Source organism: Paenibacillus sp. NMA1017 (genome assembly GCF_058895805.1).
On record NZ_JBZXYR010000003.1, the window covers coordinates 230,687 to 692,059 of the forward strand.

Genomic DNA, 461,373 nt, shown 5'->3' on the forward strand with positions numbered 1-461,373 from the left:
CAGTTATTGGTTTATGCTTTGGTGCACTGATGGGGGTATTTCCTGGATTTACTGCCGATCAGTTTGGTGTGAGAAATAATAGTGTGAATTATGGAATTATGTTTATTGGATTTGCAACAGCAGGCTACTTTGGCCCATCCATTATGAGTCATGTTTACAGCACAGACAGTAGCTATCAGAGAGCTTTTGTTATTGCGGCCGTACTTGGCATAACAGGACTTGTTCTAACATTTGTATATAAGTTCACTACCCGGAAAAATCAGAAGATGGCTGTGGATATGAATCAGAAAGCTATCAATTAACCCATAGCAATAAATACAGATAAGGAGCATGAGATCATGCAAAGAAAATATCCCAATCTATGTAAACCAATCACAATTGGAAATGTGACTTTCAGAAATAGAATGTTTGGCTCTCCTATGGGAGGCACGGATATTACAGCAGACTGCACTATTGGACCCAAATCTACAGCTTTTTATGAATTAAGAGCAAAAGGCGGTGCTGCGTCAGTTACGGTCAGTGAAGTCGTGGTTCATCCCGAGACAGAAGCTTCCCATATGTACCATCTGGATCTGGGGACAGTAGATTCTCTTGCTAGTTTTACCTATACTGCAGACGCTATTCGCCGTCACGGGGCAATTGCCAGTGTGGAATTGTCTCATTCTGGACAGTATGCAGGAACTTATCTGACTGACAAAAATAAGAAACAAGGACTTGCTCAGTGGGGCCCCAGCCCCGGAGTACGTCCAGACGGCAGAGAAGTAAAGGAACTTACGCAAGAATTAATTGATGATATCGTAGCAGCTTATGGTAGATGTGCTGGACTGGCTAAAAGAGCAGGTTATGAAATGATTATGGTTCATGGCGGACATGGATGGTTGATTAATCAGTTTTTTTCTCCTTATTTCAACCGCAGAACAGACAAGTATGGCGGATCTTTGGAAAACAGGGTGCGTTTTGCACAGGAGGTTCTGGACAGTGTTCGTAAAGCGGTGGGCTCTGGCTTCCCAATCGAGTTTAGAATGAGTGGTTCGGAGTTATTTGAAGGCGGCTATGACCTGACAGAAGGTATAGAAATTGCTAAATTAATCGAATCAAGAGTCGATCTGCTCCATGTATCTGCTGGAACTTATCAGACAGGCTTTGGTATCACACATCCTTCGATGTTCTTGCCTCATGGAAGTAACGTTTATCTTGCAGCAGAGATCAAGAAGCATGTAGGTATTCCAGTTGCAACGGTTGGCGGATTAAATGACCCGGCTCAAATGGAAGAAATCATTGCCAGCGGTCAGGCGGATGTTGTTGAAATGGCTCGCGCACTGCTGGCTGATCCAGAGCTTCCAAAAAAGGTGATGAGTAACCGCGACGAGGACATTATTAAATGTCTGAGATGCTTCACCTGTATGGCAGAACGTGCAGAAACATCCACAAGACGCTGTACGGTTAACCCATTAATTGGTCGTGAGATGGATGGAACAGAAATATACCCTTCCCCTAATCCACGCAAGGTTTTAGTAGCCGGTGGAGGCCCAGGCGGACTTTATGCAGCTCTTACTGCAGCTAAACGCGGACATAAAGTTATTTTATGTGAGAAGTCTGGCGAGGTAGGCGGTATTTTGAGGGGAGAACAGGCGATTCCTTTTAAATATGAGATGTATGAGTTAGGTGTTACTCTCAGGAAGCTGGCCAAAGACGCCGGCGTTGAGATTCGTTTGAATACACCTGTTACTAAAGAGTACGCAGAGAAAGAAAATGTTGATGCGTTAATTATAGCAGCTGGTTCCGCAGCCATTGTTCCTCCAATTCCTGGATTGAATGGTGATAACGTAGTCATTGTTAATAACTACTATCTGGAGAAGGATAGGGTCAGCGATAGCGTAGTCGTATTGGGAGGCGGTCTGGCAGGCTGCGAAGCAGCAATTCACCTTGCCCAGGAAGGTAAGACTGTTCATCTGGTAGAGATGAGAACGGACCTGGCTCCGGATGCTAATATTAGACATCGTCCGATTATGTTAAAAGAAATCGAAAAGAATAACATTCATGTTCATTTAGGATTTAAAGGGCTATGTGTTACACAAGAAGGTGTTGTTTGCGCTGATCAAAAAGGTGAAGAACATCTTGTTCCAGGTACTTCAGTCATTTGTGCGCTTGGACAACGGCCAAGAAGAAACGTAGTAGATGAGTTAATTGATTGTGCACCTTATGTTGCACAAATCGGAGATTGTGTTAAGGCATCTACGATCACGACTGCAATATATCAAGGATATCATGCAGCGCTTGATATCTGATTATCTGTGACTTACTATCACTGCCCGGCCTGTGACACTTCAGGAGTCTAAGAGAGGCACTCGAACATAGCGGTTCAACACAAATCGCACAGCTCCTGCAAATGGGTACAACATTGCGCAAGAGCTGTGCGATATTTTTTTAGGATTAAGGCAATATTCCAAGTGTGAAAGTTAATTGCCAAGCAATCTTACTTCATGCACCGTCGGGGTATACCAGTTGTTCGGATTATTGAATAGCACTGCATTTACAAGGTTGATTCGCACGTAGCGAGCTTGAAAATTGACTTTGTCACTGGTAAAGCCATACGTGGTATTACCTGTGCGATCAATCGTGGAGTAGTTAACTCCATCCGTGCTGTATTCAATTTTATATTTGTAATACGCTTCAGATCCTTTGTACATAAACCATGAAATATCCACTTCGCTGATGGCCTTGGTACTGCCCAAATCGACCTGCCACCAAGCGGGCCAGGATGCAGAAGCAGCCTTCCACGAGGTTTGGGCGTTGCCGTCGTTCGCTAGTGAAGCTGGAGAACCGGATGCGGCTGAGCTAGCAGTCGCTGTTTTGCCCTGTGCGTGATTCACAAGGGACGGTAGGATTACTGTGCCTGTCGCAGCATCCATATCCCAGCTACTGTACCAGTTCAGGGTTGCTGTTTTGTTGGAGTCATTCAGAGTTAGTGGTAACCAGATGAATTTGTGGTCGCTCAGATTGAGCGGATTCCAGCGGTCGCCCATATAGATGTAGCTGGTTCCTGCGCTGCCCGTAATCGTGGCGATGGAATGGATTTGCGAGCCGTAAGCCGCCGGATCACCGAAGGGCGACAGAGCAGACCAGCTTCCAGTCATGGAACTGGCGGTTGCGTAAGCACCCTGATTCGGATACCAGCCGGATGCCTGCGAGGTGAACAGATAGTAGGTATTGTTCTTTTTCACAACAGCAGGAGCTTCGCGATAGCCATTTTCAAAAATCCAGCCAACGAACGACTGCACGCCTGTATAATCGGCTGTCAGCTTGAAGATCGCCATCGTATCGTTGGCGCCGCCATTTTTACGGGAGGCTGTAATAAGGTAGCCGCTACCGTCAGTATCCGTGAACACCGTCATATCCCGAGACTCGTAATTCAGCGGGCGGAAGCTGCCTTGGTATGCAAAGTTTCCGTCGGGTGTATCGCTGGTAGCGACGGCTACACGACCTAGTGAGTAGTCCGTGCCATTTTCATAGTGCGCCCATAGTACATATTTTCCGGTGGTTTTGTTGTAGATGACTTTGGGACGTTCAATTTTGCTCGAATTCAGCTCAGGGGCGGAATCTTTGGTGAGAATAGTGCTGCGGAAGGACCAATTTTTCAAATCGGTTGAGGTATATACGTTCACTTTTTCAAATTTCCAATTTTCGGCGTGCTCGCCGTACCAATAATAAGTGGAACCTACTTTTAGGATATTACCGCTGTTCGCTTGAATGGGGTTACCTGCGGTATCTTTCCAATCCGTTCCGTTCGTAATGGCCGTGCTTGCTGTTGCGCTCAGGGATAGTTCAGCATGGGCGACGTCCAAACCATTCAGCGCTTGGTTCACCTCGTTCCCGTAGGTTGCTTGCGTAACGCCTGTTGTATTGGCGTGTGCTGCATCGGGTTGAAGACCCGCACTGGCCACTGCGAATAGGATACAAATCCATGCGGCTAACCATTTGCTACTGTTGATCCACTTCACGATATCATCTGCCTCCTTTAACACGGATAGGATGGGCGGAACGGCTTGTCCGGCACCTCATCTTCGATTTTATCCTAATTGGAAGCGTTTACAAGTGGAATAAATTGAAGTCTTTAGAATGGAGCGGTTCGTTTAATTATATGGACACCGTCCGCCGGCTCAGCATGAAAGACGTTCCCTTTTTGCCTACTTTGGAAAAGCTCGTCAGTTAAGTGTAAAATGTTTGTGATTGTGCGTTTTGTCATTGACACGTTCATGCAATATTTCAAATTTAAAGTGACTAGAATCACATAATCGGTTACTTTATGTGGGTATACTGGGTTTTAAATTGAGGATTAACAAATGGGACATATGTTGAAATACCCTTTGTTATCTTATTTTGGAGAGAAGAGGGATACAAAGATGCTAAGTGAGCAAACCATTGCAACGATCAAATCGACTGTACCTGTTTTGGAGGTACACGGAACTACAATCACCAAGCGTTTTTACCAGATGATGTTTGAGGCCCATCCCGAGCTTCTCAATATATTCAATCACGCGAATCAGAAGCAAGGACGTCAACAGGGGGCGCTGGCCAATGCGGTATACGCAGCTGCACAGCACATTGATCGTCTGGAGGAAATTCTTCCGGTGGTCCGCCAGATTGCACATAAGCATCGCAGTTTGGGAATTAAGCCTGAGCATTATCCTATCGTCGGAAAATATCTGCTCGCTGCGATCAAGGACGTACTGGGAGATGCAGCTACAGACGAGATCATTGCCGCATGGGCCGAAGCCTACGGTGTGATCGCTAACGTATTTATAGACATGGAAGCTGAAATGTACAAGGAGGCTGGACAGCAGCAGGGAGGCTGGTCAGACTTTAAGAGCTTTGTTGTACAGAAAAAGATTAAGGAAAGCAACCAAATTACGTCCTTTTATTTAGTGCCGCAGGATGGGCAGGTGCTGCCTGAATTCGAGCCTGGGCAATATATCAGCTTAAAGATGGAAATTCCGGGCGAACATAATACCCACATACGTCAATACAGTCTTTCAGATGCACCAGGCCAATCTCACTACCGGATATCTGTAAAGCGCGAGGATGCCGAAGAGTCCCGCCCGGCAGGTAAAGTATCCGTGTATCTGCATGAGCAGGTGCAAGAGGGCGATGTGCTTCAAGTATCTGCACCGGCGGGTGATTTTACGCTGGATCGGGCAGATCGCAGACCTGTCGTGCTGATCAGCGGTGGGGTCGGGCTAACCCCAATGGTTAGTATGCTGGCTTCCTTGGTGAAATCTGCTCCGCATCGGCCTATCACCTTTGTCCACGCAGCAGTCAACGGAGATAACCATGCTCTGCGTAATGAGGTGGAAAAGCTGGTCGCCACACATGCACAAGCTGCAGTTCGTTGGTGTTACAGCAGACCAACGGAGCAGGATCGGCTGGCACAGGCTTTTCACAAGGAAGGCCGCTTGGATCTGGCCTGGTTGCAATCCGTGATACCGGAACGTAACGCACAATATTACTTTTGCGGCCCTGAGGGATTCATGCAATCGGTATACGGCCTGTTGAAGGAGTGGAATATCCCTGCTTCGGATATTCACTATGAATTCTTTGGCCCTGCCAGCGCATGGGAAGCAGAAGCACAATGACACAATGAGACATCAAAAAAGACGAAGGATATATGTCCTTCGTCTTTTTTGCGATGATTACAATGGGAAATCCTGCTCATTGGGTACTACTTTCCAAAGTGCGCTCCTGTTTTCATAACAAGGGAGTACGCAAAAATTCCATACCTTGCGGCATATATGGGCGTAAAGCCTCTGGAATACGGATCGAACCGTCCTCTTGCTGGTGATGCTCCAGCAACGGAATCAGAATCCGGGGCGAAGCGACCGCTGTGTTGTTGAGCGTGTAACAATATTTCAGCTTGCCATCCGCATTCCGGTACCGGATGTTGGAACGGCGCGCCTGGAAATCAAGCAGCTGGGACGACGAATGTGTCTCGCCGTAAGCCTGGCGGCTGGGCATCCATGTCTCAATGTCCACCTGCTTGTAGGTTTTTTGTGCCATGTCGCCTGTACACACAGCCATCTTGCGGTAGGGCAGCTCCAGCAGTTGAAGCAGGTCTTCCGCATTGCGCGTAATCTCCTGAAACATCTGCTCTGAAGCGTCCAGGCTGGCTTCGCAGATGATGACCTGCTCGACCTTGGCAAACTGGTGCACACGATACAATCCGTGCACATCCCTTCCGGCCGAGCCGACCTCATTGCGGAAGCATACGGACACGGCTGCCAACCGGATCGGGTCGGTAACATCCACGATCTCACCGCTGTAATACGAGACCAGCGGCACTTCCGAAGTGCCTACAAGCCACTGATCCTCTCCTGTGATGCGGTACGTCTGGTCCAGCCCGAGCGGGAAAAAGCCAGTGCTGCGCATTGCCTCCGAGCGTACCATTAATGGAACATCTAACAGCTGAAATCCTCGTTCGCTTAGCAGATCAACAGCAAGCTGCTGCACAGCCCGATGCAATGCAACCCCTGCTCCCGTCAGATAGTAGTTACGGGTACCGGCTGTTTTGACACCCCGAGGGACGTCGATAAGCTTGTGAAGCTCACCGAGCGCCATATGATCCTTGGGTTCAAATCCGAAGTCGGGTATCGTTCCGACTCGATCCAGTTCTACATTATCTTGATCCGATTGACCTCGCGGCGTATCTGGGGATACGATATTGGGCATTAGAAGCAAGAGCTGTTGAAACTGCTCCTCTATTTCCTGTTGCGGGGCTTCCAGAAGATCTAGCCGTCGGTTAATTTCTTTGACCTGCCGCTTTGCCCCTTCTGCCTGTTCACTCTGGCCGGCATGGATTAGCGCACCAATATCCTGACTGCACTGATTACGCTTCTGCCGAAGCTGTTCCACTTCCTGAAGTAGCTGTTTTCTCCGATCATCCAGGGTCAGCAGCTCCGCGACGGATACCTGTATTCCTTTGCCGTCTGCTGCCGTCTGAACCTGTTCTTGATGCTCTCTGATCCATTTGATATCCAACATGACACCGCACTCCTTTTCGGATAAAAATACAAAAAGCGCCCTCATCCACATGGGACGAGGAGCGCTTTGATCTCGCGGTGCCACCCAAATTGACCGGACAGCATGACAGATGTCATGACTCTCCAATCCACTTTGCTCCGCTGTAACGGGCGGGTCCGGTTTACTTAGTTACATATCGCCATATCCTACGCTAACGTATGGTCCTTGGCGTAAACGCCTCCGAGTTGGATGCTCTTCACAGGCATATTATCGTTTGCTTTTTTGTTAGTATACGGATTTTCGGCAGGGTAATCAAGGGCATACTCTGCAACACATTCAAGCGGGTTTCATGTTTGCGAAGGGGAGAGATAGGCTTTATTTCATATGTATATCCATTCTACTTCATCTGCGATGATGAAACTGGAAGAATATTTAAGGAATGGCCTCAATTTCACGTTCAAAATGGGCTATAGTCTCTATAATGCCTTTTTAATTTCATGTAAAATGTAATGATTACCAAAATGGACAGCGATGGAGGAGAACATGGAGGATTTTAAAGATCGTTTACATACGATCCGCCAAGAACAGAACAAGCTGCTCAAGGAGTATCAAACATTAATCGCGGACTATGAGGCCTCAGATATCATTTTGGAGAATGAGGTTCTGCGAAAAAAGTTCGAGGATTATCAGGCTCGCTGCATTCACTTGGAAGAGCGCGTACGACATATTGAGCAGGAAAATGGAAAGCTGCGCACTGCGCTGACGGAGCAAATGCTGAGTGAAAAGGCGAATATGATTCGCATTTCGCGTGAAAAGCTGGAGACCTATTTTGCTTCCAGAACCACAGAAGGGGAAAATCGGCTGACATCCTTTGAATATGGGGCTAAAAACCGGGTGGACCAGCTTATTCAGCAGACTACGCATGAGCTTAAAGAAGATCAGGACGAGATCGTCGCCAGATTACGACTGTTCTCAGAGGAGATTCGAGACCGAATTATGGAGCAACGCAGGCGGTTTCAGGAGGCCGAGCGTAAATTGCTTCATCAGACGGTAAGCGAGTTCCAGCAGTTCGGAGAAGAAGAGATCAGCGAAGAAACGATGCAGAAGCGCATGAAACAAAATCAGTTTGAAATGAAACTAGGCTTGAACTGGATCAACAAGCTGGGGATTTTGCTCATTATATTGGGTGTGGGAGCCGCTTTTAAATACTCATACTCGAACTGGTTTACAGGAAATATGAAGGGTGTGGCCTTCTTTCTGCTAGGAGCGCTGATGCTGGGCGGCGGCGAATGGCTGTATCGCAAGCAGAAGCAGACCTTTGCGCTCGGTATTTTGGGCGGTGGTATTTCTGTACTGTACGGATCGATTTTTTACAGCTACTTTTTGTTAGAAATCATAGGAATGTATACAGGCATAGGCTTGTCCGTATTCGTTACGGTGACCGCTGTGCTACTGTCATTAAGGTATGAATCTCGAACAATATGCTCTTTCGGTTTAGTAGGGGGATATCTCCCGCTGTTTTCCTATATGGCAGCGAACGGGCTGGAAGGGAACGCCGTGTATATCGCCATGGGATATTTGTTCCTGTTAAATCTGCTGATTCTGCTTGTATCCTTCCGCAAACGGTGGGTCGTCGTGCAATATATCAGCTTTTTGCTTAATACGCCCTTGATGATTGTGCTGGCGTGGTTGTCGGAAAGCGCCGTAGCGAGCATGCTGTATGCAGTCATTACATTTGCGATGTACCTCGGGATGACGCTGTGGGTGCCGTTCCGTTTAAAAACAAAACTGTCATGGCTGGATTTTTCTCTATTGGCTCTGAATACAGTCGTGAGCTGTTCCGTTCTGTATTCTCTGTTCAGCGATGCAGGCCTGGATGATTACAAAGGTTTGCTGGCTCTCGTCTTTTGCGTGGTGTACGGGGGCCTGGGACAATGGGTCCGGCGATATATTCCAGAGGAAAAACAAACCAAAATATTATTTTATGCGACTTCGTTGACCTTTGCCATCCTTATGATTCCGTTCCAGTTTGGAGTTAGATGGTTATCCATGGGCTGGTTGATCGAAGCGGTTCTTCTTACATTATATGGGCACCGTTACCGGTTGAAGGAATTGGAACGAGCTGGCTGGGGCATTTTATTACTGTGTCTGGGCGCATTCTTTTTCGTCGATTTTCCTATATACCTGTTGTCAGGATTTGAGACGGATTATTTTGGACTCAAATATACGCTCATTACACTGGGAATGTTGATCGTTACCGTCTTCTATGCGATTGAATTTAGCCGTCCGAATGCTTTCAAAAACAATCGTTTGTACGAAATGCATATCATGCAAGGGTTTAAATATGTAGCTTTGGTGAACGTGTATTTCTACCTTTTGTATGAAGCCGGGCATTGGTATAACATCGTTGTATCCGACGAGTTTGCTCATTACACCTTGTACAAAGTATTGTTGTATACCTGCGTATCGCTGGTATTGGCTTATTTCCTGCCTAAGGTGAGGTTGCTGTATGATCGGGTGATTAAATACTACAGCTTGGCGTTGTACGTCATAGGCTATGCGCTGGCACTGGTGGCCACCGTAGCGATTCCAACTTTGCATGAAAATTATGCGCTAAATACGGCTGCTGATTATGTGGCGCTGGTGGTGCTCGCAGCCTTTAATGTGCTGGTATTCTTTAGTAGCAGGGATTTCCTGAACGCACTGATGACCCGACATTATAGAAGTAATGAGTTGTATCCGGTCATTATGGGTGTATATTTGCTGGGCATCATAACCGCCTTTCTCGGAGTTCAGTTCCGCCTGGGGGATGCTGGTCTTGTGTTCAGTTTGGTGTATTTGCTGCTGGCCATTTTGTATATTGTATACGGCTTCCTCAAGCGAGTGGTCTACATTCGCAGATTTGGATTGGGCTTGACCTTGCTGTCGACAGGCAAGCTGCTGTTGTATGATCTGCACCTGTTAACGACAGGAAGCACGATTGTAGCCTACTTCTCTTTTGGTGTTGTACTGTTGGCGATTTCGTATATTTATCAAAAAGTATCTAATCGCATGGGAGAGACCATAATAAAGAAGGATGTTGAAGAAAATATGTAGTTTTCTGTTGTATTGTGTAGATACCGAACATTATGAAAATAAATCCGGTAATAGTGAAAAAATATGCATGACCTTACATCCTACTTACGCTATAATGAGTAAAAATTATTTATGTACGCATGCTCATGTTTATGCGTAAGTAGAGAGAATGAGGGGGATATAATGAATTTGAGCAAGGGGCAGAATAGCCTGTCTGATAAAAATGAACGCTTCTCGTCTGCTGGATTTATATTGGCGGCGATCGGCAGTGCGGCAGGACTAGGCAACATCTGGAAATTTCCGTATATTACAGGACAATATGGCGGAGCTGCATTTTTCTTATTGTTTATTGTCTGCCTGTTGCTTGTTGGTTTGCCTGTACTTTTAGCAGAGCTTGCGCTTGGTCGTGCAGGTCGAGGAAGTGCTGCTTCTGCAATGGTAAAAGTAGGCGGTCATCCGATTTGGGGCAAGATGAGCATCATGTTTGTTATCGTGCCGTTTGTTATCTTATCGTTTTATGCCATTGTAGGAGGCTGGACACTGCATTATGCCGTAGAGGCATTCAGCGGAAATCTGTTTTCAAATAATGATTTTGCTGGACAGTTCGCTTCTTTTTCCTCCGGGTATGCGCCATTGGTTTGGCTGTTAGTTGTTTTTGCATTTACAGCAGTCGTGGTTACTCTTGGGGTATCAAACGGGATTGAAAAGTTCAATAAAATTTTGATTCCTGCCAAGGTCATCCTGTTGCTCGTGTTGATGATTAACGCTCTTATGCTGCCAGGCTCTGGTGCGGGCGTATCCTTCTTTCTGAATCCCGACTTCTCTAAGCTAAGTATAGAGTCTGCATTGGTTGCTTTGGGACATGCCTTCTTCTCACTTTCACTGGGGATGGGAATTATGATCACGTACGGTGCGTACGTAGATCGCCGTCAATCGCTGGGTGGAGCCATGCTGGCAGTTGGTGGCGGAGATTTAATCTATGCGTTTATCGCAGGTATGATTATTTTCCCTACAACCTTCTCCTTCGGAATTAACCCAGCTCAAGGACCATCGCTGGTTTTCATTGCTTTACCGGCTGCTTTCTCGGCAATGCCTTTTGGTGCATTCTTCGGCGGTTTGTTCTTCGTATTGCTGGCAGTTGCTGCGTTAGGTTCTATGGTATCCTTGCTGGAAGTTCCAGTAGCCTATGTCATGGAGCGTATGCGTTGGAGCCGGGTTCGCTCCGTTATCGTCGTATCGGTTCTGTGCTTGATGCTGGGCGTCCCTTCTGCATTGTCCATGGGGCTGGTGCCTGAACTAAAAGTAGGGGATAAATCATTCTTTGATTTCGTAGACTTTACCGCATCCAACATCTTCTTACCGTTAGGCGGTTTGTTGATTGTTATATTCACAGGTTATTACTGGAAGACTGCGGCTGAGCATGCGAACATCAAACCCTTCTGGTTCAACGTGTGGTTGTTCGGTCTTCGGTATGTTGCACCGATCCTGATGTTGTTGGTCTTCCTTCATACCTCAGGTATCATCAAATTTTAAGAGAATAGAATACGAATAAAAAGGCATTTTCTTCCTAAGGGAAGAGATGCCTTTTTTTGTATATCTATCAGTGGTTACCTAACTGTGGAAAGGAATGATATAATAAAAACATTGTCATTAATTTTAACTTCATTGAAATCATTACGATTATGAAGTTTTATATAATGAATGAAAAGGCTACAGGGCATCGCAGACGATGTGCAGGAGAGGGAAAGGGCAGAAGAGCATTGAAACAGACAGGGAGCTTGAATTTGCAAGAAGGACGGCGGCTGAAATGAAGTCTAATCGGTTGTCGTCACAACGTCGTTATATGCCAGGTTTGGATGGTTTAAGAGCGCTGGCGGTCATCGCAGTCATTGTGTATCATCTGAATCCGGATTGGTTGCCGGGTGGTTTGTTGGGTGTAGGCGTGTTTTTTACTTTGTCGGGGTATCTGATTACAGATATTTTGGTTAGTCAGTGGGATACATATCATAGTTTTAAAATGAAAGATTTCTGGCTGCGGCGTGCCAGAAGGTTGCTGCCTGCCATGTTGACGGTTGTGGCTGTCATTGTCCTGTGCTCGTTGCTTTTCGATCCGTCACGGCTCACGGCCTTGCGCGGAGATGTACCTGCCGCATTGGTGTATATGAGCAATTGGTGGTTTATTTTCCATCAGGTTTCGTATTTTGAAAGTTTTGGTCCACCTTCTCCGCTTGGGCATCTGTGGTCACTGGCGGTGGAGGAGCAGTTCTATATTCTGTGGCCTTTACTGCTGGCGCTCGGGCTAAAATACATGCCCAAGCGTATTGTGCTCGCAGGCTGGGTAACTTGTCTGGCGTTAATATCTGCGCTCCTGATGGCTGTGATTTACGTACCGGGAAGCGATCCGAGCCGGGTGTATTATGGCACGGATACGCGTGGATTTGCTTTACTGATTGGTGCGGCGCTGGCCTTGGTGTGGCCAAGCGGCAAGCTGAAAGAGCAAGCCTCTCCTAAAGCGCGTATGCTTCTGGATAGCATCGGTGCGATAAGCTTGCTGTTGCTTTGTCACTGGGCGTGGGCCTCGAATGAATACGACCCATCTCTATACCGGGGCGGCCTGCTGGGCATTGCTTTGGTCAGTGCTATTGTGGTCGCAGCGTTGGCACATCCGGTAAGCCACCTTGGTCGTCTCCTTGGAATCAAGCCGCTGCGCTGGATTGGAGCCCGTTCCTATGGACTGTATCTGTGGCATGTTCCGGTTATTACGCTAACGACGCCTCAAGTAGATACCGATGGCGTGCATGTGATGCGCATCATTTTACAATTGCTAGCTACCGTATTGCTGGCGTCTCTCTCGTTTAAATATATTGAGGAGCCGATCCGCCATGGAGGATTCCGCCACTGGATCACAGAAATTCGTTCAGCGGTTCGTAGACAGGCGCGGTGGAGATGGATGCCTACAACTACAGCGGCTGTGCTTTTTGCAGGTATTCTCGTGGGTACCGTCCACCTGTACGTGACATCTTCTGATGCAACTATTCAGGCGGCATCAAGTGATGAGAAGCCAGTCGCAAAGGCAAAGGCGATGCCGCCGCTTCACGGAACGGTATCCGTGGCTTCCAAGGGGACCCAAGGCACCAAGCTGCAAGGGTCCGAGGGCAGCAAGGCGCAGACCCCAGTCCCGTCTCAAGCTCAGACGCCTAAGAGTACAGCGGTCCAGCCTGGTACTACGGATGATGTTCCGAAACCGTCGCAACCTTCGGACAAACCCCAAGAAGCTACGCCTATGACAGGTGATGGTTCGAGTGTGACCGCCATCGGAGACTCTGTCATGTTGGATGTACAGTCGTACATTCAGGAATCCTTCCCGGGAGCTGTTGTAGATGGGCGGATCGGTCGTCAGATGGCCGAGGCACCTGCCGTACTGGAGCAGCTAAGACAGAACGGACAGCTGGGGAAGACAGTTATCATTGAGCTGGGCACGAACGGCGCTTTCACCAAGGATCAGTTGGCGAATTTGCTCGCCAGTCTGAAGGATACGAAACGTATTATACTCGTGAATACCCGTGTGCCTCGGCCATGGGAGAGCATTGTGAACAAGCATCTTGCCGAAGCAGCGTCTCAGGACCCGCGAATTACAATGATTGACTGGTATGCAGCCAGTTCTGGTAAAAATTCATATTTCGAGCATGACGGAGTACATTTAAAACCTAAAGGTGCTAAAGCTTATGCGTCCTTGTTGGCTCAGGTCCTAACGAAACAATCGTAATAAACTGCAATGATACTCATAAATTATGCAAATGCAAGACAAGAAAGCCACCGGGAGTAGGTTGTCCTCTGGTTGAAGTGCATCCCTAAATTTTCATCGGCTAAACCTAAGGGTTTTTCCAATGTCCATTCTAAGGTGTGTACATCAGCCCTGATCCGGTGGTTTTTCTTATTTTAGTGTGGAGGTACATAAGCTCATGGAAAAGGGTTATTCACATAGTAGGACAAGAGAGCACCGCTTGAAGAGGAACAGAAAAAGACTGATTTTGATTGCTATTATATTATTTGTGGCAGGCTGTATTACTTTCATTGCAATAAAGGTCTCAGATAACAAATCGCATGCGCCAACACAGGAGCTTGCTAAAAAAACAGATTCCGTATCCAAAGACTCATCCAAAGGTAAAGTAAATGCGGGGGCAAATGGTAAAGCAGTCTCTCCAAAAAGCGACCCCGAAGTAGAAGATGGTGCCTTTGTCGAAAAATATTTAAAACAGCAAATGCTAGGGCAGATGCCCGATGGAGCCGATGGTAAAAAAGTGGCCTACTTATCCTTTGATGATGGTCCATCCGTGACGGTAACACCTAAAATATTAGACATTCTGAAAAAACAGAAGGTCAAGGCAACCTTTTTTATCGTAGGAAAAGAAGCCGATGAAAATGAACATACCAGAAACATTATCAAAAGAATTGTTAAAGAAGGTCATGCGATAGGAAACCACACGTACTCTCATAATTATAAGTATTTATATCCTAACAGGCGGGTAAGCACGGACCATGTTATGCAGGATATTGAGAGAAACAATAAGGTGCTAAAAAGTATTCTGGGGCCAGAATTCAGCACAAGAATGATCCGGTTTCCGGGGGGCCACATGACATGGAATAGCAGAGATCCACAGGGGATGGCTGCTTTGGATAAAGTCTTACTTCAAAAGGACTATCATCAGGTAGATTGGAATGTATTAACGAAGGATGCAGAGGGAAAATCCAAGAAAGCACCCGCACTAATCAACCAATTTATGAGATCAGCCAAAGGTCGAGAAAAAGCTATCATACTAATGCATGACACCTATGGTAAAGAAGAAACAGCCAAAGCATTGCCGCAAATTATAGAATATCTAAAGAAACAGGGATATGAGTTTAAGGTTATGAAGTAAGATATGTTTATATATTGGAAAAGGACGGGGCTGATGGCCACCGTCCTTTTTGTAATTAAGGATATCGTTTGCGTGTTTTAGATGCGCTCTGCTTCACCCATCGCCTGAATGAAAGCTCCGATACCTTTGGGATCGTTGGTTATAATCGGCTCACTGATATAGTAAGCGAAGGTACCGTCCCGACGATCTTTACCACCCAAACCGCTTACTTGCACCGTTTTGTTCAGATTCACGAGTCCTTCTTCAGTGATCGTGATAAATTCATCGATAATTCCCTTGCGGATGATTTCTGCCTCTTGACGATATTGCTCCGGCAGATAGCCTTTGCGAACGCCCTTGGCAATAGCATAGAGAATCATGCAGGAAGCAGAGGCTTCCAGATAGTTGCCTTTCACATGGCCCAGGTTGAGCACCTGATAAAAGACTCCACTTTCTTTATCACGCACTTTTAGCAGGGCTTCCAGTGTTTCCGTCAGCATATCGATCAGGACGGGACGGTCTGCATGATCCTCTGGAATATAGTCCAACACGTCAACGAGTGCCATAACGAACCAACCCATCGAGCGTCCCCAGAAATTTTTGGAACAGCCTGTTTCCGGGTTGCACCAATGCTGCTCACCCTTCTCATCCCAAGCATGGTAGAGCAGGCCTGTTTCAGGATCACGTGTATGTTCGTAGCAGAGCTTGAATTGCAGGGTCACATCGTCAAACTCTGACGGATCTCCGAATTCGCGGATAAATTCAGCGTAAAACGGGGCACCCATGTACAAGCCGTCGAGCCAAATTTGATATGGATAAATTTGTTTATGCCAGAATGCGCCCTCACTTGTGCGCGGGTGTTTTTCCAACTGACTGCGTAATTGATAGGCTGCCTTTTTGTATCGTTCATCTCCTGTGGCACGATACAGCGAGAAGAGCAGCTTACCGTTATTCACATGGTCAATATTGTACTCATCTACTTTATAACGCTGAATTACGCCATTCTCGTCAACAAAATGGTCCATATGTTTTTTTATATATTCCATGTACTTGGGGTCGCCTGTCAGTTCGCCAACCCATTCCAGACCTCTGTAAATGACGCCATGGTCATATTCCCATTTTTCGTAAAATTCTGGACTCCGTTGCAGAACGGAATCGCTCATACGTACAGCCCAAGAATCTGTTTTTGTAGGACTGGTGGTTGGTTGTGATGTTGGATTTGCCATGATACAGTCACCTCTTTAGTAAATGTTTAATCTGTAATTGTTATTGTTGTTACATAGACGGAGTATGTGTCTTAGGGTCAACGGGTTTGTTCTTGAAGCCCACGTTATTGTTGCCCCAGCACCGATCGTAATGGAAACCTGTCAGTTCCTCGAATACCTTCCGGGCTTCCGGTTTGGCTGATTTCATGGAGCCACCGTTTTTGAGGCGGTCAATTTCGGCGATTAGCTTCTTGTGGCTGTCAATATCCAGCTTCATCACGACAGAAGCAATCATACCGATGATCGCGAGAACGATAGTACCAACCACGAGTACATAAAAGATGGCGTGCTGAGCAGCGACTGGCTGACTATCAGCCCCGGATACAAAGCCAAAATGCTGTAACACCCAGCCGAGAATGAAGACGACAACGGCCCGCACCATTTTTCCAGCAAAAGTCATCATACCTGCATAAATACCTTCCCGGCGACGGCCGGTCAACGCTTCATCCACATCGGCAAGGAACGTATACTGATTCCAAGGGATGTAGTAGACGCCACCAGTACCAAGCCCCATGAACAGGGTGATGACATATAGCCATACCATCGTATTAGAGGCTCCCGTCATATAGAGCAAGCCATAACCTGCTACGCTAAAGCAAACGACAACGAGGGCGGCAATGAAAGGCATACGAAACCCTTTTCGCACACAGAATTGGATGAAGAAATAGGTAGAAATCAATTGAATGACAGAGTTAAAGCTGTTCAAATTGGATACCATCTCCGAGCTTTGAAACAAGGAGAAGACAATAAAGTACGTAAAAGCAGAAGTAAACAGCCACTCAGCTGAAAAGCCGCCCAGGTACATCCCGAGATGATGTCGGAACGTCTTGACTCGGAAGGTAGAGGAAATATCGACAAACAACTTTTTCATCGAATCGATAAAGGAAAGCGGAGCTTCACCTTCCAGTTCCTTTTGCAGTTCCTCACTTGGACGTTCCCAGGAGTTTTTGTACAAGAATGCCATCGCAATCAGCAGAATTGCTGCAAAAACGAGACCGGTATAAAAGAAAGGCAATGGAGAGTCTTTGCCATACTCAGCAATAAAGCGACCAGGGATAAAAGCGGCGGCAAAATTGGCAATTTTGCCAAACATGGCCTTCCATCCAGTTAATCTGGAGCGTGCGCCGAAGTCGCGGGTCATCTCTGACGCTAGTGCTTCATACGGCACCATGACAGAGGTATATACCAGTTCAAACAGCACGTACGTACTCAGGTAATACCAGAAGCCCAACCCATCTACCCAAAGCATCGGATACACGAGCATCAGCGGGATACCCATCATGATGAAAAAGCGTCGTCTGCCGAATTTACGGCCCAAGCGGGTCCGGTGAAAGTTATCGCTGATAAAGCCCATGACCGGATTGCTGACTGCATCTATGATGCTAGCAACAGAGAAAATGGCCGCGGCCTGAACGGGAGACAGTCCGCAAAAGGTTGTATAAAAGTACATTAACCATGCACCGCTAATCGCAAGTGCGCCACTTCCCAGCATGTTACCGCTTCCATAGGCGAGTGTATGTTTCAATGTGATTCTTCGTTCCATGATCTGTTCACCTCATATTTTGTCTGGTTATGAGGACAATCACCGGTCGCTATATTATGCAAAATTGTCTGAGTTGGTAGATGGGCCAGGGCGTCCTGATTAGGCGGGGCTCTTAACGTGCCCCTATATTTTTTCCGCTCGGAGTACCCGAGCCGATCAGATCGCTTCCTTTGGCCAGCTTAAGAAAGTCACCTAGCTGGATGGAACCGTCTGCACTTCGAGTGATAGAAGGCGTGAGACTAACAAAGTCGTCTGCACTGACTACCAGACCTTTGGCATTCGTCGATTTTTTGTTTTTCCACCAAACGCTAGAGTTGTCTTGATCTGTACCGCTTGTTTTGTCACTAGCGCTTCCCTCAAAGGAAAGATTGTTAATGAACACGTGATCACCTTTGTCAAAGGCAAAATTACTTTGTCCATTGTCCCACGAGGTATTATTGGTCAACGTAATGCTGCCGGGGTTGCTATTGTAAGTGAAGCCGTGTTTTTTGTTCTGGAAAGCAATACTGTTTTTCACGATATGGTTGACTTTGATTTTGTCTCCACCCAGCTTAAATCCGTTGCCGTCGCTGTTCGCGGTAGACGTTCCATCTGCGGTCTGCCCGTTGTGGTGGGCCACACTGTTCAAAATGGTTACTTCGCCGATGGGACCCGTTTCGGTTTTGCTATACAAATCCCAGCCATCGTCTACGTTGTACGCGGCCAAGCAGTTATCAAACACATTGCCTGGTCCCACAGTCAATTTGGCAGCGAAGCCATCGGCATCCTCACCATTATCGGGATCAGCGTTATCGTGAGAGTAAGAATTCAAAATCAAATTGTTCGAAGGCCACTCACTAGTGGAAGCGTTAGGGGAGTAACGTCCAAGCTGAAGTCCAGTATCCCGGTTGTGGTGAGTTTCCACGTTTTCGATTCGGTTATTGCTGCCGCCGATATAGATACCATTATCTCCAGCACCCTTGACTTCAAGGCCCTTTACCAGCCAGAAGTCTCCGTTAAGCTGAAGTCCACGATTGGCTGAACCAAAGGCTTGAGCAGAGAAATCAAGTACCGGCTTTTCACTACCGTAAGCGACCAACCCTTTGAGTGAGCCATTATTGCCGCTATTTTCACGCTGAATTGTAATCGTTGAGGAGTAAGTGTAGTTACCACCGCGCAGGTAAATGGTTTTACCAGGAGCAATTTGTGTAAGTGCTGCTTCGAGCGTAGTAGGACTGGATTTTGTACCCGGATTGGACACGTTACCATTTGGCGCCACATACAAATCTCCTGCCGCTAAAGTTGTGGAGGCAGTGGTTGCGTCGGTTGTACTGACTGCCTCTTCTGTGAGTGCGGAAGAAGGGATGTCGTTGGATAACGTATCTGCGTAAGCGGTTCCAATAAGGCAAGAAGAAGCAAAAACAAAAGAAACACCGAGTCTTAGAGCGTTAAATCCGGTTTTTGGACGATCATTTCGTTTAAACATGTAATTTCCTCCTTATTTGAGCTCATATTTTAAAAGAAGATAGCATCTATAAAAGTGACTCATGCTGTCTTTCCACTAAAAACAGGACACCTCCTGGGGGGACAGATTGATCTACCATTAGTCCAAAACGCTCTAAGAAGTATATGCACAGTGTAATATATGTTAACGTTTGCATCAACAGTTTTTTACTGTTTTTTTGATATTGTGAAAAAAAGTTCACACTTTTGTTTCAACTAAAAATGCAATTTTGCCAGACTGGGAAAATTTGATTATACTTAAACATTATACATATAATAGGAATGAAAACTGTGAGAAAGGGTGGATTTAGTGCATGGGGAGTGGAAATCATTTGACGGATTCAACTGTCGAACAATTGCAGGAAAAGCAGCCACGAGTGAAAAATGAGATGATCGATTGGCTTAAGGCCATTATTGTAGCCATTGTGCTCGTGTTCATTATACGTTGGCTATTATTTGCGCCATTTATTGTTGAGGGAGCGTCCATGGAACCGAATTTCAAGACAGATGAACGAGTGGTCGTGAACAAGGTGATTTACGATTTTCGTGATCCCAAGCCGAGTGAGGTTGTTGTATTCCATGTGAGAAAGGAACAAAAAGACTTTATTAAGCGTGTTATTGGAGTGGCTGGAGATACGATTCAGTATCAAGGAGATCATCTTTATGTGAACGGTAAGAAAGTAGAGGAGTCATACATTCAGGGAGCTATTCAGGATGCGCACGCCAAGGGAGAACTATATAACAATGTTGATTTTCCAAATGGGACCATAACCGATTCCAAGGTACCTGAGGGTTATATTTTTGTGATGGGCGACCACCGCAATAATAGTAGGGATAGTCGTGCTATTGGCTTTGTCTCTATTAAAGATATTGTTGGCCGTGCGGATGTGATTTTTTGGCCGGTGGATAGCGCGCAATGGGTTAAGCAGAAATAATATAAGAGCGCCTAAGAAGAGGGGGATTCCTCACTTAAGGCGCTTTTTAGTTTATAATCTCATTATATTTTTTTCGTAAACGGGTCCGGCAGCTTGCGCCAATCCTGCTCCATTTCTTCAGGGGTCAGCAGTGTCTCATCCAGGGTGCGCTCGATTTCTTCCCGGTTCATATCGATACCAATAAATACGAGTTTGGTAACTCGGTCACCATACTTTTCGTCCCAGTCAGGTGTTTTTTCGAAATCTTCACCGAGATAGTATTGGCGTTCTTCCTCAGTCAAAGCAGATACCCACAGTCCTGCGCGTGCGAATTGTTTGGAGCTACCCGCCTGACTGAATGTAAAAGCAGTGCGGTTCTGCGTGGCGAGCCACACCAATCCCTTGGAACGTACAACCTCAGCAGGCCATTGAGCCAGCCATTTCAACAAACGTTCGGGATGAAATGGGATTTTGCGCTTGTACACAAACGAAGCAATGCCATATTCTTCTGTCTCCGGTACGTGCTCTTCTTTGTTCATTTCCTGTATCCAGCCTGCCGCCTGACTAGCTGTTTCAAAATCGAAGCGATGCGTGTTCAAAATCTCTTTTGGGTCCACTTTACCGTACTCGGAACGGATGATTTTGGCGTTTGGTTGAATGCCTCGTAACGCTTTTTCCAGTCGTTCCAGTTCCTCTTGTGGTACCAGATCGCATTTGTTAATGATCAGCACATCACAAAATTCCACCTGCTCTATGAGCAGATCAACGATGCCGCGTGCATCCTCCTCTGCCACTTCCTGTCCGCGATCCTTGAGGGAGTCCCTGGAGTAGAAGTCCTTCCAAAATTCCGGTGCATTCACGACGGTAACCATAGTATCCAGTCGGGTCAGCTTGGTCAAATCAATTCCATTTTCCTCATCTACATAACTGAAGGTCTGGGCTACCGGAATAGGCTCACCTATACCCGTGGACTCGATCAGAATATAGTCAAACCTTTTGTCGAGTGCCAGTCGTTCTACCTCTTTCAATAAATCTTCCCGCAAGGTGCAGCAGATGCACCCGTTGGACATTTCCACCAGCTTCTCATCTACACGAGATAATCCTCCACCGTCACGAACGAGATCAGCATCAATGTTTACTTCACTCATATCATTGACAATGACAGCTACCCGCAAGCCTTCCCGGTTGTTCAGTACATGGTTCAGCAGGGTGGTTTTGCCAGAGCCGAGGTACCCGCTTAGTACCGTGACCGGTATTTTCTTTTCCAATTCCATAGCGTTTGCCAACGTAATCACTCTTCCCTTCAAAAGTATCATGAAATGTCGAATGTGCTGTAGTGGTTATCATGCGAGATAGGAAAGCAGAGGTGCTTTCTTTTTTTTATTAATCGTAATAATTACGAATAGTAAAATTAGTAAATCATTATTAAGAGGAATTGTCAAGGAAGGTAAGATCACCTGATAAGAACTGTATTAATTTTCAAATCGATAAATAATTAAAATTTTAGGTAATTTGTACGATAAAATAAGTATCCATGATGGAACAGATTCAGCTTAGATTGTATAGAGTTGTGGCGGCATGGCGTCAGATTAGAGAGGACGTATCCAATACATGCGGACAATAGGGATAGGCACTAAAATTAGTGGTATGGTGATCGGCATTTTGGTTGTGTTGTCTGTCGTAATTGCTTATGTGGTTACTAGCCGAATGCAGGAGGGTGTTGAGGCTTTTGCTACCGAAAAGGCTAAAAATGACTTGAATATGGCAACCCGCCTACTGGACTACAAATATAGCGGGGCATGGCAGATCAAGGACGGGCAATTATATAAGGGGAGCCAACGGATTAACAATAATGAGGAAATCGTCGATGAAATTGGTGGGGCAACAGGCGATACGGTGACTTTCTTTCAAGGGGAGCAACGGGTAGCGACGAATGTCATGCTGGAGGGCAAACGCGCTGTAGGCACGAAAGTATCGGAGAAGGTGGCTACCGTTGTCTTAAAGCAGGGTCAGCCCTATTATGGTCAAGCGGTGGTAGTTGGTAAAACGTATCAAGCTGCGTACACACCCATTCGCAGTGCGGACAGTGCTGTGATTGGCATTCTGTATGTAGGTGCATCGCAATCGATCATTGACGGGATCATTAGCGGGTTTATCCGCCAGTTTATGATTGTGATCGCCATTGCCATTGCGATATCGCTTACCGTGATTCTCTGGTACATGAGCAGGGTAAACCGCAGGCTGGGCCGTGTAGGCCAAGCGCTCGCCAAGGCAGGTCAGGGGGATTTCACTTCTGTCCTGTATGATCGAAGCAAAGATGAGCTCGGACGGCTGAGTACCCACTATAATGAAATGCGAGCAAATTTGAGCATTTTGATTTCCGAGGGCATGCATGCTTGTGGAGCGGTATCCGATTCAACGGGGCGGCTTGCCGTCATTGCTGAAGCATCGACCAGGCAGGCCAATAGCATTGCAGACACCATACGGCAGGTTGCAGATGGAGCCGAAGCGCAGACCCGAAGCGTGTTGGAAAATCAGACGGCGATGGAAGAGATGGCTCAGGGCATCCAGAATGTCGCGGAAAATGCCTCTGAGATTGCGGAAGCTGCTATCTACTCCAAGCAGCAGGCGGAGGCAGGAGCGGAAACCGCGCGCCTCACGGTGGAACAGATGGGGGAGCTGCATTCGTCCATCCAGCATACGGATGCTCTGATTCAAGCGCTGCACCGTCAATCGGGTGAAATTACCGGAATCATGCAGGTTATTCAGGGAATATCTGAACAGACGGGACTGCTGGCACTGAATGCTTCTATTGAAGCTGCTCGCGCAGGTGAGCAGGGACGAGGATTCGAAGTTGTAGCATCCGAGGTACGGAAGCTAGCAGATCAATCGGGAATAGCCTCCCGTCAAGTGGCGCAGCTCATCCAAAACATTGATGGAGATGTACAGCGCTCGGCGGAAGCGATTGGACATGTGGTAGCGCATGTGGACAGCGGGCTGCGGATGATGAACGAGACACATGACAGCTTCGAACATATCGTCGAAAGAAGCACTCATATTGCAGAACGGATCGAAAGCATGGCAGCGACTGCAGAACAAATGTCTGCAGGTGTGCAGGAAGTTACCGCTTCCGCTACTGAAATTATTGTCATCGCCCGCAGGACGAGTGTCGGATCACAGGAAGTGTCGGTGGCAGCTTCCGACCAGATGGAGGAAATTAACCGTCTGAATACCTGCTCTGCTGATCTACAGCTTGCTATGGATCAGATGCAGAAAGCGCTAGGCCAGTTTAAGGCTTAATGAATACTGTACAGAAGCCCATGATGGATATCACGAAGAAAGAGGACTTGCGCGAACAACACGCAAGTCCTCTTTTTTGCATCTGGCCTCGAATCCTTGTCTTAGCCTTTGACAGCTCCAGCGACGACGCCTTTGACAATGTATTTTTGCAGAAAAATAAATACGATAATCGAAGGCAGCACAGCCATTACCATCGCGGTCATAGCATATTGCCAGTCTGACGTATACTGTCCGACGAAGGTGTAGGCGGCCAGCGTCAGCGTCTTGGTGCTGGGTGAGCCATTAACCATGAGAAGCGGAAGCAGAAAATCGTTCCAAATCCACATCACGTCGATAATGACAATGGTGGCGGTGACTGATTTCAGCAAGGGAAAAATTACGGAAAAGAAAAGCCGGAAGCCCGAGGCCCCATCGATCTTGGCGCTTTCGTCGATCTCAGCCGGAATACCTTTCACGAAGCCGTGATAGATAAACACTGCCAGTGGTGCGCCGAAGCCCCAATACAGCAAGCCAAGTCCCCAAGTGCTGTCTGCCAGATTTAAGTCTTTCGCCAGTCGCAAGACCGTGAGCATGATGGACTGAAATGGGATCAGCATCGGCATAATGCACAGCATGTAAATCACGGAGCTCCATTTGCTTTTGGTTCTTGCCAGCTTGTAGGCCGCGATGGAGGATATCAGCACGATACCTGCCAGGCCGACGACGGTAATAATGGTGTTATTCAGAAATAGGCGTGGATAGTCAATGAATTTCCATACATATACGTAGTTATCCAGCGAAAGCTGCTTGGGCAGTGCAATGACGTCGGTCATGACCTCAGCGAAGCTTTTGAACGAATTGTTAATGGCGAGAAACAGCGGGTACAAAAATAACAGTGATAATACAATCATGCCCGCTTCTAGCAAAATACGTCCCGTACGGCTGCGTTGCATCAGGCTTCAACCTCCCTGCGTTTGAAAATAGACAATTGAATAATCGTAATGATCAGGACTGCAACGAATAAAATCAATGCTTTGGCTGTTCCGTAGCCATACAGATTGTTCTGGAACGTGTCCCGGTAGATATCATACGCAATGCTGTATGTTGTACCTCCCGGCCCACCGCCGGTCAGAGATAAAATGACGTCAAACACTTTGATTGAGTTGGTCAGTGCCATGAAGACTGAGATCGTAATGGAAGGTGCGAGCATCGGTAGAATAATACTGAAAAATCTCCGAATCGGCCCCGCGCCATCGACAATGGCAGCTTCTTTTAGATCCTCTGGCACAGATTGCAAACCTGCAATATAAATGACCATGTAAAAGCCAATGGATTGCCAGATGGATACTGCCAAAATGGAAATAAACGCGAGCCCTTCCTCACCCAGCCAACTGAGCTGGAAGATGCCCCAGCCTGTACTGTGTCCCAATGACTCAAAGCCTTGCATGAAGATGAATTTCCATATAAAGCCAACAATCACGAGACTGAGGATATAAGGGATAAAGAAAGCCGCCCGCAGCCAAGCCGAGCTTTTCAGCTTCATGTCGAGAACGAGCGCCAGCAAAATGGCCAGCACATTCACCAATACAATGTACAGAATGGCATACTTGACGGTAAACCAGGCTGCATGTGCAAAATTGGCGTCCCCAAGCAGGATTTGCTTGAAGTTATCCAGACCTACAAATTTCGGATGTTTGGATATGCCGTTCCACTTGGTCAGGGAATAGCGTATCGTCATCAAAAACGGAATATAAAATGCAATCGTAATGCACAAGATTACGGGCAGTGTGAATAAACCGAATTCCAGTTTACTGCCCTTGTCGCCCCAGGTTCCCCTTTTTTTCAGCATAACGCACCTCTTTTTCTCAGCATTTTCCGGTCTTTCGCTCCAAGCTGTTTAAGATATAATGAAAGTATAGGATAGCCCCTAGGGCCGGACCAATGGATTTAAGAAAACAGTTGAGGGTAAAAATGTGTACGCTTTCAAAAGGGGCGGTTATCATGATGTCAGAGCGTGTAGGAACGATTCTTTGCTCCATGTGGAGGAGGATCACGCAAAAATTAGTGAACAAGCTCATTCTTCTTTTTACCTCGGTAATTATTCTGGTGGTGGGCTCACTCACGATTATTTCCTATCAGATGATTGAAAAGGAGTCTGTTAACCATAGCATCGCCAGCACGACCAATAATCTGCTGCTGGTCAATCAGAATTTGGAGGATTACTTGGAGGGAATGCAGCAGTTGGCTCTTCCGCAGCTTCGTTATAACGATATCATGAACGCCATTGCCAATGAGAACCGGGACTATGCTTCGAGAATGGTCATTGAGAATTACTTGCGCAGCATGTTTTATTCGCGTAATGATCTGGAAGCGATCTATCTGTACGTGGCGGACCGACATCAATACTATGTGGTTACCAGGGAGACGTACAACATTACAGTGCGCAAAGGAATAAACACGGATATTCCCAAGCTTCCTTGGTATAAAGAGGCGATGGCTAGTACCACGAACGAATCATTTCAATCCTTTGTAGGGTCCCGCTCTGATATGGGGTATGTGGCGCCACAAGCCAGCTTTATGGCATACCATCGAGTGCTGAGGTCGATTGCATCCCGTCACCCACAGGCGGTGCTGTCCTTTTATTACAACACGAGCGCCGTGGATGAAATCATGCAGAACATTCCACTGGGCAAAGGGGATCAATTGATGCTCATGAGCCCTGAAGGGGTCCCCTTTTATGTGAACAGCTTTCCGCTATATGAGCGGATGCGTGATTCCGGAGTGTTGACACAGATCGGCAAGGGAGGAAGCGGGCGAGTAACGTGGTCTGATAGCAGTGGCAATCAGGAGTATTTGGTCGTCTATGATACTGGCGAAAAGGATGGGTGGCAGCTCATTAAGCCCATCCCATACCGCCAGATTTATGAAGCAGCTACGACAACACGGAATTGGAGCTATGCCATCGGAGCTTTATTTTTAGGTGTGTCTATTATATTAGTGACACTGACCTCGAACGCCATTACCCGACCTTTACATAAGCTGTCCACCCAGATGAAGCGGTTTAGCACCGGGGATTTTGGAGCAACAGCTCCTGTGAAGGGACATGACGAGATTGCGTATTTGTCGCTGCATTTTAACGAAATGGTCCAAAGAACCGAAGAACTTATTAATGAGCGCTATCGCATGAAGCTGGTCGAAAAGAACGCCATACTCAAGGCGTTGGAGGCTGAAATTAATCCTCATTTTCTGTACAATGCCCTGCAAGCCATATCCACACAGGCATTAAAGCGGGAGATGTTCGACATGGCGGATATGGTGGATGCGTTGGCCCAAACGTTGCGGTATTCCATCAACGGCAAGGATATCGTAGTTGCCCGCGAAGAGCTCAAGCACATTGAACGGTATATAGGTCTGCAAAAAGCAAGGTTCGGAGCGAGACTGCGGGTCGAAGTGGTATGGGAAGAAACGCTGATGGAGCTGCCGATTCCGAGATTATCTGTGCAGACGTTGGTGGAAAACGCTATCAAGCATGCGTTGGAAAAAGTATCAAGCGATATTCTGATCGTCATTTCAGCCGAATCGAGTTCTACAAATGCCACAATTGCAGTCAGGGACAACGGACCTGGGATTTCAGAGGACAAGCTGAAAATGGTGCTGGATTCATTCCATGAAAAATGGGAAGAACGGGAGAGCGAGCATATTGGTTTGAAAAATCTCAACACACGGTTGAAGCTTTTGTATGGAGATCAGGCAGGATTATTCATACTTACGGATGAAACGGGAACGGAAATGAGAATGCAAATTCCCCGGGGAGGAAGTAGTCATGTATAACGTATTGATTATTGACGATGAAGAACCGTTACGAGAAGCCATTCGTATTGTTGGAGACTGGGATCGTCTGGGCATCGAACATATTTATGAGGCGACGAATGGAAGGTTGGGGATGGAACTGCTCGGTCAGCACCATATCGATGTGGTGATGGTGGATATGAAAATGCCGGAGATGAACGGCATTGAATTTCTTCGTGTTATCGAAAAGGCATATCCCCATCTGCTGACCATTGTCATTAGTGGCTACAACGACTTTGAATTTACGCGACAAGCGATTCAATCACGGGTAGTAGATTATTTGCTCAAGCCTATCAACCGCCAGGATCTGAATCAGGCACTGCGCAAGGCGGTGGACATTCTGGAAAGCCGAAAGCAGAGCAAAGACGAGTTCATAAATCGGAGCATTACGCTGAATATGTCACTGCCGAAGCTGAAAGAGAAGCTATATTTGTCCATTTTGGACGGTAGCTTTAAAAGGCAGGCCGATACGGCGTTGCTCCCATTGATCGGAGCGGATCAGCCGGGGAATCGCTTTGGTGTGATCGTGCTGCGGCTGCTGAACAGGGATGAAATTCGCAGGTCACGTTTCCATGGCGATGCCGATCTGATGGATTTTGCCGTAACCAATGTGTTAGCTCAGACCTCAGATGAACGGTTGAGTTGTTTTAGCTTCTCCCATCCGCGACGGGAGCGTGAGGTCGTTTCGATCTGTACCCTGGCCTCAGGACAAGAAGAACATATGGCCTTACTATTGGCACAAGTGACACAGAAGGCGGTGGCGAACCTGCATGGGCTGTTCAGCATAGTGGTAGCTGCCGGATTGGGTAGGCTCTGTACAGATGTATTGGAGCTGGCGTCTGCTTATATGGATGCCAAGACGCTCATTCACAGCACGGATGTGTTGAGGCTGGAAGGGAAATCCATTCTTCATACAGTGCCCCGGCAAATAGGTACGTCAGAGGAAATACCATGGACGGAGCGGCTGTTGTCGATCCAAAAGGATGCTCAGACAGGTCAGGCGAACCGGGCAAAGGTACTGCTGGGCGATCTGCTGAAACAATTGGCATCAGGCCCTATTTTCCGTTTGCAGGATGCGGATCGAATGATGAAGGAGTTCCATTTTTTACTGAGAGAAGCTGCGATTGAGTTGGGTGCGTCTACGTCAGCGTTGAATCAAGATGAAGCTTTGGAAGAACCGGAGCACGTGGGGGAAAGCGACTTGTCTGCTGATTTTACGAGTTTTGCCCACTATGGTCGGAGATTGAATCGAATGCTGGAGCTTTACATTGCTGGGGTCCAACATGCTCAAGCGGGAAACCAGCCCTTTGACATAACGGACATCAAAAGGCACATCGACCGTTATTATTTTGAGGATATCAAAATTTCGTTTTTTGCCGAAACCTATTTTTTGAGTCGGGAATACTTGATGAAGCTCTTCAAGCAGCAGTTTGGATACGGTATTCACGAATATGTACAGAAGGTTAGAATGGACAAGGCGAAGGAGCTGCTGGGCGATTCTAGCCTGAAAATTCAGGAAATCTCGGATATGCTCGGCTACAAAGATAAAAATTATTTCAGTAAGGCTTTCCGTAATTATTATCAGGTGTCACCGTCTGAATATCGCGTGAGCCTGCAATAAACCACTTTTTTACCCTTAACGCTTCACTAATCTGCCTTTTTAAATTGGAGTATATTTTTTAGAATGAGCGCATGGACGTTGATCACAAACAAATGGGGGAGTATCCATGTTAAAGAAGATGATGGCGTTATCCGGCAGTTTGCTTTTGACGGTCGGTTTGTTGAGCGGATGTGGAAGCAGCGGCGGCACAGATGCATCGAAAGAAAATGCTGGCGGCAAAGAAGATTTGAAAACGGTTACAATTAATATGTTCACAGCCTCACCAGAGTATACTGATGCTTTTAACGCGTATATCGAGGAGTATAAGAAGGTCAAACCTAACGTGAAGATCAATCTGGAGATCATGCAGGCAGACTACAACACGATTCTGAAATCGAAAATAGCCTCAGGCAGTACACCGGATGTATTCCAGACGACGGCAGGAGGCGACATCGACACGTATGCGGATTATAGCGCCGATCTGACCAATGAGCCGCTGGCAGCAGCCATGACGGATGCCGTTCGAGCGAATATGAGTTCCAGTGACGGCAAAGTGCTGGGATTACCGGTGAAGGGGAACCTGTTTACGCTGATTTACAATAAGGATTTGCTTACCAAGGCTGGGGTAACCTCCCCGCCGAAGACGATTGCAGAAATGCAGGATGCGGTCACCAAGCTAGAGGCGAAGGGCATTACTCCATTTGCCAACGCATATAAAGAGTGGTGGGTATGGAAACATATCTTCCAACACTATGTAGATGCTGCCGCGCAGGATGCAGGCGTGGAACCGAAGCAGCTCGTTAGTGATTTTATCGCAGGCAAAGCAAAAATCAAGGACTACCCAGTGCTGTACAACAACTTCTTTAGCTTCATTGATTTGACGGTGAAACATGGCACAGATAAGCCGCTGGAACGGGACAGCAATGCGGAAGTAAGTGATTTTGCATCCGGAAAAGCTGCATTTATGACGGGTAAAGGTGCGTGGGATGAGGAAGCAATCAAGAAAATTAATCCTGATCTCAAGATTGGCATTATGGGGTATCCGGTGAGTGACAAAGCTGATCAATCGGTCATCATTACCGGTGCAGATCAGGCGCTGCGTATCAACAAGGATTCCGAAGTATCCAAGGAAACAATTGAATTTTTCAACTGGCTGTACACTTCGGAATACGGTAAGAACTGGTTCTCCCAGGTAGCGAAGGTGATTCCTCCAATTAAGGATGCACCGCTTCCTGATCTGGAAATGCCTAAGGAAATGGAAAGCATTTTGAAAACGTCGAAGTCCGGCGATCTGTCTGTTAACTACTCCTTGGATACATTCCATCAAAAATTTGGCGAGCTGATGCAGGCTTATATCAGCGGTAACATGAATAAGGATCAGGCGGTTGCAGAGATTGAGAAGGCATGGGTGCAATTAGGTTCAGCACAATAAAATTAGGTTCCGCAGAGGCGTCCGTAAGGGCGTCTTTTTGTGTTATAGCTAGGGGCGAGAGGGGATGGACAAAAAAATATTTAATAATATTTAAATATTTACTTGCAAAAAGTTATTGAGTTGTGGATAATAGGTTGTGTGCAATATATCTACACCATACGACATACATAATGACTGCAAGTTGCAAATGTGAGAGATCCCCCGTTTGAGGGAATCTCTTTATTCCGTTTGGACTATGCCGATTATGTTTTTAATAGACCGTGTAATTTGGAGCGTATTTTCGTTTATGTGACGAAGATGAAAAGGAGATGAACGTTTTGACGAATTCGTTGTTTACACCGTATACACTGAAAGAGTTGGAATTAAAGAATCGTGTGGTGATGCCCCCGATGTGTCAATACTCGGTGACAGCCAAGGACGGGATTCCGAATGATTGGCATCATGTTCATTACCTGAGTCGGGCTATTGGAGGTACGGGCCTGATTATTATAGAAATGACGGACGTGGAACCGGATGGACGGATTACAGATTATGATCTGGGTCTTTGGTCAGACGAGCATGTCCCAGCTTATAAGAAGCTGGTTGACGGCATTCATGCGCACGGGTCCAAGGTAGGCATCCAGATTGCTCACGCGGGCCGTAAAGCTGAGGATGCAGCTGAGCCAGTGGCTCCTTCGGCCATTGCATACCCGGATGCGAATTATAAACAGCCACGCGCGCTTACCACGGAGGAAGTCCGTGGCATGGTGCAAAAATTCGCAGACGCTGCCCGTCGGGTGGTTCAAGCGGGCGTGGATACGATTGAGCTTCACGGGGCACATGGTTACTTGATTCACCAATTCCATTCGCCAGTTACGAACAAGCGAGACGACGTGTATGGTCAGGAGCTATCCCTTTTCGGCGTTGAAGTCATTCAGGCTGTACGCAAGGAAATGCCTGCGGGTATGCCGTTAATCTTACGCATCAGCGCGGTGGAATACGTAGATGGTGGGTACGATGTGGATCATGCCATTGAGCTGAGCCGTGCATATCAGGCTGCAGGCGTAGATGTGATCCATGTTAGCTCGGGCGGAGAAGGCCCTGCTGGTGCCAGAAAACCAGGCAACTATCCGGGCTATCAAGTGCCGTTCGCACGCCAAATTCGCGAGGCACTGAACATCCCGGTGATTGCTGTCGGCTCGTTGGATGACGCAGCCTTGGCGCAGTCTGTTATCGGCAACGAGGATGCCGATCTGGTCGCTGTGGGACGCGGATTGCTGCGCGATCCATATTGGGCGATTCATGCAGCAGTGACGCTGCGCGGCGAGAAGCCTTCCATACCTGAACAATATCAACGTGGCTACTGAGGCCTAAGTAATCCCACGTTGTTTATATATAAACAAGGCACCTGCAACGAAGTGTATGCTTCGTCAGGTGCCTGTTTTGTTTTATGGACAGATGGTACAGTGTAAGCAACCTTACACGTAGTAGTGGTTATATTTTGTATACTTGTATTATTTAGTGATTAGGAGGTTTGAAAGTGGAATATATTATTGAAACGAATAAGCTCCGCAAACAGTTTGGGGGGGCTGTAGCCGTAGACGACATATCCTTACATGTGGAGCGTGGCAGTATCTACGGTTTCCTCGGTGAAAATGGAGCTGGTAAGACAACCACTATCCGCATGCTAATGAGGCTAATTGAGCCTACAAGTGGGGAGGTTTTTTTATTTGGCGAGCGGCTGGAGAAAAACTATCCTTCTATTTTCTCGAAAATAGGTACAATTATCGAAACGCCTGGTTTATACGAAAATTTGAGTGCACGCGATAATCTAAGAATTTGCTGTATGTACATGGGGGTACAGGACAATGGAAGAATTGAACGAACCCTAGCTACGGTAGGATTAGAGCATACCGGTAAAAAAAAGTTTAAGGATTTTTCCCTAGGAATGAAGCAAAGATTAGGGATTGCAAGGGCGCTTGTTCATGACCCTGAGTTGCTTATATTAGATGAGCCGACGAACGGACTGGACCCATCTGGAATTAAGGAAATTCGTCAGCTATTGAAGCGGTTGTGTGAGGAGAATGGGAAAACCATTCTTATTTCCAGTCATATCTTGAGCGAAATTCAGCAGTTAGCTACACACATCGGGATTATACATAATGGAAAGCTGTTAACAGAAGATCGTTTGAGTCAGTTGGAGGAAGAATTTGAACAATACACAGACATAAAAGTACACGATGCAAAAGCAGTACAAACGTTTCTGCAAGAGCACATGGGACAGCAGCTTCAATCTAATGTGATATCCCCACAACAACTAAGAATTCATAGTCCGATTGAAAATACAGCCACGTTAAATAAACAGTTAATAGAACATCATTTTCCAGTCTATGAGATACACACCTCCAAGCAGACGCTAGAGGAGTACTTTTTGTCTCTCATTTCAGGAGAGGGTGGGCGACGTGATTAGAGCAGAGCTCATTAAGCTTAAAGGTTCTAAAGCCTTCTTGTTGAGCTATATTATATTGCTGGCTGTTGTGCTGTTGGAATTTGCGACGAGCGCTATTTTTTATAGATATTCAATTGATAAACGGGGTTGGACCTACTACTTCGAGGGCATAGTTCTCTTCGTCAATGTTGCAGCCGGATTTATCAGTTACTACATATTAACCGGTCATATTTTTGCAAGAGAGTATCAGGAAAACACGCATCTATTTATGTTTACCACGCCTGTCACCAGGGTTAAATTTTATTTTAGTAAATTGATCATTATTTATGGATTTATTATTGTATCCTTATTTTTTGTTCTGTTTTTGTCTGCCTTATTAGGTATGTCCATTACAGATCGACCTTTAACGATGGCTATCTGGGTATATCAGATCCAAGTGTTTGCTAAAATGTGTGTGATGCATGCGATGTTGATCCCAATCGCCTCTTTTTTTGCTATACGCTGGAAGAGCATCATGGTGGTTGTACTCGTAGTTTGTACTGCAATATTTTTGAATTTTATATACAAAAGTGAATGGTACCCTTGGATTGTGCCCTATCTCTTATCTCCTAATGAAAGAAATGCGACTATACCTACCAATGTTTCAATAGCATGGTTCAGCTTATCCGTGACCTTTCTTCTTGGATTGTTTTTATCCATATGGACATATCAAAGAAAAGACTAAATGGAGAGTTTTTGAGAGGAGGGTTACTATGCTTGACCTGTTTAAAGCAGAGTGCTTGAAGCTGAAAGGAACTAAAATTCTTTGGTTGAGTGTAATGATTTTAGTATTAACCATTGTTTTAGAATTTTATAGTTACGCGGATAGTCCCAAGTATTCCATAGATCGTGATGGTTGGAATGACTACTTTATGAGTGTTGTTATTCTTATGAATTTTCTGACCGGGTATATGAGCTACTATATTTTGACCTGCTATATCTATGCGAGAGAGTATCAGGAGAAGACTCATATTGCACTGTTTACAAACCCGATTCGCCGGACTCGTATTTACTTCAGCAAACTACTCGTTATTTATATGTACATCGCTGTTAGCCTACTGATGGCATTTGTGCTATCTACAGTCTTGGGTACGTTTATTACGACCAGACCGCTAACTTTTGAAATCGTTATGTATCAGCTTGGGGTATTTGCTAAGATGATTCTTATGCATGCAATGCTTATCCCGATCATTACGTTCTTCGCCATTCGTTGGAAAAAATTTGTACCCGCCATTATGGGAATGTGTACGGTTATGTGTTTAAATTTTGTTTTGGTTAATACACCGGGGAATACCTTTTATCCATGGACAGTGCCGTTATTATTTTCTCCCCATGGACAGATGGGCAGAACATTCACGTATGTTCCTGGAGGGATCATCAGTATATGTTTCATTTTTGTGCTGGGACTTTTTTTGGCGTTGAGAAGCTATACCCGTATAGAGACAAAGTAGAGTGTGTAATCAGCAAAAGACGATGAGTGTTTGCATAAGATTGGATGGATGAAGCTGTAAAATGTTGTCGCTAAAGGACGGATTTACGTGCTATAATTCCAGTAACAACAGAATGGCTTAGGTGGGCGGTCGGCTAAGTCTCCCGGAAGGGAGGTGATGCCTGTGGAGGTTAAGGATGCTCTGACATTAATGATGATGTTCGGCACGCTATTAATAGCGTTGATCGGATTAATCGTTACGATTGTTATTGCGTTGAACCAAAACAAAAAGAAATAGACCGCCCTGGTGAGGGGAATACGGCCTATTTCTAATAGCTAGCCCTTATCAGCCGACCGCTCTTCAAAGCGGCTGTTGCCAAGAGTAGGGATGTTACCAGCATCCTTGCTCTTTTTTAGTATATCCTTCTATCATTTATTTTAGCACATCTGAATAACCAATGTAACTGAATGCCGCTGTTTACTTGGTGAAAATTTTAACTTCCTTTGGAGCAAGAGTCACGGTGATTGAACCGTTGTTAACCTGAACGGAGTCGTTGCTTAGCTGGTTGGTCAGGCGGGTTCCGTTGGACAGATTATCGAAGTTGCCAATCGTGCGGGTTTGAGTGCTCCAGGAGTTGTTGATAAGTACGATGGCCTCGTCGCCATTTTTTGAGCGCTGAAAGCTGTAAAAGGAGTCGTCCACCCATTTTTCCTTTTGGCTGCCGTTTTGCAGAGCAGGGTGGTTGTTGCGCACATAGTTCAGCTTAGCGATGTACTGATACAGGTCATGGTTGGAGTTGAAAACCATATTCTCCCGATTGCCGGGATCATCTCCGCCATTAAAGCCTTGCTCAGTGCCTTGGTAGATGATTGGAATCCCGCGTGACGTCAGAGTAAAGCCCAAGGCGGCCTTGAGCTGAGGCCATTTGTCATAGTTAGCACCCGGCTTGCCAGAGGCATCATTAAGGAAACGTTTTACATCATGATTGTCGATAAATACACCGTTGGTCTGGGCATCGCGATAGTGACGATCATCTGAGTAGCGTTCCTTGATTTTCCTCATGGATTGATCGTGTCCGAACACGTCCTTAATTGTATAATACATCGGAAAATCTATTGCAGCATCGAGATACCGGGTGTAATCGCCCACATAAGCAGGATCGCCACTGTAAATTTCACCAAGGGTGAAGGTATTGGCGGCCTGGTCGAAATCCTTCAAAAAGCCTTTCGGTACATGCTTGGCGGTGTCCACTCGTAGTCCGTCGATGCCAGACTCGTTCAGCAGCCATTTGATCCAGTTTTTGAGTTCATTCGTTGTATCTGGGTTGTCCTGATTCAGGTCATCCAATCCGGCAACGTCACCATTTTCGATCTTCCACTGATTGTTTGAGTTGTAATCCGCACCTGTGATGTCGCCATTGTGATGATACCAATCTGTTTTATCAAAAGGAGCCTTGGCGATGCCGTTCCCCGGTTGGAAATCACCTGTGTGATTCACGACGACGTCCAGCATCACAGCGATATTTTTGTCGTGTGCCTTACCGACCAGCTCTTTGAACTTGTCCATTGTACCGAGATGCCCGTCTACCGCATAAAAATCATACGTATGATAGCCGTGATAAGCGAATTCGCTCTTTTGCATCGTTACCGGAGTAATCCAGATGGCGGTAAATCCCATATTTTTAATGTAGTCGAGTTGGTTGATAATACCTTGAAAATCGCCACCATGCCACTTGCGCTGATCGCTGTTGTTGGAATTGAAGCCACCGTAATTATCGTTGGACGGATCTCCGTTGCTAAATCGGTCTGTCATGATAAAATAAATGCTCTGTTTGCTCCAGTCTGTGTTGAGGGGAGTGGGCTTGGAGACGGTACCCAGATCTATAGGAGTGAAGGCGCCCGAAGGCGCCTCCGTTTGAATAGCTACTTCAACTCCACTAGAGTTGGGTACGTACGTAGAAGTGCCTACGTTTAAGGATGCACCCGAAAGTTCCACTGTTTGGATAGGTCCTGCAACTTCGTTGAGGTTGGTTGTGTAGGTGGAAGTCCCTACGCTGAGGATGCCCCCGGAAGGTGCCCCCGTTCGGATAGTTCCTGCGGCTCCGTTAGAGCCGGGCGTGTAGGTAGAAGTTCCCGCGCTGAAAAGGTAGTTCTTCGTGTTATTGCTGTCCCAGCTGTTATTACCGTCATTAAAAGCGGCTTCCAGTTGGGAGGCAGACCCGATATCGACGGTAATTTTGGCATAGCCGCTAATCTCGGCATCCTGCATTTTCACACCGGGTACAGCAGTCCAGTTTCCGCCAGCCGGGCGGTAGTGAATGTAAGGCGAGTTAAAGCCTTTTTTGTAGTATACCGTTACCTTGTTAGTTGTACCGCCGCCATCCCCGGGATTCGTGCCCGATGGAGCGCCTGATGTGATCGTTCCCGCATTGCCGCTGTTACCAGGCGTGTAAGTAGAAGTGCCCGTGCTGAAGGAGTAGTTTTTGGTGTTGTTGCTGTCCCAGCTGTTATTGCCGTCATTAAAGGCAGCTTCCAATTGGAAGGCAGACCCGATATCAACGGTAATTTTGGCATAGCCGCTAATTTCGGCATCCTGCATTTTCACACCAGGCGCAGCAGTCCAGTTTCCACCAGCCGGGCGGTAGTGAATGTAAGGTGAGTTGAAGCCTTTTTTGTAGTATACCGTTACTTTATTGCCTGTACCGCCACCGTTATCGCCGGGTTTGGCCTTGTTTACGATATACTGTTTGAATCCGCTCATCTCACCGGTTGGTGAGCCGTCGTTGTTGACGAGATTGTTGAGGCGTAAAAGTGTAAAGCCGTGATAACCGAACTTCGTGATTTTTTCTTCGATTTTTTGGAATCCGCTGCCGCCAGTCGGGAGTGCATTCTCACCATTCAGGCGAACGCCCTTGGCATTAGCGATCGAGGAGACGGTATCTACTAATGTGGACGGCAAGGAATAATTCGGTGCTGAGCCACTGTCGTTCATCTCCAGTGCAGTAAAGGTCAAATCCAGATCCGCATCCTTGAACTTCTCGATGAGACGGTTGTAATCATAATATCCACCTGCTTGCTCTGTGCTGTGAGGCATGGCAGGATTGTTCATCTGCCAGTGCAGACCGGAAATCTTGGCTCCGATACGGACACCGAACACGGAATCGAAGTTTTTGTGTGCAACAGCTCCGATGACGCCCAGATGCTTCTCAAGCACGCTTTGGTACCACGACAGAAAATCCTTCCCATACGTGGAATTATACCCGCCGTTCGTGTAAAATCCGTCCCCGTCGGTCGGTGGATTGATTTGGCTAAGGCTGCTCAGCTTGGTCCCCCAGGCTGCATTAATTTTGTCCAATGATCCGTACTTGTCATTCATAGCTGTGCGGAATGCATTTTTGGCTGTTTCAGTGTAGGCTTGGAATTTGCCCCGTGCAGGATAACTCCATCCCGCTGCCGGATAGTATGAAGGATATCGCAATTCTCCAGAGGGCCCACCGCTTAAATAAATTTTGGGAATGATGCTTTTGTAGCTAGCAAAGGTTTGAGCAAATGAGGCATACAGCTCGTCATATTGTTTACCAGTCCCGCTCCATAATGGAGAGAGGGCTTCGTTATTGGCATAGCCGCTTTCGTCCTTGAACTGCATTTCATCTGCACTGCCCTTGCTAGACAGCCAGCTTGGCAGCGGGATGTTGCAATCATCCCCCACATTTCCCCCACACTTATGCGTAGAGATAATAGGAACCCACTTCAGTCCCACTTCTTTCACGGCATCTGCATAGGTCTTGTAGTAGCTCCAATCGAACTGGTTATCTCCTGCGCTCTCCACATAGCCCCACCAGACGTCGGTGGTAATGGCATATACACCGTTACTTTTCAGCGTTTGCAGTTGCTTTTTGAAGGCACCCCAGTCATTAATTTTCGCCAACGGTCCCATGACAGAAGCTTGAAAATCATCAGCAACCGCGGCGCTCGCCGTATTGGAGGGTGAGCCAATGAAGGCGGTCAGAGATAGTACAAGACTTAGCAGAATCAGGCACCCTTTGTTCCATAGACTTCGATACAAGGTCAAACCGATCATCCTCCCCAAAGCATAGTCTAATTCGACAACATTTTGTAAACGTCTACAAAAACAGTATAAAGCAAGCGGTTGCACAATAAGAAGAATTTATTGCACACTCAAGGTGGAGAAATATGACATTTTGCGTAAGCAACCGTGTGCGTAAAAGTTTCCAGACAAAAAAATAAGGCATAGGTCTGAGTAAGACGCATGCCTTTTAATGATGTACGGATAGCCAAGACTAGCATTGGAGAAAGCGACCTAGGCGTATAGCCAGCTTTGTGCCAGCCTATAGGAAAGTATTGCCGAGACAGCTTGCTTAATAGTTGCTTGCTTAATAAATAGGGCGATCCTTCTGATCGGTAATGCCGCTTTTACGGTAGAAATACGTATTGATCCGATCCCGCCATTCTTTGGCATGCTCTGCCTGATGCTCCAGCCGCTCCAGCACCTGTTCATACATGGCATCATTCATTTGCCCTCGTAGACTAACCCATGTGTCTCGGAGATGGGCTGCACGTTCTGCACCTTCAAAATGGGTATCATAAATGTGCTGTATGACGGTTTGGCCGGACTGGAGCAAGTGTGTATAAGGAACATGGTGAAAGAATAAGAGCAGCTCATCCGGGCAGGTGTCCGTGGATTCGTAGATATCGGCAGGGGGAGAAAAATATTGTCCTGCATAGCCGGTTCCGGTTGCGGTCGTGCGATCTACTCCAATCCCTCGGCAATCAGCAAAATGGTAGGTGCCCCACATGGAATATTCGTACCCGTCTACATCCGGCCCATAGTGGTGATCGGGACTGACCATCCATCCGACCCCGAGAGGGGCAGTGTAGGATTCGTAGATATTCCATGAATCGAGCAGCATCTGCTTAATGGTAGAAATTAAATCTGTGCCGCCGTCGCTATTCCCTTGTCTGCCAAACGTCAGCCGAACCCACTCATCAGCGATTTCGTCTGCGGACAGCTCCGGGTCCCATGCCAACCGACCATAGCCATAAAGATTGGACTGGGCGAGCAAATGTCCGGTCCAATTGGTGTCTGCACCAATATTGGATACAGCGGCTATTCCATAGTTGGTATGCTTGGGAGAACGCAGAGCGCCACTCACGATACGCTTGATGGTGGAGTCTTTTCCTTGAGCATAGGTATCAAAATCCAATATCTCCTTCCATTGGGGAACAAGGTAACATAGATGCTTCTGTTGGCCGGTGTACTCTTGCGCAATTTGAAATTCCAGCAGTACCTGAGTGGATTCCAGCGCACCGAACAGAGGGGAGACAGGCTCCCGCACCTGAAAATCCATAGGACCATTTTTGATCTGTAAAATGACATTTTCCCGAAACAGCCCATCCAGCGGTTTAAAATGGTCAAAGGCTGCGCGGGCCCGATCCGTCTTGCGATCGCGCCAGTCCTGCTTGCAGTTGTAGACAAAGCAACGCCAAATCACACGTCCGCCATAGGGCTGCAACGCATCTGCCAGCATATTAGCTCCATCGGCGTGATTGCGCCCGTAGCTGAACGGTCCAGGCCGATTTTCGGAATCGGCTTTGACCACAAAACCACCCAGATCAGGAACGGCGGCGTAAACTTCCTGGGCTTTGGTCTGCCACCATTCAGCTACAGCTGGTTCTAAGGGATCGGCGGTAGTTAACCCGCCGAGCTGAATAGGACCGGCATAGTTAATGCTCAAGTAGATCTGTATGCCATAGGCGCGAAACACCGCAGCTACTTTAGCTACATCCGGTAGGAATTTATCTGTAATCAGCGCGGTTTCTACCTGATGGACATTCACATTGTTAATGGATAGCGCTTGAATGCCTACAGAAGCGAGTAGACGGGCATAGTCTCGCAGGCGCTCCATATTTGTAGTAAAGGCATTATTGTCGTAGAAAATGGACCCACCCGCATACCCGCGTTCAATACTACCATCCATGTTATCCCAGTGATTAATCATGCGGATGGGATTAGCAGGGTTGGATAATTGGTCTAGAATGGGGGCGTGCAATAATTCGGTGGTGGGCTTCAACTTCCCATCTAGTCCTCCCTGCAGGTAGCGCAGCAGATGAAAGACTCCGTACAATACGCCTTTGGAGGTCTGCCCTGCGACTGTAACGTATTGTCGTTTAAACTCATCGTTACCATGCGAAGCTGAATATGCCGGATCTGGCATCTCTATCCCGCGAATTCGGTAGCCTTCTGCACCCACTTCAGCCTGTTCCTCTGCGCTGAATCGTTCTGCGACCAAAGGATGCGCTGGGAACGTACCCAGCGCAATGAATGGCTCATTCACAGGAACGGCGCTGATCTTCGGCTGCTGTCCAAACATGGAGGTCAATCCGTGCTGAAGCTCACTCGCAGCCGATTGAAGCACTTCATCTGTCTCATGGACGACGATAAGCCTGCACCAAGCGGGCAGCTTTTCTACCTTACTATTGCGGCGGTAATGCAGCCAAGCCGCATAGCCGCTCTCTTTTGGCATATCCATAAGCTTGCTCATATTGGAGCCTCCTTTTGGGCAGGTGAAGATGATCCTCAGACATGCTGTTCCTGATCCTGACTCATATGCTCAGGGAGAGTCAGACGGTTGCCGTTGCCTTCATACAGCCACAAAATAGCGGTAACTCCGCGTGGATAGTATTTGCTGCCGTGAGCAATACCGGAGAGTATCTGATCGCTCCAGCACCAATAGGATTCTTCAGGGTGAAGGAGCCATGAGACGTGGGCAGCGTCTGCGGCCTGCCCAGCTTCTTCCCAAGGCAGCTCCAGCAGCTCGCGGGCAATAAACTGTGACAGATAGATTTTGCTTAGCCAGGAGTTGTTACTGGTCGAGGACAGCTTCCAGCCTCCGTCTTCAAACAGACAAACTCCCGGTACCAGTACAGTTTCCAAATGACGCCGCAGTGCTTGGATATATCCACCGAACCGTCCATCAGGCTTAAGCGCAGCCTCACATCCTGTGAAGTAAGGGAAGATCAGCCCCTCAATGGCAGGAATAATCTGCGAGTCATTGCCCTCCTTAATAACTGCAGGAATATAGCCCTTGTCTGTCATATGTGCTGTGATCGCTGCTGCGCATTTATCCGCTTGTAAGCCAGCCTCCTGTGAAAGGGAGTTAAGCCCTTTTGAGGCAAATATCTTTTCCAGAGCAACATATACCGCCCAGCATTTGCTGCCCAGATAAATGTTGTTGCGGGACTGACCCAGAGATACGTCCAGACTGTCGTAGGTCGTAATTTCCGCGCCTCCCCGGGTTCTAGAGCTGTCCAAGCCCATCAAGCCGTTTCGTTGTGCCGGGTCGGGGTGATCCCGCCGCAGCATGCTTTCGAAGCAGTCACACAAGACAGGCAGCATACGTGTCGTAAATGACTGATCCTGTGTCTGCTCGATATATACCGTGGCGCAGCAAAGCCAGTTGACCAGTTCCTCGTGGCTCATGTAAGAGAAGCAGTCGTCAATCCCTGCTAGCTCATAACAGGAGTACCCCTGCCGGGAGAACACGTTTGCCACGCCCATATCATGCGTAAACGTGATACCACCGGGATAGGTCTGTTCCTCTCCAGGAAAGCGTACCTCATCCCGATAGCTGTACCTTTGGACAAACCACTCCAGCTCGTTGCGCACCGTCCATGGATTTAAAATCAATTCATAGTAGAGCTGATCTGCCGTCAAATCGAGTGTATTCATCATCCGATACTCGCCTTCGTTCACAACCCAGATCGGTTCTCCGTCCGCTTGGTGACTAAGCAGTTGGGTGCTGCCGTAGTAGCTGTGGATCGCCTGAGCGAGCATGAATTCCTGATCCGGGCTCAGGTTGGCCGACTCCATCCAGCGATTAGCCTGAACACAGGCTGCGGTCAGATCTGTAAAATGCTTCAAAGCATAGCTTCCCACGTCTTCAATATCCTTGAACAGCTGGGTATAGTAATACGACGCTTCGATGCCTGTTGTCACAATGCCGCCGCGATAGAAGCATATGGCGAAGGCATATGTACGCTTCTCACCTGCGGGAACGTCCATCAGGAGCGCACCCGTCGCGCCCAGGCCAAAGGATAAATTCTCGGCCATGGTCTCCCCAAGCAGCTTCTCCATTGCAAATCCGCTGGCAGGTACTGCTTCGCTGCTGTTGGTCACAATGGCTGTGCTGCGTCCTTGGCCGATGCCTGTGAGTCTTCCCTCCAATGGGGTAGAATCCGTAGCGTCCCTGCGCGGATCTTCTCCTATAATGCGTATGCCGCTATACGGATCACTGCCCTGATAGCCGAAAAAAGCTTTTCGTGCTGCAGTTCCCTGCGTGTTATCGACGGTTAGCTCAGCGAATACCGCCGGGACCAACGCTGCCCGCAATTCATCCATACCTGCGGCTCCCGGCTCGGGTACCGGGCGAACAGGAGAGTACAGCCGGAACGTCAAATCTCCAGCCTGCCATGTATCCGTTCCTGCTTTTAGCTCACGGGTAATGTCTGAATCGGCAAAGGCCATAAGCTGCGGTTCCGTTCGTTTACCCTTTTTCTCCACGTCGTAGCGGGCACTTTCATCCTGTGTGGATGTAAAAAAGGGAAGCGCCTCGTATGATCCGCCATCTCTGGATTGCAGCCCGATATATACATTTTCGTCGGCAGGCTTACCCAGCTCCAAACCAAGTCCGCCGCGATTGCCCTTAAACCCAAGCGTAAAGCTGGAAAAAGAACCGATAGGTGCATGCTGTGTGTTATAAAATATATTTTTCGACATATAATGAAACCCCTTTCATAATAAAGTTTGGCTTTGACTAACTTCACTTAGAGCCTAGCATGTCGTGTGGCGGGGAACCATTGTCAAATCGCTCAACTATTTATCCAAATCGCGCTGAAAGCGATATACTGGAGTATATCCATGTAGGTAAGCCAGGAGGGAAAACATGTCGTCACCACGTTTACCGAAGCATCCTCATCATTCAGACCTTACAGCTGCCGGAGAGGAATTCTTTTTTCCTGATGTGCGAACCACGGTCAATTTGTTTGCCATTCATACACGAAGTGTAGGAAGAGACTGGAGCTATCCGCCACACGAGCATCCTCAATATGAAATTAACATCGTGCTTGCGGGAGAACAGATCATGGTTGTGGATGGTCGCAGCTATACCCAGCGACAGGGTGATCTGGTGCTGCTGCGCCCGGGGATTGTCCACTCCAGCCATAGTAACGGAGAGGGATTTACGTATTTTTGCATGCATTTCGACATTGATGATAAGCTGTTTCTCTCGCTGCTGAGTCGTCTGGAGCAGGTGCTGTTTCCAGCCGAAGGCACAGTGGCAGGACAGATGGGACCAGCGCTGGGCAAGTTGCTCGATCTTTCAACGCCGGAAGACATAGGAATAGGTAGTGATTCGGTGGCAAAGCGAATGCGGATTCAATCTGCTGTGTTTGAACTATTCGCAACGTTGTGGGAGGCCGTATCCAGTGAAGCCGCTCATCTGCCGGGGCGTGGATATGTGCAGGCAGAGCTTGCCCATCAGATTGCCAGTCGTCTTCAGGGCAGAGTGAATCAGCCTTATGGACAGGCTGGCTCGGTGGAAAAACAGGATGGGATCGAGGGGATCTCATCCGAGTTGGGTATTAGCGTGTCCCATTGTAATCGTGTATTCCGTAGCGTTTTCGGCGTATCTCCCCGTGTATATCTATCCGGGCTTGTGTTGCATGAGGCCAAGTTGCTGTTAGCTGATCCGCAATGGTCGGTGCAACAAATTGCCGATATGCTTGGCTATGGGGATATTGCGCATTTTAGCAGACAGTTCAAGCGCTGGTCGGGCCAATCGCCGACATCCTATCGCAAAAACACGGTGCAGGAAAGCCCATCCGAATAAAAAGTAAGTATGACTTTAAAATAGTTATGATATAATACTTATAAAGTAGCTGAAAATAATATGAATTCACATAATCAACGTGCTTAATAATCAAATAGAGGAAGAGGTTTAGGCGTTTTTTGAAAAAGTCGGAGCATTCGACCATCTGTTTACACCGGGGTGGGGTATAATGAGGAAATCGCACATACGGTGTTGTATCTGATGACGAACAAGTTTACCACCGGAAGCGTGCTGTTCCCGGATGGTGGTTATACGTTGATCTAAAACGCAACGAAGTGCATGTTTCATTCTGATCCAATCCGACAGGTAGAAATCAATCTTTAAACAAAAACCGGTTCAACACCATACAAAGTGTTGAACCGGTTTTTTTATGATAACAGGCTTGGCCCTCTTGCAACTTTTTAGTTTTGCACATCTAACCCTTTATATTTTCGTAAAATACGTGGATAAATTAACTTAGACCCGATGCATACCATCGCCAGCATGGCGAACAGCAAACCGCTCCACAGCGTCCCATGGATGCCCGCTCTGGCAATAAACCAGCCCCCTGCCAGCGAGCCCAGTGAGACCCCTAGGTTAATAAACGAGATATAAAGACTGTTGGCAAACGCAGGAGCTTCTTTGGCCTCATCAATCACCCAAATCTGGGCGACAATCAGTCCGCTGGTATGAACGGCACCCCACACGATAATGATGAAGAGCGTAGGGATGAATGAAGAGCTGATCCCGTACAACAGCAAATAGGTGCCCCCCAAGACTACTGGATGAAAAAGTGCGGTGCGTACCTTATGCAAGCCCATGAGCTTACCAGCCAACAGATTGCCGATCATTCCGCCGATGCCGAAAATAATAAGCAGAAAACTGATAACCTTGCTGCTCATCCCTGTATTTTGCCCCAAATATTCGGCAGAATAGCTATACACCGAGAACATGGCTGCAAAAATAAAAGTAGCCGCCCCGATATTGAGCCACAGCGATACTTTACGCAAAATGCCAAGCTGCTTTCGATAGGAGAACATTTCGGCTTGTGGTGTATCCGGCAGCATAAATAAAATACCGATCCCTGCAATCCCATTCGCTACCGCAGTAAACCAGAAGGAAGCCTCGTATGAAAATTGATTGGCGATATAGGCCGTAATTGGAATACCGAGTACCATTCCCATGCTCGTGCCGAGAAAAGCTTTGGCGGAAGCTTGCGTTGCTTTTTCCGGGGGATACAACGCAGTGGCGGCGACAAAGGCAAGCGAGAAATACACCGGGTGAAACAGAGCCGGAATGATACGTAAAATCACTAGTAGATAAAAGTTGGATGTATAGGCTGACAGCAAGCTTGTTACGGCAAAAACAAACAACGACATTGTCATGATTCGCTTGCGGTTAAACCTGGACATCAATAGCACCATGAAGGGACCGAACAGCGCGATGATCAATGCAAATGAACTGACAAGAAACCCGGCCTGAGCTGTCGTAATATGAAAACGTTCAATGATGACCGGCAAAATGCCAACCACACCGAACTCAATCGTGTATACACCAAATAGGCCAAGCGCAATGAAAAGCAGCGGCTTACTATATTTCATTAGTTTCATTCCTTCTCCACTTCTTCCTGCTTTACGTCCCTGATATTGCATGCTAATATTTCATTAAATCATAAAATAATAAGGCAATATTCGAAATAATACATAATAATAATTGTATTTATGCAATATTACCTTGGACTTAAGGAGGTGGATTTGATGGATCAAGTGGATCATAAAATTTTGTTGTGTCTACAAAACCAGGCGCGTATCTCCATGACCGAGCTGGGTAAGGAGGTTGGACTTTCCCAGCCTGCCGTAACGGAAAGAGTACGGCGCATGGAGGATAAAGGTATTATCACCGGGTATCGTGCCACAGTTTCACATGAGAAAGTTGGAAAACCGATCATGGCTCACGTGCTCGTGCACACGAACCAATGCAATTCATTTGTTGAGTTTTGCCAATCTGCACCTGAAGTCATTGAGTGCCATAGAATCAGCGGCGAGCAAAATTACTTACTGAAAGTCATGGTTGAGTCTATGCTCAAGCTGGAGCAGTTCGGGGATGAGTGTGGAAAGCACGGGCACTCTACCACGTTAATTGTCCTGTCTTCGCCTGTAGACCATAAACATGTAACCCCTACTTTATTAGACCCTATTTGAGCTACCGTAAATGGCTTGGCAAAGCTCGGTTGTAAACGGACCTGACATCCCTTCAAATGCTGTATTGGTAAAGGCGACCACACTGAGTCTTAGTGCGGGATCAACGAACCACGAATGGCCATAAGCTCCTCCGAGACGCCACGTTCCGGGTGATTCTGCTGTTTCGCTTTCATCGGGATTTTGGAGTACGGTGAATCCTAATCCAAACCCCCGCCCCGGCCAGCCTGCCAAGGGAAGGTTCCCGGTCTGGATGGTGCCCATTTCGCGGACCCATTCCTCTGAAAGTAACGGATTGCCGCCGTTTCGCAGTGTTTCCAGCAGCCGCATGAAATCTTTTGCGCTGCCAATCATACCAGAACCACCAGAGTGGAAAGCCGTGGGATCAAAGGCTCGTGCAGGCTGAAAGCGAAGTCCTGCGGTGCCTTCAAAAACCTGCGCAACCTCAAGCTCACGCATCCGCCGGGGTTCTGATATATCGTTGACATAAGGAGCTGCGAGCCGTCCGGCATCCGCGACCGCGAAACTGGTGTCGTGCATACCGAGAGGTTCGGTAACGAGCTTTTTAACAGCTGCATCAAGGGTTGTGCCACATACACGGCTAATGATAGCGCCGAGCACATCAGTAGCAATCGAATATCCCCATGCTTTACCCGGTGTATATAACAGAGGCACAGAAGCCAAACGTTGCAAGTTCTCTTCCAGCGTAAGATTTGAAAAATCCATGCCATCTGATACGCCTGCACGATGATAGGGACCGCCGCCTTCTTCCTCTAAAAACCCATAGGTCAACCCGGCAGTATGTGTCAGCAATTGGCGTACTGTAATAGAGGGCTGCTCACCACTGATTAATCGGGGGCGAAATTCGGGCAACCAGCGTTCAATAGATTCATCGAGCTTAATCAATCCTTGGGCTGCCAAAACCAAAGCCGCGGTAGATACAATCGGTTTGGATACAGAAGAAAGCCGAAATAAAGCCTCCTCATGCATAGGACGTTGTTCTTCTCGATCAGCCAGCCCCGCCGCTCGGACATACAAGGGTGAACCATCCATATATATCATGACGACTGCGCCGATCAGACGCTTTTCGGCAAGGGTTTGATCTATAACTGCATTTACACGTCCGTCCAGACCAGCTTGTATCGCGAAAACTCTATTATCCAAACTCATAAATATCTCATCCTCTCTATGATCCAGCGGTTATCGCTTGATGGAACTTAGTTTACAGGATGGGAAGACGACATTACATAAGGTAACAAAGGTATTCAGTGAGTATTTACGTTAAAATAAAATTATATTAAAGGGATGGCCTTGGATTTAAATGAATAGGATTTTACAGGAAGTGATGCTGCGTTTTACAGCATCTTTTTAAGTTGAGATACACGCTCTTGTGATACGCTGAAAATAGATGGTAAAATTTACAACAGAGGGGGTTTTGACCGTAATTGCTACGGGTTTTGGAGGGGATAAGGAATCTTATAAACTTCCCGATAAGCCCAAAGAGGCTGCTGTCTCGACATTTTCAGAATATATGAACGCTTCTATGAGTCGCGATTACGATAAGATGCTTTCACTGTCTGATGATTATCGCTTTAAAACAGAATGGTTGAGTACGAGTCTGACAAAGTAGACGACAATTTAGAAGGTAATTTCAAGTGATTTTAATTTTTTGATTTTCTAATCAAATGGTCCAAAGCGTATCCAATGAGATACCAGAAAATTAGTGTAGTGAAGTAAACAATAGTTATGGGGATGTCTGCCTCTCGCACAAATCGAAATGATTCATACATCCAAACCAACGGGCTAATGATAGCCAAGAGTATATTATAGTCGTCGTACCCCGTAATATTTACAGTAATAACTAGACATGAGATTAGGACTAGCCAAAAACGAAAAGATTTCATTGCCTATACCTCCGCAATTGTATTTGTTGTTATAGACGAATAAAAAAAGCTGAAGGTAGCATTTATTCCAAACTTATTTATTAAAATGTATTTAAAAGAACGTTATTTCGATCCTATTTACTTGTCGCGATTTTTAGCCGTGCGGTATTCGTGTGAATTTGAGTGACGCTGGATTCTTTCAGACTTAGATTTATGATATACTCTCGATAAATGATTTGGATGGGATGGTGATGGCTGAATGAATCGTACACACGACCTAGGCAAGTTAATCAAACTAACTGGAGATAGAGCCAAACTGGACGCTAAAGCAAATGGCACATATATCGTCTACAAAACGCCGGATGGTCAATTTGTTAAAGAGTACAGTAATGGTCAAGTCGAACGAATTAAAGAACAGGATATTTTATCATGAGTGAGCCGTTTGCTACTATGTTTGTATTCGAAAGGAAACAACGGAAGTGGTAAGAGTACAATTCGTAATTTAATCGTTGATAAACTTGGTGTAAGTGTTAATATCGATCCAGATGCGTTAGCACGAGGGATTGATCGTGAAAACCCTGATCGACACAAAGTATCGGCAGGGAAGGAAGCGATTAAGCTAGCGCGGGATTGTATAAGAAATAAACGGGATTTTACTGTAGAGACGACACTTGCTGGTGGCAATGTGATTCGACAAATGCGAGTGGAAAAAGAAAATGGCTTTGAAGTTATCATGTTTTATGTGGGCCTAGGTGATTATCGTCTTAATATCGAGCGAGTTGCAGCACGAGTTCGAAATGGGGGTCACCATATTGATACCGCTGATATTATAAGACGGCATCAGACCTCACTGGAAAATCTGCTCTTACATCTTAAACTTATCGATCATTTAATTGTCATTGACAACAGCAGCTCAGATAGCGTGATTGTATTGGAATCAGATAGTGAAACGATAAAACATCATGTGGCGTTGTTACCGGATTGGGTTAAAATCATTGATAGTTACTTGCAAAATAAAAATGCTGGTCAAGAATAAACCGATAACTGTATGATTCAGTGATCGGTTTATTCTATATTTGCATCGCATTGTGTCCACAATGTCAATTCGATGTGTATTGCACCTCAAGATGGAACCCGTTAGTAATAAACTGTTATTATTTTTCAACAGACTTTAGCAAGACGATGAACAGCATCCTGATCGTAGCGGCTTCTTCGGATTCTTTTTCTCTACACTTTTTCCACTGGACGTAACACTGCGTAGCCGTATCCTTCTGGGAAATGCCGCTGATAATCTTGCTTCGTTTCCTCATCCCATTCATACCCCAAGCTGCTAGGGTCAAAGTTCCAAGCCTTCTCCTCCACCATTCTCATAACGTCTCCATTGTTTTTTAAATAATTGAAGGATGGGTGGAAAAACACCAGGTAATCTGATTCGGGGATGTCCCGGCACTTCATTCCTGCTGGAATCTCTCCGGCGTAGTCAGCAGCGACCGGTATTCCATAGAGATAACCCTTCTGACCATCTTGATAGAACCAGCCCGCAGTTTGGCCCAATTGTTCGGGAAGCTTGAGATGAGACATGCTTTCCAATGTCCCGCAAATTTCATCACAATTATGACCGTTTCTCCAGAAATCACCGTAGTTTCGTGAAGATGTATCCCAGATTCCAATAAATTTGTGTGCTGGTATATGCTCGATTTTGACTTCAGCTTCTTGCAAATGATCCTTAACCATCTTATCCCGCTCCCTCAAATGGTAATGATAAGGAGAGAACACCTCAACGCGAATGGCTAACGGAATAGGTCGGGGCTCCTTCTGGTATACAGCCGGAGTTACCTCGAACGCTTTTACAAATGCCCGTGTAAAAGCCTCCTGTGAAGAAAACCCATACTTTATTGCAACATCGAGGATACGGACATTGCTATCTCGGAGTTCCAGTGCAGCACGGCTAATCCGGCGCATCCACACATAATCCCTTAACGTCATTCCTGTAAGAGAATGAAACTGCTTTGTACAGTAGTAAGGGGAGTAGCCTAACTGATTGGACATTCTCAACAATGAAGGTGCTGAAGTAAGATTATTATCAATCCAATCGATCATAAGTTGAACCATTTCGTTCCATTTATACACGAGCGTTCCCTCCTTTCGACTCCATCTTAACAGCCGGAATGCAGGAATATTTGACTTGAGTTGCATGCACTCTTTTGTATCCATGAAGCTTTAATCAAGGGCTATATTAGTCCTTGTTGTCTTATTCTATTTCACTCCTCTATATAATAGTTGCAGCCGTTTTATTCTTTGTAATCAACATTCGCGCAACCTCCCATAATCTATTCTTTGATTTGTAATAAAATATGTATGATTGGTTATTTAGCCTGTTTATGTATATTGTAAGGTGTATGATCGGATGATGAAAGTAACTTTCACACAAAAAGCCTATCTGCCGGAATAACGGCAGATAGGCTTTTATAACATAAACGTCCACTATACTTCTTCGTGTTTATATGCAGTCTGTGTCTTTACATCGCAACTGCACCGACCACATACTCCCTATTGTCAGTTATCTCTACGCTGACGTGCGCGGGCTTCGCCGCCTTTGCGGCCAGCTTCTTCCCTACTCATTTTCCCGTCGCTATCACTTTGGTCTGAATTGCCACGGGCTTCACCGCCCTTGCGTCCGATTTCCTGATAGAAGTCCTTGTCATGGTTTTTGGAAGTGGCTTCGCCGCCTTTTTCACCGATTTCCTGGTAGAAGTCCTTGCCATGACTTTTGGAAGTGGCTTCGCCACCTTTTTCGCCAATCTCCTGATAAAATTCTTTGTCGTGATTTTTAGCAGTAGCTTCTCCACCCAGACGTCCTGCCTCTTCGCGACTCATTTTGCCATTTTGGTTGTTGTTAGCCATGTTCAATCACTCCTCATCGAATTTTAGTAAAGCGTGTTCGTGTATCTATTAACCTTCGTGTCAGGAATTAAACATGTCTATTTTATTTTGAGAACTGATGATTAACTGGATATATTCGTTTCGATCAGCGTTCCCATGCTTCTGTGTGCAGTTGTTGCTGGTGGTTAAACAATGCCGGATAAATGAACAGGCTGAGCAGCACGCTGGTCAAAATAGCAGAGGTCATGGTAGTAAATACGATTAGCAATTGCAAACGCACGGCGGCAATCGGATTGGCACCTGCGATGATTTGTCCGGTCATCATGCCGGGAAGCTGGACAAGCCCTAACGTTTTTTGCCCTTCAATGGTTGGAATCATACTGGAACGTATGCAATCCTTGAGTATAGGGAAGATGGCTTGTCTAGGCGTGCCGCCTAACGCCAGAATGAGCATGATTTCAGGCTTGCGCAGCAGGACTTCCGACTTGAGTCGGGACACTAGCAGGCTGGACAAAATCATGGAACTGCCAATGATCATGCCGCTAATCGGAATCATATATCGGGCTGTCGCAGGAATGATATGCAGGCCAATGAGGAATGTCTGTGTAACGATTTCCACACACAGCAGCGTCAGGAATGACTTCCACATGAGACCGGGGATAAATCGTCCTTTGCGCGCAACATTTTGTGAGGCTACGGTAATCATGAGCAGAATGAATAATACGATAAATCCGTAGCTTTGCATCCCAAAAATCAAATGCAATACATATCCAATCGCCAGCAGTTGAACCGACGCTCTGATCGTAGCGATAATAATGTCTCGGTCCAGACCGAGCTTGAAGGATTTGGACATGACGATGGCGATAAATACAAAACCGAGAGAGAGAATCAAGGCAACAATCGTCATACCCATTCTCCTGCTACAAACTTGCGGGTCTCACTATGCTGCGGAGCATTAAAAAACGTCTCCGTATCCGCTTGTTCTATCAGTCTTCCGTCGATCATCAGCCATGTTTCGTGGGCTACCCTGCGGGCTTGTTCCATATGATGCGTAATCCAGATCATCGTTGTTCCCTCTTCTTTGTTCATTTGCAGCAGCAGTTCCTCAACCTCTTTGACCGAGGCAGGGTCCAGTGCAGAAGTAATCTCATCCAATAGTAAAATATCCGGGCGGTTCGCGAGCGTCCGCGCCAAGGCCAAGCGCTGTCTTTGTCCGCCGGACAGTTCCTGCGCCTTCTGTTCCAACAGGTCGCGGGTGAGTCCTACGCGTTCCAACAGCCCGGCCGGATCATCCAGTACCGTACCGTGCAGCCGTTCTACGGTTTGGAGATTGTACAGGACAGTTCCTTGAAGCATGGGGGCATCCTGAAAAACCAATGCTACTTTCCGTCTCAGTTCAGGAATCTCCCACTCTAATATAGGTTTCCCGAGGACACGGATGTCCCCTTCATCCGGTGTCATTAGGAGGTTACACAGTGAAAGCAACGTGCTTTTACCAGACCCCGATGGACCGACCAACGTGGTGATTTTGCCGGAAGAAACTTTTGCCGTAATCCCGTTCAGAACCGCACGTTGCTGTCCAGACCCGGTGAAATATTTGATAATGTGATTGAATTCAATAGCTGGAAGTGGCTTGGGTTCCATAGATATAGCTAGCTCCTTTGTAAGGGATCGAGAAAGGGCTCAGATCCGTTCCGTTTATGATCTTATTTTTTTATTATATCAGTAATGCCCGCTATGCTCTTCTATAAAGGTTCGATGCAGGTCGGCTGTTGTAAACAGCATTTTCTTTGTATAAACTAACAGGATTAGTTAAAATAGAATCTGGATCGACTCAGTATATGCATAAGGAACCGGATTACATAGAAATTCGATGGAAGGAGACAGGATGATGTCGCCTAGAAACGGAGTAAAACTGCAAGATATCCTGCGGGCTGCTGAGGACATTGCCAATGAACAAGGGATGGGGGATGTCACGCTCACCACGCTGGCGCAAAAGCTGCACATTCGCCCTCCGTCCTTGTATAACCACGTGAACGGATTGAACGGACTGCGCCAAGTACTGGCATTGCACAGCCTCGAACAGTTGGAGGAAGCTTTGATGAGCGCAGCGGTTGGTAGAGCGGGCGAAGATGCGCTGACCGCTATGGGGAAGGCGTATATGCGGTATGCTCGGGAGCGACCGGGTTTGTATGAAGCGATGCTGTATGCAACTGATCGAAATGATACCGAAATGAGGCAGGCTGCGGATCGCGTGGCCGAGCTGGTCATTACCGTCCTGTCCAGTGGTTACGGCTTCAAGGAAGAAGATTGCATTCATGCAGCGAGGGGATTCCGTAGTCTGCTTCATGGATTTGCCTCGCTTGAACAAAAGGGTGGGTTTGGTTTGCCTGTGGAGGTGGACCGGAGCATTGAGGTGATGATGGCTACCTTTTTGGCAGGTCTGCGTGTGCAGCAAAAGCGAGATGCCGAGCTGACCAAAGAAGTCTGATTTCAACCTGATGCAGCTAACATGATTGCGTCGCAGACCCGAAGGGTAAAATACATCTGTATAATGTAGATGAGAGACTCTGAATACAGGAGGGATATGAGTGAACGTACTGGTGATTGGCGCAAATGGAAAAGTAGGCAGACATCTTGTTCGTCTACTGGGGCAAAATAAATCGCATCGTGTAAAGGCGTTGATCCGCAATTCAGATCAGGCCGAAGCGCTTGAACGTTTGGGAGCAGAAACAGTGGTAGCTGACCTCGAAGGGACGGTTGGTGAAATTGCCGCAGCTATAAAAGGCAGCGATGCTATCGTATTCACAGCAGGCTCCGGCGGAAAAACAGGAGCGGATAAAACGCTGCTTATCGACCTGGATGGAGCGGTCAAGGCGATGGAAGCCGCTGAACAAGCAGGTATCCAACGCTTCGTAATGGTCAGCGCCCTACATGCGGAGAATCGGGAGCAGTGGCCCGAATCCATTAAACCGTATTATGTGGCGAAGCATTACGCTGACCGCCTGTTGGAAGCGAGCAGCTTGGACTACACGATTCTTCGTCCGGGTGGCCTGACGGATGATGTGGGCACCGGCAAAGTTGCTACCGGTGAGGAACTCACGAGCCACACCATTTCCCGTGAAGATGTGGCGGCAGCGGTGGTAGCAGCGCTGGAGGAACAGCAGACGTATCATCGTGCAATTAATTTGGTGTCTGGCAGTACGCCTATTGCTGAGGCAATCCGGCTGTAATTACGGATGAAGTTGTTGCCCAGAGGACGCTTATAAATGACAAAAAAACGAGAAGACGGCCATTTAATGGTCATCTTCTCGTTTTAAATATTTTACAGCTTGGTTGGATCAAATTCTTTTGGGAAGGTTTCTTCAAAGCTATGCTTTTTCTCGTATAAGTTGTACCAAGCTCCTGCAATGATATCTGGATCTCCTGCCGTACCCGCTTGTATGAAAGTGCCAATTGAAAGGTGCCCTACCTATTTATGCCAACATTATACATGAAGCTGGTTATTTATGGGCATCTGGAAATACTCCGTTTGATCAAGAGGAAATAGCCAAGAAGGCTTCGTTATTAATAACAGGAGGAAAAGATTAATTCTTGTTTTGAGAGGCATCCCCTGAGGCAGAGTTCCGAGGATGCTTTTTTGCTGTTTTTCTCAGTATGATCGTCCCCGTAGCAGTTCCAAGTTCCAACTCCAGCTGAATAGCAGCAAAAATATTTGCTTATAACTAATTATATTATTTATAATACTAATATAATTAGTTTATAATGAAGACAAGGAGATGAGCTAAAATGCGTATTGTTCAGGTGCAGCATGTGTATCAATTGACGTTTATGCCCCGGCTGTTCCCGGTGAACTGTTATTTGGTGGAGGAGAAAGAGGGGCTCACCTTGGTAGATGCCGGATTGCCATACAGTACCCGTGGTATAGCGCAGGCTGCGGCGCGGATCGGGCAGCCGATCATTCGAATTGTACTTACCCATGCCCATGGGGATCATGTGGGTGCGTTGGATAAGCTCAAGACAAGGTATCCTGACGCGCAAGTATTCATTTCAAGACGGGATGCACCGCTGCTACAGGGCGATGTATCGTTGGAGGCAGGAGAACCGGATACTCCAATTCGGGGCGATGTGCCGAAGCATATCCTTACCCAGCCTGACGTTTTGCTGGAGGACGGGGATCATGTGGGTTCGCTGTTGGCGATCAGCGCACCGGGACATACGCCGGGCTCGATGGCATTTTTGGATACTCGTACCCGAGCGTTGATTGCAGGCGACGCCTTCCAGACCCGAGGTGGTATAGCGGTATCGGGAAGGGTTAAGCCGCTGTTTCCTTTTCCGGCACTGGCTACCTGGAACAAGGAAATTTCACTGAAAAGCGCCAAAAAGCTGGCGAGTTTCGATCCATCTTTATTAGCTGTTGGTCACGGCAACATGCTGAAGCATCCACAATCTCAGCTGGAAAGAGCGATTATGGAGATGGAGCGACAATCTTCAGTGTGATGATTCGGTATTCAGCCAACATTCAGCCAGAACTCACAAAGTCCTAAGCTAAGGCAGATACAATATGGGGAAAATAGAAACAGAGAGAGGTGCATCGGATTTGAACGTTTGGAAAGCGAACGGTCTGAAATATATACTTCTATTTAGTCTCATATTGTGTGCTGTCGTTAGTGTCGTTTCGTTATGGAGTTATTCAGGTAGCTCCGCGTCCCAGTCTGCGGCCGTTAGGCAGGGCCCATCCGGCGGGTTCGGGGGAGGAGGCGGACCTGGTGGAGGTATGGGGGGATCGAGGCAACCTACCAACTCCTCCACTGAGGGGACATCGACATCGGGCGACCAAGGTACAACGACCGGGAATGATACGTCTGTATCGGGCGGCAGTGGTGTTGCCAGAGACGGACAGCATAGAGGCCCCGGTGGCATGTCTGGTAACGGATCTGGCATGGGCGGTCCTGGCGGTGGTATGGGTGGTGGAAGAAGTGGGAATTCTTCATCTGCTTATGCGACTCCGCTGGCGATTTTCGCCACTTTGTTCTTCGGTGCATTCGTGTTTATTGCGTACCGTTTTCGGGCTCGTGAATGGAAGCTCGGTGAACGTAATCGAGGACTCATGCTGTGGACTGTGCTGGGGGTGGGTTTTTTTTTAAGAATGGCGATCGCTCCATGGATTTCGGGTCACATGGATTTAATGCTATTCCGGAACTGGGCTACGACAGCAGCGGATAGCTTATCGGGCTTTTACACGAACGGATCAAGTGATTATCCGCCGTTCTATATTTATATTTTATATGTGATCGGTCAAATCGGCTCTACGGATGCTTTCAGTCCCTATATGTCCGTGCTGCTGCGGCTTCCCAATATATTAGCCGATATCGTGACAGCGTACATGCTGTACCGGTTGGCAAGCAAACGGGTCGGCTATGGAATAAGTCTTGGATTGGCTATATTCTACGTGTTTAACCCAGCTGTATTTATCAATTCGACCTTCTGGGGTCAGGTAGATTCTTTCTTTACTATGCTGATTGTGGGCATGATTGTGCTGCTTGTGGAAAACCGGGTCGGCTGGTCCGCCGTATTGTTTACGGTAGCCGTATTAATGAAGCCACAGGGAATTATTTATGGGCCAGTTTTATTTTTCGAGCTGCTGAGACAACGCAAAATACAACCTTGGCTAATGGCTATTGGCGGTGCTGTTGTGACAACCATTCTGGTCATATTGCCATTTTCGTGGGGACAAGAGCCGTTATGGCTGCTTGATCTATACAAGGGAACGGTTGGCGAGTATCCATATGCTTCGGTGAACGCGTATAATTTCTTTGCACTGATTGGTGGCAATTATACGCAGGACACTACAACGTTGTTCCTGTTCAGTTACCATACGTGGGGTATGATCTGCATTGTGTTGGTGACTCTATTTACATGGTGGATGTATATCCGCAGTCGCAAACCACAATTTGCAGCAGCAGCTGCACTGGTACTCATTGCAGGTGTATTTACCTTCGCTTCCAGCATGCATGAACGGTACTTGTTCCCTGCGGCGGCGTTAGCTGTACTGGCGTACCTATATTTGCGAGACCGCAGATTTTTGTGGCTTGCGGGTGGATTCAGTCTTACGATTTTCCTGAACACCTTTGATATCTTCTATAGCTCCAATTCTCGGGATCAATACGGTATTATTTTGTGTGTGACATCATTGTTGAATGTGTTGTTGTTTGGGTATTTGGTCAAAGTAGTGTGGGATTGCTCCAAATCGACCACGATTGAGACTGTTCCTTCCACAGACAGAGTTTCGCCAGAACTTCCTTCAGCGCGGCCTGCATGGGGAGCGTCTTCCCAAGGTGTGAACACGACAATTGATCGTTAGTGGAGTATAAAATACGGTAAAAACCGCCCGTTAACGAAATGGAAGTGGTTGATAGATCAACTGCAATCCATAAGTTAAAGAAGCGGTTTTTTTTGTTGTCCTCATGTTAGAGTAACATTGTATCTATGTGCCTCAATCCATATATTCGTTCAGTTTTTGTACATCGCAGATGGTAATCTCTCGTGTACCCTTAGTATGAATAATCCCCAGCTGTTCAAATTTTCCGAATTTACGGCTGATGGTTTCGCGTGTGACACCCACATAATTAGCCATTTCTTCGCGTGAAAGGGGGAGATTTATTTTAATGTAAGAGCCGTCCGGTTTGCCGTATTTATGCCCAAGCTCAAGAATCATATAGGCGATACGGATTTCCGGGTCTTTGGTAGCCAGGCTTTGAGCCAGCTTTTCGGTATGGGCCAAGCGTTTGGTTATGGTTTTGAGCAGCTTCAAAGAGATATCGGGATTGTTGTGAATCAACTGCTCCATATCATCCTTGGTGAGCATACAAATATCAGTATCTTTTAAGGCATACGCACTAAAGTTACTCAGCTCATCGCTGTTAAATATGTTCAACTCGCCAAAAAAATCGCCAGTTGTCAGAATGTGCAGAATTTGCTCCTTGCCCTGAGGCGTCATCTTCAGCAGCTTGACATGCCCGCTTTTAATAATGTACAGCGTATCGGATGCTTGTTCCTCGATAATCAAAGCCTCGCCTTTCTGATATTTCCGGTGTCGGATCATAGAGCTGACCTTACACAAATCTTCGCAGGACAAAGAGGAAAAGATAGGCACTTTGCGGGCACAGGGCTCCTTTTCGCACTGGCAGGGGCAGGACATCTCATTCACATTCATTCACTCCATTCATAAACCGGAAACTAAAAAGTATAGCGTATACTTGTTATTCTGTATCATCTATTGGGGCAAAATGGCTTTGATCCTCACCGCAGACTGGACAAACCCAGTCCTCCGGGAGATCCTCAAATGCTGTACCGGGCATCACGTCTTCATCGGGGTCGCCGATAGCAGGATCATAAATGTATCCACAGGGTTGACATACATATTTTTTCATCTTTAGTTCTCCTTGTCATTCAAAATTTTTGTAAGCTCTGGTGCGTCCGGTTTGAGTCCCTGCATGATAGCTGTTTTGTAGGGTAGTGAAGCAAGGGCATCCCCAAAGCCAATCACGCCGCAGATAGAGTCGTTTTGTATGAACATACGTGTATAAGAAGCTTGATCTTTAGTAATCAGGCTGGTGTCGCAGACTTGTTCATCTACTAGACCGATGGAAAAGAGAGGGGATTCGTAGCAGTTCGAAAGGGTTACAGGGATGGGACGCTGATAGTTGACGGATGCACCCGCCATATTAGCACCTGCTATTTTTCCCTGCTCCATTGCGCTTTCCCATAATCCATCTACCTTACTCTGAAACTCGGCTACATCACCTGCCGCATAGATATTGGCGGAGCTGGTTTCCATCTGTGCATTCACCAGAATGCCGTGTCCAATATCAAGGCCGATTGGGCGGGCGAGTTCTGTATTGGGTACAATTCCGATAGAGTAGACAACATGCTCGCAGGGGATAACAGAGCCGTCCTGTAGTTCCACACCTTCTACATGATCTGTGCCTTTAATACGCTTTACGCCTTGCCCAAGGCATACCTGAGTACCCCGTTCGGTCATTCGATCGGTCAAAATAGTGGAGGCCTTTTCATCTAGCTGGCGGGGCATAAGCCGATGCGCAGCTTCCAGTATGGTTACAGAATACCCTGCTTGCTGGAAGGACCAGGCGGTTTCCACGCCTTGAATACCGCCGCCGATGATACATATCCGGTCTCCCTGTCGCAATTCCGCTTTAAGGCTATCCGCATCTTGTCGAAAACGGATATTGTGAACGTTCCTTAGAGAAGCTCCATCTAGCGCAAGCTTACGGTTGTGAGCTCCTGTACACAGCAGCAACTTGTCATAAGCAACGGTTTGTCCATCTATTGTTTGGATAGTACAGTCCTCAGGATGTATCTCGGTTATCTTGATGCCGGAATACACATGAATTCGTTGATTGGCAAACCATTTTTCCTTTTTGATCAGGATTTTGTCACTGTGCAAATCAGTGAATAGTCCCTTGGAAAGTTTGACTCTGTTGTACGGAAAGGATGCTTCCTCTCCGTAAATAGAAATTTCGGCCAGCTCATCATGATCTCTAATCGCTTTTGCCGCGTTGACGGCGGCGACACTGCCTCCGATAATAACGTAATGTTGGTTACCCATTCAGTATCTCTCCTATTCGCTATATGCTACTGTGTTTTAAATAACACTAAGCAGTAGATCTGAGACAAATTCAGCGGCATTTTTAATTTTTTTCACTTTTTCAACTTCTGTAGGAGAGAAACGAATACGTACCGGGAACTCCACATGGGTCATACCCGTTGATTTGATTACCTCTGAAGTACTTTGGACCTTCATATTGGTACCGTTCAAGTAATCCTGTACAACTTCAATGGCTTCCCCGCTCCAGCCGTAGGAACCAAAGGCAGCAGCCAACTTGCCTTCCAGATTCATCTTTTGCATTTGTTGCAATAGGTCTTCCAATTTGCCTGTCATATCAGCATATTTGGTAGAGCTACCGACGAAAACAGCATCAGCCGAGGCAATACTATTCAATATTTCCGTTTCATCGGCTTTATCCACGTCCCATAGCTCCACCTTGATTTGGTTCTCCAAAAAGCAGTCCTTCAGGATGTTTGCCATTTTTTTAGTATTATTTTTCAGGGTGGCATAGACAATCGCTACTTTTTTATCCTCCTTGGTTTCGGTACTCATAGAGGCGTACAAATCAATAAACTTGGCAATATCATGCCGGATCGCGAAGCCGTGGGAAGGTGCAATCATCTCAATATCCAGATCGGCAACAGCTTCGATTAATGTGCGCACATATCTGCGATGTGGATGAATAATAGCCTGATAGTATCCGATAAAGTCCTCGGTGATATCAAAACCAGCCTCATCGGCAAATAGATGCTCTACAGCCACGTGTGTACTGAAAATATCGCAAGGGAACAAGATTTTATCTTCTATGCAATACGTAATCATGGTTTCTTCCGTATGCAGGTAAGGTGTTTCTTTGAACAGCAGCGTTTTGCCTCCAATGTCCAGTTGATCCCCATCCTTGATTACGAGGAAGTTGCGATGCTGAAGCTTGTACATTTGTTGAATTTCCGGAACGGCAATCTCAGTGCAGACGATCGTAGCGTTTGTTGCCTTGGAAGCAAGTGCCGCCAGTCCGCCCGAGTGATCTGGTTCCGTGTGATTGACGATGATATATTGAATATCCAATGGATCGATTAATTCAGTTACAGCTTCGGCAAATTCCCTACCGAACGCCATATCTACAGTATCTACAATGGTTGGTTTTCCAGTTTTCAGTAGATATGCATTATAGGTTGTACCCTTTGATAGTAGAAGACGATGAAAGGGAACCTCACGATTATCAATTTTTCCTACCCAATAAATATCCTTTGCCAGTTGGAATCCTGGTTTCATAGGAACAACCTCCTGCTTGTTTTTGTTTGTCTAACACAATTCGATTCTAGTTGGATGTGTCGATGAAAAAGATGATTGAAATCAAATTTTTAAATATTACAAAAGTATTTTTGACTTTAGGATTTTGCAAAATTCGATTCCAGTCGCTCCAAAGTGCAATATATAGACGAACTAGACCATTTCGATCTATATATTGTTCATTGAAAGTCGCTTATTGGATTTTTGCAAAATCCTCACTTAAATTTAGTTTTGTGATTGCAATCACAAGGCGAGCGAAATAATCCAATACAATAAAGGTATAAATCCATCTTAAGCAATTTAATTCCAAACAGGAGCGTGAACCAATATGAAAAAATCAAACCTCATTCAATTTCAGGAATATAAAGAAGCTGCGTTTACAAAACGAATAGTGCATAAGGAAGCCGACAATGTAATTTTTATTCTCAACTTTACTCCTAATGCCGAGCTGCCAACACATAATCACCCAGGAGCGAATGTATATTTGCTTGTTCTTGAAGGCAGCGGCACTGTAACTGTGAACGGCGAAGCAACGGAAGTTGTCCAAGGGGATATCATCCATGTTACGGGCGATGAGCACTTTTCCTATCGTGGCGGTGCAGAGGCGAATTCCAGTCTGCATGTAGTGTTGACCCAAACGCCAAGTGAAAGCTATGCGCAGAACATATAAAAGAGGACATAGCAGCAACATGCTCATATAAAAAAAAGAAAATGGTTATTTTTTTTACACTCATATTGATAATGAATATCATTATCAAATTTTAAAAAGAGGTGTTAATGGCCAATGCAGACAGTAGATTACAAACAGGTGCCAGGGCACTGGATATTAGCAAGTCTCGGTAAGCGCGTGCTTAGGCCCGGAGGGTTAAAAACGACACGTTGGATGATAGAGGGACTTGATGTAACCGGGCAGGATGAGGTTATTGAATTTGCCCCTGGATTGGGTATAACTGCCCAAATCACACTGCGGCTTAATCCCCGTCGTTATATTGCGATTGAACAGAATGAGAAGGCGGCTTCTATTGTAAAAACGTATGCAAGCGGAGCAAACCGGGAAGTCATTATTGCCGATGCTGAACAGGTTCCGTTGCCGGATGCCTCTGCGACGGTGGTATATGGGGAAGCCATGCTGACGATGCACACAAGAGCCAAGAAAGCGCAGATTATTTCGGAAGCCAGGCGGCTTTTGAAAGTAGGCGGGAAGTATGCTATTCATGAGATGTGCCTTGCTTCTAACCATATTGAGCCTGCGCTCAGAAAACAAATTTACAAGGATTTGGCTGTAGCCATGCGAGTTAATGCGACACCGTTGACGGTGTCAGAGTGGGAACAGCTGCTGAAGGAGGAAGGCTTTAAGGTCGTTAAAATCTATACGGTTCCCATGCACTTATTGCATCTGCCACGTATCATTCAGGACGAGGGCTGGTTGAGATTTGGAAAAATTGCCTTTAACCTTATGCGTAACCATGCTGCCCGGACAAGGGTTATGGGTATGCGAAAGCAGTTTGTAAAGTACGCCGACCATCTGCAAGCGGTCAGTATCATCGCTGAGCGATAGCCTGAATTCACGAATAAGAGAATAATAAAGTTTTTACACAATAGCAATAAAGGAGACGAACCCCCATTCAGGGATTCGTCTCCTTTTTGTATATTTGCTGCTTGTCAGACTAAATTTATTCTTGAGGATTTAGCTTTGGATATGGATTATGCACAGGAATACAGTAGCCTCGGCACGAACGGTTGGTGCTTTAGGGGCTACTTTGCCGTCTGTGGAGGTCTGGGATAGGTGCTTCTCAAGGGGGGATTGGAGTCTAATAAGTGTAAATAAAATTTCCAATTCCTGATGTTTTTAGATTACCATAGTGACTGAGATCATTGGAATAGTTAACTAAAATAATAAAACAGCATACATCAAAAGGAGGAAGCGTGTTATGAAGCTGCATCGAGCCATTGTGGTGGATGATGAAACCTTTACTCGTAAAGGGTTGCTTCAACTCATGGATTGGCAAGCCTGTGGTTTTGAAATCGTGGGAGAAGCTGATAACGGTGAGGATGCGCTGGAGCTAATCAGCCGTATTCACCCGGACCTGGTCATTACCGATATTCGTATGCCTGTGCTGGACGGATTAGAGCTGATTCGGTCTGTGCTCGAACAGACTACAGGACATCCCGCGTTTATTATCTTAAGCGGCTATAGTGATTTCGCTTATGCGCAGCAGGCAATCCGCTATGGGGTTCATGATTTTATGCTTAAGCCGATTGATGAGGGTGACTTTTCGGCTACACTGCGCAAGCTGAGTGAGAGACTGCATCGTGAACAACAGAATGCGCAACGATATCAGAATCATCATACAGGTGGGTTGTTAGAGACTGTGATGATGAATCCAGTGGATGATGTAGTGGTGACACGGTGGGAGCAGCAGCTACGGCTTGGGGAAGCCACTTCTATGTACTATGTACTCGTCGAGCTGAATGATCAACATCCCTGGCGCTCTGGTGACAATAATATCATGCTATCGCTTTTCCAATTCAGGGAGCTTATAGAGCAAGCGCTTCATCGTTTAATGGATGGCAAGTACCCTCTCTATGTTCATGAGCATCGTAACCGGATTGGTCTTATCGTACCGGACTTCTTTTTGGGGTGTTTTGAAGACAAGGTCAAAGTTTTTATGAAAGCGCTACAACAGGAGATAGAGGGGATGAAGTCACTAAAAGATCAGCTGGGAAGTCGGGTTTTCGTTTATGCGGGAAAGCCTGTGAATCGGTTGCAAGATATCCAGCAGTCCTATGCCTGTGCGAAGGAAGCGGTGCTCCATAAATACATTCATGACCATAGCGGTATTGTTGTATATCTACAGGAGGGAATGCCACCACTCCACTATAAGACCATCCATCAGGACGTATTGGATCGCTTGACGGAACAAGTTGAGGAACTGCGGTTGGATGAGCTGCGTATGACCGTGGATTATTTATTTAGCAGCTTTCGGGAGGAATGTTATGCTCCTGAGGCTATGAAAATGAGCCTGCATCAGTGCGTACTTAGTATCGTTCGGGTCATTAAAAACATGCAGGGAGATGAGCGTTCACTTCAGTCACTAGAACCGATGATGAACTGGCAGGACATGAACCTTTCTCTGGGTGAACTACAGCGATTGTTTACAGCTTTTGCAGAGGAAAGTGGAAGGTATATTGGGGTTCTGCGCAAGGATTGTCAGCAAGGAGGCATTCAGCACATCCGTGCTTACATTGAGCAGCATGCTGCCGAGAATATAAGCCTGAAAAGTATTGCGGCTCGCTTTTACATGAACCCGGTATACCTCGGTCAATTGTTCAGAAAAACGTATGGTGTGTACTTTAACGAATTTCTGCTGAAATTGCGCGTTCAGGAGGCGAAACGCTTGTTGCGGCAGACGGATTTGCGGATTTATGAAATTGCTGAGCGCGTGGGCTTCGGCAGTTCAGACTATTTTGTTACCCAGTTTGAAAAGATGGCGCACGCCACGCCTAGTGAATACCGCAACAGCCTGAGTATTGGCGACGACCTGGAGAGGACCGGCGAATGAAGAGGCTGAGAACGACTCTTGATCATGTGCGATTGCGGGATAAAATGCTGCTGCTTTATTTTCTCTGTGTTTTCACGCCTGTAGTGCTGACCAATCTGATTTTTTACCATGTTACCTCACAAAATGTGAAAGAACAGCGTATCCAGGATATTTCGCGCGCACTGGAACAGATTAAAATTGAATTTTACCGTGAATTTGAAGATGCGATGGAAATCTCGTCTAACTTTTATACCGATCATCAGCTCAATAGGGTGTTGGAACAAACTTATCCCCACCCCGCTGACTATATTGCCGCCTATGACTCTTATTTACGTCGTATCTTGAACAGTACTTATAGCCCTGTATACCACTCCGTAGGTGGAATTACGATCTACACCGATAATTCAACGCTGCTGAATTCCGGGGGAGTCAGCTTTATAGATGAGAGGGTCAGAAGCTTGCCCTGGTATACCAAAATCCCGCCTGGACGCCAGTCCAAGCCTATATTTGTACGTACCGATGACAGTACAGGCGAACAGCAGTACCCTTTCAGCCTGATTCGGCGAATGAACTATTTTTATTCCGAAAATGGTCGTGAAAAAATACTGAAAATAGAACTGCGAATGTCGTCCATTCGTGAGATTTTCAATAACCTGAATTTGCAGGGAAGTCTCTTTCTGCTGAACGAACGGGGGGAAATCGAATATACAACGGATCCCAAAGTGGATATAAACCATAAAAGTGTGGCCTATAACACCCTTAAGCTGCCCGAGGACACCATGGAGTTCAGGACGGATTATGTGCTTACGAGCAATCTGAACGACTGGAGCATTGTGGCAGCGGTATCCAGAGATGAAATGCTGTATGAAATGCAGGAATCCCGCAATTTTGTGCTCTTGTTAACCTGTGTAAATATGTTGCTGCCTACATTAATTATTATCTGGATTACACGTTCGCTGAACGTGAGAATTCATCGTATTTTAAAGCACATGAAAAAGGTGAAAAATCAGCATTTTGAGCTGATTCGCGGCACAGAGTCGCGAGATGAAATCGGGCAATTAACAGGTGAGTTTAACCGGATGACGCTGAAAATAAAGCGACTGATTAACGATGTTTATATGGCAGATATTCAGCGAAAAAATCTGGAAATTCAGCGCAGACATGCCCAGTTGAATGCACTTCACAGCCAGATCAACCCACATTTCCTGTTCAATGCGCTGGAGACAATTCGCATGCGGAGCTTGATGAAGCATGAGGATGAGACAGCGCGCATTATTCATAACATGGCACGGATTTTCCGCAATTCGCTGGTGTGGAACAAGGATCGGGTTACTTTGCGGGAGGAGCTGGAGCTGATCCGTTGTTTTCTGGAAATCCAGCAATATCGCTTTGGTGAGCGAATACAGTACGAAGTGCAGGCGCGCTCTGAAGACTTGGATAATCTGCTTCCCAAAATGGTCGCGCTGACACTGGTTGAAAATGCAAGTATCCACGGCATTGAGCCACTAAAGCATGGGGGGCGCATTGAGATCCATTTTGAGCAGGAGGAAGGACAACTGATTCTAACGGTTCGGGATGATGGGGTTGGCATGTCTACGGAGCAGGTACAACGCTTATATGGCTACATGCACAGGCAGGAAGAAATGGGTGAGCGTATAGGTCTACAAAATGTCATATATCGTCTTAAGCTTTACTATGGGAGCCGTTTTGAGCTTGCCATTCGCAGTGCACCCGGCGAGGGTACGGAGATTCGAATTAGGATTCCTGCGGATCGGGAGTAAGGGTAGACAGCAGTGCCTATTTTGCTTTGAAGGACCTTTACCTATAGTTTTCTAAGTAACACCTTTAGATTGACAGGTGAACGAAATGAACAGCATTTTATAAAATGAAAGTGCTTACAATTTAGGGTGTGCGGGATTCTCAGTGCTTGAGGTACGTGCACACGATATTCACACACAATCGACAAAAGAGGACGAAAGGGGAGGGTCTGGCATGACAAGCAAAAGGTTCGGAATCATCAGTCTGGTAATGGTTATGATGGCGTCTATGATTGCTGCTTGCTCAGGGAGCTCGGGCAAGGAGCCGGCGTCAGGAGATAGCAAGGAGAAGGTCACATTCACGTATTTTAATGCCACTGCGGGGAGGGACATTAATACCAATGAAACGCGGATCGGCAAAATCCTGGAGGATCAGACGGGGGTAAACTGGAAGCTGGAGCATTTGGTGGGGGATTCCAATACGAAGATCGGTACATTTATTGCCAGTAACGATTACCCGGATGTGATAGTACCCGATGGCACGATCGATAAGCTACTGGATGCCGGGGCTTTTATTCCCCTGAATGATTTGATCGACAAATATGGACCGAATATTAAGCGTGTATATGGACCGTACTACAACTTGATGAAGGCGGAGGATGGGAATATTTACTTTCTGCCGCTCAGTGCGGTGGTAGGCGATTATTTACCTGCGCCTAACTTAGAGCAAGGAGCCTTTTGGGTGCAACGCAGGGTATTAAAAGAAGCGGGATATCCAAAAATCAAAACACTTGATGAGTATTTAGCCCTGATTCGTAACTATGCGAAAAAGCATGCAGATGAGGGCTTGACTGGGTACCTGGCGTTAACCACGCAGGATAGGTTTTATGCTCTGACGAACGCGCCGATGCATCTGGCAGGCTATCCGAATGATGGCGGCACGATTATTGATATGAAAACACACCGGGCCACGGATTATGGAGATATGGAAATCACAAAGCGGTATCTCAAAGAGCTAAATCAGCTCAATGTAGAGGGCCTATTTGATAAATCGTCCTTTGTGGACAATTACGATCAATATTTAGCGAAGCTGACCTCGGGTAAGGTGCTGGGCTTTTTCGACTACCGCTGGCAGGCGGGGCAGGCCCTAAATAACCTGCAGGAGGCTTCCAAGCAATCGGGCAATGATGATATGGAGTATATAGGGCTGCCTGTTGTATATGACCAGAATATAAAGGATCAGTACATTGATCCGTCGTCATTCGTTAATAACCGAGGCATAGGAATTACGGTCAGTGCCAAGGACCCGGTACGTATCATCAAATTTTTTGACAACCTGCTGACTGACGAAAACCAGGTGTTATCCAACTGGGGAATCAAGGGAGAAACCTATGATGTAGATAAAAAAGGGCGCTTTTACCGGACTGAGGAGCAAATTAAGCAGACTGGTCAGGACGCGTTCCGCGAATCATTCGGGTTCAAATATTTTGAATACAGTTGGCCGCGATACGGTAGCGGTTCTACCCTGCCTGACGGCAACTCCGTTGGTGCCGGACGGCAGCCAGAGGTTGCGCGTATGTCCTACACCGAGGGAGATAAAAAGCTACTAAAAGTCTATGGTGTAGAGTCTTTCTCGCAAATGTTTTCCGCACCTGATGAGCGCCCATGGTATCCGGCCTGGAGTATCCCGATTGCTCAAGGCTCAACTGCGCAGCTCTTCCAGCAAAAGAAGGGGGACCTGCAGCGCAAATATTTCCCGCGTTTGGTGCTGTCTGCACCGGAGCAGTTTGATGCGATTTGGAGTGAATACACTACTGAATTCAACAAGCTGGATGTAAAGGCGTATGAGGAGCTGATCACGAAGGAGGTTGCCAAAAAAATCGAAAATCCCGGTAAAAAATAAAGGAGGAAGCAGCTATGGGCCACTCGTCACCACCAGCTGTCACGATCTCCTCGGATCATTTGCCGCCCTCGCGGCGAACCGGCTTTAGGGGATTTATGCACAAGCTGAATCAGCAACGGGCACTGGTATGGATGTCCGTCCCTTTTTTAATCTGGCTGTTCATCTTCAAGTATTTGCCCATCTGGGGCTGGACGATTGCCTTTCAGGATTTTAAGCCTGCCCGCAAGTTGCTCGATCAGCAATGGGTCGGATTAAAACATTTCCATTTTCTATTTCAGGATGAACACTTTCTCCGGGTCATGCGCAATACGCTGGCGATGAGCTTTATTAATCTGGTGCTGGGCTTTGTCACCGCTATAACATTAGCGATTTTGCTGAATGAGCTTCGCCAGCTCGTATTTAAGCGGGTGGTACAGACGATCAGCTATCTGCCGCATTTTATTTCGTGGGTGGTCGCGGCCAGCATCATTAGTACGGCGCTGTCTGCAGATGGCGGCATCATCAATGAGGTGCTGATGTGGCTGGGGTTGATTAAGGAGCCTATTCTGTGGCTGGGCGAGGGAAGCTATTTTTGGGGCATTCTTGGTGCATCGGAGGTATGGAAAAATGTCGGCTGGAACACCATCATTTATTTGGCCGCAATGACAATGATTGATCCCTCGCAGTATGAAGCGGCCGAGATGGATGGAGCAGGGCGTTTTCAGCGGATTTGGCATGTGACATTGCCCGGATTGAAGCCTGTATTTATCATCCTGCTCATTATGAACATTGGCAATTTGCTGGAATCCGGCTTTGAGCCGCAATACTTACTGGGCAACGGTATGAACGTGGATTACTCGGAGAATCTGGATATTTTCGTGCTGAAATATGGTATCCAGATGGGTAATTTCTCGCTTTCCATTGCTGCTGGGATGTTCAAAACGGTGGTCAGCTTCATCTTACTGTTTACCGCCAATCATATTGCGAAGCGGTTAGGGGAGGAGAGATTGTTCTGAAAAGGGAGTGGGTTATGGTGGGGGACGGCCGCTTCGCGTGCGGATTGTTCTTCCGATCGCTGTTATCCCCGTATTTTCTTATTGGAATAAAGATTATAGGTTAAAATCCGGGGATAAAGGCGAACGCTCCGCTTCTTCAGAACAATTCCGCCCGCTCCGCTGCTACCCGCCGTAAAGTCACTTTTTTAAGAACTGAGGGTAGTGGCAGAGGAGAGCTTAAGGAAGGCGCATGACTCGCGCTTCCTAGGGGGAATGCGTCAATGATGGCTGGCTCAGCTTCGCTATCGCCATTGAATTTGGGATAGTGCTATTCGAGGCGATAACAGAAGGTGCGTGCTCATGCATACTACAGGTGCAAGTCAGTGGATTTTTAGCAGGCCGCTTCGCTGACCTTACAACTTCTAATTGCCACTAATAATTAATAAGAGCCTGCACAAATAGCTACTTAGATTTTCACTCGAATTCCCACCCTTGTAGTCACTCATATAACCGTTTCAATTAATAGCACCAGCAGCTTCAACAATATTAATCAAATTTAAGTGCGGGTCAGGCTATTTTTTTAGAAAGGAGAGGAAGTTATGGGCAAAGGGAAGGCCGTACACGGGCGATTTCGGGCGCCCTCGGATCGGATTTTTGATGCGTGCAATATTCTGTTTATGCTCTGCCTGATGGTGTTCACGCTGTATCCGTTTTTGAATACGTTGGCGGTTTCGTTAAATGAAGCGAATGATTCGATTCGGGGCGGGATTTATTTGTGGCCACGTGAATTCACGTGGAGTAATTATGAATTTGTGTTCAAGGAAGCGACGATTTTCCATGCTACGCTGATTTCTGTATTACGTACGGTTGTGGGTACAGTGACTTCGGTATTTTGCTGCGCGATGGTGGCGTATACGATCAGCCGGCCGGAATATGTGCTGCGCAAATTTGTTTCAATTGCTTTTATTTTAACGATGTATTTTAGCGGTGGATTAATTCCGAACTTTCTCCTGATTCGTGAGCTTGGGATGCTGGGGACTTTCTGGGTGTATGTCGTGCCGGGATTGATCGGGGTGTTTAATGTGATTGTCATTCGCTCCTTTATTGAGGGATTGCCGGAAGGGATTTTGGAGTCGGCGCGTATTGACGGGGCTGGGGAGTTTGCCACTTTTATGCGCATCGTTTTGCCGCTGTGTGTTCCCGTACTGGCGACGGTGTCGCTGTTTACAGCGGTTGCGCAATGGAATTCCTGGTTCGATGTGTTTTTGTACAATTCGTCATATGAGCAATGGAGCACTCTTCAATATGAGCTGATGAAAATACTGCAAAATTCCAATACGTCTGTTAACGCTCAGGACTATGCGAGCCAATTCGCTGGTTCGGAAAATCTAGCGAAGTCGGTCACGCCTACCTCAATTCGGGCCACGATGACGATTGTCGCTTCAGTGCCTATTATTTTAGTTTATCCCTTTTTGCAAAAATACTTTGTGAAGGGTATGACCTTGGGCGGTGTCAAAGGATAGTAAATGAAAACTAATGGTGCCAAATACCAATTACAAAAAATTGGAGTACGGGAGGGATTGCTTTGCGGTCATGTTGGGTTAAGCCTTTTTATCTGGTGCTGGCTGGAGCGCTGTTGTTATCGCCTTTGGGTTGGTGGGGAGCGTCTGTAGCGAAGGCAGCTCCGTCTATAGAACATTCCCCGCCCGGTTCGGATACGGCGCTGTCGGCGGGTAGTGTCCATAAGACCATTGGAACGTATGGATTTGAGCAAGGAAACAGCGATGGCTGGAAGCCCCGGGGAACTTATACCCAAATTGCATCCGTCACGGAAGCAGCATATGGCGGCACGCACAGTCTGAAGGCAACCGCTCGCACAGCGGCTTGGAACGGGGCGGAGCTGGATGTGAAGTCGCTGTTGCAGCCGGATGTGGAGTATGAAATTAGTGGCTATGTGAAGCTAGATGGTAATTCTGCGGTTCCGAGCATGGTTAAACTTACAGTGGAGCAGCAGCCGACAGGCGGGACTACGACATGGAAGACGGTAGCGCAGACGGAGACGGCGGATACATCGTGGATCAAACTTCAGGGGAAATATACTTTTACCGGGGGGATGGATGCATTGAAGCTGTATGTGGAGAGCTCGAATCCCGCGCAGGCCTACTATGTGGATGAGGTAGAAATAACACAGGTATCGAAGACGCCAACGGAGCCGACCCATGGTATCGTATCCGGGTTTGAAGATGGTACGGCCCAAGGATGGGTGTCCCGTATGGGAGCCGAGACCGTGCAGGTTTCGGATGCCGATGCACGAAGCGGCTCATACAGTCTGCTGACAACAGGCAGACAAAAGACATATGCCGGACCCAAGCTGGATGTGACTGCTACGATGCAAAAGGGCAGCCGATATACGGTTAGTGCCTGGGTGAAGCTGGCGCCGGGTGAGCAGCCTGCCAAGGTGAGGCTCAGCGTACAGCGTGATCACCAGGGTCAAAGTGCGTATGAAACTGTTGTAGGCGACACGGCTACTACGACAGGGGGATGGATGCATTTGTCTGGTACGTATACGCTCGCGCATGATGCAGACACCGTTTCCATGTATTTGGAAACGGCAGAAGGAACGTCTTCCTTTTATATGGATGATTTCGAGCTGTCCCTTGTACCGCCGCTGGCTATTGAAAAGGACATTCCTTCTTTGCATGGATTATATGGGGGACAGTTCAGCATGGGCACGGCGATTGAAGCTTTCCAGACCGAAGGGGCTTACAGAGAACTGGTACAGAAGCATTTTAACAGCGTCGTTGCAGGGAATGCGATGAAGCCGATCTCCTTACAACCGTCCGAGGGACAGTTCCATTGGGAGGAAGCAGATCAAATTGTGCAGTTTGCTAGACAACATGGACTGGAAATTCGCTTCCATACCTTGGTGTGGCATAACCAAACTGGGGATTGGATGTTCAAGGATAAGAATGGACAGCCGATGACGCCGACTGCTGAGAATAAAAAGCTTTTGCTGGATCGGCTGGAGACGCATATTCGCGCTGTTGCAGCCCGGTATAAAAATGTCATCACCGATTGGGATGTCGTGAATGAGGTCATTGATCCTGATCAGCCCGATGGCATGCGCCGCAGCAAGTGGTATCAGATTACCGGCACGGATTATATTGAAAAAGCATTCCGTGTCACGAGGGAAGCGGTGGGCCCGAACGCACGACTATTCATTAACGATTACAACACACATGAGCCGAAGAAACGGGATTTTCTGTACAATTTGGTACGTGATCTGCTCGCTAAAGGTGTACCGATTGACGGAGTAGGCCACCAATCGCATATCCGCCTGGAGTTTCCCGCTATTAGCGAGATTGAGCAGTCTATAGAAAAGTTTGCTTCGCTTGGTCTGGATAATCAGATTACCGAGCTGGATATGGGTCTTTATTCCAATGACACAGATCGCTATGAAACGATTCCAGAATCTATGCTGATCCGGCAGGCTCACCGCTATCGGGCGCTGTTCGATATGTTTTCAAGGCAGCAGGATCATATCAGCAATGTGACGATTTGGGGTACAGATGATGGAAATACGTGGCTCAGCACGTTTCCGATAGCCCGGCTGGATAAGCCGCTACTATTCGACGAACGGTTAAAGGCCAAATATGCCTATTGGGCACTTGCTGATCCGTCCAAAGTTCCGCCGTTGCCAGCAGGGAATAACGAATAAATGGTTTGATTTGAATACATGCCGGGCTTGTTTTGTCTTATTCTATGCTGTATCGAACGTCGCCTTATACAAGCATAAAAGCAGGCTGTCCTTCACATGTGACATGTAAAGGACAGCCTGCTTTGTTATCGTAGAGGACTTGCAGTTTTATTCCAAGTTAGCGTGTTGGCCAAACATAGATTTGGAGGTCAACTTGCGCAGCTCCATCGTTCTGAGTACCAGTGCATCACCGTACAACAGCAGGGTTTGCTCAAACAATGAGCCCATAGGCTGAATCGTCTGGTAATCCTTGTTGGAAGGGTCCTTCGGTGCACCGGGCAGCTTGACGATGATATTGGCCAGTTTGCCGATGGTAGACTCGGGGGACGTGGTTAGAAGCGCCAGAGAGGCCCCGAGTTTCTTTGCTTTTTCTGCCATCGAGGTCAGGCTTTTGGTTTCGCCAGAGCCTGAACCAATAATGAGCAGGTCGCCCTCGCCCAAACTGGGAGTTACGGTTTCCCCGACCACGTAAGCTTGAACCCCCATGTGCATCAGCCGCATCGCCAGCGAGCGAATCATGAACCCTGAGCGGCCCGCACCTGCGACGAATACCTTATTGGCAGCGGCGATGGAGTGGATCAGTTGTTCCGATTCCGTATCACTGATCAATTGTGGAACCCGTTGTAGCTCCTTGAGTACCTCAGATAAATATTGAGAGGTTTCCATTGGGGTTAACCTTGTTTGATGAGCTGTTGCATTTGGGAAGCTACAGCCTTTTTGTCGTCCTCGCCAGTGATACCACCGCCGACGATAACCAGATCCGGTTGAGCCTTCACCACCTCAGCCAGTGTGCTCAGCTTAATGCCGCCAGCCACGGCAGTTTTAGAGTTTTTCACGACTTTTTTGACGGTTTGCAGTGCTTCGAACGGGCTTTGTCCTTCAGCTTGCAGATCGTAGCCTGTATGCACACAGATGTAGTCAACGCCAAGAGCGTCGATTTCTTTCGCACGTTGCTCCAGGTTTTTAACACCGATCATGTCTACCAGGATTTTTTTGCCGCCTTGTTTTTTCGCTTCTTCTACTGCGCCTTTGATTGTTGCATCTTCAGCTACAGCCAAAATCGTAACAATATCTGCACCAGCCTCGGAAGCTTTTAGCACTTCATAGCCCCCTGCATCCATAACCTTCAGGTCAGCCAGCACTTTCAGATTCGGGAATGCTTCTTTCATTGCTTTTACTGCATGAAGTCCTTCATTGATGACAATCGGCGTACCGATTTCTACGATATCAATATACGACTCTACTTCTTTTACCAATGCAATACCCTGCGGGATATCTACTAAGTCTAAAGCCAATTGAAGTTCCATGTTATTAACTTCACTCCTTAAGTGAATTTGTATTTTGATGAACAGGTACATACTCTGTTGAGTATCAATCTATACTTTAGTTTCATGCACAGGTTTGATTGTAAGGCCCCGGTATCCGGTTGAAAAGTACGCACTAATTCGTAACGTAGTTACCCCCACGATACTATAGCATCATAAAAACCATTCATGAGAGAGCCTGCATTTTGTCTTCTTTAGCATTATTTCTATAAGGGGAGTCGACTATTCGTAACCAAGGATTTTGTAAAAATCCCATAAGCGACTTCCAATGAACAAGATATAGATCGAAATGGTTTAGTTCGTCTATATCTTGCACTTCGGAGCGACTGGAATCGAATTTTGCAAAATCCATAACCATACACAGCAATGTAAGGTTGCAAAAGAATGAATGTAGCAATGATTGAATTGACTTCAAGTTAAGTTTTGACTATATTTGTAATATACTGGTATGCAAAAAAAGTGGAGGCTAGCAGCATAACTGCCCTGAAGAGTAGCCGCTGTGCTAAGGGGTAATCGCAATTTACAAGGGAGGCGGGTTTAGTGGAAGAGGTCCTGAACCAAAGGGAAGCCATTTATTTGTTGTCGGACAGCCACGAACTCGATAAAGCTTGTGAGTTGTTTAGAATCAGCTACACACATAATGATTGGGATGAAGCGAACAAAGTAGCAGACTATCTGCATACGTTGGCTGAAAACCTGTATCACACCCAACTGAGAAATGCTGCAGACGGCAAGTATGAGACATTGGACACCAAACACCCGCTAGTGTTTTATTATGCTTACAGTTATCTGGCGAAGTCTATTTACTATCAGAATATGGGTAAGTATGAGGAAGCCAGAAACTATATTATGAAGTATAGCGAAATGGGTTGGTTTATGGGGCTGGATCAGAGCGGTCACGAAGAAGTAGAGAGATTCCGTTTCCTCGCCAAGGCCAATTTATTTACGATTGAATTACTTTCGGGGAGAAGGGAACTTTTGCCTGAGTACGTTCAATTTCTTCACGACAATGAAGAGGAGCTGCTTCCAGGATTGGTTGGTATTGCCGAAGCGGCTAACTTGAATAATTGGAATATAGACGACCTGTTGAACGATTTTGCTGATGATATTAAGATATTTGAAGGTTATGAAGATAGAGCAAACCGCGTATATTATTTAAAACTGGTCAACCAATTGGCCATTTACCATTTCAAGAAGAAGCAATACACTGTTGCCTTAAATTATGTCCTTGATTCTCTGCAATTCTCTGCCAGTGTAGAAGCGGATGCCGATTTCAGGACATTGGTTGCTCTGTTTGAGACTTATCGAGATTTGGCAACACCATCACAGCAAGAGCAATACCAAACCATTTTATTAAGGGGGCTTCATAATGAAAAAGGCATTAATCTCGGTAACTATGGTCTTGGCGTTTCTTAGTATTGCTCTTCCGGTGGGAAATATTTTGGGAGGGTTAGACCCCGTGATTCCTTCAAATCATGGTGTTTTTTCTTATACTGCTTGAGTTTCAGATTTAGACCCTCAAGCCTGATAGGGCTTTTGAAAATAAAGGGAGCACACTTTTACGCATCTTGCGATCAGTGTGCCCCCTTTTTTATGCCAAGATTTATTTTACGACATAGGAAGTCAGGTCATTGGCCAGATGTTGCATCGTTTCGCTCGCCTTTTGCATACGCTCCATCACTTCAGTGAAAGAGCCTACCAGAGTTGCCTGCTCCTGAGAAGAAGAAACAATTTGCTCAATTTCCTGCTCCATTTGACGAATGGAGTTCTGTACATCCTTAAGGGCTCCTTCAATATCGACCGTTGCCTTTTTGGATTCTACGGATAGCTTGCGCACCTCTTGAGCGACGATGCCAAAGCCTGCTCCTGCTTCTCCGACACGTGCGGCTTCGATCGCTGCATTCAATCCAAGCAGGTTGGTTTGATCGGAAATTTCCTTGATGAACACAGCTACCTGATTGATTTTACCTGAGTTTTGTACGGCGATTTGGGTGTTTTTCAAAATCTGTTCACTGGTTGCCTGAAGCTCCTCGGAATGAGCCGCCACATGCTGTACCATATCAATGAGCTGCTCGGTGATGGAGCGGTTCTCGGATACGATTTGATCCAGTTGATTTTTGTTAGTCAAATTATAAGAGGCCGCAAATGCTGCGATGACTTCACCTTTCTCGTCAAATACAGGAATACTGATCATATCAAGAGGAAACCCTAGAATTTCAGCAGGAATGTGGGTCAGGCTGGCCTCACGTCCATTTTTAAGCATGGCAAAATCTTTATAGTCCTCGAGCAGCTCCGAGCCCGTTTCAAAGCCGAGATCCATACCCTCCGATTGGGTATACATAAGGACATGAGTGCGGTCGAAGAGAGCAAGGGTCACTTTCTCACGCATAATCTGTTGTATGTAGGGAATGGCTGCAATTAATGCATCTATTGTATTCAAATAGATAACCTACCTTTCTTTACTAGATATATTTTTTATAGTCTCGTATATAGTTGTCGGTCTAAAGACGGATAAAAGTTATAAAGATATTGAAAATTTAAAGGGAAATGAAAGCTTCAGAAAAAAGGCATACCGTTTCCATTACGGAACGATATGCCTTTTATTTAATCTTAACGTGTCAGTGCTGTGTATAGGTAGTTCACTTGCCGCGTTGCTCGAACAGTTGTGCAATTTCCACAATAACTTTAGTAGCAAGTACCATGTTGTCCACCGACACATATTCAAACTTACCGTGGTAGTTCTCTCCACCTGTAAAAATATTTGGTGTAGGCAGTCCCATATAGGATAGCTGTGAACCGTCTGTACCGCCACGAATCGGCTTAATAATGGGTTCGATATTCAGCTTTGTCATTGCTTCATAGGCGACATCGACGATATGCTTGACAGGCTCGATTTTCTCTTTCATGTTGTAGTACTGATCTCTCAGCTCCAGCGCAATACGGTTTTCTCCATATGCGGCCTGCAGCTCTTTGACTACATTCGTCAAGTAAGCCTTCCGGCTTTCAAAGCTTTCGCGGTCAAAATCACGGATAATATAGTACAGTTTAGCTTGTTCTGCTGTGCCTGTAGACTCCAAGAGATGATAGAAGCCATCATACCCGTCTGTATATTCCGGGGCTTCGTTTGCAGGTAACCGACTGTGCAGCTCCATAGCGATTTTGGCAGCGTGGATCATTTTGTTTTTAGCCGTACCGGGATGCACGTTCACACCGTGAATGGTAATATGGGCGGCTGCGGCGTTAAAACTCTCATACTCCAGTTCCCCGAGCGGTCCGCCGTCTACCGTATAGGCGTATTCAGCGCCAAAAGCGGCTACATCAAAGCGTTCCGGTCCTCTTCCAATCTCTTCGTCCGGTGTAAAAGCAACGCGAATTTTGCCATGTTGAATTTCTGGATGGTCAATCAGATAGTGGATAGCTGTCATGATTTCTGCGATCCCGGCTTTGTTGTCTGCACCGAGCAGGGTGGTACCATCTGTTGTGATCAGGGTGTGGCCTTTATATTGAGTCAGTTCGGGAAACTCACGTGGAGAAAGAACCACACCAAGCGAAGCATTCAGCGTGATATCGCCCCCATCATAGTTTTCCGTCAATTGCGGCTTTACCCCTGCGCCAGTCAGTTCGGTAGCCGTATCGAGGTGAGCTAGAAAACCGATGACGGGAACCTCTTTATCCGTATTGGAAGGAAGGGTCGCCATCACATAACCATGATCATCAATGGTTACGTCTGTCATACCAATGGCTTTCAATTCGCCCACCAAGAGGTTGCCCAATGTGAGCTGTCCGGGTGTAGTAGGGCAAGTGTGGCTGCTTTCATCAGATTGGGTATCTACCTGAACATATGTAGTCAGGCGGTCAATCAGTTCCTGTTTCATGTGGATATCCTCCTTGGCGTCATTTCTATTATGGTACGTATTTTATCATGATTAGCTTATAATATGAAAAAAATGGTTGAACCTTTAGGAACGACGGGTTGTGTTGCACAGGGGAGACGAGTAAGATAGTAGTAAAATAAAAGTAAAAATAGAGTAAAACCATTAAAGGAGTCTGCAATGCCTACGTTAAAAGATATCGCCCAGGAGGCAGAGGTTTCGATATCCACGGTCTCCCGAGTGCTGAATTATGATGAAACACTGTCTGTATCAGAGGAAACGCGCCGTAAAATTTTTGAGGTTGCCGAGCGTATGAAATATACGACTGTTAAACGTAAAAATGGCGGTATTGGTCGTCAGTCCCGCAAGAAGACGGAGGGACCCATTCGGTTGGGCATGGTGCACTGGTTTAGTGCGTACGAGGAACTGGAAGACCCTTATTATCTGTCTATTCGGTTTGGCGTGGAAAAAGAGTGCCGCCTAAGCGGGGCGCAGCTGGAGCGTATTTTCAGAAGAGAGGACCTGACTGCGCTGAAGACGTCATCCGAAGGGCTACATGGACTGATCGTTCTGGGGCATTTTAGCAGCGAAGAGGTAGAATATATGCTGGAACTACCCATTCCTTGCGTCTTTCTGGATCATCCGGTAGAGCGTACAGGGGCAGACTATGTGGTCATTGACCTTGCTCACGCTGCGGCTGATGCCCTGGATTATTTGATGGGCGAAGGCCATCGTCACATCGGTTATGTAGGTATGGGCAAGGATGAGCAGTCCCATGATTCCGAACGAGCGGATCTAGATGCCCGCTATGAGACGTTTTTGCGGTATCAGGAACAGCACAGCCTGTGCACGTCGGATGATATTCATGTGTGCGGCGGAACGGCGGCAGACGGCTTCCGTGCGATGGAAGCGGCTATTTTGGCAGGACCAGAAAACCTGCCTACAGCCTTCTTTGTCGCGAGCGATTCGGTGGCTATTGGGGTATTGAAGGCACTGGAGCAGCATCACCTTGCGGTGCCGGAACGGATCTCAATTGTTGGCTTCAATGATATTCCGACAGCGGAATATTTGACTCCATCTCTGTCAACGGTCAAAACGCATACCGAACTGATGGGAGAAACAGGCGTTCAGCTCTTGCTGCATACGGTACGCAACGGTGCGAATGAGGTGGGGCGCAAGGTCATCATTCCGACCGAGCTAATGATTCGCAACAGCAGTGCGCCGATACATACCGATAGCAAATAAAATCGACGTTATGGATTTGGACAGCCCTGCCTTCTGGGGCTGTTTTTTTGATTATAAAAAGATACAAAAATGGATTGACAATTGTCTTGTAAATGCTTACATTGAACATATACTTATTTTACTAAGTTTTACTCGTTATTTTTACTTAAATATTTTACTATGGTATAAGAGTGAAAAATAAAAGGTTGAGGTGACTGCCCATGCGTACCATTTTGTCGTTGAATGACCAATGGTTTTACCTTCCTGAATATGTCGAGAGCGAAGTAAGCGCAGGCATTGATGCAGGTCGGTATGAGCCAATTCAGCTGCCGCACACCAATGTAGAGCTTCCGTATAATTATTTTGACGACAAGGCATTTCAGTTTATTTCTACGTATAAAAGAGAGCTGAACATTCCGGCAGATGCCAAAGGTAAGCGAGTGTATGTTGATTTTGAAGGAGTCATGACCTATGCCCAGGTATATCTAAACGGGGCAAAGGCGGGGGAGCATAAAGGTGGATATACACCGTTCAGCGTTGAATTGACCGAACTTGCCGAGTATGGCGGCTCCAATGTGCTCACAGTCATTGTCGATTCCACGGAACGGGACGACATCCCTCCCTTTGGGGCAGTCATCGACTATCTGACCTACGGCGGTATTTACCGCGAAGTGCAGCTGCGAATAGTGGAGCCTGTACACCTCGGAACGGTATTCATTCAGACACCGGAGCCGCTTGCTGTAAGTAAGGCGATGCGCGTGGTCGTGGAGCTGGAGGGCATCGGCGATCAGCAGGACGACTTGACGGTCGCGCTGCAATTGCTGGACGGAGCGAGCATGAAGGCGGAGACCAAGCTGACAGCGGTGACGGCGGCGGAAGTAACGCTGGAGCTGAAAGAGCTGGGCGGCCTGCAGCTTTGGGATATAGATGATCCCAAGCTGTATGAAGCGAGGCTGACGCTGCTACGAGGCGGAGAAGAGTTGGATCAGGTGACCGTGCGCTTTGGCTTCCGCGAGGCCGAATTTCAGCCGGACGGTTTTTACTTGAATGGGCGGAAGATCAAGCTGCTTGGCTTGAACCGTCACCAGTCCTATCCGTACGTTGGCTACGCTATGCCCAAAAGAGCGCAGCGTCGTGATGCAGATGTGCTCAAGGAGGAGCTGGGGCTGAATATGGTACGGACATCCCACTACCCTCAGTCCCGTCATTTTCTAGACCGCTGTGATGAGATCGGATTGCTCGTTTTCGAAGAGATTCCGGGTTGGCAGCATATTGGCGGTGAAGCGTGGAAGGAGCAGGCGGTGAGGGACGTAGAGGACATGATTATCCGTGATCGTAATCATCCCTCTATTGTAATCTGGGGCGTACGAATTAATGAGTCGCAGGATGACCATGATCTGTACACGCGTACCAATGAGCGGGCACGAAAGCTAGATCCGACCCGTGCTACGGGTGGTGTGCGTTATATTGTAGGCAGTGAGCTGCTGGAAGACGTATATACGATAAATGATTTTGTTCATGATGGTGGGCACAAAAAATATTTGGCGAAGGAAATCCGCAATTTTGATACGTATGACGATACAGAAGGCGTAGATGGCGAAACGACAGGCTTGCGGCAGCCGTCTCTCGTTACAAAGCTGGATCATCCGGTCCCTTATCTGGTAACGGAATATAACGGGCATATGTACCCGACCAAGCGCTTTGACCAGGAGGAACGGGTGATGGAGCATGCGCTGCGCCATACGCGGGTCCAAAATGCTTCCTATGCCGATGAGGGCATTGCTGGAGCGATTGGTTGGTGTGCTTTTGACTATAACACGCATGCTGATTTTGGTTCCGGCGATAAAATCTGCTACCACGGTGTCATGGATATGTTCCGCCTGCCTAAATTTGCAGCGAGCGTGTACCGGAGCCAGAAGAACGTCGAACAGGAAGTCGTTATGGAGCCGGTCACTTACTGGTCGCGTGGCGAGCGGAATATCGGAGGCATCGTGCCGCTGGTCGTGTTCACCAATTGCGATGAGGTGGAGTTCATCTACGGTCATGAGCGCAAGGGGGTTTATCGTCCGAACCGAGAGAAGTACCCGGCGCTTCCTCATCCCCCTGTCGTGATCGACGAGCTGACAGGCCACTGGGGCATGAAGTGGGAAGACGCTGTATTCATTGGGTACGTAGATGGGCAAGAAGTGATCCGCAAATACTATTCACGTAATCCGGTGCCTACAGAGCTACGGATAGCTGCAGATGATATGGTGCTGGAAGCTGGCGATTGGGATGTAACTCGACTGGTAGTCGATGCTCTGGACGAATACGGCAACGTCTTGCCGTTCTATGCAGATCCAGTTTCGGTGGAGGTCGAGGGAGTGGGTGAATTGATCGGTCCTTCAAGCTTATCCCTAATTGGTGGACGCATAGCGTTCTGGATTCGGTCGAAGGGGGAGGCTGGACAAATTCGTGTGAAGGTTTCTGCGCCTTCCCGTTTCGGTCCGCAGGAATTGAGCATTCACGTGCAATAAGGAAGCAAAGGCAACATACAATCCTACTAGCCGCTTTTATAACGTTTGAGCCTTCCATTATTTAAAAAAAGGAGTTGTCCGCAGATTCTGTAAAGGATCTGAGAGGGCAACTCCTTTTTACATATATAGGGTACGTTAATCTATGATTCTTTTAAATTGTGTCTTATTACTGAGTCACTTAACGTTACGTTCATAGATTGGAAGCATAGAATACACTATCAAACGCAAGGGAGGTGAAAACTATGGCGATTCTTTTACCTTCGCAATTCTACAATCTTGCTGCTGGTGTGGGTAAGTCCTTTTTTGAAAACCTGAGAGGCGGTAATAATGCTACAATTACCGTGAATAATACGGGTGCCAATCCGGTTGATCTTGTGGTTACCCGTGTCAATGCTCCTGTGATCACTTATGTTATCCCGGCGGGCAACAGCCTTACGTTAGAAGTTGCTTTGCTGCTGGTAGCTGCTCTTCAGGCGACTCCAGTTGGAGCAGTAACAGGTACAATCCAAATTGCTACAGCTGATTTTTAACTTGTAACGACCTGACTCTCTAACTCTAGCTTTGCCGAAAGGCAAGGTTAGAGCTTTTTTTGTTTGAAATTTTCTGAAACTTTTTTCATATTGTGCCGATATATACATATAGCATAGCAAATAACAACATCGAAAAGGAGTACCCTGTATGAGCTTTAGCAATCCGGTTTTACGTGATGACATCTTTTTGCGCGAGGATGAAAGAGAAGTTAGCGAACAACGCATGACCATCGGAGGAACGGTGAACAAAACGTTGCTTCTGTTGGTCCTACTCATCGTCTCTGGCAGTATTACGTGGTACATGACCTATGAAGGAACCGTAGAGGTGCTATCCTTGCTGACGGCAGGCTTTATTGGCATGGCAGGTGTAGCACTTGCGATATCCTTTTTTCCCAAAACAGCTCCTTTACTCTCTCCTGTATATGCGATTCTGAGTGGTTTTGCTTTGGGTGGCGTTTCAGCCTTTATGGAGTATGAGTACCCGGGAATTGTGGCTAATGCCATTTTGCTGACCGTGGGTATTTTGTTCTTGATGCTCTTTATGTACACACAGCGAATCATCAAGGTGACACGCGGCTTTATCTCATTCGTGGTCCTGTGTACGATGGCGATTTTCCTGGTGACACTGGTTGATTTTATTTTGAATTTCTTCGGTATGAATGTTCCGTATATCCATGAAACGGGTTGGCTGGGCATCGGCATCAGTTTATTTATCGTGATTATTGCGGCATTGAATCTGCTGGTTGATTTTAATTTTATTGAGGAGCAAGCAGATCAAGGCGCACCCAAATATATGGAATGGTATGGTGCTTTTGCATTGCTAGTGACTCTGGTATGGCTGTATGTACGGATTTTGGATCTGTTAGCCAAGTTCAGTAAGAGGGACTAAGTGCAGGGTGAGAAGAAAAGGATGGCTGACTGCCGTCCTTTTTTGTATTTTAAATAGACGGTTTAAAAATTGTATTTTACGTTAAATACATAGAAGTTGGGTAAAACATAAAGACAGACAGGAGAGGAGTGAGTGTATGTATCAAGTGGTGCTGGTTAGGCATGGAGAAAGCGTGTATAACCGACAAAACCTGTTTACGGGCTGGACGGACGTGGACCTGACTGAACAAGGGACTCATGAGGCCATTGAGGCGGGACGTATTCTCAAGGAGGCTGGATATACGTTTGATTTGGCATTTGCCTCTGTGCTAAAACGATCTATCCGCACACTGTATCACATCTTGGATGAGCTGGATCATCTATGGATACCCGTGCAGAAGTCATGGAAGCTGAATGAACGCCATTACGGTGCCCTTCAGGGGCTTAGTAAGCTGGATTCCGCCGTGCAATACGGCGAGGAGCAGGTTCATATCTGGCGGCGTAGTCTGTCAGTGCGGCCCCCCATGCTGGATGAGAAGGACGAGCGGAGTCCGCATTGGGAAGAGCGTTATCGCAATATTAATCCAGAAGAGTTGCCGCTTGGGGAAAGTCTAGAGGACACAGTGCACCGGGTCGGTGAGTTTTGGAAGCAGCGGATTGTACCTTTGATTCTCAAAAAGGATCGAGTTATCATTTCTGCACATGGTAACACTTTGCGGGCCTTAATTAAGTATATGGAGAATCTGGACGAAACCGCATTGCTGGATTTGAATATTCCGACAGGCATTCCCCTGGTGTACGAGCTGGATGAGCATATAGATCCCATCCGGCGTTTTTATCTCGGTGATCCGAGTCATGTAGAGGCTAAGAAGCAGGCTGTGGCCAACCAAAGCAAGGTAACGGAGTGATTTTCCATACACAAAGAGGACAGGGCGCTTCCTCGCATCCTGTCCTCTTTGTGTAGGGTATAAGATTAAGCGTTCGCTTCTTCTTCTGTTTCCTGGCTGTCTTCCTCTGCGGGAAGTGCCCACACCGATACACTGCCGGCACGAACGGGAAATATGCCGTAGCCATCCTGCTCAATTTTTACGGTATGATCGTGATGTCCGGTCAAATCTATCCATTCTTCCCCTGCACGTTGTTTGCCTACGAACATGCGCTTTTCTCCGTCATTTGCGTTGGTGACCACCACAGCACATCCAGAGCCTTCTAGCTCAGGCACGCCTTGACGAACCCATCCAATCGTATGGGGATCATCGAAATAATCTTTTTGCTCACCATAAGCTTTATGATACCGGGCATATAGAAGCGGGTCTAGCTCAGCCTGCTTGCCTTTGACAGGCGTTTGCCCCTGGATACCGTAGTAATCGCCGTAGAACACGCAGGGATAACCGTCCTTGCGCAGCAAGATAAGTGCATAGGCGCTGGGCTTAAACCAGTCCTCGACCCAGGATTCGAGCGCTTCATGCGGCTGGGAATCATGATTATCGACAAAAGTAACCGAGTTCAGGGGATGGGTATGAACAAGCGTATCCTCGAAAATGGTGCTTAGATCGAAATCCTTGCCACCCAAGGAAGCGCTATGTAGTTTGTAGTGGAGGGATACGTCAAACAGGTCGATCTTATAATCAATGGTATCCAAGAACTTTTGACACGATTCCAGATCCGGTTTCCAAAACTCACCTACCATATAAAAATCCTGCCCGCGTTTTTTAATCATTTCTGTAGCAAACTCTCGTACAAATTCATGATTAATATGCTTGATCGCATCCAGACGGAATCCGTTGCATTGCAGAGTATCTACCAGCCATTTGCCCCAGCGGATCATCTCTTTGCGCACATCCTGATGATTATAGTCAATATTGGCGAACATTAAATAATCATAATTGCCGAATTCATCATCTACATTTTCGCTCCAGCTTTTATTTTTACCTAAAATACGATAGATTCCTGTCCGGTCCTGGCTTGCATCGTAATCGGTTCCGTTAAAATGTTCAAAGTTCCATTGAAATGTGGAATACTTCCCTTGTCGGCCGGGGAATGTAAATTTAGTCCAGCCTTCGATATCAAAGGGCTCGGAAATGACCTCATTGCGGTTATCTGGGTTGACCTCGACGACCTTGAATACTTCAGTTTCATCCGCTCCAGCTTTATGGTTCATGACCAGATCGACATAGACGGCCACACCGTGACGAACGCAGGCGGCAACAGCTTCCAGCAGGTCTTCCCTGGTTCCGTATTTGGTGCGCACCGCGCCTTTTTGGTCAAATTCGCCCAGATCGTAAAGGTCATAGACGCCGTATCCCGTATCCTCGGGCGACTGGCCTTTGGTGACAGGTGGAATCCATATCGCGTCAATTCCTTTGGCCTTCAGTTCCGGTGCCAGGCGGGCAAGCTTCTTCCAGTGAGAACCGTCAGCTTCGACATTCCACTCGAAAAATTGCATCATCGTATGGTTCCTTTTCATGTGCGTCCCTCCTTCATATATAACAAGTTACCCACCAAGTGAGGGGGGCTAAACGTCAGACGGCCAATATGATGCTGAATGAAGAACAAGGATCGCTGTATAACGTATGCTAAATCATTAAAATTTGTTATACCTGAGTGTTCATAATGGCTCAATAGCTAGAAAAGGGAACGTGAAAACGGTAAAATGAATCTAACTTAACAATAGTTCGGGTTTTGGGCAAACCGTGGAGCGCGAGCAATAGAGGAAAGGAGGGGTGGACGTGACAGAACCGCAGCAGAGCAAGGATGAAGCGAGCAAACCGCTGATAAAAAAATGTACGTATTGTCAGGAGATAAAACCTTTAACGGACTTTCAGCGCAGAACGGGTCGCCGGGCGGGTCCTTATTCCCGGCGTGGCCCTTGCCGTTCCTGCCGGGGGTTGGCCCCGCAAGAACGTGCGGCTACGTCCGCTCCTTCCAGCCAGGAAGCGAACCCTTCGGCTGCTCCCGTGACGCAGCATAGCCTTGAAGCAAATACGGCTGCGCACAGCCTGGAGGCGTCACTACCTATGGAGGCACAACGTCCTCGCAGGAAGCCGGTCACGGATAAAGCGCGTGAGCGCCATCGGCAACGGGTTCGGCATCTGCTTAGCAGGCTGAAGCCTGCGGATACTCGGGCGTTGCGGCTCAATCGCAATGGCATGATTCGGCTAAGAGGTAAAACCGATCAGGGGAGACGCTGGCATCAAGAGATTGAGCTTGATCTGGCCATGACCCTGGTCAGAGAGCGTATGGCGGTGATTGTTAATCCATATACCGTGCGTAGACTGTATAGCAACAAGGAATTTCGTCAATATGTGCTTAAGCGTGACCGCTATACTTGCTTTTTTTGCGGGGGCTACGGTGACACGATTGATCATTTACTGCCTCGGGCAAAAGGGGGTCACACGACGCCCGTCAATTGTGTATGTGCTTGCAATGAATGCAATCAAGTTAAGGCTGCCCGCGATGTAGATGAGTTCATTGAGTCTGGTGTGCCGCAGCCGTCTCCTGATGATTTCGAAGCACCTGATATTCCTGATGCTTCTGAAGACACCCTACGTAGGTAGGGCGATTCTGCCAATGCAGCTTGTCTGCCCGCCCCACAAGTGGTGATGATCGGGCCTTCGTATGAATATATTTTGGGTTATTTTCATATTATCGAACTGAAACGTACGCTCTCTATTACCCTCCTCTAGCCTAAAATGACCCTTTTTCAAGGGAAACTTGGACAAAAATCGAGCTTATTCTAATTTTTATCTAAAATAACAATAAAAAATTTGCAGAAATTTGTGCAAATTTAAAATTTCTTCGACGATTGTGTTGTAAACAGTGTAATATAGAGGTATAGGGTTCCGTTTCGGCCTGTTGTAGTCACGAAGGAACGCTTCGTGGGATATTCCGCAGCAGTAACAACAGAATAACGTCTGAGCAATATACAATTGGCATCTGCGATAAATCAGTCTTGCCCTTTAGGGTATAGGCCGGTTTAAGCTGTGCTTCTTGCATGTTTAAGGGCGTGAATTCAATGAACGTTTTATTGCTAGAGTTTATGGATACAGGTTACGAGAGAGGATGGACTTCTATTTTCACAGTAAAGGAGGACGTTCACGCATGTCTGAAAACCAACAAGAGGTGGCAGTAACACAAGAAGCTACCAAAGAGTCTCGGGATGTACTGGACCAATTGATGAAACCGGAGGTTCAGCAATCGCTGACCGTACTGGTAGAGAATCTGCCAAAGTTGACTGAGATGGTTACTTTGATGACCGATGCTTATGATGTAGCTCGCAGTCTGGCAACTGACCCTGTCTTTATCGGAGATATGAAAAACTCCATGGGAGAGTTTGTGAAGCCTGTAACAGAATCGGCTAAAGGATTGGCTTCTGCTGCGATTGAAGCAAATGACCGCGTACAAACTACGGACGGCAGTGTAGGTCTGTTCGGCCTGCTTAAAATGCTTAAAGATCCGAATGTACAAAAAACGCTGCGTTTCAGCCAGGCTTTCCTGGATATTCTGAATGAGCGCCAACGCGAAAGCAAATAATTACCTGATCGAGAACGGAGGATGGACATGTCGAAGCAAATTTTGATCTTGGGCGGCGGATACGGCGGATTGCTGGCCGCTCTTACAGCACGCCAGCATATGGACGCTAGTCAAGCAACCATTACAGTGGTTAACCGCTTTGCGTCGCACCAAATTATTACGGAACTGCACCGTTTGGCGGCAGGTACAATTGCCGAAAAAGCTGTTGCGCTTCCTTTAGAAAAACTGCTGCGTAACAAAGATATTATCCTGAAAGTCGATACGGTTTCCGAAATCAAACCGGACGATAAAAAAGTAACCCTGGCCAGTGGTGCTACGTTGAGTTATGACGCTCTCGTTATTTCCCTGGGCAGCGAAACGGCATACTTCGGTATTCCGGGACTGCAAGAGCATAGCTTCACGCTGAAATCCGTGGCAGAAGCCAATCGCATTCGCGCACATGTGGAAGCTCGTCTGGATGCTTACAAGCAATCCGGTAACCAAGCGGACGCTACAATCGTTATCGGTGGTGGCGGTCTGACAGGCGTTGAGCTGGTGGGCGAATATGCTGACAAATTGCCTGCAATTTGTCGCGAAAAAGGTATTAACTACGAAGATATCAACTTGTATTGTGTAGAAGCTGGACCATCTATTTTGGCAGGCTTCCCTCAACCACTGGTTGATCGTGCCGTAACAAGCCTTGAAAAACGTGGCGTTCAAATCGTAGCGGGTGTTCCGATTACAGAAATGAAAGCTGACGAAGTTCTCTTGAAAGACGGACGTTCGATCAAAACGAACACACTGATCTGGACAGGCGGCGTACAAGGTAATGCACTGGTTGGCGCATCTGGTATCGAAGTAAATCGTGGTCGCGCAACTGTGAATGGCGCACTGCAATCGACTTCTCACGAAGACATCTTCCTCGCTGGCGACAGCGCAGTGGTGTTCCCGGCTGAAGGCGAGCGTCCATACCCTCCAACGGCACAGTTGGCTTGGCAAATGGGCGAATTAGTTGGTTACAACATCTTCGCTTATTTCAACGGAGCGAAAATGGAAAGCTTTACACCAGTCTTCTCCGGTACACTGGGCAGCTTGGGCAGAACAGACGCGATCGGTACTGTAGGCGCGAATGGCACCCAACTGAAAGGCGCTGTAGCCACTTTGATGAAGGAAGGCAGTAACATCCGTTACTTGTCCCACATCAAAGGACTTTTTGCATTGGCTTATTAATATTTCTTACTTTTATATGCTTTATTCAAAGAGAGTGCAATTCTGTACTCTCTTTTTGTTTTGCAGTTTAATTCATTATAAACCAGTATATGTAAAATGTCATGTGTGTTTTTGGATATATGTTGAAAATTATGGTTGATGTGATATTTCTGTGGCAGTACACTAGTAACGAACAATACGAGGAGGGCATTATGAATGAAAATCAGGTTATTAATCTGCCTTATGATTGTACTAAGTTTTGCTACTACATACTCGAATTTAGCATCGGCTCAAGACTACACTCCCATACACCTGAAGGTCAATGATCATTACGTTTTATACACCTACCCTGCATCACCATTTGTGGATAAGAAGGGGAGACTGCTTATACCGCTGCAAGCGGCTGAGGATATACTGGGCGGCAAAGTAAATTATAATGCAGCGAACAAAACCGCTTCTGTTGATCTGCTGGGCCGTAATGTAACGGCTACGATCGGATCAACCGAAATATCGGTTAATGGTGAGCCTGTGAAAATGGACACAGTCCCTATCATGCTAAGTAATACAATGTTTTTACCGGTATCCATTTTGTTGAAAGATACAGATGCGAAGATGGAGTGGGATCCCCAACGTGGCTTATTGAAGCTAAGGCATGACAGCTTTACGGAAAGTCCAGTTCTTCTGAAATTTAAGGGACAAGATTTGGCCCAAGTCATTGACGCGAATACATTTGATCTTATTTCCTTTGACTGGGATAAAAAGAAGGATGTATTAAATATTCATGCCACGTATAAGAGTGGAATATCGCCCGACTTCAAGCAAATTGATTTTAATCCTATGATTGTGTATAGCAAAGGGACCTATACTGTAGACCCTTATTCTAAATCCGGTTCATTTCACAAAGTGAAAATAACCAACCACGGTCATTTGGTTTATACAATGAATATCGATACAATCGATGCGGATAAAGATTATATAAAATATATTACTTCTGTTGGCAGGTTGATTAAGTAAATCAATAACAAAAAGCGACAAGAGCCATAAGCCCTTGTCGCTTATTTTTTTTAATTTAGCCTTAGAAGTTAGTAATTAGGTTGCGGTTGTCCTCGTTGCGTATAGTACCATTGACTCTATCAATGGACTCTTCGTCTTTAAGGAAATCAATAATGCCATCTGTCAGGTTGGTTTTTTGCGAATTTGACATTTTGTTCCAATCATCTGGATCCACAAACACATCCACGTTGGCGCTACTGCTGTCGCCTCTTACGCTGAAATCAAAGCCGACTCCGGCGTAGCTGCTGTATCTGTTGAATAAATCACGTTGGATACTGTTTGCATCGAAGGATGAAGCAATTTTTTTAATCGTGACATCGCCTCTACTGTTAGTTGTAAAGCTCGCTAATTTATCGTTATTGCTGGAGTTCTTCACTGTGCCTTCAATTTCGGCATCCTTGTACTCTTCCAAAATATCTTCAACGATATCTTCCAGATAGGTTCTTTGTTTGCTGCTGGATAGGCCTTCCCATCTGGATTTTGTCATTTCGATGGTCACCGTAATATCGTTTTTGTTGCCACTGAGCTCAATATCCGAATTAGTATCGTAGTCATCGCTGTGATCATCGTTCAAATCACGCTCGAGATCTTTCATGGGGCTAGAGCTGTTTTTGCTTGCGTCATCTTTTAGCGTCTGGTTGTCTTTTTGCAATTGAGCAATGGTGGCGTCTTTCGTCGTGTTTGCTGCTTTCGCTGTGTTGAGCTCTTGAGTCAGCGTCGTAATCTGGTTGTTCAGCGCCGTAACTGTAGATTGATCAATCGGAACGCCGTTGTCGGCAATGACTACGCGTTTGTTTGTTCCATCCCATGTTACTTTTTTATCCAAAGCTGTACCTGCCAGTTTCAGCGGGATATACGTCACGCCATCCAGCAGAAATGGTTCTGTTTTAGCATCAGCAGGAACCTCGGTTCCGTTGTAGATGATTTTGATATTGTTATATACTGCTTGGATCGGCTTAGTCACTTGTGCGGCATATGTGGATTGGCTGAAAAGAGCCCCGGATATGGCCAAGGCGGATACGGCAGTGATGATGACAGGTTTTTTGATAGATTTCAGTGATTTCATTCGTTGGTCTACCCCTTTATTTAAGAATTATAGCCTGGTTCATAGACTAGAGTAACATTAATGCCTACAAAATCCAACAGCTTGGAGAGTCATTATGGGTTGTGCTTATATTGGTTAGACGCAACAGCAACCATAAAAGTTGCCCTGTTTGCGCAAAAGTTTTTCCAAAACTATCCGAACAACACAAAACAAGCCCACTGCACAAGACAGCGAGACTTGTTGGTAAAACAGTGCGTCGAGGTTATCCATTCAGGATTATTTGCCGTCTTTCAGCTTGCCTGCTGTTTCCTGAAGGTGGCCTTTGGCCTTATCCAGTTTTCCTTCGGCTTGAAGGGACTTATTATCGGTAGCGTTCCCGATTTGGTCCTTGATTTCACCTTTGGCTTTGTTCACATTACCTTTGATTTTATCGCTAATTCCGTTATCCTTCATGTTGTAGCCCTCCTTATGTGATTGAACTTTCATTTAGCATGCTGTAGTTAGTCATTACCCGAGCAAGGGTAATACGAAACCAGAGGCTGTATATCACAGACGGGGGTATAATGTGGGATACGGGTTAAATCAGAACGTGAAGTGGGGAGTGAGCGCATGCTCAAAATTTTATTGTTTATTCTCGTTATTCAAATTATTTACGTATCGGCGTATACACTGCGCATGATTCTGACGTTGAAAGGACAGAAGTACATTGCTGCGCTCATTAGCACCGTGGAAGTTACGGTCTATGTGTTGGGCTTGAATGTTGTGCTTAAGTACCTGGATCAAGTGGCAAGTCTTGCAGTATACGCCATTGGCTATGCATTGGGCATTCTTATTGGAGCATGGATTGAGGAAAAAATAGCGCTCGGTTATGTCACCGTTAAGGTGATCAGCAATGAGATCAATGGAGGAATTGCCAATGCGCTGCGGGACAAAGGATACGGCGTTACAGCCTGGCTGGGCAGTGGACGTGATGGAGAGCGCCTGGTGATGGAAATTTTGGCTAAACGAAAAAACCAGAATAAGCTGTATCAGTCCATTCTGGAGCTGGATCCTAAGGCTTTTGTCATTACGGTAGAGCCGAAGCAATTTCATGGCGGTTTCTGGACCAAGGCTATCCGTAAATAAACATTTTGGTAAATGCGCATATTTTTCGGAGCTTGGAGCATATTAATACCCGCACAGGTGAATTTTTCAAAATTCCAATAAGCGACTTCCATTGAACAAGATATAGATCGAAATGGTTTAGTTCGTCTATATCTTGCACTTCGGAGCGACTAAAATCGAATTTTGAAAAAATAATGGCACAGGTGGAAATTAACAGTAAGACGACAGGGGATATTACCCTATAAAAACCGAGGGGGGATATAGATGTACAGACGCCAGGCCCCGGAAATCATTCCAGAGGAAAATACGGCTATTTGGTCGTGTACAAACGAGGGTTGCAACGGTTGGATGCGAACGGATTTCACCTTTTTGAACGAGCCGGCTTGTCCATTTTGCCAAGCCTCGATGGGGCAAGAAATGCGGATGCTGCCGATTCTCAATCGGGCGGGCAATTCCTTTGTCGCTCAGCGCTCCTAATCCAGGATTGTGCAAAATCCACAATTGAAAGTGAGTATGATGATCACACTGCAGAATTTATGAACGTCAAAAGCCGCTCCAGCGACATGCTGAGCGGCTTTTGGTTGTGGAACATTAGAATAGGGGTGACCTGTCCCCAAGTAAGGTATGCGTTGATCATGGTCTCTCGATAGGCTGCACGGAATCGCGATATACAATATGTCCCTGCACCAGGACTCGACCAAAGCGGCTGCCGGGATGGCTTATTTTTTTCATCATCGAATCAATCGCGGTACGTGCCATCTGCTCGATGTCTACTCCGACTGTGGTCAGTTGCGGAACAATAAGAGTGGCGTATACATCGTTGTCAAATCCGACCACAGAGCAGTCCTCAGGCACACGGTATCCCAGACCAATGAGCTTGTGTACCAGATTGTGAGCAACCTGATCGCAGTTACATACAAAGGCAGTCGGTAGCGGCTGAGGAAGCTCCATTTCAACAAAAGCACCTTCGTCGTCCCGGTCACTGAGCACCCACTCATTACGGAGGGGCAGTCTGTGCTCCAGCAAGGATTTATAGTAGCCGAGGAAACGGTCCTGAATACTACTGGTGGAATAGAGATTGCCCACATATGCAATATCCCGATGCCCCTGGGCGATCAAATAGTTGGTCAGCTCATAGGCTCCGTAAAAATTATCCGTCACCACGGAGTCGATATCGGCATGCTCATCATAAAAATCGAGAAACATTTTGGGTAGATCCATGGATTGTACCAGCTCGATATATGGCTTGCTCACTTGGCCCAGAAGAATGAAGCCGTCTACCTTGCGGTCGTAATAGATACGTGGTAGATTAAGCTGTTCTTCGTCTTCGCGATGAAGGATGTGAAGGATGCCATAGTAGCCGTATGGCTCCAGCGCCCGTGAAATTTGCTGGTAGATGTGCAGATAAAACGATTGGCCGGGGCCAGTAAAACGTTCAGGGATGACAACACCTATGTTATAGGTGAGGCCCTCCTTCATGGACTTGGCAACGGTATTGAAACGATAACCCATTTCGCCCGCGAGCATCTTAATACGCTCTTTTAGCTCCTCGCTAACCCCATCCTTGTCATTGAGCGCCTTCGACACGGTCACGCTGCTTACTCCCAGCTTATCTGCAATATCCCGCATCGTAACGTTGCTCTTCATTCCTGTTCCGCCTTCCAATTTTAAAAAGATAAGCATTTTGCCTAATCCAGAGAATGGATGCAAAATGCTGGGGGAATATATTATTAACTTAGCCGCCTGTACAGATACAAAGACTTAGCAGCAAAGTTGTCTTGTAAAGATACAAAGACTGGCAGCATGGCTGCCCATAGAACAACTATTAGCCTGCGGGTAACAGTTGTTCTATGGATAGTATACATGGTTCCGCAAGCAGGATAAAGCCTGCGGCTTATGTCCGCTGGGAAGGACGGGAGTGTGCTTGCAATAGCGCTTCATTGTGATGGATCAGTTCACGGCGGACAGCGGCGCTGCCGAGAGAGCGCAACGGATCGGATGGTGTATTGAAGGTGTAGTCCTCCAGTCGAGCGATGGTGGTCGTCGCTACGTGGATACGGGTATCACTGGATGCGTAGTAAATAAAGACTTCATCTTGTTCGTTAACGACTGCCCCGTTGCAAAAAATAACATTCGAAACGTCGCCCACGCGTTCCTCATCATAAGGAGCCAGAAAGTGCCCGCCGGGCTTGGCAATGACGCGCGTAGGGTCTTCCAAACTGGTGGCAAAGGTATATAGTACATACCGCAGCCCAGCGGCCGTATTGCGTACCCCGTGAGCGATATGAATCCAGCCGCGACTGGTTTTGATCGGGGCAGGCCCCTGCCCGTTCTTGGCTTCGCACACCGTATGATAGCAGCGCTCATCAATGACGGTTTCGTGTTCAATTACGGGCTGTGTAATATCTTTGCACAGGCCGAAGGCGATGCCACCGCCCGAGCCGGTGGAAATAAACCCGTCCTGAGGACGAGTATAGAAGGCGTATTGACCGTCCACAAATTCAGGGTGCAGGACAACGTTGCGCTGCTGTGGGGACTGGGTAGTGATGTTGGGAAGCCGGGTCCATGTACGCAGATCACGAGTACGGACCAATCCGGCCTGAGCGACAGCACTGGAGGTATCGTGAGGTGGCGCGTCAGGGTCTTTTTTCTCTGAGCAATAAATACCGTAAATCCAGCCGTCCTCATGTTTCACCAGCCGCATATCGTACATATTTGTTTCTTCTGGGTCGATATCCTCCCATACGAGGGGGGCGTCAATGAATCGAAATTGATCAATGCCGTTATCGCTCTCTGCCAAAGCGAAAAATGATTTTCGATCCAGTCCCTCGGTACGCGAAACAAGAATGTATTTTCCTTCATGATAGATTGCCCCTGGATTCAATGCCGCATTTACACCCAGCCGCTCCATGAAAAAGGGATTAGTTTGCGCATCCAGATCAAACCGCCAGTGAAGTGGAACATGATGGCGTGTGAGCACTGGATAGAGATAGCGTTCGTAGATACCATTATAAAAGGTAGTTTTAACCTCATTGGGGCGTGTAATCAGTTCCTCTTGCTGCAATAGCAGCTCATTGTATTTGTTATGGATCATTGGTTTTCCATCCTTTCTAGCATTTCTATGCAAAATCGGCTGTTGTGATAAGGGCACTTCCAAGGGCCTGCAATTTCTCTCGCATCAGGCTTACCATCCGCTTGAACTGACCAGAACCATTCGCCTCCGGGGCGCGGATCTATGATATATTGCCGAGTATAGGCCCACAGATTACGGACAATTTGCAAAAATCGTTCGTCTTTTGTACGTTGAAATGCATTGTAAAAACCAACCATCCCCTCGGCCTGTACCCACCAGATACGCGAGGTGTCTACCCGCTCTCCCTCCCGTTCGTTGATGAGCGATCCGTCCGGCTGAACAGCGCGCTCTGCTACCGCATTGGCAATATCCATCACCATATCCACGTATTCTGACGGGTAATAACCCAGCACATTCATAGCGTCCTCAATCAACCAGCTAGCTTCGATGTCGTGACCATATGAGGTCAGGTCAAGCAGAGAGCGCCATTCACGATCGAAGAATACCCCCAATCGTCGGGCGGAAGCATCGTAAACACGATGATATAAAATGTCCAATACGTTCGTCAGTGCATTCCGGACCTCTTCATTTGGCCAGACGCGCAGCAATTGGGTATACGCCTCCAAAATATGAATATGCGTATTCATAGTGATATGCGCGGTGACTCCATTTTCGCTGAGTAGCTCATTAGGCTGCGTGTTCCACAAGCGGTCATATTGTTCGCCGTATGCCTGCCGGGTGGGATCATATCCTTTTTGCTCCAGCAGGTGGAACAGCTTCATAGCTAGTGGTAATGCATTCGGGTCGTTCGTGGCTCGCGCATACTCTGCCAACGCATAGATCGCGAATGCCTGCGCGTATACATGTTTGCACGTGTCTACGGGTTGCCCGGTGTAGTCCACCATCCAGTACATTCCTCCATGTAATGGATCGAGCAGGTGATCTCGCAGAAATGTGAATGCATGTCGAGCGGCTTCTGCATAGGTATCTTCCCCTGTTACACGGGCAGCCGCCGAGAATGACCAGAGTAGTCGTGCAGTGGCAATCCCGCCTTTGTCGGCTTGGTTATGAGTGTGCAGATCCACATCCACCTCGCCGTAAAACCCACCGTGTGTCTCATCCTTCAGTCCAAGCCAGAATGGGAGTATGTGTTCCTTCCATTCCTGTCTAATTTCGTCCAGTAGTGTTTCCAAGAGACAAAGCCTCCTTCGGAAAATGAATTATTAGGTTATCGTTAACTTTACAGAATTATCATATCTAGCTATTTGTAAACTGTCAACTATTCTTGAACTGTGTTTTCCCACAAGGTTAAAGCCTACTATACTGTACAAAAAAATAATGTAATTGACATAGTAAGCGTTATCATAATAAAATAACTTTTGTTAGCTTAACGATAACCTTATTCAAAAAAACAGGAGGGGTCGTCTTATGAAGTTGTCTAAAGTTTTGGTGCCATTGTTGTCAGTGCTATTAGTAGCGGGTTTGTTAGCGGGCTGTGCTCCAAAAGCATCGGATACACCAGCAGCCAGCTCTGATCCAAAGGGTGTGGAGGGTGAAATTACGGTTATCACACAGCGGACGGATATTGTGGATACCGTGTTTCAAGACTACGCCAAGGAATTCAACAAGCTTTATCCGAACGTAAAAGTTAATTTCCAAGCGTTAGCTGATTATGAGAGCCAAATCAAAATTCGGATGGGGACCAGGGATTATGGAGATGTTTTGCTGATTCCTACCAGTATCCCAATTGCGGAACTACCCGAATTTTTCGAACCACTGGGCACTTATACGGAGATGAAAAGCAAGTATACCGGCATTGAGGAGCGTATGGTGGACAACAACGTCTACGGTATTCCGGTAGCGATGACGTACTCCGGTGTGATTTATAACAAAAAAGTGTTCAAGGACGCGGGAATCACACAACTTCCCAAAACCACGGATCAATTCCTGAAAGCGTTACAGCAGATTAAGGACAAAACCAAGGCAATTCCTCTGTTTACGAACTATGCTTCTGGGTGGGCACTAACCCAGTGGGAAGCTGATTTGGCAACAGTGGCGGGTACGAAGGAATATGTGAATGTCACACAGCCGAATACAGACGACAATTTTACGAAGGGTCAGCCTCACTACGAGCTGTATAAGGTCCTGTACGATGCGGCTAAAAATGGTCTGATTGAAAAAGATCCAACGACTACGGATTGGGAGACCTCCAAGGCGGATCTTGCTCAAGGCAAAATCGGTACGATGGTGCTTGGCTCTTGGGCGATTGACCAGATTAAAAGTACTGCTACCAACAAGGATGATATCGGCTTTATGCCTTTTCCAACCAACGCCTCCAAGGTACTTGTTCCGCTGGCAGGTGATTACAACCTTGGTATTAACGTAAACAGTGAAAATAAAGCAGCAGCTCGTGCCTGGGTGGACTGGTTTACTGACAAGTCCAACTATGCGGTAGAACAGGCAGGTAGCGTTAGTCCACTACAGGGGGCGAAATTACCTGACATTTTGAAGCAGTACGGAGATCAGGGAGTTGTCTTTGAAACGCTCACTCCGTCTCCAAAAGGACAGGAAGGGATTGTCGATAAAATCGACAAAAAGGGAGAAATCGGCTTGTGGCAGCCTGACTTCAAGAAACGCATTATTGAGGCAGCGGTCGGTAACCGCCCGGAATCCTATGACACTATTATGAAGGATCTGAACGACGCATGGGTGAAGGCACGTGCTGAAGTGGCTGCAAAGGAAGCAAAATAGCCATCTGAACTGACGAAAAGAAAGGATCGACGTAATAGTCGATGGACGGATAGCCAGGAGGTGCAGCATGTTAAAATTTTCGAATCTCAGCTACTCCAAACAAAGATTGGCGATTATTGTTGCCTTTTCATTTATTCCGCTAGCATTGCTGATTACTTTTGCGTACTTGCCGGTGATCAATATGTTTAAGTACAGCTTTTCGGACTGGAATGGCTATAGTAAGCGTCTGGAATATGTGGGCTTTGAAAACTATATCAAAATCTTTACCGACCCCGAGTATTTCTCGGTGTTTAAAGTCAGTCTGTATTACTTTGTAGCCACGTTTGTACAGATGGGGCTGGCCCTTTATTTTGCAACCATTCTCAGCTTTCAAACCTGGTTTAAAAATTTCTTTAAAGGTGTTTTGTTTTTTCCTTCCCTGATGAACGGGGTAGCCATTGGTTTTATTTTTCTATTCTTTTTTAAGCCAGACGGTACCCTTGATACACTGCTTCAGGCAGTGGGGCTGGGTTCGTATATCAAGCTGTGGCTGGGTAATCCGGAGATTATCAATATTTCGCTGGCTGGCACGTCAATCTGGAGATACATGGGCTTTAACTTTATTGTGTTTCTGGGTGCGATTTCCTCCATATCCAGTGATTTGTATGAAGCGTCTGATATGGACGGGGCTAACCGCTGGCATCAGTTCCGCTCTATTATTTTGCCGAGTATCAAGCGGATTTTGCAGTTGAATCTCATCTTGGCGATTAGCGGGGCGATCAGTGCGTTCGACATCCCGTATATTATGACCGGTGGCTCCAACGGCAGTGAAACATTCGTCATTCAGACGCTTGATGTGGCATTCAAATACAGCAAGGTCGGTTTGGCCTCAGCGATGGCAGTCGTTCTGCTGCTGATCGTGATTGCTGTCACACTACTTCAACGGTTGCTAATTCGGGGAGAGGAGGACTAATCATGTATAAGCTGAAAAGAATACTGGGTAGCAGCATCAAGTATGTCGTGCTACTGCTAGGTGCGTTCATTGCTCTACTTCCGATTGTTGTAATTTTGTTTACATCTTTGAAGACGAAGGCTGAATATGCGGCAACCAGTCCTCTGACTCCCCCCGTGAACTGGCTGAATTGGGCTAACTATACCAAAGCCTTTATCAACGGAAATATGTTAACCGGATTTGTGAATACAGCTTTTATTTTGCTGATTTCAATCATCGGGGCCACGTTGACCGGTTCCATGATTGCGTATATTTTGAACCGTTTTAAATTTAAGGGCAAAAGTCTCATGTTGGGTGCGTTCTTGCTCGCCACGCTCATTCCGGGGGTGACGACACAGGTGTCGACATTCCAGATCATTAACAAGTTGGAACTGTTTAACACGCCTTGGGCTGCCATTTTACTGTATTTGGGGACTGATATTATTGCGGTGTATATTTTCCTGCAATTTTTGGATTCCATCGCGGTGGCACTGGATGAATCGGCCATGCTGGATGGGGCCTCCTATCTGACGATCTACTGGCGCATTATCTTGCCCTTGCTGAAGCCTGCCATTGTGACGGTGATCATTATCAAGGGCGTTAATATTTACAACGACTTTTACACCCCGTTCCTGTATATGCCCAAAACAAGCCTTCAGGTAATATCGACGGCGCTGTTCAAGTTTAAAGGGCCATATGGATCACAATGGGAAGTCATTAGCGCGGGCATTATCATTGCCATTATTCCGACGCTGATTGCGTTTTTATCATTACAAAAATATATCTATAACGGATTCGCACAGGGCTCAGTGAAATAGAACAACGGCGAAATCAAAAAACGATGAAATCAAGTATCTCGGTGAGAGGAGAATATACGTATGAATAAATTGAATGTGGATTTGGATGTAGGTAACGTACGAATTGTGGGAGAAAGTCTGTCGAAAATGCCGTGGCAGGATAAGCCGAAAGGCAGCGAGGCTCCGGTGTGGAGGCATACTGAAAACCCAGTCATTGGACGCAATCCTGTGCCGGGCATTGCCCGTATTTTCAACAGTGCAGTAGCTCCGTATGAAGGGCGGTTTGTAGGGGTGTTCCGGGCTGAAACGATTAATGGACGTCCGCATTTGCATCTGGGCTGGAGTGACGACGGGTTGGCTTGGGACATTGAGACAGAACGTCTAAACTTGGTCGATGAGGAAGGAGCGGAATACCAGCCTAATTATGCTTATGATCCGCGTCTGGTCCGAGTGGAGGATACGTATTACATCATCTGGTGTACCGATTTTTACGGCGCAGCGCTGGGGATAGCACAAACGAAGGATTTTAAAAGCTTTGTACGATTGGAAAATCCGTTCCTGCCGTTTAATCGTAATGGTGTGCTGTTGCCCCGCAAGCTAAACGGGAACTTTATGTTGCTATCCCGTCCGAGCGACAGCGGACATACACCGTTTGGCGACATTTTTCTAAGTGAAAGTCCTGACTTGGTCTATTGGGGCAAGCACCGTCATGTCATGAGCAAGGGCGGACAGGGCTGGTGGCAATCGGTTAAGATTGGCGGCGGACCGGCTCCGATTGAGACGACCGAGGGCTGGCTGATGTTCTATCACGGGGTGACAGGCACGTGCAATGGGCTGGTATACAGCATGGGCGTAGCTGTTCTTGACCTGGATGATCCGTCTAAAGTTAAATATCGTTCCTCCAATTTCGTGTTGACCCCAGAGGAATGGTATGAAGAGCGGGGGTTTGTGCCGAATGTGGTATTTCCGTGTGCTACACTGCATGATGCGGACACGGGCCGGATTGCGATTTATTATGGAGCCGCTGATACGTATGTAGGTATTGCCTACACGACAGTGTCCGACATCATGAAGTATGTCATCGCAACGGATGAAGTGGTCGCAGACGACCGTGAGTCGGGCCGGATGTAGGAGGGAACTTGAATGCCTGAGGATATGTCTTTACAGCAATTGCAGTCGTATATGGGGAGTAACCCGAAGCCGCCGGATTTTGACGCATACTGGGAAAGGGCATTACAGGAGCTGGAGCACCAGCCGCTTGATTATACACTGGAGCCTGCTGATTTTGTCTCTCCGATGGTGGAGTGTTACCATCTATATTTTACTGGAGTGGGCGGAGCAAAGGTTCATGGGAAGCTGGCTCGTCCCAAGCACCTTACAGAACAAGGGCCAGCATTGGCCATGTTTCATGGATATTCCTGCGACAGTGGCGACTGGTTCGACAAGGTAAGCTATGCGGCACACGGATTCACCGTGCTGGCCATGGATTGCCGGGGGCAAGGAGGGCTGTCTGAGGACAATTTACAGGTTCAAGGAACGACGGTTCGCGGCCACATCATCCGGGGGATTGACGACCCGGACCCGGATCGGTTGTATTACCGCAATGTATTTTTGGATACCGTGCAGACGGTGCGCATTCTAATGTCTATGGAACAGGTCGACCCTGAACGGATCGGCGCATTTGGCTGCTCCCAGGGAGGGGCCTTAACGGTTGCCTGCGCTGCATTGGAGCCGCGTGTCCGTGTGGCAGTCCCGGTATATCCGTTCCTGTCGGACTATAAAAGAGCTTGGGCGCTGGATGCTACTACATCGGCATATGAAGAACTGGTTTATTATTTCCGTTGGTTTGATCCGAATCATGTGCGTGAGGAGGAGCTGTTTTACCGATTAGGCTACATCGATATTCAACATTTGGCAGATCGTATTCGTGGTCGTGTGTTGTTTGTGACAGGGCTGTCGGACATCATCTGTCCGCCTTCCACGCAGTTTGCGGTGTACAATAAAATCGTATCAGACAAGGAAATACTCCTGTATCACGAATACGGTCATGAGTACCTACCTTATCTGTCGGATCGTGCTATGAGCGAATTTTTGCGGCTGTAGGGGGTTGAACTTAGCCACAGGCTCCTTTATAGTAATAGCTATAACCTTCGTGAATGCGTAATAAATGAATGCCCCATTTGTATAACCTCAATAATATGGTTTGAGGGTCTCTACCAGGAACCGATAAATCCTGATTACAAAAAGTGTACGTCTTGTACATTTCTTGTGGTCAGGATTTTTTTGCGTAATACGAGGGAATTTACATGACAGCAAAGGAGCTAATGTAATGAACTTCAAAGTAGTTATTTTAACGATTGCGACCTTTACGGTGGGGCTGGTTGAGCTGATCATCGGTGGCGTGCTGCCCCAAATTGCACAGGATTTGAATGTCTCCGTAAGCACGGCAGGACAGCTTATCATGATCTATGCGCTTGTGTACGCTATTGCTGGACCAACCTTGTTAGCGTTGACCGCTAAAATTGAACGAAAACGACTGTATCTGTGGTCGATGTTTATCTTTATTCTGGGAAGTCTGCTGGCCTTCTGGAGTCCGAATTATGCTGTCTTGTTTGTATCCCGTATCATTACCGCTGCAAGCGGGTCGCTGATCGTGACATTGTCACTGACCATTGCAGTCAAAGTGGTGTCCAAGGCTTATCAGGCCCGTGTCCTTGGTGTCATCTCCATGGGGGTTAGCTCCTCCATCGTTCTAGGTATTCCAGCCGGGGTGTTGATTGGAAATGCGTTTGGCTGGAGGGTGCTTTTCCTGATCATTGCCTTGTTGACGGTCGTTGCTATGATCGTTATCAATTTGTTTATGGAGCGGATTCCGACGGAACATGTTGTGCCTATGCGTGATCAGTTGAAATCCTTAAAAAATGTTAAAGTCATCAGTGCTCATCTGGTGACCACGCTGACACTGGCGGGCCATTACACGTTATATGCGTATTTCACTCCATTTTTAGAAAATATGATGGGCTTAAACGCCTCTTGGATTAGTGTGGCCTATTTTGTCTTTGGGCTGGCGGCAGTGAGCGGTGGTTTTATTGGCGGCTCTTTGGCAGATCGGTTCGGCACAGCGAAAAGTATTCTAATCGTCGTTGGCGTATTTATCGCCGTGATGTTCTTGCTGCCATTCTCAATCCACTCGATTTATGTATTTGCACCACTATTGATCATCTGGGGCATACTGAGTTGGGCCTTGTCACCCCCGATGCAAAGCTATCTTATTGAAAATGCACCCGAATCGGGTAGTATTCAGCAAAGCTTTAATTTCTCCGCACTTCAGGTCGGGATCGCTCTCGGTTCTGCCTTGGGAGGAGTAGTGATTGAGAATAGTGAATCTGTTGCCACGAACGCTTGGGTGGGTGGCGCATTTGTGATTGTTGCTTTTGTTTGCGGCGTGTTTTCGATTACCAGAGCCGGGACATCGCAGGCTGTCAGAGGGCACCGCTCTGTTTCATAGTTTGATACAGGTGGACTACAGGAAAGCACCTACCTTATTTGAGGGAAAACTTACAGCATAAAAAGTCGCAGGGACAATCCTGCGACTTTTTTGTACTGTATTAGGTGACTTTTAAACTTAGACTATTGCTATAATAGCTTAAACCTCTGAAGAGCATACTCAATCCCGTCATTTTCCACCGATTTTGTTACGAAGTTGGCAATTTCTTTTAAATGTTCCGTTGCATTCCCCATAGCTATTCCGATACCAACCGTCTGCAGCATCTCCACATCGTTTCCACTATCTCCAAATGCCATAGCTTCTTCTGCCGTGATTCCGTAATGCTCCAAAATTTTTTGGACAGCGATTGCTTTGCTGTTTCCTTTTTTCTCGATGTTGTAAGCATGGGGAAGATTAGCTCCCCATTGGTAGAACTGTAGGTGCTCCGAAATGTTTTGATACTCTTGGATTTTGCCTTGGTTTAGAAACAAGCACATTCCTATATACTCTACTTCTTTCTCCGGAAACATAACGGGGATGGATTGGCAGTCGATATTTTTTAAAATAGGCAGGGCCATTTCTGGAGCCAATTCATTTGAGTGACTCTCCTCAATTCCAAAACAGGATAAATGATCCTCATTAGTTTTACATAGCTTCACTAAATTAGTGAAGTCGATTGTGGAAATAGGATCTTTATAAATTTCTAACGTATCTAGCCGGATATAGGCCCCACTGAAGTTAATGAAATTCCGGACACCCAATAGATCTCCAACCGCTTTGGCGAAAAAGTAGGATCGTCCCGTAGCCAGAACAATATGGACCCCTTTTTGCTGTAGCATGTGCACGCTTCGAATGGTGGACTCAGGCACTTTTTCTGTTTCGTTATCTACGACAGTTCCATCTACATCCAAAAAGATTATTTTTATACTCACAATATCCCCCTTTAGTCTACATGGTTACATATGTGATTTCTCAGTTTTTCTTGCAATCAGCCAATCATCCAATGCTTTATTGTATTTGATTATTTCTGGCTCAGAGAAAAAAAGGAGTGATTCGCGTATGCCTTCACCAGACGAAGAGCAGTGGAGGATACCTCTTGATGGGTGGGAAGAGAAGTAGTAGCGGATGCTCCCACCCAAATCGGGTTTGCCCTGTATATCTTTAAGTAAACTTGCAGAATCAATACCTAAAGGTGACTCTACTGCAATTGCAACAACTGGACCATCCAAGCAACAATTAATTAAAGTCTGATAATGTGGTGAATTGATATGCTCTTGATAAAGATTTTCGATTTGGTCTCTGGTAGCAGTCAGGATTTTCAAGGCGACTACTTTAAGCCCTTTATCCTCAATGTAGCATAGAATTCTCCCAATTAGATTTCTCTGCACAGCTTCAGGTTTCAAAAGAATAAACCCTCGCATACAGTATCCCTTCTTTCTATGTTTAGATGATATGAAATATGATTCAGATTATTGCATTGTTTCAACTAGTTCATAATTGCTTAATAACTTTATGAGGTTATTAACATTATTCTTCTCGCTAATATGGCCGAGTAAAATTCTGTCATTATTTTCGTCATCATTTAACCATGCACCAATTCTATTTTGTTTTGGAATCCAGATGACCCCTTTTCCGTCAATGAGTAAGTATTGATTTTTTCTATTTAACCTGGATTTGAACTGGATTTTTAGGGGGCCTTTGTGAAGTGAGTCGATTGTGTTCTTAAGCTTGTTGAACTGATCATCAGCTATCTCAAATTTATGTTTGTTTTTAAATCCTCCTGGACCAATAGGCATGTATTGAAACAGTTGCCATTTACTTATGGAATCAAATTTTTTTAAATAATCATAAATGTGGATGATGTCGTTGTAGTTTTGTTTATGTACCACGGTATTGATACAGATATTTGCTTGCTTGAGACTGAGTACCTCTAAAATCTCTATGATATCATCTACTCTCAAGCCCCGCCTAAAAGTACTTATAATTTCGTCAGTTGAACCATCAAGTGGGATGCCGATGATCTCGATATCTTGAATGATTTCCTCAGCAGAAATTTTTTTAACCAATGTATTTCTCCCAATAATGACATCTTTAATTAGAGGAAGACCTACCGTATCCAGATTAATGCGAAAGTCCATGTTCTTTAATGATCGAAGAATAAAAGGCATATCTTCTCTCGCTAACGGATCTCCACCTGCCATGGTTACCTTTGATATATTAGTCTCTTCTTTGAATTGAGATAAAAAATTCAACAGATCATTGGTAGCGTAATCTGTGCTGCTAAAGTAATTATAGCAGCCAGGACATCGGACAAAGCACTTATTACCACCGCTTAATTGAATACTTCGATTTATCATATTCATGAATTGAACCCTCCTATTTATAGAAGTAACCGACTGCATCCGCAATTGCCGGTTCTTTAAGTTCCAAATCTATGATCTCGTGATTTGCTGCTATGATATGAAGGACTTCAGCTACTTTAATGACATCTTTGTTAAAGCCAATAATCATTTTATTTTTATGTTTCTCCTGAATACGTAGGCGAGGATCGTTTATCACTACATCGTCTCGTGCAAATTCAACAATAATTTGGTGTCCTAAGCTATATTGGTTTTTAAAATGATTGATAGGGCCGTCATAGACAATTTCACCATGATGAATAGTAATAATTCGGTTGCAAATTTGCTCAATATCGTCCATGTCATGTGTTGTTAAAATGACTGTGATTTGTTTTTCTTTATTAATTTCTTTAATAAAGGCTCTTATCTTCTGTTTAACTACAACATCCAAGCCAATGGTAGGCTCATCCAAATAGAGTATGGCCGGATTGTGTAGCAAAGCTACTACAAGCTCAGCTCTCATACGTTGTCCTAAACTAAGCTGTCTTACGGGTGACCGTAAGAAAGACCCCATTTCCAACAACTCAATATAAAAGTTGACATTATATTTGAATTCAAGATCAGGAATTCTGTAAATTTTTTTATAAAGATCAAATGTCTCTTCCATTGGAAGATTCCAGTACAGTTGAGATCTTTGTCCAAATACAACGCCGATTTGTTTGGCATTTTCTTTTCGGTTTTCATAAGGAACTCTCCCATCTACGGTCACCACGCCGGATGAGGGTACTAGGATACCTGACAGCATTTTAATTGTTGTAGATTTTCCGGCTCCATTGGCCCCGATATATCCTACGATTTCTCCTTTTTGAATATTAAAAGAGATATCATTCACAGCTCTTTTAACTGTATATTTATTTTGAAACAAAGATTGTATAGATTTATAAAACCCTTTCTGTCTCTCATAAACTTTGAATTCTTTAGAAACACCATTGACTTCAATGATGTTTTTCATGCCTACTCCCCCATTCTATGACCCAGTACTTTTATAGTTATTAATTCCTACTAACCAGAGAACATAAGCGATTACAAAGAGAATGATGCCGAATACCGGTGATAAAAATTGAAATAAGGGATGAAAAATTAAAAAATCATGTTTGTTTAAAAAAAACTGTGATGGATAAAAATTAATGAAAGCATACGGAAGAATAAAGGTCAGAAAAATTTGAATGAACGTTGGATAAATTGAAAGGGGATATCTAATGAAATTTTTGACCTGAAAAAATAATACGTCCTTCAAACTGCTGTTTTCGACCACCCAAAATGAAGGAATAGCGGTTAATAACAAGGCTGCCCCTTGGATTAAAGCCCCGCTCAGAATAACAACAATAAAGAAGAGAATATGAGTTAAGGACATTGAGATATGCAGATTGAGCAGAGCTATGGACATAGCGGCGATGGATAACAGCAAATGACTGAGATAGCCAGAATTAAATTCTCTGCAAACAAGATACATAAAACTGTTTAGCGGCTTGGTCAGTACTTCATCAAAGGTACCGTCTTTGATCATTACGGAGAGTCTGGAACTTGGACTCGATAAAAAGAAGCTAGCCAGAGCGTAGGAGCATAGATTTAGGGCATATAACAGCAGAACTTCATACGAACTCCAACCATTAATCTCATTAAATCTATCAATGATGATCCAGAGAAGAAAAAACTCTGCTCCATAAGAAGACAACTGGGCAATCAGTCCAAGTGTAAAAGCCTTTTTATACTGGAGAATGCCGAGAATTTGAATTTTAATAAATTCAAAATACAAGGAAATATAACGCATGATTTACCCTCCATGTACGATCACCCTTTTTTGGACTTTATTCCATACAAATCTTTCAATACAAAAAAGAATACATACCCAAAACAATTGAGTTAATAGCAATAGTAAGGTTTGTGTCAAAGTATGTTTTCCTAAAAATATGGAAATAGGTTCAAAAAAGATAAAACGTAGCGGTAAATAACTGCAAACCTGAACTAACCAATCAGGATAGTACCAAATAGGAATTGTAGAACCGGAAAAAAGTTCAAAAATTGCACCTACTATAAACGGAAAATACCATGATGTTTCTAACCAAAATGCGAATAGACCAATGATGAATTTAATGAAAAACGAAATTAGGACGGCAAATACAAGACTGACTGTAAATAGCATGAAGTTAAGGGGAGTCATGCTGATCTGTAGTCTATAAAAAAAAGAAAAGAACAAGAACGATGGGAAAAAGATAAACAGCACCTGAAACATGTTGTTACCTGCATCTTCCGCAAACATATAATTTCTGAAGTGGATTGGCTTGGTAAAGTCGGTAATAATGGTTCCCTTATCAATTTTCTCACCAATTTTAGTTCCGGCTTCTGAACGCGTAATATTAAAAATAAATGATGAAACTAGCACGTATATAATCATCTGGCCAAGTGTTGCATCCGATCCCGCAGAGGAATCTTTAAAAAGTGCAATCCATACACTGATTTGAATAAAAATCATAATGAATCCCGCAAACATAGATGTAAAGAAATTGAACTTGTAAGCATACTTTTCCCTGAACGATAATTCAAAAAATTTTAGATAAAGGCTCAAAATCCCACCTCTTTCTTTATGACAATCAATGGAATTATACAGTCCACCTCATTTCCTTGCTCGTGCTTTTCAATGTATAGATTGAGTCCCAGTTTACTATCCCCTAAAAGGTAATGCCCTAGTTCATCAGGTTCGAGGAAGAACTCAGTTGATAGAGTTCTACTTGTTGTATGATAATTCAATTTAACTTGTTTGCTTGTTCCGCCAAACTTTTCAATATTTTTGATATTGCCTAATACGGTGATTTTAGCAGTACCAAAATTAAAGTTTATAATATCTTTGTCATGAATTTGTTCAACGTCTCGTAATTCTGCCCGTATATGCATCTTGTCATTCCATGTAATAGATACATGTACAGAGGGTGCGCAATTACCATTTTTCGATAGATAATGTACGGGGGTTAAGGATTCAATGTCTTTTTGAAAATCTAAATACAGTGTACGATTATCTGGCAATACTAGAGGCTGAGCCCCCAGATTAATTAAAACGCTTTCAAATTTGGAGTCAAAAATAATGGATGACATTGGCTTAGGTATAACCCAACTGTGAAGATTCCAAAAAAGGATCTGTGGGAAATGCTTAAGCGTTGTATTTACATCGGGAATTCCTGTCTGATAGACTTTTTGAAGTAATGTATTCACAAATTCTACAGCATGAGAAGCATGGAATTTGGAGGAAAGCCTTAAGAATGTTTCTGCGTGAAAGGTAGGCTCTTGTAAAAGTAAATATACTTCAACCAAGTCAACCAGCTTGAAGTGAGGGATGACATCAACCCTTGTTATATAATCTCTGAACATAGATGAGCAAAGTATAATTAAAGACATATTTACATTAGGGATGAGCACATGCTTAAAAAGTTGGACAGAATTAAGGACAAGATCATCATATGTGATCTCTCCGCTGAAAGACATACCTTCTGTAGTGGTCATTATAGTATCGGGAGAGATACCATTAATATCTGTGGGATAGGACACCACTGGAACAAATTTGTGCAGATCAATCAAAATATTATCTTTTTTTAATTCGGAAAGTTCATGGCCTGTCTCGGCCTTCGTTTCATGAAAGCCTTGGGAAAGCAACTCTTCTTTAAGTGTGTGTGGATTACTAGATAACAAGTCTATATCTGACGTACCCCTTAGTAGGATTCTCCCGTTTGTAAGGTGGTAATTAGCTAGTCCTTTGATAATTACTAAGGGTTGTTCCGAATATTTCTGCAGTTCTTCTAAGAATTGAATGGATATATTATAGTAGTCAGTTATTGATTGTAACTGACTTTCGAGCTGTGGAATTTCCTTATCTATTGACCTTCGGAAATAGGGTTGTAGTTTATGCTTTTGAATAGCTGGTAGTAACTGTTCAAAATCAGTGATAGCGTTATCATTTCTGTGTATACTTTGAATAAACTTGTGTAATAATCTTAATTCATCCATAAGATCCTCCATTTTGATAAATATATTAGTATTTTGGTAGTTGTATTGTTATTCTAATTGGTTTGAAAATTCTAAACTACCCTACTAATTAGGATGAAATTCATATGTAAATTAGACATATATTTCAAAAAAATAATTATTTTTATATATTTTACTTTAAGTAATGTTGCTTTTAAGGGACTGGAGTGATCAGATTTTCAATGGCGCTCTTTTATAATGCGAGCAAACATGTTATACTACACACAATTATGAAGAAGGAGGTGAGGTAGGTGAATCACGAGATGCTGAACAACCGTATTAGCCAGCTGCCGATTGCTATGGCTGGCATTGTTCATGCTTTTCCATACAACGGGAGAAGTCTGTCTAGTTTTAATCATACGGTTGTAAACATCGCGAGAAGACGCCTACCTTAACTCGAACGGATTGCTGTATCTTCCGAAGAGTCGCGGGGTTGCTCCTGCGGCTCTTTTTGTGTTACCCGGGTAAGGGTCTTCCTAAATAAAGGAGAGCCTGAACATGTATATAGTAAACGCTCAACAATTGAAAAAATACCACGCTGCCAATCTGATTTTGGATGGTGCATCGTTTGAAATCCATACGGGAGAAAAGGTGGGGCTCATCGGCCGCAACGGAAGCGGTAAAACCACCCTATTACGCCTAATCGCACGTTTGTCCCGCCCGGATGAAGGGCAGCTCGTCATCGCCAAGGATACGAAAATCGGCTATTTACCGCAAATTCCGGCGGAGTTTGAGAGTTTCACCGTGTACGAAACGCTGGCTTACGCCTATCGTGAGCTGAAGGATTGCCGCAATCAGATGAGCACACTGGAACGGGAAATGTCAGATAAGATTGTGGCAGCGGATGCGGGTCTTCTGGAGAAGCTGCTGCAATCGTATGCTGCCTTGCAGGAACGGTTTGAACGCAACGGGGGCTATGAAATGGATGCAAACATTGACCAGGTAGCGGATGGTCTGCGTATTCCGAAAGGCATGTATACGCGCAGCTTCGGCTCGCTGTCGGGTGGAGAGAAAACAAAAATAGCGCTGGCATCACAGCTCATCGGACGACCGGATTTGCTGCTGCTGGATGAGCCGACCAACCATCTGGATTTGAAAGGGCTGGAATGGCTGGAGCAATTTTTGCAGGGCTACACAGGCGCATGTGTGGTTGTGTCCCATGATCGTTATTTTCTGGATCGGGTCGCCGTTAAAATGATTGAGCTTGAGGATGGTGAGGCGTTTACGTATTATACGAACTACAGCGGCTATGTTAAGGAAAAGGAAGAACGATTGCTACTACAATTTGAAGATTATAAGGAACAGCAAAAGCGGATCAAAAAGATGAAAGAGGCCATTCGGCGTTTTGAAGAGTGGGGGCGCAATGGCGACAACGAAAAGTTTTTCAAAAAAGCAGCCTCCATTCGTAAGGCGTTGGAGCGCATGGAACTGGTGAAGCGGCCTATACTGGACCCGCAGGGGGCGGAATTTCACTTAAAACTGGAGGATCGTTCCGGTCGCCGGGTGCTACAGTTTGAAGAAATCGTTAAAGCCTATGGAGAGCGTCAGATATTAAACGGGGCAACGGGCAGCTTGGATTTCGGTGAAAAGGTGGCCTTACTGGGTGATAACGGTTCAGGCAAAACGACGCTGCTCAAGCTGCTGCTTGGTCAGGAAAGCGCGGATGCAGGCACGGTCCAGTGGGGTGCGCGCGTGGAGTACGGATATTTGGCGCAGCAAGAGGCGGAACGGAGTAGCCGGGCGACTGTGCTTGCTTACTTCAAGGAGGAAGCAGGGGTGGAAGAAGGCGAGGCACGTGGGTTGCTAGCGAAGTATTTATTTTACGGTGCCGATGTGTTTAAACCCGTGAGCATGCTGTCCGGTGGCGAATGGTCCCGCTTGCGGCTGGCGTTGCTGGTCATGAAAAAGCCAAATTTGTTGGTGCTGGATGAGCCGACGAACCATCTGGACATTGACTCACGCGAGGCGCTGGAAGAAGCGTTGGACACCTACACGGGAACGGTGCTGACGATTTCCCATGACCGCTACTTTGTGAATAAGCTGGCAGGGCGCGTGTGGGAGCTGGAGGCTGGAAAGCTGACCTTTTATCTGGGCGGCTTTGATGATTACCGAGCGAAGAAGCGGGAGCTGGAAAACGCTCGTCTACAGAGCGAGGGGGATACCGGGAAGCGCCCGACATCTGCAAGCAGAGCCCCTTCGGGTGGCGGCTCAGGCTCGGGCACAGCTACACATTCCAGTGTAGCGAGCAATGGCACGAGGGCGGCTGCGCAGACGGGAGCGACTACGGAAGCTGATGTGAGCCGTGCACGCTCAGGCCGCTTGGGCTCGCCCGCTACCGGGTCTGGAGCCCGCGGAGCGAAGGCCGCAAAGCCATCACGCACGCCCGCTGCATCCAGCAGCGAGCGGTTGGAGCGGGCTATCGCCGCCAAAGAAGCAGAATTGGCGGCAGCGGATGCCGAGCTGGAGCTGCTCGGCGCGAGCGACGACACGATGCATATGGCGGAGCTGTGGGACGCGCGTGAGCGACTGCAAGCCGAGCTGGACACGTTGCTCGGCGAGTGGGTTGAGCTGGAGTAGGTGACAGGCTAGTAGTTACTGGATAGAAAATAGTTTATTTTATATAGAGGGTAGTCCTGAGGTAGAACGTTTACTGAAGGGCTACCTTTTTTTGCAGTGTAAAGACAAAAATATCATCACGAAAATTAATGACCATTAATTAAGATAAATGGTATTGATGTATTATTGTTATTATATTTTACATATAAAGAGAGTTGTTTGCATTTCGCAATATGTGATACTTTTTAAATGAACAAATAATATGAGTCATTGTTAAAAGAAGTTTATGTTATCCATCATGATCTTACATATCAAATGCACGCGTTGGAACATGTTGTGATTTGTTATGGATGGAGGGAATAGTATGTCGGACTCCTTACTGGAGGTCAGTCAGGTAACGAAAAAAATGGGGAAAAGGCATTTGTTAGACCGTGTTTCCTTTAAGCTTCAGAAAGGGAAGATATATGGATTCATCGGACCTAATGGAGCTGGCAAAACCACAATGATGCGAATCATGACCGGATTAATGCAGCCAACCAGCGGCTCTGTAAAGATAGCTTCGTATGATGTACAGACGGATCGGGAAAAGGCGCTGTCCAAGGTGGGGGCTATTATTGAATCTCCAGTCTTTTTTGATTATATGACAGGCAGACAGGTTTTGCGCAATTTGTCACGGTTACACTCTGAGATTGCGCCCTCAGATCGGGAGATACATATTGAAGATTTGCTTACAAAGGTGAGGCTGGAAACACGGGGAGATGACAAGGTGAAAACCTATTCGCTGGGAATGAAGCAAAGGTTAGGTATTGCGCAGTCCATGCTGGGTGCTCCAGAGCTTTTATTGCTGGATGAACCGTCCAATGGGCTTGATCCTATGGGAATGCGGGAGCTGAGAGATATTGTGCTTCAACTACGTGATTCAGCGAATTATGCTTTTTTTATCTCCAGTCATCTGTTGGATGAACTGCAACAGATGTGTGACGAACTCATTGTTATCAAAGAGGGCAGGCTAGTTTGGAAGGGGCCTGCTGATCAACTCGTGGAGGATGGTCAACGGCTAGAGGATGCTTTTATGGGATTGATGGGACTATGAAATCATTAATATACAGTGAGTTCGAGCGATTATGGAGACGAAAGTGGTTCTGGCTCATGGTGTTATGTACGCCGATCCTAGCCAGTTCAACAGGAGTATATTTCTTGCGCACGAGGGAGGTTCCTGTAGAGGTATTATCCTTAAACTTTGTCGTTACTGGTCTGCGTGAGAATTTGTTTTTAGCATGCAATATAGCTGTGGCTGCTTTAGCGGCTGCTGTATACACAGAGGAATTTCGAAGCGGGCAACTGCGTTTGTTATTTGTGCGCCGATTTACCCGTGGTCAGATTTTCTGGAGTAAGCTGCTGGTTTTGAATGTGTCTATCTTGTTTCTTCTCATTGTATTTGCAGTATCCTCGCAGGTGATCGTCGAAGTATGGACTCTGTCATATGATATAAGTGATGCGGGGCTGTCTGGATCTCAAGGACTGCAGATGCTTGAATACTATGGTTGGGCACTTGCCTCATTATTAGCAATAAGCTCCTTCTATTGTTTTATCGCTATGTACAGCAAGAGTGTAACGTATGCCATCGGTGTTTGTATGGTATACAATCTGGGCTCTCTGTTGTTTGATTCATTGTATTTAAAACTGGCCTCTTTTGTTTCTCATATCCCATACCTGCACAATGTGATCGCATTTATGATTGTTCCGTATATGCAGCATACAGGATTAGATAGGTCCTTAATGGGGAATTCGTCTGTGAATGGGGCGATTATTACCGTTGTTAGTCTATATCTTATCTTTTTTACTTGGGGCGCATACCGCCGTTTTGTGACCGATGATTATCTGTATTAGGGGGATTTCCTCATGCTAGCAATCTGGCGAAGTGAAATGGAACGGATTTGGAATCGCAAATCCACTCTTTTATTATATATAGCCTATATATTCCTCGTGGTTGCAATTATATGGAGCCATAAAGTAACGGGTACAAAGGTCTTACGTTTTGGTGAAGGAACTGTGGTCGTAAATAATCTGAACCTGCCGTGGCTGATGATGAGTGAAGTTGCTTTATTTCTAATTACAGCAATCCTGCCCATTCTGTACGTGGATCAGTTAAGCGGCGATCTCTATTCTGGAGCGTATAGGCTATATATGCTACGACCGTATCGACGTTTTCAGTTTTGGCTTGCCAAGTTGCTCGCCCTATCAGCCTCAACGGTCATTTTTATGGGGACAAGTTTGCTTATAGGTGTTTTCGCTGGATGGTTGTTTTTCCCGCACAGCTCTACTTTTTTTAAATATGGTTCATCTATTGCCTCTTCCCCCTCAGACGCCGTACTCTATATACTTTCATTTTATTTGATATTAACGCTGGTTTGCTTGGTAAAGCTCATGTTGAGTAGCGCTGTATGTTTATTTATGTCACGGCCGCTATTTGCTTATATAGTGATTCTTATCCTATCCGTATTTCTCTTCGACTTGTTTAGGCCACTCATTATTTTAATGGACCCATTTCAGCAAATAATGCTTGCTTTAAGAGTAGAGGGTTCCTTTAATTTTTGGATGTGTGCAGGAGGGTTGATTCTGGTAAGTATCATGATTAGTTTTACACGGTGGCAAAAAAAGATTATTTAGAAATAAGACTATGTAACCTGAACATCATAAAAGTAAAAGAAAGATCCAAGCGACCGTTTGATGGTCAGCTGGATCTTTTTTTAATATTCAGTCCCGGAGCCAATTTTATTGTTGTAATGGCTGAAATGCGTTGTATCGTTTCTTTTCCATAAGGGACGGGTATTAATTGTCTAGTCCCGCATAGATTGACATAGGGGAAAAGGAGGTATGAGCATGTGGAGTTGGGGCAAAAAGCTGTCTACACTGGCGGCGATCCTTTTGTTAGCTGTTTTTGTAAGCGCATGCAACAAGGGCGATGCTTCGGGTAAGGTGAAAATTGAGTTTTTTCAAAACAAGCCGGAGGCCAAGGGTTCATTCGATAAGCTAATCTCTCAATTCAATCAGGAACATCCCGGTATTGAAGTGACACAGGTCAACCCGCCAGAGGCAGAGACCGTGTTATTGACCCGGGTTGTCAAAAACGATGTACCTGACATTGTAGGGCTTGGGGCCACCGATACCTACTCTATTTTGGCACAAAGCGGTATTTTTACAGATCTGGCGAATACAGAATTGCCACGTACGATTGACCCGATTTACCTCAAAATGCTTAAGGATGTGACCGGGGTTGATCCCGTGTATGGAATTCCTTATGCTGCGAATGCGAATGGTGTGATGTATAACAAAACGCTTTTCAAGGAAATGGGATTACGGGTGCCCAAAACGTGGGATGAGCTGATTGCAACGGCGCAAAAGATCAAGGCTGCTGGCAAAATCCCGTTCTATTTTACATATAAAGATGATTGGCAAACGAACCTCCCCTTTAATGCGCTGGGCCCGAATCTGGTGGGCATTGATTTTTTCCTGCAACGGCGTGAAAATCAGGTTACCTTTCAGGACAAGTATCGCGAGGTTGCTGAAAAGCAGCTGGAGCTATTGAAATACGGACATGGTGATAATTTTGGCAAAAACTATGCCGACGGTAATCGTGCCTTCGCTAACGGGCAGGGATTGATGTACATTCAGGGCTCGTGGGCCATATCTGAAATTCGCAAAGCCAATCCGAAAGTGGAGCTTGGTTTTTTCCCATTACCGACAGGGAATGACGAAAAGGCGGTCAAACTGGTGTCTGGCATAGATACGCTATTAGCCGTATCGGAGAGCACTCCGCATAAAAAGGAGGCCGAGGAGTTCATTGCCTTTTTGTTGAAGCCGGAAAATAGCAAGCAATACATTACAGAGCAAACGCTATTTTCGGCGGTGAAGGGAGTCACGCAGGATGATCCGAGTGTGGCGGAGCTGCTGCCGTATTTTAAATCGGGTCGCGTCATTGATTTTGCCGATCACTATATTCCCAAAGCGGTCCAATTGAATTCTATTGTGCAGGCCTTCCTGCAAAACAGAGACATCGACGCTTATCTGGCCAAGCTGGACAGTGAGTGGAATAAGGTAGCTAACCGCCGATAGGAGAGGAGGAGGAGACATGAATAAGCGACTAACGACTTTTTACTGGATGACGGTGCCGGCGGTGCTATTGTTTTTTGTATTTTTGACCTTGCCTGCCTTGCAGGGATTTTATTATTCGCTTACGAACTGGAATGGCTTTGGTCATCAGTATCACTTTGTCGGGTTTAAGAACTATATTAATTTGTTTCAGGACGACAATGTGGGGAACGCCTACTGGTTTACTTTCAAATTTGCGATTGTGGTTACCATTGCGACTAATATCCTTAGTTTGCTAATTGCGCTAGGGCTGAACGCTAAAATACGGTTTCGTAACTTTTTCCGCGGTATTTATTTTCTGCCTAATATTTTGAGCGTGCTAATCGTGGGTTACATATTCAATTACTTGTTCTCGAACGTGTTTACGATTTGGGGGCAAAATTTAGGTATTACCTCATTGTCGACGAACATTTTGGGCAGCGAACAACTGGCTTGGGTGGGGGTGGTCATCGTAGCTGTATGGCAGGGGATTGCCTTTAATACGATTCTCTATCTGGCCGGGCTGCAAACCATTCCGACAAGTCTGTATGAGGCGTCTAACCTGGACGGTGCGGGTAAATGGCGCGAATTTTGGAGCATTACTTTTCCGTTAATTGCACCGTTTTTTACGATCAATATGGTATTGGCGATGAAAAATTCCCTGATGGTGTTCGATCAGATCGTGGCTTTAACGAATGGCGGGCCGGGTCGGGCCACCCAGTCGATTTCCCACCTGATATACACCGGAGGCTTTAGAGGCGGAGAATTTGCTTATCAGTCGGCTAACTCTGTTATTTACTTTATCGTGATCGCGATCATTTCCATCTTACAGCTGCGATTCCTCCAGAGAAGGGAGATGGATAACTGATGAAAACGAGCAGACGTACCAACTGGCCTGTGCTGCTTCTGGTAGCGTTGGGGACAATATTTATTCTGTTTCCCCTCTATATGACGGTGACGATAGCACTTAAAAATCCCGAGCAGATGGCGCATTCCGCCTTTGCCTTTCCGACCGAGCTGCATTGGGAGAATTTTAGTCGTGCAGTGGAAATGACCAATTTCTTCAGCGCTTTTCAGAACAGTGTGATGGTCACGACATCGACGGTCATACTCACTTTGCTAACCAATTCAATGGTCGCTTATGCGATTGCCCGTAATATGCAGCGACGCTTTTTTAAGGGATTATATTTTTACTTTGTGAGCGCCATGTTTATTCCGTTCCCGATCATCATGCTGCCGATTGTAAAACTGGCCTCGGGCCTTCATATGACTAATCTGTTGGGTCTCATTATGCTGCATACGGTGTATGGTTTGGCGTTTAATGTCTTCGTGTATGTCGGTTATATTCGCTCCATTCCGGTGGCGTTGGAAGAGGCAGCCACGGTAGATGGTGCGACGACATGGGGGACTTTTTGGCGCATTATATTCCCGCTGATGGCGCCGATTAGTGCTACGGTGGGAATTCTCACTTGTCTGTCCACATATAACGACTTCCTGCTGCCGCTCATCATTATTAGCGATGCGGAGCAGTATACGCTACCGCTCGTCCAGTATGTATTTCAGGGGCAGTTCAATACCGACTTTAATCTGGCCTTTGCCTCATATCTGATGGCTTTGCTGCCGATGATTATCGTCTATCTGATTGCACAAAAATGGATCATCAATGGCGTTACGCAAGGTTCTGTGAAGTAGGGTAGGAGTCAATCGTTTCAGGCAGACTGTGCCTTGCTAGGAACATAAAAAGGGGCTCCCTATACCACGGTTTACACAGGTATAGAGGACCCTCTTTTTATAGCATTGCTATTTAGATGCCTCGCTGTTGCTTGTCAGATGCTGCAAGGATACGGTTGTCTCTGCTTCCGGGTCGTCCGTTGTATAGTAGAACATATAGATAGAAGCTTCCTTCCCTTTGAAGTTCTTGTAGACATCCACTGCCTTGTTATTGCCGTCTCCGGCAAAATTGGCTGTGATCGGCTTGCCAATGATCCGTTCTTTACCCAGACCAATATGCGTCTGGTTAATCCCTCCAAAGTGAGCGTCCTCGCTTTCGGTTTCTACGAATAAGTCTGATCCCTGTTTGTAGTAGGTCCACTTCACAGGATAGCCACCGATTTGCGTCGTTAGTGTCTGCTTTTGCTCAGAAATATCAGTTAAACGCTGTGGCGTTTTGTCATCCGAATGGGTCGTAACCTTGTATTTGCCTGTAAAAGTAATAGGAGTGTCCTTGGTAATCACAAGATGGGATGGTCGTTCAAAACGGATCGTATTCAGGTCGTGTTCCTGATCAGAAGAAGACCAGCGACTACCCGCTAACGATGTGCCGTTCACAGAAAGAAAGTATTTTTGATAAGGTAACATGGCGAATTTCTTCTCGCTTCTGATCGTGACACGGATTTGTGTCGGTGTGACAATCATTTGTTCCAGCATAAAATTCGGATTGCCGTTCTCGAATGGAATATTCAGCACGCTTTTCATTGTCCCGCTCTCCATTTTCTTTTTACTTAGCTGCAAGTCAAAGTTTATGGGTTCATGTATACTTTTCTCAGTTTGCGCATATTGCAGTTTGAAAGCAGTCTGTCCTTCCGGTATATCTGCTTTAGAAAAATATTGCTGTGCTGTATACTCCCCGTTATCTCCGGGTTTGCCAAAAGCCCCCCCAGGCCGCGACATCACAGGCTCGCCGCCTTTGTAAGCAACGATTTGCGGATTATCCCATCTCTTGGGTATCGACGAATCGAAGGTGATTGCCGAGGACAGCATCAGCTTATCCTTCCCTTGTTGAAATACCTGTACCTTCATATCTTGTAAACCGTTACGATCCAGCTTGAACGTCTGCATCCGAGGCGATGTGATATCGAGCGGCAATTCCAGTTCCTGAACGCTGGTGAGCTCCATATGATCTACAGTCAGCCGCACGTTTTCTGTTTCTTGCTGCGGTGTCCAGTCACTTTCGAAGTACCCGTTGTACCGTTGATTTTTCGGGTCCCATTGCTGAAAGTTGTATTCCCCTGCACTGCTTTCCCCCGCAGCACTTTTTAGCGATACGCCTTTGACATTCCAAAACTCGTTGTCTGCTCGTTTTCCAACTTCCAGGCTGTACAGAATCACAGTGCGGTTCTCATCGACAATAGCGGTATGCAGCGTCAGCTTCACTCCGTCTCTGGTTACGGATTGCTCCAGCTGCTGTCCGAGGCCTTGATTTAGTGCTGTCTGAATGCCGCTTCTTCCGTGCAGCAGATCGCCCCAGTTATAATGGATGGCGGCATAGACGGGAACGGCAACGAGAAGTGCACTCAGAGAGGCGGCGATAGCTATTTTGCGCCAATTTCTGTGTCGGTGCGGAGTGAATGAATCGGAAGTGTCGGTTAGCGTAGGGGCAGTATGCCCTGTCTGTTCCATCCGGTTCCACATTTCATCAAAGTCAGGATAGGCCATTTCCGAATCATCATTTAACTTGCGCTTCAATGCCTTTTCTACGTTGTTCATAGTTCTCTCCTTCCATCTCGGGAATTTGTACCCCTGCATCCCGCAGTATTTGCTCCAATAACTTTAGTCCTTTGTGAGTCCTCGATTTGACGGTTCCCAATAGAATTTCCAACAGTTTTGATATTTCCGCCAGTGTGAAATCATGCATATAGCGGAGTGTCAGCACAGCGCGGATTTTGGCTGGAAGGCGATTCATATAAACGGCCCATTCCTCTGCTGATTCGCGTTCTTCCACCAGCCTGTCTACAGACTTACCTTCCGCCCCGCTAAATAAATAGGGATTAGCCGATACTTTCAAATGCAGGCTTTTCCGGCGTTTAAGGTAATTCAGACAATGATTGACCGTAATTTTCATAATCCAGGCTTTTAGTTGTTCGATCTGTTCACGATTGCTGCGAAACAGGGTGATAAACACTTCCTGCGTTAAATCCTCTGCATCCGATGCGTTATGTACCATGTAGTAGCAGGTTCGGTATACATCTCGTTGATACAAATCAAACAACTCTCGATTGCTCTCCAATGATGTGCTCTCCTTTCTTGTGCAGTTTATCTATATAACAACTGAGGTCCTCATAAGGTTCATTTGGTTGCGAAAAGTAAACCGTCCGATTCGATATATTTTGTTTTTCTTCAAATGTACCACACGAAAAAAAGAAGCCTGTAAATCTCAAAACTGCAGATTTACAGGCTTCTTACATGTTCCTAAGCTAGACCCTATGGGATGACACTTCTTCACGCAAAAACACGTCAATGGATAGCTTGCGGACTTACTCCGCTTAGTCAACCAGCCGTACAAGCGTTCTTCCTTGCGAGCGGGCTGCAAGGATGTCTTCGAGCGCGCTTGGCAGGTCAGCCAATCCGACTTCGCGCTCAACGAGCTGCTCCAGCTGTTCCGGCTTCCATTCGCTGCCGATTCGCTTCCAGAGCGCTACGCGAGTGTCGTATGGGCAGAAGACGGAGTCTATGCCCAGCAGACTTACGCCGCGCAAAATAAACGGCAGCACTGTCGTAGGCAGCTTGGTGCCTGCCGTCAGGCCGCTCACGGCAACAGAGCCGTTGTAGGCAATCTGGCTGAGCAGCGAAGCGAGCGGCTCTCCGCCTACAGGATCAACAGCCGCTTGCCAAAGCTGCTTGCTTAGCGGGCGGATGCTCTCCGCACCGTCGTAGACCTCCTCGCGGGAAATAACCTCGGCTGCTCCGAGCGCTTTGAGGTAATCATGCGCATCGGCCTTGCCACTGCTGGCTACGACATGATAGCCCCTCTTGTTCAGCAAGGCAATGGCTGCCCCGCCTACGCCGCCCGTCGCTCCGGTGACGAGTACCTTCCCCTGCTCCGGTGTAACGCCGTTTTGTTCCAGTCGATATAACGACAGGGCTGCGGTGAACCCGGCTGTCCCGAAAATCATCGCCTCTCTCGGCGTGAGTCCGTCTGGAAGTGGAACCACCCAGTCCGCAGGCACGCGTGCATATTGGCTGAATCCTCCGAATTGAGACACACCCAGCCCGTATCCGGTAACGAGCACCGCTTGTCCTTCGCTAAAGCGGCTGTCCTCCGAAGAGACGACGGTTCCCGAGCAATCTATGCCTGGTACGAACGGATAGGATTTGACAATATTGCCGTCCTTGCGGGCAGCAAGCCCATCTTTATAATTGATGCTGGAATAAGCGACACGAATCAATACTTCTCCAGCAGGTAAACTGCCAGCTTCCAGAGAACGTACCTCTGCTTGAACTTCACCGTCCTGCGTCTGATCGACGACAAGAGCTTGAAATGATTGAGTCATCTGTAAAAGCCTCCTTTATTACCTTTTAACCCTATGAATGTCCTATATATTCCATCTTTAATTCACAAATTAAGCTTAGGAAGCATACAACAATCTGCACAACCTGTCAGCGGCAATGCTCACAGGCTCGTATTCTATTATACTCTTTAGCTCATAATTACGTCGAAAAGACCAGATTCCTGGTATATTCTTGCAATACTCTGTTTCAATAAAGTTCGATAATCAATTATAAAGAGGGTGATAAATGAATTCTTACGCATTTTGCAAATCATTTTACGTAAACGGGATGTATTTTCAGAATGACTGTGCTAACATACCTTTTGATCGTTAAATAAATCTATGAAGAAAGGTGAATGAATGACAACCAGAGCACTAAAAAAAGGTTCGGTATTGTCCGAAGCTAAGGAACTGAATTTGTTCCGTTTAACATGGCCTATTTTCCTTGAATTGTTTCTGTTTATGCTAATGGGGAGCGTCGACACGTTCATGATCAGTTCTGTATCTGATAATGCAGTGTCGGGTGTGGGCGCGTCCAATCAAATTATTTCAATTGCCATCCTTGTACTGGAGGTTATCGGCAACGGCGCTGCTATCGTCGTAGCTCAATATATCGGTTCTAAGAAACTAGTCGAAGCGGCCCAGGTTACAGGTACGGCCATTACGTTGAATTTGATGGTAGGTCTTTTACTTAGCGTAATTTTTCTTGTATTTGGTACGCACATGTTGCAATGGCTGAATGTCCAGGGTGAGATTCTGGCTTACGCGGAGTCGTATATGAGCATCGTCGGGGGTGCCATTTTTCTTCAAGCATTGATTAATGCGCTGGCGGCGACCATTCGTACGCACGGTTTTACCAAAGAAACGATGTATGTATCGGTATTTATGAACGTGATCCACGTGGTCGGCAACTATGTTTTGATTTTTGGGCATTGGGGAATGCCTGCACTTGGAGTAGAGGGTGCTGCTATTTCTACAGTAGGTAGCCGCTTTATTTGTCTCTTAATCTTCTTCTGGCTGATGTACCGGGTCACTGAGGTTCGTGTCGAGTGGAAGTATTACGTCCAATTGTCCAAAAAGTTCATCTCTAAAATATTGCGCATTGGTGTACCATCCGCGCTGGAGTCCATTATGTATCAGTCGTGTCAGCTCATCTTCACACTGTACGTGACTTATCTGGGCGCAGAAGCGATGGCGACACGTCAATATGCGAATAATATTTCAAGCTATATTTACTTGTTCAGTATGGCAGTCGGTATGGGTACAGCTATTGTGGTAGGAAGGCTCGTGGGAGCGAGACAGAAGGATACTGCCTATAAACGTGTACTGACCAGTGTGAAATGGGCGCTGCTCGTGACCGTGATTATTGATGCGGTGGTCATCTTTTTCCGTGTTCCCTTGCTTGGTTTGTTCACGGAAAACCCTGAAATTATTCGTTTGGGAGCACAGGTCATTTTACTTAGCATTCTGCTAGAAACTGGCCGGACAACGAATATCGTCATTATTAACTCGTTGCGTGCTGCTGGAGATGCGAAGTTCCCGGTCTTTATGGGTCTGATCTCCATGGTCTGCATGAGCTTGCCGCTTGGTTATCTGCTTGTGTTCAAGCTGGACATGGGGCTCGCCGGTGTGTGGCTGGCGATTGCTGCTGATGAATGGACTCGTGCTGTCATCATGTATGCCCGCTGGAAAAGCCGATTATGGGAAAAGCATGCGCTGGTCGAGCACGATACACCAGATCAGTCTGCAACGCCCGTTCCGGCACACTGATCCGAGTAGTATTTAGGGCCAGCTGGAACCTAGCTTTTCGATAGAGTTGTGGACGGGGAGGCAGTTCAAGAGAACATCTTGAGCTGCCTCTTTTTGCTGCTGGTGAACCATACTTCTGCATGGCGGCACGATAGGCAATTTTGAAGTTTGACTTTATCATAATGGCATTCATAAATAGAAGTATGGTAAATTTACTAAAAAAAAGATATACTTTTGTTGCACTAACGCAGTACATGAAAGACAAGGAGTGTACCGATGAAGAAGCCGACGATTGAAGATGTTGCCCAGAAGGCAGGAGTGTCTAAAAGCACTGTCTCGCAATTTCTGAACAAACGATATAAATATATGAGCGACCAGACCAGAGACCGGATTGCCGAGGTTATTCAAGAGCTGAACTATCAGCCTAACGGGCTGGCCCGCAGCTTGAAGCAAAACCGGACGTTTATGGTGGGGGTCATTGTAGCCAACATTGATTATACTCTTTCGATCCAGTCTATCCGTGCGATTGAGGAGGAATTGCAGCGTTTTGGCATTCAGGTGATCATTTGCAACGCTGATGAAAATCCGGACAAGGAGGGCCAGTATATTGAGATGCTCAAGGCTCGGCAGGTGGACGGCCTGATCATCTTCCCGACAGGCAAGCATGCAGATATTTACAACCAGCTCATTCGTGAAAAGTATCCATTAGTGTTTTTGGACCGTTTGGTAGACGGGGTAAATACGCGCAGCCTGCTGCTGGATAACGAAATGGCGATTAAGCTGGCGATTCAGGAACTTGTGGCTCACAAACATGAGCGAATTGCGCTGATTACTTTGCCCCTTGGCTTGAATCGGATTACTCCACGAGTGGAGCGGCTCAGCGGATACAAAAAGGCGCTGGAGGAGCATGGCTTGCCATTTCGAGAAGAGTATATGCGCAGTGTGCCAAGAGAAGAAATCCAGCAGACGCTGAAGGAGTTGTTCCAGCTGCCAGAGCCGCCGACTGCGCTGTTGGCCGGGAATGATATTGTGCTAGCAGAGGTGCTGAAATATGTGAATGCGCGCCGTATACGCATTCCGGTAGAGTTGTCTATTATCGGGATTGACGATGCGGAGTTTGCCCATATTTACAATCCGCCGATTACGACCATTACACAACCGATTGCGGATATGGGGAAGCAAGCGGCAAAGACGCTGCTGTCCAGCATTGAGGAAGGCGGCGAATCGGTTCCGATTATTTACCGATTTGTGCCGGATATCAATCGGGGAGAATCCGTCAAAACGCTGTAGACGAGCATCATGTCATATATTAAAAATAGCCCGTATTCCTTTGTACGACCTGAGTATGCGTATGCTGCTCAGGTCACACAAATGCGAATACGGGCTATTGAAGGTTAAGGCCGACTTCTTTCGGCCTTGTTGAGCTTGCGCTAATAGCGGTGAAGGTTATGCGGGGAATGAACCCGGACTAATTCGTGCTGGCGCTGAGTAAAAAGGATTCCAGTTCGGCTCGCGTCGGATAGCCGTCCATGTCTCCGGCTGACATGACAGCCAGCGCACCAAGTGCATTACCGCGTTTAACCGCTTCTGCCAAGGGCAAGCCTTCCAGCAATGCGCTGATAACACCTGCGGCAAAACCGTCACCCGCACCGACGGTATCAACGACATGCTCTACGCGGAAGCGTTTGACGTATCCCTCAGTATCTGCGGATTTGTAATATGCGCCTTCGGTTCCCAGCTTGATGATGACCAGCGAGGTACCTCGGTCAAGATAGAAGGAAGCGATATCCTCCGGTGAGGTGTAACCTGTCAATATTTTACCTTCATGAATCCCAGGTAGAAGCCAGTCGCACCCCTCAGATGCCTCATTAATCGCCTCCACCATCGTTTGCGTGTCAGGCCATAATTTGGGTCTGAGGTTGGGATCAAAGGATACGGTTTTGCCAGCCTTTTTCATAAATTGCCGCGCATGTCGTGCGAAATCACGGCACTCAGGGGAGAGGGCGACAGAAATACCTGTAAAATGCAGATGGCGAGCTCCGGAAAAGTAAGCCTCGTTAAAATCAGCGATGCTTAATGTGGAAGCGGCAGAATGTTTGCGGAAGTATTCCACCTCGGGGTCCCCACTTGTAACTTTGGATTTAATCAGCATTCCGGTAGAGTGGTCTTTGGTAAACATGACGTTCTGTGTGTCGATCCCTTCCTGACGTAGTGCATCGGCAATGAACTTGCCGAACGTATCCTCGCCGAGTTTGGTCACGAGTCCCGCCCGTAGACCCAAACGCGCCAAACCGGCTGAAACATTTGTCTCTGCCCCGGCCAACGCTTTGGTGAATGAACGCACCTCATCCAGAGAGCCTGCTTCATTGGCATAAAACATGGCCATCGGTTCTCCGAAGGTAACAGCATCCAATGTTGCGGTCATTTGAATTCCTCCTTATGTTTAGTAAACTCAATCTGTAAGCGCATGCACCAATTGAATAAATTGAAATTATCACATAAATCGGTTTTTCACAATGATGAAGTTGATATATTTGCTAAAAACTTTTTGGGGAATATAGATAAAAAAATGCGATTTTGTTTATCAAAAGGTAAAAAGCGTGTAAAACTTCGTGTGTATTAAGGGTTTTTCTAGGAATAGTGAAGTTTTGGGTTGACACCCTCTTAGATAATTATTACAATTCTAGCTAAGAAGTAGAGTTAGAAACCGCTTTTATAACAATTCCGTTGATAAAAAAGTTTATCTAAACAGGAGGAATGTTTTTATGGAAATGCGTTATTCAACTCATCCCGAACATGCCAAGCATTTTACGACTGAAGAGTTGCGTCAGCACTATCTGATCCAGGAACTGTTTGTACCTGAGGAGGTAAAGTTGGTCTATACGCATGAAGATCGTGTCATTATCGGGGGCATTTATCCCGTGAATAAATCTGTTGCACTGGAAGGTAACGATCAAATTAAAGCGGAAACTTTCCTGGAGCGCCGCGAACTGGGCATTTTTAATGTCGGGGGCAGCGGTACCGTTAAGGTGGACGGTGAAACTTACGAGCTGGCCACAAAAGACTGTCTCTACGTAGGTAAAGGTGGCAAGGAGTTGATCTTTGAAAGCGATTCCAGTGTAAAGCCTGCGAAATTTTATATCGTTTCAGCTTTGGCTCATACCACGTATCCGACGACGAAGCAGTCTTTTGCCGATGTACCTTCTGAAAGTCTGGGTTCGCAGGAATCAGCCAACAACCGCACGTTGCGTCGCTTTATCCATGATGAAGGCATTCAAAGTTGCCAATTGGTTATGGGGATGACGACGTTGGAAAACGGCAGTGTGTGGAACTCCATGCCGACACATGTTCATGACCGTCGTATGGAAGTATATTTCTACTTTGAACTGGATGAGAACGCGAGAATGTTCCACCTGATGGGTGAACCGAACGAAACGCGCCATCTGGTGATGAAAAATGATGAAGCCGTTATTTCTCCACCTTGGTCTATCCACTGCGGTGCGGCTACGGGCAGCTATACCTTCATTTGGGGCATGGCTGGTGAAAATAAAACATACAAAGACATGGATCAGGTTGCCATGAGCGAGTTGCGTTAATCCGATCAGTGTATTGGAGCGTAGACCTGCAAGCGGCTGAGGTACATGGTCATCCCATTCGTGGAAAGGATCAGGAACATGACGAAAAAGAAAGTTTTGGAACATATCACTTCAGTAGGTGTCGTCGCAGTCATTCGGGGAAACACAGCGGAGGAAGCATATCTAATGTCTAAAGCCTGCATTGAAGGCGGCTTGGATAATATTGAGCTTACGTTTACGACGCCGGATGCGGATCAGGTCATTCGAAGATTGAGAGACGAATTTAAGGATCGGGCAGTGATTGGTGCAGGAACGGTACTGGAGTCACTGACGGCAAGAATTGCTATTCTAGCCGGAGCAGAGTTTGTCGTGAGTCCTTCTTTTGAAGAAGAGACAGCGAAGCTATGCAATTTGTATGCGATTCCTTATATGCCCGGCTGTATGACGCTGAATGAGATCAAGGAAGCCATGAAATTGGGTAGCGATGTCGTGAAGTTGTTCCCAGGCAGTGCGATGGGGGCGGACTTTGTGAAGGCCGTCAGAGGTCCAATGCCTCATGTACAGATTATGCCAACTGGTGGCGTTGATCTGGACAATATGGAAACCTGGCTGCGTAACGGATGTGTGGCCGTGGGAATTGGGGGCAATTTGACGGCTCCGGCCAAGGATGGTCGCTACGACTTGATCACAGAAAATGCAGCACGTTATGTAGCTAAATATAAGGAAGTACGTGCAGCGCTGTAGGCTTCGGGAATTATAGGTTTTTATACTAATTTGTGATGGAGGCGTAGGCATGGGTCTGGACAATTTTTCACTGGATTTTTTCAGTCTAAAAGGTAAAACGGCGATTGTAACAGGAGGCAACACTGGTTTGGGTCAAGGATATTCCGTAGCTTTGGCCAAAGCAGGTGCAAATCTGTTTATTGTAGCTAACAATGATGAATATGAAGAAACAAGACGTTTGCTGGAGCCAACGGGTGTGAAGGTTGCCTTTTATCAGGCTGATCTGACAGAGAAAGAATCCATTAAAAAAATTGTAGAAGAATGCGTCAATGAATTCGGTAAAATTGATATCCTTGTAAACAATGCGGGTACGATTCGTCGCGCCCCTCTGCTGGAGTATAAAGATGAGGATTGGGACGCTGTCATGGAGATTAACCTGAATGCCGTATATCACCTGAGCCAGGAAGTGGCAAAGGTGATGGTAGAGCAAAAAAGCGGGAAGATTATCAATGTCGCTTCTATGCTTGCTTTTCAGGGTGGCAAGTTCGTTCCACCGTATACAGCGAGCAAGCATGCGGTAGCTGGTTTGACCAAGGCATTTGCGAACGAGCTGGCGGTTCATAACGTTCAGATTAATGCGATTGCGCCGGGTTATATTGCTACGGCAAACACGGCTCCAATCCGTGCGGATGAAAGTCGCAATCAAGAAATCTTATCGCGTATTCCTGCGGGTCGTTGGGGCGATCCGTCTGATTTGATGGGAGTTGTGGTTTTCCTCGCCAGTCAGGGTTCCGACTATATGAACGGTCATATCTTGGCGGTGGACGGCGGCTGGTTGGTACGTTAAGCAGCGCTGGTCGCATCGAAGTTTATGAACTGAAAGCTGCCTCAAAAGGAAACTATCCTTTCAGGCAGCTTTTATTTTTTCAATGAAGCTATATGCTGAACTTGAAGACTTGGGGCGTTGTGTCGATCCGTCCTATGCATATGGCACGAATGCCTTTATAATTTAATGAGATAAAAATTGCTAGGCTCCAGCCGTACACTTGGTTGGAGCCTTTGAGCATAACACAGATGGATTGGAGAATGGAGAGATGAGTTCACAGCAACACCAACGAGCCTTGGTATACAAATCTTTGTGGCATGCCGGTCCTTGGGTGCTTGCCGTAGGGATCATTCTTGTAGGTGCCAATCTGCGCGCCTCGATTACCTCGGTAGGACCTCTTATCGGTTTGATTAAGGATTCTTTGCATATTTCGAATACACTGAGTGGCCTATTAACGACATTGCCGTTGCTGGCTTTTGCCCTGTTGTCGCCTTTTGTAGCCAAACTGTCGCGCCGCTTCGGGTCGCCTCTTATTATTTTTGCAGCCTTGCTGCTGTTGACCGCAGGTATTGTGGTGCGCTCAACGCTGGGGGTGACCGCATTATTTGTCGGGACCGCCATGCTGGGACTGGCTATTGCCGTCTGTAATGTGTTGCTGCCCAGTTTGATCAAAGAGGAGTTTCCTCGCAACAGCGGACTGATGACCGGTGTATATTCAGTATCTATGAACGTGGTCGCTGCAACCGCATCTGGCTTGAGTATACCGCTGGCTCTGAACGGAGGTATGGGATGGCGCGGTGCTTTGGGAATATGGGGGATTGTAGGTGTCGTAGGGATTTTACTCTGGGTGCCACAACTCCTTAAGGCAGGGAAAACGGCTAATAAAGCGGTGGTGTCTGCCCGAACTGTAAATGTGTATAAATCGTCTTTGGCTTGGAAGGTGACTCTGTTTATGGGGTTGCAATCTGCCTTGTTCTATGTTCCTGCCGCCTGGTTTCCTGAAATGATGAGCGGACAGGGGATGGATTCAGAGACTGCGGGATGGATGCTGTCCGTGCTGCAGTTTTCACAAATGCCATTTACTTTTATTGTGCCTATTTGGGCGGCACGGGTGAAGGATCAGCGGGTATTGGTTCTGATTATGGCTGCCCTGTATTTTATCGGTCTGGGTGGATTTCTGCTTGGGGCAACACAGTGGAGTGTGATTTGGGTCATTTGTATCGGTATAGCGGGTGGTTTTGCTTTCCCGTTAGTGATGATGTTTTTTAATTTGCGGACGCGGACACCGCAGCAGGCAGCAGAGTTGTCAGGTATGGCTCAATCCTTTGGGTATTTGTTGGCAGCGACAGGACCGACGCTGTTCGGTTATTTGCATGATGCGACACAAGGCTGGACAATTCCGCTGCTACTGCTCTTGTGCCTGAGTGTTCTGCTTATGTTTATAGGGCTGGGTGCAGCCAAGAAACGATATGTCGGAGGCGAGGTGGATGATCAGACTGCAATTTGATGCAGACGGTTACAGTGTGATCTGTAATGCAGGTCGTGTTATGTTGTTGGCTAAAGAGTTTGCGCTGTTGCACTTTCTGTACGATAACCGGAATCAGGTGTTCACCCGGGAACAACTGCTGGATCGGGTGTGGCCGCTGGAGTATCCGGTGGAGCGTACGGTGGATGATCATATCTACAGATTGCGCAAAAAACTGAAGTCATGGGATGTGCTCCGTATTCATACGGTTAGAGGGTATGGCTACAGCTTGACCTTGACTGACGTGCAGCCACAGAATCATCCGTCCTTGCACGATCAGGAGGTGCAGGACGCTGTACATGGATTATTCCGGAAATACCAACTGTTGGGGCAAGGGAATTCTATCGTAGCGCTGGCTGCCCAGCAGGAGCAGATGGGTTTTGAATTATCTGTCTTTTATCAAATGTATACCCGTTTTGTACAGGCGGATGTGCCTTGGTTCTTGGAGCGGGAGGACTTTGCTTCCGCAGATCGATTGTATTGGATGCTGCTGCTATATATGTGCTCAGCAGGGGTGATGGATGAGGGGCTTGTCTTATGTGAGCGTGTGCTTTCCAGTGGATTGCTATCCAGTGAACAGGAACGGGAATTACGTATTCTCAACATCCTGGAGGCTTATGTAGAGAGTGGACAACCTGAACGCGCACAGGAAGGTCTGCCACTGACCATGATGGTCATGGAGCGAGATAATCTCGATAATTTTGTGATGCCTGTTGCGCTGATGGAGATGTATATGCATCTGGTTGCCAATCATATGGAAAAGGCTGCGGAACTGTCTGATCGTCTGGAAGGCATGCTGTCGGAGGCTCCGTATTTGCGTGAACTGGGCCGTTATCGCATGATGCGCGGACTTATGCTGTTGCGTACCGGAGATGTGGATAACGCCGAGCGGCTCATGGATGAGGGATTGGATACCCTTGATATGGCTAAACAGGAATTGCTAAAAATCAAGGCGGTCTGCCAAATCCGCTCGTTCCTGAAGCTTTGCGGTTCCTATCCAGCGCTGGAAGAGAAGTATGCAGCTCAATATGATCGGCTTGACCGGGATAACGGTTTAACACTGCATCGTCCAGCGCTAAGACGCTGGTTGGAGCAGACACTTTCTGTCGTCTGATGTTTTTAGCTGTCTGATTTTCCTCTGATGTAGACCCACTAGAATGTTCTTATTGCTAAAGAAGCTGAAAATGAGAGCAGGGTGAGTAGAAATGAAGGAAAAGAAAGAACCGCAATCTACGCCTAGTATTTGGCGCAATGGCCGTTTTCGGAGGATGTTTGCGGCGCACACGGCTGCTTCCTTTGGCGATTGGTTTGATGCTATCGCCATTCAGGTGCTTGTTGCTTACCGCTGGGAAGCCGACCCTATGCTAATTGCGCTGATTCCGGTAGTGATGGCGCTACCGGGTCTGCTGCTGGGTTCCATCGCTGGCACGTTAGCTGACCGGGTACACAAGGCCCGGCTGATGATCGTCTGCGATGCAGCTATTGCCTTATTGACGCTGGCCATTCTCGCCGTCCCGGGTCCGGTGTGGCTGCTGCCTTTGCTCGGTCTGCGCGCGGCGGCTGGTGTATTCCAAATGCCTTCACAGCAAGGCTTGACCCGCACGGTAGTCGCCAGCGACGACTTGTTTCGGGCGACCTCGCTGAATGGGTTGGTCAATCAGGCCTCCAAAGTGGCAGGGCCATTACTGGGCGCTATGACCTTGACTGTGTTGTCTCCCCAGGCATGCATTATTCTCAATGCATTGCTGCGCCTCTGTTCCGGCCTGCTGCTGTGGCCGCTGCGCGGAATCGGTCCGGCGCTGGTCAGTACAGACCAACAAGCTGTTGCTGCGGAGCAGCAAGGAAAGTCGGCAACGCTTACAGCGCCTGAGGCTGATGAAGCCAAAATGCGGGCGGAGCATGTCCGCGCATCTCGTTTTTTCAACCAATGGCGTGAGGGCTGGGCGTTCTTATGGCGCAGTCGAATGCTTTTGCATACGCTCATATTCGGTCTTTTCGGTTTGATCGCCATTCTCATGATCGACTACCAGTTCCCTACATTGCTGCGAGTGCTCGCTCCGGGTAATGAATCACTGCTCGGCTGGCTGGTTTCAGCCATTGGTGCTGGCGCCGTTGGATGCATGCTTGTGCTTAATCGCCTGAATCGCATAAGCGCAGGCTGGGGGCTCGGTGGTGGATATGTGCTGGTTGGCGGAGCTATTGCCGCTTTAGGCTGGGCACAACCCGGGACAGGATTGCCCGTACTGCTTATGATCGGGGCCGTGCTGGGCGTGGGCAACGGCCTGTACATTATCACCCAGAACTATATACTACAAGCCAGAACCCCTGCTGATATGGTGGGGCGCGTCTTTGGTATCCAAAGTACCGTGATTGGAGCAATCATGGTCGTTTCGCCGCTTGCCGGGGGAGTATTGATCCGAATAGCAGGGGCGGGCACGGCTTTTGTCTGGATCGGAATGACTGTTGGAATCCTGGGTTTGGTAGGACTACTGCTTCAATCCGTGATTTGGCGCGAGTCCCTCGCTGATTCTAGCCTGACTACGGAGCAAAATGCAGACCTTGCGTAGTTGATCTTGCGCAATAATTCACTTCGATTTTCGTCATTTATATTTTTAGCATGGGAGAGATCATGATGACTCAACAAACTTCAGCCTCAGAGCCTGTGGCACGGTTACTTGAAGGATCACGGGTATACTTGCGTCCCGTTAACGTGGAGGACACCGAGCTATACTATAATACATTGTTCCATCAGGATGTGCGGAGGCTGACAGGCACACAACGCAGCTTTACCAAGGATCAAATTGCCCGTTATATTGAAGCTAAAGGACAGGATGCCTCAAGCCTGCTGCTGTTGATTGCGCTTCGCGAAGATGATCGTGTCATTGGGGATATAGCCCTGCAGGATATGGACAGCCTGAACCGCAGTGCCAACATCCGTATTGCGATCAATGAGCAGGGAAATCAGGGGAAAGGCTACGGCACCGAAGCGCTTGTGCTCATGCTGGGTTACGGATTCGGTATCTGTAATCTGCATCGGATTGAGCTGAATGTATTTGATTTTAATGAACGCGCCATTCGTTGCTATGAAAAAGTAGGCTTTCAGCGCGAAGGTGTGCAGCGGGATGCTTTATTCTATAATTATGAATACCATGATTCGATTCTGATGAGTATGCTGGACCACGAATACCGCGACCGCTATGTGAAAAAAGCAGAAAATTGATTCAGCACGTTTACACGGGTTTACGGAAGAGATATAATTAAAAGATAAAGTTGCTTGTTTGCGCAAGTATGATCGACAACATCAAATGAATATATGAATTACCGGAGGAGCCTGTCACCAAGGCTCCTTTATGTCTTTTTTAGGGGAACCTGTGCTTTATTTCGGGTTTCCCTTTTTATTTTGCGAGCCGTTTGTTTAAGGTCAGACACATATTTTGCACATTTTTTTGCACTTTATGATTATCTGTGATGTTCAATATTGTGGGTTATGCGCAAATGAGTTCAAGGATTAAATAAAAGGAGGTTATCAGCCTATGCAATTTATACTATATCTTCTGCTGATTCTTTTGTTCACAAAAGTCGCGGGTCATGTGTCTGTCAGACTTGGTCAACCAGCGGTGTTGGGAAAGCTGATCGCAGGAATTGTCCTGGGCCCAGCTGTATTAGGATGGGTTCAGAATGATTCGCTGATTCATAATATGTCTGAAATCGGCGTGCTGCTGCTGATGTTCATTGCTGGACTGGAGACGGACCTGGATCAACTTCGACGTAACTGGAAGCCTGCGGTAGCTGTGGCGGTTGGAGGTATTATTTTACCGCTAATTTGCGGTTTTGGTGTAGGGGAAGCCTTTGGATTCTCGGTGCATGAAGGCTGGTTTCTAGGAATTATTCTAAGTGCTACCTCGGTAAGCATTACGGTACAGGTGCTCAAGGATATGAACAAGCTGAATACCCGAGAGGGCTCGACTATTTTGGGTGCGGCAGTGCTGGATGATGTGCTTGTCGTGGTGCTGCTAGCGGTAGTAATGAGTATATTTGGTATGGGTGGAGAGACTTCGCTGGGACTTCTTGTTGGCAAAAAGCTAGTTTTCTTCGTCGTAGCCATTCTGGGGGGCTGGTTCGTTGTTCCATGGATTATGAAAATACTTGCTCCACTCAAGGTGACTGAAGCAGTCATCACGACTGCGTTGATTATTTGCTTTGGGTTTGCTTATTTTGCAGATTTGCTGGGAATGGCAGGGATTATCGGGGCTTTTGCTGCTGGGATTGCCATTGCACAAACCAGCTTTAAGCACGTTGTAGAAGAAAAGGTGGAACCCATCGCTTATTCCATCTTTGTTCCTGTATTTTTTGTCAGCATCGGATTAAATGTATCTTTTGAAGGAGTGGGTCAGCAACTTGGATTTGTTGTTGTTTTAACACTGATTGCACTGGTGACGAAGTTAGTGGGAGGAGGCCTCGGCGCGCGGCTGACGGGCTTCAATAACCGTTCTTCCCTTGCGATTGGCTCCGGTATGATATCACGTGGCGAGGTCGCACTTATTATTGCAGCTACCGGTCTACAGTCGGGTCTGTTGGCACAGCAATATTTTACCTCGGTGATCATTGCCGTCATTTTGACAACGTTGGCTGCACCTCCAATTCTCAAGCTCTGTTTTAGCGATAAGAGGGGGACTTCCGCTCACGATGCAGAAAAGAAGGTCAGCATTGACGAGTCGTAACGAGAGCATCAACAGATCATAACAAAAAGACCCTTCGGGTTCAGTTTCTCATAGCGTGCATGGAAAGTCCGATTTAGAGTAGAGCGGACTTTCCATGCAGCATGAGAAAATGGGCGGAGGGTCTCTTTTATGCTATAAGCGCTGCAAGAATAGAGAAATTAGGACTCGGACACCACTGTGAAACGTTGGTTCAGATGTTGTGGTTTTTCGATTTCGTCCACTACGGCAACTGCATAATCTTCGTAGCTGACATAGCTTGCACCTTTGGAATTAACCAACAGCGTGTCTTTTCCCACTTGGTAAGAGCCTGTACGTTTACCCAGAGCAAATTCCGCAGAAGGGCTAATGAAAGTCCAGTTCAGGTCGCTGGTACCACGCAAAATTTCCAGGTTTTTTCCTTGGTTATTTGCTGTTGGATATACGAAATCAGGGAAGCCAGGAGTATCTTTTACCAAAAGTGTTTGGGATTCGTCAGTGAACAAGCTGCCTGCACCACCTACGACAATCAGGCGAGTACCGGATACATTACGCAAGGCTTCAATTAGTACGTTACCTGCATCGACATGCAGATGCTCTTGTCCGAGTGGAGCGGCAAATGCATTAACGACTACGTCAAAATCTTTCAGATTATCTGTTTTCAGATCAAAAACGTCTTTTTGTACCACAGTAGCACGACTTTCTGTTACTTTAGCCGCGTCACGGACGATGGCGGTTACTTCATGTCCTCTGTCTAATGCTTCTTTTACGATATTACTTCCTGCTTTACCGGTTGCACCAATAACTGCAATTTTCATAATAGATAGCCTCCTATAAATATGATGTGGATGATTCATTCGTTTGATCGTAAGTGTACCCAGTGCATTTACGAACTTTAATATGTAACTATTATAGTTACAACATAAAACAAAAGTCAAGCTCTTCTGTTGGGCAAACTAAAGTCCTCCGATTGGAAAGAGAGGAACTCGTTTAAATATATAAGGTGAACTAAATGAGCAAACTTAGCCATATTAGATATATGTAGACCACAGATAAGAAAGGAAGAGTGAACCGATATGAGTAAAAAAGTACACCTTGAACCCGCAGCACAGAAATTTGCAGACGATAATGCCAAGCCTCCGTTTCTATATGATTTAGGTCCTGAAAAAGGACGTGAAACGGTCAATGGGGTTCAATCGGGTCCAGCAGACAAACCCGCCGCAGATGTAGAAGATCTAACTATTCCAGGTGGGCCTGGCGGTGAGGTGAAGGTCAGAATTGTTCGTCCACAACAGGTGACAAGCGATCTCCCGGTCATTGTATATATTCACGGAGCAGGCTGGGTATTCGGTAATGCCCATACGCATGATCGCCTGATTCGTGAATTGGCAGTCGGCTCACAGGCAGCAGTTGTATTTCCAGAATACAGCTTGTCACCTGAAGCTAAATATCCGACGGCGATTGAGGAAATTTACGCGGTCGTGCAATGGGTGGCACAACATGGGCGCGAGCATGGACTGAAGCCCGATACGCTGACGATAGCCGGAGACAGTGTCGGTGGTAATATGACCGCGGCCGTAACACTGCTGGCCAAAGAACGCAGTGGTCCTTCCATCCGGCAGCAGTTGTTATTTTATCCGGTGACGGACGCTTCCTTTGACACGGAATCCTACCAGGAGTTCGCCACAGGATATTTCCTGAGCCGCGAAGGAATGCAATGGTTTTGGGATCAATATACGACGGATCCCAACGAACGAGCGCAGATCACAGCGTCTCCGTTACGTGCCACCACAGAGCAGCTCAAAGGACTACCGCGTGCGCTGGTCATTACAGGCGAGGCCGATGTGCTGCGGGATGAAGGCGAGGCCTATGCGAACAAGCTGCGTGAAGCGGGGGTAGATGTGACCGCTGCACGCTTTCAAGGCATCATACACGACTTTGTGATGCTGAACCCATTGTCGGAAACCGCGGCCAAGCGCGGTGCGATCACGCTCGCTACCTCATGGCTGCGCCAAGGGTTTGAGGGCTAGTACACTATAGAGCATTTTAAGGGTGCTGTCGTGTGATTTGATCCAGTTCTTTGAACGATTAGGCTGCCTTCTTCCTGCTGACATCTATTGCAGGGAAGGCAGCCTTTATACATATCTGCAATGAAACCGCTTCACGTTCGTCGAACAGAGTGATAATATAAAATTTGAACGAGTTTGACTGACATTCAGCCTAAGGGGGATATTCATGCCATTTCAGGGGCAACGCATTCTACCTGCAGCTAAGCATATGAAGCAGCTGGAGGGTATTTTGGACAGTTCTTATGAATATGCAGTTTTTCTGGATACGCATGTAGCGCAGCTGCGCAACCTGTATCAGATGGCTAGGAGTCGCAACAAGCAAATGCTTCTGCATGCCGACCTGGTGCAAGGCTTGAAGAATGACGAGTATGCGGCTGAATATTTGTGTCAGGAAATTAAGCCGTTTGGGATTATTTCGACCCGATCCGGGGTGATTGCAACCGCTAAAAAGAAGGGGATTCTTGCTGTACAGCGGGTGTTCCTGCTCGATACGATTGCGCTGGAAAAAAGCTACGCGCTGGTGGAAAAAACACGACCTGATTATATTGAGGTGCTGCCCGGTGTTGTTCCACCGATGATTAAGGAGGTCAGCGAACGCACGGGCATTCCTATTTTGGCAGGCGGACTTATTCGCACCCCAGAGGATGTGGAAGCAGCGTTGGCCGCGGGAGCTGCAGCAGTTACGACCTCCAATAAACAACTGTTCGAGCATTATAAGCAATAGCTTTTATTTGAATCAAGTGGGCAACAGTACATAAATATGCAAGGAGGCTGGGAAACGATGGAGCAATACATTCTTGCCCTCGATCAGGGCACAACCAGTTCGCGGGCCATCTTGTTTGATCGGCAGGGAAAGGTGGTATACAAGGCACAACGGGAGTTCCCACAGTATTTTCCCCAGCCGGGGTGGGTAGAGCAAAACGCCAATGAAATATGGAGCTCTATTTTGGCCGTCATCGCCTCCTGCCTGTCGGAATCAGGTGTGAAAGCCAGCCAAATTGCCGGGATTGGTATTACGAATCAACGGGAAACCGTAGTGGTGTGGGATAAACATACAGGTCTGCCTGTATATCATGCGTTGGTATGGCAGTCACGGCAAACAGCCGGGATCTGCGAGGAACTGAAAAGTCGTGGATTTGATCGTATTTTTCATAGCAAAACGGGATTACTCATTGATCCCTACTTTTCTGGCACCAAGGTCAAATGGATACTCGACAATGTCGAAGGGGTACGAGCTCAAGCGGAGCGGGGGGATTTGCTGTTTGGTACGATTGATACATGGCTAATCTGGAGATTGTCTGGCGGTAAAGCACATGTAACGGACTATTCCAATGCGGCCCGCACACTCATGTACAACATTTATGAACTGAAATGGGATGAGGAGCTGCTGAATATTCTCGGCGTTCCTGCGTCTATGCTGCCAGAGGTGAAATCATCCTCTGAGATATATGCGCATACGGTGGATTACCACTTTTTTGGACAGGAAATCCCTATTGCCGGAGCGGCAGGTGATCAGCAAGCAGCTCTGTTCGGTCAGGGATGCTTTGACAAAGGCATGATTAAAAATACATACGGTACGGGATGCTTTATGCTGATGAATACCGGAGATGAACCCTGTGACTCGGAACATGGACTGATTACGACCATTGCATGGGGACTGAACGGTCAGGTGCAGTATGCGTTGGAGGGCAGCATTTTTGTAGCCGGATCTGCTATTCAGTGGCTGCGTGACGGGTTGCGCATGTTCCGCGAGGCCAAAGATAGTGAAGCGTATGCGGCGCGTGTGACCTCGACGGAAGGGGTATATTTTGTCCCGGCCTTTGTGGGCCTAGGCAGCCCGTATTGGGACAGTGATGTGCGCGGCGCGACATTTGGCTTGACGCGGGGAACGACCAAGGAGCACTTTATCCGAGCGGTACTGGAATCGCTGGCCTATCAGACTAAAGATGTCCTAACTGCCATGGCGAGCGACTCGGGTGTACCTGTGCGTTCATTGCGTGTAGATGGAGGCGCAGTGATGAACGAGTTCCTGATGCAGTTCCAGAGCGATATTCTCGATCTGCCTGTAGAACGACCTGCTGTGAACGAGACAACTGCACTCGGTGCGGCGTATTTAGCGGGACTGGCAGTTGGGTTTTGGAGCAGTCTGGATGAAGTCCGGGGATATGCTCAGAGTGATTATACCTTTACTCCGTCCATGAGTGAGGACGTACGGACTGAGCTTTATAGTGGCTGGAAAAAGGCAGTTCATGCCGCAATGGCGTTCAAGTAGCAGGCAGATTTCCCTTTTCATAGCGTACTGTGTGTGCTACGATAAAGATAAGTTAATACTCGTCAGGAGACTTGGAGAGACCATGAACCGCTCGGCATCCGCCGCAGCGATGTTCGTGGTCTTTTTTTGTACCTTATGATGATTCGGTTGGCAGATTGCATCGTGAATATATACAAAGCTGGAGGGATAAATGATGGGAGAACAGGGATTTGCTGCACAGGAGAGAGCCGCTGTTTTGGAACGTATGGGACATGAGCATTTTGATATTTTAATCATTGGCGGCGGTATTACAGGGGCGGGTATTGCGCTGGATGCGGCGGATCGTGGTTTGAAGACAGCACTGGTGGAGATGCAGGATTTCGCAGCAGGTACGTCCAGCCGCTCGACCAAGCTAGTGCATGGTGGCCTTCGTTATTTGAAGCAGTTTGAAGTTAAGATGGTAGCCGAGGTGGGGAAGGAGCGGGCAATCGTATTCGAAAATGGCCCACATGTGACCATACCGGAGCGTATGCTGCTTCCTTTTCATAAGGGCGGCACGTTTAACGCATTCACCACCTCTGTCGGGCTGCTGGTATATGATTTCCTTGCTGGCGTTAAGCGTAGTGAGCGCCGCCGCATGCTGGACATCCAGGCTACGCTGGAGCGTGAGCCTTTGCTGAAGCGTGATGGACTGAAGGGAAGCGGCAGCTATGTGGAGTACCGCACAGATGACGCTCGCCTGACGATTGAGGTCATGAAGGAAGCTGTTACACGAGGGGCGCTGGCGGTGAACTATGCCAAGGCTGACAAGCTGCTGTATGACAAAGGACGAATAAGCGGTGCAAACGTAACGGACCGGGTAACAGGAAAGCCATACGAAATTCGAGCTTCGCTGGTTATTAATGCAGCCGGACCATGGGTAGACACGTTGCGGGAAATGGATCGCTCCAAAGAGGGCAAGGTGCTTCGCCTGACGAAAGGTATTCACCTGGTGTTCGATGCTGAGCGCTTTCCGCTCAAACAGGCAGTGTACTTCGATACACCGGATGGACGCATGGTATTTGCCATCCCGCGTGATGGGAAAACCTATGCAGGTACGACCGACACGGTATATGAGGGGGATACGGCGCATCCCCGGATGACTGCCGAAGATCGGGCGTATGTGCTTCAAGCGATCAACGGAATGTTCCCGGATGTGAAGCTGACTGTTACGGATGTAGAATCCAGCTGGGCGGGGGTGCGGCCGCTCATTTATGAAGATGGTAAAAGCCCTTCAGAGATTTCACGCAAGGACGAAATTTGGGAATCCCGCTCAGGTCTGATCACGATTGCAGGCGGCAAGCTGACGGGCTACCGGAAAATGTCCGAACTCGTCGTGGATCGTGCGGTGCGGGAGCTGGGGCGCTTGCATGGGCAGAGCTTCCGGGCATGCCGCACCAGACACATCCCGATTTCGGGTGGCAGCGTAGGCGGCTCGGCGGGCTGGGACGCGTACGTAGGTAAGCAAACCGCAGCAGGTGTTGCGCTTGGCCTGTCGCCGGAAACGGCTAGAGCATGGGCTACCCGCTATGGCTCCAACACAGAGCGGCTGTTTGCGATAGCAGCACGGAGCATGAAGGAGGCTAGCGAGAAGGAAACGGCGCTGCCTGTGGAAGTGCGTGTCCCGCTCCTGTATGCGATGGAACAGGAAATGACGGTGACACCATCTGATTTTTTCATACGCCGAACCGGGGCGCTGTTCTTCCAGATTGACGAGGTGAAGCGCTGGAAACAGCCCGCCATCGCATTGATGTCCGAACATGCAGGCTGGAGTGCTGCGCAAGAACGCCAATATACGACTGAGCTGGATGCTTATCTGTATGAAGCTGTAACGCCTGTAGAGGTAGAGGTGAAACCCGGCGACGTTAAAGCTATTTGAGGCTGCGAGGGCAGGCGTATTCTTGATTGTGTTTGAACGCCTTATAACGCATCTGAGTATCTTTTTATGGTATTTTAATTCGTTAATTTCAAATAAACAAAGAACCTCTGTTCCTACTAAGACTAGTGGAACAGAGGTTCTTTGTTTAATATGAAGACAAGACCTTACAGCATCAAGTGGAACAGGAACGGGGCGGCTGCCAAGGTAAAGAGAGCGGCGAGCACCATCGAGATGCTGGATATCGTCCCCGTCAGTGAACTGAACTCGAATGCTTTGGAAGTACCAGTACCATGAGCACCGGTACCGAGTAGTACCCCACGTGAGACTTCATTTTCGATACGGAACAGTTTTACAATCATCGGACCGATAATAAGACCGCTCAATCCGGTCAGAATAACGAATACAGCCGTGACCGTCGGATTGCCGCCAATCGTTTGCGATACATTCATCGCAATGGGTGTCGTAATGGAGCGAGGAATCAGGCTGCTCAGCAGCGAGGAATTCAAGTGCATCCATTTCGCGAGCGCCATGGAGGACAACACGGCTACAACGGACCCAGACAGCACGCTAAGCACAATTTGGGTCGCATGTTTTTTTAACACAGGGAAATATCGGTACAAAGGGACCGCAAATGCAATCGTAGCTGGCTGTAGCAGCATGGATAGCAAGTGGGCGCCCGAATTATAAGAACGGTAGTTTACACCCGTCAGCGTCAAAATCAAAATGATAACAACAGGTGTAATGAGCAATGGAGACAAATACACCTTGGGCAGTGTGCGGTACATGCGTTTGGCCATCCAGTAAATAGCAAGTGTCAATACGATACATAGAAGACCGATCATGATGATTTATGCTCCTTTCGTTTACCAAGCAGACTGGCGACCATACCTGTGCAGGCCATCACCAGAAAGGTGCCGAGCAACACGACCAGCATAATACTCATGCCATCGTGTTCCAGCATCGGCCAATAATTCATAACGCCGACAGCGGAGGGGATAAAGAATAATAGCAGCTCGGCCAGCAACCAATTTGCGCCAACTTCAATCCAGCTAAGCCGGACCAAGCCGGTTTGCAGTAGAATAAAAAGGATTAGCATACCAATGATGCTACCGGGTATAGGCAGGTGGAGCCAGGAGACTACCGCGTTCAGGATGAGCGAAAAGGCCATCAGGACGGCGATCTGGAGGACACCGCGTATGAAGCTTTTCATATATAATGGCTCCTATCTTTGGGATCGGTTATTTTCAAACTGTAATGAAATTTTACATCACAAGCTTTCATGAGTAAAATGCATATAAAGAATGTAATCTATTCCGTTTGTCTATGGGAGAAGGTGTAGCTTTGGATATCCGACATTTACAATATTTTTTGGAAGTCGCGCGGTTGCGTAGCTTTACAAAGGCAGCTCAGAGCATGTTTATTACCCAGCCGACGATCAGTAAGACGATTAAAAGTCTGGAAGATGAACTGGGGGTCGCTTTGTTCGACCGAATTGGCAAAAGAATCGAACTGACGGACGCGGGCAAGGTAATTGAGCTTCAAGCACAAGCGATTGTAAAGTCCTTTCAGAGCCTGTCCTCGGAGCTGAGTGATTTGATGAACCTGAAAAAGGGACATATCCGTATTGGCCTGCCCCCTATGGTCGGATCGAGCTTTTTTCCGCGTGTCATTGGAGAATTCCATAAGGCATATCCTGATGTGACCATTCAATTATTTGAGGACGGGGCGAAGAAAGTGGAACGGGACGTAGAAGCCGGGGCATTGGATATCGGGGTGATTGTGCTGCCTGCGGTTGGAGATATGTTTGAGACATTTCTGTTTGTAGAGGAAAAGCTGAATTTGCTCGTTCATCCTACGCATGTATTGGCAGAGTGCAAGGAGGTACCGTTATCTGCGTTGGCGGAGGAGGCATTTGTACTGTTTCGTGAGGATTTTACGCTGCATGACCGTATCATTGCGGAATGTGTTCGTGCCGGCTTTCAGCCGCGTGTAGTCTACGAAAGCTCACAATGGGATCTGATTAGCGAAATGGTTGCTGCAAACCTGGGGGTAGCGCTGTTGCCAGAGGCCATTTGCCGAGATCTGGATACCGAGCGCTTGCGTGTTCTTCCATTGGTGGACCCCGTCATTCCTTGGCATTTGGGGATGATCTGGCGGAACGATCGTTATCTGTCCTTTGCCGCCAGAGAATGGATTTCGTTCACACAGCAATTGTTGCGGACGGAATATGGCGGAAAGTAGTCAATCCGCGAGAAGGTGAGTACGATGCAGAATAAAAAAGCTGCCCTGAGGGGCAGCGATGTAGCTTGCTTCTATGAGTGTGTTTGGTTTATTGCACGCTTGGTGTGAAGGTACTTGTCCATAATACGGTCAAGTCTGGAGGATTTGTCCAATACACGTTCATCTTTTAATCCGTGTAAGTCAGCCATGCGATTCAATTCGCGGCGTTCTTTTTCCATGAGTTTTTCCAATTGTTCGAGGTTCACAAAGCCCACCCCCCATGTCGATTGTAAGGCATGTCTCCACTAGCGGCAGAAGTTTTTTTGATAACGATGTTATTTCCATTTTACCACTTTTTATTAACAATAATCCAGCTTTCCTGACATTTAGCGACTAATATCTATGGTTTTGCCAGTTTCACCTGATTGCGTCCTGAACGCTTAGCTTCATATAAGGCTTCATCTGTCTTTTCTAGTAAGTGCCTCGATGCAATGACAGGTGAACTCCCTGCTCCAAGCGATACGGTTAGAGAGATCAAGGTTCCGTCATTCAAAATAAAACGTTCATTTTCCACAGCTTCCCGAATCTTTTCGGCAAAGCTTGCTGCTTTCTGACTATCGCAATTTCCAATCAGAATGGCAAATTCCTCTCCGCCTTTACGGGAGGGGTACGCCCTCGTTGTAGATTCCCGGGTTAACAGCATTCCCAATTGGCTTAAGACGGTATCTCCGTTCAAATGACCATACGTATCATTAATATTTTTAAAGTGGTCAATATCCAGCATCACGAGTCCAAAGGGTTGTTTTGTAGTCTTGGAAGTATGAAAGACCTCTTCGAATAGCGCATCGTAAGCACGCGGACTGTAGAGTCCGGTTAAATGATCCCGGTTTGCAGCCTCTTCCAGCAGATGAACAGCCCGTTCTGTTTTTTTGATATGGGACATCATAAAATAAGTGAATAAGCCGCCAAGCGTCTTAACGGTTGTGATCATTATAATAGATTCATTATCAGGAGGATTATCCACATAGAAAGTAGATAACAGCGACACTACAGCAGCTCCAAGCACAGCCGACATCCACTTGCGGAGCGTTAGGCTTTTTTCTCGAATAAAGATAAGTGAAATGCCCAGTGTCATGAAGCAATTGACAGTAGCAATCAGAGAAACATCTGTCCAACCCCCTGTGATGTAAATACGGTACAGGCTTATGATCAAGGTGGTCAGCAGACCGGATACCGATCCTCCCATATAAACAGATATGATAATCGCCAAGTGGCGCAGATCGACCACAAAGTGCCCACGGATCCATAAACCGGTCATCATTAACAAAATGCCAAACAGACCCAGCATTAAACCGTTCATTACCCGATAAATGAATACATGGTTTTCCAGGTAACGTTCATATTTCCGGGAAAATAAATTTCCAAAGAATAAGAAGCTCGTTAATAACGCAAAATTGTTAATTAATTCTTTTAACATATCCCTATCCTTTATGCTGTAATGAGAGTTGTAGTATCGTGGGGAAAGCAAAAGGCCTCGTTTCTATTTCGGTAAAAAGTAGGCATGAGTGAATACCAATCGACTACAAACGATTCTTATGTCCCTTACGTTTCGTTTATCTACGTGGTACAGTGAAAGGACTATGACCGGAACGGGTGATCGTATGAAGGAACCAATTCACATATCGGTGCGTCCACTTGTGGAATATGTGCATCGGAGCGGCAGCATTCATAGCGGCTTTCGCTCGAATAGCAGTATGCTCGAAGGAACTCGCGTGCATCAGGTTATCCAGAAAGGTTACAAGGAGCATGATCGCAAAGAGGTACATTTACGTACAGAAATTCCGTATAAGGACGAATTGTTTATCATTGAAGGCCGTTGTGACGGACTGATTGAGCTGGATGGCGTATGGACGGTTGATGAAATTAAATCCATCTCTTTGCCCCTCGAAGATATTCAGGGTGACGGTCAACCCGTACACTGGGCACAAGCATTTCTGTATGCCTATATGATTGCTTGTGAGGAGCAACATCATTCCATGCAGGTCCAGCTTACTTACGTACAGGCACACAGTGAAGACATTCGCCGATTCAGACGAGAATTATCCTTTACTGAGCTGGAAGCCTTCGCACAGGAGATGATTGCTGGTTATGCACCGTATGCATTCCTGCTGAGAGCACATGCGGAAAAGCGGGATGCCAGCATTGCTATGTTGGACTTTCCCTTTGACACGTATCGTTCGGGTCAGCGAACTCTCGCGGGTTCGGTGTATAAGACGATTGCCGAAGGGGTTAACCTGTTTGCCAAAGCGCCTACGGGCATCGGGAAAACGGTATCCACCTTGTTTCCTGCGATCAAGGCTATCGGTGAAGGGCAGGTTAGACGAGTATATTATGTAACGGCTCGTACCACCACTCGGGCAGCAGCCGAAGAAGCTTACGCCAGAATGCAGGCCCAAGGGCTGCACATGCATGTGGTGACTTTGACTGCGAAGGATAAAATTTGCTTCAAGGATGAAAATGATTGTGATGCTGGATCATGCAGCATGTGCGAGGGTTATTACGACCGGATCAACGGAGCGGTATCCGATATTTTGGCGAATGAGACGTTAATGACTCGATCGGTGATTGAGCATTATGCGCGCAAGCATAAGGTATGTCCCTTTGAATTTTCGCTGGATGTGGCGTATGCCTCGGATGGTATAATCAGTGATTATAATTATGTTTTTTATCCACGGATTTCTTTGAAAAGATTGCTGGAGGAGCACAAGCGAAAAGGTGTTGTACTGGTGGATGAGGCGCATAATCTGGTAGAACGCGGCCGGGACATGTTTTCGGCGGAAATTTTGAAATCTTCTTTTTTGGAACTGAAACGAGAATTTAAGTTGCTAAGCCCGGAGATTGCTGCGGCTGCGAGTGCAGTGAACGCACATATGATTACGCTGCGCAAGCAATATGCAGATACAGGAAAAGCAGTAGAGGCAGCAGCACCGCAAGAGGTGCTGGAGCTGCTGGTGCCTTTTGTGGAAGCCGCTGAACGTGAACTGGTGACGGGGAGTAGTACAAATCGCGCAAGCAGTGAAAGTACGGCATACGCATTGCTTCTAGATACGTATTTTACCGCTCAGAATATGCTGCGAATTGCTGCTTTATATGATGAACGGTACGTTACTTATGTGGAAGCAGGGCGCAGTGAAGTGAGGGTCAAGCTGTTCTGCCTCGATCCTTCTCACTTGCTGGGACAAGCTATTAAGGGCTACCGCTCAGCCATTTATTTTTCCGCAACGTTGACACCGCTTGCTTATTACCGGGACATGCTCGGAGCAAACGAGGAAGATTATACGTTACAGGTTCCTTCCCCCTTCCATCAGGAGCAATGGGATGTACGTCTGCTGCCGCTCTCCATCCGTTATCGGGATCGTGAGCGTTCCAAAGGAGCGATTGCGGATATGTTGGCTGCATTGGTTGTGGAGCAGAGAGGAAATATCCTTGTATTTTTCCCGTCCTATCCATACCTGCGTGAGGTATATGAGGAGTTCATGCTTCGGGACGTGTCCGCAAATACGTTGGTACAAAGTCCAGGGATGACCGAACCAGAGCGGGATCGATTCCTAGAGGCCTTCCAGCCTGGGCAAGAGCACACCTTGCTTGGCTTTGCCGTATTGGGTGGTGTGTTTGCTGAAGGTGTCGATTTACCTGGGGATCGCTTAAATGGGGTAGTGGTCGTCGGCGTCGGCTTGCCGCAAATTGGAGCAGAGCGGGATGTGCTGCGGGATTATTTTTCGGAACAGGGACGGAATGGTTTCAACTATGCGTATGTATATCCAGGGATGAACAAGGTTCTTCAGGCAGGTGGCAGGCTTATCCGCACAGAGCACGACGAAGGATTGTTGGTCCTGGTAGATGATCGTTTTGCCAAGGAGCCGTATGCTTCTTTGCTGCCAGATGAATGGAAAAGCTACCGTTTGACGGAACAAGCGGGTTTAAGGAAGGAATGGATAGACTATGAACTTTAATTTTCATAATGACTCCATACGCGGGGTGCTGCGTAGCTTTGGACATGAAGATGCCGAAGTGGATAATATAGAGACTTTTGTGACATTTGCACGCTTGGCTAACGGTATTTTCAGAGAAATGGATACGGATTTTACCAAGTTGGGGGCTTCTCAGGGTCGGATTATCGTTCTTAGCCTGTTGCATTGCCACTCGCCGCATCGCATGACACCGTCAGAGTTGGCGGAAAAAGCTGATGTGACGCGTGGAACCATGACGGGGCTGATCGACGGATTAGAGCGAGATGGTATGATTGAACGTGTGGCTCATGAGAGTGACGGGCGAATGGTGACTGTCGGATTAAAAGAGGCAGGACGAGAGCTGTTAAGTAAGATAGTCCCTTATTATACGAAGTTGATTCGGTCGTGTATGTCTGAGTTTACGCCGCAGGATCATAAGATGATGAAGGGTTTACTGGGAAAAATGAAAGGCGGTTTTGAGCGGTCCTTGCCGAAATGCTGAGTTCCTAATATAGGGGATAAAGAATAGGAGAGAGAACATGTTCTTTTATACAGATGAGGTCTATGAAGGCCGTGATTTTGGCTCAATGGATGCCAGAGAAGGCGAGTGGAGAAATTGCGAGTTTACCCGATGTCGCTTTCGGGGTGTGGAGATGAATGAGTCCCTTGTGGAAGACTGTACTTTTGTGGACTGTGATTTTACCGGAGCCATTCTGAATGCATCTCACTACAAGGAGTCCGCTTTTACCAATTGTCTATTCACCAGCGCAAATCTGTTTGTAGTCCGGTTTGATAACTGTAAGCTGGTAGGGTCAGATTTCGCGGGGGCGAATATGGATGGTATCACCATTACGGGTGGAGACTGGTCTTATACGAATTTGCGTCATGCAGATTTAAGAAAGCAAGATTTGCGAAAAATACGATTCAAGGAAGCCGACTTATCCGAATGCAATTTGGAAAAAGCAGATTTACGGGAAGCGGATCTTAGCCGGGTAAGACTGCACAAAGCCCATCTTCAAGGAACAGACCTGCGCGGTGCGAAGATGGATGGTGTGAATTTTAAAGATCTGGACATCACTGGAGCCAAGTTGGATATCGAGCAGGCAGTAGCGGTGGCCCGCTCCTATGGAGCCAAGGTAGAAGGCTAAAAGCACGGGATTACAGGAGCTGTCTTGATCTGCAGTATCCCGTGCGGGTGAAATGGATGGTTGACTCGAATGTGAAGAACTTAATCTTTAGGGGGTGCCGGCAGTAGTGGAATCGCTGCTTCCGGGTCTTGGTTTGGCAAATGATCAACTCCCGCAGGTTCTAGAGGCTGCTGTGGAACCGTCCAGTTGCGCGCGATGTCTGCGGCAGTTCGCTGCTCCAGCAAGCGTTTGGCTACTTCATAACATTGATCGACATGCCGGTTGCCAATGGTTCGCATAGCAGTAAATCCAATTGCTGCGGCCAGCCCTTGCCCCAGAAGGGGGACAAACTTGCTAACCTGCTTGGTAGCGATGCGAAAGCCCATTTTTTGCAAAATCTGTACGATGGCTTCACGAGTAATGAGTCGCCCGATCAGCTTGCTGCCAATCGAAGTGATAAAACCATACACCATGGATTTTGTTTCTGCGTCCAGACCTTCCAGCTGCTTCTCAGATAATCCGAATTTTCCATTAATGGCTGGCAGTAGCTGCATCAAAATGCCAACATCAGCAAGAACGTCAGCCCCTGGAACTGGAACTAATACCGCTCCACCTGAAGCCGCAGCCCTTTTCGTCACCATGGATTTACACTCTTTACGAATCTGCTCCAACTCTTCTATTGTTCGGGCTGTCATATGCATCTCTCCTTCATACGCTTCCGATTAGAACCCATGATTCTACCCTGTTATTACACACATTTCTACCTTTCTTAAGCATAGAGTAAGCAAAAAATCCCTGATCCACGCACTATCGCACATTTACTCCTGTGAATCGATCAGGCATAATGAAGGGTGGTTGCCGATAAGAACAAGCCTGTTTTACGGGGATAAAGGAAGGAAGAGACAGATGAGTCAGACAAACGTTTATTTTAATCATGATGGTGGAGTGGATGATCTAGTATCCCTTTTTATGCTGCTTCAGATGGAGCAGGTTCATTTGACCGGAGTATCGGTGATTCCAGCAGATGGTTATCTGGAGCCTGCGACGGATGCCAGCCGTAAAATTATTGATCGTTTTGGACAAAATAAAGGGCCTGTGGAAGTCGCAAAGTCTAATTCACGGGGTAAAAATCCGTTTCCTGCCGCTTGGCGTTTACATTCCTTCTATGTGGATGCATTACCCGTACTGAATGAATCAGGGCGTATGGAAGCACCGCTTTCATCCCTGCCAGCTCATCAGCATCTGATCGAAAAGGTACGCGGAGCTGAAGGTAAGACGCTGTTGCTATTCACTGGACCGCTAACCGATCTGGCGCGAGCGCTGGATGAAGCACCGGATATTGAAGCAAAGATTGAAAAGCTGGTATGGATGGGCGGCACCTTTGAAAAAGGGAATGTGGAAGAGCCGGAGCATGACGGCACAGCAGAGTGGAATGTATTCTGGGACCCGGAAGCGGCATATCGGGTGTGGCAAAGCGGCATCACGATTGATCTGGTAGCGCTGGAAAGCACAAGCAAAGTGCCATTAACTCCAGCAGTACGCAATCGTTGGGCAGCTGAGCGCCGATATGAAGGCGTGGATTTCTTGGGCAATTGTTATGCAGGATGTCCTCCGCTCGTTTATAGCGAAACGAACTCAACCTACTACCTGTGGGATGTACTGACCACTGCATCCGTAGGACGCCCGGACATTGTCAAGAAAAAGACGGTGCATTGCAGCGTTATCGCAGAAGGACCAAGTCAGGGGAGAACGGTGGAACAGGCAGATGGACGTCCTGTGAATCTGGTATATGATACAGATCCAGAAGCCTTCTTTACGTATATGGCGGATTTGGCCAAGCTGGCTGCTCCTAAACGTTACTAAATCTGGCATTGCACAGACGTGTGGCATAGGGTGATAATACTTCCTAGAGATACGTACTCATAACATAAAGCCCGTGACGTTATGCGTCACGGGCTTCTATTCATGATATGCCATATCATTACAAATTAATCTCTGTTTCAGGCAGACTCCTGGTATATTTTCAGGGTGAACTGGAGTGTTATCTCCGTCCCGCTACCAGGTTCACTGCTCCCTGTCATCTTACCCTTCATTCGTTTTAATAGATGTTTGGTAATCTGCCAACCCAAGCCCGGATTGCCATATGAGAGAGAGTGACCACGGTCATGTTCAAGCCACAATTTCAATTTATTTGGAGATATACCGATTCCAGTATCCTTCACCTTTAATTCCAGTTCAACCTCGGGTGCATCGTTCACAGATTGGGTGGTTGCAGATAAAGTGACAGCTCCTGTGCTTGTAAACTTCACTGCATTATCTACCAAATTAATCAGCATACGACGAATTTTAGCCTCATCCCCGATAAAAATAGGCGAGCTGGTGAGATTCCAGTCGAGCTTCAACTCTAGATTCCGCTGCGCGGCTACTTCTGTATACAGGCTCAACACATTTTCCATCAGCGTTCTCAGACCAAATGGATCTTCAATATCATCAATCTGCCTGGACTCCATATTGCTGTAATCCAAAATATTACTCAACAACGTCATGAGCGAGCGACTGCTCGACTCCATGATGCTCATATATTGCTGTTGTTCCCCTGTTAACTCTGTCGTCAGCATGAGATCGGTGGCTCCCCATATTTCGGTTAGCGAAAACCGAATTTTATTACTCAGGGAAGATATCAAATCCAGCTTGTTCAGGGAAGAGATTTCAGCATCTATTTTGTCTTTCTCCAGTTCCACCACATAACCCAGAAATACGGCCATAGCCTGAAGTGCCTTTAGTTCTGATTCTGTCAAATGTACAGAGGGTGCGTCCAAGATACAAATGGTTCCATAAGCCTGGCCATTTTTCATGCGAATAGGGATTCCTGTAAATGAGTGGTTTCCAATGGTTTTAGTCACGTCTAAATCGCATGTGTGCGGGTGAATAGTCGTTTCTGAAATTGTGAGGTGATCCGCAGGATGCTCCAACACCAGACTGCAATAGCTAAGCTCAAAAGGGAGCACATCCCCTTCCTTAACGAGCACCTCTTCCCGGTTAAATGAATCTACAATCACATTCGTAATGCCGTCATTAGCGGCAATAAAAATGGTATTTACATGTAAAATGCCACTTAGCACATCAATGACATGCGCGGTAGCCTCTTGAATACTATTATAAAAACCTGTAGGTGAAGTAATCATGTATCTCCAATCCTGATGCAAAGTGGTGGTTATCCAAAACTCTAGCAGTTTGTGTATCCGATTCCCGATCCTCTGAATGTGTTTTTGGAGCGTATCGCTAATTATACATGATTATTTCATTATAAACCGAGCTTTCTACTTCGATTTACCTATTCGCTTGCGCAAACCTTCATTTCTTAGGTCTAGTAAGGAGGTTTTTTTGAGGGTATGGCGTATGCGAATACACATTTATGAAATTATCCAATGATTTTTTTGGTTTTTTATACATTTGTTTGTAATCTCATGATATGAAAATTGTGTAATAAAATAGGAGGATAGGACCAGTAATATCATGTAAATATTCTATATAATAGGTTCAGAGGTGAAATTATGAATAGACTGGAAGCCCTAGGACACTTCCATAAGACCTATGCGGAAGATGTACTGAACCAGAAGTTACATCAACTAGCGTCTTTGTATGAGCAAAGAAAAGATGAGCTCATCTTTTCTTTTATTCAATCCTTTCAATCAATCTGCCTGCAAGCCAATTCTGCAGAAGTGGCCGCGACAGGGATCGGATACATTACTTATTCTATGAGGCGCACGTATCTGATGGATCGCAACTATAACTATGTCGTCGAAGCCTATGATAAAAATTGGTTCTTTGATCCTCAACCTTGTTATGGAACCTATGATGCAGGCTGGGCATTCAGCTTTTTGGGAGAATTGGAGGATGAATTGAATCAGCTTCGAAAACCCTATATGAATAAGATTTTTCAGCCTGATGTTGAGCGATTTGTACTTCAGGCCGGAGATCAATTTCATCAATATATTCTGAAGTTAGCTCAAGATGCTATTCAGCAGGCTGTACAACTACCTGAATTCAAGGCGTTGAAATGTGAGAATGATTTGGAAGTAAGAATAGGGGAGTATAAAGGAATCAGTGAGGTGGTGTATTCAACAGCTTATGGAGTACTACATGATTCAACAGGATAATCGTATTACGGAGTATATGTATCCAGCAGAGACGAATCGCAGGGAGTTATTGGAATGGGCAGAAAGCTCATCATGTGCTGATGAAGAATCTATTTTACAATTTTATGTATCGGGTGATGCGGACTATATTGATTTTATAGAGCATCCGATATCCATCATTTCAGAACAGTTAAAGGAAATCTTTGATATATATCAATCCGGATTAAGCTGGAAGTTGGTTGTTTTTGCCGATATGCAGCGAATGCAGCAAACAAGGTATTGGCTGGCAAATCCGCCTAGCCTGATGTGTTTATCACCACTTAGTGAATATCATAGGGACGGTACACTGAAGAAAATCATTCTAGATGAATATGCAGTGGAGAATCATAAAATATTCAGGGTTCAGGATGCCGATCATCATATCATTGTAGACCTCGATGTGGCTGAATGTATTTTGAAGTTCAATCTGGCAGGCTTGAAATTACAAAAGGTCGATACAGAGGGGCCATCTATACAAAGGAGAGTCTAAGAATGAGTGAGAGCTATGTAGTGGATGGGGCACAGATACATTGCAGCTATGGAAGTCATACGGGAAGATTTAGTGTTTCAGCTAACAGGGGGATTAGTATTGGCGATAAACTGCAGGGGAATATTCAGGATTTTCATCCACAGACGCATATCCCTTCTTTCGGAATGTGTCGTAGTATGCATAATCCTGCAGTTTCTTCTGCTAACAAAGGTAATTCCGGAAAAATCATTCCGCAGCCCTGCAAACCGAGCGTTTCTATGCCTTGGTTGAATGGAAAAAAGGATGTATACGTAGATCAATCTCCGGCTCTGATGAGCTGCTCCACGAACTTATGCATGTGGTGTGGAAAAATCTCGTTCACCACAGACGGGCAGGAATAGTTAACAGATTGTAGGATTTGCATCACATGAAAAGCAACCGGGGGAAGTAAGATGGGACTGGCAGGAACTGTGCTGACTTATGGAAATATTAAAGTAAATGCACCGTATGAAATTATCAGGCTGCTTGATTTTGAATTGACACAGAAGATAAATGAGCACGGCAAGGTGTACATTACTGCTCTCATACCGGATGAGGATCATGCGAAGTATGACGGTTTAGCGCATGATGAGGATGTGCTAGAGGTATATGAGATGGATGAAGGCAGAGGGACAGTTAGCATTTTTAAAGGAATCGTCACCAATATTAGAATTGCATTCAAAAATGGCGTATATCACATGTACATCGAGGCTGCCTCTTTTACATATCTGATGGATCAACAACGGAAAAACCGTTCGTTTCAAAACGGCAAATTGACATATTATCAACTATTCCGCGAACTCATAGATGCCTATCCACATGGGGATTTTATTGAACTGACGGACAGCAATAAAAAGTTAGATGGCTTTACTATTCAGTATGGGGAGAGTGACTGGGAGTTTCTAAAAAGAATGGCCTCTCATCTGCAAACTGGACTGATTGCCGAGATTACGTCCGTGTTCCCGAGACTATGGTTAGGTGCCTCAAAAGAACAGGTGAAAGGTGAACTGCACAGCATTAACTTTTCCCTCCAAAAAACAAAGTCTAGTCCAGAATATACATATGTTGAAGTGGAGGATACGAAGCGTTTTGAACTTGGAGACGTCGTCGTGTTTCGACGAAAGCATTGGGTTATTGATCAGATTCATGCAGAGATGAAGCAAGGCATTATGACATATGGCTACATTCTCGTTCCGGAAGCAGGTATTCCGAGGGAGGTTATACATAACCCGTTAATCAAAGGCACCTCTATTGAAGGGAAAGTCATTGAGTTAGATGGTGAAAACGAATCCGTTAAACTTCACTTGTCCGTGGATTCTATGCAGCCCAAAGTTGAGGGGTGCTGGTTTTCTTACCCGACGATGTACACCGGGGATGGAATCGGTTGGCATTGCATGCCTGAGCTTGGGGATCATGTCCATTTGTATTTTCCATCTAACAAAGAAAAGGAAGCTCGTGTAGTTCAATCTCTGCGTAAGAGAGACTACAAAGGAGATGAAATCAGCAAGCCGTCAAGAAAGCTATTTCATACCAAAACTCAAAAAGTGGCGAGATTCGACGACAAAGAAGTGGCACTTTCCACCCAAAAAGAAAAGATACTTGTACGCTTGAATCCAGCTTCCGGTATTCACGTGTATAGTCATCACGATCTTACCTTTCACGCCGATACAGACTTGGTGCTGCATGGCAAAAAGGTACAGATGACCGCTACTCGCGAAATATCTTTGACGTGCAAAACCAGCTATATCCGAACCGATGGAACGCTTCATATCAAGGCTAGTAAGCTCATGAAAAATCAGGTGCCTGATGCAGATTTGAAAGCCTATAAATCCCTGATTCAAGAATTAAAGGGGAAGGGATATCCGCAATGGGTGCAGGATTTGCTGCTTCAATATAAAACGGACTACTACAAGGCCGTGGCAGCCGGGGACAAAAAAGGGGCCAAGGAAGCAGCAGCCAAGGCCAAGCAATTGCGTCAGCAGGTGGCAGAAATAGATCGTATGCCTGCCTGGGCCAGAGCGCAAATGCATGAATACACGTCCCAATGGTGGGAAGCGCACGGCGCAAATGACAAGGCCAAGCAAAAGCAGATGCATCTTCTCGCCAACCAGCTGCGTGACAACGTGCTAATCAACGAGCTGATTCGTGGTCATTCAGCCAAATCCTATCTGGATGCGAATCGGCTGGAGGAACTGTCCGGGCAATACGCAGATGCGGCCCATAAGCTGACCGTAGCCGATCAAAAGGCTCTAGCCAAGGAAGCAGCCGCCTTGCGGAGTAAGTATGGCGTAAACAGCCAACTTGCCAGGGAGAATTTGAACAAGCTTGCCAAGAAATATCCGGATAGCTTCTCGTATAAGCTGCCGACTACAGGCGATTGGGATAAGGAGCTTAACGCTGCACTGCATGATTTTGCGAAAAAATACGGCCTGGAAAATAAGGGATATGGCCGTGATGTGCTCGCAGTGTACCTGCATCAAGTAGCCAATGGCATTCTTCCATGGCCTAAAGTTAATAAGGCTGCAACGCCAACAGTTCCAGCAACGACAACAACGAAAACGGAACCGGGCAAGAAGCCGCTGACTACTCCTGAAAAGCCAACGAAGGAGGAACCGAAGCCATTAAATCCTGATGATTATAAAGATGGATTGGTAGCGGTGAAAAAGATCGAAAACTATATAAGTAGTAAGGGCATAAAAGGCAATCAGGCTCGAGCTCTGTACAGAATAAACGATTACACCAATAACAGTATCATTCAAAAGAAACTGTCTTCAAACCGTAAGGCACCCCTTGTGTTTTTCTTTGAAGGAGATGGCTCTTATAGTCACAAACAACTCGATCATCCAGAAGGTCGGTATGGAGCGATGGCTATTGTGGTGATAGACGGCGAGATTAAGTACACAAGTAAAAATGCTAGTACGCTTCCAGATTACGAGAGCAAGGATAAAACTGTTAAAGATGGAGTTTATGAATTTCTAGGGGGAAGACATCGGCATACTTATCCTGCTTTGCGTATTCGAAATGGTGGAATAGTTCCTGCTACCAAGGGAAGTCAAAAAAAGGATTGTACTGCAGATGGAATAAATATACACAAAGGCAACAATAACGATACTGTAGGTAGAGCGACTTCGACAGGTTGTATTACAGTCCATAAAGATGAGTATGTAAGATTTCTTATTTCAGTAGGTGTGATAGAGGACTCATTGGGAAATGATCCTAATGATATAAAAGGACTAGCTATTCTTGATCGGAAGGATAGATTAAAGTGAAGATTATTAGAAACATATTAATAATTATTTTTTTAATCGTATTAGTAGCGTGTAATGCTTTTGCCAAAGACCCTACTGCCTTTTCTTCGAAAACGGTGGATGTGGCCTCAGAAGTGGTGAAATCATCTGATAAAAATGATAAAACGGAGCTTGCTAAAGAGAATAGAAAGAAAGAATGGGCTTTAACGATAGAAGAAGGCAAAGAAGATCCAGCAGCATTTTTAGTTCAGTTGGAAGGTGCAAAAGTTGAACGGTTCTTAAGTGCCGAGAAACTGATTAGTCTCCTACAGTCGAAGGAGGATAAAGAGAAATATCGAGATTCCTATATAAGTGTAGGGAGAATCACAGATGATGGGAATCAAATCGCATTCGTATTAGATTTATTTGAAGAAGCGAGACTATTAATACAGATCTATGATTTAGATTCGGGTAACAAAATAAATGAATTTAAGTTGCCTTACAACCATCCAGTAATTTCGCCTGATTTAACCAAATATTTATATGAGGATAAAGATAAAGCGTATATATATGACACGTTAACTAATCAATCAACAGCTATTCAATTAGATGGAAGTTCTATAGATGTAGACGATATTCATCAAGGACAATTTTCACCAGACAGTGCCCAGTTTTGTTTTACTGACAGCCAGCAGAACATTGTTGTATTTGATGTAGCAGATTATAGAATCCTTAAGAAAATCCATATCGATTCTGGTATGGCGATAGTCAACCAATGGGCTCAGAAGAATCAATTAATCTATTCTATTGACTCCATGTCTGTAAATAAAACGTACTTGTTAAATTTAAATAATGGAGAGGAGCACCTTTTAGGCAAAGGGATGGGACGACCTTTAATGTCTCGTGATAGGTCGGAGTTATGGTTTGAGAAGTTAGACTCGCCGTCTAATTATAAACTGAATATAAATACAGGTTTAGAAAGTAAAGCCGCATCTATCACTATAGTTGATGGGAATATGGCAACACCTGTGCAGTGGTTTTATACTGCTAATGATTTTTCTAAATATGATAGTGAAATAAAAGTGAATCGAATTAAAGCTTCATCCAGTCTAGCAAGTAAAGGCACGCAGACTTATAATGCCAAAAATCTGTTGGATAGAGATACATCTACTGCATGGTGTGAAGGCGTGAAGGGCAACGGGGAAGGAGAAACTATACTGTTAGATCTGGGGTCATTACAGAAGGTAAAGGGGATCGAGTTGATTAACGGATATGCTAAATCTGAGAAAAGTTATCGAGAGAATAACAGAGTTCAAAAACTAAAACTGGAATTCTCAGTTGGTTCCTCTCTAGAAATGAATGATTTTAACACACGTAAGAAATTTAAAGAGCCTATTCATACCTCATTTGTTAAACTTACGATTTTGTCGGTTGAACGTGGAACAAAATATCAGGATACATGTATATCTGATTTACGGCTTTTCTAGCATTCTTACAAAAGGGAGATAGCCTATGAAATGGAAAGAGCCAACGTTTGGTGCGACCCCTATGTTGAAAGCTTTAGCAACTGCTAATGCACACAGGAAAGCACAGGCATTTGATCTTGCAGCAGAACAGAAAAAACAAAAACTAAATTACCCCGACTGGGCCCAAACCTGGATGCGTAAATACAAAGAAGATTGGTATATTGCTCAAGCAAATGGCGACGAGGTTGGTATGCATAAAGCGCAAAAGCTGGCAGAAGGACTTCGTAGCAAGCTCCGCGAAATGGCGACGATACCCAAGTGGGCACAGGAGCAGATGCAAAAAGAAACCGTTCGTTGGATGACTGCAGAGGCAAGTGGAGATATCATGGGAAAGTTAGCTGCTGAGAAAGCGGGACGAGCTATTCGCGAGAAGCTAGGTTTGATCGATACGAGTACTAAAGCATCACCGGAAGTACCCGTTACCACCGAATCGAAAGATGATTCTACAAAAACGAGCGTAAAGACTCCGGCTGGAAAATGGATACCTGCTGAGTTTCAATATAACGGTAGTTCTGAAGCTGAAAAAACATTCAAAAGGCGCTCATTAAATTTCACCAAAATGAAATGGAATCAGGAAAAGTTGCATGGTTTGTGGGAAGCTACAAAGAAGATACAAGAAACATATGATATTCAGATTGATCCCCGTTTTTTGTTAGCAATTATTATTCAGGAAGGAACTGGCAGTTTTAACACTAGTAGTACAAATAGGGCGGCCGATGGTGAGCATGGTGCTGAAACTAATTATGCCAAAGATTTGATGAAAGCCAATAGCTTAATATTTGGTAAAATATTGGGCTATATATATTATGGTCAGGAATTTAGGCAAGCAGTAGTAAAAAACAATAAATTGAGTGGTATTACAGGCAAAGGAGACGTTTTTCAATACTGTAATTGGTTCACGCCGATTCTTAGAATGAAATCTAAGCGAGTTGAATGTGGCATATACGCTAGCGATAACCGTTGGGGTGAGAATGTGCGGAAAATATACAATACCTTTAGTGGGAATGAAGCTTCTAACTATGAACAATATCTGTTGAGTCTTGATAAAAGTGTAACTCAGAAAATTGCTGCATCCGAAGGTATTAAGCTTCCTAATTTTAAATTTAAACCTACCCAAAATGGTAACGATAGCAGAAAAAATGATACGAATGAGTGGAGTATCGTCGGTAAAAGATAAATCACAATTCGAAATGAGGAGAATAAGTGTACAAACCAAGTTACGGTTATTTCATTATAATGCTTGTAATGATTTTTGGAGTAGCTGCGTGCGGTTCTACAAGTATTAATAATTATAAAAATGAGAAAACAGTTAGCGTCAAAGAAGAGAGCACAGGGAACTATCGAGGTGAAAAAGTCGAAAAAGCCCAGAATATTGCATCTGCCAATCCGGAGTCCCTTCAGGACGGGGACTTTGAAGTCTCATATCGATCACATAAGATTGATAAGAATACGGATATTAAAGAACTTATCCATAAGTGGGGTTACAGTGAAGGATTTGAAGCTAACAATAGAGGATATAATAGTGGGAATGGAACATATAGAAGATGGAGTCTGTCCTATCCTAACTATGAGGAGCCAGAAATAAGATTTGTAGTTTTATCTAAGATTGAACTTGAAGGGGAGGAACTGGTGGATGGTGAAAGCTATTTAGTAGCCGTGAGTTTGGAGAATCCCAAGTTTAAAACGAAAAGAGGCTTGAAAATCGGTGATACACTTGGCAAAGTACTACAGCTCTACGGCAAACCGAGTATTGTAACAAATGGGAGTCTGCTTTACTCCAAGAATGGCTTACATTTGAGGATTCAGTGGGATACTAAAACGGAAAAAGTAAATAATATTTTCATAGAATATAACATGGAGAAATCCATAAGACAGCAACATAGCGCTGATTATGTAGAAGAAGATGCTCAGCCCGACCCTGATCTAGAACCATATACTATTCAAGAAGGACAATCTTTTACCACTACTCTCAATGGCTGGGGAAAAGTAAGATTTGTATCTACATTAAAAGATGAGGAAACAAATGATCTGATTCAAGCAAAGTTTTTTTTGGAAGTTAACAGTGACAAAAATGTGGAAAACAAGATCCTGTACGAATTCCCTGAATTTTATGGTAACAACGGTAAAATGATTGATAGGATCAAAGCAGTAAGTTTTAAGGATTTGAATCAGGATGGACGTACGGATATTGTTATTATTGCTGATTATATCACCGGAGTTAATGCACACGGAATAGAGACTCTACCTGTCGCGGGGATATACTTTCAGAAAAAGGACAATACGTACACTACCCTGCCTGAGTTGGATAAGAGTATCAATCAAACTGGACATAACCGAACACTTCAAAATGTCATTCAATACGTAAGCAAACAACGAATAAACGTTCAATGAACAATGTGAAAAGGGAGTTTTTTGAAATCAACTTTATAAAACAAAATAAAATACTATTTTTAATATTGTTATTTAGTCTGCTATTGAATGGATGTTCTGAACAACCTACGAATGAGAAGCAGCAAGCAGTTGATCCCATCAAGCCTAGCACTCAAGTGATAGAGCAAAAAGTTGTGACTGAGCCAGAGTCTGCTGCTCAGAAACAAGATCGAAATAGCAATATTGTGAATCCGATTAATAAAAGAAATGAAAATTACGCCAAAGATTCTAACACATTAGATCAGTTTATAAAGAAAATCCAACCCCCAAATGAGCAGCTTCAGAAAATATTAAAAGCAGATTTGGACCTTGATGGAAAGCCCGAATATGTGCTTGCTTTTGGATTAGAAAAGGGGGAGTTTGACAACATATTTGTAGTCCGGGAGGATGCTGGCTATCACATCATTGGTAAATTAGAGGACCCAGTTATGGTTACACATCTTAATACAGACATGAAAATTATGAAGCTGGATCAAACAGATCAAAAGTTTATCGTAGTATATTCCACTAGCGAAGTGGATGAAGCCGAAGGATTCTCTATATTTTCTTTAGACGATAACCGAATTAACAATCTGAATTACAATTATCCAGAAGCAACAGGGCAAGGGAGCAGGAAGCTAGAGGACATTAATAAAGATGGTGTTTTTGAGGATGTGAGTTACTACCGTTTTCAGGATACTCAGAAACATACGATAATAACATATCAAAAATTTGACAGTACCGGACCAGAAAAAACAAAAGTGCTATATGAGAATGAAAATAAAAAATTTGTATATCCCGCGGTTCCCAAAGATATTATTCAAAATTATTTGGAGGATCATTATCTAATGAATCGCTTCTTTATACACTTGCCTGAAATAGCGGAATTCACTACCTTGTCAGCAAGTCCAAAAAATAATTTTGGAAGCATCATAGATTTTTCCGCTATGGACTATACGGGATTAGATCTGAATGTAAAAGAGATTGCTAATGAGGCTGATCAACGGGTATTTTTGGTAAAGAGTAGCTCAGAAGAAAAGGAATCAAACCAAGGACTTGTATTTACGTTAGAAAAGCAGTCAGGCAAGTGGAAGATTATGAGTATAGAGATGAACGATAAATTGTAGAAAGCGTGATATCTAGCATGAGTTACTTGAAGCATAGGCGAATCTGTTGCGCGCTGTTACTACTAATTTCCTTTTTAGTAATGAACGGATGTACGAAGGGACAGGATTCTCCAACAGCAGAAAAAAATCATACGCTTTCTCTCCAAAATGACGATAAAACGGTTTCCTATTCGGAAAATTTGGATGCGTTATTGCAAAAACTTCATATAATCAACGATGAAAATAAGGATGATGATACCAGACAAAATAAGCTTGAGGAGTTCACACAGGAACTTAATTTGTTGTTAAACGAGCCTAAAAGTGTAGAGATGAAGGATGGAGAATTAGTAGAAAAGTTCGATAATAATCTCACTATCTTAACAGAATCGTTTCCGTTAAAAAGTGGGCAGCTAAACGTTAGGGTTATGAATTATAGAGCACCTAAAACGGTGACAGGTACGATCGGAGACAAATACACATTTATTCAGTGGTGGAGTACTAAGCAACTTGTACATGCCCAGATGATTGAGGATGGCGGGCCAGAATTGACTACAGACTTCGTGGTTCGAGATTCAGACCAAGGAATACAGTTGTGGTTAGGGGGGCATGTCTCCATCTATCATCCAGATCCCGTATTTGTTGAATTGTGGGAGTTGTCTGGACAAAAGTGGACGCAGAAAAGTATAGATGTAGGTAAGATGAAGCTCCCGGATGCGTGGGAACTGAACAAGGATATGAATGAGCCTATCATTTTTGAGAATCGACAACATGATAGCATGAGTATCGGAGTTTTAGACCACGGTGATGGTTTCTTCATAAACAGTGATGATTCTGAACAAAACCTTATCATTGAGTTCTCCAAAAGTGGAGAAGTCCGTATTGATTCCGAATATAGCACCGCCTTGAATACTCATAGTGAACGGCAAAGCTATGAACTCATTCAAGAGGAATATTCAAAAAATGGGATCGTGATTAAATACCCTCAAATTACAAAACTCAAGGATATTGCAAAGCAAAAATCTTTAAATCAAATTCTTAAGACCGAAGCTTTAGAAGGATTACACGATTATGCGGATTCCAATTCTGGAGTCCGTGTCGAAATTGATTATGAGATCAAACGACAAAGTGAACGATTCTTGAGCGTTCAATATATGGGTATTCGCTATGTGAAGGATGCAGCCTATCCTAATCATATTTTCTATACGACCAACTTGGATATGAAGCAGGCTTCAATATTAAGATTGAATGATCTAGTAAAGATCGAGAAACCTTTTATTGATCTTATAAGAAGCGGGAAATTCTCAGCTGTAGAGCCAGAACAAAAAGATTTACTTGGTAATCTTACTCAAGACGATTTAATTCTAGCATTAGCAAGCGCGGATGTGCCCGAAGGATCACCTGTGGAAGCAGGAATGGAATCGTTTAGTTACCTCACAAGTGATTCATTAGGAATTAGTATTCCTGTGGCTCATGTGGTAGGGGACCATGCGGAGTATGAGATTCGTTTTGCACAAATTCCAGAGAATATTAGGCGGAATGAGGAACTATGGAGTGAGCTAAGTTCTGTTGAGGATCATTCTGTTTTTACAGTTGGCGGTGAAAAATTGGATACCGACCAATATGAAGTTGAAGAGTCGCAGTCTTTTCACACTACTCTCGAAGGTTTTGGAAAAGTTCGGTTTGTATCCACATATGGGTATCCGGAAGGTTTTCGTAAATTCTTTTTCTTCCTATTGGATGACCAAGGACATATTCTTTATCCATTCCCCAATTTCTACGGGAACCGTGAGTGGGTTGCACGTTACGGAGGAGTAGAAGCAGTGGCCTTCAAGGATGTGAATAAGGATGGATTGAAGGATGTTATCATCATTGCCGATGTTGACAACGGGATTCATGGACCTGGTAGAGTTGATCAATTCCCTATAGCGGACATATATTTTCAGAAGAAAAATAAAACCTTTACCACGCTCCCTGCATTGGATCAGGCTCTCAACGATCAGGGACATAATCAAACCATTAAAGATGTCGTTCAATACGTTAGCAAACAACGGATTAACGTAAACTAACCGACAAAGAGGAGCGGTAACATGGGATATCCAATCATCAAGTATAATGGAACGGTTTTATCTCTTAAAAATCCGAAAGTTAAAGTTGTACAGAAAATGAATGAGCATGTGAAAGTCTTTTTGACAGGTGTGTTAACGGGTGCCCAAATGGAAGAGTACACAGATCATATGGAAGCAGGGGCGAAGTTAGTCGTTTCTTATGTGAATGATGATCAAAAGCAGAGTGTATTATTTAGGGGATTAGTCACGCAGTTCAGAATCAAGTTGGTGTCCAATGTAGCCTATTTGGTCGTCGAAGCCCTCTCCTATACAAGCCAGCTGGATGAAGTGCTTCATAGACAATCCTTTCAAAATGTAAAGATGAAGGTGCAGGCATTACTTGAACATGTACTCAAATCCTATCCCAAAGCCAATTGTACGAGCCGCTTAAAAGATCAGCTTTTACAGGAATTTACGATGCAATTCGACGAAACGGACTGGTCGTTTCTGAAACGTATAGCGTCTCGGCTTGGTTGGGGATTGATACCTGATCCGATTGGAGAAAAACCCCAGTTTTATTTTGGATTACCGGATGGTGTGAATCAAGGAGAGCTAAAGCAATATAACTACTCGATGACCAGAAAAGCCAAGCCAGGGGCCAGCAAGGACGACAATCTTTTATATTATAAAGTGCAGACGACTGGGGCCAAAGATATTCTGTTGCATATTGGCGCAGAGGTTAAATTCAAAGGGAAAACCTTATACGTCCTGAAGTCTGTTGCGTTTATACGGCATAGTGTCCTGTGGCATGAATATGTGCTGACGACAGCGGATGGAATGAAGCAGGATTTAATTTTAAATGAGAGCATTCGTGGCATCTCGTTGAAGTCCAAGGTTATTGGAATTGAACAGGATCATGTGAAGGTTTTCTTTTATGAAATGGATAAGGTCAAGCCGAACATCAAGGAAACCTTCGCTTTTCCAACGGCTACATTTTATACATCGGAAGGGAATACGGGATGGTACTGCATGCCAGAGTTGTTTGACTTTGTAGATATCTCCTTTCCGACCTCTAAAGAAAAGGACGCCATTGTAACTCACTCGATCCGCAAGAGATCCAAAGGCGGTGACTTTATTAAGGACCCGTCGACGAAGATCTTTATGACCAAGTACCGCAAAGCCATAATATTTGAGAAAAATGAAATTTTAATCACGGGGAACGACGATGAAGTGGTGATTCGACTGCTGGATGACCATGGAATTGAACTGCGGAGTAAAAAGGACATACGCGTTAAGGCCGATGGAAACTTAGTATTCAATGCGGGTAACACAATACAAGTCACCGCGAAGGATGCTATCGGTTTAAAATGTAAAACGAGTTTGGTAGAAATGGATGGCAACATCAAAATGACTGGAGAAAAGATAAAGACGCAGTAAATAAAACCACCAAGAGAAGGGGAAAGCATGGCTAAAGTAACTACAGGAGCAATCGTGAATGAGAAACCGCCGACCCAAGAAGATATGATTCAAGAATGGAAACGTAAAATAAGCAAAGGCGAATATCCTTTTATTCATGTAACTCAGCATAGTGCCAAAGGTGAAAAATGGTAAATATGACTAACGACGACTGAAAAAGGCTCCTAGAGAGCCTTTTCTGCAATCATGGTTCAATATTCTAATTCTTTTTAGGATTCCTACTATCGATGAACCAAGCAGGTCCTAATACATCTAGGACTTCCTTTTTTTTAAAATCGTAAGCGATGGATATCGAGTGATCTTCATGTCCTTTTATATAGCCGATTAGATAAATCGTGTTATTAACATAGCTACCTATATAGTCATAACTCTTAAATATGAAATCTGCCCTATAGTATTCCTTAATGTACTCTTTTCCAATAGGTATGCCTGTCCGAACGATTTCTTCTTTTTTGGCATTCGATGCGTACTGCATGTAATAGAAAACTCCTATCAGAATGACAAGTGATATAAGGACAAAAAGCCATAGTTGTTTCTTTTTCAAGTTGAAACATTCTCCTTAAAATTGAGCTAAATATGCTATACGCTTTCTTAGGAATAAGGTGCATTCTTATCTATAACCCTACTATCAATAAACCAATCCGGTCCCGTAACATTGACGATTTCTTTTGAGTCCAAGTCATAGGATATCCTAATTAAGTCTGTATCGTTTCCTTTTATATAGCCGTAAAGATGTACTCTTGCAAAGACACTGTTCTCTTCAATAGTGTAATTTTTTAATACGAAATCCGTATTATAGTGAGTTTTAATGTATTTAATACTGACAGTAGTAGCAGACTCCACTATCTCTTCCTCTTGAGCGGTAGAAAAACCACAACCGCCCAGAATGGTTAATATTATGATGAGAACTGTGCAACATTTAAGGATTGTGTTCATTTACGCAACATTCCCCTAACATGCTATTTTTAATTTAATGTGAACTACAACCAGAATGCAGTGAACAATGACTTGGTTCTATTTTTTTCTACAAATATCTCTCAATAACAGGAAGTATTATAATGATACTATTTCCTCATATTTAGGAAAAAATTATCTGTTAGAGGGCTGATTATTTGGATACAGGACTTGACTTTAGAATGGAAAAATAATCTTTTGGGGATAGCGGCTGTCAATGAACCAATCTGGTCCGGTTACACTAGACACTTCTTTCTTTTTAAAATCGTAAGCGATAGATATCGATTGGCCTTCATGCCCTTTTATATAACCGATTAGATGAACCGTGTTATTAACATAGCTGCCTATATAGTCATAACTCTTAAATATGAAATCTGCCCTATAGTATTTCTTGATGTACTCTTTTCCAATAGGTATGCCTGTCCGAACGATTTCTTCTTTTTTGGCGTTCGATGCATACTGTATGTAATAGAAGACTCCTACCAGAATGACACAAGTAATATAAAGACAAAAAGCCATAATTGTTTCTTTTTCAAGTTGAATTAATCTCCTTAGAATTGGAGTGAATATGCTACACGCTTTCTTAGGATAAGAAGCATCCTCATCTATAACCCTACTATTAATAAACCAATAACAAACCAACCCGGTCCAGAAACGTTGATCACTTCTTTAGTTTAATAAGTGTAGTGAATGGTAATTTTGCTGTTCTCGTGACCTCTAATATAGCGTAGTTTGTAGTGGGTAAGGTTGATGCCAATGGGAGTTGCGACATCTACATCTATAACTCTTTTTCTTGAGGTAATGAGAAACCGAATCCTGTCAGAATAAGCGGCGTCATAGAAATATTAGACACAACTTAAAAGGTATGTTCATTTACGTAATCTTCTCCTAACATACAGCTATAAAGTCCTAATCGTTACCAAAAATACAATCCTCTCCGACTTCGTTCTCATTTCTGTTTCGATTGATATTCGAAATAAATATAATGCATTATAATGATACTACTTCCTGAGAATGGAAGAGTAAGAGCCAATTTATTTACTGAATCTTACTTTAAGGAACGGATACGTCCTTCTTGGGTTCCCGACTATCGATGAACCATTCCGGTCCAGTCACGTAGAGCACCTCTTTTTTCTTATAGTCGTAATTTATTGAGATTATCTGGCCTTCATGTCCTTTTATGTAGCCACGGAGATATACGGTAGAGTTAACGTAACTACCAATAAAGTCGTTATTTTGGTATATAAATTCAGCATTATAGTATTTCCTAATATAGTCTTGCCCGATAGGTATACCAGCTTGTACTATTTCTTCTTTTTCTACAACCGATGCGTACTGCATGTAATAGAAAACACCTACTAGGATGGAGAGCAAGATAAGAACAGTAACCCAAAATTTCCCCTTCTTCAATAAATTATCTCCTTCTGGCAAAGTGAACAAACGAAAATCTGTTTTAAAAACCGTAACCCAATTTAAAATGATGTTCATCTGTGCAACTTTCACCTAACATGAAGTTATAAAGACCTACTCTATAGAAACTATATACTATGACCAGATATACTGTTTCCAATGACTTTATACTTATTTTTCCTCTCGGCTATATCCCTCGTAAATAGGATGCACTATAATGATACTACTTCTTAATCTGGGAAAAATTAGACGTTAATATTTATAATAGTCCTTCTCAGGAAGAAGGGGTCTTGAATTTGGGAACTTCGCTGTCGATAAACCAATCCGGCCCAGAGACGTCGATTACTTCTTTGGTTTTATAATTATAGTAGATGGTAATTTTGCTGTCTTCGTAACCTTTAATGTACCCATACAGATATATTCTAGAGTGGACAGCAGGATCATCTACAACATAATCCTTTAATATGAAATCGGCATTATAGTGTTCTTTAATGAACTCCACGCCAATAGGGGTGGCAACGTCTACTAATTCTTTTTTATCTTTGTCCGACAAACTGGAACAACCTCCTAAATACATAACAATTAAAATAAGCGCCAGAATCAGCGGGATTTTTCTATTCAAGTTACAATTCTCCTTTTCTGGTAATCACCTTTTTCATAACTCTATAATATATTTACACAATAGACAAGGTGGGAATAACTTGACCTACATTAACGACAAAACATATTGGACCATTGCAGATAAAGTGTATGACCGGGATTTGACTGCTAAAGATTCTAAAAGCAGGATTCTTCCTGACTGGAGGGTTGTTGATTTAGACGAGAAACTATTACATGACACGAATGGTTCTGGATTCGATGCGACCGTTTTTCACAATGAGAATAGCAATCAGGTGATCATAGGGTATAGGGGTACAGAACCAGGAGGAAGACCACTATGGAGTAGAATGATGGACATAGGAACAGACATCAACGACGTCGTGGGTGGACGAGCAAAAAACTTGAATCAAGTTCACGATTATTATGTAAATAATCAAGAAGAGATAAAAAAGCTCCCCCCACAGGTACAAGGCTCATTTCAACATTATGAAGCCCAGTATCAGGATAATCAATTTACAAAAGCCCAAACACTGTATGACGAAGTGAAGAAGAAGTACCCCGCTTCTGAAATTTCTACGACAGGCCATTCTTTAGGCGGTGCAGAAGCAGAATATATTGCAGTGAAAAATGGTTTATCATCCGTGAGTTTTGCTGCTCCGGGTATTGTACATTTATTGCCTGAAGATCTTCAAAAGAGGGTAAAAGCAGGAGAATTCAAGAAGACTAATGTGGCTTTTGCCCATCCCGGAGATAGCGTTGGTGGGGGGGCTACTAAAGCTAATCAACATGTGGGGGAAACGTATCATATTGGGAGTGATTATAAGACTGCCAATGTAGCCAAATTTACTATTCCTGTTTCAATTCCCTTGGAAAGAAAAACCGAATTGGAAAGACTTTTTCTTGGCTCCAAGTGGACTCCTATTGTTTATGTTCCGATTACATTGCCTATGATGCAGCAAGATGCATTCACCAAATTCTATAATTCTGTATTAGGTGGAGAGCACACTCATAGCATGGAGAACTTTACATTTGATGAAAATGGCAATATTAGCAATCCACTGTACACCATGGACGGTCAATTGGTGGAAGGTAACCCACGGGTGCAGGCATACGAACAAAGGCTGGCAGCGGAGGCGGAATTCAAAGAAGTCATGGGCGATTTGGTTGAACGCTACGGTGGACAAATGGGTGCCTTCGGGCAGTTTGCTGCTACTGCACTGGGTGTGAATTTGATGGGAGCAGGACAACAAGATGGTCGCGCTAATGGTGGGGCATATTTTGTGGGCAACAAAAATGGAGGCACAATTCAATTAACACCTGAGGAGCTAAAGCATGCTGCTAATCAGATGCGTTCCAGCTTGCATGGATTTTCCAGTGATACCCGTGCATCCATTCAGTTATTTCAGGCTCATATCGGGACAAGTGAAAGTCAGTCTTTGACCCCGCTTGCGCATAGTGCTACGGCGACACTGGATCGGATTAATCGCTGGTATCAGGAATCAATTACGGAGATAGCAGAATATATAGATCGCAAGGGTCAGGAATTCACGATGGTGGATCAGTAATAGATCAGCTGTAAGAACACAACAGGGGGCAAAAGAGATGGGCAGAATATCTTTGAGCCTGGGGGATCTACGGAGGGCTGTACAGCAATGCGAACAGCTAAAGCAGAGACTTCAGCATCAGGAACAGCAGATGAGAAATATATATGGTCGTCTGCATGAATGGCGGGGAGAATCAGCTGCTGAATTAACACGTAAAATGGAGGCGTTTCTCCAAGGAACCACGGTACGGATGCAAGAATTGGACGAGCATAAAGAACAGTTGAAACGTTATATTCGCAAAATGGAAGAAGCTGATCGGCGTGAGGAGAGACGTAAACGGGCTGCACAATGGTGATACAGGCGGACTGCAATAGTTAGGAGAACATCATGAAAGATCAAAATGCATTTGTCATTTTACTTATATTGAATATCGTTTATGGCTTAACGTTATTTGCCTATCCGGCCATGCTGATGGTGGTCGTATTTTCTTTCGATGCACCAACAGCTGGAGATTATCTCAGCAGTTATATTTTTGCCTATGTCATAATGAGCTACCCGATAGGAATATTCATATCATGGAGCTGTTGGTATTTTTATCATCGTTATGCTTTTAAGAAGGCATATATTATTGCTAACTTTATGCTGCTGTGGCTGGCTACTCTTGTAGTGTCCTCGTGGATTCAATCGGCTTTTTCTTGAAGGGGTTCCCATCTGGCCGGTCAGCTACATAACATAAAAAAACCGTACAACCGCTAGTAGACCTATGCGGGGTACGGTTAAATGCATTTAAGTAAAAACTACATATATAGTAGAAGGAAAAAAGTTTCCTCTGGAATGACGACGATAAAACCTTTGGCCAGAGATTTACCGGAGTCTACCTTAAATTACCCTGTGGACGAATATAGCAGCGTTCGGAAGCTTGAAGATGAGTTAAAAAAGGTGTAAAAATGTTGAAAAGCTACAAAGTTCGACATATTGTTCGCTTTTTCGCATCATATGTTATTGAATCAGGGATTTTTGTTTGCTATTTATCGTATATTTATGTATAATCTATCGTGTTGAAAGATTGATTGTACGTAATATGCTGATGAGGGTGGGTTCATTGACGCTGCTCGACAGTAACGAAAGCAAGAAGCGGATGTGCCAGATTTACAATGAAGTTTCAAAGGAACTGTTCGGCTTCGGGACCACGCTGCTGCGGGCCACCGTTGAGAACAACATTGTTACCTTTGTGGCGAAGCACCGGCGTTCTCCACGCTCGGCGGCATTGGAAGTGGAAGCCCCCGGCTTGAAGCTGGAAGTGGATTTCCGAATGTCCATGCTGTACAAGAAGAGACTTCGCGAGAAGCTGATTGAGGATATGGAGCTCGATATAGAAGCTTTACTGCGTGATTATGATTCAGCAACGCAGTGGGCTATTACGAACATCATTCTGAAGGAATCCTAATAAAATTGGATATTCGGCTTTTCGCTTCGGATCTATCTGAGGGGAGAACCTGTTATAACGCGCAGCGGGATCAACTTATTCTTTGTTTACGAAGAAAAGTATTCTTGTTTTACAAGAGTACTTTTCTTTTTTGTGTCATAAGGTGTGCATAATAAAAAAACAGGGGGAGTTTCATATGAAAAAATGGTTTAAAGGATTTGTGGCTGTGACCTTGGCATCTGTGGTACTGGCAGGATGCGGTAGCAATGCTACTGGTGGTCAGGCAGATGGAAAAGATGGCTCAGCTGATGGAAAAAAGAAACTAGTTATTTCAACATGGGGCTTTTCCGAGGACTTTTTTAACAAAGAAGTGTACGAGCCTTTTGAAAAGGAACATAACGTTGACATCGTAGTCGAAATTGGAAATAACGCAGAACGGTTGAACAAAATCAGTCAAGGCAGCACAGACGTCGATCTGATTTATCTGTCTGATTATTATGCTCAACAAGGAATTCAACAGGGATTGTTTGAGAAGCTGGATCGCAGCAAGGTGCCGAACCTGAACCAAATTTATGATATTGCCAAAGCACCGCTGGGTGAGGAGTATGGTCCTGCTTATACGGTTGGGCGTCTCGGTATTGCCTATAATCCGGAGCTGGTGAAAAAGAATGTGACCTCTTGGGCTGACCTGTGGGGCAATGAGTTCAAAGGAAACGTGACTCTGCCGAACATTACGGCGACTGCCGGACCAATGATGGTAGATGCAGCCTCCAAGGTAGCGGGGAGTAAGGAGTTTAATGAAGACCAAGCCTTCGGAAAACTGAAAGAACTGAGTCCGAATATCGTTAAGTTTTATAGTAAAACGTCTGAGTTCGTGAACATGTTTAGCCAGCAGGAAATTGCGGGCGGTCCGATTATGGAAATGTACTTCAAAGATTTGCAGGCGGCTGTGCCAGGAGCGAAATTTGTAGCCCCTAGTGAAGGTGCTTACGCAGTAATGAACACGATTAATGTAGTGAAAGGCTCCGACCAGAAGGAGCTGGCTGAGGAATTTATCAACTGGCAGCTGAGCAAGGAAGTTCAAGGAAAATCCGCCAAGGCAAAAGTTGATTCCCCGGTAAATACGCAGGTGGTACTGTCCGGTGCGGATACAGAGGGAATTACGTACGGTACAGATGTAGTGAACAAGCTGACCAAGCTGGATATGAAGTTTGTTAACGATCATATCAAGGCATGGACGGATCGCTGGAACCGGGAAGTTGCACAATAATGAAAAAGGTCATATTAGATGTAGATACGGGCATTGATGATGCGTTGGGTATTTTACTAGCGGCCAAAAGTGGTCAGCTGGATATCCAAGCGATTACTACGGTATGCGGTAATGTTTCACTTAAACAAGCAACATTGAACACATGCAAAATCCTCGACCTTTTAGATAGACCGGATATTCCGGTTTATCGGGGGGCGGAGGCTCCCTTAATACGTAAAGGCCTGCACGAGCATCGTGTCCATGGAGAAGACGGCATTGGAGGCGCATTGAGTGGAGTGGTCCCAGCGATGTCTGCGTCCGAAGGTTTTGCACCGGATATCATCATTGATACCGTGATGGCTCACCCGGGGGAAGTGACGCTCATTTGTACCGGGCCACTCACCAATCTGGCACTGGCGCTACTGAAGTGTCCCGAGCTGACCGATCACGTCGATGAGGTCATTTTTATGGGCGGTGTTATTCACGGATGCGGCAATATTACACCTGTAGCAGAGTACAACATGTATGCTGACCCTGAAGCCGCACGGATCGTATTTCATGCGGGATTTGGCCGGTTGATACAGGTGGGACTGGATGTAACACGGAAGGCGCTGCTGTCTGCGGACCATATTGCCCGTCTGACCCGCCCAGCAATTCGTAATTATGTAGCTGAAAGCACGGCTGTTTATACCAAGCGTTATGAAGAACGCAACGGGGTAAAAGCGTGTGCGCTTCATGACCCGCTTGCCGTGGGTGTCGCATTGAATTCGAGGTTAGTCGATACCTCGCTGTTGTATGTCGACGTGGAAACCTCCAGTCGCATATGTGACGGACAAACAGTGGGCGATGTACAGAACCGCCTCAATCATAGCCACAATATGAAAGTGTGCGAACAGGTGGACAGCGAAGCTTTTCTGGAGCTGTTTATCCAGGTGCTGAATAAGGAATAACATTTTGATAACCGCAAGGAGCTACCCATGAAGAAAACATACTTGTATTGGCTGCTGCTGCCAGGTCTGCTCTTTCTGGCGGTGTTCATGGTCATTCCGATTGTGTTGACGATCGGTTCGACCTTCGTACAGAACAGCTCATTCACCCTAGAAGGCTATCTCCATTTCTTCAAGGACCCTTATTTTCTGAAAATATTGCTGACTACGCTGGAAGTCAGTGTCGTAACGACACTCGTGTGCGTATTACTCGGCTTCCCGACGGCTTATTATATTTCGCAAAAGGCCCCGCGTCGTAAAGGGATTTTGCTAGCGCTGGCTATCTTCCCCTTGTTGACGAGTCCGGTGGTGCGGTCATTCAGCTGGATGGTCATTCTGGGCCGCAAGGGGCTGTTGAATAACGTGCTCATCGGTTTAGGGCTTGTAGATGAGCCGCTGAACATCTTGTATACTCCGGCAGCGATGATTATTGGTCTGGTTCATTTGTTTTTACCGCTGATGATTATTTCACTGATTGGTGTACTCGAAAATATCGACGGTGATCTTGTTCATGCTGCTCAGAGCCTCGGGGCCTCCAGATTCAGCGCATTTCGTAAAATCGTATTTCCGCTGTCTGTGCCGGGCCTGATCATTGGAAGCATTCTCGTTTTCGTGGGCAGCCTGACTGCATATACAACACCAGCACTACTTGGAGGAAAACAGCGGGTTATCGCTACATTTTTGTATCAGAACGCGATGACGCTAAACGACTGGTTTTTAGCTTCTGTTATTGCAACAATTATGATTGTTATTACATTTATCGTGGTCGGTCTCTTAAATAAGGCGGCCCATAAACTCAATCCGAAGGGGTAGGTGGATATGCGGGAGAAACATTACGGACTAGGCTTCTTTAGCCTGCTGGTCTTCATCTTTCTGCTCGGTCCGCTGTTGATCATATCGGTCACTTCTTTCGAGCCGGGCACGGTATTAAAATTTCCTCCGCAGGGCTTTTCCTTGCGCTGGTATGAAAATATTTTTGAAGTGGATTTGTTTATGTCCACGTTCAAAACGTCCATTGTCGTCTCTCTGCTAGGCAACATCTTGGCACTGCTGATCGGTATGCCTGCCGCTTATGCGCTTAGTCGTTTTTCGTTTCGCGGGAAGGATGCGCTGAATGCTTTGTTTCTCTCCCCGTTGCTTATACCGGGTATTGTGCTTGGTTTTACACTGCTACGCTATTTGATCATTGTTTATCATTTACCAGTATATGCTGGACTATTGATCGGACATACGGTGATTATGTTACCGTTCATTATTAGAGTCATTGCATCCAGTTTGTCTAACTTTGATTTTGCGATTGAGGAAGCAGCGCTTAGTTTGGGGGCTGGACGGCTGGAAACCTTTTTCAAGGTGGTTCTGCCCAACATTCGCTCAGGTATTATTGCGGCTATCCTGATTGCCTTTCTGGAATCATTCAACAATGTCGACATTTCCGTCTTCATGACAGGACCGGGCTTCAGCACCCTGCCCATTCAAATGCTGACTTACGTCGAAAATTATTTTGACCCGACGATTGCGGCGATTTCGGTTATGCTGATGATTTTGACCGGTATCCTGATGTTCTTGATTGAACGACTGATGGGATTGTCTTACTTCACTAAAAGGTAATGGAGGCTTCAACCTTATGGCACTGCTTACTCTGGATCGCGTATCGGTCGCTTATGACAACCAACTGATCTTGCAGGATTTCGATTTGCAGCTCGAACGGGGGCAATTGCTCTCGTTGCTCGGACCGAGTGGTTGTGGCAAAACGACCACACTTCGTCTCATTGCAGGATTTCTCGAAGCTAAACAAGGAACATTTTTGTTTGGTGATAAGGATTATACTCGGGTTCCGGTGAATAAACGGAACTTCGGCTTTGTATTTCAAAGTTATGCACTTTTCCCGCATTTGTCTGTTTTTGATAATGTTGCTTTTGGTCTGCGGTTACGCAAGGTAAAGGAAGATGATGTAAAGCGCCGCGTTATGAACATGCTGGATACAGTTAGCCTGGGGGGCTTTGAAAAACGTTTCCCCGGTGAATTGTCAGGCGGACAGCGTCAACGTGTCGCGATTGCGCGAGCGCTTGTGATTGAACCCGATCTGCTGTTGTTTGATGAACCTCTGAGTAACTTGGATGCTAACCTGCGTGTAAATATGCGTGTGGAAATCCGCCGTATTCAACAGGAACTGGGCATCACTACCGTGTATGTATCGCATGATCAGGAAGAATGTTTTTCAATTTCTGACCAGGTTGCGATTATGAACAAGGGGAACATCGAACAATTAGATGCTCCATCGACCATTTTTAAATATCCGACGACCGAATTTGTCGCCCGTTTTATTGGGTTTAATAATTTTCTAAGCTTTGACGAGCGTACTGAAGAAGGGGATCGTATTCGACTGAATACAGGCGATCTTTCGTTCGGCGTAGTGCGTAATCAGGGTACGGCCCAGCCGGGTGCTCGTCAGGGCGCTATTCGCCCGGATGATTTGGTCATTCGAACAGAAGGCAACGAGACAGGGGAAAATGAGCTTCCCGGTATTATTAAGGTAAGTACTTACCTGGGGCGTAGCTATCAGTATGTGGTAGAAACGGCGAAAGGCAACTTTACGGCTAATCAGGAAATGGATACGCCTTACCTGAGTGGTCAGCGGGTTACCCTGCATTTTCCGGCAGATAAAATGGTGCTGGTCCAATAATCAGCGGGTTCGATGAAGGAGATACATCATGCGTGCAGACAAAATGATTTTACAAGTTAAGGTGTATAACAGTTACTACAAGACGTTCGAAGAAGGTAATGTAGCTATACTTGACGGTAAGTTTATGTATATTGGTCAGCGTGGCCTAGAGTCTTTCGATGTGGCTGAAATTGTGGAGGGGCATGGGAAATATATGATTCCCGGCCTGATCGACATCCATTTGCATATCGAAAGCACAATGGTGACACCGGCAACCTTTTCCTATGGGCTGATTCGCAATGGGGTAACGACGATTGTACCGGAACCGCACGAAATGGCGAATGTTTTCGGATTGGAAGGCATTCAGGAAATGATGGAAGCCAGCAAAGATTGCGTGGCTGATATGTTCTATGGCATTCCAAGCTCTGTCCCGGCAACGCCGCTCGAAACCTCAGGTGGCGAAATTGGTATTCCCGAGATTGATGCCCTGCTGCAAACCGGCGAAATGATCTGCCTGGGTGAAATTATGAACTATGTGGATGTCATTCGTGATCCGGAGAGCAAGACGAATCGCATCTTACGCCATGTTCGTGAGCACTACCCGGAGCTGATCATTGAAGGCCATACACCGCAGCTGCTTGATCTGGACCTGCATCAGTTGATCTATGCGGGAATAGGCTCAGATCATACTCACCAAAGTATTGAAGGTATGAAGGCGCGGATGGCTGCCGGGATGTTTATTGAAATCCAGGAAAAATCCATGACCCCTGAAGTGATGGACTATCTTATTCAGGAAGATGTGGGACAGCATTTTTGCTTTGTAACGGATGATGTGATGCCAGACTCTTTCGTAGAGCGAGGGCATCTAAACCATATTGTAAGTAAAGCAATCGGAATGGGCATGAAGCCTGAGGATGCCATTTATGCAGCTACGTTTACTCCTGCTGCACGGATGCGAATGCATGACCGCGGAACCATTGCACCGGGAAAAATAGCTGACTTTGTACTGCTGTCCGATCTTGGTCAATTTGATGTGGAGCAGGTCTATAAGGACGGGCTCAAAGTATTCGATAAATTCGAGGAATACCATCAAGCACCGATAAAAAGCCGCTTCCCCGCCCATTTTTATCAAAGTGTGAAGCTCGATCCGCTCACGGAGCAGGATTTTACTGTAAAGATGGATGTAGCTGATGGTACACATCAATGCCGTGTTATGATGGTCAAGGATGGCTCAACTTTTACAAGCGAACGGATTGCACCTGCACATGTGGAGCAGGGTGAACTGGTATGGGAACATGGTGAACATGGACTCATCGCTACGTTTGAACGGTATGGCAAGAATGGCAACCGTGCTTACGGTTTGATCGGGGGAGATACGATTAAACGTGGGGCAGTGGCTACCACCTATTCGCACGATAACCATAACTTGCTGGTCGTAGGGCATAACAAGCAAGATATGATATTGGCTGCGAATACGGTTCTGGCCAGCCAAGGTGGCTTTTGCGTAGTTGAAAATGGCAATGTGCTGTCCCATTTGCCGTTAACCGTAGGCGGGATTTTAACAGAAGGACCGCTGGAAATGGTTGCAGCGCATGTAAAGGAGCTGCGTTCAGCCTTGCTCTCGCTGGGTTACCGCCATTACAATCCAATCATGTCGCTGAGCACGCATTCTTTGCCGGTCAGCCCAGCCTTGAAAATTACCGATCATGGTCTGATTGATGTAAATGCTGGCAAGGTTGTACCTTTAATTGTGGAATCTTCAGAGATACAAGAATAATAAAAGAGTCGACCCTCTTACGGGTCGGCTCTTTTTTGTCGTGGTTAGGTATGGAGGTAGGTTATGGATTTTGCCTTCAATACAGATGCTTTAGCAGACAAAATTAACATCTTTTATCCTCCTATTGATGTAATCTATGTATAAAAGATAAACAAGTCCTGATTGTGGATGTCCGATTGCATGTAGAGTTAGATTTACAATCAATTCACGTAATCTTCATGATTAAAACCGAATAAAGACTTGAAAAACATCGACACAGTGTTATAATTAAAACAGGATTTAGATTAAGTCTAAATTAATTAATATTTATTAGATTGACGCATGGGATTTTGAAGAAAATCAGACACTACTGCTAACGATTATCCAAGCTTCACACCAACTACATTTTGAATGATAACGAGAGGGGATTTTACACATGAGTACATTAAATCATACGAACGCACCTACACAAGAGGCTATTCAAGAATTGCACAAGGCATTGAATCGTCAGGTAGCTACCTGGTCTGTATTGTACACGAAACTGCATTATTTCCACTGGTATGTGAAAGGACCTAAATTCTTCACACTGCATGCTAAATTTGAAGAGCTTTACAATGAAGCAACAGCTAATCTAGATACGATTGCTGAACGTTTGTTGGCTATTGGTGGCCGTCCGGCTGCGACCTTGAAGGAGCATCTGCAACTTTCAGCTATTCAGGAGTCCGCAGGTGAGCAGACAGCTGATGATATGGTGAAGTCCGTTGTTGCTGATTTTAAAACCATCACTGTTGAACTGGCTAATGGGATGGAAGCAGCGGAAGCAGCACAAGATAAAGCGACAGAGGATCTTCTTAACGGCTTGAGAGAAGCAATGGATAAACATATTTGGATGCTGAGTGCGTATTTGGGATAATTCATTGGTATAGATTGCCATGTATATGGAGATCAGGTGAACAAGATACACATCCCGTTGGTTCCAGTCTGCCACTGGAGTATAATGACGAGAAGGCGTGGAAGACCACAGGCTCTTGAGTCATGGAGCTGCCGGGATGGGGTGTATGTTATGGAAGTGAAACAACAGCTTTTGCACGAAGCGGAGAAGTTTATTTATACATGTTATGAGGAGCTGGGCCGAAGCCGCGATGAAGCGGGAGCCCGGCTTCTTCATATTCGTCATGACATAGAGACTACGGGAACGTATGATCATACGTACGATGAGCTGGAGCACGGGGCACTCATGGCTTGGCGCAATAGCAATCGTTGCATCGGGCGCTTATTTTGGGACAAGCTTTTGGTCAGGGATGCGCGGGGCGCCTCAGATGCGACGGAAGTGGTCAGCGAGCTCTTGGAGCATATACGCATAGGAACGAATGGCGGTAAAATTAAGCCAACGCTTACTGTATTTCGCGCCTCCAAGCCGGGGCAGCCGGATATCCGTATCTGGAACCATCAACTCATTCGTTACGCTGGATATGAAACCGATCAAGGGATCATTGGGGACCCGATCTCGGTGGATTTTACCAATGCTTGTAAAGACATGGGCTGGAAAGGAGCGATGACTCCTTTTGATATTTTGCCATTGGTTGTGGAAGCAGGAGGACGGCCTCCCGAGCTATTTGATATTCCTGAACATTTGGTGATGGAGGTAGCCATTGAGCATCCAGAACTTTCGGGTTTCGCTTCCTTGGGATTACGTTGGTATGCTGTGCCTATGATTTCGGACATGACGCTGGAGATTGGCGGTATCATCTATACGGCGGCTCCCTTTAACGGCTGGTATATGGGAACAGAAATCGGCGCCCGCAATTTTGCGGATACCTTCCGCTATAATATGTTGCCACAGGTGGCTAAGCTGATGGGGCTGGATACGACGAGTGAAACAACGCTTTGGCGTGATCGGGCGCTGGTGGAAATGAATATTGCTGTGCTGCATTCTTTTAAAAAGGCGGGAGTCAGCATTGTCGACCACCATACCGCAGCGGCACAATTCAAGCTGTTTGAGGAACGAGAAGCCAAGGCTGGGCGCGCGCTGACAGGCAATTGGACATGGCTGATTCCCCCGCTATCCCCGGCGACAACGCATATTTTTCATAGTTCCTACGATAATCGGCTTGTGAAGCCGAATTTCGGAGTTCAAGAGAAGCCGTATATGTCGAGACAGGCTAATACAGCATCAGATACAGTGCTTCAGCAGAAGCGCCAAGGCTGCCCTTTTCATTCCGGATAACGATGGGAATGACCTAATTGCTGGATTAGGACTCCAGCTTATCCCATGCAACGATAAAAAGGGTAGCCAGTGGCCCTATTAATAGGGAGAGCAGAAACCAATTTAGCCCGCTCCGATTTTTGGATTGCGCCAAGCCGGCATTAATAAGGGCAAGTGTTCCCCAGCCTATATAATAATCTTCTGACATGGTATTCTCCTTTGTAAAAAGGTATAATATCGTACTGTGTATGGTATGAACACATCCATGATTTCATGAGTTTAGAGTAAATATAACTTTATATATTGGTTTGAGGAGCGAAGCTAAGTTGGAAAGATATCAGGCAGAGCGCATTGTCGCTGAGCTTTTGGAACGGGCTGCTATAGGTGTGACAGTCGAGCTGGAGAAACGGTTTCCTGGTGGAAGGCTAATTGGGGGCAAATATGCCATGAATGCTCACGCCATTACCATGTATACGGACGTTATTGAAACACAGTGTTTACAGATGTTCGGCAGCGTTGATCGAGTTGAGGAGTATTTTACGGTTGTGCTTGCACATGAGATCGGGCACGCCGCCGATACGGAATTAGTGGACCTCTCCGATGCGTTGGAGCAAGAGAGCGGGATAGGGACCCGGCAACGACTTGCGCTGCAAATTGAAGAAAACGCATGGAATTATGCGCTTAGACTGGTGCCTGAAATAGAAGCAACGTTTATTTCTGCCGTAATAGACGAGTCTTTGCTGGCCTATCGGGTCCCGATTATGGAGCAGTCTGACATTGCGTAACGAAGATGATCCGAGAGCCGTAAGGCTCTTTTTTGTTGATGATAACAGTCGAGATCGGGTCGGATGATCTAAAGAAGTAGCTTTTTAAGCTGTGACACGCGTCCCTGGGATAGTTCGAGCATTTCGGCTAATTCTTTTTGAGATACATTAGGATGCTCCTGCATGAGCTGTTTTAGTTTATTTAGGAGATCATTCTGATTTCTGTAACTCCTTCTTTTCTTGGGCTGGACAGATCGTGCTTCGCTCAAATGACTGGAAGGATTATCGCTCTTCAGATTTTCAATACAACTTTTACATATCAGATGATCCCTGAAATAGCTCAAATGATCTACGGCACCACAAAAATAGCAAGAAACCCCCGTATACTTGCGAATCATTAGCCCCTCTGGGGTAATAAAAAAATCGAGGGCATCTCCAATATTAATATTCATAGAATTGCGCAGCTCCTTGGGCAGCACAATGCGGCCCAAGTGATCTAGTGGCCGTGTCATTCCTGTGTTCTTCATCATTTTTCCCCTCTCCTGAAATGCGCTTATAGTTGTAGGAATTGTATGTATATATGCTGGAAGTACAAAGCGCTTATATTACAGTTGGTTTTGGTATAGCTATGCTGAAAAAAAGCTCCGGCATGACGAACAATTACGTCTACCGGAGCATTGTACAGCCAATGAATCTAAGATGTCGTGTCGAATTACTGTGGGTTGGTTGTCCAAATACCGGCTACTTTTAATTGAACCCGTGGAGGCAGTTTCAATGCGGCTAATGTCAGATCGGCCAAATCCTGCGGTTGAAGCATGCGATCCTCATCACCTATAGGCAATCCTGCGTTTGCCGCCAGTTCTGTATTAACAGTGCTTGGAGTCAGCGCGGTGACGCGAATGTTAGATTTGCGAACTTCCTGCATCAATGCTTCTGTGAAGCCCATCAAAGCAAACTTGGATGCGCAATATGCCGAGCCTGTTGCAAAACCTCGTTCTCCTGCCGTCGAGGAAATATTAATAATGTTTCCGCTCTTTTGTGCCAGCATGCTTGGAAGAACAGCATGTGTGACATAATAGGTTCCCATCAGGTTTACGCGAATAATACGTTCCCACTCTTCGGGGTCCATATCTGCGACTGTGCCAAAGGTAGCAATGCCTGCATTGTTGATCAAAATATCGACAGCGCCCAGCTCATGTTCCAGTGAAGCTACAGCGGCAGCGGCCTGTGCGCGATCCGATATATCCGCAACGGCACTCACCACTTTCACACCGTATGTACTCCCCAGCGAATCCTGCAGCTTTTGCAGGTCAGTTAATGTGCGTGAAATTAATCCCAGGTTAACGCCTTCCTTAGCTAAAGTTTCGGCAATAGCTTTGCCGATTCCTTTGCTGGCTCCTGTAATAATGGCCGTTTTATTCTTAAGTTCCATCCAGTCTCCTCCTTATCAATCTATAACGTGGTTGTGCATCTGAGCACATGGTTACATTATACAAGGTTAAACTCATTGAACCAAACTTCGCCTCTGATGAGGTGTTCATTTAGAGGTCTCTATTTGGAAATAAAAATATCCCCTGAGGTGGTTTCAACCTTAATCACGTTCACACTACCGGGAACAGATTCGGGAGTATTGATACTACCAGAGTCAGAGCGAACATTATAAACTCCTTTAAAATCGGGAGCTTGCTTAATCTTCACGTCACCAGAATCAGCATTCACTTCCAAGTTGGCTGGGGCACGTTGTGTAATACTTGTCTCCCCTGAGGTTAGGGAAAGAAGACCATTACCGCTATAATCGCGGATGTTAACATCGCCTGAAGTAAGCTTCAACTCCATATCTGCTGCAAGCTGACTGGCTATAAAATTGCCGGATGTTAAATTTGCGATCAGGTGGGTACTTTGGAGGTTTGTAATCTCGGCAGTGCCTGAAGTAGCGGTGATGGAAGTATTCTGCACGGAGGCATCTTGAAGTTTTACATTCCCTGAATGTGCATCTACCTGTAGGTCAGTTAGTGTTTCGCCGGAGGGCATCTCTACGGTAATCGTTTGATCCAAATCAGGGGTGATCGAAAAGAATGACAAGGAAGGGGCCGGCTCCGATTGAATGGTAAGCTTACCGTTCTCAATTTGGGCATTATGAATCTGGTCGGCTACTTTTGTCTGAACTTCTCCGCTAATGCGTATCGTACCTTGGTCGCCAGAGCCAGGAGTAAACAAAATAGAGACATCATCAGAACTGTCCACTTTCAGCTTCTGTAGCTGACCACGTGTAAACGTCCACTTTTTGTTAATCGCAGTTGTTTCCTTCATGACTTGTTGACTCCATGGGGCACCGTAGGCCACCATTCCGGCTGCACCGATGACAATGCACAGACCTGCTGCAATAAACCACTTTTTATTCATGTTGTTAGTAAGCTCCCCTCATGGTAGTCTGATTCCATTTCCAGTATCGTACTGTGCTCTTGACCATAAGGAGTAGGAGATAACGTACTCCAGGCAGCAGCAATAGACCTATACCCGTCAACGTGATAGAGAAAAAGAATTTGGCCGGGTAAAAGGTGCTGTTTAGCGCATAATCAGTAACGGCGAGAAGGGGGGCTGCAATGAAGCTGATTGATACCAAGGCCAATGAAGCCCATACTGCCCAAAGGGTAGCCATAATCGGGATGGAGATTAGCAAATTGAGAAACAGCAGCCCTAAGAAAGTAAAAAGATTGCGTGCGAAGCTTCCCTGACGAAGCGGAGGAGAAGCGTTCCAGGCTGCATTGGGATCATCCAACGCTTCTCGGGCAATATCCTCCGGGTTACCCAGCTCATGGGCAATCTCACTTTCGCTTTTGCCATTGACCAACCCGTAGTCAAAATGCTGGCTCAAATCACTAAGCAGCTCATTGCGTACCTCTGCAGAGAGAGGAGAAAGACGTTGCTCTACCTCTGTAAGAAATTGTTTTCTATTCATCGGAATTTCCTTCCTCCAGTAGGCTTGCGACATTATGGACAAAATCATTCCATTCCCGCGTAAGTATTCTTGTATAATGACTGCCGGTATCGGTCAGCCGATAATATTTGCGGGGAGGTCCCTCGGTCGATTCCTGTAAATACGTTGTGCAGTATCCTTCTGATACCAGACGGCGAAGCAGTGGATAGAGGGCTCCCTCAGCTACTTCAATATGACGGGAGACGGCTTGAGCCAACTCGTAGCCATAACGGTCTCTGCGTCCAATTAGAACTAGAACGCACAGTTCCAGTACCCCTTTTTTGAATTGGATGTTCACATTCACGAGCGGTGCTCCCTTCCTGGATGTTATCAATAATTCATAGGTGTCGTTCGGAATAAGGGGAAGAAACGTGTGTTTGTGCATAATTTGTCACGGGTACTAATTATAGAACAGTAGTCAGGTATAATTTAACATCATGTACTGATTAATGCAAGGTACTAAATTTTTATAATAAAATATTTGTTCCAAAATGGGCGTATTTTCTTTTTTGAAGGCTTTATTGAATAGCGAATGTTGTAGAAAAAAGTATTTTTATTTGGAAATTCCTCGAAATATGGCTGGAAGCACAAATAGGATGCTACTTTAATTTCATTCATTAAAATGATAGATTGTAAAGTATTCAATAGGGTTGAGATTACTTTTTATGAAGAGGTGGGTAAAGAATGGACTGGAAACATTGGTATATGGAACTGGAACAGGATGATGAGACTTGGGATGTATCTGAGGAGATTGTTCTGCGTGGCGTAGTGCATCTTAATTTTTGCGGGCAACCCTCGGAAGTAGAAGTCGAATTTATCGTGGGAGCCGACTCCGAAGAACAGGCACAGACTATAGAAGAACCTACAGAGCTGCAAAAAAAGACATGGGAGACGTATATGGAATACTCGTCAGTTATCCATCCTCAAATGTTGGAGTCCATACACCATCATTATGCTGGCATAGTAGAAAAGTACCGGAATGCTTACAGTACATGGGGAGAGGACCCGGATGAATATGCGCCTTATGTGGAGCGGCCGGAACAATTGTTGAATCAAATACAGCTTATGTCTATACTGATTTCCGACTCATCGGCAAAGGATGAACTGTATTTGAATTTTAGTTGTTCCTGGGATCGAGAACATGGCTTAGGTGTACATATGAAGCAGATGAAAATGGAACATATTCAAGGCGCTTATACATTATATGACCTAGAATAAATCCCCTTCCCGGTTTTTAGCAGAAAGGGCCGGAAAGGGGAACAGAATATGGTGAAAATGAAGGCGTGATTCGAAACGATAAAAAATTAGTTGGATACAGCCAATGCAGCCCGGGCTGCTTGAGCCGCTTGTACCATTTGTCGCAAGGCGGCGACAGATTCCTCCTTGGTACGGGTTTTCAGACCACAATCCGGATTAACCCAGAACAAATCTGAAGGCAGTACGCGCAAGGCACGCTGGATCATGCTTAGCATTTCAGATACATCGGGGATGCGTGGACTGTGGATATCGTACACGCCCAGACCGATGCCTTTGTCGTATACCTGATCTTCAAAGCTGACAATCAGTTCTCCGTGGCTTCGCGAAGTTTCAATAGATATAACGTCGGCATCCATATCGGAGATGGACTGGATCATATGCTGAAATTCGGAATAGCACATGTGCGTATGGATTTGGGTCGCAGGCTCGACGGTGGCTGTGGTCACAAGGAAGGCTTGAACCGCCCAGTCCAGATACGCTTGTTGTTGCTCTTTTTTCAGCGGAAGCCCTTCACGAATTGCAGGCTCATCGACTTGAATCATGCCTATGCCCGCTTGTTCCAGTGCCTCTACCTCTGCCCGTAATGCCAGAGCCAACTGTAAAGCAACCTGACTGCGTGGAATATCATTACGTTCGAAGGACCAGTTCAAAATGGTCACCGGGCCTGTAAGCATTCCCTTAACAGGCTTGGAAGTTAACGATTGGGCGAATGCCGTTTCTTCCACAGTCATGGGCTGATCGAAGGAAACGTCTCCGTATATAATCGGCGGTTTGACACAGCGGGAGCCGTAGGACTGCACCCATCCGTTTTGCGTAAAAGCAAAGCCGTTCAGCTTTTCGCCAAAAAATTCAACCATGTCGGTCCTCTCAAATTCCCCATGTACAAGCACATCAATGCCAATGTCCTCTTGGATATCAATCCATTCCTTAATTTGCTGTTGGATGAACGTTCGATATTGCTCGGCAGACCATTCTCCTTTGCGATAGTGCAGGCGGGCCTTGCGGATCTCGGCGGTTTGCGGGAAGCTACCAATGGTCGTTGTAGGCAGAGGAGGCAATTTCAGCTTATTTTGCTGAATCTCACGACGCTCGGCGAAAGGGACGCTGCGTGACAGAGGCTCTTTGGCCAACAGGTCGGCTAGATCGGCCGCTGTCTGTACGCGTGCCGCTGAACTGTTAAAGCGGGCTACTGCATCTGCACTTTGTCCAAGCTTGGTGAGTGCGGATGGATCGTGTTTGCCAAGTGCAGCCGTTAGGACGGCGATTTCCTCGAGCTTTTCATCAGCAAAGGCCAGCGCTTGCACCAGTTCTCGATCCAGCTTGTGCTCTGCTTCCAGACTGACTGGCACATGCAGCAGACTGCATGATGGCTGCACGATAAGCTGCTCGGCAGGGGCTTGTTCTGCTAACTGACCCAGTAGGGCAGCCACAGCGTTCAGGTCGCTGCGCCATATATTGCGCCCGTCAATGACCCCAGCGCCCAGCGTTTTTCCTTTAGGGAAGCCATGCTGCAATATATGCTGAAGATTTTCGCCATCATCATACACAAAATCAAGACCCAATCCCTGTACCGGAAGTGCGGACAGACGCTCATAATGGTCCAGGCTGCCAAAGTAGGTTTGCAGCATTATATTTAAAGTGGGCGCAGCTTGAGTCAAAGCTTCATAGACTTCCTGAATAATGTCCAAATCCTCTGCCGGGAATGAGGTGGTCAGGACAGGTTCATCGATTTGAACCCACTGAACGCCTTCTGCCGCTAGTTCAGACAGAATACGGGTGTACAGTGGCAGGAAGCTTCGTACGATGGTGGCCAAATCCTTACGATCATAGCCTTTGGAAAGGGTTACGAATGAATAGGGGCCGATGAGGACCGGTTTCCCATCAATGCCTAGTTCTTGTTTTGCTTCACGATAAGCCTGTAAAGGTTTATTTTCAGTATACACCGGGACTGCGTTTGCCAATTCAGGAACGATGTAGTGATAATTGGTATTCATCCATTTGGTCATTTCACTGGCGGTTGCTCCCTTCTGTCCACGAGCAATCCCGAAATACACGGACAGAGGAACCGGACCCGCGGGACGATGGTTGAACCGTTCGGGTACAAGACCAAACATCACAGATGTATCCAGCATGTGATCGTAATAGGTGAAGTCTCCGACAGGAATGCGATCAATCCCCTTGTCACGCTGCTTGCTCAGATGCTCCAATCGTAATCTTTTCATCTCCGTTTGCAGTTCGCTTTCGTTAATGCTGCCGTTCCAAAAGCGTTCCAGTGCTTTCTTCCATTCCCGGTTTTCGCCGATACGCGGATATCCCAGATTACTGCTAATTAAGCCGGACAATTCAGGCCATTCAATAACGGACATGTACTTTTCCTCCTAGCGGGTAGCTGTTTTATTTTTACGTACCAAAAAAGGCATTCTTCCCCCCAAAGTTAAAAATAAGTAGGGGAAAGAATGCCTCCGTGATTAAAAATCAAAAATACGGCGACTGCTCTTAACACCTCCCTATCTTCCGTAGGTACTTGCGATGTTGTTAAAATAGGCAGGTCTCCTGACTTACGGATCATGACTCTCAGCATTCCTTCCCGGTCTGTGGACCAGTGGATATATGAACAGCTGAAAGTTCCCCGTTTACAGTGGCGGGACCGTGCCGGATTTGCACCGGCTTCCCTTTTAAGCCTGATCTGAATAGAACAGACACCTATCTCCAAGCTATGCGGTTAAGGTATGACGAATAATTATGCACTCGTATACTTGTTCACCATCATAAGTGAAACTTACAGGATGCGCAATAGAAACTCCAATGGAATCTGTTAGCTATATGCAAAAAAGACAAGCCTCACCCGAGATGGGGACTTGTCTTAGATTAGATATAGCATCTTGCTTGCTGGGTAAGCATCGCCTTATGTCAATGAAACGGTATAGCCTGCCTGAATGCTGGCTTTTACATCTACCAGACGCTGGTTGCGACTGCCCCGGAAGGGAAGGGTCAGGTCCTTTTGCTGTTCTACAAAACGACCATCTACAATCACATCGCACAAAAGCGCTAGCTCCTGTCGCTCCTGATCTGTGAGTAGATCTTCATAGACAAAGCCAGTGTAAGCCCACACGGTTCGGTCGGGACAGGCCTCGCGGAAGTCACGCACAAATTGCGAGCATTCTGCTGCTGAGAAAAACGGGTCTCCCCCGCAGAGAGTCAGTCCATCCAACAACGGATTATCCATGATGTCACGAATGACTTCCTGTTGTCGTTGGGGGGTGAATGGCTCACCTGCACGGAAGCTCCACGACGCTGGATTAAAGCATCCGGGACAGGCGTGACGGCAACCGCTAATGAACACGACGGTGCGCAGGCCGTATCCTTCGTTCAGAGATTCCGGAATGTAGCCACACAAATTCACTTATGTTTCACCCGGTCTCGAACCTCTGCCTGTTTTGCAGCATTAAAGCGAACGGTATAATCTCCTGTCAGATATCCGGTTACCCGACGTAAGCGCTGAAAGTGTGTGTGCTCCTCATCTGTGCCACATTGGGGGCAGCTTGTCCCGATAATCCCTTCATAACCACATTCCGTACAACGATCCACCGGATGGTTGATGGAGAAGTAGCCGATGTTCTGATGCAGCGCGTACTGAACAATTTTAAGAAACGCATCCGGGTTATTCCGCGCATTGCCGTCCAGTTCGATGTATGAAATCGCACCAGCGTTGCATAGGTTATGGAACGGAGCTTCCAAGCTGATTTTACGAGCAGCCGGGAGCGTGTAATACACGGGAATATGAAAAGAATTCGTGTAATATTCTCGATCATTTACCTCAGGAATAATCCCGAAATCACGTTGATCCAGCAAGGTGAACTTGCCCGACAGACCTTCGGCAGGCGTAGCGAACAATGTAATATTCAAATTGTGATATTCACTCATTCGATCGCAATACACGCGCATAGAAGTGATGATTCGCTGTGCCTCGCGGTATACGAAATCATCCTCCCCGTGGTGTTTTCCGTATAGTGCCTTCATGCACTCAGCCAGTCCGATGAATCCGATCGAAAGCGTACCGTGTTTTAGTACGCTTCCCACCTTATCATCTGGTGCCAGTTGTTCTCCACCTTCCCATACCCCTTCGCGCATCATAAAGTCCGAGGCTTTGGCAGGCTGGCTGGTCTGGATTTGATAGCGATGGATTAGGCCATCCACCGCAATGCGCATAACTTCTTCCAGTCTCGCATCAAAGCGATCACGGTCAGGTGCCAGGCGTTTGCCTGTGCAAATACCATACTCAATGCCAAGCCGCACCAGATTAATGGTATTGAAGGAGAGATTTCCCTTGCCACTCTGCCGATTTCTACCGAAACGGTCAGAAATGGTGCGGGTACGGCAACCCATTGTCGCTATAATGGTATCCGGGTCATCAGCACGGTAAAAAGGCAGGTTAAAGGTGGCATCCACATTCACAAAATTGGGATACATCCGTCTGCTAGAGCATTCTACCGCCCGTAAGAACAAATCATAATTGACGTCGCCTTCTGCCTGATTGATTCCCTCTTTGCATTGGAAAATATGCTGTGGAAAAATAGGAGTTTCCCCGCTACCCAAGCCGCGAATCGTGGCCTCCAGCAGCGATTGAGTAACAAGCCGTCCCTCAGCAGACGTGCACATCCCGTAATTCAGTGAAGTGAATGGAATTTGTCCACCCGCGCGACTGCTCATGGTGTTCAGGTTATGAATGAGCGATTCAGCAGCCTGCCGGGTTTCCGTCTCCGTCTCTTCGCGAGCGAATGCGTATGAACGAGGGCAGACTTCTTGCAAATGGGGATTGGCCATATGTAGTTCATCGTCAGTCAGACTGGACTCTATCTCTTCCTCGAACAGCCGAAGTCCCTTGCGCAGATGCTTGCGGAAGGACCGGGCAACGTATGGGGCAAGGTCCCAATCTATTTTATTGGCGGAGACACCTCCGAATTGGCTATTTTGCTGAGACTGGAATATGATGGCAACTAGTGCCATAGCAGACATAATCGTTTGCGGTGTGCGCACAGAGCCATTGCCTGTATTGAAGCCGTCTTGCAGTAACCGGCCAAAAGGGATAAAGATACAATTCGTAGTTCCGAGTGCATATTGGTCCAAATCGTGAACATATACATATCCGTGGTCAATCGCGTTCGTCAGTTCAGGCGGAAGTACCCGCAGGCGCGCATACCATTTGGCATACTCGGACCCAAGCTTGCTCATTTTGCCGCTGAACGATTCTCCATTCAAATTTGCATTCTCCCGCAGCATGTCCAGATCTTGTGCCCCAATGACCCGCTCGCCGATGTCGTATAATTGATGTTCCTCCAGCACCTTCATCGTAAAACCCTCCATATAGTAAAATATATATATTTTTCACAAAAACAACATATTGATGATATCTTGTGTTAACCAATTGTTTCGATCTATATATTGTATATACGTATACATTGAGAGTATGTGACTATTGTCACATTGATAGGAGTGGCCGACACGAAAAAGCCAGGTATAGAGTAAGGGACACATCCGCAGATATGCGCCTTACTCTATACCTGGCAATCGAAGTTGTGACAAAAAAATGAATAGGGTCGTCAGTACATTGTGTATGATCTTGGGATATTGTTTTGAGAAGATTTAAAGTAGCTTTTTCAACTGGGACACCCGGCCTTGAGAAATATCTAGCATTTCGGCATACACTTTTTGTGGCAGGTTCGGGTGTTCCTGAATCAGCTTGCGTAGCTTTTTTACCATTTCACCTTGTTGCACTCTAGATTGCTTGGGTTGCCAGGTTGTGTTGGTTCGGGTCGGCTTGGAATGTTCTTGAGCCTGGATAGCATCGGTGCTTGTGGCATGCACATTTTCATCGGTCTTTAATCCCTGGATGCACTCTGCGCAAATAAAGCTGTCCCGAAAATAAGTTAGATGATCCACCGCGCCACAAAATTTGCAGGAGACACCTGTGTATTTTCTTAATACAAATCCTTCTTCATCTACGAAGAATTCAAGCGAATCACCGATATTGATATCCATCGTGGTGCGCATTTCCTTAGGGAGTACAATTCGCCCCAATTGATCCAGAGGCCTTGTCATTCCGGTATTTTTCATTAGCGCTTCCTCCTTCCATGATATATCCTGATTATACCAAAAAATATTATTTTTAGCTTTGTATATTGAAGGTAAAATACAACTTTTTTTGCCTTTATGCTGCGGATGCTCTTTTATCCAGTATAGGATGTTTTCGGTATTGTTGCCGGGGTACTCCTTTTTAGCTATGATATATTAAAACGCTTTCATAAAAGAACTTTTTATCATCTTAATTAAGATAAGGAGATGACGGATATGAGTCATGAAACAACGGGTATCGAATATTTATTTCAAGATCCGAAGATTCATCTGGACGAGCGTGTATGGGATCTCGTGTCGCGACTAACTTTGGAGGAAAAAGTTGAATCCATGTTGCAATACCAGCCGGCCATTGACCGATTGGGAGTCGCAGCTTACAAGCACGGTACGGAAGCGGCACACGGGATAGCGTGGTTGGGTGAGGCGACTTCATTTCCTCAACCAGTAGGATTGGCATGTACTTGGGATACGGAATTAATGCGCCTCATCGGCTCTGTTATCGCAGATGAGGCGCGTGTCTACTATCGTCGTGATCCCAAATTAAACGGTCTGACCCTGTGGGCACCTACGGTGGATATGGAGCGTGACCCGAGATGGGGGCGGAATGAGGAAGCTTACGGCGAAGATCCGTATTTGACGGGAGAGTTGTCGAAAGAGTTAGTCAAGGGGATACAGGGGAAGCATCCGGTATATTTGAAGGCAGTTGCCACATTAAAACATTTTCTGGGTAACAACAATGAAGTGGACCGGGGAAGCGGCTCCTCCAGTATAGATCCACGAAACCTGCGAGAATATTACCTAAAAGCCTTTGAGAAGCCTTTTACGGAGGGCGGCGCCCAGTCGATGATGACTTCTTACAACCTGATTAATGGAACGCCTGCTACGTTATATCATGGGGTTAACGATATTGTCAGGGACGAATGGGGGATGGACGGCTTTGTCGTAAGTGATGCGGGTGATGTCATGGGGATTGTCAACGATCATCAGTATTACGATTCCCACACGCCAGGTGTGGCCGAATCTATTCGGGCGGGAATTGACAGCATTACAGATGATGCGGAGCTCTCCAAACAGGCGATTCGTGAAGCCTTGGCGCAAGGAACGCTACAAGAAGAAGACTTGGATCGGGCATTATTCCATACGTTCCGTGTTCGTTTTCGTTTGGGGGAATTTGATCCGGCTGCAGACAACCCCTATGCCTCGATCGGAGAGGAAGCTCTCATGACAGAGCAAGCCCGTGAATTGTCGTTGCGTGCGGCGAGGGAGCAGATCGTACTGCTTAAAAATGAGCATGAACTCTTGCCATTGGACCCTGCCCGGTGCGGCAAAGTAGCGGTCATTGGTACGCATGGCAATGAGGTGTACCGCGACTGGTATTCCGGTACGCTGCCCTACCGGGTTACACCACTGGAGGCGATTCGTACCAAGCTGGAAGGCGAGGACGAGAAGGAACGCGTCGTGTACCGTGATGCCAAGGATCGCGTGACCTTGACGGCGTCGAATGACGGAGCGAAGCTCGTAGTTGATTCTTCTGGCGAGATGCGGCTATCCCAGGATGGAGAGCCCGCGGTATTGACCATGACGGATTGGGGCTATGGCAGTGTGACGTTACATGATGAGCATCTGGGTACTTACGTGACGAGTGATGAGGAGACGCTCCGTGTGACAGCTGATGAAGCGTATGGCTGGTATGTCAAAGAGGTCTTTGGGCTGACTCCTGTTGGACAAGGAGAGCATCTGTGGACGACATGGAACGGCAAACCAGTGATTGCCGGAACGGAGGGCTCATTAAAGGTAGTGGAGGCTGAAAAATCTGCACTTAACGCTGTAGAGAGTAACGCCTCGAAAGACTCGACAGTTTCAGGACAGAGCCATACAACATTCCAGGTAGAGACGGTGTCAGATGGTTTAGCGGAAGCGATAGCCGCTGCGCAAGCGGCAGATACAGCAATTGTATTTGTTGGAAATCACCCGCTTATCAATGGAAAGGAAGAGAATGACCGCCCAGGCTTGGAACTGGCAGCTTCCCAGCAACGGCTTATCGAGGAAGTGTATCGCGTCAATCCGAATACGATTGTGGTTCTGACGGGCAGCTATCCATTTGCCATCCCTTGGGTTCAGGAGCATATTCCAGCGATCGTATACACGTCTCATGCGGGACAAGAGCATGGTACGGCAATAGCGGATGTGTTATTTGGAGATTATGCGCCAGCGGGGCGTTTGAACATGACTTGGGTTCAGAACGAGGATCAATTGGGCGACATCAAAGATTACGATATTATTCGCGGCGGTCGTACCTATCAATATTTTGAAGGTGAATCCTTGTATCCGTTTGGCCATGGATTGACGTATTCGCCTTTCGAATATAATGACCTGCGTACAGATGCCCCAAAGGATAGCGTAAAATCTATTGCTGCACTGGATGCCGTGGATACGCTCCAGGTGTGGGTAGAGGTGACGAATCGGGGCGTAGCTGCTGGTGAAGAGGTAGTACAACTCTATGTACGGCCCGGTGCCTCACGAGTAAAGCGACCATTGAAGACATTGTGCGGTTTTCAACGTATTCGCTTAGAGGCAGGTGAGACGCGAACAGTTTCCTTTACGATTCGGATGAAGGATTGGGCGATTTGGGATGTTACACGGGATTGCTATTGCGTTGAATCGGGTGAATATGCACTGCTGGCTGGCGCTTCCTCAGCGGATATCCGATTGGAGCACCCTGTGTACGTTCGAGGCGAAGTCATTCCACCACGCCAAGCCGGACGAAGTATCCGCGCTGAAAACTTCGATGATTGCTCCGACATCGTACTGGATGAAAGCAAGGAGCAAAGGGAGGCTTGTGTACGTCCGCGCACACCTCAACGTTCCGGCTGGATTGCCTTTCATGGCGTAGACATGGATACGGTAAGTGTCGTCGAGCTTCAGTGCCGCGTGTCAGGCAACAGCAGCGATGCCACAATTGAGCTGCGCTTGGATGCACCGGACAGTGAAGCTGTGGCGCGTGTGAACGTGGGCAATACAGGAGGGGCGCAAACATGGGTTACGCTTTCAGAAGCGGTACATTCAGTCTCCGGTACACGTGATGTATACCTGTTGTTGAGCGGGGAAGTGCGGTTAGCTCATTTTACTTTGGGCGCCAATGCTGCAGAGGATTCCGGCTTTCAGGCTTGAACTTACTTCTGACATCACGTACAATGCATTCAACGAAGTTTCTACAGCTTAGGGGTGTCATCTCATTTGAATAGTGAAAAAAGACTACGCACCGCAACGCCCAAATGGCTTGGGGTGGCGGTAAAGGCGCTTGTCTATTTGGAAAAGCACGGAGAACTCTGTGCCAGCGGTTCTATTGCCCGTTCCATTGACTGCGAAGTCACTTTGGTGCGCAGGGTGCTGACGCGCCTTGTACAGGCAGATTTGATTGCAGCACGCGAAGGTCGTGAGGGAGGCTATGTGCTTACCCGTCCGGCCGACCATATTACACTTGCCGATATATACCATGCCATTGAAATATGTGATCCGATTTTCCCGGGTATGATGCATGAACCGGAAACCAATCCTTTTTGTGAGGAGTTGGCGATAGCCGTATCCGAAATTTTAGCCGAGAGCGAACGACGTATGCTGGAAGTATGGGAGTCCCATACGCTGGCTTCGCTCGCCAATCGTACATCACTCGTGGTGGGGAAATGCAATCATAATGAAGGTAAGGATGCCAAGTCTCCTTCCCAGCGGGATTAACACATTTTCATTCAAAATGATAATAGCCGATACGACTCTAAGAGAGGGTTGTATCGGCTATTTCTGTGAAATGGTCATGCCTCAAATTATATTTCATATGAGCAAACCCGGTTACGTCCTGCATTTTTAGCTTCGTATAGTGCTTTATCTGCCTGCTCCAGCAGGGCTGCCCCGGACATATCTTCCCCGGTACCAGGAAAGTTCGTCACGCCGATGGACACCGTGACTTTAAGAACAAGACCGTCCGCTAAAATAAACTCGTGCTGATTTACTCCACTAAGAATCTGATTAGCTGTGCGCAGCGCTTGCCGAAAAGCACAATTCGGCAAAAGCACGGTGAATTCTTCCCCCCCGCTGCGGGTGACTACATCATTAGGACGACATTTTTCCATTAAAATCTGCCCAAGCTGGCGCAGCACTGCATCTCCTGCCGCATGTCCGTAGGTATCGTTGACTTCCTTGAAGTGATCAATATCCAACACCAGTACAGATAAGTGCTCATGACGTTCGCGAGCTTGAGGGAGCTTCTCTTCCAATGAAAATTCAAGCTGTCTTCTGTTGCTTAAATTAGTGAGATGGTCTGTGTAGGAGGAATGCTCCAGTCGAAGTAACAACTCATTGGATGTGTTAATAGATTCAGCAATGAGGTACAGAAGACATCCGCCGACCATGGAAATGAAGAATTGGAGCGGATAAACGTGCAGAACATCATCAAGATTTTTCAAATTAATCATAAGGGGACAGAATATAATGCCCAAAGCAAAAACGTTCATAATGATCAGCTTGGGTAAACGTGACCAGGACAGATGTGACAACAAAGCGCACCCCAGCCCAACGAGCATCATGAAAATAGCGCCTACGATGGCTTGAGTGTTAATACCAAACAGTAATAATCTACCTACACATATAAACAGGGTAGCCATGAGTGCTGCTGGGGCGCCGATGTACGTTGCGGTAGCTACGATGGCCAAATGACGAAGATCGGCAATCGTATTAAATCCTACTGGAATTGAATAGTACATCATAACAATGCCATAGCACCCAAAAAGAGCGCCTCCGATCCAATGTATCTTACGCTTCAAGGTGTGCAGCCGGATTTTATATCTTTGTGATATGAGGCCGGTTATGTACAAAAAGGTGACAAGGATACAGGTATTTACAAAAAACGTACTGAACAAGATGTTAACCCTCCCGAGAGGCATATTTCTTCATTTTATCAAAAAAACTGACATTAAGCTTGAAATTGAAGAATTTATTGAAATTTATTACGCTGGTGCGCTTATAACGTTTCGTTCACGTATTTGGTGCATAACTGGGAATAGATTGAGCATACTCCAAAGATACAAGAATAAGGAAAAATGGGCGGTATCTATTGCTGCCTTACTGGAGATGAGGTTTGCTCATGATTCGCTATCCCTATCGCAAACATAATAAAAAGTCGGGTGCGGGCAAGAACAATGAAAATTCTCCGCGCTATCTAAAAATCGATATTTGTTTGGAAACCAACTTGCAGCAAATTAAGAAATTGACGTCAGATAGCCCAGACTTTCTGATGCGTCGCTTTAAATTGGGGCTTAGGGCGGATGTTCCCGCCGCTATTGTGTTTCTGGATAGTATGGCTAAAACGGATACGGTGAATGAACTCATCATGAGATCCATGCTTAGCCGCCCATCTGCTGAAGTGGCTGTTGAGGTGGAGAGTGCAGAAGCGCTGTACGCAAGAATACAGAGTCATGCGCTTTTACTGGGAGAAGTGAAGGACTGCGATGATTGGAGTTCCATGATGGAACAACTGTTAATGGGGGACACGATCATCTTATTGGAAGGCTGCGAAAAAGCGATTGCGTGCGGTACGCGTGGGGGAGAGACACGCGCGGTCAGCGAGCCAACAACACAGACAGTCGTCAGAGGACCAAAAGATGGATTTGTAGAATCCCTGTTCACGAATATTTCTCTGGTCCGGCGACGGATTAAAAGCTCCGATCTTACACTGGAGATGTTCCAAGTGGGAAGCACGTCCCTCACGAATGTGGCCATGCTGTACATGAAGAATATTGCAAATCCACGCGTCGTAGATGAGGTTCGTAAACGGGTAGAAAGCATCAATATTGACGCCATATTTGAGTCCGGCATGGTTGAGGAGATGATACAAGAAAATCATTTCACACCATTCCCAACGATCTTTAACACGGAAAGACCTGATACCATCAGCAGCAATATTATGGAGGGCCGAGTGGCACTCATTATAGACGGAAATCCGTTTGTATTGGTGATGCCCACAATATTTGCTCAATTTTTCCAGAATTCTTCGGATTATGAAGAGCGTTATGATATGGCAACTGTTGTTCGGCTCATTAGATATATCAGCTTCATTATTCTTATTCTAGGGCCTTCTCTCTACATTGCCTTAACAACATATCATTATGAAATGATACCGACTCCATTGCTGATCAGCATATTGGCTCAGCGGGAATCCGTTCCTTTTCCGGCATTTCTAGAGGCGTTTATTTTGGAAATCACCTTTGAGATTTTGCGTGAGGCGGGTATTCGAATGCCGCGTGCGGGTGGTCAAACGGTATCCGTTATAGGAGCGCTTGTGTTGGGTCAAGCGGCCGTGGAAGCCGGAATTGTCACCCCGCTGCTCACGATTGTAGTAGCCCTGACGGGGATAGCCAGTTTCGCAATCCCAGCCTACAACATGGCGGTGGCTGGGAGATTGTGCCGATTTATTTTCATGATACTGTCTGCGTTCATGGGGCTATACGGCATTACATTGGGGCTGATTGCGCTGATTGCTCATATGAACAGTCTGAGTTCTTTCGGGGTGCCCTACATGGCGCCTTTCAGCCCTTTTGTGCTGGAGAGTCAAAAGGATGCCGTATTGCGACTCCCGTTCTGGATGATGAGGAAGCGTCCTAAAAGCATTACATCTAAAAACCAGAAACGAATGAAGGATGGAAGCGGGAATTCCTCATCTGATAAAACCACACCGATGCAGGAGGGGGGCAATCAGGGTGTATCAGGGGAAGAGGAATGAACAAAGTGCAGTAACCTTTAAGGGGAGAATTGGGAGACTGTGTTTGGCTTTGTTACTGTTCGCTCCATTGTTATCCGGTTGCTGGGATTCTGTGGAGTTAAACCAGAGAGCAGTAGTAGCAGGGATAGGAATTGATTTGGTTGGGGAGTCGGACTATGAGGTTTCCCTACAGGTGATCGTGGCAGATGAAATCGCCGGAGCCAAAGCGAGAGGAGATACTCCTGTCGTTTTGTATCGGGAAAAGGGGAAAAATCTGTTTCAAGCGCTCCGCAGAGCCTCACAAAGGGTTCCGAGGATCATTTCTTTGGCGCATACCAAACTGGTCGTTATTGGTGAAAAGCTGGCACGGGCTGGAATCGGCGATATGATGGATTCTCTGGAAAGGTCTACAGAAATCCGGCTGCCGGTTAAAATGCTGGTGGCACGCGGTAATACTGGGAAGGATGTACTGGCAATCATGACCGCGATCGGCCGTATTCCCGCCAATGATATTTCAGGAAAGCTGGAAACATCGGAGCGTTTTTATGCCGGGGATTACGCGGTGACTATCGACGATGTCATTCGCAGCATGTCTCATAAGGGCGGCGGTCCTGTGCTGACGGGCATAGGGGTCAATGGGAATTTGGAGCAGGCCGCAAGCAAGAACAATGTGGACAATATTTTACCGAAAGCCATTGTTCATATTAACGGAATGGGGGTGTTCAAAAAGGATCGGCTTGTCCACTGGTTGGAAGATGACCAGGCCATTGGACTGTCTATGATCAACAACAAGGTGAAAAGTGCCCAAACAACACTGAGCTGCGGTAAGAATAGGGAAACCATTGGCATCGAAACCTTGTTTTCTGCAACCAATGTACACACTCGAATGGAGCAAGGAGAGCCTATTTTTGTGATTAACTTAAAACAGACCGGGGCAGTACAGGAAGCCGAGTGCTCGATTAACTTACAAAGTCCGGAGGCGATGAAAAGACTGCAGGAGCAATGGACAGAGGAGACGAAAAAAGTGATCGCTTCAACAGTCAGGGATGTTCAGCGTACCCGCAGCGATGTAATAGGCTTTGGCCTTGCGCTGGAGAGGAGCTATCCCAAACAATGGAAAAGGCTCTCTTCCGATTGGAGCCGTTATTTTGCGGAAAGTACCGTCCGTATTCAAGTGACTTCTGTACTGAAACACACTCAGTCGCGGACTAACCCATATTCCAAGGGTGAATCAGACTAGTGAAAAATAGAACAAGGAGGGAAGGCTATGAAAAAAAGGGTACAGATAGGTGCAAAAGAGATGATCTCTCTTATGGTGTTGTTTGAGATGGGCACATCCATGATGTCTATTCCCGGAAGGAATGCGGGCAAGGATGCATGGATCGCCATCCTCATTTCAGCGATTTTTGGGGCATTGCTTTTTGTATGCTATGGCAGCCTTCACCAACGCTTTCCCAACTTGCTAATGACACAGTACTGCAGAACCCTTTTGGGCAAGAAAGCAGGGAGTGCGCTTGCTTTTTTATATATCGTGTTTTTTCTTTACGGCGGAGCACGGGATCTTCGGGATACGGGGATCCTGATTGCCGACCGGACACTTCAGCATACGCCGTTGACAGTCATTTGTGCCTTAATGATTGGACTTGTAATGTATGTGGTGTATTTGGGAATCGAGGTTGCAGGCCGGACGGCCATCATCATGTTGATTTTGCTGCTGCTGCTGGGCCTGGCTACGAATATATTAGTTTTGTTAGCAGGCATTGTAGATGTGGGCAATATATTGCCCATAGCCGAGCATGGCTGGCAGCCGATATGGCAAGTTGTTTATTCGCAAGCCGTGATGCTACCGTACGGCGAGATGGTTACGTTTGCGATGATTCTCCCCACATTGAAAAAAGGCTATCGTGCCAATGGGGTAGGGGTCTCTGCTATATTGCTGGGAGGGCTGCTCCTGTCTATTGTCACACTGTCCAATGTGCTTGCACTGGGGGAGGATGTGTTCAAACGGGCGACTTACCCGCTGCTCTCGATGATCAGCAAGGTCGAAATATCTGATTTTATCGACAGAGTCGATGTCATCGGCGTTATGAGCGTTATTATCTTTGATTTTTTTAAAATTTTCATCTTCTATTATGCCGCGGTTAAAGCCGCAGAGGATGTATTGAGAATGTCTTACCATAAACTGATCCTGCCATTTGGGCTGATCATGTTAGTCTCGTGTGTATTGATGGCACTGAGCTATCAAGATCACCTTCAAACAGGCGAGTTAGTGCTGAAATGGCTGTTTCCGATATTTGCCGTGTTTTTTCCTATCTTGCTGCTAATCGTGTCGTGGTTGAGAAAGACCCGGAATAAAAAAGGAGAGGAAAATGTCTCATGAGTCATCGTCTTGCCGATAAAAAATACATCGGTACCGGTCAAACTCATTTTGATGTTCCATTTTATTCTGGGAAATGCGGTCATTATTAATATGGATAATGAATATGAACGGAATACATGGATTGCCACTTTGAATTTGGACGACTGTCCCTCATCTATATTCATCCATTATTTGTTTACGTTTTCCCTTGTTTGTTCTTTCTGATGACTCTCTTGCGGAGAGGAAGAGGAGGAAGTAGAAACTTTGAGGAAATGTGACCATTGTGAGAAAAGGAAGCGAAATGCGTTTCCTATTTGCTTTTTGCCCACATTTATAAGGAGCACTATGAGCATTCCTACCAGGACGATATATTCTGATGGTCGCATAGTGAGAAAAGCCAATGAAATAGGTTCCCAAGGATGATGAACACCAAGAAGCCATTTTATCGACATACTTGTTCCGAGCATTAGCAGCATAAAAAGCATGAATATCCAAAGTGTTTTCATCAAGCATCCCTCCGATAATTATATAAGCCAAGCATGTACCATGTATACATTGTGTTGCAAAGCCGTTCAATTTATCCGATCCCATTGACTTGAAATAAATTAAGATTTATACTTATTCTAAATTGATCTTTATTGTGATTGTAAGTTTGTAATTAATATAATCTACGTTGGCTAAGGGAGATGCGCTATGAGAACTTTAAATTTAACTTCGCAGCGCCAAGCGGTATATGATGTGGTTCGTGAAGCCCACGATCATCCTACTGCGGCCGATGTTATGAATCGGTTGATGGAGCGCGGATATAATCTGGCATATGGAACGGTATATAATTCACTGCGTTATTTGACAGATAAGGAATTAATCCGTGAATTGAAGCTGGGGGAAGCTGCTAGTCGTTATGACGGACGGATGGACGATCATCAGCATATTATTTGTCAGGTATGCGGTCGAGTAGATGAAGTGATGAGTGAAGTTCCACAAGATTGGATTGACACGGTTGCGCATGAAACGGGGTATACTATTGCCCATGCCCATGTCGTATTCGGAGGAGTGTGTAAGGAATGTCAAAGCAAGCGAATCAGATAACGAATCGTTTCAAAGTGGCTGATATGCCTAGACGGGTGAAGGGCAGTTGGACATCGATGTTAGCAGCTCCCTCTACACCTACGGTGCAGACCGTTCCTTCCAATGAGCCTTTGTATTGTCCGACTACACGTCGTATCATTCTGATCAGTTCGGTACCGGGTGTAGTTCACGGGTTGGTGCGTACGCTGTCAGATGCGTGTTTTGATGTAATGGTTTTCCATCGCTGGGAGCCTGAAGTGCAGCGTCATCTGGGAAGCGATCTGTTGATTTACGATTTGACCGCCACCGAACCACAGAGTGAATTACTAGATATCCGCAATCGTCTTGAGATAGAACACATGAAAGATACACCGGTTATGTATGTGGTTCAGGATCGGATGTCTGTACATGCGCATGAGCTGCTTCCTTCAGAAGAGGTGCTGGTGTGGTCGCTGGCTTCCAACCACATGGTGCATGATATTGAACGGATGATTGTACGCCATCCTGCCGCTTCCCGTCAGGCAGCGCAAGCCAGCCGTCGTAGGGTATTCAAGGACATCTGGATTGACCGAGATAAAATGCTGGTATATAAAGAAGAGAGTCAATTGAATCTGACTAAAACAGAATACGATTTGCTGCTGAAGCTGATTGATGCTCAAGGCAAAGTGATCTCCCGTGAGCAAATGATGCACGATATTTGGGAGACGGATTTTGTAGGCGGCAGCAACGTTGTAGATGTGCATGTCAAAAGTTTGCGCAAGAAGCTGGATGATCGACCTGCGGAACCTGCATATATTGCAACCGTAAGAGGTGTAGGATATAGATTGGCAGATTGAACTAAAAGCTATGAATACCGATGAATTTCCGCCGGATGGAGACATTCGGCGGTTTGTATATGATTCCATGAAGAAACTGACATTAGGTGTGACGGTTGACTTTATCAGGATATATACACTACAATCGGTAGTGTGAGGTGCTTCTTATGAAACGACTGAATTTTAAAGCTGGCGAAACTGGGCTTAACCGATTTTTTGGGCCTCTGGAAGCCAAAATTATGGATATTTTATGGTCCACTTCGGATCGGAGTATCAAAGAAGTGCAGACCGCGTTGGAGGGGGACCGGGACTTTAACTTCAATACGGTAATGACCGTGATGAACCGTCTAGTGGAAAAGGGAATACTGAGTAAGAGTATACGTGGGAGAACGTCTTTATATCGTCCAGTTTTAAGTAGGGAAGAGTTCATGGATGAGCAATCCAAGGGACTGAGTCACGAATTGGTGGATGAATTTGGTCCGCTTGCTGTCAATCATATGATTGACGCTCTGGAGGTGGCCGATCCGAAGTTGATCGAACGTCTGGAACAAAAAATTAAACAATGGAAAAAGGATATGTAGCGATGTGGAAAACACGTTCTAAATTACTGTTTACAGCAGGCGCCTTGATTTCGGGTTTCGCCCTTATACAGATGGGTATGTACGCCGGGCAGCATGTTTTCGGCTGGAAATTGAATTATAACGTGTTTCAAATTTGCAGAAGTTTGTTGCAGCACTACGGAATCGGCTACATGGTGGATGCGCTCAGCGGGCTGGTTTTCGTTACCTTCGCTATCGCCGGAGGAGAAGCAGTCAGACAGTGTATGGCTACCAAGGCAGCTTTTCGCAGACTCTACCGAATGCGCCACCTGCCGCTGACCGAATCACTGGGTGAACGATATCGTGAACTCGGGACCGATCGGATTTGGGTCATTGATTATGCCAAGCCTGCCGCCTTCACCATGGGATTATGGAAGCCACGCATTGTATTGTCCTCTGCACTATTGTCCGTACTGGACAAGCACGAGGAAGAAGCGGTCATATACCACGAAGCCTATCATATGAAACATTATGATCCGTTGAAGACCTGGTTGCTGCAAGTGTGTGCTAAACAGTTGTTTTACTTGCCTGTGCTGCGTCACATTACCCATCATTATAAGACGGCCCGTGAAATTTTGGCTGATAACGAAGCGATTCATCGAGCCGGTTCACCGGTTGGGATTGGGAGCGCATTGCTCAAGCTTCTGAGTATGACGCCTGCCAATACTCGCCTGGTAAACTCCGCCGCTTGTTCCTCGTTTGCAGAAACGTCCATTAATTATCGTATCTCACGTATTTTAGACCCTCAGCAGGAACCTGTCATTCAAATGCCTTGGCGTTCGATTATGTTTTCCAGCTATGTGCTAGTGATGCTGACACTTATGTTCGCACTGGCGCTGATCTAGTTTGGCAAGATGTTTCCTACGGGTGGCGCTTTTCGCGCTCCCGATTCTCGATTCTCGATGTTCTTTACACTACACTATGTAGTTTTTTACAGGGTTTTTATACAACTTAAAAGGAGATGAGCAAATGAATCAAACACTTATGAATATTGGATTATTGTTGGTACGAATCTTTACAGGGGTTATTTTTATCGTTCACGGTGCACAAAAGTTTCAGGGATTAGACGGAACCTCTGGCTTCTTCCAAAGCATCGGACTCCCTGGTTGGATGGCTCCTGTGGTCGCCACGGTTGAGCTGGTTGGGGGTATTGCACTGGTTCTGGGTATCGGAACACGATTGGCTGGAGCGGCATTGACCATCGTTATGATCGGTGTATTGCTAACCGCTAAAAAAGGACAGCCTTTTGGCTCGATTGAATTTGATCTGCTGGTTCTGTTCACCAGTCTTCAGCAAGCACTTGTCGGTGGACGTTTTCTGGCAGTGGATCAGTTATTTGGCCGTAAAAAGGCTGAAAACAGTAACGTACAGGTCTAAATGTTCATATAACCGCGTCCTTAGTCTCATAGGGCGCGGTTTTTGTTTTTCTCCTTTGTGAAATTTCATTGTAAATCATTTGCTACTTTCAACCGATATAACTAACACGGAATGTAATTCAAATATATCGTTTTATGAGCAAAGGGGAAAAAACATGGGAACAACGCGAAAGAGAAAAACGATATGGACACTCAGGAACAAGCTAAGTTTAGGCTTTTTGCTTGTTTTGCTGATTCCGAGCTTAAGTATTTCCATTGCGACCTATAAATCATCATATAATGCTATGGAGAAACAGCTCCACGGTAGTGCGAATCAGGGGGTAGCGACGGCTAACTCAATTATTGAATACGCAATTGCCAGTAAAATTAAAGATGCGAGTTATTTGGCGGAGCGTCTGGACGGCTCGATGATAGATGGTCGAAACAGCCCTTTGATTCAGCCCAAGCTGATCCAATACAAAGGTTTGCACGAAGATGCGACAGATATTTTTGTTGGAACACCGGAGGGCTTGATGATCCGGGGGGTACCCAAGGAGGATGAAGGGACATTTGACCCTCGCAAACGTCCATGGTACATAGAAGCGATGAAGCAGCCCGGTAAGGTTGCAATTACGCCTGTTATCATCAATTCATCGGGTATTCCTGTTGTCGTAGTATCTCAGACGCTTTCCGACAAGTCCGGGGTTATTGGGATCTCTCTGAATTTGGAGAGTGTACGTAAACTGGCCTCTATCAAAGTGGGCCAGGAGGGGTACATCATCATTTTGGATCATACGAAGAAATTTGTAGTCCATCCTACGGCTAAAGCGGGCTCATCTCCTCAGGAGAATTCGCTTGATACGTTGTATACTGCGCCGAGCGGGAACTTCAACTATATGCATGAAGGTCGCGAGAAATATTTGACCTATGTAACGAATACGGATACCGGCTGGAAAATTGCAGGTACCTTCTATCAATCCGAGATTAGCGATGCCACCGCTGCCATGCGTTATGTAACCATTTTCGTGCTGGCTGCCTCACTGGTGATTGCACTTATCGCGATTTTCCTGATTACCCGTTCTGTTTTGGTACCGATTCGTAAGCTGCAAAAATCAGCAGAACGAATCAGTGAAGGAGATTTGACGGGCGATTTGGAAACTGGAAAAACGGATGAGGTAGGCGAATTGTCTGCTCACTTCCAAACCATGGTCGACAGTTTGCGCACGATGATTCGAAGCGTACACGAAACGACAGATCGGGTAAGTTCTTCAGCGGAGGAGCTGGCTGCGGGGGCAGATCAGACAACCCAAGCGATTGAGCATGTCACCATTGCTATCCAGGAAGTAGCTGTGGGCAGCGAACGTCAGGTGCAGAGCGTTAAGCACGGATCTGTAAATATGGAGGAGCTTGCTCAGCAAGCAGCGAATGTATCCGAGCGTATGGTGGGCGTATCTGAACATGTGAAGATGAACGCCGAGTCGGCTCAGGAGGGCAGCAAGGCCGCTACGCAGGCTGTACAGAAGATGCATGACATCGACGAAACCGTTAACGATCTTGGACAGGCCATGGACTCCCTCAATGAGCGCTCCGGTGAAATCGTGAATATTATCAGCGTTATATCCGGTATCGCTAAACAGACCAATCTGTTAGCTCTGAATGCGTCCATTGAGGCTGCACGCGCTGGGGATCATGGTAAGGGATTTGCCGTGGTCGCTACGGAGGTACGTAAGCTAGCTGAGGAATCAGCGAAGTCGGCCACCTTGATCTCGGAGCGCATTGAAGCGATGCAGGTGGATATGAATCATGCTCTGGGTGCTATGCATCAAGCGCGGACACGGGTGACGGAAGGCATTGATTCGGTAACCACGTCTGAGCAATCCTTTGCGGAAATCAGCCAGGCCGTGGAACGAGCTATGGTGCATATCAATGACATTACCGGAGTGACTCAGGAAATGGCACGGGGGACTGTAGGTGTCGTAGATATTATGAGCGATATTGCCCACATTTCGGACGAGGCAGCGAGCAACACCGAGTCGATCTCAGCGGCAGCTGAGCAACAGCTCGCTTCTATCGAGGAGATTGCTTCATCTACAGCGGACCTGAGCCAAATGGCAGAGGAATTGCGTGAACTAGTTGGACGTTTTCAGGTTGAAGGAAAATCCTAAAATGATAAAAAGCGCCCGGATAAAGGAGATTGTACTCTGTATCCAGGCGCTTTTTTTAATGTTTTTAGCATAATTTCCGGTTTGCAGGGTTAGAAGTTAACGTTGGAAGGACTTGCGGCGATCCAGACGGAAACGGACATTCCGTGAGCTGTCGGAAGGACGCAGCGAACTTCTCTGAAATATATTGTTCAGAATCAGTGCGAAAATGACCAGCACTGTCCCATATAGTTCAAAACGGCTAATGGCATAACCTTGGAAATACATGAGTACCAGCGTGGTAATCGGTACAAAGTTGATAAATAGAATTCCGTTGAGTGGAGACAGCTTTCGGATTCCGGCATTCCAGCTAAGCAGGGCAGCTAGCCCTGGAAGCAGGATCATAAAGCTCATTTCGTATTTAACTGACCACACAGCCTGCCAGTCCGGCACCACAATCCAGTTGAAAGCAGAGGCAAATGTGACGACTACGAAGGAGACGAGAGTTCCGAGCAGGCAGGTTAGGGTTGAATACCGAAGAGTAGACCATCCTGCAAAATGGCTACCTCCCATGGAATATACGACCCATCCGACGACGCCTACGAAAATAAGCAGCAGCGGCAGTAAATGTTGTCCGGCAAGTGTGAAAAAGGTCCATTTTCCGTTCGTGATCACAAGTAAAGCCCCAGCCAGCGCAATCACCATGCTGATTAGTGTATATTTCGGAGGCATTTTACGGGTCATGACCCACACCATCGCAATGGAAATCATCGGCATTAGCACTTCCATAATAGAGGCTACCAGAGTACCTGCTGCCCCCATCGCGTGCTGTCCCTGGAAAACGGCCATATTATAAATGGTGAATCCCATGGTCCCGAAGAATAACAACGTCTTGCCCTTGCCCTCAAAGCGAAATGCAGTCCGTCCCTCTTTGAGCCACAATAGTACGACTAAAATGAGTGTAACCGATAAATAGCGCAAAAATGAAAAGTACAGTGGATTGATGTGTTGTAATGCAATGTGCGAAACCGGAAACATCGCCCCCCAGGACATACTGGCGATTAGGCATAATAAAGATCCGGTCATGATTTGTCTGTTCATGGTGTACGAAAGCTCCTCCTTGCCGGTCTCAGCGGACATATCTTATGGACAACATCATAAAGGATAGGAAGCTGTTGGTAAAATGATTGAAAATAAACATTATGATCATTTAAAATGATAATAAGTGACAAGGCGCGTCAATTTTGATGGCCCCTTGCCCTTCACAATAAGGAGGAGCAGTAGTGGATCTGAACGATTTAAACATTTTCCAGACGGTGGCTGCGCATGGTAGCGTCAGCAAGGCTGCAGCCGAGCTTAGCTATGTCCAGTCCAATGTAACGGCCAGAATCAAGCTGCTCGAAAAGGAACTGCAAACGCCTTTATTTAATAGACATAAGCGGGGAATGATCCTCAATGCCGAGGGCAAGCGTCTGCTGCAATATACGAAAAGCATTTTATCGCAATTTGAGGAAATGAAACATGCATTTCAGAATACCTCTGCACCTTCGGGGGTGCTGGAGATTGGCATTGTGGAGACCGTAATTGCCCTCCCAGCCATTTTACATGCTTACTATAGCAAGTACCCGGATGTCGAGTTGTCCCTCAAGGCTGGGGTTACAGAGTCTCTGGTGCAGGAGGTTGCAGAAATGCGGCTGGATGGAGCTTTCGTGACCGGGCCAGTCAAGCATCCGCTCATTGAACAATTTGATGTATTTCAGGAAAAGCTGGTCCTCGTATCCCAAGGAGATGACTTTTCTGTCGAGGATCTCACTACCCGTCCGCTCCTCTTATATAAAAAAGGCTGCGGCTACCGGGGACGGCTGGAAACCTGGCTCAAGATGGAGGGGATCATTCCCAAGCAGATTATGGAGTTTGGGACATTTGAGACGATTATCGGCAGTGTAGCGGCGGGTATTGGAATGACCGTTTTTCCCGAATCTTCGATCAGCGGGCTGGTGGCCCAAGGCCTTGTGTGCGGTCATGCGATGCCTGAGCCGTACAATGAAGTAACAACGGTGTTTATCCGGCGTAAGGAAGCCTTTGTTACCAGTACTTTGCAGTCTTTTATAGACGAGATTATCACTCAGACAGAGGCGTAGCTTTATCGCTTGAGCTCGGGTACAATGAGAGGGATTTGATCTCACTTTTCTTCCTGAAGGAGGGCTATTATGTTTACAATATATCCGGCGGCTTCCCGATTCAGCTTCGATAAGGGCTGGCTGCGGGGGAGTCACAGCTTTTCATTCGCGGAGTATCAGGATGAGAACAATACAGCGTTTGGTCCTATGCGTGTCTGTAATGACGATGTCATCACACCGGGACGGGGCTTTGGGGCGCATCCGCATAGTGATATGGAGATTGTTTCGATTGTGCTGTATGGGGAACTGCGTCATGAAGACAACCGTGGACATGTAGCGGTGACCCGTTTTGGAGGCATTCAGCGAATGTCAGCGGGCCACGGCATCATTCATACGGAGCACAACGCATCACAAACAGAGGATGTCAGTCTGCTGCAATTGTGGTTTAGCCCGCATACGAGAGGACTGAAACCGTCATATGAAGCTACAGCGTTCGATCCTGAGCGTCTTCAAGGTCAGCTTCTGCCTGTCGTTGCCGGAAAGCGTGTACCAGGCACAGAGGGTGAAATAGCTGCAATCAATCAGGATTTAACGATTTATTTAAGTAAGCTTCAACCCGGAGAACAAGTAGAATTCACACAGGCCGAGGGTCGGCGCGTGTTCCTGTTCGTCATCGAAGGCTCACTGCGTGTGAACGGTGAACATATTCTGCAAGGGCGCGATTCAGCTCGTATTGAGCAGGAGCCGAAGCTAGCGCTGGCAGCAGAGGAGTCTGCTTTTTATATGTTGATTGACTTGCCCTAAAAGGAGGTGCGCACATGGCGCAGCAGGAAACATGGCTGATCAAGCATGCCGTCACGGGACGGAGCTTTGCCGACAGCCGCAAGCAGAGTTTCGATTGCCGTTTGGAGTCGATGGACGGGGTGTTTCGCTTCACGCTTCAAGGGCTGCCGCATGAGGCTGCGGAGGCGATTGTGCGTTATAGCGGGGAGTTGAACGTATTTCGTTTTGTAACGCCGGTAGACAAAGGACCCGTGGTGAAGCATTGGTATTACGTCACTCCAGCAAGCGTGGAATATCATGAGCAGACAGATGAGCTGACGTTCGAGGCTGGTTCTGAGATTGAATACCATCCCGAGGATTATTGGGGGGATTAATCATTCCTTTATCATAAATTTTCAGATTTATAATGGATTTTCGAAGGCTCTGCATCATTGCAGGGTCTTTTTGTTATCTGTTCGACATGTTGTGTTCATTGGATACATAATCCTTTGCAGGCTGGTACATCCTATATGTCATATTACGTTGTTCGGCTCATTCGTAAAGGGGGGAATAACATGAAGAAAGGACGCTTTCCCAAGTTGCCGAGATTGCCGTGGAGCCGAAGAGCGGTTCCGGCCCCGGACCGCAAGCCACGAAATGCCCGTGTTCCCAAGGGACTGCCTGAGCCCTCGTGGCTGGAACAGCCGTTGCGAACCAGTCTGGACGATAATTTGACCGCACTGCGTGATATTTTTAAGGATTGTTCTGATGTCGTCTATCGAGAGCTCATGATTTCCCCTGAACGCAAAGGGTTGTTGGCTTATTTTGAAGGCACGGTAAAATCCGAGGATTTGCAGGATCATATCCTTCGGCCTTTCATCTTGGGCATGATGCTCAAGGACCCTGAAGTGAACGGCAAATTGGAGCCGCTGGATGAAACGCGTATCTCCATGTCCCAGACCAAAACGATGGATCAATGGAAGATGGTATCGGCAGCGATACTGGACGGCAATGCCGCCTTGTTCGTAGAGGGCACGCCGCGTGCGTACATTTTCAGCGCCAAGGGAGGTGTCCGCCGTGGAGTGGAGGAACCGCAGACCGAAGCGGTTATTCGCGGGCCGCGTGAGGGCTTCACAGAGACACTTCGCGTTAATACGGCACTTCTGCGATTCAAGTTGAAGACGTCGATGCTCAAAATGCAAAGTATGACCATCGGGAAGGAAACCCAAACCAGTGTCGTGATTACCTATGTCGAAGGAATCATAGATCCAAAACTGGTGGAGGATGTTAAAAAAAGGCTCAGTGATATCAAAATTGATGGTGTGCTGGAGACCGGATATATTGAGGAACTGATTGAGGATCATCCATTTTCACCGTTTCCGCAAATGCAATACACGGAACGGCCTGATACCGTCACTGCACAGTTACTGGAAGGACGTTTTGCTATTTTTGTGGACGGAACGCCCTTTGCTTTGATTGGGCCCGTGACGATGTGGCAGATGATGCAAGCGAGCGAAGACTATTATGAGCGTTTTTTCATCAGCAATATGGTGAGAGGGATTCGGTTTCTTTTTCTCGTAATGGCTCTCTTTCTGCCAGCATTATATGTAGCGGTTACGACCTATCATCATGATATGCTGCCGACGACGCTCATATTGAGCATTGCAGCGGCTCGTGAATCCATCCCTTTTCCCGCACTGGTGGAAGCGTTGATGATGGAGATTTCTTTTGAAGCATTACGGGAAGCAGGGATTCGCCTCCCCAAAACCGTCGGTCAGGCCGTCAGTATCCTCGGTGCGCTCGTTATTGGACAGGCCGCAGTACAGGCAGGAATCGTATCGGCGCCAATAGTCATTGTGGTGTCGCTCACAGGTATTGCTTCGTTTACCATTCCACGTTTTAACTTTGCTATTACAGTTCGTCTGCTGCGGTTTCCGATCATGCTGATGGCGGGGATGTTTGGACTGTTTGGGATCATTATTGCCACAACGCTGGTCGCCACACATTTAACCAAGCTAACGTCGTTTGGCGTGCCTTACATGAGTGGATACAGCCCATACAACCATACGGATCAAAAGGATATCATTGTTCGTGCACCTTGGTGGAAAATGATTAAACGTCCTTCATGGATCAGAAAAGACAACAACAAACGGGAAAAAGAAAAGATGAATGGGACGCCGACAACCGAGGAGGGATGGTGATGAAGCCCCAAGGCTCTGATACAGGGAAAATACGTAAAACGGCTGTGCTTAGTTGTCTGCTGCTCTGTTCTGTTCTTTTGGGGGGATGCTGGGATCGCCGTGAGGTGAACGATGTGGCCTTTGTGATGGGCACCGGGATGGATAAGGAAGGGGATCAATATCGGGTTACGATGCAAATTGCGCTCCCTGGGCAGCTCGGGGCTTCGGGAAACACAGGAGGCGGGGGAGGCACAAGCGGGACGAAGTCCTATTATCTGGAGTCCAAGACAGGCCCAAGCTTTCGGGGAGCAAGCGCCGAGGAACAGCGAGGGGTTTCACGAACGCTGAATTTCTCCCATCGCCGGGTGCTGTTGTTCGGCGAGGCACTGGCGCGGGAAGGGATCGGCAATATGATGGATGTATTGGCGCGCGTTCCACAGAACCGTTTATCATCTCTCGTTGTCATAACGAAGGGATCGGCGCTGGAAGTACTGCAGGCGGATGCTCCGATTGAGCAGTATCCGGCAGAAATGGTTCGCGAGCTCAACTATTCCTATATGGAGAACCCTCGTTCAATTAAGCTGCTGTTGAATACGATCCTGCTGGATGGTATTGATCCGGCTGTGCCGGTCATGTCATTGGTGAAGAATGGTCCAGCCAGTCTGAAGGACAAGAAGACGAATATTCAGGTCGACGGGCTGGCTGTATTTCGCAAAGACAGGGTGACCGGCATAATAGATAATCATTTAAGCCGGTTTTTGCTACTGGGTATGAATCAGGCCAAGAATACGGAAATTTTTGTACTTCCACCCAAAGGAAAAGGTTATATTTCCGTAGATCTCATCGAAAATAAGGTCAATATCGAACCCAATATTCGGGGGGATGAGATTCGGATGACCATTCATATAAACTGCAACGGAAATGCAAAAGAGAATGAGACGACTTTCGATATTTCCAAAGAGGCAAACTTGAAGTGGCTGGAACAGCAGGTTGCCGAGCAGATCAAGAAGGAACTGGGAGAGGCTGTTCGTGTTATTCAGCAAAAGTATCATTCGGATGTGCTTGGTCTGGGCCGGGTTATCATTACAAGTCGCCCAGATGAATGGAAGCGGATTAAACCCCAATGGGATCATTTGTATCCCAAGGCAGAGGTCACCATAGATCCGGTCGTACACATCGAAAATATTGGTGCAATCACCAAGCCATTTGGGGTCAAAAAGGAGAATATTCAGAATGAATAAGGTATTTCTACTGCCATTGGTGCTGTCTATTCTCTTCATGTATCTGATTGACCGCAAAAGTCTCAACGCTGCACCTGCCGTCAACCGATGGATCTCACGTGTATTGTACGTAATTAGTATTGGTATCTGGATCTACGGAACATCGACAAGAAGTTCCGTTTATGTGGCTACATGGCTGACCCGTTTTATTGACATGTGGCTCCCCCCTACGTTGTAACGTGTAATGGATGCCTGTGGGCCAAAAGGAGATGTACCTTTATGAAACAGTTCACAACCAGACAAATCGTGTTGCTTGGTGTATTGCTGCAGGCCAGTATTACCCTTGTACATGCTCCGGCCCAGGCAGCAGATTACGCAAACCAGCATGCTTATTGGACTTGTATGGTTGCCGCCATTGTGCTATGCCTACCGATTTATGTGGTGCTTAGAATTAGGAGGCGTTTTCCAGATCAGGATATGCTTCAGGCCATAGTAAGCTCTCATCCCGTACTAGGACGCATGCTGCTCTCGGTGTACCTTATAATTTTCCTGATTATATTTGCAAGGGATTTGAGAATTATTACGGACCTGGTACAGGTTACGCTGTTGCCATTGACCCCAATTGTCGTGATTTCTCTGATTATATTGTTAACTTTAGTATTTATGGCTAAAGGTGGAATTAGCACTATCGTGAATATGACGGAAGTTTTTGTTCCGCTGATGATCCTGACGCTCTTAACCATGCCGCTTATTTTCGGACGTAATATGGATTTTGCGGTACTGAGACCGTTCTTGCATCCAGATGTAGGTGGAGTGGTCAAAGGGAGCTGGCGCATGCTTGGTTATATGGCAGACATTATGATGTTGCCCTTTGTGATTTTTGGGAAAAATTATAGTCCACGGAGCGCGTGGCTTGGGCATCTGACAGGAACCGTTTTTTTGGTTCTAATTGTGTTACTGGCAGAGCTGGTTATCGGTGTTCCCATTTTGTCACGACTGTTTTATCCTTCGTATGAACTGGCGCGTCAGTTGCAAGTGACCGATTTTCTGGATCGGTTCGATTTATTTGTGGGCGCTCTTACCGTGCCGACCCTGCTTACGAAAATGGGGTTTGATCTGTATGTCATCAGTTTGACTGTCAAGCGTATGTTTGCTCCAGCCTGGGGGAATTTGATTGTTTGGCCAGTAGGTTTGTTGGGCTATGTCTGTTCCTTTATGCTGTTCTCTAACATTGTACAAATATATGAATTCAGCCGGGAGTGGACCGTGGTTATGGTCATGTTCTTTGTCTTCATGCCATTTGTGTTATGGTTGCTACTCCGACCCAAACGTAAAGAAGAAGGCGGCGGTGATAGGCCATCCGGCGAAAAGCAGGATAACAGACAGAAAGACCAGTTGGGAGGCAGAACAGGACACGCCCACTTATAAGATTACTGTATTCATCGGAAAAGTAATTCTTATTTGTCTTTTACCCCTCTGATTGTATACTTGGTAGAAAGAAATACGACTTCTACAAGGGAGGCAACAGAATGGCACAACGCATGGCAGGCAAGAGAGTCGCTCTTGCAGGTCCCCGTAAAGCAGACGAAATGGCGCTGCTAGTTGTGAAGATGGGGGGGGAGCCAGTACAGCGCCCGGCCCAGGGCACCGTTTTTTTGGATGATATCGAGCTGCGCAACGCTGTTGTATCATGGGTGAAGCACCCTCCGGACTGGTACATCTTCACGACAGGTATGGGGCTGGATGCTCTGTTCGATATGGCAGAGGATATGGGTGTGGCCGAGCAGATTATGGAGTTGCTGCAATCTTCCAACATTGCAGCGCGGGGCTACAAGACGGTCAATGGACTCAAAAAGCGTGGCTTTACGCCAGCAGTACGAGACGAGGACGGAAGTTTGATCGGATTGACAGGAGCTTTCGCCCCATACGATCTGAAGGGGAAAGAAGTACTGTTGCAACTGCATGGCGATCCAGCCCCACGGTTGGTAAAATGGCTGGACGAGCAGGGGGCAGTGACCCGCCAGGTACTTCCTTATAAACATATCCCACCTGAGGAAGCAAAATTGCAGGCGTTACTGGAGGATATCATCCATCGTAATGTTGATGCCGTTACGTTCACGAGTGGTCCGCAAATTCGATTTTTAGCCCAATATGCCAGAGAGCAAAATCGAATCGAGGATTTACTGGAAGCTTTTCGTGAGGATGTGATTGCTGTATCCGTAGGGAAGGTGACTGCACAGTCCATTGTGGAAGAAGGGATTGATCGAGTCGTGTTTCCAACCGAAGAGCGCATGGGCGCGATGATGGTGGAGCTGGGCAAATATTTTGAACATAACGATTCGGTGCATGGCTGTGGTCTGAAGATCGTGAATGGTCATTGAAATGAGATCAAAATTATAAATGCAGTATGCGAAAAATGAACTTATATTTCGGGATACAGAGTAAAATAAAGATAAGGGCCTACGAGGTCTTTATCTTTTTTTGTTGGACATGCATCGACAAAGATTTTTGTTATAGCGAAAATGTTTATCTAATATAATGAATAAGTTTCGATGCATGATACTTGAGCATTTTGCATAAATCCCAAGAGCGTTTTCAAATAAGCAATATATAGATCGAAGCGCTTTAGTTCGTCTATATATTGTACTTATGAGCGTTGGGAATCGAATTATGCTAAATGCTGACTTAGGACAGGAGCTGAGACGTTAATGAATTCTATTTGCGTATTTGCCGGGTCCAGACCTGGACATTCATCGGTATATGTTGAGGCTGCAGGCAAGCTGGGGGAAGCCATGGCTCGCCATCATATTCGTCTGATCTATGGTGGCTCTAGCAGGGGGCTGATGGGAGAGGTGGCGGATGGAATGCTGGCGGGTGACGGTCAGGTCACTGGCATTATGCCTACCCTGTTATTTGATGCAGAGATCATTCATCGGGGAGTTACCGAATTTATTGAGGTAGCAAGCATGCATGAGCGTAAAGCGGCAATGAGCGAGATGGCCGATGCGTTTATCGCCCTTCCGGGTGGCTTGGGAACCTTCGAGGAGCTGTTCGAGGTATTGTGCTGGGCGCAAATTGGCATTCATCGCAAGCCCATTGGGCTGCTGAATGTGAATGGATATTTTGACCCGTTAGTAGAAATGGTGCGTCATAGCGTGCAAGAAGGGTTTACCGGGGCTGAGCACCCAGCATTATTAAGTATCTCTGCGGACCCGGACGAATTGCTACATATGTTAAAAAATAAAGCAGAGAACTTGAAATAAAGCGTTTTTCGTGCTTGCACAACTGATTGAGGCAAGGTTATGATAAGACCCATAATCAAATAGCGGACAGACAAGGTGCCTTTGCGGTCAAGCAAAGGGTAACAGGGAATCGGGTGCAAATCCCGAGCGGTCCCGCCACTGTAAGGAAGAGGATTTTTTTAAATGGTCACTCGTGAAAAACGGGGAAGACGAAAGAATCCGTTGATGCCAAGCCAGGAGACCTACCTTGATCTGTATGCACCGTTAACCTTCGCGGAGAGGATGGGTGTACGAAATCAGGAAATCAGGCACACGTTGCTTTTTCCATGTTGGCTAGAGGTTTGCGTGGATATGAACGTGCAGCAGCGTTTGAAGCGTAAACAGACAGATGGAAAACAACGGCAGGCTGGAGGAAGACAAATCGTGTCTTCTTACGCTGTTTGTTCGTCTGATGAGAGATACGTACATAGAAACCCCATCCGGGCAGGATGGGGTTTTTTTGAGTTACAGGATGTCCATAAATCATTGAAATAGATAGCATAGCTGCCCTGAAAAGGATGAATAGGAGGAGCACAATGAGCCCATTAGGAAAATTGCTGGTGATTGGATTTGGACCAGGAGATATGGAACATATCACAAAACGGGCGCTGGATGCGCTGGCCGAAAGTGAGGTCATTATCGGCTACAACACCTACGTTGATTTGATCCGTCCGTTGTTGAACGGACAGGAGATTGTACGCACAGGGATGACAGAGGAAGTGAGCCGTGCGCAGGAGGCGGTTCGCCAAGCAGAGATGGGCAAGAAGGTAGCTGTCATTTCCAGTGGAGATGCAGGAGTCTATGGTATGGCAGGGCTGGTGTACGAAGTGCTGATGCAAAAAGGCTGGCGACGCGAGGACGGGGTTAAGGTAGAAGTTGTACCGGGGATCTCGGCTATTCAGTCCTGTGCTTCACTGTTGGGGGCGCCAGTTATGCATGATGCGTGCACGATCAGTCTGAGTGATCATCTGACCCCGTGGGAAACGATCGTAAAGCGTGTAGAAGCTGCGGCTTCGGCCGATTTTGTGATTGCATTATACAACCCGCGCAGTGGTCGGCGTACCCGCCAGATTGTGGAGACGCAGTCCATTTTGCTGCGTTACCGCGATCCGCAAACTCCGGTTGGGCTAGTGAAGAGCGCTTATCGTGAACGTCAGCAAGTTATTGTAACGACGCTGGAAGATATGCTGAACCATGACATTGGGATGCTGACGACCGTAATCATCGGTAACTCCTCGACGACGGTGTATGACGGTTTGATCGTGACTCCGCGCGGATATCAACGCAAATACACGTTGGATGCGACCGAGCAGGCGCTCAAGCCACATCAGCGTCTCCGCACGGAAGCGGAGCCGTGGTCGCTGGGCGCGCAAAAGGGTACAACGCAGGCAGGAGCAGCCCCGACTACGCCCGCTGGACCCTCCGCGAGCGGCGCTGCGGTTGCCACGCAGGCACGCCCGCAAGCGATGGCTGCCGTGCAGGCAACGACTGCTGTGCAAACCGGCACGGCCCCGGCATCGCTGGCGGCAGAGGCACTAAGCCGCCTCGCTGTCGGTGGCAAGCTGCCGGGCGAAGCCAACGCTCGCTGGAGCGGGCAAGCGCCTACCGCGGAGAGCACCGCCGGAACGTCAGCGGTGACCGGAGCGGGGGCCACGGCCGGGATGGCGACAGGCGGCTTTGGCAAGCCTGCGCTGTTTGAGGTGGGCGTTTCCCCGGGTGTGGGAAACAAGAAGTTCACCGCTCGCCAGATGGCGCTGCTCGCCGAGGTAGCGGGTGATGACGGCGAGCTGGAATACACGCCGGATCATCAGATCGTGCTGCGCGTGCCGTGTGCAGACCCCGAGGAACTGGTCGGACGGCTGCGGGATGAACGATTCATTGTCATGCCGATTGGCGATGTGTTTAAGGTGAAGGCGTGCGACTTCTGCAATATGGAGAAGGATGACGCTGTGCCTGTGGCTGAGCATTTACAGGTTGTGCTTGGCGGATTACAGGCACCCAAGGAAACAAGCATTGCTTTGAACGGATGCGGTATGGCCTGCTATGGAGCAGTGCTGGAGGATATCGGAATCGTCTATCGCAAGGGAGGGTATGATCTCTTCCTCGGTGGCAAAAAATTCGGCCGCAATGCTCATGCCGCTCAGCCTGTAGCGGAAGGAATTCCGGGTGACCAGATTACTGACATCGTGGAGAACGTCATCGCTGAATATAAGGAAAAAGGGCATCCGAATGAGCGTTTTCATAAATTTTTTAAGCGTGTAGGTGTCGTTGCGGGGTTCCGGCATGAAGATGCACCAGCAATGGTAGAAGTGAATGCGGTTTGTGGTGATTAGTAGGTTGAGTAGGTTGGAGGCCTGATGAACTGGATACAAGCATATATATAAAATAGGGCGTCATGCAGGCTATCCCTACTAAAGAGGAGGAAACAACAGCAGTGGATGCAATATTGTTGGTTGGACATGGAAGTCGGGACCCGGAGGGGAACCAGGAACTGCTGGAATTTGCACAAGCAGTGGCAGATCGGGTACCGGATATGTGCGTGGAAACCTGTTTCTTGGAGTTGGCACGTCCCAGCATTGCTGATGGAATGCAAACATGTGTGGAGAAAGGGGCGACGCGTGTCGTTCTTATTCCGATTATCTTGTTCGCAGCGGTACATGCCAAAATTGATATTCCGATGGCTATTGACCGGGCAAAGGCGAAATATCCGCAGGTGGAATTTGTATACGGACGTCCGATTGGCGTTCACGAAAAAATCGTCAGCATTCTGCAAAGCCGCTTGAAAGAGGCCCGTCCGGTTGCAGTTCCAGCGGGAATGACTAGCGCTGTAGAGGCATTTGCCGAGGTATCCGACGAGGAAACGGCGGTACTTGTATTAGGACGCGGAAGTAGCGATCCAGATGCGAACAGTGACTTTTTCAAAATCACTCGTATGCTGTGGGAGCAGCTTTCTTATACATGGGTAGAGAGCAGTTTTATCGGTGTGACGCAGCCTTCTTTTCCCGATGGATTGGAGCGTTGTGTACGATTGGGGGCCAAAAAGATTATCGTGCTTCCCTACTTTCTGTTCACGGGTGTGCTGATTAAGCGCATCGGAGAAATGACCCAGGAATTTGCCGAGGCTCACCCTGCATTACAAGTGGAGATGGGCGGATATTTTGGGTTCCATCCCCAATTGATTGAACTGGTGCTGGAGCGAGCTAAGGAAGGCTTGTTCGGCAAGGTTACGGCCAATTGTGATAACTGCCAGTTCCGTTTGGAGGCGCAGGAGCACCACCATCATCATCACGACCATGACCACGATCACCATCATGAGCATGATCACCATCATGAGCATGATCACCATCATGAGCACGATCATGAGCATCATCACCATCATCATGCACATGAGCACGACCATCATGATCACCATACACACAGCCACGATCACACTCATGAGCATGTCCATGCTCACAGCCATGATGACCATGATCACCATCACGAGCATTCACATATACCATCTGTAGTGAACGGAAGCGGGCAGGTGAAGGGCTCATGATATTCATGCTATGCGGAACGAGCGATGCTCGGGAATTGGCGCTGCAAATCCGTGACAATGGCTTCAACGTATTGACCTCAGTCGTAACCGAAAGCGCGGCGGCTAGCTTGTCTGAAGCGGGACTAGACGTAAGTACAGGCCGAATGACAGCCGATGAAATGGCTGCAATGATTCGGGATCAGGGAATACAGGCTGTTGTTGATGCCAGTCATCCTTTTGCGGAAGAAGCACACGCGAATGCGATGACAGCCGCTCGCGAGTCCGGGGTTCCTTATATTCGCTATGAGCGGACAGGACTTGTATATGACAATCATCCGTTGCTCCACATTGTGCCCTCCTATGAGGAGGCCGCATTACAAGCGAAGCAAATCAAAGGCTCTGTAATGCTTACGACGGGCAGTAAGACGCTCGGCACGTTCACCAAGCATTTGCTCGGAGACCCGGAGATTCGTCTAGTTATACGCATGCTGCCGCGCCTGGACAATATGGAGAAATGCGGCGAACTGGGCATGGAGCAAAAAAATATTATTGCCATGCAGGGACCCTTTTCCCGCGAGATGAACGAAGCATTGTACAAGCACTATGGCACGACCGTGATGGTCACCAAGGAAAGCGGACGCACGGGGGCAGTGGATGAAAAGGTTCAATCTGCATTGGAGCTGGGGATTCACGTACTTTTGATTTCCAGGCCGGAAGTGGAATTTGGCACAGTATTTGATCATTTCGACGGAGTTATCGACGCACTGCGTACAGCAAGAGAGAAAACTTCAATTTGAGTTGAGCCTTACCCCTGCGAGTCCAGTTAATCAGGAACGACTTCTGGCATGTATTTAAAATATAGTCATCTTAAAACAGGTGTTTTTAAGAGGTATCTATGATTTTTTAGCAATGAATTGTCATTTTCCTAAACTATTTTCTATTTTTCCATAAGGGAGTGGTCTACCATGGATTTTAAAACAGAATTTAAACCGCTAACGGTACAGCCGCAGGAGATTGAAGGCAAAAGCTTCGAGATGATCACTGAAGAATTGGGAGAGCATCCTTTTACAGCAGAGCAATATCCCGTTGTACAGCGTGTCATTCATGCATCTGCTGATTTTGAGTTGGGCCGCAGCATGGTGTTTCATCCAAAAGCGATTGAAGCCGGGGTTGCAGCTATTCGTGCAGGACAGCAGGTAGTGGCGGATGTGCAAATGATTCAAGCGGGGCTGAGCAAGGATCGTATCCGTCAATTTGGCGGGGATGTGCATGTGTACATATCTGACCCTGACGTCATGGAAGAAGCGAAAAGGCTGAATACGACACGCGCCATTATTTCGATGCGCAAAGCGATTCAGGCGGGCGAAGGTGGCATCTATGCCATTGGTAATGCGCCGACAGCGTTGCTGGAGCTGATTCGTCTGGTGAAAGAAGGAGCGGCCAAGCCCGGACTGGTGATTGGCATGCCCGTCGGCTTCGTATCGGCGGCAGAATCCAAGGACGAGCTGCGCAAGTTGGATATTCCGTTCATTACGAATATTGGACGCAAGGGCGGCAGTACAATTGTCGTAGCAGCATTGAATGCGATCTCCTTAATGGCTGTCCGCTAGATGCGGTTGTCCGTTTGCTGTATCATGAAATGAATTGGAACATGATCAGCAGAAGAGGTTAAGGAGGAATTGGCATGGAAAAGGAAGCGGCGTCCGCCGACAAGCCCAAACGGATGAAAAGCGGTGAAGCTCCCGCGCCGGACAAGCCAATGCGGTCAGGCTTTACGACGGGGGCTTGTGCGGCGGCAGTGGCCAAAGGAGCGGTACAACTGCTCATCACGGGCATTCCACCGAAGGAAGCAGTGATATCGCTGCCCGCGGGCTTCGATCATGCGTTTGAGCTGATTGAGCCTGTGTTGGACGCGGACGAAGCTTCCTGCACGACGATCAAGGACGGTGGGGATGACCCAGACGCCACGCATCAGGCGAGAATTATCGCGTCCGTTAGCTGGCGCGAGGAGCCGGGCATTGAACTGGACGGTGGCATCGGCGTGGGGCGGGTAACGAAGCCCGGTCTGCCTGTGCCTGTCGGAGAAGCAGCGATTAACCCGGTGCCGCGCCGGATGATTACGGAGGCCGTCTCAGGCGTGCTCGAGGAGCACGGATCGGCCAAAGGTGTCCGTGTCGTCATCAGCGTACCGGACGGTGAAGAAATCGCCAAGAAAACGCTGAACGGACGACTTGGCATTCTTGGCGGTATTTCCATACTAGGCACGCGTGGTGTGGTCGTTCCGTTTTCCACGTCAGCTTATAAAGCCAGTGTCGTGCAGGCCATATCGGTTGCGCAAGCGATGAACTGTCAGGAAATAGTCCTGACCACAGGCGGCAGCAGTGAAAAATATGCCATGCAAATGTATGATCAGCTGACGGAAGAAGCCTTTATCCAAATGGGCGACTTTGTCGGCTTTGCAGTCAAGCATGGCAAACGATTGGGAATGAAAAAAATTATTCTCGTTGGGATGCCCGGCAAGCTGTCGAAGGTTGCTCAAGGCGTCATGATGGTTCACTCCAAGAGCGCTCCGGTAGATTTTGGATTTTTGGCCCAGGTTGCGCGTGAAGCGGGTGTGGATGAGTCGCTTGCAGCGGCAGTGGCAGAGGCGAATACAGCTACGCAGGTGGCGGATATGATGACCGAAGCGAATGCGCTGAGCTTTTTTGAAAAGCTGTGTACCTATGGATGTCAGCATTGTCTGGAGCATGCAGGTGGTGGAATCGTTGTGGAAATGGTACTGGTAACGCTGAAAGGGAACGTGCTGGGGAGGGCGAGAGTCGGTGAGTAGAGTGATCCGTGTCATTGGTATCGGTGAAAATGGAGCGGCAGGTCTGTCGCAGGAGACGCTGGAGCAGATTGAGCGTGCGGACCTGCTGGTTGGTGGAGAACGCCAGCTAGCTTTTTTCGAGGAAGCCGCAGGAGAAAAACGAACATTAAAGAGCGGCTTATCCGCCGTTGTGGAAGAATTGGGGCGGTTGCGTGAGCACAAGGATATTGTCGTGCTTGCGTCAGGCGATCCGCTTTTTTTTGGAATTGCAGGTTATTTGTCTGCCAAGCTGGGGGCGGAACATCTGGATATTATGCCGCATCTCAGCTCGGTTCAGCTGGCGTTTGCGCGTCTCGGTGAAAGCTGGCAGGATGCGGTGCTGGAAAGCGTACACGGTCGTCCGATGATCGGATTGGCGCAGCGGATTGACGGACAGAACAAGGTCGCGCTGTTGACGGACGACCGGAATCATCCCGGCGCAGTCGCTGCCTATCTGCTGCATTATGGCATGACGGAATATGATGCCTTTGTCGGCGAGCATTTGGGCGGACCGGATGAGGTGTATCAGCATTATACGCTGGAAGAGATGGCGCAGAGAACGTTCCAACCATTGAATGTGGTTATTTTGCGCCGCCGTAAGGGTGAAGACGTGCCTGCAATTCGGCGGGGATTTGGCTTCGAGGATGCGGAATTTCACCAGCGCAAGCCGGAAAAAGGGCTGATCACGAAGCGTGAAGTACGCGTATTCAGCTTGTCCGAGCTGCGTCTGACCGAGCGAAGTATCGTATGGGACATCGGCGCAGGCTCTGGTTCTGTAGCTGTGGAATGTGCGCGGCTGGCCAGGTATGGGCAAGTATTTGCCATTGAGAAGAACGAAGGCGATCTGGCTAATGTGGAAGCGAACAAAATCAAATTCCGCACTGATTTCCCGGTTATTCATGCCAAAGCGCCTGCCGGATTGGACGAGCTGCCAGACCCGGATGCGGTGTTTATCGGTGGGAGCGGGGGAGAATTGTCCGAGTTGATTCGTCTGTGCGCTTCCCGTCTGCGTAAGGATGGACGAATTGTAGTGAATGCTGCAACGATTGAGACGCTGCATGACGGTATGAAGGCGATGCAAGCAGTAGGACTCGATACTTCGGTGACGTTATTGCAAACAGCGCGCAGCAAGCCGATTTTGAATATGACTCGTTTTGAGGGACTCAATCCGATATATGTGATTACAGGGCAGCCGTCGGTGGACGTGGCTGACGAAGTAGCGGGGGAGTAAGCTGGTAATTCAAGAGGGGGAGAGAGACAGCATGAATACGGCGGCAACAGGAACACTTTACGGCGTAGGCGTGGGGCCGGGTGATCCCGAGCTGATTACGGTCAAGGCGTATCGGATGATTCAGGAATGTGCAGTTGTGGCTTATCCGAAGAAACGCCGGGGGGGCAAATCGTATGCTCACGAGATCGTGGAGTTGTACGTCAACCCGGAGGAAAAGGAGATGCTGGGACTCATTTTTCCAATGACCAAGGACCCGGTTGTACTGGAGCGTGAGTGGAACAAAACGGTAGTTGCTTGCTGGGAGGCACTGAGTCAAGGCAAGGATGTAGCCTTTGTCACAGAGGGAGACCCTAATCTGTACAGTACCTTTATTCATTTGGCACGGCTCATGAAGGATCTTCATCCTGAGGTGCCGATTGTATCTATTCCGGGCATTTCGTCTGTGTTGGGAGCGGCGGCAGCGCTGGAATTGCCTTTGGCAGACGGAGATCAGCAGGTCGGTATTATTCCGGCTACGGATGATCGGGAAGCGATGAAGCAGGCGATTGAAAATCACGATACGGTCGTGTTTATTAAGGTTGCCAAGGTGTTGGATTTGATTTTGGATGTGCTGGATGAGCTTAATCTTGGGGACTGTGCATCAGTCATTACCAAGGTCACTTCTCCTTATGAAATGGTATGGCGCAACGCACGTGAGCTGCGCGGACAGGAGCTTGAATATTTGAGTTTAATGGTGGTGAGCAAATGACGCTGGAGCCCAAAGTATATATCGTAGGAGCAGGTCCCGGCGATCCGGAGCTGATTACGGTCAAAGGTTCCCGGATTCTACGCACGGCCGATGTGGTATTGTACACGGATTCACTCGTAAACGACGAGCTGATTGCCACGGCCAAACCAGAGGCGCAGGTACTGCAAAGCTCAGGCATGGATCTGGAGCGGCAGGTTGAGATTATGAGCGAGGCTGTGCAGGCTGGACGCAGTGTAGCTCGCGTACATACAGGCGATCCGGCAGTGTACGGTGCCATTTTGGAGCAGATGGTGTTACTGAAGCAGCGCGGAGTAGTCTACGAAATCGTACCGGGCGTCAGCTCGGTCTTTGCTTCTGCGGCGGTGCTGGGTGCAGAGCTAACTGTGCCTGACCTGACGCAGACCGTCATTCTGACGCGTGCCGAAGGCCGTACACCTGTACCGGATCGGGAAAAGCTGCGTGACTTGGCATCCCATCACTGTACAGTGGCACTGTTCCTCAGCGCAACGCTGGCAAAGAAAGTGGTCGTTGAGTTTTTGGCAGCAGGCTGGAGCGAGGACACACCTGTAGCCGTTGTGCAGCGTGCGACCTGGCCGGATCAAAAGATCGTACGCACGACGCTTGCTCAATTACCCGCCGATTTGCGTGCAGCAGGCATAACGATGCATGCCATGATTTTGGCAGGCTGGGCGCTCGACCCAGAGCTGGTGGACAAGGACGCGCATCGTTCCAAGCTGTATGATAAGTCGTTCACCCATGGCTACCGGAAGGGAGTGAAGCCCGGTGAGTAATCCATTTGCCGCTGTGGCGATCACGAAGCATGGAGTGGAGATGGTCCGCAATTTGGGAGCCAGCTTTCCGGGCACGGATGTGTATTACATGTCCAAGTTTGAGCGTGGCGACGAGCAGGAGCGTGACATTCAGTTGTTCGAAGGCTCGGTCAAGCTGATTTTGCCGGATTTATTTAAACAATATAACGGTATTATTTTATTTATATCTCTCGGTGCAGTGGTTCGTATGATTGCACCGATTTTGGTGGATAAAAAGGTAGACCCGGCGGTAGTCGTCATTGATGATCGCGGCGAGCATGTCATTAGCGTATTGTCTGGCCATTTGGGTGGCGCCAATGAATTGACCCGCCATGTGGCGGCTGTATTAGGCGCACGTGCGGTAATCACAACTGCATCTGACGTGCAGGGCACGATTCCGGTGGACATGTTGGGTCGGGAATTGGGTTGGGTGGTTGATAGTTTCGACAAGGCCACTCCTGTGAGCGCTGCTGTTGTGAACGAGGAGCCCGTTGCACTTATCCAAGAGACAGGCGAACGGAACTGGTGGCGTTATGACAAGCCTGTACCTGCGCATATCAAGGTATATGCTTCGACGACAGAAGCATTACAAGAACCGTTTAACGCCGCGTTGGTCGTGAGTGACCGTTTATTGGAGCCGGAGGAAGAAGAGCAGCTTCTTTCTAATGGCGTGCTGTACCGTCCGAAAAGCTTGGTGCTTGGCATCGGCTGCAACCGTGGGACTGCATTGGAGGAGCTGGAGGCGGGTGTGCTGGACACCTTGCAAGAGCTGCGTTTGTCTGTGAAAAGCGTACGGAATATTGCCACCATTGATCTGAAAAAGGACGAAGAGGGCTTACTTGCCCTTTGCGCCAAATACGGCTGGGAGCTGGTGACGTACACCCCGTCAGAGCTGAATACGGTGCAGCTTCCCAATCCATCGGAAACCGTCTTCAAATACACTGGCGCATATGGGGTCAGCGAACCTTCAGCCTTGTTGTCTTCTGGTGCAGACCATTGGCTGCTGGAGAAGAAAAAAAGCGGCAATATGACGCTGTCTGTAGCGCGGGTTTCCTATGACTGACGTCATGAAGCAGGCTGTACAGTCTGATCCATTTACCGCTACGCGCAGAAGCCGTATTGTTGTTGCTGGCACAGGCAGCGGCGCAGGCAAAACGACGGTTACCCTCGGGCTGATGAAGGCGTTCGCCGACAGCGGCCTGCGAGTGCAGGGTTTTAAGTGCGGGCCGGATTATATTGATCCGACCTATCATACGGCCGCGACCGGAACGCCTTCCCGTAATCTCGATTCCTGGATGACCTCACCGGATACGGTGCGTGAAATCTTTATCCGTGCTTCCGAAGGCGCGGATATTTCCGTGATTGAAGGCGTCATGGGTCTGTATGACGGCAAGGACCCGCTCAGCAATACCGGCTCGACCGCTGAAATCGCCATGCTGACGGACAGCCCTGTATTGTTGGTGGTCGATGTACGCAGTATGGCACGAAGCGCCGCCGCTATTGTGCTTGGCTTTCAGCGCTTGGAGCCCAAGCTGCGCATTGTGGGTGTAATTGTGAATCGCTGCGGTAGCCAAGGGCACTATGGCATCGTCAAAAAGGCGGTCGAGCAGGAGTGCGGCATCCCTGTGCTCGGCTGGTTAAAGCGTGATGACGGGCTGGATATTCCCGAGCGTCATCTGGGTTTAGTACCCGCTGTGGAACGCGGCGAGCTAGAGCCGCTTTTCCAACGGGCGGCAGAGCTGATCCGCGCGGGTACGGATCTGGATGCACTGCGGGCATTGGCGGATTCGGCTCCGCCGTTGTCTCTGCCCGCACAACCGTTATTTCCCCCGGATTGGCTTCCATCAGCAGGGCATGAAGCTGATACCGGGGGACGTCCCGTCATCGCCGTCGCCAGAGATGCGGCGTTCAATTTTTACTACTCGGAAAATATGGATTTGCTACGTCAGGCGGGAGCAGAGATTGTCTATTTCAGTCCTCTGGCGGGAGAACGCGTACCTGAGCAGGCAAGCGGCCTATACCTGGGCGGCGGTTTCCCCGAAGAGTTTGCCGCAGATATCGCTGCAAATACGGGCTTTTTGGAAGATATCCGCAACGCGGTGAGCCGGGATATGCCAGTATTCGCCGAATGCGGCGGTTATATGGTACTGGCACGGACACTTACGGATCGTATGGGTAATGCCCATCACATGGCCGGGGTTATTCCGTCGGACGTCCGCATGCAGGAGAAACGGGCCGCACTGGGATACCGGGAAGCAACCGCTTTGCAGGATTGCCTGCTGCTGGAGGCTGGAGAGACAATTCGGGGACATGAATTTCATTATTCTGTCATGCACTATGATGAATCATCCACCCCTTACTCCTACGCCTATCAAACCAAGGGAATGCGTGGTCTCCAGAGCGAGGGCTATGCGAAAGGGAACCTTTTGGCAGCCTACACGCATGTTCATCTTGCTTCTCTTCCCAAAGCGGCAGCACGCTGGGTAGAACAATGTCGGGCTTACGATCAATAGTTTTGCAAACGAGTCTACTGCTCCATATAAACGAAAAAAAGCCGGGTCCCCTAAAGGGGACGGCTTTTTTTAAACATCAATAGATTTAAACCTTACACAGAATGGAAGCGTATACATTACTTTTTTGGTGGTCCGCTTACATGAGCTTTTTCAGCTGGGAAATCCTTCCCTGGCTCACGCCAAGCATAGAGGCGAGTTGTTTTTGTGAGGATGCTGGATGCTCTTCCATAAGCTCTCTCATTTTCTCCAAAATAACGTCAGTGCGCTGATAAATTTTTTTCATATGCATATTTTGCTTAAGTGGGGGTGAATGGGTTTCAGTCGCTGTGACCGGAACTAAATCTTCCGTTTTCATCGAGGCTGCACATTCATCGCAGATAAACTGATCTTTAAAGTAGGTGTTGGTATCAACCGCACCGCAAAATATACAGTTGGTTGATTTGTACTTACGGAGCATGAGTGTCTGGTCTTCAATAAAAAACTCTAATGGATCGCCGATGTCAATCTCCATCGTCATGCGCAACTCTTTAGGAAGCACAATTCGCCCCAAGCTGTCCAAGGGCCGGGTCATTCCAGTCCTTTTCATTCATGCAACCTCCCCGGTTTTTTAAGATTTATAGAATGTATAAGGTTTGAGGCAATTCTTATCAATTCTATAACCGCAAGCATAAATTCTTACAAAAAGCGGCCCTTCATTGTTAATCAAGCATGGACGCACTTTTTTTCTTACGAGTATACCATAAACAGGCCGAATCGCCATCGTTCAGATTTATAAATTTTGAATAAGTTTATCCCGAGCGAACATATATGCTATAATCTTCTGCTAAAGGATTTAATAGGCCGTCTGTAGAATTATTTATATATGCCGTAGCTCGGACAATGATGGCGGTGTTATGGGAAATGGATGAGGGCCAAACGGAATTTTCTGAGCGTTTTGACCCCACAAACAAGAATAAATGACATGGGTCCCGCCTTTAAAGTCCTTATATACAAGTCAGGCAAGGAGGATTTATTATGGAAAAAAGAAAAGCATTGTTGTTAGGAGATTATTCGTATCCGGAGTTTCACCCGCTGCAAGGGGTGGACGAAGAGATTAGCCATATTTTACAGGATTGGATGACGGTACAATGCAGTGAGAATCGTAAAATGCTGCTCAAGGAAAATCTAGCCTCATTCGATCTATGCATCTCGTACTGTGATAGCCGCAAGGAGGTTCTGTCTCCTCAACAAACAGCAGGATTGCTGTCCTATGTTAGCGGCGGGGGTGGATTGCTTGTGCTGCATAACGGAATTACATTGCAAGGACGGTATGAGATTGCACAGCTAATGGGGGCACGTTTCCTGCGGCACCCGGCTGCGGGTCCACTTTCCTTCAAGGTAACGGAGCCGGATCATCCGATTATGGAAGGTATCGAGCCGTTCGAGATGCAAGAGGAGCCATATCGTTTTGATTTTGATCCATTCACTGAAAAAACAATACTGATGGAATATGAACATGAGGGCCAGTGGTGGCCGGCGGCATGGTCACTGTCCTACGGCTTGGGTCGGGTCGTCTATTTGATGCCTGGACATAATCAGCCAAGCTTCCAGCACGAGGGATACCGCAAGCTGCTGCTTCAGGCTGCCAAGTGGGCTGGACGCTTTCCAGGTTAAACATAGATCATTCCATTCATTGAGGAAGGGGAGCTGCGAGCTTTATGCGGCTCCCCTTTTCAGGTTATACTATAGGTAATCACAGGTAGGGGAGGATATATTATGAGCGATTTGTTCAAAAAAGCCATCTCGTTGGGGTGGGGCCTCACCGTTGTCAGCAAAGAAAAGGTGGAGAAAGCCGTCGAGGATCTTGTAAACCGGGGAGAACTTGCGCCTTCGGAATCCAAAGCACTGGTCGATCGTCTGATCGAACGAGGGGCAGAGGAACAGGGACAATTCAAAACAGTGATCCGCGAACAGGTTAGCCGCATTTTGCAGGAGCTGGAAGTACCTACCGAAAATGATGTTACAAGTTTGGAGCAGCGTGTAGCATTGTTGGAAAAACAGGTAGCGGAGCTGGAAAAAGAAAAGGCGGCGCTTACGGGTTCGAGCGACGCTGAAGAAGCGAACCGGCTGGATTAAAATGGCGGTTCGTATGAAGCACGCCGGTCGTTACCGGGAAATTGCCATGGCGCTGGCGCGTCATGGCTTTGGCTATATGGTGGAAGAAATGGGACTGTTCCAGCTGCTGTCATTGCCTCGCAAGTGGCTGACGCGAGAAACCCCCGAGTCCAAAACGCTAGGTGAACGGATTCGGCTTGTGCTGGAGGATTTGGGGCCTGCATTCATCAAGCTTGGACAGTTGGCAAGCACACGCGCTGACCTGCTGCCGGAGCCTATTATCCGTGAGCTGGTTAAGCTTCAGGATCAGGTACCGCCGTTTTCATCTGAAACGGCGCGTGGCATTCTGGAGCAGGAGCTGGACACGTCATTAGAGGACATACTGGTTCGTTTTGACGATGTTCCGCTGGCCGCTGCTTCGATCGGGCAAGTGCATCTGGGTAAGCTGCACAGCGGCGAAATGGTCGCCATTAAAATCCAGCGTCCTGGCGTTAATCGCATCATTCGGCGAGATTTGGACATTTTGCGGGAACTGACCGCTATGGCAGCCAAGCGCTGGGAATGGGTAGAGCGGTATCAGCTTCGCCAGATGGTAGAGGAGCTGGGGAGATCGCTCATTCAGGAGCTGGATTACAACCATGAGGCCCGAAACACAGAGAAGATTGCGCTCCAATTTGAGCAGGACCCACATATCTATATTCCGAAAATATACTGGGATCATACCTCTTCCCGTATACTGACCATGGAGTTTCTGGACGGAACTCACTTGGGTAGTCGTGAAGAGTTATTACGCCGTGGATATAACTTGAAAGAACTGGCGCAGCGGCTGGTCAACAGCATGCTGCATCAAATTTTTATAGAGGGATTTTTTCATGCAGATCCCCATCCGGGGAATTTACTCGTTTTGAAAAATGGCAGTCTCGCTTATTTGGACTTTGGCATGACGGGAAGGCTGAGCGAAGAGATGAAGAATCATCTCGCTTCCCTCGTTATTGCTCTGATGCGCAAAAATACCGATGCCATGGTTCGGTCTATCGAACGGTTGGGTCTGGTCGAACCGGATACCGACCTGAATGCGCTGCGTGCCGATCTGGACAAGATACGCGAAGATTACTCAGACGTTCCTTTTTCACAGGTCAGTATTGGTGATGCTTTGAACGACCTATTTGGCGCAGCGCAGCGCCATCGGATTGGTTTGCCTTCGGACGTCCTGTTGTTAGGCAAGGCGTTGCTGACACTGGAGGGGGTCGTGGAGCATCTGGACCCTGATCTCAGTATTATCGCTTTGGCTGAGCCCTTTGGTAACAAGCTGTTGAAGGAACGCTTCAGCGGTCGTCGTATCCGGGGCAAGCTGCTGGGTGGTGCGACTGAGCTGGTGGAGACGCTGATGGAGCTGCCAGGACAGGCGAGGCATTTGGCCTCGATTATCAGCAAGGGCAAGCTTAAGCTGGAGGTTACTGTACCAGAGCTGGAAATGCTTCTGCGCAGGCTGGATCAGATCAGCAACCGCCTGTCATTCAGTATCGTGCTATTAGCGTTCAGCATTATTATGGTCGGGCTGATTATCGGTTCATCGCTGAATCATCAGGCGACCATGCTGTGGAATGTACCTGCTATTGAAATCGGCTTTGTTGTGGCTCTCTTAATGGTTGCCTTTTTACTATATTCCATTTTTAAATCGGGAAGATTCTAGATACCGACCGGAAAGGAAGAGCTATGGATACACATAAGATGAACACTGCCCCAATGGATGGCCTCCTAATTGCAGATGTACCGTGGCACCGCCTGACTACTCCTTATGGTAGAGGCACGGAGTTGCCACAATTGATATCCAACGGGGAGTATGCAGCCATTGCTGATCTGATAGAGCATCAAGGCACACTGTGGCAGGTTACGCCATGGGTGTTACTTTTCTTATTGCGTAATTTGCATACGAGAAATTCGGATAATATCACGCTGAGTGAGTTGGAACTGTACCATGCGGTCGTTGGAGCATTGGACATGGAAAATGCACAAGAGGATTCACAGAAGTCTGTGGAATCTCTAACCATGCTGCTGGACGAAAAATATCTATGGCCGGCAGACAGTGATCCAGAAGAAGATGAACTGGAGTGGGAAGAGGAAGAAGCACGCGGCTATGACCCAGTGGCTTTTTGGAGTTATTATGACTATAGCTATCGATTATTGAAGCAGGCACTGCCTGACTTTGAAAGCTTACCCCAGCACCATGCGGACTCGGAGATTGCTGAAGCCCTATCGGAGCTTGTACAGGAATTGCGGAAACTTTAAATATAAGAAAACGAATAAGACGAGCTATTATGGTCGGAAAACTAATCTTTTGCTAAGGAGTGATTTCAGTGGCAAAAAAATTAACTGATATACATCGAATACGTCTCTTAAATCTCCTTCGTGATATTGGGTTTGAACCATCAAAAGTTACAATAGAAAATAAACAGGGGGAAACTGAGGTTATTGATTTAGAGTCCCCGTTACCGAAAGGGTTGCAAGCTGTTTTAAATTCCCGAGGCAGCCTAAGTAAGGAGCAATTACTTGAGATCGAAGAGAGTGTTAAACAATCCAGAGAGGATTGGGATTAGATGGGGTATTTATTTGATACAAATGCAGCTATTGCCCTTCATAGGCTTGACTCATCTTTGGATAGAGTAATACGACAAGCTGAGGAAGATAAAGAAAATATTTTCTTTTCTGTTATAACTCAGTCCGAGTTTATAGCCGGGTTGCCCACTGATACTGACTTAGATTCGATACCTTTTCTTGGCGGGGAATTTATTGCAGTTAATTCAGAGATCGCAGTTAAAGCGGGGCGTATCAGAAGAGAACAAAAAGATAAGTTTGCAAGAAAGCTCAAGACCCCAGATGCATTGATTCTTGCGACAGCTATTATAAACCAATTGGTACTGGTTACGGCGGATCAAGATTTACAGTTTGCGGAGTCTGAGTATGAAGTTAAGGTGATAAATTTTAGCAGGTTGGAATCTTAGTAATTGCGAAAATTTTAAATATAAGAAAACGAATAAGATGAAGATACTGGGCGATATTTCAAGGAAATAGATGATTTTTTTCTGTAAACAGCCTTTTAACTCATTCGTCTCTGCGAATTCCTTACGTTATAATGATGGACTGAATGTAACGGACCGGGTTCGTTTGAGAGAGGCGAGCTGAATGATAGGAGAGCCTTGGCGATTGGCAGCTGGACGGATGCCCGAAACCACACGGGTTGCGAGTCAACACGCTACTCTCTGTAAATATAGGAGGCTGGAACGAGACAGTATGAATCTTAGACAACAATGGTTCGGTAATATCCGGGCCGATATACTTGCGGGCATGACTGTGGCGCTAGCACTAATTCCCGAGGCGATTGCCTTCTCGATCATTGCGGGAGTCAATCCCATGGTCGGACTGTACGCCTCCATCTCTATGGCCATTGTCATCTCTTTTGCAGGTGGACGTCCGGCGATGATCTCGGCAGCGACCGGGGCTGTAGCTGTACTGGTCGTTGGCTTGGTGAAGGATCATGGTGTGGAATACCTGTTTGCAGCTACCATTTTGGCAGGAATCATTCAAGTGCTACTGGGTGTTTTGAAAATAGGTCGTTTTATCAGCTTTATATCGCAACCGGTCATGACCGGGTTTGTGAATGCGCTGGCGATCCTCGTCTTTATGGCGCAACTCACCCACTTTCATGGAGCTAATTGGATCATGTACGCGATGGTAGCGGGGACGCTGCTTATTGTGTATATTTTACCGAGATTTGTGAAAAGCATTCCCGCTCCATTGACAGCAATCATCATCATGACGATTATTACGTATGTATTTGGATTGAATGTGAAAACGGTAGGAGATATCGGTACGCTAACCAGCTCGCTGCCTTCATTCCATTTGCCGCAAATTGAGTGGTCGTGGCATACTTTGCGGATTTTGCTGCCGTATTCCTTTACGATGGCATTGGTTGGACTTCTGGAATCGCTGCTGACAGCCAGTATTTTGGATGAAATGACCGAAACGAAAAGCAATAAAAACCGTGAAGCCCGCGGGCAAGGGATTGCCAACTTTGTAAATGGCTTTTTTGGGGGTATGGGTGGTTGTGCTATGATCGGACAATCCGTCATTAATGTCAGCTCAGGTGGAAGAGGGCGTTTGTCCACTTTCACGGCCGGGGTATTCTTGGCCTTTCTGCTGCTCGTGCTTGGTGGAGTTGTGAAGGAAGTACCCATGGGAGCATTGGTCGGAGTCATGTTCATGGTGTGTATCGGAACCGTGGATTGGAATTCGCTTCGAAACATTGCCAAGGTTCCCAAAGCAGATACGTTTATTATGGTGGTCACGGTGATCATTGTGGTGGCTACGCATGATTTGTCCAAGGGCGTAATCGTGGGCGTATTGCTAAGTGCTTTGCATTTTGGCTGGAAAATGGCTAAAATCCGTATCAGTACGACTGAGGATCATGAAGAAAAGGTGTACCATGTCAGGGGGCCGATGTTTTTCGCCTCAACGTCTCATTTTGTTGATCATTTTGAACCTTCGGATGATCCGGAACGCGTTGTAGTAGACTTTAGCCATTCGCATGTTTGGGATCACTCCGCGGTTACTGCCATCGGCAAGGTGTTGCAAAAGTATACGAAATCCGGCAAATCTATTACCCTGCAAGGGTTAAATGAGGAAAGCCGTTTAATTGTAGAGAAGCTCGGTGGTCCTGTAGTTACAGAGCCGCTCATGTGATGAATCGTATAGCATAAATCAAAGCTTGAAATGAAATTTATTCATTTCAAGCTTTTTTTATTTATTTCTGAAATAAAATAATAATTTTCTTTCTAAACCATAGATAAATATGACAAATTTTCATCAAAGTATTGACGTAATAAATGGGCAGGAATACAATCATTGTTATTAAGCAAAGCAAATACATAGGAATAATTGAAAATTGAAAGGTATGTACATATGAACTTAGACTGGGAGTTTATTGTAGAGAGCTTGCCGTTATATGGAGAAGCCATGTGGCTGACCTTGAAGATCGCCTTTTTTGCTATTCTATTTTCACTAGTCGTCGGTTTGCTATGCAGTATAGTACTGTATTACAAGGTGAAGGGAATTAGCGGCATCGTTGTTGCCTATATTGAGCTTTCCCGAAATACGCCGCTGCTTGTACAGTTATATTTTCTGTATTACGGGTTTACGAAAATAGGTCTGCATATGAGCGAAATGACGTGTGCCATTGTGGGCATGACCTTTCTGGGCGGGGGTTATATGGCTGAGGCGTTCCGTGGTGGAATCGAAGCCGTAAGTAAAACGCAAACGGAATCCGGGCTGAGTCTCGGACTGTCCAAGATACAACTGGCGAGATATGTTATTTTGCCACAGGCTTTTGCCATCAGTGTTCCGTCTCTGGGAGCGAATGCGATTTTTCTGCTCAAGGAGACTTCCATTGTTGGCGCCATTGCATTATTAGATCTGATGAATGTGGCAAAAGACCTGATCGGCATGTACTACAAAACGACAGAATCGCTAATTCTGCTGGTATTGGCATATCTCGTCCTGCTTTTACCTTTGTCGATACTGCTGACCTGGGTGGAAAGGAAGGTGCGATATGCTGAATTCGGGGATTAATGTGCTCTTTGAAGGTTCCAATTTCGAGCGTCTATTAGGGGGACTGCTCGTTACGCTGGAGATTGCGTTGCTTTCCATTATTATTGGTACTCTATTAGGCATTTTGATGGGGTTGCTGCGCACCTTAAAATCAAGACCGATTCGGTTTATGCTGAGATTGTATTTGGAGACATTCCGCATTATTCCAATTTTGGTGTGGCTGTATGTCGTATATTTTGGATTTACTCCTTTGTTGAATGTGAATATCAGCGGGGAATTGACAGCAATCATCGTATTCAGCCTGTGGGGAGCAGCCGAGATTGGTGACATCGTTCGTGGTGCATTGGAATCACTGCCCAAGCATCAGGTGGAATCCGGGCAGGCATTGGGACTGACATATGGGCAGTTATACCGCCATGTGCTTATTCCCCAGGCGGTGCGCCGAATGCTTCCCGGTTCTATTAATCTGGCGACACGGATGATCAAAACCACTTCATTAGTGGTGCTGATCGGTGTAGTGGAAGTGGTCAAGGTCGGACAGCAGATTATTGAGCTTGGTGTAATCAAAGCGCCCTCAGCATCCTTCTGGGTGTACGGCTTTATTTTCATATTGTATTTTCTCGTATGCTATCCGTTATCCAGACTTTCCAAAAGATTTGAACGCAGATGGCAAAATTAGCAGGATGGGGTGGGTGTCATGGGAGAGGCTGTGGAGGTTTTACTCGAAATTCGAGGGCTGCACAAAAGCTTCGAAGACCGAAAAGTGCTGCAACAGATTAATCTGGACGTAACAAAGGGGGAAGTCGTGGTCGTTCTCGGTCCTTCGGGATGTGGAAAAAGCACGCTCCTCCGATGTCTCAATGGTCTGGAGCCAGTCCAAGCTGGGGATATTCGTTATAGAGGGCAGGACCTGACGGATAAGAAAGTGAATTGGCGTGAGGTGCGGCAGCATATCGGAATGGTGTTCCAGAACTACGAATTGTTTCCGCATATGACGGTCTTAGAAAATATATTGCTCGGCCCGCTTAAAGTTCAGCGGAGAAACAAGCAGGAGGCACTTGAGCAAGCGGAGCAGCTATTGGAGCGAGTGGGTCTGCTGGATCGCAAAGATGCGTATCCGAGACAATTATCAGGCGGGCAAAAGCAACGAATTGCGATTGTGCGCGCCCTGTGTATGAACCCGGAAATTATGCTCTTTGATGAAGTTACCGCATCCTTGGACCCGGAAATGGTCAGAGAGGTGCTGGATGTCATGCGAGAGCTGGCACAACAGGGCATGACCATGATTATCGTGACGCATGAAATGGGATTTGCCAAGTCGGTAGGAGATCGTATCGTTTTTATGGATCAAGGACAGATATGTGAAATGACTACGCCACAGCAATTTTTTACCCAACCGGAAACAGAGCGTGCCCAGCACTTTCTGGATATATTTCAGTACGAAACGATATGAGCATTTTGCATCAATCCCATGAGCGACTTCCAATCACAATATAGAGATCGAAATGTTTCTATTGGTCTCTATATTGCACCCAGAAGCGAAAGAAACCGAATGATGCAAAATGCTGACAAACAGGGGGAGAAATACAGATGAGAAAAGGAATAAAGTTCACGACGTTATTACTGGCTTTGAGCTTGCTGCTTGTTGGTTTGGCGGGATGTGCAGGAGGAGGAAATACCAACGGTAGCTCAGGTTCGGCTAAATTTGCTTCGATTGAGGACATTAAAAAGAATGGCAAGATTCGAATTGGTGTATTTGCAGATAAGCCGCCTTTTGGCTACATGGATTCGGAAGGGAAGAATCAAGGTTTTGACGTCTATATTGCGAAGCGGTTTGCCAAAGATCTTTTGGGTGACGAGTCCAAGGTGGAATTTGTTCTGGTGGATGCTGCCAGCCGGGTCGCCTATTTGGAATCCAACAAGGTAGATATCATCATGGCTAACTTTACGGTGACGGATGAGCGTAAAGAAAAAGTCGATTTTGCCAACCCGTATATGAAATTATCCTTTGGCATTGTGTCACCTGATAGCGCTCCAATCACCACGATTGACCAATTGAAGAATTCGGAACAAAAGCTGATTGTCGCAAAAGGAACGACGGCTGAAACCTATTTTACGAAAAATTATCCTGACATCAAGCTGCTTAAATTCGATCAATACACAGAGATTTTCTCAGCCCTCAAAGACAAACGCGGCGCCGCCATTGCCAACGATAATACAGAGCTGATCGCCTGGGCCAAGGCCAACCCCGGCTTTACCGTAACCATCCCGGCCTTTGGTGGTCAAGATACAATTGCACCCGCAGTAGCAAAGGGAAATAAGGAGTTGTTAGACTGGATCAACAATGAGCTGGCTACATTAGGCAAGGAAAACTTTGTGCATCAAGCCTACAAGGACACACTGACCTCTGTTTACGGAGAAGGCTTTACAGATCAATTGGTCGTAGAGGGCGGCAAAGTGAATTAATCATAGTATAAGTTGTTGTTTTACTATAAAGAAGCGTTGGGATAACAAGCCCAACGCTTCTTTAATATGGGGAAAAGAGGACTTTAGCAACCTCTTATTTTGTCATGGAAATGCCACTGGGCTAGTAATCCTCATTCACATGTTTACAGTCTCACTGTCTCTAAATTATATCGCCAAGTTTAAAATGATATCTCTCATGAATATTCATGATGAAGAATACTCCTTTATCAGTATAGATTCTAGTTACACGTACTCTGAAATAATGATAACGATTATGCTAAATAACAAGGGGGAAAAATATCCCTGCCAGGGGCAGAGATATAAGGTGCAGCGGACTATTCTGTGAATGTATCAGTGTTTCTCTGATTCATCCTCAGGTATATATTCGAGAACATCGTGCAGGGTTAATGGACGACCAGAGAGCCGAATCAGTGTTTCCATCACGGTATTAAATGTTTTAAATTCGATTCGCTTGGATGTATTGTTACACATCTCATAGATGGTATTAGGCCTGATTTTTGCCTCACGAGCGAGAGCGTTTTTAGTAATCCCGATTTCTCGAAGTAATTCTTCAAGTTTAAAAACAATTCCCATACATACACCTCATTATAGAAATTTAAATAGAAATAGCATTAACTATTGAAGTTTATCTTTAAAGGATACAGAATAACCACAAAGGTTAATCTTTAAAGGTTATAAAATTGCGAATCTAATCTTTAGTAAAGACCGATTTAATAGATGTGAAGGGAGCTAAATCTAAATGAACAAAGGTAATTTTGAAAAAGTAAGTGTCATTCTTGCCCTGTGATCTTCCGCATATGTATGAGCTTTTTGAGGGCTATCTGATCAAGGACCGTTACGTCATGATGATCGACAATAGCGTGCTTACTCGTAAATTCTGATTCGAATTTTTGTTCTCGTTTTACTTATATAATGTAACACAGAGGCGTAAAAGGGTGAAATGAACACTGTCGTAATAAAGATACATACTCCCCCAAAAGCTCTTGCATCCTGGTAGACTTAATTATATAATCTTAAATGATAATGAGAATCATAATCATTTAAGTCTTTAGGCACAGACTCCCAATATGAGCCTAAGTGAATAGGGTGGGGTATATACACATGGCGAAAGCAGATGTGGCTACTGCCAGAAGACAGCTCAGCAGTCCGAACAAGGTAACGCGCAGGCGAGCTTTGAGAACGATCAAAGCTGCGAAACGGGCGAAGTAGCAGGTTCTAAGTTAACTGCAAATGGCAATACCAGTGTCAAATTTTTCAGTCTCCTCGTTTTGATATTGCACCTGCCTTCCTGATGGTGGTACACAGGAAAGCAGGTGTCTTTTTTTGAATGATAAAAAAGCGCCAGGCGGGTATCGAACCGTTCTGGCGCATTATTTTTGGAGATATATAAACCAAACTCATAATGAACATAAAAACGGAGTAGACGGAATAGTGCTGTACAAGCGAAGCGATCGCTTTAAAAGCTTTCCGTAGGAAAGCGCGCTTCGGAAGCATCACCTCCCCAGATTTCTACCTCTATAAAAGGCTTTGTTCAAGAAATCCGGGGGCGGTGGCGATGGGAAGCACTATCCGACTGCGCAGTGGCACAATATGAAACTATTTCTTTTGTGCAAACAGCCATTCAATCATATCCTGATTTTGCAGAGCCGGTACCCAGGAGAAGTGTCCTGTAGGTTTGATAATCCCTGCTTCGTATTCAGTAAAATGAATGAGGTTACCGTTTTGTGCTTTAATGGCAGCGACCATTTCTTGCGAGTTTTTAGGACTTACTGTGGTATCGTCTGCAGCATGGAAGGCCCAAATAGGAACGTTTTTCAATACCTCGACGTGTGTAGGTTCAACAGGTGCATACATGTTAACGGCTTTTTCGTAATTGGTCAAACCGGCAATGGGTACACCTGCGGCGAACAAGTCAAGATTTTTTTCCAGCAGTCTCCACGTACCCATAGCCCCTTGAGAAATACCAACGATATAGATTCGGTTGGTATCGATCGGGTACTTTAACGCCGTTTCACGTACCAAATCGGCTACAGCGCTGTTGCGTGGCTCATCCGCCCAAATGAATTTATGCTCCAGGTCAATCGGGCTTTGTGGAGCGATTACGAAGGAAGGGTGTTTGGCTTGCTGCTCAGGAGAAGCCCAAGTAACAGCTCCGGCATTTGCCAGCAGGTTTACTCCGTTTCCGTCACCACGCTCGCCGTTTCCGTGCAGAAACACAACCAGAGGGTAGGTTTTGCCGGGCTCTACTTTAGGCTCAAACGTAAAGTAGTTCAGCTTGAAGCCTTCTTTATTTTCAAAGGTGTTTTTTTGGAAATTGTCCACGATCGGTGTAATTTTATCCGTTGCCTTTACAGTCTGTGCAGAGGCTGGGATGACTGTTTTCTTTGAAGTTGCAATATCTTTCTTTTGACTAATAGTATAATTCAACGTGTTGATGCGGTTAACTGCGCTTGTTGCATCATAAGTAAGGGTACTTGCATTTTTATCTTGCGTATCCAGCTCAATCACGACATATTTACCATGAGTACTGCGGTTGGTGATAGCCCCGGTATCATTGGTATATACACCGGTCACGGTTCTGTCTGTATATACGTCATTGAGTACAGATTGAACCTGAAAGCTGGAAGTGGATAAGGATGCCCCGTCAATATTGGTGCTGTATTTCAGTACAACAGCAGATACGACTTCACCCAAAGGCTGTACCTGTGTAAGCAGGGTAGCCTGTGGCGCTGGGACATCGGCTGTTGCGGCAGAGCTGGAGGATGGGAAAAAGATCGTAAGCAGGAACACGAAAGATAATAAAACAAGGGCAAAACGTCTTCTTTGCATGAGATTAATCTCCTTTGGTGTCATTTTTTAAAGCGCTTACTACATGTTCGGGATGGTTGACTGTATGCTGTGGAATTCATACAAATCAAAAAAAGGCAAACTCCGGGTACACAAGTGTACTCGGGTTTTGCCTTTTCAGTAACAATCCCACTTGAAGGATAGCACCTTCATTGGAATCTGACAAGTGAAAGCGCTACATTTTTTGATGTTTTATTAAAAAAGTTTTACTTTTGCAACGGTAATATTATGGTATATAATCTCCTTAACTTAACACTGTTAACTTATATAACGATGTTAAAAAAGGGGATGAAATCATGAACCAATACGATGTTATTGTCATCGGTGCAGGATTGGGTGGCTTGTCCTGTGCAGCAAGACTCTCTGCGCTCGGTTACCGAACAGCTGTTTTTGAGAGCCATACTCTGCCTGGCGGTTTCGCAACTGAATTTACAAGAAAGGGATATACCTTTGATGTTTCCTTACACGGTGTCGGCGGACTCGAGGAAGGAAGCTTCGGTCGGCTGTTAAAGGACTGCATTGCGGACCAGCGAATTGTTCCTCTCCGCAAAAAGCACCCTTACTCCATTCGTTGGGAAGGCCAGAACGTTGATATTCCGTCCGATGTTCAGGAGTATGTGCAGCTCCTCAAAAACATGTTTCCTACTGAGGAGAAAGCCATTGACAGTCTATTCGCGGGCATTCGCCGTTTTGAAACAGGCTTTTCTGCTTCTTCTTCCCTCACTTCCTGGCGCAAGGCGGTTGGCCTGCTCAAAGCTGGAACCTTCTTCCGCTGGACGCAAATGACCACCTGGGAGGCTGTAAGCCAGTTCGGGTTGTCTGACCGATTCACGGAATTTTTCACCGCGCTGTGGGCGTACTATGGATTGCCTCCGAAGCGGCTTGCGGCCTTGTATTTTTTTATTCCCTGGATCGGCTACCACATGGAGGGGACGTATTACATTGAGGGAGGCGCACAGGCTTTATCCAATGCACTGGTTGACGCTATTAAGTCAGCGGGAGGAGAAGTTCACCTGCGCAGTCAGGTATCTGAAATTATGCTCGAACGCGGTAAAGCAGTTGGTGTCCGTCTGAAAAAAGGGGATGTATATAAAGCCAACTGGATTGTGTCTGGTATCAGTCCCCATCATACCTATGGCCGTCTACTGGAAAACCATGATGCTGCCCGTCGTGAGCTGGAAGCTGTCAGCAGTCTGGAAACTGGCACGTCTCTTACCCAGCTATATCTGGGATTATCATGTGAACCTCATGAACTTGGCATCATCGAAGAAGACTTAATCCTGCGTAATGAGCCGGATTCGGAGAAAGATTATGAAGTAATGATGAGCGGCCAGTACACGAAAGGCAACTGGATGCTCACGAATTATAACGCCATGGACCCTAAGCTCAATGAACCGGGAAAGGGTGTCATCGCAATTACATTTTTGGACAGATTGGAGAACTGGCCTGCCGCACGTCCTGAATATAAAGCCAAAAAAGAAGCCGTGACACAGCAGATTCTGGGATGTCTTGAACAGCTGTATCCGGGTTTTAGCAGCAAAGTGATGGTAGCCGAATTGGGCACACCACGCACGATGCAGCGTTATACCGCTAATCCCGACGGGGCCGTTTATGGATATGCGCAAACGGTCCGGCAGTCCGGTATAAAAAGGCTCAAGCACAAATCAGCAGTAAAGCGTCTATCATTGGTAGGGGCGTGGACACAGCCTGGGGGCGGGTTTCAAGGGGTTATGGAATCGGGTATAATGGAAGCTGATCGTATCGCCGCCAAATTGGGGTAGGCAGAAAGGGCAAGTACATCTACTCATGAAACATATCAAACGCCGAGAACGTGAAAGCAATGAGATCCGCCGAAAAATCATTGAGGCCGCCCGATCGCTTTTTCTGAATCAAGGGTATGCTGAAGTCTCCATGCGCAAAATTGCGGATCAGATCGAATATTCACCAACAACTATTTATCATTATTTCGAAAATAAGGAAGCCATTGTAATCGAACTCCTGCTAGAAGGAAATGCCCTGTTTCTGCAGGCTCTTCAGCAACGTGCGGATGAAGCACAGGCAGCGGGATTGAACGCTCTGGACACACTGAAGGCGGTGTCTGATGCGTATGTTCGTTTTGGAACGGCTAACCCGGAATATTACAACATTCTGTTTATCAGCAACCTGGAATCTGTAAGCTTGGTTAGTCTTATAGACAGTGGGAGCCTTAAAGGCTTTGAGCTTCTTGAAGCTGGGCTCAAAGCCGTTATGGAGGAGGGTTCCATCATTCAAGGAGATGAGCGCTTGTTCGCCAGCTCTGTATGGAGTATGCTGCATGGCTTGACTTCTTTGCTCCTGAATTTTGATTTTCCTATGGCACAATCAAATGATGAATTGATTTCATTTACTATAGATACTTTCCTCAAGGGGTTAAGCCGCTGATGCAGCGGCTAACTTTCTTTACCTCACATCACTGTACATGTGAATCCGCATACGACCATTGCGAAAGATTAACGAAGTTCCAAATCTGAAAGCTGCTTAAGCACGGCTTCAATACGACGTTTATCTTTTTTGAGCATCACGAGTTGTAAAGAAGCATGAAGCAGGTTTGAGATGCTAGCCCAAACGCCTGCTTCCAGAGCGGGGAGAAGATCCCGATGAATCATAATATCCAGCGCCTCGGTTGCAATTTTCTGATGAAGCTCACTACCGGATAGCCATTCAATCACCTGCTCAGCTGTAGGACGGGAGTAGGCGAAAAGTACTGCCCAGCCATCGACCGGATGATTGACCTTATCCCATATCCAGTTAATGACCTGCGGTGAATGAAAATGCTGTAGCTGCCCATTTGCGGTGTATCCTTCTAATTTGTCTTCTGCGACGGAATGCTGTAGCAGGTGATTGCAAACACATACCAAGCCTTCCTGCTCGGGTAGGCAGCGGGCGCTCAGATAGGCACGTGTGGACGCAAATGCACCCTTAGCATGTAGGGTATTGTTTTGAGCTAAAGATGTCCATGCTTGCGCGGTTTCCGGTTCCCACAAGGAGCGGACCCAATCAGCAGCCCCAATTCCTGCGGTCTCCCTTACCCAAACGGCCCATGTAGAGAATGGAACCTGGCTATGTTGAATGTTCTGCCAGTGCTGCTCCCAGGCAAGAAAAATATCCTTTGGATCATAGGCTTGAAAAGCCTGCAACACAGCAGGATAATCTACGCCATGCATGGTGGTGTAATGGATCAGCGTTTCCAAGGACTGTGCATCCTCCAGCTTCATCGTGCAAAACATGTTCAACCAGCGTTGCCACAGTTGCAGTGGTGGGCTGTTTAGCTGAATACCATGCTCGTCTGAAACGTTAGACCAATCCCACAGCCATAGCCCGTGCAAGGTGAGCATGGTTTCTATATAGGCAGGTAGATTTTCCGCGAGCAACGTGAACTGGTCCAACTCGTGATGATAGCAGAACACCGCTGGCTCTGTTGCGGATGTCGCCATATCAAGCAGGATCGGATCACCCGCGCCATTATAGTTAAGGATCAGATATCGTTGCCCGTCCGCTGCTGAGTCGGTATCTTCCCCATAGGATGTAAAATAGCCAATATACTCATGATTCCAGCCAAACTCTCCTGTAATATCGTCTAGGATACTCTGCTCTTGTTCAGGATCATTGCTGTTTTCATATGAACGCTCCGGTACATCAGCTACAATACAGTGTTGGGGAGGACACCATAGCAAATATAAGCTGCCACACCGCTGTATCAATTCAGACAGGGAGGCAGGCAAAGACATCTGCAGCCGTTCCTCCAGCTCAGTTAGTTCACCTGTAGAAATCCCCTCGGTCCATTGGTATACCACGTCAGGCATCCCACTTTGTCTCAGACGATCAACGATTTGTTCCATTTTTTCTAAGGTTTGTGCAAAATGTACTGTCATTCGTATTCGTCCTCCTCTTACTCTACAACCCGGCAATGCTCTTTTTGCAAGAATGATAAAATTTCATCACGACGTGCTATCGCTTTGGGTTCATAAATGATCGCCACTTCGCGCCCATATGCATAGTTAAAACGCACGTATCCGCCAAGAGTCTGAAGAAAAGCCATGCAGATATGCTCATTTTCAATCCATAGATTTGAGTTAAAATGCTGTTTAAATCGCTGAGCCAATACCTGTATAGATGCTGGAGCTATTTGCAAGGCTTGATCGTTCGGATGGGCTGAACCGCAAGCTTCTGCCGTCTCCGGTGGATTAAATAGTAGAAATGTTGCTGCTCTATCCAGACTGACAGGTTCGAAATAACGGGGGAAGGGCTCCATCTTTCCAAATTCATCCCGTAGAATATGCTCTAATGTTTCTGTGAGTGGAACTAGAACATCTAAGTCTTCATAGTAATGACCTCTGAATGTCGCGGCAGCCACAGCAAGCCTTCAACCTGAGGGTGAATCGCTAGGAAGTCACCATCTATGGAGCTGCCAATGACCACGCACTCACCCAGCTGCTGTGCTGTAATTGGGCAGTTATGATCATGCGTCCACAGTTCGTAATCCGCATAGGATTGCAATAATTGAGGATCAGGTCGTTCAATCACCAGCAGGCCGCAATAGGTGCCCGGCCCGTAGCGGGTGAGGAATGCTACATAGGGAGGGGGTAAAGTTAATCCAAAGGTATTTTCAAAAGTTGTCAGTTCATTGGCAGCCACCGTCGTATGTTGTGTGGAAACCCAATACATGTAGGATACACCTGCTTTCCGGCACTCTATCTATAAGGATAGAGCCCAAAAGCAAATGAGAGATATGCTATAATCAGGAAATAAAATAGTTATAGATTAGTCTATCTTAATTCCGTAGGAACTACAATTTGTGAAGGGACGAAGGGGGAGCACATCATATGACATTAGGGGTACAAGCCTACATAGATCCAATTTTTGAGGAGATTGACCAGAGATACGCTTCTGAGCAAAAGCGCATCGCAGAATTCAAGACCAAAAGCGTCCTTCACGAAGGGATTCATGAATACTTAAAAGTTACCTGTAAGAAGGATGGGCTGTGGGTGGATACCCACGAACCGTTTGATTGGGATCATCGTAGACCGGATATGAAAATTTCCGGGTTTACAGATGGGGTAACATTGCAGCAGGTGCAGGACGAATGGATGCCTATGTTCAGGGAAAAGATAGAGGCGCTATTTAATTCGGAAGAATTCAGTTCCATGTTCTTTCGTTATCGGCTGGAATTTCATCTGGAAGTAGTCTTGGAGAACAAGGCTAGTCATTTTACATTCTCACTCCTAAATGAAGATAAACGGCAGCAACTGTTAGCCACTATCCAACAGTTTGTAGAGCAGAAGCTCAACCCCTCCAGTAAAGCTATCCCGAAGGAAGAGGACGATTTCTTCTTAGTGAGACACTTGCTTGATCCTCATTTGTACCCTGTAAACGCCCAGCGGATGAATGAGCTGCTGAATCGAATGGATGCCAAAGTGAAGGTCAGCCGCAAACGTGAGGAAGCATGGAGGTATCAGCTCAGCAGTGGCTTAAAGCATTGGGCTGAAGATGAATTTTTGCTAAGGTATGCGGATCGGGAAAAAAGCTATGGGCTGGATTATAAAGTGAAGCCCGATACTCTCCCTTCGGAAATTCCTGCGCCGGACATGGAGATGTTCTTGCTTACCGCGATGAGGGTGGGTTCGACGGATGCCGATGCACGGCAGAAATATTTGGAGATTGCTGCACAGCTAGGCTCGGATCAGGCAGCCCAGTGGCTTAAGAACGGATCAGGCAGCATCCCAGCGTTATATACAAGCGAGCGAGTCACCTGCCAAGCTAATGATATTTTGCAAACACTGGAGGTCCAGATTCGTTCTGAGGAAGAAGAGAGCTATAGAGAAGCACTCGTATATTTATGCGATATTTTAAGGAAAGGTTTTACCAAGGAATATCGGATGAAGTTCAAAAGCAAGGTGAAAAACTACCTGCCTGTACCCAAGTTGGCTAAATCTACGTTACATCGTTTCTTCGCCAATGCACTTGAATACCCTGCACTGCATCCGTTGCTGGCTGAATATGCTGAGGTCGTGATGGAAGAGTTCAAGTGGTATAACGATGTAGAGCCGGGGGAAAAGTCGGCAATGCCGGGAACCTATGCGGTAATGGGACTGGGCCTTAAGGGAACGAACTATTTCCCATTGGTGAATCGTTATATGAAGCTGGTGGACAGTGAACATCAGTCCGTACAGGACGGTTACGCGGCTGCTTTTGCCGAAGCGCATGGACTAACACCTGACACGATCCCCGTCTGGACGAGGATTCTACTGGCAAGCAACGAGTCTGCCAAACCACTGAAGTCATCCGGAATCGAAACCGTAGAGCAGGCACAGGTATTGGTGAAGGAGCTTGAGAAGCTGGAAGACTACGAACAAGAGGTGCTCGTTTATCGTATATGGGGTGGCGCGAAGAAACTAAAAAACAGCCTGAAGCAGGCTGTCCCTGAGGTAAAAGAGCTGCTGGAAACGCTTATTCCATAAAAGCATCATATTCATGGTAATATCGCAGTCCCTGCGCAATGCGTTCAATATCCGGCTCGCTTCCGCTGTGGCGTAACACTTCAATGACATCCTGTACAGTCGCCACCTCCAGCCAAGATTGCACGTGATGGTCTGGCAGAGATGCAGGTATACTTTCATCACGATGATTGGTGACGGTGAGACCGGCATCCTCCAGTTCCCACAATTCTTCCTCGGGAATGATGTAATAGGTAGAATTGAGCGGATTACTTTGAACATGTTTCAGATTGGTAAATACCCATTCATTGATTTCTGTTTGGTCAACGGCATGGACCAGTGCTTCAAGGCTGTCAAAAGTTTGTATGCTCATGTATGGAGGCTCCTCTCTTAGCTGCTGGCTTATGCTGTAGCTTTTGTAATATCTTTAAGATGGACTGGCGATTCTTCGCATCCTTAATGTATCTGGGAATGGAGTGGGAAGCCGTACGCATCATACCGGATGTAGGCTTTTCTCGCAACTCGGCAGAGATATAGGAGAGCAGGTAATTCAGGTGTATCCGGTTAAGAGCCCAGACAGGTTTACCCCGATAGTAATCAAGGAAGTACAGCTGGAGCTGAAAAATAGGGTCTTTTCCGTTTTGGATCACGTTCGTATGCCATTCGCGTGATTGCACACGATGCACCGGAACCTGATTGCGTGTCTCACAGTGCGGACAGTTTATATTCGTATTTTTATGGAGTTTCGTTCGGTCATCATGGATTTCGATATTAAAATACCGTTCGCAATGGTTGCATACGCCGCGTGCATAGAATGTATAAGATTCGGGCTGCTGATATGTGTAGTAACAATGAGAACATCGAACGACGTAATAACAGTCTTTTTTGGATATGGAAATAAAAGCTTGGCCCTGACAACGGGGGCAGTGAACAGCTACCTGTTCTCCTCTCCTAATCACGGCGCTAAAGTCATATTTGTATCCATATTCATCTTTGAAGCGTTTTTGTTCCATATTCGTTCCCCCTTTTCCAAAAGAGCGTAAAAACGTACATTTTATGATTCGTATGTTATAATATTCCTCAACAACAGAATGGCTTAGATGGGCGGTCGGCTAGTCTCCTGTAAAGGAGGTGAGGCTTGTGGAGGTTAAAGACACCCTAATGTTGATGATTCAATTCGCAACGTTGGTGATCCTAATTCTTTCCTTCCATAAAAAGAAATAGACCGCCCTCGACAAAGGCAAGCGGTCTATTTCAATGATCATCCTTTGACACGGCTACCGCCCTTAAAAGCGGCAGTTGCCAAAGAGTGAGGATGTTGACGCATCTTCACTCTTTTTTAGAATATACATCTTATTCCCATTTTAACACTTGAAAATGGCCTTTTCAATGCGCCGAAGGGTGAAAAGGTGAATAGGACGTGCAAAAGGAGACGGTGAACATGAGCATTTTTACAGGGCTGCAACGTCCGCAGTTTCAGGCTTATTATGATGAGGCTTTTCTAATAGAGCATCGTTTTGGAAATGGTATGGGCTTTCCGCCTTCTTATATAGATTATGTCAAAACTCTTGGTTACGGGCGACTATGCGGCTTATGGAACATTCATATTCCTCTTGGCGATCACCCGGATTCATGGCTTCATCGTTATCATAACTGGCGGGCCTGGTTTGATGATGTACTGGAATCAGAAGAGGTTTTACAAGAAGCGGCGCTGGAACCAGATGGTTTTCCGGAGCTTTTGGAGCATGCGGTTCCTTTCGCTTCCAGTGGAGAGGATGACTTGCTGATCTGGGATATTCAATCGCCTGATGAATGGGGAGAATTCCCAATCTATGTTTTGAATCTACGCACATGGGGCCATTTTCGGTATGCAGCCTCGGATTTGTATAACCTCGTCGAAGCGTTGGTGGATGAAGAGCGCGTGAAGTCGGTATTGGGCACAGATCGTACACCATTCCCTTATACATTCGAGCCCTTTTAATAGGTCAAATAACCACCTCGGCATTCAAACTTCAAGGTGGTTATTTGCGCTGCTATTCATCTGCTAGTGGTCTTCATATTGGGCTAAATATCGCTGTACCAACTCATATCCAGCCACGCCCATTACCGTATATTGATTATATTCTTCCAGTTCCAGATTACGTATATATTCATCACCGCAATACAGATGGCCCGCACAATTAAAATATTTTAGCTGCTGTTGTTCCTCGGATAGAGGGAGCTGATCGATAATAGGCCATGCTCCCTTCGTCAGATTTTGGGTGGCGGTGAATATAACTTCAAATCGGCCGCGGTAATTTGTGAACGGAAGATATGTCGTTTCACCCTTGTACGCTTGATTCTGACCTATGGATAGAACCCCGAAGGAGAACGCCTTTTTGAATCTACCATACAGTGCGCAAATTACCTGACATACCGCAAATCGGCCGTCACTCATGGGGATAACAAAAATATCGCCTTCCCGATGCTTGATTCTCTTGAACACCATCGTCAGGCCAGCTCTTCCTGAATGATCTCTGTTTTTAGACCTTTAGCACTGGTAATCGTAATGCTGATCGCATCATAGCCGTTCCGCTTGGCCTCTTCAAAATTGCATCGTTCGCCATTGATCAGCTCTAACTGTCCACTTTCATCCACATCATCTGCAAACTCGTCATCCCAATCCACATTATAAAAGGCAGTCAAGCTTACCTCGAAAGTATCTTCACCATCTTCGTCCAGATAGGGCAGCAGGGGAGTGCGATTGTTCTGCTGCTCCTTGGTATAAACTTCGCATAGCAGAGCATCGTAACCATGGCGGGTTCCGTCAAAAATCACGAGTTGTTCCCCTGTGACTGCATCTTCTGCAATAATGAGCTGGGGGGCAAATTCAGTCGCAGCGATCAGCTCATCCATAAGTTCTCCATAATAAAAAATGTGGAATTTCGTTTTCCCTGCCTGTGAACGAAGCGTACCTGTCCACTCCTGCTCGACCCATGCTTCCGGGTTTTCGGGTACAACCCAACCCTCCAAATAAGCCGGTCCCTGCTTAGCATTATGTATTTCTGTCATCAGTAGGCCTTCCTTTCTGCTCGTAAAGTAGTTCAATTACCTGATTAAAAAACGTTGCAAAGTCTGTTGCCACCAGATACAAATGTCCACATTCGTCCTGCTCTGCAATATCATAGTTCAGTTTGTCATCATAAGCATGAAGATGTGTGCGGTCCCAGTAGTACACATACGGGGTGTATTCATTACATGTCAGAACGTAAAAATTGTCGCCCGCATCTGCACCAATCAACAAAGCGCTCTCGACATGATTGATTTCATCCAGAAATTCATCATTAATCGCTAGAAGGTCATGATTTTTGTTGGATACCTCATATCCGAAAAAACAAGTCAAATCAATGTCTCCGTTATCCACTCGATCGAAGGGCACATTGCAATAAAAAGGGGCGGCTACATAAAATCCGTTATATTGTGAAAGAAAACGTTTATAGCCAGTGGGCAATATACGCTGTATCTGTTCCTCCAATGCTGCGATCTGGGCAGGCAAAAGCCCTGATTCAATTGCGAATGACATCAACAACCAGCCTCCTTGATCCTAGTAACATAGATCTCTTTTTTGGAAATGAGACGACGCAGCGGTGCATCATTGTGAGATCATGTCATCGATAGGGTGACAATTTTGTTGTCCTCATCCACATCTACCTTCACATTCACTCCCAGCTTGTCTTTAAACAGCTTACTGATATTGATATAGTCATCCTTTACCGCACGGCTTGAACTACCGGTTGTGCGAGTCATCCCAGCGGTAATGATGGAACGGACGTATGTTTTATCGAGCTTGGCCTCAGGATTATAGGTATAAATCATCTGTTCCTGCTGATTGTAATAATGGGTTAATTTCGTGTAGTCGTTAGCATTCTCATACTGCTTTTCCTCACGCACATACTCGGGATGATCCATGGTGTAGTGGACTCCTCCGTCCAGAAAAGGATTTTCCTTGGAGGGTCGGAGTTCATATTGTCCATAGGCTAGTTGAAACAGATACTCTGTGCCTGAGCCCTCCGCCTGATAGTAGAGCTGACGATCGTCCCCTTTTTTATCTATAGCCGTATAGCTACTGATTAAAGGCCAGGCATCATACTTTTTATCCTTAACCTCAATGGCAAGCTTGTAATGTACAAGCACCTTTTCATTTTGAAATAATCCAAAGCTGCTCATAATAAAATACGCAGGCACACATATGATTCCGATAATCAATATGAATATAAATATTCTTACACGCATAAGTAGAGTGATTCTCCTTTGGTTGTCGATTATGTGGACAGCTCATGTTGGGCAGATGCGCCGAATTGCCTCATGTTGCAATAATTGCTCCAGCGCATGTTGTGCGAAGGGCATGTTTTTATGTGCGCGAAGCAGTGCAAAAGCGGCCCCCTTGACTAAGATATATGTATCACTGCGGATCAACTCTCATGTCTGTAGTTCGATAAAGCTTCTTCCGGTCCGCCACCCTCCAGCAGTACCATAACCGCATAGGAGATCGTATCAATCCAATCGTCAAGGGTGTTGATCTGCTCTATGGTCAGCAGGTTGTTACGCTGCAGCATACTATCAGGATACAATGCCCACGCCCGTGTATATTGGCAAATCCCCCACAGAGCGGCAATCAGCTCCCGTTCTACGGATGGTTTCTCCAACTCATCTGCCAGAACTTCAATGATGGTCATCAGCTCATGAAAGTTGTCCTCGATCAGTTCGCCTTGGAAGGGACGGAGCATTCCTAAAAATCCGCCTTGCATTTTGGGATGCTCCAGATCTTCATGAATAAAAGAATGACAGCGTAACAGCTCGCGAGCCTCCTGTTTATTCATTCAGTTCCTTAATCTCTGCCTGGATACCTCTGCATAGAAAGCTACCTGACAGTCCCGACAATGCATCAATATCAACGACCATGTCTGCTTCTTCATAGCGGAAATCAAGCTGCAAGATGATGTTTTCTGTTTCTACAGGAGTTAATACATGCTCTTTGGTTTCCAAAAATGTAAAAGTCACTGCATAGCGTGGAACGTCTTTTGCTGGAGCTTCAGGGATCACAGTTGCCTCAGCCGAAGGCTCCAGATCCGGTGATTTAGGGACAAGCACGCTAGCGTAGGATAGCTCAATCGTCAGCGTAATCTGGTCTTTCGTCATATTAGCAGCCGTAATTCGGTCATAATGAAAGGGAGGGAAATAGCCGAGCTTCTCGACAATGCTGTCCGCGCCTTGAATAGAAACGGTTGGAGAGAAGGCCAGTTCCAGTCCGATGGACCCTGCCAATTGGTCTTCATATTCTGGATTGATACGGATAAGGGCCTGTTCTGGCTCTACTTTCAAAATCGTGCCTATAAAATACTGTTTGCCATGGATCAGAACAATATCATGCGGAACGAACGGCAATGCTCCCCCAGCTTGATAATGAATGAGATATTCGTTTTCTTTTTTTTCAACGTTGTGAACTTGAATTTGCATAAATTGCAGCCTCCTAGGGTTAATGGGGTGACGTATTGTTTAAGTGTGACGTAAAGGGTACGGAGTCCACGATTGAAAAACATACTTCATATCCGGGGTATCCTGTTCGAGCATAAACGGAAGAATATCCATAATAGCGCGTGCTTTACTGCCAGCATAAAAGTTGCGCGAGCTATGTAACAGTTTGTTTGCCTTTATTAACTGGCTGAGCTGCAGCATAACGTCTTCCACGCTTGTTCGGTCAATACGTTCATAAACGTCCTGACGGATCGAAACAAGCATCCCGCAATTGTTGGGAGATTGACCCATAGGGTCATTGGACAAAAGAATGTATATTTCCGGCGTTGTCCCTTTGGTATATGACTTACCAATTCTTATACCATAATATATGACATGGTGATTGAATTCACCTTTTATATGGACTGTGGTCCTGTTCATTAAAATCGTTTGGAAACCAGTTCAACTTCGCGTATACTAGGAAAGTCATATATGGAACGGCCTGAGCCGCCTTGCGGCCGTATGTTGAGTTACATGAACAGATTCAACGATAACGGATATGCTCCCTTCCTGAAAAGGGGAGAATGAGAACCGATACAAAAATGGGAATTCTGAACTATGGAACGATAGATGTCATATGGCACATGAACCTATTTTACGTGACACATATTGAATACAGATAAGGGAAGTGAATACCACTTGAAGAATTTTGCAGCATTAGGCGTAGAGCAGCATTGGGTAGAAGCCTTGAAAGAACAGGGGATTTCATCCCCAACTCCTGTACAGCAGGAGTCGATTCCACTGTTAATGGAAGGTCAGGATGTTATCGCCGAGGCACATACGGGAACCGGAAAGACGCTTGCGTTTTTACTGCCGATTCTACAGAAGTTGAATTTGGACAAGCGACACCCACAGGCGCTCGTGATTGCACCTACGCGTGAACTGGCGCTCCAGATTACGGAGGAAGCAAAATGCTTGGCTGCTACGGAGCCGAGTTTATCTCTGCTAGCTGTTTACGGAGGACAGGACGTGGAGCGTCAGCTTCGTAAACTAAAAGGCGGTGCACAACTGATTATTGGTACACCTGGGCGACTGCTGGATCACCTGAGACGTGGCACGCTGGATCTGGGTGGCATTAAAATGCTGGTCCTGGACGAAGCCGACCAAATGTTACACATGGGCTTTTTGAACGATGTGGAGACGATTCTTCAGGAAGTTCCTTACCGGAGACAGACGATGCTGTTCTCCGCTACGATGCCAGCCGGTATTCGCAAGCTGGCTCGTGTATATATGAACGAACCTGTAGATGTCAAAGTGAAATCCGCTTCTTCCGTTCCGGTGAGCCAAATCCGTCAGGTCGTTGTGCAAACGACAGACCGTGGTAAGCAACAGGCATTGGTGGATATGCTGAATACGGATCGTCCGTACTTGGCTGTTATTTTCTGCCGTACGAAGCGCCGGGCTGCCAAACTGAACGAAGAGCTGCAAGAGATGGGCTTTGAGAGCGGTGAGCTTCACGGAGATTTGTCCCAGAACAAACGGGAGCAAGTGATGAAGGCGTTCCGTGAAGCGAAACTCCAATTGCTCGTAGCGACTGATGTAGCTGCGCGCGGCCTGGATGTAGAAGGTGTCACGCATGTTTTTAACTATGACATGCCGCAGGATGCCGAAAGCTACATCCACCGCATCGGGCGTACCGGCCGTGCCGGAGGCAAAGGTGTGGCGGTGACGCTCGCTACGCCAAGGGATATTCCAGAGCTTCGGAACATCCAGAAAGTTGCTGGTGTCACATTCACCAGCAGTGAGGGCGGCGGACAGCGTAGACCTGCTTCCGATACGGCTGAGCGGCAGGGTCGAGAACGCCGCTCGGGCAGAAACGACCGCCGTTCCTACGGCGGCAACGACTCCGGCGGTGGACGCCGGGGCAGCGGCCGCGAACAGGCGGGCCGGCGTGACAGTGCAGGCGGTGAACGTCGCTCTAGCCGCGGCAGTAGCGAGCGCAGCGGATATGACCGCAGCAGTGGTGGTTCTGCACGCGGAGGCCAAGGCCGCTCGGCAGGACAAAGCAGTGAGCGCGGCGGATATGACCGCAGTAGCGGCGGTTCCGCACGCGGAGGCCAAGGTCGCTCGGCAGGGCAAAGCAGCGAGCGCGGTGGGTATGACCACAGCAGCAGTGGTTCCGCACGCGGAGGCCAAGGCCGCTCGGCAGGGCAAAGCAGCGAGCGCGGTGGATATGACCGCAGTAGCGGCGGTTCCGCACGCGGAGGCCAAGGTCGCTCGGCAGGGCAAAGCAGCGAGCGCGGTGGATATGACCGCAGCAGCAGTGGTTCTGCACGCGGAGGCCAAGGTGGCCGCGGTGGACAAGCCAAAGGCGGCCCGCGTGGTAGTCAAGGACAAGGAGGCCGTCGCGGACGGTCCAGATAGATAAAACAGAAGTATTCTCATAAGAATGCTTCACTATGGTTATCACAATAGCCCCGGGGAGGCTCATCTTCCGGGGCTATTGTAATCTTCATCCATACCGCTGAGAGAGCAGCGCCATAAGATAATTTCAAAAGATAAATTTGGAGGGGTTATACATCATGCAGGAACAGGATATGGGCAAGCGCGCCATGGTCTCAGCATGGATCAGCCTGATTAGCAACATCCTATTAACCGGCATTAAGATTATTACAGGACTTATGTTCAACAGCAAGGTGCTGGTGGCCGATGGTGTGCATAATGCCGGGGACGTGATTGCCTCTGCAACGGCACTGGGGGCGATGCGCATATCCAGCCAGCCGCCGGATGAGGACCATCCTTATGGTCACGGCAAGGCAGAAGTGATCGGTGCAAGCGTGGTGGCGGTCATATTGTTCGGAGCGGGCATATTTATCGGCTATCATTCGATTGCAGCACTGTTCGAACCGATGCCACAGGAGCATATACTGGCATTGGTGGCCGCCATTATTTCCTTGCTCTGGAAACAGTGGCTGTATATCTACACGATTCGTATCGGGAGAGCGGCCAATAGTCAGGGCCTTATTGCAACGGCAAAAGATCATCTCGCTGATGTGTACGCCTCTGGGGCTGCTGTACTGGGTATCGGCTTGGGGCTGATTGGGGAGCACTGGAGCATTTCAATCTTATCTTACGGCGACCCTATTGCCGGATTCATAGTGGCATTGCTAGTTCTGAAATTGGCGTGGGAAATGGGCCGTGAATCCATAGATGTGCTTATGGAAAAGGCGATTGCAACGGAGGAAATTGAGAGCTACGCCGCAGCCGCACTGAGTGTAGCCGAGGTTCAACGTATTGACCGTATCCGTGCCCGTGAGCACGGCCATTATATTATCGTGGATATCCGCGCTTCAGTGGATGCCTCTTTGACGATCCAGCAGGGGCACGATATTATTCGACTGATTAAGGGGGCTGTCATGAAGCGGGAACCGCGGGTTTATGAGGTGCTTGTCCATTTGAATCCTTGGTATGCGGACGACCACTAGAACAGACGGCGCGAATTGACAGATAACTTGCAGGAAGGGTATGCTTTTAAAAGCCGAACGATGATGAATAAAAGCGAGGTTACCCGAAAATATGCGAAAATTTTTAAAATGGTTAGGCATTTCTGTGACTGCGGCGGTTCTTTTAGTGGGCGGATATTATACGTATTCTATATATCATTTTACGAATCAAATTTCAGTTGCTTCCGGACAGGATTCGAAATTCAAACCGCAGGCACAAACTCAAACCAATGTACAACCTGTAGAGGTATCGCTCCCGCCAGAATGGGATGGGACAGAAAGAGTGAATATTTTGCTGCTGGGCGGCGACTCCCGTGGAGAGGATTCAGGGCGCTCTGACTCCGTTATGGTTGCTTCTATTGATCCGATTACGAAAAAGGCTACACTGATGTCGATTCTTCGGGATACGTACGTCAATATCCCAGGTCATGGGCAAAGTCGATTGAATGCTGCTTTTTCCTACGGTGGACCGGATTTGACCAGACAAACCGTGAGCGACCTGCTGGGCATACCGATTCAATATTATGTATATACTGACTTTAATGGCTTTATTGCGCTGGTTGATTCTGTGGGTGGTATTGACCTGGATGTCGAAAAAGATATGCATTATACCTCCAAGGCAGATAAACACCAGTTTGATATTGATTTGAAAAAGGGTATGCAGCACATGGATGGTAAAACAGCCTTGCAATATGTACGCTTCCGTCATGATGCGACTTCCGATTTTACGCGTACGGAGCGGCAGCGCAAATTCATTACCGAGCTTGGTGGTAAAATTCAGTCAACCTCATCTCTAATTAAACTGCCAAGTATTTTAAATAGCATTTCTCCTTATATTGAAACAAATCTGAGTACTACGGAAATGCTGCAATTGGCTTCATTAGGCTTTAATATTGATGCAACAACAGTAGCGAAGCAGCAAATCCCGCCGAATGAATTGGTGCGCGGGGAAACCATTAAGGGTGCGCAGGTGTTGGGTGTGGACGAAAGAAAGCTCAAGCGCTTCATACAGAATCTTTTTGAACAGGAGAACAAACCTGTGACCACGACGGTGGATGCTGCAACCACGACAAATGATACTCCATAACCCTCGAAAGCAAGCGAAGTTCGTACGATGACGTACAACTTTGTTTGCTTTTGTGTTTATTTGGGTATAACCTTGTATATTTTATTCCAAAAATATATCGTAACTATGAAGAACGTATACTCAATTGTTTAAAGAGAAGGGGAATGTGGTGTGGAAATAACTCCGGCATGGAAAGACCGATTCAAGAAGTTTTTTCTGAACAACAAGTTTGTGTTATTCCTGCTGGTACTGCTGCTGATCGGCTTGAATATCTTGGTGCTTACCAAAATTTCGTACATATTCACACCTGTCATGGTGCTGCTGAAAACGATCATTCTCCCTGTCATTTTATCCGGCGTGTTGTACTATCTGTTCAATCCGTTGGTTGATGCACTGGAGCGTAACAAGGTGAAACGAATATACTCCATTATCGTACTGTTTTTGCTCATTATAGGGGTTATTGCGATTGTGGTTACATCTGTGGTACCTGTAATCCGCGATCAAATACAGGGGCTTATCCAGAATTTCCCTGCCTATAGCGAGCAAGTACAACGACAATTCGAGAAACTGATCGGCAGCGATTTTGTAAACCAGTTCCAGAACACCATTCAAATTAATCCATCCGAGCTGGCCTCCAAAGCTTCTGAAAAGTTATCTAGCTTTATTAATAATGCATGGACGGGTGTGGGCAGCTTTTTGGGCGTGATTACAGAAACGGTACTTGCGATTGCCACGGTTCCATTTATTCTGTTCTACTTGCTAAAGGATGGACATAAGCTGCCACAGTTTATCCTGAAAATGCTCCCGCCTATGTTTCGTAAAGAAACAGATCGCATTATGACCGAGATGAATCATCAGGTCAGTTCATATATTCGTGGACAGATTATTGTCAGCTTCTGTATTGGAGCGCTATTGTATATTGGTTATCTAATCATTGGGTTAGACTACTCTCTGACGCTTGCAGTCATTGCATCCTTTACGAGCGTTGTTCCCTACTTAGGTCCCGTCATTGCCATTACACCTGCGTTAATTGTAGCCTTGGTCACCTCACCGATTATGTTGCTCAAAATGGTTATCGTATGGACGGTAGTACAGCTCATTGAGGGTAAATTTATTTCTCCACAAATTATGGGCAAATCTCTTCGAGTACATCCAATCACGATTATCTTCGTTATTCTAACCGCAGGCAATTTGTTTGGTGTGGTGGGAATTGTACTGGCGGTTCCGGGGTATGCTGTCTTGAAAGTAATCGTTACACATCTGTATAGCTTCTTTAAAAAGCGTTCGCATCTCTATGAGGCGGATAAGGAGAACGCAAGTCTTTACGAAAAATAAAATTTTTCACTATAAAATTAATGTGGGCCCCTCTTGGGTAACTGTGGCTACGCGTGCTATAATTAATGCCTATCCTTATTCCTAAATAGAAAGGTCAGACTTTTATGATAAAACTCAGCATTCTTGACCAATCTCCGGTATCGGAAGGCATGACGCATGCGCAGGCATTACAAAAGACCGCTGAGCTTGCTATAGAGGCGGAACGCTTGGGTTATCATCGTTTTTGGGTATCAGAGCATCATTCTGCCGCAAATCTCGCTGGGTCCAGCCCGGAGGTACTGATTTCACATCTGGCCGCCCGTACCCGGGCCATTCGAGTGGGGTCGGGTGGGGTGATGCTGCCTCATTACAGCGCTTATAAAGTAGCGGAAAACTTTCGTGTGCTGGAGGGATTGTATCCGGGACGCATTGATTTAGGTCTGGGACGGGCGCCTGGAGGAATGCCCATTGCTACCAGAGCCCTGCAAGAAGGCAAAATGCGAGGTAGTGTAGATCTATACCCTGAGCAGTTGGATGACCTGTTAGCTTATTTACATGACAGCACAGGCAATAATCACCGTTTCGGTTCGCTACAGGCGATGCCGCTTATAGAAACTGTACCGGAAATGTGGTTGCTCGGCTCCAGCGGTGATAGCGCAGGTCTGGCAGCCGAGCGTGGCGTGGGCTTTGCGTTTGCGCAGTTCATTAATGGTGAAGGCGGCACAGGTGCTATGAAGGAATACCAGGAAAGCTTCCAGCCTTCCCAGCATAGTGACCAACCGCGTTCGCTTGTTGCTGTATTTGCAATCTGTGCGGATACCGAAGAGGAGGCGAATCGGTTGGCTTCCAGTATGGATTTGTCTCTTGTACTATTAGAGCAGGGAATGCGCTCTGCTGGAACACCTTCCGTCGAAAAGGCACTGGCGTATCCGTATACGCCGTTTGACCGGATGCGTATTCGTGAGAATCGCAAACGTATGGTGGTCGGTTCGCCCGAACAGGTGAAGCGTCAGATTGAGCAATTAAGTAAGGACTATAATGCACAGGAGATCATGGTTGCGAGCATTATTCACGACTTTGATGCCAAAATGAAATCTATACGTCTCATGGCTGAAGCATTTGGACTGTCTTCTGTACAGTCATAATGCGATTTGCCGGATTTAAAAGATCACAGCTTTGAAGAGCTGTGATCTTTTTTTGAATTTTTTGAGGGAATATTGGGTGATAGGCACTGTATGATATAGGAAATATACCAGTTAACACTTGATAATGATTATCAATATCTTTATTATATAAAGATAGAATGAAGTTTTGATGAAAGTCGTGCGTTAAGCCCGTGACTATATATATTGGATAAGGGAAAGGGATGATTCCAAATGTTTCGTCTGAAAACGGCAAATCTGGATATTGCTTATGAAGATCGATTGATTGTAGAAGATCTGAACGTAGAAATACCGCAAGGGAAAATCACAGCCTTGGTGGGCGCAAATGGTTCTGGCAAGTCCACCATTCTGAAGACGATGGCTCGCATCATGAATCCTAAGGGCGGCAGTGTTCTGCTTGACGGTAAATCCATTCATAAGCAATCCACCCGGGAAGTAGCTAAGCAGCTGGCTATTTTGCCGCAAAATCCGACTGCACCGGAAGGATTAACCGTGACGGAACTGGTATCTTACGGACGTTTTCCCTATCAAAAAGGTTTTGGTTCCATGAAAGCGGAAGATCGCAAAATGGTAGAGTGGGCCATTCAAGTAACGGGAATGAGCGAATTCCACGATCGTCCGATTGATCAGCTTTCTGGCGGTCAGCGTCAGCGTGCCTGGATTGCTATGGCGCTTGCGCAGGATACGGATATTTTGTTTCTGGATGAGCCGACGACATTTTTAGATATGGCGCATCAACTGGAAGTGCTGCATTTGCTAGAGTATCTAAATACTTCGGCGGAGCGCACCATTGTTATGGTCGTACATGATTTGAACCATGCCGCCAGATATGCTCAGCATATGATTGCGATCAAAAAAGGGAAAGCTGAGGCAGTAGGAGCTCCAACTGAGGTCATGTCTCCTGATGTGCTGCGCGAGGTGTTCGGGATTGAGGCGGATATTGTGACAGATCCTCGTACAGGTGTACCGCTCTGTCTGCCGTACGCTTTGGCTGGACAGCCTGCGGTAAGCCAAGCAGTACAAGAACTGAATGTGGATGAGAAGCAGCCCGTGGGTTCTGTTGCTGAGCGCCGTGATGCTAGACCACAAGTAGCGGCAAGGGGTTAAAGAGGACATACCATGAAACCACTGGATTACGATCAGCTTGAGCAACTAGCGAACATAGTGAGGGTCACGCCGGAGGATGCAGTATATTCCGGGCCAGTGGCCGAATGGCTTGAACCAGAGAAGATCCGCTCTGTGATGGAGTATTACGGCGATCTTCTACGTGCTGAAGACGATTTAACCGCAGCCGTTTATTTTGTGAATCAGTTGCGTGGCCTCGTGTTTGCGCAGCATTTTATGGTGTCACTGTGTGAACGCCGTTTGGATCTGTCTGTTTCTAATCTCAGATTTCATATTTATTTTGAAGGTCAATATCCCTCTATTAGCCTCCAGGTCGTCGACTTAACAGAACTGGACAATACGTGGAACAATGGGGATCACCGTTCTTCCAAACAGGCTCAGCAAGTGTTACGTGACTTTTACAGTTTGCAGATGCGGCCCATATTGGAAGCAATTGCTACAGTGGGGAGCGCATCTATCGGGCAAATGTGGGGACAGTTTCCGTTGGCATTACTGTATTTTAAGAATAGAGTACAGCCGACGTTGACTGATCCTCAGGATGTGGAGCGCTTTGAACAAGATTATATGTATGTGACTCGTGAACTTGAGGGAGAGATATTCGGGCGTAAAAGAAACCCGTTTACGGTTCGTCTCGTTGAATTGGACAATCCTTACCGCCCTGGTGAAAATACCTACATGAAACCTTCCTGTTGCCAATATTACAAGACAGGTGGAGGCCAGCGGTATTGTTATACTTGCCCCAAAATGTCCGCTTCCGAACGCGAAGAACGCAGACTCGAAGTGGTGGCATCACGGTAAAGTCTCTGTGGATGTTGGCATGTCCGTCACGTTTTGGTTAAAATAGGTTATGTAACCTAAACCAAGCGACACGAAGGAGGATGCTGTATGTCTGTCTATTCACATAATGCCGTAACACCAGCGAATCAGGAGGTTTCTCTGAATACTTACACCGGTAAGGTGCTGGTTATTGCGAATACCGCCAGTAAATGCGGACTTACCCCGCAATATGGGGATTTGCAAAAGCTTTATGACGAATATAAGGATCGGGGATTAGTTGTATTAGGCTTTCCTTGCAACCAATTTGGCGGTCAGGAGCCTGGCAGCAGCGAGGAAGCGGCTGAATTTTGCCAACTGAATTACGGGGTTAGTTTCCCGGTATTCGCCAAAGTGGACGTCAACGGACCGGATACAGCGCCTCTGTTTGAATATTTGAAAAAGCAGCAGCCTGGAGAACAGGAAGATGGGACAATTCAGTGGAATTTCACGAAATTCATTGTGAATCGTGAAGGTGTACCTGTAGGTCGTTTTGAACCGAAGGAGTCACCAGAAGCGATGAAAGCAGCCATTGAGCAATTGCTATAGTAGCTTTGCCTTAACTCCAGAGTATATGTTTAAAAAGGTCTGATTTCCGGGATGTCTCCGGGAAGCGGACCTTTTTTTGTTCTCTACATGTGCATTTGTCTAAGGGTGGTCGCATCACGTGAAAGTCGATTCCAAGGGCATAATCAGGGGGCTTACAGGGAAAACTGAATGAAGCAAAAAATATTTCAGTAAACCGTTGATCTCGTATATCCTTTCTTTTTTAAATGTGGACAAATTGTGAATATCACAAAAAGCTATTGTAATGTGAAAAATATCACACTATAATAAGCGTATGAAGTGAAATAAATCACAAACGCAAACGCGCTATTTACGTGAAACTATTCACAATTATTATACATTTTATGCCCACACACCAAGGAGGAATTTAACATGAAAGTAGCAGTTATCGGATGTACACACGCAGGCACGGCAGCTATCGTCAACACAGCTAAATGTTATCCAGATGCAGAAATTACCGTTTACGAGCGTAATGATAATATTTCCTTTTTATCTTGTGGTATTGCGCTGTATGTAGGTGGTGTCGTCAAAGATCCACACGGCCTGTTTTATTCGTCTCCAGATCAACTGTCTGACCTGGGTGTAGTGACCAAGATGCTTCATGAGGTAACGAGTGTAGATACGGCAGGCAAGACGCTGCATGCACGTAATCTCCAAACAGGTGAAGAATTTACAGACACATTTGATAAATTGATTGTGACCACAGGATCGTGGCCCATTATTCCGAAGTTGGAAGGCATTGAACTTGATCATATTTTGCTCTGTAAAAACTATAATCATTCCAATGAAATCATTGAGAAAGCCCAACACGTACAGAACATTACAGTCGTCGGAGCTGGATACATTGGTGTTGAACTGGTAGAAGCTTTCCAAATGAACGGTAAAAACGTAACCCTGATCGACAGTGCTGATCGTATATTGAATAAGTATTTGGACCGTGAGTATACAGACCGGATTGAAGGTTCCCTGAAGGAACATGGAATTAAGCTGGTACTTGGCGAGACGGTGAGTCGTTTTGAGGGTACGAACGGTAAGGTGAGTAAAGTCGTGACCTCTAAAGGAGAATATGAAACAGAGCTTGTTATTCTCTGCATCGGTTTCCGACCTCAAACGGATCTGCTCAAAGGTCAGGTAGATATGTTGCCTAACGGTGCGATCATTGTGGATAATTATATGCAAAGTAGCTGCCCGGACGTGTTTGCCGCAGGCGACAGTTGTGCAATCCGCTATAATCCGACAGGCAAAACGGCTTATATCCCTTTGGCAACCAATGCAGTTCGTATGGGTACACTGGTAGCACGTAATCTGGTACAACCAACCATTGCCTACATGGGAACCCAAGGAACATCGGGTATCAAAATTTACGAAGACAATATCGCAGGAACAGGCATGACGGAAACGGCGGCAACGGACGAAGGCATGACTGTAGAAGCTGTAACCATTGAAGACAGCTACCGGCCTGAATTTATGCCAACCTCCGAAAAGGTATTACTGAAAGTGGTATATGAGCAGGAGACACGAAGAATTTTGGGTGCTCAAATTATGTCGAAGGTGGATTTGACTCAATCCATTAACACGCTATCCGTAGCGATTCAAAATCATATGACCATTGACCAGTTGGCCTTTGTCGATTTCTTCTTCCAGCCGCATTATAACAAGCCTTGGAATTTCCTGAACGCGGCAGGTTTACAAGCATTGCCTACCATATCCGAGCGGAACCCAGTTACTGTATAATTAGATTTGTCTGTGACATTGTTCATAAGTTTGTCAACAATCTGAGGCGTACGGATGAATCCTTATAGTACAATATAGAGTAGCATAAGGATCAGGGGGGAAGTAGCTTATGGGTTTGTTTTATATCCTTTTTCTTGTAGTCGTGGCGCTGGCAGGCCTCGGTGGAGTTATTTGGTTCTTGAGAGCAGTTGAAAAGGAAGAATACAATTAAATGTAAAGCGCGTAGTAGCGCAGTAGCTGTAATAATACAGAAAGACAGTCCTTTTTCCAAGGGCTGTTTTTTTATAGCTAAGAAAGTGATTTTTTTCACAAACATAATCACTGATTTTAAATAAAATATGAAAGAAGAATATTTTAGTGAAAAGATATTAAAGGAGCGGGGACATATGGCGAGCTATAAACCGGGGCAAATTGCTGAAAAGACGGTGGAAACAGGAGTGGCCAAGGCGAACAACCCGTGGACTGTGGCGGTGGTACTGGGATTTTTGGCAGGTGCATTTATTGCACTCGGGTTTTTGCTGGATATACGTGTTATTGCAAGTGCGCCTAAAGAATGGGGAAGCATTGCCACCTTTATTGGAGCTGCGGTGTTCCCCGTAGGTCTGGTATTAGTTTTGATCGCCGGCGGAGAATTGCTGACCGGCAATATGATGGCGGTCCCTTTGGCGAGATGGGCAGGACGGATTAAGACAGGAGCCATGCTTCGTAATTTGGCGATTATTACGCTCAGTAATTTTGCAGGTGCGTTATTCGTTGCATTTTTCTTTGGGCATGTGCTGGGTTTGACAGAAACGGGCCCTTACTTGGACAAAGTGGTGGATATGGCAGGACATAAGCTACATGAAAGCTTTTTGCAGTCTTTTATATCGGGTATAGGATGTAACTGGCTCGTAGCACTGGCTGTATGGCTGGCTTATAGCACAGACTCAATTGGCGGCAAAATTATGGGGATTTGGTTCCCGACCATGGCCTTTGTCGCTATTGGATTTCAGCACGTTGTTGCCAATATGTTTCTCATTCCGGCGGCTATTTTTGCAGGCCACTTTTCATGGGCAGATTATGTTATGAACTTCATTCCGGTCTGGTTGGGGAATTTGGTAGGAGGTAGCCTGTTTGTGGCTGGAGCCTACTGGTTGGCCTATTTGAAAAAACCTCAAGCCAACGCACATCCAGTGAGTGAATCTCCAACTACTTCTTCGGTTGCACATCAAATCCGTTGAGTGATCCTGCTTAATTACGGTACTTTAAACAGCAATGAACAAAGCAAATCCGCCATGACAGGCCCGGGGGAACGAAACCTGTCATGGCGGATTTTTTTGGGAGTGGTCCATGATTTGGCATGGAGGATGAGTGTGCTCTCGTCCCATAATGCCTTGATCTCTTTTACCCTCGGTAAGATATGATGAAACAGGATGTTGAAAAAAATTATGATTCTTAGAAAATCCGTTTTGCTCTATGCAGCAGACGGATTTTTTAATATTTTGGAGAGCGGCTGTGTGGGAAAATCCTTCTCTTGCCATAGGCCAAAGCTGTGGATATGATAAGATCAGTGTAATTTTTGGAAACGGTAACGGAAAGGAGCATCAACACTATGGATCATCGCAATAGCGCGCCTCCTGAGGCCACGCTTCAACAAGACTTACAAAGGGGACAGCGGATGACGGAGCAGCAGGACGGTATTTTTTCGGCTGTATGCCCGTTAGATTGCCCGGATACGTGTGGGCTCCTGCTTCACAAGGAAAATGGAAAGATAGTCAAGGTGACTGGGAACCCGGATCATCCTATTACCAAAGGGGCTATTTGCAACAAAGTTCGCAATATGACGGAGCGGGTATATGATCCTGATCGGGTGCTCTATCCGTTGAAGCGTATAGGCCCCAAAGGAGAAGGAAAGTTTGAACGAATTAGCTGGGAGGAAGCGGTCGATACCATTACAGGTCGGTTCAAGGAGCTTATACGTACGGACGGACCGGAATCTATTCTCCCCTACAGCTTTTATGGCAATATGGGCGTATTGAGTGTGGATGGAATGGATCGCCGATTTTTTAATGCGCTGGGTTCAAGCCAACTGGATCAGACGATATGCAGCGTGGCAGGGAATGAAGGCTGGGCGTCTGTTATGGGTTTTAAGGGCGGCACCAGCCCGGAGGACACGGAGGATGCAGACCTCATCATTGTGTGGGGTGGAAATGTCATTAGCACCAACATGCATCAGGTCGTTTTGGCTGAGAAAGCACGTAAAAAAGGTGCTAAGGTGGTCGTTATTGACGTTCATCGCAACCGGACGGCGCAATGGGCGGATTGGTTTATTCCGTTATATCCGGGGACCGATGCGGCGCTTGCGCTGGGTGTTATGAATGTGCTGTTCGCTCAGGGACTGACGGACGACGAATTTTTACATCGCTACACGGTAGGTCATGAGGAACTGCGCGAGCATGTTAAGACATATACACCAGAGCGAGTTTCGCGGATTACCGGCGTGCCGGAAGCGGATATTATCCGTTTGGCGGAAATGTACGGAACTGCGCGAGCAGCGTATATCAATATCGGTAATGGGCTTCAGCATCATGATAATGGCGGTATGAACGTACGTGCGGTTACATGCTTGCCTGCGCTCACTGGACAATGGCTGAAGCACGGCGGGGGAGCGTCACGCTCTAATGGCGCTTATGGCAAGTTTAACGGCGCCAATCTGGCGCGTCCTGATCTGCGACAGAACCCGGATGCCCGGATGATCAACATGAACCGGATCGGAGAAGCGCTGCTACAGAAGGAACAGCCGATTAAGGCGTTATTCGTATACTGCAGTAACCCGGTAGTTGTAGCTCCCGATTCGGAACGGGTGACTAAAGGATTTGAACGAGAGGATTTGTTCACAGTCGTTCATGACCTGTTTCTTACCGATACGGCCCGTTATGCCGATATTGTGCTGCCTGCAGCGTCTTCCTTTGAAGGTACAGACCTATATAAATCCTACTGGCATCACTATGTCCAGATGCAGAAACCGGTCATTGCTCCACTCGGGGAAAGCAAAAGCAATTATGAGCTGTTCAGCCTGCTCGGACGGGCTATGGGCTTTGACGAAGCTGCCTTTACAGAAAGTGAAGAGGACATGATCGCAGGCGCGCTTGATAATCCAACGAACCCTTATCTCAACGGTGTAACCTTGGAAGCCTTGAAAGAATCACCTTTTGTAAAGCTCGATATGTCGCCAAAGGCCACTTATTTGGATCGTTTAACCACGCCTTCAGGCAAGATTGAGCTATATTCGGAAAAAATGAAACAAGCAGGTCTGCCTGCGATGCCTTCATATGTGCCGCTGATTGAAGGGTACGACGGAGAGCATCGACCGCAAGCGGACGAGCGGTTTCCGTTAATGTTTATTTCACCGCCAAACCATAATTTTCTGAATTCTACTTTCGCTAACTTGCCCAAGCATCAGCGACTGGAGCGGGAGCCCTTGCTACAAATTCACCCGGAGGATGCTCAGACAAGAGGCATCGCGGATGGGGAACCGGTTACTGTATGGAATGATCGAGGTACGTATGAGCTGAAAGCCAAAGTCACCGATCTGATGCTGCCCGGTACAGTGATTAGCCAGGGATTATGGTGGGAGGGCAAAGGACGCAGACAGCGTGCCAATGTGTTAACCTCTGATCGCCTGTCAGATATGGGACAGGGGGCTACTTTCTTCTCAACGGTGGTGAATGTGAAGCGCCAATGAGATTAAGCCTTTTATGGCGTCAGATGCAAAAGGAGAAACAAAAGATATGAAATGGTTGGAGTCTTATCCGAAAGAAGTGAAAGTGTTTCTCGTTGCCAGCCTGATTAATTCCGCTGGAAGCTCCCTGATGTGGCCGTTGGTTAGCATGTATGTGTTTGACGAACTGAACCGTAGTATGGGAGATGCAGGGATTGCGATTTTAGTGCAGTCTCTGGGCGGAATTTTTGGTCAAGTGCTGGGCGGCGCCCTCTATCACCGCATTGGAGCCAAGAAATTGATTGTTGGCTCACTGGCAATGAACGCGCTGGGACTTCTCACGCTTCCATTTACCAGTGGTCATTGGGTAGCGTTTGTCATCATGATGGGTTTTATCGGCTTTTTTAATGTCGTATCTGTGCCTGCGATTCAGGCCTTTGTAGGTTTTCGTTTCGCTGACCGCCGTGGAGAACTGTTTAATATTATTTATGTCGCTAACAATATTGGGGTTGCAGTGGGTACAGGATTGAGTGGCGTGCTGGCGGACCTTTCCTATCAGCTCAGCTTTGTGATGAACGGGGTGACTTCCGCAGTATTTGCTGGATTCTTCTGGTCTTATCTAAGTAGGGTGGATCGGGAAGAGGGAGAAGTACAGCTCAGCAAGTCCGTGAAGAAAAGAGAGGAAATACCAACTCGATTGCTGTTTCGTGATACCAGGCTGTATCTCTTTGTGGGGTTAGGCTCGCTGTTTTTATGGTTCGGCAATTCGATCTGGAATACAGGAGTATCTCCCCATATAATTGAGCAGGGCTTGCCTAAAACGATGTATGGGTTACTATGGACGCTGAATGGTATCCTTATTTTTGCCGCACAACCCATTATTTTTTGGATAAAACGACTGTACGCTCATCACGCTTCAGCGCAAATGACATGGGCCGGAGGATTTTATTTGGCGGCTTATATTGTCATGCTGGGCACACAGAACTATACTGGGATGATATTCGCTATGGTTCTGGCGACCCTGGGAGAAATGCTGATTGCACCTGCGGTTCCGGCATTCCTGTCTGATCATGGAGGTCGGGGCGCACCCTTTTACATTGGGCTTGTGGGGGGCATTGGCGCAGCCGGACGGGTAATGGGGCCTTATATTATGGGGAAGTTGTATGATGGCGGCGGGTTACCGCCTACACTTTGGCTGGCATCAGGCGTAGCGGTGTTGTCGATCCTCTTTTTCGTCCTGCACAGCTGGTTGAACCGTTTCCGGCATCATTCGGATACTTTGGATACTACGACGTCCAAGGTGGATGCTCCCAGTTCTTAAGTCCTAATAAAAGTGCGGTAATATGCTGTGATTATGGTACAATAAGTGACGGATGGTTGTAGTTATTGCTTCAGGAAAGCCTTCACAGGAAGGATTGAAAGGAATTGTTTACAAGTCAACCCTTGACGATACGTCATTCGGAGATGAAGGATGCTCCTGATCTGATTGCGCTGGATGAATTGGTATGGAATGAACGCACGGCTCCCGCTTCGCTGTCCTGGAAGTCGCGCGGAGAGTTTCTGCGCAATACGCCTCCAGGCTCTCAACTGGTCGCCATCGAACAGGAAGTGCTCTGCGGGTATATTGGATTTCGTCCTCCAACGCTGTTGGCTAGTAATTGTCATGTACTCGAAATAAATATAGCTGTACATCCAGCTTATCATCGCAAAGGTATTGGGACGGCGCTCATGAACTCCATGAAGGACATTGCAGCTGCCGAGGGCATACGCAAGTTGAGTTTGCGTGTACTCTCATGCAATACGGAAGCCCTTATGTTTTATGAAAAAAGCGGTTTCGTGATTGAAGGACGTTTGCATGAGGAGTTTTACATAGCAGGCCAATTCGTGGATGATGTGTTAATGGCCTATTTCTTAAAATAGGCGGGAGGCTACAGACAGCAATATTCGCTTTTATGCCCGGCCTAAGCCAACAACGCCGCAGACCTGATCAGGTCTGCGGCGTTGTTGTACAATACAATATTACCGAAGTTGCTTCCATTCATTTTGGAGCATACCATATACTGCGTGGTTCATGTAGCCGTCGGGCAGCAATTCCGCTTCGCGTACAATGCCTTCAAGCACAAAGCCCAAACGTTCCGGAATACCGCGGCTGCGGCGGTTCGTCGTTGCACAACGGATTTCGACCCGATGCAGGTCCAGCTCCATCAAAGCATAATCCACGAATACGCGGCAGGCGCTAGTCATAAGACCTTGTCCTTCGTACCCGTGTCCAAGCCAGTATCCGATGCTAACGGAGCGGTGAGCCCAATTGATCTCATGGTAGCTAATAATGCCAGCAAGCTCGTTGTCTATCCAAATTCCGGCGGTCAGACTACCGTTCTCTGCGGCTTGTTTCAAGGCGCCCTGCACGAACTGCTCTGTGTGGCTGATTTCCGTGGTGGAGTCTACCCATGGAAGCCATTGACGCAGGCGGTCACGGGACATTTCGATCAGCTCAAACAGAGGCTGCACATGCTCCTTGGTGAGCGGCCGAAGGACTGTGCGTTCGTCCAACGCATATGTAAACATGATTGATCCCTTCTTTCACTCGGAAAATCGCTAAACCAGCCAGTCTAGCATTTAATCCCATGCTACCTTATTCTGCGAGAGTCGTCAAAAGGGAGAGGAAGCTTCAAATTCTATAGGTCCCACCCGGAACCGTTCATGCTCGTATACATATTTCAGATCCAAATCCCCTACAAATTCGGTTGGGGATACACTGCCAGATACAGTGGCTTGCAGAGGAAGCTGTTCGGCATCATACATTACGACAGAGCTAAAATCGAGATGCTTTGTAAATTGGGCTGGATCATCATAAAATACTGACGCTTTAGGGTCTATCGTGTGTGTAACACCGTCGATCGTGACAGCAATATGAACCTGGCGGTTGTGGTCACGTAGCTCCACTGAGCTGTGTACGCGCTGGGACACAGCATCTGCTGCCGACTCGACTGCATATTCTTCCATCGTCCGTGCGTTAACAATATGCAGTTCCTGCAATTCGACACCCGTTCCCGAGGCACGCGTGAGGATCACGACGGCTTCACGGACACCATCCCCGTTCACATCCCTGTAATATAATTGTGGTGCGGTGGAAATATCTGCCGAGCCCGACCATCGGAATGTGTGGCGTTGCTGGCCGATTTCCAGTACAGCTGAATGGAATAATCCCTGTGACGGATTAACAGCATATAAGCGGACGGATGAGTCTTCTGGAGCGCTGGCTAGCGGATGAGATTGTGCGGCTTCGTTCATCGGGTCCGGTGAAGGATGGCCGGAAGTCATGACGGAAGAGGACAGAAGCATAGACAGCAGGATCACAATGAGCAGCTTAAACACGGGTGGGTCTCCTTTTCCGGGCAAAATAAAAGATATATACACTATAACGAATTTATTTGCCGAAAATGTTAACTCTTTTTCATAACTTGTCACTTTTTTTGCTGAAGAACGCATAAGGATTTTCATTTTATTGAGTTATGCGGTGTGAAAGGGTATATTTAAGGGAACAGGTTTTACACAGATTATACGGAAGAAAGGTTGATTAGCGTGGAGAAGCCGATCACTCCCCCCAATTTTATTAAAAATGTTATTGAAGAGGATTTACGTACGGGTAAGGTAAAGGAGGTTGTTACACGATTTCCGCCTGAACCAAACGGATATTTGCATATTGGACATGCCAAAGCTATCTGGATCAATTTCTCGTTGGGAGATGAATTCGGAGGACGCACCAATCTACGTTTTGACGACACCAATCCGGCGAAGGAAGACACGGAATACGTGAACTCCATTCAGGAGGACGTGAAGTGGCTCGGTTATGAGTGGGAGGAGAAACATTTTGCCTCCAATTATTTTGAAGAAATGTACAAGCGTGCCATCCTGCTAATCCAAAAGGGTAAAGCCTACGTGGATGATCAAAGCGCGGACCAAATCCGTGAAACTCGTGGCACACTGACCGAACCGGGGCAAAATAGCCCTTATCGGGATCGAAGCGTGGAAGACAATCTGAAGCTGTTTGAAGAGATGCGTGCAGGCAAATACCAAAATGGTGAAAAGGTGCTGCGTGCCAAAATTGATATGGCTTCAGGAAATATTAATTTACGTGATCCGGTTATTTACCGCATTTCACACACAGCACATCACAATACAGGCGACACATGGTGCATCTATCCAATGTACTCCTATGCTCATCCGCTGGAAGATGCGATTGAGGGAGTAACGCACTCGCTCTGTTCGCTGGAATTCGAAGATCAGCGCCCGCTGTACGATTGGGTTGTAGCTGAATGTGAGATGGAAAAGATACCGCACCAATACGAATTTGGACGGCTGAACCTGGCTCAAACCGTAACCAGCAAGCGTAAGCTCAAGCTTCTGGTCGATGAAAAGCACGTAGATGGTTGGGATGATCCGCGTATGCCGACGATTTCCGGTTTACGTCGTCGCGGCTATACGCCGGAGGCCATCCGCAGCTTCGTATATGAGACAGGCATCTCCAAAGCCTACGGAGTCATCGATTTGCAGGTGCTGGAGCATTTTGTACGTGAGGATTTGAAGCTTAAGGCACCCCGCACCATGGCAGTCATAGATCCGTTGAAGGTGGTTATTACAAACTATCCTGAAGGACAAGTTGAAATGCTGGAGGCGGAAAACAATACGGAAAATCCGGAACTCGGTACACGTCAAATTCCGTTTTCCCGTGAAATTTATATCGAGCGTGAGGACTTCATGGAAAATCCGCCGAGCAAATACTTCCGTTTGTTCCCTGGTAATGAAGTCCGTCTCAAGCATGCTTACTTCATTAAATGTAACGATGTGATTAAGGACGCAGACGGAAATGTAACGGAAATCCACTGTACCTATGATGTAGAAACCAAGAGCGGATCAGGCTTTACTGGACGTAAAGTGAAAGGCACGATCCACTGGGTAGAGGCTACTCAGGCTGTACCTGCCGAATTCCGTTTGTATGAGCCTTTGATTAACGCAGAGGACACGGAAGAGATTGAAGAGGATGCATCGGAAAAAACATTCCTTGACCAATTGAATCCGAACTCTTTGGACATTGCTCATGGCTATGTCGAGCCGAACATGAAAGAAGCTCAATCACAGGACAAGTTCCAATTTTTCCGTCATGGTTATTTCAGTGTCGATCCGAAGCTTTCCAAACCGGGTGAGCCTGTATTTAACCGGGTTGTATCGTTGAAAAGCTCTTTCCAATTGCCTAAGCAATAGGCTGTTGGAAAGTGTGGGAGAGATGGTAGCTTCGTGCGACCAAGTTGAAAAGGAGTCTGCCGTCGGCAGACTCCTTTATTTTACGCATGCACGCTCTTTATACATGATCATTGACTTGACGATACTCTATGGTCTTTGCTAACAAGCCAGAAGGGAAGAGGGGATACCTCATTCCTCTAGTGTTGTTAAGGAGCTTCTTCTATTCGTTTGTGCTCTCTGGCATGTCCTGGCTGATAACCGTTCTTGTACAGCGTATACCACATGATAGCGAACCCCGCAGAGCCAAGTAGGGCGAAGAAGACTCCTGCATGGTACATCATTTCTCCGCCAAAGTTCTGGAATAGCCAACCTCCCGCAAAACCTGCTACGATACCGGATATACCACTCCAGGTCAAGGTATATACGGCCTGTCCAGATGATCGGTATGCTGCAGGGGTGAATAGGACGGTCAACTGGGTGCCTACATAGAAGTATCCACCGAAGGTGACGCAATGAAGTGCCTGAATGAACACGATTTGAATCGGGTCTGTGGCCAGAGCCATCAGTTCCCACCGTAAGGCAAACAACAAACTGACGAGTGCCAAACAGCCGACCATCATGGTCATTTTTTTCTTCAAGAAGCGATCAAACAGCAAAAATACAATAATTTCGAATACCGATGACATAAAAACAGCAAAACCAAGCATCTGCTTGGACCCACCCAGCTCGGTGATGTACAGGGACATAAAGGCGCTGTTGATCGAATTCGGGATGGATACAAGGATGCCCAATAAAATAAAGGATATAAAGTATCCGTTCATTAAAACACTGCCAAAGCCACGCAAATGAATGGTTGCTGTCTCCACAGTGCTTTTCAGTGGTGGAATCGACAAGGTGCAAATCAATGCAGCCAGAAGAAGTACCGTAAAGATGGTGGATATGCTGGATATCCCCGTTTGGTCAATAACTATGCCGGCAACTGCCGCTGTCACAGCCCAGCCGAAGGAGCCCCATATACGGAATGAACCAAATTTCCGGTCTGTGCCCTCAATATAGCTGAGAATTAGGCTGTTGCTTTGGGCAAATAAAGGGCTTTGAAAAAAATAAAAACCAATCATCGACACATAAATCATGATATACGTATGGACATGAAATAAAGCTTGCAGCAATAACAATGTACCTATAATCATAAATAGTAGAATACGCCGGAGGTTACGGCTCCGATCGCTTGTATAGCCCCAAAAAGGGTTCGCGAATACGGATACAAAAGGTCCGATGGCCATCAGACTCCCAATCTCCAGCTTGTCCATGCCGATATCTTGCAGATACAACGGGAAGAAGCTGGAGAAAATGACCATAGCTCCATATAGAAAAAAATTATACAGTTTTAAGGAATATAGAGGAGTCTCTTGAATTTCTCTCTTTTGCAAGACAAGCCATTCCTTTCTTAGCCCGATAGAGAACTGCGCATTGATGCCGATCTGTGGGGAGGTTCTTTATTCCAATGTATCATGTGTTGAAAGGGTTAACAAACCAATAAATTAACAAATATGTAATAATTAAATTTTGTTCAAAAATTCATATGCATATTTGCAATTGTTTTCAGAAAAAAAGGAGGATTTATTTGTGAAAGTGACTGGTATTATCGTCGCTGGAGGACGTTCCAGCCGAATGGGACAGGATAAGGCTCTGCTTGAGATTGATGGAGCTACTATGCTTGAACGGACGTATACTACATTGCAGCAGGCGGCCCAGCGGGTTGTCGTAGTCACTCGTGACAACCAAGGATATGGTCTGAGTGGTATGGAAACTGTGTCTGATGTTTTTCCGGGCATGGGGCCCTTGAGCGGTATCCATGCAGGATTATCTGCATCTACTACGGAGTGGGGGATGGTTGTCGCTTGTGATATGCCCTTTGTACAGCCAGAGGTGCTACATGACCTGCTCGCTGTAACTAAGAAATGGACGGAGTTGCAAGGAACGAGGGAACCAGCATTGCAAGCAGTAATACCATCTATGGATGGACGTATACACCCGTTGCTGGCTGTGTACCATCGGAGCGTGCTACCGTCTGCCGAGGAATGTTTGCGTAGTGGGCGGCTTCGTCTCACCGATTGGTTGGACAAGCTGAACGTTCGTTATGCGACAGTAGAAGATTTGCCGGGAGTGAGTGAAAACATGTGGCGTAAGGCCGTGTTCAATATGAACAATCCGCAGGACTACCAGCTTGCTATAGAGCAGTTGAAGCAGAGTATAAAACAGAACACGCAGAGCGTGAAGAATTTAAAGGAAATACAAGAGGGTTAGGAACGTACAAGCTTCCTGTTCGAGGACTATTTAGGAGAGAAAATACCAGAGAAATATAATGGGTTAAATTTGGGGGAATATATTTATGATGGAAGCGATTATCCATGCTGTTTTATTGGCGCTGGGTTTGATTTTGCCTTTGGGGGTACAAAATGTATTTGTGTTTAATCAGGGGGCGTCCCAGTCGCGGTTTCGCAATGCACTGCCTGCTGTCATTACAGCGGGTGTCTGTGACACAATCCTGATCACGCTTGCGATTGGCGGCGTATCTCTTATTTTGCAGCAATTTCTATGGCTCACGAACGTACTCTATGCGGCGGGCTGTTTGTTTCTGCTGTATATGGCCTGGACTCTATGGAGGTCGAAGGCAGCTTCCTCAGGAGAAAGTCAGGCGATGCGCCCGAAACGACAGATGATTTTTGCCGCTTCGGTATCGCTATTGAATCCACATGCCATACTCGACACTGTTGGGGTAATTGGAACCAGCTCCCTTCAATATGACGGCGGGGAACGCTGGGCCTTTGGTCTGGCTGCCGTGTCCGTATCTTGGATATGGTTTATCGGTCTGGCAACGGCGGGGCGTCTCGTGGGACGTATGGATTCAGAAGGGAAGTTTGGGACTGTGCTCAACAAAATATCGGCACTGATTATTTTAGGCCTGGCCATTTATATGGCGATAAATTTCATTACCGGTATGTGATCCAAGCCTGGTTAGAGGAAAAACTTCAAACCAGCGAATACCCCGCTCAAAGCAAAGGGAACACCGATCAAAAATAGCATAAAGGCCAAACAGCCTGCACCATTTACACCGCCTGCAATTCGGGCGTCCCGAGGGTTGGATGGATTGTATAATACCTTGATCTCTTGCTGCCAACCCGGTTGAGACTTAGGTTGGTGCTATAAGGATTCCAGAATTCTACGGCTTCACCTGAAGCTGTATAGAAACGCACCTTTAATCGGCGGGTGTAGCTAGTATCTACCGGATCATCCCGGTCAAAGGGAACGACATCAATATCCACTTCGATATGCGCATCAACGATCTGCCCTTTGGTACGGACCCAGTGGTGTTTACGATAACGATGACGACGGATCGTTCTGAATCCAAAATAGATGAGTAGCAGTCCAATCAAGCTGAACAAAGGTATCAGCAGGTCTGAGCTAAAATGAAACCAATACACATTGAAATCAATTGAGGCGACAATCTACTCCTTCAAATAAGCGATAATCAATATATCGGACGTTTTTTAGAAACAGTTTAATTCTTCCATAGAGATAAAGCCAGAGCTGGATAGCATATAAAAAAGATCCTACTTCACCGGGAAGTGGATCTTTTTTAATAGCTGCGAGAATTACTTTTTGCTAGATGGGACATATCAAAATCAACATCCTTGATAAATTCGATAACCTCACCATTAGGGCTGTGGACTAATGCATTTGTTACAACTAGAGGAGGTTCGCCAAGTGTAAGCTGATTGGGCTCCACAAAGGTTCTTGCTCCGTGGGCAAGGGCTTTTTGATATATTTCATCCACATTGTCTACGTAAAATGCCAAGTGTAATAAAGCCCCGTGAGCAATCTCTTGCTCGGATGAAGCTTTTTTTCCTTGGGCAGGAATGACGGCATCATTATCAAAAATTTCGAGACAGGTTCTCTGATCGGGTGAGATCAGCATGGAAGCCTCTTGAATTCGAAAAGACGGAAGACTCCAGTGATGTCCTCTTTTAAATCCTAATACTTCGGTATAAAATGCAATAGTTGCTTGGTAATCACGGGCCTGAATGGCGACATGCGCTATTCCCTTCACGCTCATTTCAGATCCTCCTTATATGTAAGTGAACCTTATTATATGAATAATGAGGTGGTACATATATATTTAAAGTAAGGTTTTTATACTATATTAATTATTGAATACAAGCTAATTTGGGTGCAAAACGTTATTTTTTAAAATTTTGATCAGGAGGGGCTCGATATGCAGCATCACATTGACGATATAGATCACAAAATCATGAAATTGCTACAGCATGACGCTCGGATAACGATTTCCCAAATCAGTAAAGAAATCTCGATGTCACAGCCGTCTGTTAAAGAAAGGATAACCAAGCTTGAAGAACGAGGGATTATTTCTGGATATAGTACCGTATTTAATTTACGGGAAATGAATCGAGGGACGACTACATTTATTCTAATAAAGACAGAACATTGCCAAGAGCTGGTTGAATTTTGTAGAGAGGCGATGGAAGTCACCGATTTATTTCGCATTAGTGGAGAATTTAATTATCTCATTAAGGTACAAACCGCGTCGGTAGAGGAAATTGCAGAGCTTCAGGATTCCCTAGTCAAGCTGGGTCCTTCGAAGTCGCATATTTGTATGAAAAATATACTGGAAAATAGGATCTTGCTGTAAGCCAATCGAAAAAGCGCATATTTGGAATATAGAGTCTTCGGAATAACTGTATTTGATGAAATGAAGATAAGCGAATGTGTAGATGAAATAAAAAAAGTGACGCTGAATTACAACAGCGTCACCGTAATGCTTTGCTCCAGACGCTTCACGTCCTGGAACTCGATCTTCCCGGCCATGGCGTGCAGAGCTGCCGCTGTACCGCAGGCCGCTCCCTGCCGTAGCATGGCAGGGAGATCCAGCCCCGTCGCCGCGCCGGTGACCAGCCCGGCGACCATAGCGTCACCGCTGCCGAGCGCGCTGACAATGTCCGCGTCTGGCAGGCTTACGCGGTAGCGCGCATCGCGCGTTACCGCCAGCGCCCCGCTCGCGCCGAGCGAGATGACGGCCAGCTGCGCTCCGGCGTCCAGCAGCTTTGCTGCCGCCGCTTCAGCGGCATCCGGGCGCGCTGCGTCGATTCCCGCGAAGTGGGCGGCCTCGTCCTCGTTAGGCTTCACGAGGTCGGGCTTTCCGCTCAGCCCCAAGCGCAGCGCCTCACCGCTCGCGTCCAGTGCCACCCGCGCGCCGCGTGCCTTCGCTAGCGTGCACAGCTCGGCGTACAGATCGGGTGGGCAGCTGGATGGCAGGCTGCCGGAGAATACGACCCAAGCCGAATCTTCGGCAAGGGTCTCGATTTTGCGCCGCAGTGCGGCTAATTCAAGCGGCCCAACGGTCGGTCCGCTCTCAATCAGCTCGGTCTGCGTGCGCGCGGACGGGTCGAGCACGGTAATGGCGAGACGTGTCTCCCCATGTGCCGTTTCGATGAAATCGGCGCTTACACCTTCCGCGCTCAACCCGTCGATGAGCAGCCGTCCGGTGTGTCCGGCGGCAAACCCGGTCGCCCGTACAGGCTCGCCTAACGTGCGAATGACGCGGGCGGCATTCACGCCCTTGCCGCCCGGCACCGTCAGGCCGCCTTCAATGCGGTGGACGGCATTCAAACCGAAGCCTGCAACCGTGTAGATTTTATCCACAGCCGCGTTAAGCGTTACGGTGGTAATCACAAGGCATCACTCCTTTAAGATCAGCAATTTGCAACATTTGATGCCATTCGCTCATGCTAAGATATTAGCTTTAATCCCAATGCTGCGGCAAGAATCATGGCGATGAATAAAACGCGCAGTACGCTTTTTTGTTCACCGTACAAGAACATGCCTGTAATTGTGCTGCCGACCGTTCCGATGCCTGTCCATACCGCATAGGAAGTTCCCATAGGCAAACTTTTCATGGCATAGCTGAGTAGAGAGAAGCTAAGAACAAAGGATAAGACCATAAGCAATAAGGACTTCCAGCCTTTGCCCACCGTAACTCCCTTCATACCGATGACTCCTAACACTTCCGAGCATCCCGCGATAACCAATGCGATCCAAGCCATTATACGCCACTCCCTTCCTGAACATCACGGTCGGTAACTAACTTCAGGCCGACCACACCTGCCAGCAAAAGGGCGATTAGCAGCGTTTTGGACCATTGAAACGGTTCCCCGAATAGCAGCATTTCGCCTATGACGGTTCCCCCTGTCCCCAGTCCGGTAAATACAGCATACACCGTGCCTACAGGCAAACGCTTCGCAGCCTTCATGATCAAATAAAAGCTGGCCACCACAGCCAGCACGGTTACAGCCCAGGCGAGTATAGATTCCGCATGCTTCAAACCCGATACCCATACGACCTCAATCAGGCCGCCAACAAAAACGTAAATCCAACTGCGATTCATGATGAATGTTCTCCTCAAAAATAGATTTTATAAGTTCACTGCTTCACGCTTCATGAGGTGAGGTTAACGTAATCCCACGCCAAAAAATAGGCCATGCAGCGTTCAGTCTTCGATGGTAGTTGATGCTTCCACTGTACAGTAGCTCCACCATGATTCCGTCCACCAGTGTCATGAAGGCTAAAGCCACATCCACTGGCTCCATATGCCCAAAGGGTTCCCGATCCCGTGTATTCCGGAGACGGCGAGTTAATTTTCGCTCCATTTTATCCAGAAAAGGATTAACAATATCCAGCACCTCGTGATACAACGATACAGGCGGAAAGAAGGAAAAGCGAAGCATAAACTTGGCCGAGTTGTTGCTCTCATATTCCTGTCCCATCCAAAACAAGAAGTCATGCAATGTATGCTCCAGTGGCTGATCTTTACGTTCCGTAAAGTATTCGAAAATACGTAAATTCTGCTCTTGAAAAGCATACCTCGCTACCTGTAAAAACAGATCCTCCTTGCCTTGGAAATGCGCGTATATAGACGGTTTTCGGATACCGACCTCAGCGGCAATACTACTCAAGGATGCTCCCTCATACCCATTGGTGGCAAATTGAAAAAGAGCGGCTTTTCGAATCTCTTCCATCCCCATTATGTTCACCTACCTAACGTTCGTTAGTTTATTCTTGCACGAAAAAAAGTAAGTGTCAACCCAGCATTATTGCGTTTTGTATAAAGCTTTTCTTTGGATTTTTTTTATCAACATTTAATAAAAAAGTGGGAAGAAATAAGGGGCTCATGTACAATATAATGAAGAATACTTGTCAAATGCAGTCCACTGGAAGTGAGGTTAGTTATGAGGCGAAGCTTACTGGCCGTATTGATCGCGGCTATGGTGTTTATTATTTATTATTTTGGCTTGTTTAATTACATCGGCAAAAATGAAGGAACTGTTATCAGTATTTTTTCCACCCTGACAGTGATCTCCATCAGTCTGATTATTTTTACGGAGAATCGTAATCCCTCCACCACGATGTCCTGGATTTTGCTGCTGGCATTGCTGCCAGTCGTTGGACTTCCTCTTTATTTTCTGTTTGGGCAAAATGTATTCAAGCGTCGCAAGTATGACAAAAAGGCATTGCGTGACCAACAGGCTTACGACCGCATTGAAAAAGATGCTTTGCAAGTCAAACGAGATCTGACCTGCTTTACAGATGAGCAGCAGCAGTTAATGCGTTTGGCCCGCAGACTGGCCCGTTCCCCGATTTATTTTGCGACAGAAACTCAAATTCTGAACAATGGAGATGAAACCTTCTCCACTTTGCTGGAAGAGCTGCACAAGGCGCAGCATCATATCCATATGGAATATTACATTTTCCGGTCGGATGATATCGGTACCAGCATTCAGAAAATTTTGATCGAAAAGGCTAAAGCGGGTGTTAAGGTTCGGTTTATGTACGATGCGGTGGGCAGTATTCAGTTGTCAAAGTCATTTTTGAAGGAAATGAGAGATGCAGGAGTAGAGGTCGTTGCATACGGCGGCGCTCGGATCTTGTTCTTCTCCAGCCGGGTAAACTATCGTAATCACCGTAAAATTGTAGTCATCGACGGTAATATCGGATTAATCGGCGGCTTGAATGTGGGAGATGAGTATCTCAGCCGCAACAAAGCCTACGGCTTTTGGCGTGATACGCATATGATTGTGAAGGGCGAAGCTGTGCGGACGTTGCAGCTTATATTTTTACAGGATTGGCTTCACATGACGGGTGAGTCGGTGCTCGATAGCGAATATCTGTCTCCCAATATTGAACCCATTACAGACGGAGGCGTACAGATTATTGCCAGCGGGCCAGATAATGAACGGAGAGTGCTCAAAAATCTCTTTTTCTCCATGATCACGTCCGCCCGAAAATCAGTCTGGATTGCCACTCCTTATTTTATCCCGGATGAAGATATCCTGACTGCCTTACGGATGGCTGCCTTGTCCGGGTTGGACGTGCGTATTCTGTTTCCCGCAAAACCGGATAAATGGCTACCGTTTCTCGCGTCTCATTCGTACTTTCAGTCGTTGCTGGAGGTTGGAGTCAAGGTATATGAATATGAAAAAGGTTTCCTCCACTCCAAGCTCCTCATCATTGACGGGGAAGTTGCGACGATCGGGACAGCCAATATGGATATGCGTAGCTTTCATTTGAATTTTGAAGTTAACGCTCTGTTAATTCAAACGCACAGTGTGCAGCAGATGGTAACAGACTACGAACGAGATTTGCACTCTGCTAGTCTGATTGTACGTGAAGAATTCATGAAAAAACGTCTGTTCAAACGTTTGATGGAATCGCTCGCGCGGCTGCTTTCACCGCTGCTGTAAGCATAAACGAATTCGCTACAGCATATCCCGTAGTTTAAAATGTAGTAAAGCCTAAAATATCCTGTAGACGGTATATAATATCTTTCCAAAATGTTGAATGATCCTCGTAAGCTGCTAGATCCAAACTGTATTCAGCCCCCTGATTATTCCATAGCTTATCAAAATAGGCCGCAACCTGTCGGGTCAGCTTGCTGTCCGCCGGAGCGGCCACCCACAATTCATTTTCCAGATTCAAATCGTTCAGATTACGGGGGGTCAGATTGGTAGAGCCCCCCAAAATGATATGCTCTCCTTGCGCCTTGGCAATATAAATCAGCTTGGTATGGAACTGCTCATGGGTGGTATGATACCAGCGAATTTGAATGTTCCCGCCCGATTTATCGGACAACTCCTGGGCAACCGGACGATTGGGGATGCCGATTTTTTCCTGACCAAACGCGTTTTGATTGGGGTCCAGCAGCAATTGGATGTTTACACCGCGCGCAGAGGCATCCAGCAAGCTATTCAATACTTTGCGGTCAGCCAAATAAAACATACCCATATGAATGCTGTCACCTTTCTTCGTCTGCCCGATGCCATCCAGAACCGAGGTGTACACCTTGCCCTCAGTTAGATATTTGATCCGATAGCTGTCCTTACTCGATGGAACTTTGGGTTCGGCCTGTGGTGTATAGGTAGGAAGCTGCCCACCGCCCGAAAAGTCCAACACCGCCTGCTCCGTTTGTAAAATATCTCCGATGATAGGCCCCTTCACCTCCAGCGCTATATTGGAGTGATAGGCGCTCGCGTCGTGCACGTTGCCTGTAGAAATGAGCGCTGTCTGTTCGTTGGCAACCAATTTTCGGTGATTGGCCTTGACGTTTAACAGCTTAAGATAGGAGCGGGCCGTAACATCAGGTCCGTCACTGGCCATCAGGTTGGGAATCCAGCCTGTGCCCTGTTGCCCGAACCATTGGAAAAAGGTACGCCACACCGCCGAATAGATGGGCGCGGAGTCCCGCAACGGGTCTACATCGGTCTGCACGACTTGAATCCCTGCTCGCTTCATATTCTCCAACAAAGGATTGGGAGCAGAATTGTAGTTGGTATTGACTTCATCTGTAATGAAAAAGATAGGCATATCAGGATGAGCTTTCTTTTTGGCAATAAGATGATCGGTCATTTGTGCGCTGACCTGGGGGAAGCGCTGACCTTTATGTTTATAATCGTTGAACAGAAACAGGTCGATAACAATAAATTGCTCGGCTTCATCAATGATCCCGAGCATACGACTCAAAATTTGTCCTTCATGCTGTGCAGTATTACCATTCCCGGTGGGATAGGTCAAATCAGTCCAGAAGTTTACCTCATGGGTTGAATACTCCTGACTCTCATAAGAGACGAACGGAGGCAATGGTTTATGGGTCTGATACAGCATGACGGCAATCAGCCAGAGGATAAGTACCAGAATGGCGATTTTAAGGGCACGGCCCTTATGCCCGGATTTCCTTTGATATTCCGGCATAGAATGCAGCGGATCACGTGTAGTCATATGACGATCAACTCCTCAATTGAATGCTGCATTCCATTTTATCGTGCCGGAACATGCAGTTTTATGATGGGATACTGTCAAGTTATTAACGCAAGTGTGCAGGATTGACGCGGATGCTGAATGAAATGAAATGGAGGATGTTTTACTATTCATTGAGGACATATGTCCTTTATAGAGAGTCTGCCCTATACTTTAATATATAGAAAAGTCATTTACATGGGGAGAATAACGATTTATGAGAGGGATTTTGTTTGCTTTTCTGGGAGGAGCTTGTATTACGCTACAGGGGGTAGCGAATACACGGATTAGTCAGGATATCGGTACATGGCAGGCGGCCACTGTTACTCAGCTAATAGGCTTTATTTTGGCAGCATTAGTCTGGATGTTTACAAGGGATGGCAATGTGGCTGAAATGAAACAGGTAAAGCCGATGTATCTTTGGGGCGGCGCCTTTGCAGCTATTATTATATTTAGTGAAGTCACGGCAATCCAACATATTGGGGTTACGTTCACGATCTCGGCGCTGTTGATTGCGCAATTGTGTCTGACCTTCCTGGTAGATATCAAGGGATGGTTCGGTATAGTAAAGCAAAAGATGAAGCTGCCACAATTTATAGGTATTAGTATGATGATCGCGGGTGTAATTATTCTGAAGCTCTAAAATAGAATGTTAACTTGTAAAGAAGGCTTAGAACGCAGAAATTGAAGGTGAGCTTAGGAATGAGAGAAATTCAGGATCAAGAGCAGCTAAAATATTTTTTGCAGCTGCATGAGTTGGAATCCATACTCTACGAGCCACTACATCCTTACTTGTCGTTGCATCGTTTGGAGCAAGGGGAAAAGCTCTGCTCACAGGGGGACTCCATCGAACATCTATATATACTGGTGCAAGGCAAAGTCAAGATTTATACCAGTTCTACAGAAGGGAAAACCCTGATCCTTTGCTTCAAAACACCGATTGAGGTCATAGGAGATGTTGAATATATTCGGAGTAGTCACGTCATCAACACGGTAGAGGCCGTGTCTCCAATCTATGTGATCGGTATTCACCACCAATGGATGAACAAATACGGCAGAGACTATGCTCCTTTGCTGCAATTTTTATTGGATATTGTTACAAGAAAGTTTTGCCTAGACTCCGATTTTTCCAGTTTTAATCTCATGTATCCGGTGGAAGTCAGGCTGGCGAGCTACCTGTTATCGGTTTCTTTTGACGAATCGAATACGGCTTTTCATGAGGAATTACGTGCATCCAGTCTGGTAGATGTGGCAAATTTGATCGGAACCAGCTATAGGCATCTCAACCGTGTCATTCGCAAAATGATTGAAGATGGATGGGTTGAACGGACAAAAGGCTATATTGTCATTCGGGACAGAAAAGGTTTGAGTGAACTGGCAGGACATAATATTTATGAATCATTGTAATAGGAGCATGTAGTATAAAAGCAGAAAATATCAAGGATCATCAAGGGAGAGTTAACATATGTTATTAGGAATTGTATTGGCGATTATCGCAGGTGCCTTGGTCAGTCTGCAAACGATATTCAATAATAAGGTGAATGAACGGACAGGATCGTGGGCTACAACAACATTGGTGCTGGGAACAGGGTTCTTGGCTTCCTTACTCGGGAGTCTTATTTTTGAAGGGGAAAATACATTTACTTTACAGCATATGCAGCCGTGGTACTGGTTCAGTGGCATGATTGGTGTCGGTGTTGTGTTCTGTCTGGTGCAAGGAATGAAGCGACTTGGCCCGACCTATGCGATCTCCATTGTATTGACGGCGCAATTAGGTACGGCCCTGTTGTGGGATTCGTTAGGATGGCTGGGATTAGAAAAGATTCCGTTTACCTTTAACAAGTTGATCGGAGTATTGGTCATTATCGGTGGTATTCTGGTATTCAAATTTGGACATGGGCGTACGAAGGAGCAAGCGGAAAGCATTTCATCTGACCTGATTCGATGAAGGGATGAATGAGATTGTTAAGAGCTTTATCTTGCTGGGATAGGGATCGTCCTTTCGAATAGGCATTTTGCAGAAAAGCGGCAGCTCAATTAGGAGCGGCTTTTCTGTAGAGTTTCCGAAATAACTAGTCTATTGCGTATTTTGAACATGCCTATGGGTAAGAAAAAATGTTCACGATCGTGTATATATTTTTCCATCCATGATACAATGAAAGTATCTTAAAATAGCCACTTTAAGGGCTACGATATTTGATATAAGAGACGATAAATAGATCGGTTACCGTGTTCGGGAACGGTCTTATTTGTGCTTCTTGAACTTGATACAATAAACAGAGTGACTTTGGATGAGGTGAAACATAGATGAGTAGTACAGAGAATGAAAAAGGAGCACCTGACGGTTTTAATAGATCTGGCTCTTTGTTGCCTGCCGCGCGGACAGGCGAACGGAAGATTGAGCACGTCCGCCTTTGTTTGCAAGAAGATGTGGCCGGACAAGGCATCACCAGCGGGCTAGAGCGGTATGCCTTTAAGCACTGCGCTCTGCCGGAGTTGCATTTTGACGAGGTTCGTCTGGATACTACTTTTTTAGGACAGGCTGTACGAACACCGCTGCTTATTAGCTCCATGACAGGCGGCAGCGCCGAGACAGGAGCGATTAATGAGCGACTAGCAGAGACAGCGGAGAGACGCGGCTGGGCATTGGGCGTCGGTTCGGTACGGGCTGCGGTGGAAAGGGAAGAATTGGCTTCAACCTTTGCAGTTCGCCGTCTGGCACCCAGTATCCCGATTCTTGCCAATCTGGGTGCGGTGCAACTGAACTACGGATTTGGCGTGGACGATTGTCGCCGTGCAGTGGAAATTGCCGGAGCAGATATGTTGGTGCTGCATTTGAACGGATTGCAGGAGATTTTCCAACCCGAAGGGAATTTGGATTTTAGCGGCCTGCTTCAGCGCATCGAGGAGTTGTGTCGTCAGCTTTCAGTGCCTGTAGGAGTGAAGGAAGTAGGCTGGGGCATAGATGGCGAGACGGCATCGAGACTGTATGATGCGGGTGCAGCCTTTATCGATGTCGCTGGTGCAGGCGGGACAAGCTGGAGCCAAGTGGAGAAATTTCGTAACCCTGATCCTGTGCGTCGCGCGGCGGCGGAGGCGTTTGCGGATTGGGGCAATTCGACCGCTGATTGTATCGTGGAAGTTAGGGCCGCTCAGCCACATGGTGCTCTGATCGGCAGCGGTGGACTGAGAGACGGCGTCGATGCGGCGAAGGCACTTGCTTTAGGGGCAGACATGGCTGGTTTTGGGCGTTCTTTACTCGGTTCTGCGGTCGCCTCCAGTGAAGCACTGGAAGCACGTTTGGAGCAGGTCGAACTGGAACTCCGCACGGTCATGTTTGGTATTGGGGTAGATGGAATAGAAGGGCTCAAAGATACGACTCGACTAAGAAAGAAGGTAAACGGATGAGCGGACTTATTACATTGGTTCAGATGAATGCGGAGCAATATGATCGATTTGAACAACGCTCGCTTGCTGACTATGCGGATGAGAAAATCCAAGCAGGTACATGGACGGTAGAAGAAGCACCAGAACGTGCGGCAGAAAGTTTTGCTCGATACCTGCCACAGAGACTAGACACACCTCATGCTCACCTGTATATGTTGATGTTTTCCGATGCCGGAGGGCAGAGTCAGGAGGAAGCTGGCTACATTTGGTTCAATATAACGGACAGCACGCAAGGAAAAGAAGCTTTTCTACTGGATATTCTTGTATACGATTCATACCAGGGGAAGGGTCTAGGCACGCTGGCGATGGGGGCTTTGGAACAGGAGGCTCGCAGACTGGGAGCTGTCCGCATCGGTTTGCATGTATTTGGGCATAATGAGCGAGCTTTGCATGTATATCGCAAGTCGGGCTATCGGATTACAGATATCCAGATGAGCAAAGAAATCTAATTAGGGATATAGCAATATCCTGAATTTCATAACCGTATGCTTGCCGCGTGTATAGGTTCTCATATATAATGTGGGTTGGTAAACTAACGGATGGCATAACGCATATTTTATATAAACGGGAGTTGTTCTGATTATGGCTTTAAAAGCGGGGATTGTGGGCTTGCCGAACTTACCATGAGAGATAAGTTAGGCGCGCCAAACAATGCTAATGTCTTCGCCATTATCAACAACAATTTTTGATATAATTCCCCTGATTGCCTGTTTTACTTTTAATCGATCAGGGGAAGCTATGTCCGGTAGGAGCTTCTTCGATCTCTCGACGATCTGCGCAGCTGTTTTTGAAGGCTTGTTCTCATCTATGTCCGACAGCGTTTTTTTAAGTTCCTCACGCTCTTTTTTTGCTCTCTCAGAAGCCAACTTTAAGTCATGCGCAGTTATTATATCGTCGTTGTAAGCATCGATCTGTTTCTGCATGTTCTTTTCTAATTTTTCTAATCTGCTTGTGATTTTCTTTTTCTCTGCTTCAGTATCACTATTTTCTGTCTTGGAATAAGTGAGCAATTCAAGAGTATCAGGAGCAGCAACAGAGAGTTGTTTGATCCGATCAATAATAACAGCTTCTATTTCATCTCTTTTAGCGAAGTGATGGAAACACTTTGCTTTTTTTAGATATCCGTCACAGAGATACTGATAGTGTAAATTTTCTCTATTGAGTTTCTTTGAAAAACTCCGATTCAATTTTCCGTTCATTTTGGAGTGGCAATGTCCACAGATAACCAAGCCTGATAATAAGTAAGTATCATCGCTCATGTGCTTTCCAACACTTTTTCGGCCTGCAAATAATTCCTGTAATTGTTGAAATGTCTCGTTATCAAGTATTGGCTCATGGTGGTCTTCTACAATTACCCATTCGGAGGGGTCCCTTTTTATAACCTGTGTTCCTTTTTTATATGTTTTATTATATACAAATTGCCCTATCAGAGTTTCTCGTTGATATAATTCTCTAAATGTCTTACTATGCCATTCGTTCCCATCTTTTGTTTTTATGCCTCTTGTGTTCCATGACCTTATTACTGTTCTGGAAGGCTTGCCCGCTAATAAAGCTTCGGCTCCACGTCTCAAGATAATTGACTCCTCAATATTAATCTCCATCTGCCCATCAATTACATCGAAACCGAAACAAGGACGGGTAATAACTCGTTTCGTATTTTTGGCCAGAGAAAGCATGTTCTCTCTAACTCTTTCTGATGTGCGTTCCCTTTCAAATTCAGCTACCATACCCAGCATCTGTAATACCAATCTACCAGCTGGCGTGGAAGTATCAAAAGCCTCGCTTTGAGATACATATTTATAATTATATTTATCAAAATATTTAATTAAACCGAGAATATCGAATAAACTGCGTGAAAGCCTATCCAACTTTGTAGTTATTACAATCCCAGGTTCACTTGACGCTTTTACGTCTTCTAAGAGTTCAGTCAGCTTTGGGCGGTTAGTCGTTTTAGCGCTGTATCCTTCTTCGATATAAAAAATGGGTGCAGCCCATCCCATTGCTGTACAATAAGCAATTATTCTTTCTTTTTGTTCGACCAGTGAATTCCCTTTTTCCGCTTGTTCATCGGTACTTACACGTAAGTATGCGCGTACTAAAAAAGTGTATGCTAGCATGTTCATTATTGTTGTTCCTCCTTAAATGGTTTGAAATGGCCCATATAAACCCCACAAACTATAATCTCACTTGGACGTACCTGCTTTTCTTCATAGTCAGAATTGTCAGGCTTTAGCGTCATCAAGGGTGATCCTTCAGTCCACTTTAGTCTTTTTAACATACCCTCATTACAATCGTTAAAGACTACTGCGACGATTTGACCATTGTAATCCGCCCAATCGCTTTTTTTGAAATATACAATGTCTCCATTTTCGATACTGGCATCTTTCATGCTATCCCCTTTAACTTCTAAAGCGAAATCGGGTTGTTTTTTAGATGGAAACGGGTAGCAAACGTAGTCTTCGATATTAGAGTTAGCAAGAATACCATCCCCAGCGCATATATTTCCGATCAAAGGGACTAAGGCAGGATTCTTTCTTTCAGATAGCTTTGCATAGGTAGGGTCAATATCACTTTTTTCTACTCCGAGAACTTCGGCTATTTTTTCAATTACCCCAGGTGAGGCAAGTGTCTTTGCATTTAGATAATCAGATACGACACTCGTTGATAAATCGGCCGCTTTTGCTAGATCTTTCTGGAACCATTTTTTTGTATTTAGTATTTTCTTAAGGTTTAGGGCTATCTCCGTCATTAATCTTTCTTCGACTTCGGTGTACTTGCGTCGAGCCATGTTATATTTTCATCTCCTTTTAAAATGTTCGTCCTTACGACCATATATCCGTTATAAACTAATTTTTTACCGTTTGCAACTAAAAAAATTCTGTTTAAACGTATTGACGATTCGATAATACCGGATTATTATGGAAGTACAGCAACGATATAAGGGGGTGATAACGTGTATAAAGTTACCTTGCGTGCAGCCAGAATGAATTGCGGATTTAATACAGAAGAAGTGGCTGGGATTGTGGGAAAATCTAAGGATACTATTCAAAAATACGAAAAAGATTCTACCAACATTCCTCGCGATTTATCTGTTGTTCTTCTGCAACTTTACAAGGTTCCCGAAGAGCATATTTTTTTCGGCAAAGAATCCGTTTTTATCGGATCAAAAAAAGAGGGAAGGAAAAAACATCTTTTGTAAAGGAGGCGCTATTTTGCGAATTGTCAGTGAAAGGGTCGTTGACCAAACAGGTAAATATCTTGGGGACGACCCGAGTAAATTCTCCGGCATAACCAATAAATGTTTGCGCCTCATAACCTCATTGGAAACCGGACGAGATTACAAAATTGTGGAAAAAGGGGAGACGGCATGAACCAACTGGTATCAGTTCAGAAAGGCCACCCCGTAACTTATTTGGTTCCTGTAGTAAGCGATGAAGACGATAAATTTTTTATGTATGTGGAATCAGACAGCTATATAAAAGCAGTCATAAGAACGCACCGATTCCTGAATTGCCAACATGAAATTGATATGGAACTGCTTGGGCCTATGCTCACTAAACTGGAGATGGACAAGCTGGAGATTCAGCGTGAAATAGACCAATTGCAACAGCGGCTTAAAACTCTGTACAAGATCCAATATGCCACACTCAACGGCTGGGGATACGACTGGGTTATCAGAAAAAGAATGCAGCCGCTAAAGCAGCAGGAGCGGGAATTAAAGACTGAAATTGCTAATCTTGAAGCTAAATTAATAAATTAAAAGAGGTGCTGGTATGACAATCACGCTGGAAAGACTGGAACAACGCCGGGCAGCATGGAAACGCCTGAATATATTGGAGGGAATGCAAAAGCGGGCTGCTGCCGGCACTGTTGAATTCTTTGACCAAGCCATTAGCGAACTCAAAGCGGAGTTGGGAAATGGTCAGAAGGTTGATAACAATCCATCTTGCGCGGTATGCGGTAACAGTATGGATCATCATTTTCTACGCCGCTGGAACGAACAGGACGTATGCAGGCCATGTATCGCGGAAATGACGGCAGATTACCCGGAGGGAGGAAATGCACCTTGGAAACACGCTTAATACCAGTAATCGACGCTTCCGGTTATCGCAGTTACATGGAGGTACCGGGCAAAACGTTTTTCGAGGCCGCGTGCCTAATAGACGGACTGCTTAGTGAAGCTGTTCGGCTGGATATGTCCTTGTTGCATTTGACCGAGCAGGAGCTTCATGAACTGGGCGTAAGGAAAGAGTGCAGACAAATTCGTGCTCAGTTGTTGCGCCTATATCAAGCTAGTATTGATGCTCTTAATAATGGTCGCAGCATTCAGCAATTACGCGTTCGAATAGATGAACTTGCTATGCGTTTGAACACTCTGGAAGAGTCTATTGAAAAGAATATAGAGTACGAGGGGCTCATTAATCCAAAGCCTTCAACCTATCGAATAACTGGTGAGAAGGTAGGCCAATGCAAATATTGCGATAGGGCGGTCTATTCAGGTCAGAAATATCCTGACCCTAAAGAGGAAGGGCTTTTCTGCAATTACTACTGCCGTACATTACACCGCAATAGCAAAGAGAAAAACCCAAGGAAATAATCGTGTTGGAAGCACGATTAAGTAAAACTTAAACATTGGAATCATAGCACATTTTTAAAATCTTTGGAACAGGGGTCCCTTATGGACGAAAAGGAAATCGAAAAAATCAGGGAGATTAAGCAGTACATCCAAGACATTCAGCGGTACCGGGATGCGGCGGAAGGAATAGCGGACGACTCTCCCGGCGCCCTTATGCAGAAGGTGGAGCTGCTTACCAAATCTCACACACTAATGGGTAGAGTATGCGCTTACATGAACGGGCGGTATATGCAAACCTATAATCGTCGAAAGCGGGTATTTGCTGAAACGGTTCGCGACACGAAGCGAGGAAATAAACAGAACGCTGCGGAACTGGCGGTGTTGGCTATACGGGACAAGGAAGCGAAAGACCTTGAGCATATGGTGTTATGGAAAAACGAATTTAAGTCTATATCCGAGCAGCTATACGAGTTGCGGCTCCGGCTCCGGGTGGACATGCATATTGGAGGTGGAGGGGCATGACATTACCTTTTCTTCCTTATAGCAAGCAGCAGCAGACCCGCAGTAAGCGGGGCAAGAAGAAACGGGGAAACCACACCGCCATTACGTCCGCTGTGCGTGACGAAGTAGATCGGCGGGCAGCAGAGGATACAGGATACGTGATTTGTGAGCGCTGTGGTGTGAGCCGTCCGGCCCTATGGTTTGAGAAAGCTCACTTAGTTAATGCAAGTCAGTATGGTAGCGGCAGCGAACCGTGGAATATAGCTAATTTGTGTGGTCCAAGGTCGGAATCTGGTACTTGCCATCAATTCGCTGACGACACAGCCGCCGGGCGAGCATGGAAGATGAAAAAGCGCAATGAACTAATAGACTATTATTTCCGTGGACCCGGTTTGGACATATGGAAGACGTCCGCCGGACGTCCAACGGACATACGGTAGATATCCATTAAATATCCGCGTTGTCGGAAAGGAGGGAACTGGTTTGGCATGGATTGAAAGCCATCAAGGAACCGATAGACACCCAAAAACACGCAAATTATGCCGAAAACTTGGAATCTCCGTTCCGACGGCTGTCGGACATTTGCATATGTTTTGGTGGTGGGCGATGGATTTTGCGCCGGACGGTGATTTAAGCAAATATGGTGCAGAGGATATAGCAGATGCAATTGAATGGGATGGTGATCCTGAGCTGCTTTACGCTTCCATGATTGAGTCTAGGTTTATTGACAAAACCGAGACAGGGAGCGTGATTCACGACTGGTACGTATATGCTGGCAAGTTAATAGAGAGCCGGGCAAAGGATGCGGCGAGAAAGAAAAATGATCGTGATAAGAAGAAAGCTGCCGCTAATTCGTCCGTTGTACATCCACCGGACGTCCAGCGGACGGACGAAGGACAGCGGTCGGAGTCCACCCGTGACCTTAACCCTAACCTAAACCATAACCAATATAAAGATAAAGATTCTTGTCCCGAACCGCCTCCGGCTGGTCAGGACGAGGACCCACCAACGGGAAAGGGAAAGAAGCCTGATAAATACGGACCTGACAACAAGTATTACAACATGGCTGTGTATTTCAAGGCGAAGGTCGATGCTATGGCAAAAGGCGAAGGTATCGAGCATCTTACAGCCCGGAGCAATATGCAGACTTGGGCAGATGACTTCCGTAAGCTGGTGGAGCTGGACAAGCATGAAGACGAGCACCTTATTATGTCGGTAATGGATTGGGTAGTCACGGATAATTTTTGGTGCAGGAATGTGCTAAGTGCAGAAAGCTTTCGCAGGCAGTTTGGGAAATTGGTATTGGCTATGCGTAAACCACCCCGGCCTGCTGGTAGAAGTGATAAGCAGCCCATACCTATTGTGCAAACACCATCGTCAGTTACAGAGCCGGAAGTATCTCAGGAAGAATTGGACGAGCTAATGCGACTTGCTGAGAGGATGGAGGCAGGCAAACAAGGGGGCGTGCTCCGGTGACACCCTCAGCGTATATGGCAAGCCAACAGGAAAAGCGTCTCCGTCAAATATGTTAAACGAGCTGCTTGATTATGATATTCGGATCGTTGCCGAGTTGGAGTTATTAAAACGGAAAACTGGAAGGGGTAGCAACATGACGTTGTACGGAAACAGGGGAATGGGTTTTGAAAACATGATTGAGCTTTCCAATCAAATGTATGAGCAACGCAATCTAGCTCTTATAAATAAGCGTCCTACGCCTATTAAGGTCACCAAGAGTAAGGGTGGAAAGGTTCTGGCAGGATACTTTGAAAAGCCATCTACCGTGGATTATGACGGATCTTACCGGGGCCGGGCGGTTGCCTTTGAAGCAAAGTCAATTAAGGACATGACACGCTTCCCACTCAAGAATTTGGAAGATCATCAATTCGAATATTTGGAGCGCAGCCACCGGATCGGGCGAGCTATCAGCTTCTTGCTTATTGAATTTACCAAGCGCAGGGAGACATTTCTTTTGCCCTTCCAATCTCTTATCGGGTTTTGGAGTGAATACAAAGGTTCGGGTGCTAAATCAATAGCTTTAGAGGATCTTGAAATTTACGGGTATTTGGTACCGAGCGGACGTGTTCCCGTGGACTATTTACAGACTGTCGATAACATTTGGTTTTCTGAAAAGACACAGCAACCAAAAAGAGAGGATGGATAAATATGTTTACAGAAACGGAAGAACGTAAAATTTTGCGTGAAATTGGTTATGCAGACATACTCCTTGAAACCATGACAGACCAGGATTGCGAAGCTGAATTGCAGGAGATTCCTTACAATGCATAGGGAGGCAGGCATGAACCGCAAAGACACTTTGCAAGCGATAAGCAGGTTATTTGATCAGAAGTGTTCCAATTGCACAGTGCGTGATGAATTTAACCGTAAATATGGTAACGTCACATCCAAATTGGATAAGCATTGTAAATTAGTATGCCCCGTAGGTAAGCAGCTTCAGGAGTATGGCAAGCACCTCAATACAAAAAGGGCGGTGTTTGAAATTGGTTAAGATCAGGATTTTTGAATTGGAAAAAAGCCTCAGAGCAGTTGCTGGGAGTGACCTTGAGATATCGCTTGAGGCAGTGAATAAAACTGAATATTTGCTTTCATTAAATCCAGAAATTAATAGGCAGATTAAAGATTATGAGTGTGTCGCAAAGTCCACTGCTTTCCTCAAACACAAGCGCTCGGAAATATATCATTTTTACAAAATTCTATCCAAGCTTATACAAACATCTATTCAAAATACATTAAATCCATACGAGCGGACCATATTGGAATTGCTATTTGTGAAAGGTATGAAATATCGTGATGCTCAAATGTATATGGAGAAGGGCTACCGTAGTGATATTTACCCTATCAGCGCAACAACGTTTGCAGATCGTAGGAGAAAAGCAATTAAAAATGTGGCTCAAAGCTTTCAGATAATCGGTGTATTGGAATTGGTCCACAAGAAAAATGAATGTGAAAAAGAAGAATTCCATTTGAAAGTAATTTGATAGTAACGGTTCGTAATCAAGAATGAATATTGTCAAAATCCGTGTAAATTATTCCAAAAAATATTTCAAGGGAGATTGATAAAAATGGCATGGTTTAGAATGAGCGTCAAAAATGGGCAAGCCACTGGCGAATTGGAAATGGATCAAGCAACGAGTAAGAATGCGAAGTCGGTCATTATTGGGTTCTTTGGAGCACTTGGGTTTGTACCAACAACTCCAACGATTGAAGTACGAGAATCTTCGGCACAGGCGGTTGTGAATAGCACGATTAAATCAGCAGAAACGGTCCGTACAATCCAAAAGGAGGTTGCTGCTGAGAAACTGGCCGAACGAATTAACCATCCTTCTGTTTCTAGAAAAATTCCTGCCCTTCTCAATTCAGAACGAACATTGAACACAAATGTCGGTGAGAAAGTACAAAAGGCACTTGATGAAGCTTCACAGGCTGGAAGTGAGCCGGAATGGTATAAAACAGGCATTAAGTATAAAGAGGGGATACCGCACTATAAAACGCGTTACTATTGCAAAAATCCTGAATGCTTGGACAGGGGGGCGCGGTATATCCCTGAAGGCCAGGCAGAAATTGAATGCAGAAACTGTGGTCAAAGTTTATCAGTTCATGCAGCAGCAGATGGCCATTTAGAGCGGGACGGCTGGGGGAATTTCTTCGTGGCAGATACGCCAGTTGAATCCTAATTGAAGTATCGGGGGGATACATTCCCCCTACTACCTATACTAAAGGAGCATGATCATGATTCATGACCTAAAGATACTACCGGATTACTTCCACGCTGTATGTACGGGAGATAAGCCGTTCGAAGTGCGGAAAAATGATCGTCCTTACCAATGCGGTGATTTGCTCAAGCTCAGGGAGTGGACACCAGATGCCGGATACACTGGCAACAGCACACATGTAGAGGTTACGTACATCCTGTCCGATCCTGCCTATGTAAAAGATGGCTTTGTAATCATGGGCTTGAATATAGCCCCGTAATTTATACCAAAGGAGAGATATACAGATGGCAAATGATAAATTAGAAATTTTGAACAGTATTGTTGTAGAAGATTGGTCTTCTATGGGGGATACAATCGAATATATCTATGTTGGAAGTACCGAAGAAAACGTTAATAAGCTGCTGCAAATTGGAGCAAACATGAATGATATTGAGAATAACACGGATTATGAAAACCAACAGATTGATATTTCACCTTTTGCCTTCCGCTTGGTTGATGCCGATTGGTTTGATGATGATCATGGGTTCTGGAAGAAAACAATTATAACGACTGAAAAAAATATTGTATTGAATCCAGACCAAAAGGCAGTTGCTCTAAAATCAACAAAGGATTTGTTCTTTGTAGCTAAACAGCTTCATGAGTGGATAAACACTGATAGCTTATCCCAAGAAATGGCCGGAATACTTCCGAGTCTTGTCGAGAGCCATTTTGCTGATATTTCCAAGCTGCTGAATTATGAAAGTGTGCTCACACGAGAAAAAGAAGAGCGGCACAGATTAATACGGGAAGCCAATGGACGTATTCGTGAACTAGAAAGACAAATGGGAGAAAACAAACCTGTCGATGGTCTGAAAGAACAACTAAGGCATCTTGCCGATACTGTATCTGATTGGTGGAATAATCACGGGTTTCATCATGTGTCAGATGAAGTCTTTACAGAAAATGGACACTATAAAGCTAGATTTTGCTTCATGCTTGAGTATATTTCTACGTTTAGTGACACTCCAGTAACGGACAAAAGAAATCGCAAAGAACGGCTTCAAGAACTTAAAGAGGAAGGATATGACATTATCTATGAAGATGGGGACCGTTCCCCAAAATTGATAGACAACGATAACAACCGTCAGCGCCTAATAGAGCTGATAAAGGGCCGCTTTCCTTCGGCGGAAATCGTAAGGACTAGGAATTACAATTCTCGTCGGAGCGGGTTGTACACCTTTCGGGATGTTGAAGTATACATCTATAACCTTCACGATATTCCTGCATCCCTAGGAGAAGATGGCAATGAGGTATTTTAAAATCATGGACAATGGAGAGGTTCTTGGGCTTTTTCAGACTGGCAGTCCGGCTTACATTGCTTATTACACGCGCAGACTCCATCCGCTATCCGTCGCGGAAATCAAAAAGGGAGAATATATCGAATTGGTTTTACAAGGAGGGACCAACAATGAAAATTGAATGGAAAATGTCTATCGGCTATCCCGGAGCATGTAGAGAGGGAACAGTAGAAATAGATGATGAAGATGTGAAAGGTATGAGTAGGGAACGAATTGATTCAGCGATAGACGAGGCTATATGGGAAGATGCCTCGCAGTATGTGGATGCCTACCCAACCAACACGGCCGAAATCAAAGAGGCTATAAAAAGGCTGATCAGAGGTAAGGAAAGTGGCTGAACAAATCGAGACTACAACTTATTGGGTTTGGACAGATAAAGCAGTACGGCTTAATAAGTTTCGTGATATAGAAGCAGGGGTTGCAGTATGGGAAAATTACCGGAAGCGTGCTCCTAAAAGATGGGTTGATGAAGGTTTGATTCAAGAAGCAACAGAGGCCTATCATGCTGATGGTCAGGTACAATGGGATTTTTGAACACAATAAAGCCCCCGCATCCTTGGCCGGGCGCACGGGGGCCTATTGTTATTCTTTCCTCAAACCCATTATAACATAAAGGGGAACGAGGGAATTGGCGATGGTATGGGGACAAGGGGAACTCTTTGCAAAAGCGACTAAACAGGAGATCCAGCGGACAAAGTTCCTGCTCGAAAAATATACAGATATGGTTGCACTTATGAAAGACTTTGAGCAGTTTGAGCAGGACCTTCAGCAAGTAGGTATTGATGGTGAAGCAGCTCGCCGCATTGATCAGACTGATTTGCATGCAGACAAGACAGCCAACGCCACGATTCTAATCGAGAAGCAGCGTTGGGTTTACAGCAGGTACGACTTTTATACGAGGCAGCTTCGCCGGGCGCACGGTTTGATTAAGGATGATGATGTCCGTAAAGCGATTGAGTACCGATATATTCAGGGCTATACCTATAAAGAGACATTACTTTTCTTCCGTCGTAGTCTCAGCGACAGCACTATCCGACGCAAGATGAGTGAGGGAGCTGAGAGCATAGCGAATACGTTGAAGCTTATGGGCTTCTTCGAGCAAGACGACGCGGAATTTTAAACTTGTATAAAAAGCCGGCGAAAGAAACTCTCGCCGGCAACATATTTATTCTGGGAAAATCCGTCTGCAAGCAATCCTTGCTGCTGGCAGACCAGTTCCTGCACCAATCGCAGCACCCGCTACACCACCAATTGCAGAGCCAGCAGCAGCAGCAGCAGCAGATGCAATTATAACACAGTCATCGAAGTCTCCATCAGGATGTTCCCCATGATATGAAGCGGCAGCGTCTTCTGCAGCATCTTTAATAGCTTCCTTAATTCCTTCAGTCAAGTTATCAAACGGGTTCAAATCTGAGGGAATGTTTCTTCTTACGGAATCTCTTAACCAACTCAAGGTAATTCCTCCTCGTTAGCATTTTTTTGTTGTACTCATTTATTATTAACATGTGAGTTTGGTTATATTCGGGATGTAATTTTGACCATAAAATGAGCACAACGTGAACGTAAACTGCCCCTAAGTTGAACACCACATGACGGTTTCCCCATGATATAGTGATAGCGTGGAAATGAAGGGAACAAGTAAAGGGCTGGCAAATGCGCCAGTCCTTTTTTGTTTCCTTTTTTCTAACTCATAAATCAGGAGGAATTTATTTATGTCTTTAAAACCACGTTTCGCATTTTTGAGTAAGGACGGCATTCTGCGCTTGCACGATGAGGAACACGCCGCACAACATGGCAAGCACGTTCAAACATCGTTAACCGATGATGAGAGCGGCTATCCAGTCGTTGAAGGTCAGGGCGTTGTGTATTATGCCAATGAGGACAAAGCTTACGTCAAGGGCAACAAAGGTGACGGCCAACTCATTCCAACACCGTTGATGCTCAAGCAGCTTGCGGCCGAACTTCTTTAATGCTTTCCCGACTCCGGTCGGGTTTTTGACGTAAACAGGCTAATTTGTGGTTCGATTCCACACTACGTCATAATGATATTTGAATAAATTGTATCCTTGTCGTTTGATATCTAGTATGATATATTATATCTAGGACGATATCACACGTCCGATATCAAACAGAGAGGAATTAAATAATTTATGGCAGAAATTATCAATTACGCAACACCGAAAGGAAACTCCGAGGTAGAGAAGGCTATTATACAATTAAGCGATAAAGCCGAGAATGGCAATAAGCAGGCTGGTCGTGAATTGGATGATATCTTTTATACCTTGGAGCGATTCGAGGATGGGATGCCACATTCAAGGCAATTAAGAGGCCAGCTCTATGAGTTACGACCCGGAAAATACCGAATTCTATATTTCCGTTGGCAAGGTAAACTGGTGCTACTTACGATGTTTAGGAAGAGTACCCAGCAAACCCCGGTTCATGAAATTGACCGTGCCGAGGCTAGAATGAAGGATTGGGTAAACCGTTACGGTAAGTAACTACTGTGGTGGAGGCTGGTGGTACAGCCTCCAAAATCCCACTTAATGGAGGTGAGAACATATTGGAAGATAATGAATTTAAAACTTGGTCTAACCTTAAGAAAAAATTGACCTATAAAACTGATCATGAAAAGAAAGTCATTACTGAAATGGCGCGTATGGTAAATACAATCGTTAAAAGACGTAAAGAGCTCGGACTTACGCAACGTGATGTAGCGGAGAGAGCAGGCATTACGCAGGCCCAAGTGGCGCGATTGGAAACTTCAACCTCTGTGCCATCCATCGAAACTGTGATCAAAGTTGGTATAGCACTTGACCTCACAGTTGGATTCAAAGAATCCTCTGAGGAGCAAGCTGCATACAGACTCGTTCAGGTATGACTTTTAAGGTGTAATGAGTAATTTGATATTTCTGCCATAAAATATCAGGGGAGCCGATAAGGCTCCTTTTTCTTTTGTACATAGAGTCGCCAAATGGCGGCTTTTTTTATTTCTCAGAAAGGGTGATAACAATGTTAAATTTTGGACAAGCATTAGAAGCTTTAAAGGCTGGTAAGAAGGTAGCGCGTGCAGGATGGAACGGTAAGGGGATGTGGGTTGTGCTAATGCCATCTTTGAAGTTGCCTCCGCACTCTACACAGAAACCTGGACCGAAAGTAAACGATCGCACAGCGAAGCACATTGGAGTAGACACACCACTGGACTCCCAACCGTACATCGCCATGTGGACTGCTGCAAGACAATGGCAACCGGGGTGGCTTGCTTCACAGGCTGATATGTTGGCTGAGGATTGGCAGGTAGTTGAGTGATGGCACTGTCTCAAAAGGGACCGGGATTGTTCGTAAAGCTACACATACCCAATCTTGACATTCACAATGCAACTCATGAGGAGGTACAGGTAATGCCAAATGCAAACATTGTTGATCACATCGGTAGCAAGGTGACCGTATGGACGAAGGACGGTAACGCCGCAGAGAACCGGACGCTGCACACAGTAGACGACTTTGGCGTTGTTATATCGAACCAGCACGGCAAGCAAACCTTTATACCGTGGGGTCAAGTAAAATATATTGACTATCCGCAGGAAACTGGTCCAGCAATGGTGATCGGCAAGCCATTGAGTGTAGACGAATTGAATATGCGTAAAGGTACAGAATCATTGAAGATTACTCCATTGGAGGATGTTTCTACTTCTGTATTGCCTAAACGTTCAGAGAGGGAATGGTTCTGGAAAATATTTGATTCACTTTCCACGAAACTTTTATCTGAAGAGTTGAGCAAACGAAAAGGCGTACAGACCTACCAACTGAGTCCAAGTGAATTAATGAGTTTAGAGCAAGGTGGGGGTATTCGTACATTGAGCGGCCCCGCTATCGTGCTTTTCAATCAAGACTAATGAACAAGTACACACCTAAGCTGCCCCCAGTGCCTGTAATCTCCAAACAGCAACCAAAGGAGTGTAGAGGATGCCCGTGGGGGGAGTGGACAGGTAGTAAGCAGTATTGTGGACGTGGGAAGTGTCAGAGGGAGGGTGCGAAGAAATGAGGCTGTGTATGAGGCACTGAATGCGTCTAAGAGCCAGCGGTTCCCCCTACTATAGTGCAAAACCAACTCAAACAACCAGCGCAACCAAACCGGGGGTGGTGACATGTAACTATGAACTGGGAAGAGATCAGAAATGAGTACGAAAATACTGATATCTCCTTATCGGATCTTGCCACTAAACATGATGTGAAGTACCCGACAATCAAGAGTCGGAAGCAGCGGCAAGGATGGAGTAAGGATGCATCCTCCAGAACAAAAGATGCATCCAATGTAAAGAAAGATGCATCCAAAAAGCGGCGTGGTCCTCCTAAGGGGAATCGTAATGCAGCGGGTCATGGTGCTCCCGAGGGTAATCAGAATGCTGTAGGGAATAGTGGTGGTCCCGGTGGGCCAGAGAGGAACGACAAAGCTGTTACTCACGGTTTCTTTCGTAAGTTTCTGCCGGACGAAACCGCAGAGATTATGGAGCAGATAGAAAACCGTTCCCCCCTGGACATGATGTGGGATCAAATTACACTCAAGTATGCTGCCATACTGCGGGCGCAGCCGATTATGTATGTCAAGGATCAGGACGACATAACTAAGGTGGTTAAGAGGTCAAAGCTGTTCACTAACGACAAGATGGACAGTGAAGACACGGAACACGAAATTCAATTTGCTTGGGATAAACAGGCAACGTTCCTGACCGCCCAAAGCCGTGCTATGGGTAGGTTACAGAGCTTGATCAAACAATATGAGGAAATGTGTCGTCTGACCCAAGCAGATGAAGAACAACGGCTACGTATTGAAGTGCTGAAAGGCAAGGTCAAGGCACTTGAAAAAGACGCCCCTCCTGATGAGAAAGAGACGGAAGATGGATTTATGGCCGCTTTGAAATCCGAGGCAGCTCAGGTATGGGCTGATGAAGAGTAAAGCGCCTAAATTTAATTGGAGGCCATTCTCTCGAAAACAGAAACGGGTACTTACATGGTGGTTGCCTGAATCCTCTGTGCATGATAAGGATGGCATTATAGCAGATGGAGCGATACGGAGCGGTAAAACGCTGTCCATGTCCTTTTCATACGTTATATGGGCTATGAGCACCTTTGACCAGCAAAACTTTGGGATGGCTGGTAAGACTATAGGCAGTTTCCGGCGTAATGTGCTGTTCTGGCTAAAGCTTATGTTGAGATCCCGTGGTTATCGGGTGCATGACGCCCGCAGTGATAACCTGGTCACCATATCCAAGGACGGCAAGGAAAACTATTTCTATATTTTTGGCGGTAAGGATGAAAGCTCTCAGGACTTGATTCAGGGTATCACGCTGGCGGGGATGTTTTTCGATGAAGTGGCCCTGATGCCAGAATCATTCGTCAATCAGGCTACTGGTCGGTGTTCGGTGGATGGCTCTAAATTCTGGTTTAACTGCAACCCTGACGGCCCGTACCATTGGTTCAAGACCGGATGGATTGATAAGGTAACGGAAAAGTCTTTGCTGCATCTTCATTTCACGATGGAAGATAACCTGTCACTGTCAGAACGTATCAAAGCTAGATACCGAGCTATGTATAGCGGTGTGTTCTTTAAGCGCTATATATTGGGCCTGTGGGCGATGGCGGAAGGCGTTATTTATGACATGTTCGACGAGGATATCAGTGTTAAGAAGCCGGAAGAACTGCCACAGGAGTTCTCCAAATACTATGTAGGCGTTGACTACGGTCACACCAATGCTACTGTGTTCCTGTTATTCGGGGAACAGGATAAGAAACTGTATCTAATCAAGGAATATTACCATTCGGATCTGACTTCCCCCAAAGCGCCAAGTGATTACGCCAGAGACTTTCTGGAGTTCATTGCAGGGATCGACAATATCAAGAAGATATTTATTGATCCAAGCGCCAAGGGTTTCATAACAGAACTGAAAAAGATGGGTGTACGGAGGATTGAAGAAGCAGATAATGACGTGCTTCCAGGTATTGAGTCCGTGGCCGTATCCATAAAGGAACAGGAGCTCTTTGTATCCTCACAATGCCGTGAGACGATCAAAGAGTTTTTTAGTTACATTTGGGATGCTAAGGCGTCTCAAGATCGGGGCGAGGATAAGCCAGTCAAGAAGCATGACCATGCTATGGATGCTTTGCGGTATGTAGTCTATACCGTGCTTGGTAAGCCGCGTCGTTCGAGATTCTTTACGTAAGGGGGTGAACACTATTGAAAGCTGAGGAAGCCAAACCGCAAGCCAAGGCTAAATCAGCCGTTATCCTGCCCAATCAGAATTTGAGTGTGGGTGGCACGCGTACAAAGCCGTCCCTGCTGCCATTTGCCACACTACGGCAGATGGCTAAGGTCCCGGCCATAGCAGCTATCATCAATACGCGGCTGAATCAGGTGGCCCGTTTTGCACGTAGACCCCGCTTTGATGGAGACTTAGGGTTTCGTATCGGCCTCAAGAACCCTCAACAGACGATGAGCAAGGCGGCGCAGGCGGTGGCATTTGAGCTGGAAGAGTTTTTCTTGCGCACTGGGAACTGGGATAATCCGTTGAGGAAAGACAACTTTAACAGCTTCTTACGGAAGATTACACGGGATACGTTGACGATGGATGCAATGGCATGGGAGAACGTCTTTACGCGGGCTGGAGACATTACAGACCTGTTTGCCGTGGATGCTGCCACTATAGAACTGCTGCCGACAGCCCCAACGTCAGAAATATTCCTGCCCGCCCCATATATGCCCGTTACGGCTCAGGGACACCTAGAGCCTATTGCCTATGTGCAGCGAGTGGATGGACGGATAACGGCTGAATATACACGTCATGAGCTGTCCTATGGCATCCGTAACCCGCGTACCGATGTGGAATATTCCGACTTCGGTATGTCTGAGCTGGAAACGCTGGTTGAGATCGTCACGGGGATTATGAATGGTGTCCGATACAACACGACATATTTCTCTTATAATTCCTTGCCGCAGGGCGTGCTTGAGGTTATCGGTAAATATGAGGAAGAGGACATTGAAGGATTTAGCCGTCATTGGCAAACGCTGACGGATGGGCCGCAGGGTAAATGGTCGGTGCCAGTCATGGCAATGGAAGAGGGGAGCGGCTTCAAGTTCACCCCATTTAAGAGCAGTAACCAGGACATGCAGTTCAATGAGTTCCTAGAATTCCTGTTCAACCTTGCGGCGGCAGTTTATCAGATTGACCCCAACGAAGTCGGTTTTAAAAGCTGGACCAGTAGCACCAGCATGAGCCAAAGCGACAACACGGCTGAAAAAATGGACTCCAGTAAGGATAAAGGGTTTATCCCGCTCATGTATTTCTTATCTGATTCATTGAATACGAATGTTCTGGACGTTATCGCCCCTGAGTTTGCTTTATATTGGGCGGGCCTGGATGATGAATCTGAGGATAGGAAGGCAGAGCGATTAAAAAACGACATTGACTCCGGTGTACTGACTATTGCAGAGGTACGTAAGCAAAGAGGTCTTGAGGTTCCACCCGATGCTACTTGGATGCACGCTCCAGCTAATGCAGTCCTTATCCAAGCATATATGGCAGAGAAGCAAGCTGCTGCTGAAGCTGTGGACGAAGATCCGCCGGACAATTCGAATAAGGGTGATCCGAAAAAGGATGATGAAGAGGAATCGTTACAAAAGTCTTTTGAGCTGGATATAACGTGGGAGGGGTATTGATGCCAAAGCTAAAGATTAATCTACCGCCCGCCCTACGTTCTTTCAGGCTGGAGGATAAGCGGCTAGTAATGGAGACATTATCCAAGGCTCTTGAGCTGCCATCCCATCGGGAAAGCGGCGGACGTAGCATGTGGGAGCGGTCAGACGATCCTTTGATTGCTCAATTGGAAGATGATTTTTATTCGGAGTTGGACGCGGAGACGCAGGAGGCTATTGCGGAGATTGTTGTACTGTTGGGATTGCCCGTAGATGATATTCAGAAGTCGAAAGACGGCAAGAATGCCATAATCGAATGGATTAAGAAGCTACGGAGCAAACGCGGCCTATTCAAAAGGGTTATAGAGCGCGGTAAAGACTCCTTTGCGGTCATTCGGAAGATTGACGACACTATTCGTTCCAAGTTTAAGAATCTGGACAAGCTGGCTGAAAAGTATATTGTCCGAGCTGCTTTACTTGGAAGACTCCGTATAGAGGCTGAGAAAGCCAATTTGGTCCTTACTGCTGCAATCATTAGCAAGCTGCCTGACACCATTAAAGCGGCCATAAAAGACCCGTTTCCTTTCTCTCTTTGGGACGGCGAAGCTGAGGGGCAGGAGGAAATTGTATCCCTTTCCCCGCTGGAGATCCGCAGTATGGAATATTCCGTGTTGCACACGGCTGAGAAGATAACGCAGATATCAGATAAACACCGGGCCGGAGTCAAGGAACTTGTAATACAGAGTCAAAAGGAGCGCTGGGGAGCGAACAAGCTATCTCAAGCGCTCTTTGACGTATATGGGGACCAAAACCGGGACTGGCGGCGTGTGGCGATTACAGAGCTTGCCATGTGTACAAACGATGCTTTTTTGGCGGGCTGTCAGGAAGGCGATATTGTCCAGGTCGCTACTGTGCCGGGTACATGTAGGCACTGTCAACGGCTGCTGGAGGGCAAGACATTTATCGTCTCCCACAAAGCAGGCAACGGTGATACTCATATCTGGCCCGGTAAGAGCAATAAGGGGCGAATAACAGCCAATTGGTGGCCCTGTGTGCCGCTCCATCCTCATTGTCGGCATAGGTGGTTTAGAGTACCGGGAAGAAGCCGGGGGAGGTGAACAAGCGATGAAACCAACAGTAGGACGCAATGTCCACTACAAGGACACGGAAGGTAAGACACTTGCTGCGGTGGTGGTCTACGTAAATCCTGATACAACCGGAATGGTGAACTTGGCCGTGTGGAATGAATTCGGTAAGCAGTTCAACGCATTGAACGTTTGCCAAGGAAATGGGCTGGAACAATGGAACTAGCCCCCACGTTCGTAGAAAGGAGTGATTTGGCTTGGAGGAAACTAAAGACACTTTCCGCCTATTTGTTCCGTTAGAAAAGTCGATAGAAATGGATGCCAACGGTGATTACATCGTTCAAGGGATCATATCCAGTGACGATACGGACGCGCAGGCAGATAGTATCTCTCCAGACGGAATGGATACATCTTATTTTCTCGAAAAGGGATGGATTAAGTGGGAACACGGTAATAGCCCCGATCAATTCATTGGAGAGCCGGAAGCTGTGCATGTTGGGAAGTTTAATCATCCCACCCTTAATAAATCGGTTAATGGCGTGTTCATCAAGGGCCGTTTATATGCGAATCGGGAAATGTCACTCAAGGCTGTTGTTGCTATTGAGGATTTACAAAAGTCCCATAGTACGCGGCGTGTCGGTTGGAGTATTGAGGGCGGTGTCGTCGAACGTGATCGACAGACCGGGAAAGTCATTAAGTCGGTACTGCGAAACGTTGTACTGACGATGAACCCAATTAACACTATGACGTATGCGGAATTAGTTAAATCTTTTAACAATATCAAGGAGGATGGCGAGATTATGGGAGATAATCAAAATCAAGAATTGGGCGCACAACTGGGCGGACTGGAAAAGTCGCTCACGCATCTTATCAAGCAGCAAGGGGAAAGCGTGGAGCTTATCAAATCACTCGAAACCAAAGTAGATGCGCTCAGCACTGAGAATGAGGAATTGCGTAAGTCGCTGAACGTGCCTCAAGGCCGTAAAAGCTTGATGGGGCAACGTGATTTGAATACGATCAAACGTCCAGACGGCAAGGAAATGAACAAAAAAGAAGTGCTGGAAGTGCTTAATAAGTCCTTTGAGACTGGCGATCTAGCGGCTAGTGAGGTTGTGCGTTATGAATTGGGGGCACCAATTCAAACTCTCAATTTGCCGTCTGTTGTTAAAGAAAAACTTGGGCTGTAGTTCAGCCTTTAGAATTGGAGGATAATGATATGGATTTGGAAAACTTGCAAGATGGCTTGGGTCAAATGTCTGTCGGTGACCTGGAGCAGTTAACAAAAGCGCTGGGGAGTGGTGTTGACGGTCCGGCATATGGAGACGGTTCTTTTGCTGACATGTCCGCCCTGCGTCCGCAATCACTTGAATCTACTCTTAGAGTCGTAACGGCCAAAGAGGAAAACTTGGTGTTCTGGCGCTCTATTAACAAATCAAAGGCCAATGGTCTTGTAGAAGAATTTAACGTCATGGATAGCTATGGTCAAGACGTAGACGCGTATATGGTGGAGGGCGGTGTACCAGTCGAAACCGATAGTAATTATATCCGTCAAACAGGCTTTGTTAAATTCTTTGGTACGTTGCGTAGAATTACTCTTCAGGCAATGCTTACCCAAACTGTCGGTGTGGGTGATATCAAAACCCGTGAAACCATGAACGGCACAATGACCGTTCTCCAACAAGTTGAGCGGGCAATGTATTACGGTGATAGCTCAAAGAATCCTTTAGCAATGGATGGATTGCTGGCGCTTGTTAAAAAGCATGTCATGGGCAAACCTTATGCATCCCAGCACATCATTGACCTTAAAGGTGGAGTCATTACCGAAAGTATCTTAGAGGATGCAGCAACGATTATAGCTGATAACTGGGGTAACCGTAGGCTTGATTTTCATATGTCGAATCAGGTCCACAAAGACTTTTCTAAATTGTATACTGGGCCAACTGGTCGTCAGCGGATTGTGAATCCGGGTGGAGAAATTATGATGGGCCAACCTATCCGTGGTTACGCGGCTAACTCAGCGAATATCACATTCTTGAATAACGTCTTTCTGAAACCGGAGGGAGCACCAAAACAAAAATCACAAAAGGATGCTCCGGCTATCCCGGTGCTGGATTCCGCCAAAGGTGTGGCTGATACTAATTCTACTGTGCCAGCAGGAACATATTACTATTTCATTAGCGCTAAAGGTAGAAAGGGCGAATCTGCCCCAGTACCAACGACAGCCATTGCGATTACTGACAAACAACGGGTTGAAATTACTATTCAACGGGTGGACTCTGGCGATGCAGATTTGAAAGCCAATAGTTACAAAGTTTATCGCGGGTACTCCAGTAATCCGGCTCAAGCATTATTCATGACTGAGGTTGCGGATAGCGGCAGCGATACAACACAGGTCATTGTGGACAATGGCGCTGATATTCCGGGTACAGAACATGCTTTCCTCATTGATAATGACGGTGAAAATGTTCTGCGCTTCAAACAGTTTGCCCCACTCATGAATTTGGCAATGGGGCGGGTAGATACATCCGATCGGTTCATGATACTTCTGTTTGGTATGTTACAAGTCTATAACCCGCGCCGCATTGTTGTGTTCAAAAACGTCGGGACCTTGGGCGAGAACAGCAATCGTCAAATTTTTGGTCCGTCTTACGATCAGGAAAGCTTTGGTACTATCAAACCAGTATTCCGTTAAGAGAGAGGTTAAACCTTTCTCTTTTCTTTTGGTCATTTTTAAATCCAAGTGAAGGAGATACGGCATGAAGATTATAAAAACAAGTGGTGAGCTGCCTGCTGTCGTCATTGTATTGGATCAGACAGTCGAATTTGATGATAAGGGACAGGCTGAGGTGGAGGACGAGATTGGGGAGGTACTTCTTCAAATTCCCGGCTACGAGGAATATAAGGAGAAGCCGAAAAAGGACCCTGTTCCAAAAGACGACGGCAAAAGCAAAAAGGATGATGCCAAGGCTGTGCAGGCCCCACCACCAGATGCTCAAGGGGCGGGTACGGCGACTCCAACTGAAAGTAAAGAATAATTATGGCGATTATACCTTACTACGAAGAGCATAAGGACCCGGATACTGGGGAGATAACCTATAGTTCTCCGGTTGGCCTACCTACTCCAGAAGAGGTGCGAAAACGCTGGTGTTACGGTCTTACGCTTGCTGATAAGTTCGGCCAGCCGATGGATGATAAGGATATACTGGGCTTCTTGATGGCGGCTGTAAAGGATACGGAGCGCCAATTGGGGATATTCCTCAAGCCTACAGTTATCCGCTGTAATGCAGAGGCACGGGAGCTGGTGCAGGGTGTGGATTACGAAGTGGAAGAACCGCCGTATGACTACGATGTACAGCGCTGGCGTAATTTTGGCTTTGTACAGCTCCGGCAGCGCTTTGCTTCCAAAATAGAGTCGTTCAAGTTGGTTACCTATGGCGGGCAAATAAATATTGACTTCATGCAGCACCAGGACTGGATTAAGTTGTATAAAAAGTCCTCTCAGCTACATGTAGTTACCAAGGGCGGGGGTGTGCCTGTGCTTGCTGGATATCCGGCTGGCTACAGCGCAGCCCCGTTTGCTATTGGCTTGCTTTCTCAGACGCCACAGGTGTTCCACATCGACTATACGGCTGGGTTGACCAAAGAGCAGCTAACGGAGGATATCCGGGCCGTAATCGGTAAGCAGGCGGCGGTATCTGTGTTAGGTGTTGCTGGAGACGCGGCAATGGCTGGTGTATCTGGCTACTCGCTCACCTTGGATGGAGTGGCAGAGTCCTTTACATCAACGGCATCTACTATTTATGGCAAGTATGCAGCGCACATCACACAGCTTCAGAAGGAAGTTAACGACTTTTTCAGCCCGACAGGGGGCGGCGCACGTACCAAAATGCGCGGCTTTACGATGGGAGGAATTTAAGTGGTTGATATTCAGCTTAACGGGCAAAAATTCGAAGACCTTATTGCGCGGCATGGCCGGGACGTAATGTGGCAGGAGTCTTTTCGGTGTTCCTGCTGCAATTTGGATAGTGGACAGCCAATGTATGGTTGCTCCATCTGTGGAGGCACGGGGTTTGTGTATGAACCGGCTATTAAATGCAGGGCGTTGATCCAGAGTGTTACCACAACCAAAGATTATTTGGCCTATGCCGGGATGTTTGAGGTGGGCGACGCTATTATGAGTGTTTCCGCCAATATGTTAAAGCGTACTGAGTCAGGCGGGTTCGATCTTTCAGGCCGGGAGCCTGTGCCTATGTTTAACATTGGATTTGGAGATATCGTGTCATTGATTGACGACGAGGTAAAAACGTCTGATATTCTGGCACGAGGAACCGAGTTTCGTCAACGCCCGCCGGATACATTGCTGAATCCCAAGGTAACAAAGGTGTTATCTATCCGCCGACACGATCCAGACACAGGCACGGTAACGCAGTACGTTGCGGGAGAGGATTACGAGGTTCAGGGGGCTACAATCCATTGGATGGGCAACCAGCCGCCAGAGGGGGCGCAGTACAGTGTAATGTACATGCATCGTCCGGTGTACACGGTGTATGCTGTGCTTCCGCGTCCACGGCACCAAAACGGGCAGGACCTACCGCGTGCAGTTGTACTCCGGTACTATCCGGGGGGTGTCCTCCGTGAACATGCTGTCAATTCAGGCTGACCTACCAGCATTGGATGATATCATTGCCCGCTTGTCTAATGGGCAGCAGCTACCCTTTACACGGGCTGCTGTTCAGGCAGCTACTACGGAGCTCATACAGGCCACATGGATTCAATATGCATCCGGTGCGCAAGTAAGCTTCAGCGGCGGTAATTTCCGTGTCGGGGTACAAACAGGTGATTATGTCCGCAGTATCCAGGACGGACTACGCTTCCCCGACGATCTGACCGGGGAAGTATTTACGACATCCGCCCACGGTGCAGCGATAGAGTCCGGCCAGGATGCCCGAGATATGAAACCATCCCTTCTAGCATCCCCCAAAGCGAAGACGGGAGCGAATGGCAAGAAGTATATCACGGTCCCGTTTCGCCACGGTACGCCGGGAGCTGCGACAATGCCCGCCATGCCCAAGTCAATATATACACAAGCCCGGAGCCTTAGTTTTAGCCGGGTTCTTTCGCCTTTGCCGACACGTTCGTACAGTTGGGGCGGACGGATAAAAGAGGACGACACGGGCAAGCGCAGCCATGTTGGGGAGCATCCAGGTGCAGGATATACATGGAAGGCTGGTAAGTATCAAGGACTTGTCAAGATGGGCCAGCCTGGACATACGCAGTACCTTACGTTCCGGCGGTTGTCTGAGAACTCCAGTAAAAAGAGCTGGATGCGTCCGGCAATCAAGCCTAAACCGATCCGGCAGGCGGTTATTGAAAACACACGGGATCAGGTACAGGAAATGATTGTACAGGGCTTTCAACAAGATCTGGCCGCTATGGGCTTGGGAGGCGATTAATGAAGTGGAGTTTAATAGTGTTGATGTAAAAGAGGAACTGCTACAGTTTTTGAAAACAGGTTTTAAAGATGCCAAGGTCAGAATGAACGTACTAAAGTCTGACCCTCAGACGGATGCTGAATTACCGTGTGTAGGCATTAACCGGGTTTCCGACAGTGAAGCAGCTCATATCATGGGCGACTATGGCGGGAGTGACTTCGACAGGGACAACCTGCAGTATACAGAAATCCATAGCACGCACTTTCAAGAAAGTATGGAAGTGCGTATTTGGCATACCAACGCAGACGAGCGGGAGCGGGCATACAGGATATTAAAGGCTCTGCTTATGCTGTTTCGTCCAGTAGCAGTAGGAAAGGGCATCCTGAACTTTTCTATGGAGGCGGGCAAGGACGAGAGCGATTTTTCGGGGCAAGTAACCCCGTTTCCGGTTTACTGGGCTAGCATTGTTATCTCATACATTAATCCGCTGGACGTTCAAACGTCCGAGCACGTGGATGCAATCAGTGGATTTACAGCGAGGGGAGGTGTAAGCATTGGCGGATGAAGAGAAGAAAGACGAGCAAAGTACACCAGTTCCGGCCCCGGCCTCAGTCCCCAAACCTGAGCCAGTCAAAAAGACGGAGCCTGTTCCTATGTCGGTAACGCTAGATGATTATTTATCCCGTGTGTCCGTGCATAGAGGGCTGGTAGCCAGCTTTCGTTATGAGGCACGCAGCAAGCCGGAATTGCTGCAAGACAAGACGGACGAGCAATGGGCGAAAGCCTTTAAGCAGCAGTCCGAAACGCAATATGATTAGGAGGTAAACCATGAGCATTAATATTTCTTTTGGTGGTGCAACCATCAAACGGCCCGGTGCTAACTCCGTGGTAGATTCTGCTGGAATGACTCCCGTGACACTAGGGAGTAACAAGGTGCTGGCAATGATCGGCGTCCCGCCAGCGGGAAATAAACTGCCAGAGGATAGGGTGTCATACTTCAACGATCCTAAAATTGCCGCCGCTACTATTGGCGAGGGTGAGTTGTTGGAGGTTATGAAGGTGTCTTGGCGAAAAGGTGCGGACCTTATTGGTGTTGCTCCTGCTAAAATCACAGCCCCCGCTACGGCACCAACAGATACCGATTGGCAGACGGCTATTGACCTGTTACAGACAGAAGACGTGACTGGGATTATTCCTCTCACGACACAACCAGCAATTTGGGCCAAAGTGGATACTCACGTTGAATTTATGTCCAGCGTCAAGAATCGGAGGCGCCGTCGCGCATTTTATGGACACAAGCCAGGGGCTACAATTACGGAAATTAAAGACTTGGCAGCAGCACTTACAACTGAACGAGGTTTGTTAGTTTCTCCTTGCCCTCTTGTCGCTGATAGTGATGGCAACAAAGTAGTTAAACCCGGGTACTATATGGCCGCCGCTGTTGCTGGTGAATGGGCCGGACAACCTTCCCAAGTGCCCGTTACGTATAAACTGGTCCAATTTGATGGCTTAGAAAAAATTTATATCGGCCTTGAAATCGAAGAACTACTGGAAGCCCACATTTGTCCTGTTGAACAGGTTAAAAATGTGGGCTTCCGTATTGTACAGGGTACAACGCTCTCGACAAGCGCAGATTTGACCAAGGCAGAGTTATCAGTTTCTACACTGGCAGATGATATGAGCGCAAATGTCGAGACGTACTTCGAGAACAAATACGTCGGACAAGCTGGGGTGAAGGGGATCGAGGTCACCATTTATAACGATTTAATGTCGTTACTCCAAGAGTTTGTGAAAAACAATTGGCTAACTGGTTTTGTGCCGGAGTCCACGAAAGTAACCAGAAACGGCACAGCATTTTGGTTGGATTGGGAAGGCATACCAACGCTACCGATTAACAATTTCCTTATTACATCACACTTCAATCTTAAATAAGAAAGGGGGAATAAGCCTTGAGTATTGTAAAAGACCAACCAGCTCATGCCGGGCATACGATACGCCTTAAGATCGGCGGTGTTGAAGTCGGCCGGGGGCAACGGCTCAGTGGTAATCGTTCTTTCGGAACGGAAAACCAGTATGAAATCGGCTCTATTATGCCGCAGGAGTCCGTTCCATTGAAGGTTGACGGGACAATCAGTTTGGAGAAATATCGTATCCGTAAGAAGTCTTTAGCTGAACTTGGGCTGTCTTCATACGGCGCGGGCATTTTGAATATGAACGTAATTGATATTGAGGTAACTGACAAGTACACGGGCGATATTGTTATTGTATATCGAAGCTGCACATTGTCTGAATCCTCTGAAGACTTCAGCGCAAATGCAATGTCTGGTGAAAATGCAACTTGGAAGTATCTTTCTGCCGATTATGGCACGCCTGAAATTGCATAATTCTTAGTTATGCCCTTTCTTCTGAGAGGGCTTTTTTATATTCCAAATTAAAAGGAGACGGTTAATAATGTCTGAATTTACTGAAGAACAAAAAGCTGCTGCTCAGGCAGCTATTGAAACAGCGCAGCGGGTCAGAGCTGGAGGTGAGTTAAAGGAAGGGGAAACTCTTGACTATACTTCTCCCGAGGGTAATCACTATACGGGCATATTGGTGTTCAAGAAGCTCACAATGGCAGACCTGATGAAGATTGGAGCTATCAAGTCCGAAATTTTGCGAGAAGCAGGCGTAAAGGATGTGCAACTGGTCGATGACGACATTTTGTTCATGGCACATGTTATTTCTGTGCTGGAAATTGCTCTGTACAAACGTCCGGAATGTCTTCTGAAGCTAAAAGAGATTACAGAACCAGGCCTGTTATTTTATGTGTACGGTAAGTACCAAGTATGGGAGGCAGAGTTTCGTAAGGACTTTCGAAACGCATCTGAAGACAATAGCGAGGATGCCAAACGAGAGGAAGCTTTGGTTACTCCGTAAGTACGCATATGGAGGTGTTCCACCTACCGATCCGCGTATATTAGCTATGACTGACGAGCAAATTGAACTGGAGTTTGCACATTTGGAGCTGGACCGCAAAGCGCGTGACGGCAAGGGTGAGGACTATGACGATCCAGAGTTCGAAAAATGGGAGAATGAGACCGAGGAAGCTGATAGCAAGCTGTCTTATGACTATACAGCTCCTAAAACTCCTGCTGTAATCCCAGATGATGATTGGGAAGACGTCGAATAGAAAGGAGGGAACATTTTGGCAGCAGAACAAACCATACGGGTATCAGCCAAGGGAGAGTTTGGACAGCTCCAGCGCGGTCTAAAGCAGCTCCAACAGGATTTGAAGGGCGTTGCTGGAGTCGTGGACAAAGGGGCAGGACGCGGCGGTTTTTTTGACGACAAGCAGCTCCGGGCTTTGGATATTTACAAAAGTAGATTCGTCTCGACCATGCGCGAGCTTGACGCGGAATTTAGGAAGCAAAACAATGTCGTCGAGTCTCTTTACGGTAAGCTTCAAGGTGCGCAACGTTCCGAACGTGAGGAAATAAAAAAGACTATTCAGCAGCGCGAGCGTCAATTGGACGTAATCCGCAAAGAACTGATGATTACTGAACGTTTGTACAATCAGCGCTCCAAAGAGGCAGGTGGTTATCGTACTGCGCCTGTGAATGGTGGTGGTTCACAATCTTCGGGTGGTCTGGATTCCGATGGCATAAATAGTAAGCTGAATGATGGTGTTTTTGGAAAGTTACTCAAAGGAGCTGCGGGCCGCGCTCTGACCGCTGGTAAGATGGGGCTTGGTCTTGCGGGGATCGGCGGGATAGGGGCTATCGTTTCGCAAGCTTATAGCCTTGCATATGCCCGTCAAGTCGGTTCGCTTGACCTTGCACAACGTATGCGGGGACAAGCTGGATGGAGCGGACAGGCCACAGATATGTGGAATCGTTCTTCCGCAGTTGGTCGATCTGACCGTATGGGTTACAGTGCAGCGGAAACGTGGGGGTTTCTTGACCAGTACAGCCGAACCGCTGGTAATATAAGCGCTGATCAGCAGAGTGGGCTTCTTAAATTTGGCCGTGCATACGGACTGGATACATCCGAAGTGGCTAGTACCGCCGGGACCAACCGTGCTTCAGGCGGTATGCAGACTCCAAAGGGGTTTGCGGATGCCATTGCGGGTAGTGTGGCAAAGTCGGGCATGACTCCACGTATTGTCGAGGTAATGGAAACCAACAACACTCTGCTGCAACAGATGAACACCACGCTAAAAGACGGCAGCTCCAAACAAATTTTGGCCTATCAAACTACGTTGGACCGGATCGGTGCCGAGAGAGGCATGATGCAGTTAACGGGTGCTAAGGGTGGTAACCTTATCGGCGGCTTGGGAGGTATTTTTTCGCCGGGTAACGACAACTGGAAGTGGATGGGGGTCCAAGCACTCCGACAATACAATCCTAAAAAGTATGGCAGCATGGATCTGTTCGGGCTGGAAGAATCTTTTGAAGACGGCCTTATGAACAGCGATAACGTTCCTGCTATGGCTAAATATATTCGATCCCAAACTGGCGGAAATGAGAAGCTTACCAAGCGTATTATGCAGCGTTGGCTTACAGATGGCGGCTTTGCAGCAACCAAGAGGGAAGCCAGTGAGTTTTATGACGCTACAAATGGACTGTCTGTGTTTAGCCCTGACCAAATGAAAGCTTTGGAGTCTGGTTCTATTGATTCCGGCGCGAAGTATGATGCCGAGCGTAAAGGAGCTAAAGGACAGGGGTTCCTTGATACTGACGCACAATACCAGAACAGCCTTACGGGTCTTGGTGATGAATTTGTCGGGATTGTAAGCAATCTTAAAAAAGGTGTTGGCGGTTTCGTAACCGAGTTCGTTGAAGATTTAAACAAAGTCGAAAATGCTGTTAAAGTTGCAGGCGATGGTTTAAGCGAAGCAGTCAAAAAAGCAATGAATTCCTTGGGTGTTCCTTCGGATACATCCGAAAGTATTAGCAGTTTTGTTGGTAATGTTCCTGGTATTGTAGCGGACAATCCTGCTGAAACGTTTTTAGGGGCTGTGCTTGGCTGGAAAGGTTTTAAAAAGGCTAAAGAACTACTGAGCAAGTCTTCTGGTGGCACTGTTGCTGATGTGGGCGAAGAAGTAATAAAAGACGCGACTTCCAGCACAGGCGGAAAGGTTTTGAGCGGTGTCAGCAAGGGAATCAAAACAGGCTCCAAGGTTGGAGGGGGCGCTCTTCTTGCTACCGATATTTTTAATATTTTTTCGGAACACATTGAAGATAAGAATAGAGCTCGTAGACTTTTTGAGATTTATGAAGGTATAGAGGAAAATAATGCTTCACCTCTTACAAAAGGGACTCCATTGTTCGGACAGGGCGGAGAAATTAAAGCAGATACCCGTTCATGGTGGCAAAAAAATGTGTCTGATCCAACTACATCTAAGATAAATTCATGGAAAGATTATATTGAGTATTTCGGTAATGGTGCGGGCGATTCCGACATTGGCCGTATGCCCGGTCAAGTGACTCGCAATGTCGAAGATATGTCCACGGCCGGACAAAATAAGTTCAGACAAATGGATCGGACGACCAGTGATATGGCCGCTGATGCAGCAACCAAATACATGTCCATGGAGCGAAACAGTAGCAGCCTCCTGGATAAAACGGTATGGATTTTCCGCAATATGCTGTACACCGTGCAGAATGGCACAGCGGACATGTTAGCAGAGTTTCAGAGTTTGCGAAGTTCGATGGCTGCCAGCATGGGTGGAAGTGGCTTAACCGCCATGGGAAATGGTTTCAGCATTTCATCAAAAATAACAACCATGAGTGGGATCAGCGCCGAACAGCTCAACAAAAAATTAGGCGGCGCTTTGGCCGGAAAAGGCGCTCAATTTGTACAGGCTGGTTTGCAGTTCGGCATTGATCCGGCTGCATTGGCGGCTATTAGTATGCATGAGACTGGGAACGGCACGGCAGCAGCGGTCCGAAATCGTCATAATGTGGGCGGTATGATGGGCGCTAATGGGTTGATGAATTTTGCAAGCATTGACGATGGCATAACGGCCATGGCTCGGAATTTGAAAGTTAATTATGCCGATCAAGGAATTGATACGATAGAGGGTGTTCAGCGCAAATATGCTCCAGTAGGAGCGCGAAACGATCCTGATAATCTCAATAACAATTGGTCTAAGGGCGTTGTGAAATTTATGAACGACCTTACTGGTGGCATGTCTACCGGATCGGGTGATGGATTTTTCAAGGACTGGAAAGCGAATTCTCGTTTTAAAGATAAAGAAGGGTTTCGCACACATGAGCATAAGGGCTTGGACATTAGGGGGAAACAAGGCGATAAACTGGATGCTCTTACAGGTGGATCGGTTTCCTTCATAAAATATGATGACGGGAGCGCCCTTGACCCGGACCGCAAAAAGAATACAACGGCTGGAGGTACGACAGTAGGCGTGAAGATGCCTGACGGAAACACGTATTTCTATGCTCATATGTCTAATGTCAATCCTTCTTTAAAAGTCGGCCAGAAAGTAAACACCGGGGATTTCATCGGAAATTTAGGCGGGGCGCGAGGGGAAGCAGGGAGCGGATACAGCACAACTGGAAGTCATTTGCACCTTGGATATATGAATAGTGCTGGTACGAATATGGACCCAGAGGATTTGCTAAGGTCACTTGGCGTATCAGGAGATTTTAAATCCGGGGCGGGCGATAGCGATATTGGATATATGCCCACCACTAGTTCAAAAGAGATCCGGCATAAATCCGAAGTTACCGTTAACTTGAATGTTTCTGGCGAAGGTGCGAAGGTGTTGAACGCTGCTACACAATCGCAAATTGAGAAGATTGTAAAACGATTCGTGACAGAAAGTGAACGGCAACGGTTGCGTATGTCTCCAGTAAAGGCGGGCTACTCATGATTGAACGTTATAATTGGGCGCCAGTCGGCGGTGCGGAGGGCAAGAGGTATGTTCCTATTATCCGCGTTAGTTTCCACACAGATAAAGCCTGCTACCAGCTTAAAGGTAGCTTAACAGAGGATACAGGTCAGGACCCCACAAGTCAGGTGCTTTCGGTAACTACGCAAAAAACTTTGGATGCTCCGGCAGGGACGATGAATATTGTCCTAGCTGGTGACAAGTGGTTTCGTTCTCAGCTCATAATGGCGAATGATCTTGTGGTCGTGCAGATGGGATATAAGACGATCAAGGGCGAGGAATTATCTACGGTCATGGTCGGTCTGGTGGATCGGGTGCGGCGAACTCGCAGCGTAGATAACGGCATGACAACATCCGTTCAAGCGCGTGACTTCGGGAAGGTGCTCATCAAGTCCAATATAAAATTTTATCCCGAGATATCTGGCGGTACCGATAAGTTTTTCCTGACTGAAAATGGTTGGCTAGCGATGGCTAAATATTTTCAGTCGGAGAGCATTGCTAAGGGTAGCCCTGCTGTAATTTTGGATGTCATTATGCGGTTTATTTTGCCAAAGCTAAACAGCGTAAAATGGACTGTTTGGGATGAGAAAAAGACCGAACCTGTTGCAAAAAAAGTTGATGTTACCAACATACTCAGGTACAACTTTGCAGCCGTTCCGGTATTTCTACCGCAGTTTTTTACGCTGGACCGTTATGAAGGCTCTTTGTGGAACTTGATGGAGCGAACGTCTACCAAGCCATTTACAGAACTGTTCGTGGATGTGCGTGAGCCGCTGGAAGCATGGAACCCGGGAGGTAAGCCAAGGGTTGTGAATGAAACTATTGAGCAATCTAGCGATCAGACAAAGGCCAAGTTTCCGAAGGGAGAGGGCTATTACCCGTTTCCGCGTTTCCCCTTTGGGAAGGATAACAGCGTGGTTTCGATCTTCCTGCGGAATACACCTTTTTCAAAGGATGCCTGGGATAAGCTGCTGGTGCACGAAGTAACTGCTGCGGACGTTATTGACGAGGATTTATCCTATTCCGACGATGAGCACTATAACCTATTTTGGGCCGGGACCACAATTAATCCGTTTGGGTTTGATTTAAAACGGGTAGCTCCCCCGATTATGAACAAGTCTGCTGTCGAGAGATATGGCCTTGCTCCGCTTGAGGTTGAGATCGAAGGATTGGCTATAGACCCGAGCAAGCCGGAGGACACAACCAAGCTAGAGCAAATGAGCAAAGCATATACGGCCAAGCTGAAGGAGTGGTTTGAAAACAACCACAAATTTTTAAATGGCTCCATGACGGTTCGTGGCAAGGGTAGCTATAAAATAGGACAACGATTACAAGCGTCTGGAATTATGAAGGAATTTTATATTGAATCCGTCACGCAGACGTACAACGTGTTTGACGGATGGACTACAACATTGCAGCTCACCCGTGGTCGGGACTATAAGCCACAAGCGGCTAAAACCTCCAACGCGACAACAGTAGCGGCGAACGCAGCAGCCGGGAAGAAACCTGCTTCTGCAAAAACCACATCTGAGGTCAAAGCCGATTATTATACCGTCAAGAAGGGTGACAGTCTATGGAGCATCGCGGCTAAATTGTATGGTAAAGGCGACGAGTGGACAAAGCTGTGGGAAACCAACAAGGACATGCTTATTAAGCGGGATGGTCGTAATGCGTCTCAGCATGGCAAATACATTTATGTTGGTCAGATTCTTAAATTACCGGGAGGAAAATGACATGAAGGATCAGAGTGCCCTGGGGGGCAAGTCAGTTAACCGACTTCCAGAGTTTAATTCCACCCGGCTTGCCCACGTGACCAGCACCAAGAGCTACGAGAAATATGGTCGTATTGAGGTTGTTTTTTTGGACTACAGCCAGCCCGTTCCTGTGTGGGTGATCGGAGGTATTGACCGGGAGCCGGTGGAAGGGGATACGGTCATTGTGGGGTATTTGGACAACCGCAAAGACGCTCCCTATTTGGCCGGATTTTTGCGGAACGGTAGCTATGGAACCAACTTCATTATTATTAAGAGGGACCTTATAAAGCTTCAGCTACCTATTTTCGAGATAGGCGTAAAGGACGGTATAGCCGATAAGGATGTTCAGGGGCATTTGCTGGATGCGAGTAAGCAGCAGCAACGTGCCTATATGGAGCTTACACCTGAACATGCTTTGGTTAGTTATCCCACGGATAAAGAGGGAGAATTATCACCCGCTACTGTAAAAATCACGTCCAGCGGAGCGGAAATATCCTGTCCGGTTCCAGACGAAGCGCCAGCCTATATACGCGTGACTGCGGGAGGATTTGAATTTTTTCATCCCACGGGCAAAGCGATATTCAAGTTGCCGAAGGGAGATATGATCGTAGAGAAAGGATGATAGTTGTGGCGCTGGTGAAGAACTCAACCCGCGATCAAAAAAAGTTTTACCGTATGACCTTTGAACTGCGTAAGACGCTGCCAAGCGGTGATTCCGGGTCTATCACCTTGCACACGCTCCTGGTCAATCCATCGGATTTTACACAGGACGAGCCGGGACGAGGCAACATCGTACAAACGCTTGGAGGGGCATATGTGCCTGACTTTGGTTTGGGACTGCCTACGGTTACTTTGTCTGGCACAACGGGATATAGCAAGCGGACATCTGCGGAAAACAAAGAATTGGACGGATACGAGGAATTTATAAGTTTTCGGGCCGATATTCACCGCAAGTTTCTACAGGCCAACGATCCGCAGCACGCTTTGTATTGGTACAACTGGGAGGACAACGAGTATTACGAGATCCATCCACAAAACTTTCGGCTCCAGCGGAGCAAGTCGGAGCCGTTGTTGTACCGCTATGAGTTTCGGTTTACTTGCCTTCGGCGGCTTACCAAAACACGAAGGGAAGCAGCCACGGATTACCTGAAGCGAAACCCTTCCACAAAAGATATGGCCGGGAGACTGTCGGCAAACGTATCTAACATAGGGGAGTTGCTAAACAAGCTCACGAAAGGGGGATGATTGATGTTGGAGTCGATCTATTTGCCCGAGGAAGAATTGACTTATGTAAATTTCCCGTTGCTCAGAGAAGAACGTCAGAGCGTTGAAGATATTACGGCCTACGCTCTGCGGGCGTATACGGCGCTATCGGATTATAACGAAGCATTGTATGACCGGGTTGATATAAATACGGCTGAATTGGAACAGTATATTACGCTGTGTCGAGATACTTGCAGCCGCTTGGCTTCTGCTACTAGCATCCCCTTTAACTTGTTGTTGGAGCTGCGATCAGTCCTGACAATGCTGTACAAGCTGCGTACATTGGCGGCCGATAGTAGTTCGAACGTAATCGGAGAGCCGACAGCGGCAAGCGTGGAGGAAGAAGGCTTATGATTGAACATGTGCTGAATGACGCTGATACGATACAAGGTTTATCCGTGCTGTACAATGTGCCTTGGCAGGATATTGCGGATTATAACAATTTGGAATACCCGTATACCATGACGAGCCGTGAGGCGTATTACACGCTGTATGCAAGCGGGTATTTGCTGGTAAGGCGTCAAACGGTGTCACTGCCACTTACGCTGTATGCTGGTTCATTGTTTATGACGGATGTGGACTCTCAAGGTGTTCAGAGAGTATATGAATTGGTTGAAGACACGACCCTTGCTGCTGGTGTGGCAGAGGGTTATTTTTATGTCCGCAGTCGGCTACCGGGGAGCTTTGGGAACACCATTGCAAATAGCATTTTTTTGTCCAGTGTTGAACCCGGTTCTTTGTCTGTTACGAATCCAGAACCTTTCACCAACGGAAAAGATGCGAAGGTACGTCTTACTGGACAAATTGTTTATATAAACAACGCTACTGAACTGGCGACTACGCCCAGCGCGGAACCATTTGGGGGTACCGATCTTAAAATGACTCCAGACGGTGACTTGTCCGATGACGGAGCCGGAGACTGGGAGGTTGTAACGGGGATAGACAATATCAAACAGGCCGTAAGCCACAGGCTGGTAACCCGGCGTGGTAGTCTGACACAGCACCCAACCTATGGCAGTCGCATTCATGAGTTTATTGGACTGGCTCAGGCCCCGTATATACGCCAACTGGTTGAACTGGATATACACGAGACACTTGCCTATGAGGATCGCATAGACGGCGTGACAGTGGATAGCGTGATTGTGCAACTGACGTTCATGTATATTTCACTGACCATAAGTGTTGCGGGCAGCAAGGAAAGTATAGGGCTACAAGTGGACCAATCCGGCGTAGCCATTGCCGTATAGAAAGGAGGGAGTATTTTGGCTTTTGAACGCAAAACCATGGAGAGTATTGTACAAGACATGGTGGACTGGTCAAGGGGCGTATCTTCCAAAATAACGGATTTTAGTATTGGCTCACGGGCACGAACCATGTTGGAGGCAGTAGGGAAAGAGCTGGAAGAATATTACGACAAAACTTGGCGGGCCATGCGTAAAGCAATAGGAGAAGGGATCTATTCCGCTTTTGGATTTCCGAAGCTTCCAGCTCTGTACGCAACTGGAACGGTCACGTTTACCCGTGTAACACCAGCAAATACCAATTACCTTGTCCCAGTTGGAACCTTGCTCAAAACGCAGGCTACGGCTTCAAAAGCCCCGATCAATTACCGCACCACCTCAGATGCGGTAATTGCGGTTGGAACAACGAGAGTTGATGTACCTGTAATCTGCCTGACACCTGGCTTGGACGGTAACACAGAAGCCCAAACCATTACCGATTTTGTATCCAAGCCAACGGGAATTGACACGGTATTTAATAGTGCTGCCTTTTCCAACGGGAAGGAAGAAGAGACAGGAGACGAGCAGAAGAATCGCTTTAAAAAGTTTATTGCTTCTTTATCAAGGGGAACATTGCAAAGCATCGAATATGGAGCGACTACAGTCCAGCTCACAGATGCAACAGGGCTGGCGACTGAGCGCGTGATAGATTGCCAAGCGTTTGAGGATTTACCCACCCGGAAGGGGGAGGTAGACTGCTATATTTGGAATGGAGTTGGCACGGCCTCCCCTGAACTATTCGCAGCTATTCAGAAAACGTTGACTGGGTATTATGAAAACGGCAAGCCCGTATATGGGTACAAGTCTGCTGGAATACAAATTAATTTGTTTTCCGTTACCACCAAGCCTGTCAGCGTACGCTTGACAATAACATTTAATGAGGGCGTTACACTTGACACGGTACAGGGCGACATTGAGCGAGAGATTAGGGACTATTTCAGCGGGGTTAAACAAGGACAGGAAATGGTACAAACGGAGCTGGAAACCCGCATAAAGCTGCTGAGTGGCATATATGATGTGAAATTGGATTTATCCGTGGATGGTGGCACAACATGGTCCGATGCTAACCCAACCGCAGGAAAAACAGAGAAGCTTGTACCACAGTTCCCGATAATTTACCGGGAGGCGAGCGTATGAGGATTTTAAAAAAGCTGTTGGACAACCTGGGTGATAAATGGCTCAAGCTTCCGAAGGAGGTTCCATTTTTAACACTCGGGCGTGGATCTGGCCTGCATAGTATGGTGACGGTGGATGAAGGGATGCTTTATTTCCACAGTGCGCCGTATCGCATAGAGCTGCCGGATAAGCAAGCGGTCAAACTACAAGAAGTGGACACGGTGGGATTGATAGAGGCTATACGCAGATTGGGGTACATTGCAGATTTAGAGCCTGAAACGATTAGACAGGATGCCGTACCGCTGGCGCTGATAGAAGTAACGAATATCCCGGTTGATTCGACATTGAATGCCTTCGCAAGCAATGTTTGGCGGCGTATGTATCCGATATACCGTACATTGCGTAAAGCGGAGTCGGACACGGATCTGGCACTGTTACAACTGGACCGAAATATGGCAACTGGACGTTGGCTCGATTACTGGGGCAGCTTCTTTGGTATGCAACGCCGCCCTGGCGAATTGGCTGAATCTTTCCGCAGACGATTTACAATGTGGGTGCTGAATCCCAAAACGAACAATGTAGCCTTGCAGGAATTACTAGCCTATCAGTTGGGTGAGTCCGGTGGGGTGGAGGTATACGACAAGGCTCCTGCGGTTTTGGGTGTTCGACTGGATGCCAAGTATACGGAAAGCGGCGAGGTCCTGTCTGCATTCAGGAGTATTTTGCTGGAGAACAAAGGTGGAGGTATTGCTTTTACTACTTCTGTCCATGTATATACCCCTATTCAGCACACACATTCCTACCAGAGTAGACTGCGCTTGCGATCCGCAGTTCATTTTTTTGGGGGCAGGCCGTGGTATCTGGATGGGGTAGAAGTGTTAAACGGGTCGGCCTCTTTGTCCGGCTGGACTGGTGGGCGTCGGCGGTATGTTAATAAGCTGGAGTTGAAGATCAAGCATCGTATTGAGAATGATCAGACTGGAGTAGTGAAGGCACGAAAAAATTATTGGTTGCTTGATGGTAGCGTTATGTTGGATGGCAGTCGGACATTAAGTTCAACGGAAACGATCATGGAAGCTTAGAAAGGATGATAGCAATGGCTGAACAAGTATTAACGGTAACAACTGCCTACGCAAGAGAGCAGATGGCCCGAGCGCGGGCAGAGGGTGGCACACTAACGAAGGTGGTCAAAATGGCATTCGGTAGCGGTGGAGTGGACACAGAAGGCAAGCCGCTTCCCTTGGACGGAACAGAGCAGTCCTTAAAGTCTGAACTGCTTCAAAAGGATATCTCCAGTTTTGAATTCATTGCCCCGGCCACTATACGGTACGTCTGCTCACTGGCTGAAACTGAACTAGCCGGGAAAACGATCAATGAACTGGCGTTGGTTGATTCGGCTGGCAAACTAACGGCCATACGAACCATGACCAACAAAATTAAGGACAGCGACATGGAGTTTATATTTGAGATCGACGACATTTATTAAGGAGGGGTAGCTTGTGACAATAAAACAACCAAGACGATTTGTTACCACAGACCAAGGGCATGCCGATGTCTTGAATGTGCCGATTGATACGCTCTATGAAAATGATCAGTCTTTGGACGAGGCTATTAAAAATATAAAGGTAGACGATGCCACAACTACAGTTAAGGGTATCGTCCGACTCAGCGCAGATTATAAGTCTGCTTCTTCCGCTACTGTACCGAACAGCAAGGCTCTTTCTGATTTGTATGGCATATCGTTTGTCGATAGAGGGAAGCCTTTCTCAGTCGATTGGAATTTTATCATCTTACCCGGAGCTCACAGGATTGATGTTGCAACTTTAAACCCTACTTCGGATCACAGTCCGCCAGGGGCAAATCCTAAAGGCGTTCTTTTTGTAGGATCGGTCAAAGTGGAAGAGGATATGGTAATCGTCCACCTCTATGTCGATGAAACTGGTGGGGTATACAAACGGATTAGAACAGTCGCTGGAGTTTGGGTGCCTTGGGACGGATTAGCAAGCAAGAATCATACACACCTTGCATCGGATCTACCTTCCGCATCAACACAGGCGAGGGGCATTACACAGCTTAATACGTCTACCAACAGCACTGCTACTGATCAGGCAGCCACGCCGAGTGCGGTAAAGGTGGCTAATGACCGAGCAAATGAAGCATACAGCCGGGCAGACCAAGCTTTTACGCAAGCCGTTGATTTTAAAAATAAAATCGTAGGCGCGATCAACGGCAAATTTGGAGGCGCCAGTTCTGATATGAGTAGCGATCAGATAGCAGCAGTAATTACGAACCTACCAGTTAAACGGTTTGCCTCTGGCACGTTCAACGGTCAGACAGCTTCGGCCACTGGCTGGAGGCAAGATGTAACTATGCAGCTATCCGTCAACTCTATGGGTTTTACTCCTTCGAAAGTATATGTTCATGTGAAACTAGATGAAACAGAGGGCACGCTTTGGTTAGATGCTTGGATTCCTTGTTCGACTTCGGCCCAAGGAACCCTACGGGGTAGAATGAACAACACCATTGCTTTACGCGGATTCGTACAACAATCAGGCGGGTTCACAGCTACCTTGGCAGGTAGCTATATAAATGACTACGCTGGGGGAAGCCCGATCAGTAGGATAACAGCCTATGAGTGGGAAGCTTACGAATAATAGAAAGGGTGATTATCATGCAAATTGGATCGAAAGTTTACTGGAGAAAATCAAGCGGTGAGGTAATCTTCATCACGCCGGAAATCGAAAGCGACTTTGCCCGTGAAACAACAAAAGCGGACGATATGGGATTTTATCCGCAACTCAAGGGATATGACCCGGCACAGGTAGAGGTATTGCAGCTAACCTATAGACAGTATTACGAAGACTTCCAGCGAGCAAAGTCCTACATCGTTAACCCGGACACTGGCAAGATGGAGTTTGTTTATGTGGATACAAAACCCGAGCCTCAAGCGCCACTCTCAGACCAAGTAAGTGAGTTACGGGCGCGCCAGGACAGCACAGAAGCCGCTATGCTTGCTCTTATGGATGTTACAAATAAATCCTAACGGGAGGGAGGTGAAATAGATGTATTCATTTCTGCTTAATATGTGGACCATGAAAAAAGTTGATGAGCAACGGCTAATTTTGTACACTCCAAAATTTATTAGTGAGGAAGAACAAAAGGCAATATTAGCAACACCACAAAATGTTTAGCCAGTGTATCCAATCGGATGCGCTATTTTTATGCCCTCGGTGAGTGGTCGGGGGGCTTTACTTTTATAGGTCAGGCAAAGTTTCCTGACCACGGAGACGGGGGAAGCAAGTGGACAAGTGGGAAGTTCTAAAATTTAGCACCGCTTTAGGAAGTAGCGCGGTGACGTATCTTTATGGTGGGTGGTCGGGAGTATTGGGGGTGTTGCTTGCACTGGTCATATTTGATTATGCGTCTGGGCTAATTGCTGCTGGTGTGGAAGGGAAGAAAGGAACTGGACCGGGCTTGAAAAGTAAGATCGGTCTTATTGGTATCGCACGTAAAGTTTTTATTTTTGCAATGGTAGCTATATCCCATTTAATAGATGGAGTCTTGGGCGATTCGCACCTTTTTAGGGATGCAGTCGCCTATTTTTATATGGCAAACGAGTTGTTATCCATCTTTGAAAACGGTGGGAGGATCGGCGTGCCCATTCCGGCAGTGATCCGGCAGGCTGTGGAGGTTTTAAGAAGTAAGGGTGGTAATCAGGAAGGAGAAAAAGAGGATGCAAGCAAGGAAAAAAGGTAATGCGCAGGGGATCGACGTATCTCGCTATCAGGGCAATATTGATTGGAAAGCGGTCAAGGCTGATGGTATCTCATTTGCCTTCATCAAAGCAAGTCAGGGACAACGTTACGTCGATCGGACATTTACCACAAATGCAAAAGGAGCCAGATCAGCAGGGGTATTGCTGGGAGCTTATCATTTTTTAGACGCAACTAGTGTTGATGCAGCCAAAGCGGAAGCGCGGCATTTCGCTGAGGTGTTGGATCAGGTTGGCGGTGCGAAAACGCTGGACCTTCCGGCGGTGATGGATTATGAAAACAATCCGGGGGACCTGTCCAAAACGCTCATTAATATGGTAGCGTTAGCTTTTCTGCTGGAGCTGGAGCGCCTTACGGGGCGCAAGCCTATCATTTATACGGGCAACGCCTTTGCTGCCAATTTTAACGCTTCCTTGGGCGGATACCCACTATGGATAGCACGCTACAGTGATACTCGCGTCCCAAGCGACACAGTGACGTGGAAACGCTGGGATATTTGGCAATACAGCGACAGCGGCAAGGTAGCTGGGATAAAAGGGAACGTGGATCTGAACGAATTTGATGGAACGGCAGACCAGTTGCATAAGCGATTCGGCGCTGTCGTCCCTGCACAACAGACAGAATCTGCTACATCCGGCATGTTTCGCGTCAATGGTCAAGACGTGGGGAAAGCGCTTCTGTATGGCTCCAGAACCTATGTACCGCTGCGGTCTTTGGCAAATGCCTTGGGCTTGTCTTATCGTTGGGACAACGCCCGCAAGGAAGCTTATTTAAACGGGGCCAAACTGCAAACTGTCCAACTTGTAAAGGACACGGCTTATGTGCAGCTCAAGCCAATTGCAGAGGCTTACGGCGGAGTAGTGTCCTGGGATTCAAAAAATAAAATCGCAACGTTAATAACGAAAGGGGTTAAATAATCATGCAAACAATTATCGAAACTGTACAGCCTTACGTAAATACCATTGTTACAGCCGCTGCGGGTGTGCTTACAGCGTTTGTCTTAGGAGGTCTGAATAAGCTTAAAGCTAAGGTTAACGTGTGGCTAGAAGCGCGTACAACGGCAGCACAAAGGGAAGTAATTCATAAGATAGCAGGAGAAGGCTTTGCCTTTGCTCAAACAGCGTTTAAAGAAGCCGGGGGAGAGCGCAAGCTTCAGGAGGCGTTACAGTATACTACATTGCGTTTGGCAGAACAGGGCATTACTGTATCGGCTGTAGAGATTCGATCCGCAATAGAAAGGGCATATTTGGAGTATAAATCCAAAACGAAGGCAATCGTTACAGAATCACAACCGAACGAAGAAGCTACTCAAGCGGCTGCTAAGGAGGCAGTATCATCATTGGCAGCTCAAGTCACAGCAATCCTTTCACAAGCTACTGGAGCAGAGAACGTAGTAAGCCAGAAACCGGAAACATTACAAGATACGGCTTCTGTAGCACAGACAACTGTAACTGATTAAAGTAAACACCCTACTGGCTTTTGCTGGTAGGGTGTTTTTAGATTCAATGATATTTCAACTTTTTTGTGCTTTTTTTGTCTTTATGTAGTTTTCTGATAAAGCATATAATATAGCTAATAGTCCCACAATTATTCCCCAGTTAATGTTGAATTCTTGAGCATCACTGAATTTATTATAAAGTATTCCGCTTATGAGTATTGCCCACCCAATATATAACATTGTTATCACCCTCCTTGAATTGGACAAGTCCCTTCATTTCATAAATAGTCTATCAGCAGTAGGAATAATTTGCTAGTAGAAAACTTCTGAGTAATTTCTACATACTATTGAATGGAACGTATGTTCGTTTTATAATTTGTACATAATATTGTGTAGGGGGATACATACATGGGAAAAAAACTTGAGGGCAATGGTTTGTGGGAGAGTTCGCGGATTATTCTGCCGGAGCATAAAGAGGCTTGTCTGAAGCTAATGAAAGACCGTCAGCGGCGTGGTAAACCGGAGTTGGACGATCAGGAGGTACAATTGATTGAGCAGGCTCTAATAGAGTCTTACAACACACGGACATGACTGGTGTAGTTACGTCAATTAACACCGCAAGACGCGAAGTAAAACTGTTTCGTGGTGAGGATGATTTTAGTTGGATTAAGTTGGAGGATATTATATCCGTAAATTTGTAAAATCTCTTGCTTACGCAATACACCACTATATAATTAAGATAAATTAAATATAGGGTGGTGTAAGGTGTTAACCAATTTGATTTATATAATTATTGGGGTGTTTGATGCACTAGCCATAATCGTCTTCCCTTTGGCCTTGTATATGCTACCCATTAAAGAGTATAAATACAGGATTATCATTTTTGCTGTGGTTATATCTCTCGTATCCTTTTTGATGCGGATTTTACTAAACGTACCTAAGTTGGACTTGCCTTTGCAGTACGCACTATTTTCAATATTTCTTCGTATAGGGTTAAAAATAAAATTGCACTGGTCTGCTTTTATATTGGGAGTTTCCATAAGTGCCTATGCCACTATGCAAATGGCTATTTTTTATGTATATAAGTTTTTTGACATAATGCAGATAGGCGTATTAAAGGAAAACGCATCTCTGCAAGTGTTTTTATTGCAAGGTACATCTATACTAATCACTTATCTCATTGCCGCGCTTTTTAAGCTATACGGCACAGGTTTTTCTTTTATATCAGCACCTCCACATGATTTCATTTGGAAGGAAGACTATAACACTAAAGAAAATAAAATGGTACTAACAAGCACTTTGTTTTCGGCAATAACGATAAGTTCAGGAGTATTACTTTTATACTATCTAAACCCGCTTGCAATACTGTTGGTGTCTGTGTTCACTTTTGCCCTTTCTTATATCTTCTCCAAGAGGAGCGATTACGAGGATGCTAGAAAAGCTCTCGAAGCGTATAGCGAGCGAAATAAAAAAAGCTGATCCAGATGGACCCGGCAGCGTCGAAGTATTGACCTACGCAATCGGGATTAAGCTTAATTGGTATACGGGGTTAATACTTACAGTGCTATTTGGATGGGTACTGGGTGATATTTTAAATGCCCTTTTGGCTTTTTTCAGTTTTGTAGCACTTAGAAAGTTCTCGGGCGGGTTCCACTTTCGTTCTTTAACATTCTGTGCCTTATTTTCTGCAACGCTTTTCGCTAGTATACCTCTAATACATCTTGGACATGATGGCACAATCTTGCTTACATCCATAACAGCTTTAGTGGTCTTATGGGTGGCCCCTCGCAAATCTGAGGACCTTAATCCTTCGGGATTAGACCCATATTTAAAATGGATTTCGTTAGCTGTCGTAATCACTAATTTTATATTCCAATCACCTATAATTGCTCTATCTTTCATGGCTCAGGCCATTCTACTTTTACCGAAGAAGGGAGGTGAGCAACGATGAAAAAGGGAATCGCACGTCTTATATCAAAAAGGTTGGTACAAGATGCAGAAAAATCGTCTAAATGTGAGAAAACGCTTGTAGGCGCAATGCCTGTACCACAAGAATTAAAAAAGAATTAAAAAAAGAAATGAACATACTCATATGGAAAACAGACAAATTTTTGCACCCGAGATACTTCCAAGTGGGGACTTTGGAAATAGGTATTCATTTTTTGAAAATGATTTAGTGTGTGTAGAGAGATGGATACCGAAGTCCAATTATGAAATACCCTTCTTCATTACAACGGATGGAAACTTCACCGCTCCTACAACACACGGGGAATTCGCTGATGGATTCCCCGATTTTATTAGCTTGGACTCAGGTAACTTAGTTAATTTAAAAAATGTCTCCAGATCAGAAACGGGCGAATATGGTGGTAAGGTATATTTTAGAGGCGATAAACATACCAGCGTTAATAAACTCAATTCGGTTGTATTGACTGAATTAATGGAAGCAGCAAATAAACGTCCAGATGATCAGCGTTTTATTATCGGTACGTGCAATTCTAAAGCCGGACTTTATCCCGCTAAAGATATGTTTTTTTTAGATATGTGGGACCCTAAAAAGAATTATCATGTGCCGCGTTTATATTATGCTGGTGGATTTTATGTGGTTGCTCTTACCATGCGTCACTGCCAAGGAGCATTCCCCTATCTTTACCCGGCCACACCAGGCCACCTCATAAATGTATCCAAAGTTGCTGGCTTTATAGAACAAAGTTTTGGCATCATAGTGACTTTTAAAGACACGGATTATACGTGTCCTATATCCAAACCAAAGCACAGGGCATTAAAGAAAATATTAAGAAACTGACAAAACCCGGCCAATGGTCGGGTTTTATTATCATATTTTATCTTCATTGTCAATATCAATCTACCCTAGGATAGCGCAAATGGGTTCGACATCATACGACATTTTTCCCCTTTACGCCATAACATGATAGTTGATATAAAAGGGGTAAGAGATTCAAAAAAATAGAATAACGCGAACGCAAGTTCTTGTTAGGGGGAAGGATGTGAAAAAAACGCCTTCCTAAGAGAGGCGCTTAATGTGGGTTGGCATCCCTGCCAGGATAGCCAAAATTGCCCCACAAGAAATTGATTCAACGTGAGTATACATGAAAGATAATTGCCAGTAAACGTCCCATCATAGGAGTGTCGCACATGCTAAACGAATGGATTGACCCTATTATTGAAAAGAGGTCACAAGAGATTTCAGATGTTGTTTTAGATGAAGGTGCATATTTGATTAAAATAAACGAAATTATTTATTCGGGCAGCCTAGCTCAAGACACGGCTTTTGAAATTGAAAATCTTCTGTTGCAGCACACCAAGGCCACGGTTAAGAAATCGTACTCATTGGGGTTGGAAGAAGGCGCAAAATATCTGAAATAGAGAAAAGGACAAGAGGGTAAAGCCATACTCGCCTTGTCCTTTTCTGTTTTAGAGATTATCATTAGCTGATAAAACATAACTAAATGTTCAAGGAGTGTATTATAAATGGCTCTCTCTTGTGGTATCGTCGGCTTGCCGAATGTGGGCAAATCAACACTTTTTAACGCAATAACGCAGGCGGGTGCGGAATCCGCAAACTATCCATTTTGTACGATTGACCCCAATGTAGGCGTCGTTGAAGTACCAGACGAGCGGCTGGATAAGCTGACCGAACTGGTTGTGCCGAATAAAACGGTGCCAACGGCTTTTGAATTTGTTGATATTGCAGGACTTGTGCGCGGTGCGAGCAAGGGCGAGGGTCTGGGTAACAAGTTTCTGGCTCATATTCGTGAAGTGGATGCGATTGTACATGTGGTACGTTGCTTTGAAGATGAGAACATTACCCATGTAGACGGCAAAATTGACCCGATCAGCGACATTCAGACCATTAATTTGGAACTGATTCTGGCGGATATCGAAAGCGTAGACAAGCGTATTGAACGTTCCCGCAAGAACATGAAGGGTGGCAACAAGCAGTACACCCAAGAAGTTGAAGTGCTGGAGCGGATCAAGGAAACGCTATATGCTGATAAACCTGCGCGTAGCTTAGAATTGTCGGATGAAGAACGGCTGATTGTACGCGATCTTCATTTGCTGACGATGAAGCCTGTACTCTACGCCGCTAATGTTAGCGAAGATGGCGTAACGGAAGCCGACAGCAATCCATATGTGCAAAAGGTACGCGATTTTGCCGTGGCTGAAAATGCAGAAGTGGTGCCGATCAGCGCCAAGGTAGAATCTGAAATTGCTGAGCTGGAAGGCGAAGACAAGGCGATGTTCCTCGAGGAGCTGGGATTGGCTGAATCTGGATTGAACCGTCTGATTAAAGCAGCATATCGCTTGTTGGGCCTGTATACGTATTTCACAGCAGGTGTGCAGGAAGTACGCGCTTGGACTATTCACAAAGGAACGAAGGCACCGGGTGCTGCGGGCGTAATCCATACGGATTTTGAACGCGGATTTATCCGTGCCGAGGTTGTATCCTACAATGATTTGGTCGCTGCTGGTTCGATGAACGGGGCCAAAGAACGTGGTCAGCTTCGTCTGGAAGGTAAGGAATATGTAGTGCAGGACGGAGACGTTATGCATTTCCGTTTTAATGTTTAATATATAATTTCCAAAGCACAATACTTGATTCGGATATATGAATGACGAAGTCTCAATGTATGTGTGATCTGAAATGTGCTAGATTACGTGGTCGCTGCCTATAGTAGGGCGGCGACTTTTTTTATTGTATTACATGTCGCGTGGATTTTTGCAAAATCCTAAATTAGTCAGTATTTCATGTAGCTAATTCATGAATTAGTTGGTATAATAAAGAGCTGTAGCCAGTGAAATTGAAGCTGGCTTCATATTAATTTAACTGAAGAGGTGAATCGCTTGTTGGACCGATTGCAATCATTGGCGGACCGCTACGATAAACTGAGCGAACTGCTCTGCGATCCGGATGTAGCGAACGATAGCAAAAAACTTAGAGATTATTCCAAAGAACAGTCTGATTTACAGCCTGCTTATGAAGCATATACCGAATATAAAAATGTCGTTGAAGAGCTGGAAGCTGCAAAAACCATGCAGGGTGAAAAGCTGGACGACGAGATGCGTGAAATGGTCAAAATGGAGATTGAAGAACTGAGTGTTCGCAAGCGGGAGCTGGATGAAAAAATCCGTATTTTACTGTTGCCAAAGGACCCGAATGATGATAAGAACGTTATTATCGAGATTCGTGGTGCAGCGGGTGGTGACGAAGCGGCACTGTTCGCAGCGGACTTGTATCGGATGTATACTCGTTATGCCGATACCCAAGGCTGGCGTGTAGAGCTGATGGACGCGAACATGAATGACCTCGGGGGCTTTAAAGAGGTTATTTTCATGATTAACGGCCGCGGTGCATACAGCAAAATGAAATTCGAAAGCGGCGCACATCGCGTACAGCGGATTCCGACGACGGAATCAGGTGGGCGTATTCATACGTCGACATCTACAGTATCTGTTATGCCTGAGGCGGAAGAAGTGGATATTGAAATTTCCGACAAGGATATTCGCGTGGATACGTTCTGTTCCAGCGGTGCGGGCGGACAGTCTGTTAATACGACCAAGTCGGCGGTGCGTGTAACGCATATGCCAACAGGTATTATGGCAACCTGTCAGGACGGCAAATCCCAGAACTCCAATAAGGAGAAGGCGCTGCAAGTTTTGCGTGCCCGTATTTCGGATATGCTGCGTCAGGAAGAGGAAGCCAAATATGCAGGCGAGCGTAAGAGTAAAGTAGGTACCGGGGACCGCAGTGAGCGTATACGTACCTACAACTTCCCGCAAAGCCGTGTAACGGATCATCGTATTGGACTAACTATGCATAAGTTGGACCAGGTGATGAACGGGGAGATCGAAGAAATCGTATCGGCGCTCACGATTGCAGAGCAGGCTGATTTGATGGAACAAGAGGTTTAAGTTTTGGGGAACGAACGCGATTGTGTGTATCGGATGTCGCCGGAACGGAACATGAGTGTCAGAGAAGCCTTAGTCGAGGCTTCTTCTTTTTTAGGAAGCTGTGGCGTTCTGGAGCCGCAGCATAACGCCCGCTTGCTGCTGGAGTATGTGCTCGGGTTGGAAGGTACGGCGTTTTACGCCGCTCTGGGTGATCCGTTCCCTTCCTTCGCCAAGGAGGCGTGGGAACGGATCATAGCCCGCAAAGCTGCGGGTGAACCGGCGCAGTATATTATCGGACGGCAGGAATTTTATGGCCGCCCGTTTATGGTTTCGCCGTCGGTGCTGATTCCACGCCCGGAGACAGAACTGCTCGTCGAGGCGATACTCCAGCACGGTGATCGGCTGTGGCCAAGCGGCGCTCCGCAGGTGCTCGACATCGGCGCGGGCAGCGGTGCGATTGCCGTGACGCTGGCGGCTGAGCGACCGAGCTGGCGCGTGGCGGCTGGGGATATTTCGGCCGCTGCGCTAAAGATGGCGGCTCATAACGCCGCTGCGAACGGCGCAGCCGTAGAATTCCGCGAGGGCGATCTGCTGACGCCGTTCGCGAGAACGGCGGTGGACATTCTCGTGTCCAACCCGCCGTACATCCCGGCTGCTGACATCGCTGGCTTACAGCCAGAGGTACGCGACCATGAGCCGCGGATGGCGTTGGATGGTGGTCCTGACGGGCTCGGCCCGTATCGGGCAATGCTGGAGCAGCTTGGACTCCTTCAGGCACCGCCCCGGCTAATCGGGTTTGAACTGGGGATGGGACAGGCCAGAGATGTGGCTGGCCTGCTGGAACGGGCAGGTCATTGGAAGAACATTATAATCGTTCCTGACCTCGCAGGGATCGAGCGACATGTCCTAGGCGTCTCGGAGTAGTGCTGCATTTTCTTTTTGCGAGTCTTTCCTTTAGAATAAGAGGGGTATGACCGAGAAACGGCTCAGGGGGAAATCATGCTTCAGAAATTGAAAAAAATTGACGGTCCGGTTATCTTTATTCTGGTTTTGCTCATGGCGATTAGTATCATAACGGTATACAGCGCAGGTAGGGGCCCTACGAACTTGGCAGAGCACGGCAATGACTACCAGAAGATGATCGGGTATTATATATTGGGTTTTGTGGCGATCTTGGGTTTAGCGATGGTCGATTTTCGGATATTCATTAAAAAAGCCCTGTACGTATATGGAGGCGGAATATTCCTGTTGGGTCTCGGATTTTTTGGCGGGACGGTTAACAACTCTCAGGGCTTTTTGAAAATTGGTGGTTTGAATCTTCAGCCTGCTGAGGTATTCAAGTTGGTTCTAATCATTTTTCTGACTTATATGCTGATCAAAAAGCGCAAGAGCAAGCTGTATTTTATTCAGGATGTTCTTCCAGTCGCTCTGGTGAGCTTTGTCCCGTTTGCCATGGTTATGGCACAAAATGACCTCGGTAATGCGCTCGGTTACATTGTGATCGTCATCGGTATGCTTTGGATTGGTAATGTGAAGGCATCTCATGCATTAATCGGATTCATCGTATTTGCAGTCGCCGTTGGCGGCGGGATCAAAGCTTATATTTCGTTTCACGATGAGATTGATTCCTTTATGAAGGGGATTGGTCGTAGTCACTGGGTAGAGCGTTTGGACCCTTGGTTGGTACCAGAAGAGGCAACTGCGAAGGCGTCTTATCATACCAAAAATGCCAAGCTGGCGATAGCCTCTGGCGGGATGATGGGCAAGGGGTTTTTGCAAGGAACCTCGGTACAGTCCGGGCGTGTTCCTTATACGTATGCGGATTCTATTTTTGTGGTCGTAGCGGAGGAATTTGGCTTTGTAGGCTCTTCAGTGCTGCTATTGCTATATTTTATTTTGATTCATCGAATGATCCTGATTTCGCTGGAATGCCGGGATCGCGCCGGACCGTATATTATTGTCGGGATTGTGTCCATGTTGCTGTATCAGATTTTTGAGAATATTGGTGCGTTTCTGGGCATTATGCCGCTTACGGGGATTACGCTCCCGTTCATAAGTTATGGTGGTACCTCGTTGCTTATTAACATGGCTAGTATCGGCTTGGTTATGAGTATTAAGGTGCACGGCCAAGAGCTGGAGGATGATCTGCCACAGCCTTCCAGATTGAGCTTGACGAAGGCGAAAAAAGCCTAGTACAGGTGGATTGTGGCTAGATACTGATTGGTATTTGTGTGAGTTGAAATGGTGCAACGCCGAGAGTCCAGATTGTGAAATCTGGGCTTTTTTATATTCCTCGGCGAGGGTCAGAAGCTTGATGTAGCATGATTTGAGGGTGTATTGAAAAAAATCTGTAAAGTGGTTATGAATATTTTACAAGACTCATAGGTTTAGACTCTCCCAAACCGGACAAACTGATAGACATGATAGAGTTTGGGTTTGGGGGGACGAAGATGAGAAGTTGGGTAAAGCAAGCTGCAATGATATTATTTTGTATTTCGATATTAATGATGTCTTGGGAAGGTCAAAAAACGGATGCCGCTATGACCACTGGAACAAGAGGAACCTTAGCTTCAGGAGTGACTACAACAGGGCTGAATGTGATTCCACATGACTCCATTCGACTGCGTATTTTGGCCAATTCGGATCGCCCAGAGGATCAGCTGGTTAAGCGTGAAATACGGGACGCCATTGTGCAGCAGATGAATGCCTGGGTGAGTGAGCTGGAAAACCCGCAAAGCTTAGATCAAGCTAGATCATTGATTGGTGCTCATTTACCTGAAATTGACCGTTTGGTAGGTACGGAACTGGCTCGTCGCGGCATTGCATATGATCATCAGGTGGAACTGGCGAGCGTACCTTTCCCGACGAAGATGTACGGTGGTCTGGTCTACCCAGCAGGGAATTATGAAGCGCTTCGGGTTACGCTGGGGCAAGGAAAAGGTCAAAATTGGTGGTGCGTGCTGTTTCCTCCGCTGTGCTTTATTGATGCAGGCAGTGGGGAAGCAACGGCACAAACGGTATCAGCAAAAACGGATCACGGAGATAGTCGGACGAATGCCACTGACAAGGAGCCGGAAGTGCGTTTTTTTCTGTGGGATGCACTTGCGGGACTGTGTAGCTGGGTGAGTGGCTTGTTTGCCTAAACGTTGAGGAGTGTAAGTTTCCCCATATGCTATAATGGAGCTTACGATAGATATACACATGGCAGAGCCAAATAAACTGATCTTTCAAAGTAGCCTTATAGGATCAAGCGAAATCACTGGCCTGTATATGACAATAAGATATGGGATGATCTGATATGAGCGATAAATCGAATCAATTGCAAGACTTGCGCGGAGATTTTGTGCAAAAGGAAAAACCTGAGCAAAAGCTGGACGAACAGGAAAATTGCGAGCTGAACCAGGCATTGAAGTCTTCCCATACCCAATGGTGGGATGTAAGATGCTTGGTTCCTGTGAACAACACTGACGGGGGTGTTTCTGACGAAACTTGGGCTGAACAGACTCGGATCGCGGCGGAAAAGGGCATACGCGAGGCTGCCGTACTCCTCCAAGCTGGCGAGACGGTAGCCTTTCCTACGGAGACCGTGTACGGCCTGGGGGCCGATGCTCGTAGTACAAAAGCGGTGGAGGCGGTATTCGCTGCCAAAGGGCGTCCCTCCGATAACCCGCTCATTGTACATATTTCTGATGCTGATCAATTAGAGGGGTTGGTAGCAGAAATAAACGATACAGCCCGGGCGCTGATGAATATGTTCTGGCCGGGACCGCTGACTCTCGTATTGCCAGTGGTGCCGCAGGCACTGTCATCACGTGTGACAGCCGGGCTGGACACGGTTGGTGTGCGCATGCCAGATCATCCGATAGCGCTTCGTTTGATCGCTGAGGCGGGTTGTCCGTTGGCTGCGCCAAGTGCCAACCGTTCGGGAAGACCCAGTCCCACCCTTGCACAGCATGTGCGGGAGGATCTGGAGGGTCGCATCGGCGGCATTTTGGACGGAGGTCCCACGGGGGTGGGGCTGGAGTCCACGGTCGTGCAGGCGGGTGACGACGGAACCGTCACCATCCTGCGCCCCGGCGGCGTGACGGCTGAGCAGCTCGCTGCGGTTGCTCGCGCCGTCGTGCTGGACCCGGCGTTGGCTGCTACGCCCGGGGAAGACGCAGATAGCCCGGCGCCGCGCTCGCCGGGCATGAAGTACACGCACTACGCGCCGCGAGGCCGCTTGAGCGTGGTACAAGGCCCGTCGTCCGTTGAGGTGACGTGCTGGATTCGCGCCGCGCTGGCGGAGGCTTCCGCGCGTGGGGAGCGCACGGCAGTGCTCGCGTTCGACGAGCATGCCGCCGGTTACGCCGGAGAACGCGTCTACACGCTAGGCAAGCTGGACGCGCTCCATGAGGCAGCGCAGCGCCTGTACGGCGTGCTGCGCCGCTGCGACGAGGACGGCGTCACCTACATTTTGGCGGAATCCTGTCCGCCGAAAGGATTGGGAGACGCCGTCATGAACCGCCTGCTTAAAGCGGCAGGCCACCGAATCGTCCGCTTGTAGCTTCTGTCGAATCAGAGCCTCTTATATTGAATTTTCCTCCCTCCTCGTCTCGGTATTGGGTACTTTCAGTGATGCTTGTACTGATTTGCCCCTTGTCCGCATAACGTGTACAAGAACAGACGGATAATGGAGGGATGGAGTATGCTGGCAGCCTCTGCCCATGCCGGGCAGGTTGTAACGATTCTGATCATGGCGGTAGCGCTAGGAATGGATGCGTTATCGCTGGGCGTAGGGATCGGCATGAAGGGGATACGCCTGCGAGACGTGCTGCGCATCAGTACTGTCATTGGCTTTTTTCACATTCTGATGCCATTGCTGGGAATGTTCACAGGCCATTATATGAGTTCTTTATTAGGTCATGTGACGGCCTACTTCGCAGGGGGACTACTCATCCTTTTGGGCGGGCATATGGTGTATAATTCCTTTAAAGGGGACGGCGTACAGGTATTGGATCATCGTTCGCCTTTAGGCCTTTTGCTGTTTGCACTTGGGGTGAGCGTTGACTCATTTTCTGTAGGAGTGTCACTGGGGATGTTCCAGAGTGATCTGGTGCTGTCCGTTCTGGCGTTTGGTTTTTGCGGGGGAGCAATGGCGATGCTGGGTCTGCTGCTGGGTCGTAAGGTTAGCCGCAATCTAGGAGATTATGGGGAAGCAGTGGGTGGTGCCATTTTGTTGGCATTCGGCTTTATGTTTATGTTTTGATTTTAGCGCAGACAGTGTAAAATACTGTTTATATATTTTTTAACATACGGGGGGTGAAAACGTTGAAGAATATCTTATTTGTATGCACAGGGAATACCTGTCGCAGTCCAATGGCTGAAGGGATGCTGCGTAAGTTGGCTGCTGAGCATGGACTAGAACTGGAAGTGCGTTCTGCGGGAGTGGCAGCGATGGAAGGCACGCCGATATCCCGACATGCAGAGGCGGTTCTACGTGATCACGATATATCCGATCAGATCACCTCAACCCCTTTGAGCGACGGGCTTGCCGGGTGGGCGCATCTGATCTTAACCTTGACGCAAGGACATAAACAGCACGTAATTCAGCGCTTTCCCCAAACGGCGGGCAAAGTATTTACGCTTAAGGAATATGTGGAGAACCGGGATGCGGTGTTGAATGATGTACAAGAGTTGGATGGTTTATATGCTTCACAGCAGTTGATGGCTTCACTCGGACAAGAGCTATCGGCGCAGGAGCGTGAACGAATGATTGAATTACACCAACGGATTCCGGGCTTTGATATTTCAGATCCGTTTGGCGGTTCGCGAGAAGACTACGATGTCACAGCTGCGGAAATCCGTACGGCGCTGCATAAGCTGCTGGACAAGCTAAAGGCTTCTTCCGAATAAAATTGGTATCACTCATCTATTTTGTACGGAATCTGTTGATTTTCGGCGGTTAATCCGTTAAGATAAGGTGGAAAAATGAGAATCCGATGTAACTGGCGACAAAAGTGGGATTAACCACGATGGAGCATTGGATATACGGCCGGTCGCCTGGGCAAAAGAGCAATTCCACATAGGTGTGGACTGCTCTTTTTTCATATACAAGTTATGTCAGGTTTTTAGCTAAGAGTTGATTCCTTCAAAGGTTCTTCCATTTTTTCTGCTCGAAAACTGAAACATCGGCTATAATATAGTCAGATTGTGATCAGGAGAGAGTGTGTGTTGAACTTGGGGCATTAAACCGTGCCTAGTCTCTGAGAGGCTGTTCAACCAAAGGAGGTTCCAATGGTGGAACAATTAGATCATGAGATTTCGCTGGAAGCACAGACTACTTCTGTTGTGCGGGAAATCGCAGAAGCAGCCAGTCTCAAGACTGGTCGCCTGCTGGTTATTGGCGTTAGCACAAGTGAAGTGGCTGGAAGTCGGATTGGTACGGCGGGAGTGCTCGATGTGGCTCAGCAACTGTTGTCTGGAGTAGAGTCCGTTCGCAGGGAGTATGGCTTTGATGTGGCGTTTCAATGCTGTGAGCATTTGAACCGGGCGTTGGTCGTTGAACGGGCTGTGCTGGAGCGATTGGGACTGCTGGAGGTTGCAGCTGTTCCTGTTCGTACAGCAGGAGGCTCTATGGCTACCGTCGCCTATCGTTCTATGAGCGACGCGTGTTTGGCGGCGAACGTGCAGGCTCATGCCGGGATAGACATTGGCGAAACGCTGATTGGCATGCATCTGCGACCCATTGCTGTTCCGTTTCGCCCAAGCCTTCGCTGGATTGGCGAAGCACGTGTGACAGCGGCTTTCACTCGTCCTCCACTTATTGGTGGACAACGGGCAGTGTATAGTCTGGAGCAAGAAGTCGGCGGAAACTGCGATTAGCATTTGGCATGGCGGTATGTTTGTACTAATCTTTTTTTGCAATGATGATGAGATACCCAACAAAGGAGCAGGCGTTTGCTTGTATACCCAACAATTGACTATGGAGAGGGAGTAATCAATCATGATGGAACACCTGCGTAAAAGTGACCCAGCAGTAATGGAAGCAATGGGACTTGAACTGAAACGACAACGCCACAATATCGAGCTAATCGCATCCGAGAACATTGTCAGTGAAGCAGTAATGGAAGCCATGGGCTCCGTGCTGACGAATAAATATGCTGAAGGTTATCCGAGCAAACGCTACTATGGTGGCTGTGAGCATGTAGATATCGTTGAAGACATCGCACGTGACCGCGCAAAAGAACTGTTCGGCGCTGAGCATGCTAACGTGCAGCCTCACTCTGGAGCGCAAGCAAACATGGCGGTGTATCTGGCAGCTCTCAAACCTGGAGATACTGTACTGGGTATGAATCTGGCGCATGGTGGCCATTTAACACACGGAAGTCCGGTTAACGCTTCCGGCTTGTTGTATAACTTTGCTGCTTACGGTGTACGCGAAGACAACTTCCGTATCGACTACGATGAAGTGCGCAAGGCAGCTTTCAAGCATCGTCCTCGTCTGATTGTAGCTGGCGCGAGTGCATATCCGCGTACTATTGATTTTGAAGCTTTTGCTTCCATTGCCAATGATGTAGGTGCTCTGTTTATGGTGGATATGGCACATATCGCAGGTCTTGTGGCAGCGGGAATTCACCCAAGTCCAGTTCCGCATGCCCAATTTGTAACAACAACGACACACAAAACGCTACGTGGTCCGCGTGGGGGTCTGATTCTGACTCGCAAAGCATGGGCGCAAGCGATTGATAAAGCTATTTTCCCTGGTACTCAAGGGGGGCCACTGATGCATGTGATCGCGTCCAAAGCGGTTGCTTTGGGTGAAGCGCTCCAGCCATCGTTCAAGACCTATGCGCAAAACGTAGTTCGCAACGCACAGGTGCTGGCTGAAACACTGTTGGCTGAAGGGATTAACATTGTATCCGGTGGTACGGATAACCATCTGATGCTGTTGGATACGCGCAATTTGAATATCACAGGTAAAGAAGCGGAGCATGTATTGGATTCCGTGGGCATCACAGTCAATAAGAATGCGATTCCTTTTGACCCGACCAGTCCATTCGTAACCAGCGGGATTCGTATTGGTACACCTGCTGCAACATCTCGTGGGATGGATGAAGAGGCTATGGTCAAAATCGGTAAAATCATTGCTGAAACCCTTAAAAACCCGAAAGATGATACTGTATTGTCCAAAGCAAGCCAAGCGGTTGGCGAGTTGACAGACAAGTTCCCGATCTATCCAGGAACTCAATACTAATTCATCCACATTCATAATCTTTATGGTATAGGCTGTTTTCCTTCGTAAACCGGAGGAAAACAGCCTTTTTTTGCTTCCGAACGACTCGAAACTTACATTTTTGGGTAATAAGCGATTACAGTAAGGGTTTATGCGTGCGCGCTTCCTTCATATCTACGACAAAGGAGTGATTTGCATTGAGTCAAAGAAAATCCGCGCAATTATTGCAGCAGCTCGTATTCGTGGGACCGATGGCGTTGTTTTTCGTCTTGATTATGGTCATTCCGTTCCTGCTGGGGCTGTATTATTCCATGACGAACTGGGATGGAGTATCTGAAAATATCCGATGGCTCGGACTAGGGAATTACGTTCATATTTTTAGGGATGATCCAGATTTCCGTAATGCATTCTGGTTTACGGTTCGGTTTACCGTATGTGGTGTCATTCTGACGAACCTGATTGGCTTTTTCCTAGCCTATGCACTTACCAAACCGTTGCGTACCCGTAATGCACTGCGAACTGTATTTTTTATGCCCAATATGATTGGCGGCTTGCTGCTCGGCTTCATCTGGCAATTTATATTTGTACGCGGCTTTTCTGCGGTAGGGGAGGCGACGGGGCTTTCCTTTTTTAAACTGCCGTGGCTGGGTGATGGGCCAACTGCTTTTTGGGGAACGGTCATTGTGTTTGTATGGCAATATGCAGGTTATCTCATGGTTATTTACATATCCTCGTTAAATAATGTCCCGCATGCCCTGATTGAATCGGCTCAAATCGACGGCGGGAGCCGAAGACAGATTTTGCGTCATATTGTAGTGCCGCTTATTATGCCAGCGGTGACCGTCTGCTTGTTCCTGGCGATATCCTGGTCCTTTAAAGTATTTGAATTGAATTTGGCTCTCACCAAGGGAGGACCTTTCAAGTCGACAGAGTCTGTAGCGTTGGACATATATAATGAAGCGTTTACAAATAATCGACTTGGATTGGGGACTGCTAAAGCTATGATTTTCTTTGTGGTCGTTGCGATCATTACCAGCATTCAGGTGCGTCTCACGAAGAAAAAGGAGGTCGAAATGTAATGGGAAAAACGTCAAACTATCGTTTGGGCACATGGGCTGCTGAAATATTGCTTATTGTGATCGGATTGATCTTTCTGGTTCCGTTCTATTTTTTGCTCGTAAACTCCGTTAAATCCTTTGGCGACATTTTGGCCCATTCCGCTTCGTGGCCGACAACCTTCCGTTTTGAAAATTATGCTAACGCCTGGAATAAAATAAACTTTCCCACAGCACTGGGGAATTCACTGATTGTCACGATCGTCAGTAATGCGCTTTTGCTGCTAATCAGCTCGATGGCCGCTTACCAGATGGTTCGGCATGACACTCTTTTTAATCGGTTCCTATTCGGTTTGCTTGTGGCTGCGATGGTAGTTCCCTTTCAATCGATTATGTTGCCGCTTATGGAAGTGTCCAACGTATTGAGCTTGAACAACAGTATAACGGGACTGATCTTATGTTATCTGGGTTTTGGAGCGCCTTTATCCGTTTTTCTTTTTCATGGCTTTATTAAAACGGTACCTATTGAGATCGAGCAGGCGGCAAGGGTGGACGGTTCCTCCCGGTACGGGGTGTTCTTTCGCGTCGTTTGTCCACTGCTGCTGCCTATGTTCGTAACCGTACTTATTTTGAATACCTTATGGATCTGGAATGACTATCTGTTGCCTTCACTCATTTTGAATGATCCTGAGCTGCGTACCATTCCGATTGCAACCTATATGTTGTTTGGTCAGTACACCAAGCAATGGGACTTGGCGCTGCCAGCACTGGTGTTGGGGATCACACCAATTGTTGTGTTTTTTCTGGTGATGCAAAAATACATCGTTTCTGGCATTGCAGCCGGTGCGGTCAAAGGCTGAAGGGAGGGAGAACAGATGAAAAAAACAGCGTTACTTGTCATCTCCTTGATGGTACTGCTCGTATGTACACTTGCAGGTTGTGGAAATACGAAGGCTCAACAGAGTGAGACGAAAACAATACACATTTATCAATTCAAAGTAGAGATTTCGGAACCGCTAAATAAGCTGAAGGCAGAATATGAAAAAACGCACCCTGGCATCAAGCTGGATATCCAATCTGTCGGTGGGGGTACGGACTACGGTGCTTCATTGAAGGCTAAATTCGCATCAGGCGATCAGCCAGACATTTTTACAAATGAGGGCTACCAGGACCGCGATACGTGGTTGGAGTACTTGGAGGATTTGTCGGATCAGCCATGGGTGAAGGATCTGGACGATTTCGCTCGTAAGCCGATGACGGTTAACGGTAAGATTTATGGACAGCCTATGAACCTGGAAGGATTTGGATTTGTTTATAACAAAGATTTGTTCAAAAAAGCGGGCATAACCAAACTGCCTCAGACGATAGATGAACTGGAGGAGGCTGCCAAGCGACTGAAAGCGGCAGGGATTATACCTTTTGCTAACGGGTATGCGGAATGGTGGGTTCTGGGGAACCATTTTATCAATATCCCATTTGCCAGGCAGCCGAACCCGGAAAGTTATATTGAGGATTTAAACAAAGGAACGGCTCGCATCCCCGGTAACCCCGTGTTCGATCAGTGGGTGAAGTTGCTTGACCTGACTTTAAAATATGGGAACCGCAATCCGCTCACGACGGACTACAATACACAAGTGACACTGTTTTCGACAGGTAAGGCTGCTATGATGCACCAGGGGAACTGGACGCAGCCGCAAATGGATGGAATTAATCCTAACTTGAATTTGGGTATTCTTCCTACGCCCATAGACAATGATTCTTCCACTGGAGACAAACTGGCTGTGGGAGTGGCCTCGAACTGGGTAGTCAATAAAAATTCGCCTGTGAAGCAGGAGGCCAAAGAATTCCTCAATTGGTTGGTCACATCAGAAACAGGCAAGCAATATATCACCAAGGAATTTAAGTTTGTCCCCGCCTTCAAAAGTATCACGTCTAGTGACGAGACGACAGGTGATCTAGGTGCAGAAATATCTCGGCATGTGAGGGAAGGCAAGATATGGAGCTGGAACTTCCAACGCTTCCCGAAGGGACTGAATCAGGATTTAAGCAGTAGTATGCAAGCCTATATTGCGGGGGTTATCACGAAGGACGAAATGCTTCAGCAATTTCAGGGGGCATGGGACAATTTGAAGTATAGATAAAAGAATACCGCTGCATGAGGAAGCAAAGGCTATGCTCGGGCAGGAAGTTTAAAGCCGGCAGGCTTTGATGGTCAAGTGCCGTCAGAGCCTTTTAATTTGGTTTTATGTGACGAAAGTCACACGTAAAGCGGTCCTATTAAGTATTTTACATGTCATATCTTTCCCTTGACAAAAGGTTGTGGTGGCAGGTGTTAAATCAATCAAGGGAATGTTATAATAAACAGGATTTACAGGCACGCATTGCATCTGTGCTTATTTGGTTTGTACAAATAGGTTACATAGATCCTTTCGACTCAGGATAGTTCAATATGCTGGCGCGAAAGAACGTGACGATAATACCGGAGGGAATATATTATGGCGAAACTGGTGGTTTGCGATCACCCTTTGATCCAACACAAACTTACATTTATCCGCGATGTGCGGACCAACACCAAGGATTTCCGCGAGCTGGTGGATGAAGTAGCAACATTGATGGCCTATGAAATTACACGGGATATCCCGCTGGAAAGCATTACGGTGCAGACACCGGTTGCTGAGACAGAAGGTAAAGTGATTTCAGGACGTATGCTGGGTCTTATTCCGATTCTGCGTGCAGGCTTGGGTATGTTGGATGGCGTAGTAAAGCTGCTGCCTGCAGCAAAGGTAGGCCATGTGGGACTGTTCCGCGATCCTGAGACGCTGCAACCCGTAGAATACTATACGAAGCTGCCTACAGATGTAACTGAGCGTGAATTGATCGTGATTGATCCGATGCTTGCAACGGGTGGCTCGGCAATTGCGGCGATTGATGTGTTGAAAAAGAGAGGCTGCACTCAAATTAAAATGATGAATCTGATTGCTGCTCCTGAAGGAGTCAAAGCTGTGCAGGATGCGCATCCTGATGTAGACATCTACGTCGCTGCACTGGACGAGCGTCTGGATGATCATGGATACATCATTCCAGGTCTTGGTGACGCGGGAGACCGCTTGTACGGAACCAAGTAGACTGCCTTTGGCGGTTCGGCAAAATCTATGGACGTTATGACAGGTCGTTTTTCTGAATAAGGAAGATCTGTGAAGCGGACATTTATTATGAAAAGGGGTTCAACAGAAAATGTCCAAAATCAAAGTGATGACAATTTTTGGTGTGCGTCCGGAAGCGATTAAGATGGCTCCTCTTATTTTGGAGCTGCAGCGTCACCCGGAGCATATCGAGTCCGTGGTATGCGTTACGGCTCAACATCGCCAGATGCTTGATCAGGTTCTGGAAGTTTTCAATATTCACCCTGACTATGATCTGGACGTAATGAAGGATCGCCAGACACTAAATGAAATATCCATGCGGGTACTTCAAGGTCTGGAACCTGTATTGCGTGAGGCCAAGCCCGATATCGTGTTGGTTCATGGCGATACGCTGACCACTTTCCTCGCCAGCTATGCAGCCTTTATGCAGCAGATTGAAGTAGGGCATGTGGAAGCGGGTTTGCGGACGTGGAACAAGCTTTCTCCATATCCTGAAGAAATGAACCGTCAGCTTACAGGCGTACTGTCTGATCTGCATTTCTCGCCTACTTCTTTATCGGCTGGAAATTTGCGGAAGGAAAATAAGCCTGAATCGCGAATATATGTTACAGGCAATACAGTGACTGACGTATTTCAGTATACGGTTCGCCAGGATTACGAGCACCCTGTACTGGACTGGGCTCAGGGCAAACGCCTGATTCTTATGACAGCACATCGCCGGGAATCCCAAGGGGAACCGCATCGTCAAATTTTTAATGCAGTTAAGCGAATTGCAGATGAGTTTGAGGATATCGCTATTGTTTATCCGGTTCATCCGAGTCCGGCTGTGAAGGAACCTGCATTTGAGATTTTAGGCAACCATCCGCGTATTAAGCTGATTGATCCGCTGGATGTCGTGGATCTTCACAATTTTTATCCACATACACATCTGATCCTTACGGATTCCGGTGGGCTTCAGGAAGAAGCGCCTTCGTTCGGAGTACCTGTTCTGGTGCTGCGTGATACGACTGAAAGACCGGAAGGAATTGAAGCGGGCACCTTGGAACTGGTGGGTACGAGCGAAGAGAACGTGTACAATCGGACCAAGGCACTTTTGACAGACTCAGCATTGTACGATTCTATGAGTCAGGCAGCGAACCCTTACGGCGATGGACAAGCATCAGTAAGAATTGTCAATGCGATTTTGCACCATTATGGTGTGCAATCCGAACGTCCAGAAGAATTTCACACAATGTTCACAAAAGGTGTTCGTCCGATATAATTATTCTTTACAAGGCAAGCATACAGTTAAACTGTACGGTTACCAAGGGATACAGCATTTTAAGATGCTTTGTCGACTGATTTTATACTTTAGGGCACTAAAATATCTCAATTGACAAAGTATCTTATATTTAAGTAAAATGGACTGGAATTGCAGGGGTGACATGGAAAAGTGGTCAAACCTTCCAAGCAAAACAACAACCGAAATAACACCGGAAATGCCTTTAAGGCTATAGGACTGGTGAGCGCTATCGGCATTGATTTGGCTGTATGCACACTGGGTGGTTTCTATGCAGGAAAATGGCTTGATGCCAAGCTTGGTGGCTCCGGAATTTGGATTGGCGTAAGCGTTCTCGCAGGCTTGGTTGTAGGCGCATTAAGTATTGCCCTTGTGATCGGAAAGGTATTGAGGGATAACCATGAATGAGATGACCCGTATGCAAAAAATGTTATGGATCGTAGCGCTTGGTATTATGGCTCTGTGTTTCCTGGTCTCCGCCTTCATGCCCCAACATCGTGACATTGCTCACGGAATCATTCTGGGAACGGGAGTAAGCTGTCTAAATGTGCTGTATATGGCCTACAAAATTCGACAGGTTGCGAGTGCGGCCGCCGGTGAAAGAAAGAAGAGAGTGTTTGGTATTGGCTTTGGCGTTCGATTAGGGACCTCAATTTTGGCAGTGGTGCTGGCAATAGAATTTCCGGCCTATTTCCATGAGATCGCTGTAATGGCAAGCCTGGTGACTGGGCAATTTCTTCTGTTAATTATAGGCATCATATTCGCGCTTCAGGAAAAATGATGGCTCAACTGAGAAAGGGGTGAGAAAACATGTTGCATGAATCACCGATTATCCAATTGGGCGGGTTTAACATTGACTTGTCCGTCATTATTATGCTGGTTGTGACCTGCGCGATTGTATTTGGACTGGCATTTGCTGCAACGCGCAATTTGTCTGTGGACAATCCAAGCAAGCTGCAAAATTTTATGGAATGGGTCGTAGAATTCGTTCAAGGACTGATTACCAGCACGATGGATTTGAAAAAAGGGAAGCCATTCCTCTCTTTGGGGATGACGCTGATCATGTTCATCTTCGTGGGTAATATGCTGGGCTTACCATTCGGGATTGTGACCGAATTTGATAATGCGCAAAGTGCCCAAGTATTTGGACATGAAATCATTCCAGTCAAAGAAGCGTTAGAACAAGCACAGGCGTCTCACCCGGGCGAAGCTGCCCATGTAGGCATCAGCTGGTGGAAATCACCTACTGCAGATGCAGGGGTATCTATTGGACTCGCTTTGATGATCTTTGTCCTGGTTCATTTCCTGGGGATCTTCCGTAATACTAAAGCTTACTTCAAGCATTACGTTCAGCCATTTCCATTCTTTTTGCCAATTAACTTGATTGAGCAGTTCTCAAAACTGTTGACACATGGTATGCGTCTATTCGGTAATATTTTTGCCGGCGAAGTTTTGATCAGTGTTCTGCTGAAATTGACAGCACTTGGTGTAGGAGGCTGGATTGCTTCCGTATTGGGACTCGTTGTTTGGCAAGGATTCAGTATTTTTGTCGGCAGTATTCAAGCGTTCGTCTTCACGATTCTGACGTTTGTATACATTTCGCAGTCCATTGACACGCATGAAGAAGAGCATTAGACAAGCTTGTTTTCCGGTTTTTAGTTAAGTTCAGGAGTACGCTTCGCTCTTAACTGCAAATACATGTACAATACAAATACACATCACTAAGGAGGATTTTTAAAATGGGAGTTTGGGCATATATCGCAGCTGCAATCGCAGTAGGTTTGGGCGCTTTGGGCGCAGGTATTGGTAACGGTCTGATCGTAAGTAAAACAGTTGAAGGTATCGCTCGTCAGCCTGAAGCAAAAGCAACGTTGCAAACGGTAATGTTTATCGGTGTAGGTCTGGTCGAAGCCCTGCCAATCATCGGGGTCGTTCTGGCATTCATTTTCTACGCAGGTGCTTAATTGAATGGAAGCAAGGTTTGGCGGGGAAGGCACAGCCATCCGCGCCTTCTTTGTTCGTTTGAACATGAAAGATCCAGAACCGACGTTCACCGGAAAGGAGTGACTTCAATTGAGTTTAAATTGGACAAGTATCGTTTTCACAATCATTGCATTTTTGATCTTGTACTGGTTACTGACGCGTTATGCATTCGGCCCTCTCTTTTCCGTTATGGAGAAGCGCCGTCAGCTTGTATTACAGCAAATGAATGAAGCGGCACAGACGCGTGAACAGGCTGCTTCTTATGTTGAGGAGCAAAAGCAGGCTCTTCAGCAGGCACGTAAGGAAGCGTACGACATTATTGAGCAGTCAAAACAAACAGGTAACAAACAAGCGGAGCAAATTATTGTTCAGGCTAAAGACGAAGCTGTCCGCCTGAAAGACGAAGCTGTTCGTGAAATCACAAGCGAGCGTAATAAGGCGGTTGCCGAACTGCGCAGCGAAGTGGGTAAAGCTTCGGTACAAATTGCTTCCAAACTGATTCAAAAGGAAATCAAGGAAGACCAAGTCCAGGGAGAGCTTGTCGACCAATACCTTAAAGAGGTAGGAGGCAAAGCATGAGCCGGGATACGGTAGTAGCCAAACGGTATGCGAAAGCTTTGTTTGAAGTGGCAGAGCAGGAACAGACCATTATGGAAACCGAGCAGGAGCTGCGTGCTTTTGTAGAGGCTGTATCGGGGGATGCTGAAATCCGTAAATTCATTAATTCTCCTAACATTACGGAAGCGGTCAAGCTTCAAGTTCTGGCTAACAGTTTTGAAGGCAAGTTATCTGCCTCGCTAATTAACACGATCAAGCTGTTGATTCAGCGTAGTAGAGCAGATTTGTTCGAATCTCTCCTTGCCGGATACCTTGATATTCAGGAATACAAGCTGGGGATTGCTCATGCAAAGGTGTATTCGACTTATGCTTTAAGTGATCAGGAAAAAACAGCGGTAGCCGAGCAATTCGGAGCCCGTGAACATAAAACAATCCGTGTGGAAAATATAGTGGACCCGAGTCTGCTGGGCGGATTGAAAGTGGTTATCGGCGATACACTGTACGACGGCAGTCTGGCCGGCAAGCTGGATCGTCTCGAGAAATCCTTTAACAGACGAGTATAGAAGATAGGGGTGAACACACTTGAGTATCAAACCTGAGGAAATCAGTTCATTGATTAAAAGTCAGATTGAACAATATAAAAATGATATCGAGGTCGTTGAAGTCGGCACTGTTGTTGAAGTCGGCGACGGTATTGCCCGCGTCTACGGACTGGAAAAAGTTATGGCCGGTGAATTGGTTGAATTCGACACTGGCGTATTGGGCTTGGCGCTCAACGTGGAAGAAAGCAATGTCGGTGTTGTTATTTTGGGTCAATTCTCCGACATTCGTGAAGGCGGTCAAGTAAAACGTACAGGTCAAATCATGCAGGTCCCTGTAGGGGAAGCATTGATCGGACGTGTAGTTAATCCACTGGGACAACCAGTAGACGGTAAAGGACCGATTGCTACAACAGAATTCCGTCCGGTTGAAAGTCAGGCTCCAGGCGTTATGGCCCGTAAATCGGTACATGAGCCTATGCAGACGGGGATTAAAGCTATTGATGCGATGGTTCCGATTGGTCGTGGTCAACGTGAGTTGATCATCGGTGACCGTCAAACAGGTAAAACATCTATCGCAATCGATGCAATTTTGAACCAAAAAGGTAACGGCATGAAATGTATTTATGTCGCTATTGGTCAAAAACAATCCACGGTAGCTCAAGTTGTTGAAACATTGCGTCGTCACGGTGCGCTGGAATACACGATTGTCGTTACGGCATCTGCTTCCGAACCATCACCATTGCTGTACATTGCTCCTTACTCTGGCTGCGCCATGGGTGAGTATTTCATGTACAAAGGCGAGCATGTCCTTGTTGTTTATGATGACTTGACTAAACAAGCGTCAGCTTACCGGGAACTGTCCCTCTTGCTACGTCGTCCACCGGGTCGTGAAGCATATCCGGGTGACGTTTTCTATCTTCACTCTCGCTTGCTGGAACGTGCAGCGAAGCTGAATGATGAGTTGGGCGGCGGATCACTTACCGCATTGCCGTTCATCGAGACACAGGCTTCCGACGTTTCTGCATATATTCCAACTAACGTTATTTCCATCACGGATGGACAGATCTTCCTGGAAGCTGACTTGTTCTATGCAGGGCAACGTCCGGCGATCAACGTAGGTATTTCCGTATCTCGTGTAGGTGGTTCAGCTCAGATTAAAGCGATGAAAAAGGTAGCAGGTTCCCTGCGTCTGGATCTTGCTCAATATCGTGAGCTTCAAGCGTTCTCCCAATTCGGGTCCGACTTGGATAAATCCACAAAAGCCCGTCTGGATCGCGGCGCACGCATGATGGAAATTCTGAAACAGGGTGTTAACCAACCGCTTGCTGTAGAGCAACAAGTAGTGAGCTTGTATACTGCTGTAAAAGGCTTCCTTGATGATATCCCTGTAGCGGATGTAAAACGTTTTGAAAAAGACTTCCTGTCTTTCATGGTGTCTGACCATCAGGACGTGCTTCAATCTATCCGCGACACGAAAGACTTGGTTGCTGATAACGAAGCGGCTTTGAAGGCGGCTATCGAGAAATTCAAAAAATCATTTGCCACGTCGGTTTAATATATTGGAATTTACCTGTTTATGATGAAAGATGTCCTAAGGAAGCGTGCCCTCCGGGTTTTGGCTTCCTTGGCATGTTTTATCCTCAATAACAGGCCTTTTAACATATGTCCGGCTGGATTTGAATCTTACGACGTGCTTGGATTTGGTCCAAGCTAAGGGATTGCTTACGAAGTTAGCTTTGGCTTTGCTAGAGCTTAAAGGTGGTGAAATCATGGCAAAAGGTATGCGCGAGATTAAACGTCAGATTAAAAGTGTGCAGAGTACGAAGCAGATCACGAAAGCGATGGAAATGGTCGCTGCATCCAAGCTGAGAAAAGCTCAGGAGAAAGCGGAGTCGGCTCGTCCTTACTCGGAAAAGCTTAAGGAAGTTGTGAGTAGCATTGCTTCTGGAGCGAATAACATCAAGCATCCAATGCTGGAAACGCGTCCGGTTAAAAAGACTGCTTATCTCATCATTACATCTGATCGTGGTCTGGCTGGTGGTTATAACGCCAATATTTTGCGACAGGTTACGCAGACGATTGCTGAACGTCACCGTTCACAGGATGAATTTGTGATTTTCATCATTGGGCGAAAAGGACGGGATTATTTCAGACGTCGTGAATTCCCTATCGCTGAATCGGTAACAGATCTGTCGGATACACCTGCTTTTGCAGATATCAAAACGATTGCAAGCAAGGCTGTACAAGGCTTTGAACTTAAAGAATTTGATGAGCTTTATCTATGCTATAACCGCTTTGTCAACGCATTGACTCAAATTCCAACAGTTGACCGTCTGTTACCAATGGCGACACCGGATTCAGCTACAGCTTCATCCTCAATTAACTATGAGTATGAGCCTTCACCAGAAGGAGTGCTGGAAGTATTGCTGCCGCGTTACGCGGAAACGCTCATTTACGGCGCTTTGCTGGATGGTAAAGCTAGTGAACTGGGAGCGAAGATGACGGCAATGGGATCTGCTACGAAGAATGCTTCCAAGTTAATTGGTGAGCTTTCCTTGACCTATAACCGTGCTCGTCAAGCGGCTATTACCCAGGAAATTACGGAAATCGTTGCAGGGGCAAGCGCTCAGTCTTAATTAGGCTTGTTGCGACTGTTTTATAGCAGGGTCTACACTATTATGATAAATTGCGGGCGCAAAACAAATCAGAGTGGTTCGGATTTGCAGCTGTGCAAGCTTGTAGGAGGGAAACCAAAAGATGAACAAAGGACGCGTAGTGAGCATCATGGGTCCGGTTGTCGACGTTGAGTTCGAACGTGGACAGCTTCCGGAAATTCTGAATGCCATTCATATTGGGACTGTGCTGGAGAGCGGAGTCAAAATTGATCTGACGCTCGAAGCTTCAAAACATCTAGGTGACAACCGTGTGCGTTGTATTGCCATGTCTTCCACAGATGGTCTGGTTCGTGGAGCTGAAGCCATAGATCTGGGAGCACCTATTTCAGTACCTGTCGGCGAAGCTACTCTTGGACGCGTATTTAACGTACTTGGAACGCCAATTGATAATGGTGCTGATATGAGTGAAACGGCTAGAAATCCGATTCACCGTCAAGCTCCTTCTTTCGATGAGCTGACAACTCAAGCAGAGATGCTCGAAACCGGTATTAAAGTTATCGACTTGCTGGCTCCTTATGCCAAGGGTGGTAAAGTCGGATTGTTTGGTGGTGCTGGTGTAGGTAAAACCGTAACCATTCAAGAATTGATTAACAATATCGCTCAGGAGCATGGTGGTATTTCTGTATTTGCGGGTGTAGGTGAACGCACACGTGAAGGAAATGACTTGTACCATGAAATGAGAGATTCCGGCGTTATCAACAAAACAGCGATGGTGTTCGGACAAATGAACGAACCTCCGGGTGCACGTTTGCGTGTAGCTCTCACAGGTCTGACGATGGCGGAATATTTCCGTGACCAAGAAGGCCGTGACGTGCTGCTCTTTATTGATAACATTTTCCGCTTTACCCAAGCAGGTTCTGAGGTTTCTGCCCTGTTGGGACGTATGCCTTCAGCAGTAGGTTACCAGCCTACGCTGGCTACTGAGATGGGTCAATTGCAAGAACGGATTACCTCTACTAAAAAAGGTTCTGTTACTTCCATTCAGGCGATTTATGTGCCTGCGGATGACTACACTGACCCGGCTCCTGCAACGACGTTTGCCCATTTGGATGCTACAACGAATCTGGAACGTAAAATTTCCGAAATGGGTATTTACCCAGCGGTTGATCCACTCGCATCAAGCTCCCGTATTTTGGCTCCAGACGTTGTGGGCGAAGAGCATTACAATGTAGCGCAAGGGGTAAAACAAATTTTGGCCCGTTACAATGAGCTTCAGGATATCATTGCGATCTTGGGTATGGACGAGCTGAGTGAAGAAGATAAAATGCTGGTTGCACGTGCACGTAAAATCCAGCGTTTCCTTTCTCAACCTTTCCACGTTGCCGAAGCATTTAACGGCTTCCCAGGTAAATATGTGCCGGTTAAAGAAACTGTACGAAGCTTCAAAGAGATTTTGGAAGGCAAGTATGACCATCTTCCAGAAGCGGCCTTCCTTTTTGTAGGAGCCATCGAAGAAGCAGTTGAAAAAGCTAAAACGTTGTAAACATACAGGCAGAGAATAGCCGAGCCTTACGAAGTGAGCTGTCTGCGGACAGCTTCCAGGAGGGATTCAAGTGAGCACGTATTTACTAGAGATAGTGACGCCGGAGCGCCTGGTCTATACAGAACAGGTAAACAGCATCAGTGTTCGCGGCTCGGAAGGCGATCTTGGGATTTTACCCGGACACCTTCCCTTGGTCACTCCCTTGAAGATTGCACCGATACGCATTAAAATCGGTGGTCAAACCGAGGTGATCGCGGTCAATGGGGGCTTTATTGAAGTCCGCAAGGATAAAGTGGTCATTTTGGCTGAGAGTGCGGAACGTTCCGAAGAAATTGATGTGGAGCGTGCCCGTGCGGCAAGGGAGCGGGCAGAACTGCGGCTCCAGAGCAAGCAGGAACAGATAGATCATCATCGGGCGGAAGTAGCTCTGCAACGGGCGCTTAACCGTTTAAATGCTACAAGCATCAGAACCAATAAGAATTAATATTGGATTTCAAGTGGAATTTTAAAAGGGTTCGGCATAGTATACGGATGGAACGACAAGGAGACCACTTCATAACTTCTGCCAAAGAATGTTCGGTAGAAGGTGAGGGAGAAACTTGCTTCCTTCGATCACTGTGATCGGGCCCTTTTTTAGCTGTTATTACCAAATGTACAGTCCTATTTCTTGTCCGGCTGCTAGGTATTTAGTACCTTTTAAATTCACGAAACAGAAGTGATTAATCACATTTTGTCGAAATAAATGTCCTAAAAACAGAAATAGCACTGGCATATTAGGCGTTCGCCGAGTATTATAAAGAAGTCTGTGACGCAGATGGGAGGAAATATGGATGAACGGGAAACAGCAATTGGCTGAACAGCTAAGTCAATCGGCGAGTATGACCGCGCTGATCTCCATGATCGTGTCGCTCATCTGTATAGCGTTAGCTTGGTGGGCTTTACAGAGCTTTAAGCTTGATTTGTTAATCCGGCAACCCAAAGGACCGCAGGGCAGATTGCTGCACTTGTTTCTTGCTATTATTTTGGGACAGTTGGTTTCAGGGTTCCTGTTGAGTTACATCTCTTGGAGCCAGATGCTCTAGAATTTGTTTTAACATGAAGTAGGCGGGTTATATGACCTTTATGACTGTGTCTCTGCGGGAATTGTCGAATAACATCGCGTCATATTGTTAACAATGGTAAACAAAAGAACCATACATGTATAGCTGGCTAAATCAGTTAGAGTACAATGGTCGTAAAGTACAAAAAACGCTTGTATACTTGTTTTAATCAGTGGTATGATGGCAGTTAGGGTATTAGTAAAATCTTGTTTTTTTATGTAATGAAAAAGCAAGGCATGAAAATAGCGGAATATGTTCTTTTTTTCCAGAATGGAAAAGGGAAATGACGCGCGGAGGGAACCATAGATGAGCAAATTTATCGTCCGCGGTGGCAACAGATTGACCGGGAGTGTCAAAGTCAGCGGAGCCAAAAACTCAGTTCTGCCGATCATCGCCGCTTCTCTGCTAGGAGAAGAAGGAGAAAGTGTTATTATTGATGCACCTCCTCTAGACGATGTGATGACCATTAACAAAGTGCTGGAGTCCTTAGGAGCAGGCGTTACATACCAAGATGAGGTCATTCGTGTTGACGCGCGGAAGATAATTTCCTGTGAAGCCCCTTACGAGTGGGTTAGGAAAATGCGCGCATCATTCTTGGTTATGGGGCCGCTGCTTACACGTTTGGGACGTACAAGAATCTCGCTTCCAGGCGGATGCGCAATCGGAACGCGACCAATTGATCAGCATTTGAAGGGTTTTGAGGCATTGGGCGCGGAGATTAGCCTGGGCCAAGGTTTTATTGAAGCTAAAAGTAACGGGCGTCTGCGTGGAGCTAAAGTTTATTTGGATGTAGCCAGCGTAGGAGCAACCGAGAATATTATGATGGCCGCTACTCTTGCTGAGGGCGTAACTACCATCGAGAATGCTGCTAAGGAACCTGAGATTGTTGATCTCGCAAATTTCCTGAATGGAATGGGTGCCAAAGTACGCGGTGCGGGCACGGGCGTTATTCGTATTGAAGGCGTTGAGAAGCTGCATGGTGTTAAACATACGGTCATTCCCGACCGGGTAGAAGCAGGTACTTATATGGTTGCTGCTGCGATCACAGGCGGGAACGTATATGTAGAAGGCGCAATATCCGATCATTTGGGACCGGTTATTTCCAAGATGGAAGAAATGGGTGTAACCATTCAACCTGATGAGAATGGAATTCGTGTCATTGCAGATAAGCCGTTAAAGGCCGTTGATGTTAAAACGTTGCCGTATCCTGGTTTTCCTACCGATATGCAGTCTCAGATGATGGCACTTCAACTTGCCGCTGAAGGAACGAGCATTATTACGGAAACCGTGTTTGAAAATCGTTTCATGCATGTGGATGAATTTCATCTCATGAATGCGGAGATTAAGGTCGAAGGTCGTTCCGCTATTGTAACGGGTAATGCTAAGCTGACAGGTGCGAAAGTAACCTCTACAGATTTGCGTGCAGGTGCTGCGTTAATTCTGACCGGACTCATTGCGGAAGGTACAACGGAGGTATCCGGCGTACATCACATCGATCGTGGTTACGTTCATTTGGCTGAGAAGCTGACTGGATTGGGAGCGGACATTTACAGAGTAACCGTGGAAGAGTCTAAACTGGATCATTCGCCCAGTACAGAGCGCGTAATGCCAGAAGAGACGTCAGGGAATCTGTTTAAGAAGATCCAGCCTTCCCTCGCATAAGCTTTAACGTATGTCGCTTCATGTTGCATAAGTATATTCTTGAACAACGAAGAACCAAGTCCGAAAGGGCTTGGTTTTTTTGTTGTTCGCAGAGTCTTTTTTTCATTCTTTCAGTTCTCTTAAAACGGTTCTATCAAAGTGGACGACTTCATATGATTGAAAATATCTGCTGGAGTATATCTATACTTTCAGCCGGACACTTAGCCCTTTGATGGAGGTTTCAGCCTATGAAAGATTCACAGGTTCGCATCCGTATACCCATTCATCATCCTAAGGAACATCGCCAGGCTTCACTTGCGGAGGAAGGCTCTGGCTCTATAGCTACCTCGTTACAGAAAAATAAGCTTATGCAACAGCAGCCGGACACAAGAGGTACATTGCCGACTGGCGTCAAGCCCAATCGGCGTACAACAGCCGTGCCTATCGCTGGAGCAGCGGCCCATGACACACGCGCTCCAAGCTCACGGCAGGTGCCGCTACCGCACCTACGTCCTTCTGCCGGGCGTGCCCCACGCTGGGGCAGCCGCCGCCCATGGCTGCCATTCGCCGCCATGGCAGGGGTGCTGGCCCTTGCCATGGCGGTGCCCGCGCTAATGGCGTGGCCTCGGCAGACGGCGCAGCCGGTACCGCCAAGCAGTCGCATGGCAGCACCGGCTGCGCCTAGCGTGACGGCAAAGGGTGAGGCGCCCGTCACGCGCTTACCGGGCGTCCCGCCGATGCCAGCGGTGCCCGCTGCTCCAACGCGCAGCGTACCGGTAGCGGCAGAGCCGGACGTGCGTGTGTACGTCACGTCTACCGGTCGCACGGAGACGTTACCGCTGGAGCAATACATTGTCGGCGTAGTAGCCGCCGAAATGCCGCCCAGCTTCGAGGGCGAGGCACTGAAAGCGCAGGCTATTGCCGCGCGCACCTTCATTGCCCGGCGTTTGCTGGCTGACGACACTAGCGGTGCCCCGGCGGGAGCAGATGTGACGGATACTGTTAAACATCAGGCTTATATCTCCAAAGCTAAACTTACTAGAGAGTGGGGGCATTCTGGTAAATCCGCAGACCTGGCTAAAATTCGGCGAGCCGTACGCGATACCAAGGATACGATTATGGTATATGAAGGCAAGCCCATTACGGCATCTTTTTTCTCTACGAGTAATGGCTATACCGAAAATTCAGAGGATGTATGGGCGAAGCCAGTGCCCTATTTACGAAGCGTGTCTAGTCCATGGGACAAGCAGTTGGCCCCGCGTTATACAGAAACCGTCACATTGAGTCGTCAGAGTGTGTTCGATAGATTGGGGTTGAGTCGTACTGCAATTGCCGCCTCTACTGGAGGAGGAAGTATGCCAGAGATTCGTATACTCTCCAAGACAGAAGGACACCGCATCAAAAAAATTGAGGTTGGTGGCTCAATTTTTACAGGGCCGGAAATCCGTAACAAACTGGGGTTGCGTTCGGCTGAGTTTACGTGGAAGGCAGAAGGGGACCGAATTGCTATAACAACCTATGGTTATGGTCATGGTGTTGGTATGAGTCAGTGGGGAGCCAATGGAATGGCCAAGGAAGGTCATACTGCTACTCAAATTCTTCTTCACTATTATACTGGTATTTCTTTTGCGCAAGCCTCTCGTATTCTAAGTTAGTAAATATTTCGAAACTTTGAAGTATAAAAGAGTTGCACCCGGTAACACTGGTTACTGAGGTGATGAGCAAATGAATGAACAAAATAAAAACCAGAACCAAAACCATGAAGAAACACCCAAAACCTTTCAGGGTGGAAGAGCTTCACGGCCGTCTTCGTGGAAAAAGCTGTTGTCCAAAAGGTGGGCATACCCGGCAGCCTACATTGCCGCAGCAGCCATTATACTAACCTTAGTGTGGGTCTATCAGGATGCCAGCCAGAAGTCTTTCAAACCTGACCCAGCTAGTCCATCGGTGCAAAGCACAAGTGCAGTGAATACCGATGTTAACGGTCAACAGCCAGAAAGTGTGGAAGTCGTTGCTCAGTCGGAAAATATCGCATGGCCAGTGGCAGATGCCGATGCAGTACAGGTCGTAAAGCCGTTCTTTGATGAGAATGCGACCGCTGATGAGCAGGCGGCAGCTATGGTAGAGTACGATAAAACATTTACCGCTAACACTGGGATTGATCTTTCCCGGACTGACGATCAGGCGTTTGAAGTAAGAGCCGCCCTGAGTGGCAAAGTATCTCGTGTGGAACAACATCCGCTGGTAGGTAATGTCGTAGAAATTACGCATGATAATAATCTCAAAACGGTGTACCAAAGCTTGAGTGATCTGAAAGTAAAAGAAGGCGATCAAGTGAAACAAAACGATGTGATTGCTTCAGCGGGTCGTAACGAGCTTGAAAAGGATTTGAAAACACATCTGCATTTTGAAGTGTATCAGGATGACAAGCCGGTGAATCCAGCAGGTCTGCTTCCTAAGAAATAAATTTGGTCATGGCTTTGCATGCAGAGCGGGGAATCCATATTCCCTGCTTTTTTCTTGTGTAGTTTTTGTGCATAAGGTAAACATAAGCTGCTTTTGCCAAATAAATAGGCCTTCCGAAGCATGTCTTCCCGCCAAACCGCGAATATATAGGCACGCTCCTCATATAATGTACCAAACTATCCACAGTAGGGAGGCGGGAGCGTGCACGATTACATCAAGGAACGGACCATCAAAATCGGTCGCTGTATCGTGGAAACAAGGAATACGGTCCGTACGATTGCCAAGGAATTTGGTGTCTCCAAGAGCACGGTGCATAAAGATCTGACCGAACGGCTGCCTGAAATTAACCCGGATCTTGCCGATCAGGTGAAGCACATTCTCGAATACCATAAATCCATCCGCCATCTGCGGGGGGGAGAAGCGACGAAAATTAAGTACAAAAAAACGAGTGGCAAACGAAGGGAGATTCTCGTTTCCGGCAAGTCCTAAAAATATATAGTGAATTGGCTGGCAAAGCCATTGAATCAACCCCCTGAAGTATGATATGTTAAAAGATGGTACAAGACGAAAAATGACATGTAACCGTAGGTTTATACATATATTTGCCGCTTCTTGTCGAATCTTAGCTTTTAAAATATCACTTTGGGGGCCTTTTTAATATGTTCAGTAATGATATCGGTATTGACCTCGGTACGGCCAACGTGCTTATCCACGTCAAAGGGAAGGGGGTTGTTCTTGACGAACCTTCCGTTGTCGCGATAGAAAGCGATACAAAAAGAGTTCTGGCTGTCGGAGAGGAAGCGCGCCGTATGGTGGGACGTACTCCTGGTAATATCATAGCCATCCGTCCATTACGTGATGGTGTCATCGCTGATTTTGAAGTAACAGAAGCGATGTTAAAATATTTTATCAATCGGGTAGGGGGAAAAAGCTGGTACAGCCACCCTCGTATTCTAATTTGTGCGCCGACGAACATTACCTCAGTGGAGCAAAAAGCGATTCGTGAAGCGGCGGAGCGTAGCGGGGCCAAGGAAGTATTTTTGGAGGAAGAGCCAAAAGCGGCTGCCATCGGGGCAGGAATGGATATTTTTGAGCCTAGCGGTAACATGGTAGTGGATATTGGTGGCGGAACGACTGACGTTGCAGTCCTCTCTATGGGGGATGTCGTAACAGCATCTTCCATTAAAATGGCAGGGGACAAATTTGATACAGCCATCATGAAATATGTAAAAACGAAGTACAAGCTTCTGATCGGGGAACGTACGGCTGAAGATATCAAGATTGCTATCGGAACTGTGCATCCGAGTGGACGTCGTGCAGAGATGGACATCCGTGGACGGGATATGGTATCCGGATTGCCCAAAACGTTAAGTATTTCTGCGGATGAAGTGCAGGATGCACTTAGAGATCCTGTGTCAGCGATTGTTGCTGCGGCCAAGTTTGTATTGGAGCAAACCCCACCGGAACTGTCAGCTGATATTATTGACCGTGGTGTTATTTTGACTGGTGGCGGTGCCTTGCTTAGCGGATTGGACGAGCTGCTTGCTGAGGAACTGCGTGTTCCGGTACTGGTTGCCGAAGATCCGATGCATTGTGTTGTTAAAGGTACAGGAATTATGCTGGATAATTTGGATCATGTGGTTAAGAAAAAGTTCTAATCTGCCGATAGTGACTATAAGAGACTCGTGTGCGGTCAGACAGGTTGCCTAGCATTTTGGCTTTCGTGCCTCCGCGCGAGCATATTATTTTAGCAGAGTATAGGATGGGGTGCACGATACATGTTGAGAGGTTTATATACTGCGGCCGCCGGATTGATGACACAACAACGACGCCATGACACCGTGACGCAAAATATTGCTAATATGAATACGACGGGATACAAACAGGAGAACAGTGTTCAGCGTTCTTTCCCTGAAATGCTTATTTCCATGACGGGTGGTAACCCTGATAACCCGGACCGTACGGTCGGCAAGCTCAATACTGGCGTTTTTGCTGAGGAAAGCCTCTCCCCTTACATTCAGGGAGCATTAAAGGACAGTGGACAAGCGACGGATTTTGCGATACAGTCCAATATTAATGTGAATGACCCAGCTACTGGTCAACCTATGGCTTTTGATCAGGCAGGGAAATTCATCAATGCTAACGGTGAAGTCACCTACCGTCCAGAAGCGTTTTTTACGGTGCAGGACAGTAATGGTAACGTTCGTTACACACGTGATGGACATTTTCAAGTAAATGGAGCGGGAGCATTGCTTTCATCGACTGGCTCAGCGGTGCTGGATACGAATGGAAAACCAATTCAATTGACTGGGGCTGTCTCAGCACTTAAAGTAAATGAGCGGGGCGAATTGGTAGATAGCCAGTCCAACCAGACATTGGGGACGACGCTCGGTATTAGTGTCATTGATCGTCCATACCAGCTCGTTCGTGAAGGCAATGGGAATTTTCGACTGAATGATACTGACGGTGCCACAGCTAGAATGATGACTGCTAACGATACTGTATCCGTTCGCCAGGGTTACCTGGAGGTATCTAATGTAGATGCTTCACAGTCGATGGTGGATATGATGGCTGCGTTAAGAGCGTATGAAGCGAATCAGAAGGTAATTCAATTTTATGATAAAAGCTTGGACAAGGCCGTTAATGAAGTAGGCCGTGTATAACAGGGGGTAAGTGATGAACAACTCCATGATTGGCGCAATGGTATCTATGGCCAGTGTGCAGCAGCGTTTGGATTTGATTGCCGATAATATTGCCAATGTCAATACGGTTGGTTATAAGAGTAAACAGGGTTCCTTTGAAGATGTATTGGCCAATGTGCAGCAACAGCCTTCAACGTATCTCCAAAATGGACGGGCCATGCCGCTCGGTTATAATTTGGGCTACGGAGTTAAAACGGCCGCAATCATGAAAAATATGGAGCAAGGTCCGCTCAAGGAGACGGGACTTCCTACCGATCTGGCGATCCAGGGTAATGCCATGTTTGAAGTTCAGGGAAATGGGCAAAAAGCTTGGACCCGTGACGGTAGCTTTCATTTTATTCCTGATCCGAATGATAGTGCGACGATGATGTTGACCACTGCTGAAGGTTATTCCGTGCTGGATAACAATGATGTTCCTATTACAGCTCCAGCGGGTTCCAAGGTGGCTATTAACTCGGATGGCGAGTTGCTGATTCGTGCTAATGGAATTGGGGATCCGACAGTTGGTCAGAGAATCAAGCTAATGGATGTACAGCGTCCAGAAGGACTGGAACAGCGGGATGATAACCTGTTCGTGTTGTTGAATGGTGTGACAGAGGCAAATGTATTCGGAGCTGCAGGTGTGGCAGGTGCTGTTCCAGCGGATGTATCTGTGCGTTCCGGTTATCTTGAGGAATCTAATGTGGATTTAGCGGGCGAAATGACGGATATGATGCAAGTTCAGCGGATGTATCAACTGGCGGCACGGGCACTAACTTCTAGCGATACGATGATGAACCTGGCCAACAATTTGAGGGCATAAGGATTTGGTGATGAAAGAAGAACAATCTGATTCCCGTCCGGTGCCTGAAAAGACGAAGTCCCGCTGGCGTACTGCTCGTTATTTCATAGTTCCGTTGCTGCTCCTGTTATCGCTGTTAGGCGGCTTAATTGCAGGATATGTAATTGTAGGTAAGCAAGGGTTGTCGGGTGTATTCGAATGGAAAACCTGGCAGCATGTCATTGATCTTATTTTTGCGCCTTAAGTTTACTTTAAAAGAGTGGGGGGGCGGGAAAAGACCGCTCCGCGAATGATTTGATCTTACGATCGCTGTTGCAACGGGATTTTCCTATTATTAAGTTTTTAGATGTAAAAATCCCGTTGCAAAGGCGAACGCTCACGCTTCTCCAGATTCAAATCCTTCGCTCCGCTGCTACCGCCATTAGTGCCACTCTTATTAAAATAAACCACCCGCCATTGTGTGGGGAGTATATAAAAACAAAACCCTGTGCCAGTGGCGCAGGGTTTTGTTATGCTTTTAAGGGAGGGGCCTTCAGCGTAGCACGCATGGATTGTGGCCAATGTAGGCCATCGCAGAGGCCTTCGGTTTTGTTTCGTCTTTCACGACAAGCGAGCATTATTGAAGCGAGGCTTCTCTTTGAGCTAAAAGTAACTTGGCGGAGGGATTAATTTGAATCTGGAGAAGCGATAGCATTCGCCTTTGCCCCTAAATTTTAACCTTACAGGTTTTATAAAATGAAAAATTAAGGGGCAACAGCGATCGGAAGATCAAATAAATCACGCAGCCCTTCCCCTACCTTTAGCTCAAATGAATTCCCGCTTCACACCATAATAGGAGCACTCAATATGGTACTTCCGCGTAATTTTCTTTTTGCATCTGATAACTGTATAATGATGGGGAAGTTTATAACACTGCGGGGTAAAACCAAGCACGGGCAAAAGGGCTTCTTCGCGCCTCAGGTTGCATAACCGGCGGAAAAAGCCCCTTATCTCAACCTCCACTTCTGCAGTAGGTGAAGGATATTTAACATTGTTGCCGCCAAGAGCTGTTTTTATGCAGCGCAGGCGGGGTAATATTATGCTTGCAGTAACTCATGACTGATACAGAGTCAAACCTGCAAGCGGGAGGAGTTATTAAGGTAAATGGACAAATTGCAATTGGATGTTAATCAAATTCAGGAGATTATCCCACATCGAGCGCCATTTTTATTGGTGGATCGTATTATTGAGCTGGAGGAAGGGAAAAGAGCAGTAGGCATTAAAAATGTAACGATGAATGAGCCTCATTTCATTGGACATTTTCCGGGGTATCCCGTTATGCCTGGTGTGTTGATTACCGAAGCACTGGCTCAAGTTGGGGCAGTCGCATTACTGCACCTAGAGAGCAATCGTGGCAAAATCGGGTTCTTGGCAGGATTGGATGGTTTCCGTTTCCGTGGACAGGTGGTTCCTGGGGATACGCTGACGCTTGAAGTGGAAATCACTCGTTCCAAAGGCGCATTTGGCAAAGGGAAAGCTACGGCTAAAGTAGGCGATACGGTAGTAGCTGAGGGCGAAATTATGTTTGCTTTATCTGACCCTCCCCAATAAATAAAGCTCTGCCGACATAAGCACGACGTCTGAACCGAGTGCATGTGTACATAGAAATCCTGTTTTGACAACCCAAAAATGGAGAGGGGAAATTCCGTATGACGCAGTTGAGTAAAAAAGCATTAGAAGGCATTGAGAGCTGGCTGCAAGACCCTTATATTGATGAAGAAACCAAACAGGAGTTGCGCGCATTGGAAGGCAACGAGCAGGAACTGGAGGATCGTTTTTACAAAGAGCTGGAATTTGGTACAGGCGGTCTGCGTGGAGTGATCGGAGCAGGAAGTAACCGGATGAACCGTTACGTCATTGGACGTGCGACTCAAGGGCTGGCTCGCTTTATTTTAGAACAGCATGCTGGTAAAGAAGGCGAACCTTCGGTTGTCATTGCACATGATTCGCGTCATTTTTCACCAGAATTTGCTCTGGATGCGGCTTTGGTGCTGGCGGGCAATGGTATCGTGGCTAAGTTGTTCCCTTCCTTGCGTCCAACGCCACAGCTTTCGTTTAGTGTACGTCATTTGGGAGCCAGTGGAGGGATCGTTGTAACAGCGAGTCACAATCCTCCTGAGTATAATGGATACAAGGTATACAACGATGAAGGGGGTCAGCTTGTTCCTGATCAAGCTGAACAGGTAATTGGTTATATCCGTGAGGTTCCTTCTTTTGCTGACATTCGCAGTCTGACACGTGAAGAAGCAGAGGCACAGGGATTGTTGGTTTGGCTTGGAGAAGAGGAAGATGAAGCGTTTGTAGATACGGTAGCCAGTGTGAGTGTGAACCGTGAGTTGATTGCAGCCGGACCAGGCAAAAACTTCAAAGTTGTGTTTACACCTCTCCATGGCACTGGAAATGTACCGGTTCGTCGTGTACTGGAGAAAATCGGTTTTGAACAGGTGCATATTGTGCCTGAGCAAGAGCTGCCAGATGCTGAATTTTCGACTGTCAAGTCACCAAACCCGGAAGAACGTGATGCGTTTAAGCTGGCAATTGCACTGGGTGAGAAAATTGGTGCAGATCTGTTGATCGGAACAGACCCTGATGCTGACCGCATGGGTGCAGTTGTAAAAAACCGTGATGGCGAATATGTGGTATTGTCCGGCAATCAGTCTGGCGCGATCATGGTTTACTACTTGTTGAATCAGCTGAAAGAAACAGGCAAGCTTCCGAATAACGGAGCGGTTATTAAAACCATCGTAACCAGCGAAATGGGCGCAGTCATTGCCGAACATTTTGGAGCAACCGTGTTTAACACGCTAACTGGCTTCAAGTATATTGGCGAGAAAATGAACCAGTTTGACCAAACTGGCGAGTACACCTACCTGTTTGGCTATGAAGAGAGCTATGGTTATTTGGCAGGGAATTATGCTCGTGATAAGGATGCTGTCTTGGCGGCTATGTTGATCGCTGAAGCTGCTGCTTATTACAGCACACAAGGTAAGACGCTCTATGATGTTTTACAAGAGCTGTACGAGCAGTTTGGCTACTTCCTTGAGAAGCTGGAGTCTCGTACCCTTAAGGGTAAGGACGGAGTGGCACAAATTCAGGGCAAAATGACCGATTGGCGTAGCAACGCACCTCAAGAGATTGCAGGCGTGAAGGTAGATAAGGTGCTGGACTACTCACAAGGTCTGGATGGACTTCCACAGGAAAATGTACTCAAATTTTTACTGGAGGACGGTTCGTGGTTTTGCCTGCGCCCTTCGGGAACAGAGCCGAAGATCAAAGTATACTTTGCGGTACGCGGTTCCTCACTGTCAGACGCGGAGCAAAGAATCAGCCACCTGGTCGATGCTGTTATGGCTCGCGTAGACGCTTGAGAAAAATCCCTTTATAATAGAATAGGTTAAGGTAATTGGATAAGATATAGTAATCGGTGACCTCTCACGGCAAAGGGCAGTACGCCGTGGAGGTCATTTCTGTATTGCAGAATAACCTGGAAGAGGCTTTGGGAAAATAGGCTTATTCCGGCAACGGAGGATTTTGCAAAATTCAATGAGTGACCTACCAAAAGGCAGAGTACGACAAGGTGGGTAGCATTGAATTTTGCAAAATCCCGAATATTAAGGAGGTTCTTTGGTGTATCAGAAATGGCAGTATTGGAATACGGCTTCTCGAAAATGGTTATGGATTTTGGTGGCTGTCGGCTTGCTGGCCTCCATTCCAGTCATCGCCGATCGTGTGAAGACAGAATCCTCGAGTAAAAAAGTAGAGATTGTATTCGATTATCGGGATTTGACGGAGGCAGCCTCGTATCAGGCTCACCCGCAGGACTATCTGAATGAGCAGCTTGACCGCTTACAGCAAGCGGGTGTGAACAGCATGGCGATGTATGAAAGTACGTTGGATGATTTCCGTAAAGCGGGCCGCGTTGTAACCTATACGACTCAGAACGTTGCCGATATGGAAAAACGGCTTTCACCTGCTAATGAGAATTTTACGTATATTGTTTTCGCTGACAAAGAAAATGCCGAGGCATTAAAGCCGTTAATTTTACGTACGTTTACAAGCCTGGACATCAATGTAAAACCTTGGACTTACCAGGGACAGGAAGGTCTAGTTGTGGAAACATCCCCAGAGGATGCGTATCTCAAGCCCATGCAGCCTGACCCGATTGCGATGAAGCAGCTTCGGAGCAAAGGATTTTTTATTGTTCCACGGATGAGCGACAGTCTTCCTTACAACCAGGAGTTGACGGAAGAGATGCTTGCTTCCTTTCAGCAGAATGGTGTAAAACGCATTTTATTTGAAGGTGATTCAGTCAAAGGCTTCACCGATAACGAGAAAGAGCATAGCTTAGCGGCATTTGCTAAATTGCTGAACAAATACGATATTGGCCTAGCTGCTATCGAAAACTTGAAGAAACCGCAAGCAGGCTTCAATAAGCTTGCTTACGATATCCACTATAACGTTGTGCGTTTATACTCATTGAGCGATAAAGATGCAACGCTCGATGTGGAAACGTTGGCCGATCGTTTTGCACTGGCCACCAAGGACCGTAATATTCGCATGTTGTATCTGAATACCGCGCCTAGCCGTAGTATTGCTGAAGCCAAGGTGAAGGATTCGGTAGATAACCTGATCCACAGCTTGGACAAGCCGGGTAACGCTGTACAACGGATGGAGAAAAAGGGGTTTGAACTCGGACAGGCTGAACCGTTTCAAGTAGTCGATTCGTCCATTCAGCGCTATCTGAAAATGATTGTCGTGCTGGGTGCACTGGCATTCTTCTCCATTATGGTGTCCTATTTCGTCCCGGCATTGACTTTGCTGGCATTTGCACTCGGTTTAGTAGGTTCAGCAGGACTTTATGTTCTGAACTCCAGCTTGATGGAGCAAGGCCTGGCCCTACTCGCGGCGATTAGCGGACCTACGGTTGCAATGATCATCGCCGTGCGTACGATCAGAATTAAACGTGAACAGGGCACTGAACTCTCTGTAGGTCAGCGTTTGATTCAAACGCTTATACTGTACGTACAGACAGCGATTTTGTCGCTGGCTGCAGTGCCTTTTGTTATTGCTCTGTTGAATAGTATTGCTTACAGCCTTGTGCTGAACCAATTTAGAGGTGTAAGCTTGCTTCACATTCTGCCGATCTTCTTGGCGGCGATTTATATTTTCTTTTATCGTGGCGTTTCTATACGGGAGGAAATTTCTAAGCTGCTACGTACGCCGATTACTGTATTGTGGGTTATCGCACTGGCTATTATCGCAGCCGCAGGCTATTACTATTTGACTCGTACCGGAAATGCGGGCACGGTGTCGAACACGGAGTTGGTATTCCGGAACTTCCTTGAAAATGCGTTTGGTGTACGTCCGCGCAATAAGGAATTCTTGATGGCTCACCCACTGTTTATTGCAGGGGCGTTCCTGGCTTTGAAATATCGAAAAGCGATTTATCTGCTGATTATAGCTGCTATTGGCCAAGCCTCTATGGTGGATACCTTTGCTCACATTCACTCTCCAGCGGCACTGTCGCTTAGTCGCGGGCTGTTAGGATTGGGCTTCGGTCTGGTGCTGGGAATCATCGCAATTGTCGTGTGGCAAGTGCTGGAAGGGTGTTGGAAGAAATGGTCACCACAGCTCAAACGATAATCATCTCGGGTTATTACGGGTTTCACAATAGTGGGGATGAAGCGGTGCTCAAGTCGATTCTGACTGCTTTAGAAGAGGAGAGCCGTCAGGCGGGGATTACAATCAAGCCTGTTGTTCTGTCTTCTGACCCTGCTTGGACACAGAAAATGTACGGAGTAGAAGCTGTACCGCGGATGAGTTTGGGGGAAGTTCGTAGAGCGATTAAAAATAGCGATGGGCTAATAAGTGGCGGCGGGAGTTTGCTCCAGGATGCAACAAGCCCTAAAAGTATTCCGTATTATCTGGCGATTCTGAAACTGGCCCAATGGGCTGGAAAGCCGACGTTTGTATATGCTCAGGGCATTGGTCCAGTACAACGGAAGATATTTTACCCTATGATCCGTTCTGTGTTTCAGCGCTGTGAATATGTTTCTGTAAGAGATGAGCAGTCTGCCGCACTACTGGGTGCTATGAAACTAAAGAACCCGGTTATCGAAGTTGTTCCTGATCCGGTAATGGGGCTTCCATTGCCCCCGGGCTCCGAGCTGCATAAAGCAGCAACTGAGACTGATAAGGATAAACTTCCGGTCGTTGGCGTATCTGTGCGTTACTGGGATAAGGAACGCCGCGATTTAACGGCTATCGCGGACGGCCTAAAAAGATTAGCTGCTGAGCGCAGTGTACACTTACGCTTTTTACCTTTCCATCTGCCTGATGACGAGCAGGCTTCAAGGATGGTAATGGATTTGTTGGGGGATATTAGGGGGACAGGAAGCCTTGTAAGCATGTGCGATCAAGTCACCGATCCTCAACAGATGCTTTTGGAAGTTAGCCGTTGCAGTCTGATGATCGGGATGCGACTACACAGCTTGATCTATGCAGCATCCCATCTGGTGCCCCCGTTGGGGATATCCTACGATCCCAAAATTGATCATTTCCTCAGCCGTGTCGGTAGCCAGCCTGTAGGCACTACAGAGGCAATGGATGGACAAAAGCTGGCTAATGAGTCTATGCGGTTGCTGGATCAACGAAGTCAGTGGATCGAGAGCCAGGGAGCAGCCATCGCTTTGTTAAAAAGCGAGGCTCGCTTACCGGCGCAGCATATCGTTAATTACTTGTGTCGCAAAGGATGATGGATACAGTGACAGTTGATAAGGTTACGAATGTGCCTACCGTCCCGATTTTCGGTGTTCCGGTATCAAGGCTTAATATGAAAGATACATTAAATGTATTAATTCAAGCAGTGGAGTCTCGCCGGCCCCATCAAGTGATCACTGCCAATCCGATTATGGTAATGGCTGCATTGGAAGATCCAGTGTACATGAATGTGATGAAACAGGCAGAATTGATTGTTCCGGATGGGACTGGCGTAGTCTGGGCTGCAAACTATGTAGGACATCCTGTACCTGAGCGGGTAGCGGGCTTTGACTTGTTACATGAATTACTTGCAGCTGGAGAAAACTATCATTGGAAAGTTTATTTACTCGGATCAACATCTGAGGTGATTCAAGCGACCGCACAGCGGGTACATGAGCTTTATCCCGGAATTACGGTTTGTGGCAAGCGTGATGGTTTTTTTGGGCCTAAAGAGGATGAAGCGGTAATTGCAGCCATTCGTGAGGCAAATCCTGATTTGTTGTTTGTAGCACGTGGAGCCGACACACAGGAGCCCTGGATTGGTAAATATAAGGAACAGCTCAGTGTACCGGTAATGATGGGGGTTGGCGGTAGTTTCGATGTTATATCGGGCAGAACCAAACGCGCACCTAAATTGTTTCAAAAGCTTCGGGCAGAGTGGTTATATAGGCTCCTCAAAGAACCAAGCCGTTACAAAAGAATGCTTGCGCTGCCGAAATTCGCCGTGAAAGTGATGCGTGAAAAAGAAAACGTCACAAAAGTGTGATAAATAGCTTGAATCTGCCTCTAAAACCCGCTAATTTGCCAGAATATGAAGCTTGGTATTTATTTTTGATCAGAGTATAATTCAATGCGGTTACATCTGAAAAGGGATTGCTTTAAAATTGGGGGTCGAATGATCAAATGTTATTGATCTATATTATTGGGTTCATCATGGCACTGGGACTTGCGCTGTTACTGACACCGCTCGTCAAGAAATTCGCTGTGAAGGTTGGAGCCGTCGATGTACCGAATGCCCGAAAAGTACATACCCGAATTATGCCGCGTCTTGGCGGACTGGGTATTTTCTTGGCATTTCTGTTGTCCTTATTGGCGGTGTTACCTTTTGTGCCTGACGGAATGCTGTCCTCTCGGGATATTAACTTTATCGCTGCCTTTCTGATTGGCGGTACGCTGATTACACTGATTGGTGCTCTCGATGATCGTTTTGATCTCAATGCAAAATTGAAATTTTTGGCTCAAATTGCCGTTGCGTGTATGGTCGTGTTTGCTTTTGATATTCGTGTAGATTTTGTAAATGTACCTTTTCAGGATGCATACTCATCTTTGGAGAGCTGGATTTCCATTCCGCTTACGATTTTCTGGATCGTAGGTGTAACGAACGCCATCAATTTGATTGACGGTCTGGATGGACTGGCTGCAGGTGTCTCAGGCATTGCGATTGGAACTATCTTTGTGATGTCGATATTGATGGGCAATTACATGGTAGCTATGCTTTGTCTTGTACTGCTGGGCAGTATTATCGGATTCTTATTTTTCAACTTTCATCCTGCGAAAATATTTATGGGTGATACAGGGTCATTATTTTTAGGTTTCTGTCTGGCCATGCTATCCATGCTTGGTTTCAAGCAAATTGCTATCGTATCTTTTATTACGCCATTGATTATTATCGGTGTACCTTTGTCAGATACATTCTTTGCTATCATTCGTCGCAAGTTGCAGAAAAAACCGATTTTCTCTCCGGATAAAGGTCATTTGCATCACTGCTTACGCGAACTAGGTTTCAGTCACAGACAGACGGTGTTGATTATCTACGGTATTGCTGCATTTTTCGGTGTATTGGCCGTGATTCAATCGTCTGCTGCGCTTAATGAAGCGAACTGGGTCACCTTTGTCGTGATTTGTATTATGATGTTCTTCCTACAGATTGGTGCAGAGGTTATTGGTCTTGTTGGCAAAACCAAACGCCCAGTTATAAACACACTGATTCGGTTGCTGGCTAAGCCAGATTCCCAAACGCGTTCGAAATTATAATTTTAATTTAAAAGTAAGCCTTCAAGCTTGGCGGTATACCGCGGGTTTGAAGGCTTTTTTGATGTTTGCTGTAAAAAAACTCCCTCCTTTTTTGAGAATTTACTAATTTTTTGTATGTTTACTACCGATAAAAAAAGTATTGAATGATTACGTACCCCAAGGTGCGACAGAATCAAAGGAGGACAATGATTTGAAACGATTGCTATCCATGTTGCTGACGGTTGGTCTCATCATTGGCTTGGTGCCGGCGGCCCTGGTAGGTACGGCTCATGCTGCGACAGGAACTTATTTCATTTTTCCAAATGAGAAGTATGATGCGGATTCGGCCAGATCGGTGAACACCGACCGTATTACAGTTAACGGTACGATTAACGGAGTGAACGGAAGCACGATATCATATAGTGTATTCCAGCTCTCTAAAAATGGAACGACCCTTAATGTGGTGAATAAAAATGAGAGTCAAAAAGGCGGAATTACGGTCAGTGGCTCTACACTTCAAATTACAGACATCAAACTGTTTCCTGGTTTGAACCGAATTACATTCCAAAGTAGCCAAAACTCGGCTGAGATGAAGGATTCTATTTACGTAGAGTACCAGGATGGACCCAAGGTTTATGATCTGTCTGCTACGCTGAATGGTGAAACAGAGCAATTAGTAGAGAACCAGACAGCTGTGTTAACAGACGCTCGCAATAGCGGTACGGATGATGTTAAAGTAGTCATTCAAGGTACGGCGCCTAATGCCGACAGTGTAACGCTCACGTCTGCAAAAAGCAGTAATACGTATAATGTATCCTCTTACACTGGCTATAAACTAACAGGTAGTGTTGTACTGAGTCCAGGTAAAAATATAGTGAATATTAAAGTAAATAACGGAACTCAGGCTCTTACAGTTACACGTGAAATTACGATTTATACGGGAAAACCGGAATTCTCTGATTTGACCTTGAACAAGGATGGGAATGTTTCTGCCGATCTGACCACTTCGCCTGACTTTACCGTATCGTCTACAAGTGGTGTGGTTTTAAAAGGTAATGTTTTGGTGCCGGGCGGTGCAACCGATCCAGGAGTGGCCACAATCAATGCACGTTTTACCGATGTGAGTAGCAATGGTAGCGCTGTGGGTAGTGCGACTGGAGTTGATGCCACAATTGATACTGCAAATGTGGTTACATCAAGTGGTTATAAAGTATATCCATTTCAGGTGACTGTACCTTCAGAAGCTGTTATTGATCATTTGACCAGGGCATCCCTGGGGATAACCTATACGGATAGCAGTACACCTCCGGCTCCATCGGCTGTCCAATTTACATTGCGCAGCAGCACTCAGCCGTATATTGATGATGTAAACTATCTTCCTGATTTTAATAATCAATTGTTGAGCAGAATTAAAGGGAGCGGGTCTGACCAAGCAGCTGCCATAGATGAAGCTCTGAAGTTAACTGGAAGCTCTATGAAGAACAAGACTACAGATGCTCCATCTGTTCCTGTAGGTATGGAGTTCATCGTTGTTAACGGTGCACCTTCTTCAATTAGTGAACTTTCTGGTGCGACAGTTCATACTGTAGGATCACCTCAAGATGTGATTCGGACAATCAATGGTAAGTCAACACAAGTGAAGAAAATCGTAGCTTATGTAGACACTTTGCCTAAAGAAGGACAAAACGTACTGAATTTTTACCTGAATGGTGACTCATCCAAGTTAATTAAAGCAACAGTAAATCTGCTGCAGGGTCCATTCATGAAATATGATACGATTTATGACGGGCAACAGATCCCGTTGAATACTTCCAGCTCAAACTTGAATACCTATAAACTGACTCAATTGGGCTACTTTAAAGGTAAATTGCTTGATGTGAGCAACGCAGCAGATATTCATTACACTGGAAGTAACCGAAATGTATTCCTGTATGTTAATAATGTATTGGTTGATCTGGATGGTTCAGGAGCGGACTTTAAGTTAGCTGCTTCCTCGGAAACAGCTGCAGCCAATGCGCTGGCAAACGGGAATAATGAAATCAAGTTTGTGTACAAGCCAGGTATTGAGTACAGCAATACGGTAAAAGTAAACTTTACACAGACGAATATTCCAGTAATTCCTGTTCCAAATACACAAGGAATCATCCCTTTTACACCAGTTAGCGGCTTGAGCAATACACCGAAATATAGCGAAATTGCTCCGAAATCAAAAGATGCTAATTTCACCAAAGTGGATGATACGAACTACAATACATCTCTGAAAAATATCAATGTATTTGGTACTTTCAGTATTGCCGATTTGGGTAAAGCAGATCAGGTAAATGGTTCGTTAAGTGATATTGCCAATAAAGATCAATATATTTTGGAGATTAAGGGATCGGATGACAGTGAAGTTAACTGGACGCTGAGTAACGAGTTTTTCTCAGCAGAAGATGCTAAGACAACATACAATTCCGGTTCTACTACAGATAAATTTACTAATAAAGATTTAAAAGACCTGCTTGTGTACTACCATCCGGACAAAAAGTATTTCAGCTTTGTGTTGAAAAACCAAACTATTTCGCAAGATGGAACACCAGTAGCTTATAACATTACCTTGTACAATAGCGGCAAGAGCGGACCATTTGCTACTTTCCGACTGCAAGTATCCGGCCAATCCACATCTTTTGATATTTTGCGTCCGCTCCCTGAAAAGAGAATCGTGAATCAAAACTTTGTGCAAGTTGTTGTAAACGCAGGTAATGCAGATAGTGTTATGGTAGGTAAAGAAACAGCAGTTCAAGAGGGATTCGACTCTGATTATGATGGCACCGTTGATTACCCATCAACTTACAAAGCCATCGTTACAGGTCTAAAAGCCAACAAAGATAATAAAATTGACGTAGTGGTTACAGTAGGCAAAGAAAAACTGAAACAGACCATTACTGTTAAATATGTGCCTACAAATATTCCTGGCGAACAGTACATGGAAGCGATGAAAACATCACACAAAGTGTTTGATGGTAATCTTACACTTGCTTTTGCGAAGGGAACGAGTCTGATTCGCCGGGATTACGATCAACCACAGCAATTCAAAAACCAAGTTTTCTCTGGCCATACTTTGTACTTTGCGATAGCAAATAGCGAAGATGGTGTGGTAGACCGTCATGAATTTGAAACTGAAAAAGCATTGTCCGATATGCAGAGCTTGATTGCAGATGGAAGTAGATACTTCAACCGGGATTTCCCAAGTCGTTTTACCAAGTCCAGTCCAGTATTCTGGATTGACCCAGGTACAGCAGATGATATCAAAACGGATGCTTACGATCCGGTGACATATGGTGCTGATCCTTATCAATTGGCTAACAAGTCGCAAAATGATAGCAGCAAGATCAAAAACTTCTACTGGCGTGACCCATCTAACGAGTTAGTACCTTCCAAGCGTGCTACATTGACGCTGACGTATGATAGCAGTATTGCTCAGGATGCAGGGAAACAAATGTCGGTGTTCTATTTTGATTCTGATCTTAAAGACTGGCAGAACATTGGCGGTGTGGTGGATCCGAAGAAACACACCATTAAAGTACCGTTTGATCGATTCGGTTACTATGTAGTCGCTAAAGTTGGAGAAACGTATAGTGATGTCATTAAGCACAAATACGCCAGAGATTACATCGAAGCTATCTTGGCCAAAGGTGTCATGAACCCAATGGATCCAATTAATAGCTTTGGACCTGACAGCTACATTAAGAGAGGCGAATTCACGTCTATGATTGTCAAAGGTCTGCAAATTCCGCTTAATTTCAGTGGAGCGAAGCATTTTGACGACGTGTCTATTCCAAATACGATATCAGCAGATGCGCTCTATGATTATCGTTATATCGAAACAGCTGCACGCGCCGGTATTGTCAAGGGTTCGCAACCAAGAATCTTTATGCCGGAAGATGTAATCACACGTCAAGATGCAGCAGTCATTATCGCCAAGGCATTGAATTTGAAGCTGGAAACAGATCATGACAAGATCATGAAGAATCTGTCTAAAACCTTTAAAGATGCGGACAAAATTGATTACTATGCGCAAGCATCTGTGTTGGCTATTGCCAAGAAAGGCTTTATTACGGGTTCACCTGTTGATGCAAGCGATCTGAAAAAAGGATATATGTTCAATCCTACTTCCCTGACCTTGCGTGGAGATGCAGCCATTATTGTAGCTAAAGTTATGGCTGATAAAAAGCTGCTTCCTAAAATTTAATCAACAAAACACCTGAAATTATTAAACATCCCTCCATGCGAAATGGTAATTCCCTTTCATATACATGAGAGGGATGTTTTTTATAAATCAGCTATTTGACTGGGATTAAGGGCCTATGCCATAATATCAATGAGGTAAAAACTTTGGATTAGCCTTACAACGGTTTTGGTTTTGGATTTGGCTTAAACGTCTGTAATTAACTGTTTTTTTTTAAGTATTTATCTCAAAATGTGTTTATTATTTTTCTATATGTTTTTTTTGCACATTTATCTGAAACTTTACGCCTATTTCATCGTAGTAGTGGATGTGTGTGCTTAAATATTACATAGAGAAGTGAGTGGGGAGTGATGAGATGTCTCAGTTTTCAATACGCCGTCCTGTAACAGTATTTATGTTAATTATTGCTTTGCTAATCGGGGGCGGTATTTTTGCGTTAAGGCTTCCTGTCGAGCAGATGCCGGATATGAAGTTGCCTATCGCTGTGGTAGCGACCAGTATTCCGGACTCGACACCGACGGAAGTCGAGGAATTGGTGACCAAACCTATTGAAAAGAGCCTGGCTTCTATTGAGAATGTAGATACGATCCAGTCCGAATCTTCAGAAGGATCATCTATGGTCATAATCCAATTTAATTGGGGAGTAGATATAAATCAGGCAACCCTCGACATGCGAGATAAAATTGATGGGGTCAGAGGGTCTCTTCCCAAGGCGGCAAATTCACCGCGCGTACTTAAATTGGATCTTAACGCAACGCCGGTTATTACACTCTCTTTTACAGGGGACCAGGATGTTAACAAGCTGAAGCCTATTGCTGAGGATATTATTCAGCCGCGGCTTGAAAGAATTGCGGGAGTAGCTTCAGTCAGCATGTCAGGCGGGCAAGAACGGCTTGTGAAGATTACTGTAGACCAAGCCAAGCTTCAAAGCTATGGTATTACGCTGGATCAAATCAGCCAAGCGCTATCGTCTAATAACGTAGCTGGTTCTGCTGGTTCAGTGTACCGAGGCAATACAGAAATCCAACTTCGGGTTCAGGGTGAATATAAAGCTGTTTCAGAAATGGGTGAAACGCCAATCCCTGTAGGGAAGGGGAGCGTTAAGCTAAAGGACATTGCGACAGTTGAAGATTCCTTGGATGATATTACAACCATTTCTACCTTTAATGGAAAGCCAAGTGTCAATATTTCTGTTACTAAAGCTACAGGGGGGAATACCCTTTCAATCGCCAATTCTGTGAAGGATAGTTTAGATTCGATACGGAAGGAATTGCCTCAAGGAACTCAATTAGAGATGGTAACAGATGCTTCCAAACCGATTAGCGACTCCGTACACTCACTAGTAGAGCATGCTATATTGGGGCTTATCATCGCAGCTATTGTATTACTTTTATTTTTGAATAGTATACGTTCTACCATTATTGCTGCTATCGTTATTCCAATTTCTTTCGTAGCTACGTTTATGATGATGTATTTCACCGGACAAACCATTAATGTTATTTCACTCAGCGGTTTGCTTCTGGGGTTAGGATCCTTTGTCGACTTTGCCGTTGTTATTATTGAGAATATTTTTAGGCAGCGACATGAAGGGAAAAGCATGCTACAAGGAGCTATTGATGGCTCCAAGCAGGTGGGTAATGCCGTTATGGCGTCTGCACTTGCACAGATCGTAGTATTTTTACCAGTTGTTTTTGTTGATGGGATTGCGGGAGTTCTATTTAAACCGTTGGCATTAACCGTTATTTTTTCTCATATTGCAGCCTTGTTTGTATCGCTTCTGATTGTGCCGATGCTCGGCTCACGCTGGTTACCTACCATACCGGATGAATCCATATATTCTTCAGGTACTTATAAAGGTATTAACCCTATTGTATGGTTTAATATCGGCTTCGAGAAATTTAAGGGTGGGTATCGTCGTATACTGAAGTGGGGAATTAACCATAGAAAATCTGTTTTAATCATTACTTTATTAATGTTTGTGGCAGCAGGGGCTCTGGTTCCTTTGGTTAAGGCTGAATTTATCCCGGAATCCGATACTGGTGAATTCACAGTTAACGTGAAACTTCCTAATGGAACGGTCTTGGAAGAAACTGAAAAGGTTGTTCAAGATATAGAAAAAGAAATTTTGAAAGTTCCTGATCTGGATAAAATGACAGTAACGGTTGGTTCTGGTGGAAATTCGGCCTTTTCAGGTGCAGCTCCAACCAACTCGGCGGATCTAAGCGTAACACTGAAGGATGGACATCAGCCAACAGATGGTGTAGTTGAGGGCCTTCGTAAGAAATTTGATAGCATTCCGGATGCAGAGATTACAATGGCGTCTACAACAGGCCTTTCAAGCGGAGCGGCTGTTAATATTAACTTAAAAGGTGACGATATTGACGTCCTGAGAGAACTCTCAGACAATCTCGTTGCGGACGTGAAAAAGATACCAGGTACAGTCAATGTGAAAAGTAGCTTGAGTGCCGTTCGCGAAGAATATGAGATTACCGTTAATCGTGAGCTTGCGAGTCGATATGGCTTATCAGCAACTCAAATCTTATCTGCAGTGAATACTTCTTTTAATGGATCAGTCGCCACAAGCTATCGTACAGGCGAAGATCAGATTGATGTGAAGATATCGTTACCAGAGCAAAATCGTCATGATTTGTCAAATCTTCAAGCCTTACGGATCACTACTTCACAAGGTATTGATGTGCCTTTGTCTTCAGTAGTAAGTATTGATAAACGGACTGTACCGGATACAGTTACTCGTGAAGACCAAACACGTCAAGTGCAAATTACTGCTGACGTAGATGGAACAGGAGACATTCTTACCATTAACCAAAAAATAGATGCCCTCTTGAAAAACACTCATTTCCCTGAAGGTTATAGTGCAGATACAGGAGGCGGACAAAATGAGCAAATGCTGGAGTCCTTTACAAATCTGGCAATAGCTATATTGCTATCTGTTGTGCTCATTTATATGGTTATGGCAGGTCAGTTTGAATCCTTGCTTACACCATTTGTTATTATGTTTTCAGTTCCACCGACATTAATAGGTGTGCTTATTGGTTTGGTAGTCACAGGATCTAGTCTTAGTGTATCTGCTCTAACCGGTTATATTATGCTCGTCGGTCTGGTCGTCAACAATGCCATTGTTATGATTGATTTCATAATTCAGCTCCGAAAAGAAGGCCAAGATCGGGATGAAGCTATTGTTCATGGAGCGTCTGAGCGGTTGCGTCCAATTTTGATGACCACGCTAGCTACTGTACTAGCTTTGCTTCCAATGGCATTTGCTACAGGCAGTGGTAACGAATCACAAGCACCGATGGCAGTTGTTGTTGTGTTCGGTTTATCCTTCGCGGCTGTTATTACATTGATTCTTGTTCCGGTAGTCTACGTTATCTTGGATAATATGATACAAAAACGTAAGAATCGGAAATTGAAAAGACAAGCGAAGAGAGAACTAAAAAAAGAAGCGAAACTACAAAAAAGTGTTCATATATAAGGTGAGGTGGAGAAACATAATGAATAAAAAAAGTGCTCTGATTGCTACAACTTTGCTTTTATCAGTTGCATTAGCTGGTTGCGGCGGGGGGGAGGCCCCTGCCGCTCCAACTTCAGCGCAGCAAGCCACTCCGGTTCAAGTGGCAAAAGTCACCAAAGGCAGCATTAACGATTCAACAGGTATCATTGGTAGCTTTGCTCCGAAAGAGACGGCACAGGTATCTCCAAAAATAAGTGGTAAAATTCAAAGTATTAACCTTACAGTGGGGCAAAAAGTGAATAAAGGCGACACATTGTTTACTATAGACCAAAAGGATTTGCAGGACTCGATTAAGCAATCTCAGGAGTCGTACCAAGTTGCCCTGGCCAATTTAAAGCAGGCAGAGTCTGGCGCAGCACAATCAGTGCAGCAGGCAGAATCTAGTGTGGATCAAGCGAAAAGTGCGCTTGTCCAGCAAGACAACACTATCACCCAAGCTCAGACCAGTCTGGTCGATGCTCAGAGTTCCGTGCGTGATGCTCAAAATACACTCAACCGCAATCAACAGTTGTTTAGTGCGGGCGCTCTATCTCAATCCGAGTTAGAGCAGTCTCAAATAGCGCATAGAAGGGCTTTAACTGCGGTGGAGAATGCACAGATCACACTTCACAATGCACAAACGTCCAAGGAAAGTGCGCAAACAACATATAGTAATGCTCAAAAATCATTACGTCTTGCACAACAGAAAACGGGCATTGATGTAGCACGAGCTTCTGTGAATCAGGCTAAGGCCAGTTTAGACACAGCACGTAGCCAACTGGTGGATTCTGTAGTTAAAGCTCCGATTTCTGGCACAATATCAGTAGTAACAGGAACCCAGGGGCAAATGGTTAGTGCACAATCCGCGGTTGCTACAATAGCGAATACCAATCCTATTATTGCTAAAGTTAACGTTTCCGAATCTGAACTTCTTAAGTTGCAGGTGGGTTCATCTGTGACTGTAGGTGTGGACTCCTTAGATAAGCGAATTGAGGCCAGAGTATCGGCCGTCAATCCGGTAATGGATAATGATCTCAAGGCATATCCTGTCGAGATTTCGGTTCCTAATGGTGCAGGTGAATTAAAATCAGGGATGGTTGTGACTGTATACATGAAATCAGAAGCTCCTAAAAACATCTTGGTATCGCAGGATGCCATTACGGAGCAGGCAGGGAAAAAGTATGCTTATGTAGTGGAAGGAACAGTGGCTAAGCGGGTAGAAGTGCAGACAGGCCAGGAAAGTGCCAAACAGATTGAGATAACCAAGGGGCTTGCTGAAGGACAAAATGTTGTCGTTAAGGGCGTTAGTCTGCTTACGGATGGCGCGAAGGTTAATGTAGTGAAGTAATTTGTCTTGATTATATTTACCGTAAATCACTGTTACTCCGTCATTCCTACTACTTAAAGTGTATTAGAGTATTAGATTTCAAGGGAATCTATAGACTTTATGTGCTTTATATATTCTATGGATAATTCTTAACGAATATACTCCATTAAAGACCGACTTAAATGTGCGATAATAACCCTTGTACATTTAAGGTTGATAAGGTAAAAGTTGTAGGATGACGGAGGAACAGGTTTAATAGTATAATTATGACTGTGGAAAGCGGAATACATAATCAAAAAAAATAAAATTTTTTTTGAAACAGACGCAACTTTTTGAACCCATGCTACGTCTAATTGGGTGAGTATGAAACAAAGGGGTACAAAAGCGTAAAGACAAAATTCGCTAAAAAAAATCTTTACTGCATTGTTATCACATTGTATAATACTGGAGTACGTCATAAATGGACGCTTTCTTTCAACTAGATTCCAAGCTTCTGTGATATTGTCACAGATATCATTTTATAAGGGTTCTCATAAAGCTCGGAAAGGAGGTGTAACGACTGATGAGTGACAAGATCCGACAAAAAGACAAAAATAATATTTCTGGTTATATTCAAGGAGGAGAAAAAAAGGTTATGACAAAGTTTAACAAAAAAATGATCAACGTGCTGGCAACAGCAACATTGGTTGCTGGTGTAGCAGCTCCAATCGCAGCATTGACTGCACCAACTGCAATCCATGCAGCTTCTAGCTTCCAAGCTCTGAATACTCCTACAATCGGTTCGAGCCAAAAGCTGAATTCCGAACTGGGTAGAGTAAAAGTAGGTATTGACCAAGCTTCCATTAAAAAAGGTGCTTCTTTTACAGTTACATTACCTAAAGGTTTTGAGTTCGCTAAAGGATATGAAGCAGCAGGCCGTGCGAGCACTGTTACTGGTTCGACTTACAATGGAACAGAATATGCTTTAGGTGTATATGTTAATCCTAATGACAACAAGGATAACGATCAAAACAATGAGTATGACCCAGCAAATCCAGTTACTGTGAGAGCTAACGGCAATAATTCTGCCACAGTAACACTTAACTTCAATAACGCTAGTGATGATGTTGATGTGTATTTGAACTTTAATCATATCGACGTTAACGGACCAAGTAATGGACCTGTTAAAGCTACCATTGATGCTGCTTCTGCAAGTGGTCTGACAAGTGGCGAAGCGACAATTGCTAATGTCGTATCTTCCGGTCAAATTTCCTTGTCCGCAACTGATACTGTTTCTAGCTCCGATTCATTTACGGCAACTTTGAAAGTTAAAGAAGAAACTAATGGATCGTTGTTCAACAACAACATTAAATTGAAACTGCCTAGCGGTTTGAAATGGAATGATCCAGGTACAGCCAATATTCTTTACGGAGATCTTGCTGCAAGCAATGTGAAATTCTCCAAAGATGAAGATACTCTGACTATTTATACGGATAAAGCAAGTGATAATCAAACTACCTTTAATTTGCCTTTGAGCTTCTATGTTGATGATGAAACAAATGCTAAAGAAGGCGACATTACTGCAAGTATTTCCGGTAGCGCAACTACTAGTGTAAGCACTTTGGTAATTGGTAACTATGGTCAAGTTGGTGGCGGAGTTTCTGTAGCAACTCCAACTACCATTGTTGCTGGTCAAGATGAGCAAAAAATCGGTGATGTTACAATTAAAGAAGCAGTAGCTGGTTCCTTTATTGAAAAACGTACAGTTACTCTTCGTTTGCCAGAGGGCGCACGTTGGCAGTCTTCTTTCGAAAACCGCAATACAAGTGATGTAACTGGTTCTATTGAGTACAATAATGGACTTCCAGGTGTAACTACTAGTTATACTGATTCTGACAAACGTACTTTGAAGCTTACTTTTAAAGATGGTAAAACTACTAACGATGCTGGTAAGTTAATCTTGAAAAACTTTGAAGTAGCTACACAACCAGGTTTCTCTGGTGACCTCAACGTTGAAGTTGGCGGAAGCCAAGGATTGAGCGGTACAGTTAAGGTTGCTACTGTAAAACAAGCAGTTACAGTTGCTGCTGCTACTAAACCTACTTTGACTATTGGTCTTGGCGATCAACAAGTTGGTGATATTACCATTACAGAAGCTGCTAAAGAAGCTTTGACACGTGATGGTGATGATCAAGTTATCTTGGAATTGCCTACAGGCGTTCGCTTTGCTTCTACACCAGAAGTAAAAGTAACAGCTGGAGATCTTAAGATTAAGAGCGTTTCTTCTGACACTTATGGTGACAGCGATAAGGGCGTACTTAGATTCTATATTGACAGCGAAAGTACTACTCCAAGTACAATCACAATCTCAGCTCCTAAGCTGACTGTTGACCGTACTGTAGCTCAAGGCGACATCATTGCTAAATTGAAAGGTAGCGCAGCTGCTTATACAGCTTATGCCCTGGACAACGATGGTAGTGTAGCTGTACAAAACTGGAAAGATAACAACACTTCTGCTGCTGATGTAGCAATCGCAACTGTTGGTACTCCAGCTCCAGGTGCTACTAAAACAACTGCTGTCTTCACACTGGGAAGCAATGCTTATACAGTGAACGGTGAATCTAAAACAGCTGATGTAGCTGCTTATGCTGAAAACGGACGTACTTACTTGCCAGTACGTTATGCAGCTGAAGCTTTGGGTGTATCCCCACAAAACATCCTGTTTGACAAAGCAACTTCCACAGTTACCCTGATTAAAGGTGACCGCGTTGCTCAAATCAAACTGAACACTAACCTGTTGACTATTAACGGTTCTGTGGTTCGTATGGACGTTAAAGCTGTAACTAACAAAAACCGTACTGTATTGCCTATCTTCTGGGTGAGCAGAGCGTTGGATGCATCCATCAACTATGATGCAACTGCTAAAACAGTAACTGTTGAAAACAACAACTAATTTAAGAGCAACTCTTTTGAGTTAACTGAATTAGATGAGAAGAGGGTTCCTTTTGGAGCCCTTTTCTTTTATTAGTCTTATTGACAAAGGAGAGAAATTATGAAACGTTTTGGAGTGGCAGTACTTTCTACATTGGTTCTTTCTTCTGCTTTTGCTAATTTTGCAGGTGCTCAAGCAGGTGATATAAAGGTTATTATTAACGGTGTAACACAGCAATATACACAGCCCCCTGTTGTTAGTCAAAATACAACTCTGGTGCCTCTGCGTGGCGTTTTTGAAAGCTTGGGTGCAAAAGTCGATTGGGATAGCAAAGCTAAAAAAGTAACTGCTTCTAAAAATGAAGATACATTGACTTTGAATGTTGGTTCTAAGCTTGCTTATAAGAATAGTGCCCCTGTACAACTGGATGCAGCTACTCAAATTCAACAGGGTCAAGTACTTGTTCCTTTACGTTTTGTGAGCCAATCATTAGGCGCCAAAGTAAATTGGGATCAGACTACACGAACAGTGACCATTGCCAATCAAGTTAATGGTAGCACCACTGGTGATCAAACCAATAGTTTGTCTAGTAAGCCTCTTACAGCTCCTGTGACCCAAGTTACTTATGACACCTACTATAATGACTCCTTGACTTACGATGATGCAGTTAAACTGGCCATAGCTGATAGTACCTCAGTTAAAACAGGAGAAGTGAATATTGATCAAACAGGTAAAATTATGAAAGAAACTGGGAAAAATATTGATTTTGTTCCTGCAGAGGCAGGTAATGAAGCTCAAGATAATGCTTACAAAGGTTATGCCCAGACGAACCTTAATTATGAGGCTGCTAAAAAGAACCTGGAAATGACTAAAGAAGGTATTGAGTATAACGTAAAGGATCTTTATAACAAGCTCCTTCAAAAGCAGAATGCTGTCAAGCTGGCAGCTTTGAATATCGAAGATGCAGAGCGTAAGCTTAAAGTTGCGCAAATTAAGAGAGATAATCAAATGTCGAGTGATTATGAGGTTACGCAAGCAACTAACCAATTAACTCAAAATAGAGCTGCTTTAGATACTGCTAAAAAGAATCTGGATAGTGCATATATATCGTTAAATCAGTTGATCGGTTACAAACCTGAACAACGTTACGAGTTGAAGGATAAACCTGTATATTCTGAATTTAAAGATAATGTGGAAACTAAAGTAAGCCAAGTGCTCACTAGCAGCACGGCCATTTGGCTGAGTGAGCAAAAAGTGGATCTAGCTGAATTGAGCTTAAAGCTCTACAACTTTAATACTCAAGGGAATACCCCATACGAAGCTCAACAACTTGATATCGACAAAGCTCAGTATGCTACAGAGGGAACAAAGAGAACGCTTGAGGAAGCTGTAAGGACTTTTTATAACAATATCAAAGGACTGGAAAGTCAGTACTCACAGATTCAAGCTAGCTTGGTGAGTGCAAGAAGTGCGGCTGATATGGCTAAGAAGCAGTTTGATGTCGGGTTGGCTACAGAGCTTCAGGTTTATGAAGCTAATTTGAAAGTGACTACAGCTGAGCAACAGGCTGAAGATATAGTTACAAATATTGATACTTTGAAGATGGCCTATGATAAACCATGGGTTATGCAAGGTGCTTCTTCTTAAGCGAGTCGGTAATGCTTTGAACTTAATAGTATTTTTAAAGATGTATTAACCTGCTGTAGGAGGACTTCATGAAATCACGCTATAAAGTCTCGTTGGCTGCAGTTTTACTTGGGGGAGGAATTATAGCAGGCTCCTTAATGAACAATTCAGTTAATGGAGCCTCCAGTTCTGGACAACCTGGTACAGCTGATGATCCAGTCGTAACCAAAAGCTATGTTGACCAAAAAATTGCCCAGGCAATCAAAGGTGGAGTACCCGCAAGTAGTACAAGTAATAAAACGACTAGTTCGAATGCTCCAGCAACAAACGCTACTTCTAACACAACGGCGTCAGGAACTTCTGGTGCAGGAAAAACTTCCACACCAGAGCAGACAGAGGCTTTAAAGGTAGTTGATGTAAAGCCTGGTCAAAAACTGATTGCCAAATCAGGCTCGGAATTTATTTTACGTAATGGTTATGCTGTTGTGTATAGTATGGATGCCAGTGGTGCTATTGATATTACTTCTGGAACGGAAATTGTCCATAATCAGACTGTCGAAAAAAATCATTTATTATCGTTTCCTAGAGAAGGAAGAGGTATTCAAGTAAAAGAAGGTCAGAAGTTTGGTCTGGTCGTTATGGTGCGAGGCGGTTATACTGTTCAGTAAACTGTTTTGTATATAAGCTGCTCTCGGTGGCTCTTTTTCTTAAATACTGCTTGGGATAGCAAATTGTTCTTGGCTAAGTTGAACCTAATCGCTGCACACTAACCCCATGAAAGATAATACGTTTAGTGGAGGGTGTATACGATGGCGTCAAGAGGTCAAAGACGATTAATTCCCGAAAGCCGTGCCAGGTTAGATGATTTGAAGTATGAGATCGCTGCTGAGTTTGGGCTGCCTGTTTATAATCCTCAATATGCACATATACATCCCAAGGCTGACAGTGAGTTTGCTGCAGAATTGGGACAGTTTGCAGGAGTCGAAAATGTAGCATGGCGTGATTTAACTTCAAGACAGAACGGTTCAGTTGGTGGTGAAATTACTAAGCGACTGATACAATCCGCTGAACGCAGCTTATCTGAATATGGTACATTGTAAACTGCAATAATTTCTACAGTTTTTTAACATATAGTAGCGTATAAACTGGGGTTATTTACATGTAAATCGAAAATGATTTGCATGTAAACTTACCTCAATTTCAAATGTTGTAATTGGGCTGCATGAATTGACACCTTGTTTTAAATAGGATATCATGGCATTTGAGGCTTGTACGCAACCTTTTCCTACCGGAAAAGGTTCATTTTTTATTAATCAGGTGTAACAAGATATCTCCCGCCATTTGTTGGCTTGAAGGTATCTGAATAATGCCATTGACATGTCAGGATTTTTTTATTAAATCCTCATGTATTTTAATTGTGGGAGGTTGAAATTCATGTCTGTAAAAGGCCGTCATTTGTTCACGTCCGAGTCTGTAACAGAAGGCCATCCGGATAAAATCTGTGATCAGATTTCCGATGCTGTATTGGACGCCTTTTTGGCTAATGACCCTAATGCACGGGTAGCATGTGAAGTATCGGTAGCTACTGGTCTCGTTCTCGTCATTGGTGAAATCAGCTCCAAATCGGAATACGTGGATATTCCATCCATTGTACGTAATACGATTAAGGAAATTGGCTATACACGTGCGAAATACGGTTTCGACTATAATACTTGCGCTGTATTGACTTCTTTGAATGAACAGTCGCCGGACATTGCTCAAGGGGTTAATGCTGCCTTGGAAAGCCGTGATCCTGCTGAAGTAGATAAAGAAACGGAAAACATTGGGGCTGGAGATCAAGGGTTGATGTTCGGTTTTGCTACGAACGAGACACCTGAGTTGATGCCTTTGCCTATCGCTATGTCTCACCGTATTGCACGACGTTTGTCTGAAGTGCGTAAGGATGGAACACTGAATTACCTTCGTCCAGATGGTAAAACCCAAGTAACAGTAGAGTATGAAAATGGTAAACCTGTTCGTATTGATGCCATTGTGGTTTCTACACAGCATGCAGAAGATACTACTTTGGAGCAAATTCAAGCAGACATCAAAGAAAAGGTTATTTTGCCAGTTGTTCCTGCCGAATTACTGGATGAGCAAACCAAGTATTACATTAATCCGACAGGACGCTTTGTTATCGGTGGTCCTCAAGGAGATGCAGGTCTGACAGGCCGTAAAATTATTGTGGATACGTATGGTGGTTATGCTCGTCACGGCGGGGGAGCATTCTCAGGTAAAGATCCGACCAAAGTGGACCGTTCCGCTGCTTACGCTGCTCGTTATGTAGCTAAAAACCTCGTGGCAGCTGGATTGGCAGACAAAGTGGAAATTCAGCTTGCTTATGCCATCGGTGTAGCTACGCCTGTTTCGATTAACGTCGATACATACGGTACAGGTAAAGTAAGTGATGAGAAGTTGGTTGAATTGATCCGAAATAACTTTGATCTGCGCCCAACAGGCATCATTCGCATGTTGGATCTGCGTCGTCCAATTTATAAGCAAACGGCTGCCTACGGTCACTTTGGCCGTACTGATTTGGATGTACCATGGGAGAGCGTAGATAAAGCTGAAATTCTAAAAGAACAAGCGGGGCTGTAATTCCTCGTATGTATGTTATCAAAATAAAAGCAATAACCCAAAAAGACTGTTTCATGCTTTGCATGAACAGTCTTTTTTTGATGTGTTTCGCTGTTAAATATGAATTTGCTCCGATGTACCGAATGCGGAGTGACTACTCGGATATCGGTGCATGGTCCAATAAATTTTTAAGTAAACGACAAACTTTTTGTAGTTCCTTGTACTGCTCCAAATACGCAAAAAGCGCTTTCAGGAGGCCTTTCTGAGGGTTCGATTTCAGAGCCTCTTCCTTTAAATGAGCGTAGATTTGCTGACACTCCTGTTTCTCCTCTGAACTCCACGAAGACAGCAGTATACTGTCTTCCAAGGAGTGGAGAAGGCTGTTAATTTGACGGCCTTGATCAAAGGGATTACTTAGAGCACTTTCGGGTAACCAGCCTTGCTTGCTCCAGAACAAATGTGGAACTGAATCAGCATTATTCAGGCTGGTTGCCAAGGAACTGGATAAGAAGATGATAAACTGTGTTAGATGTTCAATCGTTTCATCATTCATCCGATCGGCAAAGAAGCGAATATATTCAAACACAATGCTTTTAAGTACAAAGGTCATATCCCATGCATGATCTTCAATGCTCGTTCCAAAAATATCAATCAGGCAGTCGCGAACCCATTTGTACAATTTGTATTCATGATTCTCGAACGCGTAATTGAGTTGTTCATTCTGAAAAATAAGCATGGAAGGCTCAGGAAGATCCATCATGAGATACACTTTGTTTTCAACGAGATTTTTCAAGTAAAGTACAATAAAACCGTGCAGTTTATCGTGCTTAGAAAGATCAGGTTTACTGTAGAGAGCCCGGATGTCTTGTTCAATGTTATTTTCCAGAATGATACACATTTCTAGAGGGAGTTCTTCTTTTCCTTGAAAATATTTATAGAAGGATGCCTTCGCCATCCCACTTTCTTTGGCAATTTCTTCAACAGATGTTGAATAATAGCCTTTTCTGGAGAACAGCCGAATGGCCGCCTGTAAAATATCATTTTTTTTACTTTCCATACTTACTTCCCCCTAGGGACCGACCAACTCGACAGCATGCGAATTCACTTCATACATCACAAAGGTTGGTCACGTGTGATAACTGTGTGCTGCTGTCTTTTGAGTTGACGGCGCATCTTGTACTTGGCCATGATCATATACAAGGACGGCACGACAAACAAGGTTAACAAGGTCGAGAATAACAAACCGAAAATGACAGTAAACGCCAGTGGCTTAAAGAGCAGGCTTCCCAATAGTGCTAACGGAATCATACCTACAATGGCTGCCAAAGATGTCAATAAAATTGGTCTGAAGCGAGCAGCGGCCGCCTGTATTACGGCTTCCTTTAATTCCATTCCTTCTTGTCGTGCATCCTCGATAAATTCAATTAACACAATCCCATTCCGCACAACAATGCCCGCGAGTGCAATAATTCCCATGATGCTCATAAAACCGATAGGCATACCGGTCAAGAAAATACCAATAATCCCGCCGGCTGCTGCCAGGTACACGGTCGTCATAATAATAATAGGAATGGAGAGAGAATAAAACTGCATAGTAATCAAAAGTAAAATGAGCAAGACTACAACGATCGCCAGCTGTCCTAAGTCCTTGAATATGGTCGATTGGTCAGAGGTTTCCCCACCAACCTCCCATTTGTAGCCTTCTGGGAACTTCATTTGCGCCAGCTTACTTTCAACATCCACCATGGCTTCGCTTGCAGTTCGTCCGTTCAAATCGGCTTCCACCGTAATCGTCCGCTCCATATTGTAATGCTTGATTTGCTGAATAGCAAATGACGGCTTAATCTGGACGAGCTGGTTTAATGGAATTTGCTTACCAGCTGCATTAACTACACTTAATTGTTGGAAAAGTTTGCTTGGCTCCTCGTCACTGTGATTCAAATACATTTTAATATCTATCAGACTGTTTCCAGTATCAAATTGGCTGACTTGAGCTCCTTCTTTTAATAGAAGCAGGGTGCGAGTCAAATCTGTGTAGCTTACCAGGTATTGATCCATGGCTTGCTTGTTGACCTGCAAATCCAGTGCATATCTTTCAATTCCTATATCATCCATGATGCCGGTTGTACCCTCTACTGTCGCGATCTGCTCCTTTGCTTTTTGGGCAAGGGTTTGCAGTTCATTCAGATCCTGACCTGAGATACGAATAGAAACAGGCTTACCCACTGGAATCCCGAGGCGAGGAACATACATCGTAACTGTAACTCCAGGGTAGGATTTCTTAACATGTTGTTCCCAAGCATCCACTGTCGTATTAAGATCGAATACGTTTTCTTTGCCGACGACAGCAATCTGCCCCACCGTTTCGTTATAGCTAATATTTCCACCCATACTATTAATGTCACTAAACAGTTGTGGGGCAGTCCCTCCAGCGCTGTAGACGACCTTGGAAGTTTCAGGTTGTTTTTTCACCCAGTCTGCAAGGTCTTTGACGACCTGGTCGGTTTCCGCAATTGAAGTGCCTATAGGCATTTTTACATTTAGTGCAACATGAGGATCTTCCGACTCAGGAAAAAGTTCAACTGAGGTAAAGGGAACTAATCCATAGGCGGCTGTTCCAAGCATGAGTCCGACCATAGCTGTCAGCAAGGGACGCTGAATGACTTTAGGCATCAGTTTTTGTGAATAAAGCTTGTTTAAAGAATGAATCTGCTGGCCGAGCAAGCCTGCTGGTTTAGATTTACCCTGCGGGTGACGAGCCTGTCTGCGTTTCTCATACCATTCTCGAAAAATAGGGATGATGGTGAGCGACATGATCATAGAGGCAAGCATGGTCAGGGAGACAATAGCGGGAATGGGTCTAATAAAGGCCCCTACATTTCCCGGCAGAAACAACAATGGCGCGAAAGCTGAGATGGTGGCCAGAGTTGCAACCAAAATAGAAAGCATGACCTCTTTGGTACCTTTTACAGCTGCGACTGAGGGGGATTCTCCTAATTCCGTAAGTCTACGCTCAATATTATCATTTACAACTACGGCATCATCCACGAGTATACCGAGTACGATGATCAGACCGACAACGGAAATCTGATTTAGAGTGATGCCGAACATAGGCAAAAAGATAATGGCAATCGAAACCGAAATGGGAATGGCCAGTGCGACAAATGCAGAGGTGAGCAAATTCAGCCCCAACATACAAACGAGAATAACGGCCGCAATCGCAAGAATCGTTTCACGCTTTAAGTCGTCAAAGATATGGGTTACCTGATCCTTTTGTGCAAAAAGAGTTTGAAAGTGAACACCTGCGGGGAGTGTTTTCTCCAGCTCTTTGAGCTTGGTATTGACCTTTTCGCTCATAGAAGGGATGTCTGTGCCTGTTTCTGCTCCAATACTTAGCGTAATGGCTGGTTTACCCTCTACATAGGCAAAGTATTCTGCATTAGGATGTGCCAGCTCCGTTGTGCCGACATCTCTCAAATAAACAGGATTACCTTCTTTGGTGCGTGTCAAAAGAACCTGATTCAATTCATCAGCTTTTTCGGTCTCGCGAACAATAAGTTGATAGGTACGTCCGTTGTATTCAATATTACCGGTAGGAACCCGATCCATTTGAGACTGGATCGCTTGAGCTACTTGTCCCCATGACAGCTGGTATTGCTGAAGCTTCTGATTGTCAATATGGACAAGTACTTCTTGATCAGGGAGACCATTGAATTTGACGCTAGATACGCCAGAAATGGTATTAAGCTGATCTTTCCAAGTTGTTGTTAAATCATTTAGTTTATATAGTGGTGCGGAAGAGGCAGCTGTCAGGGCATAGGAGCCGATAAAAGAGCTAGTTAGTTTGTCATTTACAACAGGCACTTCAGCGCCTTGGGGAAGATCAGCTTGTGCATCCTGCACTTTTTTACGCATATTATCCCAAACCGTTTGGGGATCAACTCCGTTTTTGGATTCGATTAAAATTGAGGAGAATCCGTTACCAGAAGTCGAACTAATCGTTTTAACACCTTCTACTTCCTTAATGCGTTTCTCCAGCTCTTTAGTTACGGTTTGTTCTACTTTTTGTGGTGAAGCACCAGGGTAAACTGTTGTTACCGTGGCATTTTGTATGGTGACATCCGGCATTTCCTGCTGTGGTAAATGGAAAAAGCCGAAGATTCCGACCAAAATCAGCATGACAAAAAACAGCAATGTAATTTTTCGTTTTTTTACAATGTACTCAATCATGGGCGTCCGCCTTCCTCCGACTGAATCGCATTTCCATCAAACAGGGTTTCTGCCCCTTTAACGACAATGCGTTCACCTTCACGAAGTCCCGATACGATTTGCAACTGATTATCTACAACCTGATTACCAAGCTCCACAGGGGTTTTAACAGCTTTTCCTTGAATATCTTTGAAAATAAAAGGCTTGCTTCCCGTGTTAATGACTGCTTCGGCAGGAACGAGAATCCCATTCTTGTCGGTCACCTGTTGAGCAGCTTTAATGACCTGACCGGGTAACCAGTCCCGTTGTGGATTGTTTATAACAATCTCTACGTTAACGCTTCCCGTGTCGGTGCTGGTTGAAGGATAGACGTTAGACACCGTACCTTGACGAGTCTCTTCATAGAGCGCCACTTCTACTTGTTGACCCTTTTTCCAATCCTTAATTTCACTGTCTGGTACAGGAAGCAGTACTTTGAGGCGGTCGATGGAGCCTATGCGATAGACGGCCTGGCCTGAAGCGACCAAGTCACCTGTATTCACACTCTTGCCTAAAATAACGCCGTTCACAGGAGAAATTAGACGAGTGCGTGATAGCGCAAGTTCTGCCTGTCCTTTGGCGACAAGGGCTTTTTCGTAGTTGGCATGGGCTTGCTTTTTGGAAGCCGCAGCTTGTTCACTGGCAGCGAGAGCTTTGTTTTTACCTGCAAGCGCATCTTGAAAGGAAGCCTGGGCGGATTGATGATCTTCGGCTGTAGCCCCTTCCAGCAAAAGGGACAGGGAGTCTTTCGCTTGCTCCAGATCTTTAAGAGCAGCGGTAGCGTTCAGACGGGCATTTTCGTTATCCGACGCGGTGGCTGCGCCCGCCTCAAACAGCTTTTGTGTACGCTCGCTATCCGTCTTGGCCTTGTTATAAGCGCTTTGTGCCTTATCTACAGTAGCTTGCGCTTGTTGTTTCTCTTGAGCACGTGCGCCTTTATTGACCTTGTTAACATTCGCGCGAGCTCCTGTAATGCCGGCATCGGCGGATTGAATCGCGGAGGTAGCAGCCTGTAAATTAGCCTGTGCGTTATCAATACCAGCCTGTGCCTCCAAGATGGAGGCTGTCGCCTGTTCCACCTGAAGCTTGTAGTCAGCGTCATCCAAACTAGCAATCACGGTGCCCTTTTGTACAGCGGTGCCGACAGCGAGATATGCACTGGCTACGGTACCTCCATTTTGAAAAGCCAGTGTGTTTTCCTCATAAGCCTGAAGAGTGCCAGACAAGTTATAGGCAGTATGGAGCGGTGAGGATTTGACAATTGTGGTACGCACAAAGGTAGGCTGTGCGGCTGAGCTTAGAGCAGCATCTTCCTTCCCGGTAGAACATCCGGCGATGGCAATGCTTAAGGATAGGGCAAGTATGACAAGCGCCCGTTGTTTATTCATGATTATCAATCCTCCTGAAAAGTTACAAAAAATTAGGTTTGAACTAAGTGGTATTATTTGAACTAATAAGTTCAAATGTATTATAGTGCGCCGATATTGCATCCGTCAATTCATTGTTTTAGATTTTATGAATTAGTTGACGGGATTTTCGTAACTTTTGCCTATATAATAAGTCTATTAACATAAGAGGATTTTTTTGTTTATTGATAGAGTACACGTGCGGAACAAAACCGTTTGAATACATTGAAGATGGGAGCTATTATCCAAATGTTTTTAAGTAACAAGAAACAGAGTGAAGTGAGAGTAAATGGCAGAGGAATCGCTAAGAGATGGGCCGTGTTAACACTGGCAGGGGTATTATGGGTCGGTCCGGTTGTTGGAACTGGGGCTCTAATTCCCTTAAATGGTTGGATGTCTGTTCCAATCGCAAGTGCAGCCTCTGGTTCAACTGTAAAATTGGGCGAAGAGATCATTACTTCGGGTGCAACATTGATGAAATATCGTTTTAAAGGCTCCAAAGGAACAGCGCTGGCTGATATCATTCGAGTGGACTTGCAAAATCCGTACGTCAAGCTGGATGTCATGACGGGGAAGAATGGACAGTTTACGACCCGTCAGAGTACAGGTGGTATGGCAAAAGAGACCGGGGCGGTTGCTGGCGTGAACGGGGATTATTTTAATACCTCCAGCGAGGGAGCTCCGATCGGTGGACAAGTATCCAAGGGTGTGTTGATGTCTACTCCATCTGATTTAACGGGCATGTATGCCTTTGCTGTAACCAAGGATGGTTCTCCGATGGTGGAGCAGTTTACTTTTGAAGGTACAGTGAAAGCTGGAGATGGGTCGTCCTTCTCTTTGGCAGGGATGAACAAGGCTTCGTATTCCCCTGAGACGAGTGGGAGCAGCTATAGTCACTCTAATGCTATGTATATTTATACATCTGCTTGGAAAGCAATTGAGCGGCCCAAAAACAGTTCGACAACGCCCACTGAGATCTTGGTACAAAATGGCGTAGTTACACAAGTCTCCGACAATGCTACGTTGAATATGACCGTTCCGCAGGATGGCTATATTTTACGTACTCATGGTAAAGCCGCAGATTATGCCAAAGCGCATCTGACTGTGGGACAGACGGTAGAAACAAGCTATCACCTTCGTGTTAAATCGACAGGAAGCGAAGTAGATCCTTCTAACCTTCAGATGATGATTGGTGGACATACCATATTAGTAAATGACGGTCAGAAAACCTCTTTTTCTCGGAGCACAACAAGCATAGGCGGGACGCGTGCGCGTACAGCTCTGGGATATTCTCGTGACAAGCGTTACGCTTATGTCATTGCTGTTGAGAAGAATGGGAACAGCGTTGGTGTATCCTTGAGCGAGCTGCAAACGCTGATGAAGGATATTGGCGTCTGGAAGGGGATGAACCTTGACGGGGGCGGCTCTACCACCATGGTGACACGTGATTTGGGAGATACGACAGCAGGGCTGACGTTCAATACGGAATATGGTACAGAGCAACGTAGTATTGTAAATGGAGTTGGGGTATATACCAATGCTCCTAAAGGAACGCTCAAAGGCTTCACCATCAAGGGCAATAAAACGCTGCTGATTGGACAGACCGGAAGCTATTCCTTCAAAGGGTATGACAACTACTACAATCCATTTGATACCTCGAAAGTACAAGTGACGTGGAAATCCAGCAATCCGGCTGTTGTGTCAGTGAGCGGCGGCGTTGTAAAGGGAGCCAAACCGGGGACTGCTACTTTAACGGCATCCAGCGGCTCAGCCAGCGCTACAACCAAGGTCACAGTGCTTGGAGCAGATGAAATTTCATCACTTACAGCAGGCACTGGAACTGGCTCGCTTACCGCTGGAGCTAAAATCGCTGTACCGGTAACGGCAAAGACAAAAGATGGACAGAGTGTCAGCATTACTTCAGATGCGCTCAAATGGGAGTTCATCGGCTTTAAGGGAAGTGTCAAGGACAATCAGCTTGCAGTAAATACGGTGGATGCAGGCGTGAAAACGGGCTATGCCATCGGTCGCTATGATGGTTTCAGCGCTGTCGTCTTCCTGTCTGCTGGCGGAGCAAGTACAAACAACTGGGAGAACTTCGAAAATGTTTCGTATCCGGTTGATTTTACTTCGAATGTGGAAGGTGTTACCGGCACAGCGGCTGTTGTACAAGGAGATGGCGACCATGTCAATTCCAAAGTGCTGGAGCTGAACTACGATATGACAAATGGTAGTGGTAAAATGTATGCTTACGCCCAATTGAACGGCACATCCGGGAAAACGCTTGAACAGGCGGCTACTTCCATCTCGATTGATGTCAGAGGGGATAAGAGTCTGAACTGGCTACGTGCAGAGCTAGAGGATGCCCAAGGCAAAACAGCATATATTGATCTCGCTAAAGTGATCGACTGGAACGGCTGGAAAACCATTAATGCAGATATGAGTGGTTTAAATATTTCGTATCCGGCGAAGCTGAAGCGTCTTTATGTGGTCAATGTGGCAGAGGGTCAGGACGAGCGCGCTAAAACAGGCAATGTTGCTTTTGATAATATTTCTTTTAATACACCGGGAACGGTCGGCACAGAAGGACTCAAAAAAGGAACAGCTCAAATGACGATCGGACAAAAATCAATGACAGTAAACGGAACACCTACAACAATTGATGCAGCTCCCATGACTCGCGATGGTTCAACGTATGTTCCGATTAAGTATGTGCTGGACGCATTTGGCGGACAAGCCAAATGGAATGCGGGCGATCAGCGGATCACCGTTATGCGCGGCGGTGTGCTGATGGATTTGACCGTAGGGAAAAAAGAAGTTGTTCTGAACGGGAAGCGCCAAAGCACTGATGTTGCACCCGTTGTGCTAGGAGGTAGGACTTTAGTCCCGTTAAGACTCGTATCTGAGCAGTTAGGAATGACTGTAAAATGGGAACAAGAAACGAAGACCATCACCCTTCAGTCATGATATGGTATGATATATACTTGAAATGCTAGGATTGGAGTAGAACATTTGTGGACTTTCAAGCCGATATCATAGACCGAGTCATTAAAAATGCCATCCAGGTGATGGAGAACAGCAAATATCAGATGTTCGAAATATTGGACACGGCCCGGACCGAGCTGGTCACGTTAAATCAGGAGCTCCAGAGCGTCTTGAAGGAAACGGCAGAAACGATCGAAAAGGTGGACCAGCTGGAAATGAACTATCGGCGGTCCCGCATTCGGTTGACTGAGGTCAGCCGTGACTTCGTTCGCTATTCGGAAGAGGATATCAAGCAGGCTTATGAGAAGGCAACACAGCTTCAACTCGATGTGATGATTTTCCGCGAGAAGGAAATGTATCTCAAAGCCAGAAGAGATGATCTTCAAAAGCGGGCCAAAAGTGTCGAGGCTTCTGTCGAGCGCGCCGAAACCATCGGTTCGCAGATGGGGGTCGTGCTGGAATATTTGTCGGGCGAATTGGGACAAGTGACGCGGATCATCGAATCGGCCAAAAACCGGCAGTTTATTGGTCTGAAAATTATTTTGGCTCAGGAAGAGGAGCGCAAACGCATATCCCGTGAAATTCACGATGGACCTGCACAGCTCCTTGCGCATCTAGTGCTTAGGACGGAAATTGTGGAAAGAATGATCGCCAAGCAGGAATTTAAGATGGTTCAGGACGAAATAGTAGACTTGAAGAAACAGGTTCGCTCCAGTCTTGAGGAAATGCGAAAGGTCATTTTCAATTTGCGTCCTATGGCCCTGGATGATCTGGGACTTATTCCGACGCTCCGGAAATATGTGCAGGATTTTGAAGAAAAAACGAAGATTAGATCGCTTTTTGAAACAAGGGGCAAGGAACACCGTCTCTCTTCCGCGATGGAAGCAGCCATTTACCGTCTGATCCAGGAAGCTTTGACCAATGCTGCCAAGCATGCTTATCCTACCTATGTGCTTGTTGAGATTACCTATCAGGCGCAGCTTGTAAAAATCGTGGTGCAGGATAATGGTTTGGGCTTCAAGCCAGAGCTTTTTCAGCAAAAAAGCAAAGATCATGGGCATTTTGGGCTGATTGGTATGCGGGAAAGGGTTGAACTGCTCGAGGGGAGAATGGAGATCGAATCAGCTGAGAATCAAGGCACCAAGATAGTGATTCATATCCCAACCAACGTGGAAAAGGGAAAGGAGTAACAACATGGAAAATCAAGAAATTAGTAATGCACCCATTAAAGTTCTCTTAGCGGACGATCATCAGTTGTTCCGTGAAGGACTTAAACGTATTTTGAATATGGAGGACGACATTGAGGTCATCGGAGAATGTGGCGACGGTATTCAAGTGTTGGAATTCTGTAACGTAGAGAAACCGGATATTGTTCTGATGGACATTAATATGCCAATTGAAAATGGTGTAGAGGCAACTGAAAAACTGCGTGAGATGTTCCCGGATGTTAAAGTTATCATTTTATCCATTCATGATGATGAAAGCTATGTATTCGAGACGTTGCGCAAGGGAGCCAATGGTTATCTGTTGAAAGATATGGAGGCCGAGTCCCTCATTAATGCTATTCGCTCAGTACATGAAGGATATGCGTTTATCCATCCGAAGGTAACGGGTAAACTCATTCAGCAGCTTCGCCGGATGACCTACTTGAACGAAACAGGGGCTATGGCTGAAGGTCATACGAAGGAAGCCGGCGTGAAGTTTGTCGCAGGTGAAAATAATCCATTGACCCGTCGTGAAGCTGAAGTGCTGCGTCTGATGGCTGAAGGCAAGAGCAATAAGATGATCGGTGAATATTTATTCATTAGTGAGAAAACGGTCAAAAACCACGTCAGCAGTATTTTGCAAAAAATGGAGGTTGATGACCGCACACAAGCAGTTATTAACTCAATTAAATATGGATGGGTTACGCTGTAAAGTGTAGTTTTCCATGCATTAGACGATGCAGCTGCTAATAGATATGGATGCTGTTTCGCCTTTCTTTTGGAGCGATTTGTCTGCTCATACGGAAACCCAGTACATAACCGTGACACCTCTTCCTGTTATACGGCATATATTGTCGCTATAGGAGGAGGTGGAACCCTCGTGACGGCTCACTTGGTTTGGATATTGCTTATATACGGTGTGGGAGCCGCAGTCGTGCATCTTATGTATATACGACAGGCGGTTCAGGCATATCACAATGGCGAAGATTCATGCGCGATATCTCCGGGTCATCGTTCGACTCGCTATATTGTGATTACGTCCAATGACGGAGATCGTGTGGAATGGGTGATGCGTTCGCTGAACATACTTGCCTGGCTACACCGGAGGCCGCTACATGTGACAGTGCTGGATGATGAATCTATGGACGATACGCTACCGATTCTGACACGGCTAGTGCGCTATAGTCATATGGATGTTTCAGTCATTTCAAGTCGTTTTTCACCGGGGAACCCGGTTTTACCGAAGTCAGGCGGTGAAAAGCAGGTTGTTATTGATCTTAGAACGGTCAAGTCGTTGGCAGACGCCCCACTTGTTCCTTAGCGACAGGGGATTGTGGACATCGTGGTCAAAATCGGATATAAATGTTTATAAACAGTTGCATAGGCAAGACGACAGGGATTTCGTTGAGATCTACTTGATGTGAAGCACACTTCAGGCTATTAGCCATAGGAGTGTGCTTTTTTGCTGTTCTCTGGGGTGACAAGAACCCAAAAAACATGAATGGGAGGAGCAGGGGAAGGTGAAAATTTCAGTATATGCAGTTAGATATAAGGGGATTTGGAATCTCCAATTATCTGTGGATATTCGAGTAGATATGACATGGTGGATGAATCGAGATAAGGGGCAGGAGAATGTTGTCGAAAGGTGGGTGTTATTAGGAGAGGAGTTTCCCTTGTCCTGGGGAGTAAAGCTGTGCGAAACCTTTAAGGAATTAGCAGATATGAAGCGGTGGGGGAGGCGGGAGTGGTGGGCTTATATTCTCGCACAGCTAAAAAGTGAGATGGCTCTTGAACCTTTTGACGGAGAACGAATTTTATCTGGAGGAGTAGAAAATATATGCATTTGGGATCAGGTACAAGGTTGGACTTCTTGCACAGAAGGTGGGGATGAGAGACGGGAAATAAACGGAGTTTTACATTCTATTCAAAAAAGGAGCCTTCCCACGGGAATTGATGGATTGGATATAGAGTGTTTGACACAACAAGCGAATGAGCTGGCTAATTTGTTGTCAGGACGTCAGTTACTCGTTCCGGAAGCCGAAGCGCTGCTGGCAGAGGCAGCGCCAGGTTTGGAGCATACTTGGCGATCCGCTGCACAACTTGCATATCTGCAAGGCCGACTCAGCTTTGCTGCTGGCCTCGCTCCAGCATCACGCATGCGCTGGTCTGCCGCGCGTACGCATGAACTTCGCTGCAACCGTTGTGGCAGCGGGATAGTGCACCGCACGAGCTGTGCATCGTGCGGACGTAAGGCGTGTGCTTACTGCGAGACATGTCTCGCACTCGGGCGCAGCCGTGAATGCTCGTTGCTGCTGCGCGGTGCAGCAAAACCCGCCCTGCCACGCACAGCAGGCATAGCCCCGACGACTGAACTCGACCGCTGGGGACTGAGCCCTGCGCAGCGCGCCGCCGCCGAAGCGGGGCTGCGCTTTTTGGCCGCACCGCACGGCGAAGTGAGGGAACGTTTTCGCCCGGAAGGCCGTGGGCTCCGGGCGTTGTTCCGGCGCGACATGGTTGCGCGCCGGGGATTAGATGCTGCCACTTCGCAGGGCAGCAACCTTGCCCGTAGCAGGCAGTCTTCGCCGAAACCTGGCGAAGGTGCGAGGTACAACGCTGATTGGCAGGTACCTGATACTACGGCAGAACGTTTTCTGCTCTGGGCCGTAACGGGTGCAGGCAAGACGGAAATGATGTTTCCGCTCTTGCAGTATGTGCTGGACCACGGAGGAACGGCGCTTGTGGCAACACCACGTCGCGACGTGGTACTGGAGTTAGCCCCTCGTTTGGCCATTGCTTTTCCCGATGTGAGCATGGTGACGCTCTATGGAGGAAGCGCAGAACGGTGGCAAAAGGGACAGCTGACACTGGCAACGACACATCAGCTATTGCGTTACCATCAAGCCTTTGATTTGGTTGTGATTGACGAGATTGACGCCTTTCCTTATCACAATGATCCTATGCTTGCCTTTGCTGCACGAGCAGTATGTAAGCCGAGGGGAAAGTTTATCTATTTGTCTGCTACACCACCGAATGCTTTACAGAAAGAGGCTGCACGCGGTCTACTGCCACACGCCAAGGTTCCCGTTCGTTTTCATCGTCATCCTCTACCTGTCCCATTTCGTCTGGGAACTGCCTCAGTACAACATTGGCTGCAAAAAGGTCGGCTTCCCGCATCGTTGATTCAACGCCTACGCGTATCCATACAACGTGGAGCACAGGTTTTCCTGTTTGTGACACGAATCTCACATATTCAGGGACTTGTGGAGCTGCTGATTAAACAATTGCCTGATGTACCTATTGCGGGTACCTCCTCACAGGATGAGGAAAGAACCGCTAAAGTACGCTTATTTCGAGCTACTGAGATACGTGTTCTGGTTACAACGACTATTTTGGAGCGAGGGGTGACTGTTCCACGGAGTGATGTGTATGTATTAGACGCGGACAGCAGTCTTTTTGATGAATCTTCTCTTGTCCAAATGGCTGGTCGCGCGGGAAGGTCCAAGGATGATCCATGTGGAGGTGTTATTTTTACATCCCCCCAATGGACTCGAGGCCAAAAGAGAGCGATTAGACAAATTAAACGAATGAATGCACTGGCTCGGAAAAGAGGATACCTGAAAGAGGAGAAGCACTAAATGCATTAAATAAAAAAAGTTTTTTTGGAAATGTGAAACCTGAAACAATGTCGGTACGTAAACTACCAAGAAAGGTGCATTTTGGTATGGGAATGATTCCAATAACCCGTCTATTTTTGAATTGGTTATTCCATCGCCAGTCCCAAACATGTATGGCTTGCGGCACTCTCACAGGGCGTTTGTCTGAATTCCCCGGGATATGTACTTCTTGTTCGCTTCAAATTCCTTGGGTATACAACATTCGTTGTGTTCATTGCGGACGTCCGACGTTTTGCCCGGATTGCGCAAAATTTGACCGATTGGAACGTCACTTTGTGTGCAATCGGAGTGCAACCAGCTATACACCGATGATGAGAGAATGGATTGGACAGTTCAAATATCGCGGGAATGAAAAGTATGGTTCCTTGCTGGGTGAGATCATGAATCGAGCCTATCAGGCGATGAGGGATGAGTTTGCAGTTCATAAACATTCTCGTTGCAAGCGATCCTTGTGGAGTGTGGATGTAGTGACCTGTGTCCCGGTCAGTGAGAAGAGGCTGACAGAGCGTGGCTTCAATCAGGCTCGTATCTTGGCAGAAGTGATCGCTAAGCGGAATAAGCTACCCTTCCTATCTTTACTTGCTCGTCCACAAGATACAGGCAAACAAAGCTTTAAATCAAAAAAGGAACGCATGAACACAATGAATAATGCGTTTTCTGTCCATCCCAATATGACAAATTTGCTGAAGTCTTTTATTTTAAAAGCTAAATCTCAATGTGTTACGGAAAACAAGCTTTCCGTTACTGTTTTGCTTGTAGATGATATTTATACAACGGGGAGCACATTGCAGGCGTGTGCACGTGTTTTGAGAGAAAAGGCATTAGAGCAAGGAATACATTTGACTATTTTTTGCCTGACTTTAGCCAGATCATAAGTCTAAATCTCCAGTATTTCTCATGATTATTTTGCTTGAAACTATGAAAAAAAGGTTATAATTTCCTTAGTGGAAGAATTAGCTGCTAGAGCAAAAGTCTTTTAAACCATACAATCAGCAGGATTTGACAACGAGCTAGAGGAAGATATATAATAAAAATATAGAGACAAACAAAAAGTAAGGAAGTGAGGGATGAAAACAGAATATTTCAATTTAGAGGTTGATTTTTTTGGAAAAGAGGAGTACAATTTCTATCTGTTGATAGCTAACATGATTGGTAATAAGTGATTAGCTAATGACTAAAGAGCGGACATTGGGAGTGTCTCGCTCAGTAGTAAAGCAGTTAATTAAAATTTAAAGCTAAAAAGAGGAGAGAAAAATCATGAAAAACGTAATGAAAAAAGTAGCAGTATCTAGCATGTTGGCAGTTAGTTTAGGTGCAGTATCTTTGTTGAGTCCACTTGCATCTGGCAATGCAATGGCAGCATCTGGACAAGAGCGTAATAAAGATAGAGCCGAACAACAAGAAATGATTCAACAACAAGAAGCAGCACAAAAAGCATTTGAAGCAAAAGTTTTTGGAACTGAAACTACTGAAAATGCAGCAACTACAACACCAGCTCAACCAGCTACTGAGAACAACAATCAAGCAACAACCACAAAACCAGCAACGACTACAACTGAAACACCAGCTGCTGTAAATACAATCACAGTAAATGTTCAAGATGGTGACACACTGGCTTCTATTGCTGAAAAATATGGTGTAACTGTTGAAGAACTGGTTAAAATCAACAACCTAGTTAAAGTAGGTCAAGAACTGCAAGTACCGCAAACAAACACAAATAAATAATTATCATTATAAATGTATAATGAAATGTGTTTTTTAAACCAAGCGTTTGACTATAGTATACGGGAAGGCCTCTATTAAAACAATGCCTTTTTGAATAATTATTTGTGCAATAGCTTGTTTTTTTGGGCTGCAAATTTCCAATGGTGCATCTAGCTTGATTTCAGATAGCTTATAAGTTGAGATGATGTTAGGTCCATGAGATTTATGAATACCCACACTCCATGTGCGGAGCATTCGTATGGGCGCCGTTCCCCCGGATTTACAAGGTTTTCTTGATGTCATTCGGGGCACAGGTGAACATGAATTCTTCTGAGGATTGTTTCGCCCGGTTTTTTCCTCATCTTGAAATTTAATTTCTACATTTACTCATATTCATATATAGCTATTTTAATTGTATAATGAAGCGCTATTCCCTAAAATAACTGGAATGGCGCTTATTTTATTTTCATCTAAAGTATGGAGCGAAGTTTGACGATAAATAGACACATGCAATAGGTGGAGCAATAAGGATTTATTTGCTTCCTACATTCTTTATGTCATTGCATATAGATGTAGACAAACTTTTACGGATGGGTCATTCTCTCTTATACTTTTAATATGATAACCTATAAGATGTGCAATTGTGTAAAATCTGAAAATCTTTTTTTGAAATATTTGCTAGACGAGGCTCTTCATTATAAGTTAATGTAAGGATAAAAGTAATTAAAGATCGGAAATTGGAAAGGGGCGCTACAGTGGATGAATTTGGATAACTGTCCTCGCTGTGGAAAGCTGTTTATTAAGAACGTCAGGGGAATCTGTCAGAACTGTATTAAAGAAATTGAAATTGAATACGAACGCTGTGTCAAACATATACGTGAAAACAAGGGCATTCATATGCATGAGCTTTCAGAGGCTACTGAGGTATCCGTAAAGCAAATCACGACATTTATACGTGAGGGACGTATTTCCATTGCTAATGCGCCCAATATGACGTATCCTTGCGAGGTATGCGGGATACCGATTCGTGAAGGACATATGTGCGATTCTTGTCGAACACGTCTGACTAAAGACCTGCATCAGGCTGTACGCGAAAGTAGTAATCAGGATCAAGGTAATAATATGGGCTCAGGTACCTACAGCGCGATTGATAAACTTCGTGGAAAGTAGTACAGGGGAATTAAAAACGCATTCAGCTATTCAAAAAGTTTCAAATACCGCCGATAATCTTTATAGAGCTTATCGGTTTTTTTATTTTTAGCAACCATGCACAAAATAAAGAAGTGAGGCATAATTACGAACCATGTTCGACGCTATGTCGTCTGATACATTCTGACCATATCAAATAACTAAGGAAGGTGGAAGTTATGAAAATTAACGAGACCAACCGCATCGGAGCTATTAATCCATACCAACGAAATATTGAAACAGGGCGTCAAGAGGAGCTTAAGAAGTCTCGCCGCAAGGACGAGGTCTCGATTTCTCCGGAAGCGATGGAAATGCTGAACCGCAGCAGTGATGCAGACCGAGTTAAGAAAATTCAGGAGCTTAAGCAACAAGTAGCTTCTGGAACCTATCGTGTAGATGCCGATAAAATTGCAGAGAAGCTGTTACCTTACTTCAAGCAGTCTTCCGAAAGCTAGGTGAAGGATTATGCCTTTAGAGCGATTGATTGATGTGCTGGAGCAGCTTAGAGAGGCTCACGAGCAGTTGATTGCATTAGGAACTCAAAAAAAAGAAGCACTGATATCAAATAAGGTAGATCAGCTCATTTTAGTCATGAATCAGGAATCGAAGATGTCCAGACACATTGAACAGCTGGATGAACGGCGCCTGCAGGCAGCATATGAATTTTTGCAGGAACGTGGTATTAAGTCCAAGCTGAATCTCAATATTACGGAGTTGTCTCGTCTTGTGTTTGATGTAGAAGATAAGCAGCGCCTCCTTCACATTCAAAAAAATCTAGCGGATACGCTTGAAGAATTGAAAAATTTAAATGAGTTGAATCAACAGCTTATACAACAAGCGCTTTCCTATATTGATTTTTCCATTGAGAGTATGTCATATTATGCGGAATCTGAAGCGGTTTATCAGCGTCCAGCTGATAAGAGCACATCATCAGTACGAGCGGGACTATTTGATACACGCGCCTAATTGAAGGAGGAAAACATGGTCTCAACATTTCATGGTATAGAAACAGCGAAAAGAAGCTTAAACACACAAACAGCTGCATTAAATACAACCGGACACAATATCTCGAATGCCAACACAGCTGGTTACTCCAGACAAGTGGTTAGTATGAAGGCCTCGGAATCTATGGAAGCCTACGGTTTGAATCGTTCTGTTGTACGAGGTCAAATGGGTACAGGGGTTGAATTCACTGCTATTGAGCGCGTCCGTCAGACGTTTCTGGACGATCAGTATCGTAATGAAAACTCCTCTTTAGGTGGATGGAGTATCCGCTACGATACTCTGAATAAGCTCGAAACGATTATGAATGAGCCTTCTGACACAGGAATGCGCAAAGTAATGGATAATTTTTGGAATGCTTGGTCGGATTTGAGTCAGGATCCTCAGGACGTAACTAACCGTAAAATCGTAAAAGAGACTACGTTGGCTTTAACGGATGCGTTGAATCAGACAAGTAAGCAGCTTGACGCCCTAGATTCCGATTTAACCAATAATATTACTTTGAAGACAACAGAGATGAACTCCCTCTTACAATCTGTAGTTGATTTAAACGGGAATATTACCAAGTTGGAATCATTGGGAGATAATCCAAATGATTTGAGAGATCAGCGAGATTATGCGATCGATAAATTGTCCAAACTGGCTAATGTGCAGGTTACTCAACTAGATAACGGATATCAAGTAACAGTAGCTGGACAGATAGTTGTAACTGGTAGCGAACTTACTCCAGTAACTGCGGACGGTCTTCAGGCTGCTTTTACAGGTGGCACCTTGACTGGCGGCGAAGTTTACGGAATGGTATTATCACGTGACAGATATGTTACGGATTATAAAAATCAGATAAACCAATTGGCAAACACATTGGCCAACGGAAATATTGAAGTTACCCTTCCGAAAGGAACTGTGCTTCCAGAAGGAACGGTATTGAATACGGGACCCAATAATACAGCGGTTACCTACTCTAATGCTAATAATAACCGGACTTTAACAAACGATTTGAAGGTTACTGTCCAAGGTATCAATGGACTTCATCAGTTGGGCTATACAATTAGTGGGACAACTCCTACCAAAGGTGATGCCTTTTTTACCTCTAAAGACGGTGCCGCGATTACAGCTGGTAATATTACATTAAATCCTGATATACAAAGTGATCCTAATAAAATTGCGACCTCATTACGGGTAGATGGAGCAGGAACGACAGATGAGAAAGTAGTGCTCGGTAATAATGCGTTAGCTATGGCTATGGCTAACTTGAAAAATGTGAAATTCGATTTTGGGACTGCTCTATCAACTCCGACGTCAGTGGATGATTATTTTAGCTCTATTGTTGGACAACTTGGAGTACAGACTCAGGAGGCGGAACGTCAGTCACAGAACGCACAACTTTTGACAGAACAGGTGGATTTAAGTAGACAGTCTGTCAGCGGGGTGTCCCTGGATGAAGAGATGTCCAGCATGATCAAGTTTCAGCATGCTTATAGTGCGGCTTCTCGTTTTATGACGACATTCGATCAATTGCTGGACAAGCTGATTAATAGTACAGGCCGTGTAGGGCTCTAATTTAGATTAGTAGGAGGTAGTGTATGGCGATTCGAGTAACCTCGGGGATGATGAGTATGCAGACGCTCAGTAACCTTAATCGTAATTATAGCAATATGAGTAAAATGGAAAATCAGATTACAACTGGTCGCAAACTCAATAAACCCTCAGATGATCCAGTGGGTGTGACTTATGCTCTTCGCTACAGAGCTGAGTTGGCTTCTAATGAGCAATATTCCAGCAATGCTGATGCGGCCGTAAGCTGGTTAGATTTCACAGATTCTACGATGCAGCAGGCTGGAGATGTCATGAAACGGTTAAAAGAGCTGACGGTTCAAGCTTCAAGTGAAACTGTCCCCCAATCCGGATTGGATGCAATTAAGTTGGAAGTGGATCAGCTTAAGGAACAAATGACCAATATCGGAAATAGCCAAATTCGTGGTAAATATATCTTTAACGGTCAAAAATATGATCAGGCCCCTTACGAGCTGTCCGGTACTGTGACAAGTTATGATCAAATTGATGCGGATCAAGGCGCTGTGAATTATGCAATTGGAGATCAATCTACATTTCGGGTGAATACTTCTGGAAGTGAGTTTTTTGGAGCGTCAACGGATACGGATAACGTTTTTAAAATTATGGATAACTTGAGCGCAGCCTTGTCTAGTGGCAGCTATAGTGCTATTGCAGCTCAGTCCGCAAATGTTGAATCTCGTTTCATAAAAATGCAGGCTAGTCAGTCTGAGGTTGGGGCACGCACAAACCGTGTAGAACTGGTTCAATCCCGTCTTGATGACCGTAATCTGAATTTGACGACCTTGCAATCCAAAACTGAAGATGCCGATATTGCCAGCTTGATGATTCAGGCAACCTCTGCCCAAACTATTTATGAGGCAGCCTTGAAATCATCCGCTCAGATTATGCAGCCTTCTTTAATGGATTTTATGCGTTAATCTTTTGAATCTTTGACATTTGTATTGTAGAGCTATGGATAAAAATCCGTAGCTCTTTTGTTGATTTTTAAGGAGGATAAACAATGACCCCGAAATTAGATGAAAAAAGATGGCTTAATGAAGAATTGGTTTTTGCTTTTCCTAAGGGACTACCTGGTTTTGAGCATTTACGTGAATATAGGCTACAAGAGCATAATGAGCTATTTAGTATTTTGAGCGCTGTAGAAGAGGCGACAGTCACCTTTATTACGGTCAATCCTTTTGATTTTGTACCTGATTATGAGTTTGAACTATCTAGTGATGCGCTTGCAGATATCGGTGTAATAGATCGAGAGCAGATTGCAGTTCGTTGTATTGTGACTTGGCATAGTAATAAGGAGAAGATAACAGTCAATTTGCTAGCACCTTTAATTTTCAATGTGGAGAAGTCTATTGGCAAACAGATTGTTTTACAAAATACCGATTATACTACAAGAAGTGCGTTGTGGCAGAAGTTAAGACATAAAGAGCAGGGTGGTGAATCCTGATGCTTGTTTTATCTCGAAAAAAAGGTGAGTCTGTTGTTATCCATAATGATATTGTAATAACCGTGCTTTCCGTTGAAGGAGATAATGTAAAGATAGGTATATCAGCACCCAAAGATATAGATATTTATCGCAAAGAGATTTTTGATGCAATCCAGGATAACAATCAAAACGCAGTTATGAACCTTGAAGCTCTTAAGAATGCCATGTTGGAAATGGGAGAGGGAAGCAATACTTAGTAAAGAAATGAATATGGGCTGCTGATATTGGAAGAATACTAAAGAAAATTTTTAGAATGCTATAAACAATTCTGTGGGAAAGGTCGATATATAATATAGAACGGTAATTCTTCAGGGCGGCCGACCTGTGAAGACGTTCATACCACAAGGATGTGGGCATTAAACCATTTCAGGGAGGAAATTTACAATGATTATCAACCACAATATTCCGGCATTGAATACACACCGCAACATGGGTCTGAACACAAGTGCAACAAGTAAAAATATGGAGAAACTGTCTTCCGGTCTGCGCATTAACCGTGCTGCTGATGACGCTGCTGGCTTGTCCATCTCCGAATCCATGCGCGGTCAAATCCGTGGTCTGGAGCAAGCTCAACGTAACGCTCAAGATGGTATCTCCTTCGTACAAACTGCTGAGGGTGCAATGAACGAAGTATCCTCCATGCTGACTCGTATGAAAGAACTGAATGTTCAAAAATCGAGTGGTACTTACAGCTCCGCTGACAAAACAAACATCAACCAAGAGCTGGAGCAATTGGGTGACCAAATCGATGAAATTATGACTAAAACAACATTTAACGGTATTAGCATCACTAAAGGTGCAAATATTACTGTGAATGACAAAGCTACAAGTACAATTGCTATCGGAAGCATCAGTACTACTGGATTCAGTACGCTTGGTTCCAACACAACACTCGCTCAAGTTGAAACTGCTATTAAAAATGTTTCCTCCGAGCGCGCTAAATTGGGTGCTGTCCAAAACCGTCTGGAGTACACATCCAATAACATTGGTACTACTGTAGAAAACCTGACTGCTGCTGAATCCCGTATCCGTGATACAGATATGGCTAAAGAAATGGTTGCTTTGTCCAAAAACAACATCCTGCTGCAAGCTTCTCAATCGATGCTGGCACAAGCAAACTCTGCTCCACAAGGTATTTTGTCTGTACTTCGTTAATCTACACTTTTTCCTTAGAAGAGACCTTGATTTCCAAGGTCTCTTTTTTGTTATTCTCCTTCATAAACAACTCTTATTTTCCGATATAAAGAGTATTAGAAACTATAAAACGCTCTTGATGATGTTTCAGCACGTAGGGAGGGTGAATTTGTGGATAATAGTATTTCTGGTCTTGGTCCAGTGCCAGGACAGGCGAAGTTTATTTCGCCCAAGGGTAATGCAGATGAATCATCAATTACAGCCATAAATCAGCGAAACGTCAACCAATCCGTTGTTAAGCTGTCTGGGGAAGAAGAAAAGGCTCTCCAGCAGTTAGAAAAGGCGATTAGAGCTGTGCAGGGGCCGGAAAAGAAGTTTGAGATTTCCATTCACAAGGAGACCCACGCAATTATGGTTAAAGTTTTCGATAAACAGACAGGCGACTTAATTAGAGAAGTTCCTCGCGAAAAACTTCTTGATGTAGCTGCAAGTTTGATGGAAATAAACGGACTTATTATTGATAAAAAGGCTTAAAATTTAGGAGGGTTAACATGACAATGAGAATTAGCGGTTTGGCTTCGGGGATGGATATTGATTCAATGGTCAAAAAGTTAATGGCTACAGAAAGTATTCCATTGAATAAACTGAATCAGCAGAAGCAACAGACGGAGTGGAAGCGTGAAGGATATCGTCAAGTAAGCACAAAGTTAGTGAGTTTTAATGAAAAACTAACAAGTTACAGCTTAAGCAGCGCTATTGATTCAAAAAAAGCAACGGTTACAGGTGCCTCTAATGTGCTCACTGCAACAGCTACAGGAGCATCTGCAAATTCTGTATTAAATATAAAGGTTACAAATTTGGCGTCTGCTTCTAATGTTGTATCTTCTGGAGGGACGGTAAGCTCCACTCCAGGTTCAACAAAGTTATCAGATATATACACGGGTGCAGAGACGAGTATTATCGTTGGATCTGACACCATAAGTTTTACATCTGATGACACTATTGATTCATTGGTGTCCAAAATTAATAGAAGTACAAAAGCGGGAGTTACTGCTGTATATGATGCTTCCTCAGGAAAAATTTCATTGACCAATAAAGAAACTGGAAATAAAGACATTATATTAGGGGGAGAACTGCTCGAGCAAAGCTTTGGCTTGAAGTCGGCTAACGTAGTGAAAGGTAAAAATGCAGTTGTTGAAATTAATGGACTAGCAACAGAGCAGACATCAAACCGTTTCACAGTTAATGGTGTCGAGATCAGTTTGAATGGGACTACTCCAACTGGCCAGTCGACACAAATTGAAGTTTCACAGGATGTTGACACACTTGTGAATACGATTAAGTCTTTCGTGGATGCCTATAATGATACTTTGTCTACACTTAATCAAAAGACAAGCGAAGAGCGGTATCGTAAATTTTTACCGTTAACCACAGATCAAAAGAAAGATATGAGCGATGATGAAGTAAAGCTCTGGGAAAGTAAAGCCCAAAGCGGAATGTTAAAAAATGATTCCATTGTAGATAAAACAATTAGTGATATGAGATCGGCGATCATATCGGATGTAGTTCTTCCAAACGGAGAAAAGGTGAATTTAGCTCAGTTTGGTATTACAACCGGTGGATATAGTGAGAAAGGGAAGCTGTATGTGGATGAGAAAAAGCTACGCACAGCTCTTGAAACTACGCCAGAGAAAGTGACCGCATTATTTGGACAAGTTGATACGTCTTCTACCAAAAATTATACGTCAACAGACGGCATTTTCAGTCGGTTAAAGAAAACGGATCAAGTATCTCTGCAAAGCTTGGCGGATAAGGCGGGAACATCCAAAATTAGCAGCGATCTTTCTGCTGCGTTTCAACTAAAGAGTGAAATGGGCGATCAATTAACAGCTTATGAAAAGCGAATTGATGCCTTACAAGACAGATTGACGATGATTGAAAACCGCTATTATCAACAGTTCACAGCTATGGAGACGGCCATGAATAAATACAATAGTACCTCGTCAAGTCTTTCAAGTATGTTTTCTTAATGAATTAATTCTTATTTAAAGGAGAGATCAAGCTTTGATTAATTCACCTTATCAAAAATATCAACAAACTCAATTGCAAACGGCTTCTCCGGCTCAATTACTATTGATGCTTTATGATGGTGCTATTCGTTTTGTTCGTATGGGGATATCTGGTATTGAGGAATCGAATTACGAAAAATCAAATATAAATTTGTGTAAAGCACAAGCTGTTATTAATGAACTGATTGCCGCTCTTAACTATGATTATCCAATTGCTAAGACACTTTTTCAGGTGTATGAATACATGTTGCACCGATTGATTAACGCTAATTTGAAAAAGGATAAAACGCCAGCCAACGAAGTTTTATCTTATTTGTTAGATTTAAGAGAGGCTTGGGAAGAAGCTGGGAAATCATTTAGTCTTGGCATGGAGCAGGCTTAATGGACACTATTCATCTCGAAATACAAAAATTAGAATGTAGTGTTTTAGAGATAGTGGATAAAATTGATCTTGTACAATTTGAAGAATTGGTTGCTTTTACTGATAAAAGAGAAAGATTGGTTGAGAATATTATGAAGTTGAAAGATGTTCTTACCCAGGAGGAAAAAGAAAAGTTAAAGGAATTAGGCAAGTTTGATGCAAGTATCCTAATGAAAATGAATCGACTGAAAATAGAAGCAAGCCAATGGCTTCTTAAGCAAGGGACTATTCAAGAACAGAAATCAGCATACAATGCAAGTTATACGCCGGACAGCTTGTTTTTTGATCGTAAGAATTAACAAATAAGGTTGGTAGAGTAATGAAGAGACTTAGTGTATGTATGATTGTTAAGGATGAAGAGGCCTTGTTGGCACGTTGTTTGGATAGTATAAAAACTATTGCTGATGAAATTGTCATCGTCGATACAGGCTCTGCAGACAGAACAAAAGAGGTTGCACAAGAATATACCCATCTAATCTTTGACTATAAATGGTCAAATGATTTTGCTGCAGCACGGAATGAGTCCATTCGGCATGCCACTGGGAAATGGATTTTAGTGATGGATGCTGATGAATATCTGTCGGTAGATGACTATAATGAATGGATTCATTTTCTTGATAGAGAGATACCTGTGGAAAATTTGGCATATACACTGCCTATTATCAATTTTACGGGGGAAAAAGAGTTTCAGGATGAAATAACTACCTCCCCCGTAACGCGGTTGTTTCCTAATTATAAAGGCATATTTTTTGAAAGGCCGATCCACGAGCAGTTGACTAGGGGCCCATCAAAAGAGTTATTTCATAAAAAGTTGGAATTAAATATATATCATACAGGCTATCAGGAACAACGAGTTGTTGAAAAGAATAAACATGAGCGTAATATGTCCATTTTTAATAAAATGAAGAAGCACCAAAACATGAGTGAATATGACTGGTTTACATTGGGAAACCAATATCGTTACGCTAAAAATGAAGTTGAAGCCACGGATTGCTACGAGCGTGCTCTTAAAGGGACTAGTTCTAAAGTAGCTTGGTACCCGCATTGTTTAATTGGGCTTATAAGTTTGTATTATAAACAGGATAGGCTCCATTTATCGTGGAGATGGACTGAAGATAAGTTATCCTTATTCAAGGATTATTCAGAATACTATGCAATTAAAGGAATCCATTATGAAACTTTGGGTTTTTTTGAACAAGCGATTTCCTGTTATTTAAAAGCGATAAGTATAGCTGAAGAGAGAGCTGCTAACCAAAAAGAGTTTTGGTTGGTGGATCCAATGTATAGCTTTGAAACCCCGGTCCAGCAGTTGATATCTTTATATTTCCGTTTAAATGATAATCAGCAGGCAATCTATTGGCTCTCCATACTTCTGAAAAAAAACAATAAGCATCCCAGAGTTTTACTGCGTTTGATCGAATGGCTCTGTCAAAACGAAAGTGAGAACACCATCATTGAATTTCTTAATCAGCACTTCAATGTGGAAGAAAAATCAGATATTATGTTGATCTACAAAGTTTCACTGGCATTAGGGCGGAACCAAATGGAATCGTATTATCTCAGTTTTTTGAAAGATGATGACTCCCTAACTAGTTCAGATCACATACGAATCGCTGTGATGAAGCAGGATAAAGAAAGCTGGGAAGAAGCCTGCTCTGCTGTGAAAAAGGTAACTGAGGGAGATAAGCAACAATTATGGATACAAACTATACTTGGTTCCTTAATATGGAGTGATACTAGATTCCTAAATAGTAACTATTTTGGTGAGGATGAAGATATCCAGAATGTGAATGTATTGATTTCTCAGATTATTAAGGGAGAGCAAATTGATGATTCACAAATGCTAATAGAATATTCGGGCTCGTTATTTTTGGTAGCCAAACAGCTCTTTCTCATAAAGAATTATGAACTTTTTGATAACTTTGTACAGGCTATAAAAAGCGCAGAGCTTATCAATATGTTGGCTAATTATTTTTATGGTTTAAATTTGATTGAAATGGCTATGAACTATTACTCAGTCCTACTAGTGGAACGACAATTAGATGCCACAAGCCTGGAAAATTTGGCTTTTTATCATCTCAATCATGGACATTATGATGAAGCCAAAGAATTTCTTGAAGAGCTTGTAGAATTGCAACCTAAAGCTAGACATCTGTACTACTTCTTGATTCGTAGCGCAGGACAGCACGACAAGAAGTTGTATATTGATAAATTTATCTCTGAATTTCCTGACTTTTCGAGCATTTCTTTTGTTAGAGAATTCATAAATTAAGGATTTAAACAGACAGCGCGTACCTATTCTTCATAGGTACGCGCTGTCTGTTTAAAGGGTGAACTGATACTAAATGGAGTTTTGCAGACTGTCTTTGATTGAAGTCGTAGAAATATCGGGTGTACGTGCTAAATAAATAACTTCGCAATAAGCTTTTAAATCGTCGAATTTTCCCTTCCAATCATCGCCCATTACAAAAGTATGGATATGAAGGTTTGAAATATCAGATGCTTTTTGCTCCCAACAGTGTTCCGGGATAACAGCATCTACATACTTGATAGCTTCAAGCATCATTTTTCGTTTATGATAAGGAAAATAAGCTGCCTTCCCTTTAATTGTATTGAATTCATCTGTAGAAAGGGCTACGGTGAGGTGATCACCAAGGGCGCGGGCTCTTTGAAATAAAAGAATGTGACCATAGTGAAGTAGATCGAACGTTCCATATGTGATTACTTTTCTCAAGGTTTCCCCCCCTTTTATGAACCAGAAGATAGTTTCGTAAGCTTTTCAAGAAGTAGTGAAGTCAACTTGGGTTGAGTGCTTTGGTCTAGCGCCTTTTGGTAATGTATCAGAGCAGAAGTCTTATCTCCTATCCACTCATATACATATCCCATATTATAAATTAGATCTTCGTCCCACGGGAACTGCCGATGTCCTATTTCAAAAGTTTCTATTGCTTCTTGTGGATTGTTATTTAACAAGTGGAGCATACCATTCATTGCATAGATTTCTGAGTCCGCAGCATTGTCTTCGAGATACTGCTGTATAGCTTGATTGGCTTGTGCTATCTGGCCAAGTTCGATCATATCGTTTATTTTGGCTTTAATTTGGTTTTGTAACTGTTTATGTTTATGAAAGATTTCTCTGTTTTGTTGAATGACCTCACGATGCTCCTCAATATATTGATCAATTAGCTCCCATATACGTGATGCCGAATGATGATCTTGGTATTTGTGACACAATGTCAAGATGGTGTTTCTTTCTTGCTTGTACCAGTCTGGTTCAGTCAGAAAACGACTTATAGTATTCTGCAATTCATGCTGGGTAGTTGCTTTTGGCCCTGGAGCCCAAAAGTCGTAAGGTTCAAATAGGAAACCTCGATTTCCTTTGTATTCCTCCAAATCTGTTGGTAAGAACAAAATCGGACGCTCCAGCAAGAGATAATCAATATAGACAGAAGAATAATCAGTAATGAGTATATCGGCAGAGCCTAGAATATCGTAGAGGTCGACACCATTTTGTGATAGCAGGTTGTCATTCAAAATAACAATATGCTCAGATGAAAGAGCATTTAATTCTTCTGTAAAATATTTTTCCTCAAAAGGGTGTAGCTTTACAATAAGTGTTATATTGTTTTCTTTTAAAAACTCTATAAAATTTTGTTGATACATTTCAGAAAAACCAAAAATATTACTGAAATTTTTCCCTCCTTCGAGTTTATCAGGAGTTACAAAGGATTTGCGAAATGTTGGCATGAAGAATATGACAGAACCAGTGTCTATGTTGATTTTAGGGAAAAGCTTTTTTAAATTTTTTTTAGAGTGGGGGGAGAACAAAGCGTCATTTCTAGGTAGTCCCGTGATTCGATATTGGCTGATGTTCCCTCCATTACAAGCGTTCATGGCTGTATTATAGAGAGAAGAGTAGGACATAATCATATCCATTTTGGCCCAATGCTCATGAATATGTGTGTCTGAAATTTCTTCTTGTTTATCCATTTTAGCCATACCCTTTAGTGGAAATCCATGCCACATGTCTATGTTGATCTTGCTGTAATCAGAAGAATACTCACCATGTGTTGTAATATACACGTCACTATGGTCAATATATCGGTTATATAATGCCTGTCTATCTGTTAAAAGTTCAATTTCATATTTGGCAAGCATTTCTTTGGTAGCGGCATGATAAAGATAATAGTTATTAGAACCTGAGGATGACAGGTGAAACATAGTAATTTTAATTTTATCCATATAAATATTGGGTCCCTTCTTATGGCGATTTTTAGACCTTTATATTATTTATCGGTTAGAAAGCGGTGTGCATAAAGCTATTATATATTGGAAAAACATTCATTCTACATATTTGTTAAGAAGACTCTTGAGATGTGAAGTGAAAACCGATAATAAGTTTATACGAGCAGATTTGGTTTTTACATTTCAAAGTTAAAGAGGATCACATATGAAACCTACTATTTCTTTAGTCATGATTGTCAAAAATGAGGCTAGAACTCTAAAACGTTGTTTGGAGAGCGCAGTGAAATATGTGAATGAAATTGTTATTGTTGATACAGGTTCGACGGACAATACTAAACATATCGCTCAAGAATTCGACGCTAAAATTATAGACTATGTATGGAAGAATGACTTCGCAGATGCAAGAAATTTTGCCCTGGAACATTCCTCGGGAGACTGGAATTTAATATTAGATGCCGACGAATATATATCTAATGACTGCCAAGAGATTATTTTTGAATTTATTACCCGAAATAAACATTCAATAGGCAAAGTAAAGAGAATTGATAAATTTATGGGAACAGATGGAGTTAATTATGAGCAAATATACATATCGAGGATATTTCCTGCTCAATGCAGATATAAGGGGAAAATACATGAGCAGATCGAGTCTGATCTTCCACGAATACAACTGGGGATAGAAGTTCAGCATGATGGTTATTTTCAACAAACAAAAAGTAACCGAAATATACCTATCTTAAAATTAGCTATTGAAGAAAATCCGAATGATCCTTATTATCACTTCCACCTTGCTAAAGAATATCGTGGATTGGAGGATCATCATCAAGCCCTTATTCATCTAAAACGAGCCTATACATCCATGACCGGGCTTGAAGGATATGCTCCTAACATTATTGTTAATCTTTTGTATGCAATGATTGCAACGAGCCACTTGGAAGAGGGACTGTCGCTGATTCAGAATCATCAGGATTTTTTGTCTAATAATGCGGATTTTTATTTTGTATCTGCTTTGTATCTTCTTGAGCTTATTTTAAGTAATCCCGAGGAATATAGCGGATTAATCTCTTCAATAGAGCGATATTATAAGAAGGCGTTGGAAATTGGGGAGACAGGGAATGAAGGAAGTGTACTGGGCGCTGGAAGTTTTGCAGCTCACCATAATCTAGGCGTGTTCTATGAAGTCATAGGTGATTTGGTAAAAGCAAAAGAGCAATATATGGAGGCATCAACTTATAGTTATGAGCCTTCTATAGCACGATTGAGAGAGTTTAGAAAGGAAGAATTTTAAAAAAGAATAGAGGAGTTTAGCCAATGTGGAAAACAAGTATTATTTTATCCTGTGCAAGTGAAGATTTTGAATATATGAGAGCATCATTAGAAAGTATACGTAGATTTACAGAACGTGGAACATATCAATTGATTATAGTTGAACATGGAAGTTCAGCATTAGTAAGAGACTGGCTGGTAGAACAGACAGATGTAATTACTTTATTTCATAATGAACTCCTATCTCAAGCTCAAGCATGGAATTCTGGTTTAAATGTAGCTACTGGGGACAATGTGCTTTTTTTGCATAGCGATACCTTGGTAACAGAAAACTGGTTAACTTATATGATTCAATCCCTATATCAGGATGATAGTGTTGCGGGAGTGGGGCCACTTACAAACTATGCTGAGGGAACACAGGCCACAGAGATTCAATTTTCTTCTATTGAGGATTTACTATACTTCGCAAAGAAGAACGGGCGTAGTTTTAGGCAGGAACAAAGGTTGACTCTGGCAAATTTTTGCTTGCTTTTCAAAAAAGAAGCCATTGAACAAATAGGGAATTTTAACGAAAAACTAAGCGGACAAGCACTAGGAATCGATTATTCCTTAAGAGCGGTAAAAGCAGGTTTTAAACTTATACTTACTAAACATGTTTTTATCCACCATTATGGAGAAAAAGATAACAAAGAATCGAATAGTAATGAATTTAAGCAGATTTGGGGATTTGACGCTTCCCTAACTCAGCAAAAAACGATTCTCCAGTCATCCATACAAGCAGAACTTGATGGACAATTTCGAGTTTTACAAGTTGGAAGTGGCTGTGGGGCAACACTTCTCAGTTTAAAACAAAATTATCCTAATGCATCTGTTTTTGGAGTTGAAAGTAATAGAAGTGTTATAGAAATAAGTAAAGAACTGCAACTGATCACTAAAGAAAGCTTAGAAGCTTATGTAAATGAAAAGCAATCCTTTGATTATATTATCTTAAATGCAATAGATGACTTGGAAAACACATTATATGGTTGCTATACATTGTTGAAAGATGGTGGTAAATTAATTGCAAATTTCCCCAATATACATCATTATTCTACAATTATAAGTTTGCTTAAAGGAGAGGACTTGCCTTACGGATTTTTGACTAATTGGACTATTAATACACTGCCAGCACTTTTTGAACAGGTAGGATTTGACGAGCTCAAAATCGACTATAAAAATAAAGAGATGGAGCAACCGACCGTAAGGTTTATGAATGAATTACAAAGATTGGTTGATCATGAATTGTCAGCTTATTTTAATGTTGAACAATTCCTTATCACCGCTTCGAAAGAAATAGGACATAAAGTCCTACATGAATTATTCAATCAATTATTTCAAACGTTATCAGACGAAGTGTTGGAGGAAATATTGCAGTATTCTACAGGGAAAATTATTAAGGCCGCTAAGGAATATGATGGCCCTGTTGTACCTCTATTGAATTATTTGGCAATCACGAATTATGAGAGAAATAGACTAGATCAAATATTTCCTTTGCTGAATACAGCATATGAGATGAACCCGGATGATCCTACAACACTTTTTAATTTGGGAACAGTATATTATGGTCTGGGAAAGGATAAAGACGCATTAAATTGGTTATTGAAATTACCTGAAAAGACTGAACAAGTAGAAAATTGGATATACGAGCTTGAAGAGATAGTATCTTTGAAACATGAGTCTATAAAATGGCTTACATTTTTGTTATTAAGGATAGAACAAAATGTTCAACGAGAAGAATCTTTAACGGAACTTACGACGTTGATTGATTCTCAAAAAATACATGCAAATCAAATTTTAAACGTAATAATTGAGAATATAATAGATAAGGCTAATACTGTTAATATATTGATAAATCATATGTATGAGCGCAATCATTATGAGTTAGTGATAGATCTACTAAAACTTTCACTTAACTATCAAGAAAATCGTGACGACACTTTATTTCTAATAGCTAATATGTTGTTTAAACTAGAGCATTATCCAGATGCTTTGGAGTATCTCGACAAGATTGTCAATCGTACTGAGAGGGTTTCAAGGTTAATTAAAAACATAAAAATAAAATCTCATTAATTCTGTATGGATGTGATAAAAAAATGACAACGAACCAGATTAAAGTATCCGCGATCGTTCCAATGTACAATGTTGATGAATATGTTCAAGAGACTATTGAATCCTTATTGTCTCAAACTCTATCAGAAATTGAAATTATTTTAATTGATGACCATTCTACAGATAAAACTTATGAGATAGCAGCAGATTTTGACTCCCGTTATGATCAGATTGTGCTGTATAGACAAGATGTCAACCAGGGAGTTTCAGCAGCAAGGAATATTGGTCTGGAGTTGGCTAAAGGTCAGTATGTTTTTTTTGTGGATGCGGATGATACGATTCCTTCAAATACCCTTGCACTCATGTATCAAACGGCTATTGATAAAAACGTAGATCTAGTTACGGGGATCTATGAGCGATTTGATAGCAAGAGCAGCACCGTTGTAAACTTTTTCAACCAATTTCCTGAAATGAAATTGGAAGGCTATAAAAATATTTATGATGATTCTCAATTTTTATATTCTGTTTATAGTTGCGGAAAACTCTTTTCTAAAAAACTAATTTATGATATCAAGTTCCCAGAACATATAAGCTTCGCAGAGGATCATGTTTTTACCATTCACGCATATTTGCGAGCAAAGCGAATTTTTAATGTATCTTCTAATGTCTACAACTATAGAATAAGAGAAAACGAAACGGAGTCAGCAACTCAATCTATTTATAAAGATCCAGTAAAAAACTTCAGTAACTTGATTAATACATTTAATATAGTGAAGTCTCTTATGAGTGAGCATGTAGAACAAAAATATATACAAAACAAGTTGTTGAGCACATATTTAACAAGATTAATTCATTGGAACATTTGGACTGCTTTAAGTAATGCTCTCCTTTCTACGAAGATTTCAAATAGATTAGAAATTTTAAGGCTATATATGGGATGGATCAAGGGTTTAAATAACGAAATAATACTTTCAAACTTATCCGATTTTAAGCTAATTAACATGAAATTGAATAAATTTATTAGAGTTATGGACAATAAAACAATAGATAAAATCCATGATCTTTTTGACTTATTTGAAGCAAAAGGGGTCTAACTAAGGAGCAACTATGATAAATGAGCTAAGAAATCGAGAGCTTCAGAAACGGTATGAAAATATAGTCAATGCTAAAAGACAGAATCTTATTGAAGGAATTATTGAACCCAAGCAAAGGATTCATGTTGTTTATGTGATGGAAAAAGTTAACGTGTGTGGTGGAGTGAAAATCATTCTACAGCACGCAAATAAGTTAGTTGAATATGGAATGAGAATAACAATCATCTGTCATTTTCCGTTTCCAACATGGTTCCCACTAAATGCTGAGTATATTCAGGTGCCATTTGGTATAGAACTTGCCAAAGGAATTCCTGATTGTGATTTAGTAGTTGCTACTTATTATAGACATATTCACGCATGTATCGAAACAGGGATTGCACCTGTCGTTTATTTTGAGCAAGGAGATAACCATCTTTTTGAATACGATAACCTGGATCCTAATACTAAAGCATTTGCCTATAAACAATACCAGCTACCTGAGTTTATATTTACCGTTTCTAATAAAGCAGCAAGTTATATAAAGAGATTTTATAATAGAGAAGCTAAAGTTATCTATAATGCTATTGATAATTTTACTTTTAATATTGATATAGATGCCTTTAAATGGACCAAACCGTATATATTAATGATAGGGCAGAACAATACATTTAAAGGTATTGAAGAAATTATTGAGGCTGTAAAGATATTGAGGGATGACAACTTTGGTTTAGACTTGATTTGGATAACTCCAGAAGAACCCGTGGTTCAAACTTTTATTTTATCTGATATTAGCAAAATATATATAGCTCCGTCGCAAGATGAAATTGCTAGTTTATATAGAGGGGCTGAATTATATGTATCAGCGTCTCATTATGAATCTTTTTCATTACCTGTAATTGAAGCAATGTCGTGTGGTTGTGCAGTTGTCACTACAAGAAATGCGGGTGTTCTAGAGTACGCGGAGGATAACGTAAATGTCTTGTTAGCACATATTAATGAACCTAAAGACCTTGCTATAAAAATAAAAATGTTACTAGAGAATTCGGAAGTTAAATCTAGATTAATCCAGAATGGCATAAAAACATCTCAAATGTTTTCATGGGATCAGATAATAATTGAACTAGCTGAATATTATAACTATTGTAGTAGTTTTACTGTGAAAAACCAATCTGCACCCTTTGAATGGAATATTTATATTGAGCAAAAACAATTAATTAATACAAGGGAATACAAGAAACTTATCAAAAATATTCTTAACAGTAGTTCTGACATCATACAAATACCTCGAGTCTATAATTTAATTGAAGGGCACTATATTGCTAGATGGGAAACAGTTGCAACAAGGAAGCAACCAGAAAATAATAAGATAGGTAAAGTGTTCGTTTACGCTATGGAGGGTAAAGGGAGTTTACCATATGAAGATGCTTATGTATTTTACAATAAAAAATATTTTATCGACTCATTTACTTTGCTGACTGAGAAATTCAAATTGGAAAAAGAATTATTTCATAAAGCTGTTTATGCTAAGTGGATGCTTTTATGCTTAATTGAGTTAGAAAAGGATAGAGAAGCTTTTGATTTTATTGATTACCTACAAAAAATATATCCGGATTTCACAGACTTATATTATATAATTAATTTATTGAACTTACTTTCCAATGGTGAATGTTGTATTAAATGTTTAGAGAACATATCTGTATTAGGGGATGCAGTTAATTACCCAGAATATTTTTATGAGATAAAAAAACTAGTGAAGTAACTTTAAACTACGGTAATAATGAAAGATAATAATTTATTAGGGGAATTTTAAAAACACTGTTAATATAATATTTTTAGCTCTGTTTTTCAAATTTTTTCCTAAATTAAGAAGATATTTCTTGATCAAGAAGATGGGTTTATTTAATGGTGAATATTGAATTGATAATTATTTAATATGTTAAGGATGTGACCAAAAGTATGTTTGGAACTTATATTGGGAATAAAAAAATGATTATTAACTTAGCTTACGGTGGAATGTTGACTATTTCATCAGACGATTTAAGTTTGATGCCTAGCTTAGTCACTAAAGGTTTAATTGAAACTCCTTTAACAAAATATTTTATAGATAATGTTAAAGTTGGGGACACGGTAGTTGATGTAGGGACAAATGTTGGGTATTTTACTATCCTAGCAGCGAAATTAGTAGGGAGTGAAGGAACTGTCATAGGGTTCGAGGCAAATCCAGAAATATATAATTTATTAAAAGATAACATCGCTATGAATTGGATTACAAAACAAACAAAGCTCATAAATAAAGCAGTATACTCAGAAGTTTCTAGACTTCAATTTAGAGCATCAAAGAAGTTTCATGGTGACTCTTCTTTACAGGTTAGACCCACTGATGAAAATGTAGTAGATGAGTATACTCTAATAAATATTGATGCAGTGACTCTAGATAGTGAACTCATTAAAACGGAACAAATAGACCTTTTAAAAATTGATATTGAAGGTGGAGAGTATCAGGCTTTTTTAGGAATGGTTGATCTTATAAAAAAAGGGAAAATAAGAAAAATAGTATTTGAATGGAATAAAATTATGTTAGGGAAGGAAAGCTCATCATTTGCATCTCTAATAGAAGAATTGCTTATTAATTATAATGGAAATCTTTATTCTTTAGATTCTGAAGGAGCTGCTATTCCAGTTTCATTAGAATCTATCATTTCTCTAGATTTCTATCCCTATGCTTTAATAGTATTTGAATGACTTGTATAGAAGATTTTAACTTTAATAATACGCCATGTATTTAAAAACGAGTGATAAATTGTTTTTTTAAGTGTTTTAAATCAGATTAAATCGAATGATTCCAATTAAAGAGTTGATTTGGGCAATGAGGCAGCAGGTCTTATTGGCTCAAGGAAAGGCTCCCCAATTAATTTTGCAATAGTTTTAAAACCATGGACTGAGATAAAGTGTTACTTTTCTATAAGAAGATCAGGAGAGGGTACAAAATTTCATAATAAAATGTTCTTCTATTAAGAGTTTCAAACATTCGCAAAGAGTTTACTATAATTGTATAGTAAACTCTTTGCTTAATATACCATTTCAATCTATAGAAATAGATTGCTTTTTAAAATTGGAATAACTATGAATGAAAACATTATCAATTCCAATTGACAATGGATAACTTTGGGTGGTATAGTCGGAAATGTGGGCGAGAGCTTCACTTCATTTGATGACGAAGGGAATGTTAGTGCATGCAAGGTAAAGTAAAATGGTTTAACGCAGAAAAAGGTTATGGTTTCATTGAAACGGCTGACGGCGGCGACGTATTTGTACATTTTTCCGCAATTCAAACAGAAGGCTTCAAAACACTTGAAGAAGGACAAGACGTGGAGTTCGACATTGTCGAAGGCGCACGTGGACCACAAGCCGCTAACGTAACCAAATTATAATCATCCCCGGCATAGCCGACCTACATAATTGGTAAGATGGTTAGCAATGGATAACGCGCTAGCACTGCCCTGGAATTTATTCCAGGGCTTTTTTATGTTTTCTAATTACATAAAAAAGCCCCTTACCCAGTGGTAAGGAGCTCAACACAATAGAATATTTACTCTAGAGAACCATCAAAGTCAGCCATCTCGACAAAAATGGTATTGGAGGAGGCAGATTGTTTCTCTACGCTTCCGTCTGGATAGCGGAATTGATAGCGCAGGATGACCTGGGCGATCAGATACGCACGGAGGGCAGATTCGATGTCGAAAGAAAAGACGATGACGGCTTTGTGGTCTGGGTCAAGCCGACCTAACGGAATACCTTGGAGCAGGTTAGGATGCGGTAGTGGCACAGAATTCACGGTGACCGTTCGTAGCAAAATGAAATCTTCGGCTGCAAATGGTGCAGTGAGCAAGAGCTCTTCCAGTGGGGTATTTCCGATGTTTTCCACATGGACGGTGAAGGACAGGGTATCTTCTTGGCCGACACGCAAAGCGCTGGAGCTAAGCGTAAGTTTAGGGATGGCTGAAATAACGCTCACGCCGACGGTGTTGGTTTGGGTTGTTTCCTGGATGGTCTCTCCACCACTACGACGTGAGGTATATTCGATGGTGGCTTGGTTGCTGAATGTTTCATCTGCTGGTGCTTCACGAATTTGCGCCTGGAGCGTAAGGGTGAGCGTCTCCCCTGGTGCAATATCCGGGAGCGTGATACCTGCGGCGGGATTAGCGCCTGGCTGTGCTTTTTGTTGGATAGTTAGGCTGTTGGGTACATAAATGAGTCCATGCGGCAACGGGTCTGTGAACAGCGGATGCTGCGCTGTGATCCCCCCTTTGTTAGTAATCTGAATGGTGAAGGTGAGTGTGTCGCCTACAGAGGCATCTGTGGTGTTCACCTTTTTAACTAATTCGAGCAGTGGGAATACAACTGGGATCGTAACGGTATTGGTATTCAATGTCTCCGATACGACTCTTCCTCCAGGTAACGTAAACGAGTAGGCCAAGGCAGCTTGATTTACGATGTAGCCGGATGGAGGCGTCTCTAATACGGTCACTTGATAAGTCAGTGTCAATGACTGTCTGGATTCCACAGACCCAAGGCTAACACCGATAGCTGGATCGGCCCCCGACAGTAATTGACCGTTCAACTGTATGCTGTCAGGAATCAATAGAGTCCCGGCAGGAATGAAATTTTGCAGTGTAACTTCGGATGTTACGTTGCCAAAGTTGTTGAGCAGTACCGTATAAGTAAGGCTTTTTCCTGCGATGGCCTCCGTATTTTCTGTGGAGATACTTGCAGCAAGCTGTGGATCAAAAACAGTTATAGTCACGGTGTTGCTGGTAACCTCGCTCGCACCGTCACTGCCAGCATATTGAAGACGAACGCTATTGTTTAGACGTCCGCCGAGAGGCAGAGACTGAACGTTCACGCTGTAAGATACATCAATTGTCTGTCCCGCCTGTAAGCTGCCAATAAATAATGGTTCACCTGGCTTGCTAGAAGCAGGTGGAGAACCGTTAATTTTCAAGCTATTCGGGTTTATGATGGTTCCATTCGGTACGTAATCGGCTAATACTACATCGGTAATGACCGAGCCTCCATCGTTAACAAGAGTCAGCTGATAAGGCACAGCATCACCTAATGCGACAGTAGACACTGTTGTGCGTAGCACAGTTGACAAGGCTCCTTTAGCGGTAGGGGCTACTTTAACCGAGACAGAAGGTGAGGTAGATACCAGATTTGTGCTTCGTCCGTCCGGCAGATGGTAGGAGTAAGCCAGCGAAGCTTGATTCACCAGTGTGCCAGACTCGGAGGCACGAACGACAAGCGCGGAGAAGACGGTAGTCGTTTTTTCTCCTGGTGCGATGGTGCCTAGGGCAATGCCTTGCTCTGGACTGACTCCATATTGAGGGGTTCCATTAACCGAAATAGAGCCGGGAACAAAAGAAAGATCCGATGGCAATGAGTCCGTTAACAAGCCAAACGCACCGATATTTCCCGTATTTTCTGTGACGATGGAATAGGTGATGCTTTGACCTGGCTGTACGCTCTCCGTGCTGGCTATTTTCGTCAGTTTCACCACAGGCTGAAGTAAGGCAATGGTGACAGCATTGGACAAAACGGCACTCGCTTCTTCACCATTTGAGAGTAACAAGCGCGCCTGATTCGTACGTGGCCCTGGCTGTTCTGTCGCTGTGATACGGATATCAAAGGATATGACAGTCTTGGTATTCGCTTCTAACGGTGGCAAAGGTATGCCGGTGCCGGGATCGCTCTCTGCCACCGTAGATCCATTAATCTGAACTGAGCCTGTAATAAACTCGATGTCCTCTGGCAAAGTGTCCAGCAAACGGGCATCTTGCACGGTATTCGTATCCTCGTTGAGGATCACGAGTTCATACGTCAAGGTATCGCCAGTAGTGGCGAAAGGTGAGCTTACGCTTTTGCTTAATGTGATGTCTAGCGGTGACACGGCAACCTCAACAATGTTGGATAAATGGAAACCACCTGCCTCTCGTCCATCTGGTGCATTAAAGCGATAGTCTACCTCAGCCTGATCTACCAGCAGTACGGTTGCAGGGATGGAGGATACCAGCACTTGGAAAGTGACGGTTGCCGATTGTCCTGGTGGTATGGCTGGAGTCGAGATGCCAGAAACCGGGCTTGCACCGGGAGCTGCAATGCCGTTAATCGAGACGGTGTTCGGAAGGAATACAGAGCCGTCCGGAATATTGTCACTTACAGTAGTTGAGGCTACAATGTTACCCGTGTTGGATACGACAATCGTGTAAGTGATGATGTCTCCGACGGTAGAATTATTGGTATTGCTTGTTTTGACTGCTGTTAGGATCGGCTGGAAGACCGGAATGATTATTACATTAGATGTTGAGCTGCCAGTAAATACTCCGCTGGTAAAGCTAACGGATGCCTGATTAGTTAATTGTGCCGGTGTTGGCAAGAAGTCGACTCGAACCTGGAACGTAACGGTAGCAACGGCTCCTGGAGCGAGGCTACCGATGGCAATGCCAAAGCCAGGGTTTCCATCAGGGAAGGAAGTTCCGTTTATGGTAACACTGCCATTCACAAAGGAGCTTCCCGCCGCAATCATATCTGAAACCACTATATTATTGGCTGTACTGATCCCATTGTTGGAGACAGCCAATGTGTAGGTGATGATATCGCCAGTAATGGCGTCGGTAGCCGCCGTTCCTTTGACGATGCTAACGTCTGGTGAGGATACAGAGATACTAACTGAATTGGATACCGCAGATCCGGATACCGTTCTGCCATCTGGTGGTTGGAAAGTGAATGAGCCAGATGCCTGATTGACCAGCACCTGTGGATTAGGCAGAGTGTTGATAACGGTTTGGAACGTTACGGATACCGTTCCGCCTGGCAGCACGGATCCAACTGGAACGCCAGTTTCGATGGACAATCCAGGTTGCGGACTGCCAGCAATGCTGACACTATTGGCAAGGAAAGTCGATCCGGCCGGGATGTTATCGCTGATGGTAAGCGCTGCTGCAATATTGCCGCTATTCACGGCCGTAATCGTGTAGGTCAGTGTATCGCCGACGGAGGCGTTAAGAGTGCTAGATGCTTTAGTAATTGCAATTAACGGTTGGAACACAGGTACGATGAGTGGATCGGAAAAGGCAGTGCCAGTGAACGTTCCGCTAGTAAACGTGACGGCTGCAATATCTGTGAGCAGTGGTGGCTGCGGCAAAGACTGGACAGTCGTTTGGAAACTGACGACGAATGTATTTCCAGGTGCGACGTTTCCAATGGCAATTCCAGCAACCGGAGAGGCATTAGGGAAGGCTACTCCGTCGATGAGGACACTGCCCGGAACGAAGGAGGTACCTGCAGGAATTGTGTCGGTTACAACAGTATCTGTGACTGAATCCACACCGTTATTCGTGATGCTCAGTGTATATCTGATCGTATCTCCGACTACAGCGGCTGCCAGACTGGATGTTTTCGTCACCTGAATATTAGGTGCAGACACAGCAACATTGACTGTATTGGATGTGACGGAACCACTCAGCACCCTACCATCTGGCGGTGAGTACGTAAAGTTCGCTTGCCCTTGGTCGGTCAATATAGGCGGAGTTGGCAGAGACGAGACGATGGTTTGGAAGCTCACTGTAATACTGCCTGAAGGGGCCAGTGATCCGAGCGTTATGCCTGTAACTGGCGAAGCTCCCGGTACAAGGATGCCGTTAACAACGACGCTGTTAGGCAGTAGTTCGGAGCCAGCAGGGATATTATCCGACAGCACGGGTATAACGGCAATATTTCCGGTATTGGTGAGCGTCAGAGTATAGACCAATGTTGATCCGATCTGTGTGTTGACGGTATTGACGGTTTTGGTCAGGCCGATGATTGGCTGATAAACAGGCAAGGTCACCGGATCGGATTGCGAAGACGAGGTCAACGTGCCTGAAGTAAAGCTGACGGTTGCTTGATTGGTTATTTGCGGCGGCTGCGGCAGACTAACGACGGAGACCTGAAATGTAACTGCTGCCGAACCACCTACTACGATGGTGCCTACAGGGATACCTGAGCTTGGTGATGCAGTAGGTACAGATGTGCCATTCACGGTTACACTGCCAGGAACAAAGCTGGTGCCGGGCGGCAGTGGATCAGATACAACGGCATTGACGACTTGACTGATTCCGTTATTCGTAGCGACCACAGTATACGTAATGGTATCTCCGACTACGGCATCAGTAGCGGAGGCTGTTTTGATAACGTCCACATCTGGCGAAGAGACCGAGACGGTCACGGACGGAGATACTGCACTTCCAGTCAGGACACGACCATCTGGTGGTTGATAGCTGTAAGCTGCGGTCGCCTGATTGACCAATGTACCTGATGCGGGCAGTGAGGTAATGACTGTCTGAAAGGTCAGAGTGACGGTCGTAGCTGCACCTATGATACCTAATGGGATCCCAACACTTGGATCTGAACCAGGTGCTGCGGTGCCATTGATCACTACACTATTAGGGATAAAAGCAGCCCCTGCCGGAATGGGATCACTAAGTACGGTATCTGCACCGATGTTTCCAGAGTTCGTAACGGAGAATGTATAGGTTACAGTATCTCCAACCGTAGCTCTTCCAGTTCCCGCGCTTTTAGTTACAGTGACGATCGGTTGATACACAGGGATGGTAACGGGATTGGATACCGAAAATCCATTAAATGCACCTGAAGTAAAGCTGACGGTTGCTTCATTGGTAATGGACGCTGGTGACGGCAGGGATTGTACGTTAAGCAAAAAGCGAATGGTGGCTCCGCCACCAGCTCCAAGCGTTCCGACAGGAATGCCATTTTGCGGGTTGGCTGAAACGACCGGCGTACCATTGATTGTAACGCTGCCTGGTACAAAGGCGGTTCCGAAGGGAATGGTGTCCGTGACGATTACGCTAGTAACAGGATCGAGTCCGTTATTGAACGCAGTTATGACATAGGGGACAGAATCACCCACGACAGCGACAGCCACATCAGCTGCCTTCGTGACTGTTACATCTGGTGACGAGATCGGAATGGATACAGGCAGGGCGGCTCCGTTTCCGGTCAGCGTTCGTCCATCTGGTAGCTGGAACGTGTAGTTCACAGTGGCCTGGTTGGTTAGTATGGAGCCTGGTGGTACCGATATGACCACAGCGCTGAACGAGACGGTTACCGTCGCGCCTGGGGCAACTGAACCGATATTAATGCCTGTAATAGGGTCTGCTCCGGGAATGGGTGCACCGTTGACCAGTACACTATTTTGATTCAAGCTAAGCGAGCTGGACAACAGATCAAGCACGACCGTTTCTGCGGGCGCGTTGCCGGTATTGGTTACAGTGATGAAAAAGCCAAGTGTATTACCTACAGTAGCACGATCCGCACTGAGGGTATTGGTCACATTCAAAATCGGCTGTAGTACAGGTAGGCTGACTTGATTCGAGACGGATTGACCTGCGAAAGCCCCTGAATTAAAGGAGACAGTCGCCTGATCCGTTGACAAACCTGACGCTGGCAAGGATGTTACCGTTGCCTGGAAGGTGACCGTTACTGAGCTGGCAGCAGGGACAGTGCCTACGGATACGCCTGTGGCGATGTTGGCTCCCGGTATAGTGACACCATTGACTTGTACGGAGTTAGGTATAAAAGTAGTGCCATCAGCAATCGGGTCGATAAAGACAGTTCCCGTTACGGGTGTAATGCCGCTATTTACTGCGTTAATGGTATACGTAATGGTATCGCCGAAGGCTACAGAGGTCTGATTGACCGTTTTGGTCACGGTGACATTCGGATTGGATACGGGAATGAACACCGGATTCGATTGTACGCTTCCATTTAATGTGCGACCGTCAGGTGGCTGGAAGGTGAATGTGGCCGAACCTTGATTTAACAGACCCAGGCCAGCAGGGACAGCGTTAATGACGACTTGAAAAGTAAGAGCGACAGAAGCCCCCGCTGCAATGTTTCCGACTAATACCCCTGATTGGGGATTGGCTCCAGCAACAGGCAGACCGTTCACGGTGACGCTATTCGGTATAAAGGAAGAGTCTGATGGAATGGCATCGGTGAAGGTGGCGGTCGCTGCTAAATTACCTGTATTTTGGGCGGTCAGTGTATAGACTACGGTATCGCCTACCGTTGCTTGACTCGTATTAGCAGTTTTAACGAGATTGATAATAGGTTGGTAAACTGGGACGACAACGGTGTTGGAGAGTGATGTGAAATTCAGTGTACCGCTGGTAAAAGAGACCGTTGCCTGATCGCTCAGTTGGGGTGGCTCAGGCAGGCTGTTAACGGACACGGAAAAAGTGACCGTTGCTGACGCCCCGGCAGCGATGGAACCGATTGGGATCCCCGTTAAGGGGCTGGCTGACGGCAATGTCGTTCCATTTACAATAACTGAGCCAGGAACAAAAGTGGAGCCCGACGGGATCGTATCGTTCACCCGAACATCCGTCACGGTTTGGACTCCGCTATTGGTAGCTGTAATGGTATAGGTTATCGTATCACCGGGAACTGCGTCAGCTACTGAAGCGCTTTTGCTAACTTGCACATTGGGTGACGATACAGGAATTGTGACAATATTGGACGAAACATTGCCGTTAACAATCCGGCCATCCGGCGGTTGAAAGGAAAAGCTGATATTCGCCTGGTCGGTGAGTTGGGGAGGTAAAGGCACGGAAGTAATCACCACCTGAAAAGTTGTTTGAGTTACGGCTCCGGGTGCAATGGAGCCAATAGACAGACCTGTTGCGGGACTGGCGCCGGGAATAGGAACACCGTTGACAACCACACTGTTCGGTACCAGTGCTGAGCCTGCGGGGATATTGTCTATCAATGTGGCAGCAGCTGCAATATTACCGCTGTTGGTTACTGCCACAGAGTACGTTACGATGTTTCCGACTGTGGCTGATATAGGTTCGGCGGTTTTGCTTACGCTTAACACCGGAGCGTTCAAAGCCACTGTCACCGGGTTAGATACTGATACGCCTGAAAAAGCACCGCTGGTGTAGCTGACACGCGATTGATTGGTGAGCTGCGGCGGACTTGGTAATGGAGAGGACACCATCACCCTGAAAGTGATCGTAGCCCCTCCTCCAGCGGCGATGCTCCCAATAACGATACCTAATGATGGATCTGCACTGGCCACTGTGGAGCCATTCAGCGTTACGCTACCCGCAGTGAATTGAGAGCCGCCCGGGATAGGATCGGAAACGACCACATTGCTCACAGTCTGGATTCCGTTGTTGAGTACGGTCAGGGTGTATAACACCGAATCACCAGGAATGGCGGTGGAACGGTCTGCAGTCTTCGAAATGGACACATTCGGCGCTGACACAGGAATGGATAACACGTTGGACGATGTGCTATCTGTTCTCACTCGCCCATCGGGCAATGTAAAGGAAATGGCGGCGGTGGCCTGGTCTGTTAGTTGGGATGGTATTGGAAGAGAAGCGACTACAGTTTGGAATGTCAATGTGATAGGGCTTTGCGGCGACACGGTTCCGATGAAAATGCCTGCTGCTGGACTGGCTCCGGGCTGACTAACGCCATTGATTACCACGCTGTTCTCCATAAATGTGGACCCGGCAGGAATAACATCTGTCAGCGTTACAGAAGCGTTATAGTTGCCGCTGTTCGTGACCAATAATGTGTACAGAATCGTGTCGCCTATCGTAGCTGCTGTTGTATTTGCAGATTTGGCCACACTGATGCGAGGTTGATAAACCGGCACAGAGACGGTATTTGTCTGGGATGTTCCGGTAAACGCACCGCTGGTGAAGCTGACACTGGCTGTGTTTTGCAGCGGCTGTACGGACGGAACGACATTGACCAGCACAGCATAGGACACCTGCACGGATGCGCCTGCGCCAATGGTGCCGACTGGAATCCCACTTCTTGGATCGGCTGTGCTCACAGGTGAACCACTGACGGTTACGCTTCCGGGTATAAATGACACGCTGCCGGGGAGTGGATCGGTAATCACGGTGTTTGTGATGGGGTCAATTCCGTTATTTACGGCGTTCACGCTGTAGGTCAGCGTTTCGCCAACACTAACGGATGTGAATCCCGCAGACTTGGTTACTGCTACGTTGGGAAGCGAAATCGATACGGAAACAATATTGGAGAGAAGCGAGCCCGAGAGGGTTCTCCCGTCTTGCAACTGATATGAATATTGGAGCAGGCCCTGATCGTTTAACCCACCCCCGGGGGGGAGGGAATCCACTGTCGTCCGGAATGAGACTGTAATTTGTGCACCAGGGCTTATGGTGCCCACTAAAATTCCCGTATTAGGATTGGCGCCTGGCACTGAGGACCCGCCGACAATGACGCTTCCGGGAATAAAGGTGGAGCCTGTCGGTACAGTTTCCGTCAAGGTCGTGTTTAATACGGCTGTTCCGGTATTAGCGATGAGAAATGAATAAGTAATTGTCCCGCCAACGCTGGCACGGTTGGAGCTTGCGCTTTTGGTAATCGTCGGCGTTGCAATAACGACAGGTATGGTTACAAGATTGGACAAAGATGATCCGGTAAAGGCCCCGGAAGTGAAGCTGACAGTTGCACGATTGTTAATCTGTGCAGGAGAAGGCAGAGAATTAATGGCTGCTCGAAATACAACCGTAACCGATGCGCCTGGAGCTAAAGTGCCGATCGGAATACCGTTCACAGGTGTAGCAGTCGCAGAAGCAGTTCCGTTCACGGTGACGCTACCAGGTACAAAGGCAACTCCGCTTGGCAGTGGATCGGTAACGACTACATTGGTCACATTGGTGATTCCGTTGTTTGTGGCGGTTATGGTAAATTGAATAGTCTCTCCGACTGCGGCAGCCGCCAGGGAAGAGACTTTTGTCACGGTCACATTTGGTGAGGATACGGGAATGGTGAGCGTGTTGGACGTCCCGCTTCCGTTCAATACACGTCCGTCAGGCGGTGTGAAGGTATACGTATAAGCCGCCTGATCGGTCAAATTACCAGAGGCGGGAACCGCGTTGACGAGGGCCTGGAAGGTCACGGGTATAGTAGCACCAGTATTAATCGTTCCAACTGAAAAACCAGTAGCGGGATTGGCAGCAGGCACGGAAGAACCACCAATGGTCACACTGCCCGGTATGAAGGATGATCCGGCGGGAATGCTCTCCGAAAAGCTGAGATTTGCAGCAATGCTGCCCGTGTTGGATATCTGAAACGTGTACGTAATGGCATCTCCGACTGTAGCAGCTGTTGTATTGGCACTTTTAACAATCCCAATAACAGGCTGGTAGATCGGTGTACTGGCAGTGTTGGACGGAACGTTGCCAGAAATGACAGGTCCTCCAGGCACAGTTTGGAAGGAAAAGGATGCGGATGCCTGATTACCCAGCTGGGTGTTTGCTGGCAATGAAGTGACGGTTGCACGGAATGTAATGGTCACCGTGGAAGCAGGAGCTACGCTACCCACTGTGATACCTGTTGCGGGATTGGCTGTTGGCTGGGCTGTGCCCGCGACAACAACACTGCCAGGTACAAAGGTAGCCCCGGCTGGTATGGTATCGGTAAGTACTGTGTTGGAAGCACTGACGAGCCCCGTATTCGAAATGTTAATCGTATAGGTAACTGTATCGCCAATAACCAAGCCTGTAGAGCTGGCCGTTTTGGTCAGGGTTACCAGCGGGGCATTGATATCAATTTGAATGGCATTGGCATTTACAGTGTAAATGTCGCCATTTGTTGTCAGCTGGAGGACACCTGTGGTTTGGCTGTTGAGCAGCGTGGAGGAAATATCGACATTGGTTATGTCCCAACCTTGCCGTCCGCCCGTCACCTGTGTGCCAGGTGCTCCATTTACGGCATTAGTTGTACCGAAGGTTCCGGTCGTGACCAATGTACCGTCGTCTCCGTTTATTTGGGAAGCGAAAAAATTAGTCGAAAAATTATTAGGCCCAGACAGCGCAGTCAAACTGGATGTGGTAGGTCCAAATAACGCACGGTCACCAGTAATGTCCACGTCACCCTCTTGGGCGCTAATCAGGGCCCTACCACGCAAAGTCCCCTGTACGGGCGTGGCAAAGCCACTAACCACCACATTGACCGAGCCTGTAGCGGTACTGACCCCTTCACCACCAACACGTAGCGACAGGTTACGGAAGGGCAGAGACGGGTTATTGTACACCACAGCCAGCGTCCAGCCGGCATGGTTGGTGTTGGTGGAATCGGGAACCGTGATGGTGCCCGTCACATTTCCGACCGTGTATGCCCCTGCACCGCCTTGAATGACCAGATTTGTGACATTCGCTGTTCTCACATAGGTACTGAGACTGGTGACATTGACTGATGTTGCAGATTCAGGGCTGACTGTAGTAGATAAAGCAGGTGTCTGAAATGTGACCGGGTTGCTGGCGCTGGATAATACATTGGTACTGCCGTTGGCATAACTTCCTCCCCAAATAAGCTCAGCATACAGCACCGTACTGCCTCCAGGGAGCACAAGGAATGCTGTCGATGAGTTACTGGTAAAGGTAGAAGTCGTGCCGAATGGATACGTGCCGAAGCGAGAGGTTGTATTGGTTGTGATGAACGCGCCAATGCTGGTCGCTGTTCCCGGTACTCCTACCGAATTAGAGCGTGCCAGCCCAAGTGTATTCCCTATAAAGGTGACAGCCCCCGTCTGGTTCGTTACGTAACGCTGAATAAAAGCCATGGATTAGCTTCCTACTTTCCATCTCTTCCAAATCCGTTATCTTGGGATTTCCGTGTAGGAAGAGCCAGCTAGGCTGGGTGTAATAATCCTTTCGTATAAATTGCCTGCGTTATAGCCAAGCCTTGCATACCGCACAAGCCCATGTACCTGATCCAGCGGGAAAAGAACACCCCCTTTTTCGATAAAATCGCTTAGCATGAAGCCCAAAATAGGTGTTTGTCAAGACGTCAGCGGGGCAATATTTATATATGCACTCATTATTCACATATGTATGCAAGTCGATTTTAAACATACTTATTTTCAAAGAATGACGTTATCGGAAGCGTTTTAGCGAAAAAAGAAGAATTTTGTAAAATAGCTTCGAAATGTTGCTCTCTTTTTTTACTTGGCGTTAACATATGTGCTATACTGAAGGGGCAAAGGAGGCGTGCCCTATGAACTTAACAGTACGAGGTCAACAGATCGAGGTTACCGACGCTTTGAAGGACTACGTTGATAAGAAATTCAGCAGACTTGAAAAGTATTTCGATGCACCCCCGACGTCTGATGGAAGTGTAACGTTAAGCACAACCAGAGATTTGCACACTGTAGAAGTAACCATTCCTTTGCCGGGGCTTGTACTCCGTGCCGAAGACGAGAGCGATGACATGTATGCATCCATTGATGCCGTGGTAGACAAGCTTGAACGGCAAATTCGCAAGCACAAAACCAAGCTAAACCGTAAATTCCGTCAGGAAGGCAGTTTGAAAACCCTTTTTGTGGAAGATCCGGCAGGTGGCGTGGCTGTTGCTGAAGATGAGGATGTAGAACTGGATGAGCTGGAAGTCGTCCGCACCAAGCGTTTCTTATTGAAACCTATGGATGTGGAAGAAGCTATTCTTCAAATGAACATGGTTGGACATAACTTCTTTGTATTTTCCAATATAGACAACGAAGAAGTTAACGTAGTTTACAAGCGCAATGATGGTAAATACGGTCTGATCGAACGGGAATAGCCTGTAAGTAGGAACTTTTCACATTTTAAAATGAATAGAATGATTTAGATTGAAGCATGCTTCATGGATATTAGGAAAATGAAAACAACACGAGCCTTATCCTTGCGAACCTGGCGGGATAGGGCTCTTTTATATGTTTTTTTGTAAATGTAAGGAAATTTCAACTTCGATAAGCGTTACCAAGTTGTGTATTTCGTGCGTCAATTGTTTTGGTATCTTTAACCGGATGCAAATCCGGAGGCTGCTTGTGTTGCGGCATGTCCTACAAACTGTTACAATTTATGCAAAGAACATCGCACGATGGGCTGGTACAGCCGGGCCTGTCAAACATATCGGGAATCAATTTCATCATGGACCCTTTCTTATTGTGAAATTGATTCTATTAATTGTTTTGCGCGAAAGGGGTAAACCATGCTAGGAATTGTTAAGAAAATCTTCGGAGATACCAATGAACGTGACGTCAAGCGTTTAATGAAGACGGTTGAACTGATCAATAAGATAGAGCCGGATTTCGAAAAGCTCTCGGATGAGGAGTTGCAAGCGAAGACGGCAGAATTTAAAGCTCGGGTCGAACAAGGGACTACGGCTGAAGAAATTTTGCCGGAAGCTTTTGCAACTGTTCGCGAAGCGTCCAAGCGGGTGCTGGGTAAACGTCATTATGACGTACAGATGCTCGGCGGTATTGCGCTGCATGAAGGTAAAATTGCCGAGATGAAAACCGGTGAAGGTAAAACACTGGTAGGAACACTGCCGGTTTATTTGAATGCTCTGTTGGGCAAAGGCGTGCACGTGGTTACGGTCAATGACTATTTGGCGCAACGTGACAGCGGAGAAATGGGACAGATTTATAACTTCCTGGGAATGTCCGTAGGGCTGAATTTGGCCAATATGGATCATGCCGCCAAACAGGCAGCCTATGCTTGTGACATCACGTATGGTACAAACAACGAGTTCGGGTTCGATTATCTGCGCGATAACATGGTGCTTTACAAAGAGCAGATGGTACAACGTCCGTTGTACTTCTGTATCATCGATGAAGTGGATTCCATTCTCGTCGATGAAGCCCGTACACCATTGATTATTTCAGGACAAGCTCAGAAATCAACAGAGTTGTATTTCGCGGCCGACCGTTTTGTGAAGAGCCTGAATGTTGAAGAAGATTACACGCTGGATATTAAGGTGAAGTCGGTTGCTTTGACCGAAAATGGCGTATCCAAAGCTGAAAATTTCTTTGGTCTCGAAAACTTGTACGATCAGGAAAGTGTTACAATCAATCATCACATTGTACAGGCATTGAAGGCTAACGCTATTATGCGTTTGGATGTGGATTATGTCGTAGCTGATGGTGAGGTTCTGATTGTCGATGAGTTTACAGGTCGTCTGATGGCTGGACGCCGTTATAGTGATGGTCTGCATCAAGCCATTGAAGCGAAGGAAAACATCATTGTACAAAATGAAAGTATGACGCTAGCGACGATTACATTCCAGAACTATTTCCGTATGTACCGCAAATTGGCGGGTATGACGGGTACAGCTAAAACAGAAGAGGAAGAATTCAAGAAAATATATGGTCTGGAAGTGCTCCAAATTCCGACGAATCGCGCTAACCAGCGTGTAGATATGCCTGACGTAGTATACAAGAGCGTGAAAGGCAAATTCCATGCCGTGGTAGATGAAATCCTGGAGCGTAACAAAAAGAACCAGCCGATATTAGTAGGTACGGTTTCTATTGAAAACTCGGAGCTTCTTTCTGAAATGCTGAAACGCAAAGGCGTTCGTCACAAAGTGCTTAACGCCAAGTATCATGCTGAGGAAGCTGAGATTATTTCCCGTGCAGGTGAAGCTGGCGCAGTTACCATCGCTACCAACATGGCTGGACGCGGTACTGACATCGTACTGGGGGAAGGCGTATCAGAACTCGGTGGTTTGCACATCATCGGTACAGAACGTCATGAATCCCGTCGTATTGATAATCAGCTTCGCGGACGTGCAGGACGTCAGGGGGATCCGGGCTCTACGCAATTTTACTTATCGCTGGGTGATGAGTTAATGAAGCGTTTTGGTGCGGACAACGTACTGAATATGATGGAGCGTTTGGGCTTCGAGGAAGACCAACCTATCGAGAGCCGTATGATTACACGTGCTATCGAGTCAGCTCAAAAACGCGTCGAAGGCAACAACTTTGATCAGCGTAAAGTCGTTCTCCAGTATGATGATGTAATGAACCAGCAGCGTGCTATTATTTACAAGCAACGCCGTGAGGTGCTGGAATCAGAGAACATCAAGGAAATTGTGTTTGACATGATCAAGCCTGTCATTGAGCGTGTGGTGGAAGCTCATTGCGGCGATGACATTCCTGAAAACTGGGAGCTTGAAGAAGTAGCAGAGTATGTGAACAACAACCTGCTTGAGGAAAATACACTTACGCGTGACGACCTGTGGGGCAAGGAAAAAGAGGAGATCGTGGATATGATCTTCGAAAAAGTTACCAACAGATACCACAGCCGTGAAGAAATGATTGGCGAAGATATGGTACGCGAGTTCGAGAAAGTTATCGTACTGCGTGCAGTTGATAGCAAATGGATGGACCATATTGATGCGATGGATCAATTGCGTCAAGGTATTCACTTGCGTGCTTACGGCGGTACCGATCCGCTGCGCGAATATCAATTTGAAGGCTTCGAAATGTTCCATGCTATGATTGCTAGCATCCAAGAGGAAGTGGCGACATACATCATGAAAGCACAAATTGAATCCAATCAAGAGCGTCAGGCTGTCATCGACGAAGACAAAATCTCGACGAGTGGCGAACCCGCGGCTCCTAAAAAGAAATCCGCTCCTTCGCGTCCGCGTAGAAAATAACGGATTGAAATTAAGGGAGAGGTCTTGAGATACACTATTCCCTGCAGTGCATATAATGGCAGGCGGCAGTTCAACCACTGACCGTCGGCCATTTTGTGCCATACAGGGGTGACACTGATGTGTTCAACTTATAGTGTTTTTGTTGGAGGATCGGTTTGATATCGATGGATGGTTAATTGCTCTCAATTCTTTTTAAACAATTATGACAAACAAGCAGGGATCTGCTTGTTTGTCAGTTAATTCAGCTCTTGACTCGGCTCACATACCTGAGCCGATTATCTATAAGTCGTTTGACTTTACGGCGGTTGGTAGCGAAGCGGAGGATTTGAATCTGGAGAAGCGTCAGCGTTCGCCTTTGCAGTGAGATGCCCACCTTTGAATGTGTTAATCCAATCAAGGGCATCTCGCTGCAACAGCGATCATAAGATCAAATCATTCGCGCAGCGTCTCCTCACCCAGCCGTAACTCACAACGCTTTCACTCCCCCTAACCATATATTAAAAGGAGAATGACATCATGATTGATCCAAGTGTAAAGCATGATTTGCGAGAAATAGGCAAGAAACTAACAAACCTTAGGGGGTCTCTTTGACTTAGATCTCAAACAGGAAATGATCGCAAACTTTGAAGTGAAGATGGCTGCACCTGACTTTTGGGATGATAATGATAAGGCTCAAGGTGTAATTGCAGAAATGAACGCTGTTAAGTCATCAGTAGACAGCTATGAACAGCTTCGTCAGGAATATGAAGACGCCGGTATGATGGCTGAGCTGGCTGATGAGGAAGGTGATGAAACACTGGCTGGAGAGATTGAGAACAGTGTCACTTCACTGCTGAGCAAGCTTCAAGAGTTTGAATTGCAATTGCTTTTGAATCAGCCGTATGACAAACTTAATGCCATTCTGGAGTTGCATCCGGGGGCAGGCGGAACTGAGTCCCAAGACTGGGGGCAAATGTTGCTACGGATGTATACGCGCTGGGCTGAAAAACGGGGCTTTAAGGTAGAGACTCTGGATTATCTAGCGGGTGATGAAGCAGGGATTAAGAGCGTAACACTATTGATCAAAGGTTATAATGCCTACGGCTATTTAAAAGCGGAGAAAGGCGTGCATCGGCTTGTTCGTATCTCTCCATTTGATTCCTCCGGCCGTCGCCATACATCGTTCGTATCCTGTGATGTGGTGCCGGAAATTGCGGATGATGTGGACGTTGAGATCCGCACGGAAGATCTTAAAATTGATACGTACCGGGCCAGTGGTGCGGGCGGTCAGCATATTAATACGACCGATTCAGCCGTTCGGATTACGCATTTACCTTCCGGTATTGTCGTGACTTGTCAAAATGAACGTTCCCAGATCAAGAACCGAGAGCGTGCCATGACGATGCTCCGTTCCAAGCTCTATGAGCGTAAGATCGAAGAGCAGCGTCAGCACTTGGACGAAATCCGCGGAGAACAGTCCGATATTGCATGGGGCAGCCAAATTCGCTCCTACGTGTTCCATCCATACAGCATGGTTAAGGATCACCGTACTAGCGTGGAAACTGGTAACGTAGGAGCTGTCATGGATGGCGATCTTGATCCGTTCATCGATGGTTACCTGCGCAGCCAAATTAAGCTGGACGCAGAATAATAGCCTGTACGTTTTCCTACAGTCAGCAGACCATGTGCCTGCGGACTGTAGGAATTTTTGTGTAACGGTATTTTTTAACTAAAGGAGAACACGAATAATGCCTCAATTGAATCCTCCCGCTGCCCGTCGAAGACGGCGCAAGCCTCTGATTGCCGCCAGTGGACCTGCACGCAATGTGACCGATATTTTGCTGATTATACTCGGCTCTTTCATTACAGCGCTGACCTTTAACATGTTCTTGCTCCCAAACCGGATTGCATCCGGGGGGGTATCGGGCTTATCTATCTTGGGTGAGGACCTGTTTGGCCTAGAACCAGCCTATACGCAGTGGGGAATGAATATTCCGTTATTTATAGCAGGGGTCCTACTGTTAGGGAAAAAATACGGTTTGCGTTCTTTACTGGGAAGTATTATGCTGCCACTATTCGTTTATGTGACGAAGGACTGGGCAGTACCGACAACAAATCCGTTGCTGGCTTCACTATATGGTGGAATCGGAGTGGGTTTGGGTTTGGGCACCGTATTTCGGGGCAGGGGCTCGACGGGTGGACTGGCTATTTTGGCGCAGATTATTCAAAAGTATACGGGTTTTAGTCTTTCTCTCTGTGTCATGTTGATGGACGGCACGGTGATTACACTGGCTGGTTTCACCCTCTCGCCGGAACGTGCGCTGTATGCGTTGATTGGCTTGTTTGTAACTGGCAAGGTCATTGATGCCGTAGAAATGGGATTGAGCTACTCCAAAGTGGCTTACATCATATCCAATCAGAAAGAAACGATCACGCAGGCTATTTTACAGGATTTGGACCGAGGATTGACAGAACTGGCGGGACGGGGCGGTTACACGAACGAAGAACGTCCTGTGCTTATGGTTGTAGTCGGACAAAACGAGGTAACTCGCCTTAAAACGCTCGTCCGCTTGGTAGACCCGGAAGCTTTTGTGATTATTAGTAATACACGTGAGGTATTGGGTGAAGGGTTTAAGAAGGAAAGCTGAAACAAAGTGGCATGTCTGGAGACTTGCTCTTAACTGAATCAATGCAGGAGAGCCCACTAATATAGTAGGCTCTTCTCTCTTCAGAATGGCTTTACTAGATTCATTTTACTAATCGTTCAAGCCAATTTGCAGGTTGTCCTTGATTAAAATACGAGGTTGGCGTTCCTTTTACCCCTGTTTTGACCATAAATAGGCCGCCTGCTAATGGTTGATCGGCACTGTCGTCATCTTGAGCAGTTGTAATATATAACTCATCCAGTTGTTCACCGCCAAAAGCGCACGAAGTCACACAATTGACAGGGAGCGACACCTCAGCAATCACTTCTCCATGAGCAGGATGGATACGGGAGACACGTTTACCACCCCAGCGCGCGACCCACAACATGCCCTCAGCATCGATGGTCATGCCATCTGGATACCCTTCACTTTCATCCAATCTAGCCACCAGTTGCTTATTCCTAATAGTTCCTTGTACCACATCGTAATCGAAGGAGACGACCTCCAATGTTGGAGTATCAATGTAATACATTGTACGATGATCTGCGCTCCAGGCTAATCCATTAGATATGGAAGCTTTATCAACCAGTAAGGAGACATCGCCTTTTGTACTCAGACTATACAATGCTCCTTGCGCATGTTCGCCATTTAGACTCATGGTTCCTGCTAAAAAACGTCCGGCAGGATCGCATTTTCCATCATTAAAACGATTACCTAGTCTACCTTCCTCAGGATCATGAATTAATACTTTGGCCCCTGTCTCAATATCCAAACAATATAGACCGCTAATCAGCGCTACGATCACTTTATTTTTGAGATAAGGTACAACTGCACCAATATGTTCACCAACCTCTATTGTACGATCTGTGCACGTAGAAGGATCATAGATATGCAATTGAAAACCTTCAATATCGACCCAAAATAATCGTTGAAACTGCTGATCCCAGCTGGGACCCTCGCCTAACTTTGCTTTTGCATCTATAACGATATTCGCTGTATATGTTTCGATGTGTAACACCCCTAACGTTTAGGTTTATTTTCGACCCCAATTACCTGCTCCAGCGGCTCTTCTGCGCAGATTCACAAGATGCAGCCCATGCGATTTTCTCTTGTGTGTACTGCTATGTGTACTCCATTCATGTTCAACAAGTTCATAAAGTGCAGCAAACGGCCAATCGAGGTGAATACCAATATATGAGATAATTTAAAGGGAATATCCCCCCCTTTTTTTATGCAAAACGGCAGACTGTATTCAAGAGGCTCTCTGTCTATTTATTATTTCCTTAATTATAGCGCGTACAGCTTGTCCGTCAAAAGAAATAGGCAAGAGCGCATATTTTAAATTTAGAGGAATAACATGACATGAGGTGTTGTATTTATATGAATAGAGTCGTATAATAATACATATTTCATAGGAACGGAATGGAGGAAGGTCTGTGAGCAGCAAGTTAAAAGTGGCAATTGTCGGTTCCACCGGGTATGGCGGGGTGGAGCTGATTCGTTTTTTGGTTCATCATCCGCAAGTAGAGATTGTATCTGTTATTTCTTCGTCAAGCGCGGGTGTCCCAATCAGTGACGGGTTTCCACATCTGACAGACATTGTGGTGCAGGATTTGGACGGTGTCGATGTCCACGAAATTGCTGCCAAGGCCGATCTGGTTTTCACTGCTACGCCATCGGGCGTTAGTACCAAGTTAGTGCCGCAGCTTCTTGATGTCGGACTGAAGGTCATTGACCTTTCCGGGGACTTCAGGCTTCGAAGCGGGGAAACGTATGAAGCATGGTATAAAAAGCCTGCGGCTTCACCCGAGTATCTCAAGCAAGCGGTATACGGACTCAGCGAGGTGTATGCAGAAAAGCTGGCGGGCGTTCCTTTTATTTCTAATCCAGGTTGTTATCCGACCGCAACATTGCTGGGGATTATTCCTGCGCTGAAAGCGGATTGGATTGACCATCGGTCGCTGATTGTGGATGCCAAATCCGGTGTATCCGGCTCGGGTAGGGGAACAAGTCTTGTTTCGCATTATGCGGAAATGAACGAGAATTTTAAGGCTTATAAGGTGAATAAGCACCAGCATATCCCTGAGATCGAACAGGTACTGGGTGATGTAGTGGGCGAGGATGTTACGATTACGTTTACGACACAACTTGTCCCCATGACCCGAGGAATTATGAGTACAATTTATGTCACGCTGAAGGGTAACCATACAGAGCAGGATCTTATCGGGTTATACCGGGATTATTATAAAGGCCATCCTTTTGTCCGTGTACGTGGCGAAGGTATATGGCCAGCAACGAAGGAAGTAATGGGTTCGAATTACTGTGACATCGGTTTTGCAGCAGATGCCCGGACCGGGCGTCTTACGATTATTTCTGTCATTGATAATGTTGTGAAGGGTGCCGCTGGGCAGGCGATTCAGAATTTAAATTTGATGATGGGATGGGAGGAGAACCTCGGGCTAGGCTTCATACCGGTATATCCGTAAGTAGCAAGTAACTGTCAACATGGATACGGAAAACGGCAGCGAGCGGAAATTTTGAATACAAACAGCTGTCATTCATCGAATATGTTGCGAACGAGGGCACATAATTATGGGCAAAGTAGAGTTTACAGTAGTAAACGGGGGTAACATCGTAACTCCGCATGGCTTTACAGCCGGGGGATTGCACTGTGGATTGAAGAATACGAACCGCAACGATATCGGCGCGATTCGCTGTGAGGTAGAGGCGACAGCTGCGGCGGTGTATACCACCAATGTGTTTCAAGCTGCACCGCTGAAGGTGACCCGTGAGAGCTTGGCAGATGGTCGATTGCAGGCAGTAGTGGTGAACAGCGGGAACGCCAATGCTTGCACGGGACAACAAGGAGAGCAGGATGCCTACGCTATGCGTTCGGCTGCGGCTCGTGAACTGGGTGTTGCGGAGAGCAATGTAGCCGTCGCCTCGACGGGCGTGATTGGCGAGCATTTGAAAATGGATTGTGTGCTTGGCGGTATATCCTCCTTACCTGACCGTATGAACGGGGCAAACGATGGAGCGGAGCAATTTACCCAAGCCATTCTGACAACAGATTTGGTTAAAAAGGAAGCGTGTGTAGCGGTTGAGGTGGACGGTGTGACCGTACACATCGCCGGGGCGGCCAAGGGATCAGGCATGATACATCCGAATATGGCAACAATGCTCGCTTTTATGACTTGTGATGCAGCGATCGGACAGACGGCGCTTCATCAACTATTAAAACAGGCAACGGATACCAGCTTTAATATGATTACGGTGGATGGAGATACGAGCACGAACGATATGCTGATTGCTATGGCAAGTGGGCTGGCAGGCAATCGTGAGCTGCACGTAGGGCATCCCGATTGGGACGCTTTTGCCGAGGCGTTCACTCACATCTGCCGAGAGCTGGCGAAGGCAATTGCTCGCGATGGAGAGGGTGCTACGAAGCTGGTAGAGGTGTCTGTAAGCGGAGCGGTTAACGATGCGTCCGCTCAAGCGATAGCCAAGACGGTGGTTGGGTCCAGTCTGGTCAAGTCGGCCGTTTTCGGAGCAGATGCGAATTGGGGACGGATTATTGCGGCCGTAGGGCGTGCCGGAGAGCCGGTTAATCCAGATACGGTAGATATTCGCTTGGGTGATATTGTTGTGCTAAGCCAATCGAGTCCGGTCGCCTTTGACGAAGAAGAGGCGCTAGCCTATTTGCGGGGAGATACGGTACAAATTATTGTTGATTTGCATCACGGGGACGGAACCGCTACAGCATGGGGCTGTGACCTAACCTATGATTATGTGCGGATTAACGCTGCTTATCGGACATAGATAACAGAATAAAATACGGATTGAATAAGGATAGTAGTTAGTAGAAGCAAAGAGCGGATGTAAGTCCAGCATCATTTAAAAATTGCACGGATATGCAGAGAAGAAAAGGAGAGATGATATGCAATCGGCAGTGGAACACGCGGATCAAGCGAATCATGCGGGAGTGGCACGTCGTAATTTTGTGATGAAATGCGGAGGAAGTACGCTGGCTGCGTTACCTGATTCCTTTTTTGAAGATTTGGCGCGTTTGCAGTCGGAAGGTCTTCAACCTGTCATTGTACATGGCGGTGGCCCTGCGATCTCCGACAACTTGGCGAAGCTGGGGATCGAAACAGAGTTCATTCATGGATTACGCAAAACGACCGAACCCGTGCTGGATGTCGTGGAGATGGTACTGGCGGGTAGCATTAACAAGCGGATTGTACGTAGAATAGGGCTGCATGGGGGCCGAGCGTTGGGGTTGTCAGGCAGTGATGGTTATTTAATCGAAGCCAAGCCTGTGTCGAATGCTGCTGAGGTCGGTTGGGTCGGAGAGGTAACATCCGTTCAAGCCTCGATTATTACAGGTGTACTAAATATGAACTATATGCCTGTGATTGCACCCATCGGGATTGATCGATCTGGTCAGCGTTACAACATTAATGCGGATACAGCGGCGGGTGCGGTAGCCTCTCATCTGGGGGTCAGTCGGATGATCGTCGTTACAGATGTACCAGGCATATTGAAGAAGTACGGCGGAGAAAAGAAAGTGCTGGACTCTATCACCGTACAGGAAATTGAGGATATGATCAGCACAGGTGAAATCTATGGGGGTATGATCCCGAAAGTGAGAGCGGCTATTGCCTGTATCCACGGCAAAGTGAAGGAAGTCATCATTGTGAACGGTAGCGAACCGCAGGTACTAAGCCGTGTGTTGGGCGGAGAATCGATTGGAACACGCATCGTGCGTATGCAGTAATTGCAATATACAGCTCGACCTATATAACCAAACGATAAAGGAGCGTGAACATAATGAGTAAGGAACCGAATACGCTGGTGAGCGAGGAAATGCCAAGTACGGATGGAAACGGAGTGCAAACGGAAAAGGGATCGGCAAAAGCTCAGGCAGATAGCTCTCTTTTTCCAAACTACGCAAGATACCCGCTTACACTGGTGAAAGGACAAGGAAGCTGGCTGTGGGATGATCAGGGCAAGCGTTATCTGGATTTCATGTCAGGCATCGCCGTTACTAATCTGGGCCATGCGCCTCAAGCAGTAGCTGAACGATTGAAAAAACAGATCGATGAGTTGTGGCATGTATCCAATCTATTTCATATACCGGGGCAGGAACGGGCAGCTGCCTTGCTGACAGCCCATAGCAGCGCAGATGCCGTGTTCTTCTGCAACAGCGGGGCCGAAGCGAACGAAGCTGCAATTAAGCTGGCGCGTCGTTACCACCAGAAGGTAAAGCAGACCGGTCGCTACGAAATCATTACGTTCACGCAATCCTTTCATGGACGGACGCTGGCAACCTTGACCGCTACGGGTCAGGACAAAGTTAAAGAGGGATTTTTACCGCTTCCTGCCGGGTTCAAAAGTGTTCCGCTTCATGACCAGACAGCGCTTGAAGCAGCCATCAGTGAGCATACGGCGGCAATTATGCTGGAAATGGTGCAGGCCGAAGGCGGCATGTATCCGGTAGATCCTGCTTTCGTAGATGTGATTACAAAGCTGTGCCGTGAGCATGGTTTGCTGCTGATCATTGACGAGGTACAAACAGGTATGGGACGGACGGGCAAACTGTTTTCCTTTGAGCATTATGGTATAGAGCCGGATATCTTTACATTGGCGAAAGGACTGGGCAGTGGTTTCTCTGTGGGTGCGATGCTAGGCAAAGGATATTTGCGTGAAGCGTTCACAGCGGGCAGTCATGGTTCTACCTTTGGAGGTACGCCACTTGCTATGGCAGCAGTTCAAGCTACTATTGAAACGATTATTGATGACAAACTGCCAGAACGTGCAGCTGAGATGGGAGATTACCTCTTCCATAGTCTGAAAAAGCAGCTTGGAGATAGTCCTTTTGTAAAGGATATCCGTGGAAAAGGTCTGATGGTCGGCATTGAGTGTGCAGAACCGGTAGCGGAGCTTGTTTTGGCAGGACAGAAGAAGGGCATTCTGTTCATTACAGCAGGACCGAACGTGATTCGCCTGTTGCCTAACTTGTATGTAACGAAAGACGAAATAGATCAGGCTGTAACCTTGATTGCTGAATTGATTCGGGAGCATGTGGCTTAGTGTAAAGGTCAAATCATCCTAGACTAGAGTGTAAAAGGAGACGATAGCATGAGCCAGAGCGGCGCACTGCAGCAGATGAATTTGAAAGGACGGGACTTCCTGGAGCTGGATGATTACTCGCCAGAGGAAATCCAGTATTTAATTGATCTCGCCATTGAAATTAAGCGTAAGCACAAAAACGGGGAAACCTATCAGCCACTAAAAGGGAAAACGCTCGGACTAATTTTCGAAAAATCCTCTACACGTACACGGGTATCTTTCGAGGTCGGTATGTATCAATTGGGCGGGCATGCCCTTTTCCTCAGCAAAAATGACATTCAACTGGGACGCGGCGAACCGATTAGCGACATGGCCCAAGTCATGTCACGTTATCTGGATGGCATTATGATTCGTACCTTTGGGCACGATAATGTGGTAGAGTTGGCACGTTATGCATCCGTTCCTGTGATCAATGGATTGAGTGATTTGGCGCATCCGTGCCAAGTGCTAGCTGATTATCAAACCTTGTATGAGCAAAAGGGTAAGCTAAAAGGGCTCAAATTGGCTTACATCGGAGACGGTAACAATATGGCTCATTCTCTCTTGATTGGGGGAGCGAAGCTTGGAGTGCATGTGTCCATTGCAAGTCCAGCTGGATACGAGCCAGACCCGAGTGTGGTCGCAGCTTCCCGTGAAATTGCCAAACAGACAGGTAGTGAGATCGTTATAACCCAAAGTCCGCAGGAAGCAGTACTAGATGCGGATGCGATCTACACAGATGTGTGGGCGAGCATGGGGTTTGAGGAAGAGCAGAAGGAGCGGGAGCTTGCTTTTGCTGACTTCCAGGTGAATGAGGAGTTGGTCAAGCTGGCGAAGCCGGATTATTTATTCCTGCATTGTCTCCCTGCGCATCGTGGGGAAGAAGTGAGCGCAGGTGTAATCGATGGTCCGAATTCGGTCATCTTTGATGAAGCGGAGAATCGTCTGCATGCGCAAAAAGCGCTGTTAGTTGCTTTAATGGCATAAGATTAATAGGTAAAGAAGATAAAGGCTAGAAGCATTCGGGGAGGACTTCAACAATGGCAAAAGAAAAAATCGTACTCGCATATTCCGGCGGTCTGGATACGTCGGTTATTCTGAAATGGCTTAAAGAAACTTATGATGCTGAAATCATTGCTTTCACCGCAGATATTGGTCAAAAAGAAGAACTGGACGGTTTGGAGGAAAAAGCACTCGCTACGGGAGCTTCCAAAGTGTACATTGATGATCTGCGTGATGAATTCGCCAAGGACTTTATCTATCCGATGTTTCAGGCGGGCGCTTTATATGAAGGACAATATTTGCTCGGAACGAGTATTGCACGTCCATTAATCGCTAAGCGGATGGTCGATATTGCGATTGCCGAGGGAGCAACAGCCATTGCTCACGGGGCAACAGGCAAAGGTAACGATCAGGTACGCTTCGAGCTGAACGCGGCGGCGTTGACGCCGGATATCAAGGTGATCGCACCTTGGCGGCTGGAAGAGTTCCGCAATCAGTTCCCGGGCCGTGCAGAAATGATTGCCTATGCGGAAAAACACGACATTCCGGTAACTGCTTCTGCAGCCAAACCATACTCCATGGACCGTAATCTGCTGCATATCAGCTATGAAAGCGGCGTGCTGGAGGACCCTTGGTTTGATCCAAGTGCTCCTGAAAATAAAGAAATGTTCTTGCTCAGCAACGCGCCTGAGGACGCTCCAGATGAAGCAGAATATTTGGAGTTGGAATTTGAAGCAGGTAACTGCGTCGCTTTGAACGGTGAACAGCTAACTCCATTGCAAGTGATGGAAAAACTGAATGAGCTGGGCGGCAAGCATGGTATCGGACGCGTGGATATGGTAGAAAACCGTTTTGTCGGCATGAAAAGTCGGGGAGTCTATGAGACGCCGGGCGGTACGATCCTGTTCACAGCTCACCGTAAAATGGAATCTATCACGATGGATCGCGAGGTTATGAATCTGCGTGATAGTCTGATTACTCGTTATGCTACCTTGGTTTACAACGGTTTCTGGTTCGCACCGGAACGTGTCGCTTTACAGGCTCTGGTTCATGAGAGTCAGAAAAATGTCAGTGGTACCGTACGCGTGAAGCTGTACAAAGGCAACATTATCGGCGCAGGCGTTAAAAGTCCGGTTAGCTTGTACAACCCGGACATTGCGACCATGGAAGCCGATCCGACACAAGCCTACGATCAAGGCGATGCAACAGGCTTTATCCGCTTGAATGCTTTGCGTTTGAAGGTCAACGCGGGTGTAACACAAAATCATAAATAATGATGTAACCTAAAAAAATGTACGGGATGCGGGCCGTTCTTGTCCAAACGACGAGGGCGGCTTGTATTGCAGAGAGGGGATCATGCAATGAGTAAGCTATGGGGCGGACGGTTTACGAAGCAAACGAACAAGCTGGTAGAGGAATATACGGCTTCTATCGGGTTTGATCAGGCGTTGGCGGAAGAAGATATTCAAGGCAGTTTGGCTCATGTGGCCATGCTGGGAAAATGCGGAATTATTCCGCAGGAGGATGCAGACACGATCAAGGAAGGACTGCACACGGTCCTGGAGCGTATCCGCCGTGGGGAAATTGAATTTTCCGTTTCGGATGAGGATATTCACATGAATATTGAAAAAAATCTAATCGAGGCCATTGGTCCGGTCGGGGGTAAGCTACACACTGGGCGCAGCCGTAACGATCAGGTAGCAACGGATATGCACTTGTACTTGCGCGGACGTGTGGTATCGCTGGTGGGTATGCTGCATGACGTACAAGCTGCATTAATCGGCCAGGCAAAGGATAATCTGGACACGATTGTACCTGGATACACACACTTGCAGCGTGCGCAGCCTATTTTATTTGCACATCATTTGCTGGCGTATGTGTCTATGCTGGAGCGTGATATTGACCGACTCAAAGACAGCTATAAGCGGATTAACGTATTGCCGCTCGGCGCTGGCGCTTTGGCCGGGACCACTTTTCCGATCGACCGTCATTTTGTAGCCGAGCAACTGGGATTTGATGGCGTATATGAAAATAGCCTCGATGCCGTCAGCGACCGCGATTTTATCGTGGAGTTCCTGGCTGGCGCCTCGCTGATTATGACGCATTTGTCTCGTCTGAGCGAAGAGTTGGTGCTATGGAGCAGCACGGAGTTTGGTTTTATCGAGCTGGATGATGCTTTTTGCACAGGCAGCAGCATTATGCCGCAGAAGAAAAATCCGGACGTACCGGAGCTGGTACGAGGTAAAACCGGACGTGTCTATGGAAACCTCGTGGGCTTGTTGACTGTATTGAAATCCTTGCCGCTGGCATACAACAAGGACATGCAGGAGGACAAGGAAGGGATGTTCGATACCGTTGCCACGCTGGAAGGAGCCTTGCAACTGTTCGCACCGATGATTGCCACGATGAAGGTGAACAAGGATCGCATGCGTCAAGCGGTTAACCAGGACTTCTCCAATGCAACGGATATTGCGGACTTCTTGGTCGGCAAAGGGCTTCCGTTCCGTCAGGCGCATGAGGTCATTGGCAAAACCGTACTGTATTGCATCCAGCATGGAAAATACTTGCTTGATCTGACACTGGACGAATTTCAGCAGTTTTCGGATCTGTTTGATGATCGTATCTATGAAGTACTTCAACCAGAAGCGGTAGTGAATGCACGGAATGTATATGGTGGAACCGCTACCGGTCAAGTACAGGCAGCCATTGGGCGCAGTGAACAGCTCCTGGCGAATACCTCAACATGGTTTGAAGGGCACAAGTCAAAAAATTAATCAGTAAAGAAAGATATTATTCTCTTGCACAGTAGCGGGATGCTGTGTAAAATCAAATTTTAAGGAATTAGCAATCTAAGATTCTAAGGCACCGTTCGCGGTGTCTTTTGTGCTTTTTGGGGTAATAATTTATAGTTCTAAATACCTATTACTACACTAGTGTGAAAGTTTCTAGTATTTACATTTTTGTATACTACGTCTGCGATGATTATGGTAGAATAGCACTAAGTTTTTCATTGAATTACCAATTCAATAGGACAAGAACTACATTCAATAAATAAATGTCAAGTTACTAGGGGCTCTTTTGGTCAAGTGAATTTCATAAATGTGTAAATGAAGGGCTTGAATGAGAACAGAGGTATGTCCTGGTTTTAGGAGAACGGCATGTAAATGCTTTAAAGTAGCGACGTAGCAGAAGGCAGAGTCGGGATGATCCAGGGAGGTATTATGAGAACTAAAAGGACGGCGCGTCAGTTAAAGAGCGCTTGGATCGGTTATCGCGCTTCTGAAGCCGATCAACTGATATCTTCATTGCATGAGGAACGGGTGCAAGCGGAGGAGTTACTGCGTGAGGAGCGGGAACTTTTCCACGCAGCGCTGGAACGGAAAAAGCAGCGGGATGCGGAGTTAAAGCAGCTGCTTGCGGATGCGCTCGCGAAAGAGCGGCGCTGGATTGAAAGGGCGGGAATCCATGGGTGACAAGCTTAGGTGGCAGGTTGGAGGAGTTTCAATTCGCCAAACCAAGAGAAGAATAAAAGAAGAGCGTCAGCGAATCGAACAACTGCAACAACAGCTAGAGGCTCAGCGGTCAGAGCAGGCTCCGGTGCTGTACAAGCTTGATTTTCATATCGAAGAGTTGGAACGGCGACTTCAGGATACAGAACTTCGTATCCAGGCTATACAGAACGCCAATGATACAGCAGCAGCTGTGGAACAATTGCTGGATGAAGGGATACAGGATGGACAGGTGCAGGAGGCTCAAGTCCAATATGCATCTGGGCAGGAACAGACAGCAGCAGGAGCTGCTATGGGTACTGCTTCCAGTATCCCTGGTACGGAAGGCGAAGAGGCCCCAACAGGAACGCGGAGCGGCCGAAACGGCAAGGCCCGTCTGGGGGATCAACTGGTGGAGAACGGGATGATCACCCGCGATCAGCTGACAGATGCCATCCGCAACCAGAAGCGTTACGGTGGCAGGCTCGGCGATATTCTAGTAGAGATGGGTTTCATTACAGCCGAGCAGCTACAGGAACAGGTTGGAGCCGACGAGTCCAAGGAGCGCCTAGGCGATATGCTGGTTCGTTCCGGCTATATATTACCGGAACAACTGGAGCGTGCACTGGAGTTCCAGGCGAAGAGCGGCGGGCTGCTGGGCGACATCTTGCTATCATTGCAAATGCTGGAACCTGCGGATTTGTACCGCGCGATTGCTACACAGAATCGAATCGGGCGTATTGGTGAGGAGCTCGCGCTGGATGCGGCGTACAAACTACCCGAGCAAGTGGCAATGGCTTATGGCGTGGTCGTCATCCATCAATATATGAACCGATATATTGTGGCGGTCAGCGATCCGCTGCCAGAAGAGCGGCGCTTGAAGCTGGAGGAAATTCTGGGTATGCCGGTAGAGCAAGTGCTTGCCACGAAAGAAGAGATGGAGCAGCTCTGGGGTAAAATCTACGGTGAAGAAATGATGCAGGAGAGCACGACCGGGCTGTTGGAAAAAGAACCGCACAATTCGGCGCGGACGACTTTTACAAAGGGACAACTTTGGGTGTTCGCAGCCATGGGTATGATTACACTGCTCGGTCTCTTGTGGAACAGTTGGAAAACGGTGTTGATCATCAATATGATGATTCAGCTGTTTTATTTTGCGATGACGCTATTTAAATTTGGCATTATTTATCTTGGTTCCCGGCGTGGGGCGCAGCTTCGTTTTACGAAGGAAGAGGTTGACGCCATGGATGAAAAGAAACTGCCGATCTATACCATTCTTGTACCTATGTATAAGGAAGCGGGCGTGCTTCCGATGTTGTTGCGAAATTTGGAGCAGCTGGATTATCCCAAGTCCAAGCTGGACGTGCGGCTGCTGATTGAAGAGGATGACATTGAGACGATCGAGCTACTTCGGGAAATGAAGCTGCCGGCCTATTACACGACACTGGTCGTTCCAGACGGTTTGCCGAAAACCAAGCCGAAGGCATGTAATTATGGACTGATTCGGGCACGTGGCGAGTTTGTCGTGATTTACGATGCTGAGGATCGTCCCGACGCTGATCAGCTTAAAAAGGTCATTGCAGCGTTTGATTCACTTCCTGAGCATTATGCGTGTATTCAAGCGAAGCTCAACTACTTTAATAGTACACAAAATTTGCTGACCCGCTGGTTCACTCAAGAATACAGTATGTGGTTCGAGCTACTGCTGCCGGGTATTATGCAGTTAGATACCCCAATTCCTTTAGGTGGCACATCCAATCATTTTCGGGTATCTGTATTGAAAGACATCAATGCGTGGGACCCCTATAATGTAACCGAGGATGCCGATCTGGGCATACGTCTGTATAAAGGCGGCTACAAAACTGCTATTGTCGATTCCCGCACATGGGAGGAAGCTAACAGCCGCGTGGGCAACTGGATTCGTCAGCGGTCACGCTGGATTAAGGGGTATATGCAGACATGGCTGGTTCATATGCGCAATCCGGTGAAGCTGGTGCGCGAAGTGGGCTGGAAAGGCTTTTTCGGCTTTCAGGTGATGATTTTGGCAACTCCGATGTTGCCGTTGCTGAATCCGATTTTTTGGGGCTTGCTTATTTTATGGTTTGGCTGGGAATTGTCCTTTATTCCCAAGCTGTTCCCGGGGTATGTGTATTACCTGGCCAGCGCGGAGTTTTATATCGGTAACTTTCTGTTCGTATTCAGCAATGTGGCCGGAATGTATTGGGTCATCGGAGAGCTGGAAGAGCGCGGTGAACGGACATTTTCATACGCGATGGTCAAATATGGGCTACTCTCGCCGTTATATTGGGTACTTATGAGTATAGCTGCGGTGAAAGCAGCTTGGCAGCTCATTACCAAGCCGTTCTATTGGGAGAAGACGACGCATGGTCTGACCGATATGCACGACTTGGACGATGCTCCGGCACAGTCATCTTGAATATGAAGAAAGAAGGAGCAAGCATGGAGACAAAAACACCTTTTTTATCTGTCGTCATTCCCATGTATAATGAAAGCTCGCATCTCGAGCGTTCACTTAAGGTGATTGATGGGGTACTGTCTGTTGTCACCTCACGCTATGAACTCATCATTGTAGATGATGGGTCCAAAGACGATACGTGGCTTAAGCTGTCCGAATTGTCCCGTCGTATGCCCTCTTTGCTCGCGCTCCGGCTGAGTCGGAATTTCGGTAAGGAGCTGGCGTTGTGCGCAGGTCTGGAAAATGCCTCTGGCGATGCAATCATTGTCATGGACGGTGATTTGCAGCATCCTCCTGAGATGATTGGGGAAATGGTACGTTTATGGCAAAATGAAGGTTATGATTTGGTCGAATGTGTGAAAGAATTTCGGGGAGAAGAGTCGGTGGGCAAAAAGCTCGGAGCTTCTTTGTTCTACGCGACCTTGAACCGCTTGACAGGCTTTAATCTCAAGGATGCCTCCGATTATAAGCTACTGGATCGACGAGTGGTGGATGCCTGGATGGCGATGCCAGAGCGTATGCCGTTTTTTCGCGGGATGACGGCTTGGCTCGGTTTCCGTAAAACCCAGATTTCATTCCGGGTGGCTCCACGCGAAGAGGGGCCAAGCCGCTGGAGTCCGTTAGGGCTGACTCGACTGGCAGCAGAAGCGATCGTTTCGTTTTCGACAGTACCGTTGCGGGTAGTAAGTCTGATGGGTCTCATTTTTATGCTGATTTCAGTCGTATTGGGGATTCAGACCTTAATGCGCAAATTAACGGGTGATGCTGTGACCGGTTTTACCACTGTCATTTTGCTGCTCTTGATTATTGGCAGTGTACTTATGCTGTCGATTGGAGTGGTAGGAGAATATATTGCCGCCATATATCACGAAGTCAAAGCTAGACCTCGCTATCTGATAGCAGATAAACGGGCGAATGCTGACCGATTGTGGGTGGACAGGGAGTTTAATCAACATGATCAGACGTTCATATCTAAAGTATCCAATCATTAAATACGGTATTGTGGGACTGCTGGGTACAGGTATCCATGTTGGTGTACTTGTGCTGCTGGTGGAGCTGTTTGCGGTACCAGCAGTAACAGCTACTACAATAGGATTTGTGGTTACGCTACTCGTCTCCTATGTGCTGAACCGAAACTGGACGTTCGAGCCTACCGGCGAGGGAAGCCGCACCCAGTTTCTTAAATATTTATTGGTCTGTACCTGTGGCTTGCTCTTAAATGCCGCTCTGATGTACGTGACCATTCACTGGATCGGTTGGTCGTATCTGATCGGTGAAGTACTAACTACCATCATCGTGCCTGTTCATAATTATTTCTGGAACCGCTACTGGATCTTCTCCGTTCCGCAACAGCGTCAGAAAGAGGTTTCATGATTTTAAGAAAACACGGAAAATTGCTATCAATGTTTGCTTGTATTACTGCTCTTGAACTGGCCGTGGGTGTGTATTTTGCATGGCATCTTGGCTATATGCATACCGATGCGCTCAGTCGAGTGGCTAATGCATTTTATGTGCTATACAGTCGTGATCCACACTTGGGTGCTATCGGGTTTGTATGGAATCCGCTGCCCAGTTTGATGGAGCTGATTGTGCTGTTGTTTTATCCTTTATTTCCGGTACTCGCTTCCCACGGGCTGGCGGCAGTGATTGTGAGCAGCCTGTTTGCAGGGGCGAGCGCGGCATTATTGTACGGGACAGGCAAACAGTTGGGGCTTCACGGTGCAACCAGCTTGCTGATTGCGCTATTATTTTCACTGAATCCATTTATGTTTCTGTTTGGCTTCAACGGCTTAAGTGACTCGCCATACATCTTTTTCATCCTGTTGACAGTGAGTCGATTTTGTATGTGGTTGAAGGATCGCAAGGCGGCGAATTTGATCGTATCCGGTTTTGCGCTTGCACTGGCTTTTTGGGTACGCTATGAAGCGGTCCCACTGGGCGTTGCGATGGCTTTGGGTGTATTACTGACGGTCTTTTTTCTGCATCGATGGCGTACAAACAGAGAGATGGTTAGAACGGAATTGTCTTTAAAAGAGCGCTTGTACAAGGTGGAAGCGACATGGCTTCTATTGTTGTTGCCACTTGTCTTTTCCGGTCTACTGTGGCTCTTTTTTAACTGGATTATCATGGGCGACCCACTTTACTTTTTACGCTCGCAATATTCCAATTCCACACAATCAGCGGCTTTGTTGGAGGATCAACGCTTTGTGGCAATGTTTGCCCACCCTATGCTGATGCTAAAGTTCATCGGGCAACGAACCTTATGGTATGCTGCTCCGTTGATTGCCATTTTGCTTATACGACTATTGGACAAACGTCTGTTGAGTTGGAGCACGTTAACGCTATTGGCCATTTTTTTATCGGTGCCAGGACTTCAGCTTTTGCTGATGCTCAAGCAGTCTTCTTTTGGATGGTTCCGATATTTTATGTATGTATTCCCGATTACGGTTGCCTGGTTGCCGTATGAGCTAAGTTTATTGAAGGGAAAAATGAGGGGGATCGGAATCTCTCTGGTAACAGCAGGAATGTTGGTAACAGCAGGATTGTTATCCTACGCACTGACGAACCCCGCGATTGCAGCAGATGAGCACAGCTATTTGACGCATAGTGGCAATGAAAGCTACGAACGTCAAATTATTGAGCGGAAAATAGCGCCGTGGCTGGATGAGCATTATGGTTCATCTCTCATTTTGACAGATTCTTATGCCGCCTATCCGATCATTTTGAGCAGCAAAATTCCGAAGAAGTTTATGATTACGAGTGATTTTGATTTTGGGGAATCTTTAATGGATCTGCCTGCTTCCAAGGTGGATTATGTCTTGGTCACGCGCGTGGTGGATGGGGTACCGCTGGATCAGGTGAACCGGAGCTATCCTGATTTGTTCGAAAAGGGAGCGCCGTGGGCCTCGTTGGTACATGACTTTGACGGGCAGTGGCGACTGTACAAAATAGAGCATGAAGAATCGAAATAATTATTATATTTTAGTGCATCGTAGCGGAGGTAAGAATACAGCTGTAGGTGAGTAGGCTACAGCTGGCATCACCGCAAGAAGTTTGAGGGGGAACGAGAGGAATGTCCTTTCGCAAATGGTCTGCAAGCAGATGGATGGCTATAGGTCTGTTTGTATTTATACTTGCATTGGAACTGTCTGCGGGCATCTATTTCAGCTATGTTCTGGGATATATGCACACAGACGCGCTCAGTCGCGTAGCTAATGCATTTTATGTGTTGTACAGCCGTGACCCGCATCTGGGCGCAATCGGATTTATCTGGAATCCACTACCTAGTCTTCTGGAAATGGTGATTCTATTGCTGTATCCAATCTTTCCGGCATTAGCCACCTATGGATTAGCCGCTGTTATTCTGAGTGCTACCTTTGCCGCTTTGACCGCTATGTTGCTGTATCGGGCGGGGGTCAGAACAGGGCTTAGCTCAGGGATGAGCATCATACTGGCACTGTTGTATGCACTGAATCCGTTTATTTTACTGTTTGGTGCCAATGGGCTGAGCGATTCGCTATACATATACTTTATTATGATGACGGTGATTGAGTTTGCATTGTGGCTCAAGGATCGCATGACGGCAAGCCTGATTGTTTCTGGATTAGCGCTTGCCATGGCGTTCTGGACTCGCTATGAAGCGGTTCCTCTGGGCGTGGCCATGGCGGGTGGAGTGGTATTGGCGATCATGTTTCTACATCGAAACATGGGCAGACGCGAGCTGGCCTTGCGAGAAAAACTGCACAAGGTCGAGGCAACGTGGTTGCTGCTTCTGCTCCCCGTAGTCTTTTCCGGGCTGTTGTGGATTTTCTTTAACTATCTCATTATGGGGAATGCTTTTTATTTCCTGAATTCGGAGTATTCGAACACGGCCCAATCAGCAGAACTGCTGAATGATGATAAGTTTGTAGAGATTTTCTCCAATCCGCTGGTGGCTTTAAAATTTATCGCTTCCAAAACACTCTGGTATTCCGTACCGTTGTTTGCTATTCTGATCATTCGTTTGTTGAGTGGGCGATTATTCCGATGGGGAACCCTGATTATTTTGTTATTGTTCCTGTCAGTACCGGGCTTGCAATTTTTACTTATGATGCGGCAATCCTCGTACGGGTGGTTTCGTTATTTTATGTACGTGTTCCCAATTACCGTCGCCTGGTTGCCCTATGAGCTGAGCCAGCTTCAGGGACGATGGCGGAGGGCAGCCTTTGGCCTAGTGTCCGTCAGTCTGCTGCTTACCGCTGGATTACTTTCCTATGCGTTGACTCGCCCGGATATTGCACCGGATGAGAACAGCTTTCTCACACGAACGGGTAATGTGAACTACGTAAGACAGGAGTCAGATCGTAAGATTGCCGTCTGGTTGGATGAGCATCTGCCGAAGTCTACCATTATGACCGATTCGGCTTCGGCCTACACCATGATTGTCTACAGCCAATATCCCAAACGCTTCCTGATCACCAGCGATTATTCGTTCAATAAGGCATTAAGTTATCCGCAGGATTACCATGTGGATTATATCCTTGTACCTAAGATCATGTCAGGTATGCCACTGAGTAAAATCAATATGGTATATCCGAATTTATATGAGAAAGGCGCTCCTTGGGTCCAGCTCGAACGTGAGTTTAACGGTGAGTGGCGCTTGTATAAGGTGCTACCCAAGTCACTAACTAAAGGATCTCCATCAACGGAGACCACGACAAACCCTTAATGTGCATAACAAATCCCCGAGCCTATCCCTTCGTCAAGGTGCGATGAAGAGAAGCTGCGGGGATTTTTTTAACCTGTTTAGTGCTCTTTGAGCGGTAGCCACGCCAGTACATCCTGAATTTTTGCGTCCCAGTATCCCCATTCATGAGCCCCAGGTCCTTCTTCATAGGTCAGCGGAACCCCGATGGTACTACAGGTTTCACGAAAAGCCTGATTTCCCTCATAGAGGAAATCCTCTGTACCGCAGCATTGATAGAGCTGGGGGAGTGAGGTCCCCAAGGTGGCATGACGTTGTATCAACTCCAGCAAGTCGTGATCCGTACCGCGTATTTCATCTGGACCAAAAATGTTAAGCCATTCCGCTGGACTCATTGCATTTTGCGCAGGATCGGTGCGTGATGCGTGTAGATCCATGACTCCCGAAAGGCTGGCAGCGGCTGCAAAACGCTCTGGATGCTGGAGTGCCAGTTTGAAAGCACCATATCCACCCATGGAAAGCCCGGCTACAAAATTGTCTTCACGCTTGTCGGACAGAGGAAAGAACGAACGTGCCAAAGCCGGCAATTCTTCACTGATAAAGGTCCAATAAGCCGCGCCTTGCTCCATATTCGTATAGAAACTCCGATGTACTTGGGGCATAACGACAGCCAAGCCCAATGAGGCCACGTAGCGTTCAATGGAGGTTCGACGCAACCAGGTTGAATCATCGTCCGATAGGCCATGCAGCAAATACAGCGTCGGATGTGGCCCGGTTCCTTGCTTGCCCTCTAGTCCAATTTGCGAACGGGTTGTCTGAGGAAGAATAACATTCATGGATGTGCTCAGACCTAGAACTTCCGAATAAAACTGACATTGAATAAGAGCCATAAGAAGACCTCTTTTCTTAGGGTTTTGTGACCTCATTGCGGTGTTCCAGCATATGACCGAGTATTCATTCAGTATACCTTAGCCTGTCTAAATATACATATCCAAGTGAATAACTAGGTATTAAGTCCTGTTTCTTATTTATCCTACATTAGGAGGGGGGATGGTTATATGGGACGATTTTTTTAATTTGGGGGTTATTTGGGTTTGATTTCTGGTAAAGTGTTTAAAAAAGAATGATGAATCCAATCAGAGGAGGAATTTATAGCATGGGAAAAAAGTTAAGAAA

At 46.1% G+C, this 461,373-nt stretch carries 430 protein-coding genes, 3 pseudogenes and 4 riboswitches (2 of these 437 only partly in view); of the genes and pseudogenes, 329 read left to right on the plus strand and 104 right to left on the minus strand.

The features are described from left to right. A protein-coding gene (locus tag AC5ELV_RS09815; protein WP_493430033.1) for an L-lactate MFS transporter crosses the window boundary here: on the plus strand, positions 1-302 show its end. The gene continues 970 nt to the left of window position 1, outside the view; the window shows 302 of its 1,272 coding nt (coding positions 971-1,272); its start codon lies off the left edge, out of view; the stop codon is at positions 300-302. Positions 303-338: 36 nt separating this feature from the next. After that, on the plus strand, positions 339-2,288 hold the full coding sequence (locus AC5ELV_RS09820) for an oxidoreductase (protein ID WP_493430034.1): 1,950 nt from the start codon (positions 339-341) through the stop codon (positions 2,286-2,288). 171 nt (positions 2,289-2,459) lie between these two features. Here AC5ELV_RS09820 and AC5ELV_RS09825 read toward each other — a convergent pair whose 3' ends face one another. Continuing rightward, positions 2,460-4,001 carry a family 43 glycosylhydrolase gene (locus tag AC5ELV_RS09825; protein ID WP_493430035.1) on the minus strand — a complete coding sequence of 514 codons (1,542 nt, stop codon included), beginning with the start codon at positions 3,999-4,001 and terminating at the stop codon, positions 2,460-2,462. A 402-nt stretch (positions 4,002-4,403) separates the two neighbouring features. On the opposite strand from AC5ELV_RS09825, the gene hmpA reads away from it, so the two are divergent. Next, a complete protein-coding gene (hmpA, locus tag AC5ELV_RS09830; protein WP_493430036.1) occupies positions 4,404-5,633 on the plus strand; it encodes an NO-inducible flavohemoprotein in 1,230 nt (409 codons plus the stop codon). A gap of 112 nt (positions 5,634-5,745) precedes the next feature. On the opposite strand, the gene serS is transcribed toward hmpA, so the two are convergent. Then, the gene (serS, locus tag AC5ELV_RS09835) at positions 5,746-7,035 is read right to left on the minus strand and encodes a serine--tRNA ligase (protein WP_493430037.1); all 1,290 of its coding nucleotides are present in this window, start codon (positions 7,033-7,035) and stop codon (positions 5,746-5,748) included. A 522-nt stretch (positions 7,036-7,557) separates the two neighbouring features. On the opposite strand from serS, the gene AC5ELV_RS09840 reads away from it, so the two are divergent. The 4 genes from AC5ELV_RS09840 (at position 7,558) to AC5ELV_RS09855 (ending at position 15,008) form a co-directional block, all read left to right on the plus strand. Further along, positions 7,558-10,110 (plus strand): DUF2339 domain-containing protein, encoded by a 2,553-nt coding sequence (locus AC5ELV_RS09840; RefSeq protein ID WP_493430038.1) that lies wholly within the window; start codon positions 7,558-7,560, stop codon positions 10,108-10,110. Between the two features lie 162 nt (positions 10,111-10,272). After that, on the plus strand, positions 10,273-11,622 hold the full coding sequence (locus tag AC5ELV_RS09845; RefSeq protein ID WP_013312591.1) for a sodium-dependent transporter: 1,350 nt from the start codon (positions 10,273-10,275) through the stop codon (positions 11,620-11,622). A gap of 274 nt (positions 11,623-11,896) precedes the next feature. Continuing rightward, on the plus strand, positions 11,897-13,855 hold the full coding sequence (locus AC5ELV_RS09850; RefSeq protein ID WP_493430039.1) for an acyltransferase family protein: 1,959 nt from the start codon (positions 11,897-11,899) through the stop codon (positions 13,853-13,855). Between the two features lie 196 nt (positions 13,856-14,051). After that, positions 14,052-15,008: a polysaccharide deacetylase family protein gene (locus AC5ELV_RS09855; protein WP_493430040.1), complete on the plus strand. Its 957-nt coding sequence runs from the start codon at positions 14,052-14,054 to the stop codon at positions 15,006-15,008. Positions 15,009-15,085: 77 nt separating this feature from the next. Here AC5ELV_RS09855 and AC5ELV_RS09860 read toward each other — a convergent pair whose 3' ends face one another. From AC5ELV_RS09860 to AC5ELV_RS09870, 3 genes are all read right to left on the minus strand, one after another. Continuing rightward, a complete protein-coding gene (locus AC5ELV_RS09860) occupies positions 15,086-16,213 on the minus strand; it encodes a glycoside hydrolase family 88/105 protein (protein ID WP_250240813.1) in 1,128 nt (375 codons plus the stop codon). A 49-nt stretch (positions 16,214-16,262) separates the two neighbouring features. Then, positions 16,263-17,795 (minus strand): MFS transporter, encoded by a 1,533-nt coding sequence (locus tag AC5ELV_RS09865; protein ID WP_493430041.1) that lies wholly within the window; start codon positions 17,793-17,795, stop codon positions 16,263-16,265. Between the two features lie 112 nt (positions 17,796-17,907). Then, the gene (locus AC5ELV_RS09870) at positions 17,908-19,260 is read right to left on the minus strand and encodes a right-handed parallel beta-helix repeat-containing protein (RefSeq protein WP_493430042.1); all 1,353 of its coding nucleotides are present in this window, start codon (positions 19,258-19,260) and stop codon (positions 17,908-17,910) included. 331 nt (positions 19,261-19,591) lie between these two features. On the opposite strand from AC5ELV_RS09870, the gene lepB reads away from it, so the two are divergent. After that, entirely contained in the window at positions 19,592-20,212 is a 621-nt protein-coding gene (gene lepB / locus AC5ELV_RS09875) for a signal peptidase I (protein WP_493430043.1), read from the plus strand. A gap of 62 nt (positions 20,213-20,274) precedes the next feature. On the opposite strand, the gene AC5ELV_RS09880 is transcribed toward lepB, so the two are convergent. Beyond that, entirely contained in the window at positions 20,275-21,477 is a 1,203-nt protein-coding gene (locus AC5ELV_RS09880) for a GTP-binding protein (protein ID WP_493430044.1), read from the minus strand. 325 nt (positions 21,478-21,802) lie between these two features. On the opposite strand from AC5ELV_RS09880, the gene AC5ELV_RS09885 reads away from it, so the two are divergent. Then, positions 21,803-23,491 (plus strand): methyl-accepting chemotaxis protein, encoded by a 1,689-nt coding sequence (locus AC5ELV_RS09885; RefSeq protein WP_493430045.1) that lies wholly within the window; start codon positions 21,803-21,805, stop codon positions 23,489-23,491. Between the two features lie 101 nt (positions 23,492-23,592). Here AC5ELV_RS09885 and AC5ELV_RS09890 read toward each other — a convergent pair whose 3' ends face one another. Both AC5ELV_RS09890 and AC5ELV_RS09895 read right to left on the minus strand, forming a co-directional pair. Continuing rightward, positions 23,593-24,423 carry a carbohydrate ABC transporter permease gene (locus AC5ELV_RS09890; protein ID WP_013312583.1) on the minus strand — a complete coding sequence of 277 codons (831 nt, stop codon included), beginning with the start codon at positions 24,421-24,423 and terminating at the stop codon, positions 23,593-23,595. Further along, entirely contained in the window at positions 24,423-25,319 is an 897-nt protein-coding gene (locus tag AC5ELV_RS09895; RefSeq protein WP_134904268.1) for a carbohydrate ABC transporter permease, read from the minus strand. The genes AC5ELV_RS09890 and AC5ELV_RS09895 overlap by 1 nt, the downstream gene beginning before the upstream one ends. Before the next feature lie 122 nt (positions 25,320-25,441). Here AC5ELV_RS09895 and AC5ELV_RS09900 point away from each other — a divergent pair, with 122 nt between their 5' ends. The 8 genes from AC5ELV_RS09900 to AC5ELV_RS09935 all read left to right on the plus strand — a co-directional run bounded on the left by AC5ELV_RS09900 (position 25,442) and on the right by AC5ELV_RS09935 (position 34,545). Further along, complete coding sequence (locus AC5ELV_RS09900; protein ID WP_493430046.1) at positions 25,442-27,301, plus strand: cache domain-containing sensor histidine kinase; 1,860 nt, start codon at positions 25,442-25,444, stop codon at positions 27,299-27,301. Further along, positions 27,294-28,940: a response regulator gene (locus AC5ELV_RS09905; RefSeq protein ID WP_493430047.1), complete on the plus strand. Its 1,647-nt coding sequence runs from the start codon at positions 27,294-27,296 to the stop codon at positions 28,938-28,940. The genes AC5ELV_RS09900 and AC5ELV_RS09905 overlap by 8 nt, the downstream gene beginning before the upstream one ends. A 106-nt stretch (positions 28,941-29,046) precedes the next feature. Next, the gene (locus AC5ELV_RS09910; RefSeq protein WP_493430048.1) at positions 29,047-30,351 is read left to right on the plus strand and encodes an ABC transporter substrate-binding protein; all 1,305 of its coding nucleotides are present in this window, start codon (positions 29,047-29,049) and stop codon (positions 30,349-30,351) included. Between the two features lie 317 nt (positions 30,352-30,668). Then, positions 30,669-31,697 carry an NADH:flavin oxidoreductase/NADH oxidase gene (locus tag AC5ELV_RS09915; RefSeq protein ID WP_493430049.1) on the plus strand — a complete coding sequence of 343 codons (1,029 nt, stop codon included), beginning with the start codon at positions 30,669-30,671 and terminating at the stop codon, positions 31,695-31,697. Positions 31,698-31,870: 173 nt separating this feature from the next. Then, on the plus strand, positions 31,871-32,800 hold the full coding sequence (locus tag AC5ELV_RS09920) for an ABC transporter ATP-binding protein (protein WP_493430050.1): 930 nt from the start codon (positions 31,871-31,873) through the stop codon (positions 32,798-32,800). Continuing rightward, positions 32,793-33,503 carry an ABC transporter permease gene (locus AC5ELV_RS09925; RefSeq protein WP_493430051.1) on the plus strand — a complete coding sequence of 237 codons (711 nt, stop codon included), beginning with the start codon at positions 32,793-32,795 and terminating at the stop codon, positions 33,501-33,503. Before AC5ELV_RS09920 ends, AC5ELV_RS09925 begins: the two co-directional genes overlap by 8 nt. Before the next feature lie 28 nt (positions 33,504-33,531). Continuing rightward, positions 33,532-34,269 carry an ABC transporter permease gene (locus AC5ELV_RS09930; protein WP_493430052.1) on the plus strand — a complete coding sequence of 246 codons (738 nt, stop codon included), beginning with the start codon at positions 33,532-33,534 and terminating at the stop codon, positions 34,267-34,269. Positions 34,270-34,431: 162 nt separating this feature from the next. Then, complete coding sequence (locus tag AC5ELV_RS09935; protein ID WP_016822651.1) at positions 34,432-34,545, plus strand: putative holin-like toxin; 114 nt, start codon at positions 34,432-34,434, stop codon at positions 34,543-34,545. 180 nt (positions 34,546-34,725) lie between these two features. On the opposite strand, the gene AC5ELV_RS09940 is transcribed toward AC5ELV_RS09935, so the two are convergent. The 3 genes from AC5ELV_RS09940 to AC5ELV_RS09950 form a co-directional block, all read right to left on the minus strand. Next, the gene (locus AC5ELV_RS09940; RefSeq protein ID WP_493430053.1) at positions 34,726-38,319 is read right to left on the minus strand and encodes a family 14 glycosylhydrolase; all 3,594 of its coding nucleotides are present in this window, start codon (positions 38,317-38,319) and stop codon (positions 34,726-34,728) included. Between the two features lie 322 nt (positions 38,320-38,641). Continuing rightward, positions 38,642-40,810 carry an alpha-glucuronidase family glycosyl hydrolase gene (locus tag AC5ELV_RS09945; protein WP_493430054.1) on the minus strand — a complete coding sequence of 723 codons (2,169 nt, stop codon included), beginning with the start codon at positions 40,808-40,810 and terminating at the stop codon, positions 38,642-38,644. Positions 40,811-40,845: 35 nt separating this feature from the next. Next, positions 40,846-43,044 (minus strand): glycoside hydrolase family 52 protein, encoded by a 2,199-nt coding sequence (locus AC5ELV_RS09950; RefSeq protein ID WP_493430055.1) that lies wholly within the window; start codon positions 43,042-43,044, stop codon positions 40,846-40,848. A gap of 166 nt (positions 43,045-43,210) precedes the next feature. Between AC5ELV_RS09950 and AC5ELV_RS09955 the strand changes: the two genes are divergently transcribed. Beyond that, positions 43,211-44,155: a helix-turn-helix domain-containing protein gene (locus AC5ELV_RS09955; RefSeq protein WP_493430056.1), complete on the plus strand. Its 945-nt coding sequence runs from the start codon at positions 43,211-43,213 to the stop codon at positions 44,153-44,155. A gap of 159 nt (positions 44,156-44,314) precedes the next feature. After that, positions 44,315-44,419: pseudogene (locus AC5ELV_RS09960) on the plus strand (SDR family oxidoreductase); the annotation flags it as partial. A 137-nt stretch (positions 44,420-44,556) separates the two neighbouring features. On the opposite strand, the gene AC5ELV_RS09965 reads toward AC5ELV_RS09960, so the two are convergent. Next, on the minus strand, positions 44,557-45,735 hold the full coding sequence (locus AC5ELV_RS09965; RefSeq protein WP_493430057.1) for an MFS transporter: 1,179 nt from the start codon (positions 45,733-45,735) through the stop codon (positions 44,557-44,559). A 156-nt stretch (positions 45,736-45,891) separates the two neighbouring features. Here AC5ELV_RS09965 and AC5ELV_RS09970 point away from each other — a divergent pair, with 156 nt between their 5' ends. After that, positions 45,892-46,335, plus strand: a complete 444-nt coding sequence (locus AC5ELV_RS09970) for an Lrp/AsnC family transcriptional regulator (protein ID WP_029518733.1) — start codon at positions 45,892-45,894, stop codon at positions 46,333-46,335. Here AC5ELV_RS09970 and AC5ELV_RS09975 read toward each other — a convergent pair. Further along, positions 46,321-47,502, minus strand: a complete 1,182-nt coding sequence (locus AC5ELV_RS09975) for a serine hydrolase domain-containing protein (protein WP_493430058.1) — start codon at positions 47,500-47,502, stop codon at positions 46,321-46,323. The genes AC5ELV_RS09970 and AC5ELV_RS09975 overlap by 15 nt on opposite strands. A gap of 265 nt (positions 47,503-47,767) precedes the next feature. Here AC5ELV_RS09975 and AC5ELV_RS09980 point away from each other — a divergent pair, with 265 nt between their 5' ends. The 3 genes and pseudogenes from AC5ELV_RS09980 (at position 47,768) to AC5ELV_RS09990 (ending at position 49,251) form a co-directional block, all read left to right on the plus strand. Further along, positions 47,768-47,962 (plus strand): hypothetical protein, encoded by a 195-nt coding sequence (locus tag AC5ELV_RS09980; protein WP_342427481.1) that lies wholly within the window; start codon positions 47,768-47,770, stop codon positions 47,960-47,962. 512 nt (positions 47,963-48,474) lie between these two features. Next, positions 48,475-48,648: a hypothetical protein gene (locus AC5ELV_RS09985; RefSeq protein ID WP_023990932.1), complete on the plus strand. Its 174-nt coding sequence runs from the start codon at positions 48,475-48,477 to the stop codon at positions 48,646-48,648. Continuing rightward, positions 48,645-49,251 (plus strand): annotated as a pseudogene (locus AC5ELV_RS09990) (ATPase). The gene AC5ELV_RS09985 and the pseudogene AC5ELV_RS09990 overlap by 4 nt, the downstream one beginning before the upstream one ends. Before the next feature lie 191 nt (positions 49,252-49,442). Here the strand turns inward: AC5ELV_RS09990 and AC5ELV_RS09995 are convergent. The 4 genes from AC5ELV_RS09995 to AC5ELV_RS10010 form a co-directional block, all read right to left on the minus strand. Continuing rightward, positions 49,443-50,345 carry a helix-turn-helix domain-containing protein gene (locus AC5ELV_RS09995; protein WP_493430059.1) on the minus strand — a complete coding sequence of 301 codons (903 nt, stop codon included), beginning with the start codon at positions 50,343-50,345 and terminating at the stop codon, positions 49,443-49,445. A 426-nt stretch (positions 50,346-50,771) separates the two neighbouring features. Next, the gene (locus AC5ELV_RS10000; protein WP_342427477.1) at positions 50,772-51,119 is read right to left on the minus strand and encodes a KGG domain-containing protein; all 348 of its coding nucleotides are present in this window, start codon (positions 51,117-51,119) and stop codon (positions 50,772-50,774) included. 124 nt (positions 51,120-51,243) lie between these two features. Then, entirely contained in the window at positions 51,244-52,005 is a 762-nt protein-coding gene (locus AC5ELV_RS10005) for an ABC transporter permease (RefSeq protein ID WP_493430060.1), read from the minus strand. Beyond that, positions 52,002-52,742, minus strand: a complete 741-nt coding sequence (locus tag AC5ELV_RS10010; RefSeq protein ID WP_493430061.1) for an ABC transporter ATP-binding protein — start codon at positions 52,740-52,742, stop codon at positions 52,002-52,004. The genes AC5ELV_RS10005 and AC5ELV_RS10010 overlap by 4 nt, the downstream gene beginning before the upstream one ends. Before the next feature lie 247 nt (positions 52,743-52,989). Here AC5ELV_RS10010 and AC5ELV_RS10015 point away from each other — a divergent pair, with 247 nt between their 5' ends. The 4 genes from AC5ELV_RS10015 (at position 52,990) to AC5ELV_RS10030 (ending at position 57,462) form a co-directional block, all read left to right on the plus strand. Then, positions 52,990-53,589 carry a TetR/AcrR family transcriptional regulator gene (locus AC5ELV_RS10015; RefSeq protein WP_493430408.1) on the plus strand — a complete coding sequence of 200 codons (600 nt, stop codon included), beginning with the start codon at positions 52,990-52,992 and terminating at the stop codon, positions 53,587-53,589. Positions 53,590-53,689: 100 nt separating this feature from the next. Beyond that, positions 53,690-54,331, plus strand: a complete 642-nt coding sequence (locus AC5ELV_RS10020) for an SDR family oxidoreductase (RefSeq protein ID WP_493430062.1) — start codon at positions 53,690-53,692, stop codon at positions 54,329-54,331. A 556-nt stretch (positions 54,332-54,887) separates the two neighbouring features. Continuing rightward, positions 54,888-55,598 carry an MBL fold metallo-hydrolase gene (locus AC5ELV_RS10025; protein ID WP_493430063.1) on the plus strand — a complete coding sequence of 237 codons (711 nt, stop codon included), beginning with the start codon at positions 54,888-54,890 and terminating at the stop codon, positions 55,596-55,598. 100 nt (positions 55,599-55,698) lie between these two features. Next, positions 55,699-57,462 carry a glycosyltransferase 87 family protein gene (locus tag AC5ELV_RS10030; protein WP_493430064.1) on the plus strand — a complete coding sequence of 588 codons (1,764 nt, stop codon included), beginning with the start codon at positions 55,699-55,701 and terminating at the stop codon, positions 57,460-57,462. Positions 57,463-57,594: 132 nt separating this feature from the next. Here the strand turns inward: AC5ELV_RS10030 and AC5ELV_RS10035 are convergent, their stop codons facing one another. The 4 genes from AC5ELV_RS10035 to AC5ELV_RS10050 form a co-directional block, all read right to left on the minus strand. Beyond that, on the minus strand, positions 57,595-58,299 hold the full coding sequence (locus AC5ELV_RS10035; protein WP_342429158.1) for a Crp/Fnr family transcriptional regulator: 705 nt from the start codon (positions 58,297-58,299) through the stop codon (positions 57,595-57,597). Positions 58,300-58,360: 61 nt separating this feature from the next. Beyond that, positions 58,361-58,531, minus strand: coding sequence for a rubredoxin (gene rd, locus AC5ELV_RS10040; RefSeq protein WP_007432984.1), 171 nt, complete (start codon positions 58,529-58,531; stop codon positions 58,361-58,363). Positions 58,532-58,533: 2 nt separating this feature from the next. Then, positions 58,534-59,727 (minus strand): NAD(P)/FAD-dependent oxidoreductase, encoded by a 1,194-nt coding sequence (locus AC5ELV_RS10045; protein ID WP_493430065.1) that lies wholly within the window; start codon positions 59,725-59,727, stop codon positions 58,534-58,536. A 36-nt stretch (positions 59,728-59,763) separates the two neighbouring features. Then, complete coding sequence (locus tag AC5ELV_RS10050; RefSeq protein WP_493430066.1) at positions 59,764-60,999, minus strand: FprA family A-type flavoprotein; 1,236 nt, start codon at positions 60,997-60,999, stop codon at positions 59,764-59,766. Between the two features lie 346 nt (positions 61,000-61,345). On the opposite strand from AC5ELV_RS10050, the gene AC5ELV_RS10055 reads away from it, so the two are divergent. From AC5ELV_RS10055 to AC5ELV_RS10090, 8 genes are all read left to right on the plus strand, one after another. After that, entirely contained in the window at positions 61,346-61,687 is a 342-nt protein-coding gene (locus AC5ELV_RS10055; protein ID WP_025721355.1) for a cupin domain-containing protein, read from the plus strand. 114 nt (positions 61,688-61,801) lie between these two features. Continuing rightward, entirely contained in the window at positions 61,802-62,575 is a 774-nt protein-coding gene (locus AC5ELV_RS10060; protein WP_220026365.1) for a class I SAM-dependent methyltransferase, read from the plus strand. A gap of 373 nt (positions 62,576-62,948) precedes the next feature. Further along, complete coding sequence (locus AC5ELV_RS10065; RefSeq protein WP_493430067.1) at positions 62,949-64,580, plus strand: response regulator; 1,632 nt, start codon at positions 62,949-62,951, stop codon at positions 64,578-64,580. After that, positions 64,577-66,340 carry a sensor histidine kinase gene (locus tag AC5ELV_RS10070; RefSeq protein WP_493430068.1) on the plus strand — a complete coding sequence of 588 codons (1,764 nt, stop codon included), beginning with the start codon at positions 64,577-64,579 and terminating at the stop codon, positions 66,338-66,340. Before AC5ELV_RS10065 ends, AC5ELV_RS10070 begins: the two co-directional genes overlap by 4 nt. 211 nt (positions 66,341-66,551) lie before the next feature. Continuing rightward, positions 66,552-68,219, plus strand: a complete 1,668-nt coding sequence (locus AC5ELV_RS10075; RefSeq protein WP_493430069.1) for an ABC transporter substrate-binding protein — start codon at positions 66,552-66,554, stop codon at positions 68,217-68,219. Between the two features lie 14 nt (positions 68,220-68,233). Further along, positions 68,234-69,214, plus strand: a complete 981-nt coding sequence (locus AC5ELV_RS10080) for an ABC transporter permease (protein ID WP_493430070.1) — start codon at positions 68,234-68,236, stop codon at positions 69,212-69,214. A gap of 578 nt (positions 69,215-69,792) precedes the next feature. Then, a complete protein-coding gene (locus tag AC5ELV_RS10085) occupies positions 69,793-70,716 on the plus strand; it encodes a carbohydrate ABC transporter permease (RefSeq protein ID WP_493430071.1) in 924 nt (307 codons plus the stop codon). 62 nt (positions 70,717-70,778) lie between these two features. Next, positions 70,779-72,911: an endo-1,4-beta-xylanase gene (locus AC5ELV_RS10090; RefSeq protein ID WP_493430072.1), complete on the plus strand. Its 2,133-nt coding sequence runs from the start codon at positions 70,779-70,781 to the stop codon at positions 72,909-72,911. A 147-nt stretch (positions 72,912-73,058) separates the two neighbouring features. Here AC5ELV_RS10090 and hxlB read toward each other — a convergent pair whose 3' ends face one another. Next, positions 73,059-73,616 (minus strand): 6-phospho-3-hexuloisomerase, encoded by a 558-nt coding sequence (gene hxlB, locus AC5ELV_RS10095; protein WP_493430073.1) that lies wholly within the window; start codon positions 73,614-73,616, stop codon positions 73,059-73,061. 5 nt (positions 73,617-73,621) lie between these two features. Beyond that, positions 73,622-74,257, minus strand: coding sequence for a 3-hexulose-6-phosphate synthase (gene hxlA, locus AC5ELV_RS10100; protein ID WP_013312540.1), 636 nt, complete (start codon positions 74,255-74,257; stop codon positions 73,622-73,624). 558 nt (positions 74,258-74,815) lie between these two features. On the opposite strand from hxlA, the gene AC5ELV_RS10105 reads away from it, so the two are divergent. Further along, positions 74,816-75,691, plus strand: coding sequence for a DNA-binding protein (locus tag AC5ELV_RS10105; RefSeq protein ID WP_493430074.1), 876 nt, complete (start codon positions 74,816-74,818; stop codon positions 75,689-75,691). Between the two features lie 187 nt (positions 75,692-75,878). Here AC5ELV_RS10105 and AC5ELV_RS10110 read toward each other — a convergent pair whose 3' ends face one another. Next, a complete protein-coding gene (locus AC5ELV_RS10110; RefSeq protein ID WP_493430075.1) occupies positions 75,879-76,715 on the minus strand; it encodes a methyl-accepting chemotaxis protein in 837 nt (278 codons plus the stop codon). 199 nt (positions 76,716-76,914) lie between these two features. Then, complete coding sequence (gene pepT, locus AC5ELV_RS10115; protein ID WP_134902556.1) at positions 76,915-78,150, minus strand: peptidase T; 1,236 nt, start codon at positions 78,148-78,150, stop codon at positions 76,915-76,917. A gap of 177 nt (positions 78,151-78,327) precedes the next feature. Between pepT and AC5ELV_RS10120 the strand changes: the two genes are divergently transcribed. The 5 genes from AC5ELV_RS10120 (at position 78,328) to gpmA (ending at position 84,192) form a co-directional block, all read left to right on the plus strand. Continuing rightward, positions 78,328-79,392 (plus strand): LacI family DNA-binding transcriptional regulator, encoded by a 1,065-nt coding sequence (locus tag AC5ELV_RS10120; protein WP_493430076.1) that lies wholly within the window; start codon positions 78,328-78,330, stop codon positions 79,390-79,392. Positions 79,393-79,592: 200 nt separating this feature from the next. Continuing rightward, a complete protein-coding gene (locus AC5ELV_RS10125; RefSeq protein WP_493430077.1) occupies positions 79,593-81,887 on the plus strand; it encodes a glycoside hydrolase family 2 protein in 2,295 nt (764 codons plus the stop codon). Between the two features lie 242 nt (positions 81,888-82,129). After that, positions 82,130-82,417 carry a hypothetical protein gene (locus AC5ELV_RS10130; protein ID WP_013312533.1) on the plus strand — a complete coding sequence of 96 codons (288 nt, stop codon included), beginning with the start codon at positions 82,130-82,132 and terminating at the stop codon, positions 82,415-82,417. A gap of 148 nt (positions 82,418-82,565) precedes the next feature. After that, positions 82,566-83,306 (plus strand): Bax inhibitor-1/YccA family protein, encoded by a 741-nt coding sequence (locus tag AC5ELV_RS10135; RefSeq protein ID WP_071558073.1) that lies wholly within the window; start codon positions 82,566-82,568, stop codon positions 83,304-83,306. A gap of 136 nt (positions 83,307-83,442) precedes the next feature. After that, positions 83,443-84,192 (plus strand): 2,3-diphosphoglycerate-dependent phosphoglycerate mutase, encoded by a 750-nt coding sequence (gpmA, locus tag AC5ELV_RS10140; protein WP_493430078.1) that lies wholly within the window; start codon positions 83,443-83,445, stop codon positions 84,190-84,192. Positions 84,193-84,257: 65 nt separating this feature from the next. On the opposite strand, the gene AC5ELV_RS10145 is transcribed toward gpmA, so the two are convergent. After that, complete coding sequence (locus AC5ELV_RS10145) at positions 84,258-85,751, minus strand: alpha-amylase (RefSeq protein WP_493430079.1); 1,494 nt, start codon at positions 85,749-85,751, stop codon at positions 84,258-84,260. A 262-nt stretch (positions 85,752-86,013) separates the two neighbouring features. On the opposite strand from AC5ELV_RS10145, the gene AC5ELV_RS10150 reads away from it, so the two are divergent. From AC5ELV_RS10150 to AC5ELV_RS10165, 4 genes are all read left to right on the plus strand, one after another. Next, entirely contained in the window at positions 86,014-86,841 is an 828-nt protein-coding gene (locus tag AC5ELV_RS10150) for an HNH endonuclease (RefSeq protein ID WP_493430080.1), read from the plus strand. Positions 86,842-87,385: 544 nt separating this feature from the next. Then, entirely contained in the window at positions 87,386-87,817 is a 432-nt protein-coding gene (locus AC5ELV_RS10155; RefSeq protein ID WP_029518696.1) for a DUF1641 domain-containing protein, read from the plus strand. A 27-nt stretch (positions 87,818-87,844) separates the two neighbouring features. Next, the gene (locus AC5ELV_RS10160) at positions 87,845-89,026 is read left to right on the plus strand and encodes an NAD(P)/FAD-dependent oxidoreductase (protein WP_493430081.1); all 1,182 of its coding nucleotides are present in this window, start codon (positions 87,845-87,847) and stop codon (positions 89,024-89,026) included. A 195-nt stretch (positions 89,027-89,221) separates the two neighbouring features. Continuing rightward, complete coding sequence (locus AC5ELV_RS10165; protein WP_493430082.1) at positions 89,222-90,019, plus strand: copper amine oxidase N-terminal domain-containing protein; 798 nt, start codon at positions 89,222-89,224, stop codon at positions 90,017-90,019. Positions 90,020-90,080: 61 nt separating this feature from the next. Here AC5ELV_RS10165 and AC5ELV_RS10170 read toward each other — a convergent pair whose 3' ends face one another. Both AC5ELV_RS10170 and AC5ELV_RS10175 read right to left on the minus strand, forming a co-directional pair. Beyond that, on the minus strand, positions 90,081-91,124 hold the full coding sequence (locus AC5ELV_RS10170) for a stalk domain-containing protein (protein WP_493430083.1): 1,044 nt from the start codon (positions 91,122-91,124) through the stop codon (positions 90,081-90,083). A gap of 255 nt (positions 91,125-91,379) precedes the next feature. Next, the gene (locus AC5ELV_RS10175; protein ID WP_068939077.1) at positions 91,380-91,556 is read right to left on the minus strand and encodes a CsbD family protein; all 177 of its coding nucleotides are present in this window, start codon (positions 91,554-91,556) and stop codon (positions 91,380-91,382) included. A 156-nt stretch (positions 91,557-91,712) separates the two neighbouring features. Between AC5ELV_RS10175 and AC5ELV_RS10180 the strand changes: the two genes are divergently transcribed. Both AC5ELV_RS10180 and AC5ELV_RS10185 read left to right on the plus strand, forming a co-directional pair. After that, entirely contained in the window at positions 91,713-92,228 is a 516-nt protein-coding gene (locus tag AC5ELV_RS10180; protein ID WP_023990890.1) for a DUF2179 domain-containing protein, read from the plus strand. 243 nt (positions 92,229-92,471) lie between these two features. Continuing rightward, positions 92,472-92,684 carry a cold-shock protein gene (locus AC5ELV_RS10185; RefSeq protein ID WP_025721956.1) on the plus strand — a complete coding sequence of 71 codons (213 nt, stop codon included), beginning with the start codon at positions 92,472-92,474 and terminating at the stop codon, positions 92,682-92,684. Positions 92,685-92,840: 156 nt separating this feature from the next. On the opposite strand, the gene AC5ELV_RS10190 is transcribed toward AC5ELV_RS10185, so the two are convergent. The 3 genes from AC5ELV_RS10190 to AC5ELV_RS10200 form a co-directional block, all read right to left on the minus strand. After that, on the minus strand, positions 92,841-93,854 hold the full coding sequence (locus AC5ELV_RS10190; RefSeq protein WP_493430084.1) for a substrate-binding domain-containing protein: 1,014 nt from the start codon (positions 93,852-93,854) through the stop codon (positions 92,841-92,843). Between the two features lie 247 nt (positions 93,855-94,101). Beyond that, positions 94,102-95,301: a glycoside hydrolase family 130 protein gene (locus AC5ELV_RS10195; protein ID WP_493430085.1), complete on the minus strand. Its 1,200-nt coding sequence runs from the start codon at positions 95,299-95,301 to the stop codon at positions 94,102-94,104. Further along, complete coding sequence (locus tag AC5ELV_RS10200; RefSeq protein WP_493430086.1) at positions 95,298-96,473, minus strand: AGE family epimerase/isomerase; 1,176 nt, start codon at positions 96,471-96,473, stop codon at positions 95,298-95,300. Before AC5ELV_RS10200 ends, AC5ELV_RS10195 begins: the two co-directional genes overlap by 4 nt. 235 nt (positions 96,474-96,708) lie before the next feature. Between AC5ELV_RS10200 and AC5ELV_RS10205 the strand changes: the two genes are divergently transcribed. The 6 genes from AC5ELV_RS10205 (at position 96,709) to AC5ELV_RS10230 (ending at position 103,306) form a co-directional block, all read left to right on the plus strand. Beyond that, positions 96,709-98,031, plus strand: a complete 1,323-nt coding sequence (locus tag AC5ELV_RS10205; RefSeq protein WP_493430087.1) for an ABC transporter substrate-binding protein — start codon at positions 96,709-96,711, stop codon at positions 98,029-98,031. A 67-nt stretch (positions 98,032-98,098) separates the two neighbouring features. Then, a complete protein-coding gene (locus AC5ELV_RS10210) occupies positions 98,099-98,983 on the plus strand; it encodes a carbohydrate ABC transporter permease (protein WP_220026345.1) in 885 nt (294 codons plus the stop codon). A gap of 2 nt (positions 98,984-98,985) precedes the next feature. After that, complete coding sequence (locus AC5ELV_RS10215; protein ID WP_493430088.1) at positions 98,986-99,819, plus strand: carbohydrate ABC transporter permease; 834 nt, start codon at positions 98,986-98,988, stop codon at positions 99,817-99,819. A gap of 60 nt (positions 99,820-99,879) precedes the next feature. After that, positions 99,880-100,929 (plus strand): glycoside hydrolase family 130 protein, encoded by a 1,050-nt coding sequence (locus AC5ELV_RS10220; RefSeq protein WP_493430089.1) that lies wholly within the window; start codon positions 99,880-99,882, stop codon positions 100,927-100,929. A 12-nt stretch (positions 100,930-100,941) separates the two neighbouring features. After that, complete coding sequence (locus AC5ELV_RS10225; protein WP_493430090.1) at positions 100,942-101,901, plus strand: alpha/beta fold hydrolase; 960 nt, start codon at positions 100,942-100,944, stop codon at positions 101,899-101,901. Between the two features lie 57 nt (positions 101,902-101,958). Beyond that, positions 101,959-102,058: riboswitch (purine riboswitch) on the plus strand. A gap of 69 nt (positions 102,059-102,127) precedes the next feature. Beyond that, positions 102,128-103,306, plus strand: a complete 1,179-nt coding sequence (locus AC5ELV_RS10230; protein WP_493430091.1) for an MFS transporter — start codon at positions 102,128-102,130, stop codon at positions 103,304-103,306. A 128-nt stretch (positions 103,307-103,434) separates the two neighbouring features. On the opposite strand, the gene AC5ELV_RS10235 is transcribed toward AC5ELV_RS10230, so the two are convergent. From AC5ELV_RS10235 to AC5ELV_RS10265, 7 genes are all read right to left on the minus strand, one after another. Beyond that, positions 103,435-104,217, minus strand: coding sequence for a Cof-type HAD-IIB family hydrolase (locus AC5ELV_RS10235; protein WP_493430092.1), 783 nt, complete (start codon positions 104,215-104,217; stop codon positions 103,435-103,437). A gap of 24 nt (positions 104,218-104,241) precedes the next feature. Next, the gene (locus tag AC5ELV_RS10240; protein WP_493430093.1) at positions 104,242-104,706 is read right to left on the minus strand and encodes a nucleoside-diphosphate kinase; all 465 of its coding nucleotides are present in this window, start codon (positions 104,704-104,706) and stop codon (positions 104,242-104,244) included. Between the two features lie 48 nt (positions 104,707-104,754). Continuing rightward, a complete protein-coding gene (locus AC5ELV_RS10245; protein WP_493430094.1) occupies positions 104,755-105,648 on the minus strand; it encodes a radical SAM protein in 894 nt (297 codons plus the stop codon). A 13-nt stretch (positions 105,649-105,661) separates the two neighbouring features. Then, positions 105,662-106,636, minus strand: coding sequence for an ABC transporter ATP-binding protein (locus AC5ELV_RS10250; RefSeq protein WP_493430095.1), 975 nt, complete (start codon positions 106,634-106,636; stop codon positions 105,662-105,664). A gap of 15 nt (positions 106,637-106,651) precedes the next feature. After that, positions 106,652-107,455, minus strand: a complete 804-nt coding sequence (locus AC5ELV_RS10255) for an ABC transporter permease (RefSeq protein WP_493430096.1) — start codon at positions 107,453-107,455, stop codon at positions 106,652-106,654. Between the two features lie 3 nt (positions 107,456-107,458). After that, complete coding sequence (locus AC5ELV_RS10260; RefSeq protein WP_493430097.1) at positions 107,459-108,157, minus strand: ABC transporter permease; 699 nt, start codon at positions 108,155-108,157, stop codon at positions 107,459-107,461. Between the two features lie 89 nt (positions 108,158-108,246). Next, complete coding sequence (locus AC5ELV_RS10265) at positions 108,247-109,680, minus strand: nucleotidyltransferase family protein (RefSeq protein ID WP_493430098.1); 1,434 nt, start codon at positions 109,678-109,680, stop codon at positions 108,247-108,249. A gap of 269 nt (positions 109,681-109,949) precedes the next feature. On the opposite strand from AC5ELV_RS10265, the gene AC5ELV_RS10270 reads away from it, so the two are divergent. The 8 genes from AC5ELV_RS10270 (at position 109,950) to AC5ELV_RS10305 (ending at position 118,077) form a co-directional block, all read left to right on the plus strand. Further along, positions 109,950-110,093, plus strand: coding sequence for an RAxF-45 family protein (locus AC5ELV_RS10270; protein WP_493430099.1), 144 nt, complete (start codon positions 109,950-109,952; stop codon positions 110,091-110,093). A gap of 103 nt (positions 110,094-110,196) precedes the next feature. After that, positions 110,197-112,275 carry a ribosomal protection-like ABC-F family protein gene (abc-f, locus tag AC5ELV_RS10275; protein ID WP_493430100.1) on the plus strand — a complete coding sequence of 693 codons (2,079 nt, stop codon included), beginning with the start codon at positions 110,197-110,199 and terminating at the stop codon, positions 112,273-112,275. Positions 112,276-112,618: 343 nt separating this feature from the next. Beyond that, positions 112,619-113,347, plus strand: a complete 729-nt coding sequence (locus AC5ELV_RS10280) for an ABC transporter ATP-binding protein (RefSeq protein WP_493430101.1) — start codon at positions 112,619-112,621, stop codon at positions 113,345-113,347. Beyond that, positions 113,344-114,144, plus strand: a complete 801-nt coding sequence (locus tag AC5ELV_RS10285; protein WP_493430102.1) for an ABC transporter permease — start codon at positions 113,344-113,346, stop codon at positions 114,142-114,144. The genes AC5ELV_RS10280 and AC5ELV_RS10285 overlap by 4 nt, the downstream gene beginning before the upstream one ends. Positions 114,145-114,156: 12 nt before the next feature. Then, positions 114,157-114,924, plus strand: coding sequence for an ABC transporter permease (locus AC5ELV_RS10290; protein WP_493430103.1), 768 nt, complete (start codon positions 114,157-114,159; stop codon positions 114,922-114,924). Between the two features lie 213 nt (positions 114,925-115,137). After that, complete coding sequence (locus AC5ELV_RS10295) at positions 115,138-116,370, plus strand: ABC transporter substrate-binding protein (protein WP_493430104.1); 1,233 nt, start codon at positions 115,138-115,140, stop codon at positions 116,368-116,370. Positions 116,371-116,386: 16 nt separating this feature from the next. Further along, complete coding sequence (locus AC5ELV_RS10300; protein ID WP_053326352.1) at positions 116,387-117,253, plus strand: carbohydrate ABC transporter permease; 867 nt, start codon at positions 116,387-116,389, stop codon at positions 117,251-117,253. Beyond that, on the plus strand, positions 117,253-118,077 hold the full coding sequence (locus tag AC5ELV_RS10305) for a carbohydrate ABC transporter permease (protein WP_023990874.1): 825 nt from the start codon (positions 117,253-117,255) through the stop codon (positions 118,075-118,077). The genes AC5ELV_RS10300 and AC5ELV_RS10305 overlap by 1 nt, the downstream gene beginning before the upstream one ends. Before the next feature lie 108 nt (positions 118,078-118,185). Here AC5ELV_RS10305 and AC5ELV_RS10310 read toward each other — a convergent pair whose 3' ends face one another. From AC5ELV_RS10310 to AC5ELV_RS10320, 3 genes are all read right to left on the minus strand, one after another. Beyond that, positions 118,186-119,871, minus strand: coding sequence for a DUF4179 domain-containing protein (locus AC5ELV_RS10310; protein WP_493430105.1), 1,686 nt, complete (start codon positions 119,869-119,871; stop codon positions 118,186-118,188). Further along, on the minus strand, positions 119,831-120,391 hold the full coding sequence (locus AC5ELV_RS10315; protein WP_493430106.1) for an RNA polymerase sigma factor: 561 nt from the start codon (positions 120,389-120,391) through the stop codon (positions 119,831-119,833). The genes AC5ELV_RS10310 and AC5ELV_RS10315 overlap by 41 nt, the downstream gene beginning before the upstream one ends. A 256-nt stretch (positions 120,392-120,647) precedes the next feature. Continuing rightward, positions 120,648-121,655 (minus strand): acrylyl-CoA reductase family protein, encoded by a 1,008-nt coding sequence (locus AC5ELV_RS10320; RefSeq protein ID WP_493430107.1) that lies wholly within the window; start codon positions 121,653-121,655, stop codon positions 120,648-120,650. A gap of 357 nt (positions 121,656-122,012) precedes the next feature. Here AC5ELV_RS10320 and AC5ELV_RS10325 point away from each other — a divergent pair, with 357 nt between their 5' ends. Both AC5ELV_RS10325 and AC5ELV_RS10330 read left to right on the plus strand, forming a co-directional pair. Then, positions 122,013-123,422, plus strand: coding sequence for an MATE family efflux transporter (locus AC5ELV_RS10325; RefSeq protein WP_023990870.1), 1,410 nt, complete (start codon positions 122,013-122,015; stop codon positions 123,420-123,422). 255 nt (positions 123,423-123,677) lie between these two features. Further along, entirely contained in the window at positions 123,678-124,691 is a 1,014-nt protein-coding gene (locus AC5ELV_RS10330) for a LacI family DNA-binding transcriptional regulator (RefSeq protein ID WP_076292743.1), read from the plus strand. Between the two features lie 178 nt (positions 124,692-124,869). On the opposite strand, the gene AC5ELV_RS10335 is transcribed toward AC5ELV_RS10330, so the two are convergent. Continuing rightward, positions 124,870-125,826, minus strand: coding sequence for a sugar kinase (locus AC5ELV_RS10335; protein ID WP_493430108.1), 957 nt, complete (start codon positions 125,824-125,826; stop codon positions 124,870-124,872). Between the two features lie 340 nt (positions 125,827-126,166). Between AC5ELV_RS10335 and kduI the strand changes: the two genes are divergently transcribed. From kduI to AC5ELV_RS10375, 8 genes are all read left to right on the plus strand, one after another. Next, positions 126,167-126,997: a 5-dehydro-4-deoxy-D-glucuronate isomerase gene (kduI, locus tag AC5ELV_RS10340; RefSeq protein WP_493430109.1), complete on the plus strand. Its 831-nt coding sequence runs from the start codon at positions 126,167-126,169 to the stop codon at positions 126,995-126,997. A gap of 78 nt (positions 126,998-127,075) precedes the next feature. Further along, the gene (locus tag AC5ELV_RS10345) at positions 127,076-127,720 is read left to right on the plus strand and encodes a bifunctional 2-keto-4-hydroxyglutarate aldolase/2-keto-3-deoxy-6-phosphogluconate aldolase (RefSeq protein WP_342427433.1); all 645 of its coding nucleotides are present in this window, start codon (positions 127,076-127,078) and stop codon (positions 127,718-127,720) included. A gap of 49 nt (positions 127,721-127,769) precedes the next feature. After that, complete coding sequence (gene kduD, locus AC5ELV_RS10350) at positions 127,770-128,546, plus strand: 2-dehydro-3-deoxy-D-gluconate 5-dehydrogenase KduD (protein ID WP_061831955.1); 777 nt, start codon at positions 127,770-127,772, stop codon at positions 128,544-128,546. Positions 128,547-128,793: 247 nt separating this feature from the next. Continuing rightward, on the plus strand, positions 128,794-130,032 hold the full coding sequence (locus tag AC5ELV_RS10355; RefSeq protein ID WP_493430110.1) for a CynX/NimT family MFS transporter: 1,239 nt from the start codon (positions 128,794-128,796) through the stop codon (positions 130,030-130,032). Further along, positions 130,013-131,164 carry a winged helix-turn-helix domain-containing protein gene (locus tag AC5ELV_RS10360; RefSeq protein WP_493430111.1) on the plus strand — a complete coding sequence of 384 codons (1,152 nt, stop codon included), beginning with the start codon at positions 130,013-130,015 and terminating at the stop codon, positions 131,162-131,164. Before AC5ELV_RS10355 ends, AC5ELV_RS10360 begins: the two co-directional genes overlap by 20 nt. A 91-nt stretch (positions 131,165-131,255) precedes the next feature. Continuing rightward, complete coding sequence (locus AC5ELV_RS10365; RefSeq protein ID WP_493430112.1) at positions 131,256-132,617, plus strand: MFS transporter; 1,362 nt, start codon at positions 131,256-131,258, stop codon at positions 132,615-132,617. A gap of 62 nt (positions 132,618-132,679) precedes the next feature. Further along, positions 132,680-133,270: a GNAT family N-acetyltransferase gene (locus tag AC5ELV_RS10370; protein WP_493430113.1), complete on the plus strand. Its 591-nt coding sequence runs from the start codon at positions 132,680-132,682 to the stop codon at positions 133,268-133,270. Between the two features lie 313 nt (positions 133,271-133,583). Continuing rightward, a complete protein-coding gene (locus AC5ELV_RS10375; protein ID WP_493430114.1) occupies positions 133,584-134,771 on the plus strand; it encodes a cation:proton antiporter in 1,188 nt (395 codons plus the stop codon). Positions 134,772-134,929: 158 nt separating this feature from the next. On the opposite strand, the gene AC5ELV_RS10380 is transcribed toward AC5ELV_RS10375, so the two are convergent. Then, complete coding sequence (locus tag AC5ELV_RS10380; protein WP_493430115.1) at positions 134,930-135,565, minus strand: NAD(P)-dependent oxidoreductase; 636 nt, start codon at positions 135,563-135,565, stop codon at positions 134,930-134,932. A 258-nt stretch (positions 135,566-135,823) separates the two neighbouring features. Between AC5ELV_RS10380 and AC5ELV_RS10385 the strand changes: the two genes are divergently transcribed. From AC5ELV_RS10385 to AC5ELV_RS10400, 4 genes are all read left to right on the plus strand, one after another. Beyond that, positions 135,824-136,777: an alpha/beta hydrolase gene (locus AC5ELV_RS10385; RefSeq protein WP_493430116.1), complete on the plus strand. Its 954-nt coding sequence runs from the start codon at positions 135,824-135,826 to the stop codon at positions 136,775-136,777. Positions 136,778-136,982: 205 nt separating this feature from the next. Then, complete coding sequence (locus AC5ELV_RS10390; protein ID WP_493430117.1) at positions 136,983-137,540, plus strand: glycerol-3-phosphate responsive antiterminator; 558 nt, start codon at positions 136,983-136,985, stop codon at positions 137,538-137,540. A gap of 57 nt (positions 137,541-137,597) precedes the next feature. Next, a complete protein-coding gene (glpK, locus tag AC5ELV_RS10395; protein ID WP_493430118.1) occupies positions 137,598-139,088 on the plus strand; it encodes a glycerol kinase GlpK in 1,491 nt (496 codons plus the stop codon). A gap of 193 nt (positions 139,089-139,281) precedes the next feature. Then, the gene (locus AC5ELV_RS10400; protein ID WP_493430409.1) at positions 139,282-140,985 is read left to right on the plus strand and encodes a glycerol-3-phosphate dehydrogenase/oxidase; all 1,704 of its coding nucleotides are present in this window, start codon (positions 139,282-139,284) and stop codon (positions 140,983-140,985) included. 164 nt (positions 140,986-141,149) lie between these two features. On the opposite strand, the gene AC5ELV_RS10405 is transcribed toward AC5ELV_RS10400, so the two are convergent. Further along, entirely contained in the window at positions 141,150-141,827 is a 678-nt protein-coding gene (locus AC5ELV_RS10405; protein ID WP_104497663.1) for a CidB/LrgB family autolysis modulator, read from the minus strand. Beyond that, positions 141,824-142,195, minus strand: coding sequence for a CidA/LrgA family protein (locus AC5ELV_RS10410; RefSeq protein WP_029518652.1), 372 nt, complete (start codon positions 142,193-142,195; stop codon positions 141,824-141,826). Before AC5ELV_RS10410 ends, AC5ELV_RS10405 begins: the two co-directional genes overlap by 4 nt. 131 nt (positions 142,196-142,326) lie before the next feature. Between AC5ELV_RS10410 and cidR the strand changes: the two genes are divergently transcribed. Further along, complete coding sequence (gene cidR, locus AC5ELV_RS10415) at positions 142,327-143,226, plus strand: cidABC operon transcriptional activator CidR (RefSeq protein ID WP_493430119.1); 900 nt, start codon at positions 142,327-142,329, stop codon at positions 143,224-143,226. A gap of 71 nt (positions 143,227-143,297) precedes the next feature. Here cidR and AC5ELV_RS10420 read toward each other — a convergent pair whose 3' ends face one another. Next, positions 143,298-143,471, minus strand: coding sequence for an aspartyl-phosphate phosphatase Spo0E family protein (locus tag AC5ELV_RS10420; protein WP_013312483.1), 174 nt, complete (start codon positions 143,469-143,471; stop codon positions 143,298-143,300). Between the two features lie 134 nt (positions 143,472-143,605). Then, positions 143,606-144,682 (minus strand): diguanylate cyclase, encoded by a 1,077-nt coding sequence (locus AC5ELV_RS10425; RefSeq protein WP_493430120.1) that lies wholly within the window; start codon positions 144,680-144,682, stop codon positions 143,606-143,608. A 163-nt stretch (positions 144,683-144,845) separates the two neighbouring features. On the opposite strand from AC5ELV_RS10425, the gene AC5ELV_RS10430 reads away from it, so the two are divergent. The 3 genes from AC5ELV_RS10430 to AC5ELV_RS10440 are packed head-to-tail and all read left to right on the plus strand — an operon-like array spanning position 144,846 to position 148,363. Beyond that, the gene (locus AC5ELV_RS10430; protein ID WP_493430121.1) at positions 144,846-147,218 is read left to right on the plus strand and encodes an ATP-dependent DNA helicase; all 2,373 of its coding nucleotides are present in this window, start codon (positions 144,846-144,848) and stop codon (positions 147,216-147,218) included. Continuing rightward, a complete protein-coding gene (locus tag AC5ELV_RS10435) occupies positions 147,208-147,717 on the plus strand; it encodes a MarR family winged helix-turn-helix transcriptional regulator (protein ID WP_493430122.1) in 510 nt (169 codons plus the stop codon). Before AC5ELV_RS10430 ends, AC5ELV_RS10435 begins: the two co-directional genes overlap by 11 nt. Positions 147,718-147,754: 37 nt before the next feature. Further along, entirely contained in the window at positions 147,755-148,363 is a 609-nt protein-coding gene (locus AC5ELV_RS10440; protein ID WP_493430123.1) for a pentapeptide repeat-containing protein, read from the plus strand. Positions 148,364-148,443: 80 nt separating this feature from the next. On the opposite strand, the gene AC5ELV_RS10445 is transcribed toward AC5ELV_RS10440, so the two are convergent. After that, entirely contained in the window at positions 148,444-149,037 is a 594-nt protein-coding gene (locus AC5ELV_RS10445) for a hypothetical protein (RefSeq protein WP_493430124.1), read from the minus strand. A 211-nt stretch (positions 149,038-149,248) separates the two neighbouring features. Between AC5ELV_RS10445 and AC5ELV_RS10450 the strand changes: the two genes are divergently transcribed. Then, entirely contained in the window at positions 149,249-150,205 is a 957-nt protein-coding gene (locus tag AC5ELV_RS10450; protein ID WP_013312477.1) for a nucleoside hydrolase, read from the plus strand. Positions 150,206-150,342: 137 nt separating this feature from the next. On the opposite strand, the gene AC5ELV_RS10455 is transcribed toward AC5ELV_RS10450, so the two are convergent. Further along, the gene (locus tag AC5ELV_RS10455) at positions 150,343-151,527 is read right to left on the minus strand and encodes a sensor histidine kinase (protein ID WP_493430125.1); all 1,185 of its coding nucleotides are present in this window, start codon (positions 151,525-151,527) and stop codon (positions 150,343-150,345) included. Between the two features lie 369 nt (positions 151,528-151,896). Here AC5ELV_RS10455 and AC5ELV_RS10460 point away from each other — a divergent pair, with 369 nt between their 5' ends. From AC5ELV_RS10460 to AC5ELV_RS10510, 11 genes are read left to right on the plus strand one after another with little or no spacing between them, the layout of a single operon-like run. Then, the gene (locus tag AC5ELV_RS10460) at positions 151,897-152,502 is read left to right on the plus strand and encodes a hypothetical protein (protein WP_493430126.1); all 606 of its coding nucleotides are present in this window, start codon (positions 151,897-151,899) and stop codon (positions 152,500-152,502) included. Next, the gene (locus tag AC5ELV_RS10465) at positions 152,486-153,010 is read left to right on the plus strand and encodes a hypothetical protein (RefSeq protein WP_493430127.1); all 525 of its coding nucleotides are present in this window, start codon (positions 152,486-152,488) and stop codon (positions 153,008-153,010) included. The genes AC5ELV_RS10460 and AC5ELV_RS10465 overlap by 17 nt, the downstream gene beginning before the upstream one ends. Positions 153,011-153,012: 2 nt before the next feature. Further along, positions 153,013-153,390 (plus strand): DUF4280 domain-containing protein, encoded by a 378-nt coding sequence (locus AC5ELV_RS10470; RefSeq protein WP_250240729.1) that lies wholly within the window; start codon positions 153,013-153,015, stop codon positions 153,388-153,390. A 51-nt stretch (positions 153,391-153,441) separates the two neighbouring features. Further along, the gene (locus AC5ELV_RS10475) at positions 153,442-156,297 is read left to right on the plus strand and encodes a phage baseplate assembly protein V (RefSeq protein WP_493430128.1); all 2,856 of its coding nucleotides are present in this window, start codon (positions 153,442-153,444) and stop codon (positions 156,295-156,297) included. Continuing rightward, positions 156,294-157,742, plus strand: a complete 1,449-nt coding sequence (locus AC5ELV_RS10480) for a discoidin domain-containing protein (RefSeq protein WP_493430129.1) — start codon at positions 156,294-156,296, stop codon at positions 157,740-157,742. The genes AC5ELV_RS10475 and AC5ELV_RS10480 overlap by 4 nt, the downstream gene beginning before the upstream one ends. Positions 157,743-157,767: 25 nt before the next feature. Continuing rightward, positions 157,768-158,958, plus strand: coding sequence for a hypothetical protein (locus tag AC5ELV_RS10485; protein WP_493430130.1), 1,191 nt, complete (start codon positions 157,768-157,770; stop codon positions 158,956-158,958). 26 nt (positions 158,959-158,984) lie between these two features. After that, positions 158,985-160,172: a hypothetical protein gene (locus AC5ELV_RS10490; RefSeq protein ID WP_493430131.1), complete on the plus strand. Its 1,188-nt coding sequence runs from the start codon at positions 158,985-158,987 to the stop codon at positions 160,170-160,172. After that, positions 160,169-161,317 (plus strand): hypothetical protein, encoded by a 1,149-nt coding sequence (locus tag AC5ELV_RS10495; protein WP_493430132.1) that lies wholly within the window; start codon positions 160,169-160,171, stop codon positions 161,315-161,317. The genes AC5ELV_RS10490 and AC5ELV_RS10495 overlap by 4 nt, the downstream gene beginning before the upstream one ends. A gap of 17 nt (positions 161,318-161,334) precedes the next feature. After that, positions 161,335-163,362 carry a polysaccharide deacetylase family protein gene (locus AC5ELV_RS10500; RefSeq protein ID WP_493430133.1) on the plus strand — a complete coding sequence of 676 codons (2,028 nt, stop codon included), beginning with the start codon at positions 161,335-161,337 and terminating at the stop codon, positions 163,360-163,362. Positions 163,363-163,383: 21 nt separating this feature from the next. Next, on the plus strand, positions 163,384-164,778 hold the full coding sequence (locus AC5ELV_RS10505; RefSeq protein ID WP_493430134.1) for a hypothetical protein: 1,395 nt from the start codon (positions 163,384-163,386) through the stop codon (positions 164,776-164,778). Between the two features lie 27 nt (positions 164,779-164,805). Continuing rightward, positions 164,806-164,952 (plus strand): hypothetical protein, encoded by a 147-nt coding sequence (locus tag AC5ELV_RS10510; protein ID WP_493430135.1) that lies wholly within the window; start codon positions 164,806-164,808, stop codon positions 164,950-164,952. Between the two features lie 64 nt (positions 164,953-165,016). On the opposite strand, the gene AC5ELV_RS10515 is transcribed toward AC5ELV_RS10510, so the two are convergent. The 5 genes from AC5ELV_RS10515 to AC5ELV_RS10535 form a co-directional block, all read right to left on the minus strand. Further along, positions 165,017-165,361, minus strand: coding sequence for a hypothetical protein (locus AC5ELV_RS10515; protein ID WP_493430136.1), 345 nt, complete (start codon positions 165,359-165,361; stop codon positions 165,017-165,019). 47 nt (positions 165,362-165,408) lie between these two features. Further along, complete coding sequence (locus AC5ELV_RS10520) at positions 165,409-165,753, minus strand: hypothetical protein (RefSeq protein ID WP_493430137.1); 345 nt, start codon at positions 165,751-165,753, stop codon at positions 165,409-165,411. Positions 165,754-165,948: 195 nt separating this feature from the next. Beyond that, a complete protein-coding gene (locus AC5ELV_RS10525; RefSeq protein ID WP_493430138.1) occupies positions 165,949-166,290 on the minus strand; it encodes a hypothetical protein in 342 nt (113 codons plus the stop codon). Between the two features lie 534 nt (positions 166,291-166,824). Then, positions 166,825-167,181: a hypothetical protein gene (locus AC5ELV_RS10530; protein WP_493430139.1), complete on the minus strand. Its 357-nt coding sequence runs from the start codon at positions 167,179-167,181 to the stop codon at positions 166,825-166,827. A gap of 274 nt (positions 167,182-167,455) precedes the next feature. Next, the gene (locus tag AC5ELV_RS10535; protein WP_341056874.1) at positions 167,456-167,803 is read right to left on the minus strand and encodes a hypothetical protein; all 348 of its coding nucleotides are present in this window, start codon (positions 167,801-167,803) and stop codon (positions 167,456-167,458) included. 79 nt (positions 167,804-167,882) lie between these two features. Here AC5ELV_RS10535 and AC5ELV_RS10540 point away from each other — a divergent pair, with 79 nt between their 5' ends. From AC5ELV_RS10540 to AC5ELV_RS10595, 12 genes are all read left to right on the plus strand, one after another. After that, the gene (locus tag AC5ELV_RS10540; RefSeq protein ID WP_493430140.1) at positions 167,883-169,346 is read left to right on the plus strand and encodes a lipase family protein; all 1,464 of its coding nucleotides are present in this window, start codon (positions 167,883-167,885) and stop codon (positions 169,344-169,346) included. Positions 169,347-169,383: 37 nt separating this feature from the next. Beyond that, positions 169,384-169,680: a hypothetical protein gene (locus AC5ELV_RS10545; protein WP_307351160.1), complete on the plus strand. Its 297-nt coding sequence runs from the start codon at positions 169,384-169,386 to the stop codon at positions 169,678-169,680. Between the two features lie 32 nt (positions 169,681-169,712). Continuing rightward, positions 169,713-170,024, plus strand: a complete 312-nt coding sequence (locus AC5ELV_RS10550; protein WP_493430141.1) for a hypothetical protein — start codon at positions 169,713-169,715, stop codon at positions 170,022-170,024. A 403-nt stretch (positions 170,025-170,427) separates the two neighbouring features. Continuing rightward, positions 170,428-170,772: a hypothetical protein gene (locus tag AC5ELV_RS10555; RefSeq protein ID WP_013373571.1), complete on the plus strand. Its 345-nt coding sequence runs from the start codon at positions 170,428-170,430 to the stop codon at positions 170,770-170,772. 175 nt (positions 170,773-170,947) lie between these two features. Beyond that, a complete protein-coding gene (locus tag AC5ELV_RS10560) occupies positions 170,948-172,021 on the plus strand; it encodes an ABC transporter substrate-binding protein (protein WP_493430142.1) in 1,074 nt (357 codons plus the stop codon). Beyond that, complete coding sequence (locus AC5ELV_RS10565) at positions 172,021-172,950, plus strand: nucleoside hydrolase (protein ID WP_493430143.1); 930 nt, start codon at positions 172,021-172,023, stop codon at positions 172,948-172,950. Before AC5ELV_RS10560 ends, AC5ELV_RS10565 begins: the two co-directional genes overlap by 1 nt. 27 nt (positions 172,951-172,977) lie before the next feature. Continuing rightward, a complete protein-coding gene (locus tag AC5ELV_RS10570) occupies positions 172,978-173,799 on the plus strand; it encodes an ABC transporter permease (RefSeq protein WP_013312457.1) in 822 nt (273 codons plus the stop codon). 6 nt (positions 173,800-173,805) lie between these two features. Then, positions 173,806-174,594, plus strand: coding sequence for an ABC transporter permease (locus tag AC5ELV_RS10575; RefSeq protein ID WP_013312456.1), 789 nt, complete (start codon positions 173,806-173,808; stop codon positions 174,592-174,594). Between the two features lie 16 nt (positions 174,595-174,610). Continuing rightward, positions 174,611-175,669 carry an ABC transporter ATP-binding protein gene (locus AC5ELV_RS10580; protein ID WP_493430144.1) on the plus strand — a complete coding sequence of 353 codons (1,059 nt, stop codon included), beginning with the start codon at positions 174,611-174,613 and terminating at the stop codon, positions 175,667-175,669. Positions 175,670-175,697: 28 nt separating this feature from the next. After that, entirely contained in the window at positions 175,698-177,425 is a 1,728-nt protein-coding gene (locus AC5ELV_RS10585; protein ID WP_493430145.1) for an adenine deaminase C-terminal domain-containing protein, read from the plus strand. A gap of 415 nt (positions 177,426-177,840) precedes the next feature. Then, positions 177,841-178,317, plus strand: coding sequence for a Dps family protein (locus AC5ELV_RS10590; RefSeq protein ID WP_023990827.1), 477 nt, complete (start codon positions 177,841-177,843; stop codon positions 178,315-178,317). Between the two features lie 150 nt (positions 178,318-178,467). Then, complete coding sequence (locus AC5ELV_RS10595) at positions 178,468-179,631, plus strand: nitric oxide synthase oxygenase (RefSeq protein WP_493430146.1); 1,164 nt, start codon at positions 178,468-178,470, stop codon at positions 179,629-179,631. Positions 179,632-179,656: 25 nt separating this feature from the next. Here the strand turns inward: AC5ELV_RS10595 and AC5ELV_RS10600 are convergent, their stop codons facing one another. Next, positions 179,657-179,818: a hypothetical protein gene (locus tag AC5ELV_RS10600; protein ID WP_013312451.1), complete on the minus strand. Its 162-nt coding sequence runs from the start codon at positions 179,816-179,818 to the stop codon at positions 179,657-179,659. Positions 179,819-179,936: 118 nt separating this feature from the next. Between AC5ELV_RS10600 and AC5ELV_RS10605 the strand changes: the two genes are divergently transcribed. Further along, complete coding sequence (locus AC5ELV_RS10605) at positions 179,937-180,395, plus strand: hypothetical protein (RefSeq protein ID WP_493430147.1); 459 nt, start codon at positions 179,937-179,939, stop codon at positions 180,393-180,395. Between the two features lie 68 nt (positions 180,396-180,463). Here the strand turns inward: AC5ELV_RS10605 and AC5ELV_RS10610 are convergent, their stop codons facing one another. From AC5ELV_RS10610 to AC5ELV_RS10630, 5 genes are all read right to left on the minus strand, one after another. Continuing rightward, the gene (locus AC5ELV_RS10610; RefSeq protein ID WP_071643672.1) at positions 180,464-180,901 is read right to left on the minus strand and encodes an AbrB/MazE/SpoVT family DNA-binding domain-containing protein; all 438 of its coding nucleotides are present in this window, start codon (positions 180,899-180,901) and stop codon (positions 180,464-180,466) included. 185 nt (positions 180,902-181,086) lie between these two features. Continuing rightward, complete coding sequence (locus AC5ELV_RS10615; protein ID WP_013312448.1) at positions 181,087-181,806, minus strand: 3-ketoacyl-ACP reductase; 720 nt, start codon at positions 181,804-181,806, stop codon at positions 181,087-181,089. Positions 181,807-181,925: 119 nt separating this feature from the next. Then, entirely contained in the window at positions 181,926-182,777 is an 852-nt protein-coding gene (locus AC5ELV_RS10620; RefSeq protein ID WP_493430148.1) for a DUF4097 family beta strand repeat-containing protein, read from the minus strand. Between the two features lie 4 nt (positions 182,778-182,781). Then, positions 182,782-183,333, minus strand: a complete 552-nt coding sequence (locus tag AC5ELV_RS10625; RefSeq protein WP_493430149.1) for a DUF1700 domain-containing protein — start codon at positions 183,331-183,333, stop codon at positions 182,782-182,784. Further along, positions 183,326-183,655 carry a PadR family transcriptional regulator gene (locus AC5ELV_RS10630; RefSeq protein WP_209940606.1) on the minus strand — a complete coding sequence of 110 codons (330 nt, stop codon included), beginning with the start codon at positions 183,653-183,655 and terminating at the stop codon, positions 183,326-183,328. Before AC5ELV_RS10630 ends, AC5ELV_RS10625 begins: the two co-directional genes overlap by 8 nt. A 380-nt stretch (positions 183,656-184,035) precedes the next feature. Between AC5ELV_RS10630 and AC5ELV_RS10635 the strand changes: the two genes are divergently transcribed. Then, a complete protein-coding gene (locus AC5ELV_RS10635; RefSeq protein ID WP_493430150.1) occupies positions 184,036-184,569 on the plus strand; it encodes a DUF6985 domain-containing protein in 534 nt (177 codons plus the stop codon). A gap of 86 nt (positions 184,570-184,655) precedes the next feature. Here the strand turns inward: AC5ELV_RS10635 and metE are convergent, their stop codons facing one another. The 4 genes from metE to AC5ELV_RS10655 all read right to left on the minus strand — a co-directional run bounded on the left by metE (position 184,656) and on the right by AC5ELV_RS10655 (position 190,722). After that, the gene (gene metE / locus AC5ELV_RS10640) at positions 184,656-186,974 is read right to left on the minus strand and encodes a 5-methyltetrahydropteroyltriglutamate--homocysteine S-methyltransferase (protein ID WP_493430151.1); all 2,319 of its coding nucleotides are present in this window, start codon (positions 186,972-186,974) and stop codon (positions 184,656-184,658) included. 160 nt (positions 186,975-187,134) lie between these two features. After that, a riboswitch (cobalamin riboswitch) is annotated at positions 187,135-187,330 on the minus strand. Positions 187,331-187,513: 183 nt separating this feature from the next. After that, positions 187,514-188,011: an anaerobic ribonucleoside-triphosphate reductase activating protein gene (nrdG, locus tag AC5ELV_RS10645; protein ID WP_134902984.1), complete on the minus strand. Its 498-nt coding sequence runs from the start codon at positions 188,009-188,011 to the stop codon at positions 187,514-187,516. Continuing rightward, on the minus strand, positions 188,008-189,957 hold the full coding sequence (locus tag AC5ELV_RS10650; RefSeq protein ID WP_493430152.1) for an anaerobic ribonucleoside triphosphate reductase: 1,950 nt from the start codon (positions 189,955-189,957) through the stop codon (positions 188,008-188,010). The genes nrdG and AC5ELV_RS10650 overlap by 4 nt, the downstream gene beginning before the upstream one ends. A gap of 294 nt (positions 189,958-190,251) precedes the next feature. Then, positions 190,252-190,722: an AbrB/MazE/SpoVT family DNA-binding domain-containing protein gene (locus AC5ELV_RS10655; RefSeq protein WP_493430153.1), complete on the minus strand. Its 471-nt coding sequence runs from the start codon at positions 190,720-190,722 to the stop codon at positions 190,252-190,254. A gap of 234 nt (positions 190,723-190,956) precedes the next feature. Here AC5ELV_RS10655 and AC5ELV_RS10660 point away from each other — a divergent pair, with 234 nt between their 5' ends. Continuing rightward, positions 190,957-193,911, plus strand: a complete 2,955-nt coding sequence (locus AC5ELV_RS10660; protein ID WP_493430154.1) for a glycoside hydrolase family 3 C-terminal domain-containing protein — start codon at positions 190,957-190,959, stop codon at positions 193,909-193,911. Positions 193,912-193,977: 66 nt separating this feature from the next. Then, on the plus strand, positions 193,978-194,475 hold the full coding sequence (locus AC5ELV_RS10665) for an Rrf2 family transcriptional regulator (RefSeq protein ID WP_493430155.1): 498 nt from the start codon (positions 193,978-193,980) through the stop codon (positions 194,473-194,475). A gap of 86 nt (positions 194,476-194,561) precedes the next feature. Here AC5ELV_RS10665 and AC5ELV_RS10670 read toward each other — a convergent pair whose 3' ends face one another. Next, complete coding sequence (locus AC5ELV_RS10670) at positions 194,562-195,653, minus strand: GGDEF domain-containing protein (protein WP_493430156.1); 1,092 nt, start codon at positions 195,651-195,653, stop codon at positions 194,562-194,564. A 224-nt stretch (positions 195,654-195,877) separates the two neighbouring features. Between AC5ELV_RS10670 and AC5ELV_RS10675 the strand changes: the two genes are divergently transcribed. Genes AC5ELV_RS10675 through AC5ELV_RS10685 form a run of 3 tightly spaced genes read left to right on the plus strand, consistent with a single transcriptional unit; the run spans position 195,878 to position 199,871 of the window. After that, the gene (locus AC5ELV_RS10675; protein ID WP_493430157.1) at positions 195,878-197,512 is read left to right on the plus strand and encodes a spore germination protein; all 1,635 of its coding nucleotides are present in this window, start codon (positions 195,878-195,880) and stop codon (positions 197,510-197,512) included. A 43-nt stretch (positions 197,513-197,555) separates the two neighbouring features. Continuing rightward, positions 197,556-198,731, plus strand: coding sequence for a Ger(x)C family spore germination protein (locus AC5ELV_RS10680; protein ID WP_493430158.1), 1,176 nt, complete (start codon positions 197,556-197,558; stop codon positions 198,729-198,731). A 27-nt stretch (positions 198,732-198,758) separates the two neighbouring features. Beyond that, positions 198,759-199,871: a GerAB/ArcD/ProY family transporter gene (locus tag AC5ELV_RS10685; RefSeq protein WP_493430159.1), complete on the plus strand. Its 1,113-nt coding sequence runs from the start codon at positions 198,759-198,761 to the stop codon at positions 199,869-199,871. Between the two features lie 167 nt (positions 199,872-200,038). On the opposite strand, the gene AC5ELV_RS10690 is transcribed toward AC5ELV_RS10685, so the two are convergent. Continuing rightward, a complete protein-coding gene (locus tag AC5ELV_RS10690; protein WP_493430160.1) occupies positions 200,039-200,356 on the minus strand; it encodes a YczF family membrane protein in 318 nt (105 codons plus the stop codon). 187 nt (positions 200,357-200,543) lie between these two features. Between AC5ELV_RS10690 and AC5ELV_RS10695 the strand changes: the two genes are divergently transcribed. The 6 genes from AC5ELV_RS10695 (at position 200,544) to AC5ELV_RS10720 (ending at position 205,852) form a co-directional block, all read left to right on the plus strand. Then, positions 200,544-200,939, plus strand: a complete 396-nt coding sequence (locus AC5ELV_RS10695) for a Fur family transcriptional regulator (RefSeq protein WP_493430161.1) — start codon at positions 200,544-200,546, stop codon at positions 200,937-200,939. Then, positions 200,915-201,754, plus strand: coding sequence for a winged helix-turn-helix domain-containing protein (locus tag AC5ELV_RS10700; RefSeq protein ID WP_493430162.1), 840 nt, complete (start codon positions 200,915-200,917; stop codon positions 201,752-201,754). The genes AC5ELV_RS10695 and AC5ELV_RS10700 overlap by 25 nt, the downstream gene beginning before the upstream one ends. A gap of 146 nt (positions 201,755-201,900) precedes the next feature. After that, on the plus strand, positions 201,901-202,314 hold the full coding sequence (locus AC5ELV_RS10705; RefSeq protein ID WP_013312429.1) for a BlaI/MecI/CopY family transcriptional regulator: 414 nt from the start codon (positions 201,901-201,903) through the stop codon (positions 202,312-202,314). Positions 202,315-202,316: 2 nt separating this feature from the next. Next, complete coding sequence (locus AC5ELV_RS10710) at positions 202,317-203,177, plus strand: M56 family metallopeptidase (RefSeq protein ID WP_493430163.1); 861 nt, start codon at positions 202,317-202,319, stop codon at positions 203,175-203,177. A gap of 124 nt (positions 203,178-203,301) precedes the next feature. Further along, positions 203,302-203,709 (plus strand): DoxX family protein, encoded by a 408-nt coding sequence (locus AC5ELV_RS10715; RefSeq protein WP_493430164.1) that lies wholly within the window; start codon positions 203,302-203,304, stop codon positions 203,707-203,709. 154 nt (positions 203,710-203,863) lie between these two features. After that, complete coding sequence (locus AC5ELV_RS10720; protein ID WP_493430165.1) at positions 203,864-205,852, plus strand: methyl-accepting chemotaxis protein; 1,989 nt, start codon at positions 203,864-203,866, stop codon at positions 205,850-205,852. 96 nt (positions 205,853-205,948) lie between these two features. Here the strand turns inward: AC5ELV_RS10720 and AC5ELV_RS10725 are convergent, their stop codons facing one another. Beyond that, entirely contained in the window at positions 205,949-206,929 is a 981-nt protein-coding gene (locus tag AC5ELV_RS10725) for a DMT family transporter (protein ID WP_493430166.1), read from the minus strand. Positions 206,930-207,111: 182 nt separating this feature from the next. Here AC5ELV_RS10725 and AC5ELV_RS10730 point away from each other — a divergent pair, with 182 nt between their 5' ends. From AC5ELV_RS10730 to AC5ELV_RS10820, 19 genes are all read left to right on the plus strand, one after another. Beyond that, the gene (locus AC5ELV_RS10730) at positions 207,112-207,969 is read left to right on the plus strand and encodes a LysR family transcriptional regulator (protein WP_023990802.1); all 858 of its coding nucleotides are present in this window, start codon (positions 207,112-207,114) and stop codon (positions 207,967-207,969) included. A 69-nt stretch (positions 207,970-208,038) separates the two neighbouring features. After that, entirely contained in the window at positions 208,039-208,752 is a 714-nt protein-coding gene (locus AC5ELV_RS10735) for a pirin family protein (protein WP_493430167.1), read from the plus strand. A gap of 14 nt (positions 208,753-208,766) precedes the next feature. Beyond that, on the plus strand, positions 208,767-209,105 hold the full coding sequence (locus AC5ELV_RS10740; RefSeq protein ID WP_493430168.1) for a hypothetical protein: 339 nt from the start codon (positions 208,767-208,769) through the stop codon (positions 209,103-209,105). Between the two features lie 180 nt (positions 209,106-209,285). Beyond that, positions 209,286-210,911: a spore germination protein gene (locus AC5ELV_RS10745; RefSeq protein ID WP_493430169.1), complete on the plus strand. Its 1,626-nt coding sequence runs from the start codon at positions 209,286-209,288 to the stop codon at positions 210,909-210,911. After that, entirely contained in the window at positions 210,911-212,131 is a 1,221-nt protein-coding gene (locus tag AC5ELV_RS10750; RefSeq protein WP_493430170.1) for a Ger(x)C family spore germination protein, read from the plus strand. Before AC5ELV_RS10745 ends, AC5ELV_RS10750 begins: the two co-directional genes overlap by 1 nt. Next, complete coding sequence (locus tag AC5ELV_RS10755; protein WP_307351244.1) at positions 212,124-212,348, plus strand: hypothetical protein; 225 nt, start codon at positions 212,124-212,126, stop codon at positions 212,346-212,348. Before AC5ELV_RS10750 ends, AC5ELV_RS10755 begins: the two co-directional genes overlap by 8 nt. 41 nt (positions 212,349-212,389) lie before the next feature. Next, positions 212,390-213,538: a GerAB/ArcD/ProY family transporter gene (locus tag AC5ELV_RS10760; protein WP_307351246.1), complete on the plus strand. Its 1,149-nt coding sequence runs from the start codon at positions 212,390-212,392 to the stop codon at positions 213,536-213,538. Positions 213,539-213,639: 101 nt separating this feature from the next. After that, the gene (locus tag AC5ELV_RS10765) at positions 213,640-214,491 is read left to right on the plus strand and encodes a uroporphyrinogen-III synthase (RefSeq protein ID WP_493430171.1); all 852 of its coding nucleotides are present in this window, start codon (positions 213,640-213,642) and stop codon (positions 214,489-214,491) included. 327 nt (positions 214,492-214,818) lie between these two features. Next, on the plus strand, positions 214,819-215,373 hold the full coding sequence (locus tag AC5ELV_RS10770) for an LOG family protein (RefSeq protein WP_023990794.1): 555 nt from the start codon (positions 214,819-214,821) through the stop codon (positions 215,371-215,373). 57 nt (positions 215,374-215,430) lie between these two features. Next, a riboswitch (cobalamin riboswitch) is annotated at positions 215,431-215,616 on the plus strand. Positions 215,617-215,927: 311 nt separating this feature from the next. Next, positions 215,928-217,724 (plus strand): precorrin-3B C(17)-methyltransferase, encoded by a 1,797-nt coding sequence (gene cobJ, locus AC5ELV_RS10775; protein ID WP_493430172.1) that lies wholly within the window; start codon positions 215,928-215,930, stop codon positions 217,722-217,724. Positions 217,725-217,825: 101 nt separating this feature from the next. Beyond that, positions 217,826-218,929: a sirohydrochlorin chelatase gene (locus AC5ELV_RS10780; protein ID WP_493430173.1), complete on the plus strand. Its 1,104-nt coding sequence runs from the start codon at positions 217,826-217,828 to the stop codon at positions 218,927-218,929. Then, positions 218,926-219,705, plus strand: coding sequence for a precorrin-6A reductase (gene cobK, locus AC5ELV_RS10785; RefSeq protein WP_493430174.1), 780 nt, complete (start codon positions 218,926-218,928; stop codon positions 219,703-219,705). Before AC5ELV_RS10780 ends, cobK begins: the two co-directional genes overlap by 4 nt. Before the next feature lie 168 nt (positions 219,706-219,873). Next, entirely contained in the window at positions 219,874-220,518 is a 645-nt protein-coding gene (locus AC5ELV_RS10790; protein WP_103047344.1) for a precorrin-8X methylmutase, read from the plus strand. A gap of 74 nt (positions 220,519-220,592) precedes the next feature. After that, positions 220,593-221,738 (plus strand): cobalt-precorrin-5B (C(1))-methyltransferase, encoded by a 1,146-nt coding sequence (locus AC5ELV_RS10795; protein ID WP_493430175.1) that lies wholly within the window; start codon positions 220,593-220,595, stop codon positions 221,736-221,738. Then, positions 221,731-222,987 carry a precorrin-6y C5,15-methyltransferase (decarboxylating) subunit CbiE gene (gene cbiE / locus AC5ELV_RS10800; RefSeq protein WP_493430176.1) on the plus strand — a complete coding sequence of 419 codons (1,257 nt, stop codon included), beginning with the start codon at positions 221,731-221,733 and terminating at the stop codon, positions 222,985-222,987. The genes AC5ELV_RS10795 and cbiE overlap by 8 nt, the downstream gene beginning before the upstream one ends. 31 nt (positions 222,988-223,018) lie before the next feature. After that, positions 223,019-223,735 carry a precorrin-2 C(20)-methyltransferase gene (gene cobI, locus AC5ELV_RS10805; protein WP_493430177.1) on the plus strand — a complete coding sequence of 239 codons (717 nt, stop codon included), beginning with the start codon at positions 223,019-223,021 and terminating at the stop codon, positions 223,733-223,735. Next, positions 223,732-224,526, plus strand: coding sequence for a precorrin-4 C(11)-methyltransferase (cobM, locus tag AC5ELV_RS10810; protein WP_493430178.1), 795 nt, complete (start codon positions 223,732-223,734; stop codon positions 224,524-224,526). Before cobI ends, cobM begins: the two co-directional genes overlap by 4 nt. Continuing rightward, positions 224,519-225,607 carry a cobalt-precorrin 5A hydrolase gene (locus AC5ELV_RS10815; RefSeq protein ID WP_493430179.1) on the plus strand — a complete coding sequence of 363 codons (1,089 nt, stop codon included), beginning with the start codon at positions 224,519-224,521 and terminating at the stop codon, positions 225,605-225,607. The genes cobM and AC5ELV_RS10815 overlap by 8 nt, the downstream gene beginning before the upstream one ends. Beyond that, positions 225,600-227,057: a cobyrinic acid a,c-diamide synthase CobB gene (locus AC5ELV_RS10820; RefSeq protein ID WP_493430180.1), complete on the plus strand. Its 1,458-nt coding sequence runs from the start codon at positions 225,600-225,602 to the stop codon at positions 227,055-227,057. Before AC5ELV_RS10815 ends, AC5ELV_RS10820 begins: the two co-directional genes overlap by 8 nt. 136 nt (positions 227,058-227,193) lie before the next feature. On the opposite strand, the gene AC5ELV_RS10825 is transcribed toward AC5ELV_RS10820, so the two are convergent. Continuing rightward, a complete protein-coding gene (locus AC5ELV_RS10825) occupies positions 227,194-227,643 on the minus strand; it encodes an AbrB/MazE/SpoVT family DNA-binding domain-containing protein (RefSeq protein WP_025721620.1) in 450 nt (149 codons plus the stop codon). Positions 227,644-228,071: 428 nt separating this feature from the next. Between AC5ELV_RS10825 and AC5ELV_RS10830 the strand changes: the two genes are divergently transcribed. From AC5ELV_RS10830 to AC5ELV_RS10880, 11 genes are all read left to right on the plus strand, one after another. Beyond that, entirely contained in the window at positions 228,072-228,710 is a 639-nt protein-coding gene (locus tag AC5ELV_RS10830; protein WP_493430181.1) for a ThuA domain-containing protein, read from the plus strand. 102 nt (positions 228,711-228,812) lie between these two features. Continuing rightward, positions 228,813-229,172, plus strand: coding sequence for a phasin family protein (locus tag AC5ELV_RS10835; RefSeq protein ID WP_013312404.1), 360 nt, complete (start codon positions 228,813-228,815; stop codon positions 229,170-229,172). A gap of 1 nt (position 229,173) precedes the next feature. Next, positions 229,174-230,844, plus strand: coding sequence for an ABC1 kinase family protein (locus tag AC5ELV_RS10840; protein WP_493430182.1), 1,671 nt, complete (start codon positions 229,174-229,176; stop codon positions 230,842-230,844). 23 nt (positions 230,845-230,867) lie between these two features. Beyond that, positions 230,868-231,440 (plus strand): hypothetical protein, encoded by a 573-nt coding sequence (locus AC5ELV_RS10845; RefSeq protein ID WP_493430183.1) that lies wholly within the window; start codon positions 230,868-230,870, stop codon positions 231,438-231,440. Positions 231,441-231,508: 68 nt separating this feature from the next. Further along, positions 231,509-231,748 (plus strand): hypothetical protein, encoded by a 240-nt coding sequence (locus AC5ELV_RS10850; RefSeq protein WP_226002551.1) that lies wholly within the window; start codon positions 231,509-231,511, stop codon positions 231,746-231,748. After that, on the plus strand, positions 231,749-232,153 hold the full coding sequence (locus AC5ELV_RS10855; RefSeq protein ID WP_053326302.1) for a PIN domain-containing protein: 405 nt from the start codon (positions 231,749-231,751) through the stop codon (positions 232,151-232,153). 289 nt (positions 232,154-232,442) lie between these two features. Next, positions 232,443-233,891, plus strand: coding sequence for a SulP family inorganic anion transporter (locus AC5ELV_RS10860; protein WP_493430410.1), 1,449 nt, complete (start codon positions 232,443-232,445; stop codon positions 233,889-233,891). 219 nt (positions 233,892-234,110) lie between these two features. Then, positions 234,111-234,776: an amino acid ABC transporter permease gene (locus tag AC5ELV_RS10865; protein ID WP_493430184.1), complete on the plus strand. Its 666-nt coding sequence runs from the start codon at positions 234,111-234,113 to the stop codon at positions 234,774-234,776. Then, the gene (locus AC5ELV_RS10870; RefSeq protein WP_493430185.1) at positions 234,757-235,434 is read left to right on the plus strand and encodes an amino acid ABC transporter permease; all 678 of its coding nucleotides are present in this window, start codon (positions 234,757-234,759) and stop codon (positions 235,432-235,434) included. Before AC5ELV_RS10865 ends, AC5ELV_RS10870 begins: the two co-directional genes overlap by 20 nt. An 18-nt stretch (positions 235,435-235,452) precedes the next feature. After that, entirely contained in the window at positions 235,453-236,208 is a 756-nt protein-coding gene (locus AC5ELV_RS10875; RefSeq protein ID WP_493430186.1) for an amino acid ABC transporter ATP-binding protein, read from the plus strand. A gap of 137 nt (positions 236,209-236,345) precedes the next feature. Then, positions 236,346-237,221 (plus strand): cysteine ABC transporter substrate-binding protein, encoded by an 876-nt coding sequence (locus tag AC5ELV_RS10880; RefSeq protein ID WP_493430187.1) that lies wholly within the window; start codon positions 236,346-236,348, stop codon positions 237,219-237,221. 351 nt (positions 237,222-237,572) lie between these two features. Here the strand turns inward: AC5ELV_RS10880 and AC5ELV_RS10885 are convergent, their stop codons facing one another. Beyond that, positions 237,573-237,815, minus strand: coding sequence for a helix-turn-helix domain-containing protein (locus tag AC5ELV_RS10885; protein WP_235306563.1), 243 nt, complete (start codon positions 237,813-237,815; stop codon positions 237,573-237,575). Between the two features lie 528 nt (positions 237,816-238,343). Between AC5ELV_RS10885 and AC5ELV_RS10890 the strand changes: the two genes are divergently transcribed. Further along, on the plus strand, positions 238,344-238,451 hold the full coding sequence (locus tag AC5ELV_RS10890) for a putative metal homeostasis protein (RefSeq protein ID WP_493430188.1): 108 nt from the start codon (positions 238,344-238,346) through the stop codon (positions 238,449-238,451). Between the two features lie 387 nt (positions 238,452-238,838). On the opposite strand, the gene AC5ELV_RS10895 is transcribed toward AC5ELV_RS10890, so the two are convergent. Continuing rightward, entirely contained in the window at positions 238,839-240,071 is a 1,233-nt protein-coding gene (locus tag AC5ELV_RS10895) for a peptidase (RefSeq protein ID WP_493430189.1), read from the minus strand. 314 nt (positions 240,072-240,385) lie between these two features. Between AC5ELV_RS10895 and AC5ELV_RS10900 the strand changes: the two genes are divergently transcribed. After that, positions 240,386-241,870, plus strand: a complete 1,485-nt coding sequence (locus tag AC5ELV_RS10900) for a phytoene desaturase family protein (RefSeq protein ID WP_493430190.1) — start codon at positions 240,386-240,388, stop codon at positions 241,868-241,870. Positions 241,871-241,895: 25 nt separating this feature from the next. Further along, positions 241,896-242,510, plus strand: coding sequence for a TetR/AcrR family transcriptional regulator (locus AC5ELV_RS10905; RefSeq protein WP_029518565.1), 615 nt, complete (start codon positions 241,896-241,898; stop codon positions 242,508-242,510). A 68-nt stretch (positions 242,511-242,578) separates the two neighbouring features. On the opposite strand, the gene AC5ELV_RS10910 is transcribed toward AC5ELV_RS10905, so the two are convergent. From AC5ELV_RS10910 to AC5ELV_RS10920, 3 genes are read right to left on the minus strand one after another with little or no spacing between them, the layout of a single operon-like run. Next, a complete protein-coding gene (locus tag AC5ELV_RS10910; RefSeq protein WP_493430191.1) occupies positions 242,579-244,000 on the minus strand; it encodes an SMI1/KNR4 family protein in 1,422 nt (473 codons plus the stop codon). A gap of 17 nt (positions 244,001-244,017) precedes the next feature. After that, complete coding sequence (locus tag AC5ELV_RS10915; protein WP_493430192.1) at positions 244,018-244,380, minus strand: hypothetical protein; 363 nt, start codon at positions 244,378-244,380, stop codon at positions 244,018-244,020. A 59-nt stretch (positions 244,381-244,439) separates the two neighbouring features. Further along, positions 244,440-244,793 (minus strand): SMI1/KNR4 family protein, encoded by a 354-nt coding sequence (locus AC5ELV_RS10920; protein ID WP_493430193.1) that lies wholly within the window; start codon positions 244,791-244,793, stop codon positions 244,440-244,442. 158 nt (positions 244,794-244,951) lie between these two features. Between AC5ELV_RS10920 and AC5ELV_RS10925 the strand changes: the two genes are divergently transcribed. After that, positions 244,952-246,586, plus strand: coding sequence for a DUF6138 family protein (locus AC5ELV_RS10925; RefSeq protein ID WP_493430194.1), 1,635 nt, complete (start codon positions 244,952-244,954; stop codon positions 246,584-246,586). Here the strand turns inward: AC5ELV_RS10925 and AC5ELV_RS10930 are convergent. Both AC5ELV_RS10930 and AC5ELV_RS10935 read right to left on the minus strand, forming a co-directional pair. After that, a complete protein-coding gene (locus AC5ELV_RS10930) occupies positions 246,576-246,935 on the minus strand; it encodes a DUF7716 domain-containing protein (RefSeq protein WP_493430195.1) in 360 nt (119 codons plus the stop codon). The two genes, AC5ELV_RS10925 and AC5ELV_RS10930, sit on opposite strands and share 11 nt — an antisense overlap. Beyond that, positions 246,916-247,575: a hypothetical protein gene (locus AC5ELV_RS10935; protein ID WP_307351304.1), complete on the minus strand. Its 660-nt coding sequence runs from the start codon at positions 247,573-247,575 to the stop codon at positions 246,916-246,918. Before AC5ELV_RS10935 ends, AC5ELV_RS10930 begins: the two co-directional genes overlap by 20 nt. 127 nt (positions 247,576-247,702) lie before the next feature. Between AC5ELV_RS10935 and AC5ELV_RS10940 the strand changes: the two genes are divergently transcribed. Next, on the plus strand, positions 247,703-247,786 hold the full coding sequence (locus AC5ELV_RS10940; protein ID WP_223822146.1) for a putative holin-like toxin: 84 nt from the start codon (positions 247,703-247,705) through the stop codon (positions 247,784-247,786). Between the two features lie 217 nt (positions 247,787-248,003). Beyond that, positions 248,004-248,543, plus strand: a complete 540-nt coding sequence (locus tag AC5ELV_RS10945; protein WP_493430196.1) for an SMI1/KNR4 family protein — start codon at positions 248,004-248,006, stop codon at positions 248,541-248,543. 63 nt (positions 248,544-248,606) lie between these two features. Here the strand turns inward: AC5ELV_RS10945 and AC5ELV_RS10950 are convergent, their stop codons facing one another. The 7 genes from AC5ELV_RS10950 to AC5ELV_RS10980 all read right to left on the minus strand — a co-directional run bounded on the left by AC5ELV_RS10950 (position 248,607) and on the right by AC5ELV_RS10980 (position 252,382). Continuing rightward, positions 248,607-249,050, minus strand: coding sequence for an immunity 26/phosphotriesterase HocA family protein (locus AC5ELV_RS10950; RefSeq protein ID WP_493430197.1), 444 nt, complete (start codon positions 249,048-249,050; stop codon positions 248,607-248,609). 2 nt (positions 249,051-249,052) lie between these two features. Further along, complete coding sequence (locus tag AC5ELV_RS10955) at positions 249,053-249,613, minus strand: hypothetical protein (RefSeq protein ID WP_493430198.1); 561 nt, start codon at positions 249,611-249,613, stop codon at positions 249,053-249,055. After that, a complete protein-coding gene (locus AC5ELV_RS10960; protein WP_493430199.1) occupies positions 249,597-250,124 on the minus strand; it encodes an SMI1/KNR4 family protein in 528 nt (175 codons plus the stop codon). The genes AC5ELV_RS10955 and AC5ELV_RS10960 overlap by 17 nt, the downstream gene beginning before the upstream one ends. A gap of 80 nt (positions 250,125-250,204) precedes the next feature. Further along, positions 250,205-250,834 (minus strand): hypothetical protein, encoded by a 630-nt coding sequence (locus AC5ELV_RS10965; protein ID WP_493430200.1) that lies wholly within the window; start codon positions 250,832-250,834, stop codon positions 250,205-250,207. 179 nt (positions 250,835-251,013) lie between these two features. Then, positions 251,014-251,421: a hypothetical protein gene (locus AC5ELV_RS10970; protein WP_493430201.1), complete on the minus strand. Its 408-nt coding sequence runs from the start codon at positions 251,419-251,421 to the stop codon at positions 251,014-251,016. Beyond that, on the minus strand, positions 251,414-252,058 hold the full coding sequence (locus AC5ELV_RS10975) for an immunity 50 family protein (protein WP_493430202.1): 645 nt from the start codon (positions 252,056-252,058) through the stop codon (positions 251,414-251,416). Before AC5ELV_RS10975 ends, AC5ELV_RS10970 begins: the two co-directional genes overlap by 8 nt. 39 nt (positions 252,059-252,097) lie before the next feature. Further along, on the minus strand, positions 252,098-252,382 hold the full coding sequence (locus AC5ELV_RS10980; RefSeq protein ID WP_342427363.1) for a hypothetical protein: 285 nt from the start codon (positions 252,380-252,382) through the stop codon (positions 252,098-252,100). 372 nt (positions 252,383-252,754) lie between these two features. Between AC5ELV_RS10980 and AC5ELV_RS10985 the strand changes: the two genes are divergently transcribed. The 13 genes from AC5ELV_RS10985 to AC5ELV_RS11045 all read left to right on the plus strand — a co-directional run bounded on the left by AC5ELV_RS10985 (position 252,755) and on the right by AC5ELV_RS11045 (position 268,960). Next, positions 252,755-254,479, plus strand: a complete 1,725-nt coding sequence (locus AC5ELV_RS10985) for a DEAD/DEAH box helicase (protein ID WP_493430203.1) — start codon at positions 252,755-252,757, stop codon at positions 254,477-254,479. Positions 254,480-254,637: 158 nt separating this feature from the next. After that, the gene (locus tag AC5ELV_RS10990; protein ID WP_493430204.1) at positions 254,638-255,540 is read left to right on the plus strand and encodes a cation diffusion facilitator family transporter; all 903 of its coding nucleotides are present in this window, start codon (positions 254,638-254,640) and stop codon (positions 255,538-255,540) included. A 91-nt stretch (positions 255,541-255,631) separates the two neighbouring features. Next, complete coding sequence (locus tag AC5ELV_RS10995; RefSeq protein WP_493430205.1) at positions 255,632-256,645, plus strand: LCP family protein; 1,014 nt, start codon at positions 255,632-255,634, stop codon at positions 256,643-256,645. A 150-nt stretch (positions 256,646-256,795) separates the two neighbouring features. Next, complete coding sequence (locus AC5ELV_RS11000) at positions 256,796-257,959, plus strand: AI-2E family transporter (protein ID WP_493430206.1); 1,164 nt, start codon at positions 256,796-256,798, stop codon at positions 257,957-257,959. Between the two features lie 104 nt (positions 257,960-258,063). After that, positions 258,064-259,083, plus strand: a complete 1,020-nt coding sequence (locus AC5ELV_RS11005; protein ID WP_493430207.1) for an LLM class flavin-dependent oxidoreductase — start codon at positions 258,064-258,066, stop codon at positions 259,081-259,083. A gap of 231 nt (positions 259,084-259,314) precedes the next feature. Beyond that, on the plus strand, positions 259,315-260,208 hold the full coding sequence (locus tag AC5ELV_RS11010; protein ID WP_493430208.1) for an ABC transporter ATP-binding protein: 894 nt from the start codon (positions 259,315-259,317) through the stop codon (positions 260,206-260,208). A 12-nt stretch (positions 260,209-260,220) separates the two neighbouring features. Then, positions 260,221-261,024, plus strand: coding sequence for a hypothetical protein (locus tag AC5ELV_RS11015; protein ID WP_493430209.1), 804 nt, complete (start codon positions 260,221-260,223; stop codon positions 261,022-261,024). 87 nt (positions 261,025-261,111) lie between these two features. Then, the gene (locus AC5ELV_RS11020; RefSeq protein WP_071558123.1) at positions 261,112-261,588 is read left to right on the plus strand and encodes a glutathione peroxidase; all 477 of its coding nucleotides are present in this window, start codon (positions 261,112-261,114) and stop codon (positions 261,586-261,588) included. Between the two features lie 390 nt (positions 261,589-261,978). Beyond that, positions 261,979-263,340: an FAD-dependent oxidoreductase gene (locus AC5ELV_RS11025; RefSeq protein WP_493430210.1), complete on the plus strand. Its 1,362-nt coding sequence runs from the start codon at positions 261,979-261,981 to the stop codon at positions 263,338-263,340. Between the two features lie 386 nt (positions 263,341-263,726). Continuing rightward, the gene (locus tag AC5ELV_RS11030; protein WP_493430211.1) at positions 263,727-264,560 is read left to right on the plus strand and encodes a formate/nitrite transporter family protein; all 834 of its coding nucleotides are present in this window, start codon (positions 263,727-263,729) and stop codon (positions 264,558-264,560) included. Between the two features lie 371 nt (positions 264,561-264,931). Further along, positions 264,932-267,064, plus strand: coding sequence for a molybdopterin-containing oxidoreductase family protein (locus tag AC5ELV_RS11035; protein WP_493430212.1), 2,133 nt, complete (start codon positions 264,932-264,934; stop codon positions 267,062-267,064). A gap of 46 nt (positions 267,065-267,110) precedes the next feature. Next, positions 267,111-268,361 (plus strand): MFS transporter, encoded by a 1,251-nt coding sequence (locus AC5ELV_RS11040; RefSeq protein WP_493430213.1) that lies wholly within the window; start codon positions 267,111-267,113, stop codon positions 268,359-268,361. A gap of 104 nt (positions 268,362-268,465) precedes the next feature. Then, complete coding sequence (locus tag AC5ELV_RS11045) at positions 268,466-268,960, plus strand: GNAT family N-acetyltransferase (RefSeq protein ID WP_493430214.1); 495 nt, start codon at positions 268,466-268,468, stop codon at positions 268,958-268,960. Positions 268,961-269,059: 99 nt separating this feature from the next. Here AC5ELV_RS11045 and AC5ELV_RS11050 read toward each other — a convergent pair whose 3' ends face one another. After that, positions 269,060-269,608 carry a GNAT family N-acetyltransferase gene (locus tag AC5ELV_RS11050; protein WP_493430215.1) on the minus strand — a complete coding sequence of 183 codons (549 nt, stop codon included), beginning with the start codon at positions 269,606-269,608 and terminating at the stop codon, positions 269,060-269,062. An 84-nt stretch (positions 269,609-269,692) separates the two neighbouring features. Beyond that, positions 269,693-270,418 (minus strand): copper amine oxidase, encoded by a 726-nt coding sequence (locus AC5ELV_RS11055; protein ID WP_493430216.1) that lies wholly within the window; start codon positions 270,416-270,418, stop codon positions 269,693-269,695. Positions 270,419-270,625: 207 nt separating this feature from the next. On the opposite strand from AC5ELV_RS11055, the gene AC5ELV_RS11060 reads away from it, so the two are divergent. After that, positions 270,626-272,305 (plus strand): glutamine--tRNA ligase/YqeY domain fusion protein, encoded by a 1,680-nt coding sequence (locus AC5ELV_RS11060; protein WP_493430217.1) that lies wholly within the window; start codon positions 270,626-270,628, stop codon positions 272,303-272,305. 185 nt (positions 272,306-272,490) lie between these two features. On the opposite strand, the gene AC5ELV_RS11065 is transcribed toward AC5ELV_RS11060, so the two are convergent. Further along, on the minus strand, positions 272,491-273,714 hold the full coding sequence (locus AC5ELV_RS11065) for an MFS transporter (RefSeq protein WP_493430218.1): 1,224 nt from the start codon (positions 273,712-273,714) through the stop codon (positions 272,491-272,493). 196 nt (positions 273,715-273,910) lie between these two features. On the opposite strand from AC5ELV_RS11065, the gene mobA reads away from it, so the two are divergent. Together mobA and AC5ELV_RS11075 are read left to right on the plus strand one after the other, a co-directional pair. Next, on the plus strand, positions 273,911-274,591 hold the full coding sequence (mobA, locus tag AC5ELV_RS11070; RefSeq protein WP_493430219.1) for a molybdenum cofactor guanylyltransferase: 681 nt from the start codon (positions 273,911-273,913) through the stop codon (positions 274,589-274,591). An 85-nt stretch (positions 274,592-274,676) separates the two neighbouring features. Then, positions 274,677-275,291: a LysE/ArgO family amino acid transporter gene (locus AC5ELV_RS11075; RefSeq protein ID WP_493430220.1), complete on the plus strand. Its 615-nt coding sequence runs from the start codon at positions 274,677-274,679 to the stop codon at positions 275,289-275,291. Between the two features lie 103 nt (positions 275,292-275,394). Here the strand turns inward: AC5ELV_RS11075 and AC5ELV_RS11080 are convergent, their stop codons facing one another. Both AC5ELV_RS11080 and AC5ELV_RS11085 read right to left on the minus strand, forming a co-directional pair. Beyond that, positions 275,395-275,730, minus strand: coding sequence for a DUF3592 domain-containing protein (locus AC5ELV_RS11080; protein ID WP_493430221.1), 336 nt, complete (start codon positions 275,728-275,730; stop codon positions 275,395-275,397). A 194-nt stretch (positions 275,731-275,924) separates the two neighbouring features. Next, the gene (locus AC5ELV_RS11085) at positions 275,925-276,401 is read right to left on the minus strand and encodes a VOC family protein (protein WP_493430222.1); all 477 of its coding nucleotides are present in this window, start codon (positions 276,399-276,401) and stop codon (positions 275,925-275,927) included. A 159-nt stretch (positions 276,402-276,560) separates the two neighbouring features. Here AC5ELV_RS11085 and AC5ELV_RS11090 point away from each other — a divergent pair, with 159 nt between their 5' ends. Continuing rightward, complete coding sequence (locus tag AC5ELV_RS11090) at positions 276,561-276,995, plus strand: Lrp/AsnC family transcriptional regulator (protein ID WP_493430223.1); 435 nt, start codon at positions 276,561-276,563, stop codon at positions 276,993-276,995. A 107-nt stretch (positions 276,996-277,102) separates the two neighbouring features. Here the strand turns inward: AC5ELV_RS11090 and AC5ELV_RS11095 are convergent, their stop codons facing one another. From AC5ELV_RS11095 to AC5ELV_RS11110, 4 genes are read right to left on the minus strand one after another with little or no spacing between them, the layout of a single operon-like run. After that, on the minus strand, positions 277,103-278,035 hold the full coding sequence (locus AC5ELV_RS11095; protein WP_493430224.1) for a 1-phosphofructokinase family hexose kinase: 933 nt from the start codon (positions 278,033-278,035) through the stop codon (positions 277,103-277,105). Between the two features lie 56 nt (positions 278,036-278,091). Continuing rightward, positions 278,092-278,406 (minus strand): DMT family transporter, encoded by a 315-nt coding sequence (locus AC5ELV_RS11100; protein WP_493430225.1) that lies wholly within the window; start codon positions 278,404-278,406, stop codon positions 278,092-278,094. Beyond that, on the minus strand, positions 278,406-278,747 hold the full coding sequence (locus AC5ELV_RS11105) for a DMT family transporter (protein WP_493430226.1): 342 nt from the start codon (positions 278,745-278,747) through the stop codon (positions 278,406-278,408). Before AC5ELV_RS11105 ends, AC5ELV_RS11100 begins: the two co-directional genes overlap by 1 nt. A gap of 43 nt (positions 278,748-278,790) precedes the next feature. Further along, positions 278,791-279,384 carry a TetR/AcrR family transcriptional regulator gene (locus tag AC5ELV_RS11110; protein ID WP_493430227.1) on the minus strand — a complete coding sequence of 198 codons (594 nt, stop codon included), beginning with the start codon at positions 279,382-279,384 and terminating at the stop codon, positions 278,791-278,793. A 204-nt stretch (positions 279,385-279,588) separates the two neighbouring features. On the opposite strand from AC5ELV_RS11110, the gene cls reads away from it, so the two are divergent. Continuing rightward, the gene (cls, locus tag AC5ELV_RS11115; RefSeq protein ID WP_493430228.1) at positions 279,589-281,100 is read left to right on the plus strand and encodes a cardiolipin synthase; all 1,512 of its coding nucleotides are present in this window, start codon (positions 279,589-279,591) and stop codon (positions 281,098-281,100) included. A 34-nt stretch (positions 281,101-281,134) separates the two neighbouring features. On the opposite strand, the gene AC5ELV_RS11120 is transcribed toward cls, so the two are convergent. Then, on the minus strand, positions 281,135-282,631 hold the full coding sequence (locus AC5ELV_RS11120; RefSeq protein WP_493430229.1) for a phospholipase D family protein: 1,497 nt from the start codon (positions 282,629-282,631) through the stop codon (positions 281,135-281,137). 235 nt (positions 282,632-282,866) lie between these two features. On the opposite strand from AC5ELV_RS11120, the gene AC5ELV_RS11125 reads away from it, so the two are divergent. The 5 genes from AC5ELV_RS11125 to AC5ELV_RS11145 all read left to right on the plus strand — a co-directional run bounded on the left by AC5ELV_RS11125 (position 282,867) and on the right by AC5ELV_RS11145 (position 286,545). Next, positions 282,867-283,292, plus strand: a complete 426-nt coding sequence (locus AC5ELV_RS11125; RefSeq protein WP_493430230.1) for a DMT family transporter — start codon at positions 282,867-282,869, stop codon at positions 283,290-283,292. Positions 283,293-283,351: 59 nt separating this feature from the next. Next, on the plus strand, positions 283,352-284,056 hold the full coding sequence (locus AC5ELV_RS11130) for a Crp/Fnr family transcriptional regulator (protein ID WP_025721846.1): 705 nt from the start codon (positions 283,352-283,354) through the stop codon (positions 284,054-284,056). Between the two features lie 58 nt (positions 284,057-284,114). Continuing rightward, positions 284,115-284,597, plus strand: a complete 483-nt coding sequence (locus AC5ELV_RS11135) for a DMT family transporter (RefSeq protein WP_493430231.1) — start codon at positions 284,115-284,117, stop codon at positions 284,595-284,597. A gap of 359 nt (positions 284,598-284,956) precedes the next feature. Further along, positions 284,957-286,057, plus strand: coding sequence for a type 2 isopentenyl-diphosphate Delta-isomerase (fni, locus tag AC5ELV_RS11140; protein WP_493430232.1), 1,101 nt, complete (start codon positions 284,957-284,959; stop codon positions 286,055-286,057). Beyond that, positions 286,054-286,545, plus strand: a complete 492-nt coding sequence (locus AC5ELV_RS11145) for a GNAT family N-acetyltransferase (RefSeq protein WP_493430233.1) — start codon at positions 286,054-286,056, stop codon at positions 286,543-286,545. Before fni ends, AC5ELV_RS11145 begins: the two co-directional genes overlap by 4 nt. Before the next feature lie 186 nt (positions 286,546-286,731). On the opposite strand, the gene AC5ELV_RS11150 is transcribed toward AC5ELV_RS11145, so the two are convergent. Then, positions 286,732-288,219 carry a recombinase family protein gene (locus AC5ELV_RS11150; protein ID WP_493430234.1) on the minus strand — a complete coding sequence of 496 codons (1,488 nt, stop codon included), beginning with the start codon at positions 288,217-288,219 and terminating at the stop codon, positions 286,732-286,734. Further along, positions 288,219-288,884, minus strand: coding sequence for a LexA family protein (locus AC5ELV_RS11155; protein ID WP_493430235.1), 666 nt, complete (start codon positions 288,882-288,884; stop codon positions 288,219-288,221). The genes AC5ELV_RS11150 and AC5ELV_RS11155 overlap by 1 nt, the downstream gene beginning before the upstream one ends. A gap of 165 nt (positions 288,885-289,049) precedes the next feature. Here AC5ELV_RS11155 and AC5ELV_RS11160 point away from each other — a divergent pair, with 165 nt between their 5' ends. From AC5ELV_RS11160 to AC5ELV_RS11245, 18 genes are all read left to right on the plus strand, one after another. Beyond that, on the plus strand, positions 289,050-289,295 hold the full coding sequence (locus tag AC5ELV_RS11160; RefSeq protein ID WP_493430236.1) for a helix-turn-helix domain-containing protein: 246 nt from the start codon (positions 289,050-289,052) through the stop codon (positions 289,293-289,295). A gap of 168 nt (positions 289,296-289,463) precedes the next feature. Then, positions 289,464-289,856 carry a hypothetical protein gene (locus AC5ELV_RS11165; protein ID WP_493430237.1) on the plus strand — a complete coding sequence of 131 codons (393 nt, stop codon included), beginning with the start codon at positions 289,464-289,466 and terminating at the stop codon, positions 289,854-289,856. A gap of 13 nt (positions 289,857-289,869) precedes the next feature. Beyond that, complete coding sequence (locus AC5ELV_RS11170) at positions 289,870-290,178, plus strand: hypothetical protein (RefSeq protein WP_493430238.1); 309 nt, start codon at positions 289,870-289,872, stop codon at positions 290,176-290,178. Then, the gene (locus AC5ELV_RS11175) at positions 290,163-290,693 is read left to right on the plus strand and encodes a hypothetical protein (RefSeq protein WP_493430239.1); all 531 of its coding nucleotides are present in this window, start codon (positions 290,163-290,165) and stop codon (positions 290,691-290,693) included. The genes AC5ELV_RS11170 and AC5ELV_RS11175 overlap by 16 nt, the downstream gene beginning before the upstream one ends. A gap of 81 nt (positions 290,694-290,774) precedes the next feature. Next, positions 290,775-291,194 (plus strand): hypothetical protein, encoded by a 420-nt coding sequence (locus AC5ELV_RS11180; protein ID WP_493430240.1) that lies wholly within the window; start codon positions 290,775-290,777, stop codon positions 291,192-291,194. Beyond that, on the plus strand, positions 291,191-291,613 hold the full coding sequence (locus tag AC5ELV_RS11185) for an HNH endonuclease (RefSeq protein ID WP_493430241.1): 423 nt from the start codon (positions 291,191-291,193) through the stop codon (positions 291,611-291,613). Before AC5ELV_RS11180 ends, AC5ELV_RS11185 begins: the two co-directional genes overlap by 4 nt. A 43-nt stretch (positions 291,614-291,656) precedes the next feature. After that, the gene (locus AC5ELV_RS11190) at positions 291,657-292,649 is read left to right on the plus strand and encodes a phage replication protein O (RefSeq protein WP_493430242.1); all 993 of its coding nucleotides are present in this window, start codon (positions 291,657-291,659) and stop codon (positions 292,647-292,649) included. Positions 292,650-292,782: 133 nt separating this feature from the next. Continuing rightward, on the plus strand, positions 292,783-293,334 hold the full coding sequence (locus AC5ELV_RS11195) for a Holliday junction resolvase RecU (protein ID WP_493430243.1): 552 nt from the start codon (positions 292,783-292,785) through the stop codon (positions 293,332-293,334). Between the two features lie 2 nt (positions 293,335-293,336). Beyond that, complete coding sequence (locus tag AC5ELV_RS11200) at positions 293,337-293,459, plus strand: hypothetical protein (RefSeq protein WP_493430244.1); 123 nt, start codon at positions 293,337-293,339, stop codon at positions 293,457-293,459. A gap of 10 nt (positions 293,460-293,469) precedes the next feature. Then, positions 293,470-293,679: a zinc-finger domain-containing protein gene (locus tag AC5ELV_RS11205; RefSeq protein ID WP_493430245.1), complete on the plus strand. Its 210-nt coding sequence runs from the start codon at positions 293,470-293,472 to the stop codon at positions 293,677-293,679. Next, positions 293,666-294,169, plus strand: coding sequence for a hypothetical protein (locus AC5ELV_RS11210; protein ID WP_493430246.1), 504 nt, complete (start codon positions 293,666-293,668; stop codon positions 294,167-294,169). Before AC5ELV_RS11205 ends, AC5ELV_RS11210 begins: the two co-directional genes overlap by 14 nt. 84 nt (positions 294,170-294,253) lie before the next feature. Further along, positions 294,254-294,865, plus strand: coding sequence for a hypothetical protein (locus AC5ELV_RS11215; protein WP_493430247.1), 612 nt, complete (start codon positions 294,254-294,256; stop codon positions 294,863-294,865). 55 nt (positions 294,866-294,920) lie between these two features. Further along, positions 294,921-295,163, plus strand: a complete 243-nt coding sequence (locus tag AC5ELV_RS11220; RefSeq protein WP_493430248.1) for an ASCH/PUA domain-containing protein — start codon at positions 294,921-294,923, stop codon at positions 295,161-295,163. Between the two features lie 25 nt (positions 295,164-295,188). Continuing rightward, entirely contained in the window at positions 295,189-296,202 is a 1,014-nt protein-coding gene (locus tag AC5ELV_RS11225) for a hypothetical protein (protein WP_493430249.1), read from the plus strand. Beyond that, positions 296,189-296,362: a hypothetical protein gene (locus tag AC5ELV_RS11230; RefSeq protein WP_493430250.1), complete on the plus strand. Its 174-nt coding sequence runs from the start codon at positions 296,189-296,191 to the stop codon at positions 296,360-296,362. The genes AC5ELV_RS11225 and AC5ELV_RS11230 overlap by 14 nt, the downstream gene beginning before the upstream one ends. Beyond that, complete coding sequence (locus tag AC5ELV_RS11235) at positions 296,352-296,579, plus strand: DUF7167 family protein (protein ID WP_493430251.1); 228 nt, start codon at positions 296,352-296,354, stop codon at positions 296,577-296,579. Before AC5ELV_RS11230 ends, AC5ELV_RS11235 begins: the two co-directional genes overlap by 11 nt. After that, the gene (locus tag AC5ELV_RS11240) at positions 296,572-296,775 is read left to right on the plus strand and encodes a hypothetical protein (protein WP_493430252.1); all 204 of its coding nucleotides are present in this window, start codon (positions 296,572-296,574) and stop codon (positions 296,773-296,775) included. The genes AC5ELV_RS11235 and AC5ELV_RS11240 overlap by 8 nt, the downstream gene beginning before the upstream one ends. A gap of 100 nt (positions 296,776-296,875) precedes the next feature. After that, on the plus strand, positions 296,876-297,361 hold the full coding sequence (locus AC5ELV_RS11245) for a hypothetical protein (RefSeq protein ID WP_493430411.1): 486 nt from the start codon (positions 296,876-296,878) through the stop codon (positions 297,359-297,361). A gap of 45 nt (positions 297,362-297,406) precedes the next feature. Here the strand turns inward: AC5ELV_RS11245 and AC5ELV_RS11250 are convergent, their stop codons facing one another. Further along, a complete protein-coding gene (locus AC5ELV_RS11250) occupies positions 297,407-297,694 on the minus strand; it encodes a hypothetical protein (RefSeq protein WP_493430253.1) in 288 nt (95 codons plus the stop codon). Positions 297,695-297,953: 259 nt separating this feature from the next. Between AC5ELV_RS11250 and AC5ELV_RS11255 the strand changes: the two genes are divergently transcribed. From AC5ELV_RS11255 to AC5ELV_RS11435, 37 genes are all read left to right on the plus strand, one after another. After that, complete coding sequence (locus AC5ELV_RS11255) at positions 297,954-298,211, plus strand: hypothetical protein (RefSeq protein ID WP_493430254.1); 258 nt, start codon at positions 297,954-297,956, stop codon at positions 298,209-298,211. A 180-nt stretch (positions 298,212-298,391) separates the two neighbouring features. Then, positions 298,392-298,739 (plus strand): type II toxin-antitoxin system RelE/ParE family toxin, encoded by a 348-nt coding sequence (locus tag AC5ELV_RS11260; RefSeq protein ID WP_493430255.1) that lies wholly within the window; start codon positions 298,392-298,394, stop codon positions 298,737-298,739. Positions 298,740-298,801: 62 nt separating this feature from the next. Further along, complete coding sequence (locus AC5ELV_RS11265) at positions 298,802-299,119, plus strand: helix-turn-helix domain-containing protein (RefSeq protein WP_493430256.1); 318 nt, start codon at positions 298,802-298,804, stop codon at positions 299,117-299,119. A 131-nt stretch (positions 299,120-299,250) separates the two neighbouring features. Further along, positions 299,251-299,547 (plus strand): DUF2829 domain-containing protein, encoded by a 297-nt coding sequence (locus tag AC5ELV_RS11270; protein WP_493430257.1) that lies wholly within the window; start codon positions 299,251-299,253, stop codon positions 299,545-299,547. Between the two features lie 92 nt (positions 299,548-299,639). Beyond that, on the plus strand, positions 299,640-300,134 hold the full coding sequence (locus AC5ELV_RS11275) for a BC1881 family protein (protein WP_493430258.1): 495 nt from the start codon (positions 299,640-299,642) through the stop codon (positions 300,132-300,134). A 260-nt stretch (positions 300,135-300,394) separates the two neighbouring features. Beyond that, entirely contained in the window at positions 300,395-301,195 is an 801-nt protein-coding gene (gene terS, locus AC5ELV_RS11280) for a phage terminase small subunit (protein WP_493430259.1), read from the plus strand. After that, positions 301,185-302,459, plus strand: coding sequence for a PBSX family phage terminase large subunit (locus AC5ELV_RS11285; protein WP_493430260.1), 1,275 nt, complete (start codon positions 301,185-301,187; stop codon positions 302,457-302,459). The genes terS and AC5ELV_RS11285 overlap by 11 nt, the downstream gene beginning before the upstream one ends. A 14-nt stretch (positions 302,460-302,473) precedes the next feature. Continuing rightward, positions 302,474-303,952: a phage portal protein gene (locus tag AC5ELV_RS11290; RefSeq protein WP_493430261.1), complete on the plus strand. Its 1,479-nt coding sequence runs from the start codon at positions 302,474-302,476 to the stop codon at positions 303,950-303,952. Further along, positions 303,952-305,046 (plus strand): hypothetical protein, encoded by a 1,095-nt coding sequence (locus AC5ELV_RS11295; RefSeq protein ID WP_493430262.1) that lies wholly within the window; start codon positions 303,952-303,954, stop codon positions 305,044-305,046. The genes AC5ELV_RS11290 and AC5ELV_RS11295 overlap by 1 nt, the downstream gene beginning before the upstream one ends. Before the next feature lie 7 nt (positions 305,047-305,053). Next, positions 305,054-305,239, plus strand: coding sequence for a hypothetical protein (locus tag AC5ELV_RS11300; protein ID WP_493430263.1), 186 nt, complete (start codon positions 305,054-305,056; stop codon positions 305,237-305,239). 31 nt (positions 305,240-305,270) lie between these two features. Then, positions 305,271-306,200: a hypothetical protein gene (locus AC5ELV_RS11305; protein ID WP_493430264.1), complete on the plus strand. Its 930-nt coding sequence runs from the start codon at positions 305,271-305,273 to the stop codon at positions 306,198-306,200. Positions 306,201-306,229: 29 nt separating this feature from the next. Then, entirely contained in the window at positions 306,230-307,705 is a 1,476-nt protein-coding gene (locus AC5ELV_RS11310) for a hypothetical protein (protein WP_493430265.1), read from the plus strand. A gap of 64 nt (positions 307,706-307,769) precedes the next feature. After that, on the plus strand, positions 307,770-308,048 hold the full coding sequence (locus AC5ELV_RS11315; RefSeq protein WP_493430266.1) for a hypothetical protein: 279 nt from the start codon (positions 307,770-307,772) through the stop codon (positions 308,046-308,048). 2 nt (positions 308,049-308,050) lie between these two features. Then, positions 308,051-308,929: a hypothetical protein gene (locus AC5ELV_RS11320; RefSeq protein WP_493430267.1), complete on the plus strand. Its 879-nt coding sequence runs from the start codon at positions 308,051-308,053 to the stop codon at positions 308,927-308,929. After that, positions 308,930-309,673 (plus strand): hypothetical protein, encoded by a 744-nt coding sequence (locus AC5ELV_RS11325; protein WP_493430268.1) that lies wholly within the window; start codon positions 308,930-308,932, stop codon positions 309,671-309,673. Further along, the gene (locus tag AC5ELV_RS11330) at positions 309,648-310,466 is read left to right on the plus strand and encodes a hypothetical protein (RefSeq protein ID WP_493430269.1); all 819 of its coding nucleotides are present in this window, start codon (positions 309,648-309,650) and stop codon (positions 310,464-310,466) included. Before AC5ELV_RS11325 ends, AC5ELV_RS11330 begins: the two co-directional genes overlap by 26 nt. Positions 310,467-310,470: 4 nt before the next feature. After that, positions 310,471-311,010 (plus strand): hypothetical protein, encoded by a 540-nt coding sequence (locus AC5ELV_RS11335; RefSeq protein WP_493430270.1) that lies wholly within the window; start codon positions 310,471-310,473, stop codon positions 311,008-311,010. Continuing rightward, complete coding sequence (locus AC5ELV_RS11340) at positions 311,000-311,263, plus strand: hypothetical protein (protein ID WP_493430271.1); 264 nt, start codon at positions 311,000-311,002, stop codon at positions 311,261-311,263. Before AC5ELV_RS11335 ends, AC5ELV_RS11340 begins: the two co-directional genes overlap by 11 nt. Positions 311,264-311,273: 10 nt before the next feature. Then, on the plus strand, positions 311,274-312,377 hold the full coding sequence (locus AC5ELV_RS11345) for a phage tail sheath protein (protein WP_493430272.1): 1,104 nt from the start codon (positions 311,274-311,276) through the stop codon (positions 312,375-312,377). Positions 312,378-312,394: 17 nt separating this feature from the next. Next, positions 312,395-312,829 carry a hypothetical protein gene (locus AC5ELV_RS11350; protein WP_493430273.1) on the plus strand — a complete coding sequence of 145 codons (435 nt, stop codon included), beginning with the start codon at positions 312,395-312,397 and terminating at the stop codon, positions 312,827-312,829. Positions 312,830-312,896: 67 nt separating this feature from the next. Continuing rightward, a complete protein-coding gene (locus AC5ELV_RS11355) occupies positions 312,897-313,364 on the plus strand; it encodes a hypothetical protein (protein WP_493430274.1) in 468 nt (155 codons plus the stop codon). After that, positions 313,330-313,617, plus strand: a complete 288-nt coding sequence (locus AC5ELV_RS11360; RefSeq protein WP_493430275.1) for a hypothetical protein — start codon at positions 313,330-313,332, stop codon at positions 313,615-313,617. Before AC5ELV_RS11355 ends, AC5ELV_RS11360 begins: the two co-directional genes overlap by 35 nt. Positions 313,618-313,632: 15 nt before the next feature. Continuing rightward, positions 313,633-317,319, plus strand: a complete 3,687-nt coding sequence (locus tag AC5ELV_RS11365; protein WP_493430276.1) for a M23 family metallopeptidase — start codon at positions 313,633-313,635, stop codon at positions 317,317-317,319. Next, positions 317,316-319,070 (plus strand): LysM peptidoglycan-binding domain-containing protein, encoded by a 1,755-nt coding sequence (locus AC5ELV_RS11370; RefSeq protein ID WP_493430277.1) that lies wholly within the window; start codon positions 317,316-317,318, stop codon positions 319,068-319,070. The genes AC5ELV_RS11365 and AC5ELV_RS11370 overlap by 4 nt, the downstream gene beginning before the upstream one ends. Before the next feature lies 1 nt (position 319,071). Beyond that, positions 319,072-319,713 carry a hypothetical protein gene (locus tag AC5ELV_RS11375; RefSeq protein ID WP_493430278.1) on the plus strand — a complete coding sequence of 214 codons (642 nt, stop codon included), beginning with the start codon at positions 319,072-319,074 and terminating at the stop codon, positions 319,711-319,713. A gap of 5 nt (positions 319,714-319,718) precedes the next feature. After that, the gene (locus tag AC5ELV_RS11380) at positions 319,719-320,336 is read left to right on the plus strand and encodes a hypothetical protein (protein ID WP_493430279.1); all 618 of its coding nucleotides are present in this window, start codon (positions 319,719-319,721) and stop codon (positions 320,334-320,336) included. Positions 320,337-320,339: 3 nt separating this feature from the next. Then, complete coding sequence (locus AC5ELV_RS11385) at positions 320,340-320,708, plus strand: hypothetical protein (protein WP_493430280.1); 369 nt, start codon at positions 320,340-320,342, stop codon at positions 320,706-320,708. Then, on the plus strand, positions 320,705-321,601 hold the full coding sequence (locus AC5ELV_RS11390; protein ID WP_493430281.1) for a contractile injection system sheath initiator: 897 nt from the start codon (positions 320,705-320,707) through the stop codon (positions 321,599-321,601). The genes AC5ELV_RS11385 and AC5ELV_RS11390 overlap by 4 nt, the downstream gene beginning before the upstream one ends. A 15-nt stretch (positions 321,602-321,616) precedes the next feature. After that, positions 321,617-322,771 carry a baseplate J/gp47 family protein gene (locus tag AC5ELV_RS11395; protein ID WP_493430282.1) on the plus strand — a complete coding sequence of 385 codons (1,155 nt, stop codon included), beginning with the start codon at positions 321,617-321,619 and terminating at the stop codon, positions 322,769-322,771. Then, on the plus strand, positions 322,768-323,832 hold the full coding sequence (locus tag AC5ELV_RS11400) for a hypothetical protein (protein ID WP_493430283.1): 1,065 nt from the start codon (positions 322,768-322,770) through the stop codon (positions 323,830-323,832). Before AC5ELV_RS11395 ends, AC5ELV_RS11400 begins: the two co-directional genes overlap by 4 nt. A 14-nt stretch (positions 323,833-323,846) precedes the next feature. Next, complete coding sequence (locus AC5ELV_RS11405; RefSeq protein WP_462873290.1) at positions 323,847-324,236, plus strand: phage tail-collar fiber domain-containing protein; 390 nt, start codon at positions 323,847-323,849, stop codon at positions 324,234-324,236. Between the two features lie 13 nt (positions 324,237-324,249). Next, positions 324,250-325,404, plus strand: coding sequence for a tail fiber protein (locus AC5ELV_RS11410; protein ID WP_493430284.1), 1,155 nt, complete (start codon positions 324,250-324,252; stop codon positions 325,402-325,404). 17 nt (positions 325,405-325,421) lie between these two features. Next, a complete protein-coding gene (locus AC5ELV_RS11415; protein WP_493430285.1) occupies positions 325,422-325,793 on the plus strand; it encodes a hypothetical protein in 372 nt (123 codons plus the stop codon). A 19-nt stretch (positions 325,794-325,812) separates the two neighbouring features. Next, a complete protein-coding gene (locus AC5ELV_RS11420; RefSeq protein ID WP_318627283.1) occupies positions 325,813-325,941 on the plus strand; it encodes a hypothetical protein in 129 nt (42 codons plus the stop codon). Positions 325,942-326,101: 160 nt separating this feature from the next. After that, positions 326,102-326,506 carry a phage holin family protein gene (locus AC5ELV_RS11425; protein ID WP_493430286.1) on the plus strand — a complete coding sequence of 135 codons (405 nt, stop codon included), beginning with the start codon at positions 326,102-326,104 and terminating at the stop codon, positions 326,504-326,506. Further along, on the plus strand, positions 326,484-327,440 hold the full coding sequence (locus tag AC5ELV_RS11430) for a GH25 family lysozyme (RefSeq protein WP_493430287.1): 957 nt from the start codon (positions 326,484-326,486) through the stop codon (positions 327,438-327,440). Before AC5ELV_RS11425 ends, AC5ELV_RS11430 begins: the two co-directional genes overlap by 23 nt. A 2-nt stretch (positions 327,441-327,442) precedes the next feature. Next, positions 327,443-327,982, plus strand: coding sequence for a phage holin, LLH family (locus AC5ELV_RS11435; protein ID WP_493430288.1), 540 nt, complete (start codon positions 327,443-327,445; stop codon positions 327,980-327,982). A gap of 54 nt (positions 327,983-328,036) precedes the next feature. Here AC5ELV_RS11435 and AC5ELV_RS11440 read toward each other — a convergent pair whose 3' ends face one another. After that, positions 328,037-328,201 (minus strand): hypothetical protein, encoded by a 165-nt coding sequence (locus AC5ELV_RS11440; RefSeq protein WP_493430289.1) that lies wholly within the window; start codon positions 328,199-328,201, stop codon positions 328,037-328,039. Between the two features lie 168 nt (positions 328,202-328,369). Here AC5ELV_RS11440 and AC5ELV_RS11445 point away from each other — a divergent pair. The 54 genes and pseudogenes from AC5ELV_RS11445 to metK all read left to right on the plus strand — a co-directional run bounded on the left by AC5ELV_RS11445 (position 328,370) and on the right by metK (position 388,545). Further along, positions 328,370-328,662 (plus strand): annotated as a pseudogene (locus AC5ELV_RS11445) (YolD-like family protein). Between the two features lie 64 nt (positions 328,663-328,726). Next, complete coding sequence (locus AC5ELV_RS11450) at positions 328,727-329,440, plus strand: hypothetical protein (RefSeq protein ID WP_493430290.1); 714 nt, start codon at positions 328,727-328,729, stop codon at positions 329,438-329,440. Continuing rightward, positions 329,391-329,912, plus strand: coding sequence for an accessory gene regulator ArgB-like protein (locus AC5ELV_RS11455; protein ID WP_493430291.1), 522 nt, complete (start codon positions 329,391-329,393; stop codon positions 329,910-329,912). The genes AC5ELV_RS11450 and AC5ELV_RS11455 overlap by 50 nt, the downstream gene beginning before the upstream one ends. Beyond that, complete coding sequence (locus AC5ELV_RS11460) at positions 329,909-330,031, plus strand: hypothetical protein (protein ID WP_493430292.1); 123 nt, start codon at positions 329,909-329,911, stop codon at positions 330,029-330,031. Before AC5ELV_RS11455 ends, AC5ELV_RS11460 begins: the two co-directional genes overlap by 4 nt. 22 nt (positions 330,032-330,053) lie before the next feature. Continuing rightward, entirely contained in the window at positions 330,054-330,764 is a 711-nt protein-coding gene (locus AC5ELV_RS11465; RefSeq protein WP_493430293.1) for a hypothetical protein, read from the plus strand. Positions 330,765-331,114: 350 nt separating this feature from the next. Next, positions 331,115-331,345 (plus strand): hypothetical protein, encoded by a 231-nt coding sequence (locus tag AC5ELV_RS11470; protein WP_493430294.1) that lies wholly within the window; start codon positions 331,115-331,117, stop codon positions 331,343-331,345. 105 nt (positions 331,346-331,450) lie between these two features. Beyond that, positions 331,451-332,551 (plus strand): redox-regulated ATPase YchF, encoded by a 1,101-nt coding sequence (gene ychF, locus AC5ELV_RS11475; protein ID WP_493430295.1) that lies wholly within the window; start codon positions 331,451-331,453, stop codon positions 332,549-332,551. Positions 332,552-332,824: 273 nt separating this feature from the next. Then, complete coding sequence (gene prfA / locus AC5ELV_RS11480; protein ID WP_013312344.1) at positions 332,825-333,892, plus strand: peptide chain release factor 1; 1,068 nt, start codon at positions 332,825-332,827, stop codon at positions 333,890-333,892. Positions 333,893-333,895: 3 nt separating this feature from the next. After that, the gene (prmC, locus tag AC5ELV_RS11485; RefSeq protein WP_493430296.1) at positions 333,896-334,795 is read left to right on the plus strand and encodes a peptide chain release factor N(5)-glutamine methyltransferase; all 900 of its coding nucleotides are present in this window, start codon (positions 333,896-333,898) and stop codon (positions 334,793-334,795) included. Positions 334,796-334,870: 75 nt separating this feature from the next. Next, entirely contained in the window at positions 334,871-336,064 is a 1,194-nt protein-coding gene (locus tag AC5ELV_RS11490) for an FtsW/RodA/SpoVE family cell cycle protein (RefSeq protein WP_025721851.1), read from the plus strand. 257 nt (positions 336,065-336,321) lie between these two features. Beyond that, entirely contained in the window at positions 336,322-337,014 is a 693-nt protein-coding gene (gene spoIIR / locus AC5ELV_RS11495) for a stage II sporulation protein R (RefSeq protein WP_493430297.1), read from the plus strand. A 155-nt stretch (positions 337,015-337,169) separates the two neighbouring features. Next, positions 337,170-338,417 (plus strand): L-threonylcarbamoyladenylate synthase, encoded by a 1,248-nt coding sequence (locus AC5ELV_RS11500; protein ID WP_493430298.1) that lies wholly within the window; start codon positions 337,170-337,172, stop codon positions 338,415-338,417. Positions 338,418-338,558: 141 nt separating this feature from the next. Continuing rightward, positions 338,559-339,119, plus strand: a complete 561-nt coding sequence (locus AC5ELV_RS11505; RefSeq protein ID WP_023990719.1) for a manganese efflux pump MntP — start codon at positions 338,559-338,561, stop codon at positions 339,117-339,119. A 62-nt stretch (positions 339,120-339,181) separates the two neighbouring features. Then, positions 339,182-339,766, plus strand: coding sequence for a low molecular weight protein arginine phosphatase (locus AC5ELV_RS11510; protein WP_029518516.1), 585 nt, complete (start codon positions 339,182-339,184; stop codon positions 339,764-339,766). A 78-nt stretch (positions 339,767-339,844) separates the two neighbouring features. Next, a riboswitch (ZMP/ZTP riboswitch) is annotated at positions 339,845-339,926 on the plus strand. 221 nt (positions 339,927-340,147) lie between these two features. Then, a complete protein-coding gene (locus AC5ELV_RS11515; RefSeq protein WP_493430299.1) occupies positions 340,148-340,735 on the plus strand; it encodes a TIGR01440 family protein in 588 nt (195 codons plus the stop codon). Positions 340,736-340,856: 121 nt separating this feature from the next. Further along, positions 340,857-342,107: a serine hydroxymethyltransferase gene (glyA, locus tag AC5ELV_RS11520; protein WP_493430300.1), complete on the plus strand. Its 1,251-nt coding sequence runs from the start codon at positions 340,857-340,859 to the stop codon at positions 342,105-342,107. Between the two features lie 176 nt (positions 342,108-342,283). Then, a complete protein-coding gene (locus AC5ELV_RS11525) occupies positions 342,284-343,165 on the plus strand; it encodes a carbohydrate ABC transporter permease (RefSeq protein ID WP_493430301.1) in 882 nt (293 codons plus the stop codon). Further along, a complete protein-coding gene (locus AC5ELV_RS11530; RefSeq protein ID WP_493430302.1) occupies positions 343,165-344,001 on the plus strand; it encodes a carbohydrate ABC transporter permease in 837 nt (278 codons plus the stop codon). The genes AC5ELV_RS11525 and AC5ELV_RS11530 overlap by 1 nt, the downstream gene beginning before the upstream one ends. Positions 344,002-344,016: 15 nt before the next feature. Continuing rightward, complete coding sequence (locus tag AC5ELV_RS11535; protein ID WP_493430303.1) at positions 344,017-345,282, plus strand: ABC transporter substrate-binding protein; 1,266 nt, start codon at positions 344,017-344,019, stop codon at positions 345,280-345,282. A gap of 354 nt (positions 345,283-345,636) precedes the next feature. Then, positions 345,637-346,266, plus strand: coding sequence for a uracil phosphoribosyltransferase (upp, locus tag AC5ELV_RS11540; protein ID WP_013312332.1), 630 nt, complete (start codon positions 345,637-345,639; stop codon positions 346,264-346,266). A 109-nt stretch (positions 346,267-346,375) separates the two neighbouring features. After that, positions 346,376-347,545: a non-hydrolyzing UDP-N-acetylglucosamine 2-epimerase gene (gene wecB / locus AC5ELV_RS11545; RefSeq protein WP_493430304.1), complete on the plus strand. Its 1,170-nt coding sequence runs from the start codon at positions 346,376-346,378 to the stop codon at positions 347,543-347,545. Between the two features lie 171 nt (positions 347,546-347,716). Beyond that, complete coding sequence (locus AC5ELV_RS11550; RefSeq protein ID WP_025683780.1) at positions 347,717-347,971, plus strand: AtpZ/AtpI family protein; 255 nt, start codon at positions 347,717-347,719, stop codon at positions 347,969-347,971. Then, a complete protein-coding gene (locus AC5ELV_RS11555; RefSeq protein WP_013312329.1) occupies positions 347,964-348,344 on the plus strand; it encodes an ATP synthase subunit I in 381 nt (126 codons plus the stop codon). Before AC5ELV_RS11550 ends, AC5ELV_RS11555 begins: the two co-directional genes overlap by 8 nt. A 29-nt stretch (positions 348,345-348,373) precedes the next feature. Beyond that, a complete protein-coding gene (gene atpB / locus AC5ELV_RS11560; protein ID WP_493430305.1) occupies positions 348,374-349,198 on the plus strand; it encodes a F0F1 ATP synthase subunit A in 825 nt (274 codons plus the stop codon). 104 nt (positions 349,199-349,302) lie between these two features. After that, positions 349,303-349,527: a F0F1 ATP synthase subunit C gene (gene atpE / locus AC5ELV_RS11565; RefSeq protein WP_007432750.1), complete on the plus strand. Its 225-nt coding sequence runs from the start codon at positions 349,303-349,305 to the stop codon at positions 349,525-349,527. Between the two features lie 109 nt (positions 349,528-349,636). Continuing rightward, positions 349,637-350,125, plus strand: coding sequence for a F0F1 ATP synthase subunit B (gene atpF / locus AC5ELV_RS11570; RefSeq protein WP_493430306.1), 489 nt, complete (start codon positions 349,637-349,639; stop codon positions 350,123-350,125). Next, positions 350,122-350,667, plus strand: coding sequence for a F0F1 ATP synthase subunit delta (locus AC5ELV_RS11575; protein ID WP_493430307.1), 546 nt, complete (start codon positions 350,122-350,124; stop codon positions 350,665-350,667). Before atpF ends, AC5ELV_RS11575 begins: the two co-directional genes overlap by 4 nt. Positions 350,668-350,686: 19 nt before the next feature. Then, entirely contained in the window at positions 350,687-352,201 is a 1,515-nt protein-coding gene (gene atpA, locus AC5ELV_RS11580) for a F0F1 ATP synthase subunit alpha (protein WP_013312325.1), read from the plus strand. 214 nt (positions 352,202-352,415) lie between these two features. Further along, positions 352,416-353,282 carry an ATP synthase F1 subunit gamma gene (gene atpG / locus AC5ELV_RS11585; RefSeq protein WP_039271553.1) on the plus strand — a complete coding sequence of 289 codons (867 nt, stop codon included), beginning with the start codon at positions 352,416-352,418 and terminating at the stop codon, positions 353,280-353,282. A 121-nt stretch (positions 353,283-353,403) separates the two neighbouring features. Next, on the plus strand, positions 353,404-354,804 hold the full coding sequence (gene atpD / locus AC5ELV_RS11590) for a F0F1 ATP synthase subunit beta (protein ID WP_013312323.1): 1,401 nt from the start codon (positions 353,404-353,406) through the stop codon (positions 354,802-354,804). Positions 354,805-354,874: 70 nt separating this feature from the next. Next, a complete protein-coding gene (locus AC5ELV_RS11595) occupies positions 354,875-355,288 on the plus strand; it encodes a F0F1 ATP synthase subunit epsilon (RefSeq protein ID WP_444956437.1) in 414 nt (137 codons plus the stop codon). A 346-nt stretch (positions 355,289-355,634) separates the two neighbouring features. Then, on the plus strand, positions 355,635-355,886 hold the full coding sequence (locus AC5ELV_RS11600; RefSeq protein WP_013312321.1) for a DUF1146 family protein: 252 nt from the start codon (positions 355,635-355,637) through the stop codon (positions 355,884-355,886). 324 nt (positions 355,887-356,210) lie between these two features. Then, positions 356,211-357,566 carry a UDP-N-acetylglucosamine 1-carboxyvinyltransferase gene (murA, locus tag AC5ELV_RS11605; protein ID WP_013312320.1) on the plus strand — a complete coding sequence of 452 codons (1,356 nt, stop codon included), beginning with the start codon at positions 356,211-356,213 and terminating at the stop codon, positions 357,564-357,566. Positions 357,567-357,793: 227 nt separating this feature from the next. Next, entirely contained in the window at positions 357,794-359,200 is a 1,407-nt protein-coding gene (gene spoIID / locus AC5ELV_RS11610; RefSeq protein ID WP_493430308.1) for a stage II sporulation protein D, read from the plus strand. Between the two features lie 70 nt (positions 359,201-359,270). Then, positions 359,271-360,011, plus strand: a complete 741-nt coding sequence (gene spoIIQ / locus AC5ELV_RS11615) for a stage II sporulation protein SpoIIQ (protein ID WP_493430309.1) — start codon at positions 359,271-359,273, stop codon at positions 360,009-360,011. Between the two features lie 201 nt (positions 360,012-360,212). Continuing rightward, positions 360,213-360,500, plus strand: coding sequence for a sporulation transcriptional regulator SpoIIID (spoIIID, locus tag AC5ELV_RS11620; protein WP_007432737.1), 288 nt, complete (start codon positions 360,213-360,215; stop codon positions 360,498-360,500). A 170-nt stretch (positions 360,501-360,670) separates the two neighbouring features. After that, positions 360,671-361,669, plus strand: coding sequence for a rod shape-determining protein (locus tag AC5ELV_RS11625; RefSeq protein WP_023990703.1), 999 nt, complete (start codon positions 360,671-360,673; stop codon positions 361,667-361,669). 120 nt (positions 361,670-361,789) lie between these two features. After that, positions 361,790-362,674, plus strand: a complete 885-nt coding sequence (locus AC5ELV_RS11630; protein ID WP_493430310.1) for a flagellar hook-basal body protein — start codon at positions 361,790-361,792, stop codon at positions 362,672-362,674. A 13-nt stretch (positions 362,675-362,687) separates the two neighbouring features. Then, positions 362,688-363,515 (plus strand): flagellar hook-basal body protein, encoded by an 828-nt coding sequence (locus AC5ELV_RS11635; RefSeq protein WP_493430311.1) that lies wholly within the window; start codon positions 362,688-362,690, stop codon positions 363,513-363,515. Between the two features lie 10 nt (positions 363,516-363,525). Next, on the plus strand, positions 363,526-363,738 hold the full coding sequence (locus AC5ELV_RS11640) for a DNA-directed RNA polymerase subunit beta (protein ID WP_061831651.1): 213 nt from the start codon (positions 363,526-363,528) through the stop codon (positions 363,736-363,738). A gap of 899 nt (positions 363,739-364,637) precedes the next feature. Then, positions 364,638-365,084, plus strand: coding sequence for a 3-hydroxyacyl-ACP dehydratase FabZ (gene fabZ / locus AC5ELV_RS11645; protein ID WP_013312312.1), 447 nt, complete (start codon positions 364,638-364,640; stop codon positions 365,082-365,084). A gap of 98 nt (positions 365,085-365,182) precedes the next feature. Continuing rightward, positions 365,183-366,901: a phospho-sugar mutase gene (locus AC5ELV_RS11650; RefSeq protein WP_493430312.1), complete on the plus strand. Its 1,719-nt coding sequence runs from the start codon at positions 365,183-365,185 to the stop codon at positions 366,899-366,901. Positions 366,902-367,160: 259 nt separating this feature from the next. Then, entirely contained in the window at positions 367,161-369,176 is a 2,016-nt protein-coding gene (locus tag AC5ELV_RS11655) for a DUF5693 family protein (protein WP_493430313.1), read from the plus strand. Then, positions 369,152-370,288, plus strand: a complete 1,137-nt coding sequence (csaB, locus tag AC5ELV_RS11660) for a polysaccharide pyruvyl transferase CsaB (protein ID WP_493430314.1) — start codon at positions 369,152-369,154, stop codon at positions 370,286-370,288. Before AC5ELV_RS11655 ends, csaB begins: the two co-directional genes overlap by 25 nt. A gap of 8 nt (positions 370,289-370,296) precedes the next feature. Then, the gene (locus tag AC5ELV_RS11665; protein WP_493430315.1) at positions 370,297-371,058 is read left to right on the plus strand and encodes a WecB/TagA/CpsF family glycosyltransferase; all 762 of its coding nucleotides are present in this window, start codon (positions 370,297-370,299) and stop codon (positions 371,056-371,058) included. A 137-nt stretch (positions 371,059-371,195) separates the two neighbouring features. Beyond that, positions 371,196-372,326, plus strand: coding sequence for a glycosyltransferase family 4 protein (locus AC5ELV_RS11670; RefSeq protein ID WP_029514606.1), 1,131 nt, complete (start codon positions 371,196-371,198; stop codon positions 372,324-372,326). A gap of 190 nt (positions 372,327-372,516) precedes the next feature. Then, complete coding sequence (locus tag AC5ELV_RS11675; RefSeq protein WP_493430316.1) at positions 372,517-376,536, plus strand: S-layer homology domain-containing protein; 4,020 nt, start codon at positions 372,517-372,519, stop codon at positions 376,534-376,536. Positions 376,537-376,888: 352 nt separating this feature from the next. Next, entirely contained in the window at positions 376,889-380,026 is a 3,138-nt protein-coding gene (locus AC5ELV_RS11680; protein ID WP_493430317.1) for an efflux RND transporter permease subunit, read from the plus strand. Positions 380,027-380,045: 19 nt separating this feature from the next. Continuing rightward, a complete protein-coding gene (locus AC5ELV_RS11685) occupies positions 380,046-381,392 on the plus strand; it encodes an efflux RND transporter periplasmic adaptor subunit (protein ID WP_493430318.1) in 1,347 nt (448 codons plus the stop codon). A gap of 541 nt (positions 381,393-381,933) precedes the next feature. Continuing rightward, positions 381,934-384,303: a copper amine oxidase N-terminal domain-containing protein gene (locus AC5ELV_RS11690; protein WP_493430319.1), complete on the plus strand. Its 2,370-nt coding sequence runs from the start codon at positions 381,934-381,936 to the stop codon at positions 384,301-384,303. 99 nt (positions 384,304-384,402) lie between these two features. After that, positions 384,403-385,929: a stalk domain-containing protein gene (locus AC5ELV_RS11695; RefSeq protein ID WP_493430320.1), complete on the plus strand. Its 1,527-nt coding sequence runs from the start codon at positions 384,403-384,405 to the stop codon at positions 385,927-385,929. A gap of 68 nt (positions 385,930-385,997) precedes the next feature. Further along, on the plus strand, positions 385,998-386,576 hold the full coding sequence (locus AC5ELV_RS11700) for a hypothetical protein (RefSeq protein ID WP_493430321.1): 579 nt from the start codon (positions 385,998-386,000) through the stop codon (positions 386,574-386,576). 141 nt (positions 386,577-386,717) lie between these two features. Beyond that, positions 386,718-387,008, plus strand: coding sequence for an alpha/beta-type small acid-soluble spore protein (locus tag AC5ELV_RS11705; RefSeq protein WP_493430322.1), 291 nt, complete (start codon positions 386,718-386,720; stop codon positions 387,006-387,008). A gap of 334 nt (positions 387,009-387,342) precedes the next feature. Further along, positions 387,343-388,545 (plus strand): methionine adenosyltransferase, encoded by a 1,203-nt coding sequence (gene metK / locus AC5ELV_RS11710; RefSeq protein ID WP_013312298.1) that lies wholly within the window; start codon positions 387,343-387,345, stop codon positions 388,543-388,545. A 133-nt stretch (positions 388,546-388,678) separates the two neighbouring features. Here metK and AC5ELV_RS11715 read toward each other — a convergent pair whose 3' ends face one another. The 3 genes from AC5ELV_RS11715 to AC5ELV_RS11725 are packed head-to-tail and all read right to left on the minus strand — an operon-like array spanning position 388,679 to position 394,160. Next, on the minus strand, positions 388,679-389,581 hold the full coding sequence (locus AC5ELV_RS11715; protein ID WP_493430323.1) for a TetR/AcrR family transcriptional regulator: 903 nt from the start codon (positions 389,579-389,581) through the stop codon (positions 388,679-388,681). A 56-nt stretch (positions 389,582-389,637) separates the two neighbouring features. Continuing rightward, the gene (locus tag AC5ELV_RS11720) at positions 389,638-392,754 is read right to left on the minus strand and encodes an efflux RND transporter permease subunit (protein WP_493430324.1); all 3,117 of its coding nucleotides are present in this window, start codon (positions 392,752-392,754) and stop codon (positions 389,638-389,640) included. Beyond that, positions 392,751-394,160 carry an efflux RND transporter periplasmic adaptor subunit gene (locus tag AC5ELV_RS11725; protein ID WP_493430325.1) on the minus strand — a complete coding sequence of 470 codons (1,410 nt, stop codon included), beginning with the start codon at positions 394,158-394,160 and terminating at the stop codon, positions 392,751-392,753. The genes AC5ELV_RS11720 and AC5ELV_RS11725 overlap by 4 nt, the downstream gene beginning before the upstream one ends. A 267-nt stretch (positions 394,161-394,427) precedes the next feature. Between AC5ELV_RS11725 and AC5ELV_RS11730 the strand changes: the two genes are divergently transcribed. The 20 genes from AC5ELV_RS11730 to AC5ELV_RS11825 all read left to right on the plus strand — a co-directional run bounded on the left by AC5ELV_RS11730 (position 394,428) and on the right by AC5ELV_RS11825 (position 414,890). Continuing rightward, positions 394,428-397,145 (plus strand): stalk domain-containing protein, encoded by a 2,718-nt coding sequence (locus AC5ELV_RS11730; protein WP_493430326.1) that lies wholly within the window; start codon positions 394,428-394,430, stop codon positions 397,143-397,145. 47 nt (positions 397,146-397,192) lie between these two features. Further along, complete coding sequence (locus AC5ELV_RS11735) at positions 397,193-398,353, plus strand: sensor histidine kinase (protein ID WP_013312293.1); 1,161 nt, start codon at positions 397,193-397,195, stop codon at positions 398,351-398,353. 4 nt (positions 398,354-398,357) lie between these two features. Next, on the plus strand, positions 398,358-399,080 hold the full coding sequence (locus tag AC5ELV_RS11740) for a response regulator (protein WP_007432713.1): 723 nt from the start codon (positions 398,358-398,360) through the stop codon (positions 399,078-399,080). Positions 399,081-399,248: 168 nt separating this feature from the next. Then, positions 399,249-399,689: a hypothetical protein gene (locus tag AC5ELV_RS11745; RefSeq protein WP_493430327.1), complete on the plus strand. Its 441-nt coding sequence runs from the start codon at positions 399,249-399,251 to the stop codon at positions 399,687-399,689. A gap of 199 nt (positions 399,690-399,888) precedes the next feature. Beyond that, positions 399,889-402,003 carry an ATP-dependent helicase ComFA gene (locus AC5ELV_RS11750; protein ID WP_493430328.1) on the plus strand — a complete coding sequence of 705 codons (2,115 nt, stop codon included), beginning with the start codon at positions 399,889-399,891 and terminating at the stop codon, positions 402,001-402,003. 86 nt (positions 402,004-402,089) lie between these two features. Next, positions 402,090-402,917, plus strand: coding sequence for a ComFC family protein (locus AC5ELV_RS11755; RefSeq protein ID WP_493430329.1), 828 nt, complete (start codon positions 402,090-402,092; stop codon positions 402,915-402,917). Positions 402,918-403,299: 382 nt separating this feature from the next. Next, on the plus strand, positions 403,300-403,767 hold the full coding sequence (locus tag AC5ELV_RS11760) for a LysM peptidoglycan-binding domain-containing protein (protein WP_493430330.1): 468 nt from the start codon (positions 403,300-403,302) through the stop codon (positions 403,765-403,767). A 738-nt stretch (positions 403,768-404,505) separates the two neighbouring features. After that, the gene (locus tag AC5ELV_RS11765; protein WP_493430331.1) at positions 404,506-404,916 is read left to right on the plus strand and encodes a TIGR03826 family flagellar region protein; all 411 of its coding nucleotides are present in this window, start codon (positions 404,506-404,508) and stop codon (positions 404,914-404,916) included. 197 nt (positions 404,917-405,113) lie between these two features. Next, positions 405,114-405,389, plus strand: coding sequence for a flagellar biosynthesis anti-sigma factor FlgM (gene flgM, locus AC5ELV_RS11770; protein WP_039271505.1), 276 nt, complete (start codon positions 405,114-405,116; stop codon positions 405,387-405,389). A 10-nt stretch (positions 405,390-405,399) separates the two neighbouring features. Next, on the plus strand, positions 405,400-405,900 hold the full coding sequence (locus AC5ELV_RS11775) for a flagellar protein FlgN (RefSeq protein WP_039271503.1): 501 nt from the start codon (positions 405,400-405,402) through the stop codon (positions 405,898-405,900). Between the two features lie 15 nt (positions 405,901-405,915). Beyond that, a complete protein-coding gene (gene flgK / locus AC5ELV_RS11780; RefSeq protein WP_493430332.1) occupies positions 405,916-407,496 on the plus strand; it encodes a flagellar hook-associated protein FlgK in 1,581 nt (526 codons plus the stop codon). A 23-nt stretch (positions 407,497-407,519) separates the two neighbouring features. Beyond that, positions 407,520-408,428: a flagellar hook-associated protein FlgL gene (gene flgL / locus AC5ELV_RS11785; protein WP_069009989.1), complete on the plus strand. Its 909-nt coding sequence runs from the start codon at positions 407,520-407,522 to the stop codon at positions 408,426-408,428. A gap of 83 nt (positions 408,429-408,511) precedes the next feature. Beyond that, positions 408,512-408,955, plus strand: a complete 444-nt coding sequence (locus AC5ELV_RS11790; protein WP_069009988.1) for a flagellar assembly protein FliW — start codon at positions 408,512-408,514, stop codon at positions 408,953-408,955. Beyond that, positions 408,955-409,191, plus strand: coding sequence for a carbon storage regulator CsrA (gene csrA / locus AC5ELV_RS11795; protein WP_493430333.1), 237 nt, complete (start codon positions 408,955-408,957; stop codon positions 409,189-409,191). Before AC5ELV_RS11790 ends, csrA begins: the two co-directional genes overlap by 1 nt. Before the next feature lie 187 nt (positions 409,192-409,378). Further along, complete coding sequence (locus AC5ELV_RS11800; protein ID WP_023990669.1) at positions 409,379-410,149, plus strand: flagellin N-terminal helical domain-containing protein; 771 nt, start codon at positions 409,379-409,381, stop codon at positions 410,147-410,149. Between the two features lie 150 nt (positions 410,150-410,299). After that, the gene (locus AC5ELV_RS11805; RefSeq protein ID WP_493430334.1) at positions 410,300-410,662 is read left to right on the plus strand and encodes a flagellar protein FlaG; all 363 of its coding nucleotides are present in this window, start codon (positions 410,300-410,302) and stop codon (positions 410,660-410,662) included. 17 nt (positions 410,663-410,679) lie between these two features. Next, the gene (gene fliD / locus AC5ELV_RS11810) at positions 410,680-412,158 is read left to right on the plus strand and encodes a flagellar filament capping protein FliD (RefSeq protein WP_493430335.1); all 1,479 of its coding nucleotides are present in this window, start codon (positions 410,680-410,682) and stop codon (positions 412,156-412,158) included. Between the two features lie 34 nt (positions 412,159-412,192). After that, complete coding sequence (fliS, locus tag AC5ELV_RS11815; RefSeq protein ID WP_493430336.1) at positions 412,193-412,579, plus strand: flagellar export chaperone FliS; 387 nt, start codon at positions 412,193-412,195, stop codon at positions 412,577-412,579. Next, positions 412,579-412,917: a hypothetical protein gene (locus tag AC5ELV_RS11820; RefSeq protein WP_493430337.1), complete on the plus strand. Its 339-nt coding sequence runs from the start codon at positions 412,579-412,581 to the stop codon at positions 412,915-412,917. Before fliS ends, AC5ELV_RS11820 begins: the two co-directional genes overlap by 1 nt. Before the next feature lie 20 nt (positions 412,918-412,937). Next, entirely contained in the window at positions 412,938-414,890 is a 1,953-nt protein-coding gene (locus AC5ELV_RS11825) for a glycosyltransferase (protein ID WP_493430338.1), read from the plus strand. A 69-nt stretch (positions 414,891-414,959) separates the two neighbouring features. On the opposite strand, the gene tagD is transcribed toward AC5ELV_RS11825, so the two are convergent. Then, entirely contained in the window at positions 414,960-415,352 is a 393-nt protein-coding gene (gene tagD / locus AC5ELV_RS11830) for a glycerol-3-phosphate cytidylyltransferase (RefSeq protein WP_493430339.1), read from the minus strand. Positions 415,353-415,366: 14 nt separating this feature from the next. Next, complete coding sequence (locus tag AC5ELV_RS11835) at positions 415,367-416,860, minus strand: CDP-glycerol glycerophosphotransferase family protein (protein WP_493430340.1); 1,494 nt, start codon at positions 416,858-416,860, stop codon at positions 415,367-415,369. 208 nt (positions 416,861-417,068) lie between these two features. Between AC5ELV_RS11835 and AC5ELV_RS11840 the strand changes: the two genes are divergently transcribed. The 6 genes from AC5ELV_RS11840 to AC5ELV_RS11865 all read left to right on the plus strand — a co-directional run bounded on the left by AC5ELV_RS11840 (position 417,069) and on the right by AC5ELV_RS11865 (position 424,721). Next, positions 417,069-418,151, plus strand: a complete 1,083-nt coding sequence (locus AC5ELV_RS11840; RefSeq protein WP_493430341.1) for a glycosyltransferase — start codon at positions 417,069-417,071, stop codon at positions 418,149-418,151. 23 nt (positions 418,152-418,174) lie between these two features. Next, entirely contained in the window at positions 418,175-420,238 is a 2,064-nt protein-coding gene (locus tag AC5ELV_RS11845; protein WP_493430342.1) for a glycosyltransferase, read from the plus strand. Between the two features lie 23 nt (positions 420,239-420,261). After that, positions 420,262-421,311 (plus strand): glycosyltransferase family 2 protein, encoded by a 1,050-nt coding sequence (locus AC5ELV_RS11850; RefSeq protein ID WP_493430343.1) that lies wholly within the window; start codon positions 420,262-420,264, stop codon positions 421,309-421,311. A 13-nt stretch (positions 421,312-421,324) separates the two neighbouring features. Continuing rightward, positions 421,325-423,049, plus strand: coding sequence for a glycosyltransferase family 4 protein (locus tag AC5ELV_RS11855; protein WP_493430344.1), 1,725 nt, complete (start codon positions 421,325-421,327; stop codon positions 423,047-423,049). 197 nt (positions 423,050-423,246) lie between these two features. Beyond that, entirely contained in the window at positions 423,247-424,032 is a 786-nt protein-coding gene (locus AC5ELV_RS11860; protein ID WP_493430345.1) for an FkbM family methyltransferase, read from the plus strand. Between the two features lie 491 nt (positions 424,033-424,523). Beyond that, positions 424,524-424,721 (plus strand): cold shock domain-containing protein, encoded by a 198-nt coding sequence (locus tag AC5ELV_RS11865; RefSeq protein WP_013373372.1) that lies wholly within the window; start codon positions 424,524-424,526, stop codon positions 424,719-424,721. Between the two features lie 158 nt (positions 424,722-424,879). Here AC5ELV_RS11865 and AC5ELV_RS11870 read toward each other — a convergent pair whose 3' ends face one another. Further along, complete coding sequence (locus tag AC5ELV_RS11870; RefSeq protein WP_493430346.1) at positions 424,880-435,955, minus strand: DUF7507 domain-containing protein; 11,076 nt, start codon at positions 435,953-435,955, stop codon at positions 424,880-424,882. A 434-nt stretch (positions 435,956-436,389) separates the two neighbouring features. On the opposite strand from AC5ELV_RS11870, the gene hpf reads away from it, so the two are divergent. The 5 genes from hpf to AC5ELV_RS11895 all read left to right on the plus strand — a co-directional run bounded on the left by hpf (position 436,390) and on the right by AC5ELV_RS11895 (position 442,439). Then, on the plus strand, positions 436,390-436,950 hold the full coding sequence (gene hpf, locus AC5ELV_RS11875; protein WP_013312261.1) for a ribosome hibernation-promoting factor, HPF/YfiA family: 561 nt from the start codon (positions 436,390-436,392) through the stop codon (positions 436,948-436,950). A gap of 411 nt (positions 436,951-437,361) precedes the next feature. Then, positions 437,362-439,812 carry a preprotein translocase subunit SecA gene (gene secA, locus AC5ELV_RS11880; protein WP_493430347.1) on the plus strand — a complete coding sequence of 817 codons (2,451 nt, stop codon included), beginning with the start codon at positions 437,362-437,364 and terminating at the stop codon, positions 439,810-439,812. Between the two features lie 229 nt (positions 439,813-440,041). After that, positions 440,042-440,176 (plus strand): hypothetical protein, encoded by a 135-nt coding sequence (locus tag AC5ELV_RS11885; protein WP_258012365.1) that lies wholly within the window; start codon positions 440,042-440,044, stop codon positions 440,174-440,176. Between the two features lie 152 nt (positions 440,177-440,328). After that, a protein-coding gene (gene prfB, locus AC5ELV_RS11890; RefSeq protein WP_103047450.1) for a peptide chain release factor 2 occupies positions 440,329-441,442 on the plus strand; the annotation gives its coding sequence in 2 pieces (ribosomal slippage) (positions 440,329-440,400 and positions 440,402-441,442; 1,113 coding nt in all). Between the two features lie 97 nt (positions 441,443-441,539). Further along, positions 441,540-442,439 (plus strand): YitT family protein, encoded by a 900-nt coding sequence (locus AC5ELV_RS11895; protein WP_190299632.1) that lies wholly within the window; start codon positions 441,540-441,542, stop codon positions 442,437-442,439. Between the two features lie 100 nt (positions 442,440-442,539). Here AC5ELV_RS11895 and AC5ELV_RS11900 read toward each other — a convergent pair whose 3' ends face one another. Further along, complete coding sequence (locus AC5ELV_RS11900; RefSeq protein ID WP_493430348.1) at positions 442,540-443,454, minus strand: SMP-30/gluconolactonase/LRE family protein; 915 nt, start codon at positions 443,452-443,454, stop codon at positions 442,540-442,542. Between the two features lie 418 nt (positions 443,455-443,872). Here AC5ELV_RS11900 and argC point away from each other — a divergent pair, with 418 nt between their 5' ends. The 13 genes from argC (at position 443,873) to AC5ELV_RS11965 (ending at position 460,221) form a co-directional block, all read left to right on the plus strand. Further along, complete coding sequence (argC, locus tag AC5ELV_RS11905; RefSeq protein ID WP_493430349.1) at positions 443,873-444,922, plus strand: N-acetyl-gamma-glutamyl-phosphate reductase; 1,050 nt, start codon at positions 443,873-443,875, stop codon at positions 444,920-444,922. 106 nt (positions 444,923-445,028) lie between these two features. Beyond that, positions 445,029-446,255, plus strand: a complete 1,227-nt coding sequence (gene argJ / locus AC5ELV_RS11910; protein ID WP_493430350.1) for a bifunctional glutamate N-acetyltransferase/amino-acid acetyltransferase ArgJ — start codon at positions 445,029-445,031, stop codon at positions 446,253-446,255. Positions 446,256-446,373: 118 nt separating this feature from the next. After that, entirely contained in the window at positions 446,374-447,213 is an 840-nt protein-coding gene (gene argB / locus AC5ELV_RS11915; RefSeq protein ID WP_493430351.1) for an acetylglutamate kinase, read from the plus strand. A gap of 53 nt (positions 447,214-447,266) precedes the next feature. Next, positions 447,267-448,529, plus strand: coding sequence for an acetylornithine transaminase (gene argD, locus AC5ELV_RS11920; protein WP_493430352.1), 1,263 nt, complete (start codon positions 447,267-447,269; stop codon positions 448,527-448,529). A gap of 48 nt (positions 448,530-448,577) precedes the next feature. Further along, positions 448,578-449,534 (plus strand): ornithine carbamoyltransferase, encoded by a 957-nt coding sequence (argF, locus tag AC5ELV_RS11925; protein WP_493430353.1) that lies wholly within the window; start codon positions 448,578-448,580, stop codon positions 449,532-449,534. 53 nt (positions 449,535-449,587) lie between these two features. Then, positions 449,588-450,823 carry an argininosuccinate synthase gene (locus tag AC5ELV_RS11930; protein WP_103047455.1) on the plus strand — a complete coding sequence of 412 codons (1,236 nt, stop codon included), beginning with the start codon at positions 449,588-449,590 and terminating at the stop codon, positions 450,821-450,823. Between the two features lie 87 nt (positions 450,824-450,910). Then, positions 450,911-452,323: an argininosuccinate lyase gene (gene argH / locus AC5ELV_RS11935; RefSeq protein WP_493430354.1), complete on the plus strand. Its 1,413-nt coding sequence runs from the start codon at positions 450,911-450,913 to the stop codon at positions 452,321-452,323. Between the two features lie 447 nt (positions 452,324-452,770). Beyond that, positions 452,771-453,022: a hypothetical protein gene (locus AC5ELV_RS11940; RefSeq protein ID WP_493430355.1), complete on the plus strand. Its 252-nt coding sequence runs from the start codon at positions 452,771-452,773 to the stop codon at positions 453,020-453,022. Then, complete coding sequence (locus AC5ELV_RS11945; RefSeq protein WP_493430356.1) at positions 453,015-455,474, plus strand: cyclic di-GMP-binding domain-containing protein, MshE-related; 2,460 nt, start codon at positions 453,015-453,017, stop codon at positions 455,472-455,474. The genes AC5ELV_RS11940 and AC5ELV_RS11945 overlap by 8 nt, the downstream gene beginning before the upstream one ends. 23 nt (positions 455,475-455,497) lie before the next feature. Continuing rightward, positions 455,498-456,505: a glycosyltransferase family 2 protein gene (locus tag AC5ELV_RS11950; protein ID WP_023990627.1), complete on the plus strand. Its 1,008-nt coding sequence runs from the start codon at positions 455,498-455,500 to the stop codon at positions 456,503-456,505. Next, complete coding sequence (locus AC5ELV_RS11955; protein WP_307351552.1) at positions 456,468-456,887, plus strand: GtrA family protein; 420 nt, start codon at positions 456,468-456,470, stop codon at positions 456,885-456,887. The genes AC5ELV_RS11950 and AC5ELV_RS11955 overlap by 38 nt, the downstream gene beginning before the upstream one ends. After that, the gene (locus AC5ELV_RS11960) at positions 456,884-458,485 is read left to right on the plus strand and encodes an ArnT family glycosyltransferase (RefSeq protein WP_493430357.1); all 1,602 of its coding nucleotides are present in this window, start codon (positions 456,884-456,886) and stop codon (positions 458,483-458,485) included. Before AC5ELV_RS11955 ends, AC5ELV_RS11960 begins: the two co-directional genes overlap by 4 nt. Positions 458,486-458,586: 101 nt before the next feature. Continuing rightward, positions 458,587-460,221 (plus strand): glycosyltransferase family 39 protein, encoded by a 1,635-nt coding sequence (locus AC5ELV_RS11965; RefSeq protein WP_493430358.1) that lies wholly within the window; start codon positions 458,587-458,589, stop codon positions 460,219-460,221. 77 nt (positions 460,222-460,298) lie between these two features. Here AC5ELV_RS11965 and AC5ELV_RS11970 read toward each other — a convergent pair whose 3' ends face one another. Further along, complete coding sequence (locus AC5ELV_RS11970; RefSeq protein ID WP_493430359.1) at positions 460,299-461,087, minus strand: alpha/beta hydrolase; 789 nt, start codon at positions 461,085-461,087, stop codon at positions 460,299-460,301. Between the two features lie 266 nt (positions 461,088-461,353). Here AC5ELV_RS11970 and AC5ELV_RS11975 point away from each other — a divergent pair, with 266 nt between their 5' ends. Further along, positions 461,354-461,373, plus strand: the 5' end (the start) of a protein-coding gene (locus AC5ELV_RS11975; RefSeq protein ID WP_493430360.1) for an S-layer homology domain-containing protein. It continues 1,132 nt past the right edge of the window; only the first 20 of its 1,152 coding nucleotides appear in the window; its start codon is at positions 461,354-461,356; its stop codon lies off the right edge, out of view.

Coding starts and splice junctions, on each gene's coding strand:
- AC5ELV_RS09820 (WP_493430034.1), top strand. CDS start 339: ATGCAAAGAAAATATCCCAATCTATGTAAACCAATCACAATTGGAAAT.
- hmpA (WP_493430036.1), top strand. CDS start 4,404: ATGCTAAGTGAGCAAACCATTGCAACGATCAAATCGACTGTACCTGTT.
- serS (WP_493430037.1), bottom strand. CDS start 7,035: ATGTTGGATATCAAATGGATCAGAGAGCATCAAGAACAGGTTCAGACG.
- AC5ELV_RS09840 (WP_493430038.1), top strand. CDS start 7,558: ATGGAGGATTTTAAAGATCGTTTACATACGATCCGCCAAGAACAGAAC.
- AC5ELV_RS09845 (WP_013312591.1), top strand. CDS start 10,273: ATGAATTTGAGCAAGGGGCAGAATAGCCTGTCTGATAAAAATGAACGC.
- AC5ELV_RS09850 (WP_493430039.1), top strand. CDS start 11,897: ATGAAGTCTAATCGGTTGTCGTCACAACGTCGTTATATGCCAGGTTTG.
- AC5ELV_RS09855 (WP_493430040.1), top strand. CDS start 14,052: ATGGAAAAGGGTTATTCACATAGTAGGACAAGAGAGCACCGCTTGAAG.
- AC5ELV_RS09860 (WP_250240813.1), bottom strand. CDS start 16,213: ATGGCAAATCCAACATCACAACCAACCACCAGTCCTACAAAAACAGAT.
- AC5ELV_RS09865 (WP_493430041.1), bottom strand. CDS start 17,795: ATGGAACGAAGAATCACATTGAAACATACACTCGCCTATGGAAGCGGT.
- AC5ELV_RS09870 (WP_493430042.1), bottom strand. CDS start 19,260: ATGTTTAAACGAAATGATCGTCCAAAAACCGGATTTAACGCTCTAAGA.
- lepB (WP_493430043.1), top strand. CDS start 19,592: ATGGGGAGTGGAAATCATTTGACGGATTCAACTGTCGAACAATTGCAG.
- AC5ELV_RS09885 (WP_493430045.1), top strand. CDS start 21,803: ATGCGGACAATAGGGATAGGCACTAAAATTAGTGGTATGGTGATCGGC.
- AC5ELV_RS09890 (WP_013312583.1), bottom strand. CDS start 24,423: ATGCAACGCAGCCGTACGGGACGTATTTTGCTAGAAGCGGGCATGATT.
- AC5ELV_RS09895 (WP_134904268.1), bottom strand. CDS start 25,319: ATGCTGAAAAAAAGGGGAACCTGGGGCGACAAGGGCAGTAAACTGGAA.
- AC5ELV_RS09900 (WP_493430046.1), top strand. CDS start 25,442: ATGTGTACGCTTTCAAAAGGGGCGGTTATCATGATGTCAGAGCGTGTA.
- AC5ELV_RS09905 (WP_493430047.1), top strand. CDS start 27,294: ATGTATAACGTATTGATTATTGACGATGAAGAACCGTTACGAGAAGCC.
- AC5ELV_RS09910 (WP_493430048.1), top strand. CDS start 29,047: ATGTTAAAGAAGATGATGGCGTTATCCGGCAGTTTGCTTTTGACGGTC.
- AC5ELV_RS09930 (WP_493430052.1), top strand. CDS start 33,532: ATGCTTGACCTGTTTAAAGCAGAGTGCTTGAAGCTGAAAGGAACTAAA.
- AC5ELV_RS09945 (WP_493430054.1), bottom strand. CDS start 40,810: ATGAGCAAGCTTATGGATATGCCAAAAGAGAGCGGCTATGCGGCTTGG.
- AC5ELV_RS09950 (WP_493430055.1), bottom strand. CDS start 43,044: ATGTCGAAAAATATATTTTATAACACACAGCATGCACCTATCGGTTCT.
- AC5ELV_RS09955 (WP_493430056.1), top strand. CDS start 43,211: ATGTCGTCACCACGTTTACCGAAGCATCCTCATCATTCAGACCTTACA.
- AC5ELV_RS09965 (WP_493430057.1), bottom strand. CDS start 45,735: ATGAAATATAGTAAGCCGCTGCTTTTCATTGCGCTTGGCCTATTTGGT.
- AC5ELV_RS09970 (WP_029518733.1), top strand. CDS start 45,892: ATGGATCAAGTGGATCATAAAATTTTGTTGTGTCTACAAAACCAGGCG.
- AC5ELV_RS09975 (WP_493430058.1), bottom strand. CDS start 47,502: ATGAGTTTGGATAATAGAGTTTTCGCGATACAAGCTGGTCTGGACGGA.
- AC5ELV_RS09985 (WP_023990932.1), top strand. CDS start 48,475: ATGAATCGTACACACGACCTAGGCAAGTTAATCAAACTAACTGGAGAT.
- AC5ELV_RS10000 (WP_342427477.1), bottom strand. CDS start 51,119: ATGGCTAACAACAACCAAAATGGCAAAATGAGTCGCGAAGAGGCAGGA.
- AC5ELV_RS10005 (WP_493430060.1), bottom strand. CDS start 52,005: ATGACGATTGTTGCCTTGATTCTCTCTCTCGGTTTTGTATTTATCGCC.
- AC5ELV_RS10010 (WP_493430061.1), bottom strand. CDS start 52,742: ATGGAACCCAAGCCACTTCCAGCTATTGAATTCAATCACATTATCAAA.
- AC5ELV_RS10015 (WP_493430408.1), top strand. CDS start 52,990: ATGTCGCCTAGAAACGGAGTAAAACTGCAAGATATCCTGCGGGCTGCT.
- AC5ELV_RS10025 (WP_493430063.1), top strand. CDS start 54,888: ATGCGTATTGTTCAGGTGCAGCATGTGTATCAATTGACGTTTATGCCC.
- AC5ELV_RS10035 (WP_342429158.1), bottom strand. CDS start 58,299: ATGTCCTGCCCCTGCCAGTGCGAAAAGGAGCCCTGTGCCCGCAAAGTG.
- rd (WP_007432984.1), bottom strand. CDS start 58,531: ATGAAAAAATATGTATGTCAACCCTGTGGATACATTTATGATCCTGCT.
- AC5ELV_RS10045 (WP_493430065.1), bottom strand. CDS start 59,727: ATGGGTAACCAACATTACGTTATTATCGGAGGCAGTGTCGCCGCCGTC.
- AC5ELV_RS10050 (WP_493430066.1), bottom strand. CDS start 60,999: ATGAAACCAGGATTCCAACTGGCAAAGGATATTTATTGGGTAGGAAAA.
- AC5ELV_RS10055 (WP_025721355.1), top strand. CDS start 61,346: ATGAAAAAATCAAACCTCATTCAATTTCAGGAATATAAAGAAGCTGCG.
- AC5ELV_RS10060 (WP_220026365.1), top strand. CDS start 61,802: ATGCAGACAGTAGATTACAAACAGGTGCCAGGGCACTGGATATTAGCA.
- AC5ELV_RS10065 (WP_493430067.1), top strand. CDS start 62,949: ATGAAGCTGCATCGAGCCATTGTGGTGGATGATGAAACCTTTACTCGT.
- AC5ELV_RS10070 (WP_493430068.1), top strand. CDS start 64,577: ATGAAGAGGCTGAGAACGACTCTTGATCATGTGCGATTGCGGGATAAA.
- AC5ELV_RS10075 (WP_493430069.1), top strand. CDS start 66,552: ATGACAAGCAAAAGGTTCGGAATCATCAGTCTGGTAATGGTTATGATG.
- AC5ELV_RS10080 (WP_493430070.1), top strand. CDS start 68,234: ATGGGCCACTCGTCACCACCAGCTGTCACGATCTCCTCGGATCATTTG.
- AC5ELV_RS10085 (WP_493430071.1), top strand. CDS start 69,793: ATGGGCAAAGGGAAGGCCGTACACGGGCGATTTCGGGCGCCCTCGGAT.
- hxlB (WP_493430073.1), bottom strand. CDS start 73,616: ATGGAAACCTCTCAATATTTATCTGAGGTACTCAAGGAGCTACAACGG.
- hxlA (WP_013312540.1), bottom strand. CDS start 74,257: ATGGAACTTCAATTGGCTTTAGACTTAGTAGATATCCCGCAGGGTATT.
- pepT (WP_134902556.1), bottom strand. CDS start 78,150: ATGAAACAGGAACTGATTGACCGCCTGACTACATATGTTCAGGTAGAT.
- AC5ELV_RS10120 (WP_493430076.1), top strand. CDS start 78,328: ATGCCTACGTTAAAAGATATCGCCCAGGAGGCAGAGGTTTCGATATCC.
- AC5ELV_RS10125 (WP_493430077.1), top strand. CDS start 79,593: ATGCGTACCATTTTGTCGTTGAATGACCAATGGTTTTACCTTCCTGAA.
- AC5ELV_RS10130 (WP_013312533.1), top strand. CDS start 82,130: ATGGCGATTCTTTTACCTTCGCAATTCTACAATCTTGCTGCTGGTGTG.
- AC5ELV_RS10135 (WP_071558073.1), top strand. CDS start 82,566: ATGAGCTTTAGCAATCCGGTTTTACGTGATGACATCTTTTTGCGCGAG.
- gpmA (WP_493430078.1), top strand. CDS start 83,443: ATGTATCAAGTGGTGCTGGTTAGGCATGGAGAAAGCGTGTATAACCGA.
- AC5ELV_RS10145 (WP_493430079.1), bottom strand. CDS start 85,751: ATGAAAAGGAACCATACGATGATGCAATTTTTCGAGTGGAATGTCGAA.
- AC5ELV_RS10155 (WP_029518696.1), top strand. CDS start 87,386: ATGTCTGAAAACCAACAAGAGGTGGCAGTAACACAAGAAGCTACCAAA.
- AC5ELV_RS10160 (WP_493430081.1), top strand. CDS start 87,845: ATGTCGAAGCAAATTTTGATCTTGGGCGGCGGATACGGCGGATTGCTG.
- AC5ELV_RS10165 (WP_493430082.1), top strand. CDS start 89,222: ATGAAAATCAGGTTATTAATCTGCCTTATGATTGTACTAAGTTTTGCT.
- AC5ELV_RS10170 (WP_493430083.1), bottom strand. CDS start 91,124: ATGAAATCACTGAAATCTATCAAAAAACCTGTCATCATCACTGCCGTA.
- AC5ELV_RS10175 (WP_068939077.1), bottom strand. CDS start 91,556: ATGAAGGATAACGGAATTAGCGATAAAATCAAAGGTAATGTGAACAAA.
- AC5ELV_RS10180 (WP_023990890.1), top strand. CDS start 91,713: ATGCTCAAAATTTTATTGTTTATTCTCGTTATTCAAATTATTTACGTA.
- AC5ELV_RS10185 (WP_025721956.1), top strand. CDS start 92,472: ATGTACAGACGCCAGGCCCCGGAAATCATTCCAGAGGAAAATACGGCT.
- AC5ELV_RS10190 (WP_493430084.1), bottom strand. CDS start 93,854: ATGAAGAGCAACGTTACGATGCGGGATATTGCAGATAAGCTGGGAGTA.
- AC5ELV_RS10195 (WP_493430085.1), bottom strand. CDS start 95,301: ATGATCCATAACAAATACAATGAGCTGCTATTGCAGCAAGAGGAACTG.
- AC5ELV_RS10205 (WP_493430087.1), top strand. CDS start 96,709: ATGAAGTTGTCTAAAGTTTTGGTGCCATTGTTGTCAGTGCTATTAGTA.
- AC5ELV_RS10210 (WP_220026345.1), top strand. CDS start 98,099: ATGTTAAAATTTTCGAATCTCAGCTACTCCAAACAAAGATTGGCGATT.
- AC5ELV_RS10215 (WP_493430088.1), top strand. CDS start 98,986: ATGTATAAGCTGAAAAGAATACTGGGTAGCAGCATCAAGTATGTCGTG.
- AC5ELV_RS10220 (WP_493430089.1), top strand. CDS start 99,880: ATGAATAAATTGAATGTGGATTTGGATGTAGGTAACGTACGAATTGTG.
- AC5ELV_RS10225 (WP_493430090.1), top strand. CDS start 100,942: ATGCCTGAGGATATGTCTTTACAGCAATTGCAGTCGTATATGGGGAGT.
- AC5ELV_RS10230 (WP_493430091.1), top strand. CDS start 102,128: ATGAACTTCAAAGTAGTTATTTTAACGATTGCGACCTTTACGGTGGGG.
- AC5ELV_RS10240 (WP_493430093.1), bottom strand. CDS start 104,706: ATGCGAGGGTTTATTCTTTTGAAACCTGAAGCTGTGCAGAGAAATCTA.
- AC5ELV_RS10245 (WP_493430094.1), bottom strand. CDS start 105,648: ATGAATATGATAAATCGAAGTATTCAATTAAGCGGTGGTAATAAGTGC.
- AC5ELV_RS10250 (WP_493430095.1), bottom strand. CDS start 106,636: ATGAAAAACATCATTGAAGTCAATGGTGTTTCTAAAGAATTCAAAGTT.
- AC5ELV_RS10255 (WP_493430096.1), bottom strand. CDS start 107,455: ATGCGTTATATTTCCTTGTATTTTGAATTTATTAAAATTCAAATTCTC.
- AC5ELV_RS10260 (WP_493430097.1), bottom strand. CDS start 108,157: ATGATTTTTATTCAAATCAGTGTATGGATTGCACTTTTTAAAGATTCC.
- AC5ELV_RS10265 (WP_493430098.1), bottom strand. CDS start 109,680: ATGGATGAATTAAGATTATTACACAAGTTTATTCAAAGTATACACAGA.
- abc-f (WP_493430100.1), top strand. CDS start 110,197: ATGTATATAGTAAACGCTCAACAATTGAAAAAATACCACGCTGCCAAT.
- AC5ELV_RS10280 (WP_493430101.1), top strand. CDS start 112,619: ATGTCGGACTCCTTACTGGAGGTCAGTCAGGTAACGAAAAAAATGGGG.
- AC5ELV_RS10285 (WP_493430102.1), top strand. CDS start 113,344: ATGAAATCATTAATATACAGTGAGTTCGAGCGATTATGGAGACGAAAG.
- AC5ELV_RS10290 (WP_493430103.1), top strand. CDS start 114,157: ATGCTAGCAATCTGGCGAAGTGAAATGGAACGGATTTGGAATCGCAAA.
- AC5ELV_RS10295 (WP_493430104.1), top strand. CDS start 115,138: ATGTGGAGTTGGGGCAAAAAGCTGTCTACACTGGCGGCGATCCTTTTG.
- AC5ELV_RS10300 (WP_053326352.1), top strand. CDS start 116,387: ATGAATAAGCGACTAACGACTTTTTACTGGATGACGGTGCCGGCGGTG.
- AC5ELV_RS10305 (WP_023990874.1), top strand. CDS start 117,253: ATGAAAACGAGCAGACGTACCAACTGGCCTGTGCTGCTTCTGGTAGCG.
- AC5ELV_RS10310 (WP_493430105.1), bottom strand. CDS start 119,871: ATGAACAACGTAGAAAAGGCATTGAAGCGCAAGTTAAATGATGATTCG.
- AC5ELV_RS10320 (WP_493430107.1), bottom strand. CDS start 121,655: ATGACTCAATCATTTCAAGCTCTTGTCGTCGATCAGACGCAGGACGGT.
- AC5ELV_RS10325 (WP_023990870.1), top strand. CDS start 122,013: ATGACAACCAGAGCACTAAAAAAAGGTTCGGTATTGTCCGAAGCTAAG.
- AC5ELV_RS10330 (WP_076292743.1), top strand. CDS start 123,678: ATGAAGAAGCCGACGATTGAAGATGTTGCCCAGAAGGCAGGAGTGTCT.
- AC5ELV_RS10335 (WP_493430108.1), bottom strand. CDS start 125,826: ATGACCGCAACATTGGATGCTGTTACCTTCGGAGAACCGATGGCCATG.
- kduI (WP_493430109.1), top strand. CDS start 126,167: ATGGAAATGCGTTATTCAACTCATCCCGAACATGCCAAGCATTTTACG.
- AC5ELV_RS10345 (WP_342427433.1), top strand. CDS start 127,076: ATGACGAAAAAGAAAGTTTTGGAACATATCACTTCAGTAGGTGTCGTC.
- kduD (WP_061831955.1), top strand. CDS start 127,770: ATGGGTCTGGACAATTTTTCACTGGATTTTTTCAGTCTAAAAGGTAAA.
- AC5ELV_RS10355 (WP_493430110.1), top strand. CDS start 128,794: ATGAGTTCACAGCAACACCAACGAGCCTTGGTATACAAATCTTTGTGG.
- AC5ELV_RS10360 (WP_493430111.1), top strand. CDS start 130,013: ATGATCAGACTGCAATTTGATGCAGACGGTTACAGTGTGATCTGTAAT.
- AC5ELV_RS10365 (WP_493430112.1), top strand. CDS start 131,256: ATGAAGGAAAAGAAAGAACCGCAATCTACGCCTAGTATTTGGCGCAAT.
- AC5ELV_RS10370 (WP_493430113.1), top strand. CDS start 132,680: ATGATGACTCAACAAACTTCAGCCTCAGAGCCTGTGGCACGGTTACTT.
- AC5ELV_RS10375 (WP_493430114.1), top strand. CDS start 133,584: ATGCAATTTATACTATATCTTCTGCTGATTCTTTTGTTCACAAAAGTC.
- AC5ELV_RS10380 (WP_493430115.1), bottom strand. CDS start 135,565: ATGAAAATTGCAGTTATTGGTGCAACCGGTAAAGCAGGAAGTAATATC.
- AC5ELV_RS10385 (WP_493430116.1), top strand. CDS start 135,824: ATGAGTAAAAAAGTACACCTTGAACCCGCAGCACAGAAATTTGCAGAC.
- AC5ELV_RS10390 (WP_493430117.1), top strand. CDS start 136,983: ATGCCATTTCAGGGGCAACGCATTCTACCTGCAGCTAAGCATATGAAG.
- glpK (WP_493430118.1), top strand. CDS start 137,598: ATGGAGCAATACATTCTTGCCCTCGATCAGGGCACAACCAGTTCGCGG.
- AC5ELV_RS10400 (WP_493430409.1), top strand. CDS start 139,282: ATGGGAGAACAGGGATTTGCTGCACAGGAGAGAGCCGCTGTTTTGGAA.
- AC5ELV_RS10405 (WP_104497663.1), bottom strand. CDS start 141,827: ATGATCGGTCTTCTATGTATCGTATTGACACTTGCTATTTACTGGATG.
- AC5ELV_RS10410 (WP_029518652.1), bottom strand. CDS start 142,195: ATGAAAAGCTTCATACGCGGTGTCCTCCAGATCGCCGTCCTGATGGCC.
- AC5ELV_RS10425 (WP_493430120.1), bottom strand. CDS start 144,682: ATGTTAAAAGAATTAATTAACAATTTTGCGTTATTAACGAGCTTCTTA.
- AC5ELV_RS10430 (WP_493430121.1), top strand. CDS start 144,846: ATGACCGGAACGGGTGATCGTATGAAGGAACCAATTCACATATCGGTG.
- AC5ELV_RS10435 (WP_493430122.1), top strand. CDS start 147,208: ATGAACTTTAATTTTCATAATGACTCCATACGCGGGGTGCTGCGTAGC.
- AC5ELV_RS10440 (WP_493430123.1), top strand. CDS start 147,755: ATGTTCTTTTATACAGATGAGGTCTATGAAGGCCGTGATTTTGGCTCA.
- AC5ELV_RS10445 (WP_493430124.1), bottom strand. CDS start 149,037: ATGACAGCCCGAACAATAGAAGAGTTGGAGCAGATTCGTAAAGAGTGT.
- AC5ELV_RS10450 (WP_013312477.1), top strand. CDS start 149,249: ATGAGTCAGACAAACGTTTATTTTAATCATGATGGTGGAGTGGATGAT.
- AC5ELV_RS10455 (WP_493430125.1), bottom strand. CDS start 151,527: ATGATTACTTCACCTACAGGTTTTTATAATAGTATTCAAGAGGCTACC.
- AC5ELV_RS10460 (WP_493430126.1), top strand. CDS start 151,897: ATGAATAGACTGGAAGCCCTAGGACACTTCCATAAGACCTATGCGGAA.
- AC5ELV_RS10465 (WP_493430127.1), top strand. CDS start 152,486: ATGATTCAACAGGATAATCGTATTACGGAGTATATGTATCCAGCAGAG.
- AC5ELV_RS10470 (WP_250240729.1), top strand. CDS start 153,013: ATGAGTGAGAGCTATGTAGTGGATGGGGCACAGATACATTGCAGCTAT.
- AC5ELV_RS10475 (WP_493430128.1), top strand. CDS start 153,442: ATGGGACTGGCAGGAACTGTGCTGACTTATGGAAATATTAAAGTAAAT.
- AC5ELV_RS10485 (WP_493430130.1), top strand. CDS start 157,768: ATGAAATGGAAAGAGCCAACGTTTGGTGCGACCCCTATGTTGAAAGCT.
- AC5ELV_RS10495 (WP_493430132.1), top strand. CDS start 160,169: ATGAACAATGTGAAAAGGGAGTTTTTTGAAATCAACTTTATAAAACAA.
- AC5ELV_RS10500 (WP_493430133.1), top strand. CDS start 161,335: ATGAGTTACTTGAAGCATAGGCGAATCTGTTGCGCGCTGTTACTACTA.
- AC5ELV_RS10505 (WP_493430134.1), top strand. CDS start 163,384: ATGGGATATCCAATCATCAAGTATAATGGAACGGTTTTATCTCTTAAA.
- AC5ELV_RS10510 (WP_493430135.1), top strand. CDS start 164,806: ATGGCTAAAGTAACTACAGGAGCAATCGTGAATGAGAAACCGCCGACC.
- AC5ELV_RS10520 (WP_493430137.1), bottom strand. CDS start 165,753: ATGAACACAATCCTTAAATGTTGCACAGTTCTCATCATAATATTAACC.
- AC5ELV_RS10525 (WP_493430138.1), bottom strand. CDS start 166,290: ATGGCTTTTTGTCTTTATATTACTTGTGTCATTCTGGTAGGAGTCTTC.
- AC5ELV_RS10545 (WP_307351160.1), top strand. CDS start 169,384: ATGGGCAGAATATCTTTGAGCCTGGGGGATCTACGGAGGGCTGTACAG.
- AC5ELV_RS10550 (WP_493430141.1), top strand. CDS start 169,713: ATGAAAGATCAAAATGCATTTGTCATTTTACTTATATTGAATATCGTT.
- AC5ELV_RS10560 (WP_493430142.1), top strand. CDS start 170,948: ATGAAAAAATGGTTTAAAGGATTTGTGGCTGTGACCTTGGCATCTGTG.
- AC5ELV_RS10565 (WP_493430143.1), top strand. CDS start 172,021: ATGAAAAAGGTCATATTAGATGTAGATACGGGCATTGATGATGCGTTG.
- AC5ELV_RS10570 (WP_013312457.1), top strand. CDS start 172,978: ATGAAGAAAACATACTTGTATTGGCTGCTGCTGCCAGGTCTGCTCTTT.
- AC5ELV_RS10575 (WP_013312456.1), top strand. CDS start 173,806: ATGCGGGAGAAACATTACGGACTAGGCTTCTTTAGCCTGCTGGTCTTC.
- AC5ELV_RS10580 (WP_493430144.1), top strand. CDS start 174,611: ATGGCACTGCTTACTCTGGATCGCGTATCGGTCGCTTATGACAACCAA.
- AC5ELV_RS10585 (WP_493430145.1), top strand. CDS start 175,698: ATGCGTGCAGACAAAATGATTTTACAAGTTAAGGTGTATAACAGTTAC.
- AC5ELV_RS10590 (WP_023990827.1), top strand. CDS start 177,841: ATGAGTACATTAAATCATACGAACGCACCTACACAAGAGGCTATTCAA.
- AC5ELV_RS10595 (WP_493430146.1), top strand. CDS start 178,468: ATGGAAGTGAAACAACAGCTTTTGCACGAAGCGGAGAAGTTTATTTAT.
- AC5ELV_RS10600 (WP_013312451.1), bottom strand. CDS start 179,818: ATGTCAGAAGATTATTATATAGGCTGGGGAACACTTGCCCTTATTAAT.
- AC5ELV_RS10610 (WP_071643672.1), bottom strand. CDS start 180,901: ATGAAGAACACAGGAATGACACGGCCACTAGATCACTTGGGCCGCATT.
- AC5ELV_RS10615 (WP_013312448.1), bottom strand. CDS start 181,806: ATGGAACTTAAGAATAAAACGGCCATTATTACAGGAGCCAGCAAAGGA.
- AC5ELV_RS10620 (WP_493430148.1), bottom strand. CDS start 182,777: ATGAATAAAAAGTGGTTTATTGCAGCAGGTCTGTGCATTGTCATCGGT.
- AC5ELV_RS10625 (WP_493430149.1), bottom strand. CDS start 183,333: ATGAATAGAAAACAATTTCTTACAGAGGTAGAGCAACGTCTTTCTCCT.
- AC5ELV_RS10635 (WP_493430150.1), top strand. CDS start 184,036: ATGGACTGGAAACATTGGTATATGGAACTGGAACAGGATGATGAGACT.
- metE (WP_493430151.1), bottom strand. CDS start 186,974: ATGTCCGTTATTGAATGGCCTGAATTGTCCGGCTTAATTAGCAGTAAT.
- AC5ELV_RS10650 (WP_493430152.1), bottom strand. CDS start 189,957: ATGAAGGTGCTGGAGGAACATCAATTATACGACATCGGCGAGCGGGTC.
- AC5ELV_RS10655 (WP_493430153.1), bottom strand. CDS start 190,722: ATGAAAAATACCGGAATGACAAGGCCTCTGGATCAATTGGGGCGAATT.
- AC5ELV_RS10660 (WP_493430154.1), top strand. CDS start 190,957: ATGAGTCATGAAACAACGGGTATCGAATATTTATTTCAAGATCCGAAG.
- AC5ELV_RS10675 (WP_493430157.1), top strand. CDS start 195,878: ATGATTCGCTATCCCTATCGCAAACATAATAAAAAGTCGGGTGCGGGC.
- AC5ELV_RS10685 (WP_493430159.1), top strand. CDS start 198,759: ATGAAAAAAAGGGTACAGATAGGTGCAAAAGAGATGATCTCTCTTATG.
- AC5ELV_RS10690 (WP_493430160.1), bottom strand. CDS start 200,356: ATGAAAACACTTTGGATATTCATGCTTTTTATGCTGCTAATGCTCGGA.
- AC5ELV_RS10695 (WP_493430161.1), top strand. CDS start 200,544: ATGAGAACTTTAAATTTAACTTCGCAGCGCCAAGCGGTATATGATGTG.
- AC5ELV_RS10700 (WP_493430162.1), top strand. CDS start 200,915: ATGTCAAAGCAAGCGAATCAGATAACGAATCGTTTCAAAGTGGCTGAT.
- AC5ELV_RS10705 (WP_013312429.1), top strand. CDS start 201,901: ATGAAACGACTGAATTTTAAAGCTGGCGAAACTGGGCTTAACCGATTT.
- AC5ELV_RS10710 (WP_493430163.1), top strand. CDS start 202,317: ATGTGGAAAACACGTTCTAAATTACTGTTTACAGCAGGCGCCTTGATT.
- AC5ELV_RS10715 (WP_493430164.1), top strand. CDS start 203,302: ATGAATCAAACACTTATGAATATTGGATTATTGTTGGTACGAATCTTT.
- AC5ELV_RS10720 (WP_493430165.1), top strand. CDS start 203,864: ATGGGAACAACGCGAAAGAGAAAAACGATATGGACACTCAGGAACAAG.
- AC5ELV_RS10725 (WP_493430166.1), bottom strand. CDS start 206,929: ATGAACAGACAAATCATGACCGGATCTTTATTATGCCTAATCGCCAGT.
- AC5ELV_RS10735 (WP_493430167.1), top strand. CDS start 208,039: ATGTTTACAATATATCCGGCGGCTTCCCGATTCAGCTTCGATAAGGGC.
- AC5ELV_RS10740 (WP_493430168.1), top strand. CDS start 208,767: ATGGCGCAGCAGGAAACATGGCTGATCAAGCATGCCGTCACGGGACGG.
- AC5ELV_RS10745 (WP_493430169.1), top strand. CDS start 209,286: ATGAAGAAAGGACGCTTTCCCAAGTTGCCGAGATTGCCGTGGAGCCGA.
- AC5ELV_RS10750 (WP_493430170.1), top strand. CDS start 210,911: ATGAAGCCCCAAGGCTCTGATACAGGGAAAATACGTAAAACGGCTGTG.
- AC5ELV_RS10755 (WP_307351244.1), top strand. CDS start 212,124: ATGAATAAGGTATTTCTACTGCCATTGGTGCTGTCTATTCTCTTCATG.
- AC5ELV_RS10760 (WP_307351246.1), top strand. CDS start 212,390: ATGAAACAGTTCACAACCAGACAAATCGTGTTGCTTGGTGTATTGCTG.
- AC5ELV_RS10765 (WP_493430171.1), top strand. CDS start 213,640: ATGGCACAACGCATGGCAGGCAAGAGAGTCGCTCTTGCAGGTCCCCGT.
- AC5ELV_RS10770 (WP_023990794.1), top strand. CDS start 214,819: ATGAATTCTATTTGCGTATTTGCCGGGTCCAGACCTGGACATTCATCG.
- cobJ (WP_493430172.1), top strand. CDS start 215,928: ATGAGCCCATTAGGAAAATTGCTGGTGATTGGATTTGGACCAGGAGAT.
- cobK (WP_493430174.1), top strand. CDS start 218,926: ATGATATTCATGCTATGCGGAACGAGCGATGCTCGGGAATTGGCGCTG.
- AC5ELV_RS10790 (WP_103047344.1), top strand. CDS start 219,874: ATGGATTTTAAAACAGAATTTAAACCGCTAACGGTACAGCCGCAGGAG.
- AC5ELV_RS10795 (WP_493430175.1), top strand. CDS start 220,593: ATGGAAAAGGAAGCGGCGTCCGCCGACAAGCCCAAACGGATGAAAAGC.
- cobI (WP_493430177.1), top strand. CDS start 223,019: ATGAATACGGCGGCAACAGGAACACTTTACGGCGTAGGCGTGGGGCCG.
- cobM (WP_493430178.1), top strand. CDS start 223,732: ATGACGCTGGAGCCCAAAGTATATATCGTAGGAGCAGGTCCCGGCGAT.
- AC5ELV_RS10820 (WP_493430180.1), top strand. CDS start 225,600: ATGACTGACGTCATGAAGCAGGCTGTACAGTCTGATCCATTTACCGCT.
- AC5ELV_RS10825 (WP_025721620.1), bottom strand. CDS start 227,643: ATGAAAAGGACTGGAATGACCCGGCCCTTGGACAGCTTGGGGCGAATT.
- AC5ELV_RS10830 (WP_493430181.1), top strand. CDS start 228,072: ATGGAAAAAAGAAAAGCATTGTTGTTAGGAGATTATTCGTATCCGGAG.
- AC5ELV_RS10835 (WP_013312404.1), top strand. CDS start 228,813: ATGAGCGATTTGTTCAAAAAAGCCATCTCGTTGGGGTGGGGCCTCACC.
- AC5ELV_RS10840 (WP_493430182.1), top strand. CDS start 229,174: ATGGCGGTTCGTATGAAGCACGCCGGTCGTTACCGGGAAATTGCCATG.
- AC5ELV_RS10845 (WP_493430183.1), top strand. CDS start 230,868: ATGGATACACATAAGATGAACACTGCCCCAATGGATGGCCTCCTAATT.
- AC5ELV_RS10855 (WP_053326302.1), top strand. CDS start 231,749: ATGGGGTATTTATTTGATACAAATGCAGCTATTGCCCTTCATAGGCTT.
- AC5ELV_RS10860 (WP_493430410.1), top strand. CDS start 232,443: ATGAATCTTAGACAACAATGGTTCGGTAATATCCGGGCCGATATACTT.
- AC5ELV_RS10865 (WP_493430184.1), top strand. CDS start 234,111: ATGAACTTAGACTGGGAGTTTATTGTAGAGAGCTTGCCGTTATATGGA.
- AC5ELV_RS10870 (WP_493430185.1), top strand. CDS start 234,757: ATGCTGAATTCGGGGATTAATGTGCTCTTTGAAGGTTCCAATTTCGAG.
- AC5ELV_RS10875 (WP_493430186.1), top strand. CDS start 235,453: ATGGGAGAGGCTGTGGAGGTTTTACTCGAAATTCGAGGGCTGCACAAA.
- AC5ELV_RS10880 (WP_493430187.1), top strand. CDS start 236,346: ATGAGAAAAGGAATAAAGTTCACGACGTTATTACTGGCTTTGAGCTTG.
- AC5ELV_RS10885 (WP_235306563.1), bottom strand. CDS start 237,815: ATGGGAATTGTTTTTAAACTTGAAGAATTACTTCGAGAAATCGGGATT.
- AC5ELV_RS10890 (WP_493430188.1), top strand. CDS start 238,344: ATGGCGAAAGCAGATGTGGCTACTGCCAGAAGACAGCTCAGCAGTCCG.
- AC5ELV_RS10895 (WP_493430189.1), bottom strand. CDS start 240,071: ATGCAAAGAAGACGTTTTGCCCTTGTTTTATTATCTTTCGTGTTCCTG.
- AC5ELV_RS10900 (WP_493430190.1), top strand. CDS start 240,386: ATGAACCAATACGATGTTATTGTCATCGGTGCAGGATTGGGTGGCTTG.
- AC5ELV_RS10905 (WP_029518565.1), top strand. CDS start 241,896: ATGAAACATATCAAACGCCGAGAACGTGAAAGCAATGAGATCCGCCGA.
- AC5ELV_RS10910 (WP_493430191.1), bottom strand. CDS start 244,000: ATGACAGTACATTTTGCACAAACCTTAGAAAAAATGGAACAAATCGTT.
- AC5ELV_RS10915 (WP_493430192.1), bottom strand. CDS start 244,380: ATGGAGCCCTTCCCCCGTTATTTCGAACCTGTCAGTCTGGATAGAGCA.
- AC5ELV_RS10920 (WP_493430193.1), bottom strand. CDS start 244,793: ATGTATTGGGTTTCCACACAACATACGACGGTGGCTGCCAATGAACTG.
- AC5ELV_RS10925 (WP_493430194.1), top strand. CDS start 244,952: ATGACATTAGGGGTACAAGCCTACATAGATCCAATTTTTGAGGAGATT.
- AC5ELV_RS10930 (WP_493430195.1), bottom strand. CDS start 246,935: ATGAGCATACAAACTTTTGACAGCCTTGAAGCACTGGTCCATGCCGTT.
- AC5ELV_RS10935 (WP_307351304.1), bottom strand. CDS start 247,575: ATGGAACAAAAACGCTTCAAAGATGAATATGGATACAAATATGACTTT.
- AC5ELV_RS10945 (WP_493430196.1), top strand. CDS start 248,004: ATGAGCATTTTTACAGGGCTGCAACGTCCGCAGTTTCAGGCTTATTAT.
- AC5ELV_RS10950 (WP_493430197.1), bottom strand. CDS start 249,050: ATGGTGTTCAAGAGAATCAAGCATCGGGAAGGCGATATTTTTGTTATC.
- AC5ELV_RS10955 (WP_493430198.1), bottom strand. CDS start 249,613: ATGACAGAAATACATAATGCTAAGCAGGGACCGGCTTATTTGGAGGGT.
- AC5ELV_RS10960 (WP_493430199.1), bottom strand. CDS start 250,124: ATGTCATTCGCAATTGAATCAGGGCTTTTGCCTGCCCAGATCGCAGCA.
- AC5ELV_RS10965 (WP_493430200.1), bottom strand. CDS start 250,834: ATGCGTGTAAGAATATTTATATTCATATTGATTATCGGAATCATATGT.
- AC5ELV_RS10970 (WP_493430201.1), bottom strand. CDS start 251,421: ATGAATAAACAGGAGGCTCGCGAGCTGTTACGCTGTCATTCTTTTATT.
- AC5ELV_RS10975 (WP_493430202.1), bottom strand. CDS start 252,058: ATGCAAATTCAAGTTCACAACGTTGAAAAAAAAGAAAACGAATATCTC.
- AC5ELV_RS10990 (WP_493430204.1), top strand. CDS start 254,638: ATGCAGGAACAGGATATGGGCAAGCGCGCCATGGTCTCAGCATGGATC.
- AC5ELV_RS10995 (WP_493430205.1), top strand. CDS start 255,632: ATGCGAAAATTTTTAAAATGGTTAGGCATTTCTGTGACTGCGGCGGTT.
- AC5ELV_RS11005 (WP_493430207.1), top strand. CDS start 258,064: ATGATAAAACTCAGCATTCTTGACCAATCTCCGGTATCGGAAGGCATG.
- AC5ELV_RS11010 (WP_493430208.1), top strand. CDS start 259,315: ATGTTTCGTCTGAAAACGGCAAATCTGGATATTGCTTATGAAGATCGA.
- AC5ELV_RS11015 (WP_493430209.1), top strand. CDS start 260,221: ATGAAACCACTGGATTACGATCAGCTTGAGCAACTAGCGAACATAGTG.
- AC5ELV_RS11020 (WP_071558123.1), top strand. CDS start 261,112: ATGTCTGTCTATTCACATAATGCCGTAACACCAGCGAATCAGGAGGTT.
- AC5ELV_RS11025 (WP_493430210.1), top strand. CDS start 261,979: ATGAAAGTAGCAGTTATCGGATGTACACACGCAGGCACGGCAGCTATC.
- AC5ELV_RS11030 (WP_493430211.1), top strand. CDS start 263,727: ATGGCGAGCTATAAACCGGGGCAAATTGCTGAAAAGACGGTGGAAACA.
- AC5ELV_RS11035 (WP_493430212.1), top strand. CDS start 264,932: ATGGATCATCGCAATAGCGCGCCTCCTGAGGCCACGCTTCAACAAGAC.
- AC5ELV_RS11040 (WP_493430213.1), top strand. CDS start 267,111: ATGAAATGGTTGGAGTCTTATCCGAAAGAAGTGAAAGTGTTTCTCGTT.
- AC5ELV_RS11050 (WP_493430215.1), bottom strand. CDS start 269,608: ATGTTTACATATGCGTTGGACGAACGCACAGTCCTTCGGCCGCTCACC.
- AC5ELV_RS11075 (WP_493430220.1), top strand. CDS start 274,677: ATGATGGAAGCGATTATCCATGCTGTTTTATTGGCGCTGGGTTTGATT.
- AC5ELV_RS11085 (WP_493430222.1), bottom strand. CDS start 276,401: ATGAGCGTGAAGGGAATAGCGCATGTCGCCATTCAGGCCCGTGATTAC.
- AC5ELV_RS11090 (WP_493430223.1), top strand. CDS start 276,561: ATGCAGCATCACATTGACGATATAGATCACAAAATCATGAAATTGCTA.
- AC5ELV_RS11100 (WP_493430225.1), bottom strand. CDS start 278,406: ATGGCTTGGATCGCATTGGTTATCGCGGGATGCTCGGAAGTGTTAGGA.
- AC5ELV_RS11105 (WP_493430226.1), bottom strand. CDS start 278,747: ATGAATCGCAGTTGGATTTACGTTTTTGTTGGCGGCCTGATTGAGGTC.
- AC5ELV_RS11110 (WP_493430227.1), bottom strand. CDS start 279,384: ATGGGGATGGAAGAGATTCGAAAAGCCGCTCTTTTTCAATTTGCCACC.
- cls (WP_493430228.1), top strand. CDS start 279,589: ATGAGGCGAAGCTTACTGGCCGTATTGATCGCGGCTATGGTGTTTATT.
- AC5ELV_RS11120 (WP_493430229.1), bottom strand. CDS start 282,631: ATGACTACACGTGATCCGCTGCATTCTATGCCGGAATATCAAAGGAAA.
- AC5ELV_RS11125 (WP_493430230.1), top strand. CDS start 282,867: ATGAGAGGGATTTTGTTTGCTTTTCTGGGAGGAGCTTGTATTACGCTA.
- AC5ELV_RS11130 (WP_025721846.1), top strand. CDS start 283,352: ATGAGAGAAATTCAGGATCAAGAGCAGCTAAAATATTTTTTGCAGCTG.
- AC5ELV_RS11135 (WP_493430231.1), top strand. CDS start 284,115: ATGTTATTAGGAATTGTATTGGCGATTATCGCAGGTGCCTTGGTCAGT.
- fni (WP_493430232.1), top strand. CDS start 284,957: ATGAGTAGTACAGAGAATGAAAAAGGAGCACCTGACGGTTTTAATAGA.
- AC5ELV_RS11145 (WP_493430233.1), top strand. CDS start 286,054: ATGAGCGGACTTATTACATTGGTTCAGATGAATGCGGAGCAATATGAT.
- AC5ELV_RS11150 (WP_493430234.1), bottom strand. CDS start 288,219: ATGAACATGCTAGCATACACTTTTTTAGTACGCGCATACTTACGTGTA.
- AC5ELV_RS11155 (WP_493430235.1), bottom strand. CDS start 288,884: ATGGCTCGACGCAAGTACACCGAAGTCGAAGAAAGATTAATGACGGAG.
- AC5ELV_RS11165 (WP_493430237.1), top strand. CDS start 289,464: ATGAACCAACTGGTATCAGTTCAGAAAGGCCACCCCGTAACTTATTTG.
- AC5ELV_RS11170 (WP_493430238.1), top strand. CDS start 289,870: ATGACAATCACGCTGGAAAGACTGGAACAACGCCGGGCAGCATGGAAA.
- AC5ELV_RS11180 (WP_493430240.1), top strand. CDS start 290,775: ATGGACGAAAAGGAAATCGAAAAAATCAGGGAGATTAAGCAGTACATC.
- AC5ELV_RS11185 (WP_493430241.1), top strand. CDS start 291,191: ATGACATTACCTTTTCTTCCTTATAGCAAGCAGCAGCAGACCCGCAGT.
- AC5ELV_RS11195 (WP_493430243.1), top strand. CDS start 292,783: ATGACGTTGTACGGAAACAGGGGAATGGGTTTTGAAAACATGATTGAG.
- AC5ELV_RS11200 (WP_493430244.1), top strand. CDS start 293,337: ATGTTTACAGAAACGGAAGAACGTAAAATTTTGCGTGAAATTGGTTAT.
- AC5ELV_RS11205 (WP_493430245.1), top strand. CDS start 293,470: ATGAACCGCAAAGACACTTTGCAAGCGATAAGCAGGTTATTTGATCAG.
- AC5ELV_RS11215 (WP_493430247.1), top strand. CDS start 294,254: ATGGCATGGTTTAGAATGAGCGTCAAAAATGGGCAAGCCACTGGCGAA.
- AC5ELV_RS11220 (WP_493430248.1), top strand. CDS start 294,921: ATGATTCATGACCTAAAGATACTACCGGATTACTTCCACGCTGTATGT.
- AC5ELV_RS11225 (WP_493430249.1), top strand. CDS start 295,189: ATGGCAAATGATAAATTAGAAATTTTGAACAGTATTGTTGTAGAAGAT.
- AC5ELV_RS11230 (WP_493430250.1), top strand. CDS start 296,189: ATGAGGTATTTTAAAATCATGGACAATGGAGAGGTTCTTGGGCTTTTT.
- AC5ELV_RS11235 (WP_493430251.1), top strand. CDS start 296,352: ATGAAAATTGAATGGAAAATGTCTATCGGCTATCCCGGAGCATGTAGA.
- AC5ELV_RS11245 (WP_493430411.1), top strand. CDS start 296,876: ATGGTATGGGGACAAGGGGAACTCTTTGCAAAAGCGACTAAACAGGAG.
- AC5ELV_RS11255 (WP_493430254.1), top strand. CDS start 297,954: ATGTCTTTAAAACCACGTTTCGCATTTTTGAGTAAGGACGGCATTCTG.
- AC5ELV_RS11260 (WP_493430255.1), top strand. CDS start 298,392: ATGGCAGAAATTATCAATTACGCAACACCGAAAGGAAACTCCGAGGTA.
- AC5ELV_RS11270 (WP_493430257.1), top strand. CDS start 299,251: ATGTTAAATTTTGGACAAGCATTAGAAGCTTTAAAGGCTGGTAAGAAG.
- AC5ELV_RS11275 (WP_493430258.1), top strand. CDS start 299,640: ATGCCAAATGCAAACATTGTTGATCACATCGGTAGCAAGGTGACCGTA.
- terS (WP_493430259.1), top strand. CDS start 300,395: ATGAACTGGGAAGAGATCAGAAATGAGTACGAAAATACTGATATCTCC.
- AC5ELV_RS11285 (WP_493430260.1), top strand. CDS start 301,185: ATGAAGAGTAAAGCGCCTAAATTTAATTGGAGGCCATTCTCTCGAAAA.
- AC5ELV_RS11295 (WP_493430262.1), top strand. CDS start 303,952: ATGCCAAAGCTAAAGATTAATCTACCGCCCGCCCTACGTTCTTTCAGG.
- AC5ELV_RS11300 (WP_493430263.1), top strand. CDS start 305,054: ATGAAACCAACAGTAGGACGCAATGTCCACTACAAGGACACGGAAGGT.
- AC5ELV_RS11310 (WP_493430265.1), top strand. CDS start 306,230: ATGGATTTGGAAAACTTGCAAGATGGCTTGGGTCAAATGTCTGTCGGT.
- AC5ELV_RS11315 (WP_493430266.1), top strand. CDS start 307,770: ATGAAGATTATAAAAACAAGTGGTGAGCTGCCTGCTGTCGTCATTGTA.
- AC5ELV_RS11320 (WP_493430267.1), top strand. CDS start 308,051: ATGGCGATTATACCTTACTACGAAGAGCATAAGGACCCGGATACTGGG.
- AC5ELV_RS11345 (WP_493430272.1), top strand. CDS start 311,274: ATGAGCATTAATATTTCTTTTGGTGGTGCAACCATCAAACGGCCCGGT.
- AC5ELV_RS11355 (WP_493430274.1), top strand. CDS start 312,897: ATGTCTGAATTTACTGAAGAACAAAAAGCTGCTGCTCAGGCAGCTATT.
- AC5ELV_RS11360 (WP_493430275.1), top strand. CDS start 313,330: ATGCCAAACGAGAGGAAGCTTTGGTTACTCCGTAAGTACGCATATGGA.
- AC5ELV_RS11370 (WP_493430277.1), top strand. CDS start 317,316: ATGATTGAACGTTATAATTGGGCGCCAGTCGGCGGTGCGGAGGGCAAG.
- AC5ELV_RS11375 (WP_493430278.1), top strand. CDS start 319,072: ATGAAGGATCAGAGTGCCCTGGGGGGCAAGTCAGTTAACCGACTTCCA.
- AC5ELV_RS11385 (WP_493430280.1), top strand. CDS start 320,340: ATGTTGGAGTCGATCTATTTGCCCGAGGAAGAATTGACTTATGTAAAT.
- AC5ELV_RS11390 (WP_493430281.1), top strand. CDS start 320,705: ATGATTGAACATGTGCTGAATGACGCTGATACGATACAAGGTTTATCC.
- AC5ELV_RS11400 (WP_493430283.1), top strand. CDS start 322,768: ATGAGGATTTTAAAAAAGCTGTTGGACAACCTGGGTGATAAATGGCTC.
- AC5ELV_RS11405 (WP_462873290.1), top strand. CDS start 323,847: ATGGCTGAACAAGTATTAACGGTAACAACTGCCTACGCAAGAGAGCAG.
- AC5ELV_RS11415 (WP_493430285.1), top strand. CDS start 325,422: ATGCAAATTGGATCGAAAGTTTACTGGAGAAAATCAAGCGGTGAGGTA.
- AC5ELV_RS11420 (WP_318627283.1), top strand. CDS start 325,813: ATGTATTCATTTCTGCTTAATATGTGGACCATGAAAAAAGTTGATGAG.
- AC5ELV_RS11430 (WP_493430287.1), top strand. CDS start 326,484: ATGCAAGCAAGGAAAAAAGGTAATGCGCAGGGGATCGACGTATCTCGC.
- AC5ELV_RS11435 (WP_493430288.1), top strand. CDS start 327,443: ATGCAAACAATTATCGAAACTGTACAGCCTTACGTAAATACCATTGTT.
- AC5ELV_RS11440 (WP_493430289.1), bottom strand. CDS start 328,201: ATGTTATATATTGGGTGGGCAATACTCATAAGCGGAATACTTTATAAT.
- AC5ELV_RS11455 (WP_493430291.1), top strand. CDS start 329,391: ATGCTAGAAAAGCTCTCGAAGCGTATAGCGAGCGAAATAAAAAAAGCT.
- AC5ELV_RS11460 (WP_493430292.1), top strand. CDS start 329,909: ATGAAAAAGGGAATCGCACGTCTTATATCAAAAAGGTTGGTACAAGAT.
- AC5ELV_RS11465 (WP_493430293.1), top strand. CDS start 330,054: ATGGAAAACAGACAAATTTTTGCACCCGAGATACTTCCAAGTGGGGAC.
- AC5ELV_RS11470 (WP_493430294.1), top strand. CDS start 331,115: ATGCTAAACGAATGGATTGACCCTATTATTGAAAAGAGGTCACAAGAG.
- ychF (WP_493430295.1), top strand. CDS start 331,451: ATGGCTCTCTCTTGTGGTATCGTCGGCTTGCCGAATGTGGGCAAATCA.
- AC5ELV_RS11490 (WP_025721851.1), top strand. CDS start 334,871: ATGCTTCAGAAATTGAAAAAAATTGACGGTCCGGTTATCTTTATTCTG.
- spoIIR (WP_493430297.1), top strand. CDS start 336,322: ATGAGAAGTTGGGTAAAGCAAGCTGCAATGATATTATTTTGTATTTCG.
- AC5ELV_RS11500 (WP_493430298.1), top strand. CDS start 337,170: ATGAGCGATAAATCGAATCAATTGCAAGACTTGCGCGGAGATTTTGTG.
- AC5ELV_RS11505 (WP_023990719.1), top strand. CDS start 338,559: ATGCTGGCAGCCTCTGCCCATGCCGGGCAGGTTGTAACGATTCTGATC.
- AC5ELV_RS11515 (WP_493430299.1), top strand. CDS start 340,148: ATGGTGGAACAATTAGATCATGAGATTTCGCTGGAAGCACAGACTACT.
- glyA (WP_493430300.1), top strand. CDS start 340,857: ATGATGGAACACCTGCGTAAAAGTGACCCAGCAGTAATGGAAGCAATG.
- AC5ELV_RS11530 (WP_493430302.1), top strand. CDS start 343,165: ATGGGAAAAACGTCAAACTATCGTTTGGGCACATGGGCTGCTGAAATA.
- AC5ELV_RS11535 (WP_493430303.1), top strand. CDS start 344,017: ATGAAAAAAACAGCGTTACTTGTCATCTCCTTGATGGTACTGCTCGTA.
- upp (WP_013312332.1), top strand. CDS start 345,637: ATGGCGAAACTGGTGGTTTGCGATCACCCTTTGATCCAACACAAACTT.
- wecB (WP_493430304.1), top strand. CDS start 346,376: ATGTCCAAAATCAAAGTGATGACAATTTTTGGTGTGCGTCCGGAAGCG.
- AC5ELV_RS11555 (WP_013312329.1), top strand. CDS start 347,964: ATGAATGAGATGACCCGTATGCAAAAAATGTTATGGATCGTAGCGCTT.
- atpB (WP_493430305.1), top strand. CDS start 348,374: ATGTTGCATGAATCACCGATTATCCAATTGGGCGGGTTTAACATTGAC.
- atpE (WP_007432750.1), top strand. CDS start 349,303: ATGGGAGTTTGGGCATATATCGCAGCTGCAATCGCAGTAGGTTTGGGC.
- AC5ELV_RS11575 (WP_493430307.1), top strand. CDS start 350,122: ATGAGCCGGGATACGGTAGTAGCCAAACGGTATGCGAAAGCTTTGTTT.
- atpG (WP_039271553.1), top strand. CDS start 352,416: ATGGCAAAAGGTATGCGCGAGATTAAACGTCAGATTAAAAGTGTGCAG.
- atpD (WP_013312323.1), top strand. CDS start 353,404: ATGAACAAAGGACGCGTAGTGAGCATCATGGGTCCGGTTGTCGACGTT.
- AC5ELV_RS11600 (WP_013312321.1), top strand. CDS start 355,635: ATGAACGGGAAACAGCAATTGGCTGAACAGCTAAGTCAATCGGCGAGT.
- murA (WP_013312320.1), top strand. CDS start 356,211: ATGAGCAAATTTATCGTCCGCGGTGGCAACAGATTGACCGGGAGTGTC.
- spoIID (WP_493430308.1), top strand. CDS start 357,794: ATGAAAGATTCACAGGTTCGCATCCGTATACCCATTCATCATCCTAAG.
- spoIIQ (WP_493430309.1), top strand. CDS start 359,271: ATGAATGAACAAAATAAAAACCAGAACCAAAACCATGAAGAAACACCC.
- AC5ELV_RS11625 (WP_023990703.1), top strand. CDS start 360,671: ATGTTCAGTAATGATATCGGTATTGACCTCGGTACGGCCAACGTGCTT.
- AC5ELV_RS11630 (WP_493430310.1), top strand. CDS start 361,790: ATGTTGAGAGGTTTATATACTGCGGCCGCCGGATTGATGACACAACAA.
- AC5ELV_RS11635 (WP_493430311.1), top strand. CDS start 362,688: ATGAACAACTCCATGATTGGCGCAATGGTATCTATGGCCAGTGTGCAG.
- AC5ELV_RS11640 (WP_061831651.1), top strand. CDS start 363,526: ATGAAAGAAGAACAATCTGATTCCCGTCCGGTGCCTGAAAAGACGAAG.
- fabZ (WP_013312312.1), top strand. CDS start 364,638: ATGGACAAATTGCAATTGGATGTTAATCAAATTCAGGAGATTATCCCA.
- AC5ELV_RS11650 (WP_493430312.1), top strand. CDS start 365,183: ATGACGCAGTTGAGTAAAAAAGCATTAGAAGGCATTGAGAGCTGGCTG.
- csaB (WP_493430314.1), top strand. CDS start 369,152: ATGGTCACCACAGCTCAAACGATAATCATCTCGGGTTATTACGGGTTT.
- AC5ELV_RS11670 (WP_029514606.1), top strand. CDS start 371,196: ATGTTATTGATCTATATTATTGGGTTCATCATGGCACTGGGACTTGCG.
- AC5ELV_RS11680 (WP_493430317.1), top strand. CDS start 376,889: ATGTCTCAGTTTTCAATACGCCGTCCTGTAACAGTATTTATGTTAATT.
- AC5ELV_RS11685 (WP_493430318.1), top strand. CDS start 380,046: ATGAATAAAAAAAGTGCTCTGATTGCTACAACTTTGCTTTTATCAGTT.
- AC5ELV_RS11690 (WP_493430319.1), top strand. CDS start 381,934: ATGAGTGACAAGATCCGACAAAAAGACAAAAATAATATTTCTGGTTAT.
- AC5ELV_RS11695 (WP_493430320.1), top strand. CDS start 384,403: ATGAAACGTTTTGGAGTGGCAGTACTTTCTACATTGGTTCTTTCTTCT.
- AC5ELV_RS11700 (WP_493430321.1), top strand. CDS start 385,998: ATGAAATCACGCTATAAAGTCTCGTTGGCTGCAGTTTTACTTGGGGGA.
- AC5ELV_RS11705 (WP_493430322.1), top strand. CDS start 386,718: ATGGCGTCAAGAGGTCAAAGACGATTAATTCCCGAAAGCCGTGCCAGG.
- metK (WP_013312298.1), top strand. CDS start 387,343: ATGTCTGTAAAAGGCCGTCATTTGTTCACGTCCGAGTCTGTAACAGAA.
- AC5ELV_RS11715 (WP_493430323.1), bottom strand. CDS start 389,581: ATGGAAAGTAAAAAAAATGATATTTTACAGGCGGCCATTCGGCTGTTC.
- AC5ELV_RS11720 (WP_493430324.1), bottom strand. CDS start 392,754: ATGATTGAGTACATTGTAAAAAAACGAAAAATTACATTGCTGTTTTTT.
- AC5ELV_RS11725 (WP_493430325.1), bottom strand. CDS start 394,160: ATGAATAAACAACGGGCGCTTGTCATACTTGCCCTATCCTTAAGCATT.
- AC5ELV_RS11730 (WP_493430326.1), top strand. CDS start 394,428: ATGTTTTTAAGTAACAAGAAACAGAGTGAAGTGAGAGTAAATGGCAGA.
- AC5ELV_RS11740 (WP_007432713.1), top strand. CDS start 398,358: ATGGAAAATCAAGAAATTAGTAATGCACCCATTAAAGTTCTCTTAGCG.
- AC5ELV_RS11755 (WP_493430329.1), top strand. CDS start 402,090: ATGGGAATGATTCCAATAACCCGTCTATTTTTGAATTGGTTATTCCAT.
- AC5ELV_RS11760 (WP_493430330.1), top strand. CDS start 403,300: ATGAAAAACGTAATGAAAAAAGTAGCAGTATCTAGCATGTTGGCAGTT.
- AC5ELV_RS11765 (WP_493430331.1), top strand. CDS start 404,506: ATGAATTTGGATAACTGTCCTCGCTGTGGAAAGCTGTTTATTAAGAAC.
- flgM (WP_039271505.1), top strand. CDS start 405,114: ATGAAAATTAACGAGACCAACCGCATCGGAGCTATTAATCCATACCAA.
- AC5ELV_RS11775 (WP_039271503.1), top strand. CDS start 405,400: ATGCCTTTAGAGCGATTGATTGATGTGCTGGAGCAGCTTAGAGAGGCT.
- flgK (WP_493430332.1), top strand. CDS start 405,916: ATGGTCTCAACATTTCATGGTATAGAAACAGCGAAAAGAAGCTTAAAC.
- flgL (WP_069009989.1), top strand. CDS start 407,520: ATGGCGATTCGAGTAACCTCGGGGATGATGAGTATGCAGACGCTCAGT.
- AC5ELV_RS11790 (WP_069009988.1), top strand. CDS start 408,512: ATGACCCCGAAATTAGATGAAAAAAGATGGCTTAATGAAGAATTGGTT.
- csrA (WP_493430333.1), top strand. CDS start 408,955: ATGCTTGTTTTATCTCGAAAAAAAGGTGAGTCTGTTGTTATCCATAAT.
- AC5ELV_RS11800 (WP_023990669.1), top strand. CDS start 409,379: ATGATTATCAACCACAATATTCCGGCATTGAATACACACCGCAACATG.
- fliD (WP_493430335.1), top strand. CDS start 410,680: ATGACAATGAGAATTAGCGGTTTGGCTTCGGGGATGGATATTGATTCA.
- AC5ELV_RS11820 (WP_493430337.1), top strand. CDS start 412,579: ATGGACACTATTCATCTCGAAATACAAAAATTAGAATGTAGTGTTTTA.
- AC5ELV_RS11825 (WP_493430338.1), top strand. CDS start 412,938: ATGAAGAGACTTAGTGTATGTATGATTGTTAAGGATGAAGAGGCCTTG.
- AC5ELV_RS11835 (WP_493430340.1), bottom strand. CDS start 416,860: ATGGATAAAATTAAAATTACTATGTTTCACCTGTCATCCTCAGGTTCT.
- AC5ELV_RS11840 (WP_493430341.1), top strand. CDS start 417,069: ATGAAACCTACTATTTCTTTAGTCATGATTGTCAAAAATGAGGCTAGA.
- AC5ELV_RS11845 (WP_493430342.1), top strand. CDS start 418,175: ATGTGGAAAACAAGTATTATTTTATCCTGTGCAAGTGAAGATTTTGAA.
- AC5ELV_RS11850 (WP_493430343.1), top strand. CDS start 420,262: ATGACAACGAACCAGATTAAAGTATCCGCGATCGTTCCAATGTACAAT.
- AC5ELV_RS11855 (WP_493430344.1), top strand. CDS start 421,325: ATGATAAATGAGCTAAGAAATCGAGAGCTTCAGAAACGGTATGAAAAT.
- AC5ELV_RS11860 (WP_493430345.1), top strand. CDS start 423,247: ATGTTTGGAACTTATATTGGGAATAAAAAAATGATTATTAACTTAGCT.
- AC5ELV_RS11865 (WP_013373372.1), top strand. CDS start 424,524: ATGCAAGGTAAAGTAAAATGGTTTAACGCAGAAAAAGGTTATGGTTTC.
- AC5ELV_RS11870 (WP_493430346.1), bottom strand. CDS start 435,955: ATGGCTTTTATTCAGCGTTACGTAACGAACCAGACGGGGGCTGTCACC.
- hpf (WP_013312261.1), top strand. CDS start 436,390: ATGAACTTAACAGTACGAGGTCAACAGATCGAGGTTACCGACGCTTTG.
- secA (WP_493430347.1), top strand. CDS start 437,362: ATGCTAGGAATTGTTAAGAAAATCTTCGGAGATACCAATGAACGTGAC.
- AC5ELV_RS11895 (WP_190299632.1), top strand. CDS start 441,540: ATGCCTCAATTGAATCCTCCCGCTGCCCGTCGAAGACGGCGCAAGCCT.
- argJ (WP_493430350.1), top strand. CDS start 445,029: ATGGGCAAAGTAGAGTTTACAGTAGTAAACGGGGGTAACATCGTAACT.
- argB (WP_493430351.1), top strand. CDS start 446,374: ATGCAATCGGCAGTGGAACACGCGGATCAAGCGAATCATGCGGGAGTG.
- argD (WP_493430352.1), top strand. CDS start 447,267: ATGAGTAAGGAACCGAATACGCTGGTGAGCGAGGAAATGCCAAGTACG.
- argF (WP_493430353.1), top strand. CDS start 448,578: ATGAGCCAGAGCGGCGCACTGCAGCAGATGAATTTGAAAGGACGGGAC.
- AC5ELV_RS11930 (WP_103047455.1), top strand. CDS start 449,588: ATGGCAAAAGAAAAAATCGTACTCGCATATTCCGGCGGTCTGGATACG.
- argH (WP_493430354.1), top strand. CDS start 450,911: ATGAGTAAGCTATGGGGCGGACGGTTTACGAAGCAAACGAACAAGCTG.
- AC5ELV_RS11940 (WP_493430355.1), top strand. CDS start 452,771: ATGAGAACTAAAAGGACGGCGCGTCAGTTAAAGAGCGCTTGGATCGGT.
- AC5ELV_RS11945 (WP_493430356.1), top strand. CDS start 453,015: ATGGGTGACAAGCTTAGGTGGCAGGTTGGAGGAGTTTCAATTCGCCAA.
- AC5ELV_RS11950 (WP_023990627.1), top strand. CDS start 455,498: ATGGAGACAAAAACACCTTTTTTATCTGTCGTCATTCCCATGTATAAT.
- AC5ELV_RS11955 (WP_307351552.1), top strand. CDS start 456,468: ATGATCAGACGTTCATATCTAAAGTATCCAATCATTAAATACGGTATT.
- AC5ELV_RS11960 (WP_493430357.1), top strand. CDS start 456,884: ATGATTTTAAGAAAACACGGAAAATTGCTATCAATGTTTGCTTGTATT.
- AC5ELV_RS11965 (WP_493430358.1), top strand. CDS start 458,587: ATGTCCTTTCGCAAATGGTCTGCAAGCAGATGGATGGCTATAGGTCTG.
- AC5ELV_RS11970 (WP_493430359.1), bottom strand. CDS start 461,087: ATGGCTCTTATTCAATGTCAGTTTTATTCGGAAGTTCTAGGTCTGAGC.